The organism is Corallibacter vietnamensis, from assembly GCF_039537875.1.
In the GTDB taxonomy this organism is placed as follows: domain Bacteria; phylum Bacteroidota; class Bacteroidia; order Flavobacteriales; family Flavobacteriaceae; genus Corallibacter; species Corallibacter vietnamensis.
The window spans coordinates 198,182-659,554 of the sequence record NZ_BAABBI010000001.1 but is presented as its reverse complement, the minus strand read 5'-3'; the positions used below and the strand labels follow the sequence as shown (position 1 = coordinate 659,554).

Genomic DNA, 461,373 nt, shown 5'->3' with positions numbered 1-461,373 from the left:
CTTGGGACAATATAGGTGGTTTTGCTGATTCTTGGGAGTATGCAGTTGTATCAGCAGGATCTGGAGAACCAGTAGGATCAGGTACATTAACAAATACAAATACTGATAACCTTATAAACTCTGGTTTAGCTCCAGGAACAGCTTATGACTTATACATAAGATCTGTTTGCGATGGAGCTCCAGGTATATGGAGCGCTCCATCAACATTCACAACACAGTGTATGGTTTTTAATACGCCATATTCTACGGATTTTAATAATGCAACAAATGAAAATCCCGAACCTTGTTGGACAATTATAGACGCTAATAACGATGGAAACCAGTGGAGTTTTATTGGTGGATATCCAACAGTAAGAACAGATTTGTCAAGATATGAGAACCACGATTTGTATGTGTCTCCTCAAGTTAACTTTGAAGGTACACCAAAAAGATTGCGTTTTAAGCATAGAGCAACTCAAGGAGAATCAACCTATACAGTAAAACTATCAACAACAGGTGTTGGAGTAGATAATTTTACAACAATTGTCATTCCCGAAACAACAATCAATAACACAGCTTTTCAAGAAGTAATGGTAGATTTACCTGAAGTTACAGGAAATGTAAATATTGCTTGGATTGTAGAACCAAACAACACAGAAACAGCATTAAGAGTTTCTATTGATGATGTGGTTATAGAAGACAAACCTACATGTCCAGACCCAATAAACCCTTTTGTTTTAAATGTAACAGAAACATCTGCTTGGTTATTTTGGACAGTAGGCGAAGAAGAAACCCAATGGGAAGTAGCTATTCAAGATCTTGATTCGGGAGAACCAACAGGTAGCGGAACTTTAGTGTCTTCAAATTTTCCTTATATAGCTACAGATTTAGAGCCTGGTACACAGTATGAGTTTTATGTAAGAGCATATTGTGCTGCAGATGATCAAAGTCAGTGGGTTGGTCCAGTAGCTTTTACCACTTTATGTACGTCTTATGATACGCCTTTCTTTGAGAGCTTTAATGATGATGATGACGATACTCAAAAATTTTGTTGGGATACAAGTAATGGCGGATGGACTATTTCTGAAACCAAAGCTGAAATAGGAGGAGGAACAAACGCATATTTAATATCTCCAGCTATCAACATTGATGGTGTAAAAGAATTAAAATTTAAGTACAGAGCAGAAATCCTATTTATATTAGGAAATTTAATCCCTCCAAGACATGGTTTTGAGGTTTTAATGTCTACAACAAACAACAATCCTTCAAGTTTTACAACAGAAGTTGTTCCTTTTGAAGTAATTACAAATTCAGGATATATTGAAAAATCAGCAATTATTGAAGGTAATGGAACAATTTATATTGCTTTTAGAGTGCCACCAGAATTTTCAGGTCCATCTTCAAGGTTAAACATTGATGATGTAAGTATTGATGAAGCTCCACCTTGCCCAATTCCTTCTTCTTTAAATGTTGATACAGTTACAGCAACAGGAGCAGAAATATCCTGGACCGCAGGTTACCAAGAAGATATGTGGAACATTGTAGTGCAACCAGAAGGCACAGGAGCTCCAACAGGAACTGGAATTTCAGTTGATACAAACAGCTATTCAGCGATAGGTCTAGAAGCAGATTCAGCATACGAAGTTTACCTTCAATCAAATTGTGCTAATGGAACCAGCGAGTGGTTTGGTCCTGTAAACTTTACAACAATATGTACACCATACGTGGCTCCATTTGTTGAAACGTTTAATTCAGATTCTGCAACAAAAAATTGTTGGATAGTTATTGATGATAATTATGATTTAGATACTTGGGAGTTAAACAATACGGCATATCCTTATGAAGGAGATCAAACAGCAGCAATGTTTACAGGTCATAATGGTAGAAACGAAGATTGGCTAATCTCGCCAACCATTACCATTACAGAAAATCAACGTTTACGTTATTATTATCGTGTAAATGATAGCTTCTTTACAGAAGATTTAGAAGTGCTATTATCTACAAACGGAACGGGAATAGATCAATTTACAACAGTATTATATGATAACGATGACGACCCTGTTCTTATAAACAATGAAGAGTACAGAGTAAAAATTATAAATTTCCCTAGCGGAATTACGGGAGATATTAATATTGCTTTTCATGTACCGTTTTATGCAAGTACAAGTGCCTACAGAGGGCAAACTTTAATTATTGATAACGTAAATATTGAGGATATTCCAGAATGTCCAGAGATTGTTAACATAACAACAGGCAACCTAACAGATACAGAAGTACAATTAAGTTGGGAAGAAAACGGAACGGTTTCTCCATGGGAAATTTCTGTACAGCCTGCTGGCACAAATGCTCCTGTTGGAGATACAGACCCAACTTATTTGTATAACGCAACAACAAATCCGTTTACAATTACAGGCTTAACAGCATCAACAGCTTATGATATTTATGTGAGATCTGCTTGTGATAACGGTGATGGACCATGGACAGGACCTATTGAGGTAACAACCCTATGTAGTTTTGAAAACTTATGTCAATACACATTTGTATTAACAAGTAATACAGATGTTTCTGCAGAGCTACAATTGTCTCAAAACAACCAAGAGGTTAGTCAAGTTTTTCCTTTTGAAGGAGAAGATGCTCAAGAGTTTCCGGTACTTTTATGTAACGGTGTAGAGTTTTCTTTGTACTTTGATACAGTTGGTACCTATGCGCCACAATATGCAAACTACTCGTTTGAGATTAGAGATTCTAGTAATACTGTTGTCTATTCTAGTACAGAAAGCTTAATTCCTAGAACAACAGTTTATTCCGGATATTCTTCTTGTGGTAACATTACATGTCCTACACCAACAGATTTATCTGTAAACGAGATGTCTGTTTTTTCATGGTCGCCAGGAGATTCTGAAACAGAATGGGAGGTTGCTATTCAACCTGTAGATAATGGAACTATTCCTCAATCAGGAACAATTGTTTCAACAAACTCTTATACACCAACATTATCAGATTTTGTAGATCCATATGCTGTTACTTACGAATACTTTGTGAGAGCTGTTTGTGGTGCTGGAGATGAAAGTTATTGGGCTGGTCCATACGTGTTTGTTAGAAATGATGATATTTCTAATGCAATTACATTACCAATTAACGCAGGACAAACGTGTAATGAATCTAGCATAAATGCATCTTTTATAAACACAACAGCTTCATCAGAATCTATGAGCTGTAATGGTTTAAACGCGGGAGATGTTTGGTTTAATTTCACAGCAGAATCATCTGTACATATTTTTGAACTTAATGATTTCACAGGAAATTTCCGTGGAGAAGTAAATAGTGAACCTCCATATCCAGATATTACAATGACATTATATAAAGATAATGGAGCAGGAAACCTTGAAGAAATGACCTGTACATATGATAATGTTCTTGTCGCAATGTACGCATCAAAACTTATTGAAGGAGATAACTACAAATTACGCTTAACACTCAATGGAACAGAAGCTAATATGCATAAATTTAGTGTTTGTGTAAAAACACCAGAAGACGGTTGTGATTTTAATATGGCAATAAATGGTGGTTTTGAAATACCTGTTCTAGAAGGATTAAGTGGTGTAAATACGATTATTTCTATTAGAACCATTCCAGGGTGGAGACAAAATTTAGAAAACTCTAATTCTGTATTTATTTGGGAAACATTAAATGCGCCAGGATTCTCTCCATACGAAGGAGGTCAAATGGCCCAAGTAAGGACAGACGGAGAGCCAGTAAACCCTAATGATCCTAATATAAAAGGGCTTTACAGAGATTTTGATACTTCTGAAATAACATTATTAGAATATAGTTTTGCTCATACAGGAAGATTTGATGGAAATGTTATGGAGCTTTTGGCTGGGCCGCCAGAAGGACCATTTACTACGGTAACAACACATCTTGCTGATCAACAATGGCGTATTATCTCTGGAGATTATCAGGTACCAGAAGGGCAGGATGTTACAAGATTCTTTTTTAGAGCCAATGGCCCTGATAATATTGGAAATTTACTTGACGACGTAAGGTTTACAGCAAACAATGAAATTATTACAGAGTCTTTTGAGGTTGATTGTACAAACCCAACAGCTAGCGTAGAAGCAAACGGAACAGGAACGTGGTTGCCTAGTGATGCAAATCCAGGAGATGTTACAATTGCAGATGCTAATAGTAACAATACTACAATAACAGGTTTTGTTGTGCCAGGAACGTACACGTTTACTTGGCAAACAAGTCATTGTTCTTATGATATTGAGCTAGCATACAATGGTATTTCTGATGTACCTACTGTAGAAACGCCTATAGATTATTGCTTGAATGACACGGCTGAACCATTAACAGCAACACCAACAGGTACTTATAGTTTAGTTTGGTACACGCAAGCTACAGGAGGAACAGGAAGCACAACAGCGCCTACACCTAGCACGGCAACAGTAGGAAGTACATCTTACTATGTGGCTAATATGGATGAAAATGGATGCGAAAGCCCAAGAGTGGAAATTGAAGTAAATATTAATGATACAATTACACCAGAATTGTCTTTCAGTTATGAAACAGTTTGTATTGTAACTTCTGAAAACCCTATGCCAGAATTAACAGCAGGATTTGTTCAAGGAGGCGAGTTTAGTTCTACAACACTAACTGTTGATGCGACTACTGGTGAAATTGACATTACATCTGCAACAGCAGGAAGTCATGATATTCTTTACACCTATAATGGTGATGCGGAAACCTGTACACTTGCAGGGACCTATACGGCATCAATTGAATTTACGGCATCAACAACTCCTGTAACAACATTTGATTATGGTACAGAACCATTCTGTCTATTAGCAGGAGATACCACAATGCCAAATTTAGCAGCAGGATTTACTATGGGAGGCGAATTTAGCTCTACAACCTTAACTGTTGATGCAACAACAGGAGAAGTAGATTTAACATCAGGAGTTGAAGGAATGCATGATATTGTTTATACATATGTCGCAGATGAAGCAAATTGTATTGAGGAAAGTGTATTTACTGTGTCAATAGAAATTGTTGAAACTATAACACCCGTAACAGCGTTTACTTACAGTGAAGATCTTTATTGTACAGATAGCGAAAATGTAACGCCAAGTTTAGGAACTGATTTTACACCTGGAGGAACATTTACTGCAGAAACAGGATTGATTATCGATGCAACAACAGGTGAGATTAATCCATCAGCAAGTACTACAGGAAATTACACGATTACCTATAGTGTTTTAGAAGACTTAACAATATGCCAAGAAGCAAGTACAAGTACTTTTATGGTAACTGTTTTAGAGTCTACAAACCCAACAACAACGTTTGATTATGGTGTGGATTCTTTCTGCTTGTTAACTGGAGATACTGTACTACCAAATCTTGATGCTGGATTTACTGTAGGAGGAACATTTAGTTCTGCAACCCTAACTGTTGATGCAACAACAGGTGAAATTGACTTAGCATCTGGAGCGGCAGGAACACATGATATAACATATACTTATAGTGGCGATCCTGAAAACTGTATGGCAAGTGGCTCTTATACAACGTCTATTGTTATTGACGAATTAACAACAACAAACACCACCTTTACATATACAAATGATATGTATTGTGCTGATAGCGATAATATTTTTCCTGTGTTTGGAACAGATTTCACAACAGGAGGAACCTTTACAGCAGAGTCTGGATTAGTGATTGATGCTACTACTGGAGAAATAAACGTATCAGCAAGTACATTAGGAAACTATACGGTTACATATCATATTAATGACAACATAGCAAACTGTATACAAGGAAGTGTAAGCACATTTATGATTACTGTTTTAGATACTGTTGAAATTGCTGTAGAAGGAGCTTGCGAGGCTAGTGAGTATTGGTTAACAGCATCACCAGTTGGAAATTCTTTTGACCCTAATGAAGTAACTTATGTTTGGATGGATGCAAACGGTAATGAAGTAGGGCAAGATTCTGAAACATTTAATGTAACTGCATATGCAGCTCAAAACCCAGGAACAACAATACCTGCTCAATTTACGGTAACTGTAATTTTTGGAGGCTGTTCTTCAACAACATCATTCACAACAGAAACATTATCATGTAATGATATCCCTAGAGGAATATCTCCTGATGGAAATGGTAAAAATGACTCGTTTGATTTGAGTGGTTTTGGAGTTGTTGATTTACAAGTGTTTAATAGATATGGTAAAAAGGTATACAATTTTAAAGGAACTTACGTAAACCAATGGCACGGACAATCAAATAAAGGAGATGAACTACCGGATGGAACTTACTTCTACAACATTGCCAAAAAAGATGGAAGTACAGTAACAGGATGGGTTTACATTAATAGATCTCATTAATCATAAAAAAAGAAACAACAGCTTGTCTCGAGTTAAGAAACAAGCTGTTTATAAAACATAAAGCAATATATAATACAAATGAAAAAATTATATTTTACAATAGCCTTTGCACTTATGATTTTAGTGAGTGTTAATGCACAGCAAGACCCACAGTATACGCAGTATATGTATAACATGAATGTGGTTAACCCTGCTTACGCTGGTTCAAAAGACAATTTAGCCGTTGGCTTATTATATAGATCACAATGGGTAAGTGTTAATGATGCACCAAAAACAGCCACGTTATCAATTCATAGTCCTATAGGAAAAAAAGTTGGTCTAGGTCTATCTGTAATATCAGACCAAATAGGACCTGTAGAGGAAAACAATGTATATGCTGATTTCTCTTATACATTAAATTTAGGAGGAGAGCACCGTTTGGCATTAGGACTTAAAGCTGGAGCAACAATTCAAAGTATAGGCTTTTTTAGTGATATAGGAAACGGTTATGTAACAGATGCTAATGATGAAGCTTTTAGCGAAAACACAAACAATACAAACCTTAATATTGGTTCAGGTTTCTTTTATTATACGGATAAATATTATGTGTCTTTTTCTGTTCCAAACATGCTTAAAAACACATATTTAAATGTAACAAATAATGGCCAAGAGTATAAGTATGGTACAGATGTGCTACATTACTTTTTATCTGCCGGTTATGTGTTTAATTTGTCTGAAAACACCAAGTTTAAACCGTCTTTTTTAATGAAATCAGCATTTAATGCACCAACATCATTAGATGTTTCTGCCAATGTTTTGTTTTTTGATCGTTTTGAGCTTGGAGCAACATATCGTGTAGATGACTCTTTTGGTGGTATGGCAAATTTTGCAATTACACCAGGACTTCGAATAGGCTACGCATATGATTATGTCACATCTGAACTTAACACAAAAACATCAGGATCTCATGAGGTTATGTTGCTATTTGACTTAAACTTTCCGAAAAAAGTATCTATTTCACCAAGATTTTTCTAATACATAAAGCATAAAAAATGAAAAAAATATATAGTCTTTTAACTTTGTTTTTAGTGATAACAGCTGGTTATTCGCAAAGCAAACAATCAGAAAAAGCAGATAAATTATTTGAAACCTATCAATATGTAGATGCTATTGATGCATATTTACAATTGGTAGAGAGCAACAAGGCTGATGCTCATGTTTATAATAATTTAGCTGACAGCTATTACAACGTGTTTAATATGGTTGAAGCATCAAAATGGTATGCAAAAGCTGTTAACACAAAACAAGATGCTGAAACATATTACCGTTATGCTCAAACTTTAAAATCTCAAGGGAAATACGAAGAAGCAAATAAGCAAATGAGTGTATTTGCAAGTATGATGCCTAATGACCAGCGAGCAAAAGCTCATTTAGAAAACCCAAACTATATACCAAGCTTGGCTGATAAATCAAAGCTTTTTGATGTAGAAGAAACAGGAATTAATGACTCAGAACAGAGTGATTTTGGTAGTATATTATCTAACGACAATATTTTATATTTTGTAAGTTCAAGAAACGTTTCTAAAAAAGATGATAAATGGACAAACAAACCTTACCTAGATATTTATCAATCTGTTAGAGACGCAAAAGGAACACTATCAGATCCAGAGCCAGTAAAAGCATTAAATACACCATACCACGATGGTCCTATTACGTTAAGTGCAGATGGAAACACCATCATTTTTGCTCGAGATGGACATAGTTCTAAAAGCTACAAAAGAATAAAAAATAAGAATGTAAAATTAGCTCAATTAGGACTATATACAGCAACTAGGGAAAATGGTGAATGGGTTAACATACAGCCGCTACCTTTTAATAGTAAGGAATATTCTGTAAGTCACCCTAGCTTAAGTACAGACGGCAAGACACTTTACTTTGCTTCAAATATGCCAGGTGGTTTAGGAGATACTGATATCTGGAAAGTATCTATTAATAATGGTAAATACGGAAAGCCTGAAAACCTTGGTCCTCGTGTAAATACAGCGGGTAAAGAAGGATTTCCTTTTATAAGTGATAACACAACATTGTATTTTGCTTCAAGCGGTAAACAAGGATTCGGAGGGTTTGACATCTTTAAAATTAACCTAAATAAAGAAGAGGAGGAAGCTGTAAATATGGGAAAGCCTATTAATACTAAAAGTGATGATTTCTCTTTTAGTATTAATATGATAGAAAATGTAGGATATTTTTCTTCAAACAGATCAGGTGTTGATAACATATATATGGCTATACCAATATGTCAGTTAGAAGCAATAGTGATCGTTAAAGATGCTATTACAAAAGATGTTTTGGCTAATGTAGCTACAACACTTCTTGATAATCAAGAAAATAGTATTATAACCCAAAACACAACAACACTAGGAACAACATCATTTGATATAGAATGTCAAACAGAATACATGTTTCGTGCCTCAAAAGACGGCTATCAATCTATGAGCTATGCATTTGATGCTTCAGAAGGAGGAACAAAAAACATAGAGATATTATTAGAGCCAATAAACGATTTAATTACAGATACAGAAGTGAAACTTAATAATATTTACTTTGAATTCAATAAAAGTAATATTACTGAAAGAGGCGCTAATGAGTTGAATAAGTTAGTTGAAATTATGAATGCTTACCCAGAGATGAACATTTTAGTAAAGTCTCATACAGATACAAAAGGAAACAAATCATATAATCAGAAATTATCTGAAAGACGCGCGCAATCAACAATGCAATATTTAATATCAAAAGGAATAAATAAGGAAAGACTTTCAGCAAAAGGTATGGGTAGTTCTGAACCAAAAGTTGATTGTAAATCAAATTGTACAGATCAAGAGGACGCACAAAACAGGCGTTCAGAATTTTTAATCATTAAGTAACAGTTTAATTCGTTTTTGATTAAAAGAGACCAACTAAACTAGATTAATAGCTATAGTTTTCCATGGCCAATCTGCTTAAAAGTAGGTTGGCTGATGGGTTTAAAAAAGTTTACCATGAAGAAGATGAAGTTTATTTTAGGATGTTTTTTTACAATATTATGTTTTCAAGCTTATGCTCAAGAATCTAATGATTGCGTAGGATCTATTACAGTATGCGGTAATGGTACTTTTATGTCAAACACAACAGGTTCTGGGAATGAATTTGAAATCAATAGTTGTGGCGGTTTTGAACACAACTCTTTATGGTTGCAAATAAATATTGTGCAATCTGGAACGTTAGGTTTTGACTTAATCCCTAACGACCCAGATATTAATGTTGATTATGATTTTTGGGTTTATGGCCCTAATGTAGCATGTAATAATTTAGGAAACCCAATACGTTGTTCCACAACAAACCCTAATTTAGCAGGTTTAGCAAATAATCACACAGGTATTAACGGTAGCACAACATTAACGCAAACAGGTCCTGGAAATAACGGAAATGGTTATGTATATTGGCTTACAGTTACAGCAGGTGAATCTTACTACATAGCTGTTGATAGGCCTCATGGAGATGGAGGTTTTGAAATTCAATGGACAGGAACCGCTATGGATGGTGCTGGTGCTTTTCCTTCTCCACCAGATGCAACACCAATAGATGATGTTGTACAGTGTAGCGGAACACCCGATGTATCTATTTTTGATTTAAATGCCATAAAAAGTACGATAAACCCTGATTTAGTTAATAATAGTGTTGAGTTTTATGGGAGTTTAGCTGATGCAACAGATGAGGTAAACCCTCTTGGTGGTGGTTTTGGTATTTATGCTAACACACAAAACCCTGAACAGGTTTATGCTAGAGTTACTTCAGGATCAAATGATTGTTACTCTTTAATAGATTTTAATTTAGTTGTATCTCCAATTCCAGATGCTACTGTGGCAAGTTCTGATACTGTAATTTGTGAAGGTGATTCTGTAAATTTCACAATAACTGGAACTCCAAATGCCACAATAAACTACAATTTTAATAATGGAGCAACCCAACAAGTTCTTCTAGACGTTAATGGAGAAGCAGTTGTGTCTGAAGTGTTAACTGTTGATACCGATATAAATCTTACTGAAGCCGAAGTGATTAATGGTTCAGGCCAAGTGGTTTGTTCTCAAATATTAATAGATAGTGCTAGTGTAACAGTCAACCCATCAGTTACGCCAGTATTTACACAAGTAGCCGATATTTGTGAAGGCGATGCTTTGCCGCCATTACCAACTACATCAAACAATGGTGTTACCGGAACATGGAACCCAGCAATAGACAATACAACAACGACGACTTATACATTTACCCCAGATGCGGGTCAATGTGCTGTAACAGAAACTATGACCATCACAGTCAATCCATCGGTTACACCAATATTTACACAAGTAGCCGATATTTGTGAAGGCGATGCATTAGCATCATTACCACCCACATCAAACAATGGTGTTACCGGAACATGGAACCCAGCAATAGACAATACAACAACGACGACTTATACATTTACTCCAGATGCGGGTCAATGTGCTGTAACAGAAACGATGACCATCACAGTCAACCCATCGGTTACACCAACATTTACACAGGTAGCCGATATTTGTGAAGGCGACGCTTTACCACCATTACCAACCACATCAGACAATGGTGTTACCGGAACATGGAGCCCAGCAATAGACAATACAACAACGACGACTTATACATTTACTCCAGATGCGGGTCAATGTGCTTTAACAGAAACGATGACCATCACAGTCAACCCATCAGTTACACCAACATTTACACAGGTAGCCGATATTTGTGAAGGCGATGCTTTGCCGCCATTACCAACCACATCAGACAATGGTGTTACCGGAACATGGAGCCCGGCAATAGACAATACAATAACGACGACTTATACATTTACTCCAGATGCGGGTCAATGTGCTGTAACAGAAACGATGACCATCACAGTCAACCCATCAGTTACACCAACATTTACACAAGTAGCCGATATTTGTGAAGGCGATGCTTTGCCGCCATTACCAACCACATCAGACAATGGTGTTACCGGAACATGGAGCCCAGCAATAGACAATACAATGACGACAACCTATACGTTTACTCCAGATGCGGGTCAATGTGCTGTAGCAGAAACGATGACCATCATAGTCAATCCATCGGTTACACCAATATTTACACAAGTAGCCGATATTTGTGAAGGCGACGCTTTGCCGCCATTACCAACCACATCAGACAATGGTGTTACCGGAACATGGAGCCCAGCAATAGACAATACAACAACGACAACCTATACGTTTACTCCAGATGTGGGTCAATGTGCTGTAGCAGAAACGATGACCATCACAGTCAATCCATCAGTTACGCCAGTATTTACACAAGTAGCCGATATTTGTGAAGGCGATGCATTAGCATCATTACCAACCACATCAAATAATGGCGTTACTGGAACATGGAGTCCAGCAATGAATAATTCAACCACAACAACGTATACGTTTACGCCTGATGCTGGTCAATGTGGAGCAATGGTTACCATGAGTATTGCTGTGCACGAACTGCCAAGTATTAGTTTAGATGCATTATCTGTTTGTGGTTCTTCTAATACGGGGTATGATTTATTTGATTTAACTTCTGAAATACCTTCAATATTAGGAGCTGGTCAAAGTCAAGCTGACTTTACAGTTGATTTTTATGAGGATTCTGCAATGACATCACAAATAATAACAAATCCGTATCCTAATACAGCAGCTTATAATCAAACTATATTTGTATACATAACAAATATAAATTCTGGTTGTTCAGAGTTATTTCCTTTTGAGCTTAACGTTTTTGAAGCGGCTAATGCAACGCAACCTGATCCTGTAATGATATGTGATTCAGATGGCGTAAATGACGGTATTAGTACGTATGATTTATCTGTACTTGATACAGAAGTTTTAAATGGACTAAACCCTAATGATTTTAGTGTTAACTATTATTTTTCAGCACAAGATGCTATAGATAATAATGACGCTATATTAAACCTTGCTAATTTTCAGAATACAGTGCCTAATAATCAAACCATTCATATTAGAGTTTCTAACAATGCAATTCCAACAGAATGTTACGGACTAACTTCAGTAGAAATTTCTGTAAATCCAATATTGAATCCAGAGATTTATTCTTTAGACGGGAGCAATACTCTTTGTGTTGATTATGAAAGTCATGTTTTGCAAAACGAAGTAACATTAGTGAGTGATATACAAGGCGCTAATTATACATACACATGGTATTTAAACGGTGTTGAGATTACTGGCGCAAACCAAGGAACTTATGTTGTTAATACGGTTTCTCCGGGTCAATACACTGTTTTAGTTACAGAAGCATTACCTACAGCAAATTGTCCATCAAGTTTAAGTGAGCCTTTTGAAGTTATACAATCTGGACAAGCAGTATTAGTTAATGTTTCTCAAACAGGAACTTTTGATCCTAATCCATCAGTTACTGTAACTGTTGAAGGTTATGGAGCGTATTGGTTTCAAATGGATAATGGTCCAATTTTAGATAATAATGGTGTTTTTACAAATGTTAGCGGTGGTTTGCACACGGTTTATGTATATGATAGAAAAACAGAAAATCCTTCTTGTGGTTTCATAACTATTGAAGATATAAGAATTATAGATTATCCGAAAGTTGTAACGCCTAATTATGATGGAAATAATGATACATGGAATATATATGCGTTCAGAAACCAACCTAATGCCACAATAAATATTTATGACCGTTATGGTAAGGTGTTGGCGAACATAAAACCTTCTGGACCAGGATGGGATGGTACTTATAAGGGGGCTAATTTACCGTCTTCAGATTATTGGTTTGTATTGAGTTATGAAGAGGATGGGCAGCCAAAACAGTTCAGGTCTCATTTTTCGTTAAAACGTTAATTTTTATGTGTTTTTAAACTCTTTAAAGCAGCTTTAAGTATGTGTGATTTCAATCATAAACTCATATCTGCCTGCATATCTGAAAGATGCAAATGTTCTCATAACAATTATTTAAAGTAGAAATGTTTTATTTGTTTTAAAAAAACATATATTTGGGTTTTATAAAAGCAAACGAAAAATTGCACACACGTGCTTTTAATCGGTGTTTTTGGCATTTCAAAGACATTTTATGTCTTTTTTATTTTGCAAAATCATGTTTTTTTATACATTTACTAACAGATGATTATACAAAACAAAAAAATACTTACTTCAATCTTATTTGTTTTAATAAGTTTTGTTTGTGTAGCTCAAAGTGTACCAGAACCAGTTGATGCTAACAGACCACCACCACCACCTGGACTTCCTATAGATGCAGGAGTATTAATCTTGGCGGGAATAGGCTTGACTTACGGAGTTTCTAAAGCGTTAAAAAAGAATAAGCTTTAAAGGTTGAGAGAAAATAATTTTTTCACGTATTTTCCAACTACGTCAAACTCTAAATTTACTACTGTGCCAATTTTAAAGTCTTTAAAGTTTGTATGTTCATATGTGTAAGGAATAATAGCAACACTAAAGCTGTTTTCTTTAGAGTTTACAACAGTTAAACTTACTCCATTTACCGTTATTGATCCTTTTTCTATTGTTATGTTGTTAAGTGATTTATCGTATTCAAAGGTAAAAACCCAACTTCCAGAAGTTTCCTCAACACTTTTGCATATGGCAGTTTGGTCTACATGGCCTTGAACAATGTGTCCGTCTAATCTATCATGAAGTTTCATGCCTCTTTCAAGGTTTACAGAGTCATTAACTTTTAGAGTATTTAAGTTTGTTTTATTAAGAGTTTCTTCTATTGCTGTAACCATATAATTATCTCCGTCAATTTTTACAACAGTCAAACAAACACCATTATGAGAAACACTTTGATCTATTTTTAATTCAGAAGTGAAATTAGAAGACATTGTTATGTGAATATTATCAAGCTCTTTTTCAATGTGTTGAACAACTCCTATATCTTCTATGATTCCTGTAAACATAAGTACGAATTATTTAGTTAAATTTGCGTTTGTAAAATTACAAACAAAAGTTATCATAACTAAATGAAGAAGGAAGAAAATATCATAGTAGGAATATCAATTGGTGACTTAAACGGTATAGGTCCTGAAGTTGTTTTAAAAACATTTCAAGACGCTAGAATGCTAGAGTTTTGCACACCAGTAATTTTTGCTTCGGCAAAGACAGTGTCTTTTTATAAAAACCACCTTAATTTAGATGTTAATTTTAATGGAATCAATCAATTAAATCAAATTGTTTCTGGAAAAATTAATGTTTTCAATGCTTGGAATGAGAATGTAAAAATTGAGTTCGGAGTAGAAAGCCCAAAAATAGGTACGTTTGCCATTAAATCATTAGAAGCAGCAACAAAAGCGCTTAAAAATGACAACATAGACGTTTTGGTAACAGCGCCTATAAACAAGCATAACATTCAGTCTAAAGACTTTAATTTTCCTGGACATACAGATTATTTAGCAAAAGAGCTACAGGGAGATAGTTTGATGTTTATGGTTACAGAAACATTACGTGTAGGGCTGCTGACAGATCATGTACCTGTAAAAGATGTGTCAAAACATATATCTAAAAAGTTGATTGTAAACAAGATAAATACAGTTTATAATTCACTGCAAAAAGATTTTAAAATCGGGAAACCAAAAATCGCAGTTTTAGGAATAAACCCACACACAGGAGATAATGGTGTTATAGGGAAAGAAGATGATAATGTCATGAGACCAACACTAAAACAAATTAAAGATTCTGGAAAGTTGGTTTTTGGTCCTTATGCTGCTGATAGTTTTTTTGGATCAGACAATTATCAAAAATTTGACGCTATTATAGCATCATACCACGATCAGGGTTTAATTCCGTTTAAAACATTATCCTTTGGAAAAGGAGTGAATTTTACCGCTGGTCTCAATAAAATAAGAACCTCGCCAGATCATGGTACAGCCTATGAAATAGCAGGAAAAGGCATTGCAGATGAAAGCTCATTTAAAGAAGCCGTATTTATGGCTTTAAAACTGTTTAAGAATAGATTAGAATATGATGAGCTTCATAAAAATCCTCTAAAGGTGCCGCAAAAAAAGATATAAACAAAAAAATGTTTATAAGTTTAAAAAGCTAAAGAATATTTTATATATTTGCAGGCTCAAAATTAGATGGATAATGAAGTTACTAAAAGAGTTTACAATTCCATTTGTAGGACTAAAGCTAGGGAAACATCATTTTGAGTATCATATAGATAATTCGTTCTTTGAACATTTTGAGTATGAAGAATTTAATAACTCATCAGTTGATGTAAATGTTGAATTTGAAAAGAAGACAACATTACTTGAGTTAAGTTTTGAAATTTCTGGAACAGTAAATGTAAACTGTGACGTTACAAACGAAGCGTATAATCAAGAAGTTTCAAACACATTCAATTTGGTTGTTAAGTTTGGCGAAGCATACAATGATGAAGAAATAGATATATTAATTATTCCGCATGGAGAATATGAGATAAACATTCAACAATATATCTACGAACTTGTAGTGCTTTCTGTTCCAACAAAACGTGTACACCCAGGAGTAGAAGATGGTACATTAGATTCTGAAATACTAAAAAAACTAGAAGAATTAAGCCCTAAGGCAGATAAAAATAATACAGAAGGAGACGAAACAGATCCTCGCTGGAATACTTTAAAAAAACTATTAACGGATAAATAAAATAGAAAATGGCACATCCTAAAAGAAAAATCTCTAAAACAAGAAGAGATAAAAGAAGAACACACTACAAAGCAACGGTACCACAAATTGCTACGTGTCCTACTACAGGAGAAGCGCACTTATACCACAGAGCTCACTGGCATGAAGGTAAATTATATTACCGAGGACAAGTATTGATTGACAATTCAGAAGCCGAAGAAAATTTAGCATAAGTACTATGCATGCATATATTAAAACGCTCTCTCATGAGCGTTTTTTTTGTGATAAATTTTTATAGATGCCAAAAACGACTTAATTTGCATAAAATTAAGCCTAAAAAATCTGTTTTTAGCACATTTTGTGTTACAAACAGCTGTTTTTGGTAAAATTAAATAAAACATTATGAGTAAAATCTCAGCAGCAATTACAGCTGTAGGAGCCTATGTGCCAGACTATGTGTTAACCAACCAAATTCTAGAAACAATGGTTGACACCAATGACGAGTGGATTACCACACGTACAGGTATAAAAGAACGAAGAATTCTTAAAGAAGAAGGAAAAGGGACTTCTTTTTTAGCTATAGAAGCAGCAAAAGACCTTATAAATAAAAAAGGTATTAATCCTGAAGAAATAGACCTAGTAATTGTTGCAACAGCAACTCCAGATATGAAAGCTGCCGCAACAGCCGCTTACACAGCCTCACAAATAGGCGCTGTAAATGCATTCTCTTTTGATTTAGAAGCAGCATGCTCTAGCTTTCTTTACGGGATGTCTGTAGCTTCTAGTTATATTGAATCAGGTAGATACAAAAAGGTTTTACTTATAGGTGCTGATAAAATGTCTTCAATGATCAATTATGAAGACAGAGCAACGTGTATTATTTTTGGAGATGGAGCTGGTGCTGTGTTATTTGAACCAAATGAAGACGGATTAGGACTTCAAGATGAATATTTAAGAAGTGATGGAGCAGGAAGAGAGTTTTTGCAAGCAACCTACGGAGGTTCATCGTACAAAATAACACCAGAAGCTCTTGAAGAAGGTAAACACTACGTATTCCAAGACGGAAAAACAGTATTTAAAAATGCTGTATTTAATATGGCAGATGTGTCAGAAAAAATACTGAAACGTAACAACCTTACAAATGAAGACATTTCATGGTTAGTGCCGCATCAGGCAAACAAACGTATTATTGATGCAACAGCCAATAGAATAGAATTAGAACCAGAAAAAGTAATGATGAACATCCATAAGTATGGAAACACAACATCAGCAACTTTACCTCTGTTACTTAACGATTACGAATCTCAACTTAAAAAAGGAGATAAACTGATATTTGCTGCATTTGGTGGCGGATTTACATGGGGATCTATTTACCTAAAATGGGCCTACAATTCCTAAATTAACAAAAAAACAAATTTTTAATATCTAAATAACTATGGATTTAAAAGACATTCAAAATTTAATAAAGTTTGTAGCTAAATCAGGCGCAAGCGAAGTTAAATTAGAAACCGAAGATGTAAAAATCACAATTAGAACAGGTAGTGATGATAAAGAAACAACAACCTACGTTCAACAAATACCTGTAAATGCGCCTGTGGCTCAAGCAGCTCCTGCTGTTGCTCAACCAGTAGCGCCAGCACAAGCACCAGCAGCTGCAGCACCAGCTACTAGCGCAGACGATTCAAAATATATTACAATAAAATCTCCAATCATTGGTACATTATACCGTAAACCATCTCCAGATAAACCAGTATTTGTAGAAGTTGGTCAAACAATTAAAGAAGGTGATGTATTGTGTATCATTGAAGCGATGAAACTGTTTAATGAAATAGAATCTGAAGTTTCTGGTAAAATTGTAAAAGTTTTAGTTGACGATTCTTCACCTGTAGAATTTGATCAACCATTATTTTTGGTAGATCCATCATAACCAATTTAAAGATTCCAATTCTCACCTGATTAAGCAGGACTCAAAAATTCAGTATTTGAAATTTGTCTAAAACCATAAAGACAACGAGTTTGGAATTTGAAATTTTTAAAAACACAAGTTATGTTTAAAAAAATACTAATTGCCAATAGAGGTGAAATAGCACTACGTGTTATTAGAACCTGTAAAGAAATGGGCATAAAAACAGTAGCAGTATACTCAACAGTAGATGCAGAAAGTTTGCATGTTAAGTTTGCAGACGAAGCTGTTTGTATAGGTCCTGGGCCAAGTAGTGAGTCATATTTAAAAATGTCTAATGTTATTGCGGCTGCAGAAATTACTAATGCAGATGCAATACATCCGGGTTACGGGTTTTTATCAGAAAACGCAAAGTTTTCTAAAATCTGTGAAGAGCACGACATTAAATTTATTGGTGCCTCTGCCGATATGATAGACAAAATGGGAGATAAAGCCTCTGCGAAAGCAACAATGAAAGCTGCAGGAGTACCATGTGTACCTGGAAGTGATGGCATTATCAATGATTTTGAAGAGTGTGAAAAATTAGCAAAAGACATAGGTTACCCAGTAATGCTTAAAGCAACTGCTGGTGGTGGAGGAAAAGGTATGCGTGCCGTATGGAAACCAGAAGACTTAAAAAACGCTTGGGATTCTGCTAGACAAGAATCAAAAGCTGCTTTTGGTAATAACGATATGTATATGGAGAAACTTATTGAAGAGCCAAGACATATTGAAATTCAAGTGGTTGGTGACTCAAGAGGAAAAGCATGTCATTTATCAGAAAGAGATTGTTCTGTACAACGCCGTCATCAAAAATTAACAGAGGAAGTGCCATCGCCATTTATGACAGATGCACTTAGAAAAAAAATGGGTGAAGCTGCTGTAAAAGCTGCAGAATTCATAAAATATGAAGGTGCTGGAACTGTAGAGTTTTTAGTTGATAAACACAGAAACTTCTACTTCATGGAAATGAATACACGTATTCAAGTAGAACACCCAATTACGGAACAAGTAATAGACTTTGATTTGATACGTGAGCAAATATTGGTAGCAGCTGGTGTGCCTATTTCAGGAAAAAATTACACACCAAATTTACACTCAATAGAATGTAGAATTAATGCTGAAGACCCTTACAATGATTTTAGGCCTTCACCAGGAAAAATAACAACGCTACATGCTCCTGGCGGACACGGAGTTCGTTTAGATACGCACGTATATGCAGGATATATAATTCCACCTAATTACGACTCTATGATAGCAAAGTTAATTACTACAGCTCAAACTAGAGAAGAGGCTATAAGCAAAATGAAACGAGCACTTGATGAGTTTGTTATTGAAGGAATAAAAACTACCATACCTTTTCATAGACAGTTAATGGATAATCCAGATTATATTGCTGGAAACTATACAACAAAATTTATGGAAGATTTTGAAATACAACAACCTCAAGAAGCAGAATAAACAAAAAAGCTCTGAAAATTTCAGAGCTTTTTTTATATCGAAAAATCGTCTTTTATGTATGAGATAATTTGAGGAACTTCAGAAGTTTTAAAGTTTAGCTCTAATCGATAATGCTTGTCACCGGTTTTTTTTATTTTTAAGTTACCAGATAAAATGTTGTAGTAGCCCGTTTGTCCTCTACAAAAACATAATCTACCATAAGTAATATTTGCTTTTTTTAAATCGGCATCAGAATAATTAACTTCTAGATTACTAGGGTTAAGTTCTATGTATACTAATTCTTTGTAGCTGCTATCAGCTGTATTCTGAATTTCATTTCGTTTATACTCAAATTCTATTAAAATATTGTTGCTATCAGTTATTTGAGAATAGGTTGCGCCAAATTCATCTTCTTTAATTTTAATAGATTTATTTTTTAGAACAGTCAATTTGCATTGTCCGTCTTCAGGACATATAGAAACCGTTTTTTCGTCTTTATTACCCATTAACTTATTTTGCTTGTTGGCACAAGATAAAATAGAGGCAAAAAGAAAGGTTAAAAAAAGTGTTTTCATATTAGTAAAGTATCATAAATAGGACTTCTGTATGTTAAAACTTTGTCAGTTTTAAAATAACGGAGTATTTTTATAAAATTAATAAAAAATTAAAACATGAAAAATAATTACACGAAGTGTGGTTTGTTTTTATTAGCTGTAATATTTACTGCTAACTTTTATGGTCAAAACAAGTCTTTTTGGTCAAAAAAAGATAAAAGTAGTTTTGCTAATAAAGAGCTAACCATAAGAAAAACAGAGCCTAAAAAAGGAGATTTTTATCAGTTAGATATAACAGCTTTAAGAGGTAGGCTTGAAAGTGCACCAGCAAGGTTGGATAACTCAAGAATGACATCAAATACAATTGTAGATTTCCCAACAGCAAATGGTAATTTTGAATCTTTTAGAGTGGCTGAAGCATCAGTATTACACCCAGATCTTCAAGCTCAATTTCCAGAATTGAGATCTTATGTTGGGCAAAGTATAGAAAACCCTGAAACAATTATCAGGTTTAGTATTACAAACCAAGGCTTACATGGTATGTTTTTATCGTCTGAAAGAGGAACTGAATTTATAGATCCTTATTCCAAAGATGGCCGCGGATATGTTGTTTATGCAAAAAGAGACCTACCTAATTTAGAAGACGGTTTTGTTTGTGAGTATGTTGATGATGAACATTTAGATTTAGAATCTGATTTTGATGTTCATGCAGCAAGAAATGCAAATGATGGTAATCTACGTACATTTAGATTAGCTTTAGCATGTACTGTTGAATATGCCTCATTTCATTGGAATGAAGCAGGGGTTCCTGTTTTAGCACCTGAAGCTGATAAAAAAGCAGCTGTTTTAGCCGCTATGGTTGTTACTATGACTCGTGTAAATGGTATATATGAAAAAGAATTTTCTATAACTATGGAGTTAGTACCAAATAACCTTGATGTAATTTATATAAATTCTGATATTTATAGTAATGAGAGTGGTTCAGCAATGTTAGGTCAAAACACAACTGTTTTAAATAGTGTTATTGGTTCAGCAAATTATGATATAGGTCACGTATTTAGTACTGGTGGCGGTGGAATTGCTGCATTAAACTCTCCTTGTACATCTAATAAAGCAAGAGGTGTAACAGGATTGAATGCGCCTGTTGGTGATGCTTTTGATATTGATTATGTGTGTCATGAAATGGGACATCAATATGGTGCACCACATACATTTAATAGTATTTCAGGAAATTGTGGTGGAGGAAATAGAACAGCGTCAAATGCTTATGAGCCAGGAAGTGGGTCTACAATAATGGCTTATGCTGGTATTTGTACGCCAGATAATGTTCAGTCAAATAGTGATGCATATTTTCACCAAAAGAGTATTCAAATGATTTGGTCTAATGTTTCTATTGGTAATAGTACTTGTGGGGCGTTATCAGCAACTGGTAACTCAGCACCAACAGCCGAAGCTGGTGCGGATTATTATATTCCAATGTCTACACCATATAAATTAACAGCTTCTTCAACAGATCCAGATGGTACAGCAACTCATACTTATACTTGGGAACAATACGATTTAGGTACAGCAGGAGTACCTTCTGAGACTACTATATCAGGACCAGTTGTTCGCTCTTTTGCAGGAACAACAAACCCAACAAGATATATACCTAATATACCAGATTTATTAGAGTCTGGAGGATCAACAGCATGGGAAAAATTAGTGTCTGTTAATAGAGATCTTGACTTTCAAGTAACTGTACGTGATAATGATCCAAGAGGAGGACAAACAGCATCAGATGGTATGACAGCAACAGTTACTACAACAGCTGGCCCATTTGTTGTTACATCTCAAAATACGGATCAAATTGTATGGACACCAGGACAAATGGAAACAATAACTTGGGATGTTGCAGGAACTAATGCTGGCTTGATCGGAGAGTCTAATGTAAATATATTACTATCTACATCTCAAAACCCAGATGCTGAATTTACAACAGTATTAGCATCTAATGTACCTAATAATGGAACTTATACAATTACTGTCCCTAACGTAAGCGCACCGTATTGTAGAATAATGGTAGAGGCAGTTAATGGTATATTCTTTAATGTAAACGATAACTTTTTTGCAATAGGAAACTATTCTTATGTACCAGGGAATGTATGCCAAGACTACGTGTTTAATGCTGGAATTTTATTAGAGGAAAATGGAACAAGTTTTAGTGGCTATTTATTAGATATAACAGATAATGTAACAATAACAGATGTTAATGTAAGTGTTGATATTACTACAACTAATGTTGATGAAATTCGTACAGCATTAAGAGGACCTTTTGAGACCGATGGATTCCACAGATTAAGTTGGGGAGGCTGTGATAGTTCTGAAGACTTAATTGTAACCTACGACGATGAAGGAAATGCTATTGACTGTGGAAACACAAATGTTGGAGATAGTATTATACCTACTGATGCATTGAGCTTTGCTGATGGAGAGAGTTCTCTTGGAGAATGGGTATTTTATGTTGGAGATATTCTAGTAGATGGAAACCGAGCTACATGGAATAGTGTTACTTTAACAATTTGTGAAGAAGGAGGGTTTATTCCTCAATTATCTACTAACGAGTTTAGTTTAGAAGACTCTTTCTCTGTTTATCCAAACCCAAATAACGGTGATTTTAATATTAAATTAAATGCAGGTAATGAAAATGTTGACGTACAAGTTTATGATATCAGAGGTAGACTAGTGTTTAACAAAGGTTACAAAAACACAGGTGCATTTAATGAAAACATAAATTTAGGAGATGTACAAGCTGGTATGTATTTGCTACAAGTAAAATCAGGTTCTAAAACCGTTACTAAAAAGATTGTTGTACAATAATTTTTTCAGAGAAACAAACTTAAGAAAAGCTCCTATTAAGGAGCTTTTCTTTTTTAAATTTAAAACATGATAAATGTATCTTATTGGGAAATAAAATCGTGGCTTACTGATATTGACTATACGGTTATAGGTAGTGGTATTGTAGGTTTAAACTGTGCTATTAGTTTAAAAAAGCGTTTTCCAAAGTCTAAAATTGTGGTTTTAGAAAAAGGTGTTTTTCCTCATGGAGCTAGTACTAAAAACGCAGGTTTTGCTTGTTTTGGTAGCTTAAGTGAAATATTAGACGATTTAAAATCGCATTCTGAAGAAGAGGTTAAAACACTTGTTAGTAAACGAATACAAGGCTTAAAACTTTTAAGAGAGAATTTAGGAGACAAAACAATATCATATCATCAAAATGGTGGTTATGAATTGTTTTCAGATACTGACAATACTTTTTTTAATGAATGCATATCTCAAATAGAGAATATTAATAAGCTTTTGTATCCAATTTTTAAACGAGATACTTTTTATTTAAACGCCAATAAGTTTGGTTTTAAAAATATTCAAAATAAGTATGTATTCACACCTTTTGAAGGGCAATTAGATACGGGAGAAATGATGAATGCCTTAATTATTAAGGCACAAACTTTAGGTGTAAAAATCTTAAATAACATAACAGTAAAACGCTTTAGCGACGTAACTAATAGTGTTCAGATAGAGACTAATTATTTCGATTTTAAAACATCAAAGCTATTTATAGCAACAAATGGTTTTGCTTCACAGTTACTTAACGAGCCTGTAAAACCAGCCAGAGCTCAAGTTTTAATTACAAAACCTATAGATCACTTACACATAAAAGGAACTTTTCATTTAGACAAAGGGTATTATTATTTTAGAAACATTAATGATAGAGTTTTATTTGGCGGAGGGCGAAATTTAGATTTTAAAACTGAAGAAACAACTGAGTTTGGACAAACTGATCTTATTCAAAATCATTTAGAAATGTTACTTAAAAACACCATTTTACCAGATGTTTCATTTGAGATTGATCATAGATGGAGCGGTATTATGGGAGTTGGTTGTTCTAAAAGAACAATTGTTAAACAAGTCAGCGATAATGTTTTTTGTGGTGTTAGATTAGGAGGTATGGGTGTAGCTATTGGTAGTTTAATTGGTAATGAAATGACCGCATTGTTAGAATGACAGTAAAACAAACATTACATATTAAGAGTTTAGAAGTTGTAGAATCACAAATAGCAACAATACTTAATGTTATTAAAGGCATTCAAGAAGCATTGCTGTCTGAAACCAAAAGTAGTGCTGGAGACAAACACGAAACAGGCAGAGCCATGTTACAATTAGAACGTGAAAAAGCAGGAAATCAGTTAGCCAATACAGAAAATCTTAAGCACGTATTATACAAAATAGATGCTTCTAGTCATTCCAAAATAATAGGGCTAGGAAGTGTGGTTTTCACGTCACAAAACCATTATTTTATAGCAATCAGTATAGGAAAACTAACAACCGAAACTAATAATTTTTATGCAATATCACCAACAACGCCTATTGGAAAACTTTTAATGGGAAAAACAGAAGGAGATATAATAGTTTTTAACAATCAAAAAATAGAAATAGACCAAGTACTATAATGTATTTTTTATAATTTTAAGAGCAATTTCAGCTCCTTTTTTTATTGAAGATTTAGCCTCAAAAAAAATAATATCATTATTAATTTTAGCTTCAATAAGGTAGTAATACCCTTTAAAATAGCTTTGTGTAACAATAGCTATTATATCTGATTTTTCTTCAGTAATTATAAGCTCATTAGCATAAACAATGGTGTTGTTTATAATGTTGTATTCATTAAAAAAAGAAGCAATCAAAGCATTGTTGGGTTTATTATATAATGTTTGTGGCGTGTTGTAAGCAAGCACTTTAGTATCAGATAAAACCAGCATTGTATCTGCATAACCAAGTACATCTTCTTTGTCATGAGTTGCAACAATACATGAGATTTTTTTTTCTTTTAAATAGTTAAACAAGCGACGCCTTAACGATTGTTTTTTAAAGCTGTCAATATGACTAAAAGGCTCATCCATTAAAATAATTTCAGGCTCTTTAGCTAAAGCTCTAGCAAGTGCAACTCGTTGTTTTTGTCCACCGCTCAAATCTTTTACTTTAGTTTTTGAAAAAGCATTAAGTTCAACAACATCAAGTAACTCTTTAATACGTTTTCTTTTTTTATTAGGATAAAAATTAGAAAGAAACTTCCCAATATTTTCTTCAACCGATATAAAAGGCATTAACTCAAATTCTTGAGCAACATATTTCATAAAGTCGTAGCCAATTACCAAATTATATTTAGGTCCTAGAATTTCTTGATCTTTCCAGAGAATATCCCCTTTAAGCAAATCATATTCACCATGAATTAATTTTAGTAACGTGCTTTTTCCAGAACCACTTTCACCAATTATAGATAAGTGTTCTCCTTGTTTTATAGAGAAATTGATATTCTTTAAAACAGGGGTGTCTTTATAGGAAAAATAGATGTTTTTTACTTGAAGCATACTGCAAAAGTATACAAAAAAAACCGCTCACAGATGTGGCGGTTTTTAAGTTTTTATATTTAAGAATAGATTATTCTTTTATAAATTTTCTGTTTACTACTTTGCCTTGACTTTCTAGTCTTAAGATGTAAAAACCACTTTGAAGTTTAGAAACATTTATCGTGTTGTCTTGTAATCTTTGGTTAAGTACTTTTTTACCGTTTATATCAAAAACAGTAGCAATTCTGCTTGTTAAGTTTTCATTACTTTGAAGGTTAATTACGTCTTTTACAGGATTAGGATAAATAGTAAGGTTGCTTAATGTTTCGTCTTGAACCGTGAGAGTTTCACCTTCGTTTACTTTAATAGTTTGATTAATTGATGGGCTATATACATTATCAATAATTCCTGAAGGCCAATAAATGATAATATTGTCAATTTGTGTTTCTGTGCCTAAACCAAAATGAGCATTTAAAGTATTCATAAACTCAAAACCTTCTCCACTTCTAATGTCTCTAATTTGTACCCCTGAAGGTGTGTGAAGTTCAATTCTAGCACCAATTCCATTTCTATTACTCATACCAGTTGTAGCACCTCCTTCTACAGTAACTTTTATCCAGTTATTGTTGTTTCCATCATTTAGATAAACTGAAGATCCTCTATACGCATCAATAAAACCATCATTATTCAAATCTCCAAAAGCGCCACTACCAGAAAATACATCTAAATATGGTGTAAAGGTCATGTCTCCATTATTTCTTAACACATTGTTTCCTGAAATGATATCTAGGTAGCCATCATTATCTAAGTCATAAGTAACATGTTCTCTAGATGTTGTAGTTAAGGCGCTTACACCAGAGCTAGAAGTTATGTCTGTAAATGTGTAATTTGGAGCTCCGTTATTTGCTTTAAGTACATGAGGTCCCGAACTAGCGCCAACAAAAACATCTAAATCACCGTCATTATCAAAATCTCCCCAAGCAGCAGACCACGTTTGATCTCCATCAGCTAAACCAATATCACTAGCATTTTCAACATAATCTGTTCCTGTATTCCTGTGCATTTGATTAACATATCTTGGGTATGCGCCACCGCATTTAGCCATAAACATATCTAGGTTTCTATCATTATCATAATCAATCCATATAGACCCATAATTTCCACCAGAATAGTAAGCCCCTAATTGGTAAGGAGAGCTGTTTGATGTGCCTATTTCTGGAGATCTATAAAATGTTAAGTTGCCGTTACCGTCATTTAAATAATAAACACTTGGGTCTACATCATGGCAAACAAAAACATCTAAATGGCCATCATTATTTATGTCTACAAAATTTGTACGTTGTGTAAAAACACCACCATTATCATATACGGTTGTATAGGCTGAGCCATTATGGTTGGCTTTAATTATATTGCATCCAGAGCTGTTTCCAAATATTAAATCGTTATAGCCGTTAGCATCAATGTCTCCAACTGCTAAACTCCATGTAGGAGATCTACTAGCTTGAGGAGTATAGCTTTCGCTAACAAATGTTCCATTGATTTGTTGATAATAAATATTTAGATTATAAACACCACCTGATCCAGGGATAGCAATGATATCATCTAAAAAATCACCGTTCATGTCAACAATACCCATTGTTGAGCCTGTGGTTGCTAGTGTTTGTCCTGAAAAAGAAAAAGGAGGTGGCGGAAGAGGGTCATCTAATGTTATTTCAAAGTCAAAGCCACTAGAGCTCCACCTATTGTCAAATGCGATATAATACGTGGTATTGGCAGTAGCGTTAAAACTTGCTATAGAAAGGTAGACGTTGCCATTATCATCATCTCCGCCAACACAATTCAAGGAGTTACATGCGCCTTCATATATTTGAATTCTTGTATCGCCTCCAGAGTTTTGAGCTAAACTGGTTGATACAGTTACATTAGCGTCAATTGTTGGTGTAAAAGTATACCATTCTGCCCTAGATCCATTACCCGTTCCGGCGCAAATAATAGATGTGCCTTGAGTTCCGTTTATTTGAGTTACCGTGTGTGTGCCTGCGGTAACTGCAATGGCTGAATTACAGTCATCTTGTGCGTAAAAAAGCAGGCTGTAAAAGACGCTTGCGAATAATAACGTGATTTTTTTCATAATTTATAGTGAGGGTTAAAATAGTTTATTGACATGTTGTTGATATTGAATTTATCCATTCCTCAATCATAGCTATAGCTTCTTCCTGAACTAGCGTCCGACCTAGTAAAGGCATTTTTCTTTGGTCGTTGGTTGTGCTCACTCTAAAATAGAGCATAGACCTGTTGATGTTACCGGGAACTACGATATAGTTAAGGCCTCCAAATTGTTCTTCAGGCTCAACGCAAACACCTAGGTTTGTTTCGTCATTGTTTTCATGGAATGGAAACCTCATAGGCCTGTAATTACAGTGTGCGTAATCAGAGTGACAATGTGCACAATTAATATCAACATAAGATCGCATTCTTAAATCAATGGGTTGCGTTGTGTCTTCCCAGTTTACTGTAGAGTTTATTGTATAAGGAATGTTTTGCTCAAGGTATCCGTATTGTTGCCATTTTTCTAATTGATTTAATGTGCCTTCAGCGTAAGTGATACTTTTATTTAAATTTTGTGGTTTAGGGCCAATAGGCATAGGTTCAGCGTTTATTTTATGGCAAGTAAAGCATTCGCTTTCGGGTGGTATGTGATATGCGACGTTTTTGGTTTCACCATTTTGAGTCCATGTTACATTTGTTATTGCCCCGTCAAGATTAAAAGTTGCTTCTGTTTGGTCGTTATTCCATATATAATTTGCAAAAATCCAACCATCAGCTTTTTTAATCATAAGTCTAGTTTCTATGATTTTAGTTGTGTTTTGAGGCTGTACGTTATCGTAGTAAAAATTTTTAATTAAAACAGCACCATCAGGAAAGTTAAGCGAGCTATAATCGTTTATATATTGTGCACTTGTGTTTTTTGGCATCCATACAAAACGTTTCTTTTTTGCATAATCTGTAAATAAATGAGAGTTTAAGTCATAAGGTAAAACACCATATACAGGATTTAGGTCTTTTAAATCGCCTTCAAAAAAATTATAATCAGAAAGGTTTGCGTAAGGAACCTCATTTATATTAAAATTTACAGGAGACTCTTGTGTGTTATTTTCACCCTCTGGATTAGTAAAAGGTATGTAGTTGTCATCGGAAGAACACGAGCATATGCACATTCCGAAAACAATAATAAAAATAACAGTTAAGTAGTTTTTTGTCATAAACTTGTGTTAAAAGCACACCAATTTACGAAAAAAAACACAAGAACGTTATAATTTGTTGATTTATACGGTTATGGCTTTATAAAAGGCTGTTTTCAACCAAGTATTCGGCTATTTGTACGGTGTTTGTTGCTGCACCTTTCCTTAAATTATCAGCTACAATCCACATATTTAAGGTGTTAGGTTGTGACTCATCTCTACGAATTCTACCAACAAAAACATCATCTTTACCATTGGCATAAATAGGCATTGGATATGAGTTTTCATTGAGGTTATCTTGTACAGTTACACCAGGAGTGTTGCTTAAAATGTTGCGTATTTCAGTAAGGTCAAAATCCTTTTCAAAGGCAACATTTACAGATTCACTGTGTCCACCAGCTGTAGGTATTCTTACAGCTGTTGCTGTTACCGCTATTGTTTTGTCATCAAGAATTTTTTGAGTTTCACGAACTAATTTCATTTCTTCTTTGGTATAACCATTTTCTTCAAAAACATCGCAATGTGGTAAAGCATTTTGATGAATAGGGTATGGATAAGCCATTTCTCCTTTTATACCTGCTAATTCGTTTTCTAGTTGCTTTACTGCTTTGACTCCAGTGCCAGATATAGATTGATATGTTGAGACAACGATACGTTTTATTTTGTAGTGTTTATGAAGAGGTGCTAATGCCATAACCATTTGTATGGTAGAGCAATTAGGGTTTGCTATAATTTTATCATTTTTTGATAACTGACTTGCGTTTATTTCAGGAACAATAAGTTTTTTTGTTTGATCCATTCGCCAAGCAGATGAATTGTCAATAACAGTAGTGCCTATTTCAGCAAATTTAGGAGCCCATTCTAATGATGTGTTTCCTCCTGCTGAAAATAGAGCAATATCTGGCCTTAAAGAAACAGCGGTTGCTAGAGAAACAACGGTGTAGTCTTTACCGCTAAACGCAATGGTTTTACCAACAGATTTTTCTGATGCAACAGGAATTAATTCCGTAACAGGAAAATTACGTTCTTTTAATACATTTAACATGACTTCGCCTACCATTCCAGTGGCACCAACTACAGCTATTTTCATGGCTTCTTTTTTGATTTAATTATGTTTAACAAAGCTAACTATTAATTCTTTTTTATAAATTAAAAAAGCCTTTGTTTTTATGAATACAAAGGCTTTTTAACAAGAAATTATAGATTGTTATATTTTTAACAAACAGTTATTTTTTTAATAAATCTCTAATTTCAGTTAGTAAATCGTTGTCTGATGGTCCTGCTGGAGCAGCTGGAGCAGGCTCTTCTTTTTTCTTTAAACTGTTAATACCTTTAATAAGCATAAACATAACAAAGGCTACAATGACAAAGTCAAGCACATTGGTAATAAATTCACCATAAAGCACAGCTACTTCACCTACAGTTTCACCAGCTTCATTAATAGTGCCTTCTTTTGCTATCCATTTTAAATCTTTAAAATCGGTATTAAAAATTAAACCTACCAAAGGAGAAACGATGCCTCCTGTAAATGATTTTACTACATTGTTGAATGCAGCACCCATGACAAATGCTACAGCAATGTCGACCAAATTGCCCTTCATGGCAAATTCTTTAAATTCTTTAAGCATAATAAATTGTAATAGTTAGTGATTAAGTTTCTAAATTAATTAAAAAAAATAAAACAAGAAATGATCATGTTCTATTTTAGGAAAATTCGCTTTACACGTTGTGTTATTGATGTTATTATTTCGTAAGAAATAGTATTGGCAGTTTCTGAAAAACTTGCAGCTGTTGTTTTTTTATCAAAAAGAACAACTTCATCGCCTTCTTGACAGTTTATATCAGTAACATCAAGCATAATCATATCCATACATACATTACCAATAAAAGGCGCTTTTTTTCCATTTATAACCCCAAAACCTTTGCCTTTTCCATATTGTCGTCCTATACCATCAGCATGACCAATAGGAATTGTGGCGGTTTTTGTTGGTCTTTTTGCAATAAAGGCACGATTATATCCTACAGAATCTCCTGTATTTATTTTATGAATTTGAGATATAATGGTTTTTAGTGTAGCTATTGGTTTTAAGAAAGCATCTGCTTTTTCAGAGTTTCCATAGCCATAGAGACCAATTCCAGAGCGAACCATATCAAAATGTGCTTCAGGGTAGTTTAATATCCCTGATGTGTTGCACATGTGCATCATTGGGTGATAGCCAATTTGCTCTTTAAATTCTTGAGTAATGTTTTTAAAGGTTTGTATTTGGTTTAGTGTAAAAGCTTTCTCGTTTAAGTCTTCACTGGCAGCAATATGTGAAAACATAGAAGCTACTTTTACAGATTTGGTTTTTAATAAGCGATCACTAACTTGAGTAACCTCTTTTTCTGAAAACCCTAATCTGTTTAACCCTGTATTAAATTTGATATGAACCGGATAGTTTTGTTGCTTTTTTGCTTCAGCTACTTCAATAAAAGCGTTTAAAACATACTGGCTATAAAGGCTTGGTTCTAAACAGCGTTCTATAATTGTTTCAAAATTTACAGATTGCGGGTGCAAAACTAAAATAGGTTTTGTAATACCAGCGTCTCGAAGTTGTATGCCTTCGCTAACATAAGCTACAGCAAAGTAATCTACATTTAGAGATTCTAAATATGTTGCAATTTCAACAGAATCACTTCCGTAGGCAAAAGCTTTAACAACAGCCAGAAACTTGGTTTCTGGATGCACCTTGTTTTTAAGGTGTTGATAATTGTGTTTTAGAGCGTTTAGGTCTATCTCTAAAACAGTTTCTTGGGTTTTAGGCATTAGCTATCGTTGTCTTTAGAATCTATTTCTTCAGCATCATTTACATTCATGTTTCTAACCTTGTCACGTTGCATAGATTTGTAGTAGGCAGCACGACTTAAAGGCTCATACTCGTCTACTTCTCCTAGTAATACCAAGTTATCGTTTTTAGATTTTCTGTAACTATATTGGGCTAAATTTCCAGTTCTTGTACAAATTGCATGCACTTTGGTAACATATTCTGCGGTTGCCATTAAATAAGGCATAGGTCCAAAAGGATTTCCTTTAAAATCCATATCTAAACCAGCTACTATAACACGAATTCCTTTGTTAGCTAGATCATTACAAACACGTACAATTTCATCATCAAAAAATTGGGCTTCATCAATACCTATTACGTCACAGCCATCTGCTAGAATAGGGATGTTTGCAGCGGCAGGCACTGGCGTAGACCTGATTTCGTTGGCATCATGAGATATGACTTTTTCGTCGTCATAGCGTACATCAACCGCAGGTTTAAAAATCTCAACTTTCTGTCTTGCAAATTGGGCGCGTTTCAACCTGCGAATCAATTCTTCTGTTTTACCAGAAAACATTGAGCCACAAATAACTTCAATCCATCCAAATTGTTCTTTATGATTTACTGTATTTTCGAGAAACATTTTGTAATTTTAACACTAAAACAAAGCAATCCTTCGTTTTGTATAAAGGTGGCGTAAATTTATTAAAAAACAAAAACCTAATTTGTATTAAAAATTAAAAGTTATGAAGAAGAAATTAGAGTCTGAATTAATTAGCATTGCTCACAGGATTCTTAAGCTAAAAGGAAAAGAAGATGTTATCAGAATGCATGATGAAGTTGCTGCGCTTTATGAAAAGCTATCAGTTCTAAAGTTTGCTCATGAAAATTTTGAAGACGACTTACCAACTATAGGTAACGATTCTTCGTTTTTTGGGATGCTAGATGTAGCTTTTAATAATAAAGTGAGTGACAATATTGAGGTAAATGATAAGGTTTACATAAACCTTGATGAGCACGAGCACGAGCAAATTATGGAGCCGGCCATAGAAAAAATAAAAAACATGGTGGCCTATATGCCTCAAGACAATGACCCTATTGATGATATTTTTGAAAAAGCTATTCCAGATTCAAGAAAACATCATAAAAATGATTTTGATGAAATAACAGCCGATTTTAAAGAAACGCCTATTTTCGAACCTGTTTCTAATCTTAAAAAAGACGAAAAAAAATCACTTAATGATAAGCTAAAACGAGGCGGAATTACAATAGGATTAAATGATAAAATTGCATTTATAAAACACCTTTTTGAAGGAAAAAGCGAAGATTACGATCGTGTACTTTCTCAATTAAATACGGCAAACTCTTTTAGCGAGGCCAACCAACTTATACAAAGTATGGTAAAACCAGATTATAATAACTGGGAAGGAAAAGATGAGATTGAACAACGTTTTATGGAAATTATTGAAAGCAAATTTGATTAGATTTCTGCTTTCAAAAGACACACTATGAGTAAACTTTATATTGTTCCAACACCAATTGGAAACCTTCAAGACATGACCTTTAGAGCCATTGATGTTTTAAAGGAAGCCGATTTAATTCTTGCTGAAGACACACGCACATCAGGAAAACTATTAAAGCATTTTGAAATAACAACACCATCACAATCACACCATATGCATAATGAGCATAAAACGGTTGAAGGTTTGGTAAACAAGTTAAAAAATGGTGTTGTAATTGCATTGATTAGCGATGCCGGAACACCAGCTATATCAGATCCTGGGTTTTTATTAACCAGAGCTTGTGTAGAAAATGACATCGCTGTTGAGTGTTTACCAGGAGCAACAGCATTTGTGCCAGCTTTGGTAAATAGCGGATTGCCTAACGATAAGTTTGTGTTTGAAGGATTTTTGCCAGTAAAAAAAGGACGTCAAACACGTTTTAAAATATTAGCAGAAGAAACACGCACCATGATTTTTTATGAAAGCCCTCATAAATTGGTGAAAACACTCGGTCATTTTTGTGAGTATTTTGGAGAGGATAGACCCGTTTCGGTTTCTCGAGAACTTACAAAGTTATATGAAGAAACTGTTCGTGGCACAGCAAAAGACGTTTTAGATCACTACACAAACAAACCGCCAAAAGGAGAAATAGTCGTTGTAGTTGGTGGAAAAAAGTAACGTAAGTTAAGGTGTTAACCTGTGTTTGGCCTATTAGGAATCTATTTATGCATAAACTATTAAAAGAGATAAAAAACTGCACCATTTGCAAAGACCATTTACCATTAGGGCCAAGACCTGTTGTTTCAGCCGATATAAATTCTAAAATTGTAATTGTTGGTCAAGCTCCAGGGACCAAAGTCCATACATCTGGCATCCCTTGGGATGACGCCAGCGGCAAGCAATTACGCAGTTGGTTGCAAGTTTCTGAAGAACAATTCTACAATCCTAAAAATTTTGCCATTATCCCTATGGGATTTTGTTATCCAGGCAAAGGGAAAAGTGGTGATTTACCACCTCGACCAGAATGCGCACCACAATGGCATAATCTATTGCTTGAACAGATGTCAAATGTTAAGTTGATTTTACTTATCGGAATGTATGCACAAAACTATTATTTAAAAGACAAAGCCCATAAAACCCTCACAGAAACTGTTCATGATTTTCATACGTATTTGCCGCGTTATTTACCAATGCCACACCCAAGTCCCAGAAACAGATTTTGGCTTACCAAAAACCCGTGGTTTGAGGTTGAGGTATTACCTGTTTTAAGGCATCAAATAAAAAATATACTACACTAAAATAACGTATCTTTATAATTAAAATTTAATATATGCTTAAAAATATTCGTTTCTATTCTATTGTACTTGTAAGTATTTTATTTTCTAATAGTACAAATGCTCAAGTTGCAGATTCAGAAAACTATTTTGATTTGGTGACATCTGAAATCACGGGAGATTTAGCCTATGAAACAACAGCTTTTGTGGAGCAATATTGGCGCGTTGTAGGAAATACAGGCTTTAATGAAAGTGTGTATTTTATTGAAGACAAACTAAAAAAAGCAGGCTTTGTAAATGAAGATGTAGCAACGGATAAAAACCGATTTACTTACCGCATAGAAAAACGTCCGTTAAAACACCCAACATGGGAAGTGGTTGACGCATCAGTTACTATAAAAGGAGAAGAAAATCCCTTGCTGACACAAGAAACCAACAGAAATATGGTTGCGTTAAACTCCTACAGTACGCCAAAAGGAGGAATAGAAGCTGATGTTGTTTATATTGAGAACATCTATGATTTAAAAAACATGGATGTAAAAGGAAAAATTGTTTTTGCAGAAACAAGCTTGGCCTTTTTATATAGCATGGCTGTTTTGCAAGGAGGAGCAGTTGGTGTTTTAGCATATAATAATCCTGCGTATTTACAACCAGAAAAAAACACAACCTCTATTCAGTTTCGCTCAATTCCTTTTAAAGCAGAGCAACAATCTTGGGGAATAGCAATGTCTTATCAAGCTAAAGAGCGATTAAAAAAATCATTATCAAAAGGAAAAGTAAGACTGCAAGTTAATGTAGAAACGAAAATTTATCCGTCAGAAGAGCTAACCATTGTCGCAGATATTAAAGGTTCTGAAGTACCAAAAGAACGTTTGGTTTTCAGCGCACACATTCAAGAACCTGGAGCTAATGATAATGCAACAGGCGTTGGCGTAGCTTTAGAAATGGCAACAAAAACAGCGCGGTTAATAGAACAAGGAAAATTCAATATAAAAAGAACACTTACATTTCTTTGGGGTGATGAAATAGTATCTACAGGTCGCTATGTAAAAGAAGATAGCTCAAGAGCAAAAGCCATAAAATGGGGAATATCTTTAGATATGGTTGGCGAAAATACAGCAATTACTGGCGGGACATTTCTTATTGAAAAAATGCCTGATCCAAGTGCAATTTGGACAAGAGGAAATGATAAGCATACAGAGTGGGGCGGAAGAAAAATGAAGCTTAATGAAATGAAACCTCATTATTTAAATGATTTTTTAATTGGTGTTTTTCAAGAACAAGGACGCCGTGCAAATTGGGTTGTTAATACAAACCCTTTTGAAGGAGGAAGTGACCATGTGCCATTTTTAAGAAGTGACATACCAAGTGTGTTGTTTTGGCATTTTACAGACCAATTTTACCACACCGATAATGATAGGTTAGATAAAGTATCAAAAGAAACTTTAAGAAATGTAAGTACAGCCTCTTTGGTTTCGGCTTATACTCTTTTAAATGCTGATGAAACCACTGCAAAAGACATTATTAACAATATAGAAACTGCTGCTTTACAACGTTTTGCAGAAGAATTAAAACAAAGCAAATTAGCAATTGAAAAAGGTGAGTCAATAGATTCTCAAATAGAAATTATTAAGGCTTGGAAAGACTGGTATATAAAAGCAATTGCGACAACTACAGATATGGTTTCTAAAGACAAAAAGCTTTTAAAAACTATTAAAAAAACACAAGACACAATTAAGGCAACAGCTAATGGTGTAATTGAAGAATTGGAGAAATAAATATTCAATTGTTTTTAAGTAAAATGAATCAAAAAAAACCTCACTAAAAATAGTGAGGTTTTATCTTGTGTATAACAATGAAACAGTTTAGACTCTAACATCTAATTACCATGCTTTCCTTTCTCCCAACCATGTTTTCCTAAATATTGATTTCCGCTTTCTACAGCGCCATCTTCAATAGATGTTCCCATACTATCGTTCCAGCGGTTTAGGTAACCAAATAACGAAATTACACCTAGCATTTCCACAATTTCGCCTTCGTTCCAATGTTCATATAAGCGTTTTTTTATAGCTTCATCAACCGCATTAGGCACTTGGCTTGCTGCCAAGCTAAAATCTAATGCAGCACGTTCAGCTTCAGAAAAAGCTGGATGTGTTCGGTATTCCCAAATATTATCAAGTTGTTCTTGTTCGGCACCATAACGTTCGGCAGCACGAATAGCATGCGCTTGGCAATAACGACAACCAGTAGCATTGCTGCTTACCCAAGCAATCATACGTTTCAAAGCAGAAGTTACGCGACCTTCATTGGCCATAACAGCTTTATTCAAATTAATGAATGCTTTTGAAATCGCAGGGCGATGTTGCATAGTCAATACTGAATTTGGACAAAAGCCCAAGGTTTCATTAAAAAATTCGGCAAGTTCCTTGGTTTTTAAATCGTGGTCTGCGGATAATGGTGTTACAAGTGGCATAGTCTATTTTTTTATTGGTATTTTTGAAATAATAACTAACGTATTCTTTACAAGAAACAAAAAAATCTTCATAAAATGACAAATAAAGTAACAACTCACTGGAAAGGCAATATGCAGTTTGAATCTGATAACCCAAGCGGAAAAACATTATTTATAGATACTTCAGAAGAGCATGGCGGACATAATTCTGGTTTACGACCTAAAGCTTTAATGCTTTCTGCACTAGCTGGATGTTCTGGGCTAGATGTGGTATCTATTTTAGATAAAATGAAAGTGAAAATTTCAGATTTTAGAATGGATACGTATGGCGAGCTTACCGAAGAACACCCAAAGTATTATCATACAGTAACTGTAGAATACCACTTTTATGGTGATAACTTAGATGAGAAAAAAATAAAAAAAGCCGTTGATTTATCTGTTGAAAAATATTGCGGAGTTATGGAGATGTTTCGCAAGTTTGCCAATGTAAAAACAATCATTCATTATCATAACGATTAATAATGCGTTGGACCTTAAAACCCATACCTGAAGCAAAAAAAACAGAAGCTTTACAAGAAGCTTTGCAAGTAGATGAAGTGGTTGCAACATTATTGTTACAGCGTGGTATTGAAACCTATGAGGCTGCCAAAACATTTTTTCGTCCTAGTTTAGATGATTTACATGATCCATTCTTAATGAAAGATATGGATAAAGCAGTGACTAGAATTGAAACAGCTATAGCAAAAGGCGAAAACATTCTAGTTTATGGTGATTATGATGTAGATGGTACGACTTCAGTAGCTTTAATGAGCTCTTATTTAAAAACACAAACCAATAATGTAGCGACTTATATTCCGGATCGTTATGACGAAGGTTATGGCGTCTCGTTTCAAGGAATTGATTTTGCTGATGATAACGATTTTTCGCTTATTATTGCTTTGGATTGTGGTGTTAAAGCCATTGATAAAGTAGTTTACGCTAAAGAAAAAGGTATTGATTTTATTATATGTGATCATCATAGACCCGGAAAACAATTACCTAAAGCAGTTGCTGTTTTAGACCCAAAACGTGATGATTGTGAATATCCATATAAAGAACTTTGTGGCTGTGGTGTTGGTTTTAAACTTATTCAAGCATTAGCGTCTAGACAAGGAAAAACGGTTGAAGATTTAGTTACATATTTAGATTTGGTCGCTACAGCAATAGGTGCCGATATTGTTCCTATTACAGGAGAAAATCGCGTATTGGCATATTTTGGGCTACAAGTTATTAATGCCAGTCCAAGACCAGGTATAAAAGCGATTATTGCTGAAGTAAAAAAGGAGACACTTACCATAACCGATGTCGTGTTTATTGTAGCACCTAGAATAAATGCCGCAGGTAGAATGAAGCATGGCAACCACGCTGTGACTTTACTTACTGAAACAGATTTTAATACTGCGGTAAATTATGCCGTTGAAATAGATGCTTTTAATACTGATAGGCGCGAAACAGACAAACGCATTACTGAAGAAGCTCTTGAGCAAATAGAAACAAATAATGAGCAAGAAGGCTATACAACGGTGGTATATCATGAGTCTTGGCATAAAGGCGTTATAGGTATTGTTGCTTCAAGGCTTATTGAGACGTATTACAGGCCAACGTTGGTGTTTACCAAAAGTGGCGATAAGTTGGCCGCATCGGCACGTTCGGTTTCTGGGTTTGATGTATATAATGCACTAGAAGCTTGTAGTGAATATATTGAACAGTTTGGCGGACACAAATACGCAGCTGGTTTAACACTAAAAGAAGAAAACTACGAAGCTTTTAAACAAGCTTTTGAAAATGTGGTGTCTCAAACCATTGATAAAGCATTATTAACTCCAGAAATTAAAATTGATTTAAAAGTAGATTTACAACAGGTTAATGATAAATTATGGCGTATAATCAAACAATTTGCTCCGTTTGGTCCACAAAATATGACACCTGTTTTTATGACCGAAAACTTAAAAGATACAGGTTTTGGTAAATGTGTTGGAGAAGATAAAAGTCACTTAAGAATTACCGTTACACAACCACAAGCACAAAGTATTGTTTGTATAGGTTTTGGGCTTGGTGATAAAGAGCCGCTAATTTCTAACGGAAAAAAATTTAAAGCAGTATATTCTATAGATGAAAACCACTGGAATGGTATCACCTCACTTCAGTTAAAATTGCGAGATATTAAATAATCTTTTTTAAAAATAACCGTTTTGTGTTTATGAATAAACCAATTACGTTTTTTTTTCTATTTATAGGAAACCTATTGTTTTCACAAAACCTGGTGATTAATCCAAGTTTTGAAGATTTTGATAAATGTCCATGGCGTTTAGGAATGTTTAATAATAATGTTTTCCATTGGTCTTGTCCTAATCATGGGTCAACCGATTTTTTTAGAGCTTGCGGAACTAACCCAATAACGAAAGAGAATTATAACGGAGAGCAAGCTCCTTTTTCTGGAGATGCTTATGTTGGGATGTATCTTTATGCCATAGATGATTATAGAGAATATGTTCAGGGTGCTTTACAATCTTAATTAGTAAGAGGAGAAACTTACACCATTAGTTTTTATATAAGCCTTGCAGAGAAATCTTCATTGGCAATTCAAAATATAGAAATGCTATTTACAGAAGAGCGCGTTGGTGTTGCAGCACAAGGTGTTTCGGTTTTTAATAGTCCTAAAGGAAGTTATAAGAAGTTTAATAATCTTACCGAGAAATATATTAATCCTTCAGAGCTGCAAACTCAAAATAATGTTATTCATAATATAGAAACAACAACTTTTTATGACGACACATTAGCTTGGACTAAAGTATCCTTTACTTATAAGGCAGAAGGATTTGAAAAGTATTTTACCATCGGGAACTTCAATGCTAATCAAGAAACGAAAACAAAACAAGTTCGTAAAGATTTTGAGCATCCATTTGCGTATTATTATTTAGACGAAGTCTCTGTTGCTCCCAATAATAAAGTATATAAAACAGATGTTGTGTATGTTTTTAAAAATGTGCTTTTTGAGTTTGATAAAGCGATTTTGATAAAAGAGTCCACAGAAGAGCTTGATAAGTTATATGCTTATTTGTTAGAGAATGATGATGTATTTGTAGAAATTTATGGACATACTGATGCTATTGGATCAAAAAAGCATAACGAAGTACTATCAAAAAGTAGAGCAAAAGCAGTTTCAGATTACTTAATAAATAAAGGCGTAAAAGCATCAAGAATTTCTTGGTATGGATATGGGAGTTCAAGGCCTAAAACAACAAATAAAACAGATGCAGGTCGTGCAATAAATCGTCGTGTTGAGTTTAAGCTAATAAAAGCATGATTATTTATTTAGATTTATTCTAAATAATAGTATATTTGTTTATAAAAGCAAACAAATATGGAAAACGATATCTATAAAATTTACCACAATAGTTTTGGCATTTCGTTTCAGTGGATGCATTCAGAATCTAAAAAACGCCATAAAAAAATTCAAATAGTATTTAGAAATATGGGCTTTTATTTATCTAAAAATGAGATAAAAGAATTTTATAACTGCATTTATCACGCAAAACAGTCACAACCATGTTCTTGTTGTAAAGATTGTGATAGCAGAAACATACTTGTAAGAACACCTAGTGACAAGGTAGATATAGCCCTTAATACAGAAGAGTTAACACAAGTTGAAGACTTAATAAAAGGCACGTTATTTCAATTAGATTTAGATAATTACTTGCACAGTTTGTGTAAAAATTAAATTCATCATAAAAGCTTTTAATAGCAACGTATCATATTGTACTTTTGATGCTTCTATTTTTTATTATGGCTAAAAAAGACCCATATGCAGCACTCCGAATAAAGGAGTTTAATATATTTCTTCTAGTACGTTTTGCTTTAGTATTTGCTTGGTCTATGCAATTTATTGTTATAGAATGGCAGGTTTATAGTATTACTAAAAATCCATTATCGTTAGGAATTATTGGTCTTATGGAGGTTATTCCGGCTGTTTCTATGGCGTTGTTTGCAGGTCATGTTGTAGATCAGAAAGAAAAACGAAACTTATTAGTAAAATGTATTATTGGGTTTTCTGTTATAAGCTTTGGGTTGTTTCTATTAACTTGGCCCGAAATAATTGCAGGTTGGGAAACCAATACCATATTGTATAGTATCTACTTTTTGGTCTTTCTTGGCGGATTTGTACGAGCGTTTATTGGCCCAACAGTTTTCTCTCTAATTGCTTTAATTGTGCCAAAAAAATTATACCCAAATGCAGCTACTTGGAGTAGTACAACATGGCAAATGGCTTCAGTTTTAGGACCTGCTTTAGCAGGTTTTTCAATACACTGGATTGGCGTACATTGGTCAATGTGCCTTATTTTTGGTTTCACAGTAATGGCATTAATAGCGCTATTTAAAATACCTAAAAAGCCAATAATGAATCCTAAAATAGGTGAACCTATAGGAAAAAGTCTTAAAGAGGGATTGCGCTTTGTTTTTAGTACTAAAGCCATTTTAGGAGCACTTACTTTAGATATGATTGCCGTACTATTTGGTGGTGCAGTAGCTTTACTTCCTGTATTTGCTCAAGATATTTTAGAAGTAGGTTCTCAAGGGTTTGGAGTACTACGAGCAGCACCTGCCGTAGGAGCCTTTTTAACTATGCTGGTTACTGCATATATGCCATTAAGTAAAAATGCTGGAATGAAACTATTGAGTGCTGTTTTTGGTTTTGGTGTTTGTATTATTGTTTTTGGATTATCTGAAATATTTTGGATTTCACTAGTTGCACTATTTTTTAGTGGAGTAACTGATGGTGTTTCGGTTGTAATACGTCAAACAATTTTACAGTTAAAAACTCCAGATCATATGCGTGGTCGAGTATCATCAGTAAACTCTATGTTTGTAGGATCATCAAACGAGTTAGGCGCTTTTGAGAGTGGATTAACTGCTAAACTTATGGGAACAGTTACTGCGGTAGTTTTTGGAGGAACAATGACCTTAATAACAGTTGTTACAACAGGATTGGTATCTCCGTCATTTAGAAAACTTGACTTGACTAAAGATATTGAAGAAAACGAAAAAGACGTTTAATACGTTTTTAATTCAAAATTTTCTCCATCAAAAACACCATAGGTGTAATAATTTATCCAATCACCTAAATTAATATATTTTGAGGTTGTGTTGAGGTCTATTTCAAGCGGTAAATGTCTGTGACCAAAAACAAAGTAATCACGATGTTTGCTTTCAAGTTTGCGTTTGCAGTATTGCACTAACCATTCATTATCTTCTCCTAAAAATTTAGCATCATCATCGCCAGAAATCAGCTTGTTTTTTACTGATAAATGCTGTGCTAATTTTACACCTATATCAGGATGAAGCCATTTAAATAACCATTTAGAAAACGGATTGGTAAACACCTTTTTCATGCGTTTATAACCTTTGTCATTTGGGCCTAAACCATCACCGTGTCCAATAAAAAAGATTTTATTGTTAAATGTAAATTCTTTGGGTTTATGGTAAACAGGAATGTTGAGTTCTTCTTCAAAATAGCCATTCATCCATAAATCATGATTTCCTACAAAATAGTAAATAGGAATACCTGAATCAGAGATTTCTGCCAGTTTGCCAAGGGTTCTTGTAAATCCTTTAGGAACAACTGTTTTGTATTCAAACCAAAAATCGAACAAGTCACCCAAAAGAAAAATTGCAGCAGCATCTTTTTTTATCTCGTCTAGCCAGGCTACAAATTTTTTTTCACGAGGAAGCGATTCTTTACTCGTTGGCGCTCCTAGATGATTGTCTGATGCGAAGTATATTTTTTTTCCTTTAGGAATATTCATGGTTTTAAATAATGATTAAAGATAATCAAAGATTAATTATCTGTTGCATACCACTCGGCATAAGAACTTTCTGTTTCTTGTAGTTTTAAAGCGAATAAACTAATGTTTTCAGGAAGGCGTTTTTTTATTTTTTCAGCAAAGTCAATAACCATCATTTCGCTTGTTGGCTGGTAGTTTACTAAAAGCACATTATGTCCTCTGTCTTTAAGCTCTTTTGCAAGCTCAACATGAGGTGTGTTTTTATTAAAAACAGTGGCGTGATCAAACACATCAACAATATCTTCTTTTACAATCTTTTTTAGATCGCTAAAATCTATAACCATACCAAATTTAACATTTGAGGTATCAGAAATAGGTTCTCCAATAACCGTTACAGAAAGCTTGTAGCTGTGGCCGTGAACATTTTTGCATTTACCGTCGTAGCCATAAAGCGCATGACCTGTTTCAAACGAAAACTGTTTGGTGATTCTAATTTTACTCATGGTTTAAAAAAGTTTCGCTACAAAGGTATTGATTTTGTAAAAGCAATTGCTTTTTAGATTACATTTGCGCGCTTTTTTTTAATAATAGCGGTTAAGTAATTCTTATTTATAGTTTTATGAATCATCTTTTTGAAGAGATTAATTTTGTTGAAAATCCGCTGTATGAAAGCATTATAGCAGATATAGCAACCAAACAATATAGCATTGTTGAAGGATTTTTTACTGACGACGAAGTATCTGTTTTAAGAGGTTCTCTTCTAGAAAAGTATGAGGAAGACGCTTTTAAGAAAGCAGCTATAGGGAATAGAGTTAATGAAACCATTATAAAGTCTATTCGTGGTGATGTGATTTTATGGATGGATGAAACACGTGCTTCTTTATCAGAAATGATTTTTTTTGATAGAATAAATGATCTTGTAAACTATTTAAACAGAACGTGTTTTTTAGGGATTTTACAAAAAGAATTTCATTATGCTATTTACCCAAAAGGCACGTTTTACAAACGCCATATTGACACATTTCAAAACGACGATAGACGCAAACTTTCTATAGTTTGCTATTTAAATCATGAAGATTGGCAACCAGAAAACGGCGGCGAATTGGTTTTGTATTTAAATGAGAATGGTCAAGAAGAGGAGAAGGTTATTTATCCTTTTCCTGGTCGTGTGGTTATTTTTGAAAGCCAAATAATAGAACACGAAGTAAAACCTGTAGATACTAAAAGATTGAGTATTACAGGATGGTTAAAAACACGTTAATGATTAGCGTCTTTTGTTTCTGTTATATACATAAATAATAACCAATACAATGGCTAAAATAAGAAAGAGTCTATTGCCCATAATGTTTTTTTTTAATAGGGTATAAAATTACGTTTTTTGTGCTAGTGGCAAAAAAAGTTGCCTGAATTTTATAATTAAAGGAATGCCTCTAGCAATAATCCAAAAAGTCATAGCAATAAAGATTCCGTAGAGTTTATAATCCAAATGATCCAAAACAAGTAGTATTGGAACAAAAACAATTCCTGTTGCAAATAATAATAGATTCCTTAAAAACTTCATTTTACCCAAGCCTTTAAACATACCATCAAAAATAAAAGCTAAAGAGCAGAAAGGTTGCATGAGCAAAACAATCCAGAAAACATTATAAAAAGCCTCTAATACGTTTTTATCATCTGTAAATATTTCTCCAATTGGATAATAAAAAATAGCACCAAGTAAGCCAATTGCAAGACCTAAAACAACACCATATTTTATAAGCTTGTTACTTAAACTTATTAATAAGCCGTATTGTTTTGCGCCATAAAGTTTACCAGAAAGAATATTTCCGGCACTTGCATAGCCATCAATTAAAAAAGCACCAAGAAACCAAATGTTTATGGCAATGGTATATGCGGCAATATATTCTTTACCATAACCAGTAGCAAAAGAGCTTCCTAGGTATAGCGTTACATTAAGCGCTATGGTTCTTACAAATAGGTTTAAAACCATTATTAAGAATTTGCCAATTTCTTTGTTTATTGGGAGACTTACCTTTAGAGGAATAGGTGTTTTTTTCAGTAAGTAATATGCCGAAATTACAGCCATCAAAAATTGAGCAATTAAGCTAGCATAAGCTGCACCTTTGATGTGCATGGCAGGAATTAAGCCTTCTATTCCGTAAACCAAAATAACATCTAAAACAATGTTTGATACAGCACCAACAATAGCAATAATCATTGGGTAGTATGTGTTTTGTAAACCTCTAAAAGCACCAAATACAGCAATGGTAAATAGTGTAAATGGGAACCCAAACACACGAATTTTATAATAAGATACACAGTATTCTAAAATTAACCCTGAGGCATTATAAAGTTTAAAAACAGCATTAGCAAATGGATATGTGCCAATGATAATCAATATACTAATAGATGTAATTATTAAAATAGCTTGACTTGGCAACGATTTTACTTCATCAAGTTTATTAGCTCCTAAATATTGAGATATTATAGATGATATAGCGCTTCGTGTTTGTCCAAATACCCAAATAAGCATAGATAAAAATGTAGCAACAATGCCAACAGCCGCAAGAGACTCTGTAGCATTTATATCAATATTACCAACAATAGCGGTATCTGTTAGTGATAAGATAGGTTCTGAAACACCTGCAATGAGTGCAGGTATAGCTAATTTGTTAATATTTTTTAGTTGAATGCTCTTATTCACAGTTTTTAATAAAGAAGGTAAGATGTTATGCAATAATGCTTTTTGTGTAAATTTGTGCTTAAATTTTGTAAATTTAGTTTTTTAATTAATGAATATGAAGAATATTTTAGTTCCTGTAGGATCATCAACAAATGCCGTAAATCATTTACAATATGCTGTGGATTTTGCTAAAGCATTTGACGCCAAAGTTTATGTAGTTCAAGTCTACAATGTTTACACAAAAGCAGGTACAATGATTAAAATAGATCATATTTTAGAACGAGAAAGCTATGAGTTTTTAAAAAGACATGTAAGTCAAGTAGACACAAAAGGTGTTGATGTTATAATAAAAACGTTCAAAGGAAAACTGGTAGATACTATAGAGTTAATTTGTAAATCGTTAGACATAGATTTAATTCTTTTAGAGCCTAGAACAAACTCAATGAGAGATGAGGTTTACCTAGGCAAAACCTCGGGAAAAATAATTAAACAAACCAACATACCTGCATTAATAGTTCCTGAAGGCTACACGTTTAGGCCTATTATTTATATTTTAATGGCATTAAAATCAGCAGTTATAAAAAAGAATGATGCATTAGGACCTCTTAAAGTAATTAAGAATCAGTTCAAGTCTATTGTAAACTTACTATTAGTAAAAACACCTTTTCATAATGAAGGCGACTTTAACATAAGTGAAGATTTATCAGAAATAGTAACAAACACCACCTATAGTGAGAACGCAACAACGTTTCAAGGTGTTTTAGAACATTATAAAGATAATGATCCAGACATGCTATGCGTAGTAAGACGTAAACGAGGTTTTTTTACAAAACTATGGGAAAAAAACACCATCTTGAAAAAAGATTTTCATAGTTCAACGTTACCAGTTTTAGTATTAAGCGGATTAAAATAAGTGATTTGGGGATGTAGCTCAGCTGGCTAGAGTGCTTGACTGGCAGTCAAGAGGCCGTGGGTTCGAGTCCCATCTTCTCCACATTAAAGAGAAAACCTTTCGTTTTGTCGAAAGGTTTCTATTTTTTAAAACCTCCCTTTTATTAGGTTCGTATATGTTTTCCCTATTTTAAACTAACCATGAGATTAACATTAATAGCACTAATGTTCTGTTGTTCCCTTTATGCACAGAACAAAAAATTTGACCCAGAAAATAGCAAAGGCCAACTGTTTGAATACGCCACTTACACAAACGTAAAAGATAAAACTCTTGATATAAGTCAGGTTATAAACAACAAGAATTTAGTTTTTCATAAGCTAAACTCTGATAATCATAGTGTAGGTTTCACATCAAATAATTATTGGGTGACATTCATGTTGAAAAACACGACCAATAGCCCCAGAGTTTATTATCTAGAAACAGCAAGACCTATTACTGATCAGGCTGATTTGTATCAAATATCAGGCGAGAATATTACACATTATAAAAGTGGAGATCAAATTAGCTTTGATAAACGACAAGTAAATCATAGAGCAACTGTTTTTAAAATTGAACTTCCTGAGAATTCTACTCAAGAGTTTTACTTGCATTTTTTGAGTGATGGAGAAACGATAAATTTACCACTTAATTTATATAGCGAATCAGAGTTTTTTCAAGTAAACTATAACCAACAGTTATTTTTAGGGTTTTTTTATGGACTGCTTTTTTTAGCTGGTTTAATCTACTTGTTTTTTTACACAAGTTTAAAAGAAAAGTCTTTCCTTTATTATGGTTTTTATGTGTTTTCAATAGCTTTATTACAAGGAGCTTTAGATGGCTTAATATTTCAATATATCTTGCCACAAGGAGGCTACTTTAATAGTAGAGCTGTTATGATTTCAGCTCTATTTTCAAACTTCTTTTTACTAAAATACTGTGAGTATTTTTTAAAAGTAAAAAACATTATGCCTTTGTTTTATAAAGGATTTCAAGTGTCTTACAGTGTTATAGCTGTATTATTTGTCATGGTTTTTATAAATAAAACAACCTTAAAATTAACTTACCCTATAAGCAATATAAATGGACTTTTAAGCTTGATTTTAATATTGGCAACAGTGTTTTCTATGCGTTTTAAGCGTGTTGCTATAGACCGTTATTTCTCAATAGGTATATTCTTTTTAGTGATAGGTCTTTTAGGTTTTGTAATGAATAACTTAAGCTTATTGCCAAATAATTTTTACACACTAAATAGCGCAAAGTTTGGAGCTGGTTTTGAGGTGATTTTCTTATCGATTTCTATGACAAATCTGATTAAAAAATTACGATTAGAAAAAGAAAAATCTCAAGAGCTGGCACTTAAAAAATCTCAAGAAATAAGCCAATTAAAAACCTATTTTATGTCTAATATGAGTCATGAATTACGAACACCAATTAATGCAATTATGGGTGTGGTTCAAGAGCAGCTAGGCATCGAAAAGAATAAAGAAATAAGAAGCAACTTTGAAATAGTTAAAAACGCTTCTGTAAGCTTGTTAAGTACTATAAACGATATTTTAGATTTTGAAAAAATTGAAAAAAATGAGTTGCAACTAAAAAGAGCTGCGTTTAACCCATCATTAAAACTAAATCAAATAAGTTCTAATTGGGAACTTGAAGCAAAAAAGAAAGGACTTGATTATCAGTTTGAAATTGACTATCGTATTCCCGCAAAAGTATATGGTGACGCAGACCGTTTTTTACAAATTATAAACAATATTATTGGTAATGCGGTTAAGTTTACGCGGTCTGGCGCTGTAAAAGTTGTGTTGCACTGTAGCCCTTCTAAAGGTGGTTTTACAAGGTTTTCATTTCACGTATCTGATACAGGAATAGGTATTAATTCTGAACTTAAAGAAAGCGTTTATGATAGTTTTAGTCAAATGAGACAAGACCATAAAAGGCAATTTTCAGGTGTAGGTTTGGGGTTAACTATTGCAAAATATTTAGTAAAATTATTTAACGGAACTATTGCTATAGAAAGTGAAGAAGGCAAAGGAACTGATGTGTATGTTGATATACCATTAGAGCCTGTTGTAAAAAAAGCGACTAATTTTTCTAAAGAGACACATAAGGATATTAGCAAACCTCTTAAAATTTTGGTAGTTGAAGATAATGCCGTAAATCAAATGATTATGAAAAAACTTTTAGGCGCATATTCTAAATTCTCAATTGTTATTGTTGAAAACGGATTGAAAGCTATAGAAGCTCTAAAAGAAGGTGTTTATGATGTTGTTTTAATGGATTTGCAAATGCCAATAATGGATGGTTATGAGGCAACAAAAATTATAAGAAGTGGCGATTTAGTAGGAGCTACAAATATTCCTATTATAGCAGTAACGGCTGATGCTATGCAAGAAACGAGACAACGTGTTCTAGATTTTGGAATGAATGATTATATGACTAAACCTGTTAATAAAGAGCTTTTATATAAAAAGATTACCCAACATTATGATAATAGCTTGAGTGTGGTTTAAAGCCTATAGATTTGTGTTTTTAAGTCATTAAAATTTTTAACATCATTTAGGTCTTTGTTGTCTATTTCATATAAATCAGCAAATGTTTTAAATGTAGTTTTGTCATTTCTTGTTCTAATGCTTCCTTTTGGGTAGAAACGCCTTTTTTTGATAAATGCTTGTTTTGTTATCCAGCCACAAATAGTAACAATCTTTTTTCTTTTGTGATAACTACAAAAGATATATATGTCTGGTTTAAAATAATCTTGAAGTTTCAAGAAGTTGTTTGTGTAGTTAGGTTTTACATGCGTAGTTCTACCCATAGTTTTTACATCAATAGTTTTGTTGTTTACTATCAAATCTACACCGTTATCAAAACCCGAATTGCCAGTAATTTTTTCTAAACCAAATAAAGACATAACTACGCATTGCCCAATGATTCCTGTTAGTTGTTGTTCTTTTGTGCCGTTTGCAGTATATCTATGACCAAAGTTGTGAGTTTCCAATAATGACTCACAATGTGATATAAGCGAATTTTTAACAGCGACTGTAAACATTTGTCTTTCTAAAACAAAAATTATAGCCTTAAGATAGTAAAAATGAGTTAGATATCTTTCTCGGTAAAAGGAATTTCAAGATTGCATATTTCAAGAATCATTTTTTTTAGTTCTAATAAATAACAATCAAGCGTATCATTTGTAATACTGGTGTTCTTTTTTGCATAGGAACCTGCCCGATCCTTTTTTGCAAATTTTAAAAAGCCAGCGCTTAAGTTTTTAAAAGAAATAATACCAGCTTCAATAGGTGTTGTAAATGGTGTTTTTGCATGCATTAAATAAGCATAAGTAAGTACTTGAAAACTTTTACTGTAAGCATCATAGTCTGTTGTTAGCTCTTCCCAGTTTATTACTTCAACCTTATTTTGCTCAACTTTTCCTGACTTATAATCTATTATCCTGGTGATTCCATTACGCTTATCAATACGGTCAACTTTTCCTGTTATGTATACAGGAAAATTTAATTCAGGAATTTCTATTTGAGATCTATTTTCGGTTTCTATGGCAACAATTTCAATACTGTTTCCGTCTTTTAAATCTTGTATTTCTAAATCTAAAAAATTAGAGATGTAACGTTTTGCAATTTCAAAAACAATTAAGTTTTTTCCTGTGCTTATGTCACCTTCTTTATACAAATCCTTAAAATGATGTTTTACTGTTTCATCAATTTTAGGGTGCATGTTTAATACGGCGTTTTCCGTTAGTTGCTTTCCTTCGTATGGCTTATAAAAATCTTCTAGCGTATTGTGAATAACAGTACCAAGTGTGTTTGCAGCGACTGTTTCTTCTATATCATCATGTTCTTTAATTTTTAAAACTTTTTGGTAATAAAAATCAATAGGGTTTCTTATATAGCTAGTTAATGCTGAAGGAGAAAAGCCTTTTAATGCGTATTTTTTAATTTCATCAAGAACATCATTATCTTTTTTTATGCTTATTATATTTTTTGATAAAACAGGTGTTTGGGGTGCTACTATTTTTTGAGAAATAGTGTGAATTCCTTCAAGCTCTAGCTGTGTTATAAACCTACTTTTTTCTCCTGTGTTAAAAGCATCTACCTCCGTGTTGTAAATAACATAAATGTTTTTAGCACGTTGTAATAGTCTGTAAAAATGATATGTATAAACAGCATCTTTTTCTTTGTATGTAGGAAGCTTGTTTTCTAATTTTACATCAAAAGGAATAAAAGAATTGTTACTTTTTCCTGCAGGTAATATACCTTCGTTCACTGATGATATAATTATGGTTTCAAAGTCTAGTACACGAGATTCTAGCATTCCCATAATCTGTAATCCATCTAGTGGTTCTCCCTTAAAATCTAGTGTTTCAGATGCAAGAAGTTCTTTGTAAATACTAAATAACGTTGCAACATTCTCAATATGTGCATAGGTTGCATTTAGCCTTTCTAATTCAATAAAAAGGGTGTTAAACCTAAAAAGATATTCTAATTGTAGTAAGTTTTTTTCTTTGTCTTTATCTAGATGTTCTTTTATGGTTAAAATAAGAGATTTACAGTTGTTTATAGCAACGTTTGCAGATGATTCCCAGTTACCAAACAACACATTTATTAAAGCGTCATAATTTGGCGCTATTTGCTTTAACTGTTCAATAGAAAGATATATGATGTTATTTTCATTGATAGTTTTTATCATGCTTTCAGCTTGAGAATCAAATAAGGGCTTTATAAATGAATGCTGAATTATTTTTATTACATCTTTATAATAAAATCCTGTTGTTACTTTTTTATGTATTTGAAATATACTTTCAAACAGAGCAGCTAATGGGATTGATTTTAGTGGAAATCCCATTGTAATATTGACAGTTTGAATGGTGTCTGGAATAGAGTTTAATAATGGCATTAAGAGCTGTTCTTCTCCTAAAACTACGGCTGTTTTTTTTAACTCACTTTGATCTTTAGAAAGCTGTTTTAGTAATGACCCTATGTATTTTGCTTGACCTACTTGTTTAGGAACACCTATAACATTTATGTTCTTTTTTAAGCTGTAATTATTAGTAATCCAATTAAACGGATTGGTTTTATAATGTTTCCAGTTGCTTGTATGCTGCCTAATAAATAGTGAGGCATCATGGTTTTTGTCGTTAAAAAAAACCTGATCAATATCCCAATATATTTTGGCTAAATCATTTTGAAGTAACTCTTGTATTATTGTTTCTTCTGATTTGTTAAGAGCATTAAAACCAAGAAATACATGCATTTTATTTGTGCTGTTTTGTATATAGCTTTCAATATTGTCTACAGCTTCTCTATATATTAATCCTTGATAACCTATTTTCTTATCTACAAGGCTGGATGTAAATGCTTCGTAATATATTTTTAATCTATTCCAGAAATAAAGGTAGTTTTTTATAAAAGTTGTTTGGTTTTCTTTATTTGACCAGTGTTTTAAGTCTTGAATAGCACTTAAATAGTCAAAGAGATGATCTTGTGTTATGAGGTATCTATCTATTTCATTGAAGTCCTGTAAGAGAATTTGCGCCCATTTAGCAAACGAATCAAAAGTATCTGTTGCCTCTTTTTTAGTTAATTTTTTATAGGTTTCATAAAACTCAAAAAGAAGCTCTGTGTTAGAAACAGATTTAAGTTGAGATAGCTCACTTACAAATTCTTCAATGCTTATTATTTGTGGAGAAAACAGTGTCTTTCTTTCTACTTTAGAAAGTTCGTGTCTTAAAAATATACCAGCACGTTTGCTAGGTAATACAAATATAAGCTCCGATAAGTTATACTTATTGGTGTGTAAATCTTTTAGTACATCATTAATAAAACTAGTCATTGTATAAAAATAAAAAACGCTCCGAAATATCGGAGCGTTTTTTCTATGTTTATTTAAACAGAGTTTGGAAAACTTATTTTACTAAGTTGATTTCTACACGTCTGTTGTTAGCTCTACCAGCTCTAGTTTTGTTAGAGTCAATTGGTCTAGCTTCACCATATCCTTTAGAAGATAATCTGAACTCATCAACACCATTTGCAGTTAAGTATTCTTTAACTGAAAGAGCTCTAGCTTCAGAAAGTCTTTGGTTTGTAGATTCTCTACCAACACTATCAGTGTGACCTTCAACTGTAAATTTAGCAGTTGGATACTCATTTAAGATAGCAATAATATCAGCTAATGCTTTTTCTGACTCATCTTTGATAGAAGATTTACCTGTATCAAATAAGATAGTTTTAGCGTAAGCATTTAAAGTTTTTTGAACTTCTTCAGTTACTTCTGGGCATCCGTTGTTAGCAACAGTACCAGCAACATCTGGACATTGATCATCTTTGTCTAATACTCCGTCACCATCAGCATCTGGCCAAGGGCATCCTCCGTTTGCAGCAGGACCTGCTTCGTTAGGACATTTGTCATCTTTATCAGCAACACCATCGTTATCAGCATCTGGACAACCGTTTAATTCTTTTAATCCAGCTACAGTAGGACAAGCATCATCTTTATCAGCAATACCATCACCATCAGTATCAGGACATCCGTTGAATTCTGGTAAACCAGCTTCGTTTGGACAAGAATCTTTACCATCTTCTATACCATCACCGTCAGAATCAGGACATCCGTTAAATTCTGGTAAACCAGCAACTTCAGGACAAGCATCATCTTTGTCATAAACGCCATCACCGTCTGTATCTTTTCCACCAAACTTAACAGTAAGACCTGCTGTATGTTGGAAATGAGTGCTTAAATAATCTTCGAAAGCGTGTTTGTATGCAGATTGGAAAGAAAGCCCAATGTTTTCTGTAAACCAAAAGTTAATTCCAATAGTTCCATTAAGTGTACCAGCTCCTATTTCGTCTACCCAAGTGTAACCACCACCAACTCCTAAATAAGGATCGATGCAAGTTGAGTTAAGTAAACCAGCAAAGCTATACTTTACAGTACCATCAAGACCGTAGTAAGATACATCTTTATATGTAAAAGTGTCATCTCCAAACTTTTCGATTTTATTGATAGAAGCTGTAGCTCCGATAGAGAAACCACTATCTAAATAACGAGATACAGTAAGCGATGATAGAGAAGGTAAAATATTCCAGTGATCACTAACGTTAAAGTACTCATCGAAATAGTCACCTAATGGCGCGTTTTCTCCTGTTGGATAGAAGTCTACTGCATTTACGCCAAAACTAATCGCCCAAGGATTGTTTTCATCTTGTGCATAAGTGTTGCTAAATCCAATCATAAGCAACATAGCGAACAATAATCTGCTAAGATTTTTCATATTCAAAAATTTAATTTTTAAGTGTTAATTGTAAGCAAAAGTAAGTTGTTAAATGTTATTAACAAAGACAAATATAGAAAAATATTGAATATTTTCCTTAAAATAGGCGTGTTTCTGTCTAATTTAAATTATTTCTAAAATTTTACCTACCTTGATAAAAGCCGAAATTGCTTTATCTAAATGTTCTTTTTCATGAGCTGCCGAAAGCTGCACGCGGATTCTTGCTTTTTCTTTTGGTACTACAGGGAAGAAAAAGCCTATTACATAAATGCCTTCGTTTAGTAAAAGGTTTGCCATTGTTTGCGATAGTTTAGCATCATACAGCATAATTGGCACTATAGCTGAATCTCCGTCTATAATGTCAAATTTGGCTTTTTTCATTTCTGTTTTAAAGTAGTTTGTATTCCATTCTAACTTATCACGTAAGGCTGTGTCTTTGGCTAGCATGTCAAATACTTTTATTGAAGCGCCAACAATAGCTGGGGCTAAAGAGTTGGAAAACAAATAAGGTCTTGATTTTTGGCGTAGTAATTCAATAATTTCTTTTTTTCCTGTTGTGTAACCACCCATAGCGCCTCCTAATGCTTTCCCTAATGTGCCAGTAATGATATCTATACGATCTAAAACACCTTTTTCTTCAAGTGTGCCTCGGCCTGTTTCACCTATAAAACCTGCAGAATGACATTCATCTATCATAACCATTGCGTCATATTTGTCTGCTAAATCACATATTTTATCTAATGGTGCGATAAGGCCATCCATTGAGAAAACACCGTCTGTTACAATAATTTTGAAACGTGCACCGTTTTCGTTTGCTGCTATGAGCTGTTTTTCTAAATCAGCCATATCATTGTTTTGATATCGATATCTTGCAGCTTTGCATAATCTTACGCCATCTATAATAGAGGCATGGTTTAGTGAATCTGAAATGATTGCATCTTCTTTTCCAAGTAAAGGTTCAAAAACTCCTCCATTAGCATCGAATGCTGCTGCATATAAAATGGTGTCTTCAGTGCCATAGAAAGATGCTATTTTTTCTTCTAGTTCTTTGTGAATATCTTGAGTCCCGCAGATAAATCTTACAGAAGACATTCCAAAGCCATGAGTATCCATAGTATCTTTTGCTGCTTGAACAACTTCTGGGTGAGAAGAAAGCCCTAGGTAGTTGTTGGCACAAAAATTTAAAACAGTTTCTCCTGTGTTTAGAGTTATTTCAGCTCCTTGAGCGCTTGTTATAATTCGCTCTGTTTTAAAAAGACCAGCGTCTTTTATATCTTGAATTTCTTGTTGTAAGTGTTGTTTAATTTTTCCGTACATGGTTTTTTAGTTTGTTGCAAATTTAAAATTCTTTTACCGTTATATCTTCATTTATATAAACAAGAATTTTTTTAATTGTTTTTATTTTCATTTCGTTTAAAGCCGTTTCGTATTCTTCTAGTTGGTATTGATATTTATTGTTTTCAGCACCAGTTTTATAATCGATTATAATGGCTTCATTGTTTGGTGTAATAACCAGTCTGTCAGGTCTTATTATTTTACCAGAGCTGCATATAATGTCTCGCTCGTTATAAATAGTATTATTTGATGTAAAGTATGTTTTAAGGTTAGGATGTTGAACTATGTGTAGAATAGTGTCTTTTAATAAGGTTTGTTGAGGTTTGGTTATTATGGCGTTGTTTAAAAAATCGTTTAATGCAAAATCGATATCAACATCTGTTTTTATTTCAGCCATAATATTGTGTACAAGAAGTCCTTTTTCAATAGCATCCTTTTGTTTTGTATCCCATAAATATCCAGAGCTAGTAACAATTTTTATATTGTGGTCTTGTTTGTTTGTTGAAATAAACTCTTGTTGTTGCTGTGTTTGTGTTTTTGTATCCTCTTTTTTGGTGGTTTCTTTTTGTGGGTTTCCAAAGCTATAGTTTAGTTGGTTGTTAACCCAATTATTAGAGCTTTGTAAATAGTTAATTAATAAACCGGAGTAGGTTTTATTACTTATTTCTCCTTTGCTGTTAATGTCATGTTTGGCAATAATGTAGAGTTGCTCTGATGCTCTAGTCAAGGCAACATATAGTAAGTTTATATTGTCTAACTCAAGTTCTGATTGATGCTTGTTGTAAATAGCATATCCTTCATCACCGAAAAACTCAAAATCTTTATTGTAATTAAGAAGCGTATGAGAAAACCCGTTAAAAATATCTGGATTTATTGACATCCATTCTTTTGGTTCTTTTTCGTTATAAATGTTTAAATCGGCATAAGGAAAAATAACTACAGGAAATTCTAAACCTTTGGATTTGTGAATGGTCATTATTTGAACTGCATTTTGACCTTCGGGTGTTACAATACTCAAATTGTTTTCTTTCTTTTCAAAGTAACTTACAAATCCTGCTATATCAGCTGTTTGTTTTTGTGAATATTCCAAAACAAGGTCTAGGTAAAATTGTACATAAGCATTTGAGGTTTGTACTAATTTGAAAGTTCTTATTATGGTTTCTACTATTTCGTAAAGAGGTAGCAATGCAAAAGAGTCAATGTTTATGAATACTTGAAATGACTCAAGGCTTTTAAATAGTTTAGACGTTTCTAGATGCGCATGAGATTTTAAAAACGAATGCGTGTTGCTTATATTGAGTTTTTCTGATAGAAATATAAGAATAGCAACTTTGAGCTCGTTGTTGTCTGGTTGTAATATTAATTTTAAAATGTTATGAATGAAAACAACTTCAGGCGCATTTTTTAAGAGTAATGTTTCTGAAGACATAATAGGAATGTCATTACTGCTTAAATAATCAGCAATAGCAACACCTTCTTTCTTTTTTCTTACCAAAACTGTTATGTCTTTAAACTTATAACCATTGTCAAGGCATTGCTTTATTGTTTTTAATGTTTCTTCTGTATATAATGTGTCTCGATCGTCTTCTTTAGAAAAATCTAAAAAATTAAGATTTACATAACCTTGCTGTGAGGCTGTATCTTGCTGCGAAGCATTTGCATACAAATCAGCATACACAACACTGTTAAAAAACGTAGATGATAAATAATTAAAAAATAGATTGTTAAAGTTTATTATTTCTTTAAAACTTCTATAGTTGGCATTAAGGCTTAAAACTTGAGGGTTTTGTTGAAAAGGGTTTTTGGTGTTGTTGTATAAATCAATAAATTGCTCTGCTTTTCCACCACGCCATCTGTAAATTGCTTGTTTTGCATCTCCAACTAGCATAACGCCACCATTTGAACGAGATAGTGAATTGTCTAATAACGGCACTAGGTTTTTCCATTGTAAGAATGAAGTGTCTTGAAATTCATCAATAAAATAGTGGTTTATCTTTTCGCCAAGGCGCTCATAAATAAATGGTGTTGGTTGGTTTTTTATTTCATCACTTATTATTGCATTAAATTCTGAAATAAGCATTTTGTTTTGCTCGTCTTTTAATACAAGAAGCTCATTATTTATGGCATTTAGGACAGATAAAGGTGTTATGTTTTTGTAAAATGATAAAAGGAATTTATAATGAAATATCAGTCTTTTTGTGTCAACAAATGCTTGCGCAAGTTTGGGTTGAATAGTATCTATAGTTGATGCTATATCTGTGCTTACACGTTTGGGATATAATGTGTTGCCTTCTGTTAGGTCTGTTTGCCAACCAGAATCAAAAGACACATTTAATTTTTTGTTTGATATATTGTCAAAGTGTTTAGGTAAAGAGCTTCTGGTAAAATCGTTGTATTGCAAGCCGCATTCATCTATAAGTACAAGGGTATTTTTAGCGATTTCAACACAGGTGTTTTCTGTTTCTAAAAGTTCTTTTTTTACTAGTTTTTTTAAAGCTTTAAAATCTTCTAAAGTTTTGTTTTTAAGCGCTTCAATAAAAGGTAAGTCATTTTCATTTACCAGTAATTTGGCAATCTTATTAAAATCGAATGAAACGTCCCAGCTTTTATCATCATCAGCTTTTTCAATAGCAAAGTTTACTAGTACCTCCGTTAGTTTTTTATCTGTACCTGCTTTAGAAATTAAACGATCTACAGCTTCAACAAGCATGGTGTCTTGGTCTAGTTCAACTTCAAAATTTAAAGGTAGTTTTAAGTCATAAGCAAATGTTCTAATAAGCTTATGTGTAAACCCATCTATGGTAGAAATGTTAAATGCAGCGTAATTGTACATTATGGCATCTAGAGTTTTTTTAGATCGGTTGTAAAGTTCCTTTTCAGTTATGTTTAATTCCTCACAAATGGTTTTAAACATCGGGTTTTCATCATTAAAAATACTATCAGAAGAAAAGGCTTTAAGTGTTTCAATGATACGAACCTTCATTTCGCTAGCCGCTTTATTAGTAAAGGTTATTGCAAGTATGTGTCTGAATTGTTGAGAATTGTTTGACTTAATAAGTATTTTTAAATACTCTTTAACCAAAGTAAAGGTTTTACCACTTCCGGCAGATGCATTGTAAATTAAAAAAGACGACGAATCATTCATTTTATGAAAAAAGAAATTTGATACAAGATAAAAACTATCAATGATTTCATAACGATTTATTATTTTTTATTGCAGTCTATTATCCGTAAATTTGAAACAGAATAGAATATAAACAATTTAAAACAAAAATATTATGGCTTTCGAATTACCGAAATTAAAATATGCTTATGATGCTTTAGAGCCTCATATTGATGCAAGAACAATGGAGATTCACCACTCAAAGCATCATGCTGGATATACATCTAAATTAAATGCTGCAATTGAAGGAACAGATTTAGAAGGTAAAACAATAGAAAATATTCTTATTAACCTAGATATGGACAACAACGCTGTTAGAAATAACGGTGGTGGATTTTACAATCACTCATTATTTTGGGATGTAATGAATCCTGAGGGAAAAGGACGTTTATCAGGTGAACTTAAAGACGCTATAGAAGCAGCATACGGAAATGTTGATGCTTTTAAAGATGCTTTTAGTAAAGCAGCTGCAACACAGTTTGGTTCTGGTTGGGCTTGGTTGTGTGTGCACAAAGGTGGTAAGGTAGAAGTTTGCTCTACACCAAATCAAGATAATCCATTAATGCCAGGTGTAAGCTGTGGAGGAACTCCAATTTTAGGATTAGATGTTTGGGAGCATGCATATTATTTAAATTATCAAAACAGAAGACCAGATTACATTGAAGCATTTTTTAATGTGATTAACTGGAATGAAGTTGAAAGACGTTATGCTGAAGCTAAATAGTATATAAATGCATAAAAACTAAAAAGCGCATTGAATTACTTTCAATGCGCTTTTTTATTTAATAAAACTCAAAACCTTTTTTAAAAATGAAAAAAGGCGAACGAGTGTTCACCTTTTTTGCCCCAAATCTACCATAAACTTAACCTACTTATGTTATGGTGACACAAAGGTAATTATAACTTTATAAACAAGAAAATTATTAGACAAACGACTTATATTTTGGTCTAAAAGGTTTTGGTGAAGGTTTTTTAGTGTGGTTTTCAATATTTTAGATGTGTAAAATAAAAAAAGGCGAACAAGTGTTCACCTTTTTTTGCCCCAAATCTACCATGAACTTAACCTACTTATGTTATGGTGATTCTAAAGTAGATGTTATTTTATTATTTACAACTATAAATCAGATGAAATGCATTAATTTTAGATAAAACGCACATTTTTTACGATTAATAATCGCTTCTAATTAATTGATTAGTAGGCTCTTTCCTTATTCCCTTCGTAAAAATTAATAAAAGCTTTATTTACAACACGATTACCTCCTACTGTAGGATAATTACCTGTAAAATACCAATCTCCTAAATTTTTAGGGCACGCTTTATGTAAGTTGGCTACCGGTTGAAAAATAGTTTCTACTTCAGCGTTTACAGTGTCATCAGATATTAGTTCTGCAATTTTATTTGATATTTCTTCATCTGTAAATTGCGCATATAGGTCTTTTACAAAATTACGAACATCTTTATCTTTAAGGTTAATTTGAGCTTTACACTTATCATAAACCTCTTTTACCATATGGTACTTGTTGTTTTCTTCAAGAAGTTCTAGCATGGCTCTAAAAGCAATTAAGTCTTCTAGGCGAGCCATATCAATACCGTAACAGTCAGGATAGCGTATTTGTGGTGCAGATGAAACAACAACAATCTTTTTAGGATGTAGTCTATCCATCATTTTTATAATACTCTTTTTGAGCGTTGTACCTCTTACAATACTGTCGTCTATAATTACTAGGTTATCAGTTGGTTTTATAACACCATAAGTTACATCATATACGTGTGCAACTAAATCATCACGACTACTATCTTCTGTAATAAAGGTTCGTAATTTTACGTCTTTTATGGCTATTTTCTCAATACGCGGGTGTTCAGATAAGATTTCTGTTACGCGTTCAGCAGATAGTTTTCCATCTCCTGCAATAATAGCTTTTGTTTTCTTTTCGTTAAGATGTTGTTCAACAGTTTCTATCATACCAAAAAATGATGTTTCGGCTGTATTTGGTATGTAAGAGAACACGGTGTTTTGAGTATCGTTGTCTATTGCTTTAAGCACTTTTGGCATAAGTAGTTTACCAAGATCTTTACGTTCTTGATAAATTTCGGCATCACTACCACGAGAAAAATAAATACGCTCAAATGAACATGCTTTACGCTCTAAAGGTTCAATGATTTTGTCTATAGAAACTTCTCCAGATTTTTTTGTGATAATGGCGTGCCCTGGCTCTAATTCTTTTACATCGTCAAAATCTACGTTGAATACAGTTTGTATTACAGGACGTTCTGAAGCCACAACAACTATTTCATCATCTTTGTAATAGTATGCGGGTCTAATTCCGGCAGGATCACGTAATACAAATGAATCTCCGTGACCTAATAGGCCAGCCATTGCATAACCACCATCCCAGTTTTTTGAAGCTTTTTTAAGTATTTTGGCAACATTAAGTCGTTCTGCTATAAGTGGTGAGCATTCGTGCTTGCTGTAGCCTTCTTTTTTTAATTTCTTATAAACTTTAGATACAGCATCATCAAGAAAATGTCCTATTTTTTCCATGATGGTAATCGTATCTGCTTTTTCTTTTGGGTGCTGTCCTAGTTCTACTAGCCCGTCAAAAAGCTGGTTTACATTAGTCATATTGAAGTTTCCAGCAACAATAAGGTTTCTATGCATCCAGTTGTTTTGTCTTAAAAAAGGGTGTACGCTTTCAACGCTATTTTTACCAAAAGTTCCATAGCGCACATGACCAAGAAGTACTTCGCCTACATAAGGAATATGTTTTTTTTGAAGCGCTACATTATCGGCGTATTCAGGGTGTTCAGTAAGTTCTTTGTTTATACGCTCGTTTATTTGAGCAAAAATATCTTGTATAGGTTGTTGTGCTATAGATCGTACTCGGCTTATATAGCGTTCGCCTGGATTTGTGTCTAGTTTAATGCTTGCAAAACCAGCACCGTCTTGACCACGATTGTGCTGTTTTTCCATCATTAAATACATTTTGTTTACACCATAAAAGGCACTGCCATATTTTTCTTTGTAGTATTCTAAAGGTTTTAGAAGTCTAATTTGTGCAATACCACATTCATGTTTTAAAGCGTCACTCATTGTGTTGTGTTGTATAGTTTGTCTTTAAATTAATTTCTGAAATATATTCAGAATGAAAAACGCGCTCCAAATGAGCGCGCTTGTATTTATGATAATTCGATATCGAATTGTGTTAAATCGCTAAATTGCTGTAAGCGTTTATGAACGTCTTGTCTTGACAATGTTTGCATGCGTTCTGTTCCAAATTTTTCAACACAAAATGAAGCTAGTGTTGAGCCATAAATAACAGCGTTTTTCATGTTATCAAAAGAGATATCGTCTGTTTTTGTTAGGTAACCAATAAATCCTCCGGCAAATGTATCGCCAGCACCTGTTGGATCAAAAACTTCTTCTAGCGGTAATGCAGGAGCATAAAATACATTGTCATTATGAAATAATAATGCACCATGTTCTCCTTTTTTAATCACCACATATTTTGGTCCCATTTCATGAATTTTTCTAGCTGCAACAACCAGGCTGTATTCGCCTGTAAGTTGTCTGGCTTCTTCATCATTTATGGTAATAACGTCTACTTTACTTATTATTTTATGTAAGTCTTCTAAAGCGTTATCCATCCAAAAATTCATTGTATCTAAAACAACAAGTTTTGGTTTTTTAGTCATTTGTTCTAATACACCTATTTGTACAATAGGGTGTAAGTTTCCTAACATGACATAATCAGCATCTTTATAGTTTTCAGGAACAACAGGGTTAAAGTCAGCAAGAACATTAAGTTCTGTTGCAAGCGTATCACGTGTATTCATATCGTTATGATATTTTCCACTCCAGAAGAATGTTTTTCCTTCTTTTACAATTTCTATACCTGTGGTATCTATGTTTTTATTGGCTAATAAATCAAGATAATCTTGCGGAAAATCTCCACCTACTACAGATACGGCAGCTGCATCAACATTAAATTGAGATGCGGCTAGACCAATGAATGTGGCTGCGCCACCAAGTATTTTATCGGTTTTACCAAAAGGGGTTTCTATAGCATCAAAAGCTACAGTACCTACGATTACTAGTTTGCTCATAAAGCGTTTTGAAAATTTGTTGCAAATATACGGTTTTTAGTTACTAATTACCGAATTAATTTTTATGAGGCCATATTTGTAGTTAACTACTATTTTCGCCCAAAATCAGCAGGAATTTCTCCCCAGGCTTTGGTTTCCCATTTTACAATAGTTGTTGTGTAGTGGTTTTCTTTTAGCCATTTTACTGCTCTGTCTACTAAATCAAAAACAGCTTTATTTTTTGCGTTGCGTTCTAATTTAGAATTACACATTTTCTTTCGTACCCAACTCATTGCAGTTTTAGAATCGGTATATATAATGCGGTCACTATTATGTTGTTTTAAAAATGCCAATCCGTGAACAATAGCTAAAAACTCACCAATATTATTTGTGCCCTCCTCAAAAGGGCCTTGAATAAAGAGTTGTTTTTTTGTTTTGGTATCTACACCGCGATATTCCATTATACCAGGATTTCCTGAAGAGGCAGCATCAACAGAGATAGAGTTGTAATTAGGCAGACCTATTTTTTTTAGTTGTTCTTCGGGTAGTTCACTTTTAAATGTTTTGTTTTTTCCTACGTAGTCAAAATAATTACCTTTTAAAGCCTTTTTAGCGGCTTCAAACGTGGGAAACGATTTGTATTGAGCGCCTTGAAAATCTTTTATTTGGGCTTTACAATCATCCCATGACTCAAAAACGCCAGTTTTATGGCCTTTCCAAACGGTGTAGTATTTTTTCTTTTTTTTTGACATAGCTAAAAAAGCCTTGGTAATATTAGGATAGTGAATTAACCTTTTAGTAATTGCTCTACCACTTTTGGAAAATGTGCCATTTCTAATTCATGAATTTTTCTAGCAACATCATTAGCATTATCTAATGTGTCAATGTAGCATTTAGCCTGAAAAATAATAGCACCTTCATCATAGTTTTCGTTTACATAATGAATAGTAATACCTGTTTCTTTTTCTTTATTAGCAATTACAGCTTCATGAACGTGCATACCGTACATACCTTTGCCGCCATATTTTGGTAGTAAGGCAGGATGAATATTTATCACTTTATTTGGGAATACTTTCAGAATAGCTTCTGGAAATTTCCAAAGAAAACCTGCCAGAACAATTAAATCTGGTTGTGATGCTTTTAAAATGTTTAAAACATCATCTTGACTTGTAAAGGCTGTTCTGTTGAATGATAATGCGCTGACATTTAGTTTTTTACATCTTTCTAAAACTTTGGCATGGGGATTGTTTGTAAGCACTTGAATAACTGAACCAGTTTCTCTGTTTTGAAAAAACTTGATTAAATTTTCAGCATTAGTGCCACTTCCGGACGCAAAAATTACAATACGCTTCATTTACAGACAATATAGTTTTGATTATTTGAACAAAAAAAAGAATAATTATTAACAATTAGAAGGCAAAATTCAAATACTTCAAAGGATTTTTATTAAATTACAAACACATTTTTCAAGGAAAGGTGTGTTTTAAAATAAAGTTTTTTATTTTTGCGTCCTAATTAAAACTTAAAATTAAAAAATTATGTCAGACATTGCATCAAGAGTAAAAGCGATTATCGTAGACAAATTGGGTGTTGATGAAAACGAAGTTGTAACTGAAGCTAGCTTCACAAACGATTTAGGAGCAGATTCATTAGACACAGTAGAGTTAATCATGGAATTCGAAAAAGAATTTGATATTCAAATTCCAGATGATCAAGCTGAGAACATTGCAACAGTTGGTCAAGCGATTTCATATATAGAAGAAGCAAAATAATTCATACCTTTTATGGAATTAAGGCGAGTTGTAGTTACAGGTTTAGGTGCACTTACTCCTATAGGCAATACCAAAGAAACATATTGGGATGGTTTAATACATGGGAAAAGTGGTGCAGCACCAATAACATATTTTGACACTGAAAAGTTCAAGACTAAATTCGCTTGCGAATTAAAAAACTTTAACGCGACCGATTTTCTTGACAGAAAAGAAGCTCGAAAAATGGATAAGTTTACGCAATATGCTATGGTAGCTTCTGATGAAGCAATAGCAGATGCCAAACTAGATCTAGAGGTTGTTGATAAATTGAAAGTCGGAGTTATTTGGGGAGCAGGAATAGGCGGTTTAGAAACTTTTCAAGATGAAGTGTTAAACTTTGCATCTGGAGATGGAACACCAAGGTTTAATCCTTTCTTTATCCCAAAAATGATAGCAGATATTGCACCAGGAAACATATCTATCAAACATGGATTTATGGGACCTAATTATACTACAGTATCTGCATGTGCATCATCAGCAAACGCTATGATAGATGCTTTAAACTATATTCGTTTAGGGCATTGTGATGTTATAGTTACTGGTGGTAGTGAAGCAGCAGTTACCATTGCTGGAATGGGTGGTTTTAATGCCATGCATGCACTCTCAACAAGAAATGATAGTCCAGAAACAGCTTCTAGACCTTTTGATGCAACCAGAGATGGTTTTGTATTAGGAGAAGGAGCAGGAGCTATAATTCTTGAAGAATATGAGCATGCAAAAGCAAGAGGCGCAAAAATATATGCCGAAGTTATTGGAGGTGGATTATCTTCAGACGCGCATCATATGACAGCACCTCACCCTGAAGGAATAGGTGTAATGGCTGTAATGAGAAATTGTTTAGAAAATGCTGGTATAAAACCAGAAGAGGTTGATCATATCAATACTCACGGTACATCAACACCTCTTGGAGATGTTGCTGAACTTAAAGCAATTTCTGAAGTATTTGGAGATCATGCAAAAAACATCAATATAAACTCAACCAAGTCTATGACTGGCCATTTATTAGGAGCCGCAGGTGCTATTGAGTCTATTGCCTCTATTTTAGCTATAGAGCATGGTGTTGTTCCACCAACAATAAATCATGAAGTTGTTGATGAGAATATTGATGCTAAATTAAACTTAACATTAAACAAAGCACAAAAAAGAGACGTTAAAGTCGCTATGAGTAATACGTTTGGATTTGGAGGACACAATGCTTGCGTATTATTTAAAAAAATTGATTAAACAACGAATGAAACACATTCGAAACATATTAAATTCCCGTTCTAAAACAGACGGGAATTTTTTTGTGTCTATCCAAAAAATTTTAGGATTTAAACCAAAAAACTTAAACGTTTATAAAACCGCTTTTACGCATCGTTCAATGAATATTAAAGATGCTTCAGGGCATGCTATAAACTATGAACGGTTAGAGTTTTTAGGAGACGCTATGTTAGGCTCAGTAATAGCCTCTCACTTATTTATTGAAGTGCCTAGCGGTGACGAAGGCTATCTTACCAAAATGCGCTCTAAAGTTGTGAGTAGAGAACATTTAAATGAATTAGGAAAAGAACTTGGCTTAATAAAACATATAGAAAGTAAAATTCCTAAAGGGCAGTTTGGTGACAACATTCACGGAAATTTATTTGAAGCATTAGTTGGAGCAATCTTTTTAGATAGAGGCTACAAGTATTGCGAAAAATTTGTTTACAATCGTGTTATAATACCTTACGTTGATATTGAACAATTAGAAGGAAAAGTAATAAGCTATAAAAGTTTATTAATAGAATGGTGTCAAAAAGAAAAGAAAACCTTTGAATATGACGTTTATGATGACACAGGAAATGATGATATAAGACACTTTGCCGTAAAACTATCTATTGATAAAAAAGTTGTAACAAAAGCCCGAGCTACATCCAAGAAAAAAGCAGAAGAAAAAGCATCAAAACGAGCCTTTTTTGTTTTCCAAAAGCAGATTTCTAAAACACTATCAGATTAAAATAGCATCTTTATAATAAATCTCTGCCAACTATAACGTTTTCGGAACAATATTAAGGAAAAGATAACTTTATTAATTGTTATAAATACTATATTTACCACTATATTAGTTTGAGTAAATGGCTGTAAAAAAATTAATTCTTGATGATTTTATTGATGATGTAAATTATACATTAATAGCAGTTCATTGTTCTATAGAAGGTTATAGACTCGCTTATTTTTTAAACAAAAAATTAGGCTTAAACCTAAAACGAAAACACGAAGATATAGATCTTAATACACTTGCTAAATATCCCATTTTTGAATGGGAAGACATAAAACAACAAGTAACTTGGCATTTAGTGTCTAATGTTTGCAGAATAGAAGAAGTGATTCAGCCACAAGAAAACACATTATTTCATTCTCAAGCCACTCGCCAAAACACCTTTTACTTAATACCAGAATATAAAAGAGTAAATTACTTTTTAAAGATAAATGATGATGGACTTTTATCTAAAAACAGTAAAAATACTTTAAGCAATATTCAAGAAATACCACATGTAATAACGGCTTACAACGTAGATGTGGATACTATAAAATCGAAAAACAATTTAATATTTTATTAGATGTTAAACAGAAAAAAAACAAAAATAGTAGCAACATTAGGTCCTGCAACTAGCAAAAAAGAAGTTTTAAAAGCAATGCTTGATGAAGGCGTAAATGTATTTAGAATTAATTTTTCGCACGCTGATTACAGTGACGTTACAGAACGTATTAAGATGATACGCGAGCTTAACGATGAGTTTGGTTACAATGCAGCAATTTTAGGTGACTTACAAGGCCCTAAACTTCGCGTTGGCACGATGAAAGGCGAAGTGATAGTAAATGAAGGAGACGAGATTGTTTTTGCTACCGGAAAACGTTTTGAAGGAACAAAAGAACGTGTTTACATGACGTATGATAATTTTCCGCAAGATGCAAAACCAGGAGAGCGCATTTTATTAGATGACGGAAAACTAATTTTTGAAGTAGTTTCTACAGATAAAAAGAGTGAAGTAACGGCTCGTGTTATACAAGGTGGACCACTAAAGTCTAAAAAAGGTGTAAACCTTCCAAACACAAATATTTCGCAACCTGCTTTAACAGAGAAAGATATTGAAGACGCTATTTTTGCTATCAATCAACAAGTAGACTGGATTGCGTTATCATTTGTGCGTCATGCTGAAGACTTAATGCAGCTAGAAACATTAATAAATGAGCATAGCGACCATAAAATACCTATCATAGCAAAAATTGAAAAGCCAGAAGCTGTAGAAAACATTGATAAAATTGTAGCTTATTGTGATGGTTTAATGGTAGCGCGTGGCGATTTAGGTGTTGAAATCCCAGCTGAAGAAGTGCCGTTAATTCAAAAAAAATTAGTGCTTCGTGCCAAGCAAGCTAGAATTCCGGTAATTATTGCAACTCAAATGATGGAAACCATGATTTCTAGCCTAACACCAACTAGAGCTGAAGTAAATGATGTTGCTAACTCTGTAATGGATGGTGCTGATGCCGTTATGCTTTCGGGTGAAACATCTGTTGGTAGTTATCCTGTGCAAGTTATCAGACAAATGTCTAACATTATAAAAAGTGTTGAAGACTCTTCACTTATTAAAGTGCCACAAATGCCGCCTCATATTCGTACAAAAAGATATATAACTAAATCTATTTGTTATCATGCAGCCAATATGGCCAATGAGATAAGTGCTAGTGCTATTTCTACCTTAACAAATAGCGGTTACACAGCATTTCAAATTTCGGCATGGAGACCTAGCGCTCATATTTTAGTATTTACTTCAAATAAGCGCATCTTAACACAGTTAAGCTTGCTTTGGGGTGTGAATGCTTTCTTTTATGATAAGTTTGTAAGCACCGATGAAACTATAGAAGATGTAAACGCAATTGCTTGTAAAAAAGGATATTTAAAAGAGGGCGATATGCTTGTTAGTCTTGCAGCAATGCCAATTCAAGAAAAAGGTATGGTGAATACATTACGTGTTACAGAGATTACCGACTGTAATTTTTAAAGTTTTTCTTACATAAATAATAGAAGAGAGTTGTACTTTATATTTTAAATACAACTCTTTTTTTTGCTAAATTGTCTCCTGGAGGAATTTAAAACTCAAACCGTAACTGTACACTGACTTCTTTTTTGGGCTCCGTTTGTTTTGGCTTTTTTTCAGTGTTGAGGTTTGATAATGAAATACCTAAAAGCCTTACCGAGTTTTGTAGTTTTTCTTGGTATAATAGGTCTTTTGCGGTTTCTAGAATAATGCTTTTGTCACTTATAAAATAAGGTAAGGTTTTGCTTCTGGTTTGTAGCGTAAAGTCACTATACTTTATTTTTAGGGTTACCGTTTTTCCGGAAACACCACTTTTATTGAGACGGCGAGAAACTTCTTCGGCAATATGGTCTAATTTTTCTAGCATAAATACTTCAGATGATAGATTCTCACTAAAGGTACGTTCAGCAGCAAGTGATTTTCTAATACGGTTAGGCTTTACTTCACTGGTATGAATACCACGAACTACATAATAATAGTATCTGCCAGATTTACCAAAATGTGTGTCAAGGTATTCTAGAGATTTACTTTTCAAGTCTTTGCCAGTAAAAATACCTTTTTGATACATTTTTTCAGCGGTCACTTTGCCAACCCCATAAAATTTACGAATATCTAATGCTTCTAAAAAAGGTAGAACTTCTTCTGGTGTTACTGTTTTTTGTCCGTTAGGCTTATTGTAGTCGCTAGCCACTTTTGCAATAAACTTATTAATAGAAATCCCTGCTGAAGCCGTTAAACCTACCTCATCAAAAATACGCGCTCTAATTTCTTTGGCAATAAGTGAACCGCTAGGATTACCTTTTTTATTATTAGTTACATCTAGGTATGCTTCATCTAGAGAAAGTGGTTCAACCAAATCTGTATACTCAAAAAAAATTTTTCGGATTTTTTTTGAAATGTCATGATACCTATCAAAACGTGGTCTTACAAAAATAAGATCGGGACATAAACGCTTGGCTTTTACACCGCTCATAGCGCTTCTTACTCCAAATTTACGAGCTTCGTAGCTAGCCGCGCTTACCACACCTCGCTTGCCGCTGCCGCCAACAGCAAGAGGCTTTCCTTGTAATTCAGGGTTATCCATTTGCTCAACAGATGCATAAAAAGCATCCATATCTACATGAATAATTTTTCGAATTGGTAAATCGTTTGGCATGATGTAAATTTACTAATTCCTAGGAAGCAAGGATTATAAATTTTAAGTTAAAAGATGAAATAGATTTTCATTTTTTTGGAAAGCATATATGGAAGAAATAGAGCGAAAATTTTTAGTGAAATCATCAGCTTTTAAAGACGAAGCGTTTAAGAATACACGAATTATACAAGGGTTTTTAAATACACATCCTGCGCGTACAGTAAGAGTAAGACTTAAAGGAGATAAAGGATTTTTAACTGTAAAAGGTTTATCAAGCAATGATGGTTTATCGCGTTTTGAATGGGAAAAAGAAATAGCTGAAGATGAAGCAAAAAGTCTTTTAGAGCTTTGCGAAGAAGGTGTTATAGATAAGATGCGTTATGAAGTTTCTTATGGTGATCATATTTTTGAAGTTGATGAGTTTTTTGGAGAAAACAAGGGATTGGTTATTGCAGAAGTTGAGCTAAACCATGCTACAGAAGTTTTTAAAAAACCTTTATGGCTCGGTAATGAGGTTACAGGACACACAAAATACTACAATTCACAATTAAGTAAAAACCCTTTTAAACAATGGAATTTATGAAAAAAACAATACTCTTTACATTGATAGCTTTAGCGCTTGTATCTTGTAAAAAAGACACAAAAAAGCAAGAAGATCTTTCTAAATCGCCTGTAGAAGTTTCAGAAGAAATGACTCCAAGTAATGTTGAAAAAGAAGAACCGATTGAAAAAAAATCTGCTTCTATTTTAAAAAAAGAACTTACAAATAAAGGATACAAAATTTTTGATTACGTAGACGAGAAAACCCAAGACACCGTGCTAATGCAGCAATACTTTATGGTTTTTTTAAAAAAAGGACCAATTAGATCACAAAATGAAGAAGAAGCTGCAGCATTACAAAAAGCACATTTAGAACATTTAGGGCGTATGTATGATGAAGGTTACGCTGATATTTCTGGGCCATTTGGCGACGATGGAGATATAAGAGGCGTTACAATTTATAATGTACCAACACTAAAAATGGCTGATAGTTTAGCTAATTTAGACCCTATGGTAAAAGCAGAACGCTTGGTAATAGAGGTACATCCGTGGTGGGCTGCCAAAGGTTTTCCGTTAAGGTAATTACAAAATATAAGTAATTATGTAATACCATATAGCCAGTGTTAAAAAGGAAAGCGGTATTCCAATACTAACCATCATATTACTTAACCTAGGTTTTAGTCTATAAATACTACAAACTGAAGCAGCAGTAATCATAATTACCATCAAATGATGATTGGTATGTTATTAAAATTGATAATCAAGAGTTTATTGGGCATTTTGCACTAAAGCGATAAGTAAATTATTTGTGTAAAAACTCATAATCATTTACAACCTTGCATATTCTCACGCGGTACCAATCATACCATATTTCTTGCCCCTTTTGTTGAGCTAATATATGTTCAGTGTTTTGTTTCCATTGAGATATGGACTCAAGATCTCTCCAATAACTTACCGTAATACCAATTTTGTTTCTAGCAGATTCCATTCCTAAAAAACCATCTTGAACTTTTGCTAAAGACGCCATTTTGTTTGACATCTCTAGGTAACCGTTGGTGTTTTCTGTTTGTGTAGAAGAAAAAATTACAGCGTAGTAAGGTGTAAAATCTTTTTTCATAAAGCATGTTTACGTTTGTTCCAAGCAAGCACCTGAACACCTTTAGAATAGTGAGCTCTATGAGGTGAATTGTTTAAAATATGATTAAATTTTGGATAGCTTATATCTAATTTTTTTATAGCTAAAGTTTCCAAAGGCCATTCTGCATGATGCACATCATACGCAATTAAATGGTTTTTGTAATCTTGAAAAACAACATACCGCTCTGTCAACCAAAGATCAGTTTTGTCTTTTGAGATGGGTTGTATTGGCAAACGATATTCTGCGTAAAAAGAATCATTAGTGACAGCATTTTTAGATGAATAAGAAAAACTATTTCGACTCATTTTAGCATGCTGATAAGGGAATTTAGACAGTCTCTTTAAAATGCTACAAGACGATTTTTTACTGCCTTCCATATTTAAAAAATAAACACTTGGTTTGTTATTATGAATAATATAAGTTCGTAAGTTTATTTCGTGAAAGTCAGATATATGAGGTATTTTGGGAATTGCTCTAATTCCAATATGATTCATATCAAACGCAACTAAACTTACCCAGGCTTTTCCGTTTATTAGATCTATTTTGAGAGGTTTAGGCACAAAAGGTTGTAAGTCTTCAAGGGCAATTTCCCAATGTAAAAAAAGCGCACGATTCCATTCCTGATAAAATATCCAAGGGTTTTTTGGATAAGGAAATGACCTATGCCTAGTATGTTTTAAAATCTCTCTTGGTTTCAAAATTAATTTTTATAAATCCCGATATAGAGTTCGCCTTTATCATTCATAGATGCACGATACATGCCGGCAGTATTAAACTCCATAACCATATTGCCATGATTGTCAACAGCGATAATTCCACCATTACCACCTAGGTTTGGTATTTTTGTTTGAACGACTTCTTTAGCGGCCTCTTGTAAAGATAGTCCTTTATATTCCATCAATGCAGATATGTCATAAGCAGCCATAGCGCGAATAAAATATTCGCCCCAACCAGTGCTAGAGACAGCACATGTTTTGTTGTTTGCATATGTGCCGGCGCCAATTATAGGAGAGTCGCCAATACGTCCCCAGCGTTTATTGCTCATGCCTCCTGTTGATGTGCCCGCAGCAAGATTTCCGTTTTTATCCAAAGCAACACAGCCTACAGTTCCAAATTTAGAATCTTTTATTTTAGCATCATAAAATGCCATTTTATGATCGTTTTTTTCTATGGTTTCTTTTGCTTTTATGTGCTTTAAAGATTCAAATCTTTTGTCTGTAAAAAAGTAACTTGAGTCTACTTTTTCCAGACCTTGTTCAGAAGCAAAAGCATCAGCGCCTTCTCCAGAGAGCATTACATGTGGCGATTTTTCCATGACTAACCTGGCCAAATTAATAGGGTTTTTTACAGTTTTAGTTCCAGCAGAAGCTCCTGCATTTAGCGTTTTACCATCCATAATAGATGCGTCTAGTTCGTTTGTTTCAGCGTTGGTAAAAACAGCACCTTTACCGGCGTTAAATAAGGGTGAATCTTCTAGTATATTTATAGTTTTTTCTACAGCATCAAGACTTGTTCCGCCTTCTTTTAAAATATTATACCCTGTTTTTATAGCCTCTTCTAGCTTTTCTTTGTAAGCTTTTTCGTCTTCTGGTGTTAAGTTTTCTTTTAGAATAGTACCAGCACCACCGTGAATAACAATAGAAAAAGTAGAGGTTTGTACATTAGTGCTGTCAGGTTTTTTTAAGGTTTGTTTTTTAGATAAGGCTTTCAATTCAGATTCGTTCATACACCCAATACAAACAATAACCGAAAATAAAAGTAATAGGGTTTTCTTCATGATAAATGTGCTTTTATAAGGTGCATTAAAGTTAACATTTTTTAAAACTACAGATTAAGTTAAGCGACTTTTTATTAGTATATTCGCAAAAAGATTAGATAATAATAAAAAAATCAAAATTTATGCAAGCAGTTGCAAAAGATTTCGGAATTGAGAAAGCTTTACACGATTTAGGTGTTAAAGATATAAATGAAGGAACTTCAACAGGTTCTAATAGTTTTTCTAACGGAGACGTTATAGAAAGCTATTCTCCAGTTGACGGTAAATTGATAGGTAAAGTTAAAACAACTACCAAAGAAGACTATGAAAAAGTTATGGAGGCAGCAACATCTGCTTTTAAAACTTGGAAAACAATGCCAGCACCGCAACGTGGTGAAATTGTACGTCAATTTGGTGAAAAATTAAGAGAGCTTAAAGAACCTTTAGGAAAACTTGTTTCTTATGAAATGGGAAAAAGTTACCAAGAAGGTTTGGGTGAAGTTCAAGAAATGATTGATATCTGTGATTTCGCAGTAGGTTTATCTCGCCAATTACATGGGTTAACCATGCATTCAGAACGCCCAGGACATAGAATGTATGAGCAATATCATCCGCTTGGTGTTGTTGGAATTATTTCGGCATTTAATTTCCCAGTAGCAGTTTGGAGCTGGAATACAGCTTTAGCTTGGATTTGTGGAGATGTATGCGTTTGGAAACCAAGTGAAAAAACACCATTAACAGGTGTTGCTTGTCAAAATATAGCCGCTGAAGTTTTTAAAGCAAATGGATTACCTGAAGGAATTTCTTGTTTAATTAACGGAGATTATAAGGTTGGAGAGTTTATGACAAAAGATAAGCGTGTTCCATTAGTATCTGCAACAGGTTCTACAAGAATGGGTAAAATTGTTGCTCAAGAAGTAGCTGCTCGTTTAGGAAAAAGCTTATTAGAGTTAGGAGGAAACAATGCTATTATTGTAACGCCAGACGCTGATATAAAAATGACAGTAATTGGAGCTGTATTTGGAGCTGTAGGTACATGTGGTCAACGTTGTACAAGTACACGTCGTTTAATTATACATGAGTCTATTTACGATCAAGTGAAAAATGCCGTAGTAGATGCTTACAAGCAATTACGTATAGGAAACCCTCTAGATGAAAACAATCATGTTGGTCCGTTAATTGATACGGATGCAGTAAAAATGTATCAGCATGCTTTAGAAAAAGTTGTTGAAGAAGGCGGAAACGTTGTAGTAGAAGGTGGCGTGTTAGAAGGCGAAGGATATGAATCTGGTTGTTATGTAAAACCAGCCATTGCTGAAGCATCTAATGAGTTTGAAATTGTTCAGCATGAAACATTTGCTCCAGTATTATACTTATTAAAATATTCTGGTGATGTAGAAAATGCTATTGATATGCAAAATGGTGTTGCTCAAGGTTTATCATCAGCTATTATGACTAATAATTTAAGAGAAGCAGAGCGTTTCTTATCTCATGCAGGAAGTGATTGTGGTATTGCAAACGTTAATATCGGAACTTCAGGAGCTGAAATAGGCGGTGCTTTTGGTGGAGAAAAAGAAACTGGAGGCGGTCGTGAATCAGGATCTGACGCTTGGAAGGTTTATATGAGACGCCAAACAAATACAATAAATTACACTACAGAGTTACCATTAGCTCAAGGTATAAAGTTTGATTTATAGTATTTCAGTTTAAAATAAATTTAAAAAAGCCATTTTCTACAAAGAAAATGGCTTTTTTAGTTTTAAACCTAGAGAGATTATTTCATAAAATGAATTTCTGTTGTGTTGAATGAAATAACCAATTCTGTATTTGATAAGGAATTTGAACCGTTACATTTTATATAAAAAACAACCTTGATTTATAAAAAATGACTTTTTTAAAAAGCAAGGCTGTTTAAAATACTTGATTAATAGCACATCAAATATAATAAAATAATATTATATATTTTTTAATTGTCTGATTTTAAGAGTTTTTGTGCTTTGTGAATACGCTAGCTATATTTTACTTTTCGTAAAATACGAACAGATTCTTTGTAATGTTTGTAAGCATTTAAATCAAAATTTTTTAAATATGGTTTTGCTTCATACAGTTTATTTATAGCTTCATGAAACAAGTTTAAATAACAGATTAAGTACGTTGCTGGAAGGTTTTTTAAATCAGCTTTTTCGTTATTGTTTAGTGTTAATCCTTTTTTTAGTTTTTCTAAAATTTTGTTGTTGGTGTTGTATATATGATGTAGTACTTTTTTATCAAATTGCGGCGGTTGAAACAGTAGTTTTGTTTGTATTTGGTAATTTGCGTTGGGTTCAAATTGAATAATGGTTTCCTCTAAAGGATAATATTTATAAGAATTTTGAAGTCCTAAACTTACGTATTCAATAATTTTGAATGAGTTTTCATCATAAGAAATAGCAACTTCATCAAGGGTTGAGTAAAATAATCGAACCTGTTCATTGATAAGTTTGATATCAACCCTAGAAAAAAAGATTTCATCTTTAACCACTTTTTTTTGTCCAGACCAACAAACCACAAAATATTCTTTAAAAACTTTATATTGAGGTTGATAATCTTTTCGGTCTTTCATAAAATCAAAAACAGCATCTAATGTGTGTTCAATGTTGTTTTGAGAATGATTTTCTATGGCTTGTACAATTTTAGAGTTTACATCTTTAATTTCTATATCAAAAACTTTTGGTATGCTAATGCTGCCTTCTCTGAAAAAGACCGAACCACCATAATATTTCCAGATATTCTTTTTTAATGAAGTGATTTTATCAATTGGTCTAATAGTAACTAAACCAACAACCCTATAATCTGGTAAATGAGGGAAAGGAATGTTTTCATACTGTACTATAGGCGGATTAGTTAAGTAAGCGTTTATAAGATTTTGAATTTTACTATCATCAAAAAAATCAACGCCTACTATACTATTGTCTGCATCCTCAACACCAATAACGATATAAGAATTGTTTTTTGGGTTGCTATTAGATAATGCACAAACATGTTTTAAAAACTTGGCTTTTCCCTCTTTTTGACTAATATCAATTTTTCGCTTCTTATCATAAAAACTATTCTCATCATTATGAGCTAATAAGTTTTTAATAAGGAGGCGTTTATTAATCATAATAAATTTCCTGTGTCAACAAGAGGTTTTTTTTAGTTAAATGCGCATTAGTTCTTTTTTAAATCTAATCATAATTCTTTTTTTACGATAGTAGAGCTAGCTTGTGCTGTAGGAAACACTAGCAAATCAGCAATATTTACATGAGCAGGTCTAGATACTGTAAAGTAAATAATTTCGGCTATGTCTTCAGCTTGTAAGGCTTTGTAGCCTTTGTAAACACCATTGGCGGCTGTGCCACCTTTAAAGCGGACTTTAGAAAATTCTGTTTCTACCAATCCAGGGTTTATAGCGCTTACTTTTATACCAAATTCATTAAGGTCTATACGCATGCCTTCAGTTATAGCTAAAACAGCATGTTTGCTTGCGCAATATACATTGCCTTTTGGGTAAACTTCTTTGCCAGCAGATGAACCAATGTTAATAATATGACCAGATTGCCTCTCGGTCATTTGTGGTATAATGGCTTTACTTACATAAAGAAGTCCTTTTACATTAATATCCATCATAGCATCCCAATCGTCAGTATCTCCTGATTGTATTGGGTCTAATCCATGAGCATTACCTGCATTATTTATTAGAATATCTATGTTTTTAAAACTTTCGGGAAGCGACTCGATAGCTTTTTGAGTAGCGTTTTTATCACTTACATCAAAGTTTAATGTATACACAAGGGTTTGTTTTTGTAATGCAGACTTAACAATGTCTAATCGTTCTTGACGTCTTCCGCATAAAACAAGTTGAATACCGTGTTTTGCAAATTCATGAGCTGTTGCTCTTCCTATGCCGCTAGTAGCTCCGGTAATTAATGCTGTTTTTTTTAGGGTCATTTTTTGTGTAAAAAATTAATGTTACAATTTAATAGTTTTTTTGCATTTTATTGCTCAATATAAGTTATCCTTTTGTGATGTGTTATGGGACTTCATGGCCTTGGCAGGCGTCTAAAATTAAGAACCAATCTTCAGTATCTAAATGTATGTTGGTTGCGTTGTATGCATTTTTTAGGCGTTCTTTTGTTGTGGTGCCTATGACAGGAGTAATATTGGCAGGATGTTTTAGTATCCATGCTAAAAGTAACTGATCTTTAGTAGCGTTATACTTCTCTGTTAATCTCTCTAACTGTAAATGAATACGTGTAGTTTGCTCATTAGTGTCTTTAAAAACTGTTCCTAAAGGAGACCAACACATAGGCTTTATTTTTTTTGCCATTAAAGTATCTAAAACGCCGTCATGCATAGCAGTATGCTGTGTTAATGAAAATTCTATCTGGTTGACACTAATATTGGTAAATTGGCTTAATAGTTCTGTTTGACTTGTAGTAAAATTAGAAACGCCAAAGTTTTTAATTTTCCCTTGTTTTTTTAATATTGAAATTGCTTCAGCCACTTCTTCAGGCTGCATCAATGGGCTTGGTCTATGTAAAAGCAATAAATCTAAATAATCCGTTTTTAGGTTTTTTAAGCTATTTTCTGCTGACCAAATAATATAGTCTTTGCTATAATTGTAATGTTTGACCTGCAGTTTTGACCTAGAGTTTCCTGGAAGCTGAATGCCACATTTACTTATAAGTTGTATAGCGTCTCTTGTTATATTACTTTCAGTAAAAGCATTTCCAAAATCAGCTTCAGTAGTATAATCACCATAAATATCGGCATGGTCAAAGGTTGTGATGTTGTTTTCTAAACAATAATTTATGGTGTCTATCATCTCTGTTTTAGAGTGCTTTTTGCCCCATTGTCCCCATGTCATGGTTCCTGCAATTATTTTTGAATACATATTGCGGTGTTTTTTATCGGTTTGATTTTAGGCTTTATAAAAGTAAAAATACTCTTAAATCTCTTTTAAAACGCGATTTTTTAACCAATTATTAACAGCGGTACAGCAAAAATTTTAACAATTTGCAGTGCTCAAATAAGCATAGTATATTCGAGGTTTAAAAAAATTAAAGAATGATGGAAGAAACAAGTACAATTGATATTAAGGCAATTAACGAGAAGATTGAAAAGGAAAGTGCTTTTGTTGATTTACTTACCCTAGAGATGAACAAGGTAATTGTAGGCCAAAAGCATATGGTTGAACGATTATTAATAGGGTTGTTAGGACAAGGACATATTTTGCTAGAAGGTGTTCCTGGACTTGCAAAAACACTAGCTATTAATACCCTTTCACAAGCAGTTCACGGAAGTTTTAGTAGAATTCAGTTTACACCAGATTTATTACCTGCCGATGTTGTAGGTACATTAATTTACAATATTAAAGAGAATGACTTTACTATAAAGAAAGGACCTATTTTTGCAAATTTCGTTTTAGCAGATGAGATAAACCGTGCGCCTGCTAAAGTACAATCAGCATTACTGGAAGCCATGCAAGAGAAGCAAGTAACCATTGGTGATGAAACGTTTGTTTTAGATAAACCATTTTTGGTAATGGCTACTCAAAACCCAGTTGAGCAAGAAGGAACATACCCGCTTCCTGAAGCTCAAGTAGACCGTTTTATGCTTAAAACAGTTATTAAATATCCTAAACTGGAAGAAGAACAATTAATCATTCGTGCCAATTTAAAAGGCGCTTATGACAAAGTAAATCCAGTTGTTTCTGTAGAACAGATTATAAGTGCTCAAAAAGCTGTTCGTGAGGTTTACATGGACGAGAAAATAGAAAAATATATTCTAGATATCATTTTTGCAACGCGTTACCCTGAAAAATATAAGTTGGCAGATTTAAAGCCTCTGATATCTTTTGGTGCATCACCTCGTGGAAGTATCAATCTTGCTACAGCAGCAAAATGCTATGCATTTATAAAGCGTCGTGGTTACGTAATTCCTGAAGATGTACGCGCTGTAGTACATGATGTTTTACGCCACAGAATAGGAATTACCTATGAAGCCGAAGCTGAAAATGTTACTTCAGAAGACATTATCAACAAAATTGTAAACGAAATAGAAGTACCATAGAATTTAAGATTTTAGAATGACGAATCGCGGTTTTTTTAAAATCGTAAATCAAAAATCTGTAATCATAAATTGAAAAATGGATACGAAAGAGTTACTAAAAAAAGTACGAAAAATAGAGATTAAGACACGCCGTTTGTCTGATCATATTTTTGGAGGTGAATACCATTCTACCTTCAAAGGTCGTGGTATGACATTTTCTGAAGTGCGTCAATATCAATACGGTGATGATGTTCGTAATATAGACTGGAATGTAACTGCGCGTACCAACGAACCTCATATTAAGGTTTTTGAAGAAGAACGCGAACTTACCATGATGCTTATGGCAGATGTTTCTGGTTCAGAGTTTTTTGGTACAGAAACCCAATTTAAAAACGAAATAGTAACTGAAATAGCTGCAACTTTAGCATTTTCAGCAACTCAAAATAACGATAAAATAGGGCTCATATTATTTTCGGATGACATAGAGCTTTATATTCCGCCAAAAAAAGGACGATCTCACGTATTGCGAATTATTAGAGAGCTTATAGAATTTCAACCTAAAAGTAAACAAACCAATGTAGCAGAGGCTTTAAAATTTTTATCAAATGTGATGAAGAAAAAAGCCATTGTATTTGTGTTGAGTGATTTTATGTCTCAAGAATACAAACACACACTTAAAATTGCTTCTGGACGACATGATGTTACCGGAATTCGTGTATATGACAAACGCGAAGAAGAAATTCCTAATTTAGGTATGGTACAAATGCAAGACGAAGAAACAGGCGAATATATGTTAGTAAACACAGCGTCTAAAAAAGTAAGGGCTAACTATGCCAAATACTATCAAGAGCGTGTAGATTATTTTAAAGATAGCTTTACAAAATCAGGAGCAGGAAGCATAGACTGCCGCGTAGATGAAAGTTATGTAAAAAAGTTATTAGGATATTTTAAACGTCGCTGATAAAACGATTTTAGATTTATGAACAACAATTTTAGATATAAAAAATTTGCAATCAATAGTTTAAAACAATTAACGTTGTTTGCACTATTGGTTTTAATATCTAGCTTTTCATTTGCTCAAGTGTCATCATCTATAGATTCTACTAAAATTAGAATAGGAGAGCAAATTACGTATCAAGTTCAAGTAGAAGTAGACTCTACAGATCTTGTTGTTTTTCCTGAAGGGCAAACATTTTCTCCTCTAGAAATGATTGAATCTTATGATATTGACACAACAAAATACGACGCTAAATACAGCTTAATAAAAAAATATGGCCTTACACAATTTGATTCTGGGCATTACACAATACCAAGACAAAAAATTATTATTGGTGATAAAACCATATTTACAGATTCGCTAAAAGTTGAAGTAAATAATATTGTTGTAGACTCAACAAAACAAGGTTTGTATGATGTAAAACCATTCATCACAGTAGAAAAAAGTAAGACTAATTCGTGGAAAATCCCGCTTTATGTATTAATTGCTTTAAGTGTTGTAGGCTTTTTATTGTATTGGTTTTTATGGCGAAAAAAACCACTTACTGAAGAAGAAAAAATTGCACTACTACCACCATATGACAGAGCAAAACTAGCTTTAAAAAAATTAGATGAAAGTCATTATTTAGAGCATGAAGAATATAAAGAATACTATTCTGAACTTACTTTAGCCATCAGAAAATATCTTGATGAAAAAGTTTACGACCATGCTTTAGAAAGTACAACAGACGAATTGATTTCGCGACTACAATTACTTAAAGAAGGAAACCAAATAGATTTAAGCAAGGAAACAATCTCTAATTTAGAAAGTATTTTTAAACGTGCCGATTTAGTAAAGTTTGCAAAATCTGCTCCAGATAAAGAATTAGCAAAACTAGATAGAAAAACTGTAGACAACGAGATAGATCATGTAAAAGAGGTGTTGCCAGAACCTAGTGAAGAAGAAAAATTACTTAACGAACAATATAAATTAGAACAAGAACGTAAAAAGAAACGCCGTAAAGTTATTTTATCTGTAACAGTAATAATAGGTTTGCTAATAGCAACATTTGTTGGGTTTGGTTTAAAATACGGTTTTACTTATGTAAAAGATACTATTGTAGGTAATGATAGTAAGCAATTACTTGAGGGCGATTGGGTTCGAAGTGATTATGGTGTGCCACCAATAACAATATCAACACCTGAAGTTTTAAAGCGTTTAGAAGCCCCTAAAACAAGTACCCAAGGCCAAGTTACATCTTTTGGTTATCAAAATGCTTCAGATAACTTGAGTATTATGGTTAGTACAGCTACGTTACCACAACAACAGCAATTACAGCAGCCTCAACAAGGACAGCAAAACACTAACGAAAATCAAGTAAACTTGGTGGCTGTTTCAGAAGAAGCTATTAAAGCTATGGAAGCCAAAGGGTATCAAAATATTATTGTAAAACAGGAAAAATTTGTAACACCAAATGGCGCCGAAGGCTTAAAAACATATGGAACGGCAAACATTCCACTTGCTCAAAGTGATAATTTTATAGAGGGCGAATACATGATGTTTCATTTTACAGCACAAAATGTGATTCAGCAAATAATTATAAGCTGGGAAACAGATGATGTATATGCACAACAAATGGCAGAAAGAATGATGAACTCTCTAGAACTTAAAAAAGTAGAATAATGTTTGAAGGATTTGAATTTTTAAATAAAGAATTTTTCTGGTTGTTTTTATTACTACCATTAGCCTTGCTTTGGTATATTTTTAAGTTTAAAAAGCAAACGGCTGCTTTAAAAATATCTAGCATAAATGGGTTTAAAACAACAAACTCGTTTTTACCTAAACTAAAACACGCACTGTTTGTATTAAGGCTGTTGGCTTTAGGTCTTATTATAACAGCATTGGCAAGACCACGAACAGTTGATGTTTCTACAAAAACCAAAACAACACGAGGTATTGATATTGTTATGGCTATAGATGTTTCTGCAAGTATGCTTGCCAAAGATTTAAAGCCAAACCGATTAGAAGCTCTTAAAAATGTTGCAGCACAGTTTATAAAAGAACGACCTAATGATAGAATTGGTCTTGTAGAATATGCAGGAGAAAGCTATACAAAAACACCTATTACTAGTGATAAATCTATTGTATTACGATCTCTAAACGACATTAAATATAATAACATTATTACAGGAGGAACGGCAATAGGTATGGGACTTGCAACGTCCGTTAACCGCCTAAAGGATAGTAAGGCCAAAAGCAAAGTGATTATTTTGCTTACAGATGGTGTTAACAATACCGGATTTATAGACCCTAAAATAGCAAGTGAGTTAGCTGTTGAATATGGTATAAAAACCTATACCATAGGACTTGGAACAAACGGAATGGCTTTGTCACCTGTGTCAATGCTAGCTAATGGCGCATTTCAATACGGACGAGTTCAAGTAGAAATTGATGAAGCACTTCTTAAAGAAATTGCTGAAGCTACAGGAGGTAAATATTTTAGAGCAACAAACAATCAAAAGCTAGCAGAAATTTATGAAGAAATTAATAAGCTAGAAAAAACAGATATTGAAGAATTTAAATTCTACAACTACCAAGAAATGTTTCGTCCATTAGTGCTTTTAGCAGGACTTTTATTGTTGTTAGAATTGTTATTGCGTTTCACCATTTTTAGAAGTTTTATTTAAAATGTATCAATTAGAAGAAAAAATATGGTTTTGGATGTTGTTGGTTATACCAGCAATTATACTTTGCTTTTTGTTGCTTCAATTATGGAAACACAAAACACAAAAACGTTTTGCAGACAAAACCTTACTTAAAAAATTAAGTCCAGATCAATCACTGTTTAAATCTGTTTTAAAGGTCATTGTATTGTCATTGGCATTTGCATGTTTAGCAATAGCATTAGTAAATCCTAAAATAGGAACAAAGCTAGAAACCGTTAAGCGTGAAGGTGTAGATGTTGTCTTTGCTATAGATGTATCTAAAAGTATGCTAGCCGAAGACATTGCTCCAAACCGACTAGAGAAATCAAAACAACTTGTTACGCAAATCATTAATAATTTAGCTAGTGACCGCGTAGGAATTATAGCTTATGCAGGAAAAGCATTTCCACAATTACCAATTACTACTGATTATGCATCGGCTAAAATGTTCCTTCAAAACATGAATACAGATATGCTATCATCACAAGGAACTGCTATAAACGAAGCCATAGAACTAGCCAAAACCTATTACAATGATGATGAACAAACAAATCGTGTGTTAATTATTATTTCTGACGGCGAAGACCATAGTGAAGCAGCAGCAAGCGTAGCTGAAGAAGCTAGTGAAGAAGGCATCAGAATTTTTACAATAGGTGTTGGTGATGTAAAAGGAGGACCAATTCCAATAAAAAGAAACGGTGTTGTTTTAAACTATAAAAAAGACAATCAAGGAGAAACTGTTATTACCCGACTAAACGAAGAAACACTAAAAAACATCGCAGATGCTGCAAATGGTGCTTACATAAACGGAAGAAGCACAAACAGCGTTGTTGAAAGCATAAGAGATATTTTAAATAAAATGGATAAAAAGGAGTTTGAAGCCAAACAATTTGCAGATTTTAAAGATCAGTTTCAATGGTTTTTAGGACTTGCTCTTTTCTTCCTTTTTATAGATATTTTCTTGTTAGAAAGAAAAACAGCTTGGCTTAAAAAGTTGAATTTATTTAATGAAAACCTATAGTTTTACGCTAAAATCCAGCTTTTATAGACAAAAACAGTTGAATTTTATAAATTTTTTAACGAACAAAAAATCAGGGTTTTATAACTTGCTATTTGCAATAAAATGAACATGAAATACCTATTTACAATCATACTAACCTTTGTAACAATCGTTTCTTTTTCTCAAGAAAAAGAAGAACAAGAATTGCTGGCTATGCAAAAAGCCAACGATTATGTGTACCAAGGTAACGAAAAAGCAAATTCAGAAGATTATATTGCAGCTGAAATGGATTACAGAAAAGCCATTTCTAGTCAAGAAACCAATGTTGCAGGCGCATATAATTTAGGAACATCCTATTACAAAAAAGGAAATCTAGACGAAGCGCTTTATCGTTTAACACAAGCGGCAAAAAATGCTACAAACAAAGAAAATAAGCACAAAGCATATCATAATATTGGTAATATCTTAATGCAAAACAAAAAGTGTAAAGAAGCTGTAGAAGCTTATAAAAATGCATTGCGTAATAATCCTTCAGATGAAGAAACACGCTACAATTTAGGTTTAGCAAAAGAATGTGCTGAACAACAAGAAGATCAACAAGATCAAAATCAGGATCAAAACGAAGATCAAGAAAACAAAGACGAGAATAAAGATCAAGAAGATCAGAAAGACAAAGAAGGCGACAATAAAGAAGATAACAAAGACGAAGGTGATCAAGATAAAAAAGATGGAGAAGATCAAGAAGATGATAAAGGAGAGCCTAAAGATGACAAGCAAGACCAAGGTAAAGAAGGCGATAATGAAAAGAAAGAACAACAAAAACCACAGCAACAGCCAGGACAGTTATCACCGCAACAAATAAAAAACTTGCTTGAAGCCATGAACAATCAAGAAGAGAAAGTTCAAGAAAAAATAAATGCTGAAAAGCAAAAAGGAGTCAAAGTACAAACAGACAAAGATTGGTAAACAAACATGCTGAAAATCTTTAAATACATATCAATATCACTAATAGTACTTGCAACAAGTATAGCCTCTGCTCAAATTAAATTTGAAGCAAAAGTAAGTAAGAAACGTTTAGGCGTAAATGAGCGTTTACGTGTAGATTTTGAAATGAATAAGGATGGCGATAATTTTAATCCGCCAAGTTTTAACAACTTTATGGTTGTTGGAGGTCCTAATCAATCGGTTAGTAATTCTTGGATTAATGGAAAACGATCATTCTCTAAAACGTACAGTTACTTTTTAGCACCTAAAAGACAAGGTACATTTACCATACAGCAAGCTACTATTGAGATTGATGGTGAAACCTATAAAACAACGCCTGTTACCGTTACGGTAACCAAAGCTGTTGATAAACCTAAAGATGGTAATAATGCCGATTATATTGCTTCAGAGAATATTCATCTGGTTGCTGAAATATCAAATACAAATCCATACCTAAATGAAGCGATAACGGTTGTTTACAAATTATATGTATCACCAAATACTGGTGTAAGTAATTGGCGAGAAATAGATAACCCAAAGTATAGCGATTTTTGGAGTCAGAATATAGATATCAAAGGATTAAAAGTTCAGAATGGCACATACAAAGGCGAAGATTATCGCTATGTAGTTTTAAGAAAAACAGTCTTATATCCTCAAAAAACAGGAAAACTAGATATTGAGCCTTTAAGTCTTGATATTACAGTAGAAGTACCAACAAATCGTCGTGACATTTTTGGTTCTAGATTGGTAAATCAGGTACACAAAACAGTTTCAGCAGGGAATAGAACCATAAAGGTAAAACCATTACCAGAAACAGGAAAACCAGCAGGTTTTACAGGAGCTGTTGGTGAGTTTGATTTTAAAGTAATTACATCAAAAAGCGAGTTAAACGCTTCAGAATCTTTACAAGCTAAAGTTGAGGTTTCTGGTAAAGGAAACTTAAAACTTTTTGAGTTACCAAAGATAAATATGCCAAGTTCTCTAGAGGTTTATGAACCTGAACATTCAGAAAACGTGAGAACAAATCTAAACGGTATGCATGGTAGTATTTCTGATAGTTATACCGTTGTACCACAGTTTAAAGGAAAATATCCAATACCTAGTATTTCATTTTCTTATTTTGATTTAAAAACAGAAAGTTATAAAACCGTTTATTCTGACGAACAAGTGATTTCAGTTTTAGAAGGACCAACAAACACTTCTGAAAATCAAGATATAACTTCTACAAGCGGAAGCAAACAACGTGTTGTTGAGAGCAATAATCAGTTTGCTTTTGTTAAGACAGACCCTAACTTAATGCCTATTAAAAAACCACGTTTTTTTAGATCTTTAGGCTTTTGGTCTGCAATGTTTTTGCCTTTATTAGCGATACCTCTAGCTATTTTATACAGAAGAAAAAAGCAAGAGCGCGATGCAGATGTATTTGGTAATAAAATAAGAAAGGCTGATAAATTAGCTAAAAAATATTTAAGCGAAGCTAAAAAGGCATTAGGACAGAAAGAAGCTTTTTATGTGGCTCTAGAAAAAGCATTGCATAATTACTTGAAAGCAAAATTACATATTGAGACTAGTGATTTTTCAAAAGATAAAATTCAAAATCTATTATTAGAAAAGCAAGTAAGTCAAGCTACAATAGTTGAGTTTGTGAGTATTCTAAAAAACTGTGAATTGGCGCGTTATACACCTATTACACAAGTGGAAATGGAGCAAGACTATGAAAAGGCAGCAAAAACTATTTCAGCAATAGATAAACAAATACAGTAAACGTTTAAGAAGATATTATGAAAAAAATCATTTACATATTATTTGCTGTTATTACGTTTTCAGTAAACGCCCAAAAAAACAGTGTGTTATTTGAACAAGGAAATACGTTGTACAATAATGGGAACTATAAAGATGCCATCTCAAAATATGAGGAAATAATAAAAAACGGAGAGCATTCATCAGCGCTTTATTATAATTTAGGAAATGCGCATTATAAACTTAATAACATAGCGCCTAGTATTTATTATTTTGAAAAAGCGTTGCAGTTATCTCCTAATGATCAAGAAATAAAAAATAATATAGCCTTTGCAAGAAACATGACCATTGATGCTATAGATACTGTGCCAGAAGTTGGTTTTTCAAAAAGTATAAACAGTATTTCTGGTACTATGAATTTTGATGGTTGGGCAATAACATCAATAGTTTGTGTTGTACTTTTTGTTGTTCTATTTATAGGGTATTATTTTGTTTACAATACATCACGAAAAAGAATTCTATTTATTTCAGGAATGGGATTTTTAATTTTTGCAGGTATTGCTTTAGGCTTAGCATTTCATCAAGAAAACCTTGTAAACAATAACAATCCAGCCATTGTTTTTGCAAAAGAGAGTCAAGTAAAAAGTGAACCTAATTTACGAAGTGCAGAAGCCTTTAAACTTCATGAAGGAACAAAAGTTCAAATACTTGATACCGTAAATAATTGGAAGAAAATAAAACTTTCTGATGGCAAATCAGGATGGATACCAAGTCAAGACATTAAAGCGCTTTAGAAATTATTATTATTTAACACAAATAGTGAGCTTTCAAAGTCGTATATTTGTAGCTCAAATCTTTATTAGATATGCCTAAAAAAGCAGTGTCAATTTTTTTTATAACCTTATTCACGTTGTTCATCTCTGCGCCAACAGTGATTTCTTTGGTTGAAAAATCATTTGATACGGCTGCTTTTTTTAATGTTTGTGAAGAAGAAAGCAATAATTCTGAAACGGTTAAGATTTTTGAAGTAAAACTGTTAGAAAATCAACAGTATTACTTATCACTTTTAGATTTAGAAAAAGAAAAATCCTACACATCTTACTTAAAAAATTACACACCACATGTAATAGAGTGTGTATCTCCGCCTCCTGAAATAAGTTAATTTTTTAACAAACTTACACTTGTGTGGTAATTTTATCCTTAACAGATAAAGTTATTACATGTACTTTATTTTTAATTTTAATTAATTTATTTCATGTTTAAAAATTTGAAAAGCGACTTACCAGCGAGTTTAGTCGTGTTTTTTGTTGCCTTACCATTATGTTTAGGTATTGCTCTTGCCAGTGGAGCTCCCTTGTTTTCAGGATTAATAGCTGGTATTATTGGCGGAATTGTTGTAGGAGCTTTAAGTGGCTCTAAAGTTGGCGTTAGTGGCCCTGCAGCTGGTTTAGCTGCAATTGTATTAACCGCAATAGGCAGTTTAGGAGGTTATGAAAACTTCTTGGTTGCTGTAGTTTTAGGAGGAGCAATTCAATTGCTTTTTGGTGTATTAAAGGCAGGTGTTATAGGTTACTATTTTCCTTCATCTGTTATTAAAGGAATGCTTACCGGTATAGGAATTATTATTATTTTAAAACAGATACCTAATTTTTTTGGTTATGATGAAGAATCAGCTTGGGATTTAGAGTTTTTTGAAATAGATGGCGGAAATACCATATCAGAGTTGTTTTCTGTTTTAAATAATATCCATCCAAGTGCTGCCTTAATAGGAATTGTTAGTTTAGCTATTTTGATACTTTGGGATCGTGTGCTTTCTAAAAAAGGTAAAATATTTAAACTTGTTCAAGGACCATTGGTTGCTGTAGTTTTAGGGATAATATTTTATAATTTTACTAAAGATGGGTCTTTTGCTATAGCCGGAAAGCATTTAGTAAGTGTGCCAACACCAGAAAGTGCTTCAGATTTCTTTAATCAATTTAGTTTTCCAAACTTTGCAGCAATAACTAATGTGGATGTTTGGGTAACGGCTTTTACTATTGCATTAGTAGCAAGTTTAGAAACATTATTATGCGTTGAAGCCTCTGATAAATTAGATCCAGATAAAAACGTTACACCAACTAATAGAGAGTTACTAGCTCAAGGAACAGGAAACATGATTTCGGGACTAATAGGTGGTTTACCAATAACTCAAGTAATTGTTAGAAGTTCTGCAAATGTTCAATCAGGAGGAAAAAGTAAATTATCAACCATTATTCACGGGTTTTTACTGCTTATTTCAGTTATCTTGATTCCTAGATTGTTAAATATGATTCCGCTTTCGGTATTAGCAGCTATTTTATTAGTGGTTGGTTACAAATTAGCAAAACCATCACTTTTTAAAACTATGTATAAACTAGGTTGGAAACAATGGGCGCCTTTTATTGTAACAGTAGTAGGTATTGTGTTTACTGATTTATTATTTGGTATAGGATTAGGGCTTATGGTTGGTATTGTAGTAATACTTTTAAAGAGCTATCAAAACTCTCACTTTTTACATATTGAAGAGAAAAATAGTAATAAAAATAGAGTGAAAATGACCCTTGCTGAAGAAGTAACGTTTTTTAATAAAGGCGCAATACTTAAAGAGCTAGATAATTTACCTGAAAACACATATTTAGAAATTGATCTTATTAATACTAGATATCTTGATAATGATATTATAGAGATTCTAGAAGATTTTCTTTTCAAAGCCAGAGAAAGAAATATAGATATTAAACTTATTTCAAAACGGGGCATTGTAGAAAACCCATCAAGTTTTATTGAGTTTTTTAGAGAACGTCCAAAATCAAACAAAAGCTTAAGTTAGTTTTAAATACAATTTTAGCTTTTTAAGCTATATAGGTTGTATAACCTTGTAAGTAATGCTTATAAAGGTCTTTTTATATTGTCTTTAAAAATAACTTACTTAAGTTTGATGTAAAATAAAACTTAAACAATACACATTTAAACATTAAGATAGGCTACTTGTTTGTAGTAGTCTAATTATATAAAATATTAAAATAAAAATTATGAAAGCACATACTAAAGAATCACAAGCAACAATGACACCAGAGAAATCATTGCAATTCTTAAAAGAAGGAAATGTAAGATTTCAAAAAAACTTAAAAGCAAACAGAAACTTATTAGAGCAAGTAAATGATACAAGTGAAGGTCAGTTTCCATTTGCAACTATTTTAAGTTGTATAGACTCTAGAGTATCAGCAGAATTGGTTTTTGATCAAGGATTAGGAGATATTTTTAGTGTGCGTATTGCCGGAAATTTTGTAAACGAAGATATTTTAGGTAGTATGGAATTTGCTTGTAAACTAGCAGGAACAAAACTAATTGTAGTGTTAGGACATACAAGTTGCGGTGCTATAAAAGGAGCTTGTGACCACGCAGAAATGGGTAACCTTACAAAGCTAATAGAGAAAATAACTCCAGCTGTAAACGCTGTAAGTGAACCTCAAGATGAAAGCTTAAGAAATTCTAAAAATCTTGAGTTTGTAGATACAGTATCAAAAAAGAATGTTGAATTAACAATTGAAAGAATTCACCAAGAAAGTCCAATTTTATCTGAAATGGAAAAGAATGGAGAGATTATGATTGTTGGTGCTATGTACGACATAAATACTGGATCTGTTACATTTTATTAATAGAGTAACACGGTAATTTATGAAAAAGCAAATAAGTTTGGTGGTGCTCACACTTATGTTTGCACTACCTGGCTTTTTACATGCTCAAGGCAGTGACTTTGGTAATTGGCTTATTTATTTTGGAAACAAAAAAATAAATTCCAAATGGAACATTCATCACGAAGTACAATATAGAAATTATAATGCCATTGGAGATTTAGAACAGCTGTTGTTACGAACAGGATTAGGCTACACTTTTAATGAAGGAAAAGCTAATGTTTTGTTAGGGTACGGTTATATTTTGTCTGAAAACTATATAGCAAATACAGATAATAAAGAATCTGTAAATGAACACAGAATTTATCAGCAATTTATATCAAAGCAACAGTTAGGAGCCGTAAAACTAAATCACAGATACCGCTTTGAACAACGTTTTGTAGAAAGTGATTTTAAAATGAGATTTCGTTACTTTTTAGGTATAAATATACCTTTTAGTAAAACAAGTAAGTACTATCTATCAGGATACAATGAGATTTTTTTAAACACAGAAAGTGAGGTTTTTGATAGAAATAGAACCTACGGAGGTTTAGGGTATCAAGTGAGTAAAAACGTAAAGATAGAAGCTGGTTATATGAATCAGTTTTTTGAGAAAAGCAGCAGAGATCAGTTTAACATTATGACCTTTGTAACCTTTTAAAACTAAAAAACATAGAATATTAAAAGAGCCGCTCTAAAGCGGCTCTTTTATTTTGAACTAACTAAATATAAAAATTATTGTAATAATTCATATTGAAATTGTGGATAGCCTCTTTCACCTGCCTCGCTTTCGACAGCGGTGAATCGTAATTTATAGTAGTTCCCATCAGTATCTTTTATTACATAATAGGTGTCCTCTTTAACTGAAGTTTCACCACTCATATAATCAACACTTCTCCAACCACTTCCTATAACAGCGCGATTGTTGTATACAAAGCTAGCTTCCGTAACGTTATCATAAGTAAAATCAACATAACTTGGCGTAGAATCATCTTCAACAGTAATTTGATACAAACCAACACCTCCAAGTGTATTATGTAATGTGTAATCAGAATAGGTTAATCCAGCTGCTAAGTTTCCTTGAAGACCATAGTAAGAAAACACTCCTCCAAAATCTATGTCCCAATTTGATGACATTGGTTCATTATTTACAATTTGTCCATCTGTTAAGCTTATAGCTGTAAGATTATAGCTGTTGTCTTTCGCTATGGTGATTTCAGAAAAATCAGTGGTGTTACTTAACGCTGCATATTGTATTGTATAGCTGCTTCCGTTAGTTAAAACTCTAACCTTCATAACCCCTCTTGCGTCTCCAGTAGTATTTATAGTACCATTATTTGTGGTTGGGATTTCATTTCCTAAATTTATAATGTAAACATTGTTTTCACTGTCAGTAGTAGATATTTCTCCAAAAGCAGTACCTGTTAACTCACCTTCTTTACTGTCTGTAAAAGAAATACCTGCATCCAGATCGCCATATTGCAAATAACCGACAGGTAACCCTTGTATTAATTCAGCAACAGTATTTACTGTTACAGTTGTAGGAGTAAAATTTTGATCTAATGTGTTTAAAGTTAAAGTAGAAGTTAATGTTGTAGCCTCTGTTACTGTTGTAATGTCAGTAATACCATCTAATTCGGCAGCAGATACTAATAAGGCACTGTTAAGAAACACCCTGTTTTCAGAACCATTATATACTGCGATTTCCCAAGAATCACGTCTCACTGCCAATTGTTCTCCAGTACTTAAGTCTACATAAACACGATTAGGCTGATTAAAACCACCTACTTCAGGATCTATAATGCCACCAGAAGATGGAGGTGTTGATACAGTTGGAGTCCAGTTGTCATCGTCACTACTGCAACTTGTAAAAAGTGTCGTTGCTATCAATAATATTAGTGTTAGAAATTTGTTTGTCATAATGATTAGTATTAAAAATTTAAGTTATACGTGAGTTTTAAAAAATATGATCGGCCATAACCAATTAATCGTGTAGTGGCAGTAGAGGTAGAATGTGCTCCTGCAGAAGTCCCTGTGTTAATATTTACAACATCTAATAGATTTCTTGCGCCAAGTGTTGCACTTATTTTAGGGGTAAATTCTGTTCTTATAGAGGCATTCAACCATGTAAAAGCATCGGTTTCTCCAATAAACAATTCACCGTTTGTATTATTAAATACACCTTGTGTTTTACCAGTATATTTTAATTGACTAGAAATAGATGTGTTCCACTTTTCTATGTTATATGTTAGTGATGTTTGTAAATTTAAACTCCATAAATAGTCAGAGTCATTGTCAATAGATTTGTTGATAGCATTTGTAATGCCTAAATATGTGGCACCCAAACCGATATTCCAGTTTTTATAAATAAAACTATTGTCTAAGGTGAAACCTATACGTTTACTGTAATCTATATTATCTTGTGTAAAGAGAATTCTACCATCTTCATCTTCGGTAGTAATGCTGGCTATAGCATCTTCTAGGTTAATATAAAAGAACGTAAAGTTAGAATTTAAAAAGCCTTCTTTGGAAATTCTAAAATTGTCTTTTAAGTTTACAAAAACAGAAATACCATCTTCTGGTTGTAATTCTGGATTACCTCTTACATTATGGTTTGAGTCTACAAAGTAATAAAAGAGTTCTTCAAAGTTAGGGGCTCTATAGGCAGAGCCAACTACAGCTTTTAACTTTAATTTATCTGAAAAATCATAAGTTGATGACAGCGACCAAATTAAGTGATTATTAAATTGAGAGCTATGTGTAAATCGTGCACCCGGATTTATAGATAACTTTGATAATGGTTGAAATTCGGCAATACCAAATAATTCATAATTAGTTATAGTGTTTTCAACTACATCACTTGAATAACTACCTGTAGCAATAGCATCAAAACCTTTTTGATGTGTAAATTCATAACCTAGTTGCAGGTTAAAAAGGTTTGATTTAGGTATTATATTATTTACAAATGCTTTTGAGTACCAAACTTCAGATGATTGACTTTCAGCATCAGTTTCAACAGATTGAGTACGCTTTTCTAAAATATTGTAAACAAATTCTTTATAGTTTCGTTTTTGATTCTGATATGAAAACGAAAAATTATATTTTGTAACTCCAATCAATGGGCCAGAGATATTCAAATTATTTACCCATCTATTGGTTGAGTAATTTTCATCCACAGCTGTTGGATTAAGAACTCCGTTTTGATATCTACCATTTACTATTCTATTGAATATATCTAGTTCTTCATTGAAATATTGTAGTTTGTAAAATAAGTTGTGCTTACCTAGATCTAAATCAACATTTGCAGATACCGTAATTTGTTCTTTAGGATTCCATTCTGTACCACGTAAACTATCGTTTATAACTGTTCCATCTTGAATATTGACATAATTTTTCCCTTTATATCCGTTGTAGAAACCAGCAAAATCATTACGTGAAGCACCAATAGAATAGGATAACTTTTCATTAACTTGGTTCGTAGCTCTAAAATTTTGAATATGTCTTCCTCTATCAAATATCTCAAACTCGTTACCTACAGTTTCTTCTTGAAGTGAGAATTGAAGCTCCCAACCATTGTCTTTTAGGCCTCTTTTAGTAATAATATTAATAACACCAGCCACTGCGTTGTCACCATATAAAACACCCATGGAGCCTTCTACAATTTCTACTCGCTCAACATCATCTATATTTATTTGAGTGATATCTATGTTATTGCCAAGCCCATTATCACTAACAACAGGAATTCCATCTACTAATATTTTAACATATTGTCCATCTAAACCAAATAAGCTTATAGTTGATCGACCATCAGATGAGTCAGGGTTTATTGTAATATTTAAGCTGTTGAATAATACATCAGCTAAATTATTTCCAGCAACATTTGCAATGTCTTTATTATTAATTGTTCCAACAGTAAACAGTTTCTTACTAACAGACATTACATTACTTTCTCCTATTATTACTACTTCCTTAAGCTGCTCGGTTTTACTAGAATCTTTTTCTTTTACTTGACTAAAAGTAAGTGAGCAGAAAAAAAGTGTAAAATAAATGAGGATTTTATTTTTATTTAGACTCATTCTTGATTAAATTTGCTGCAAATATATAATCTTATTTTAAATCAGTCTAAATAAGAATGGTATTTTTTAATTTTTTTTAAACACAAATCAAAACCTTAAAAATGAAACAAATAGTTCTATCAGCATTTCTTGCACTTGCATTCTTATCAAACGTAACAGCTCAAAGTAAAAAGAAGCAAGATCAAAAAGCCATTAAAGATATGTGTGGTTGTTATGAAGTGACTTTTAACTTTGCTGAAACTTTCGAATACTCAGGAGATTCTACTTATATACCATCAAAAGTAAAACATGATAAAGGTTTAGAGTGGGTACAATTGGTAGAAGACAGCAAAGACAAAATCTCAATGCAACACTTACTAATTGTTGGTTCTAAAGAACACCCATATATCGTAAAGCACTGGAGACAGGATTGGGAATACCAAAACACAGATTTATACGAGTACAACCATGATAATAACTGGACTTATGTAAGTCTTCCAAAAGATAAAGTAAAAGGTCAGTGGTCACAAAAAGTATTTCAAGTAGATGATAGTCCTCGTTATGAAGGATCTGCTTCTTGGGTACATGTTGATGGTAAAAGCTACTGGGAGAGCACAACATCTGCACCACTACCAAGACGTGAATACACAAAGCGTAGCGACTATAACGTTACTGTAAGAAGCAACCGTCATGAAATCGTTGATAACGGTTGGATTCACGATCAAGATAATGATAAAGTTATTCGTGAAAATGGTAAAAAAGATATCGTATTAGCTCAAGAAAAAGGTTATAATACTTATGTAAAAGTTGAAGACAGTAAATGTAAAGCAGCTCAAGACTACTGGAAAGAAAATCAAGCAAAATGGGCTATTGTGCGTGCTAAATGGGATGAGGTTTTTGCTAGAAATAAAGACTTATCTCTAGAAGAAAAAGTAGATAACAAAGTGCTTTTTAAGTATTTGTTTGACGAGGAAAACTATAAAACAGCAGATGAAATAAATCCGCTAATTGAATCATTTGTAAAAAAGTAAAATGAAAAATTTTAAACTAAAAATCTTTGTATTAGCTATACTGATAGGCTTACAAGGATTTTCACAGGACAATATTTTTTTAAGTCGTGATTTTTGGAATACAAAACCAACACCAGAAATCATAGAGCAAAAAATAAAAGAAGGCAACAATCCTGCTGAGGCAAACAGGAATAATTTTGATGGTGTAGTGTATGCGATTTTACAAAACGCACCATTAGAAACCATTATTTATCTGCAATCTCAAAAAGGTAATGATGTCAATAAATTGACTCACGATGGTAGAACCTATATTTTTTGGGCAGCTTATAAAGGTAATGTTGAGTTAATGAAACACCTTTTAAATCAAGGTGCAAAAACCGATTTAACTGACGATAAAGGAAACACTATTTTAAACTTTGCAGCGTCATCAGGTCAAAAAAATACAGATGTTTATGAGCTTTGTATCGCTAATGGCGCAAACCTAAAAACAGACTTAAACCCTGATGGAGCTAACGCTTTATTATTGTCTGCTCCTTATAATACTGATTTTGAATTAATAGATTTTTTTGTATCAAAAGGATTAGATTTAAAAAGTACAGATGCTCATGGTAACAATGCCTTTAACTACGTAGCCAAAACAGGTAATACAAGGCTAATGAACAAGCTTATTAATAAAGGTGTTAAAGGAAATGATCAAGCATTTATGTTTGCTGCTTATGGAACACGCGGAAAGACCAATGGTTTAGAGGTTTACAAATTTTTAGAAGAAAACGGATTAAAGCCTAATTCAACAAACCACGAAGGTGTTTCGCCGTTGCATGTGCTTGCTTCAAGATCAAAAGATACTAAAGTCATTAATTACTTTTTAGAAAACGGATTAAATGTAAATGCTAAAGATCACAATGGTAATACACCATTTTTAAATGCCGCTTCTAGAAACGATTTAGCTGTAGTAAGCTTATTGTATACCTATAAACTTGAAAATATTAATCAAGCTAATAAAAAAGGAGAAACCCCTTTAATGCTTGCAATACAAAACAATAGTCCGCAGGTTGTCAATTTCTTGATAGATAACGGCGCTAATGTAAAATTAGCAGATACAAATGGATACAATCTAGCTTACTATGTTATTAGTGGTTATTCAAACAGAAATAAAGACGGTTTTACAAAAAAATTAGAGCTTATAAAAGCAGCTGGTTTAGACCTAAAAGCGCCTCAAAAAAATGGAAACACTTGGTATCATTTAGCTGTTGAAAAAAACAGTTTAGAGCTGTTGAAAATGGCTACTGAATTTGGTCAAGATATTAATGCTAAAAACAAAGAAGGTAATACCGCTTTGCTAATTGCAGCGATGAAAGCAAAAGATGATAACATTTTAAAATTCCTTTTAGAACAAGGTGCTGATAAAACTATCACTACCGATTTTGATGAAACAGCTTACGATTTAGCTTCAGAAAATGAGCTACTAAAAAAGAATAATATTTCAATTAAATTCTTAAAATAAATGATGTCATCCTGAACTTGATTCAGGATCTCAATAAAAAGATTAAAACATGAAATTAAAACACATAACCCTTTTAAGCATTTTAGTTTTAGGATTAGTATCCTTTACAACCTTAACAGAATCTACCAAGTATAAGTGTATGATTCAAATGACGAATTATACAGGAGAAGGCGCTTACATTGTGATTTCGTTAATCAACCCAGAAGGAGCTTATGAAAAAACCTTGTATGTAAAAGGTGATGACGATGAGTGGTACAATACAGTTGAAGAATGGTGGCAATTTTATGGCAAAAAACGTCATAACATTGATGCAATCACAGGCGCAACAGTTGCTGGTGGCGAACGCGCTATAGAAGTGATAGATATTGAAGACTCTAAAATAGATGCAGGTTACAGCATCCGTTTTGAAACCGCTGTTGAAGATGATGAATACTTTGTTGATGATGTACAATTTCCATTAACAATTGAAAACATCAAAGGAAAACACGAAGGTAAAGGCTTTATTCGCTATATCAGAATGATGCCGAATTAATGCGTTGAAATTGAAGGCGAAGATGAAGTCGAAGGTTACAAGACGTCTGAAAAGAAAAGGCGAACTGTCATCCTGAACGTGATTCAGGATCCAAATTGACACTGTGTTTTAAAATTAATCGATTTCGTATCAAGTGCGGAATGACAAGATTATAATAATTGTCACTTCGAATGTATCACATTGCGTATAGCCGGAATGTAAGCTCGAAGTCTCAAAATAAAAATTATGACCATATCCATTTGGAGATACAGTCACCTTGCGTTGGCTGTATCTTCTTTTGTTTTTATCGTTTTAGCTTCTGTAACCGGAATTCTTCTGGCATTTCAGCCTATTTCCGAACAATTAGAACCTTACCATGTTGCCGATTTAGACAACATCACACTTGCTGAAACACTTACTGTTTTTCAAGAGACTTATCCTGAAATTATTGACATAAAAGTTGATGGTAATGATTTTGTGGTTGCCTCGGTATTTACTGAAGAAGGAAACGATTTAAGTGGTTATTTTAATCCTGTTACTGCCCAATATCTTGGTGAAGAGCTAAAACCATCACCTTTTTTTCAATGGGTAACCAATTTCCATAGGTCGTTATTCTTAAAAAGCGTCGGCCGATTTTTTGTAGGTTTATGTTCATTCTTGTTGTGCTTAATTGCTGTTACAGGAACTGTCCTAATCATAAAGCGACAACGTGGTTTTAAGCGCTTTTTTTCAAAAATAATTAATGAAGATTTTAACCAGTATTGGCATGTCGTTTTAGGACGTTTGTCTTTAATTCCAATCATCATTATTACGGTTACAGGTGTGTATTTGTCGTTAGAAAAGTTTGATGCTTTACCAGAAGCTAAAATGTCACATCAAGTAGATTTTGATGCGCTTTATGAAACGCCAAAACAACCGTTATCAGATTTTGAAGTGTTTAAAAACACACCACTTTCTAAAGTAAAAGCTATTGAATTCCCTTTTTCTAGTGATGTAGAAGATTATTTTACAGTAAAATTAAAGAATAAAGAGTTACTTGTTAATCAGTTTACAGGTGATGTTTTAAGTGATATACAACTACCTAATGTCACGCTGTTTTCTAATTTAAGTGTGAATTTACACACCGGAAAAGGCAGCATTTTATGGTCTATTATTTTAGCCATTGCAACGGCAAATATTTTGTTTTTTATCTATTCTGGGTTTGCCATGACTTTAAAACGTCGTAAAAGCCGATTGAAAAATAAGTTTAAACCTCAAGATGCCGAAATTGTTATTCTTGTGGGTTCAGAAAACGGAAGCACGATAAATTATGCCAATGCGTTTTACAAACAACTTATTGCTACTGGAAAAAAAGCAGTAATTACCGAAATGAATGCCTACAAACAGTATCCAAAAGCAAAGCATTTGGTAATCATGACTGCGACTTATGGTCAAGGCGATGCACCAACAAACGCCAATATGTTTTTACAAAAACTACAATCGGAAACCAATGCAAACAGCTTGCAGTTTTCAGTAGTTGGATTTGGCTCGTTAGCTTATCCTGATTTTTGCCAATTTGCATTTGATGCTGATAAAGCCTTACAGCAATTATTTCAACAAGATGTTCCTGTGTTTACCATCAATGACAAGTCGGTTGAAGCGTTTAATCAATGGGTCAATCAGTGGTGCGACGCTACAGGAATTACTGTGAATATTCCGCAAGAGCAATTAGTGACCAAACCCAAGCAGCTTAAAAAAATTAAGGTAGTTAGCAAAACAGAAACCAATACTGATGACACGTTTTTTATCACCTTAAAACCTAAAAAACACCATCAATTTACTTCGGGCGATTTATTGGCTATCTATCCAAAAAACGATTATAGAGAGCGTTTGTATTCTATAGGAAAAGTAAACGGAAATGTTCATTTAAGTGTGAAGCTACATGATAAAGGGTTAGGTTCAGGGTTTTTACATAACGCTGAAATAGACTCAAAACTAAAAGCGCGTTTGGTAAAAAATTCTGCGTTTCATTTTCCTAAAAAAGCAAAACGCGTTATTATGATTGCAAACGGAACTGGAGTTGCGCCATTTCTTGGAATGCTTCAGCAGAACAAAAAAACAGAAACCCATTTATATTTTGGACTGCGAACAACGGAATCATTTAAGATGTATAAAAATCAAATAGACGCGCTTATTTCTGAAGAAAAGCTAAACACGTTTTCACTAGCTTTATCTAGAGAAGAAGATAAACAATATGTGCAAGATGCGTTGCATAATGACGCAAAATGTATTGCAGAAACGCTTTACAATAATGGTGTGATTATGATTTGTGGTTCGCTAGCAATGCACAAAGGCGTAATAAGTGTATTAGAAGATATTGTTACGACTTACAATAACAAACCGTTGAGCTATTATCAAAATAACCAACAAATAAAAAGCGACTGCTATTAAGTGTCGCTTTGTTCTTGAGTGTCTTCAGGAACAGTTTCTTCATCAACATCTTTTCCTTTGTTTAAAATACTTGGAAACAGCATAGGAGCTAAAGATTTTACAGGTTTGTATAGAATAGACGTTTCTAAATCTTCTTCATCTGCAAACGGAATGGTGTTGTTCATGTTGTCAAAAACAATAAGCAATATGCTTAATATTAACCCAATTTTAAGTGCACCAAATACAGCGCCTAAAAGTTTGTTTAAAATTCCTAAAGCAGCAAAATCTGCTAATTTAGTTAAGGCTTTTCCTGCTAAAGCAATTGCTAAAACAATAACTATAAACGTAATGGCAAAGGCAAGAATGTTTACATATTTTTCATCCCAATCTACGCTATCTTCAAAAAAAGAAGCAGCATAATCACTAAAATGAATGGCGCCATAAACACCAGCAACCAAAGCTACAAGTGAAGCAACTTCAACAAAAAGCCCTTTAAAAAGCCCTCTTACAAGTCCAAAGAGCAACAACGCTCCTAAAACAATATCAATAACAGCCATTATGTTAATTTTTTTCAAATATAACTTTTTAATAGTTAAAAATATTGTGCCTTAAATTTGTCAGTTCTGGCCAAGTCTAGAATGGCTAGATTATAAGTAAAACTTTTTTTAAGGTTTCTGTAACCTTGTAGGTTTAAATATCAAGGTTTTTTAACTTTGCAACTTAATTAAATTGAGATTCCTGCTTCCGCGGGAAAATATATATGTCTAGAGACGAACAGTTAAAACAACGATGGGAACTTTTGGTTAATAAGCTATCTGTGCAGTTTGCTGATGGCGACACGTTAGATTTAGATGCCATTATATACCTTATTGGCGTTCAGGAATTAGGACAAATACACCGTCGTTTTAAAAAAGACCACAAACTAGATTTGATGCATATTGCCATTTGTAGGTTGTTAGAACCTTATGGGTATTATGAATTTGATTTTTTTGATGACGATGGTTGGCCACACTATAAAGTAAAAGAACAATTGCCTCACCTTAAAGCAGGCGAGCAAAGTGTTTTAATGAAAGAAGCCATTGTCAATTATTTCTTAGAAGCAGAGTTTATTGAATAGATTTACTAAATTTGCACTCATTTTATTGATATCATGATAGACAAGATTAAAGCACTTATTGCTGAAGCAGAAGCATTCAAAGCAGAAACTAAAGATGAAGTTGAAGCATTTAGAATTAAATACCTTGGAAAAAAAGGGTTGCTTAATGATTATTTTAAAGAATTTAAAAATGTAGCTAACGACCAGAAAAAAGAATTTGGTCAAGTTATCAATGCTTTAAAAAAGACTGCAGAAGATAAAGTAAACGCTTTAAAAGAAGAGTTAGAGAGCAAAGAAGAAGATAAAGGTATTTATGGTGATTTGTCTCGTCCTGGAGAACCTATTGAAATAGGTGCACGTCATCCAATATCTATTGTGAAAAATCAGATTATTGATATCTTTTCGCGTATAGGATTTAATGTAAGCGAAGGTCCAGAAATTGAAGACGATTGGCACAACTTTACAGCGTTGAACTTGCCAGAATACCATCCAGCACGTGATATGCAGGATACGTTTTTTATTCAAACTGATCCTGATATCTTATTACGTACGCATACCAGTTCGGTACAAGTGCGTTATATGGAAAACAATAAACCACCAATTCGAACTATTTCACCAGGTCGTGTTTACAGAAACGAAGCTATTTCTGCGCGTTCGCACTGTTTTTTTCATCAAGTTGAAGGTTTGTATATAGATAAAGATGTAAGTTTTGCTGATCTTAAGCAAACGCTTCAATATTTCACTACGGAAATGTTTGGAAAAAGTAAAATACGTTTACGTCCGTCGTATTTCCCGTTTACAGAACCAAGTGCAGAAGTAGATGTATATTGGGGATTAGAAACCGAAGTAGATTATCGTATTACAAAAGGAACTGGTTGGTTAGAAATTATGGGTTGCGGTATGGTAGATCCTAATGTGTTAGAAAACTGTGGTATAGATTCTAAAGAATATTCAGGGTTTGCGTTTGGTATGGGAATAGACCGTATTGCTATGCTACTACATCAAATAGGAGACATCCGCTTGTTAAGCGAAAACGATGTACGCTTTTTAGAGCAGTTTAAGTCGGCATTGTAACACAAAATTATACGTTATCCTGAACTCATTTCAGGATATCAAAAAAAATAAATAGATATTAAACCCTGAACTTATCAGGGTTTTTTTATTCAGAAAAGTATCACACCTTGCTTTTTCATAAAACTAAAACTATCTTCATACATATTTTTACAACATGAAGGAAAACAAAGAACTTGACCTCGCTTGGAGTTTTGTTACCAAAACCAATCGTAATATATTTTTAACGGGTAAAGCAGGTACTGGTAAAACTACGTTTCTTCATAAATTAAAAAAAGAATGCCATAAGCGTATGGTGGTTGTGGCGCCAACAGGTGTAGCAGCCATTAATGCCAAAGGTGTTACTATTCATTCATTTTTTCAAATGCCTTTTGGTCCTATTTTGCCAAATGATAATTTGCAAAGTAGCTCTAAATTTAGCCGAAAATTTAGTAAAACAAAAATCAATATAATTAGGTCGTTAGACCTTTTGGTTATTGATGAAATAAGTATGGTTCGTGCCGATTTACTGGACGGCATCGATAAAGTTTTACGTCGTTTTAAAAACAAAATGTTACCATTTGGCGGCACACAATTACTCATGATTGGCGATTTGCAACAGCTATCGCCAGTAATTAAAGAAAACGAATGGCGACTATTACAACCCTATTACCAAAATGCCTTTTTCTTTAGTAGTTTGGCATATCAGCAAAGTAAAGCCATAACCATAGAGTTAAAACACATTTACAGACAAGAAAATCCCATTTTTATAAATATTTTAAATGAAATTAGAAATAATAAATTAACGCAACAATCGGCTAATGAATTAAATAAAAGATATCAGCCTAATTTTATAGCAAACGAGGAAGATGGTTACATTTCGTTAACAACCCACAACCGAAAAGCCATTGCCACAAACGAGCAAAAACTTTCCGATTTAAATGAAAAACCCAAAACCTACAAAGCATCTATTGATGGTAACTTTCCAGAGCATGCCTATCCAAACGATGCTGTTTTAGAGCTCAAAGTAGGTGCTCAAGTTATGTTTATAAAAAACGATAGCTCTCAAGAAAAGGAATATTTTAATGGCAAAATAGGTAAAGTTATTGCGTTAAACAAAGACGAAGTTGTAGTGCGATGTCCGCAGGATAATTTCGATATTACTACAAAATTTGAAACGTGGGAAAACATAAAATACACCTTAAATAACGAAACAAAAGAAATTACCGAAGATAGAATAGGCAGTTTCTCGCAAATACCGTTACGATTGGCGTGGTCTATTACCATACACAAAAGTCAAGGTTTAACCTTTGAAAAAGCCATAATTGATGCCGAATCTGCCTTTGCGCATGGGCAAACTTATGTGGCGTTAAGCCGTTGTAAATCTCTTGAAGGTTTGGTGTTAAAAAGTAAAATTTCTCCGCAACAAATTATAACCGATAGCCATGTGCTAACCTTTAATGAAGAAGCTGCAAATAACGAGCCAGATGAAGAGGTTTTGTTAGAATCGGAGCGCGATTTTCAACTCGATTTAATTGCCGAACTTTTTAATTTTTATGCCTTTTTATATCCTACAAATCGTGTTTTAGATATTTTTTACAAAAACCGAGGCAGTATTGAAGGTAACGTTGAAACGCCAGCAATTACAATAAAAGATACCGTTGCAAATTTGCTAAAAGTTGGTAATACTTTTAAAAGTCAATTGCAACATTTAGTTGAAAAAACCGAAATACCAGAAACCAGCGAACCACTACAAGAACGTTTTGCTAAAGCAATTGCTTATTTTAATGAACAAACTAAAACCAATATTGAAGCATCTTTAAAAGCTTTAAATTTTACAACCGATAATAAAGCAGTAGAAAAAGATTTAGAAAAACAACTTGACATTTTAGAAGAGCTTTTAACCGAAAAACTACTGTATTTTAAAGGCTTACCACACGCCTTTAGTGTAAGTTTTTATTTAAAATTACGAACCGATGCCGTGTTTATTGCCAAAAAGCAACCTAAAAAACAACGTAAACAAGTTATTGATGGTACTGTAAATGTTGATCTTTTTGAATTGTTACGCGTATTGAGAAATGAAATTGCTGAACGTGAAGATTTAGCACATTTTCAAATTTTCACCCAAAAATCGTTATATGCGATGTGCGAATTATTGCCAACAAATACAAAAGAATTACTGGCTATTCATGGCATGGGTAAAACTAGAGTAGATAAATACGGTAAAGAAATTTTAGAGGTTATTACCAAATTTGTTGAAGAAAACGATATTGAAGTTACCAACCAAGTTGAGTTAGAAGAAGTACCTAAAAAGCCAAAACGCCAAAAAGGTGATACTCAAAAAGAATCATTAAAACTCTTTAAAAAAGGAAAATCTATTGAAGAAATAGCTAATATACGCGAACTTAATGAAAACACTATTTTTGGACATTTGGCTAGTTTTATTCCTTCAGGTGAAGTAAAAATAACCGATTTAGTGTCTTTAGAACATTACACCGAGCTAAAAGAACTTATATCCACAAAAACATTCGAAAATCTTTCCGATTTAAAAGCACAACTCCACGATAAATATAGTTATGGTGAAATTAAACTCGTTCTAAATGAGTTGAATAGGGCATTTTAAGATTTGTTATATTTTATTTAACAACAATTTAACTTCGTTTGGTTCGGTTTGTTCCGAACTAAACTATATTTTTGCCATGTAATTATTTAAATAAGTAATAATGACGAAAGACATATGTAGCAAAAAAATGGCACTGGTTGAAAAACTTGGTGTGCATTTAGAAAGCAGAGAAAAACTTGCACCTGTTGCTGCGCGCATCATGGCGTATGTAATTTTAACTGGTAAGCGAGGTTCTACTTTTGAAGAGATGGTAGAAGTATTGTGTGCAAGTAAAAGCACCATTTCTACGCATTTAAACCACTTACAAGATTTAAAGAAATTAGAATACTTCACTAAAACTGGTGACAGGAAAAAGTATTTCATCATTAATAAAGATTCTGTTTTACATCATATTAATGAAATGATAAAAGAATGGGAAGAAGTGGCGGCACTTCATAAAGAAATGAAAGCTTACAAAGAAGCCATTAACGAACATATTACAGATGAAGAAGAAAAATTCGATTTAACCTTTCATAACGATTATTTGCGATTTGTAGAAGATGCTTCGGCTTCAATAGAAAACTTAAAAGAAAACCTAATTAAAAATAAATTCAACCTTTAAAATAATGACAACAAATAAATTAATTTCAATATTAACCATAGCTAGTGTGTTTCTAGTCATGGTTAGCTGTGGTAATAAAGACAATGCGCAAGCAGCTGCAGCACAACAACAGCAAGCCTTACCATTTCCGGTAACGCAAATTCAAACCCAAACGGTAGAAGGTTTTAACGAATATCCTGTAAATATAGAAGGTATTGTAAACAGTGATGTGCGTGCAAAAACTTCAGGATACATTCAAAAAGTATTGGTAGACGAAGGTGCTAGAGTACGTAAAGGTCAACCACTTTTTAGGTTAGAAACGCAATCGCTAAGTCAAGATGCCGAAGCGGCAAAAGCACAAGTTAACGTGGCTCAAGTTGAGGTTGATAAGTTAAAACCTTTAGTTGAAAAAAATATTATTAGTCCGGTACAATTAGAAACTGCTAAAGCCAATTTAGCACAAGCCAAAGCAGCTTACAGTAGTATTGCTGCCAATATTGGTTATGCAACGGTAAAAAGTCCGGTTGATGGTTACGTGGGTTCAATCAATTTTAGAGAAGGCGCTTTAGTAAGTGCTGCCGATGCAACACCATTAACTACGGTTAGTGACATTAGTAAAGTATATGCGTTTTTTACTTTAAACGAAGCACAATACATTGACCATTTAAAACGAATGAAAGGTCAAACAAAAGCTGAGCGTATTAAAAATTCGCCAGACGTTAGTTTAGTATTGGCAAATGGCGATATCTATTCTGAAAAAGGGCGTATTCAAACCAGTACTGGTCAAATTAGTGAAACAACGGGAACTATTAAAGTAAGAGCTGCTTTTGATAATCCAAACGAGCTTTTAACTAACGGAAATAGTGGTAAAATACGTATTCCTTCAACTTACGAAAATGCAGTAGTTGTACCACAATCGTCAACCTTTGAGCAACAAGGTAAAGTAATGATTTATACCTTGGGTGAAGACAATAAAGTAAGCAGTAAAATCATTGAAGTTGAAGCTAAAGTAGATAATCTTTACGTGGTAAAATCGGGTATAGATGCTAGTACAAAAATTGTTGCTTCTGGTGTTTCAAAATTACGCGATGGTATGCCAATTGCACCGCAAGAAATTCCGTTTAACGAAGCCACTAAAAAAGTAGCTACTTTATTTAAAAACTAAATTATTCCTTAAACATATTTATTAGTTATGTTAAAAACATTTATTGAAAGACCAGTGCTTTCAACAGTAATCTCTATTATCATAGTTATACTAGGTGTTATCAGTATAACATCCTTACCTATAGAGGAATATCCAGATATTGCGCCGCCAACTATTAAGGTTACGGCTAACTATACAGGTGCCAATGCAGAGACTGTTTTAGAGAGTGTAATTGTACCTATTGAAGAGCAAATTAATGGTGTAGAAGGTATGACGTACATTACGTCTACAGCATCAAATAATGGTACTGCGGAAATTACCGTGTATTTCGACCAAACTATGGATGCCGATATTGCTGCGGTAAACGTACAAAACCGTGTAGCACGTGCAAATCCGTTGTTACCATCAGAAGTTATCCAAACCGGTATTGTAACTCAAAAGCAAGAAACCAGTGCATTAATGTTTATTGCTATGTATTCTGATAGCGAAGATTATGATGCTACTTTTATTCAGAATTACTTAAAAATAAACGTAATTCCTGCTATGCAGCGTATTAAAGGTGTTGGTGATGTATCTGTATTTTCGCAACAAGATTACGCAATGCGTGTTTGGTTAAAACCTGAAAAATTAGCGGCTTATAACTTAATCCCATCAGATATTACAGCTGCTTTAAACGAGCAGAATTTAGAAGCTGCAGCTGGTTCTTTAGGTGAAAATAATGGTGAATCGTTTTCGTATATTTTAAAGTATAGCGGAAGATTTAAAGAAGAAGGACAATATGCAGACATCGTAATTAAAGCTTTAGGAAATGGCGAATATTTACGTTTGAAAGATGTCGCAGATATCGAGTTAGATGCGCAATCCTATTCATCTAACGCTACAAGTTTAGGACATCCAGCAGTATTTATGGGAATTTTCCAAACCAAAGGATCTAACGCTGCCGAAATTATTGAAAACATAAAAACCACTTTAGACGATGTAGAACAAGGTTTACCTGAAGGTTTAAACTTCTTTGTGCCTTACGATACAAGTTTATTCTTAAACGCATCTATAGACAAGGTAATTAGCACACTTTTAGAAGCCTTTTTACTGGTGTTTTTAGTGGTGTTTATCTTCTTACAAGATTTCCGTTCTACATTAATTCCTGCAATTGCAGTACCAGTTTCTATTATTGGTACCTTCTTTTTCTTAAATGTTTTTGGCTATTCCATAAACCTATTAACGCTTTTCGCATTAGTACTGGCAATTGGTATTGTGGTAGATGATGCTATTGTTGTGGTAGAAGCCGTACATGCCAAAATGGATGAAGGTGAGAAAAAACCAAAAAGCGCCACCTTAAAGGCTATGAGTGAAATTTCGGGTGCTATTATTTCTATTACGCTGGTAATGGCAGCGGTATTTATTCCGGTAACTTTTGTAACTGGTCCAACAGGTGTATTTTATGAGCAGTTTGGTGTTACTTTAATTATTGCCATCTTAATTTCAGCAGTAAATGCCTTAACCTTAAGTCCGGCGTTATGTGCATTGTTATTAAAAGAACATAAAGATGATGAAGAATTAAAAGGAAAAAATGCACTTCAAAAATTCTATACCCTATTTAACAGAGGATTTGATGCAACGGTGAATAAATATGGTAAGTCATTACAGTTTTTATATAAAAACAAATTTGTATCAGTAATGTTATTAATCATTGCTGGTGTAGGTATTTATTGGGCTGCAACAACAACGCCAACAGGATTTGTACCAAATGAAGATAGAGGAATTATTTTTGCTAACATAGAATTACCTGCAGGTGCATCATTAGACCGTACCGAAGCAGTCACTAAAGAATTATACGCAAAAATTAAAGACCTTGATGGTGTAACAGATGCTAGTTTTATTAAAGGACGAAGTTTAATTAGTGGTGCTGGCAGTAACTTTGGTATTGGTTTCGTGAAGTTAGATGATTGGTCTGAAAGAGAATCTGAAGCCTTATCTGCACAAGCCATCACCGGAAAATTATTTGGTATTGCGGCTACTATTCCAGAAGCAAAAATTATTTTCTTCTCGCCACCAAGTATTCGTGGTTTTGGTAACTCAGCTGGTTTTGAGGTGAATTTATTAGACAAATTCGGTGGTGAATTTACCGATTTAGATAAAGCCAATAAAGAATTTGCAGCAGCCTTAATGAGTCATCCAGAAATTCAATATGCACAATCAGCATTCAACACTAATTATCCGCAATACGAAATGGAAGTTAATGTGCCTTTAGCAAAAGAAAAAGGTGTGGCTATTAACAGCATTTTCGGGACGCTTCAAGGTTATATTGGTGGAATTTACGCATCAGATTTTAGCCGATTTGGTAAACAGTATCGTGTATACATTCAGTCCTTACCAGAAGACAGAGCAGATGAAAACGACCTAAACAGTATGTATGTTAGAACAAGTTCTGGTGAAATGACACCAATTACACAGTTTGTAACTTTAAAACGTGTGTATGGTCCGCAATCGGTAACGCGTTTCAACCTATTTAATTCAACAAATATAACAGGTGCAACCAATCCCGGATTTAGTACTGGTGATGCCATTAGAGTGATTGAAGAAGAAGTGGCAAAATTACCAAGTAATTACACCGTTGCATATTCTGGTTTAACACGAGAAGAGGTAAATGCAGGTAACCAAACCACGTTTATTTTCATCTTAAGTATTCTGTTTGTGTATTTCTTATTAAGTGCGCAGTACGAGAGTTATATTTTACCATTTTCGGTGTTATTATCGCTACCATTTGGTGTATTTGGTGCGTATATAAGTACGAAATTCTTCGGATTAGAAAACAATATTTACTTCCAAATAGCACTGATAATGCTGGTTGGTCTGTTGGCTAAAAACGCCATACTTATTGTTGAGTTTGCATTGCAACGACGTAAACAAGGCGAAAGTATTGTAAATGCTGCAATGGATGGTGCCAAAGCACGTTTACGACCAATTTTAATGACATCATTCGCCTTTATACTTGGGTTAATGCCTCTTGTATTAGCCAAAGGTGTTGGTGCCGAAGGAAACAATTCTATTGGTACAGGTGCAGCTGGTGGAATGTTAATAGGAACCATTTTAGGTGTATTTGTTATCCCAATTTTATTCATCTTTTTCCAATGGTTACAAGAAAAAGTATCGCGTAAACCAGAAGTAGAAACAATTGAAGCTTAAAAAAATGAAATCGACTATAAATAAAAATTTTAGTAAAGGCGCATTAGTTTTAATGCTAGCGTTAACACTGCAAAGTTGTTTTGTGGCGAAGGATTACACACGTCCTGAATTAGAAGAAACAGAACATTTGTACAGAACCGATAACTTACCACAAGACAGTATATCGTTAGCCGATGTATCGTGGAAAGATATGTTTAAAGACCAATATTTAGCGCAATATATTGAAGAAGGTCTTCAAAACAACCTAGATATTCGTGTGGCTATTCAGCAAATTGCTATCGCCAATGCGTATATGAAACAAGGTAAAGCGGGTTATTTACCAACGTTAACTGGTACAGCGCAGGCAACACATCAAGAACTGTCTGAAAACAGTCAGTTTGGTGGTTTTTTCTCGTCTGTAGATCAATATGAATTATCTGGCAGTTTATCTTGGGAAGCCGATATTTGGGGTAAAATAAGAAGTAATAAACGCGCAGGTGAAGCTAGTTATTTACAAACTGTGGCAGCGCATAAAGCCGTAAAAACCGAATTAATTTCAGCAATAGCATCAACCTATTATCAGTTATTAGCGTTAGATGAACAATTAGAAATTACTGAAAGAACCATTGCTACCAGAGACAGTAGTGTTTTTACTATTAAGGCGTTAAAAGATGCCGGAAATGTAACACAAGTTGCGGTAGACCAATACATAGCGCAGTTTAACAATGCCAAAGCCTTAAAAGTAGATTTACAAGCAGCTATTTTTAGAACCGAAAACACGTTGAATTTCTTATTAGGAAGACCTGCAGAACCTATAGAACGAAGCAAGTTAACCGAGCAACAGTTAGATGAAAACATTACACTTGGCGTGCCAGCAACCTTGTTGAGAAACAGACCAGATGTGATTGCTTCAGAGTATAATTTAATTAATGCGTTTGAGCTAACCAATGTGGCAAAAAGTAACTTTTATCCATCGTTAACCTTAACGGCAAGTGGCGGATTTCAAAGTTTAGAATTAGATAAATTATTTAATGCTAATTCATTATTTGCAACAGTTATTGGTGGTTTAACACAGCCAATTTTTAATCAGCGTAAAATAAAAACACAACACGAAGTAGCCAAAGCACAGCAAGAACAGGCGCTTTTAAACTTTAAGAAAACGTTACTAACAGCAGGTAACGAAGTGTCTAATGCACTTTATGTTTACAATGCTGAAACCGAAAAATTTGAATACCGTAAAAATGAAGTTGAAGCCTTAAGACAAGCCGAAGCAAACTCAGAAGAATTATTGCAAAATGGTTTAGCCAATTACCTAGACTTATTAACCGCAAGAGAAAGTGCGCTTAATGCTGAGTTAAATGTAATTGACAACAAATTACAACAATTACTAAGCGTCGTTACTTTATACGAAGCACTTGGTGGTGGTTGGAAATAAAAATTTAGTGTTAGTTTAGGTTAACTATGATAGGCAAAGAACAAATTATAACGTTCGCAGCCGAGAAATTTACCCAATTTGGCAGCAAAAGGTTCACCATGGATGAGCTTGCTGCCTTATTGGGTATTTCTAAAAAAACAATTTACAAATACTTCTCTAGTAAAGAAGACTTGGTAACAGCAAGTATTCATCATTTAATACATGAATACAAGTATGCATTAGAGCACTTGATAAAAGAAGAACAAGATCCTATTGTAAGTGTAATTTTAATGTATCAAAAAGCTTTTGAGCACCTAAAATACTTTAAGCCAGCTTTTATATTTGGTCTTCGTAAATACTATCCTTGTTCCAATAAAGTTTTTGATGATTTTCGTGACGATTTTGTGAAAAATAGAGTTTACAACCTGTTAAAAATAGCTCAAGAAAAAGAGCTTTTAGTTCATGGAATAAACCTAGAACTATTTTGTGATATTTATTTTAAAAGATTTGAAGAAATAGCACTCAAAAAAAATAATTTATTTGAAATATACTCAAATAAAGATCTCCTAAATCATTTTATAGTGTACAGTTTAAGAGGCATTACAAAACCAAATTATTCAAACTCTTATTTTGAATAGTTTGCTATTTTTGTAGCATGAAAAAAGATATTGAAATCCCAAAAGTAGAAGGTGTTTATGTAGCGGTAGTTCATGAGTATAATGATATTTATAAAACTCAAGACTGGAACGCTTATATTATAAATGATAAAGACGTTGATTTAGACGTTGTTTTAATAGTAACCAATGGCTACTCTGGTGATAAAATAACATCTACATTTAGAAAAAAACTAGATACGCTTCCTAAAAAGAGCTATGCCAAAATAGAGCTGATGCAAGAGGAATTGTTTGCGCTTAACAATCAGTTTAAAGTGACATTTTTTGAAGGAAATCAAATGTTTGATAAAACTTACTTGTTTAGAAAAAACACGATTAATGAAAAAGCATTACAGAACATTCCGCTAATGCAAGTGAAAGGTGTTTTGGTGAAGTAGGAACACATTAAACCCCAAACTGGATAATAACAATTGTCCATAGAATAAAAATAAACAAATTCACAAAAATTAAGTTTAGCCTTGCGTTTTTGCTAATCTCTTTCATAATAAAAATATATATAAGAGACGTTATTACTGTTAGCATGCAACCAATTAGAAAGACCAAATTAATGCCTTGCATTCCAGAATTTACTCTGATCTTTCTGTTTTTTGCAGTCACTTTTTTTACTAACTTAAAAATAGGCGATATGTGAAGAGTGATTTCGGTCTCTATAACTCTACCTTTTTGAGTTGAAAAGGAATAACCTTTTTGAGTTAGGTATTTATGACCTACCGTTTGTGAGCTTCTTGAAGCCCTTCCTACACCACTATTCGATATTGTAATATAATATACTTGGGATATATGATCAGTCTCTTTATAACTAGGCAACAAAAAACAATCAATAGAAAGTAAAGTACTTAATAAAAGCGGTATTGAAACAAAGACAATAAATTTTTTCTTAAAGTCTTTTTTAAAAAACACACTAATTTTATTTAATGCTTCAACCATTTATTCGAGCAAAAAAAACGCTAATCCAACTTCTCTGTTAATTTTTGAAAGACTTTTTTAGCATCTTTACCTTCGTAAAGCACGTTATAAACAGCATCTATAATAGGAAGTCGGGTTTTCTTTTTGTTCTTTTCGTTCAATAAATGGGCACTTTTAGTGGCGTAATAACCTTCGGCTACCATATTCATTTCCATTTGGGCAGATTTTACGGTGTAACCTTTACCAATCATATTCCCAAACATGCGATTTCTAGAAAAAACGGAGTATCCAGTAACTAATAAATCACCTAAATAAGCTGAATTATTAATGTTACGTTTCATTTTATGCATTTTTTTTATGAAGCGTTTCATTTCTCTTATGGCATTACTCATTAAGACACTCTGGAAATTATCTCCATAACCTAAACCATGAGCAATTCCGGCAGCAATGGCATAAATGTTTTTTAGCATCACTGCATATTCAGTACCAATAACATCATCACTGATTTTTGTTTTTATGTAGTCGCTTGACAGGTTTTTTGCAATGGCTTTGGCTTTACTAGCATCGGCACAAGAAATAGTTAAGTATGATAAGCGCTCTAAAGCAACTTCTTCGGCATGGCAAGGCCCAGCAATAACTGCGATATTTTCAAAAGGAATGTGATAAATATCATGAAAGTGCTCACCAACAAGTAATCCAGACTCTGGAATAATACCTTTTACTGCAGAAACAATGGTTTTTTTAGAAACATCGGCAGAAAGCTTTTCTAATTCAGAGTGCATAAAAGCAGATGGAATAACAAATATTAGCACGTCAGCATAATTTGCCATTTCATTAATATCATTACTTAACTTAAGCTGTTCGGTTTTAAACTCTACAGAGCTTAAATAGCTTGGGTTATGCTGTTCTTTTAGTAAGTGTTCTTTAGTGTAAGCACTACGCATATACCAACCAACTTCATCAAGGTTTTCGCATAGCATTTTTACAATAGCTGTTGCCCAACTTCCGGCTCCAAAAACGGCATATTTTATAGGTGTACTCATAAATTTTATTCATACAAATGAACTTCAAAAGTACATAAATTATCAATTCTTATTGTTATCTGAATATCAATCATTTAGTTTTTTGGCACGCAATTTGAATTGCCATAAGTAATAACTTTTTAAAATAATGGATTATGAAAACGATAAAATTACTTTCAGGGTTTGCTTTAATTGCTTTGTTATTTACTTCTTGCTACCATGAAGAGGTTATTTATGATGATTATAATTATAATCCAGGTTCTTCACAAACAGTTTCTTTAAACCAATTACTGAACTCATATGAGCTTTGGTATGTAGATATAAACCAAACAGCAGGTTATGGAGAAACACCTTTTTTACAAATAGCCTTTACGGTATCTTTTAGAAACGGAACACTTTATGCTAACAACAATTTAGTTGGCTTTGGTAGTCAAGGTAATGGTTATGGTATTGCTGTAGGAGATTATGATGCTTACAATATGATTCTAGATGTATATCACGATATAGATGGGTATCAAACGTTTGATGTTTATCAAGTAGATTATAACACCATTGAATTGTATAACCCACATAACGACACGTCTTATTTTTTAAATGGTTATCAACGCAGTACGTTTGATTATGATTTTGTGTTTTATGATAACATTCATTATTTCTTACAAGAATATGAAGCATGGGAAAAAACATATACAAGTCAAACAGGTGTATTAAATGAGTTTGATAATGAAAACTATTTACAGTTTTTAGCCGGAGGTAATGATTCAGAGTTTAGAAGCTCTCAAGATATGAATATTTCAAACCCAAACAACATATATTGGGATTACACAGGTGTTTATGGTGTAGGAAATATTTCTGGTAATATGTACTTAAAAACATTGACGCTAGATTACGATTATTTTGCAAACGAGCACTTTGAGTTAAGCGTTATAAATGATCAGCGTGTTGAGTTGTATCATCCGTCTTCAGGAACTACATATCAATTTACAGGTAGAGGTTATATTCAGTTCATGAAAAATGCGCAAGGAAAACAAACTGAAACGCTTAAAAAACGTAAACAAAAAACACCTAAAACAGAAAACTTAAGAGAAAATACAAGAGAGAAATAATTTTTGGTTGGTTAGTTAAGAACGTACTTTTTACATAATAAAACATGTGAAGTGCGTTCTTTTTTTACTATATTAATAACCTTTAAAAGCAAGATTAAAACATAGATTTTTAAACATATTAACAATAAACATTAACACTTAAAAACAAACATTATGGGACTATTTTCATTTATTAAAAATGCGGGAGCAAAAGTATTTGGTATTGGAAAAACAGATGCAGAAGAAGCCGCAGAAAAAGCAGCTGAAGCAGCTGCAGCCGAATTAAAAGCAGAAGCAGCCGCAGCAAGAAACCTAGAAGAAACAATTAGTGATTTAGGACTTGAGGTTGAAAACCTAAAAGTACATATAGATGATGATACAGCAACTATTTCTGGTGCGGCCTATGACCAAACTACCAAAGAAAAAGTTGTTTTGGTTGTAGGAAACACCAATGGAATTGCTACTGTTGATGATCAAATGACGGTTGAAAACCCAGAGCCAGAAGCGCAATTCCACACTGTAGTAAGTGGCGATACATTAGGAAAAATTGCAAAGAAATTCTATGGTAACGCGATGAAATATCCTGTGATTTTTGAAGCAAATAAACCAATGCTTAAGGACCCAGATTTAATTTACCCAGGACAAGTATTACGTATTCCTGCTTTAGATTAAGCAAAGTATATTTACTATAAAAAAGCCAACTATTTAAGTTGGCTTTTTTTATTTATTTATGGGTTTTATTAACTCACTATCTGTTAAAAAACGTTTTATAGGTTTGTATAAATCTTGATTTTTAGTAATAGTATCCTTTAGGTTTATGCTGAAATTATATTCCATAAAAGGTTCTGTTGGGATAAAGTCTGTAGTTAAACGGTTATTACTTTTAGAGCTCCATTCTGTAGATTTTAATAGAAAAATAGCATTACAATTTTTAGCTTTAATGGTATGGTTCGGAGTGAAAAAATCAACCGTAGATTTTAGAGATTTAGATTGTCGATGCCATGTTACTTTAATGTCGTCGTCTTCATAATGATTAATGGTTTTATCAGGGAAGAATATCGCTATGGAAATAATAGCTGTAATTGTTAAATTCCAAACCGTATGAAATAAGATAGATCTAAACAAATTGAAGTTTAAACAAACCCAAATAGAAAACATCGCAAAAGCAAACCTAAAGGTAAAACCCGCAAGACTTGTTATGGTTAAAAGGTCTTCGGTGTTTAAGTGAAAAAGAGAAAAAATTATTGCGTTTAAAAGAAATACAGTTATTTCTAACGCTTTATTTTTCTTGTAAAAACTAATGATAAGTATACATAAAAATATGAATGTAATAATTTTAGTAATTGTATTGTTTGCAATTATTAAAGAAAACCCGATTAAACCAACAATAGAAAGTAATTTAAAAACTCTGGATTTAGAAAAACCTCCTCTAAAACTAATTTCTTCAATAATAGGAGCACCTATAACGGCGAGCAATAAAAACCCCAAAAAAGGAATGTTAGTATATTTACTTAAAGAGCTATCACTGTCATAATTTGAAGAGTAAAAGAACAAGTAAATAGAAGTTAATATTCCTAAAGCTAAAGAGCATAAACCAGCAGTTATTAACCAATTGTTCTTACAGTTATTCTTGATTATTTTCATTCTTTTTTTCTTCATTTAAAAAAGACCCATCATAGCAATTACATCTCTGGTGTTGAAGTGTATGATAAAGCTGTAATCAATAAAAGATCTTAATATATAAAGCGAACATATTTGTAGAACTGTAATAAGGCTAAATACTACAGCAGCAATAAACCTGATTATTTTATGCTTTATGAAAGAAGCAATACAGAAAAAACTAATAATTAAAAAAAACAGGTTGAGTATTAAAAACTTACCTCCAAAGGTGTATGATATTTTTCTTAATACATTCAAGGGGCTTATTTATAAAAATTCATTTCGTCAATATACTTCCAAACAGGTTCAGATAAAAGCGGTCTGATGTTTTTATTTTCTTTAATAGCATTTCTTATAAAGGTAGAAGAAATTTCCATAATAGGTGCTTTTATATAATGCACATGATTATGATTGTTGAACTGTGTTTCTATGTTGCCTTCAGAAATTCTTGGGTAAACGTATAAGTGATATCTTTCTAAAATAACCTCATAGTTTTTCCACTTATGAAACCCTTTTAGGTTGTCTTCACCCATTATCAAAGAAAACGTGTGATTGGGATATTTTTCTTCTAGATGAATTAAAGTATTTGCCGTATAATTAGGCTGAGGTAGGTTAAACTCAATGTTGCTAGGCTGTAATTTATCGTAGGTTTCGGTTGCTAGGTAAACCATTTCATATCTATGGTGATTATCTAACAAAGAACGCTTCTTTTTAAAAGGGCTATGAGGCGTAACTACAAACCATACTTGGTCTAAATCACTATTTTCAGCCATGTGGTTTGCAATAGCCAAATGTCCTATATGTATAGGATTAAAAGTTCCGAAATATAAACCTACTTTCATTTTTATTGGCAATCGGTGTTTATAAAATTACCAACAAGTGTTTCTGCTTCAGCAAGTGCTTTATCTAGATTGTCATTTTCAATAATAACATCAAATAGCGGTGCTGTTGCAAGTTCAGCACTGGCTTTAGCAATACGCATATTTATTTTGTCAGCACTTTCAGTTTGACGCTTTTTTAATCTGATTTTAAGCTCGTCAATACTTGGAGGTTTTACAAAAATAGCCAGTGTTTCTTCTGGGAATTTTCGTTTTATGCGAAGGCCACCAGAAACATCAATATCAAAAATAACATGCTTTCCTGTTGCCCAAATGCGTTCAACTTCGGTTTTTAAAGTGCCATAAAAATTATCGCGATAAACTTCTTCCCACTCTAAAAACGCATCATTTTTTATTTTGTTTTTAAATTCTTTTGCTGATAAGAAATAGTAATCTTTACCATGAACTTCTTCGCCACGTTTTTCTCTAGATGTTGCAGAAATTGAAAACTCTAAATTTAAGTTGTCAATACCTAATAAGTGCCTTACAATAGTTGTTTTTCCTGATCCTGAAGGTGCCGAAAAAACAATAAGTTTTCCTTTAGTCATGCTTATAATACGTTTAAAAGTTGTTCTTTAATTTTCTCTAATTCATCTTTCATTTGCACAACTAGTTTTTGCATTGGCGCATAATTACTTTTTGAGCCAATGGTATTAATTTCACGACCAATTTCTTGACTTATAAAACCTAGTTTTTTTCCGTTAGAATCTTTAGAGTCTAATGAGGTTATAAAGTATTCTAAATGGTTTTTTAAGCGTACTTTTTCTTCGGTGATATCAAACTTTTCTATGTAGAATATTAATTCTTGCTCAAAACGATTTTCATCAACTTTTTCTTTTAGTTCTTCAACGCCTTTGCGTAAACGTTCACGAACACCATCTATACGTTCAGGGTCTATAGCGATAACTTGTTCTAACAAATTATCAATACGTTGAATACGTTCTTTGAAATCAGCCTCTAGTACTTTGCCTTCATCCAGTCTATAAGTTGAAATATGGTTTAGGGCAGTATTTACTTCGTTTAAAATTGCGTTCCATTCATCATCATCAATATCATCACGCTCTGTACTTAATGCATCAGGAAAACGCACAGCCATTTTTAAGAGTTCGGTTTCATCACCAGCAACAACATCTCGTAATTGATTCATGTATTGCTTTACAACGGTTTTGTTTACTTGTGTTGTGGTTTCTTCTCCTGTAATTTCAACATAAATAGAAAAATCTATTTTTCCGCGTTCTAACTTGTTGGCAATAAGTTTTCTTAAGCTTAATTCTTTCTCTCTATAAACAGAAGGCATTCTGGCATTTACATCAAGATTTTTGCTGTTAAGCGATTTTATCTCGATAGATATTTTTTTTGTTGGTAATTGTAACACAGATTTACCATAACCTGTCATTGAGTGTATCATAAATTAAATTGTATAAGTTATGCAAAGGTAACTAAAACCAAAGGTTTAGAAAACAGTTAATTTATATTATGCGCGCACAGCAAATATTTGTATTTTTGATACTTAAATTTGAAAAAAAAGATGTTTAAAAAACAATTTGAAATACGTTGGAGTGATGTAGATGCTAACAGGCATTTAGCAAATAGTGCTTATACCAACTTTATGAGTCATGCGCGTATGGCTTTTTTAATAGAAAAAGGGTTTACTATGAAAGAGTTGGCAGTATTTAATATTGGTCCAGTGGTTTTTTATGAGCACATGTTTTATTTTAAAGAAGCATTTTTAGGACAGCCAATTACCGTAACTTTAGAAGTTTCAGGTTTGAGTGAAGATGGCACTTTTTTTCAGTTTGATCATAATTTTTACAACCATAAAGGTCAACACTTGGCACATTGCGAAATGTTAGGGGCTTGGATAGACTTAAAAACGCGTAAACTAACGGCTTTACCAGAAGAATTGCACAAAGCAAGTGAGACTTTTCCTAGAGCTAAACACTTTAAAGTACTTACAAAAGAAGATACAAGAAGGCATAATAAAGTGCCTCAAGACTTAAGCTTGTAATTTTGGTTTTTTAGTAACCAAGTATACTCCTGAAAATATTAAAACTGAAGCAATGGCTTTTACTAAATCAAAGCTATCGCTTCCCATTAATAATGCAAAAATCACTGCAACAACGGGCTGTAAGTATAAAAAGGTGCTTACGGTTGAAGCTTTGAGATGTACTAATGATAACGGGTTTAATAAATAAGTTAAAAATGTTGCTCCAATAATTACAAAAGCTATTGAAAAGATAATGTAAGCATCAAAAGATTCCCAATTTATTTCAGTAAACTCGCCATAACCAAAAGGTATAACCAAGATTAATCCAAACAAAAATAACCACCTAATAAAAGTAAACGGATGATATTTTTCGGTTAGTTTTTTTACTAAAATAATATATATACTATACGATGTTGCATTTATAAAAACTAATAAATTGCCTAGTAAAATATTGTCTCCAACTTGAGACGACTTGCCGTATAACGATAGTACAATGGCCCCAAAAAAGCCAAGAATGATGCCTAAAATTTTTAAGATTGTAATGCGTTCTTTTAAAAAAACAGACGATAAAACTAACACAACAATAGGAGTCACAGTCATTATTACAGAAGCATGAATAGGTGTTGTATATTCTAAACCTTTAAAAAACGTAAGCATATTTAAAGCAATGCCAAATATTGAGGCCAAGAATAGTTTTAGATAATCCTCCTTATCAATACGCTCATTTTTTGTAAACAAGCTTAAAATCCAAAATAGCGCAACAGCTCCAGCGACACGAATTAAAATAAAACCAAAAGGTTTTATAAAACCACCATCAATCACATCATTTGCAAATGTGAAATTTAGCCCATAGAGTACTTGAACTAAAAAAGCTGCTATTAAAGCAAAAATACGTTTTCTATCCATGAATAGCTTCTTTAGCCAAGGCTGTTACTTTTTTTGAATTTCCTATAAAAATCGAATTGTTATAAATAAGTACAGGACGACTTAAAAATGTATAGTGTTCTAAAATGTAGTGCTTGTAATCTTTTTCAGTAAGCTCCTGATTTTTTAAATCCATTTCTTTATATAACTTGGCACGTTTGCTAAAAAGGGCTTCATAGCTTCCAGCAAGTTTTGCCATGTCATCAAGTTGCTTTACAGTAATAGGTTCAGATTTAATATCTTGAAGTACAACATCAGAAGGAAGATTAAGCTCCTTTATAATTCTTGTGCAAGTATTACAGGTTTTTAAATAATAAATCTTATTCATGGCTTAATAATAGTTTCGTTTCAGAAATAAATTTCACTGCAAAATAACAGTATTTATATGGTTTAAAGTATCTTTATTGAAAATTAAATTTATGGATTTCACATTTGATGTCTTTTCAAAAACAAGAGCTTTTTTTAAAAAAATTATTGAAGAACAGTCTTTAGAGGATTTAAACAAAATTCCTAAAGGATTTAATAACAATATTATCTGGAATATTGGCCATATTATTGTTACTGAACAAGTGCTTATTTATAAGTTGTCAGGTTTAAAACCTACTATAAGTGAATCATTGGTGAGTGCTTATATGAAAGGGACAAAACCAGAAAAAGATGTAACTCAAAAAGACGTTAATGAGATCGCTTCATTACTGTTTTCTACATTGCAACAAACAGAAATAGATTATAAAAAAGGAGCTTTTAAAAATTTTAAACCCTACACGGTTTCTACTACAGGAAATACATTAAATAACGTAGAGGAAGCTTTGCAGTTTGCGTTATTTCATGAAGGATTGCATTTTGGGTATGTGCTAGCGTTACTTCGTACTATTTAAAGTTTAAATAACCTTCAATTGTTTCATACGGAATTGTAAATTCGGTAAGTCCTGTTGAATAGGGAGCAATTTCATAGCTGTTATATAGTAATATTAAACCATCATCATTAAAACCAATATTTGCTGGAAGTGTGAAATTTTCAGGTTCAAAGTATAAATCGCGTTTTCCTTCAATCTCTTGGTTAAAATAGGTTTTAGCAAGTTCTTTAAATGCACTTAAATCATTTATTAAGGCATCATTTTCAATTAAATTACCTGTTTTGACATCAAAGTTAAGAAACGACACTACAACCATACCGTGAGCGCCACCTGTATTTGTATAGGAAGTCATTGCTATAGATACTACGTAGGGAGATTGATACATAACTTCACCATCTATTTGAGCTTCCCAAACTTGTGGTGTTTCAGGAAATTCAGCTTTAAAAGCCTCAAACGCATTATTAAAATTAGAAATGCTTTCTTCAATTGATGTTTCTGTTTTTGAGTCTGGATCTCCAATATGTAAAGCAGAAACAACGGTTTTAGTAATTTGTGAATTTATGTTGTTAGAAACTGTTTCATTTCCAGTGGCTTCAATAATATTTATTTCAACAATATCAGTATTGTTAGCAGTTACGTTAACGGCTTTAAATGCTAATGGAGTTTCTTCTTGACAAGAGAAAACGACACTAAATAAAACAACTAAAAACAAGATAAATTTATAACGCATAACTAGAAGACTTAATACGATGTTAAAGATACATATTGCTTTTGAATACAGCGAATTAAACCATAGATTTGTGCTAAATATGTTATAGAATGTTTTAGGTTTTTTTAATTCCTGTAATTCAATAGTTTAATAAATAAAAAACCTCAAAAAAATAATTTAATAGATGAAATTTAACACAAAAACAATACATGGAGGTCAAACTCATGATCCAGCTTATGGATCTGTTATGCCACCAATTTATCAAACATCAACATATGCACAAAGTACACCAGGTGGACATAAAGGTTTTGAGTACTCAAGAACGCACAACCCAACACGTCAAGCCTTGGAAAATGCTTTTGCTAGTATAGAAAATGGAAACTACGGATTGGCTTTTGGTTCTGGGCTAGCAGCCATTGATGCCGTGTTAAAACTATTAGAACCTGGTGATGAAGTAATTTCAACAAATGATTTGTATGGTGGTTCTTACAGACTGTTTACATCAATTTTTAAGAAATTTGGTATCAAGTTTCATTTTGTAGGTATGCAAAATGCAGATAATATAGAATCATATGTTACTGATAAAACAAAGCTTATTTGGGTAGAAACACCAACAAACCCAATGATGAATATTATTGACATTAAAGCGGTTTCAACTATTGCAAAAAAGCATGATTTATTATTAGCTGTTGATAATACATTTGCAACACCATATTTACAGCAACCAATAGATTTAGGAGCTGATATTGTTATGCATTCGGCAACTAAATATTTAGGAGGACACAGTGATGTTGTAATGGGCGCTTTAGTTGTAAAAGATAAAGAACTTGCTGATAAATTATATTTTATTCAAAATGCAAGTGGAGCTGTTTGTGGTCCTCAAGATAGTTTTTTAGTATTACGAGGCATAAAAACATTACATATTCGCATGCAGCGTCATAGTGAAAACGGTAAAGCTGTTGCAACATATTTAGCTTCTCACCCAAAGGTAGAGCATGTTTATTGGCCAGGATTTGAAAGTCATCCTAACCATGAGGTAGCAAAATCTCAAATGAAAGATTTTGGAGGAATGATTTCTTTTACAACAAAAGGGAATAATTATGAAGAAGCTATCAAAATTGTAGAAAAATTAAAAATATTTACACTAGCAGAGTCTTTAGGTGGTGTAGAATCTCTATGTGGCCATCCCGCAAGTATGACGCATGCGAGTATCCCAAAAGAAGAGCGAGAAAAAACAGGTGTTGTAGATTCTTTAATTAGGTTAAGTGTAGGAATTGAAGATATTGATGACTTGCTTGATGATTTAAAACAAGCCATAGGATAACTTAAATAATAAGTAAACAAAAAAGCCAGAACCCTAAAGTTCTGGCTTTTTTATTATGCTTTTCTAATATATTAATCTAAATAATAGATGTATCCAAAGTTTAACCAAACTAACCAATCGTTGTGTTTGTTTGAAGGTAACTGGTGATCAAAACCATCAATCCAATCACTACCATAATATTGCCATCTTAAATCTAGCATTAAATCAGATAGTGGTGTAAGCTTATAGCGAGCACCAATACTTGTTACTAAAGACCACGTGTTTCCAGAATCAGGGTTTATTGAGCCAGGATCCCAATATGAGTAAAAGTTATTGGCATTATTAATGTTAGAGTTTCCATAAGAAGTATAAGCTTTAGGGTTGTATGATGTGTAATGCACACCAAGACTAACAAAAGGAGCAATTCTATAACTAAATGCCTGAAAAGATCTAATACTAAAAGGAAAGTATTCTAATTGCATCCCGATGTCAAAATTATTGGCTTCTCCAGTATGTGCTCTTAATTTATCAGCATTAGTACTTGTTTTATCAGGGGCAACCCATTCTCCGTAGTGTTCTAGTTTTGTTTTGTTGTATGAAAGTTCGCTTCGTAATTTAAAGTGATCATTAAAATAAGTGTCTGTAGAGTAGCAATTACAATCAGCACGATAAGAAAAGTTGATGTAGTGAACAATACCAATTCCAAATCCAGAATTTCCAAAGTTGTTACGATCATTTGCTCTTTCACCAAAATCAGATCTAAATTGAACAGGGCCGACTATAGCACCAATTTCATGAGAAAAACCTAATTGTGAAAAACCTGAATAAACTCCAATAAGAAGGAATACGATTAGTTGTAAAGGCTTGTAGTTAAACATAGTGCTATTTTCAATGGTTTAGAGCATTATTAAACAAATATAAAAAAACACAATAACCTACCAAATATAAAATATTAAAAGCAAAGCAATTATATAAAAAGATAACATAGAATCAATATAGAATTTTAAAAAAAAATTTTGCAATTGCGAATTATAAAAAAAACCATTTTCTTTTTTAAAGATAATGTATATTTGCAGCATTAATGTTTAAGAAATTAAGATTTCTTCAAAATAATAAAAAATGAAACAAAAAATAGAAGCGTTTTTAGAGATTGTAAAAGAAAAAAATGGTCATGAACCAGAATTTTTACAAGCTGTTCATGAAGTAGCTGAAACAGTAATTCCATTTATAGAGAACAACCCAAAGTATCAAAATAAAATGTTACTTGAGAGAATGGTAGAGCCTGAGCGTACTATTATTTTTAGAGTGCCTTGGATTGATGATCAAGGAAACACCCAGGTAAATAGAGGTTTTAGAGTTGAATTCAATTCAGCAATAGGACCATATAAAGGTGGACTTCGTTTTCATCCATCTGTAAACTTAAGTATTCTTAAGTTTTTAGGTTTTGAGCAAGTATTCAAAAACTCACTAACAACATTGCCAATGGGTGGTGGAAAAGGAGGAAGTGACTTTGACCCAAAAGGGAAAAGCGATAATGAAGTAATGCGTTTTTGTCAATCATTTATGAACGAGTTATTCCGTCATATAGGTCCAAATACGGATGTCCCTGCAGGAGATATAGGTGTTGGAGGTCGTGAAGTAGGATACATGTTTGGTCAGTATAAGCGTTTAAGAAACGAATTTACTGGTGTATTAACAGGAAAAGGGATTTCTTTTGGAGGTTCTCTAATAAGACCTGAAGCAACAGGATATGGTTGTGTATATTTTGCAAAGAATATGTTAGCAACAAAAAATGATACATTAAACGGAAAAACTATTGTTATTTCTGGATCTGGAAATGTTGCTCAATATGCATGCGAAAAAGCAACTGAATTAGGTGGTAAAGTTGTAACAATGTCTGATTCTTCAGGTTATATTTATGACCAAGACGGAATTGATGCTGAAAAATTAGCACATATTCAAGATATAAAAAATGTAAAGCGTGGTAGAATAAGTGAGTATTTAGACAAATATCCATCAGCTACATTTCATAAAGGAGAAAGACCATGGTCTGTAAACTGTGATGTAGCAATGCCATGTGCAACACAAAACGAATTAAATGAACAAGAAGCAAAAGCTTTAGTTGATAATGGTGTTATAGCAGTAGCTGAAGGAGCTAATATGCCAACAACTCCAGAAGCGATTGAGGTATTTCACAAGGCTAGAATTTTATTCTCTCCAGGTAAAGCTTCAAATGCAGGAGGTGTAGCAACTTCAGGATTGGAGATGAGTCAAAATTCATTGCGTTACAACTGGACAAGAGAAGAAGTTGATGCTAAATTAAACCAAATTATGGATGACATCCATGATTCATGTGTTACTTATGGTACACAAGAAGATGGTTATGTAGATTATGTAAAAGGAGCTAACATTGCTGGTTTTGTTAAGGTAGCTGACGCTATGCTTGCACAAGGTGTTGTGTAGTTCTTTATTATAAAATAACTTTAAAAAAAGCTTTCTAAATAATTAGGAAGCTTTTTTCGTTTTAAAATTATATTATTTTACGTTTTAAGTCGTTAGTTATAAATATATTTGAATGCATAAAAAAAGTCATATGTTTAAAAAACTTATTCTTGTTTTCATTTTTTTTATTCCACTAGTTAATTTTTCTCAAGATTATTCTGCTCTATGGGATGAGCATTTTTCATATTTAAACATTAAAGATGTTACTCAAAACCAAAATAAACTTTATGCGGCTTCAGAAAATGCCATTTTTGTTTATGATACCGAAACTCAAGAAATAGAAACCTTAACGACCGTTAATGGTTTGTCGGGAGAAGCAATATCTCAAATACATTATAGCGAAGCTTACGAGTTATTGGTTGTTGGTTATGAAAATGGGTTGATGGATATCGTATTTGATAATGATGATGATGTGTTGACTGTTATTGATATTTTAGAAAAACCTACAATTCCTCCAGGAAGCAAGATAATTAATCATTTTAATGAATACCAAGAGTTTTTATATATAGCAACAGATTATGGTATTTCTGTTTATGATTTAAGCCGTTTAGAATTTGGAGACACTTATTTTATAGGTAATGGAGGATCTCAAATAAGAGTGACGCAAACCACTGTTTTTAATGGTTTTATTTACGCATCCTGTTTTGATGCTAATGGTGTTAAAAAAGCCTTAATAACTAGTAATGATTTAATTGATTATCAAGAATGGGAAACAATAAGGGGAGGCAATTATTTAGCAATAGAGGCCTTAATAGATAATCTTTTTGTAACTAGGTCAAATGGAGTTTTTTTTGAAGTAATTGATGGAGTTTTTAATTCATTAACAAGTTATGATGATCGTCCTGTTGATGTAAGAGCTGTAAATGATTATTTGATAGTAACTACTAGTAGTGAAGTGTTTATTTACGATATAAATTTCACCCTTATTTCTCAAATAACGGTAAGTGACCCTTTTATTACAGATTTTACATCAGCGACAGTAGTTGCAGAAAATGTATATATAGGTACGAAAGACTTTGGTGTTTTAAATGTGTCGTTAAATGCGCCAACTGAATTTCAAGAGTTACACCCTAATGGACCTTTAATGAATACTTCTTTTTCTATAGAAGCATCTCCTAATAACCTTTGGGTTGTTTATGGGGATTATAGTTTAACATACAACCCATCACCATTAAAGTCATATGGATTTAGTCATTTAAACGAAGAAAGTTGGGTAAATGTTCCTTTTGATAGTGTGCTTACCGCAAGAAACTTAAGTGAAGTTTCTATAAACCCTTTTAACACCAATCAAGTTTTTATTAGTTCTTTTCAGGATGGTTTATTGGAGGTCAATGATGATTTACCAACTATTTTATACAATCAAGAGAATAGTGGTTTAGAAAGTTTAGTTGTTCCTGCAGCCCCAAACTATGTCTCAATACGTACAAGTGCTTCAATTTTTGATACTAGTGGTGTTTTATGGACAATGACAGCGAGGGTAGAAAGGCCTTTAAAATCTTATGACCCTTCAACTGGAGAGTGGAATAGTTACAATTTTAGTAGTTTAATCGCTGATCCTTTAGAAGGTGAGTGGGGATATAGTGATATTGACATTGATAACAATAATACGAAATGGATAGGTGGTTATAATTACGGTTTGATAGCTTTCAATAATAATGGAGGGAATCAACAACTTGCAAGTATTAAAGATATAGAGAATAACATGCCTTCTAATTACGTGACTAGTGTAGCTGTAGACAGACAAAATCAAGTTTGGGTAGGAACAACAGGTGGATTAAGAGTGTTGTATAATACAGGAAGTATCTTTACTGATGATAATGCAAGTGTACAAGAAATCATTATTTTAGAAGATGGTGTTCCAAAGGAATTATTATTTAGAACATTTGTTACAGATATAGAGGTTGATGGCTCAAACAACAAATGGATATCAACAGTAGGATCTGGGGTTTTTTATTTTTCTGCAGATGCTCAATTAACATTATATCATTTTACTAAAGAAAACTCTCCATTACCATCAAATAATGTTGTTGATGTTGCTTTAGATAGCTCTAACGGTCGTGTTTATTTTGCAACAGATAATGGGCTTGTTTCTTTTCAGGCAGGCGGATCTGAAACTCAAGAAAGTATTGAAGAGGCTTATGTATATCCAAATCCGGTAAGGCCTACTTTCAATATCACACAAGAGAAAGTAAAAATAAAAGGAATATCAGATAACATCAATATCAAGATTACAGATATAGAAGGTAATTTGGTTGCTGAAGCGCAGTCTAAAGTCAATTTAAGATATAAAGGTTATAATTTAGAGATTGATGGTGGAACAGCGTTTTGGAACGGAAAAAACTTGTCAAACAATGTCGTGGCTTCTGGTGTTTATTTAATAATGCTTTATGATTTAGATTCCTTTGAGACCAAGGTTTTAAAAGTCATGGTTGTTCGCTAATGTTAGGCTCTACACAAGCAATAGTTTTATCAAAAATTAAATACCGAGACAACGATTTAATTGTAAAATGCTACACGCTAAATAGAGGTGTTGTTAGCTATTTGTTGCCAAGTGTTTTAAAAAGTAAAAAAGGAACTTCTAAAGTAGCTTATTTTCAAGCTTTATCTCAATTGTTAATTGAGGAAGACTACAGAAAAAATAAGTCATTGCATTATATCAAAGATGTAAAAATTAATAATGTCTATCAGTCTTTACATTCTCATGTTATTAAAAGTGCAGTAACCATGTTTGTAGCTGAAATATTGTCTTTAGCTTTAAAGGAAGAAGAAAATAATCAGGCACTATATAGTTTTCTAGAAACGGCTCTTTTATGGTTTGACACAGAAAAAGAATACGCTAATTTTCATTTGCTTTTTTTAGTAAAGCTCACAAAATATTTAGGCTTCTATCCAGAGCTACCAAAGCAGAATGGCAAACCTTTTTTTAATTTAGAAACAGGAACCTTTGAAAGTCTAGAAGTTGGAAACTACAGTATATCAGGCAAAAATGTTGATGTTTTAAAACATTTACTGGCAGCAACTTTTGATACTATTAGTACTATAAAATTAAAGTCAGAACAACGTCAGTCATTTTTGAATATGTTATTACTTTATTACGAGTTACATATCGGTGGCTTTAAAAAAACCAAGTCGTTAGACATATTTGGACAAGTATTTAACTAAAACAAAAAACCAATACAAACTCATGGAGTAATGTATTGGTTTTTTTAGGTTTTATAAATATATTTTACTTCTTCACCATTTTCTTTGTAATTACATAATCGTTATCTAACTGTACTTTAGCAATGTAATTAGCTTGGCTTAAATGCGACAAGTTGTAAGTTTCGTTATTTGTGTTTCCTGTGGCAGAAAAAACTTCTCTTCCAAGCATATCAATAAGTGTTACCTTTTTAATTTGATACGCGGCATTAACTTTAAATGTCGTGTCGCCATTATTATCAATAATAGTTAGTCCGTTATCATTTATAGTGTTTTCATCAATAGACAATAAGGTATCAGTAAATACAATCTCAAAACGATCATTAAATTCACCAATACTTGAGGTGAAATTATAAGCGCTTTCTGATAAATTATGTATGACATTCAATGTGTTATCTTTTAAATAAACTGTGTTTTCAGTTAAGAACTCTCCCTGTAATTGTTCAATACTTATAGTATAAATAGTTGCTTCATTAATATTTGTTACAAAACCTAATGGGATAACTTCATTTATATTTAAATCTTCAGGAGACTTACCTTGAATAGCTAGTTTATCTTGTAAAGTAATCGTATCATGCCCTATTATAGAATAAAGTGATGAGTAAGAATCTGTAGATAAATTTTTTGGTGCATCAAAATACATACCGTCATAATCACTTGTGGCACCAGGCACATAGCCAATTAAGGTTTGATTAAATACACCATTGTTTGATGTTAAGTTAAGCCACAATTTATCTGGATCATTTGTAGTTCTAAAAAATTGATTGTTGTTATTTATTGTACGCATGCTGTTTTGGAAAACAACATCAGCAGTTCTAACAGTTCCAGAAACTACCGAAGTTGTTGCTGCATCTGATAAAGAGATGAAAAACCCTTGTCCAGAAGGGATAAAACGCGTAGGCATCACACCATCACCACCAGCTGTTTGACCTGTACCGTTTATTACAGCATAATCGCTTTGAGCAAAATTTAAAACCTCATTACCATTATTAGAATCGCTATATCCGGTATTTTGTGACCAGAAAAAGATAGCGCCATCAATAATTCCTGAAGATTCTGATACGTTTTGATCAACAATAGTATTAGCTAATAGGAAAGCATCTGCATCTATTGCAGATGGGTATGGATTACCAATGAAATTCCAGTTGTTGTCATTCAATTCTGAATCATTTCTATAAACAGGAACACTAAAATCACCAGTGTTTAACGCGCCTTCAAATGTATATTCATAATTAGCCCCAGGTATTCCAAAACCTAATTCATTATGCATGGCTGCATAACCTACTCCAGGCAGCATTACATCTCCGTTATTTGCAATTTGCCAGTCGTTACCATCATCATCTATATCGTCTTGTCCAGTAACGGTTCCATTATTGTTGTTTGTTTCAGCTGTAGCATCTAAATAATTTTGCCCGTTATACCAATAACGCCTTGTAGGATGCGCTTCAAGCAAGCCGTTTCCTATGGTTTCACCTACAACTGGAGAGCTCCAATATGTGTATTCATACCAGTTGTTTAGTGGTGCTGTACGTTTATTAACCTGTGTTATGGCATTAGTATGTAATGTGTATGTTCCAGCTGCAGCGCCGTTACCTCTTTGTATAAAGCTACCTTTGTCTTCAATAAGAATACCGTCAGTATTTGTGCCGTCACCATACACATCAACATTGTTTATTACTTCAATGTATTCACCAGCAGTAATAGTTAATTTGTTTCCAGCATTTACAATTAATTGGCAAGCACTAAAGCTAGTTTCGTTATTGGTACCAATACTTGTGTTGTAATCACCATCAATAATAACAACTTTACTTGATGTAGGTAATGAAGACCAATTGGTACCATTCCAAATAGCTTGTGCTGTGTTAAGTTTTACAGCATTGCTTGCAGTATAACAAGTGCTTAAATTTTCTCTAACTTGGCAGTAAAACTGGTAGTTGTTTAAGTTTAGGGTATCTAAAATATTTAAAGTATCACTGTTTGCACCACTGTAAGTTGTACCATTAGTAATTATGGTCCATCCTGTATCTCCTGGAGCGCTATAATACCATTGGTATGCTAAAGGGTTTCCTCCGGAATAACCTTCTGTTGCAGTAACACTAATCGAGGCTGTGAAATTACAGTTGCTAGCAGGCAAAGTTGGTTCTACTGTTATAGTCGGAGGTGTACCTACTGAAAAAGTGTAATTTCCTATGTCAGAATAATTGGTTGTTGTTAAGGCATCCCATTCCGATGAGTCCCAGGTCATACTAGGAGCTGTGATTCCAGAGTTTTTTCTTCTATAAGTATAGTTACTACCATTAGGTGTTGAGCCATTGTATTCTGTTCCTGAACCACCTGTGAAAGGGCTTCCTGAAGTATCTCCCCATAAATCTATATCATTTGAACCATCATTTAATATTAAATGATCTTCATCATTAATACCTATGGTGTTTGGACTAAAATAATTATTTTGAGATACTGGATCTACTTCTGTTGCGCCAGTTCCAAATGAAATTACATACGTGCTATTATTGGCTAAAATTGTACCATTTGGAATGTTTATGTATGCAGAAGGACTTGACCCGCCATTTTGATGTATTTCTATAAAATAGCTAGAAATATCAATATTAGCTCCAGTACCATTAAATAGTTCTACATAAGAGTGTCCATTAACTGAAGAATCACTATCGGTAATTTCACTTATAAAAATATCTGAAGGAAGTGTTCCTGAACCTTCACAAGAAGTAATATCGTTGTCTAAAACGGTAAAAGGTAAGCTTCTTGAGCAACCGGTAACATCATCAAATGTAATGTCTGCACTTATCGCGTTATCTGGAATAGTAATTTCAAATGATGTAGCAGAAATGTTTGTTACTGTTGTTGTAGTTCCATCATAAAGCGCGGTAGTATCGTCTGGATTTGACCCACTACTAGCAGTGACTGTTACAACTGTTCCAGCAGGTCCTTCTGTAGGGTATATGTTATAAGTTGCTGTGTTACAGTTTCCAGTTCCTTGAATGTTAAATATAAAAGGATTCTCATCACCATCATTATTATTAATAATAACTGTAGCTGTTCTAGTTCCTGATGCTAAAGGTGAAAATGTAATTTCTAGAATTTCTATACCATTTGGAGCTATAGTATTTGCTGGTGCTGTTCCTGTAATAGTAAAATCCCCAGGATTAGATCCGCCTAAAGTAATACTAGAAAGTGTTAAGTTTAAAGTCCCTTCATTAACGATTCTAAAACTTTTGGTTTGGGAGTTACCAATTGTAGTTGCAGCAAATAATGTGTTATTAAATCCAGCAGGCGTATTTGAGGCATCTCCAGGAATATCAGGAAAGGTACCTAAATTTCCTTCCACATTAATATCAGGAGTAGGCGTAAATCCTTCACCAGTTAAATTAACGGTACAACTACCTTCATCACTGTCGTTATTGTTTATAGTTAACACACCTGTTTGTGTTCCAGTAGTTGACGGCGTAAACCTAACGGTTACCGTTTGCGAATTACCACTAGTAACGGTAAAAGGAGCAGCAGGAGATACAACCGTATAATCGCCTGTAATGTTTAATGAAGCAATATCCAAATCGGCACTTCCTACATTTTCTATATCAAATGTTAAATCGGTATTTGAGGCTACAGATTGTGTTCCAAAATCTATGGTATACCCACAGTTTTGATTGGTTGCTGTATTGTCTACAAGTTGTATTTCAGGAGTAGGTGTGGTACAAGTGTCGCCTGATAACGTAATATCATCAACATAATAATATTCGCCACTGTCTAATCCAGCAGTACGTAATCTTATCTTTATTTGTGTTTCTATATCAGGAATATTTACTATCCAAGGGTTTGTAGCAACAGTAGTTGGATTAAACCCATTGGTATTTCCCATATTAATATTAGCATTGCTGTAGCCATCTACAAGTTTTACAGAACCTGAACCATTCCAAGTCGTTCCGTTGTCGTAAGATATTTCTAAAAATAAATCTTCACCACTATCAGCTCCAACAGAGGCAAAAGCTACTGAAAGCGTTACATTAGATGCTCCAACTAAAGAAACATTATCGGTTGTTAAATTGTCGCTTGTTGCAAGTCTATAAGAGTTTGTTCCAAAATATTTATTAAAATCATTTTCAATAGAGCCATTTCCGGTATATCCTAAATCGTCACTTCCTTCAAATGAAAGGGTTTTAAACACGCCATTACTACCATCGTTATCAGTAACACTTAAGGTTGTTTCATTAGCATTACCAACTGCGGCACTATCTCCACCAGAAACGTTTTGTATTTCAAAGGTATAACTGGTACTGTCGTTACAGTTGGTATTATCGGTAATAGGCACTGTAACACATTGTTGGGCGCTGCTGTTGGCAGGGAATGTGATATTCTGTGTGGTATAGGATAAGTGAGGTGTTGTGCCCGAAGTTAATACCACTTGTGCGGTAGTTGGCGTGGCACTAGGGTTGGCAATATTAATACATAAATCTACAGAAGTGCCGTCTTCGTTTTGGGTATAGGTTGTAGATGCAAAATTTATCATTGTATCTGTAGAGCCAGCAAGAACACTAATGGTATAATCTTCAACAGAACCCCATTGAAAAGTACCACAAGGTGAAATTGAGCTAGCATCTGAGCCTTCTTCTTGAACAATTCGCATTCTGTAATCTCCTATTGCTTGTGTAACAGGGACATTAATAGTAATGTTTTCTATTTGATTTGATCCAGAATCTAAACCTATCAAATCAACTGTTGCTACTTCCTCATTTATATCGTCAAAATCACCATCGTTATTCCAGTCTATCCAAACTCCACCTGCTCCATCAAAATCTATGTAATCTTCGCTACAATCTCCAAACGCTATACTTAATGCGTAAGCACCTCCGGCATTTAAATCTGCAACCATTGCGGTATAGTCGTTAATTACACCACCGGTACCACCAGTACATACATCTGTTGTGTTATTCGTAATACTTAATGATTCACCAATTAAAGTTACATTTTCAATTTCAGAATCAGCATTACTTGTTGGGCCTGCGTTGCAGTATATAACATCAGTAACATCTCCACTAACATCAACAGTAGGTGTAGCTGATAAACCCGCTGTTAGGTTTGTCATGGTAATTGTACCAGAGTAGCTTGCTATAGGTAAACCACTTATTAGCCTCACATATATAGTATTTGTGTTATTAGCGTCTAAAGCTGGTATATTTACCGTGTTATTGTATGGTCCTGCAGCAGATGTAGCAATTTCGAAATTTGCAGGTGCAGTAATATCAATGCCTGCTGTAAGCAATGTACCTTCTATATTAAAACTTTGTGGTGTTGATGGGCCATTGCTAACTACATAATCTAAACCTGTAATTGTAGTTGGTGTAGCTGTGATGGTTGGACCAGACGGAGTATCTTGCTTGTACAAAACTAAATCTCTTTGAGACCCTCTATAACAAGCAAAACGAGGAGCTGATGAGTTATATTGTAAATCTCTATTTGTTATAGCAACATTTGAGAAAATGAAATTTCCACCACTATATGTAATATTCCACCGTTGGTTATTGGATGTTACAGTATTCACTATTTGAACATTATTGCTATCACCTGTATAAGAAATATATCTTGAAGAATCATTACTGTAAATAGTTTTCCCAGACCCATTAGTCTCTATTGTCCAAATAATTGTAGCATCCGGATTTGTTATGCTTCCACTAATTGGAGAAATAGCTGTTCTTGCTAAATAAGTTCCATTATGAGAATTACTCATTGCAAAACCCTCATTACTTTCAGCAATAATATAATTACCATCTGTTAATTCTGCCAAAGATGTAATTTGGTTGTAAGTCTGTCCAAACCCAGTAATAGTAAGGCATAAAAATGCTATTAACAAAATAATGTAGTTCTTTTTCATAGGGAAAATTTCTTTATTTTTACAAAAAAACGCTTACAAATATATATCAAATAACTTAATTTTCAGGGTATTGTATGTTTATGGGTTATTAACAAATTGTTATTAATTTTGTCATGATGCAAAAACACAAGACATATACAGTAGAAGAAGCCAAGCGAGCTCTAGAAAGTTTTTGTGCTTATCAGGAGCGTTGTCATAAAGAAGTTGTTAGTAAATTAATAGCTATGCATATGATTCCAGAGGCTCGTGATGTGGTTATTGGTCATCTTATAGAGCATAATTTTTTAAACGAAACACGATTTGCTAAAGCTTTTGTTCTGGGTAAGTTTAGGATAAAAAAATGGGGTCGCATTAGGTTAACACGAGAGCTTAAGTTTAGAGATATAAGCACATACAATATAAATTTAGCACTTAAAGAACTTTCTGACGACACTTATTTAGCTACTTTTCATGATTTAGCAGAAAAAAAAGCCGCATCTATTAGAGAGAGTCATCCTTTGAAGAAAAAGAAAAAACTTGCCGATTATTTATTATATCGCGGTTGGGAAAGCCATTTGGTGTATGATAAAATAAACACACTAGTATAAAAAGCAAGAAGCAACTTATGTTATGTAAGTTGCTTCTTTTTGTTTTGGCTGGTATTTTTTAGTTGGTAAGTATCTTTTTTGAGATAACAGTACCATTATTTAGGGTGATTTTTGCTACATACGTTCCAGATTGTAAATTAGGTAGCTTGTATGTTTCTGTAGTATTTTTAGCTTTTAAGTTATAAACCAAGCTACCGCTAACTGAATAAATTTGAACAGCCGATAAAGCGTGACTATTATTTGTTTTAAATGTTATTTCTTGGTCGTTTTGTTGAATTATACTTAAGCTGTTTTCTAATGCTGATACATGTGATGTACTTAATGTGTTGTTGTTGAAAACAATCTCAAAACGGTTGTTAAATTCACCTGTCGCTGATGTAAACGTGTAGTCGGCATTCTTTATATCATGGGTTATATTAAGTAAGTTGTCTCTTAAATATATTGCATTGTTATTAAAAAACTCACCTTGAAATTGTGCAATAGATAATGTGTAAAGTGTAGCTTCTTCTATGGCAGAATAAAAACCAATAGAGATGCTTTCATTTTGGTTTATGCTACTAGGAGATTTTCCTTGAATAGCATATTTACGATCGGTATCATTTTCTATAGTGGTATAAATTATAGCAGCAACATCAGATGATAAGTTTCTTGTAGTGTCATACGAAGGACCATCATCAGCGCTTGTTGCACCATTTACATACGCTATTAATGCTTGATTAAAAACACCGTTATCAGAAGTTAAATTCACCCAAAGCTTATTATCATTTTGATTTCTGAAAAACTGACTGTTGCTTGTGTTATCTGCAATACGCATGTTATTATTAAATACAACATTGCCACTGCTTATGCCTTGAACAAAGAAGCCTTGTCCAGAAGGTATGGTTCTATTAGGAATAACAGGTTTTCCTCCGGCAATTTCACCACTACCAGCATTTATGATAGCATAATCGTCTGTGTTAAAGTTTAATACCTGATTACCATTATTGTCTGATGCTGGAGGCGAAGCGTGAGACCATAAATAAATAGCACCACCGATAACAGAGGCATTTTCAGCTAGAAAGGCATCTGCGTCTATAGCAGATGGGTATGGATTTCCGATAAAATTCCAGTCATTATCACCATTGTCACCATTATAATGTATTGGTGTATTTATAATACCTGTATTAAAAGGGCCTTCAAATTGGCAATTATATGTATCACCAGGTGTAAAACCAGTAGATCTAGATGTTATTGCATAGCCAGCACCAGGAGTAAGCACATCAGAGTCGTGTAAAACAGCCCAATCATTTCCGTCATCGTCTATATCATCATGCCCAGCAACGTAAGAGTTTCCATTTTCTGATTCTTCTAAAACATCTAAAAAATTTGCTGCATTATACCAATAACGTCTGCTTTGTTGCGATGTAGGAAAAGCTTCAGCAGCTGTAATACCATTAACAGGAGAACTCCAATAGGTGTAATCATACCAATTAGTAAGTTGTGATGTTTCTTTAATTACTACAGATGTTCCGCCTTCGCCAACAGCAAATGTAGCCGAGTTGTCTATTTGTACAACAGCGCCTTTTGAAGTTACAGTTAAGTTACCGCTGATGTTAATGTTTTTTTGAACACTAATAAATGTATTGTCGCTTACAGTACATGTTTTTCCAGAGTTTACATTAAGCTCCCAAGCGTTAATGCTGCCATTTAATGCCGTATCATAATCTTCGGCAATGGTTATTGTTGTATTTGCGTCAGGTGATCCATTGGTCCAAACGCTACCGTTCCATTCAGTTGATTTTCTAACACATTCACCTGATAAGCTTATGCTTTCAAGCACAGATGGATATCCGCCGTGAGCAGGAGCAAGTATTGTCATTACATCGCTATAAAAACCTATAGATAATCCAGCAGCCAGCCTCACATAAATAGTCACACTGCCAGCACTAATAATTGTGGCGTCTATGGTTAATTCGTCTGTGAAACCAGATAGGGGATTTAGTGAAACTTCAAAATTTGATGAAGTTATTAAGGTGTATTCACGTGCTAGCGCATTCTCGTCAAGGAGCACAAATGTTTGGTTTAAAGAAGGACCGTTTTGATATACGTAGTTAAAGCCTGTTAAAGAAATAGGAAGTGCGTTTGTCATTTTTTTAGAAAAATGATCATTTTTTGTACTAAACCCAGATAAAATTAGGCATAGGCATATCAGGAAGGAATAGTTTAGTAGGTTTTTCATTAGGATGAGTTGTTTAGGTTAATTTGGGGTGACTAATAACTCTATTTTTGAAAGAAAATCAAAGAAACGTTGCTTTTTTTCGATGAAATACATGTTTTTTGTTAAAAATGTAAGAAAAGGAACATGTAAAACTTTAACCTTGTGTGTCAATCAAAGCTTTTTTGTTTTTCCAATCAATCCATTTTTGACCTCTTATTCGTCTCATAGCATTATCAAAATGTCTCATAATAATGATGTTATATAATGCTTGACTTAAATTGGTAATTTTTTTAGGAACAGACCTTAAGCTCATAGAGAACCCTGGAGTTAGGTATTTCATATAATGCCAATAACCTTCTGGCATGTATAGAATTTCTCCGTGGTTTAACTGTGTTTCGTATCCTTTAGCGTGTTTTAATGCAGGCCACTTGGTGTAATCAGGGTTTGAAAAATCTATATCTTCTCGTGTAATTAATGAGAAAGGAATTTTGTATAGATACTTATTCTGTTTTTGATCAAATAATATGATTTGCTTTTTACCTTCAAAATGAAAATGGAAAATATTGGCTAAATCAATATCGTAATGCATAAAGGTATGCGAGTTTTTTCCACCGAAAAACAGCATAGGTAATCCTTTCATGAGTTTTAGTCCAAAATCAGGATACTTAAAATCGTGCTGAAGTTTTGGTACTTCTTTTAATACATTCCAAAGAAAAATACGATACTTTGTTGGTTCAGATTTAAGCAAGTCAATATATTCAGACATTCTCATTTTGGCATGAGGTTCATTAAAACCGTCTTTATAATTTACAGGTCTGTCATCATAAAGTGGTACAATTTTATCTCCTGCAACATCTTTTATATAATCTAGTCGCCATTTAGAATATGCCGGCCAATCTTCAATAAAACGTTCTATTACCACAGGTTTTTGTGGTTTGTAATAGTGTTTAATGAAGTCCTCTTTTGTTATTGTTTTTACTCGAGGAATATCTTGAAGATGCAATATAAAAGCCTTGAAAAATTAACGCTTCAAAGTTAAGAAATTGTAAATAATATTGCGGTTATTTAAAGCTGTATTTTAGTCCAAATAGCACATTGCCTTTTATTGCTGGTACAAGGTTGGTTTCTGTATAATCTGCGTTAAAAATGTTATTTGCCATAATTGAAAAATTTAAAGCTTTGAACGTGTAGTTTATACTTGCATCATAAACGTTATAGCTTTCGCCCGCTGTTCTTTCGGCATATCTGTATGCAATAGTTTGAGATAAATTTTTAATAAACTGACTTTTAAACGATGCTGTAAATTGATGCTTTAAAGAGTTTATCGAGTAGCGAGAAAAATTGGTAGCGACATCTTTTAAGTCTTCTTCTAGAAATGTATACCCTAATTGAATGTTTTGATTAAAACGATCCGCTATAAAACTGTAGCTTGTGTTAGCCTCAAATCCTATGGTGTTTAACTTGGCTATATTTGTTGCTTGCCAAGGGTCTGTGGCTGTGTTTTTAACATAGTCAATGAGTTTTTTAGAATCTCTGTTAAAAAAAGCTCCTGTAAAGCGAAACTTATTAAGGTGTAACTTAATACCTAGTTCTTCTGATACTGCTTCTTCTGGTTCTAAACTATCGTTTCCTAATTCTGTTGGGCTTGAGTAATATAAATCTGTATATGTTGGTATGCGATATGTGTAACCAATGTTTCCATATACTTGTAATACATCATTTATTTTATATCCTAAATCTATACCTGGAAATGCATGAAATTTAAAATCTGTAAAATAACTTAAAGCAACACCTGGCGTAATAGATAATGATTCATTAAATAAAGAAAAACGATGTTCTAAAAATACATTAGTCATAAATCTATCATGTTGACCTAAATTATTACTAGATATAAAGGTTTGAGATAAATCTACACCAAAGCCTGTAATCCCTAATTTTGAACGATATGACGCGTTTACTTCTGCCCCAATCTTGTTGGTTTGATGTAGATTTCTATATGCAGGTGGATTATCACGAATAAACAAGTACATATCTTGATTTCTTCGCCAGTAAATACGTGGTTTTAATGTTAGTTTTTCCTTTTTTATTTCAGTTGATAACCCGATTAAACTTGTTTGTGTTTCTTCATATTGATCTTTAGCTGTTGGTGACGCATAAAATCCGTTAGCTCCAAAATTGCGTTCTTGATAGTTTGCTATAAATGATATAGGTAGTTTATTTTTATTAAACGTACTTTTTATAAAATAGCTTTGGTTATCATAATCTGTATTATAACGATAACCTTCTGATGTGTTTCGAGACACATGTATAATATGAGAAGCGTTTTCTTGATTACTTCCTACGGTAATGTCAGCATTTTTTTGACCATAAGAACCAGCTTCTATACCAATTGAAACGCTATCATCTATACTGTTTTTAGTAACAATATTTATGGCGCCTGTAAAAGCATTTTGTCCAAATACACGCGCAGCAGGCCCTTTTATTATTTCAATACGCTCTATAACTTCAAGAGGTAAAGCCATGTTTAGTGTATGATGCCCTGTTTGAGCATCTTCAAGTTTCATACCATCAATAAGTAAAAGGGTTTGATCAAAACTTCCGCCGCGAATGTATAAATCGGCTTGGCTACCATCAGTACCACGACGTCTTACATCAATACCGGCAACTTGTTGTAGTAAATCTGCAATATTATTGGTTGCACTCTTTTTTATATCATCACTTGTTATTATAGAAATTGTTCTAGAATTTTCTTTAAATGGTAATTCAATTCTAGTTGATGTTATTACTACCGAGTCTAAATCTTGCTGTTGTTGTAGCTTTTGCCCTTGTGTAGTAAATGTAAAAAGTGTAATTAATATAGATAATGTAATTAATCTCATAATAAAATAGATTCGTGTTTTTTAGCGCGGCAAAATTCGTAACTTTCCGGATTATCAAAATAGTCCAGTTTTAAAACAATGAATAGTCCGGTTGATGATATATTGAAATCGTTAGTTCAATTTGAAAAATCACCTAATACAGCTATATATATTCAAATAGCGCAACAAATTATAAATGCCATACAGCGAGGGTATTTACCTGAAGGTACTGCATTACCTGGTACTAGAAAATTTGGAGAGCTATTAACTATCAATAGAAACACAGCTGTAGCTGTATATGATGAGTTGGCTTCTCAAGGTTGGGTTGAAATAGTTCCTAATAAAGGAACCTATGTGCTCATGCCAGAACGAAAAACAGCAATTATAAAAGGAACTTCACAAAGTTTAGAAGCTTTAAAAACATATCCTAAAAACGCTGGTTTCCCATTTCAATCGTCTTTTAATTTAGCCTCTACAGAAGAGTTTACACAAAGTGATTATGTTATTAATGATGGGCAGCCTGATTTACGTTTGCATCCTACACATCAATTTTCACGTTGGTATAGTGCGTCTATGAAACGCACATCCTTAATATCTAAATGGAATTTACCACAAGATCAAGCTTATAGTATGTTTAATAAGCATTTGTGTAATTATCTAAATGCGACACGAGGGTTTCATATTCAGCCTCAAAATATCATGAGTACACGTAGTACGGAAATGAGTTTGTACATTGTTTCACAGCTTCTTATTAAAAAAAATGATATTGTTTTAGTTGCAGATTTAAGCCATTACAAATCAAATATGATTTTTCAGCAGGCTGGAGCTCATATTAAAATAGTTCCTGTTGATGCTAATGGTATTGATGTTGATTTTATTGAGAAGCACTTCACAAAAAATAGTATTCGTTGTGTATATGTTTGCGCGCATAGGCAATATCCAACTACCGTAACACTTTCAGCTGAAAGACGTTTAAAGCTTTTACAATTAGCAAAAGCTTACGAGTTTGCAATTATAGAAGACGATTTTGATTATGATTTTCAGTTTGATGGTTCAGCTATGTTGCCTATGGCAAGTGCTGACGGACAAGGTGTTGTTATTTATTTAGGGCGTTTAGGTCAGTCGTTCTTTCCAAGTTTTCAGGTAGGGTTTGTAGTGGCTCCAGAAAATATTGTAAATGAGACTAAAAATTACCTACAATTACTTGATAAAAAAGGCGATTTAATTCAAAAACAAATACTTTCTGAACTTATTTCAGAAGGTGAAATACACCGTTTAATAAAAAAGAATATTACCGTTTATAAACAAAGGCGCGATTATTTATGTGCTTGTCTGGATACGTATTTTAATGAATTAGCGGATTGGGATATTCCATCAGGCGGTTTGGCGGTTTGGGTGCGTTTTAAATCGCATATATCACTTATTAAATTAGCAGAACAAGCGAAAACACATAACCTGTTTTTGCCTAAAACAATACTTTATCAAAATCAGCATGTTTGTGCTATTAGATTAGGCTTTGGGCATATACATGAAGCTGCTATTGAAACAGTTGTAAAAAAATTGAAACAATCTTTTAATGATTTAAACATTTAATTATTTATTGTTTTTCAATAATTTAAAAGTATATTTATTATCGAAAAACAATAACGTATGAAATTAATTAGACAGCTTAAGATGTGCATTGATATTTATTATTATTTGATGCTATTAACTTTTATTGTTGGAGTAGTGATTGTCATCGCTTCATTTTTTACAACCAACACGTATGATATGGAAATTCTAGATGAATCTATTGATGTAGGAGTATTAAATGTATTTGAGAAGTTTTTTATTCTTGTTTCAATAATCACTGTTTTTGGAGTTTACTTTTCTACAATACGATTAATAAAGAAAACAGTAGACATGTTGTCTAAAGGCGCCTATTTTACAACTCATGTCATAAAAAATTTAAAAAAAATAGGAAAGCTATTTATAATTTGTGCTTTTGGGTTTTTAGCTGTAAAATTTGTAGTAAACATGATTTTGTTTAGTGAATTTTTAATAGGTATAAGTTCTACATTTATGGTGTTCCTAATCATTGGGCTATTTATGATGTTTTTAAGCGAAGCTTTTTCTAATGCGAAAAAAATAAAGGAAGAAAATGATTTAACCGTATAGCTATGCCCATAAAAGTAAATTTAGATATTATTTTGCAAAAGCACAATATGAAAAGCAATGAACTGGCTGAAAGTATTGGTATAACAACCGCTAACTTATCTATTTTAAAAACAGGAAAAGCACGTGCTATTAGGTTTTCTACTTTAGACGCTATTTGTAAAACTTTAGACTGTCAACCAGCTGATATTTTAGAATATGTTCCGGATTAATTTTGTGAATTATTTTTAAAATATGGCTTCTAGTAAATAGCAATTTCAACTATCTTTAGGGTCATGTTTGCACTCGTAGATTGTAATAATTTTTATGCCTCTTGTGAACGGGTTTTTAATCCCAATTTACAAGGAAAACCTGTTGCTATATTAAGCAATAATGATGGTTGTGTTATTGCACGAAGTGATGAGGCAAAGGCGCTCGGGCTGCCTATGGGTGCACCTATTTTTAAGTGGGAATCTTTTTGCAAAGCAAACCAAATTCAAATATTTTCATCCAATTATGCCTTGTATGGCGATATGAGTAATCGTGTTATGAAAATTCTTGAACAATTTACTCCCGATGTTGAAGTATACAGCATTGATGAAGCTTTTTTACAGTTTAAAGGATTTGAAAACTATGATATTAACGACTATGGAAACCAAATACGTCGTCGTATTTTAAAATGGACAGGTATTCCTACATGCGTAGGTATTGCGCCCACAAAAGCATTAAGTAAGGTTGCCAATAAAATAGCACGAAAATTTCCTGAACATACCAAAGGTGTTTATGTTATAGACTCTGAAGAAAAACGCATAAAAGCCCTAAAGTGGATAAAAATTGAAGATGTTTGGGGAATTGGTCGCAGGTTAGCAAAACGTTTAAAAATTAAAAACTGTCATACCGCTTTTGACTTTACACAACTTTCTGATGCATGGGTACGAAGTAATTTCTCTGTTACAGAATTAAAACTGAAACATGATTTAGAAGGGTCACCAAGTATACTGTTGGAAGCGGTAACAAATAAACGAGCCATTGCTACAACACGTAGTTTTGATTTTTCTTATAGCGATGTAAACTACATCAAAGAACGCGTTTCTACCTTTGCTGCCACTTGTGCTGAAAAATTGCGAAAGCAGGAATCTTGTTGCTATATGATAATGGTAACTTTGAGTAGTGATAGGCATAAAAAAGAATTGCCACAACATAGAGAGACACGCATGATAAACCTAGCGTATCCTACAGATTCCACATTAGTAATTAGTAATGAGGCGGTAAAAGCTGTGGCAAGTATGTATAAACAAGGTATCAAATACAAACGCGCAGGCGTTATTGTAATGGGATTAGTGCCAAATGATAATTTTCAATTACATTTGTTTGAACATGAAAACCCAAAACATAAACCCTTAATGTCTACTATAGACAAGCTAAACACAAAATATAAAGATTATAAAATAAAGCTTGGAAATCAAGATTTAGAACGCACTTGGAAAATGCGCCAAGAGCGATTATCACCAAAATACACGACCAATATTAATGATATTATCACCATTAGGTGATAGAAAAGCATTTAATTTACGGAAAAACCGTAACGGTTTTGGCGGTTTTTCGATGAATGGCTAAAATTTATGAAAAAACGAGAGGATATTAGTTTTTTTTTTTTTTTATAACTTTAAAAATGTTTAGAATATGTTGTTGAAAAAGCCGATTCAATATAATGTTTTATACGCCAAGATTAATCTTTTTACTAGCGCTAGTTTTTCTCCCTTAAAATTAATTAGCGTGACCTTACTAGATAGCAACGGCTTTGTTATTTAGTTTCGGCTTGTTTTTTATAATTTAAAAACAAAACAAACAAAATGAAAATTAGTAAATTAGTAATAACACTTATGGTGTTAAGCCTAGTTTGGTCTTGTTCAGACAATGACGAGATTACGGAACAACAGACAAGGGCTGTTGAAAAAACAGAAGCTATGAAGCAATTTGAAACATCCTTTATAGGGATTTCAAAAGAGCAAAAAAACCTTAAACAGTCAAAATTAAGCACAGCAACTTTAAATTCTGAAGTTGCAAAAAAAGCTTCAGGGTATCTTATGGAGCAAGGTGTAATGGTAGAACAAAAAACCAATCAAGCAGCGATTATTAAACAAGCTTTGGATTTACATTTAAAGCAGTTGCAAGAATTACAACCCATTAAAAAACAGCCATGAAAAAGATACTTATAGCAACCTTGTTTTTGGTAAATGTAGTGGCATTTGCGCAAGTAACCCATAGGCCACTTTATGTGTATAACTACACACAGTTTGAAGTAGAATTTCAAATAAACACGGTAGAAGAAAGTGGCGATTGGGGAGATTACCCAATACTTAAGTCTGATAACACCTATGTTATTAACCCTTACAGCAACTTTGAAAAGGTGAATTTAAGTGTAGATGGCGTAGCATTTGCAGCACCAAGTACACCAGCCATAAGTACATGGGATAGAAAAACATCTTCTACAGCATCATGGATTACAACACCACCAACTGTGGCTCAAGCTGTATTTGGACCAACACAAAAATGGCATTTTATAAAAAAGGAACTGCAGGATAATGGTCTGGGCTCTTATTTAAATGGTAATGTTGGTTTTCCAGGTAACAGCCAGTTTGCTTCGTTTGACGAGGAAACCTTGGGTGCACCCTATAACGTGACCATTAATGTGGAGTGGTTTGAGGTAACTGATAATTCAGACCCAGCCAATATTATTATAACGACTTATATTTTATTTACAGAATTTTAGTTAGATTGACTACCAAAGGCTAGGCTTATATAAGCCTAGCCTTATTTAACATACAGCGAAATGAGAAAAAATACACTAATAGTATTTATAGGCATTAACTTTTTTGCTTATGGACAAACCCTTGAATGGAATACCTATTTTGGTCCAGAAGGAGTAATATTGGTCGGCACACAATTGGATAGTCAAAACAATTTATATATCGCGACAAGTAATTCTGGCACAACCCTTAATTTTGGAGGTTATTATGACCATATGGTAACAGGTGAAACATTTCAACCTAATTATAGTGGTAGTGGGAACTCTGAAGGTGTGATATCTAAATTTTCACCCCAAGGGGAGTTGCTTTGGACAACTTTTTATGGAGATGCATCAGAAACACAAAACTATGGTACAGGGTTTAATGACATTGCTGTGGATAATATTGATAATATTTACGCCATAGGTTCTACAGGTTCTAAATATATGGGAACGCTTAACGAAGCTCCAGAAAGTTTTGATGAATACTATAGGTACCATGTATTGGTAAGTAAGTTTGATGATCAAGGCCAGCGTATTTGGGCAAAATATATTGGAGGCTTATTTCCTGATAGTGGTGTACGTATTCAATATTATGAGGGCTTTTTGTACTTGTCAGGGCATACATATAGTGCCAACGGTATCGCTACAGCAGGGAGTTACCAGCCCACCATCCCAATGCAAGACCCTCCTCATGTAGTAAGCTATTTAACTAAAATGGATTTAGATGGTAATATTATATGGAGCACTTATTATGGGCAACACGATGTTGGAGATGGTATTACCGGTTTGGCAATAGGTGATACAGGTATTTACGTAGTTGGCTTTATTATAGACAATGCCGGCAACCCGTTTTATGCGACACCCAATTGTTTCCAACCCCAAAATTATGCCGGCAAAGACCAATATTTAACCAAGTTTTCGTTTGATGGTGACCGGTTGTGGAGCACCTATATTGGTGGTCCTGGCAATGAATTAGTCTCGTTCGAGTCCATTGCCACCTACCAAGACGTGGTATATATTGCAGGCGTGACCACCACAGATATAAATATTGCTACGCCCAATGGTTACAACCCCACAAAAGAACCAAATAGGAACAATGCCTATATTATGAAATTTAATGATGATGGCGAGCAACTTTGGGGCTCTTATTATGGGCAATTAAATCCTGATATTAGCAGCTTATTTGCAGTTCAAAACTGTATTGTACAAACAGATAATAGTGGAGATGTTTATTTACAGGGCAATACCGTGTTAGACAATATGGCAACATCTGGTGCTTATCAAGAAACCATTATTAACAACCCAATTGGGGATAGAGGTAATGACGATGCGTTTATGCTTAAACTAACACCAGAAGGTGTGCCTATTTGGGGCACTTACTATGGAGGTAGTGCAACTGAAACAGGTATTAAAACTGTTTTAGGTGATGATTTTTTCTATTTAATAGGCAATACCAAAAGTACAGATTTACCAACAACACCTGAAAGCTTTCAACCAGATTATATTACATCTCCAGCGAGTGTGTCAAAAAGATATAATGGTTATATTGCTAAATTTTCAACAGCAAATTTAAGCGTCGAAGAATGGAACAGTGAAGAGTTTATAATATACCCAAACCCCGTAAAAAATAATCTCACAATTCGTTCAAAAGTGCTTTTAAAGCAAATTTGCTTATATGATGTTACAGGAAAATTACTTATAAAAAAACAAATACATGGTTTAGAAGAGATTCAATTATCAATGGTCAATTACGCAAATGGCTACTATTTATTAAATGTTCAAACAGAAACAGGAAAAATAGTCAATAAAAAAATCGTAAAGGAATAGTAATTAATATAAATAGTTAGATTGAAAACCAAAAAGAAATTAGTAACTTGGTTTTAAAATTGACTATGCTAGTAAAGCAAACACAAAACTTGACATTCTTCACACCAGATATATCAGAAGACACATCATCAGGAGCTCTTTTTGTTGATGTAGGCATTTCGGCTGGATTTCCATCACCTGCTGACGATTTTAAAGAAGAGCGTTTGTCGTTAGACGATATGTTGGTTAAAAATAGGCTAGCTACATTTTACGCTCGCGTAAGCGGACAAAGCATGATAGATGCTGGCCTAGATGATAATGATTTGTTAGTTATTGATAGAAGTTTAGAACCAGAGCATAATAGAATAGCTGTTTGTTTTCTTGATGGCGAATTTACCGTAAAGCGCTTGCGTGTAGAAAAAGATGGTGTGTGGTTACAACCAGAAAATGCAAATTATCAGCCTATAAAAGTCACTGAAGAAAATGAGTTTGTAATTTGGGGCATTGTAACCAATGTGATTAAAAAGGTGTAATTTTTTTTCAAAAGCGAGCTATACATCAAGATTAATACATATTTTGTAGATTATTATTGAAAATAAAGTTGTTCATGATTCAATTATCTACAATAGATTATATTCTTATCATTTCATTCTTTGCAATAACCCTTTTTGTGGGTGTTTTTGTTTCTAAAAAGTCAGGAAAAAGTGCTTCTGAATATTTCTTGTCAGGACGTAATATGCCTTGGTGGTTGTTGGGACTTTCTATGGTTGCAACCACTTTTTCAACAGATACACCCAATCTGGTAACAGATATAGTCAGAACCAATGGTGTTTCTGGAAACTGGGTTTGGTGGGCTTTTTTACTCACCGGATTGTTAACAGTATTTGTCTATGCTAAATTATGGCGAAAGTCTAATGTCACAACCGATATTGAATTTTACGAACTTCGCTATGGAGGTAAACCAGCAAAATTTTTAAGAAGTTTTAGAGCTGTTTATCTAGGAATCATTTTTAATATTCTTGCAATGGCGGGCGTTACTTTAGCGGCCATAAAAATAGGTGGTATTATGCTAGGTTTAGAGCCTTGGCAAACAGTAGTTGTCGCAGGTTTGGTAACAGTTGTTTTTAGTGCGCTTGGTGGCTTTAAAGGTGTTGTTTACACAGATTTTATACTGTTTTTTACAGCTATGGCAGGTGCTATTGGAGCTGCTTATTACCTTGTTGGGTTGCCTGAAATTGGAGGTTTAGAGAAGTTATTGGCGCATGAAAACGTTACTGATAAGTTATCATTATTGCCTGATTTTAGTAATACAGAAGCATTAATCACATTATTAATTATTCCTCTGGCAGTTCAATGGTGGAGTTCTTGGTATCCAGGAGCGGAGCCTGGTGGAGGCGGCTATATTGCTCAACGTATGTTGGCAGCAAAAGATGAAAACCATGCTATTGGTGCTACCTTCTTTTTTAATATTATGCATTATGCATTACGTCCTTGGCCATGGATTATTGTTGCTTTAGCATCTCTAGTTTTATTTCCTGATATTGCTAGTATTCATAAAGCTTTCCCTAATGTAGCAGAGAGTAAATTAGGACATGATTTGGCTTATTCTGCTATGCTAACAAAGTTGCCTGCAGGTTTATTAGGGCTTGTGTTAGCATCGTTAGCAGCAGCTTATATGTCTACCATTTCTACGCACTTAAATTGGGGATCATCTTATGTGGTGAATGATTTTTATAAACAACAAATACATAAAGACGCTTCAGAAAAAGAATTAGTTACTGTGGGACGTATTTCTACAGTCGTTTTAATGGTTTTAAGTGCTTTATTGGCTTTAGTTTTGCAAAATGCATTACAGCTTTTTGACATTATATTGATGTTTGGAGCAGGTACAGGCTTAATTTTTATTCTACGATGGTTTTGGTGGCGTATCAATGCTTGGAGTGAAATATCAGCAATGTTAGTATCAGGAGTTGTTTCTATGGTATTAACATTTACCTCATTAGGAGAGGTTTTATTTGGATTTGATGGCGTACTGCCTGCTTGGGCAAAATTCCCTTTTATTGTTTCAATAACAACTATTGCTTGGGTTGTAGTTACATATCTGACGCCAGCAGAAAACACTTTAGTATTACAAAGTTTTTATCAGAAAACGCAACCAGGTGGTCCAGGATGGGCTAAAATTATTACCGATGCAAACAAAGAAGGCGCTGATATAACTACACAATCTGAATCTTGGAGCGTTCCTTCAGGAATCATTGCGATGCTATTAGGTTGTGTGCTTATTTATAGTTGTTTATTCGCCGTAGGATATTGGATTTATGCAGACTATACTTTGGCTATAGGTCTTACTTTGCTTGCAATAATTGCTGCATTTTTATTAAAACGTGTTTGGAGTAAAGTAAAAGCAAATATTTTATAAATAAAAAACCCTTACAAAATGTAAGGGTTTTTTTAATGTTGTAAAGTATTTAAATTAGTCTGCTAAAATAATTACTTTATTATCTTTCATTTCAAGTGTTCCTGAATTGATTTTTACAGTTAGTATCTTATCATCATCATTATGAGGAACAACTTCTGCATGTAGTTCATCAAAAACCAAATGGCTTTGAGTATGCGTATGAATTTTTATTGACCCAGAACCTAATGCAGCAACAATAGGTGCGTGATTATTTAACATTTGAAACTCACCGTCTATACCTGGTACAGCTACAGAGTCTACTTCGCTACTAAATAATGTTGCTTCTGGTGATACAATTTCTAAATACATATTTTTAAATATTGAGTATTGAGCAATTAGTTGTTATTAAGCTAATAGCTCATTACTAGTTTTACGCTTCAGCTAACATTTTTTCTCCAGCCTCAATCGCTTCTTCGATAGTTCCTTTAAGGTTAAACGCTGCTTCTGGTAAGTGATCTAATTCACCTTCCATAATCATGTTAAATCCTTTAATTGTGTCTTTAATATCTACTAAAACACCTGGAATACCAGTAAATTGTTCTGCTACGTGGAAAGGTTGAGATAAGAAACGTTGTACACGACGCGCACGAGATACAGCAAGTTTATCTTCTTCAGATAATTCTTCCATACCAAGAATGGCGATAATGTCTTGTAATTCTTTATAACGTTGTAATAACTCTTTTACACGTTGTGCACAGTCATAGTGCTCATTTCCTAAAATATCAGCAGTTAAAATTCTTGATGTAGAATCTAATGGATCTACCGCAGGATAAATACCAAGCTCTGCAATTTTACGAGATAATACTGTTGTTGCATCTAAGTGAGCAAACGTTGTTGCAGGAGCAGGATCCGTTAAATCATCTGCAGGTACGTAAACCGCTTGTACAGATGTAATAGAACCTTTTTTAGTTGATGTAATACGTTCTTGCATCGCACCCATTTCAGTTGCTAATGTAGGTTGGTAACCTACGGCAGATGGCATACGACCTAAAAGTGCAGATACCTCTGAACCAGCTTGTGTAAAACGGAAGATGTTATCTACGAAGAAAAGTACGTCTTTTCCTTGTCCGTCACCAGCGCCATCACGGAAATATTCTGCTATAGTTAATCCTGAAAGTGCTACACGAGCACGAGCTCCAGGAGGCTCATTCATTTGTCCGAATACGAAAGTAGCTTTAGAATCTTTCATAGCAGTTTTATCTACTTTTGATAAATCCCATCCGCCATCTTCCATAGAGTGCATAAAGTCATCACCATATTTAATAATACCAGACTCTAACATCTCACGAAGTAAATCGTTTCCTTCACGAGTTCTTTCTCCAACACCAGCAAATACTGAAAGACCACCATGTCCTTTTGCAATGTTGTTAATTAACTCCTGAATTAATACGGTTTTACCTACACCAGCACCACCAAACAATCCAATTTTACCACCTTTTGCATAAGGCTCAATAAGATCGATTACTTTAATACCTGTAAAAAGTACTTCAGTAGATGTTGATAAATCTTCAAATTTTGGTGCTTGTCTGTGAATTGGTAAACCTGCGTCTCCAGCTTTAGGTAAATCTCCAATACCATCAATAGCATCACCAATTACATTAAATAGACGTCCGTAAACATCTTCACCAATTGGCATTTGAATAGGAGCACCAGTTGCAGTAACTTCTGTTCCTCTACTTAAACCATCAGAAGAGTCCATCGCTATAGTACGTACAGTATCTTCACCAATGTGAGATTGTACTTCTAGTACTAAAATTGAACCATCAGGTCTTTTAATTTCTAACGAATCATAAATTTTTGGAAGTTCAGCACCAGCTCCGAATTCAACATCGATAACTGGACCTACTATTTGTGCAACTTTACCTGTAACTTTTGACATTACTTATGTGTTTAATATTATGCTATTTAATTGAATGAAAACACCTATTGTTTTCGCGCTGCAAATATATGAGTTTTTAATTTAAAAACCGCATCAAATTTTTCAGCTCTTTATCTATAAAAAACGCTCTCATTTTGAGAGCGTTTATAATATGATATAAAAAAGTGTTTTATTGTAGCATTGGCGAGTATGTTACGCCATAGTTAGAAACGTTTAATAGGTTTCCAGATGCTTCAAAATTACTACCATAAGTAGCGTCTATGGCTTTCATAATTTCATTTGCCATAACTGCGTAGCCTCTGGCTGTTAAATGGACACCATCTAAACTTATTAATCCTCCTGTTACTAAACTTGTATTTAAAATGTAATCTCCAGTAAAAATACCAGATGTAGAGGCTTCTTCTAAAATGCCTTTAAAGTCAACTAGAGCTAAACCGTTGTCAGTTGCTGCAGACTCAATGGTTGCATTGTAAGCATCAGTAGCTGTTTTTATAGATGCTTGTTCGCTAGGAATCAGGACCCATTTATCTTCTAAAGGTAATGTAACACCTTCAATAGCAAATTGTCCAGCAACTTGAGCAGGAAGGCCTTGACCTGCTAAAAACTGCGCATAAGTTTGATTTACTTGCCCAATAATTGAGCTACTTGGTAATACGAATAAGTCATTTTCTGTTGCTTGTCTAGTTTGTCCATAAGTTTGTCCTAAAAGGTTAGCTACTAACTGAACAACAACAGGGTTACTACCATCTAAACCAAATTGTGCTAAAAACGCAGGAAATGTAGGACTGTTATTTAAAGCTGTTGCTATTTGAACAGAAATATCAGCTAATGTTTCATCTCTTATTACAACCGGGCTTGCTTCTGTTTCAGAGAAAACAATGGCGCGGCTTGGATCTATAGCTTGAAATATTGGGTTTAAGGCTCCGAAAACATTATTTAATGTAGGAATTTGAGGCCCAAAATCAGGGTTAGAAGGGTCTAAAGGATTATGTGGCACTGTTGTGAAATGCGCTAAACTTGTAATATAAGGAACGTTTCCTACAACGCCTTTAGCGTTGTTAGCTCCAATTAAAGCGCTTACAGCAGCATTAAATGATGTTGCAAAAACATTAGGGTCAGTAATGTCATTTGCTCCATATGTTGCAGGGTTAAAGTTTCCTGTTTGGTCTACACCTGTTCCTCCTGATAGAGCGTAACCTAAAACATCATTTCCTCCTATTTCTGATAATGAAAAGAATGTAGGGCTTTGAGCCACTGCATCTCCTAAAACAGTAGCACCAGCACTAGATGCCATTCTACCAAAATAGGGATTTAATGAACCATATCCAGCAACTCCTAAATGAAAACTTTTCATTCCTGGAATTCCATAGTTATTAAAAGGACCTGTTAATACATTTGTAGCTTGTGTTGTAGGAGTAGCTGGTAATATCGCAGGACCGCTACCATCAAAGTAGAACCTAGGGTTGGCAAGAACCGTAGTTCCTGCAACTAATCCACCAATGTTGTCATTCATTAGGGGTTGTGAAAATGTGCCACCACCAACTAATGCAAACTTTTGAGAAAGCATATTTGGGAATGAATTTTCTTGACCTGCAATGAATAAAGCTCCATCTGTATAGCCACCACTAAAAGAAGCTCCTACTGCTATATATTTAGAGAAATCTGCTTCACCATTAGATAATTCAGGTTTAGGGGCTTCAATACTTGTTGTTAAACTGTCATCGTCACTACTACAAGCTGATACAGCAAGTAGAGTAGCGAATAACCATATGTATTTTGATTTTGTTTTCATAATCATTGATTTATTCTTTTTCATGGCTTATAAATTATTAATTGTCCAAGATACATAGTACATAGAACCGATGTAACCAGTACCTATAGCTGTAAAGTATTCGTCACCAAGAATGTTTGTGGCACCAACTTTAAATGATGATTTAATTTTAGGTACACGATAATTAAGTTGAGCGTCTAAAGTATGGTAAGCAGGGATGTCTCCATCTCCAAAAGTAGCTTGCCAGTAGTAATCGTCACTCCATCTCCATGCTACGTTAAATCCGAAATTTTTAAACAAGTCTGTTTTTCCAAAAGAAGCTTTCACTTTGTGCTCTGGAGTGTTAAAGTTTGTTCTAAAATCAGGGAAAGCAGCTTGGTCAAAATCTTGTTTAGTGTACGTATAATTTACACCTAAATCAAAACCATTAAGTACTTTTGTAGATAATCCAATTGATCCACCATAAGAGTTAATATCAGCATCAGAGTTTGTATATGTTTGATATGTGATATAATCATCAGAGTCAATTGCATCAACAGAAAGAGCATTGTCACCAACTTGACCATAAAGCGGCGCAATAACGTTTTCACCAGAAATAAAGTCTTTGTATTTGTTGTAGTATAAACTTAAATCAATGATTGTGCTGTTAAGTTTACCTCTATAACCAACTTCAAAAGATGTTACTTGTTCTGGCTCAACAATATTTGAGTTTCCTACTCGTAATAGTTGTGAAGCTTCCGCTAAAGGTGTTCCTGTTTTTCTTGCGGCTTCAAATGCTAATACCGAAGATTGCGTATAAGAGTTGTTATAAGCTGCAGCACCACTTTGCGTATATCTGTTACCATCATTTGCATCGTATGTTCTTACATAACGATCTAAATTTGTAGGTGCAGATCCTACTAAAATAGCTCTACCAGCATCAAGACCTATAAATAAATCTTGTGTAGTTGGGTTTCTAAATCCTGTTTGGTATGAAGCTCTAATATTATGATTTTCATTAACAGTTAAACCAGCTGAAATTCTAGGAGAAAAGAATCCGTCAAAAAATTCTGATTTATCATAACGAAGAGACCCTGTAAGCTTTAATTTTAAGCTTTCATTTAATTCTAGTTGTTTTTGCAATTGTGTATACATACCAAATTCAGAATACTCGATTGCTTCGTTATAATCTGTATAAATTGTACCTGAAGAATTTAGGCTGTATCTTCTATAAGATCCACCAACTTGTACTTCAATAGCATCCCAAAGATGACTGAAATTATAGTTACCATCAGCATGATAATATTTTGAAGCATCTTTAAATTGAGATCCTTTTGAAAAATCTGGATCTTGAATTACTCTATTAAATGCGTTGTTGAATTGTTTTGATCCTGGAGCAAAACGACCATTATCTGCGATAGCACGAGCTGCTGCATGTTTTTGTTCGTCAGTTAAGCCTTGCGGGTTTCCACTTAACTCAATGCCTGCGTATGTTGCTATATAGTCACCAAACCAATCTTCATCACTTTTAAAAGCTCTGTTTATATTAATCCCAGTAAAAACCATATCATAAGAATCACCTGCTTTATCAGCAACCACATAACCTCTTAAAAAGAAATTATCATTTCTAACTTCGATTTTGTGTTGTTGTTGTGTGAAGTTATCAATGTAGTAACGGTTAGTTCCTTGATATATAGTTGAACCTGTCCCTACTTTTCCAACATATTGGATCTCAAAATCACTAGCCCATGGGCGATAGTATAATCCCCAATCAGCTTTAACACTTTCTGCATTATAATCAGTGAGGTCTGTTTCATTGTATCCTGTTCTACTTACTACAACATCTGGAATAACTCCTAATCCTCCTGAAGCATCATGAATGTTTGTAGAAACTTCATCACCGTATACGTTATAACCATCATAATCTGTTGAAGCTCTTGTAGCACCACCTTCAGGTTTTCCTTGCATGTTGTTAGCTACCCAGTCGGTACCTTTTAGCCATCCAAAGTTAACTTTAGCTGCAAATTTTTCGCTAAACTTATGAGCTACTCTTATACCTGCATCTCTATAAGTGTTATCTCCAGCAGCATCTTGAGAAGTTATACCTTGTTTGTAATACCCACTAATTCCAGTATGGTCAAAAGGACTTTTACTTCTCATAAATAAAATACCGTTAAAGGCATTTGCTCCATATAGTGCAGAAGCTGCACCTGGAAGTAATTCAACACTTTGAACATCTGTTTCATTCATACCTACTAAATTTCCAATTGGGAAATTTAAAGCTGGAGTAGAATTGTCCATACCATCTACTAGCTGCATAAACCTTGTGTTTGCAAATGTTGCAAAACCTCTTGTGTTTATAGCTTTGAAAGTTAAACTGTTTGTGTTTACATCTACACCTTTTAGGTTTTCTAAACCATCATAAAAATCTGCAGAAGCAGTGTTTTTGATTTCTTTTAAACCAAAACGCTCAACTGTTACAGGCGATTCAAATATACGTTCTGGAGTTCTTGAAGCAGAAATAACAACTTCATCTAAAGAAGTTCCTTCTTCAAGGATAAAGTTGATTACTTGGTTGTTTTCATTAACCTGTTCTGAAGTAGAAGTAAACCCAATACTACTAGCTTGAAGCGTAAAAGGCGGGTTTTGGTCTAAAGTTAATGTAAAGTTACCATCAAAATCTGTTGATGTACCGCTTGAGGTACCTACTACAATAACATTTGCACCAGGAATGGGCTGGCTATTATTATCTACAACCGATCCTGAAATTGTTGTTTGTGAGTAAGTTATACTGCATACAAACAACAATAAAATTGAAAGAATTGATCTCATCTTTTAGTTTTAGTTAATTATTTTAATAGCAATATAAATAATAAAATGAGAATTTTATGTTTTTTTTGCAAAAAAGTATGCGTGCATAACATAATTTAATAAAAATATACACTTAAATTTGCGATATTCTTAATTGGTAAAATATTCGTTTACTGTAGTTTAAAAAATAATTATTCTACCGTCACGGATTTTGCTAAATTTCTAGGTTGATCAACATTTTTATCAAGCATCACAGCAATGTGATAAGATAGTAGTTGTAATGGAATTGTGGTTAATAAAGGAGTTAATGACTCTAATGTTTCAGGAACCTCAATAACATGATCTGCAAGTTTTTTTACAGTCTCATCACCTTCAGTTACAATACCAATAATTTTACCTTCTCTAGATTTAATTTCTTCTATATTGCTAACAACTTTTTCATAATGCCCCATTTTTGTAGCAATAACAACGATAGGCATGTTTTCATCAATTAAGGCTATTGGTCCATGTTTCATTTCGGCAGCAGGATAACCCTCAGCGTGTATATATGAAATCTCCTTTAGTTTTAATGCGCCTTCTAGCGCAACCGGGAAATTGTAACCTCTTCCTAAATAAAGGCAGTTTTTAGCGTCTTTGTATATACTAGCAATAGTTTTAACATTCTTATCAGAAAGTAATGTTTTTTCAACTTTTTCTGGGATAAGTTCTAATTCTATTAAGTGACGTCTAAAATCAGAGCTAGAAATTGTTCCTTTTGCTCTAGCTAATCTTAACGCAATTAGCGTAAGTACGGTAATTTGCGTAGTAAATGCTTTGGTAGAAGCAACTCCTATTTCTGGGCCGGCATGTGTGTAGGCGCCAGCATGGGTTTCTCTAGCTATAGATGAACCTACAACATTGCAAACACCAAAAACAAATGCTCCTTTTGATTTAGCTAGTTTTATGGCTGCTAATGTATCAGCAGTTTCACCAGATTGCGATATTGCAATAACAATATCTTTTTCTGTTATTACAGGGTTTCTGTATCTGAATTCTGAAGCATATTCAACTTCAACAGGTATTCGTGCTAAATCTTCAAAGATGTATTCAGAAACCAAACCAGCATGCCAAGATGTTCCACAAGCTACAACTATTATTCTATCAGCATTAAGGAATTTTTTCATATTATCCTCTACGCCTACCATTTTTATGATGGCTTCGTTAGAAAGAAGTCTCCCTCTAAATGTATCTAAAATAGCACGTGGTTGTTCGTATATTTCTTTCAGCATAAAATGCTCATAGCCTCCTTTTTCAATCTGCTCTAAATTCATTTGAAGCTCTTGAACATAAGGATCTACTGACGAGTCATCTTTTATTTTTCTAATTTTTATCTCTTTATTTAGCCTTACAATTGCCATTTCTTCATCTTCAAGATATATGGCATTTTTTGTATATTCAATAAATGGAGAGGCATCACTTGCTATAAAAAACTCGTTGTCACCAACGCCAACTGCAAGCGGACTTCCTAAACGCGCTATGACTATTTCGTCTGGTTTATTCTTATCAAAAACGGCAATAGCATAAGCACCTACAACTTGATTTAATGCTATTTGAACTGCTTTACCTAATTTTGTTTTTTCTTTACGTTTTATGTCTTCTATAAGGTTGACTAAAACTTCTGTGTCGGTATCAGATTTAAAACTATAACCTCTTGAAATTAACTCTTTTCTCAAAGCGCTATAGTTTTCTATTATACCATTGTGTATAATAACTAAATCGCCAGTGTTTGAGTAGTGTGGATGCGCATTAATGTTATTAGGAACACCATGTGTAGCCCAACGTGTATGTCCAATACCGATAGATCCTTTGGTTGTTGATTCTTTTTCTATGCGTGATTCTAAATCGGCTACTTTACCTTTTGTTTTACAAACATTTAGGTCTGTACCATCATATAGGGCTATACCAGCACTATCATAACCACGATATTCTAAACGTTTTAATCCTTCTAAAATTATTGGATATGCCTCTCTATGGCCTATATAACCTACAATACCACACATAAATTATTCTATTTAATTATTTGGATCAGTGAAATATATTTCTAAATATGCTTTTTTGTCATCAGGAACACTAGCTGTGTTTCCGTGTAAAACGGTTCCTCTAGGAGATAAAACTGTTGTTGTTGGAACAATGTCATCTTCATTATTTAAAGTAGCAGAATTTGTTTCTCCATTTATGTTAGTAGTAACAAATAAACCTAATTTAAGGTTTAGAGAATCTCGTAATAAAATATTATTTAAATGTTCTGTAACTTGAATTTTATATTTAACACCGTTATTGTTACTATCTCTTTCTAATATTTTAGAGAAATTTATTTTTGAATAAAGCGGTAAAGCTGTATTTGTTGAAGTGTCATAGGTGTAGTCTATTATTGCTTCGTTATTTGTTAGGTCGTAAAGCGTAACCCTGTCTGGTTCTTTTTGATTCACGATATTTTGGTTTACATAAAAAACTAAATTAGCTTCATTTATTAACCAATCTTCTTTTTTACTTAAAAAGTATTCTTTAGAATCTACTAGGTTTCCATCCTCGTCAAGCATTTGGCCATTAAACAAGTCAATAACCGCCATTGATCCTTCTCCTCCTTTTAGATATAGGTTCTCATCTCCCGTTGTTGGATTTGCATTAGCGTCTGCTTGATCTATAATAGTGTTTGAAGGGTCGTTTTCAAAAATATTTAATTTATTTCCTGAAAAAATTAAGTTGTATTCGCTGTTGATTCTTGCGGTACCAGCATCATTTGGATTGGAGTAAGTGACAACTATTGAGGCTTTAGTAAGGTCTAGCATCACCATGTTTCCTGATTCACTAATAGCTTCAGCTTTTAGCAATAGACCCCTAAAATAGTCTTTGAAATTGTTAGCGTTACTAAATGCAGAAGTTCCTTCTTGAGAAAAAAACAAGTCATTCCAAAACGTTTCATTATCAGTACTGTTGAAAAGAGAAACTCTTAAACTAGGTGTTATTCTTTCAACCTCTTCATCTTCTCCGGTATCTTCGTTGTATTCTGTTACTACTATTTCTGTATTGTCAGGGAAGAATTGTCCGTTTACAAAGAATTCTTCTCCATTTTCGTTATCAATGTTTAACGCTTGCCCAGCATTAGAGTAGTATTTTTGAGATTCATCTAAATTATTAGGATTGTTGTCTCTCAAAAAATAAGTGTTTTCTCTAATTGATAGTTTTATTGGAGAGCTACCGTATAGTGAATCTATTTTGTACGTTGCTAACCCATTTTGATCAGTAGTGTTAAGGTTTGTAACAAAATAAGGGATTGTTAATTGCACATCTACTATTTCTGGATCTTCTCCAAAATCAGGGCTATAAGTTGTAGGTACTACTTGGCTAACAATTGATGCTGTAGTTTGACCATAAACAGGATCGTTATAAACACCAAGCAAATTACTTGATAAATTGTTAGTCTGTACTGGTCCAGTTTTTTTATTGTAAGCAACAATAGGGAATTGCATTGAGTTGGTGTTGAAGTTTTTATAACCTTCTAAATCACTCTCTACAGAAGAGAAATCTCTTTCGCAGGCAATACACGTTATAGCAATAAGTAGTAATAAGCTTATTGATTTTAAAATATGATTTTCTTTCTTTTTCATTGTTTTTTTAAAGTACGTAAATTTAATCTAATACTTCAGTATTGTAAAACTGTGTGTAAGCTTCACTGAATTCGTCTTTAGATCTATAATCTAAAACGGGTTTTTTAGAGTCTTTTAAATAATTTGTTAACTCGTCAGGAATTTCTTCAGACCCAATAATTAAAGCATCAGAATGATCTATAGCAACTTTCATTAGGTTGTTGTAAGTTGGGCTTTCAAGCGTTTTTACAGCAGTTTCATCTATGTTGTCAAACTGAATTTTTTTGTGCATGTCTTTATTTAACGTTCCATCAAAGCTTTGATTGTACACAGATGTAACTATTTTACTTTCATTAAATAAAGGCTCATCTTTATAAAATTGCTTTAGGTATAATGGCAATAAGGAAGCAAGCCAACCATGAACATGAATAATATCTGGAGACCAGTTTAGTTTCTTGACTGTTTCAATAACACCTTTAGCAAAAAAGATAGCGCGTTCATCATTATCAGGGAATAAGTTACCGTCTTCGTCTGTAAGTGTTGCTTTTCTTTTAAAATATTCGTCGTTGTCTATAAAGTAAACTTGAATACGTTCTTTAGGTATAGAAGCAACTTTAATAATTAGAGGCATATCTAGATCATTAATTACCAGATTTATACCGGAAAGTCTTATAACCTCATGTAATTGATGTCTCCTTTCATTTATATTGCCATACCTTGGCATAAATATTCGTATTTGACCTCCTAATTGATTCACCATTCTAGGTGCTTCAAATGACATAGAAGAAATTTCGGTTTCAGGTAAATAAGGCACTACTTCAGATGATACATACAATATCCTCTTATCTTTCATAAACTATCTTGTTTTTATGTGAATTCAGAATAAAAAACACGCAAAAGTACAAAATTTTATGCAGATTATCAGTAAAGTATTAAGTTTGCACCCGTTAATTTTTTATTAAAAGTGATTGTTCTAAATAAAAGGAAACAAATACAAGACCTAATAAGCTCATTAAAGGCTCAAGGTAAACGTATAGGCTTTGTACCAACTATGGGTGCATTGCACGAGGGACATATGTCTTTAGTAAAAGAAGGATTAGAAAATAATGACATACTTATTGTTAGTATTTTTGTAAATCCTACACAGTTTGACAATGCTGAAGATTTAGAAAAATATCCTAGAACATTAGAGCGAGATACAGCGCTTTTAAGCACAGTGTCTAAAGATGTTATTGTTTATGCGCCTTCTGTTGATGATATTTATCAAGGAAAAACAGAAGCAGAACATTTTAGTTTTGATGGTTTAGAATTTGAAATGGAAGGACAATTTCGCCAAGGTCATTTTGATGGTGTTGGTACCATAGTAAAGCGTTTGTTTGAAATAGTAACTCCAGATAGTGCTTATTTTGGAGAGAAAGATTTTCAGCAACTTGCCATTATAAAAAAAATGGTTCAAAAGCATAATTTACCAGTTGCCATAATTGGTTGTAAAATTCACCGAGAAACAAACGGATTAGCAATGAGTTCTCGTAATGAACGACTAAAACCAGCGTATAAAAAAGCAGCACCTTTTATTTATAAAATACTAAAAGAAGCCAAAGAAAAGTTTGGCACAAAAAGTGCTAATAAGGTAGTGGAATGGGTTGAAAATCAGTTTAAAGAAAATGAATTATTACAGTTGGAATATTTTGTAATAGCTGATTCTGAAACATTAAAACCAATAAAAAGAAAGTCAAACAAAAAAGCATATAGAGCCTTTATAGCAGTATATGCAGATGATATTAGATTAATTGATAATATCGCCCTAAATTAATTATCTTTGCCGTATGCAAGTACAAGTAGTAAAATCGAAAATTCACAGGGTAAAATGCACAGGTGCAGATTTAAATTACATTGGTAGTATTACTATTGATGAAGATTTGATGGATGCAGCAAATATTGTACAAGGAGAAAAAGTTCAAATTGTAAACAATAACAACGGTGCACGGTTAGAAACTTATGCAATCCCTGGACCAAGAAAAAGTGGTGAAATAACCTTAAACGGTGCGGCTGCAAGACTCGTGTCACCTGGAGATGTACTTATTTTAATCACCTATGGCTTTATGACTATGGATGAAGCAAAAGAATTTAAGCCTTCATTAGTGTTTCCTGATGAAGCCACTAATCTTTTAAAATAACGTGTGAATAGCAAGACAAAAAGTATACTAAAAATATCGCTCCCAATTTTATTGGGAGTTTTTTTAATATGGTATTCTTTGTCTAAAGTGCCCTTTAACGAATTATTAGAATACTTTAAAAACGCAAATTATTACTGGGTGTTTTTGGGTGTTTTCTTCGGCTTTTTAAGTCATTTGTCTCGAGCATATCGATGGCTCTATTTGTTAGAGCCTATGGGATACAAGCCTAAATTTCCTAATAGTATTATGGCTGTGTTTTCTGCTTATCTTATCAATTATACAGTGCCGAGAGCTGGAGAAGTTGCAAGAGCTTCGGTTTTGACAACTTACGAGCAAGTTCCTTTTGAAAAAGGTTTCGGAACCATAGTGGCAGAACGTGTTGCTGATATGATTCTGCTTTTGCTTATTATAGCCATAGCTTTATTTCTTCAATTTGACTATATCTATGCTTTTTTTATAGATAGGTTTAACCCATTTACTATAGCATTTGGTTTAGCTTTTTTAGCTATAATGTTTGGGCTTTTAATCTTGTTTATAAACAAAAGTCAATCTGCATTTGCAATAAAAATCAAAAATTTCATAAATGGTTTAAAAGAAGGTGTGTTTAGCATTTTTAAAATGAAGAAAAAATGGCAATTCATGGCGCATACAATCTTTATATGGATTATGTACGTGCTTATGTTTTATGTAACCACATTTGCCGTTGCTGAATTGCATGGTATTGCTTTTGGAGCTATATTGATAGGTTTTATATCCGCAAGTTTTAGTATTGCAGCTACAAATGGAGGCATAGGTTCTTATCCGGTTGCGATATTTGCTGCATTTGCAGTATTTGGTGTTGCGCAATCACCAAGTATTGCTTTTGGGTGGATTGCTTGGTCATCACAAACATTAATGCTTGTTATTTGTGGTGGATTTTCTCTTATATTTTTGCCACTTTACAATAAAAAAAGATTGTAGAAGCATTTATATTCTTCTTAAAAAAAACAATGCACTTTTTTTAATCTTTATTTCATAACTTGCCGTTATAATATTCAATATACGCTTAATGAAAAAAATTATCTACGCACTTCTTGTTCTGTTTTCAGTACAAGCGATACAGAGTCAGGTTATTTATGAGCCTTTAAAGTCTATCAAACTAGGAGAAACACGTGAGTTAAAAATCCAATTACCAAGAGGGTATGACGATAGCGACAAAAGTTATCCAATAATTGTAGTTTTTGATGGTGACTACCTGTTTGAACCAGTAGCAGGGAATGTTGATTATTATTCATACTGGGAAGATATGCCAGAAGCTATTGTTGTTGGAATAAACCAAATGGATAAACGATTTGATGATAGTTATTATTCAGAACAAAACTCATTACCAATAGAAACAGGAGCTGCTTTTTTTGAGTTTGTTGGCACAGAGTTAATTCCACATATTGAAAAAAACTACCGAACAGAAAATTTTAGAGTAGCAGTAGGACATGGAGAAACAGCAAATTATATTAATTATTATCTATTAAAAGGTGTTCCATTATTTCAAGCATACGTTTCTATAAGTCCAGATTTAGCTCCAGACATGAATAGTTATCTTACGGAGAAAATGTCTAAACTTGAAAGTAAAGTTTTTTACTATTTAGCAACGTCTAGTGATGATGTAAAAAGTATAAAAGCTGATACTGAAGCTTTAAATACAAGCATTTCGGCTATAGATAACAAAAACCTTCTTTTTAGTTTTGATAATTTTGAAGGACCTTCTCATTATGCATTGCCAGCTCACGCAATTCCTAATGCGTTAGAAGATATATTCTTTGTTTTCAGACCAATAAGTATAAAGGAATATCGCGAAACAATTGTAAAATTAGAATCATCGCCTGTTGATTACCTTACAGAAAAATACCAAATGATAAAAGATTTGTTTGGTATAGAAAAACCAATTCTTGTAAACGATTTTAAAGCCATAGAAGCTGCTATAAATAAATCTGAAAAGTATGAATACCTTGAGGAGTTAGGAAAAATTGCGAGAAAGCAATATCCTGAAACACTTTTAGGAAGTTACTATATTGCACGTTTTTATGAGGAAACAGGCGAGCCAAAAAAAGCAATGAAAACCTATCAATCAGCATATGTTTTAGAGGAAATAGCAGGGTTGACAAAAGATTTAATGCTTGAAAAAGCAGATGAAATTAAAGCAGATTTTGGATATTAATGGCTAAAGTAAAAACCACTTTTTTTTGTCAAAATTGCGGCACTCAATATTCTAAATGGCAAGGACAATGTACATCTTGTAAAGAATGGAATACCATTGCTGAAGAACTCATACAAAAACCTGAAAAAAGCGATTGGAAAACTCCAACATCAGCCGCAAAAAGAACATCAAAACCATTATTAATTAATGAAATAGATGCTTCTCAAGATGCGCGATTAAATACAAATGATGAAGAGTTTAATCGTGTTCTAGGTGGTGGTATTGTTCCTGGATCTCTTACGCTATTAGGAGGAGAACCTGGTATAGGAAAAAGTACACTTTTGCTTCAGATAGCTTTAAAACTACCCTACAAAACGCTGTACGTTTCTGGAGAAGAGAGCCAAAAGCAAATAAAAATGCGTGCGCAACGTATTAATCCTAATAGTAATAACTGCTATATTTTAACAGAAACAAAAACCCAAAATATTTTCAGACAGATTGAGGATTTGCAACCAGATATCGTTGTTGTAGATTCTATCCAAACATTGCATAGCGATTATATCGAGGCGTCTTCCGGTAGTATTTCTCAAATTAAAGAATGTACTACGGAACTTATAAAATTTGCCAAGGAAACAGCAACACCAGTAGTTTTGATTGGTCATATTACCAAAGACGGTAATATTGCAGGACCAAAAATCTTGGAGCACATGGTTGATACGGTTTTACAATTTGAAGGTGATCGTAATCATGTTTTTAGGATTTTAAGGGCAAATAAAAACCGCTTTGGTTCAACTAGTGAATTAGGTATTTATGAAATGCAGGGTTCTGGCTTAAGAGAAGTGTCAAACCCTAGTGAAATATTAATATCAAAAAAAGATGAAGAACTTTCAGGAAATGCCATTGCAGCAACACTAGAAGGTTTACGTCCTTTAATGATAGAGGTTCAGGCTTTGGTAAGCACGGCGGTTTATGGTACACCACAGCGAAGCGCCACAGGTTTTAATGCAAAACGCTTAAATATGCTTTTGGCGGTTTTAGAAAAACGTGCAGGTTTTCGTCTTGGAGCAAAAGATGTCTTTCTAAACATCACAGGTGGTATTACTGTTGATGATCCAGCAATAGATTTAGCGGTAGTAGCTGCTATTTTGTCGTCAAATGAGGATGAAGCTCTTCAAAAAGACTTTTGTTTTGCTGCAGAGGTTGGCTTGTCTGGTGAAATTAGGCCTGTTCAACGTGTTGAGCAACGTATTTTAGAAGCTGAAAAATTAGGGTTTGCAACCATATTTGTATCTAAATACAATAAAATATCACTTAAGAATACAGCTATAAAAATTCAATTGATTTCGAAAATTGAGGATTTGGTAGATTTTATTGTTTAAAATCACGCATTTCAACACGCCTATTTTACTAAAAATCATTAATTTCGCACGTCGAAACGAATTAATGATATAATGAGTAAGAAATTCCCTGAATATAAAGGTCTTGACTTACCAAAAGTTGCTGAAGAAATTGGCAATTATTGGCAAGAAAATAACGTATTTGAAAAAAGTGTAACCACACGTGAAAACGCTAAACCATTTGTGTTTTTTGAAGGGCCTCCTTCGGCAAACGGCTTACCTGGTGTACACCACGTTTTAGCACGTGCTATCAAAGATATTTTTCCGCGTTACAAAACCATGAAAGGTTTCCAAGTAAAGCGTAAAGCTGGTTGGGATACCCACGGATTACCTATTGAGTTAGGTGTGGAAAAAGAATTGGGAATTACAAAAGAAGACATTGGTAAAACCATTTCGGTTGAAGACTACAACGCTGCCTGCCGTAAAGCGGTTATGCGTTACACTGATGTTTGGAACGACCTGACTCAAAAAATGGGTTACTGGGTTGATATGGACGATCCATACATTACCTACGAACCTAAATACATGGAATCGGTTTGGTGGTTACTAAAACAGATATATAACAAAAGTTTGTTGTATAAAGGTTATACCATTCAACCATACTCTCCAAAAGCTGGTACAGGTTTAAGTTCGCATGAGTTGAACCAACCAGGAACCTATCAAGATGTAACAGATACAACGGTTGTTGCGCAGTTTAAAGCTAATGAAGCATCGCTTCCTGACTTTTTACAAAACGAAGGAACTATTCATTTCTTGGCTTGGACTACCACACCTTGGACGCTTCCTAGTAATACAGCCTTAACGGTTGGTCCAAAAATTGACTACGTATTGGTTGAAACCTATAACCAATATACGTTTGAGCCAATTAACGTTGTGTTAGCAAAACCGTTAGTTAATAAACAATTTGACGGAAAGTTTAAACGTGTAGAAACAAAACCAGAATTATTAGAATATACATCTGGAGATAAAAAAATACCATACTGCGTTGTAAAAGAATTTAAAGGAGCCGATTTAGTTGGTATTACGTATGAGCAATTATTGCCTTATGCGTTACCAAACGACAACCCTGAAAATGCCTTCAGAGTTATTGCTGGAGATTTCGTAACGACTGAAGACGGAACAGGAATTGTACATACAGCGCCAACTTTTGGTGCAGATGATGCTTTGGTTGCTAAACAATCAACTCCTGAAGTGCCTCCAATGTTGGTAAAAGATGCCAATGGAAACTTGGTGCCTTTAGTAGACTTACAAGGTAAATTCCGTCCAGAAATGGGTGAGTTTGCTGGTAAATATGTGAAAAACGAATATTACAATGATGGCGAAGCTCCCGAAAAATCAGTTGATGTAGAGTTAGCTATCAAATTAAAAACCGAAAATAAAGCCTTTAAGGTTGAAAAATACAAACACAGCTATCCTAACTGTTGGAGAACTGACAAGCCAATTCTATACTATCCGTTAGATTCTTGGTTTATTAAAGTAACCGATGTTAAAGACAGAATGTTTGAATTGAATGAAACCATCAATTGGAAACCAAAAGCAACAGGAACTGGTCGTTTTGGTAATTGGTTAGCTAATGCCAACGATTGGAACTTATCGCGTTCGCGTTATTGGGGAATTCCGTTGCCAATTTGGAGAACCGAAGATGGTAAAGAAGAAATCTGTATTGGTTCGGTTGAAGAACTAAAAGCTGAAATGGCTAAAGCTGTTGAGGCTGGCGTAATGAAAGCTGATATTTTTGCTGATTTTGAAGTAGGAAACAATTCCGAAGAAAACTATGCAAAGTTAGATTTACATAAAAACATTGTAGATGAAATTGTGCTTGTGTCACCATCAGGACAACCAATGAAGCGTGAAAGCGATTTAATTGATGTTTGGTTTGATTCAGGTTCTATGCCTTATGCACAATGGCATTATCCGTTTGAAAACAAAGAAAAAATAGACAACAATACTTCATTCCCTGCCGATTTTATCGCAGAAGGTGTTGACCAAACACGTGGTTGGTTCTATACGCTACATGCTATTGGAACGATGGTGTTTGATTCAGTAGCTTATAAAAACGTGGTATCTAACGGATTGGTGTTAGACAAAAACGGACAAAAAATGTCTAAACGTTTAGGTAATGCTACAGATCCTTTTGAAACCTTATCAACGTATGGTGCTGATGCTACACGTTGGTACATGATTTCAAATGCAAACCCTTGGGATAACCTAAAATTTGATGTAGATGGTATTGAGGAAGTAAAACGTAAATTCTTCGGAACACTTTACAATACCTACTCATTCTTTAGTTTATATACCAATTTAGATACATTCAATTATAGCGAAGCCGATATTCCGTTAGAAGAACGTCCAGAGTTAGACCGTTGGATTTTATCTGAACTACATACCCTTATCAAGAAGGTAGATGAGTTTTATGCAGCATACGAACCTACTAAAGCAGCAAGAGCTATATCAGACTTTACACAAGAATATTTAAGTAACTGGTATGTGCGTTTAAGTAGAAGACGTTTTTGGAAAGGCGATTACCAAACCGATAAAATTTCGGCTTATCAAACGCTTTATACTTGTATGGTAACGCTTGCTAAATTAGGCGCGCCAATTGCACCATTTTATATGGATAAACTTTACCAAGACTTAACACAAGTAACACAAAAAGAAAACGTTGAGAGTGTACATTTGGCGGAGTTTCCAAAATACGATGAAAGCTTTGTAGATAAAAGCTTAGAACGTAAAATGGAGAATGCGCAAACAATATCGTCGTTGGTATTGTCGTTAAGAGCAAAGGAGAAGATTAAAGTGCGTCAACCATTGCAAAAAATTATGATTCCTGTTGATAGTGAACAACAAAAGGAAGAAATTTTTGCAGTTGCCGATTTAATAAAACATGAGGTTAACATTAAAGAAATTGAATTGTTAAGCGACGCTTCAGACATTTTAGTAAAACAAATAAAGCCTAATTTTAAAGCGTTAGGACCACGTTTTGGTAAAGATATGAAGCTTATTGCTGGAGCTATTTCAAAGTTTACTTCAGAAGATATTAAAAAAATCGAGCAAAAGGGTGTTTTAGATGTTGAAGTTAACGGAAAAAACATTACTTTAGGACTTGACGATGTAGAAATATCATCTCAAGACATCGAAGGTTGGCTTGTAGCTAATGAAGGCGCATTAACAGTAGCGCTAGATGTTACTATTACTGATGATTTACGAAAAGAAGGGATTGCTCGTGAGCTCGTAAACCGTATTCAAAATTTACGTAAAGACTCTGGTTTTGAAGTTACAGATCGTATTGATGTGAAACTTCAAAAGGAAGATAGTATTGTTAAAGCGGTAAGTGATAATATGGATTATATTAAAACTGAAACTTTAGCTGAAGAACTTGAAATTATTGACCAAATAGACAATGGTATAGAAATTGCTTTTGATGATATAAATACCAAATTGTTTATTCAAAAACATTAAGATTATGGCAGTTGAAGCAAACGTAAGATATTCAGATAAAGATTTAGCAGAATTTAAAGCGCTAATTCAAGAAAAAATAGAAAAAGCACAGCACGATTTAGAATTGATAAAAAGTGCATATATGAATGACCTAAATAATGGTACCGATGATACATCGCCAACATTTAAAGCATTTGAAGAAGGTAGTGAAACAATGAGTAAAGAAGCAAACTCACAACTTGCTATTCGTCAAGAAAAATTTATTCGTGACCTAAAAAATGCACTTATTCGTATAGAAAATAAAACATATGGCGTTTGTAGAGTTACTGGAAAATTAATAAATAAAGAACGTTTAAGGCTAGTTCCTCATGCAACCTTAAGTATTGAGGCTAAAAATATGCAATAAACGTTATTACTTTTTTAAAAAACACATATCAAAAACGCTTCAAGAACCTTGAAGCGTTTTGTTTTTTTATGAAACAACAAGGGCTTTTAATTTTTTTTATTTTGGCTTTTTTTCATGTAAACGCACAAAAAGTTTCTAAAAAAGAGTTACAGGCAGGTACTATTTCTACAGTAAAAATTAATGCTAATAATAGCTTTAGAATATATGTAGAAACAGCTGCTGTAAGCACAATTTCAGTTAAAACCTTGATGGAAGGTGAAAATAGTGAGCAATTGGTGTTGTCTAACCAAACAAAAAATGATACGCTTTTTGTTTCAACAGCATATCAACCGTTGTTTAAGGCAAAAGATGATAAGTTGTCAGCGCATAAAGTAATCTCTATTGAATACCACATTATCCTGCCAAAAGGATTAAATCTAAATATAGCAAGTGATATAGGTTCAGTGTATTTAAAAGGTGAATATGAACATGTTTTTACAGAGCTTTTAAGCGGACATTTTTCAGCAACAGAGTTCACAGGTTCTGCTGTGGTTAATACCATACAAGGTGATATTACAGTAGTAAGTAATTATGCTACTGTAAATGCACACACAAAACATGGTAAAGTAAAGCTTGATAAATTAGAATTAGGAGCTAATACATTGTTGTTAAATTCTATTAATGGTGATATTCACATTACTAAAAAACAATAATTATATTACTTTTGTTTGAAATCAAACAGATTACATGTCCTTAAAAAAATCTATTCTTTTTATTGTTCTTATTTTACTTGTGGACCAAGTGAGTAAAATTTATATAAAAACACATTTTGTAATAGGAGAAGATACTACTGTGTTTAGTTGGTTTAGGATATATTTTGTTGAAAATGAAGGTATGGCTTGGGGAACCAAGATTAGTGATTTTGTTTCATTTATATCTGATAGAACAGCAAAAATGTCATTAACTATTTTTAGAATAGTTGCTGTTTTAGGTATTGGTTATTGGCTGTATGATGTAACCAAAAAGCAACAATCGCGAGTGCTGATAATAGCAGTATCTCTCATATTTGCCGGCGCTTTAGGGAATATTATAGATTCCGTTTTTTATGGTGTTTTATTTAATGATAGTCATGGGCAAGTTGCTTCTTTTTTACCATCTGAAGGAGGTTATGATAGCTTGTTTCATGGTAAAGTAGTGGATATGTTATATTTTCCTATTTGGAAAGGATATTTACCTGAATGGATGCCACTAGTTGGTGATAAGTATTTTACTTTTTTTGAACCTGTTTTTAATATTGCTGATGTTGCAATAAGCACAGGTTTTGGTTTGCTTATTGTGTTTAATAAAAAAGCATTTGATAGAAATTAAAAAGAAAAAATTTGTTCTGGAGTCACGCAATAATCTAGAGCAATATCAGTTTCCAAAACATCTTCAATTAAAGGCGCTACATCAAAAAAAGATAATCCAACTTTAATGACATCTGCTTTGCAGGATGCTAAAAACCTATCGTAAAATCCTTTTCCGTAGCCAACACGATGTCCTTGCTTGTCAAAAGCTAAAAGTGGTATAAAAACAACATCAATAACATTGTTTTGAATTGGAATTCCATCAATAGGTTCAGGGATATTTAAAGCATTTTTTTTAATAACAGTATTGTCTGTCAACAAAAAATTATGCATCAACCCTGTTTTGAAATCACTTTTAGAAATAACAATGTTTTTATCTTTTCCAGAGAGAATGTTCAAAATAAAATCAGTGTTTACTTCTTTTTGTTCTTCTATTGTTAAGTAAATATGATAAAAGGATTTGTCCCAAATAGGCAACTGTAATAGCTTGTTAGCAATAGCGATACTTAAATTATCAATGTCTTCAATGCTTAAGTTATTTCGTTTTAACTTATAAGCTTTACGAAGTGCTGCTTTTGTCATTTTAACTTGGTAGTTATATGGAATAAGGCGTCTCCTTGATATACAATAGGCGACTCATTTACATTAATGATATATCCTGAATTACTAGCTTTAACAAAGTGATTAAACTTGCCATAAGGATCTGTTATGTTACCTATAACATCGCCTTTTGTTACTTTAGAATTTATAGCAATAGAAGGTTTAAACATGCCTGAAAAACTAGCACGTTGCCAGCGACTATCCAGTATATAAACAGGCATCTTTTTGGGTTTAGATATTTTGAATCTGGTAGAAAGCATTCCTAAATGATTAAGCACGCGTTTAGCGCCGTTTACAGCGGTATTAGTTACTTGATCATCTATGTGAAATGATTTTCCGCCTTCAAATAAAAGAATAGGAATATCTAGTTTATGGCAGGTGTTTCTGAATGATTTTTTAATGTTTTTAGAGTAAAGAACAAACGGTGACCCAAAAACATCGGCTAGCTTGTCTAGTTTTGGGTTGTTTTTTGCAATACGAATTTGAGGAGCATTAAACCTTCCGGCGCCACCGGTATGAAAATCCATAATAAAATCAACATCAGGGATTACTTCATTTACAAGTTTATAGGCAACACGACTTGCTAAAGAACCGTTTTTAGTACCAGGAAAAACACGGTTTAAATCTCTGCCATCAGGGAATTCTCTGTTTAAGTTAATAAATCCAAAAACATTAATAATGGGAATACAAATAATGGTTCCTGCTTTAGGTTTGTTTATACCTTTAGCAATTATTTGTCTAATTATTTCTACGCCATTTACTTCGTCACCATGAATGCCAGCAGTAAATAAAACTACTGGTCCTGGTTTTTTAGAGCGTTCTATTATTACAGGAACATCTACGCTAGATGAGGTATGAAGATTTGCAACGCCAAAACTTAATTCACAATTTTCACCTGCTTTTATATCGTGTCCTAATACTGTGATTTTGTTTTTTTGTCTAAAAGTCATACTTATTTGTTTCGTTCTATATAGGTTATTATTGCTTTAGCAATATTTTTTCCGGTAGCACCTTCAATACCTTCTAATCCAGGTGTTGAGTTTACTTCTAATAGTAAAGGACCACGATCAGATTGTAACATGTCTACACCACAAACAGGAAGTTTTAAGGCTCTAGATGCTTGCATGGCTAATCTTAATTCGGCTTCGCTTAATTTTACAATTTCTGCGGTTCCGCCTCTGTGTAAGTTAGATCGAAATTCGCCATCTTTACCTTGGCGTTTCATAGCCCCAACAACATGTCCGTCAACAACAAGCGCTCTTAAATCAGCACCTTTTGCTTCTTTAATAAACTCTTGAACTATTACGCGAGCCTCAAGTCCATTAAAGGCTTCTAGTACAGATTCGGCTGCGTTTTTTGTTTCAGCAAGTACAACGCCTAATCCTTGTGTGCCTTCTAAAAGTTTTATAATAACAGGTACGCCACCAACGTGGTTTATAACTTCTTCTACATCTCTTGAATAGTTTGTAAATACAGTTTTTGGCATACCAATACCTGCTTTACTTAAGCGTTGTAAACTGCGAAGTTTATCTCGAGATCTTTGTATGGCATCAGAGGTGCAAATTGTAAATACATTCATCATTTCAAACTGTCTTACAACAGCACAGCCATAAAATGTTACAGAGGCGCCAATCCTAGGTATAATGGCGTCTACATAATCAAGATATCTATCTTTGTAATATATAGTTGGTTTTTCTTTTTCTATAATGATATCACATTTAAGAGGATCTATAACCTCTACTTTGTGTCCTCTTTTTTCGCCTTCTTCTATAAGACGTTGCGTTGAGTATAAATGTGTATTCCTTGATAGAATGACTATATTCATGGTTGTGTTGCGTTAAATGATAAATTTTGGAGATCTACATCTACTAGAAATTTTTTGCTTAAAAATTGTCTGCCAATAAGCACCGGAAATTTCATGTCGTCTCTAGTGCTTAAAGTTAAGTTAATCTTATATGTTTTACCAAAAAATATCACGTCAGATTTTATTTTAAAACGATTCTCTTTAAAACCATTGCTACTTTTTACATCGGTTCTTGAATAATCATCAAAAATAATTTCAATACTATTAAAGTTAGCATGCCCTTCACTATGAAAGGTGCAAAATAGCATGCTGTCTTTTTCAACAATTTGAGAACAATGTATTGCAGATGTGTATGCACCTGTATCTATTTTTACATCTATATTGTATAAATCTAGTGTAGGAAAGTCAATTTTATCAACTCTTCCAATAGTTTTTTTCTTCATATACTGTTTTAAAAAAAAGTGGCGCAATGTAGTGAATTAGCAATTCTAAAAAATTATTTTTTATTAAAATTTAAAAAGATTTAACCCTACAAAATTCAACCTAAAAAATTAAAATAATTACCTTTGGAAGAATGAGTAAAACGGCTTTAGATATTCAATTAAAAACCTTGCCAAACCTTCCAGGTGTCTATCAGTATTATGATGCTGACGGAAAGATTTTGTACGTAGGAAAAGCTAAAAATTTAAAAAAAAGAGTAAGTTCTTATTTTAATAAACAGCACGATTATGGCAAGACAAAAGTGCTTGTAAAAAAAATTGCAGATATAAAGCATATTGTTGTTGATACCGAAACAGATGCTTTGTTGCTTGAGAATAACCTTATAAAAAAATATCAGCCGCGTTACAATGTGATGCTTAAGGATGATAAATCCTATCCTTGGATTTGTGTAAAAAACGAACGTTTTCCTAGAGTATTTTCTACCAGGCGTGTGTTTAAAGATGGTTCTGAATATTTTGGGCCTTACACTAGCATGAAAACCGTATCTACATTATTAGATTTAATAAGAGGTTTGTTTCAGCTGCGCACATGTAATTATGATTTAGCTCAAGAAAAAATAGATGTAGGAAAATACAAAGTTTGTTTAGAATATCATTTAGGAAACTGCAAAGGTCCTTGTGAAGGCTACGAGACAGAGGTTTCTTATCATAACAACATTGCGTCTATAAAAGAAATTTTAAAAGGAAACTTTAAAGATTCCCTTTCTGGTTTTAAACACCAAATGAAAACCTATGCCGAAGATTTACAATTTGAAGAGGCTCAAAAAATAAAAGAAAAGATAGAGGTTTTAGAAAATTACCAGGCAAAATCTACTATAGTAAACCCTAAAATAAGTAATGTAGATGTGTTTACTATTGTGAGTGATGAGAGTTATGGATATATAAACTTTTTGCAAGTTTCATACGGTTCTATAATTAGGTCGCATACTATGGAGATTAAAAAAAAGCTTCAAGAAACAGATGCCGAATTACTTGAGCTTGCAATAACCGAATTAAGACAACGCTTTAATTCAAAATCAAGAGAGATTTATGTGCCTTTTAAAGTTGACCTTGGAAAAAGTGTAAAAGTTACTGTTCCTAAACTTGGTGATAAAAAGCATATTCTAGATTTATCTTTAAGAAATGCCAAGTATTATAGGTTGGAACAGCTTAAGCAAGTAAAAATTGTAGATCCAGATAGGCATGCCAATAGAATCATGGCGCAAATGAAAGCTGATTTAAGACTACATGAAGAGCCTAGGCATATAGAGTGTTTTGATAACTCTAACATTCAAGGAACAAATCCAGTAGCAGCTTGTGTGGTTTTTAAAAATGGGAAGCCAAGTAAAAAGGATTATCGTCATTTTAATATAAAAACCGTTGAAGGTCCAGATGATTTTGCTTCAATGGAAGAGGTTGTTTACAGGCGTTACAAACGTTTGCTAGATGAAGACAAACCATTACCACAACTTATTATTATAGATGGAGGAAAAGGGCAATTGTCATCAGCGTTAAAAAGTTTAGATGTTTTAAACTTAAGAGGAAAAATAGCCATTATCGGAATTGCTAAACGTTTAGAAGAATTATTTTACCCAGATGATCCAATTCCCTTATATTTAGATAAAAAAAGTGAAACTCTAAAAGTGATTCAACAATTACGTAATGAGGCGCATCGTTTTGGAATAGAACATCATAGAAACAGACGAAGCAAATCAGCATTAAACACAGAGTTAGAAACCATTCCAGGAGTTGGAGAAAAAACAATTGTAGAATTGCTTAAAACATTTAAGTCAGCAAAACGTGTTGCAAATGCAAAGCTTGATGAGTTAGAAGATGTTGTGGGTAACTCTAAAGCAAATAAAATATATAATTACTTTCATAAATAATGAAGCATATAATATTAGTCATAAGCATTTTGTTGTGTTTTTCAGTGCAATCACAAAGCAATGAAAAACAAGATGTAAAGGTTGGTTTGGTTTTAAGTGGTGGTGGTGCAAAAGGACTCGCTCATATAGGAACATTAAAAGTTATTGATAGTTTAGGAATTCGAGTAGATTATGTTGCTGGTACAAGTATGGGAGCTATTATAGGATCATTATATGCGGCTGGATATTCAGGAAAAGATATAGATTCAATTTTTAGAGATGTAGACTTTGATAAAATAATAAACGATGACTTGCCTAGGGCATCAAAAACTTTTTATGAGCGTGATAACTCCGAAAAATATGCCGTTACATTACCATTTGATGATTTTAAAATAAAATTACCATCGGCACTTTCTAGAGGGCAAAACACATTAAGTCTTTTATCTAAATTAACACTTCACGTTTGTGATATAGATGACTTTAGTAAACTGCCAATACCATTTTTCTGCATAGCAACAAATGTTGAAACAGGTAAGCCTGTTGTTTTAGATAAAGGAAGTTTGCCGCAAGCCATAACAGCAAGTGGTGCATTTCCGTCGCTTTTTCAACCAGTAATTATTGATGACCAAATTTTAATAGATGGTGGCGTTGTAAACAATTACCCTATTGATGAGCTTAAAGCAAAGGGCATGGATATAATAATAGGTGTAGATGTACAAGATGGTTTAGCTACACGCGACGAGCTTAAATCTGCTCCAGATATCCTTCTCCAAATTAATAATTACCGCACAATTAATGATATGATAGAAAAGTCTAAAAAAACAGATGTTTATATTAAACCTGATATTTCAGACTACACCGTTATATCCTTTGATGCAGGAAGGCAAATAATTGAAAACGGAGAAAAAGCCACCGTAAAAGAAATTGATGCTCTAAAAAAAATAGCCTCAATGCAGGTTGCCAAAAATCAAAAAGAACAGTCTATAAAAGCTATTGATAGTATTAAGATAAACGCAATTGTAGTTAGCGGAAATGAAAAATATACACGAGCTTATGTTTTAGGAAAATTAAAGTTTAAACAAGATGAAAAAATAAAATATACCACCTTGGTAGATGGAGTAAATAATCTTGCGGCAACCAATAACTTTCAAAGCGTAGTTCATCAATTAAAACCATCTATAAACAAAGAAGGTTATGACTTGTTTTTTAGAGTAAAAGAGTCTGACAAAAAAACATTTTTTAAGTTAGGTGTTCATTATGATGATTTGTATAAAAGTGCCGCATTAGTAAATTTTACACGAAAACAACTTTTATTTAAAAATGATGTTACTTCTATAGATTTTATTTTAGGAGATAATTTACGATACAACTTTGATTACTATATCGATAAAGGATTTTACTGGAGTATTGGTTTTCATTCTAGATATAATCAATTTAAAAAAAATATTCAATCATCAGCATTGCTGTCAGATCAAGAGCTTGCAACTTTAGGTGTAAACAAGTTAGAAGTAGAGCTAAACGATTTTACAAACCAGCTTTACTTGCAAACATTATTTAGAAAAGACTTTGCTTTAGTTTTAGGAGCAGAACATAAAAAACTAATCCTAGAGTCAGAAACTATATTAAGACAAGCAACAGCTGAAGAAACAGTCTTTGAAAACAGTGATTATTTAAGTTTATATGGAAAGCTTAAGTTAGACACATACAATAATAAATACTTTCCTGACGAAGGATTGTTTTTTGAAGGAGATTTTCATTTATATCTATATTCCTCTGATTATAACAACAACTTTTCAGAATTTTCAATAGGAAAAGCAACTCTTGGATATGCAAAAAGTATAACGCCAGCCTTAACAGTAAACTTAATAGCAGACGGAGGCTTTACAATAGGAGAGAATGATAACCAATATCTTAATTTTGTTTTAGGTGGATATGGAAATAAGTTTATAAACAATTTCTTGCCTTTTCTAGGGTATGATTTTGTTTCCCTGCAAGGCAATAGTTTTGTAAAAGCATTAATAAATGTAGACTATGAAATCTTTAAAAAAAATCATGTTAATATAGCGGCAAATTTCGCAAATATAGAAGACAATCTTTTTAGTACCGGAAATTGGTTTTCGTCACCAGATTATACAGGCTATGCTCTAGGTTATGGTATTGAAACCTTTTTAGGGCCAATTGAAGCAAAATATACTTGGTCGCCAGAAACAAAACGCGGACTATTCTTTTTTAATTTAGGTTTTTGGTTTTGATTTCGAAATCAATAAAATTTTCCGATATTTGTTGAATTATGAAACATTTTTGGATCGATTTATTATCACACCTTCAATTTCTTATCAAAAGAAATCCAGAATAAACAGCAATTTTCTAATTTCTGCTTAAGCAGAAACCTTATTAATTTGTACCTTTAATACTTTAGTAATTAAGTTTTTAAATAAAAGCAATAACACGTGTTTTTAGTTGAAAACTAAACAATAATTTTAAGCAATGCCATTTTATCATAAACTAGGAAACATCCCTCCAAAAAGGCATACACAGTTTAGAAAGCCTGACGGAAGCCTGTATAGTGAGCAATTATTTGGAACCATTGGTTTTGACGGTATGTCAACAAATAGCTATCATGAGCACAGACCAACACAAGTAAAAGAAATAAAAAAGCAATATAGTGTTGCGCCAAAAATTGCAAAGGCAAATAGTATACAATCATATCGTTTAAAAGGGTTTCAAGTACCACAAGAAAACGATTATTTAGAAAGCAGAAAAACAGTGCTTACTAATAGTGACTGTAGTATAATACTTGCTGCACCAAAGCAATCAACAAGAGACTATTTTTATAAAAATACAGATGCAGATGAGCTTATTTTTATCCATAAAGGAACTGGTAAGCTACGTACAATGCTGGGGAATTTAGATTTTAAATACGGTGATTATTTATTAGTACCACGAGGTATTATTTATAAAATAGATTTTGATACCGAAGATAATAGACTATTTATTGTAGAATCTAAAAGGCCAATTTATACGCCAAAACGTTACCGTAACTGGTTTGGTCAGTTGTTAGAGCATTCACCATTTTGTGAGCGTGATTTACGTAGGCCTGAAGAGCTTGAAACCCACAATGAAAAAGGCGATTTTTTAATCAAAGTAAAAAAACAAGACGATATTTTTGAAATGGTTTATGCAACACATCCTTTTGATGTGGTTGGTTATGATGGGTATAACTATCCGTATGCTTTTTCAATTCATGATTTTGAACCTATTACTGGGCGTATACATCAGCCGCCTCCAGTACATCAAACTTTTGAAACAGATGCGTTTGTTGTATGTAGTTTTGTGCCAAGATTATATGACTATCATCCAGAATCAATACCTGCGCCATATAATCATAGTAATATAGATAGTGATGAGGTTCTTTATTATGTAGATGGAGATTTTATGAGCCGAAATGATATAGATGCAGGACACATTAGTTTGCATCCAGCAGGAATACCACATGGTCCGCATCCAGGTGCTGTAGAGCGTAGTCTCGGAAAAGTAAAAACAGATGAGTTAGCTGTAATGGTTGATACTTTTAAGCCGCTTCAAATAACAGAAGATGCCTTAAAAATAGCAGACGAAGATTATTTTAAATCTTGGTTAGATAAATAAAAAAGTAATATAAATATACGTGAATCAAAATAAGTTACCAGCAGACTCATCAGCATTGATTTTAGGAATTATTGCTATTGTTTTAGTTTTTTTAGGATGTTGTTGTGGAGTCTTTTCTGTAGTGAGTGTGGCATTAAGCATTATAGGTTTGGTGTCTGCAAACAGAAGCTTAAAATTATTTATTGAAACACCTGATGGTTTTTCAGTTCAAAGCTACAATAACGTAAAAAATGCTAAAATTTTAAATATAGTTTCTTTAATAATAAGCAGCCTAATAACTGTTTTATACATTATTTATTTTGTAGTGTATGGTGCGCTTATATCAACAGCATTTATGGAAGCTTATAATAACAATAACACAACGTACCAATACGAGTATGAGTATTCTCAAGAAGCCTATGACTCGCTTTATAATGAAGATTACGACACTTATGAGTATCAAGAAGATGCTGTTATAACATCTGATTCAATATCAGATTCATTAAACGAACACAATAACATTGAAAATTAACAACTATGTCAAAAGAAATAAAATCAGTAAACTACGGATTAGAAAAAATATTTGAAGGAGCCGAAGATTTCCTTCCGCTATTAGGAACAGATTATGTTGAGTTTTATGTAGGAAATGCAAAACAAGCAGCGCATTTTTACAAAACAGCTTTTGGGTTTCAATCTTATGCATACAAAGGATTAGAAACAGGAAGTAGAGACACAGTTTCATATGTGTTAAAACAAGATAAAATTAGATTAGTTCTTACAACACCATTAAACTCTAAACATCCAATAAACGACCATATTGTAAAACATGGCGATGGCGTTAAAGTTGTAGCGCTTTGGGTAGAAGATGCTCGTAGTGCTTATGAGGAGACTACATCTCGTGGCGCAAAATCTTATATGGAACCAACTGTAGAAAAAGATGAATTTGGAGAAGTAGTAAGAGCAGGAATTTATACCTATGGAGAAACAGTGCATATGTTTGTAGAACGTAAAAATTACAACGGCGTCTTTATGCCTGGTTTTACTAAATGGGAATCAGATTATAATCCAGAATCAGTAGGGTTAAAATACATAGACCACATGGTAGGTAACGTTGGCTGGGGCGAAATGAATACATGGGTAAAATGGTATGAAGATGTTATGGGCTTTGTAAACTTTTTATCGTTTGATGATAAGCAAATCCATACAGAATATTCAGCTTTAATGAGTAAAGTAATGAGTAACGGTAACGGACGTATAAAGTTCCCTATAAACGAACCTGCAGAAGGTAAAAAACGTTCTCAAATTGAAGAATATTTAGATTTTTACGAAGGTTCAGGCGTACAGCACATTGCCGTTGCTACAGATGATATCATATCAACAGTTTCTGATTTACGTTCTAGAGGTGTTGAGTTTTTATCACATCCGCCACAAGCATATTATGATGCGGTTCCTGGTCGATTAGATGAATTTAGTCACGAACTTCGTGAAGATATAGAAAAGCTAAAAGGTTTAGGTATTATGATAGATGCTGATGAAGAAGGTTATTTATTACAAATATTTACAAAACCAGTTGAAGATAGACCAACATTGTTTTTTGAAATTATTCAACGTATGGGAGCTCGCGGTTTTGGAGCAGGAAATTTTAAAGCCTTGTTTGAATCTATTGAAAGAGAACAAGAAAAAAGAGGAACTCTTTAGAAATAAGTATAAATTAATATTAAAAAAACGCTTCCAAAGTATAAGGAAGCGTTTTTGTTTTATATTTTTGGAATAGTAATTGTAATCTTATATTTTAATTAATAACATAGTAATTATAAACGTTACATTTACAATAACTTAATTATGAAAAATCTATTATTTATTTGCGTCGTAATTCTAGGAATTAAAACCAGTTTTTCACAAAGTGAAAGTGCTTTTGGAGTAGGAGAATGGTTTAGATTTGAAATGAGTTACAGTGGTTTTTTAAAAGCAGGAGAAGCAACACTTACTGTCAATGAAGGTTTGTATAAAAACGAATCTGTTTATCATGTGGTAGGTAAAGGCTGGACAACAGGCGCAATTAAATGGTTTTTTAAAGTAGATGATCGTTATGAAAGCTATTTTAGTAAATCAACCATTTCTCCGTATAGATTTATTAGAAAAATAGATGAAGGCGGTCATACAAAAGATATCGAAATTCATTTTGATCAAAAAAAACAAAAAGCTCACGTAAATAATAAAAAACACAACAAAAAATCTGTAATAGATACAAAGCCTAACATTCAAGACATGGTATCTACGTTTTATTATTTAAGAAACAATTTAGATATCACAAACCTAAAACTAGGTGATGAAGTATCAGTAGATATGTTTTTTGATGAAGAAAATTATGGATTCAAAATAAAATTTTTAGGAACCGAAATTATAGACACCGAATTTGGAAAAATTAACGCTCTTAAATTTAGACCATATGTTATGGCGGGACGAGTGTTTAAAGAAGAAGAAAGTCTAACATTATGGGTTTCAAATGATAAAAACCGAATTCCCTTACGTATCAAAGCAGATTTAGCAGTAGGCTCCTTAAGAGCAGATTTAGATGCGTTCAAAGGGTTAAAGCATCCCTTCAAAATTATTGCACAAAATTAATGGACAAAGAAAAGAACTTAACAAGTCAACTTAAAGAAAAATTTGATAGCATTGGTCAAGACCTTGATACACATTTAGAAGGTCTCTTACATAGTAAACCCATAAACTATTGGGATTATATCCAAACAGATGCCTTACTTGATTTACAAACTCAACGTACTGTTTTGCCAGACGAAATGGTGTTTATCATGTATCATCAAATCAACGAATTGTTGTTTAAAATGATACTGTGGGAAATAGAGCAAGTAGCAAAAAGTGATGTCATTGAGGCTGCTTTCTTTTCAAATAAATTAATGCGTATAAGCCGTTATTTTGATATGCTAACATCATCTTTCAATATTATGAGAGAAGGCATGGAAGTAGAGCAATATAATAAGTTTAGAACCACTTTAACACCTGCTAGCGGATTTCAAAGTGCGCAATACAGAAAAATTGAGTTTGCTTCTACAGAGCTTATAAACCTTATAGATAATAGATTTAGAAAAACAATAGATAGAAACACCTCTTTTGAGCATGCTTTTGAGCATTTATACTGGCAAGCAGCAGGAAAAGACTACAAAACAGGCAAAAAAAGTTATTTATTAACAGTTTTTGAAGAACGATACAAAGAGGAATTTATTAGATTTGCGAAATTCTACAACACAAATAACCTCTGGACTAAGTTTAAACAACTTCCAGAAAGTGTTAAAGAGGACAAAGATTTAATAAATGCCATGCGACATTATGACCACACGGTTAATATAAAATGGGTTATGGCACATTACAATACCGCAAACCACTATTTAAATATAGGAGGTAAAACAGCAGAAGCAACAGGAGGAAGTGAATGGGTAAAATACATGCATCCAAAATATCAAAGACGAATATTTTTTCCAGACTTATGGAGCGAAAAAGAATTACAACATTGGGGAGAAGATGCCTAATAGTTTTTGCAACAGCATTACTTTTTGTTGGCTGTAAAGAAGAGGAAAAACAACAACGAGAAGAGGTTAAAGAAGTTGCTGTTTTAGAACCTAAAGATATTTATGAATTTGGTTTTAATCTTAATGATTATATAGTAAAACGAGATACCATAAGATCTGGAGATAGCTTTGGAGTTATTATGGAGCGTAACAGGTTAGGTTATCCTAAAATATTTCAAATCGCTGAAAAAGCTAGAGATAGTTTTGATATTCGTAAGCTTCAAATAGGAAAACCGTACACCTTGCTATGCTCTAAAGATACACTTCAGGAACCTAAGTGCTTTATTTATCAGCCTAATAAAGAAGAGTATGTTGTTGTAAATTTTCAAGATTCTATACACGCATACAAAAGTAGAAAACCAATTAAGTATGTAGAAAAAGAAGTGTCAGGAGTCATTACAAGCAATATATCAGAAGCTTTAGATGACAAAGGTATTAGCTTTATTTTAGCATATAAGATGTCAGATATCTATGCTTGGACTATAGATTTTTCAAGACTACAAAAAGGAGATAAATTCAAAGTAATATATACAGATAAGTATATTGATGATAGTATTTATGCTGGAATAGCAGATATAAAAGCAGCATATTTTGAACATAGAAATGAACCTTTTTATGCGTTTGAGTTTGAAACAGACAAAGAAAAAGGATTGATTGACTATTTTAATGAAGAAGCCAAAAATTTACGACGAGCATTTTTAAAAGCTCCTGTTGAGTATAAACGTATTTCTTCAAGATATAACTTACGTCGTCGTATAGCATTATATGGAAACCGTATTAGGCCACATAAAGGTACTGACTTTGCTGCAGATATTGGAACACCAATTAGAGCAACCGCAAATGGAACCGTTACCAAGTCTGCTTACACAAGAGGAAATGGTAATTATGTTAAAATAAAACACAACTCAACCTATTCTACACAGTATTTACACATGAAAAAACAAAATGTGAAAGCTGGTCAATATGTAAAACAAGGCGATGTGATAGGCTGGGTTGGAATGACAGGAAATACATCAGGACCACATGTGTGCTACCGTTTCTGGAAAAATGGAAAGCAAGTAGACCCTTTTAAACAAAAACTACCAGAAGCTGAACCTATTTCAGACAGTCTAAAAGCAAAATATTTAGATTATATTAAGCCTATAAAAGTGCAACTAGATAAAATAGATTCTGATGTAGACCCTCTTATTGAGTCAAATTCAGAAAATTTGATTACACAGGCATATTAATTCATTCATGGCATTACCTAAAATAAACCCAACAACAACCACAGCTTGGAAAAACCTCCAAGATCATTTCTCAACAGTAAAAGATACACATATAAAAACACTATTTGCTCAAGACAAAGAACGAGTAAATAAAATGACAATTACTTGGGAGGATTTTTATCTGGATTTTTCTAAAAATAGAATCACAGATAAAACAATGGGTTTATTGCAAGATTTAGCAAGGCAGGTAGAACTTAAAGAAGCTATTGATGCCTATTTTTCTGGAGCAGAAATAAACGAAACAGAAAAACGTGCCGTGCTTCACACAGCTTTAAGAGCCAAAGAAACAGAAACCGTTTTAGTAAATGGTAAAAATGTTATTCCAGAGGTTTATGCTGTTAAAAACAAAATAAAAACCTTTTCTGATGCAGTCATAAAAGGGGACAAAAAAGGTAGTACTGGAAAGGCGTTTACAGATATCGTTAATATTGGAATTGGAGGTTCAGATTTAGGACCAGCTATGGTGGTAGATTCACTTCAGTATTATAAAAACCACTTAAACACCCATTTTGTTAGTAATGTTGATGGTGATCATGTAAATGAGGTTCTAAAAAAAATAAATCCAGAAACCACACTTTTTGTTATTGTATCAAAAACGTTTACTACGCAAGAGACATTATCAAACGCAACTACAATAAAAAACTGGTTTTTAAAATCTTTAGACGAAGAAGCAGTAGCACAACATTTTGTAGCAGTTTCTACTAATATAGAAAAGGTTCAAGGTTTTGGAATTGATGCCAACAATATTTTTCCAATGTGGGATTGGGTTGGAGGACGTTTTTCTCTTTGGAGCGCAGTAGGATTGACAATAAGTTTATCACTTGGTTTTGATAATTTTGATAAGCTTTTACAAGGCGCTAATGCTATGGATATACATTTTAAAGAAGCGCCGTTTGATAAAAATATTCCGGTAGTTTTAGCATTAATAAGTGTTTGGTATAATAACTTTTTTAATGCAGAAACAGAAGCAATAATTCCTTACTCACAATATTTAAATCAGTTTGCAACCTACCTGCAACAAGGTATTATGGAGAGTAATGGAAAAGGTGTAGATAGAAACGGAAACCCTGTAAACTACCAAACAGGAACCATAATTTGGGGAGAACCAGGGACTAATTCACAACATGCTTTCTTTCAATTAATTCACCAAGGAACAAAACTTATCCCTGCTGATTTTATCGGGTTTGCCAAGTCGCTACATGGAGATAAAGACCATCAAGACAAATTAATTTCCAATTTTATAGCACAAACTGAAGCGCTAATGAATGGAAAAACGTCTGATGAGGTTTTATCAGAATTAAAAGACAAAAACTTGTCTGAAGAAGAAATTTCTAAAGTATTACCATACAAGGTTTTTGAAGGAAACAAACCAACTAACACCCTTTTTATTAGTCAGTTAACCCCTGAAAGTTTAGGAAAGCTTATCGCTATGTATGAGCATAAAATATTTGTGCAAGGTGTTATCTGGAATATTTTTAGTTATGATCAATTTGGTGTTGAGCTTGGAAAGCAATTAGCAGGAAATATCCTAAAAAATATACAAGGTGACACTTTTATGAATCATGATGACTCTACGTTAAACCTTTTAGGTTATTATAAGGAATTAACGTAATCTTTGTTGAAAAACTTGTTAATACCTTTTTCATATAGCAGATTGATGTGTGTGTTTTTGTTGTATTTTAAATAAAATTAAAAATTCTTAACAATTACGTAATGATTATGTATTGTTTAAGTGTAATTTTGCAAAAAATTTAAAACCAATCTTATTAATACAATGAAAAAAATTACAAGATTATTATTTTTAGCGGTAGCTTTTATGTTTACTGCATTTTCAATGGCTCAAAGTACTGTTTCAGGTACAATTATGGATGCCGAAATGAACGCGCCACTTCCTGGTGCTAACATCGTTGAGAAAGGCACTACAAATGGTGTCTCTTCTGATTTTGATGGGAATTTTACAATAACAACACAATCTACTTCTGGTGAAGTAGTAATTTCTTTTGTTGGGTATGGTAAAGTAACAATGTCTTTCAATGGAAACACAAACCTAGGTAAAGTAACATTATCTCCTGACAACACATTAGAAGAAGTTGTTATTATTGGTTCTGGAGTTATTGATTTAGCTGAAGACAGAAAAACACCTGTTGCAGTTTCTACTATTAGAGCTGCCGAGATTCAAGAAAAAGCAGGAAACTGGGATTTACCAGAAGTGTTGAAATCTACACCTTCTGTACAAAACATCAAAGCTGGTGGTTTTGGAGACGGTCAAATGTTTTTACGTGGTTTTGACCAGACTAACACAGCGTTTTTATTGAACGGTCAGCCTATAAACGGTATGGAAGACGGTAAGATGTATTGGTCTAACTGGTCTGGTGTTATGGATGTAGCTAATGCTATTCAAGTACAACGTGGTTTAGGAGCTTCTAAACTTGCAATATCATCAGTAGGTGGTACTGTAAACATTGTTACAAAAACAATTGATAACAAGCCAGGTGGATTTGTTCAACAAATGGTAGGTAATGATAACTATATCAAATCTACAGCTTATTTCTCAACTGGTGTTGGAGAAAAAGGATGGTCTTTTTCAGGATTATTAGGACACTGGCAAGGTGATGGTTATGTTGACTATACAAAGGGACAGGGACAAACGTATTTCTTTTCAGTAGGTTATCAACCAAATGAAAAACATTCGTTAAACTTTTTATTAACAGGAGCGCCACAATGGCATGTTGCTGCAGGAAGTGGTTCTATTGGTTCTTTTTTAGATAGTGAAAGAGGAAGAAGAAATAACAGCTGGTATTCAGAAGGTGTTAATAGCCCTAATAATGTTGCGCCAGGTATTTACCCAGGAGGGAGAAATATTTATCATAAGCCAGTAGCTAACTTAAGCTGGGATTGGACAATTAATGAAAAGTCTGAATTGTCTACGGTTCTTTATGGGTCTATGGGTAGAGGAGCATTTGCTTCATCTAAAATAAGTGATGGTTCTGGTTATGTTAGGGGATCATACAATAACCATAACTGGTATGGTTTAGTAACTAATTACAATAATAAATTGAATGATAATTTGGAATTTAACATTGGGGCAGATATAAGATCTTATAATGGTATTCACTTTAGAGGAATAAATGAGTTTGTAGGTTCACAAACATCTTTAGATAGAAGTAGTTCATATTCTGGATCTTATACAATTACTGAAACTTATGGAGGTATTGACCCTTGGGGAATGTTATTTAACCCTAATACAGAACATAACCAGAGATTAGATAGAGATTATGAAGAGGTTATTACTTATTATGGGGTTTTCGGTCAATTAGAATACTCTAAAGATAAATTTTCAGCATTCTTTCAAGGTGCACTTTCTAATCAAGACCACCAAAGAGAAGAGTTTTTCTTTACTCAAAACCCTGGTCAGTCAGAAAAGTCAGAAAAGGTGTCTAATATTGGATATAACTTAAAAGTTGGTGCTGCTTATGAGTTAAGTGATATGCATAAAGTGTTTGTAAATGCTGGGTATTATTCTCGTCAGCCTTTTCACGATGATTTATTTTTAAACACTAGAAACTCTAATGATTTAATAAATCCCGAAGTTGATAATCAGGAAATAACAGGTTTAGAAGCAGGGTATCAATTTAATGGCGGAAGAGCAATTTCTGCAAACTTAAATGTATATCATACAATTTGGGATAATAGAACATTGTTAAGTAATAATGGGGAAGATCAAGATACACCAGCTTTTGAAGGGTATCAAACACAAGGTGTTAAACAGGTTCATAGCGGTATTGAGTTAGAAGTTATGACTCGTCCTTTTGAAAACTTATCACTTAATGGATTCCTTTCTCTAGGAGATTGGAAACATGAGGGTACTGCTACAAAAAGAACTTTTGATAACAATGGTAATGAAATAGGTACAGCTACTGAAATTAATATCGATGGATTCAATGTTGGAGGTGCTGCTCAAGTAACTGCTGGTATTAATGGTAGTTTTGAGTTTTGTAAAAACACTAGTATAGATGGTGCTTGGAATTGGTATAACGATATGCATTCTACAGGAGATCCTGAACAAGCTAAAATTAGCTTGCCTTCTTATGATACAGTTGATGCTGGTTTCTCTTACAAAATGGAAGTAGGTAAGAAAGGTACAAGTTCAGTTCAGTTCAGATTAAACGTAAACAACGTATTTGACGAAGTGTATTTAGAATCTGTAAATGGAACTTTACAAGCATCTGCTAACCCAGAGGAAAATTATAAAGGTGTTAATAAGAAAAATACTGGTAGATTTGGTTACGGAAGAACTTGGAATACTAGTATTCGTTTCAATTTCTAACATCAGTTTTTTAGATAAATTAAAAAACCTCTTCATTTTTGAAGAGGTTTTTTTATGCATATTATTATTACCTTTGCTATATCAACAAAAATTAAACTTTAATTATGTATAATACTGTAAAAATACTTCACTCTTACTGGGCATATCTTGTGCTTTTAATATTAGTTTTAGCGACTTTAAATGCGTTAATAAAAACAATTGGAAATAAGGAATATGAAGCAAAAGATTTCAGAATATCGCTATTTACATTAATAGTGACCCATATTCACTTGTTGCTAGGTATTATATTATTTTTTGCTGCGGATTATTTTTCGCTTATAAGCGAAATGGGAATGGGAGACGTTATGAAAAATAGTACGTTACGCTCTAATATTGTTGAGCATCCTCTTACTATGATTGTTGCGGTAGCATTAATTACAATAGGCTATTCAAAACACAAAAAGAAGTTGACTTCCAAAAATAAACTTAAAACGATTGCTATATTTTATACCATTGCATTAATTCTTGTATTAGCAAAAATTCCATGGAATGTTTGGTTCAATTAGTAGTAATATAAACTATAAAAAAAGCGTCTAAATACATTTTAGACGCTTTTTTTATGAGTATTCTAATAGATTGTTAGTCTATTTGTTTTATAATGTAAACATAAACAGGGAAGTGATCACTAAAGCCATCAGTGAAACCGCCGTCTGCAAAACTACGTAAAGGATATCCTTTATAACGTCCTTCTTTGTTTACTAAATAATTTTTGTTGTATATACCAGCTTGGTAAAATCTAAATGAAGAATAGTCTTTTTCAATTAAAGGCTTTGTCATCATAATTTGATCAAATAAACTCCAAGCATCTCTATAAGCGTTAGAGCCAAGTCCTTTTCTAAAGAATTTTTCCATAGGGTTGTAAATGCCTTTCAAACCTACATCTTCTCTATCTTTTTTAGCTTTTAAAACCTTTTTCACACTAGCATTTGTTGGGTCGTCATTTAAATCTCCCATTGTAAAAATTTTAGCGTAAGGATCTATAGCTTGTAAAGAGTCTATAATGCTTTTGTTTAGTTTTGCAGCAGCAACACGTTTAGGTCTACTTCTTGCTTCTCCACCACGACGCGAAGGCCAATGGTTTACAATTACATGAATCATCTCACCATCAAGTTTTCCACTTACTAATAATTGATCTCTTGTGTAAACGCGTTCACGAGTATTATCGTCATAAATTTTAAGCTCATGAGAACTAGTGTGTAATGGCGTAAATAACTTTTTTTGATATAGAAAAGCAACATCAATACCACGAGCATCAGGAGAGTCATAATGTACAATGCCGTAATCTTTGTTTATAAGTAAAGGATCGTTTACAAGGTCTTCAAGCACGCTTCTGTTCTCTACTTCAGAGACACCTATAACAGCTGGAGAATTATGTGCCATTTCAGAACCAATGTCAGAAATAACACGAGCCATATTGCTAACCTTCTTTTTGTAAATATCACCAATTTCGGTTTTCATTTCCATTATTGGGCTAGCTTCATCAAACTTATTAGGATCGTTAATTGTGTCAAATAAGTTTTCTAAATTATAAAATGCAACGGTATGTATTTTAAATTTCTTTTTCTCTTGAGAATGAATATTAATACACAGGAGTAAGAAAAAAGTTGCAATCCAAGGTTTTAAAGTTTTCATTTATTTTAGAATGTTATGTTATTGTTATGTTAATACAATTCTAGGGCCAAAAGTAGATATTTATTATAAATAATGTAAATTTGCACGCCTTAAATAATGATTATTTAACGCAGAAACTATTATTAACTATAAATTTAAGTATGAAAAAACGCTTATTTATTTACCTATTCGGAGTTATCTCAACATTTACTATGTATGCACAGCAAACACTAGTAAAAGGTAGCGTAACAGAAGCTATCTCTTTTGAGCCAATTCCAGAAGTAACAGTTGCTATTGAAGGAACAGAACTATCAGTTGTAACTGGAGAAGAAGGAACTTTTGAGTTCTTAGAGACAGTGCCATTAGGAGAACAAATTTTAGTGATTTCTAAAAGTGGTTATATCTCAAAAAGATACCCTATTGTTGTAAACGCTGGTCAAACAGTAAATATTACTGATATGACTTTAGAAAAAGTGGTTACAGATGCTGATTTGTTCACTATTACTTTATCTGATGATGAACTTAATGACGATACAAGTGGAATGGATAACATTTCAGGTTTATTACAATCGTCACAAGACGTGTTTCAACGTTCAGCAGCCTTTGAGTTTAGCCCTTCTTTCTTTAGAGTGAGAGGTTTAGATTCTGAAAATGGTTCAGTACTTGTAAATGGTATTGAAATGAACAAAATGTATAATGGTCGTCCACAATGGAGTAATTGGGGTGGTTTAAATGATGTTGTTAGAAATCAAGAATTAACAACAGGTTTACAGCCTTCTAACTATAATTTTGGTGGTGTTTTAGGAACAACTAACATGATTGTAAGAGCTTCTAAATATAGAGAAGGTGGTCGTGTTACTTACTCTACATCAAACAGAAGTTACACAAACAGAATTATGGCTAGCTACGCTTCAGGGTTATTAAAAGGCGGATGGTCATATGCTCTTATGGCAGGTAGACGTTGGGGAGACGAAGGCTACCAAGAGGCTACCTTATATGATTCTAATTCATTTTTTGCATCTGTAGAGAAGCAATTAGGAGAAAAGCACAGCTTAAACTTCACATCTATTTATACTCCAAACCGTAGAGGAAAATCATCTCCAAACACTCAAGAGGTTTATGATTTAAGAGGTATAAAATACAACGAATATTGGGGATGGTACGATGGTGACAAGCGTAACTCTCGTATTAAAGAAATAGAAGAACCAATTTTAATGCTTAACCACTACTGGGATATAAGCAGTAAAACAAAATTAAACACCAATATAGGATATCAGTTTGGTAAAATAGGAAATAGCCGTTTAGATTACGGAGGAACACGTTTAGTAAACGATAACCCAATAGGAAATGGTTCTAACCCAAGTCCAGCTTACTATCAAAAGTTGCCAAGCTTTTGGTTAGGTCTTGATGAAGGTCCTGATTTTGCTGAAGCTTACAAAAGACAATACAGTTTTGTTAATGATGGTCAAATTGATTGGGCTTCATTATATAGAACAAATATGGAAAACATAGGAGCTTACTCAACGTATGCATTATATGAAGATAGAAACGATGATAAGCAACTGACAGTAAACTCTATATTAACTTCTGAAATTAACGAGAACATTATATTAAATGCATCTGTTAACTATAGAAAATTAAAATCTGAAAACTTTGCTGAAATATTAGATTTATTAGGTGGTAGCGGTTTCTTAAATGTAGATTCATTTGACGGATTCCAATTTGATTTACAAAACCCTAATCGTGTAGCTTTAGAGGGCGATAAATTTAAATATAACTACAACTTATTTGCTGATGTAGTTTCTGGATATGCTCAAGCTCAATTTAAATATAGCAAAGTAGACTTTTATCTTGCAGGTAGCTATACAAGCACGCAATACCAACGTGAAGGTTTATACCAAAATGAAGCCAACATAGGAAACTCGTTAGGAAAAGGAGAAAAATTAGACTTTAATGGTTTTGGAGGTAAAGCAGGATTTACATACAAGTTTTCTGGAAAACATTTAGTTGATGTAAATGCAGGGTACTTAACAAAAGCACCTTCATTAAGAAATACATATTCTAATGCCAGAGTAAACCATAATATAGTACCAAACATTACAGAAGAAAAAATATCTTCTGCAGATATTAGCTATATTTTCCGTTCACCAATTGTAAAAGCAAAAATCACAGGATTTTACATAAAATCTGAAGATGCTAATGAAATTTCATTCTATTATGCTGATGGAGTTCAAGGATTCTCAGAAGATTCAGAGTTCGTAAGTGAGATTTTACAAGGAATTGACAAAAAGCACTTTGGGGCTGAAATAGGTATTGAAGCACAAGTTTTACCAACACTTAAATTAAAAGGTGCTGCTTCAATAGGACAATACACATATGATAACAACCCTAACTTAATTTTAAGTGCTGATGATGTTACTGTAGATCAAGGAACAGCTTACTTAAAAGACTATAAAATTGCTGGAGGACCGCAACAAGCTTACTCTGTAGGTTTTGAATATCGTGATCCTGATTATTGGTGGTTTGGAGCAACTGTAAACTACTTTAACAATACTTATGTTGATGTAGCTCCATTAACAAGAACGAAAAACTTTTATTTAGACCCAGCTGATGGAACAAACAACGTAGTATTTAACGACTATGATCCTGCTTTAGCTAGAGAGTTGTTAAAACAAGAAGAATTTGATGATTATTACGTAGTAAACTTAATGGGAGGTAAATCTTGGAAAATAGGTGATTACTATGTAGGATTTTTTGCAAGCGTCGGAAACCTTTTTGATGAAATTTACAAAACAGGAGGTTTTGAGCAAGGACGTAATGCAAATTACAGACAATTACGTGATGACGCCAGCAATGGAACACGCGTATTTGGATCAAAATATTGGTATGGAAGAGGTGCTAATTATTTTGTAAACCTTAACTTTAGATTTTAAAAAAAGAAAAAGAAAAATATTAATTAAAACATTTAAATTATGAAAACGAGTAAAATTTTATCATTAGCCCTAGGTTTGGTTGCTATGTTTTGTATCACTGCTTGTGTACAAGATGATGATTACAGTGTACCAACTGTAATTTTACAAGAACCAAATATTACAGAGACTAATACAATTGCACAAGTAAAAGCAATGTATACAGGAAGTTTAGTAAACTTTTCAGAAGTAAGTAATGAAGGTAAGGTAATTATTTCAGGATATGTAGTTTCTAGTGATGAAGCAGGAAACTTCTATAAAACTTTAATAATCCAAGACGCTCCAGAAAACCCATCTGCAGCTATTCAAATTGATATTGATGCTACATCGCTTTTTGCACAATACAAACCAGGACAAAAAGTATATGTAATCTTATCTGATAGTGAGTTAGGTCTTAATTTAGGAATGGATGACGTAAACGGTGTTTTACATATTGGAGCCATAGAGAGCAATGCTGTAGAGCGTATCTCTGGTGCAGATTACGAAAATTATCTTGTTAGATCTACTGTAGTAGAAACTATCGTTCCTAAAGTAATTACTCCTGCTGAATTTGATGATAGCTACATTAATATGCTAGTTCAAATTGATGATATGCAATTAAGATCGGCAGAATTAGGACAAGCTTACGGAAATTTAGATGATACCTATACGGTAAACAGATATATTAAAAACTGTGTTGACGATTCAGAAACTATATTAAGAAACAGTGGCTTTGCAGATTTTAAAAGCCAAATGTTCCCTCAAGGAAGAGGATCATTAGTTGCTGTGTTTAGTAAGTATAATTCAGATTACCAGTTGTTTATTAGAGATACTGCTGATGTTATGTTTGATTCAGAAAGATGTGACCCTGTTTTTGAAGAACTTTTTAATGACTCTACTGATAATACTACATTAGATACAAACGGATGGATAAACTTTGCTGAAGCAGGTACTGAATTATGGTCAGAGCAAGTATATAGTGGTAATGGATATGCTGAATTTTCAGCTTACGGAACAACAGAATCTAGCAACATAGGATGGTTAATTTCTCCAGGTATCGATTTAGATGCTCAAGATGGTGAAATTTTATCTTTCCAAACCGAGCACGCTTACCCTGATGCTGGTCATGATGCTATTGAAGTATTAATTTCTACTGATTTTTCAGGAAACGAAGCTGATATTACTTCTGCAACTTGGACATCTTTAGAGTTTACTTCTAGTTTAGAAGCTGATTTTGATACTTGGTTTAACTTTACTAATTCAGGAAACATTGATATCTCTTCTTATACAGGAACTGCTTATATAGCGTTTAGATATACAGGAAGTGATACTGCAGATTTAAATACAACAATTCACGTTGATAACGTAAGAGTATTTGTTCCTTAATTGGATAAATAATTAAATAAAAAAAAGCCCGCTAAACTTTAGCGGGCTTTTTTTGTTTAATTTGTTTTTAAAACCATATATACAGGAAAATGATCACTATAGCCTCCTTTATATTTTTTTCCTACATAGGTCCTGAAAGGAGTGTCTTTATAGCGTCCGTGAAATTGTCTTAAAAAATCAGCATTAAAAATATGTGTGCTTTTTAGTGACAGCTTATCAGCTTTAGTTTCAAAAAAATTAGTGCTTATCATAATTTGATCAAACAGGCTCCAACTAAAGTTATGGCTTGTAGTTCCTAAAGTGTCTGAAAGAAGCGTATCCATAGGATTATATAAATTGTTATCGCTAACTAATTTTTTAATACTATTACTATAAGGATCATCATTAAAGTCGCCCGTAACAATAATTTTAGCGTGCGAATCTTCATTTTTAATAGTGTTAATAATATCTGTGACACTATTTGCAGCGGTTATTCGCTTTATTTCGGTAGTAGTCTCACCACCATGCCTAGAAGGCCAGTGATTAACCAGTATATGAATACGTTCATTGTTTATAAAGCCTGTAACTAGCAAAATGTCTCTTGTGTAATCAATACTACCATCTTCATCATAAATATGTACAGGAAAAGTTTCGGAGTTTTCAATAGTAAACACATCTTTATTAAAAACTAAAGCAACATCAATACCGCGTTCATCAGGAGAATCATAATGAATATAATCGTATGGAAAATCTTTTAAATGTGTACTGTTTAGTAAGTCGTCTAAAACAAAACTATTTTCAACTTCGGCAAGACCAATTATTGTAGGTAGATTATTAGTGTTTTCTAAACCTATTCTAGAAATAGAATAACCGAGCTTTCGTATTTTATTTTGATATCGTTTATGTGTCCATCGTTTTGCAGATGTTGGTAAAAAATCATTGTCATTAGTCATCTCATCATCATAAATATCAAATAGATTTTCAAGATTATAAAAAGCAACAGTATATAATTGTTTTGGTAAGTTATCAGGCATTATAATGTGTAAATATTTGTTTTTAAAGATAAAGATACATATTAATACAGCATTCATTTTTCAAAAATTCATTTTATACTTGTAACTTTGTGCCATATAAATTTTTATGATAGAAAAGAAAGATATTGCTTTAGAGAAAGCAGTTTTAATAGGTGTTGTTACAAGAGAGCAAGATGAAGAAAAGTCTAAAGAGTATTTAGATGAGCTCGAATTTTTAACCTATACGGCTGGAGGAGACGTTATAAAGCGTTTTACTCAAAAAATGGATATGCCTAATCCCAAAACGTTTATTGGGACAGGGAAAATGCAGGATGTACAAAAATTTATTGAAGAGCATGAAGTTGGCACTGCAATTTTTGATGACGAATTATCACCAGCACAAGAGCGTAATATTAGTAAAATACTAAACTGTAAAGTATTAGATAGAACAAACCTTATTCTCGATATTTTTGCACAGCGAGCACAAACAAGCTATGCCCGAACACAAGTAGAGTTAGCGCAATGCGAATACTTGTTACCAAGACTTAAAGGTATGTGGACTCACCTTGAGCGTCAAAAAGGTGGTATTGGTATGCGTGGTCCTGGTGAAACCGAGATAGAAACAGATAGACGTATAGTACGTGATAAAATAGCATTGCTTAAAGACAAAATAAAGACTATAGATAAGCAAATGGCTGTTCAGCGTGGTAACCGTGGTAAAATGGTTCGTGTGGCACTTGTAGGTTATACAAATGTTGGGAAATCTACCTTAATGAATACCATAAGTAAAAGTGAGGTTTTTGCAGAAAATAAATTGTTTGCAACACTTGATACTACCGTTCGTAAAGTAGTTATTCAAAACCTTCCTTTTTTGTTAACAGATACTGTAGGTTTTATTAGAAAACTACCAACACAATTAGTTGAAAGTTTTAAAAGTACTTTAGATGAGGTTCGTGAAGCAGATTTGCTGTTGCATGTGGTTGATATATCGCATCCTAATTTTGAAGAACACATTGAGTCTGTAAATAAAATTTTAGGTGAAATAGATAGCGCTGATAAGCCTACAATAATGGTTTTTAATAAAATTGATGCTTACGAAGCTGAACCTTATGATGAAACCGATTTAGTAACAGAACGAACAAAAGCCAATTACACATTACAAGAGTGGAAAAAAACTTGGATGAACAAGATAGGAAACAACGCTTTATTTATTTCTGCCCTAAACAAACAAAATTTAGAAGATTTTAAAAAGCGTGTTTATGATGAAGTTAGAGAAATTCATATAACGCGTTTTCCTTACAACCATTTTCTGTATCCAGACTATAATTATGAGAATTTAGGGGAAGAAGAGTAAATCATAAACCTAATAAATAAATGTTTCAAGCGTTTGTAATTACATTATGATAAAACTCAAAACATTGTTAAGGAAAACGTGGGTTAAATGGTCTTTTAGGTTATTTATAGCTGGTTTAGTCTTTCTTCTGTCACTTTACATATGCACCTATTTAGGAGTATTTGGAAAACTTCCAACGAAAGATGTTTTAAGTTCACTCAAACAAGCTGAAGCTACCCAAATTTTAGATGTAAATGAAAAGCTTATAGGTAAATATTATATCTATGATAGGCAACCGCTTACTTATGAGGCGTTTCCACAACATCTTATTGATGCTTTAGTAGCTACTGAAGATGCTAGATTTTATGAGCATCATGGTGTTGATAATATTAGCTTATTACGTGTTTTTTTTAAAAATATTTTACTTGGAGATTCATCAGCTGGTGGTGGCAGCACAATAACATTGCAGCTTGCAAAAAACCTTTATGGAAGACAGCATTATTGGGCATTTAGTATGCTTATTAACAAATTTAAAGAGTCTATAACAGCAAGGCGTATAGAAGATGTTTACTCAAAAAAGGAAATATTAACATTATATCTCAATACGGTTCCTTTTCCAGATAATACCTACGGAATAGAAAGTGCTTCACAAAAGTTTTTCAATAAAACGGCTTCTCAATTAACTATAGCTGAATCAGCAACGCTTGTTGGTACATTAAAAGCAAACAATTATTATAATCCTAGAAAATATTTAGAACGCAGTACAAGTAGAAGAAATGTGGTATTGAACCAAATGGTTAAGTACAACTATCTTGACAAGGAGCAGGCATCACAACTGCAAACCGATTCACTACTTTTAAAATATCAATCTTTCAATCATGATGTTGGATTAGCACCTTATTTTAGAGCGCAAGTAAAGCAAGAATTAAAAGAGATTTTAAATGAGCTTAAAAAACCAAATGGCGATGCTTATGATTTGTATAAAGACGGTTTGGTTGTACATACAACCCTAGATGCAACAATGCAAACCTATGCTGAAGAAGCTATGAAAGAGCACTTAATCAAGCTTCAAGAAGCTTATGAAGCATCTTATGGCAAGAATGCTCCTTGGAGTAAAGATAGTCCTATTGTTGATAAAGCAATAAAAGAATTACCAGCATATAAACGATATAAAAACGATGGACTTTCGCATGAGCAAATTTTAGATTCATTGTCTGTTTCTCGAAACATGGATGTGTTTACCTGGAAAGAAATTGCTACAAAACCTATGTCTGTAATAGATAGTTTGCAGCATTACTTAAAACTTCTTAACACAGGTATGCTATCATTAGATCCTAAAACAGGCGCTATTAAAGCATATATAGGTGGTATTGATTATCGTTATTATAAATATGATCATGTTTCTCAAAGCGAGCGTCAAGTGGGTTCAACCTTTAAGCCTTTTGTTTATACAGCAGCTATTGAAAACGGTATGAAACCCTGTACATATTTCTCTCTTGAAGCCATTACGTATACCAATTTTAACAATTGGAAACCAACTAATGCCGGCGCAGAAGAAGAAAACCCAGATATAAACTACAATCTAGAAGCAGCATTAAGTAACTCTGTAAATACTATTGCTGTAAAAGTTTTAAATGATGTTGGTATTAGCAATGTGATTGCACAAGCTAATAAAATGGGAATTACCAAAGAATTACCAGAACAGCCATCGCTAGCATTAGGAGTTGCAGAAATCAATTTAAAACAGCTAACAGCGGCTTACACAAGCTTTGTAAATAATAGTAAGCCTGTTAAACCTTATGCCATAACAAAAATTGAAGATAAAGCAGGTAATGTTATAGCGAGTTTTGAGCCTGAAGTGTTTGAAGAAAAAGCATACAGCGATTACACAAGGCAGGTTATGTTACAAATGATGAAATCTACAGTAAACACTGGTACGGCAAAAAGATTGCGTTCTAGTTATAACCTTAATAATGATATTGCAGGAAAAACAGGAACAACACAAGATAATAAAGACGGTTGGTTTGTTGGTATAACACCCAATTTGGTAACTGTTACTTGGGTAGGGAATGATAATTATAACATAGGGTTCAAAACAACCGGTTTAGGACAAGGAGCTAATTCGGCGTTACCAATGTTTGCAAAATTTTATCAAAAGCTAAATAAAGATAAAACCTATAATCAAATTACTAAAGCTCATTTTGAGAAACCTAGTCAAGATGTTTTAAGTGATTTAGATTGTAAACCAGAGAAAGAAGATGGTTGGCTAAAAAAGCTTTTTAAAAGTAAAAAGACTGAAAAAGAATTTAAAGGAAAATAAAAAAGCATCCGATGAGGATGCTTTTTTTATAATATTTCTATACCTCTTTTTTAGAAAGAGTAGCTAATACCTGCAGTTGTATAAACTTGTAATTCATTATCAACTGTATCAAAAGTAGCATTTGTGTTTCCTAATGTTGTTTTAGCATAGTTTAAAGCTTCTTGCTTGTTGTTTCTTAAACCAAGTTCAAAACCAACACCAATACCTTTAAAAATAGAATAGCTAAAAGAGTTTATCCACGTCCAGTTTGATAAGTCTGAATCTTCATAACTTTGAAAAGCAGATAGGTTAGACATAATCTTTAAACCACCAATAGACTTTGTATAGTTAGCAACAATTTTTGCACCTAATGAAGATTCAAATGTCGTATCATCATCAGCAAAAACAAAGTTGTAGTTAGCAGGATGAACAACAACAACTAAATTTGTTATAGGTGTCCAAGTAATACCAAGACCAGCATCTAAATATCCAGGATCGTTAAAGTTATTTAATAGCGTTGTTCTATATTCAGCTAATGTAGAAACTGCTATTTTTTCAGTTAATTTATAACCAAAAAGCGATGTAATATTGAAAACATCAGTAGCTTCTCTAAAGTCTTTGTTATCAGTAGGATCATCTTTATCGTCAAACTTTACCCAACCTAAATTAATATTAGCGTTATTGTTCCAAAAGTATTTTTCTTTCATCAAGTTAGCATAAGGGCTAAAAGAAATTGAAACATTACCAGCAGAGTTGTTAGGAGCTCCTTGTGCATACCAGTTGTTAAATTCAGAAAAGCTAGCACCAACAATTCCTACAGCGCCAATACGCCATCCTGGAATAGCATCTATTTTAGATTGAATAGCATCAACACGACTTTGAATGGCAGCGATAGAATCTTTCTTGGCTGCTTGTTCAGATTTTAATTCTTCTAATGTTTGCGAGAACCCAGCCGTTAAGGTTGCCATAAACAATACGAATGAAAGTAAATTTTTTTTCATTTTTAATGTTTTAATTAATTGATTAATTTTTTAAAAGCCTGCAAATATAGGTCTTACTATAAATGTAGCAAATTTTTTTAAAAGCTATTTTTTCTTGTACAAAGGTACTGTAGAACAAGCTTCACCATACATAATAGATTTTGCTATAGGTTGTAACTTTGAAATAAGCAAGGTGTAAGCAGATTCAGGGATAGGTTTGTTGGCACATCCTTTTATAATAAGAGGTTTTTCAGAATAGTCTGAAACATCTAATTGCGATATGATATCTTGGTAAATTGCTGTTTCTAAAGTCACCAAATCACCAACTACAATTTTTTTGGCATAAGCCGAAACATGCGATGTAATAAGTAAATACGCCCAAGATGGAATTATCGCATCTACCGAACAGGTTAATGCTAAATAAGCATCTTGGTATTGTGACCAATCGTGCTCCTTAACAAAAGCTCTAAAATCAGATTCTTTTAAAATAAGCTCTTGAAACAACCAGTCTTTTATATCAAATAACACGCGTTGCCCTTTTGGATAATAGTCTTCCAAATCTATAGTAATAAGTTTACTATTTGCGACTCTGTTTATAATGTCTTCTGCCATACTACAAAGATAAATTGTTTTACTCTAAAATCGAGTGTTTAATATGTTGAAAGCTATTGATAACCTTCGGCCTGAAGTGTAAATAATTCAGCGTATAACGATTTGTTTGCCATCAACGCTTCGTGAGTTCCTATTTCAAGAACACGACCTTCTTCTAGAACCAAAATTCTATCGGCTTGTCTAACTGTACTAAATCTATGCGAAATAATAATGCTTGTTTTTCCTTCGGTTAGTCCAATAAACCTTGTGAACACATCACTTTCAGCTTTGGCATCTAGTGCTGATGTAGGTTCGTCTAGAATCATTACTTCGGCATTTTTCATATACGCTCTTGCTAAAGCTACTTTTTGCCATTGTCCACCAGAAAGTTCCATACCGTTTACAAAACGTTTTCCTAATTGTTGGTTGTAACCGTGTTTTAGCTCTGAAATCACATCATTTGCTAAACTTAATTCAGCAGCATTTTCAATTTTTTCTTGATTGTCAAGTTCGTCAATATCACCAATAGCAATGTTTTCTTTTACAGTAAATTCATACTTAAAGAAATCTTGAAAAATCACTCCAAAAAACTCTTGGTATTCGTCTTTATTAAAGCGATTTATATTAATACCATCTAATAAAATTTCTCCAGAAGTTGGTTCGTAAAAACGTAATAACAGTTTGGTTAATGTGGTTTTTCCTGCACCATTTTGACCGACAAACGCTAGTTTTTCGCCAGCTTGTAATGTAAACGAAATGCCTTTTAATATTTCAACTTCAGAACCTGGATATGAAAAGTGCACGTCTTTAAACTCAAATCCTTGTTTAATTTGTTTTGGTAATGGAACATCTTCTTTGGTTTTTGAAGCTACAGAAATATCAACGAAATCAAAATAATCTTTAAGATATAAAGCACTTTCAGAAATACGTGTGAATTTTGAAAAGAAGTCTTGAAGGTTTTTCATAAGCCTATTGAAAGACCCTGAAAGAAACGTAAGTTCACCTAGTGTAATAGCGCCAGAAAGCACACGATAAATGATAAACACATAAGCACCATAATAACTTAATGAACCCAAAACGTTAAACACAAAACCTAAAGCCGAACGTTTTATAGCAAGGGTTTTGTTGAGTTCATAGTATTCTTCTGAAAGGTTTTTAAACCGATTTACAACAAAATCTGTAAGTCCAAAAAGCTTTATTTCTTTTGCTGTTTTATCATTGGCACCAATAAATCGTAAGTAATCCAACTCTCTACGTTCTGCTGTCCAGCTTCTAGCCAATGAATATTGTTGTTGACTAAAGCGAACTTCGTTAATAAATGACGGAATTATACTCAATACCAACAAGATGATTAAATACGGTTCAAAATAAACTAAACCAGCCACAAGTGTTGCAATAGAAATGGCGCTTTGTGCTTGTCCTAACACGTTAGACATAAGGCCAACACGACCTGTGGTTTGCGTTCTGGCACGTTCTAGCTTATCGTAAAAATCGGCATCTTCTAACAGGCTAATGTTAATTTGATTGGTCTTTTTTATAATAGTAACTGAGGTTGCAATATTATATTCATCGCCAAGTAAGCCATCGGTTAGTGAAATAGCACGACTTACCAAATCTGATAAAATAACTAGCGTAAATTCTACAGCAACATACGTCCAAAGTTGGGTGTAATCTGTAACTTCTAATGAGGTTTGCAAGATAATTTCATCTATAATAAGCTTACCAACCCATAGAATAATAACAGGAAGCAATGCGCCAATTAATCTGCAAAAGGCCGCAAGTATAAAAAGTTTTTTGTTTACGTTCCAGATTTCTCTAAAAAACCTAGGAATGTAAACAAGGGCATTAAAAGACGACTTAAGATTAGTTTTTTTATCGTCTTTTAATGAAGTAGGTTTACGTCTTGGCATTTATAAAAACCCTTATTAAAGCATACCAAGTTCTAACTTGGCTTCTTCGCTCATTAAATCTTGACTCCAAGGCGGATCAAAAGTAATTTCTACTTCAGCAGATTTTACTTCGTCTAAAGATTTTACTTTTTCTTCAACCTCTAAAGGCAATGTTTCAGCAACAGGACAATTAGGCGTTGTTAAAGTCATTAAGATTTTTACATCATAATCTTCGTTAACAAAAACGTCATAAATTAAACCTAATTCGTAGATGTCTACAGGAATTTCAGGATCAAAAATAGTTTTTAAAACCTTTACTATTTTTTCGCCCAAAGCGTTTGTATCTATTGTGGTTTCCATATTAATTTAATTGAGTTTGGTATGCAACTGCATACATTTTTAATTGTTTTATCATATTTACTAAACCATTAGCTCTAGTAGGTGATAAATGTTCTTTTAGTCCAATTTCATCAATAAAATCTGTATTAGCTTCTATGATGTCTTTTGGATGTTGGTTTGAGAATACACGAATTAAAATAGCGATAATACCTTTGGTAATAATAGCATCACTATCTGCGGTAAAAACAACTTTGTCTGTATCTAAATTGGCATGTACCCAAACTTTACTTTGGCAACCTTTTATAATAAAATCGTCGGTTTTGTATTGAGCATCAATCAGCGGAAGTGTTTTACCTAAATCTATCATGTATTGGTAACGCTCTTCCCAATCATCAAACATTGAAAATTCGTCTATAATCTCGTTTTGTATCTCTTGTATTGTCACAGTCTTTCTTTTATGCAAAAATACGAATAGTTCTATTTCTATTCAACCTTTTCTGATAATGATAACAATTGAGCCACAAGAGGTTCTATAGTTGTATTTGGTTTTCCAGCATCAAACGTAGGTGTTTGGTGAGTTTCACCATTTAGTGTTACTTTTAGTGAGGCTCCAGCTGCACCATCATATTGGTGCGCTTTTGAAGGTGCTTCTAAATCCTTTAAGTTTTTATAATCTAAAGATTCAAGCTCTTTTTCTATTGAAGAAATTTCTTTGTCAGACAACGGTCTTGATACAGGTGTTTCATTCCTGCTATTTTGAACAGTTAGGGTGTTTTTATTTATAATGATAGATTTATAATAACCTCTAGATATGGCAACATATTCTATAGTAAGATTTGAGTCTTGTGCTATTGAATTACTTGTTTTCTCAAGTGATGCTTCTATAAGCAATGTGTCTTTGGTTAATAGCTTTAGCGTATCTCCTTGTAATGAAAACGTATTTGTTTCTTGCAGTTTTTTAAGCATATCCTGCTCAATGTCCATGAATCTTTTGCAAAACCTTTTTGTAGTTACTAAAGGACCAAATGTTAGTATATTGTTGCTAATAGTATAAGAACCTGAAAATTGGTTGCAACCAGAAAAGCCAGATACTCTATGGTTTTCTTCATCAAAACGAATAGTTAAATCAGCATCAATCTGGTTGTTTTTTCCTAATGTATGTATTTTGTAGGTTCCAGAAAGCGATTCATTTGACGAGGTTCTTTCTTCATTAGACTTTAATGATGACTCGGTTTTTGCAGAGCCACAGGCATTTAGTAAAGCTAGATTTAATAAAATTATAATAAGTTTCATCTGTCGTTTTTTAAATTCAGAATGAATACCTGAATTTATACTAACAGGTATTTCATGATTAATTTTTATAATACTAACTTAATAATACAAAAAAGAAGCCAAAGTTGTTAAGACAACATCATTTGTGCTTTTTTGACACCTGCTACTAAAGCGTCAATCTCTTCTTTAGTGTTATAAAATGCAAATGAAGCCCTAACGGTTCCTGGAATTTTAAAGAAATCCATGATAGGTTGTGCACAATGATGACCTGTACGAACAGCGATGCCTAATTTGTCAAGAATGGTTCCTACATCATAAGGGTGAATTCCTTCTAAATTAAAAGAAACAACTGATGTTTTATGTTTAGAAGTTCCGTAAATTTTAAGTCCATCGATAGCTAGTAACTTTTCAGTAGCATACTCAAGTAACTCATGCTCGTAGTTTGCAATGGCATCAAAACCTATTGCATTCATATAATCAATTGCAGCTCCAAAAGCAATGCCTCCACAAATATTAGGTGTTCCTGCTTCGAATTTGTGAGGTAAATCGGCATAAGTTGTTCTTTCAAAAGTAACTTCAGCAATCATTTCGCCACCACCTTGATATGGAGGTAAAAGGTTTAACCATTTTTCTTTTCCGTAAAGTATACCAACGCCTGTTGGACCACACATTTTATGTGCTGAAGCGACATAAAAATCAACGTCTAAAGCCTGAACATCTGGTTTAATATGTGGGCACGCTTGAGCACCATCAACCAAAACCGCAGCATCAAATTGATGCGCTTTTTCAATGATAGCCTCAATTGGGTTAATGGTTCCTAGAGCATTTGAAATATGATTAACAAATACCAATTTGGTGTTTTGAGATAATAGCTTGTCAAATTCTGACATAACCAACTCACCATCTTGGTTCATTGGAATGACTTTTAGTGTTGCTCCTGTGCGTTCACACAACATTTGCCAAGGCACAATATTACTGTGGTGTTCCAGGGCAGAGACAATAATTTCGTCATCTTTTTTTAATAACGAAGAAAATCCATTAGCTATTAAATTAATACCATGTGTGGTACCAGAGGTGAAAATGATTTCATGAGTCTTTTTTGCATTAAAATGCGCTTGTATTTTCAGTCTAGCTTCTTCGTATTTGTCAGTTGCTTCCTGACTTAACGTATGAACACCTCTATGTATATTAGCATTATAACCACTGTAGTAATCAACGATACAATCAATTACCTGTTGTGGTGTTTGCGAAGTAGCTGCGTTATCAAAATACACTAACGGTTTTCCATTTACTTGTCTGTTAAGTATAGGGAAGTCTTTTCGTATATTTTCTATATTAAGACTCATAAATTGCGTTAAGTTTTACAGTTCAAATCCGATGTTAACACCTAATTTTTTAGCAATAAGTTTTGTGATACGCTGTTTTATTTCAGGTATTTTTACAGAGCTTAATACATTATTACTAAAAGCATACATTAAAAGCGCACGCGCTTCTTTTTCTGGAATACCTCTAGAACGCATATAAAACATAGCACTTTCATCTATTTGTCCAATGGTACAGCCATGAGAGCATTTTACGTCATCAGCAAAAATCTCTAGTTGTGGTTTTGTGTTTATTGTAGCTTTATCGCTTACTAATATGTTATTGTTAGCTTGAAACGCATTGGTTTTTTGAGCTTCTTTTTCAACAATTACTTTTCCATTAAAAACACCTGTTGCATTATCTCCAAAAATACCTTTGTAATCTTGATGACTTTCGCAATTAGGTTCAATATGATGTACTAGCGTGTTATGATCTACATGTTGTTTATCTCCAATAATGGTAACACCTTTTAGCGTTGAGTCTATGCGCTCTCCGTTTTGGTAGAAATTTAAGTTGTTACGTGTAAGTTTTCCGCCAAAAGAAAATGTGTGTACAGACGCAATACTCTCTTGTTTTTGCTTGATAAACGTATTATCTATTAAAGACGCAGATTGTTTATCGTTTTGAATTTTGTAGTAATCTACAATGGCACGCTTTGCAGTAAAAATTTCAGTAACAGAATTTGTTAAAACAGGGTTTTCTGTTAAGCTTTGATGACGTTCAATGATTTGTACATGAGAATTTTCGTCAACAACAACTAAGTTACGTGGTTGTAACATTAAAGCGGCTTCATTGCCTGTTGAAAAATGTACAATTTGAATTGGTTTTTCAACAACTTTGTTTTTTGGAATATGAATGTAAGCACCTTCGCAAGAAAACGCTGTATTTAAAGATGATAAACTATCACTAGTAGCTGCTTTATTAAAGTAGTTTTCTATAACTAACCTATATTTAGGTTTTGATAAAGCGGCAGACATTAAGCACACATCAATTCCATCATGGGTAGTTTGAGATAAATGCGACGAGTATTTACCGTCTATAAAAATAATTTTATAACAATCTATATCATGAATTAAGTATTGCTTTATGTCTTTATACTCGATAGAGTTTTCCTTTTTTGGGAATAAGCTATAGTCATGCTTTAATACACTATTTAAAGATGTGTATTTCCAGGCTTCTTCTTTTTTGCTAGGGAAACCTTTTTGTTCAAATGTTTTTATAGCTTGGTTTCTTATATCATGCAATGGCGAGTTATCATCTAAATGATCTTCGAATGCGATGTATGAAGAAACTAATTTATCTTTTAAATTCATTTTTTAAATCTTCAGTTTGCAGCTTTAGTAGGGTTTACTAATAACTGATTACTGGCGTTATGCGCCAACTTCTTCTTTAATCCAGTCGTAACCTTTTTCTTCAAGTTCGTGAGCTAATTCTTTAGGCCCAGATTTTACAATTTTTCCTTTGTAAAGTACATGAACGTAGTCAGGAACTATATAGTCAAGCAAACGTTGGTAATGCGTAATTACAATTACAGCATTGTTTTTGCTTTTTAGCTTGTTTACACCGTTTGCAACAATACGAAGTGCATCAATGTCTAGACCAGAATCGGTTTCGTCAAGAATAGCAAGTTTAGGCTCAAGCATGGCCATTTGAAATATTTCATTACGCTTTTTCTCTCCTCCAGAAAACCCTTCATTTAAAGAGCGTGATAAGAATTTGCGGTCAATCTCAAGGAGTTCAGATTTTTCACGAATCATCTTAAGCATTTCATTGGCAGGCATATCTTCTAGGCCTTTAGATTTGCGAGTTTCGTTTATAGCTGTTTTTATAAAATTTGTTACAGAAACTCCAGGTATTTCAACAGGATATTGAAATGATAAGAAAATACCTTTGTGAGCACGCTCTTCAGCTGCTAGCTCATCAAGGTTTTCACCATCAAGGATAATTTCTCCTTTTTCAACCTCATATTCTTCTTTACCTGCTATAACAGAAGCTAGTGTACTTTTCCCGGAACCGTTTGGTCCCATTATGGCATGAACTTCTCCTGCTTTTACTTCTAGGTTTATACCTTTAAGAATATCTTTTTCTTCTACACTAGCGTGTAAATCTTTTATTTGTAACATACTATTTTGATCCTAATTTTACTACGTCGTTTTTATTTGGGTCTGGTTTTTCTACGCTTAAAATTTCTTTTATTATAACGCGGTGTGGCCAACCTTCTTCATTTTCTGGTTTGTTTATAATTTCAGCTCTTATTTCTACAGGAACCATGTCTGTATCTTCTTGCTTATATTGTTTTACTTGGTTGTTTAACTCATGCATTTTTTCATTGATAACAACACCGTAAACTTCTCTGTGTGTTTGTAAAACAGCTGCGTCTGCATAATAGACAAACTCTCCTTTAAGAAGGGTTAAGCCATCGTTTTGTTTTGCGGTTTTTCCGTTAGCTTCTATTTCAATTTTTGTTTCTGAATTTTCAACTTCAGATTTTGAATCGTTTTTACAACTAAATAATGCTGCAACAAATACAAGTAATACAAGTGTTTTTTTCATAATTGGTTTTTATTAATGTAAAAATGGTATTTTATTCAACTTATATTTTTAATCAAAACAAGTTTACTTTCTAACCTACAGAACCTTCTAAACTTATTTCTAAAAGCTTTTGAGCTTCAACAGCAAACTCCATAGGGAGTTTGTTTAGCACGTCTTTACTAAACCCATTTACAATTAACGCAATGGCTTTTTCAGTATCAATACCACGTTGGTTACAGTAAAAAATTTGGTCTTCACCAATTTTACTAGTCGTAGCTTCGTGTTCTATTTGTGCTGTTTTATTTTTTGCTTCTATATAAGGAAATGTGTGCGCTCCGCATTCATTACCCATTAATAAACTATCGCACTGCGAAAAGTTACGAGCGTTTTCAGCCCTTGAGTTTATTTGAACCAAACCACGGTAACTATTTTGAGATTTTCCTGCCGAAATACCTTTTGAAATAATGGTCGATTTCGTGTTTTTACCTAAATGAATCATTTTGGTGCCGGTATCAGCTTGTTGAAAATTATTAGTTACTGCAATGGAGTAAAATTCACCTACTGAATTATCGCCTTTTAATACACAACTTGGGTATTTCCAAGTTACTGCTGAACCTGTTTCAACTTGTGTCCAAGAAATTTTAGCGTTTTTCTCGCATAAACCACGTTTGGTTACAAAGTTGTATACACCACCTTTACCTTCAGCATTTCCTGGGAACCAGTTTTGTACTGTAGAATATTTTATTTCGGCATCATCAAGAGCGATTAACTCTACAACAGCGGCGTGTAATTGGTTTTCATCACGACTTGGTGCTGTACAGCCTTCTAGGTAACTTACATAACTACCTTCGTCAGCAACAACAAGGGTTCTTTCAAATTGTCCTGTTCCTGCTTGGTTAATACGGAAGTATGTTGATAATTCCATTGGGCATTTTACACCTTTAGGGATGTAACAAAAACTACCATCACTAAATACGGCAGAGTTTAATGCGGCGTAAAAGTTGTCTTTTTGTGGCACAACAGTACCAATGTGTTTTCTTACAAGTTCAGGGTGTTCTTTTATAGCTTCAGATATAGAACAGAAAATAATGCCTTTTTCAGCTAATGTCTTTTTGAATGTTGTAGCAACAGATACAGAGTCGACAACGACATCCATAGCAACACCTGCAAGCTTTTTTTGCTCGTCTAGAGATATACCAAGTTTATTAAACGTGTCTAATAATTCAGGGTCAACCTCGTCTAAACTGTCATATTTTGGTTTGCTGTTTGGAGCAGAATAGTAAGATATAGCTTGAAAATCTGGCTTTTCGTAATTTACGTTTGCCCAGTCAGGTTCTATCATTTCTTGCCAAATTCTAAAAGATTCCAAACGCCATTCAGTCATCCATTCAGGTTCTTCTTTCTTTTTAGAAATGGCACGAACGATATCTTCATTTAATCCAACAGGAAATGTTTCTGATTGTATATCGGTATAAAAACCGTACTCGTATTCTTTAGTTTTTAATTCTTCTCTTAAATCGTCTTCAGTATACTTACTCATTCTTCGATTTTATAATTTTTAAAAGTCTTCCTTTTTAGGGAATTTAGGATGGTTATAACGAAAATGATTCGCCACAACCACAAGTTCTATTCGCATTGGGGTTATTAAACACAAAGCCAGTTCCGTTTAAACCTCCTGAATATTCTAATGTTGTACCTATTAGATACAAAAAACTCTTTTTGTCTACAATGATTTTTACACCATTGTCTTCAAAAACTTTATCGTCGTCTTGTTGTTCTTTATCAAACTTTAAATCGTAAGATAACCCAGAGCAACCACCGCTTTTAACGCCTACACGAATAAAATCTGTTGTATAATTAAAACCATCTTCGGTCATTAATTCAACAACTTTCTTTTTAGCTGTTTCAGATACTTTTATCATAATTAAATAGATTATCTCTAAATAGACTGCAAATATACAATATAAGTCATGGATTACCATATAACCTAACATTATATTAATAAATACTATGATAGCATTTTATTATGGTATGCTGAATGCCGGATTATTTGTAAAATGGCATAAGTTTTTACTTCATAATCTTTAAATTTGCATTATGATTGAAGATAAAAACCAGCAGCGTACACAATTAAGTGATTTAGGAGAATTTGGTTTGATAGACCATTTAACTAAAAATTTTAAAATAAAACAAAGCTCTACAGTAAAAGGTATTGGAGATGACGCAGCAGTTTTAGATTTTAAGAAGAATAAAATTGTTGTTTCAACTGATTTATTAGTAGAAGGTGTGCATTTTGATTTGAGTTATATGCCTTTGAAGCATTTAGGATATAAGTCTGTTATAGTAAATCTTTCTGATGTTTATGCAATGAATGCTACTGCTACTCAAGTAACTGTTTCTATTGCAGTATCTAACAGATTTCCTTTAGAAGCACTTGAAGAACTCTATGCTGGAATTGAAACAGCAGCAAAAATTTATAATGTTGATGTTGTAGGAGGCGATACTACATCGTCAACATCAGGGTTGTTAATCTCTGTAACCGCTATAGGTGAGGTTAATAATGACACAGAAGTTTACCGAAACGGTGCAAAACCTAATGATTTACTTGTTGTAACTGGAGATTTAGGAGGTGCATATATGGGATTGCAAGTTCTTGAACGTGAAAAAGAAGTTTTTAAAGTAAACCCTAATAATCAGCCAGATTTAGAGCCTTATACATATATCGTAGAGCGTCAGTTAAAGCCTGAAGCTAGACAAGATATTATTAAACTATTAAAAGATTTAGATGTTAAGCCTACATCTATGATAGATGTTAGTGATGGACTGTCTTCAGAGATTTTACACCTGTGTACTCAAAGTGGTACAGGTTGTGATTTATATGAAAATAAAATTCCATTAGACCCTCAAGTGATTTCTACTTGTGAGGAGTTTAATATTGATAGTACTACAATAGCTTTAAATGGCGGTGAAGACTATGAGTTATTGTTTACAATTTCTCAAAAAGATTTTCCTAAAATTAAAGCAAACCCTAATTTTAGTGTTATAGGATATATGAGAGAAGAAAGCGCAGGAATTCATTTGGTTACTAGGGCAGAAACCAAAATTCCACTAAAAGCGCAAGGATGGAAAAACTTTAGCTAAGCAGTGATTTTTAAATCTGAATTAGAAAAAGATTCATGTCTTAATCGCATGGTTCTTTTTGTATGAATTCTTTCTAAAATGCGGTTTATCTCCCTAAATTTTGGTGTTAATTCTGTTAAATAGCCATTACTATTTGTTGTGGCTTCGTGTTTACAGTGTTTGCAAGTATACTCCTTTACGTGGTATGTAACATTTCTACTTACTTGATATTCATGCCCAAAAACATTGCAGTATAGTCTTGGGATAAACAAACGTTTTTGATTGGTTGGTTTCATAGGTTTATCACTTTTGGTGTAATAAACATAAAATTTATTTTAAATAAATCGACAAAAACCTATATATTTTCGATGAAATGCATTATTTCTTGTAGGAAATTGTTTTCATTTTCAATATGACTCATGTGCCCATCGGGAAATTCTACAATGTTTACATTTGAATTTTTCACATGGTTTTTAGTGTTTTCAAAGTTTAAAACAGGGTCTTTTTTTCCTAGAATGAGTAATTTTTTTATAGGTGCACTTTTGAAAAAATCTGTTTTATCAGGCCTTATTTTCATACCTTCAAGAGCAGCTATAATCCCTTGTAGTGGTGTTTTTAAGGCTTCATTTTTAACAAACTCTATAGCGAGGTTTAAGTTTTCTCGGTTTTTAGTTGCAAATAAATTTGCAACAGCCATACTTACAAACGTTCTATGATTTTGTTTTACGGCTTTTATGGCGCGATCGCGATTTAGTTTTCTTTCTTCGCTATCTGCTTCAGCAGTTGAGTTCATTAAACATAAACCAGCTACTTTTTCTAAATGATTTTCAGCGTAAGCTAACGCAACATAACCACCCATAGAATGCCCAATGATAATAGACTTTGATATGTTTAAATGATTTAAAACAGCTTCAACAATTTCTGCCATATCTTGCATGGTGTGGATGTATCCTAAACTTTCGGTTTTTCCATGGCCTAACAAATCTATTGCTATAACACGATATTGTTTAGATAGTGTAGGTGCTATGTTTTTCCACATGCTTGTGTTTTCAAGAAAACCATGTAAAAGAACAATAGCTTTTCCGCTTCCTGAATCTGTAAAATGTATATGTATGTTTTTATATTGCATGATGTTGTTAGCTTTTTAGGCGTTTAATTACAGAAAATGCTTTGTCTACTAATTCATCTTCTACCAAAACAGTAAATTCATTTGTTGTAGAAACCACTTCGTATAATGAAATACCTTCCCAAGCTAGCCGTTTAAAAATTTGATAGTACAATCCGGTGATTTTTGAGTTTCCTTTGGGAAGACTTATGCTTATTGCTGAAAGCTGTTCTTTAACTCCTAGTTGTTTTTCATTTTTAAAATGTTCTAAAACATATGCTTTTTGAGAGCTGGATATTATTATAGTGCTTTCTAAAATTCCTCGTGTAAACGCATAAAAAATATTATTGTTTGTGTTTAAATGCTCTAAAATTTTAGAATGGCTATTTATAAGTGTGTTTGAATTTTGAAATGTAAAGTCGCTTAAGTTTGAGCGAACTGTTATATCTCCTAGGTTTTTGATGACTCTTTTCAGTCTTGGAGAATTGCCTAAATCTGTTGGTGGATTGTACCGCCTTAAAGCCATCATAATAGCACCAGTTTTTACTGGTTTTTTTAGCATTTCACTTATAGGAGTTACTAATTCTTCAGCTAATGCAGAATAATTTATGATGTTTCTAGATAATGCTTCTTCTAAAAAAGGTTGAGAAACCAGTAATTCCTCAACGCATGCTGATATTGTTTTCATAAACCACTTGTTAACTATATAACAATTTGTGCAAAAATAGTTTAATTTTTTTGTTTTCATTCATAAAAAAGCTTTTGAGAATACATTTGTCTTCAAAAAATATAAACTATGCGCGTTTTAAAGTTTGGAGGAACATCTGTTGGTTCTATTGAAAACATGATTCATGTTAAGAACATTGTAAATGATGGTAAGAAAAAAATTATAGTACTTTCTGCTATGTCAGGAACAACAAACGCTTTAGTGGAAATTTCTTTAGCATGTAAGGAAGGAAAGCGTTCGTTGGCTAAAGAATATGTAAACAATCTTTATTTAAAATATATAGATGTTATTTTAAATTTGCTACAAGATTATCCTTTAAATAAAGAAACAGAATGTTATGTGCAATCTGTGTTTAATTATTTAAATGAACTTATTGAGTTACCTCATTCAGAGCTTATACATGGCTCTATAGTGTCTCAAGGAGAAATGCTGTCTACATTTATATTTAGTAGATTTTTACAGCAAGAAGAAATAAATGTAAAGTTGATATCTGCGTTAGATTTTATGCGAATAGATAAAATGAACGAGCCTGATAGTTTTTATATAAATCAAAATCTTACAAGAATCATTAATGAGTTTCCTGATTATGATATGTATGTAACTCAAGGTTTTGTTTGTTTAGATGCAAAAGGAGATGTTGCTAACTTGCAACGAGGTGGAAGTGATTATACAGCAACCATTATTGGCTCTGTGATTAATGCTGAAGAAGTGCAAATTTGGACAGATATTGATGGTTTTCATAATAATGATCCAAGATTTGTTGAAAGTACTCACGCTATTTCAAACCTTTCTTTTGATGAAGCTGCAGAGTTGGCATACTTTGGTGCAAAAATTTTACATCCGCAAACAGTAATGCCTGTTAGAGATTTAGATATTCCTGTTAGGTTGAAAAATACTATGTTGCCAGAAGCATTTGGAACTTTGATTACTAATGAAATTCATGGAGAAGGAATAAAAGCTATTGCAGCAAAAGATGGAATCACTGCCATAAAAATCAAATCTGGCCGTATGTTACAAGCGCATGGTTTCTTGAAAAAAGTATTTGAAATTTTTGAAAAGTACGAAACCTCTATAGATATGATTACAACATCTGAAATAGCTGTGTCTTTAACTATAGATGATGCTAAACACTTGGTGGATATTACGCAAGAATTAGAAAAGTTCTCAACTGTTGAAATAGATGATTATAGAACAATTGTGTGTTTGGTTGGTAATAATATTGTATTTCATCCTGATACACCAAAATTATTCCAAATATTACAGGATGTTAATGTAAGAATGATTGCTTACGGAGGTAGTAATAATAACATATCGTTATTAATAAACACAAGTGATAAACAAGAAACATTGCGTAAACTAAATAGGTACGTTTTTGAAACAGAAACAGTGATGAGTTAAACAAAAAAGAACGGCAATTTAGCCGTTCTTTTTTTTGGTTTTTTATGAATTCATCAACTCCTCAATCTCATCGGCTTCAATAGGAATGTTTGCCATCAAGTTAAGAGGTTCTCCTTGTTCTTGAATTACAACGTCATCTTCTAATCGGATGCCAAATCCTTCGTCAGGGATATAAATACCAGGTTCAACAGTAAACACCATATTAGCGGTCATAGGTTCGGTTAAGATACCATAATCATGAGTGTCTAATCCTATATGGTGGCTTGTACCGTGCATGAAGTATTTTTTATACGCAGGCCAGTCTGGGTTTTCGTTTTGAACATCGGCTTTGTCTAGTAATCCTAAACCAAGTAATTCTGATGTCATTATTTTTCCAACTTCCACATGGTAATCTGCCCATATAGTACCAGGAACAAGCATTTTTGTAGCTTCTTTTTTCACGTGGTTTACAGCATTGTAAACGGCTTTTTGTCTGTCAGAAAAACGACCATTTACAGGAATGGTTCTACTTAAATCGCTAGAGTAGTTGGCGTATTCGGCTGCCGTATCAAATAAAATTAAATCACCATCTTTACATTGTTGGTTGTTTTCAATGTAGTGCAATACATTGGCATTGTTTCCAGCAGCAATAATAGGCGTGTATGCAAATCCTTTAGATCTGTTTCTTAAAAATTCGTGCATCATTTCTGCTTCAATTTCAAACTCCCAAACACCAGGTTTTACAAAGTTTAATACACGTCTAAATGCTTTTTCTGTGATATCACAAGCTTGTTGCATGATATCAATCTCTATTTGATCTTTAACAGAGCGTAAACGTTGAAGAATAGGGTTACTCTTTTTAACGCTATGAGCTGGAAATTTTTCTTTTAGCCATTTGTTAAAACGATCTTCTCTGGTTTGAGTTGTAACATTGGCACGGTAATGTTCGTTGGTATTAATGTAAACAGTGTCACATTGCGACATAACCTCTTTAAATATTTTTTCAAAATCTTGAAGCCAATACACGGTTTTAACGCCAGAGGTTTCAAAGGCTTTTTCTTTAGTTAGTTTTTCACCTTCCCAAACAGCAATGTGATCATTTGTTTCTGTTAAGAATAGAATCTCACGGTGTTTTGGGTTAGGGCAATCAGGAAATAGCAATAAAATACTTTCTTCTTGATCTACGCCGCTTAAATAAAAAATGTTACGATCTTGTTGAAAAGGTATGGTGCTATCTGCGCCTATTGGGTAAATATCGTTGCTATTAAAAACGGCTAAACTATTTGAGCTCATTTGAGCCATAAAATTTTTGCGATTTTTAATGAATAATTGGTTGTTTATTGGGTGATATTTCATTGTGAAAATTTATTTTCTTCAAAAATACTTAATAGAATAGTGTATAAAAAATGATAATAGTGAAACTTATCATAAATATTAATGAAGAATTACTGATGTTTCTCTTCTTTTTGTTTAAAATCATTCTAAATACACAATTAAAACGTTTGAGTTTTGTCTAAAATTTGAATGTAGCGTATCTTTGTTGGGATTAAAAAACTAAACTTCAACAATGAGCGGAATTCTAAATTCTTCGATTGGAAGAAAATTTGCCATGGCACTTTCGGCACTCTTCCTTATGATTTTCTTATTACAGCATTTTGCAATTAATATTCTTTCAGTTTTTAGTGCAGACGCATTTAACGAAGCTTCTCATTTTATGGGAACATTTTGGGCTGTACAGTATTTATTGCAACCTGTATTAATTTTTGGTGTCATCTTTCACTTTGTGATGGGTTTTGTACTAGAAATTAAAAACAACAAAGCAAGACAAATAAGCTACGCTAAAAACAATGGAGCTGCAAATTCATCATGGATGAGCCGTAACATGATTTGGAGTGGTTTAGCAATTTTAGCTTTTATAGTGCTTCACTTTATTGATTTCTGGATTCCAGAGATTAATACAAAATATATTGTTGGTGATATGTCTGGCATGCACAATGGTGAGTTCAGATACTTTCACGAATTAGTAGAAAAATTCCATAGTCCACTTCGTGTTGGAGCTTATGTAGTAGCATTTGTGTTTTTAGCATTGCACCTACTGCATGGTTTTAATTCGGCATTTCAATCGGTTGGTGCTAACAACAAGTACACTAAAGGATTGAAAACATTTAGTAAAATTTATGCCATAGGTATTCCAGCAGGATTCATCTTTATAGCATTATTTCATCATTTAACAGGACAATAAAATATCTAATATGGCTTTAGATTCTAAAATACCTCAAGGTCCAATTGCAGACAAATGGACAAATTATAAAAATCATATCAATCTTGTTAACCCAGCAAACAAGCGTCTTATTGATGTTATTGTTGTTGGTACAGGATTAGCAGGTGGTTCTGCTGCTGCAACTTTAGCAGAGCTAGGTTACAATGTAAAAGCATTTTGCTTTCAAGATTCACCAAGACGTGCGCACTCTATTGCGGCTCAAGGTGGTATTAATGCAGCAAAAAACTACCAAGGAGATGGTGATTCTACCTACCGATTATTTTACGATACTGTAAAAGGTGGTGATTACCGTTCTCGTGAAGCAAACGTATACCGTTTGGCTGAGGTTTCAGCAAATATTATTGACCAATGTGTGGCGCAAGGTGTGCCTTTTGCACGTGAGTATGGTGGACTTTTAGACAACCGTTCTTTTGGTGGTGTATTAGTATCGCGTACATTTTATGCAGCAGGTCAAACAGGTCAGCAGTTATTATTAGGTGCATACTCTGCTATGAACCGCCAAATTGGTCGTGGAAAAATAAAAATGTACAACCGTCACGAAATGCTAGATGTTGTTATCGTTGATGGTAAAGCGCGTGGAATTATAACGCGTAATTTAATTACAGGAGAAATAGAAAGACATTCAGCGCACGCTGTTGTTTTAGGAACAGGTGGTTATGGTAACGTATTCTTCTTATCAACTAATGCGATGGGAAGTAATGTTACTGCAGCTTGGAAAGCTCACAAACGTGGTGCTTACTTCGCGAACCCTTGTTATACACAAATTCACCCAACATGTATTCCGGTTTCTGGAGATCATCAGTCTAAACTAACGTTAATGTCTGAATCTTTAAGAAACGATGGTCGTATTTGGGTTCCAAAACACATGAAAGATGTAGAAGCTATTAGAGCTGGTCAATTAAAACCAACACAAATAGCTGAAGAAGATAGAGATTATTACCTAGAGCGTCGTTATCCAGCGTTTGGTAACCTTGTACCTCGTGATGTTGCTTCTCGTGCAGCTAAAGAGCGTTGCGATGCTGGTTACGGAGTAAATGCAACTGGTGAAGCTGTTTATTTAGATTTTGCTTCGGCAATTCAACGTTACGGAAAAGAACAAGCGCACATTAAAGGTTTAGATGAAAACGATGCAGCTCTGGTTAAAAAATTAGGTCAAGAAGTTGTAAGAGTTAAGTATGGTAACTTATTCCAGATGTACGAAAAAATCGTAGATCAAAACCCATACGAAACACCAATGATGATTTATCCTGCGGTACACTATACTATGGGAGGAATTTGGGTAGATTATAACTTAATGACAACCGTACCTGGATTATATGCTATTGGTGAAGCTAACTTCTCTGATCATGGTGCTAACCGTCTTGGTGCTTCGGCATTAATGCAAGGTTTAGCTGATGGTTACTTTGTATTACCATACACTATCGGAGATTATTTAGCTGATGATATTAGAACAGGACCTATTTCTACAGATACTAAAGAGTTTGAAGAAGCAGAGAAAAATGTAAAAGATAGAATAGCAAGTTTAATCAACAACAACGGATCACATTCTGTAGATTACTTCCATAAGAAATTAGGAAAAATCATGTGGAATAAAGTTGGAATGTCTCGTAACGAAAAAGGATTAAAAGAAGCTATTGAAGAAATCTCAACACTTCGTAAAGAGTTCTGGGCAGATGTTAAAGTTCCAGGAACAGCTGATGAATACAACGAAGAACTTGCAAAAGCTGGTCGTGTAGCAGACTTTTTAGAATTAGGAGAATTATTTGCTAAAGATGCTTTACATAGGACAGAATCTTGTGGAGGTCACTTTAGAGAAGAATCTGTTGAAGAAGACGGTCCTCAAAAAGGTGAAGCAAAACGTGATGACGAAAACTTTACGTATGTAGCAGCTTGGGAATACAAAGGAGAACCTAAAGATGCAGTGCTTCATAAAGAAGACTTGGAATTTAAAGATATTGAATTAAAACAACGTTCGTATAAATAAGAAAGACTATGAATTTAACCTTAAAAATTTGGCGTCAGAAGAACGCAAGCGATAAAGGAAAAATGGTAGATTATCCAGTAAGTGATATTTCACCAGATATGTCTTTCCTTGAAATGTTAGATGTTTTAAACGAACAACTTATTGAGCAAGGTGAGCAACCTGTAGCTTTCGATCATGACTGTCGTGAAGGTATTTGTGGTATGTGTTCTCTATATATCAACGGAGAAGCACATGGTCCTGATCGTGGTGTAACAACATGTCAGTTACACATGCGAATGTTTAAAGATGGTGATACTATTACTATAGAGCCATTTAGAGCAACAGCTTTCCCTGTAATTAAAGATTTAGTTGTAGATAGAAGTGCTTTTGATCGTGTACAGCATGCTGGTGGATTTATTTCTGTAAATACCTCTGGTAATACGATAGATGCTAACGCCATTCCTGTAAATAAGCACGATGCAGATGATGCCTTTGCTGCTGCAACATGTATTGGTTGTGGTGCTTGTGTAGCGAGTTGTAAAAACTCGTCAGCAATGCTATTTGTTGGTGCTAAAGTATCGCAGTTTGCATTATTACCACAAGGTCAAGTTGAAGCAACTGATCGTGTACTAAACATGGTGAAGCAAATGGACGAAGAAGGCTTTGGTAACTGTACAAATACAGGAGCTTGTGAAGTGGAGTGTCCAAAAGGTATTTCTCTTGAAAACATTGCGCGTATGAACCGCGAATACTTAAAAGCGGCTTTTAAAGGATAGAAGTATTTGTAAGTAAAATGCTTACGTTAATTATTATAAAAAAGAAATCTCAAGTCTACGCTTGAGATTTTTTGTGTAAATTCAAAAAGAAATGAACTATAAGTTTTTCCCATTGTTACTTTTGCTATTGCTTATATTTATTGGCTGCAAAGGACAAGCTGTAGTTGAGAAAGAATCTAAAGTTATTAAGCAATCTTGGTTTGATAGTGATTCTTTGCTTAAACATGTTGAAGTATTGTCGTCAGATGAGTTTGAGGGACGAAAAACAGGAACGCCTGGATCTGAAAAAACACGAAATTACATACGCAAGGCCTATAAAAATTTAGGTGTTTTACCACTTACAGATTCGTATTCTCAAAGTTTTAAGTTTTCAAATTATAAAGCAGAAAATATCATAGGTTACATAAAAGGTACTCAAAAACCAGAATCTTATATTGTTATTTCAGCGCATCATGATCATTTAGGTATTCATGATAATAAAATATTTAATGGAGCTGATGATGATGCTTCAGGGGTAAGTGCACTATTTGCCTTTGCAGAATATTTTAAAAAATATCCGCCAAAGCATTCTGTTATTTTAGTTGCTTTTGATGCTGAAGAGTTAGGGTTGAGAGGCTCAAAATATTTTGTAAATAATACCATTGTTCCATTTGATAGTATAAAGTTAAATATCAATTTAGATATGATTTCTAGAAATGATAACAATGAACTATACGTAGTTGGTGCCCGATTTAATGATGATTTAAACCATGCTATTTCGAGTTTTAAAACCAAGAAAGGTTTGGTGTTAACACAAGGTCATGATGGAAATGACGGACTTCAAAACTGGTCGTTTTCAGGAGATCATGGATCATTTTATAGAAAAGGTATTCCTTTTTTATATTTTGGAGTTGAAGATCATGAAGATTATCATATGGCTACAGATGATTATGAAAATATTCATCCTAATTTTTATCAAAATGCAGTGTATACAATCATTTCAGTGTTTAAAACTCTAGATGATATCAACTTATAGAATATGCAGAAACCTGAAGCATTTTATACATCTCAATTAGAGCATCATCAGGCAGAAGTAAAGGTTTTTCAAAAAAAACTATTAACCTTGAGCTCTTTGAGATTACTTGTGTTTTTGGTAACAGCTTTTGCTATTTACTTAACTTATAATCATTGGCAAATTGCTGTAATTATTGGTTTAGCAGGAATAACAAGTTTTATTTACTTACTTTCAAAATATACAGATGTTAAATATAAACGCGACATAAGCAAGGCTTTGGTTAGGCTAAATCAAGAAGAACTTGCTATTGCCTCAGGAGATTTTCATAGCAGGCCAACAGGAAATGAGTTTCAAGATCCAAAGCACTTTTACAGTTTAGATATAGACTTATTTGGTAAAGGTTCTTTTTTTCAATTTATTAATAGAACACGCATTTTTGAAGGTACTCATAAGTTAGCCAATGCTTTAAAAGCTAACAATATTTCAGAAATACCACAACGCCAGCAAGCCATTAAAGAGTTGGCAAATAAACCAGAGTGGCGCCAAATGTTTTCTGCTGTAGCATCGTTAATTCATGTTGAAGTTTCTACAAAAACTGTGACTAATTGGTTGCAAACTTATAAGGTTTTCTTGCCTAATGTTATGCGCTGGTTTCCTATTGTGTTTAGGGTAATTACACTCATATTATTGGGGTTGACAATTTTTAAAATTATCGGATTTTCTTTTATTGGTTATTGGTTGTTAATAGGGCTAGGCATTACGGGAATCTATTTAAAAAAAATAAACCAATTAGCCTCAAAAACAGATAAGGTTAAAGATACTTTTAGGCAGTATGCATCATTATTAAATAGCATAGAGAGCGAGAGTTTTACAACAGATTTATTACTGGAAAAGCAAAAGGAAATTCAATCCTATAAAGAAAAAGCTTCACATATTTTTAGCAAATTTTCAAAGCATTTAGATGCATTAGATAATAGGAACAATCTTATATCGGCTATTTTTGGAAATGGGTTATTTCTTACTGATATAAAAAACAGCTACAACGTAGAACAATGGATAGTTACTTATAAACAAACCGTAGCAAAATGGTTTGAAGTAGTAACATTTTTTGATGCCTATAACTCATTAGGGAATTTTGCGTTTAATCATCCAGAATATGTTTTTCCTGATATTGTAGATAAACAGATAACAATACAATCTACTGCGCTTGGGCATCCGCTATTAGATGCAACAAAACGTGTTGATAGTGATTTAGAAATCAATCATCAGGAGTTTTTTATAATCACAGGAGCAAATATGGCTGGAAAAAGTACGTTTTTAAGAACGGTATCTCTACATATTGTTATGGCAAATGTTGGTTTGCCGGTTTGTGCTACAAAAAGCAGTTACCAGCCTATAAAGCTTATTACTAGCATGCGAACTAGTGATTCACTAACAGATGATAGTAGTTATTTCTTTTCAGAGCTAACACGTCTTAAATTTATTGTTGATGCTATTCAGGATGAATCTTACTTTATTATTCTTGATGAAATATTAAAAGGAACAAACTCTACTGATAAAGCAATAGGTTCAAAAAAGTTTGTAGAAAAGTTAGTAGCATCTCACGCTACAGGAATAATAGCAACACATGATTTAAGCCTTTGTGATATTGAGGCAGAGTTAGAGTCCGTACAGAACTATTATTTTGATGCGCAAATTGTAAACGACGAACTCTTTTTTGACTATAAACTTAAGAAAGGTATTTGTCAGAATATGAATGCGAGTTTCTTATTAAAGAAGATGGAGATTGTTTAATAAAAACCTAGTTTTTCTTTAATTAATGTAACACTAATATTTTTAGGTATTACAATATTGTCATTATCTAGCATAATATCAAAAATATAGATGTTATCTCCAGTTTTAGCCGTTTGTAAATAGTATCTAGCTTTACTAATTCTAAAATCACCACTAACATCTACAGCGGGTTTTCCTTGAAACTTTATTTTGTATGAAAGCGACTTAAAAACAGAGTCATTTGAAATTTTAAAACACTTTAAAGGAAGTCGGTGTTCTAAAAACTCCTTTTTAGTGAGTGTTACTTCGCAAGAAGCTCCTTTTTCTTGAGCCAAACTACTTAAGCTTACAAATAGAAAAAAAGTTGAAAGAATAAATTTCATATCATAGTTTAAAACGTTAACAATCAAGATTTATTTTTTTCAGCAACAGTTTTAATTTTTTCAATCATTTCAACAGCATTCTTGTCATCTGGTTTCAGACTTAAGACTTTATAATAGCTTTTCAAGGCATCAGTATATTTTTCAGCTTTAAAATAAGCTTCTCCAAGGCTGTCATAAACATTATATCCGTTTGGAAATATTTTTGTGTTTAAATCAAAAACATACAACGCTTTTTCAATTTGATTAGATCTTAAAAAGATATATCCAAGTGTGTTTAGTTCTTTGCTACCATTAACAAACTCTGCAAGTCTTGATGACCAGAATTGTTCGTTTGATTTTAAGTCTTCTAAAGGTGTTTCGTTTACCATATAGAACATGTAATTTGCGGCATTGTAATTAGGTATGTAGCGCTCATTGTTTACAATTTTTAGGATATCGCGCTCTAGCGTTTCTTTAGGGTACTCAACAATACGGTTTATTTCTTTATTGTCTTTTATGAAAATAAATGTGGGTACACGATGTATGTTGTAGCCTTTTTCTTCATGATTTGGGCTTTGTTTGTAGGCTTCTTCAGTGTCATCAACAGCAATAACTTCTAGTTGATTTTCTGGGAACTTAATAGATTCTAAAATTTTATAAAATTTAGGTAGTTCACGTTTGCTATCACCGCACCAACTTCCAAAAAATACTTTTATTTGATATTGGTTTAAGGAGTCTTTTAGCTGTTTTGTAATAGCAGTGTTTATTAAGTAGTCGTCATGATATTTATTAAACCACTCTGCAAAAGGGGCTTTTTTTAAACCAGTTTCATCTACTTTTCCTAGTAATTTTAAATCACCATCTTTATCAGTAACCGTATGATTTAGTGTTTGCGAAAAAATAAATTGTGTAGAAATGGTTAGGGCAAATACAAATAGAAGATGTCTCATATGATGATTTTTTTTTAAATATAATTCTTTTTATAGAATAAGTTAAACTTATATTTACTCTGTATATTGTTTAATAATAAGATAGATGAAGTTAAATATTTCAGTGTTATTGCTTATTTCAATTTTGTTTGGATGTAATACAGCAAAAACATCAACACAAACAAAAGAGCATTTAAAAATCTATGTTTGCTTAAGTCCAGAAACAGCTAAAACAAGAATGACAAACTATGAACTAAATATTCCTGATACTTGGTGTAGTTATTTAGGGATGCATTATATGTTGACCCATTCACCTAAAGCGTTACTCGATTTGCGTAATAATGAACATACAAATAGTCTATATGTAATCTCATATGATGCACCTTCTCATCAAAGTGAGAATATAGAAGAAGCTTTAAAAAAACAACTTATTTCAGGTGTACCAAGTTTATATGAACCTGTCTATACTTCAGATATACATAATGTTTATGGTAAATACTATATAATAAAATCAAAAAGTGTTTACGATGGGAGTATTATAGTTAATTTGGATATACTTTTTAATTATAACAAACAGGATTATATAATAAACTATAATGTTCTAGAAAAAGACTATGAAACCTATGTGAATGACGTTTTAAAAATAGTGGCTTCTTTTAGAGTAAAAGAAAAACCATAAAAAAAGCCTCTTAATCTAAGAGGCTTTTTTTTATAAGTTTTAGTAATGACATTACTTTTTTGGATGAACCAATTTCATTTCATCAATTAAGTGTTTTGCACCAGCATATTTATCAACTATAAATAATACATAACGTAAATCAACCATAATGTTACGGCAAATTTCAGGGTCGTAATTCATGTCACTCATAGTGCCTTCCCAAACACGATCAAAATTCAGTCCAACAAGATTTCCATGAGCGTCAATAGCAGGGCTACCAGAGTTTCCTCCTGTAGTGTGGTTGGTTCCTAAAAAGCAAACAGGTACTTTACCATTGCTATCAGCATATTGTCCGTAATCTTTAGCATCATATAAATCGCGAAGTTTTTGTGGTACATCAAATTCATAATCACCAGGCACATACTTTTCTATAACACCATCAAGATAGCTTACAGGTTGGTAGTATACAGCATCTCTAGGAGAGTAGCCTCTTACTTGTCCGTAAGTAACACGAAGTGTGCTGTTTGCATCAGGGAAATAGCGCGCATTTGGTAATGCTTTCATAAGCGCTGTCATATATTCGGTTTGAAGCGCCGTAATAGGTTCGTTTTTTTCTTGATATTCAGAATTAATCGTATTAAAAAACTCCTCAATCATTGGTTTTGCATACGCATAAGCAGCATCGTTGTTTAAGTTTTTTATGATGTCATCAGCAGACCCATCAAACAGTTTTAAAGCGCTATCAAGATTTGTAAAAGCTGTTTTATCATAGATTGTAGGATCTATATTGTTTTTTTTGTAAAGCGGCATAACAGCTTCAAAAACGCCTTTATCTACATTTACATCATAATCTTTATGTACACCTTTTAAAAGATTTGTAATGTACGTTTTGTTCTTTTCTAGATTGTCAGGGTTTTGTTTTAATCCTTGTTCTACTTGGTAGGCTCTAAAAGTCATTTGCATTAACTCGTTTGTTACCAAGAACACCTCAATAAAGTTTCTACGTTTTATATTAACACTTGCAAAATCTTTATACAGTTTATCAAATTCTGGAAGTATATGACCATATTTAGATTCAAGACCTTTTTCCTTTAAAGCTTTGGTAAAAGAAGCTTCAAAAGCACGACGTTCAGCAACAGCATCACTTTTCTTAATACCAAGATTTTCTCCAATCCATTTTTTCCAAGCATTGGCAATACGTGCTTGTTTTGAAGCGTATTTTATACGAACATCATCACTAGCTTTCATACCTGCATCAATAACTTTTAAAGCAGCTTCACGAATAGCAATATTGCTTGGGTTGTATTCTGTTGTTATATGCTCTATAGCTACGGCTGGTAAATATTCGTCAGTACGACCTGGAAAACCAAAAACCATAGTGAAATCTCCTTCATCAACACCATCTAAAGAAATTGGTAAAAAGTGTTTTGGTTTGTAAGGCACGTTATCTTTGCTGTATTTTGCCGGACGGTTATTTTTATCAGCATAAATTCTAAACATTGAAAAATCTCCTGTATGTCTAGGAAAAACCCAGTTGTCTGTATCACTACCAAATTTACCAATACTACTTGGTGGCGCACCTACTAAACGAATGTCTTCATAGCGTTCTGTTACAAATAAAAAGTACTGGTTTCCTTTGTAAAAAGACTTAACTTTTGTGTCTTGCCACGTTTCTTTTTTAACTTCAGTTTGTAACGTGTTACTGTTTTTGTCTATTTGAGATTGTTTTTCTTTTTCTGTCATAGTTTCAGTGATACCAGCAAGAACTTGGCTAGTAACGTCTTCTATACGAACAATAAATTCTACAAATAAACCTTCGTTTGGAAGTTCTTCATCAAGATTCATTGCCCAGAAACCATCTTTTAAATAATCATTTTCTAAAGAAGAATGTGATTGTATTTGGCTAAAACCACAGTGGTGATTTGTTAATAATAGTCCCTTGTCAGAAATAATTTCTCCAGTACAACCACCATTAAAATGCACTATAGCATCTTTAAGGCTAGATTTGTTAACATCATAAATATCTTTGGCAGATAGTTTGCTGCCTAAACTTTGCATTTCATCTTCATTCATGCCTTCTAAAAGAGAAGGAATCCACATGCCGCCTTGTTGTGCAGAGACTTGAACGGTAATAAAAAGTATAAGAATTCTTAATAGTTTCATTGTGTAATTTTTTGATTGCTGTAAAGATAAAAAACCACTAAAAAAAAGATGTTAAAATGATAGAAATAATGTCATTATTACTGATTATATTTAGCATTATGCAACACAAATCAAAACTTCCTCACGTAGGTACAACTATTTTCTCCATAATGAGCGCGCTGGCTAAAGAGCATCAGGCTATTAACTTGTCTCAAGGATTCCCAAACTTTGAAAGTGATAAAAAACTTATAGACTTTGTTACAAAGGCTATGCAATCAGGTTATAACCAATATGCACCTATGCCAGGAAATTCAGAGTTGTTAAGAGCGATCGCAAACAAATTTGAACTACTTTACAACACGAGTTATCATCCCGAAGATGAAATTACCGTTACAGCAGGAGCTACCCAAGCTATTTATACCATTATATCAGCATTTGTTAAAGCTGATGATGAAGTAATAATTTTTACGCCTGCTTACGATTGCTATGAACCAGCTATTACCATACATAACGGAAAAACAATTCCTATACAATTACACGCACCAAGTTATTGTATAGATTGGGACATTGTTAAAAGTAAGATTTCTGCAAAAACAAAAATGATAATCATTAATACACCACACAACCCAAGTGGTACGGTTTTAACAAAAACCGATTTGCTAAAATTACAAGAACTAACGGCAAATACAGATATTATTGTATTGAGTGATGAAGTGTATGAACATATTATTTTTGATAATGAATCTCATCAAAGTATCTGTTTGTTTCCAGAATTAAAAAAACGAAGCTTTATAACAGCTTCTTTTGGGAAAACATTTCACAATACCGGTTGGAAAATGGGGTATTGTTGTGCACCAAAAGACTTAATGATTGAGTTTAGAAAAGTACATCAGTTTAATGTGTTTTCAGTAAATCACCCAATGCAAAAAGGTTTGGCTGATTACCTTCAAGAACCGAGTCGTTATTTGGAATTATCAGGATTTTACCAAGAAAAGCGCGATTTGTTTTTAGAGCTTATAAAAGATTCTCGTTTTGATTTTATTCCAGCAAAAGGAACATATTTTCAGGTTTTAGATTTTTCTAAAATAACAAAAGAAAATGATGTGAAATTTGCAAAACGCCTAACTAAAGAGCATAAAATTGCGGCTATTCCTTTGTCGGTTTTTAACGAAAACAAAAAAGACGATAGCATGTTGCGTTTTTGTTTTGCTAAAACTGATGAGACGTTAAAGCAAGCTGCAGAAATATTAAATAAAATATAGATAAACATCATGCAAGATCAACTTAAAGTAGCATTTATACAGACAGAATTATTTTGGGAAAATCCTTTAGAGAATAGAGCTTATTTTGAAAATAAAATAGCACAACTTCCTAATAAGGTTGATGTTGTTTTGCTTCCAGAAATGTTTACAACAGGCTTTACTATGAATGCCAAATCTGTCGCAGAGACGATGAACGGTGATACTGTTTCATGGATGAAAACTATAGCAAAAACTCATAATATTGCTCTTGCCGGAAGTTTAGTTATAGAAGAGGATGCATGTTATTATAACAGGTTGTTATTTGTTAAGCCTGATGAAACATTAGAAGTTTATGATAAACGACACACGTTTACACTAGCAGGTGAAGATAAAGTTTATACATCTGGAACTAAAAAGCAAATTGTAACTTATAAAGGTTGGAAACTATGCCTCATGGTTTGCTATGATTTGCGTTTTCCTGTTTGGGCTAGAAACACTGATGACTATGATGTTTTAATTTATGTTGCCAATTGGCCAAAGCCTCGTATTGCAGCTTGGGATGCATTACTTAAGGCGCGAGCTATTGAAAATATGTGCTATGTTATTGGAGTAAATAGGGTTGGTTATGATGAAAAACAAAATGAGTATTGCGGGCATTCTGCTGTTTATGATGTTTTAGGAACAAGTATAACAGCATTACGACCAAACAAAGCTTATACGGAGACTGTAATTCTAGAGCGAAATCATATAAATTTTTATAGAAACAAATTGAAGTTTTTACAAGACAGAGATATGTTTACTCTAGAGTAAAATCTACTACTTGATCCCAAAAAGCTCTTATTTCAACAATCTCTTTAGCATAGCTAATACGTTCAGGTTGTCTTTTTTCAAGGTAGTTACCGGTGTCAAATTTTTTGTTTTTATTCGAGTCGTAAATAACCCTTAAAAAGTAGTCTCCAGACTCCATATTTCTAAAATCTAAAGGCTCGGATTTTTCGCTAAATTTCTCATATTTAACCTCACCTTTTTCATCAACAAACTGAACAATTACTGGGTATACGGCATTTTGTAACGTTACACGAGCGTTACCATAATCTGAATAAGATTTCGTGTTTAGGTTAAAGTATAGAGAGTCATTGGTGTCGTTAAAAAAATCAGTAAAAGCTTCTGGTAAAATTTGAATAGCGTATTTGTTTTCTTCAGATTTTTCAAAATGTATTGCATATGAGTTTTCTAAAGAATCTAAAGTTGCTGAAAATGCTACATTTAATGAGTCTTTATCTAGAATTTTTATTTTTTCTTCGTCTATTTTAGATAGTGGTGTAGATGCATATATCTTAAACGTCTCATAAAACTTAATTGTGCCTGTTGGTTCAGCCTTTAAAGCTAAAGTGTCTCGCTTTTGTTCGCTGATTCTTATGGTGAAGTCTTCAGAATATCCTTTTTTGTTACTTACATTAAAAATTAATGAATCTGTGTTTTCTAATCTAGGTTTATACCAGTAGTTTAGTGTGTCTGTTTTTTGGTCTTTTGTGATTCTGTATTCGTAGTCATCAGGAACTTCTGAAAGTATATTAATGCTCATGTCATTATAGTTTCCTTGAAACCCAAAACCTATTTTTTCTCCAGAAAGTAATCTTGGCCTTATAATTTTAGGAGTAAGTTCTTCATTAAATAACTTTAATGTAAAGAAAGCCGTTGAGTCTGTAGGAACATCAATGAATGTATCACTAAAGGCTATTTTGTCACTTTGCGGTTGAAATTTATTATCTTGATTTTTATCATTTATAGCAACCATCATGTACTTTCCTGGTTTCATATTTTCAACAGAAAAAACAGTTGTACTATCTAATGTATTTGTTATATAACGTGGTAGTTTGTTGTAAACGACAGAGTCATTAAAGGTTGAATCTACTTCATAAAGCATAACAGAAACAAAGTTGTCAGGCTTGCGAAGTTCAGCATCTATTATGGTTCCTTTTACTGTAAGAGAATCTAAAGTGCTTCCTGTAGAGAAAACATATCTAAAATATGGGTATGGATTTTCTTCATTATTATCAACAATACTGTTTCCAAAATTAAAGGCGTATGTTGTGTTGGGAGATAATGTGTCTAGTATTTTTATAGTAATACGTTTGCTAGCACCGCCTAATGGTGTAATCACTGGTTTTGGGTCCATTGGTGGCGAAATTATAAGTTGGCGCTGAACATCTTTGATTTTTATATACTCATCAAAGTAAATTTTAATCTCATTGTTATTAAAATTTGTAGAATAATTTTTAGGTTCAGATTTTGTTATTTCAGGCGGAGTTGTGTCTCTTGGTCCGCCGCTAGGGTTACCGCGATTTGCACAATTAATTATTAACATGCTAATAAGGCAAAAGCCGAATAAATTTAATAGCGTTTTTTTCATTATACCCGTTTGAAATTTTTACAAAGAAACAACATATTTGTTAGTAACGAAATACTCATTGAGCAATTGCCATTGTAGCAATACTTATTTTAACATTATTTGCATTGCTTAATACATTGATGCAAGCTTCTAATGTGGCTCCTGTGGTAATAATATCATCAACTAGTAAAATATGTTTGCCTTCTATTTCAGGATTGTTTTTTGCTACAAATATTTCATGAGTGTTTAGTAGCCTGCTAAATCTGTTTTTGTGTACTTGAGAAGCTGTGTTAGTTACTTTTATTAGTACAGAGCTAGTGTATTCAGCATCTAAAGCTTTTGCTATTTGTTGTGCAAATTTAGCAACTTGATTGTATCCTCTTTTTTTTAATTTCTTTTTGTGCAATGGTACAGGAATTACTATGTCAATGTTTTTATAGCTTTCAATAGTTTTTAATTCACTACCAAGCCAATCTCCAAGAAAAACACCAATTTCTTCATGGTTTTTGTATTTTAAATTGTGTATCAGTTTTTGGGTGATTCCTTTTTTTGTAAACCTTAATAAAGCTGTAGCTTGTTCAATAACCGCTCTGCCATAAAAGGTTTTTGAAACTGTTAAATCATTATTGAAATGAAAATTTGTAACAGGTAAATCATGCCTACATGTTGTGCAAATATAACTTTCATGATCATGTAAAAGCCCATTACAAGCATAGCAAACTTTTGGAAAAAATAAATTGATTATGGCAGATAACATGATGATAATTTACAACTAAATATATTAAAAATTTTTATTGATGATGTTGATATATAGCTGTTTATAGTTATTGCTTAATATGTTTAACAATTTTTTTTTCTGTTTGTCGATTAAAATCTGATAACAACAAGATAAGTCATAGCTTCGCAGGGTAAAATTAATTATGATGATAGTTAACCCTCAATTTTTTAACTACAGATTAATTATTGGTACTTTGGTAATAGCATTTGTTGTATTAGGGTCATATAGCTTTTCAAGTTATAACACACTTAAAAATCATGAAGCATTTTTAGAACAAGAACATCGTTTTGTTCAAAAAGAACTATCAGAGATGATAGCTTTATATGATAAAGTCACTGTTAAAAATGAAATGCTATCAGAAGAGTTGCAACAATCAAAATCTAAAATTCAAGCTGTTTTAGATTCTTTAATAGCGGCTAAAACCAGTGTTCCTTTAATATCTAAAATTAGCCGTAAATTAAGTACTCTAAAACAAGAGAATGCTTTGCTATTAAGTAAAATTCAAGAAGCAAATCATCAAAACAAAGTTTTAAGCGATCAAGTACGTGCTGTTTCTGAAAAATTAGCGCTTCAACAAGCCTATATTTCTTCATTAGAATCTAAAAACGAAAAGCTTTCTAAAAACTTACTTGAAGCTCAAAGTCTAGCGGTGTTACAAATACAAGCTAAAGCATTACATACCGTAAGCTCTAAAAGCGTATCAGAAACTGAAAAAGCTAGCAAAGCAGACCATATTGAAGTATGCTTTACCCTATTAAAAAATAAGTTAACACCACAAGGTGGAAAAGATATTTATATACAAATAATAGACCCAAATAATAATGTTGTGGCAAATAGAGGTGTTGTCAATTTTGGAGAAAAGTCACTAATTTATACAGGTAAGACTGAAATAAACTACACAAACACCGATTTAGAAACTTGCACAAAAATGAATGTAGTTATTGATAATAACCTGATAAAAGGAGATTATTTAGTAAATGTATTTCATGACCAAAATAAATTAGGGTCTACAAAAATAGCACTCAATTAACTAACCCACTTTATTTTTTGAAAAACCGTTCCTTTAGTTGGAGCGGTTTTTTATTTTTGCATTATGGCAAACAATGATGATCAATTTAAAAAAGTAATATCTCATGCAAAGGAATACGGATATGTATTTCAAAGTAGTGAGATTTATGACGGATTAAGCGCTGTGTATGATTATGCACAAAATGGCGCAGAGTTAAAGAAAAACATTCGTGACTACTGGTGGAAAGCCATGGTACAAATGCATGATAATATTGTAGGTATAGACGCCGCAATATTTATGCATCCTACTACTTGGAAAGCTTCTGGACACGTCGATGCATTTAACGATCCGTTGATAGATAATAAAGACTCTAAAAAACGTTATCGTGCAGATGTTCTTGTAGAAGATTATTGTGCAAAAATTGAAGCTAAAATAGATAAAGAAGTCAAAAAAGCTGAAAAACGTTTTGGAGACGCTTTTAATAAAGACGAGTTTGTATCAACAAACGGAAGAGTATTAGGTTATCAAGAAAAAATTGATACCATTCTTAAGCGTTTAGGGCAATCTTTAGAAAAAGAAGATTTAGCTGATGTAAAAGCACTTATAGAAGAACTAGAAATAGCCGATCCTTTAACAGGCTCTAAAAACTGGACAGACGTTAAGCAGTTTAACTTAATGTTTGGAACCAAACTAGGAGCAAGTGCAGATAGCGCCATGGATTTATACCTACGTCCTGAAACAGCACAAGGTATTTTTGTGAATTTCTTAAACGTTCAAAAAACAGGGCGTATGAAAATTCCTTTTGGTATTGCTCAAACAGGAAAAGCTTTTAGAAACGAAATTGTAGCAAGACAATTTATTTTCCGTCAGCGTGAGTTTGAACAAATGGAAATGCAATATTTTATCAAACCAGGAACACAAAAAGAGTGGTTTGATTACTGGAAAGAAACACGTCTTAAATGGCATAAATCACTTGGTTTAGGTGAAGAAAATTACCGTTTTCACGACCATGAAAAACTAGCGCATTATGCTGATGCCGCAACAGATATTGAATTTAAATTCCCATTCGGATTTAAAGAGTTAGAAGGTATTCACTCACGTACAGATTTCGATTTAAAGCAACATGAAGAGTTTTCTGGTAAAAAACTTCAATACTTTGATCATGAAGATAATACGAGTTATACACCATATGTTTTAGAAACCTCTATTGGTTTAGATCGTATGTTTTTAGCTGTGTTCTCAAATAGTTTACAAGACGAAACTTTAGAAGATGGAAGTACAAGAACTGTACTAAAATTACCAGCAGTATTAGCGCCTACAAAAGCAGCCATTTTACCTTTAGTAAGAAAAGACGAAGCGTTAACAAAAATGGCAAAAGATATTGTAGATGATTTAAAATGGGACTTTAATGTGACTTACGACGAAAAAGATGCCGTTGGTAGACGTTACCGTCGTCAAGATGCAGCAGGTACACCATTTTGTATTACTGTAGATGGAGAAAGCCTAGAAGACAATACAGTGACCATACGCCATAGAGATACGATGGAGCAAAAACGTGTTAAAGTTGAAGAATTACGTGACATCATAAAAAAAGAAGTTGACGTAAAAGAATGGTTAATGAAAATGAAATAATTCTTATAACTATATAGTATAGGAATGATTATAAACAAAATCCCAAGTAAAACTTACTTGGGATTTTTTTGTTTCACTCATTGAAGGAGCTATTTCACTCAATTGTGTTTATTTGATTTAGTGATTTTTATATTTTTATTCTATATATTATATTGATTATGAGGTGTTTGTTTGTTTTTGTTTTTGTTTTTTGATTGTTTTCCTTGGCTGTTTATTCTCAACAAAATTTGGATACCATTTACGGTAATCCAAAATCAGTTAGGGAGAAAGTGGAGTTTTTAAATGAAAATAAACAGAACTATGTTTTTATGAGAGGTGATGGCGATTATGGGCATGCAACAGTTTTTGCGCCTAAAGGTATAAAGAGTAGGTTTTATTTGTATTGGTATAATTATCATTGGGTTTTTTATGTAAACTATTACAAAGAATTTTTAGAAAATGGACTTCCTAAAAATGAAACGTGGTATAACAAAGACGGGAGTTTTGAAAGGGGATATAAATATACTTATGATGAAAATAATAATCTTATAGAGGAAAAAGAATTTTATTATAACAATGAATTTTGGCTTACCAAGTTTCATTATAATAACTTTAATAAGCCAATTGCGATGAGTTATTATTTTAGTGGTGAACCAAATGATTTTGTTCATTGGTACTTCATTCGTAATAAAAATAATAAGATAATTGAAACGAGAATAATTGATGAAGAAGGAGATAGACCCTCTATCGTTTATGATTTGAATCATCAAGGCTATGTTGTTAAGAAAAGCCGAAAATATATTCCCAATTTGAGAGATTTAGAAAATAAGAAATTAAATTTTTTAGACTCATTAAATACTTTGCATGAATATGGTTATGACAAACGAGGAAATAAAATATTAGAACTGAATTATTTTGAGGAAGAAGGTAGCGTTTATTCCAAAAAGACTTATAAATATAACGAGCTAAATAAATTAATAACCTATAAAGTGTTCTTTAGGCCGAGTGATTCAACTAAATTTAGAATTACAAATTATAGGTATAATGAAAATGGGTTAAAAGTGTTTCAAGAGAAAAGATCATCAGTAGATAAATCCTTTTACAGTTCTCAAGAAACGTTTTATAATAAAAGCGGATTTATTGTTAAGAGTATATTATTAGAGAATAACAACACAACAACTATAGCCTTTAAATACAAATTCGACAAAAAGGGAAATTGGATAAAAATCACTAAAATAGTCAATGACGAGCCCTTGTATGTTTGGTCTCGTAAAATAAAATATTATTAAAATTTTTTAAACGGTTTTCACAAAATCTCTTTAGCTAAAAAAGCCGCATCTTTTTTTATACCGCCTAATGTTGCTGAGCCTCTTGTATGTAACCAAGGTAGCCCAATAAAGTAAAGTCCTTTTGTTGTACTAATTCCTCTGTGGTGTTTTGGGTAGTTATCATCTGTAAGTTCAATGTTTTTTATCCATTTAAAGTTAGGTTTGTAACCAGTAGCCCAAACAATATTTTTTACATTTTCTAGGTTTTTAGAGGTTGTTTTTATTGTGTCTTCTACAGCATCAATAGTGTAACCAACAGTTTCTACATTGTTACGTTTTAAAATGGCTTTAACATCTGTACCTATAATAGGTTGCTTAGACTGGCTAATGCGTTTGCCAATCCATGACTTTTTGCTAAAACTCAAAAAACCTGTTTTTGTAAACCACCACCACAACGTTTTTCCTAATATTTCTTGAGGTAATGTTCTAATGTCTGTGTTTCCTGAAAAGTAAGTGGTGTCTGTTGTGTTTTTAGAAATCTCATCTAAAATTTGAAATCCGCTATCGCCACCACCAACAACAAGTGTAGTGCCTTTTTGAAGTTGATCAGGGCTTTTGTAATAATTACTATGAACTTGGTAGATATCGTTTGAGAGCTTGTTGTGAAATTTTGGCGTGTAAGGAATGTGAAATGGGCCTGTTGCTATAATAACATGTTTGCTAGTTATTTCTTGTTGATTGGTTGTTATAACAAAACAATTATCTTGTTTTTCAATGCCTTTGGCAAGTGTGTTTAGTTGAACAGGCAGCTCAAAAGTTTTTACATACTTTTTAAAATAAGAAGCGACTTCATACTTATCAGGATAATGCCCTTTTGGTGCTGGAAAAGGTAAACCTGTTAGATGGTTAAACTCTGTTGGTGTAAATAACTTTAGAGAATCCCAACGGTTAAGCCAAGAAGCGCCAATTTCGTTTTCTTTGTCAATTATTAAGAAATCTTTCTGGCTTTTTTTTAAAAAATAGGCCATAGAGAGCCCTGCTTGTGCAGCGCCTATAATTACAAAGTCTTTCATGAATACAGTTTGATGTTATCTGCGGAGTATACATTTTTTAATGCTTTTACACAAATTGTAAAGGCACGTATTTTTAAAAATATGCTTTAAGCTGAATGTTTCCTGTATGTATGACTTTGCTTGTCTCGGTTTTTCTGCCAAAGTAGCTCAAGTTTAAATCAAGATACTTGGTTAGTTTTTTTTGAATTAGTAATGTCCACGTAAAGTTTTTACCAGGTTGTAACCCTTCAAGAATTTGATACGCTACCGGTGAATTTGCATTTCCAGTAAAATCATTTGAAAAATAGTTTAACTCTCCACTAATCGCTGCTTTTTGATTTTTAGAAAACGAAAATGACAAGCCATAATTTTGTTGTTTCAATTGTTCTTCATTTCCAATGGTGTTATCTTTTGTGGTGTATTGATAAAAAACATCAAACTGTGCATTATCACTAAACAAATAAGATAACTTTGGGTTAAAGCGCAATTCGTCTAGTTTGTAATTTTTACTTGAGAAGTTTTCACTTTCGCTTTCGTTTATATCAAAACTAGATGATAAGTTTATTAACCAGTTTTTTGCAAACTTATGGTTGAAATTCAGCTTGTGGCTTGTAAGTGAGTTTTCAATAAAACCAACTGTTAAAATGTTGCGAGAGCCATTTTTTAAAAATGTATATGATGATGTGTAACGTTGTTTTCCTCGGTTAAAAAAGAAAACATTTCTAAAATTAGACTGTAGTCCTAATTCGTTGTCTTTTTCGCCATAAAACGGATTAAGATTAAAAGCGCTTCCTTGACGTTTTTCTTTTCTATCTACCAAATAAGATGTTTGATTGTAAAAATGAGATAGCGTTTTTAAGAATCCATTCTCTGAACCAGACCATTGTATAGGGTTTAGTGTTAGTGCTAAACTCAATCTGTTTTGATGTGTTTTTATAAACACTTGGTTTGGTAATAACACACGAATGAATTTGCCTTCATCTTGAAATTGAGCAACTTCAAATTCTTCTATTTCTTGAATACCATTGTTATTATAGTCTATCCAAACATAAGCACCTTGTCCTGGTTCTACTTCTACATAGGTAAAATCTTGTTGAGGTAGTGTTCCTGAATTGGTTTCGTATGCTGTGTTGAATAATATAAACTGATCAATGAATCGCTGGCTAAATTGTAACCTTGAGTTGAATGATTGTTCTTTTTCAATATTAGGGTCAGTATCTTTTAAGGTTCTGTAATTAGCGTAAATAGATAGGTTGGTTTTAGTGTTTTGAATAAGTCGTGTGTCAATATAATACGTGTTTGAGGTATTCACTTTTTGTAAAGTACCATTTCTTATACTGTCATTTACTCGATACTTATAGCCAATTTCGGCAAAAACTTTTGTGCTGTCTCCAATACCTGTAAAGACTTCATAAGATTTATATTTCTGACTTAAGGCAGTAAAGGCTTTAGTTTCTATGTTTTTTTGCTGATTATCTTCTAGTCCTACTTTGGTACCAACCCAAGCTTTTTTTAAGCTATAGGTAATTCTGTTATAGCTTCTTAAAAATGTTGATGTATTGATGTTTGACGTAGCATTGAGAAAGCTAGAATTTGTAGTGATTTGCCATTTGTTTAAAATTAAATTTGCGTTTGCTACATGTCTATTTCCTGTGAAATTTTCAGAGTAATTTAAATGTTCAAATTGATAATTAGCATACCCTTTTTGAGCATGAAAAACACGTAATCCAGTTTTAGAGAAAAACTGATTCCCGTAATTAGTTACAGCTTGTATACCTGTAGATTGGTCTAAATTCCAATCTCTGTTAAATTCGGCATTATATAAACGCTCAATAGATCTAAAGTTTTCTTGAACATAATCACCGTCAATATATGCGTTTAAATTCCAAAGGCTATCTTTTTTTATTATAGCTTGCTCTATTTTAAGTTTTCCAGCAAAGCCATCGTTATCGCTATCATCTATATCTGAAAATAAGTTTAAGTCATTTTTACTACCAGCAACTTCAAAAGCAATATGTGTTTTTTCTGAAGGCGTGTAACTTCCGTTTACTACGGCAACTTGTAATTTTGTTGGAGCAACAAGTCTTATAATAGGTTCAAAATTCCCTTGCGGAACACCAGCTATAGGAGCTACATATTCATATATGGTTGTTATGGCATTGATGTTACTTACTACATAATTACCTTGATTGTCTCCTACAAGGGAGAAATTAACGCTAAATAATTCGTCTTCAGGATTGTTAGAAAACACAAATGCTTCTACGCCATTAATGATTTCTTTTTTATATAAAATCCTATTTTCGTTGTAAACTTCTGGAGTTATTGAAGGTGCAATCATTTGAGAAGTGTCATCGCCTGCGTTTGCTAATATTTCTATTTGTTCGTTAGATAGGTTTTGTTGCAGCGGATTATTTTTAGCATCATTCTCACTATAAATAGAGGCGCCAATTTTTAATTTTTCGCTTGAGTAATTTCCGCCACCAAAAACAACTAAACGCGAGTAGTTTCGTTCGCTATATTGATAATCAACTGTAATACGCATTTCTGAAGTAATAGGAAATGTGGCGTTAAAAATAATTTCTCCAGCGTTATAATCTATAATATAATCTTCGTTTTCACCACGTTTTAAAGCAATACCATTTACGTAAACGGTTTCACTACCAGAGACAATTAACACGTAGAGTTCACCATTAGGACCTTTTAACTTGTATGGTCCTTGATTTCCTTCTTGAGCAATAAATTGGCTTGTTGTAAATTGCCCTCTTACTAGCGCACCTGCTGCAAAAAGGTTGGTAGTAGATTCAGGATGATTTAGTTTTGCGTTTACAGACAAGCCTTGTACACGTTTGCTAAAATTAGCAAAGTAGGAGTTAGTGTTTTCTAGGTCTACATCACCGGCTCGTATTTTCCAATTGTCACTAAATAATTCTACAAATACTTGGTCAAACTCATCAAGCCGTTGAGAATAACCACTTTCCTGTAAAGGTATATTGGCATCTTGTATAGAGGCTCTCAAGGAAACTTTATCGCTTAACTTTCCAGTAATTTGTAAGTCAAGTTCACTGTTTAATACAGAGTTTTGATTGTTTCCAACAATAATACCACGCGAAATGCTACCAGAGGTTGTTAAACCATCAAAAGGCGTAAAGGTGTTTTTTTCGCTAGGTTGAGAAAGTTTGTATAGTTTTTGAAGTTTCCCGCTACTATTTACAATAACATCATCATTAAGTTGTTGGTATGTACGTGTTAGGTATTCAGGATATTTTAAATAGCTTATTGTAACCGAATCTGTTTTTATAGGTTTTTTTAAAGTTAAAACTGATTTTGCATAATCAACCGTGTAATAGGAATCGTCTAAATAGGTGCTATCGTTAACTTTTAATGAAAAGAAACTTGGGTTTATACTTACGCTATCTATAGCAATAGAGTCTCTTACAGCAACAGTTTTTGTTTTGTAGTTAGAGTTCAAGTCTTGAGCCAATGCACAAAAGCTGAAAAAGGTTAAAAATAATGTAGTTAATAGCTTCATTTAGGTAGTTAACTGTGTAAACCTAAAAATATTTTGTTAATAGTTTTTGTTAAAAGGGCTTTAAATTAATAGTGTAAATGTAAAGCATTATTTATTTTAGCTCAAATTCTTAAAATATCGATGAAGATTATATCCTATAACGTTAATGGAATTCGTGCAGCAATAAATAAAGGATTTATTGATTGGCTAAAAAGTGCCAATCCAGATGTTATTTGTTTGCAGGAAATAAAAGCTTTAAAAGAGCAATTAGATTTAAATGTATTTGAAGAAGCTGGTTATAAATTTAATTATTGGTTCTCGGCTCAAAAAAAAGGTTACAGTGGTGTTGCTATTTTGTGCAAAACAGAACCAAATCATATAGAATATGGTACAGGAATAGAGTCTATGGATTTTGAAGGTAGAAATATTAGAGTAGATTTTGATAATGTTTCTATTATGAGTTTGTACTTGCCATCAGGAACCAATATAGCAAGACTAGAACATAAATTAGAATACATGGATATGTTTCAAGATTATATTAATGATCTAAAAAAAACAATTCCAAACCTTATAGTTTGTGGAGATTATAATATTTGTCATGAAGCAATAGACATTCATGATCCGGTAAGAAATAAAAATGTTTCAGGTTTCTTGCCTGTAGAGAGAGAATGGATTGGTAATTTTATTGAGAGCGGATTTATAGATTCCTTTAGGTACTTTAATAAAGAACCTCATAATTATAGTTGGTGGAGTTATCGAGCCAATGCGCGAGCAAATAATAAAGGTTGGCGATTAGATTATGCTATGGTGTCAGAACCTTTACAAGAAAAATTAAAACGAGCTGTTATCTTATCAGATGCCGTTCATAGTGATCATTGTCCAATATTAGTTGAAATTGAAAATTAAAACCCTTATCTAAAAAAAGTAAAATGAAAAAAAACGTAATTCTAGCAACACTATTAGTAACCATGTTTTCATGTGTTTCGCCAAAAGTTTATAAAGACCTAGAAAGTAAATATAATGCCTTAAAGAAAGAAAACGCTCAATTATCAGGAGATAAAGAAAATGTTTCAGAGTCTTTAAATAAAGCTCAAAATGATTTAGCAGCATTACAATCTAGATATGATGAAACAGCCGCTCAAAGAGATAAGTTACAAGCAGATTATGATGCTACAAAAGCTAATTTAGATAATTTAAGAGCATCATATGATGCATTAGAAAAAAACAGTTCAGCATCTATCGCTGCTAATGCAAAAAAGAATAGAGAACTATTAGCGCAACTAGAAGCAAAAGAAACAGCACTTGCGGCAGAAAACACAAGATTAGAAGCATTAAAAAAAGAGCTTGAACAACGCTCAAATCGTGTAGCGGAATTAGAAAGTGTTATTGCCGCAAAAGATGCAGCTATGACTCAATTAAAAGATGCAATTTCTAGCGCGTTAACAGATTTTGAAGGTAAAGGATTAACTGTAGAGCAACGAAACGGAAAAGTTTATGTTTCTATGGAAAACAAATTACTATTTCAATCAGGTAGTTGGGCTGTGGGTGCTAATGGTAAACAAGCTGTAAAACAACTAGGAAGTGTTTTAGCTGAAAACCCAGATATTGCTATATTAATAGAAGGACATACAGATAATGTTCCATACAAAGGAAACTCTCAAATCAGTAGTAATTGGGATTTGTCAACAAAGCGTGCAACGGCAATAGTTCAAATTTTAAGAGAAAACCCAGCTATTAATCCTGAAAATTTAACAGCAGCAGGTAGAGGAGAATATGCGCCAATAGCATCAAATGACACAGCAGAAGGTAAATCAAAAAACAGACGTATAGAAGTTATTCTAACGCCGAAACTTGACGAGATTTCTAAACTTCTTAACGATATTTAAAAAAAGGTTATTTTAACTAAATGTAAAAGCTTTTTAAATTCACGAATTTGAAAAGCTTTTTTTTGCTTACAATCAAGCTCTGTTTATCATAATTACTGCATAAATTTAAAATATTACCAATTTTGAAAAATGAACATTAACTCAATTCATCGAAGAAAACAGTATTTTATCTATTAAGTTTATGTTAACACATGTAACAAGTAGTTTTTTTTTAATTTTAGAGGATTAAGTAATTAGTAGTACTTTAAGATATGCTGATTCTTATCAACCCTTAAAAAAAAGGCGTTTCGGCTGTTTTTTTAAGGTTTAAAACATTTTTTTAAGAAAAATTATAACTAACTTATTGATTAACAAATGAAAAAAATTACACTTTCTATTTTATTTGGGTTTCTATCCTTTTTTGGATTTTCTCAAGTAGGGCTGGTTGAGAATTTTGATGCAGGCCTTGCTTTACCAACAGGATGGACCTCTGATTCTGGAGATTATTTTGGAGCGGTAGTTCAAGTCTGTGACGGTATTTCTCAAAGGGCGAATTTTGATGGCTCAAACGTAACAGGACACCTAACATCACCAAACATTGTGGGTGGATCTAATGGTACTGATTTAACAATAGCTTTTGATTACAAAGTTGTTGATTGGTCAGCAGGTACAGATGCAACAGGACCAGGTTGGGGTGAAATATTAGTACAGTACTCTACTGATGATGGTGGTGCATGGACTACTGCAGGTACTATCAATGATGTTAATCATGCTACATCTCCCGATTGTGCAAATATAAGTTTTGTTGTCCCTGCAGCCGATTTGCCTACAGGTTCTGATTTCAAATTAAGAATAAACAATAACTATTTTTCAGGAAATTATTATGTTTATATAGATAATGTCTCTGCTACACAACTAGTTGAAGACCCTCCATCTTGTGTGAGTCTTATTACTCCTGTAAATGTAAATGGTGTTAGTATAAATACCGATTTAGAATGGACAGCAGCAACAGGGATTCCTACTGGGTATAACCTTACCGTAGGAACAACTTCTGGAGGAAATGAATTAGTAGATAATGAAAACGTTGGGCTTTCTACCGCATATACATTACCTACTTTAGAATATAGTACAACGTATTATGTAAATATAGCTCCATTCAATAGTAATGGTCCAGCAATAGGCTGTGATGAAATTGTTTTTACTACTGGCGCAGATCCTAATGCACCAGTTGATTGTGATTCTGGTATTCCAGTTAATACAGTATATTGTTACACAAATAATGATACAATGACTTGGAACTTTCAGAGTTCTAATAACGCACCATTAGTTGTCTTTTTTAATGAAGGTGAAATAGAAGAAAACTGGGATTCTGTTATAATTTATGACGGTTCTGATAACACAGGAACAGTATTGTTTGATGGTGATAACGGTGGTAATATGGCTGGCTTGTCTGTGATTGCAGAAAGCGGTTTTATGTATATAGAAATAGATAGTGACGGTTCAACTAGTTGTGAATCAAATAACTTTACACCTTTAAATTTTGACGTGTCTTGTGTTGATGAAACAGCAATCCCTAATTGTAATGCTGTTTTAACAAGCCCTGCAAACGGAGAGGAAGATGTAGATGAAAACTCTGATATTTCTTGGAGTGCTGCATCAGTGCTTGTTAATGGATATACATTATTTGTAGGAACAACGCCAGGAGGAACAGAAATTCTTAATGGTGTAGATGTAGGAGATGTTTTAACCTATGATTTAGGAACATTAGATTATGAAACAACTTATTACGTGACTATTGTGCCTTATAATGATAATGGTGATGCACAAAATTGTAATGAGCAAACTTTTACAACCAGAGATGATCCAAATCAAGTTGTAGATTGCTCTACTGGAGAAGTCATTAATACCGTGTATTGTTATGATAATAACGATCCAATGGTATTTAACTACGCTAGTAGTGATGGTTCTCCATTAGCATTAGTATTTAATGCAGGACAAATTGAAGCAGGATGGGACGAAATAATAGTAACTGACTCAGATGGTTCTGTACTTTATCAAGGAGATAACGACGGAGATTTAGCAGGTTTAGTATTTGTGTCTTCAGGAAGTACAATTGCAATAGCAATTGATTCAGACGGAACAGGAAGTTGTCAAACAAGTACTAATTATACGCCTTGGGATATTAGTGTGTCTTGTGTTGATACAACTGCATTACCTAACTGTGACAGTTCATTAACGTATCCATTAGATGGAGAGTCAGATATTGATGAAGATGTAGTGCTTACTTGGTCACCAGCAACAATATTTGTTACAGGATATAACCTTACTGTAGGAACAACGCCAGGTGGAAATGAAATTCTTGACAATGAAGATGTAGGAGACGTTTTAACTTATGATTTAGGAACTTTAGACTATGAAACAACTTACTATGTAACTATTGTACCTTATAACGATAATGGTCCTGCCGTAGATTGTACTGAAGAATCTTTTACAATAAGATTAGACCCAAATCAAGTTTTAGATTGTGATGCTAATGAGATTATAAATACTGTTCATTGTTATGAAAACGGAAACAATCAATACCAAGAAATTTATAGCTTCGTTAGTTCAAATGGTAACCCGTTAAATATTTTCTTTAATTCAGGAACCATAGAAACATGCTGTGATACTATAAGAATTGAAGAAGGAGATGGAACCGTAATATATGAAGGTACTGGAAACGGTGGAGATCTTTCTGGACTTTCATTAAATTCAGATAGCGACACTATTGTTGTTTTTGTTGAAGCAGACGGATCTGTAAGTTGCTCGAGTGGAAGTAGAGAACCATGGGATTTTGATGTCTCATGTATTGACCTTACTGCTGTGCCAAATTGTAACGCTTCATTAACGTATCCATTAGATGGAGAGTTAGATGTTGATGAAGATGTAGTGCTTACTTGGTCACCTGCAACAATATTTGTTACAGGATATACTCTTACTATAGGAACTACTCCTGGAGGGAATGAAATTATTGACAATCAAGATTTAGGAGATGTTTTAACTTATGATTTAGGAACTTTAGATTATGAAACAACTTACTATGTAACAATTGTGCCTTACAACGATAACGGTCCTGCCGTAGGTTGTACTGAAGAATCTTTCACAGTAAGAGCAGATCCTAATCAAATTGTAGACTGTGAGAATGGCCAAGTTATAAATACCGTACATTGTTATGAAAACGGAAACAATCAATATGTTGAAATATATAGCTTCCAAAGCTCTTCAGGTTTCCCATTAAATATTTTATTCAATTCAGGGACCATAGAAACATGTTGTGATACTATTAGAATTGAAGAAGGAGACGGAACCCTAATATATGAAGGTACTGGAAATGCAGGAGATTTAGCAGGATTAAGCTTTACTTCAAATACAGATAGAATAGTTGTATTAGCCGAAGCAGATGGTTCTGTAAGTTGCGCTAGTGGAAGTAGAGAACCATGGGACTTCGATGTATGGTGTCAAACGTGTTTACCTCAAACAGTTAGTTTTGATGTAGTAAATGGAGATTGTGCAACAGACCCAAATAACCCTGTTTTTGAAGTAGCAGTTGATATTACTGATATGGGTGATGCAACTTCTTTAACAATAACAGACACGGCAAACCCAAGTGAAAGCCAGGAAGTTTTTGAAACGGGTATTATAATATTAGGACCATATCCAGCAAGTACAAACGTAGTGGTTACTGTGGCTAATACCAATGACGAAAACTGTGTGGTAGAAAGTAATCCATTAACGTTTTTATGTCCACCACCACCAAACCCTTGTTCTATTGCTTATGCAGGAGAAGATCAAACGGTAGACTGTGAAAACCCTGACGCTACACTTACTGCAAACTTCCACCTTTATGGACAGGACACAGAAAATTATGAAATAAACGCTATAGACACTTGTCCTACACCACCAGTTGATGGGGCAACACCAACTAGTGTTGATACAGATGATGTTTGGTCTGAAGTTATTGACCTTGGTTTCGAATTCTGTTTCTATGGAGGAACTTATGATCAAGTAATAATTGGATCTAATGGTGTAATCAGTTTTGAAATTGAAAACGCAGGAACAGGAAACGGTTGGGATTTACAACCTTTCGGTGAAGGTCCATCTACCTTACCAAATGCAACTAATGATGTTATTACAGAAGGAAATATTTTTGGTGTGGGTCATGATATAAACCCAAACACTTGTGGAAGTATTGACTACGTTGTATTAGGTTCAGCACCTTATAGACAATTTGTAGTTAACTACAATGCTGTATGTCATTTTGGATCTCAATGTAGCTCTAACGAGTCTACAAGTCAAATCATCCTTCATGAATCATCAAATAATATTGATATTCATGTTATTAGTAAACCAACTTGTACAGCTTGGAACGACGGCCTTGCCGTAATAGGTTTACAAAGTGTAGATGATACACAAGCGGTAACTCCTGTAGGAAGAAATACTGGAGTTTGGACTGTTGATGAGCCTGAATCATGGAGATTCTCTCCTTCAGGAGTACCTAACTATACTTTAGAATGGGTAGACGAAGATGGAACCGTAGTTGGTGATACTGATACCATTGTTGTTTCTCCTACTGAAACAGAGACTTACACATTCCAAGTAACTTATGATTTATGTACAGGCGGTCAATCAACAGTATCAGATGATGTTCTTGTTGAATATCTTGGAGGTAGTGATTTTGATGCTTCATTTACAGTAACGCCTACATGTGATGGAGGTACAGTAACTATTGATGGCGATGCAGGAGGTACATTTGCTTTCAACCCAGCAGCTACCGATGATGCTGTTATCAACCCTACTACTGGAGAAGTAACTGGAGCAACACCAGGAGCAACATATACAATTGAGTATACCACTGCTGGAGAGTGTCCAGCAATATCAACTCAAGAATTAGTAGTATTACCAGAAGAGAATGCGTCATTTACAATAGTAGCTACATGTGATGGAGGTACAGCAACTATTGATGGAGACACAGGTGGTACATTTGCTTTCAACCCAGCAGTTACTGATGATGCTGTTATCAACCCTACTACTGGAGAAGTAACTGGAGCAACACCTGGAGCAACATACACAATTGAGTATACTACTGTTGGAGCATGTCCTGCAACATCAACTCAAGAATTAGTTGTGTTACCTGAAGAAGATGCAACATTCATATTAACATCTGAATGTGATGAGACAACAGTTGTAATTACCGCAACTATAACAGGTGATACAGGAGGTGTATTCTCGTTTGGTGAAACACCTAATGACGATGCAGTAATTAACCCTGAAACAGGAGAAATTACAGAAGCAACTGGAGGCGCAACTTATACAGTAATGTATACAACATCTGGCGACTGCCCAATGACATATGAGCAAACAATTCAAGCTGATAACTGTTTGATGAAATTAATCCCGGAAGTTATTACACCTAATAAGGATGGCTTTAATGATACCTTCGATTTAACTGGTTATGATGTAACAAGTTTAGAGATATTTAACAGAAACGGAGTTAAAGTATACAGTAAAACTAATGGTTATACAAAGGAGTTTGAAGGCATCGCTGATAATGGTGATGAGCTTCCTGTAGGAACATACTTCTATGTTATGAAGTATGGAAATAACGAAGTAAGAACATCTTGGCTATATATTAACAAGTAAACTAACACAACTAAATTTTAATAATGAAAAGACTATATATAATTCTCGTACTTTTCTTGTTTGTATCGCAAATGCAAGCACAACAAGATCCGCAGTATACGCAGTACATGTATAATATGAACGTGGTTAACCCAGCATATGCAGGATCATTTGATGGTATTGCTATAGGAGCACTTTACAGAAGTCAGTGGGTTGGTTTAGATGGTGCACCTAATACAGGTACACTATCTTTACATGCGCCTGTTGGTGAACGTGTAGGGTTGGGTATATCATTTATCAATGATGAAATTGGTCCTGTAAGAGAAAACAATGCTTATGCTGATTTCTCATATACACTACCTCTAGGTGGAGATCATAAACTTGCTTTAGGTATTAAAGCCGGAGCAACATTTCATAAAATAGGTTTAACAACACTTGCAGCAATAGATCCTAATGATCCATTTCTGCAAGAAAATGTAGATGCCGTAACACCAAATGTTGGTGCCGGTGCTTACTTATACAAGCCTAATAAATACTATGTTTCTGTATCTATGCCTAATATGCTCAATTCGGTACATTTAGATGCAACAAATGGTACTAAAGTAGGTTCAGAAACTCAACACTTATTTGCAGCAGCCGGTTACGTATTTAATCTGTCAGATAACTTTAAATTAAAGCCTCATGGGTTATTTAAAATGGCTTTTGATGCTCCTGTAAGTTTTGATGTTAATGCTAACTTATTTATGTATGACATTGTTGAAGTAGGTGTAGGATATCGTTTAGAAGATTCGTTTAGTGGGATGATTAATTTTATGATTTCTCCAAATTTAAGAATTGGATATGCTTATGATAATGTGCAATCTGATTTGGATATAGCAACAACATCATCACACGAGATATTTATTAATTTCGATTTCAGTTTCGTAAAGAAAGTATCACGTTCACCTCGTTATTTCTAATCACTTAAGCTAAACATAATGAAAAACTTTAAAATATTTATTGCACTATTATTATTTAGCAGTTTAAGTGCAACTGCTCAAAACAAATCAACGCAGTCTGCGGATAAGCATTTTGCTAAATTCGAGTTTATTGAAGCTATAGAAGATTATAATAAGCTAGTAGAAAAAGGAAAAGGCGATACCTATGTATATACTCAATTAGGTGAAGCAAACTATAATATATTCAACACAGAAGAAGCTGAACGCTGGTACGCAAAAGCATTAGAGACTTCTCAAAATGCAGAGATTGTATACAAGTATTCTCAAATGCTAAAAGCAAATGGAAAATACGAAGCTTCAAATGTGCAAATGAATAAATTTGCTGATATGCGTCCTGGTGATGATAGAGCTATTGCTTTCAAAGCAAATCCAGAATACCTACCTAAAATTTTAGAAAAAGGTAAAAAATTCAATATTCAAAATTTAGACATAAACACTGAATTATCAGAATTTGGAGGCGCTATAAATGATGGTAAATTTTATTTTACTTCTGCAAGAAATAATGCTAGACGTAATTATGGATGGAATGATCAGCCTTTTTTAGATATTTATGTATCAAACATTCTATCTGATGGCTCTTACCAAGAGGCAGAGCAAATAGAAGGAGCTATCAATACTAAATATCATGAAGGAACTGTTTCTTTCTCTCCTGATGGAGATACCATGTATTTTTCACGTGAAAGCTTTTTTGAGAATGAATTTGAAAAAGATAGTGTTTCTAATACCAAATACAGTGTATTACACTTATTTAAGGCAACAAAAGATGGTGATAAATGGAGTAATATAAAACCACTACACATCAATAGCCCTAATTATAACGTAAGTAACCCATCGGTAAGTGTAGACGGAAAAACACTATTCTTCCAGTCTAATATGCCTGGAGGTTTTGGTATGTTTGATATCTATAAAGCCGATATTAAATCTGATGGAACCATTGGAGAACCTGTAAATTTAGGTCAAAAAGTAAATACTGAAGGAAACGAAAAATTCCCTTATTCAAGTGATAACGGAACACTTTATTTTTCTTCTGATGGCCATTTAGGTTTAGGAGCTCTAGATGTATTTTATACAAAAATAATTGATGGTAAATTAGCACCAATTCGTAACGTAGGAATACCAGTAAATAGTAATGCAGATGATTTTGCTTTTTACATGAATGAAGAATCTGGAGAAGGTTATGTATCATCAAACAGAGATGGAGGAAAAGGTAGTGATGATATTTATTTACTTAAAAAATTACAACCTATTTGTGATGTGTTAATCACGGCAACTATTGTAGATGCAAACACAGGAGAAGTTCTAAAAGGCGCTATGGCATCTATTTTAGATAACGACGGAAACAAATTAGCTTCTAAATTATCTAATGAAGAAGGTATAGCTGAATTTATTGTAGAGTGTGAAACTGATACAGAAATTGAAGCAACACTTGATGGTTACGAAAGTAATAAAGTAACTGTAAAAGGAACTAGAGACGAAGAAACAGCGGTACAAATTCCTTTAACTCCAATAGAAGAGATCATTGTTGAAGATAGAGTTGAATTACAACCTATTTATTTTGATTTTGACAAATCTAACATCACAGCTAAAGCTGCATTTGAGTTAGATAAACTTGTTCAAATCATGAAAAAATACCCAGAAATGGTAATAAAAGCAACATCTCATACAGATAGTAGAGGTTCTAATTCATATAACGAAAGATTATCTGATAGACGAGCTAAAACTACGGTACAATATGTGATTTCTAAAGGCGTTGATGCAAGTAGAATTACAGGTATGGGAATGGGAGAAAATGAACCAAAAGTAAAATGTGGATCTAACTGTACTGAAGAAGAACATCAATTAAACAGACGTTCTGAATTTATTATTGTTAGTGGAGGTCCAGCCTCGCAACAGTAGTAGATAACTACAGTAATTACAAATAAAAAAGCCCGACATTAATATTAATGTCGGGCTTTTTATTATTTAATTTGATTACCATCTTTATCAAAAAAGTGGTATTCTAGATACGTGTAAGCATCTCTTGGTAAAACTTTAACCCATTTTTTATGTTCAAAAAACCATTTTGAACGAATAGATGGAAAACCTTTAGTTATAAAGGCTGCTATAAAAGGATGTGTGTTTAAAGTCATCTTTTTATAGTCTTTTTTAATTAGTTGTTCAAGATCTTGAGTAATCTTTTGTACAATGCCAATAGGAGCTTCTACTTCTTGCCCATTAATTATTGCGTCAGGATTTTCCTCACGAGTTTTAATGTTCATTTCAGGACGAACTCGTTGTCTGGTTATTTGTACTAAACCAAATTTACTTGGAGGTAAAATTTTGTGTTTCGCTCTATCATCTTTCATTTCTTCACGTAAATGATTGTAAAGCGTTTTTCTGTTTTCGGCTTTAGTCATATCAATAAAATCAACTACAATGATACCTCCCATATCACGCAGTCTTAATTGTCTAGCAATTTCAGTAGCAGCAATAAGATTTACTTCAAGTGCTGTATCTTCTTGAGATTTTGCTTTGTTAGACCTATTTCCGCTGTTTACATCTACAACATGTAAGGCTTCAGTATGTTCTATTACTAGATAGGCGCCTTTTGCCATAGAGACTGTTTTTCCAAAAGAGGTTTTAATTTGCCTCTCTATTCCAAACTTTTCAAAAACAGGGATGTTTGATTGATGTAACTTGACGATTGATTCTTTTTTTGGTGCAATTTTTTGCACGTAATCTTTAATTTGAATGTAAAGCTCTTCATCATCAACATGAATACTTGTAAAGGTGTCGTTAAAAATATCGCGTAATAACGATGAGGCTTTGTTTAATTCGCCTAACACTTTACTAGGATGATGTGCTTTATGTAGCTTTTTACACATTGCGGTCCAACGACCTAACAAATTTTGTAAATCTTTATCTAGCTCAGCTACTTTTTTGCCTTCGGCTACAGTACGAACAATGACACCAAAACCTTGAGGAGTTATACTCTTTACAAGGCGTTTTAAGCGTTCTTTTTCATCTTTAGATTCTATCTTTTGAGAGATAGAAATTCTATCAGAAAAGGGCACTAAAACAATATATCTACCAGCTATAGATAGCTCTGAACTTATTCTTGGTCCTTTGGTTGATATAGGTTCTTTTACAATTTGTACTAATAGCGATTGATTTGATTTTAAGACGTCATTTATTTTTCCGCCTTTATCAATATCTTTTTCAAATGGAAAGTTTTTTAAAGAAAAATCTTTTAGTTTACCTGTGCTTACACGTTTGGTGAATTTTAAAAGAGAAGGCAGTTTTGGCCCTAAATCATGATAATGTAAAAAGGCATCTTTTTCGTAGCCAACATTTACAAAAGCAGCATTTAAGCCAGGAACAGCTTTTCGTATTTTGGCTATAAACACATCGCCAACAGAAAAGTTGTTACTGCTTTCATCTTTTTGTAATTCAATTAGTTTTCCATCTTTTAATAAGGCAAAATCAACATTGTCGGAACTAGATCGAATAATCAATTCTTTATCCATTTTGTTAATTTTTATCCATACAATTATGTATAGATGGATTAATACTAATTCTTCACAGGATTTTTCAATCCATAGAGTTACTACTATAAACGCAAGGTTTTACGTTTGTAGAAAACTCATTATCAAAGAACGTTTTACTTTTAAAACCAAAAAAGTAGTTAATCAACTACTTTTTCGACTTATTTTTTCTTTTTGTGACGATTAGCACGTCTTCTTTTTTTACGCTTATGCGTTGCAACCTTGTGTCTTTTACGTTTTTTACCACTTGGCATAAGTTTGTCGGTTTTTTAAGTTAATACTAGTTAAATATACTATTTAACGTCTACATTGGTTTTTACACCTTCAACGAAAATTTTTGCAGGTTTAAATGCAGGGATGTTGTGTGCAGGTATTTTGATAGTTGTATTTTTAGAAATATTTCTACCTGTTTTTTCTGCTCTTGTTTTAATAATAAAACTACCAAATCCTCTTAGGTAAACATTGTCTCCGCTTTCTAAAGAAGTTTTTACTTCTTCCATAAATGTTTCTACAGTTGCTTGAACGTCACCTTTTTCAATTCCTAATTTTTCAGAAATTTTTGCTACTAAATCAGCCTTCGTCATTTTAAATATTATTATTGTGTTACTATTAATTTATTAAAGGGATGCAAATATAGGAATTTAAAATTCAATATTTCAAACCTAATTCACTAAAATTTAATATTATAAACCTTTACTTTTGCAAATTGTATATTTTTTAAATGAACATTACTAAAATTTTAATAAACTGGTATTCAATTAATAAGCGAGTTTTGCCGTGGAGAAAAACGAAAAATCCATATCATATTTGGTTGTCAGAAATAATTTTACAGCAAACCCAAATTAAGCAAGGACTTCCATATTATGAAGCTTTTATATCAAAATATCCCAACGTTTTATCGTTAGCTAATGCACCAGAAAGTGAAGTTTTAAAACTTTGGCAAGGTTTAGGATACTACTCGCGTGCTAGAAATTTACATGCATCTGCAAAATATATAGTTAATGACTTAAACCAAGAATTTCCTGATACTTATAAAACTTTACTAAAATTAAAAGGCGTTGGAGATTACACGGCTAGTGCTATTGCTTCAATTTGCTTTAACGAGCCTGCCGCAGTTGTTGATGGTAATGTGTATAGAGTTTTATCAAGATTTTATGGTATTGATACACCTATAAATAGTTCTAAAGGAATAAAATTTTTTAAAGCTTTAGCTCAGGATATTATAGATGAAAACAACCCTGGCGATTATAATCAAGCTATCATGGAGTTTGGTGCTGTGCAGTGTAAACCAGCAAATCCTGATTGTAATTTATGTCCTTTAACTCAGGATTGTGTAGCATATAGAAATAATAATGTACAGGAATTACCTGTTAAGATTAAAGCCAAAAAACCACAGAAGAAGTTTTTTAATTTTTTAGTTTTTATTTCTGATTCTGAAACTACAGTATTAGAGAAACGAAAAGGAAAGGGAATTTGGGAAAACTTATATCAATTTCCGCTTCTAGAAAGTGATAAGAGCTTGACTGAAAAATCTATAAAAGAAATACTTAAAGATTACAAGTTAACAAAAAACAGCTCTTATAAGCTTACGCTTTTTAATCAGGATGAGATAATTCATAAACTATCTCATCAACACTTGTATGCTAAATTTTGGATACTTAATGTTTCAGAATTACCACAGGCTGTAACACCAGTACCAATATCAAAAATAAACGATTACGCTGTTCCTGTTTTAATAGGTAACTTTATTGAAGCATTCAATTTTTAAAGTATTAGGTAACACTGCTCATATTTTTTTATTAATTTTAAAAAAAAGAACAAGTTAAAACTGTAATTTTGCTTTAATAAAACTATAAATTATGTCAGGAACATTGAATAAAGTTATGCTAATTGGGCATTTAGGAGATGAAGTGAAAATGCACTATTTTGAAGGTGGCGGCTGTGTTGGTCGTTTTCCATTAGCCACTAACGAAACTTATACAAATAAGCAAACAAACGAGCGTGTTACTAATACCGAATGGCATAATATTGTAGTAAGAAATAAAGGTGCTGAAATATGTGAAAAGTACTTAAGTAAAGGAGATAGAATATATGTTGAAGGCCGTATTAAAACCAGAAAATGGCAAGATGATAGCGGTAATGATCGTTATTCAACCGAAATACAATGTACAGACTTTACATTTTTAACAACAAAAAATGAAAGCTTAAATCAAGCATCTTCACAGCAACCACAAGCTAATAGCCAAACAAAACCTAAAGATCACAATATTGAAGATGGTGATGATGATTTACCATTCTAATTGTTTAACTAAAATATACGTAATTGGATCCTGAACCCCCGAGTTTTTATTTTGCTTTATTAACGATTGATTTCTCAATTGTTTTTGGTTATGTATTATTGTTAATACTTCTGTTATGCTCTGCTTTAATTTCTGGAGCCGAAGTTGCAATGTTCTCATTAACGCGAACAGATATAGATGATAATATAGATGAAAACACAAACGCCCTAAACATAATAACAAAGCTTTTAGAGCGTCCTAAAAAACTACTAGCAACTATTTTAGTAGCCAATAACTTTATTAATATAGGTATCGTTATTTTATTTGCTTACTTAAGTGACTTTTTATTTAAAAGTATAGACTCTGAAATACTACAATTTTTTCTTGAAGTTGTAGTTATAACATTCCTTATATTACTTTTTGGAGAAATTTTACCAAAAATTTACGCTAGTAGAAATAGACTGAAATTTGCTGTTTTTATGGCCTATCCATTGCGGGTTTTAGATATTGTTTTTTCACCATTAAGTTTACCTATGAGAAGCGTTACTATAGCAATACATAGTAAATTGGGTAAACAAAAATCAAACATAAGCGTAGATCAGTTATCTCAAGCTTTAGAGCTTACAAGCGAAGAAGACACAACCATGGAAGAACAAAAAATTCTTCAAGGAATTGTCTCTTTTGGAAATACAGATACCAAGCAAGTAATGAGACCACGTATAGATATTTTTGCATTAAACATAAATCAAAAATACTCTGAAATTATTCCTGAAATAATAACCAATGGCTATTCTAGAATTCCAGTTTTTGAAGATAATGTAGATACTATAAAAGGAATTCTTTATGTAAAAGATTTATTACCTTTTATAGATAGGAAACAGTTTGACTGGACAACCTTATTGCGAGAACCATTTTTTGTGCCAGAAAACAAAAAACTAGATGATTTAATGGCTGAATTTCAAGAAAAGAAAGTACATTTGGCTGTGGTTGTAGATGAATATGGAGGGACTTCAGGGCTTATTTCATTAGAAGATATTATTGAAGAAATAGTAGGCGATATTAGTGATGAGTTTGATGACGAAGATTTAATTTATTCTAAGTTAGATGATAAAAACTATGTGTTTGAAGGGAAAACACCTTTAAAAGATTTTTATAAAATAGTAAAGCTTGAGAGTGATACACTTTTTGAAGATAATAAAGGTGAAGCTGAAACCATAGCAGGATTTGTTTTAGAAACATCAAAAAGTTTCCCTAAACCAGGAAGTAAAATAAATTTTGAAAATTACGTTTTTACTATAGAAGCTTTAGATAAAAAGCGAATAAAACGTGTAAAAATAACGCTCCCATAATTTATGAAATACCTTAATATTTTTGTTTTTATATTACTTTTTTGTCTATGCCTTTCTTGTGGAAATAATCCTGTTCCTAAACCAAATGCCTACTTAAGGTTAGATTACCCTGAAGCAGAGTATCAAGAAACAAATTTGAATTTACCTTTTACTTTTGAAAAAAATAAATTGGCTGAAAATGTAGTGCTAAAACCAGTAAGAGGATCTGAAGATTATGGTGTCAATTTAGAGTATCCCTCATTAAAAGGGGTTATATATTTAACTTATAAACCTGTTGATGATGATGTTGAGCATTTAAAAATACTTTTAAGAGATGCTCAAAGCTTTACACAAGAGCATACGCTTAAAGCTGATGAAATTATAGAACAGGTTTACGAAAATAAAAAACACAAGGTTTACGGTATGTTTTATGAGGTAGGCGGTAATGCGGCTTCTCAATCCCAATTTTATGTGACAGATAGTGTTAATCACTTTTTAACAGGGTCGTTGTATTTTTATGCAAAGCCAAATTACGATTCTATTCTTCCGGCTGCATATTATTTACAAAAAGATATTCAGCATATCATGGAAACCGTACAATGGAAACAATAAAAAAAGCCTCTCAAATTTGAGAGGCTTTTTTGTTAGTTTTTTTCAGAAAACTCATCAACAGTTTTCATGTCTTTCACAGAGTAGGCATCGCCTGTCTTTTTTACTACCTCTTCAAGCGATGTAGTAGTTACTTTAGCATTATCATACTCTACCATAGCTAATTTTTTGTCAAAGTCTACTTTAGCAAACTTTACACCTTCCATTTTAGCCATTTTCTTTTCAATGGTTTTAGCACAACCCATTGCACAAGTCATACCATCTATAGTAAATTCAGCTTTAGCATAAGTGGCATTAGGATCTAATTCTGCTTTTTCAGTAGTAGTTTCTACTTCAACAGTTTTTACTTCTGGTGTTGCGTTGTTTTTACAGCTTACAATTGTAACTGTAAAGCAAGCAATTACAATAATATTTTTGAATAGTTTCATTTATAGTACAAATTAAATTTGTTACAAATTTAATGATAAATAGTGTTTATTACGTTAATAAGTGAGAATTTTGTGATTTAAAAAAATAGCATATGAAGCATATTCAAGTAAAGTGGTTATATCTCTTTACGCTTTCTTTAATTTGGGGAACTTCTTTTATTTTAATTAAGAAGTCTTTATTAGGGTTAACGCCATATCAGTTAGGAGCTTTAAGAACAGTAATAACAGGTTTTTTCTTATTGATAGCAGGTTTTAAAAGTTTGAGAACAATAGCGACACATCAATGGAAATGGATCGCTTTATCTGGTTTATTGGGGTCTTTTCTTCCTGCATTTTTCTTTGCTATTGCCGAAACCGAAATAGATAGTGCTATTGTTTCTATTTTAAATTCGCTAGTGCCACTTAATACTATTTTGTTTGGTTTTGCTGTTTTTAAGATAGCTTCATCTAGACGTCAAATATTAGGTGTTATTATTGGCTTTATAGGAACAGCAATTTTAATATTAAAAGGCGCAGAGCTTAATCCAAATCAAAATTATTTATACGCAGGTTTTGTTATTGCATCTACTGTGATGTATGCATTAAATGTGAATATTATAAAACGATATTTACAAGACGTAAAGCCATTAGGAATTGCAGCAGGGAACTACTCTGTTATTATTTTACCAGCTGTTGTGGTTTTGTTTTTTACGGATTTTTTCTCTGATACAACGTGGAGTCATCCTGATTTTAAATTGTCGTTAGTTTATGTTACTATTTTGGCTTTTTTTGGTACAGCTTTAGCTAAAGTGTTTTTTAATAAACTAGTACAAATATCTACACCTGTTTTTGCTTCTTCTGTAACATATGTCATGCCCATTGTGGCTTTGACTTGGGGTTTTATAGATGGTGAAGGCTTTAGTTTGCTACAAGGGTTTGCGGCAGTTATCATATTAATTGGGGTTTATTTATCTCAAAAAAAGAAAAAAGCCTGAAGCATTGCTTCAGGCTTTTTTTAAGTTGTTAGGCTCTTAATTAGTCAAAATCAGAATCACTAACACCTTCGTTTACTTTAACTTCTTTTACAATGAAATCAAATTTACGAGGTCCCATAGTTTGTGAAATTTTGAAAGGAAACTTAACGCCTGCTACTTCTTTATAGTCAGTGAAAAATGTTTCACTTTGTCCCATTTCAGAGGTTTTAACTTCTTTTATTTTTAAACCAGACTCAACACTGTAATAAATACTAGTTTCATCGTCTACTTTAACTTTGTAAGCTTTTTCTCCATCAAGATTTTCTATTTTTTCTAAAGTTACACCACCATTTAAGTAATTAACTTCAGGGAAAGGAGAAGATTCTACAATTGCTTCTTTTACTTCTTCTTCGCTCATGTCTGTTTTTTGACCTTGAGCTACAGTATATCCTGTTTTACCATCTACAACACGTTTCATTATAGATTGTCCCATTGCTGAAATTTCTTGAGCAGATTGATTTTTAGATGTTTTTTTCATTTCTAAATTCATCATCATGCCAGGTTGTAATTCAGCTTCAGCTAAAATTAAAACAGAATTTACATTGTCTAATTTAGCTTTTCCGCCAATAGCTTCGATGTATGCGTTTAATACTTTGTTAACATCAACATCAGCAGGCATTTCTATTTCATAGTTTGGCTTTTCTGTTGGGTTTGCATAACTATCAAAATATTTGATAGGAATTCCTGTTTTTTCAAGGTTTTCAAGAACTTCGCTACCTTTTCCTACTACAACAACACGTGCGTTTTCAGGTTTAAAATACTTATTTGCTACACGGTTTACATCGGCAGCTGTTACAGCATTAATTTTTTGAAGGTATGTTGTGTAAAAGTCTTTTGGTAAATCGTTAATTTTTATGCTTAAAGCATAACGAGCAATAGTTTGTGGGTTTTCAAGAGCAAGTACAAAATCACCAACATATTTAGCTTTAGCATTAGCTAATGCTTCAGCAGATACAGGTTCTGTTTTTATTCTGTTTATCTCTTTTAGTGTCTGAACAACAGCGCTGTCTGTTACCATATTTCTTACAGAAGCACCAGCTCTAAATCGAGAAACATACTTATCAGCGCTTAATCCAGAACGGGCTCCATAGGTGTAACCATGTTCTTCTCTAAGATTCATGTTTAAGTAGCTGTTGAATCCGCCACCTAAAATTTTATTAGCAATTAAAACTGAATGATAATCAGGGTCATTCATTTTTAAATCTACATTATTAGTTACAGAGATGTTAGACTGTACAGCATTTGGCATATCTATAAAATCTATTTCGGTTTTAGCTACATTATTTTTAGCTGCTGGTACAGGAGCTGTTACGTCTAATGATTTTTTCCATTTACCGAAATATTTTTTTACTTGCTTTTCAATAGTTCTAAAATCTACATCACCAACAACAACTAAATATGCATTTGTTGGATTGAAGTTTTCTTGATAAAAAGCATTTACATTGTTAAGTGTAATATTGTTTAGGGTTTCTTCACTAATGTATTCTCCGTATGGGTGATGTGTTCCGTATGCTAAAGCACTTCCTACTCGTCCAGCTACAGCGTCAACACTCTTTTCATTAGATTTGATTCCTTCTAGAGCTTTTTCTTTTTCTTTTTGAAATTCTTCTTCGGTAAGTAAAGGGTTGATTGCTGCATCAGCCATTAATTCTAAAATTCTTTCAGAATATTTAGACAGAGCGCTAGCAAAACCACCACGGTAGCTAAAACTCATGCTGGCTCCAAGGAAATCTATTTCTTCATTAAACTCATCTTTAGAAATTGATGTTGTCCCGTTTCCTAGCATACTTCCTAATAATCCAGAAACACCAGCGATTTTTCCTTCTTTAACAGGATTATTGTCAATAGTTAAAGTGTAAGAAACACGAGGTAATTTGTGGTTTTCTACAACAAGAACTTTTAGTCCGTTTTTTAGTTCAAATTCACCAGGAGTTTCCAAAGTTATTTTTGGTGCAGGTCCTGGTTCAGGTTGTTTAGAACGATCTATTTGTGCAGATACACCAACAGATAGTAAAAACAATGCGATTACTGTATATATGTTTTTTTTCATTGTATTATTTTTAATGTTTTATTGGTCGTCTTTTTTAGGTAAATATTCTAAAACTAAACGTTGATTAGGATTCAAGTACTTTTTAGCTACTGCCTGAATGTCTTCTCTTGTAATTGATCTATAAATATCAATTTCGTTATTTATAAGCTCTGTGTTACCAAAAAGCATGTAGTAACGAGCAAGAGAGTTTGCAATACCAGATATACTTGAGTTAGAGTTTACAAATTGGTTTTCAAAAATGTTTTGAAGTTTTTGGTAATCTCTTTCAGAAATTAATTCATTTTGAACTTTTACAATTTCCTCGTCAATTTCTTTTACTAAATCATCAAGTTTTACATCTCCTAAAGGAAGACCAAATAATATATATGTTCCGTAATCTTCTTGGCTATTGTTAAATGCGCCTACTTGAAGTGCCATTTTCTTCTCGTCTACAAGTTTTTTGTATAATACAGACGATTTTCCGCTACTTAAGTATGTTGATAACATATCTAGAACATAAGCATCTCTATCTTTCATAGATGGCGTTCTGTATGCAGCAACTACAGCTGGAATTTGAATATTTGGGTCGTAAGCTTTAGCTCTAATAGTTTCAGTAATAGGGTCTTCTTTAGGGAAGTTTCTTGTAATCTCTTCTCCTCTAGGAATTGGACCAAAGTAATCTTGAATCATTTTCTTTACAGAAGGCACATCAATATCACCAGCAACTACTAAAACAGCATTGTTTGGCACATAGAATTTTTTGTTAAATGCTTGAAACTCTTCAAGAGTTGCAGCATCTAAATGTTCCATCTCACCAATAGTTGTCCATCGGTAAGGGTGTTTTTTAAACATATTCTTCTTTACGTTTTCAAAGAATCTACCATATGGTTGGTTGTCTACACGTAAACGTTTTTCTTCTTTTACAACTTCGTTTTGAGTGTCTACACCTATTTGATTAATAATAGGGTGCATTAAACGTTCAGACTCCATCCATAAACCAAGTTCTACACTGTTAGATGGAAATACTTCGTAGTAATATGTTCTGTCATCTGTAGTATTAGCGTTATTGCTACCACCGTTTGATGTTACTATGGTAAACCACTCACCACGTTCAATGTTTTCTGTTCCTTCAAATAAAAGATGTTCAAAAAAATGAGCAAAACCTGTGCGTTCTGGGTTTTCATCTTTAGCACCAACATGATACATAACAGAGGTTGTAACTACAGGAGCAGAGTTGTCTTGATGTAAAATAACGTGCATGCCGTTATCTAAATCGTACTCTTCATACTTGACTTCTTGTGCAGTTGCTAAAGCGCCAACTAACAACAAAGAAGCAAATGAGAATATACTTTTTTTCATTTTAGGTTGTTTTTTGAATTTATAAAGTTTCTTATATGTCTAAAACTTTAGGGAAAAGTTACAGATGCTCAAAAATAAAGAAAACAGATATAAGTTTATTCATAAGATTATTAAATTTTTAAGCTTTAATTATTATAAACCATAAATTTTTCCGAAATTTAAAGATAAGTAACCGCTCAAAATTATATGTAATTATGAAATCTACTATTTCTGTCGCGGTAAAGTATGGGGTTTTTACCGCAGTAATGTTAATTGCTTATTTTTTAATTTTAAAACTATGTGATTTACACAACAACCCTTGGTTTAGATTGTTTAATGGATTAATTGTAGCTTATGGTGTATATGTCGCAATTAAATATTATAAGGTAACTTCAGGAACCACATTTAACTATACCAATGGTTTTAAAGCAGGCCTATTGACAGGTTTTTTTGCCACATTTTTGTTCACGCTGTTTATGGCTATTTATTTATTTCATTTAGATGTTGACTTTAAGAATAACTTGTTGAAAGACTGGTTTCAAGATTACAATCAAGGAGGTGGAATACTCATCTTTATTATTCTTATAGAAGGGTTGTCTTCTTCTGCAATTTTAGCATTAGCATTTATGCAATTGTTTAAAAACAGTAAAAATCTTAACCCAAAATAAATAAAACGTTTGTAGTTTAATTAATTAGCAGTATATTTGCACTCATTTTTTGAACAAATTAATTAATATAAACGTTACGCTATGTACGCAATTGTAGAGATAGCAGGGCAACAATTCAAAGTTGAAAAAGACCAAAAAGTCTTTGTAAATCGTTTATCTGTAGAAGAAGGAGAAGCAGTATCTTTTGATAATGTACTTCTTTTAGGAGACGGAGACAAAGTAACTGTAGGCGCCCCAGCTATAAATGGAGCTCAAGTAGGAGCAAAAGTTTTAAAGCACCTTAAAGGTGATAAAGTTATCGTTTTCAAGAAAAAGAGACGTAAAGGTTACCGTGTTAAAAATGGACACAGACAATCTTTAACTGAAATTGTAATTGAAAACATCGTAGCATCAGGAGCAAAGCCAGCTGCAAAAGCTGAAAAGAAAGCTGCTCCAGCTAAAAAAGAAGCGCCAAAAGCTGCTTCTAAAAAGTCAGCTGCAAAAGCAGATGATTTAAAGAAAATTGAAGGTGCAGGACCAAAAGCTGCTGAAGCATTAGTAAATGCAGGATATGAAACATTTGCTAAAGTTGCAAAGGCAAAACCTGAAGAGTTAAGCGCTGTATTATCAGAAGCAAGCTCAAGATTAGCTCATATTGTAACAGATACTTGGCCAAAACAAGCTGCATTAGCTGCTGATGGTAAGTGGGATGAGTTAAAAGAATTACAAGACAGATTAGACGGCGGAATCGAAAAATAATCCGTTATTATTAATAATATAAAACCTTAAGACAATGGCTCATAAAAAAGGAGTAGGTAGTTCTAAAAACGGTAGAGAATCAGAATCGAAACGATTAGGTGTTAAGATTTTTGGTGGTCAAGCTGCTGTAGCAGGAAATATCATCGTAAGACAAAGAGGTACTGCACATAATCCAGGTGAAAATGTGTATGCTGGAAAAGATCATACGTTACACGCTAAAGTTGACGGTATCGTAAAATTTACAAAGAAAAAAGATAATAAATCTTATGTTTCTGTAGAGCCTTTTGAGGCTTAAGAAACAGGTTTCTTTACTAAATTAAAAAACCCTTTCTGGAAACAGAAAGGGTTTTTTGTAAGTAAACTTTGCTAGAATATATTGTATAAAAAAAGTCCAAACTGTATGTTTGGACTTTTTTATTATATCTAAAAGCAAAAAGTGTTTAGTATCTGTAGTATTCAGGTTTAAAAGGACCTTCTACCTTAACACCAATATACTCTGCTTGGTCTTGCTTAAGTTCTGTTAGCTCAACGCCAATTTTTTCAAGGTGTAATTTCGCTACTTTTTCATCAAGATGCTTTGGTAACATATACACTTTGTTTTCGTAAGCGTCTTTGTTGTTCCAAAGTTCTATTTGAGCCAATGTTTGGTTTGTAAACGAGTTGCTCATTACAAAACTTGGATGTCCTGTTGCACAACCTAAATTTACTAGACGACCTTGAGCTAAAATGATAACATCTTTACCGTTTACGTTGTATTTGTCAACTTGTGGCTTAATTTCATCTTTAGTGTTACCGTAGTTTTTGTTTAACCAAGCCATGTCAATTTCATTATCAAAATGTCCAATGTTACAAACTATGGTTTTGTCTTTCATAGCTTCAAAATGCTCACCACGAACAATATCTTTATTTCCTGTAGTTGTAATCACAACATCTGCATTACCAACAACAGTTTCCAGCTTCTTCACTTCAAAACCGTCCATAGCAGCTTGTAGTGCACAAATAGGATCAATTTCAGTAACAGTTACAATACTTCCTGCACCTTTAAAAGAAGCAGCAGTACCTTTACCAACATCACCATAACCACAAACAACCACACGTTTTCCAGCTAGCATAACGTCAGTTGCACGACGAATAGCATCTACAGCACTCTCACGACAACCGTATTTGTTGTCAAATTTAGATTTAGTAACGCTATCGTTTACGTTAATAGCAGGCATTGGTAGTGTGCCTTTTTCCATACGCTCGTATAAACGGTGAACACCTGTTGTAGTTTCTTCACTCAATCCGTTAATTCCAGGAACTAACTCTGGGTATCTATCTAATACCATATTTGTTAAATCACCACCATCATCAAGAATCATGTTAAGTGGCTTTCTGTCTTCACCAAAGAAAAGTGTTTGTTCAATACACCAATCAAATTCTTCTTCGGTCATATTTTTCCATGCATAAACTGCAGTGCCAGTTTCAGCAATAGCAGCAGCAGCTTGATCCTGTGTAGAAAATATGTTGCAAGAACTCCAAGTTACTTCAGCACCAAGAGCTTGTAATGTTTCAATCAAAACAGCAGTTTGAATAGTCATGTGTAAACACCCTGCAATACGAGCACCTTTTAAAGGTTGTTCATCTTTATATTCTTCACGAAGGCTCATTAAACCTGGCATTTCTGCTTCGGCTAATTCAATCTCTTTTCGTCCCCAAGCCGCAAGCGACATATCTTTTACCTTATTAGGTACGTAAGCAACAGTTTTTGTACTCATAGTTATCTTTCTTATTATTTTTTATAGTGTAACAACTTTGGCAATAGCACTTAAAATAGTTAAATTCGCTTACCAAAATTGTATGATGTGCCAAAGGCTGTGCAAAGATAATCAATAACTTTCAGAATACTAAATGCCACTATATAAAACTCTTAATCCCAATTCACAAACTACTGTTAAAATCTGGAAGATAACAGAGTCTTTTGATGAGTTAAAAAAAGATATTTATTTACGTCCAGAATGTGAAGCTCGTGTTTCAAGAATGAAAAGTGAGTTACACAAACGAGGTTTTTTAAGTGTGAGACATTTGCTAGCAGAGTTTGGGTACACAGATGCGGATTTGTTTTATGATGATAATGGTAAACCACACTTAAAAGATGGAAAGCACATTTCTATTACGCATTCGTTTACATTTTCAGGCGTTGTTGTTAGCGATACTAACGTAGGTATTGATATCGAAAAACAACGAGAAAAAATAGGTGTCATAGCGCATAAGTTTATGGAATATGAGTTTGAATACCTAGATAAAAAAGATGCATATTATATAAATAAGCTTACAGTTATTTGGTGTATTAAAGAGTCCTTGTATAAACTTTTTGCCACACCTGGTTTAAGTTTTTTACAACATACACTTGTGATTCCGTTTATGATGAAAGATGAAGAAACAATAGCTTGGATAGATTACAATAATAAAAAACACCGATACCAAACCACCTTTTTTGAGTTTGAAGGTTTTACATGTGCTTTTGCTTTACCAGCATAAATGATAACAATTTATAATAACATACAACAGGCAATTGCAAATCAAGAAAAATTATTAGCTGTTTTAATAGATCCTGATAAGTTTCATGTGCAAAATACAAAACCCTTTATTGATAAAGTGAATGCTTCCATAGCGACCCATGTTTTTGTTGGAGGTAGCGAAGTAGAAGCAGAGCTTACAACTATTTTAGTAAAAGAAATAAAGAAGCACACACAACTACCTGTGGTTTTATTTCCTGGCGATGTCACACAAATTACTGAAAGCGCTGATGCGTTATTGTTTTTATCATTAATTTCTGGAAGAAACCCAGAGTATTTAATCGGGAAACATGTTAAGGCAGTTTCAAAACTAAAAGACACGCAACTCGAGATTATTCCAACAGGATATTTGCTTATAGAAAACGGAAAAGAAACAGCTGTACAACGCGTAACAGAAACACAACCTTTACAAAAAAACAACAGCAGTCATATAGTAAACACAGCAAAAGCTGGAGAGTTTTTAGGTATGAAACTTATTTACCTTGAAGCAGGCAGCGGAGCTATCGAGCCTGTCTCAAAGCATATTATTTCTGAAGTAAAAGAAGTATTGAATATTCCACTTATTGTTGGTGGCGGAATTAGAACTACAACAGCATTACAAAATGCTTACCAAGCAGGAGCTGATGTTGTGGTTATAGGAACTGCTTTTGAAGAAGACGAATCATTTTTTGACAGTTTAAAAAAATAAATATGAAAATATCAGTAGAATTAACATTGACACCATTACATGATGATTACGAGCCATCAATCATCCATTTTATTAAAAAACTTCGAGCATCAAACCTTAAGGTGTTAGAAAATCCATTAAGCACGCAGGTTTATGGTGATTACGATGAGGTTATGCAGGTGCTTACAACCGAAATAAAAGAAGCTTTTGAACTTGTAGAAAGAGGCTTGCTGTATATGAAAATTGTAAAATCTGACAGACGCGATTATGAGCCACATTTTTGATTGGTTGTTCTCGCAGTATCAAGGTATAGATACACACTTAATAGTTCTTGAGTTTATAGGTGTCTTCTTTGGCTTTTTAAGTGTTTGGTATTCCAAGCAAGAAAACATTTTGGTGTACCCAACAGGGATTATTAGCACAGCAATTTTTGTTTATATTCTTTGGGTTTATGGTCTTTTAGGCGATATGTTTATAAATGCCTATTACTTTTCTATGAGTATTTATGGCTGGTATTTCTGGACTAGAAAAGATGATAATAACCAAGAAGTACCAGTAACAAAAACTACAAAAAAAGAACACTTGTGGAGCGCAGTTATTTTTGTTACTACAATTCTTTTTGTGGTTCTAATTTATAAAGTAAATGATAAGTTTGATTCATGGACAGCTTATGTAGATACTGTTACAACTGCCATATTTTTTGTTGGTATGTGGTTAATGGCAAAAAAGAAATTAGAAAACTGGACATACTGGATTATAGGAGACTTAATTTCTGTACCCTTATACTTTTATAAAGGGCTTGTTTTCACTTCATTTCAATATTTTTTGTTTACTATTATAGCTATTTATGGATATTTAGCATGGAAGAAAAGCTTAAACAACAACCATCAAACTGCATAAAGGTCGTTTTATTTGGCCCAGAAAGTACAGGCAAAACAATTCTGGCAAAAGCTTTGTCAGCACATTATAATACTTTGTGGGTTCCAGAATATTCAAGATTATATGCCGAAGAAAAAGCAAAAAATAAAGAGGTTTTAACCAAAAAGGATGTATTACCTATAGCTGAAGGACAAATGTTATTAGAAAACAAAATGTCTAAAAAAGCAAAAGATTTACTTATCTGTGATACTAATTTGCTTGAGACAAAAGTCTATAGTGAAATGTATTATGATAACTACTGCCCAAAAGATTTACACAAATTTGCTTTAGAAAATTACTATAATCTTTATTTTTTAACTAATATTGATATACCATGGCAAGCCGATGGTATTAGAGATAAGCCTAATGACAGAAATAATATGTTTCAAGCTTTTAAATCTGCCTTGATAACATTTAATAAACCGTTTGTTTTATTAAATGGCAATTTACAAGAGCGCTTAAGTATAGCAACAAAACATATTGATGAATTATTAAAAAATAGTGTATGAGTTTTTCTAAAAAAGATATTAAACAAATAGAACAAAAAGGCCTTACTATTGCTCAAGTAAATAAGCAAATAGAAATGTTTAAGTCCGGTTTGCCTTTTACCAATTTAGTATCTGCAGCAACAGTTGGAAATGGTATTTTAAAACTCACAAACCAAGAGGAAACTTATTACACAGAAATATTTAATAACGAAAAAGATCAAAAATGCCTCTTAAAGTTTGTTCCGGCTTCTGGAGCAGCAACTAGAATGTTTAAGTTTCTTTTTACCTTTTTAGAGGCGTATAATCCAGAAAAAGAAAGCATCAACGCTTATTTAAATAGTAAAGATAATAAGGACTTGTATATCTTTTTTGTAGGGCTAGAAAAATTTCCGTTTTATCGAGAAATAAAAGATCAGCTAAATGTATTGTACCCAGATTATGAAACGTTAAGCATAAGCAAGCAGTCGCAACTATTTGTTAAGGCTATGTTAGATGAAAACGTTATGAATTACGGAAATTTTCCTAAAGGATTATTGCCTTTTCACGAGTATAAAAACAATGTTATTTCAACAGCTTTTGAAGAACATTTATTTGAAACAGCTTTATATTCATCAAGCAGTTCTAGCGCAAAATTACACTTTACCATTTCTGAACAGCACAAAGACAAATTTAACAGCGAATTTGCCAGAATAGAAGAAAAAGTAGAGAAAAAAACAAATTCTCAATTCGATATCTCCTTTTCTTACCAAAAAGAATCTACAGACACTATCGCTGTAACACCAAAAGATAAACCATTTAGAAACGAAGATGGTAGTTTGTTATTCAGGCCTTCAGGGCATGGTGCGCTCATAGAAAATTTAAACGAGCTAGATGCCGATATTATATTTATAAAAAACATTGATAATGTAGTTGTATGTAAATACAAAGAAGAAGTAGCAAAACACAAAAAAATACTAGCAGGTATTCTAATAGAAATCCAAACTCAAGCATTTAAGTATCTTGAGCAAATAGATAATGAAACTTTAAACTGTGATGACGTTATTAGCATAGCTAAATTTTTAGTGAATAAAATGAATGTGAAAATATCTCATGAATTTGAAAAGTATGCTGAAAAATATCAAATAGAATACTTAAGAGAAAAGCTTAACAGACCGATTCGTGTTTGCGGAATGGTAAAAAATGAAGGAGAACCAGGTGGCGGACCATTTTGGGTAAAAGATGAAAGTGCAAACGTTTCACTACAAATAGTTGAAACAGCACAAATAAATAAAAAGAATACACATCAAAAAACCATCTTAAAAAACGCGACTCATTTTAATCCAGTAGATTTAGTTTGTGGTATAAAAGACTACAAAGGCAATAAGTTCAACCTTACCAAATATGTAGATCATAAAGCCGCTTTCATAACCAAAAAAACACGATTAGGAAAAGATCTTAAAGCACTAGAATTACCAGGACTTTGGAATGGTAGTATGGCCAATTGGAATACCGTTTTTGTTGAAGTACCTCTTATTACATTTAATCCTGTAAAAACCGTAAACGATTTATTAAAAGCGCCACATCAAATAAAATAGTGTGATAAACGATGAAGCTCTCATAGCAGAACTAGTCTTTAAAGCTGTAAGGAGCTCTGGAGCTGGCGGTCAGCATGTAAATAAAACAGCCTCTAAAGTTGCGTTGTATTTTGATGTAGAAGCTTCGCGGGTACTCACTGAAGAACAAAAGGCTTTGCTTATTAAAAACTTAAAATCAAGGCTCACTTTAAATTATGTGTTAATATTACAATGTGGTGAAAGTAGAAGTCAGCATAAAAATAAGGACACTGTTACAGGACGATTTTTAGAAGTCATAAATCAAGGTCTTGTAGTTCCTAAAAAACGGAAAAAAACTAAAACTCCAAAAGTAGAAAAGTTAAAACGTTTATCAAACAAGCGCCAACAATCTGAAAAAAAAGCAAGTAGAAAACCACCTAAAATAGATTAAAAAATATTTTGGATTCGTAATTCTAAAATCAGAAATCTCTACTATCTTTGCAGCGTTCTCAAAAAGGGGTGCCTATTATCGGCTGAGATCATACCCAATGAACCTAGAACAGGTAATGCTGTTTAGGGACTTTGAATACAAAAAGCTGTATCCGGAATAGCTTATGTATTCTATTTATAATCAATTATTAACAAAGAATAATGACCTCTTTTATTCGGCAAAAACTATTTTATCGAATGAAAAACCTATTCGCATTTTTAGCATTATTTGTGCTATCTGTCAGTGCTTTTTCACAAGAAAAACAACAAGATTCAACAACTGTTGAAGAACTAAAAGAAGTGCTTTTGTCAGCAACAAGAGCAAAAGACAAAACACCTGTAGCTTTTACTAACATTAGCAAAGAGCAACTTGAATCAACCAATTTAGGTCAGGATTTACCTATTTTATTAGACCAACTTCCATCAGTGGTAACAACTAGTGATGCAGGAGCAGGCGTTGGTTACACAGGTATTCGTGTGCGTGGTACAGATGCAACACGTGTAAATGTAACCATAAACGGAATTCCTTATAATGATTCTGAAAGCCAAGGTACATTTTGGGTTAATATGCCAGATTTTGTGTCTTCGGTTGAAGATATTCAATTACAACGAGGCGTTGGTACAAGTACTAATGGTTCAGGAGCTTTTGGAGCAAGTTTAAATTTAAAGACATTAGAACCATCAAAAGAAGGCTATGCAACTACAACTCATGTTGTGGGTTCATACGGAACTAGAAAACATAACGTTAGTCTTGGTTCTGGTTTGAAAAATAATTTCTATGTTGAAGGTCGCTTGTCAAAAATTATGAGCGATGGTTATATAGACAGAGCTTCATCAGACCTGTCATCATATTATACAGAAGCAGGTTATTTAGGAGAGAAAACATCTATAAAAGCCATTGTTTTTGGAGGAAAAGAGAAAACATATCAATCATGGTATGGAACCCCTGAAGCCGTTGTAAATGGCGATTTAGCAGGAATTCAGGCTTTTATTGATAGAAATTATTCTTCTGATGCTGAAGCAGCAAACATGTTGTATTCTGGTCGTACTTACAATTATTACACATATGATAATGAGGTAGATGATTATGAGCAAACTCATTATCAATTGCATTTTTCACATCAGTTTAGCGATTATTTTTCAGCAAATATTTCTGGAAACTATACACGAGGAAAAGGCTTTTTTGAGCAATATAAAGATGGAGAAGAAGTAGGTGATTATTTTCCTAACAGTCCAGATGCTAGTGAAGAAGGAGATGCAATAAGAAGACGCTGGTTAGACAATCATTTTTATGCATTTGTTTACTCTTTAAACTATCATAAAGATAACTTGAACTTATATTTAGGTGGTGGCTACAATAAATATGACGGAGATCATTTTGGAGAATTAATTTGGGATTCTTTCCCTGTATCAGTACCAATTAGGACAAACTACTACAATAGTTTAGGGAAAAAGCGTGATTACAACACATATTTTAAAGCTGAATACACTATAAGTAATAACTGGTTTGCATTTGCTGATTTACAATATAGACGTGTAGATTACTCATCATACGGGAATAGTTCAGATTTAATTCCTATAGCTGTAGATGAGCAATATAACTTCTTTAATCCAAAGTTGGGACTAACGTATTCTTTTAATAATTTCCATAGTGTTTATGGGTCTTTTGCAGTGGCAAATAGAGAGCCAAATAGAGATGATTTAACCAAAAACCCGACACTACCTAATCCTGAAAGATTGCATGATTTTGAGTTTGGTTACAAGCTTAAAAAACCAAAATACTATGCTACAGCAAACCTGTATTACATGAATTATAAAGATCAATTAGTGTTAACTGGAGATCTAGATAACGTAGGTGATGCTATTAGAATGAATGTTGATAAAAGTTATAGAGCAGGTATAGAATTACAGGCTGGTTATAAGTTTTCTAATAAATTACGTATTGATGCAAATGCTACATTTAGTAAGAATAAAATAGATGCTTTTGATTATGTGGTTTATGATACCCAATATGACCCTAATACATATGATGAGGTTTCTTACGCGCCAGTTACTACCTCATATAAAGATACAGATATTTCATTTTCACCAAATGTTGTTGCAGGAGGAACAGTAACATTTTCTCCAGTAAAAAATCTTAACCTAGCATTAATATCAAAATATGTAGGTAAGCAATATTTAGACAACACATCTAGTGATAGTAAAAGTATGGATGCTTATTTTGTAAATAACTTTAATGCATCTTTTAAGTTGAATCCGTCTTGGATGAAAGAAATTGCGTTTAATCTATTGGTAAACAATATTTTTAATGAAAAGTATGTGTCTAATGGTTATACATATAGCTATTACTATAGACCAGAAAATTCTAATGATGCACCTATCACAGAGAATTTTTATTATCCACAAGCAACTACAAACTTCTTATTGGGAGTAACATTGAAGTTTTAAACTAATTTTCTGTCAGAGCAGAAATTTTAAACAAAAAACCCAAACATCACTGTTTGGGTTTTTTATACTTTAGAGACAATGAAAAATCTTTCAACATTACGGTATTTGTTTTCAGGAATTGTATTTTCTCTATTACCTTTTTATAGTTTTATCTCATGGCTAAATGTTTTCAATCAAAAACATATAGAAAATCAAAAAGAACGATTGGTCGCTTTTAAAGATTCTTTTATGTTGTTTAATGTCAACTTGACTGTATTAAGTTTTGTAAACCTATTATTTTGTGTGGCTGCTATTGTTTGTTTTTCTATATAATGTGTGGAGTTTGTTGTAATCTCTAGTTGTTATAAACTCTGATAATATCACCGTTAACTTCAACAAAATAGCGCCTTAATGTATAAGGACCAACAGTACCCTCTTGGCCAATACCATTAAAAATTTCATAACTATTTTCATCATTATCACAAGAACAATGTGCAATAATTCCTTCCATGGTAAGCTTTGAGCAAGTTTGTAAATAGTGATTAGGGTCACTTAACTCAAAAGCACTATATTGATTACTGCCAGCATAAAAAAGAACAACACCGTTAATGCCATATTGAGGTAGAACAACATAATTACCCGCAAACTTTAAATCATTGTATTGTGGTAAATTGGTGTTTATAGTGTTTTGAGAATCAAATTGGTAATTTGGAAGATATTGGTTGTTTATTAAAAGAGAATTGTCATCATTTTTATTACAAGAAGCTGTAAAAAAAACAGCTAAAAGCATAAAACAAATAAGTTTTATAACACTAGATATAGGTTGTTTTGAGTGGTTTTTCATTGAGCAAAATTTTGAGTGCAATTTACAATAAAAAGCAAACAGAGTTAAATATTTTGTATATTTGCATAGTAATCTCGTGAGAACGAGATTTTTTGCGTTTAGTACACGTTCTTTTTGAGAATGAATAAACTAAACGTTATTTTATAATATAAACGATGAAGTTATGAGTAAAGTATCTTATTACACAGCAGAAGGTTTAAAAAAATTAAGAGACGAATTAAGACAGCTAAAAGATATTGAGCGTCCACGCGCTTCACAAGCTATTGCTGAAGCTAGAGATAAAGGAGATTTAAGTGAAAATGCAGAATATGATGCCGCTAAAGAAGCTCAAGGTATGCTAGAAATGAAAATTTCTAAATTAGAAGAGGTTTTAGCAGGTGCTCGTGTTATTGATGAATCACAACTAGATACGTCTAAAATTTTAGTGCTTTCTAAAGTTAAAATTAAAAACCAAACCAATGGTATGGAGATGACATACACTTTGGTAGCTGATGGTGAAGCCGATTTAGCGTCAGGAAAAATATCTGTAAACTCTCCTATTGGTAAAGGTTTATTAGGTAAATCTGTAGGTGAAGTTGCTGAAGTACAAGTGCCAAATGGTGTTATGAAATTTGATATCCTTGAGATATCTAGATAAGCAATTTTAAAAAATATCGAATATATAATTTAGAATTCCTGTTCAAATAAAAAAACCGAACAGGAATTTTCTTTTTATATTTACCTAATTACAAGTTTTTAAAGTAATAAAAAAAGTATGGCATCTATATTTTCAAAAATAATTTCTGGAGAATTACCTTGTTATAAGGTTGCTGAAACCGAAGACTTTTTAGCGTTTCTAGATATCAATCCTAACGCAAAAGGACACACACTTTGTATCCCAAAAAAAGAAGTCGATAAAATTTTTGATCTAGATGAAGCAAGCTATCATGGACTTATGGCTTTTTCACGCCAAGTAGCTTTAGCTTTAAAAAAAACCGTGGATTGCAAACGCATAGGAATGTCTGTAATAGGATTAGAAGTACCACATGTGCATGTGCATTTAATTCCGCTTACCACTATGGAAGATGCTAGGTTTACTACAAAAACATCTTTAACGTCTGAAGAATTTGAAAATTTAGCGAAAGCTGTTCAGCAAAATTTATAGAAAATTTAAAACAGCCAATGTTATTATTGCAACAACTACTATTACAGAAACAATAATAAGTAGCCAAGCTGTTTTTTTGAGTTTTAAAGAAGCCTTTTTTGGTTTAAAAGCTTTTTTTTGATACGCAAATACACGCTCTATATCATCTGTCCAGTTTACAGGATAAATAATAGTGTTACACGTTTTGCATTCTATTTCTTGTGTTGTCTCTTTGGTAATAGATTTGTATAAATTGGTTTCAACAAATTTTTGTTTAAAAGTAATTTGAAGTCCGTTAGTGTTATAACACTCTGGGCAGTTATTGTTTAAAGCAGCTTCTTTTATTGTAATAAATTGTTCCTTCATAACTTAAACCGATTTTAAAGCGATTTGCATAGTGGTTCCTTTTCCTATTTCAGAATGAAGTACTTTAATTTTTCCTCCATGAAACTCCTCAATAATGCGTTTAGCCAAAGAAAGGCCTAATCCCCAACCACGTTTTTTTGTTGTAAAACCAGGCTCAAAGATAGTGTTAAATTGTTTTTTAGGAAGCCCTTTTCCTGTATCAGTTATTGCTATTTTTACTATGTGCTCAATTTGAGAGATTTCAATAGTAAGTTTTCCTTTACCTTTCATGGCATCAATAGCATTTTTTACAAGGTTCTCAATGGTCCAACTATAAAGTTGCTTATTTAGGTTTACATAAATCTCTTCAGGTGGTGTTATAATTTCAAAATCTATCAACTTTGAAGATCTTGCTTTTAAGTAGTCATAAGAGTCTATAGTTTCTCTTACTATATCTGTTTTTTCAAGTGTAGGTAGCGAACCTATTTTGCTAAAACGTTCTGTTATGGTTTGTAAACGACTTATGTCTTTTTCTATTTCTATAATATACTCCGGATTCGTGTTTTCAGATTTTAAAATTTCGGTCCAACCAATAAGTGATGATAATGGTGTGCCAATTTGATGAGCGGTCTCTTTAGCCATTCCAGACCAAAGTTTGTTTTGAGTAGCAATTTTAGAACTTCGGTAAAAAAAGTAAACAACAGCACCAAACAAAATAATGATGAGTAATAATGCTAGCGGATAATACTTTATTTTATTTAACACATCAGAGTTACCGTAGTAAAGTGTGCCATAAATAATGGTTTCATTGGTGGCTTTATCATCATAAGAAATGAGTATTGGTTCATTTTCTTGAGAGAATTGATGAATAAGCTTTTCTATATATAAGCTATCTTTTATTTTTTCTTCGTTAATATTTTTGTAATCCCCTAAAATACCGTCTTTATACACAAGCATTGGGTTTGTAATATTGCTGCTAAAAACTTTATCAACAACAGGGTTTACATTTTCGCTTAAAGGATTTTTAAGAATCTCTTTCATAGATGCTGCCCAAACATCCATTTTAGTTTGTTCTTCAACTTTAAATTTTTGAAAAAACACATACGTATTCCAAAGAATTAAGGAAATAATAGCAAAAGAAGCAATAACAATAATCCACCTAATAAGGTTTCTATATTTTGAAAAAACCATAAATTTTGTTTCAAGTTCTAATATAATGCAAATCTGTTAATAATATTGCTTGACAAGTAATCAAATCATTTTTAGTTCAATATCATAATAGTTACCTTTGTGGAAATTAAATAACATTAATGACATCATTCGAACCTAAAGACTTATCAACAGGAAAGTTACATGGCTATTTGTTAAGCGCTGTTGCGCCAAGACCTATAGCTTTTGCTAGTACTATTGATGAAAATGGCACCCCAAATCTGTCTCCTTTTAGTTTTTTTAATGTATTTAGCGCAAATCCGCCAGTGATGATTTTTTCGCCAGCAAGACGCGTAAGGGATAATACCACAAAACATACATTAGAAAACGTAGAATATTTAAAAGAGGTGGTTATAAATGTGGTGAATTATGATTTGGTTCATCAAGCTTCATTAAGTAGTACTGAATACCCAGAAGGTGTTAATGAGTTTGATAAAGCAGGTCTTACTATGCTTGAATCTGATATTGTTAAGCCTTTTCGTGTTGCAGAATCACCAATTCAGTTTGAGTGTAAAGTAACTGATATTATTAAATTAGGAACTGAAGGAGGTGCTGGAAATTTAGTAATTTGTGAAGTAGTAAAACTTCATATAGAAGATGATGTTCTTGATGAAAATGGCGTTATTAATCAAGAGAAGCTAGATTTAGTTTCTAGAGCAGGCGGAAGTTTCTATAGTCGTGCTAAAAGTGGTTTTTTTGAAATACCAAAACCGCTATCTACATTAGGAATAGGTGTAGATAGTTTCCCAGAAGAGGTTAAAAACAGCATGATTTTAACAGGAAATGAACTAGGCATGTTAGGAAATGTAGAGGCGTTACCATCTCAACTTGAAGTTGATGCCTTTTTAGAAACAGTAAGTGAGCGTTACCCTAATATTACCACAGCGTCTCATAGAGAAAAGCATAAATTAGCTCAAAACTATTTAAGTTTTGGTGATATTTTAAGTGCTTGGAAAATTTTATTATCATAAAACATAAACGCTTATTTTAATAGGCGTGCATAAATTCAAATTAAATTAAAACATGGAAGTACAAGGAAGAATTAAATTAATTGGAGAAACCCAAAGTTTTGGAAGTAATGGGTTTAGAAAGAGAGAATTGGTGGTGACAACAGAAGAGCAGTATCCGCAGCACCTTATGATTGAATTTGTTCAAGATAAAACAGACTTGTTAAACACGTATCAAGTAGGTCAGCAAGTAAAAGTAAATATTAATTTACGTGGAAGAGAATGGACAAACCCACAAGGTGAAGTAAAGTATTTTAATTCTATTCAAGGTTGGCGTATAGAGGCAGTACAAGCAGATGCTTCAAATCCAGAAATGCCTCCTGTTCCACCAGCACAAGCTTTTGAGCCTGCAAATAATTTAAACGAAGAGGATCATGATGATCTTCCGTTTTAAAAAAATATAATAATTCAATTATTTTAAGGTCTATTAAATATTTTAATAGACCTTTTTTATACAATGCATTATTTGTCAAAACATATTGCTTTTCCAGACGTAAATCTAGCAACACCAGAAGGTATATTAGCTGTTGGCGGAGATTTATCTGTAGAAAGATTATTGCTTGCTTACAAGAGCGGTATTTTTCCGTGGTTTAACGAAGGAGAACCTATTATATGGTGGTCTCCAGATCCAAGATTTGTATTGTTTCCTGAAAAACTCAAAGTTTCAAAAAGTATGAAACAGGTCTTGAGAAATACAGAATTTGAAGTAACGGTAAATCAGGATTTCAAACAAGTGATAGCAGCGTGTGCAAAGACAAAACGTGTAGGACAAGATGACACTTGGATTACACAAACCATGATTGAAGCCTATACAGCGTTATATAATTTAGGTTATGCTAAATCTGTTGAGGTTTGGTTGCATAACGAGTTGGTTGGTGGTTTGTATGGTGTTGACGTAGGCAATGGCGTGTTTTGTGGCGAAAGTATGTTTGCCAAAGTTAGTAATGCTAGTAAAGTTGGTTTTATAACTTTTATACAGCATACTAATTACAAGCTTATAGATTGTCAAGTTTATACCAATCATTTAGAAAGTTTAGGAGCAGAAGAAATTAATAGGACAGAATTTCTGAAATTTTTATAACTATACATCATTATACCTAAAACAACTTACCTCATGGTCGTTTACCATACCTGTGGCTTGCATATGCGCATAAATAACGGTTGAACCTACAAATTTAAACCCGCGTTTTTTTAAGTCTTTACTTAAAGCATCACTTATTTCAGTTGTGGCAGGAGCACTTTTGTAATCTTTAATAGCGTTTTTTATGGGTTTGCCATCAACAAAACTCCAAATGTATTTTGAAAAGCTTCCAAATTCTTGCTGTACTTTCATAAACGCTTGAGCATTTGTAATTGTAGCGTTTACCTTTAGCTTGTTGCGAATAATACCAGCATCTTGTAGTAAACTATCTATTTTAGGTTGCTTGTAGTTAGCAATGGTTTTATAATCAAAATTGTCAAAGGCTTTTTTAAAGTTTTCGCGTTTACGCAAAACGGTTATCCAACTTAATCCGGCTTGAAAGGTTTCTAAAATTAAAAATTCAAAAATAGTAGCATCATCATAAACAGGAACGCCCCATTCTTGATCATGATAAGCTTCGTAAAGTGGATCGCCAAGACACCAACCACATCGCTGCTTTTCCATATATTAATAGTTGTAAGTTTTTGTTTTAAAGATAGACATACTTAATGATATAAATCATGTTTCAAAATAGAAAATCATCTTATTTTTGAATAAAATTTTAATACAAAATGCAAGATATAATAAAGGATAGCTTAAAAAAGCATATATCATATTCAGAGTATACTGAATTGATGACACAACTCGTAGCAGATGAATCAACAACAGGCGCAGATAAAACGGAAGCTCTAATTAATTATACAAAACTTAATGAGCGACGTATGAAGCGTTGGGATAAAACAATAAAACTATCAGAAGACGCTAAAACTAAAATAGCACAATATAAAAAACCAACTACTTGGCTAGTGCTTACAGAGAGTTGGTGTGGTGATGCGGCACATGTGATACCAGCAATAAATAAGGTTGCAAATGAAAATGAGAATATTAATTTAAAGCTGGTATTTAGAGATGAAAATGACGCTTTGATGAATCAGTTTTTAACAAATGGAGGAAAGTCGATACCTAAACTTGTTATGATTGATGATGAAACAGGCAATGTTGTAAATACATTTGGACCAAGACCTAGTGAGGCAACAAAACTTGTTTCGGATTATAAAGAAACACATGGCGTTTTAACGCCAGAATTTAAAGAAGATTTGCAGCGTTGGTACAACAAAGATAAAGGTCAAAATGCAATAGCAGATTTGTTGCAGCTATTAGATGTTTAGTTTTTTTCTTTAAAGTAAAATGTAATAGAACCTAGTTGCGTTTTTTTAGAAGTATCAATACTAAAACGTGCTTGGTTAGCATATTTTAAAGCTTGATCTTTTAAGCATTCGTTTGCTGAAGCATAGGCTGCATTAATGTAAGAATCAGTGACTAAACCTGAAGCGTTAACTTTAATGTTTACAATGATTTTCCCGCCGTTTTCACAAAGGTAAATAGGTGTTGGCAAGTACTTATGCGTTCGGTTTACTAGCGAGTAATGCATGGAGCTATTTTTGTTTACAGATTGCTTGCCAAGCACAGCAGATCGCCTTTTGTTTAAAACGTCATTAACACTGTTATATGAAGCAAGTACATCATCGTCAATTTCAGAGCTTGAGTTTGTTGAACCTTCATCTGTGTCATTATCATTAATTTTGCTTTCAGATGATTTAAATTTGTAATCTTTTGGAGGAGCAATAGGTTGATAAGCTTTTGCGTAGCGCTTGTACTTTTGCGTTTCGTTAAACGCTTTGTTAGTTTCAGAAAGCTTTTCGCTTGGGTTGTCTAAAGATTTTTTATCAGCAGTCTCTTTTGTTTTTTCAGGTTCTAACTCATAGTAGGTTTCTGCCAACTGTGCGTTTTGTTTTTTTAGGCCAAAATTAAACACAGTAAGAACAACAGTTCCTGAAATAAGAACGGTTAATAAAATGGCTTTATGCTTATTTGATAACTGCAATTTTTTGGGTTATATGTTTTTTAATGCCCAGTTTACAGTATAATATACGGAAAAACAGCTTAATTGGTTGTTAAGCTTTCTATAAAGCCATCTATAGAAGTCGCATTTTTAACTAAAAAATCACCAATTCTAGTACGACGTAAAACAGATAAATGCGCGCCAGAATTTAAGGCAGCGCCAAAGTCATTTGCTAGGGAGCGAATATAAGTGCCTTTGCTGCAAACAACTCTAAAATTAAGATGGTTGCCATCTATTTTTGTGATTTCAAACGCTGAAATTGTAACAGTTCTAGATTTAATATCGACAGATTCTCCTGCACGTGCAAATTCATAAAGTCGTTTGCCGTCTTTTTTAATAGCTGAAAAAACCGGTGGAAATTGTTCAATAGCTCCTATAAACTGTTTGGTTGTTTCATGTATCAGTGTCTCGGTGATATGATCAGTAGGGAAGGTTTTATCTATTTCGGTTTCTAAATCAAAAGAAGGTGTTGTGCTACCTATTACAAAAGTGCCTGTGTATTCTTTTTCTTGACCTTGAAAGGTATTTATTTGCTTGGTCATTTTTCCTGTGCAAATAACAAGTAGTCCTGTGGCCAACGGATCTAAAGTGCCAGCATGTCCTACTTTTATCTTTTTTATTTTAAAGGCTTGTCTTATTTCCCAGCGTAGCTTGTTAACGGCTTGAAATGATGTCCAGTTTAAAGGTTTGTCAATTAATAAAATTTGACCATTAAGAAAATCTTCAGCAGTTTTTTGCATAAAATTAGTTCATTAAAGAGAATACAATGGCAATAATACCTACAATGCCACAATAAATTGAGAAATACGATAATTTACTTTTTCTTACTAAAGAAATCATCCAAGTACAGGCAATCATGCCAGAGATAAAAGCTGCTATAAAACCAATTATAATAGGTGTAAAGTTACCGCTGTTGTAAGTTAAATCACCACCTAAAATGTCTTTAGCTATTTTACCAAAAATTAATGGTACAACCATTAAAAAAGAAAACCTAGCTGCTTTAGATTTGTCATTACCAAGTAAAACAGAAGTTGAAATTGTAGCACCAGATCTTGAAATACCAGGCAACATAGCTATGGCTTGAGAGATACCTATAATAAAAGCGTTACCAAAACTTACTTTTTTGTTGGTGTCTTTTGCTTTGTCAGCCAAGAAAAGTAATGCGGCAGTGATAATAAGCATACAGCCAACAAGTAATATGTTTCCGTCAAATAATTGTTCTAACTGTTCTTCAAAAAGTAAACCTACCAAAACAGCAGGAATCATAGAAATGGCAATTTTTAACGCAAATTGTAAATCTTCATTCCATGTAAAGGTTAAAATACCTTTTAGAATGCTCCAGATATCTTTTCTAAAAATAACAATTGTACTTAATGCTGTAGCAAAATGAAGTACAACGGTAAACATTAAGCTTTCTTCAGGTATAGAGTTGTCCCCAAGAATAGCTTTACCTAATTCTAAATGACCACTTGATGATACAGGTAAAAACTCTGTAAGCCCTTGAATAATTCCCAGAATGATAGCGTCTATTATATTCATAGAGCAAATGTATCAAAATAGATGTACCAATTTAAAATAAATTACATCATTTTATTACACCTTAAAAGTAGATTCTCTTATAATTAAGTTGGTCTTTATTTCAATAGTTTTACTTGTTAATGTATCGTTTGTGTTCTCTATTTCTTCTATAAGATATTTTACCGCGGTTGTTCCTATGCGGCTTCCAGGTTGATCTACAGTGGTAAGTTGAGGGTCTATAATTGTTGAGTGTATAGAGTTGCTAAACCCTATAACTGCTATGTCTTCAGGGATTTTTATATTAAACTTTTTGAGTGTTTTTATCACGCCAATAGCCGCGCCATCAGTAATTGCAAAAATGGCATCAGGCCGTTCTTTCATACTTAATAAAATGCTTGCCATTTGTTTGCCTTCTTTCATGCTGATATCATTACAGCTTAAAATAATTTTATCGTCTACAGGAATGTTGTGTTCTTTTAAAGCTCTTAAGTAGCCAGCATATCTCTTTTCAGAATTATATGAAAATTCAGATTCTTTTATAATCGCGATACGTTTTTTGCCAATATTAATTAAGTGTTCTATGGCGTTAAAAGATGCTTCTTCTTCATTTATAACAATTTGTGAGCAAGGTATTTTGCTAGATACCTTATCAAACAAAACACAAGGTATTCTATCTACGGTTTGTAAAATAGCATCTACATTTTTTGTCATTTTAGAAAGCGACATTAAAATACCATCTACGCCAAATTGTATCATGGTATGCATCATTTCTGTTTGTCTATTTACATCATTATTAGATTCTGAAACAATAACCCGATAACCTTTCAGTTCTGCTTCTTCTAGAATTCCTTTTATGATGGTTGAAGTAAAATAATGAGTTATTGTAGGTACAATAACACCAATAATGTTTGTTTTATGTTGTCTAAATCCTTTTGCAAAAATATTAGGCGTATAGTTTAGGTGATCTGCTAATTTTCTTACATTAATTTTTGTACTCTCACTTATGTCTGGATGATCATTAATGGCTCTTGATACCGTTGAAATTGATAAATTTAACTGACTAGCAATTTCTTTTAATGTTGTTACTTTTTTCTTTGACATGTGCTTGATTTCTAAAATATTTAAAAAAACACCGCAAACGTTTTCGCAAACGTTTGCTTAACTTTTTGATAAAATTAATGACTCAAAATTACATTATTGTTAATAAATTTATTCCAATAATAACAAAATATTAATATTTATGAAAAAACTACTACTCACTATTATGTCTGTGTTTTGCTTTTATATGAGTTTTTCGCAAACAGAAATTAAGGGAACAATTATTGACGAAGCTGGAGTGCCAGTTACCGGAGCCAATGTACTTATTAAAGGAAGTGCTTCTGGCACAACGACAGATTTTGATGGTAATTTTAGCTTTACTACAAATCTAGAAGGAGAACAAGTACTACAAGTTTCTTTTATTGGTTATGAAGCCTATGAACAGTCGGTTAACTTACAGGGAACACTAGTAGAGATTAATGCAGTTTTAGCTGAAGGTGGTAATACGCTTGACGAAGTTTTATTAACAGCGACATCAACTACAAGATCGCAAAAAGAAACACCTTTGTCTATTACATCAATAAACTCTAAACAATTAGCAAAATTAAATACAAGTAGCCAAGCTGATGTATTAAGAAGCGTGCCTGGTATCACTGTAGAAGGTGGTGGTGGTGAAGTAGCATCAAATATTTTTGTTAGAGGATTGCCGTCTGGTGGTCAATATCAATTTAACCCATTACAAATTGATGGAATGCCTGTGTTGAGTACATTCGGGTTAAACTCTTCTGCTCATGATGTGTATTTTAGAAATGATTTAGGAATGAAGAGTATGGAGTTTGTGCGTGGTGGTTCTTCAATTTTATATGGTGTAGGATCTGTTGCAGGTATTATAAACTATACAAGTGTTACAGGATCTCCAGTAACAAAAAGTACTATTAGAACAGAAGTGGCTTCAAACTCTAGATACAAAGCAGATTTTGTAACTAGCGGACCTTTAGATGGAGAAGATTCTAACACGTTTTACGCTTTATCAGGATTTTATAGATATGACGAAGGACCAATTAAAACAGGTTTAGCAACTGAAGGTTTTCAATTACGTGGTAATATTAAACACTTAACAAAAAAAGGATCAATAACATTTTCTGGACAATACATAGATGATAACGTTCAGTTTTACTTGCCTTTCCCTCTAGAAGGAGGCTCAAGAGAACGTCCTAAAGGAAATGATGGTCAAACAATTTATACACTGCAAACTGCTGATGCTGCAAACTTATCTTACATGACGCCTGATGGTATGTATAATTCACCTATTGAAGATGGTGTTTTAACTAAAGGTGGATATTTCTTAACTAATTTCAAACACGATTTTAGTGAGACTTTTAAAATGGATGCCAAGCTTCGTTACTCAAGATATCAACATCAATTTAATTTGTTTTTAGACGGTAGTGGTGTTTCTGGAGCCAAAGTTGTAGAAAATCAACAAGAATATTTAGCAGCAAGAAATTTAACTACTGGTAACTTTACATACCTTAACGGGCAACCATTAGCTGCTAATGCTCTACTTTATGAAAATAGAATATTAGATAGAGATAGACCATTAGAAGAACTTATGGCCGATATCAAATTCACTAAAAAAGTTGGCGTGCACAATGTAACTTTTGGGTCCTTTTTATCAAGATCAAGTGCTGGTGATTTTAATGTAATTACAAGCTATTTAAGTGAATATAACAATACGCCAAGATTAGTAAACGTCTCTGGTTATACCGTAAACGGAATAACAAATAGAGGTGTTAGCTATACAAATAGAAATATTTCTAGCAATAAAGTAGCTGTGTTTTTAACAGATGAAATTAAACTAGATCGTTGGAACTTTGATATAGGTGTTCGTTACGAAAGAGCATCTGGTGATATTGAAGTTGAAGGTACTGATACGTATTCTGTTGATAATACAGGGATTGCTAATTTAGATAATGTTGTTTGGGGGAATGGAAGCTACACTAGAGGTCACGTTTCTGCTGATGATTTTGCCGTAGCACTTGCCGGGTTATATAAGGTAAATGAAAACTTAAGTGTTTATGGTAACTTCTCTAGAGGATATTTCTTCCCTGAATTAAGAGGGACAAAATTTGATGCTAACGGAAATCCGTCATCTTATGATACTGAAAAAATATTACAAGGTGAATTAGGACTAAAATATGGAACACCTAAATTTTCAGGAACACTGGCACTTTATGCTGTTGGATTAAAAGACAGACGCTCTATTACTTTTGTAAATACAGCAAATGGAGGAACTACTGAAGATGTAGATACTCAAGATACAAGTACTATGGGTGCTGAAGCTACTTGGAACTGGAGATTTGTTAAAAACTTCAATTTTGGGGGTTCTGTGACATATCAAGATCACGAAATCACAAAATCTGAAAGTGACCCAACAATAGAGGGTAATGAGTTGAGAAGACAACCTAAATTCTTATCAACATTCAATTTAGGATACGATAACAATAAATTTGATGGCATCTTAACTTACAACTATACGGGTGATAAGTATTCTAACGATACAAACACAATAAAGCTTGATGGTTACGGATTGGTAAATTTTAATTTAGGATACACATTCCCAATAGGAGAAGATTCTGAAACATTGAGATTAGGAGCTCAAGTATTTAACCTATTAAACTCTGAAGGGATTACAGAAGGTTCTCCAAGATTAGGAAACAACCAAACCGAAGAAGAATATTTTGTAGGTCGTCCTGTTTTACCTACGCGTGTGTTTTTTAGCGCAACATTCAATTTTTAATTTTTTGATTTAGTTTATTGACATGCAATGGCACTGCTATAAAGTTATGCCATTGCATTCAAAATTATAACTTACTTATTTATGATAGATAATTTATTAGATTCAGCAAAACAAGTTTTAAACGGTAATTTTCAGCCTAAAGGGTTTTCTATTCCTTGTGACGGTTTATATCCTTTTCAATGGAATTGGGATTCAGGTTTTATAGCTATAGGTTTTAGTCATTATGACTTTGAAAAAGCAAAAAGCGAAGTAAAAACCCTTTTAGATGCGCAATGGAGCAATGGTTTTATTCCTCATATTGTGTTTCATAACGAAAGTGATTCATATTTTCCAGGAGCTGAATTTCATAAATCTGAATTAAGCCCTTATGCGCCAAAAGACCATAAAACAACTGGTTTAACACAACCGCCAGTTCTAGGTTTTGTTTTGGAAGAAATGTATCACATACATAAAAACAAAGATGAGGTTTTAGCATTTGTTAAAAACCATATTGATCAGGTATTTAATTGCCACAAACATTTATATGAACACAGAGATCCAAAAAATGAAGGATTGGTTTATATATACCATAATTGGGAGTCTGGTACAGACAACTCTCCTATGTGGGATGAAGTATGGGAAACTATGACAGATATTCCTACTTATGAGTTTGAAAGAAGAGACACCTCTCATGTAGATGCATCTCAAAGACCATCAAACCAGGAATATAACTATTATTTGCATCTTATAGAAATAGCAAAAGCTCACAACTATGACGATGCTAAAATAACAGAGCTTTCTCCATTTTTAATTCAAGATCCGCTTTTTAATGCAATGCTTATCAAGTCTAATCAGGCGTTGATAAACTTGTATGAAATAATTGGAGGTGAAACAGAAAAAATAAATACATTAAAAGCATGGAATACGTTAAGTAAAAAATCATTTAATGATAAGCTCTATGACAAAGAGTTAAAAGCTTATATTCATTATGATTTACGTAATGACAGACCTTTAAGACATGTGTCTTCATCTTCTTTTAGCCCTTTGTTTGCTAGTGTGCCAGATGCTGACAGAGCCAAAGAGATTATAGATAACTTAATGACTGTGTTTGGTAAAGAAGAGTTTTATTTATGTGCGTCTTTTGATCCTAACAGCGATAAATTCAACCCTAAAAAATATTGGAGAGGGCCTGTTTGGATTAACTTAAACTGGATTGTTTTTCATGGGCTTAAATCTTACGGTTATAATGAATTAGCAACTCGAGTTAAAAATGAAACCATTGAGTTAATTACTAAAAATGGATTTTATGAGTATTTTGACGCTAGAAAAGAAATTCATGAAAGTGGAAGCGGTGGTTATGGCGGTAATAATTTTTCTTGGAGTGCCGCTTTATTAATTGATTTATTAAAAAAAGAGAACTAAATATATGAATTGGTTAGACTATAGTATTGTATTAGGCTATATAGTGTTTTTCCTTGCAATGGGATTTTTCTTTAAAGAAAACAAAAACTCTAGCGATTACTTTTTAGGAGGAAAAAAGCTAGGATGGTTTCCTTTAAGCCTTTCAACTATGGCTACCCAATTATCAGCTATTAGTTTTATATCTGCACCAGCCTTTGTCGGACTTAAATTAGGAGGTGGATTAAAATGGCTTACGTTTGAGTTTGCTGTTCCATTGGCAATGATTTTTATCATGATTGTGGTTATACCACCACTATTCAGATCTGGTGTAGTTAGTGTTTATGAATTTGTAGAAAAGCGTTTCAGTGTTTCAACGCGATTAATTTTAAGTGTTGTTTTTCAAATAAGTCGCGCGTTAGGAACTGGCGTAATGGTGTACACAATTGCAATAATTTTACAAGCAGTTTTAAATATTGATTATGTGTACACCATTTTAATCATAAGTGTAATTACTATAATCTACTCATGGCAAGGTGGTATGAAAGCTGTAGTTTGGGGAGATGCTATTCAAATGATTATCTTGTTTTTAGGGCTTGTTATTTGCCTTTTTTACGGATGGGATTTACTACAAGATCACGGTGGCTTGACAAATGGATTTAATTCTGAAAGACTTCAGGTTATAGACTTAAATATGGGTATAGGCGAAGGTAATGAGTACGGTTTATTACCTATGATTGTTGGAGGCTTCTTTTTGTATGCGTCTTATTATGGGTGCGATCAAACACAAGCGCAACGTTTACTCTCTTCAAAAAATGAAGGAACTATCAGAAAACTTTTACTAGCCAATGGTCTATTAAGGTTTCCTGTGGTTTTAACATATTGTATTATGGGGCTTATTATAGGTGGTTTGGTTACCATAGCTCCAGATTTCTTACAAGAAATAGCTCGTTCAACACAAACATTTTTTCCTGAAAGCTATGCAAACAATGGTGTTAAAGCAGATTTAATGATTCCTGTGTTTATTATAAAATATTTGCCTCACGGTTTAATAGGCGTTTTAATGGTAGGAATTTTATCAGCTGCAATGTCATCTTTAAGTTCTACTGTAAACTCACTGTCTGCGGTAACTGTTGAAGACTTTTTTAACAGAGGTAACGTAAAGTTAAGCGAATCAAAGTATATGATGATTTCTAAAGCGTCCGTTGTCTTTTGGGGTGTTGTTTGTATTGCTTGTTCGTTTTTATTTGGTGGTAGCAAAAGCGCGGTAATAGAAATAATAAATGCTGTTGGGTCGGTATTTTATGGACCAGTTTTAGTAACGTTTTTATTAGCGTTTTTTTCCAAGAAAATAAATCATATTGGTATGAATGCAGGTATTACATTAGCAGTGCTTATCAATCTTATTTTCTCTAAAACAATGCAAGAAATCTTTCATATAGATTTAGGATTTCATGTATTCTGGATCTGGCTTAATTTTACAGGCGTAATTATTGCTTTGATTGTTGCCTATGTAGTTAGCGCGTTAACTAAAAATATACCGGCTAAAAAAGTTAATACAGATTTCAAAATTAAAAAGTCAGACTTTTTCATAAAAGAGGTTTATATCTTACTGGCGTTCTTTGTACTTATTTTAGTTGTTAGTTACTTTTTACCTGTACTTTTAGGTTAAATATCAAACCATGAAAATTATTCTAGCACCAGATAAGTTCAAAAATTCATTAACAGGTTTACAGTTTTGTGAGGTTGTTCAAAAAAGACTTGAACAAAGCATTAAAAATGTTGAGGTTATAAAATTACCTCTCGCTGATGGCGGCGATGGTACCATTGATGTCATAAACTTTTATTTGGAAGGAGAACCGGTAAAGGTCAATGTTAGTAATCCTTTCTTCAAAACGATACAGGCTACTTATTTGTATACCGAACAGCAAAAAATCGCTTTTATTGAAATGGCTGAAGCCTCTGGCGTAAAACTTTTAGAAAAAGAAGATTTTGATTGTTTACACAGTACAACTTTAGGTACTGGGCAATTAATATTAGATGCAATAAAAAAAGGTGCTAAAGAAATTATACTGGGTATTGGTGGTAGCGCTACTAACGACTGTGGTATTGGTATGGCAACAGCGCTTGGTTATCGGTTTTTAGATAAAGATAATAACGTAGTAAAGCCTATAGGAAAAAATTTAGCTCTGATTAATAAGATTGATGACACAAACGTACTGCCTGAACTAAAGCATGTAGCTTTCAAAATAGCTTGTGATGTATCCAATCCGTTGCACGGAGAAAATGGTGCTGCATATGTGTATGCACCGCAAAAGGGAGCTTCGCCCAAAGATGTTCTTGTATTAGACAAAGGTTTAAAACATTTTTCTAAACATATAGATAATCATTTTAATATAGATAGTCAATCAATTTCTGGGGCCGGAGCAGCAGGCGGAATGGGTGTTGGTTCTGTGGTGTTTTTAGGAGGTAATTTACAATCAGGAATACAACTTGTTTTAGAACTTGCAAAGTTTAATACAAAAGTAAAAAATGCCGATTGGATTATAACCGGCGAAGGTAAACTAGATCAGCAAACCTTATCAGGAAAAACCATTCAAGGTGTTTTAAACATCGCTCAAAAGCATCAAATTAAAACAGCGGCCTTTTGTGGTAGTGTAGATTTGTCAGAACCAGCGTTAAAAACACTTGGTGTGTCTTATGCTGATGCGGTTATAAATTATGCTAAAAACATTGATGATGCTATGAAAAATAGCAGTAAATATTTAGACGAGATAACACTAAAGTTTTCTGAAGTAATTAATGATTAAATTAGCTTTTTGATGGCTTATCAGGGTCTAATAAAATAGCATACACCTGAAACCCAAAACCTAGTAAAACTAATGTAGGAGCTAATCGTATGCGTCTCCAACTAAAAATCTCTGGATTAAAAACATTAGGGTCATCACTGCCGCCACCAGACATCAAAATAAAACCTAAAGCAATACAAGCTAAACCTATAAGCATAAACTTATAGTTTTTCTTTCCGAAGATAAAGGTGTCTTTTGAGTCTTCTTTTCTTTTCTGTTCTCCCATAATCTTATTTTTAGTCTTCAGTGATGTTATTGTTCTTAAACTCTGTAAATATTATAGTATCGCCTATGGCTAATTGCGAAATATGGCTTGATACTCCTGTCCAAAGTTTAGGTAAGTGCAAAGTAACAGTTTTATTTAAAACTTTTGCGTTAAGAGAATCTAAATTTAATCCGCGTTCTAATCCACGATTTATATAGTAGCGTTGTCCGCTAGTAGTCTCAAAAGTAATGTCGTATGATGTAGCTTCTTCTATTTTAGTTATTGTTCTTGTTTCTGTAACGCAAGATGACTTTTCTGTATTGTTTATTACAAGCGAACCTAAAAGCTTAAAGCCTAAAAAGCCAATTATAACCAGAGTACTTATTATAATAAGACCTTTTTTCATACTAGTAATACAGTTGGTCGGTTTTCAAATTCAAGAAACGTTGGGTAGCAATAAATGTGCTTATCCAAGTAATAACAATACCTAGCAAAAAGATACCGGCAAACAATAAGCCTATTAGTACAGGGTTTTGTAATAAATTAAGTTCTGGAAAAGTTTTATTTATATAATATAAAACTACAGCCATACCACCTAGAGCTACAATAGCGCCTATAATTCCTAGTCTTACACTTTTCCATACAAAAGGACGTCTTATAAACTGTTTAGTAGCACCAACCATTTGCATGGTTTTTATAGTAAATCGTTTTGAGTAAACAGATAGCCTTATCGAGCTGTTTATTAGTAGCACAGCAATCACGGTAAACAAACCGCTTAAAACCAATATCCAAAAACTAATTTTCTTTACATTGTTATTCATAAGAGTTACCAAGTCGTTATCATAGCGTACTTCATCAACAAAGCTTTTACTATTAGCTTCTTCTGCTATTTTCTCTAACTGTTCTGCGGTAACAAAATCAGCTTTTACATGCACATCAATAGAGTTTAGTAATGGGTTAAACCCTAAAAAGTCCATAAAATCTTCACCGTTTTCGGCTTTCATAGATTCTGCGGCTTGCTCTTTTGAGACATATTCGGTAGATTTTACATAATCTGCCATAGCAAGACTTTTTTCTAGCTGCTTGGTCTCAACCTCTTTTGCTGAATCTTTTAGGTAAATTGTCACAACAACTTGCTCTTTAAAATGATCGGATACCTTTTTAGCATTTAATACCAAAAGGCCTAAAACGCCTAGTAAAAACAATACTAAAGCGATACTTAATACGACAGAAAAATACGAAGATATCAATCGGCGTTTTTGATACTTTTCAAACGATGAACTCATAAAACGAATTAGTTAATGTTGTAAAAATATAAAAGATATTTATTCCCTTAAGGTTTATAACGTTGAAACTTTCAACATTGTTATAATAACCGTAAATTTGCGCTTTCAAAAAAACGCAGAAACTCATTCGGATGACATACAATTTCAACGAAATCGAAGCCAAGTGGCAAAAATATTGGGCAGAAAACCAAACGTTTAAAGCAGAGAATACGAGCGACAAACCTAAATATTATGTGTTAGACATGTTTCCGTATCCATCAGGTGCTGGACTTCATGTTGGGCATCCATTAGGATATATTGCTTCAGATATTTATGCACGTTACAAGCGTCATAAAGGATTTAATGTACTACATCCGCAAGGCTATGATAGTTTTGGGTTGCCGGCAGAACAATATGCTATTCAAACAGGGCAGCATCCAGCAATTACTACAGAAACCAACATTGCTACCTACAGAAAGCAATTAGATAAAATTGGCTTTTCTTTTGATTGGAGCAGAGAAGTACGCACAAGTAATCCAGAGTATTACAAATGGACACAATGGATTTTTATTCAGCTTTTTGAGTCTTGGTACAACAACAATACCAACAAGGCTGAACATATAGATACCTTGATTGCTAAATTTTCTTCTGAAGGAAACACCAACATCAATGCCGTGTGTGATGACAATGTCATAAGCTTCACTGCTGATGAATGGAACAACTTTTCTTCTGAAAAGCAACAAGAAATATTATTACAATACAGATTAACATACCTAGCAGAAACCGAAGTTAACTGGTGCCCAGCTTTAGGTACGGTTTTAGCAAATGATGAAATCGTCAATGGCGTGTCAGAGCGTGGCGGACATCCTGTAATTAGAAAAAAAATGACCCAATGGAGTATGCGTATTTCTGCCTATGCAGAACGATTACTTCAAGGGTTAGATACTATAGATTGGACAGACTCTCTAAAAGAAAGCCAGCGTAACTGGATAGGAAAGTCGGTTGGAGCAAGTGTGACTTTCAATGTTAAAAACCACGATGAAACTATCGAGGTTTTCACAACAAGACCTGATACCATTTTTGGTGTAAGTTTTATGACATTGGCGCCAGAGCATGAGCTAGTAACCAAAATAACAACACCAGAGCAAAAGGCTGATATAGATGCCTACATTCAGGCAACAGCAAAGCGTAGCGAGCGTGACCGTATGGCTGATGTAAAAACCATTTCAGGTGTATTTACTGGAGCTTATGCCGAACATCCGTTTACAAAAGAGCCTATTCCTATCTGGATTGGCGATTACGTATTGGCTGGCTATGGTACTGGCGCTGTAATGGCAGTGCCTTGTGGTGACCAGCGTGATTATGATTTTGCAAAACATTTCAATATTGATATCCCTAATATTTTTGAAGGTGTAGATATTAGCCAAGAAGCCTTTGCTGATAAAGATAATACCATCATTACCAATAGCGATTTCCTTAACGGAATGAACTATAAAAAAGCAACCAAGCGCGCCATTTTTGAGCTTGAACAAATTGGGCAAGGCGAAGGAAAAACCAACTATCGCTTACGTGATGCTGTATTTAGTCGTCAGCGTTATTGGGGCGAGCCATTCCCAGTATATTACGTAAATGGTATGCCACAAATGATTGAGCAAAAACACTTGCCTATTACCTTACCAGACGTAGAAAAATATTTGCCAACAGAAAGCGGTGAACCGCCATTAGGCCGCGCTGATGTTTGGGCTTGGGATACACAGTCAAACCAAGTGGTAAGCAATGATAAAATTGATGATAAAACTGTATTCCCACTAGAGCTTAACACCATGCCAGGTTGGGCAGGAAGCTCTTGGTACTTTTTCCGTTATATGGAAGAACAAGCCAATCGCGGTAACACATTTGCTAGCGAAGAGGCACTTCAATATTGGGAAAACGTAGATTTATACATTGGTGGTAGCGAGCACGCCACAGGACACTTATTGTATGCGCGTTTTTGGACCAAGTTTTTAAAAGATAGAAACTTTGTAGGTGTTGATGAGCCGTTCAAAAAACTCATTAACCAAGGAATGATACTTGGTACAAGTGCTATAGTTTATAGAGTAGCTGGGACCAATAAGTATGTTTCAAGTGGATTAAAAAATGATTATGAAGTTGAAGAACTGCGTGTTGATGTTAATATGGTTAATGCATCAGATGAAATTGATATAGAAAAGTTAAAACAATGGCAGCCTCAATTTGCTGATGCTGAATTTGAATTAGAAGACGGAAAATACATTGTAGGGAGAGAGGTTGAAAAAATGTCTAAACGATGGTTTAATGTCGTAAACCCTGATAACATTTGCGAGCAATATGGCGCAGACAGTTTACGTCTTTACGAAATGTTTCTTGGGCCATTAGAGCAAGCAAAACCTTGGAATACTGCTGGTATTACAGGAGTTCATGGGTTCCTTAAAAAACTTTGGAAGTTATATCATCAAGGAGAAGATGTTAATTTAAAAAATGATCCTAATTTTTATCTTCATGACCCCAAAAAAGATGGTGTTTACTCTGCGTTTAAAGCAGTCAAAAGAGGAATTGGGTTGCCAGATGTTGAACCAACAAAAGACAACCTAAAAACCTTGCATAAAACCATAAAAAAGGTTGAGGAAGATATAGAGAACTTCTCGTTCAATACATCGGTATCTACCTTCATGATTGCCGTAAACGAGCTTACTACACAAAAATGTACAAGCAAAGCTGTGTTAGAGCCGTTATTAGTATTGCTATCGCCTTATGCACCACATATTACCGAGGAGCTATGGAGCCAATTAGGAAATACACAAAGTATAGCCACGGCACCATTCCCTAAATTTGAAGAGAAACACTTGGTAGAAAGTAGTAAAAACTACCCAATTTCTTTTAATGGTAAAATGCGTTTCACGTTAGAGTTGCCTCTAGATATGTCAAAAGACGATATCGAAAAAACAGTAATGGCTCACGAGAAAACACAAGAACAACTACAAGGGCGCACACCTAAAAAAGTCATTGTAGTGCCAGGTAAAATTGTAAACATTGTAGGATAAACACCGTATATCCTTACTGTAATACTTAAAGCACTCATGCTGTCATAAATCATTTTTGACAGTTTGAGTGTTTTTTTTATGCCTTAAAAAATAAACACATCAAGTTCATTATCTTTAACTCTTAAAACCAACAATATGAAATACCTTGTTACGCTATTAGTTTTATGTTTGTCTTTTTCAGCCCTTTCACAAAATGATTCGCTACAATTCCCTCAAGATTTTTACGGAGTTTACAAAGGCGACCTGCATATCACTAACCAAAACATAAAGCAGACCATACAAATGGAGTTTCATTTAAACCCAACAGATACTTCGGGTAAATACCAATATATGCTGGTTTATATTATGAATGGCGACCGCCAAGAACGTCATTACAACCTTATAGAGCAAGACAAAGAAAAAGGGCACTATATTGTAGATGAAAACAACGGCATTTTATTAGATGCGCAGCTTATAGATCACACGCTATACGCCATGTTCGAAGTTCAAGGCAACATACTTACTACCACAGAGCGTTTTTACAAAAACAGCATGGATTTCGAAATTACATTTGCAAGTAAAACAAAGCAAAGAGAATCTGAATCTAATGATGAGCAGGCAACTCAAGTTCTCTCATACCCAATCTTGGTAGTACAAAAAGCACACCTAATAAAACAGTAAACTGACAAAATTTCTTAACGTAAATTTGGCTTATTTTTTGCAATATATCTTTAAATTTACATAACTAAAGAAGAAACAATGATAGGATATTATATATTAATAGGAGCCATAGCTCTAGTAAGTTGGTTAGTAAGTAATCAATTAAAACAAAAATTTGCTAAATACTCTAAAGTAAGATTACGTAATGGCATGACAGGACGTGAGATTGCTGAAAAGATGTTGGCAGACAATGGCATTTATGATGTCGAAGTTATTTCGGTTTCAGGTCAATTAACAGACCATTACAACCCTAAAAACAAAACTGTAAACTTAAGTGAGCCAGTTTATAATCAAGCAAACGCTGCCGCTGCCGCAGTTGCCGCACACGAGTGTGGTCATGCCGTACAGCATGCACAAGCTTATAGCGCTCTAGGCATGCGTTCAGCATTAGTACCTATTGTAAGTGCTACATCTGGTATGTCACAATGGTTAGTAATAGGTGGTTTAGTATTAGGAGCAGCTGCTGGAGTAGGATTAGGATATTGGGTAGCTGTTGCAGGATTACTATTTATGGGCTTTGCAACCTTATTTAGCTTCATTACACTACCTGTAGAATACGATGCCAGTAATAGAGCACTAGCATGGTTAAAAGCAAAAAACATGGTAACCCCTGAAGAGTATAAAGGCTCTGAAGATGCACTAAAATGGGCTGCCAGAACCTATCTTGTAGCAGCAATAGGAGCCTTGGCGTCGTTGCTATATTGGGCATTACAAGTGTTTGGAGGAAGAGACTAAAAATTTAAACCAAAATATAAAACCCTTTCAATACTGTTGAAAGGGTTTTTTTATGGAGTAAAGCAAGATTTTAATACAATGTCCTTTAGATGTATACCAAGTATATGCCGACTTTGTACCGACTTAACTTTGGGTTATATTCATATAAATCATTAGGTGACATTCGTAACAAATCACGAATACCTATATCTTAATCTGTCTATCTATTTGTTGTTGTAATGAAATAAATGTTTCGGTTCTAGAAACACCACTTATAGATTGTATGTCCTTATTTAATACCTGCATTAAATGCTCGTTATCACGACACAGTATCTTAATAAAAACACTCCAATTTCCCGTAGTATAATGGCACTCCAAAACTTCTGGTATTTTTTGTAATTGTTTTACAGCTTCAGGATTGCTCATAGCTTTATCTAGGTAAATACCTATAAAAGCCATAGTGGTATAGCCTAAAGTCTTTGGGTTGATAACAAATTTAGAACCTGCTAGCAACCCAGACTTTTCTAACTTTCTTAACCGTTGATGAATAGCAGCGCCAGAGATGCCAACCTGTCTTGCTATTTCTAGAATAGGGGTTCTAGCGTCTTCCATTAAAGCACGTAGTATCTTTTTATCAATACCGTCAATTTGTATGTTTTGGCTTATAAGTTTCATACGTTAGGCTAATAAATGAGTAGCTTTTACATTAAGCATGTAATTAAAGATATAATATGTATAAGCAACTTAATGATTATACATGCAGTTGGTTATAGCCTAAATAAGGAACATCATGTTCCTTAAAGGTAATGTCATACTTTTCTAGCTCTTCCAATATAGGACCATAAACTTCTTTTGTAATAGGTATTTGTACACCAGGAGTTGTTATGGTTTTATTTAGCACAGCTAATGTAGCTATAGCAACAGGTAAACCTACTGTTTTAGACATGGCAGTATAGGTGTCATCTTCACCAATAGTTACCATAGTTGAGTCTATTTGATGTTTTTTTCCGTCTAATTCATAACCAAACTTATGGTACATAACAATCATATCCTTGTCGTCTTCTGCAAGTGCCCAACTATCCATTAATATTTTTTGAAGTATTTGAGCTGGTGTTGCTTGTTTAAGCTCAACCATTTTTTTAGAGCTAAATAAATCTAACTCTATTAATTTGTCCCAAATAATATCATCTTGATCTATTTTTAGTTGGTATCTAAACTTGAGTTCAACAGAATCAGTAGGACTGTAAGGTAAAAAGCTATTTACAAAATCACGGTAGCTCATATTTTCGCTATCTTCAATAGTATAGCTGTCATCTGTCATACCTAGTTGCACAAACATATTCCAAGCACGGCTAAAACCAACACGGCGCATAGTGCCTCGATATAGTGTTTTAATGTTTTCAAGCCCGTAAACACTTTGGTATTTTAACGAGTCTCTATTGGCATAAGCTTCAAAACGTCCATAACCTTCTACATCAAGAAACTCGGTACGTCTAAATAGTCTGTTGTAAGGAATATATTTATAGGTGCCTTCTTGTAAGAATTTTGCTGCACCACCTTGTCCAGCTACAACCACATTTCTCGGGTTCCAAGTAAACTTATAATTCCATAAGTTGTTATCGCTTTCAGGCGCTACAAGCCCACCTGTAAATGATTCAAATAGTAGCATTTTACCGCCTTTCGCACGAATCTTGTCAATAACTTTCATGGCACTCATATGGTCAATACCTGGATCAACGCCTATTTCGTTCATAAATACAAGCCCTTTATCTTTTGCTGCTTTATCTAAAGCGTGCATTTCATCGCTAACATAAGAAGCCGTCACCATATTTTTATTAAATGTAATACAGTCTTTAGCAACTTCTATATGAAATCTCGCAGGAAGCATACTAACTACAATATCAGCGTTTTGTATAGCGCTTTCGCGCGATTGTTTGTCAAAAACATCAAGCATGATAGCTTGAGCATTCTGATGATTGTTTGTTAACTTTTTAGCATGACTAAAATTAATGTCGCCAACAATTATTAATAGGTTTTCTTTTTCAGAGTGATCTAGTAAATATTTTATAAGGTATGATGCAGATTTTCCTGAACCAATAACTAATATTTTTCGCATAATGGGATTTGTTGAGTAAATTTGTAAGCACGAATTTACTAAATAGAAAGTGTATTAAAAAACGCAATACATTATTTGATATGAATAAAAAAATACTAATAACAGGAGCTGTTTTAGGAATTTTAAGCATCATTTTAGGCGCTTTTGCAGCGCATGGCCTAGAGAAACTTATTTCTGTTGATGCTCAAAAAACCTTTGAAACAGGTGTGAAATACCAAATGTATCATGCATTGTTATTACTGTTTGTAGGAGGTACAACGCTAATGACGCCAAAAGCAAAAAAAAGTATGCTGTATTTAGTAATCTTAGGAGTTGCGTTTTTTTCAGGCTCAATCTATGGGTTAGCAACCAATAACTTATTTAGTTTTGATTTTAAAACAATAGCGTTTATAACGCCTGTAGGAGGTTCATTATTAATAGCTTCTTGGTGTGTTTTGTTAATAAGCTTTTTAAAACTGCCTGCTGATAAATAACGTTTTTAGTGTGTACTTTAAAATAATATTATAATTTTGCACTATAAACAACATAAAGAAATTATGGTCGATCATACCCAAGCAGCGAAATCGATTTCGTTAGAACAATACGGAATTAAGAATGCTAAAGTAAACTATCAACTATCTTCAGAAAAACTTCATCAAATTGCTATTGAAAAAAAACAAGGAGTTGAAGCATCTTCTGGAGCACTAGCAGTTAATACAGGAGAATTTACTGGACGCTCTCCAAAAGACAGATTTATAGTAAAAGACGATGTTACTAAAGATCGCGTTTGGTGGGGAGATATTAATATTCCGTTTGATTCGGATGCCTTTGAAAAACTATACAGTAAAGTAACTGATTACTTATCAGAAAAAGAAGTTTTTGTAAGAGACAGCTATGCATGTGCAGATGAAAATTATAAATTGAATATACGTGTTATCAATGAGTATCCTTGGAGTAACATGTTTGCGCATAATATGTTTTTGCGCCCATCTGAAGATGAGTTAAAAAACTTTACACCAGAGTGGACAATTGTAAATGCTCCAGGTTTTATGGCAGATCCTGAAGTAGATGGAACACGTCAACACAATTTTGCTATATTAGATTTTACTAGAAAAATAGCGCTTATTGGAGGTACTGGTTACACAGGTGAAATTAAAAAAGGAATCTTTTCTGCACTTAACTTTATTTTGCCAGTATTTAAAAATACATTGCCAATGCACTGTAGTGCCAATGTAGGTGAGTCTGGAGATACAGCTATCTTTTTTGGATTATCAGGAACAGGAAAAACAACGTTGTCTGCAGACCCTAACCGTAAATTAATTGGAGATGATGAGCATGGCTGGACAAACGAAAACACCGTTTTTAACTTTGAAGGCGGATGTTATGCTAAAGTAATTAACTTATCTAAAGAGAACGAACCTGACATTTATAATGCGATAAAGCCAGGAGCTATATTAGAAAACGTAATTCTTAATGATAATGGAGATGTGAATTTTGAAGACACATCTATTACTCAAAATACGCGTGTTAGTTATCCAATTTATCATATCAATAATATTCAGCAACCATCAATAGGAAAAAATCCTAAAAACGTATTCTTTTTAACAGCTGATGCTTTTGGTGTATTGCCTCCTATTTCAAAGCTTACACCAAGCCAAGCTGCTTATCACTTTATTTCTGGATATACTGCAAAAGTTGCTGGTACTGAAGCTGGAGTAAAAGAACCACAGCCTTCTTTTTCAGCTTGTTTTGGAGCACCATTTATGCCATTACATCCTACTAAATATGCAGAGATGTTAAGCAAAAAAATGAAAGAAGCAGGTGTGAATGTTTGGTTGGTTAATACAGGTTGGACAGGTGGTCCTTATGGTGTTGGTACCCGAATGAAATTGAAGTATACACGTGCTATGATAAATGCTGTACTTAACGGTGATTTAGGTTTGTATTCATATGATGATTATCATATTCATTCTGTATTTGGTGTGGCACAACCTAGATCTTGTCCTGGTGTACCAACAGAAGTTTTAAGCCCAAGATCAACTTGGAAAGATGACGAGGCTTATTACACTGCAGCATTTAAACTTTCAAATGCTTTTAGAGAAAACTTTAAGAAATTTGAAAGTTACGCTAATGAAGAAATAAGAAGAGGCGGTCCGCAACGATACGCCTTTTAAATAAAAAGTAAACTAATTTTCTTACAAAAGCGGCTCATTAGAGTCGCTTTTTTGTTTTTATAAAAAGGACATAAATAGCTGAAATACAATAAAATTAGGTGTAATGCATTTGCTTTTTTTGTATGCATAACTATTATGAGGTAACTTTATATGCTTATAACTTTAATCACGCTTATTATGAAAAAAACTACTTATTTTATTGCAATATTTATTGCGTTTCAAACACTTATGTTTGCTCAAGTAACATCTATACCAGATGCTAATTTTGAACAGGAATTAGTAAATTTAGGTATAGATTCTGATGCTACTGTAAATGGTCAAATCTTAACCGCAGATGCTGCTGCTAGAACATCTTTTATAGATTTATCTGGATTAGGAATTGCAGATATGACAGGTATTGAGGCTTTTGTTAATTTAACGGCGTTGAAGTCTTCAGGAAACACATTTACAACAATTGATTTAACTTCAAATTTAGCTCTTAACGATTTAAATTTAAGTGATTCAGATATCTCTACATTAGATCTATCTGGAAATGTAAACTTAACAAAACTAAACGTTTCATACTCTTTAAACTTAACAACTTTAGATTTAACAAGTAATGTATTATTAGCAGATTTAAATACTGAAGAGTGTAATAATATAACAAGTATAAACATTACAGGTTTAACAACCTTGGTTGATGTTAACGTAAAGGATAACGACTTGAGTAGTTTTGATGTTTCTGCAAATTTAGGATTAGAAACTATTAATGTTAGACAAAATCAACTTACAAGTTTAGACCTTTCTAGCAATGGTGCTTTAACTGAAATAAATGTTAGAGATAATGGAATGACAAGTTTAGATTTACGTAATGGTAATAATGTAAATGTAACGTCATTTATAGGAACCTTTAATAGTAATTTAGAATGTGTTTTTGTTGATGATCCAAATGCAGCTTATTTAACTAATGTAGCTGTTTGGGAGAAAGACGGTAATAGTAATTTTGTTGCAAACGAATCTGAATGTAATACATTAAGTATGCTACAGTCTGAAAACACCATGTTTTCATTATATCCAAACCCAGCAAAAAATACTCTTAATGTAAATGTAACTTTAGCAACGGCTACTATTGAAATTTACAACATTACTGGACGTAAAGTGTTGTCAAAACCTTTAACATTTGGAGAAAATAGCTTAAATATTTCATCACTACAATCTGGTGTTTATATTACAAGAGTTTCGTCTAGTACAAGTACAGAAACAAAAAAGCTTATAGTTAAGTAATATTACAATTCAAACTAAACTAATTCAATAAAAAAAGCACAACATTTAAGTTGTGCTTTTTTTTATATTTTGAAGGAAAATAAGTTATTTCTTCTTATTAGTATCTTTTATATACTTTTCAAGAGCCATTGTCATAGATGGTGTTTCAGGTGTTGGAGCTGCAATGTCAACTCTTAATCCGCGTTCTTCAACAGCTTTGATTGTTGTGTTACCAAAAACAGCAATACGTGTGTCATTTTGTTTAAAATCTGGGAAATTGTGAAATAATGATTCAATTCCAGAAGGGCTAAAAAACACTAAAATGTCATAATAAACATTTGCCAAATCTGATAAGTCACTAATTACAGTTTTGTAAAAAATAGCTTCTTTCCATTCTACATTTAAAGCGTTTAAAGTTTCAGGAACTTCAGGCTTTAATTTGTCTGTAGTTGGTAATAAAAACTTCTCGCCTTTGTATTTTTTGATTAGTGGAGATAAATCAGAAAAAGTACGCTTACCAACATATATTTTACGTTTTCTATAAACAACATATTTTTGAAGGTAATAAGCAACAGCTTCAGACTGACAGAAATATTTCATGGTGTCAGGAACTTTAAAACGCATTTCTTCAGCTACTCTAAAAAAGTGATCAACAGCATTTCTACTAGTTAAGATAATGGCTGTATAATTTTTTAAATCAACTTTTTGTAATCTAATTTCTTTAGCATCTACACCTTCAACATGAATAAATGGTCTGAAATCAATTTTTACTTTTTGCTTTTCCTGAAGATCAAAATAAGGCGAATTTTCTATTTTAGGTTCTGGTTGAGATACTAAAATTGTTTTCACTTTCATATGGTTTTGTCTTTTAGAGTCTTAATTATTCTATAAGAAACTTATATAAAATAATATAAGGTGTGATTTCAAGTGCGCAAAGATACAAAATAAAATAAAACAAGTTCTTTTTTATTATGTTTTGGTGCATTTTAAATGAGGTTATTAGCCCAATACATAAAACCAATAGCAATAAAAAAAATGCAATGTATATAGCAATGTTGTGAGACTCTAATGTGTATAGCATTAGCGCGTTTATAGGTGTTAAAACAAGTCCTAAAAAGTTTATGTAGCTTATTTTTTGAAAAAGAAAATTATCAACAAAATTATCAATTTCAAATAGGCTGCCTATTAGTCGTTCTAGTAATATTTTTATAAGAAAAAATGAAGCAGTGCCAACTAAAACTTTGATAACAAGCGTGTTGTTGTAGTCGCTGATTGCATAAAAGCTTTTTACACAAAGGAAAAGAAAAATTGATAAAGAAATAACAAGGTTTGTAAACAATAGAGCATCAAAACCATCAATAAACTTTTGATCTTTAGAATATATTTTAAGATATTTTGAGTTCCAAACAACTTGCGTAAAGTCATGAAATCGTTTGCCGTTTGTAGCCTTGGCAATACCAATACAAACAAGCCCAATAATAATGAGCACGGTAAATAATTCGTTTGAAAACATTTCGCGAAGCATGCTGTAAAATTATTATAAATAATATTACAGCTTGTCTTTTTTTAAGGAATATTTAAAAAAAAGTCAATTTTAAATGATGTACATTTGCTGAAATTAAAATGTTTCACATCTGTTGCATTTGTAGCCATTAAGAAGTAATTTTAAAAGTTAGATGAAGGACGCCATTGTCATAATTCCTACCTATAACGAAATAGAGAATATAGAGGCAATAATTCATGCTGTATTTTCATGTAGCGATATGTTTCATATTCTTGTGGTAGATGATAATTCGCCAGATGGTACTGCAAAAAAAGTTATAGAACTTCAAGACGTTTACAAAGACAAGTTATTTTTGTTACAAAGGCAGGAAAAAACAGGTTTGGGAACCGCGTATATTGCTGGTTTTAAATGGAGCTTGAAAGAGAATTATGAGTATGTTTTTGAAATGGATGCTGATTTTTCACATAACCCAAACGACTTAATAAAACTCTATAATGCTTGTCATAATAATCAAGCAGACGTGGCAATAGGCTCTAGATATGTAAAAGGTGTCAATGTAGTAAATTGGCCAATGAGCAGGATACTTTTATCATATTTTGCGTCAAAATATGTACGTTTTGTAACTGGTATGAAAATACATGACACAACAGCAGGTTTTGTATGTTATAAACGCGATGTTTTAGAAACAATAGATTTAAATAATATCAAATTTGTTGGTTACGCTTTTCAGATTGAAATGAAATTTAAAGCGTATTTAAAAAAGTTTAATATTGTTGAGGTTCCTGTAATTTTTACAGATAGAGCAAAAGGAAAATCAAAAATGAGTGGTGGCATCATTTCAGAAGCAATATTTGGAGTGATAAACATGAAAATAAAAAGTTTATTTAAAAGATGATTATGGCAGAGAAAACAGTTCTTATAAAAAATGCTAAAATTGTTAATGAAGGCAAAGTTACAGAAGGAGATATTCTTATAGAGGGCAATTATATAAAAGAAATAGCAAGCTCTATAAGTGCAAAATCAGCCGATGTAAAAGTAATAGATGCAGAAGGTAACTACGTGCTACCTGGTGTTATTGATGATCAAGTGCATTTTAGAGAGCCAGGTTTAACACATAAAGCAAATATAGAAACCGAGTCTAAAGCTGCCATCGCAGGAGGAATTACTTCGTTTATAGAAATGCCCAATACAAGCCCTCAAACAACAACCATTGATGCGCTAAATGATAAATTTGACATCGCTTCACAGTCATCATATGCGAATTATTCTTTTATGTTTGGAGGAACCAATGATAACCTTGAAGAAATAAAAAAGGTAAACACAAAAGAAGTTGCTGGCTTAAAGTTGTTTTTAGGATCTTCAACAGGAAACATGCTTGTAGATGACCCAGAAGTTATTGAAAATATTTTTTCAAGTACCGATATGGTTATATCAGTACATTGTGAAGATGAAGCCACTATAAAGAATAATTTAGAAATTTATAAGGCTGAATATGGCGATGACATTCCAGTAAAATTTCACCCAAATATTCGTAGTGAGCAAGCATGTTATTTATCATCATCACGCGCTATAGAATTAGCAAAGAAAACAGGAGCAAGGCTACATGTTTTTCATTTATCAACAGGAAAGGAAACAAATTTGTTTTCAAATAAAGTGCCTTTAAAAGATAAGAAAATCACAGCCGAGGTTTGTGTTCATCATTTATGGTTTTCTAATGAAGACTATGATACTAAAGGAACTTTAATTAAATGGAATCCAGCAGTAAAGACCACTAAAGATCGTGATGATTTATGGAAAGCGTTACTAGATGACAGAATAGATGTTATAGCAACAGACCATGCACCACATACACTAGAAGAAAAACAAAATGTTTATACAAAAGCGCCTTCTGGAGGACCATTGGTTCAGCATGCATTAGTAGCTATGCTAGAAGCATATCATAATGACAAAATATCTTTGCCTAAACTGGTTGAAAAAATGTGTCATAACCCAGCTATTTTATTTCAGGTAGAAAAAAGAGGTTATGTAAAAGAAGGATATTTTGCTGATTTGGTTATTGTAGATTTAAACAATCCATGGACGGTAAAAAAAGAGAACATTTTATACAAATGTAAATGGTCTCCTTTTGAGGGTTCAACTTTTAAGTCTAGAGTTACACACACAATTTTAAATGGTCAGTTGGTTTATGAGCATTTTAAGTTTAATGGTGTAAAAGCAGCCAAAAGACTAACGTTTAATAGGTAAACTATGAAAAATGTAATACGACTTTTTGTAATACTTGTACTAATAAGTGCATGTAAAGGAATAGATAAGCCCGATAAACCTGATAACCTTCTTTCTAAACAAGAAATGGTAAATGTGTTGATAGACTTGTCTTTAATATCTTCAGCAAAAGGCGTTAATAAAAAAACATTAGAAAATAGTCTAGTATCACCAAAAGCATTTATTTACAAAAAACATCATATAGATAGCTTGCAATTTGCTTTAAGCAATCAGTATTACGCTTACAACTCTGAAGTTTATTCAGAAATATTAAATCAGGTGAGTGATAGCTTGAATATTCTAAAAGAAATTTATCAAAAATTAGAAAATGAAGAGTTAATGAAAAAGGTTGAAGAGGATTCTATAAAAGGAAAAAAACTAGGAGACTCATTAAAGCTAGCTAAACACAAAAATAAAAAGAAGAAGCCAGCTAAAATACTGTAATTTTATTTGTGAAACTGTTTGGCAACTTTTAAAATTTCATCTTCAATAGCAGAAAAATTATAGTTTAAAGCATCTGCTATTTTTGCATTAGTGTAAATACTTTTTGATGTAAGTGTATGCGCTAATTGCTTGCTCAAGCTTCGGCGTTTTCTTGTTATTTTACTATATAACCAATCTAATCGCCAACCTATTTGTAACAAAAAGTCACTTGCCTTTTTTGTAGGAGGTTGTACGTTAAGATGTTTTGCTACCAGTGATAAAAAAGTTTTATAGGATAGGTTTTCTGATACCAAAATAAAGCGTTCATTAATAATGTCACTTTTCATAAGTTTTGTCATTATAGAAACAACATCAGAAACACCAACATAACCCACATGTCCTTTTGTATAATAAGAAAGGCCTTTATATACTTTTTTAAAAATAAAACCGCTACCATGATTCCAAATGCCACCACCTATAATTACACCTGGGTTTACAATCACAGCATTTAAGCCTTCTTGAGTGCCTCGCCAAACCTCAATTTCTGCACCGTATTTGGTTATTCCATAAACACTGTTGTCAGCTTCAGGATTCCAATAAGTGTTTTCATCTATTGTTTTTCCTAAACTAGCTTTCCCAAGAGTTGCTACAGAACTTACATAGCATAATTTTTCTACATTACTCGCAATGCATAAGTTTACTATGTTTGCTGTTCCATCAATATTTGTTTTACGTAATAAATGATATTTATTAGGTTCAAAACTTACAAAAGCCGCACAATGGTATACATGACTAATGTCAATAAAAGCTTCAGATAGAGCAGGAATATCAAGTAAATCAGCCTGAATCCAAGTGATTTTATTGAATAAAATCTCGCTGTTTTCAGAATAATAAGAAAATACCTTTTTTACAATTTCTAGTTTCTTTTTATTTCTATAAATAGCTTTTACCTGCTCATTATTATTAACAAGTTGATATAATAAATGCGATCCAACTAAACCTGTGCCTCCTGTAACTAAAATCATAAAACTAAAGTAAAGAATTATTCATAAACGTTTAGGTTTTATACATTGATTTTTATCTTTGTTACCATTAAATATGATTTAGAAATTATGGCAAACAATTTAGTAGAAGAATTACGATGGCGAGGAATGGTGCATGATATCATGCCTGGAACAGAAGACCAATTGAGTAAAGAAATGACAACCGCTTATATTGGTTTTGATCCAACATCAGATGCATTACATATTGGTAGTTTAGTGCCTATAATACTGTTAGTACATTTAGAAAAAGCAGGACATAAACCTATTGCATTAGTTGGTGGAGCAACTGGAATGATAGGAGATCCTTCAGGAAAAAGTGACGAACGTAATTTGCTAGACGAAGCTACCTTAAATCGTAATGTAGCTGGAATTAAAAATGTGTTGTCAAGATTTTTAGATTTTGATTCTACTGCAAAAAATGCTCCAGTATTAGTAAACAACTACGACTGGATGAAAAATTTCAGTTTTATAGATTTTGCTCGTGATGTAGGTAAGCGTATTACCGTAAATTATATGATGGCTAAAGACTCTGTAAAAAAGCGTTTTTCAGGAGAAGAAGGTAGCATAGGAATGTCATTTACAGAATTTACTTACCAGTTAATTCAAGGGTATGATTTTTACCATTTGTACAAAGAATATAATTGCTTATTACAAATGGGAGGAAGTGATCAATGGGGAAATATAACAACGGGTACAGAGCTTGTAAGACGTATGAATGTTGGTGAAGAAGCAAAAGCCTATGCTATGACTTGCCCATTAATTACTAAAGCTGACGGATCTAAATTCGGAAAATCTGAAGGTGGAAATATTTGGTTAAATGCTGATAAAACTTCGGTGTATAAGTTTTACCAGTTTTGGTTAAATACTAGTGATGAAGATGCTGAAAAGTATATTAAAATATTTACGTTTTTAGATAAAGAAACTATTGATGAGCTAATAAAAACGCATAAAGAAAACCCTGGTTTTAGAGCATTGCAAAAAAAGCTAGCAGAAGAAGTAACAACATTTGTACATAGCAAAGAAGACTTTGAAACAGCTGAAAAAGCATCAAATATTTTATTTAGTAAATCTTTTAAAACAGACATTAAAACACTAGATGAGAATACGTTTTTAGATGTTTTTGAAGGCGTACCTCAAGCAACTGTAAAAAGAGAAGACATTGAGTCTGGAATTGATATGATTGCAGCGCTTTCGGCAAAAACAAACTTTTTAAACTCTAACGGAGAAGCACGTCGTGCTTTAAAAGAAAATTCTGTATCAGTCAATAAAGAAAAAGTAAAAGAAGACTACCTGTTAACAGTAGATGATTTAATAAACGACAAGTATATTATAGTTAATAAAGGAAAGAAAAACACTTACATTATTGTAGTTTCATAAAAAAACGCCTGATAAATTTTATCAGGCGTTTACAATTAACCAACCAACTAAAAAATCTTTCTTTTTCTTAGCTGTTACATTAGTCGTAATAATATTTGTTTCCTTACAGAACCATTAAATTACATCCTCTAATATCAGAATTATCAAATCTTCCTATAATTTCAAAGGAGTTATCATCATGTACGCGACCTAAATCTTGAGTCGCTATAAAAGAACAAGAGTTTATATTGGCAAGATCTATTACGTTTATTCCGCCTGTTTTATTAGTGTCTTGTATGGTTAAGGCATCTTCGGTATCGCGTGTAAGTATTTTCATCCAGTTAGGGCATTTAAAAATACCATGACCATGTGAGTAAGCCTGACTTAATAATTCGGTCATACCATATTCACTATGAATAGCATCAACGCCAAAACCTTTTTTTAATTCAGTATGAAGTTCTTGTCTAATCATTTCTTTTCTTCTGCCTTTCATACCGCCAGTTTCCATAACAATAGTGTTTTTTAGGTTAAAAGAATAACTTGCTATTAAGTCTAATAAGGCAAACGAAACACCTATTAATAATACCTTTTTACCACTATTATCAAGTGTGATTAGTGTTTCTTTTAGTTCTGATAAATTGTCAAGATAAAATCCGCTTTCAGGCGCTTTTGAAGATTTTATTAAGTCATCTACCATATAAATTAAAGAAGAACCTTCTCTTTCTAAATAAGATGGTAATAATGCCAAAACGGTGTATTCAGAAATGTCACCATAAAAAACCTCAAAAGCTTTTTTAAAACTATTCTCATATACGTCAAGATTAGTCACATGGTGTTTGCTAGTAACACTTCCTGTTGTGCCAGAGCTAGTAAAGGTTTTTTCTATGGCTTTTTGAGATGAAATAATAGCGTGTGTTTTAAAAAACTGAATAGGTAAAAAAGGTATTTCTTTTATGTCTTTTATATCACTTGGGTGTATGTATAATAAATCACAAAATGATCTGTATGTTGCATTGTTTTCAAATTGATGTTTAAAAACAGAAAGCGCCATAGTTTCAAACTCTTTTTGAGTTTTTATATTAAAAATATCACAGGTGTTTATCATAAGTACAAAAGTATATAAAAATAAAAAGCGCTACCAGTGGTAACGCTTTTTAAAATTGTATCTAAAAGAAGATTATTTAACTACTAGTTTTTTTGTAGCTGTTTGTCCGTTTTGATTAATGTTTACTATGTATATACCAGCATGTAATGTTGATACATTAAGTGTGTTGTTTGTAATCGTATTTGTTAATACTTGTTTGCCTAACATATCAAATACTGTTACATTAATTTTTTCGTTTGAAGGACTAGTGATGTTTACAAATCCTGTGTTTGTTGGATTAGGAAATACAGAAAACACATTTGTAGTTACATTAACAGTTGATAAAGATTCGCAGCTAGATGTCGGTCTAGTTCCTAATACAGGGCAGTTGCTGTAAGTAACTAACTCTACATTAGATAAATTCCAGTCAGAATAACCATCAGCGCCATCATCTAAATATTGAATACTAATAAATACATCTGTTCCAGATAAGCTTGATAAATCAACTTCTACAAGTCCTTCATCGCTTTCTGTGATTGTTTGTAAAAGTGACCACGTTGTATCATCAGGGCAACCAGAATAGTTTGCCGTGTAGTTTACTGCTAGTGGCGTATCTCCATAATTTTCTTGTGCATCAAACTTTAATGTAAGGTCTGTTACACCGCTCATGTCAAGTGGACCAAAAAGTAACCAAGAGTTTACAGGTTCAGCGCATCCACCACCACAGTATCCGTTCATGTTATAAACGCCACTGCTTAATGTCCAAATATCGCCGTTAGTGTTTTCTGTGTTAGTGAATATTTCAAATTTTTCAGTTCCGTTGCTTAAGTCAAAACATGTTGTTTGTGTAGGTTCGCAGCTTGGAGAAGTAAAGCTCTGTGAAAGAGTACAGTTTTCATTGGTTAAAGTTAAAGTAACGTCAGTCCCTTCGTTGATACCTGTAACAGTAATTGTACCATCAGTAGAAATTGTGCTTACACTAGCTGTTCCTGTAGAAGCTGTAACCGTGAAAGCATCTGTTTCACTTCCATTTAAAAAATCAAAAGTAGCAGTGTATGTATCTACTCCAATATTAATAGCATCACATGTAGCTGTGTTGGTTGTAAGTGAAGCAGTACAAGAAGAAGAGTTTGCTGTAACAGAAATGTTATCTAAATAAATACCTTCATCAGTAGATGTAAACCCTTCAAAAGAAAGAACAATATCTAATGTAGAGTTTCCATTTAAAGTTATAACAGCAGATGAAAATGTAGCAAATGTATTTTCTGTCACAGTACATCCACTTGTTCCTGTTACTAATGCAGGTAAAACACCTGTTCCGCAATCTCCAATACCATCAAAATCAGTGTCTAAAGAAGCTGCTTCATTGTACGTTCCTCCGGCATTTCTTACCCAAAGTAGATTTTGGCTAGATCCGCCATCTAAAGAATAAGTAATAGAAAAGGTGTCATCGTCATCCCAATCTTTAAAGTGGTGGGCTATCATATCAATGTTGAATGTGAAATCAGAATAACCAGTAACATCAATTTGATCTAGTGTAATAGTAGCGGGTGCAGCATTTGTGTCTTCAACGGCCCATATATATGATGAATTACCTCCTAAATTAGGATTTACTCTGTTAAATACATCTATATCAGAAGAGCCTTCAGTAGTTGAAGCTGTATAGCCATCATTTAATGTTTCAAAATCTTGACTGTAAATTTCTGTCTGACAGAAAGAGTATGTAGAAATTAAAAAAAATAGTAATAGTGCGTAAATGTTTTTCATAATTAAAATTTGTGATTTATTTGAGGCAAAAGTAGTGGCATAAACAAAAAAAGCCAACTTAATAGTTGGCTTTTAATGATTTAATAATGTTAAACTTGTAATTACTTGATAATAAGTTTTTTACTGGTTGTGTTGTTGTTTTGAGATAATCTTAAAATGTAAACACCAGAATTTAAAGATGAAACATTTAATGTGTTATTTGTTAATGTGTTATTTAGCACTTGTTTTCCTAGAATATCATATACAGCAACTTTTATTGCTTCGTTAGAATTACTTGAGATATTTACAATTCCATTTGTTACAGGGTTAGGGTAAATATTAAAATTGTTAGCTTCAAAAAGGCTTGTTGATAATAGATTAGGAGTAACGTCAGCCCATGAAGTTCCAATGCGTAATTCATCAAAATCTATTGACGGTGTTTCTCCTGTTGAATCTTGTCTCAAAACAAATTTATCAATTAATGATGAAGGTGAAGAATCAGTATCAGTAAGTAATGCTGTTGGAGCAGTGCCACCAAGATCATTACTATCAGGATTAACCCAAGCGCTTATTCCTCCAGTAGAAATATTGTAACTCATTACAATAAATACATTTTCATTGATATTGAATTTTTGTGTAGAGAAGCTTGAAGCAGATCCGCTATTTGTAATGGCAATATCATAAGTTGTGCCTACAGGATCTGTATCAGGATGAACCCATAACCTTGCATCAAAATTACCAAGAACAGCAAAGTAACCACCATCTGTTAAATCTGTAATATTTGATAAGTCACGGACATTTATTATAAAAGAAGCAAATACTTCACCAGAAGTTGCAGGTTCAAATACAAGTTCAGAATCAATAAAACCACCTTCTAAGTGAATAGAGTTTCCTGTTGGGTTTTCTAAATTAGGGTAGTTTAAATTTCCAGAAATAACATCAATAGGATTATCAGAACCACTAAAGTTAGACCAATTTGGTTGGTCGCCTAAATCAGCTCCAACAGTATAATTAAAACCTTCGTAATGAGGTAGTGTAATTGCTGGCTCGCAAACAGGAGCAGTAATCGTTGAGTCTAGATTACATAATGTTCCGTTAATTACAGTAATTACAACATTAACACCTTCTGTTACGCCTGTTACAGTTATAGTACCTGACGCATCTGTTGATGGGTCTCCGTTTGTTAAGTCTACTGTTCCAGAGCTAGCAGTTACAGTATAAGAACTTGTTCCTCCACCAGAAAAATCTACTGTAGCTGTATAAGTGTCTGTGTTTACAGTAAAGTCATCACAAATTGCAGTAGTTGTTGTTAGACTTAATTCGCATACAGCAGCATTGTTTTCTAATCTATAAGTAGGAGCTTTAGTTTCGTAAGCTGTACCTGCTGCGTTTAGTTGTAATGATTCAGTGTCATTAGCACTATTTAAGCTCTCGTCATATTGTACTGTTTCTCCTAATCCTGATAGTAATTCAGTGTCGTCAGCATCAGAAGTGCCATAAACAATAGCATCAACTAATCCTACACTAGTTACTCCAGTACCATTAGGGAAATCAGAGTCATTAGCAGTATATACTGCAACAGCATCAGCTCCGTTTTGTAAAGAATTACTAGCACCTAAATCAACATCAGGAGAAAGACCTGTGTTTCCTAAAATAAAAAAACCATTTGAATCTAATGACATCCCATCTAAATCAAATGCGGCATAACTAGTGTCATTACTACCGTTAAATAGTACAACAACTAACCCGTCTAAAGAAGCGTTAGGTGTTCCTTTTAATTCGATAAACTCCGCCATGTCAGTGCCTGGTGTGTCAGCATCAATTTCATTAATAACAACTTGTCCAAAAGAGATAGTCGATATTAATACTGTAAATAATAAAAAGTAAAGTTTCTTCATAATATCTTATATAAAAATTTGAATAACAAATATACAGAGATTTTAGAACTTATGCCAATGCGTGAAGTGTTTAAGTCGCTTTTTTACAATAAGATAATGTTAATGTTACTTTATAATAAGTTTTCTGGTAGCGGCTATATTCTTTTCAGTAACTTTAATAATATACACACCTGCTTTTAATTGAGCGATATTTAATTCTTTAGAAGTAAGAGTTTTTTTTAAAATACGTTTTCCTAAAACATTATAAATCTCTACTTCCTTGTTGAAATTTCCTTTTGTTATAATATATACTTTGCCATTACTTACAGGGTTTGGGTATATAGATAAGCCTTCAATGTTTTCAACAGGAGTATTGTTTTCATACAAAGATTGGCTAAAAACACTTTCAGCAATCAACATGCTAAATATAAAACATAGATAAAGTGTAATTTTATGTGCCATATAATAAAGATATATATTAAAGATACTAATATGTATTCAAAATTTATACCAAAAAAAAGTTAAACCTAATAGAAGGTAAAGGTAATTTTATGTCAGTGTAAGTTATACGTTACGTTATTGTTATTAATCTTATATTTGTAATAAGACATCTTTATTAATTTTATCTTTACTCACTAAAATAACATATAAATGCAACATCTACTTGTTATAAGCGCTTTTGTTTTTTTTTAGATGTTACATGTGATTATTGAAATAAAATACAAAGACACATGAAAAAAAAGGATATAAAAATACTTTTAGTAGATGACGAGCCAGATATTTTAGAAATAGTAGGTTATAACCTATCTGCAGAAGGTTATCAAGTATCAACGGCTGAAAACGGTGTTGAAGCTGTAAAGAAAGCAAAAAAAGAAAAACCACAACTCATCATTCTTGATGTAATGATGCCTGAAATGGACGGTATTGAAGCTTGTGAGCAAATACGTAAAATTCCAGATTTAAAAGACACCATTATTACTTTTTTAACAGCGCGTGGAGAAGACTACTCTCAAGTAGCAGGTTTTGATGCTGGTGCAGATGATTATATCACAAAGCCTATTAAACCTAAAGTTTTGGTTAGTAAAGTAAAAGCATTATTAAGACGTCTTAAAGATGAAGAGGCAGCTGAATCTAAAGTGAAAATAGGGCACTTAGTAATAGATAGAGACGAATATAAAATCACCCTTAAAGACAAAGAAATTGTATTGCCTAGAAAAGAGTTTGAATTATTATCTTTGCTAGCATCTAAGCCAGGAAAAGTTTTTAAAAGAGAAGAGATTCTAGACAAAGTTTGGGGTAACGAAGTAGTTGTAGGAGGAAGAACTATAGATGTACACATTAGAAAACTACGAGAAAAAATTGGAGATAAATCTTTTAAAACTGTAAAAGGTGTAGGCTATAAGTTTGTAGACTAATGCAAAAATTAAAAAAAACATATAAGTTTGCGATAAGGACTTCGCTTTTTATCACAATCATACAAACACTCCTTTTGAGTGTTTTTTTATACATAGAAGATTCATTGAATTATCTTCTTCTACTAGCATTTGCAGCTATATCATACATAGTATGCTTTTTAATAATACAATATCGTGTAGAGCGTTTTATATACAGACGAGTAAAAAAAATATATGACGATCTTACATTGCTTGAGTCTACCTCACTTACAAAACAGCCTATTACTACAGATATGGCTAGGCTTACAAGAGAAATTGATAGGTATGCAAAAGATAAAAAGCTAGAAATTGAAACGCTTAAGGTGCGAGAGGAATACCGTAAAGAGTTTATTGGAAATGTTTCTCATGAACTTAAAACACCATTGTTTACCGTACAAGGGTATTTGTTAACCTTAATTGATGGAGCTATTGAGGATAAAAAAATAAGAACCAAATACCTTAATAGGGCAAATAAAGGTGTAGAACGCCTCATTTACATTGTAAAAGATTTAGATATGATTACCAAGTTAGAAGTTGGTGATTTAAGTTTAAACATAGAATCTTTTGATATTGTTGAGTTGGTTACTGGTGTTTTTGAATTACTAGAAATGAAAGCGGCCAAGAAAAAGATTACACTAACTTTTGATATGGATTATCCTAACCCTATTATAGTTCATGCAGATAAAGAACGCATACAACAAGTGCTTACCAATCTGATAGTGAACTCAATCAAATACGGTAGAGAAAAAGGAACTACAGAAGTAAGTATAGAAAACTTAATAAAAAACAAAGTTATAGTTAGAGTAACAGACAATGGAGAAGGTATTGCTCAAGAACATTTATCTAGAATTTTTGAACGGTTTTTCAGAGTTGATAAAAGTGGCTCAAGAAAAGAAGGCGGTTCTGGTTTAGGCTTATCTATCGTCAAGCATATTATAGAAGCACACGATGAGCGCATTTATATAGAAAGTGAATTAGGTGTAGGAAGTGAGTTCTCATTCAGTCTTGAAAAGCTTGAATAATTTTTTATAATTTATCTCATAATCAAAGTCAGATAACCCTTTGTAATTATCTATCTCTTTTAATTTGTCAATACTAAATTCAGATTGTTTGCAACTAGGAACCAAGCCTGTTTTAGTTAATCTTTCAGCTAAATATTCTTGTTCAAATTGTCCCGGAGTAGGTATAAAAAAAGCTTTTTTGCCTAATTGTGCTAAGTCCATTACCGTTGTATATCCTGATCGTGATATTATAAAAGCACTTGAGTTAATAGCTTCTTCAAGCATTTGACTCGTCATATAATTGTATATAGTAATGTGATCTTGTGTTTTTGATAAAGGCTCACCTTCAATAACACCTCTTACAAATAAAACAGAGCCTTTATAAGTTTTAAAAGATTTAAGTAGTTTTTCTTCTAGCAATGTTCGTTGCGGTTCAGGACCAGATAACAATACCATAGCACTGTAAGTCATTTTACTGTTTTGTGTTTTTTGTAGCCTACTTAATGGTCCTATATGTTTAACCTTGAGTTTAGGAATATCAATATGTCCCAGTTTTCCGCTTAAATTAGGTTCTCCTATATTATCAGGAACCCAGCATTCATCAAACTTTTTTATGATTTTTTGATGCATTTTAGAGCTAAACCATGTTGTGTTACCACTTAAAACCTGTAATTGATGAGTTATAAAAACAGAAGGGATGTGCTTGCTAGAAACACCAAAACGGTTGTCTGAAATAATACCAGAGATGCTATAATCTTCAATGATTTTTTTTACAGCCTTTTTTTCAGCCTTTAATGTGGTTAGCATTTTAGGTGAATTTTTAAGTAGCTTTAATTTAAAGTAAGCACCTTTTTTAGAATACGTAATGTTGTAAGATGGTAGCTCTAGATGTTGTAAATCAGGAAATTCCTTTTTTAATAAATTCAGCGCAGCACCATCACTAGCAATTATAGGCTCAAAGTTGTTTGTAATCAAGGCGTGTATTATAGGAATACAACGCGTTGCGTGCCCTAAACCCCAGTTTAAAGGAGCTACTAAAATTCGCCTTTTCATTAATTATAAGTGTTTCAATAAGATTTAAAAACAAAGATAAGCATATATAAACTCTCATATATTTCCGTAATTTTACCGAATCTTATATTAAACATTAAATCAATCCGTGGGAAGTAAGAATAAATTAAGAAGATTTAGAGAAAACGAAACCTTTGCAAACGTATTTCAACCGTCAAGACCAGATCTTGTAGATGGCGAATACAAGATGAAAGGACAATGGAATAAAACATTTTTTAAAAACGATAACCCATTAATTTTAGAGCTTGGCTGTGGTAAAGGAGAATATACAGTTGGGCTTGCAAAAAGATATCCTAATAAAAACTTTATAGGAATTGATATAAAAGGGGCGCGTTTTTGGAGAGGCGCTAAAACAGCGATAGAAGAAAACTTACCAAATGCAGCATTTTTAAGAACTCAAATAGAGTTAGTAGAATACGCTTTTGCAAAAAATGAGATTGATGAAATATGGATTACATTTCCAGATCCGCAAATAAAATACAAACGAACCAAGCATAGAATGACAAATACTGCGTTTTTAAAGCGTTACAAAACCATATTGAAACCAGATGGTGTTGTAAATTTAAAAACAGATAGTGAGTTTATGCACGGATACACTTTAGGGTTGTTACATGGCGAAGGTCACGAAGTATTATATGCAAATCATGATGTATATAGACAAGAAGGAAGCCCTGAAGAAGTAACAGGTATTCAAACATTTTATGAAAACCAATATTTAGAAAAAAACAAACCAATTACGTATATTAGATTTAAAATCAAGGACTTTTGAATTTAACAATCGTATTTTTTTTAGGATTTATATGCGCTTTTTTTGCAGTGCTTCCACCAGGGTTGTTAAATATAACTGCTGCAAAAATTAGCTTAAAAGAAGGCCATGTTAGAGGTATTGTTTTTTCAATAGGAGCCTGCATTATTGTATTCTGTCAAACACTTATAGCAACAGTTTTTGCTAGGTATTTACACAAGCATCCTGACGTTATTGATATATTACAGCGTGTTGCATTTGTCATTTTTGTGCTAGTAACCATATACTTTTTGTTTATAGCTAAAAGTAACGACAAACCAGATGAAGATATTGATGCTAAAAGTAAAACAAGCCGTTTTTTTCAAGGCATGTTTTTATCTAGCATTAATGTGTTTCCTATTCCATTTCAAGCTTATATGGCTATTACATTGGCGTCCTTTGGTTGGCTTAATTTTGATAAAACAAGTGTCGCAGCTTATATAACAGGAGCAGCAATGGGTTCTTTTGCAATATTCTATATCTATATTTTCTTTTTTGAAAAGATTAAAGGAAAAAAAATGACCTCTCAAAAAAACATGAATTATCTGATAGGCAGTATAACAGGAATCGTGGCGCTTATTACATTAATCAATATCATTAAAGAAATGTAATGAAACCAGAGACTCTTAATTTTTTTGAAAAGGTTTATCAAGTAGCTAAACAAATTCCTTACGGACGTGTAACCAGTTATGGTGCAATAGCAAAATATTTAGGAGCCGCAAAAAGTGCTAGAATGGTAGGTTATGCCATGAACGGATCTGTAGGTAAAGATGTGCCTGCTCATCGTGTTGTAAACAGAAAAGGTTTGCTTACAGGAAAACATCATTTTGAAGGAACAAACCTTATGCAGCAGTTACTAGAAAGCGAAGGTGTTAAAGTAAAAGATAACCAAATTCAGGATTTTAATACCGTGTTTTGGGAGCCTTCAAAAGAGCTTTAATTCAAGCCATAGAGCTAAACAATACTACTATAAAAAAACTTACTTCAAGAGGCTTCACTCTTCAAGCTTTATTAGTTATATTTGCATTTTAGAATAAATCTAAATTATTGAAAGTGAAGTTAGTTAAACAAGATATACTTAAAGCCCTTGAAACCATTTCTGCGCCTGGTGAAGGACAAAATATGGTAGAGAGTGGCGCAGTAACAAATGTGGTTACTTTTGGCGACGAAGTTATAGTTGATGTTACTATAAATAACCCAAGTCTACAAGCTAAAAAGAAAACCGAAGTAGAAATTATGAAAGTCATACACGATAAAGTGTATGAAAAAGCAAAAATAAAAGTCAATATAAAAGTTGAAGCTCCAGCAAAACCTAAAAACGAAATTAAAGGAAACCCTATACCGGGTATCCAAAATATAGTTGCGGTTGCATCCGGTAAAGGCGGTGTTGGTAAATCTACAGTAACAGCAAATTTAGCAGCAACATTAGCCAAAATGGGATTTAAAGTTGGTGTTTTAGATGCTGATATTTATGGGCCTTCAATTCCTATAATGTATGATGTTGAAAACGAACGTCCATTATCTGTAAATGTAGGTGGAAAATCTAAAATGAAGCCTATAGAAAGTTATGGTGTTAAAATTTTATCAATAGGATTTTTTACCAAACCAGACCAAGCAGTTATTTGGCGTGGACCAATGGCTTCAAAAGCTTTAAACCAAATGATTTTTGATGCTGATTGGGGTGAATTAGACTTTTTATTATTAGACTTACCTCCGGGAACAGGAGACATTCATTTAAGCATTATGCAGGCATTACCAATTACAGGAGCTGTTGTAGTGAGTACGCCGCAAAATGTCGCACTTGCCGATGCTAAAAAAGGTGTTGCTATGTTTCAACAACAAAGTATCAATGTGCCAGTTTTAGGTATTATAGAAAATATGGCATATTTTACACCAGAAGAATTGCCAGATAATAAATATTATATCTTTGGTAAAGAAGGTGCAAAAAACCTTTCAGAAGATTTAGAAGTTCCGTTTTTAGGAGAAATTCCTCTAGTACAAAGCATTCGAGAAGCAGGAGATATTGGTCGTCCAGTAGCTTTACAAACAGCAACACCACTAGAGAGATCTTTTGAGAGAATTACTCAAAATGTAGTTCAGGAAGTTGTGAGACGTAATGATGCTTTACCACCAACTGAAGCAATTAAAATAACAACAATGGCTGGTTGTTCAGCAGTTAAAAAATAATCGTATGACTAGTGAGCAAATAAGAATAAATGTAGAAAAAGCACTTGAAGAAATTCGTCCCTTTTTACAAAGTGATGGCGGTAACATTTCATTATTATCTATAGAAGATGATAAACTAGTAAAAGTGCAGTTAGAAGGTGCTTGTACAAACTGTAGTGTTAATCAAATGACTCTAAAATCTGGAGTTGAGATGACTATCAAAAAATATGTACCGCAAATAGAGCAAGTTATTAATGTTGTTGCCTAAAAAGTGATATAAATCATATTTACTATAAACACTCAATGTTATTTTTGTTTCCTGAAAAAATCTATTCATGATTAAAACCGATATACTTATTATAGGTGCTGGTCCTACAGGATTATTTACTGTATTTGAAGCTGGCTTATTAAAACTAAAATGTCACCTTATAGATGCCTTGCCACAACCAGGAGGGCAATGTTCAGAACTTTATCCTAAAAAACCTATTTATGATATTCCTGCTTACCCAGAAATATTAGCAGGTGATTTAACTGAAAAATTGCTTGAGCAATGCAAACAGTTTGAACCAGGTTTTACTTTAGGAGAGCGTGCTGATACTATAGAGAAACAAGAAGATGGTAGCTTTATAGTAACCACTAACAAAGGAACTAAACACCATGCACCTGTTGTAGCAATAGCTAGTGGTCTAGGTAGTTTTGAACCGCGTAAACCTGTAATTCATAACATTGCTGATTTTGAAGATAAAGGTGTTGAGTATATGATTAAAGAACCAGAACTATACAGAGATAAAAAAGTAGTTATCGCTGGTGGTGGCGATTCTGCTTTAGACTGGAGTATATTTTTAAGTGACGTTGCCTCTGAGGTAACTTTAATTCATAGACGTAATGAGTTTAGAGGACATTTAGATTCTGTAGAAAAGGTTCAAGAATTAAAAAATCAAGGAAAAATTAACTTAATTACGCCGGCCGAAGTTATCGGTATTGTTGGTGATAAAAAAGTTAATGCAGTAGTTGTAAAACAAGCACAACATATTGAAAAAGAATTTGAAATAGAATGTGATCACTTTGTACCTCTTTTTGGTTTATCACCAAAATTAGGTCCTATAGCTAATTGGGGTTTAGAAATTGAAAAAAATGCCATTAAAGTTAACAATGCATTAGACTATCAAACCAACATACCTGGTATTTTTGCTATAGGAGATGGTAATACCTATCCAGGAAAATTAAAGCTAATACTTTGTGGATTTCATGAAGCAACATTAATGTGTCAAGCAGCCTATCAAATTATAAATCCAGGAAAACGCTACGTTCTTAAATATACAACCGTAGCTGGTGTAGATGGTTTTGATGGTACGCGTAAAGAAGCACCAAAAGCCGTTGTAAAAGCTATAGATTAATGGAAGGTCAAGATATTAAAATAACCATTATAGACCGCGATGGTGTTTCTCATGAAATAGATGCACCTACAGATATGGCAATGAATCTTATGGAGGTTGTTCGTAGTTACGAATTAGCTCCAGAAGGAACTATAGGTGTTTGTGGCGGTATGGCTATGTGCGCTTCATGTCAATGCTATGTGCTTTCAAATCATGAGTTGCCTGAAATGCAAGATGATGAAGAAGCTATGTTAAGTGAAGCTTTTGATGTGAAAGATAATAGTCGTTTAGGTTGCCAAATTCAAATTGCTCCAGAAATGAACGGACTTAAAATAGAACTAGCTCCAGAAAGCTAATGTTTTTTTATTCCGTTTTATAATCAATTAACTTTTTAGGACCTTCTAGCAGAACACGTACAATTTGAAGTGTGCCATCTTCTTTTGTGGCAACTTGCCATTTTATCAAGGATATTTCACCGTTTTCAATTTCAAGTCCTGTGATGCTTCTTGGATGTACACAACTACCATCATTAAAAAATGCAATATCACCAGGTTCAGGAAATCTTGGTCTATGCGTATGACCGGTAATAGTGATTAAATTGTTGTTCTCAATAATCCATTTTTTAGTACGTTTTTCAACCTTAATAAGTTCTTTGTAGTTTTTTGCTGGACTTGTAGGGTCTGCAATGCCCATTACATTTAGTGGTTTCCAAAGAACTCTAACTAAAAAGCGGCTCCACTTCCAGAATGTATAATTCCACCAATCTGCTTGGTGTCCGTGAGTTAAAAACAATTGTTGTTCGGTTTCACAATGTTTTAATACAATGCCTTCATGGTATTGAATATTAGGAAATAAAGATTCTTCTTTTCCTGTTTTTGCATCAAAGTATGTAAAAAGGTTTCTTTTTACGTAATTAGGGTTTCTGTAAACCATATCATGATTGCCCCAAATCATATGTAGTCTGTCTTGTTGATAAAACAACTTCATAAGATTGTATACATTTTTATGTGCTTCAAGAATAGGTGTAAAAGAAAGGTTTTCCCAAAGTTCGTCGCCATCACCAAGCTCGCAATAGCTGAAGCCTTCAGCATAGTAATGCTTTAAAGCGTGAAAGTAAATGTTTCTATTGTTAGCAAAATCATCGGCAAAACTATTGTCGCCTCGATGACAGTCACTAAAAAAAATAAACTTACTAGCATTGTCAAAGTCTATAACTTTGGCTTCTTTATATGCTTTGTCAAGTCGTTTTTTAGATGAAAACATAAAGTAAATGTAAATAAAAAAAGCGAACCTAAATTAGATTCGCTTTTGTAAGTTTTTTATTTGTCAAGGTATATTATTTAAAGGCATTTAAACCAGTAATATCTAACCCTGTAATTAATAAGTGAATGTCATGAGTTCCTTCATAAGTAATTACACTTTCTAAATTCATAGAATGACGCATAATGCTGTATTCTCCGGTAATTCCCATGCCACCTAGCATTTGTCTAGCTTCTCTAGCAATATTAATAGCCATATCGACATTGTTACGTTTTGCCATAGAAATTTGAGCAGATGTAGCTTTACCTTCGTTACGTAATACACCTAAACGCCATGTTAAAAGTTGCGCTTTGGTGATTTCGGTAATCATTTCTGCTAATTTCTTTTGCTGTAATTGAAATTGTCCTATTGGTTTACCAAATTGCGTACGCTCTTTGCTGTATCTTAAAGCTGTGTCATAACAATCCATAGCGGCACCAATAGCTCCCCAAGCAATACCATAACGCGCAGAGTCTAAACATCCAAGTGGAGCGCCTAGTCCTGATTTGTTAGGTAATAAATTCTCTTTAGGTACTTTCACGTTGTCAAAGATAAGTTCACCTGTTGCAGAAGCACGTAATGACCATTTGTTATGTGTTTCAGGAGTAGAAAAACCTTCCATGCCACGCTCTACAATAAGACCGTGAATTCGTCCTTCTTCATTTTTAGCCCAAACAACAGCTACTTGAGCAAATGGGGCATTACTTATCCACATTTTAGCACCATTTAAAAGATAGTGGTCGCCCATATCTTTAAAATTAGTAACCATGCCACCAGGGTTTGATCCGTGGTCAGGCTCGGTTAATCCAAAACAGCCCATCCATTCACCAGAAGCTAACTTTGGTAAATATTTTTGTCGTTGTTCTTCGTTACCATATTTCCAAATAGGATACATAACTAACGATGATTGTACAGAAGCAGTGCTTCGTACACCAGAATCTCCACGCTCAATTTCTTGCATGATTAATCCGTAAGAAATTTGATCTAATCCTGCACCACCATATTCTTCTGGAATATAAGGTCCGAAAGCACCAATTTCAGCTAAACCATTAATGATTTGTTCTGGAAATTCGGCTTTTTGAGCATAGTCTTCAATAATTGGTGATACATCGCGTTTTACCCATTCTCGGGCAGCATCACGTACTAGTTTATGTTCGTCTGAAAGTAATTCGTCTAGATTGTAATAGTCTGGAGCTTCAAATAAATCTGGCTTCATCAGTTTTTTAGTTTTAATTGCTCCTCAAAAATAACGAAAACGTTTTCAGTGTACAATTTTAAACTACATTTTTAAGTAGAAATCTTTGGTAAGGTTTTTATAATCTTCGGTATAATTATGTCGAGACGTTTCTATAATTAGCTCTGAAGTGTTTATGGTGCTTTTTTTGAAAGAAAAATCTATGAGACTGCGTTTAATTTCTGAATCTGGAGTCCCTTTTACATGCAGTATCTTGTTTGGGTATAAAGCAACTTTTGAAGCGAGCTCTATAAAATGTTTTTCTTCTTGATGTGGGATGACTACCGAAAAAACACCGTTTTCTGAAAGTAATTTTGAGGCGCTGTTTAACAAATGGGTAAAAGGCATGGCGTCTTGAAACCTTGCTAAATCTCTTTGTTGGTTATCTGTTTTATAGTTTTCTGAATAAAAAGGAGGGTTTGAGATTATCAAATCATAAGTGTCTTCAATTTCTTCAGTAAATTCATCAAGTGATGCATGATAACAAAACAATCTGTCTCCCCAAGGTGATTGTTCAAAGTTGTCAACGCATTGTTCGTAAGCTTCATCGTCAATCTCAATAGCATCTATTATTTCTGCTTGACTACGTTGCGCTAGCATTAAAGAAAGAATGCCGGTTCCTGCACCAATGTCTAGTATAGAAAAAGGTTGGTGTTCTAGACTTGACCAAGCACCAAGTAATACGCCATCTGTACCAATTTTCATAGCGCAACGGTCTTGATGGACTGTGAATTGTTTAAAATGAAAAGGCTTGTTCATTGTGTGTTAATTTTCATCTAGATATAAATCTATCAAACCTTCGGGAGTTTCAACAACAATAGTTTTATTGGCACGATCTACATTATTTATAAACTCATCATTCATAGGTATTAGTATTTCTACACCATCACGATCTATTTCAAAAAGTGCTTGCGCAGTAGAATCATTTATAGCTTTAATAGTACCAACAACACCATAATTTATATCTGTAACGGTAAACCCTATAATTTCATGAAAGTAAAATTTATTGCCTTCAAGTTTTGGTAAAAACTCTAAAGGTAGATATATATCGCTTTTTATAAGCGCATCTGCATCTGCTTCAGTATCTACATCTTCAAATTTTACACGAAGTAAATCAGACTTATGTAATTGAGAGGATTCTAAAAAGAAAGGAACTAAATTGTTTCGTAAGTCAATAAATAAAGCATCAAGGTTTTCGTATAAGTCAGGCTCGTCAGTATCTAACTTAATTAGGAGTTCACCTTTGAAACTATATTTTTTTACAATTTTACCTAAATAGAAGCAGTCTTTTTTTTGCATAATTTTTTAGTGAAAGTAAACATGGTTATGAGTTGTTTTTTAATCTAACTCATAAAAAAACCCAGACAAAAATGTCTGGGTTCAAAAGTATAAAAAATATTTTTTTACTCTTCTTCGTTTGAAGCTTCAACTTCAGTTTCAGGAGCATCTTCAGTAGCTGTTTCTTCTACAACTGGTGCGTTTGCAGCAATTCTAGCTTCGTTTACAGCTTTTTCAGCTTCAAGAGCTTTAGCTTTAGCATCTGCTTCAGCTTTAGATAATCCGTCTTTTTTAGCATCAATCTTACCAGTTTTTTCTTCTAACCAAGCGTTGAATTTAGCTTCAGCTTGCTCTTCAGTTAAAGCTCCTTTTCTTACACCACCAGCAAGGTGATTTTTAAGTAAAGCGCCTTTGTAAGATAAAATAGCTCTGGCAGTATCAGTTGGTTGTGCACCATTCTGTAGCCATGTTACAGCTCCGTCTACATCTAATTCAATAGTAGCAGGATTTGTGTTAGGGTTGTAAGTACCTAATTTTTCTAGGTATTTACCATCTCTTTTTGATCGTGCATCAGCTGCAACAATCCAGTAGTAAGGTTTTCCTTTTTTACCGTGTCTTTGTAATCTAATTTTTACTGGCATAAATAATTAATTAGTGAGGTTCTCGACCTCTGTTATTAATGAGGGTGCAAAGATACTATATTTTTTTAATTTCCAATTAATTATATAAAATGAATATGTTTATTTTTTTTATTCTATTTTTGAGTCCTTTAAATCACTAAAAATAATTCAAAATTATACTATGAAAAAACTATGTGTTTTTATTGTTGCTTTGCTTACTATAGTTGGTTGTGGTGACGAAATAGAGTTTAATACGCCTGCTTTACAAGGAAAGAAAGATGGAAATTTATGGAAAGCTGTTTACTATGAAGCAAACCTAAATGATGATGGTGATATTGAAATTTCAGGAGGTGATAATTACGAAACTGTAAAACTGGTAATCCCTTCGCCAGCCATAGGGAACTACGAGTTAGGAGAAAGTCAACCAAGCGAAGCTATTTTTGTTGATATTCAAGATATAGAATACTCTACTAAAAATGTTCCAGATGGCGATAATCATGTTTATCCGGCTGATGGGTTAATCATTGTAACTAGATATAATGTTTTGTCAAACACTATTTCTGGAGAGTTCAGGTTTAACGCATATTCTGCTTCAGGAAGACATACGGTAAACATGAGTGAAGGCGTATTTTTTGATATTCCTTTGCCATTCTCTGCAGCCGAAGTTTTTGCTTGTGATGATGCAGTTGCTGCTGTTGAGGTTGCTAGAACAAACTATGAAGCTGTAGGAACTTATCATAATGATTACCCTGAATTATGTACAGCTTATGTAAATGCGTTAATACAACAACAAAATGCGTGTGTTGATTCTACAGGAATGATCCAAGATCTTATTGATAGTCTGTATTGTGGTGATGATGATAATGATGGAATTTTATCAATAAATGAAGACATTGATGGAGACGGAGACCCAACAAATGACGATACAGATGCTGATGGAACTCCAGATTATTTAGATACTGACGATGATGGAGATAGTATTTTAACGCAATACGAAGATTTAGATATAGACGGAGACTTTTTAAATGATGATACCGATGCAGACGGTATTCCAAATTATTTAGATAATGATGATGATAATGATACTATATTAACTATAAGTGAAAACCCAGATCCAAATGGTGATGGTAATCCAGATGATGCAGAAGATTCTAACGCAAACGGAACTCCAGATTATTTAGATTCACTATAGAAAAATCTTAAAAACATTAACAAACGCAGCTCAAAAGGCTGCGTTTTTTGTTAAGGATTCTTAAAGTTTTTGAGATTATAAGCTTAAAACTTGACATGACTTCATATTTCTTGTATACTAAAAATAGCAGATGTGAAACAATACGCATCTATAAAGAATTTATTGAAATTTAAATGTCAAAGAAAATGAAGTATTCAGAAGAAATTTCAAACAAATTAAACAACTTATTAGTGAAAAATTATGACGCTGAAAAGGGTTATACTAACGCTATGAAAAATGTAGAAAATCCAAACCTTAAAATGTTTTTCAAACGAAGAGCAACAGAACGTAGTCAGTTTGCAAAAGAACTACGAACAGAGATTTTGCAGTACGGCGAATTACCAGAAGAATCAGGTAGTTTAAAAGGTGCAGCTCATAGAGGTTGGATGAATTTAAAATCGACATTCACAACAAATGACGAAGAAGCTATTCTAGAGGAAGCAATTCGTGGAGAAAAAACAAGTCTAGATGAATATAAAGATGTTTTGAAAGACAGAACGCTTCCGCCAAGTATTGATGCGGTTTTAGTTAAGCATAAAAACGCCATACAATCGGCAATTAATACAGAAAAAGTTCAAGAAGAGCTCGTGTCCTAAATTATTAAACTAAAAAAAATTAAACGCAACCTAATAGGTTGCGTTTTTTGTTTACAACTGTTTATAACTTTCGGTCAAAAAACTAATAATTATTCTTAATTTTAACCTTCTTATTTTTCAAGATAAAACCATTTTATGTACTTAATTTTTGATACCGAAACAACCGGATTACCAAAGCGTTGGGATGCGCCTATTAGCGATACCGATAACTGGCCAAGAGCTATTCAAATTGCTTGGCAGTTGCATGATGCGCTTGGTAATTGTATTGAGCATCAAGATTATTTAATAAAGCCTGAAGGATTTAATATCCCTTATGATGCCGAGAAAATTCACGGTATTTCTACCGAATTAGCAGAGGAACAAGGTGTGTCTTTATCTGAAGTTCTTGAGAAGTTTAATGAAGCATTAAACAAAACCACGTTTATAGTTGGTCAAAATGTTGGCTTTGATGTCAATATTATGGGGGCCGAATTTTACAGAGGCGATGTTGCTAATAAATTGCAAGAACTACCAGTGCTAGATACTTGTACCGAGCATACAGCGCAACTTTGCCAAATTCCCGGTGGTCGTGGTGGTAAATTTAAGTTACCAACCTTAACCGAGTTGCACGAATTTCTATTCAATAAACCTTTTGCTGAAGCGCATAATGCAACAGCCGATGTTGAAGCAACAACACGTTGCTTTTTTGAATTAATTCGTCGTGAAGAATACACTGTTGAGCAATTAGACGTTCAGCCAGATTATTTTCAGAAATTCTCTGAAGCTAATCCGCAGGAAATTCAACTTATCGGATTAAAGCACATCAACTTAAAACGCGAAAGTGCTAAAATTCGTGAGCGTCTTCAAAAACAGCAAACCAGTACCATTTCAACCGAGGAAATAAAACAAAATATTTCCGATTTAGCAGAAGTTGATTTTGTACACCTTCATAACCACTCGCAATTCTCAATATTGCAGTCTACAATGAGTATTCCTGATTTAGTTTCGGCTGCTGCAACGCACAATATGCCTGCGGTTGCGCTAACAGATCATGGAAATATGATGGGTGCCTTTCATTTTATAAATGCGGTAAACAATCAAAATAAAAATATTGAGGCTGCTATAAAAGCTGCCGAAGAAAAAGGAGAAACAACAGATAAAAAACTTATTAAACCCATTGTAGGTTGTGAGTTTTTTGTTTGTGAAGATCATACTGATAAGTCCAGAAAAGACAATGGTTATCAGATTGTGCTTTTGGCAAAAAATAAAAATGGGTATCATAATTTAGCAAAACTGTCTTCGCATGCCTTTGTAGATGGGTTTTATTATGTGCCTCGTATTGACAAAAAACTTATTGAACAATACAAAGAAGACATCATTGTTTTAACTGGAAACTTGTATGGGGAAGTTCCAAGCAAGGTGTTGAATATTGGTGAAAACCAAGCTGAAGAAGCCCTGATTTGGTGGAAAGAACTGTTTGGAGACGATTTGTATGTTGAGATTATGCGTCATAATCAAGAAGACGAAAATCGTGTAAATGATACATTGGTGAAGTTAGCAAGAAAGCATGATGTTAAGCTGGTTGCAACGAACAATACCTATTATCAAAATCAAGAAGATGCCAATGCGCATGATATTTTATTATGCGTAAAAGATGGTGAAAAACAAGCCACACCAATAGGTCGTGGACGTGGTTATCGCTATGGATTACCAAACCAAGAATATTACTTTAAGTCTTCTGATGAAATGAAGGCACTTTTTAAGGATTTACCTGATGCGATTTCAAATACGCAAGATATTCTTGATAAAATTGAAGCTTTTCAGTTAGCTCGTGATGTACTGTTACCAGCGTTTGATATTCCTGATGAATTTAAGCATGAAGAAGATTTAGTTGATGGTGGAAAACGAGGAGAAAATGCCTATTTACGACATCTGGTTTACGAAGGCGCTAAAAAGCGTTATGGAGACCCACTATCTGAAGAAGTTACAGAGCGTCTAGACTTTGAGTTAAGCGTTATTGAAAACACAGGTTATCCTGGATATTTCTTGATTGTAGAAGATTTCATTCGCGAAGCTAGAAATATGGATGTATCGGTAGGTCCAGGACGTGGTTCAGCTGCAGGATCGGTAGCTGCTTACTGTTTGTGGATTACCAATATAGACCCAATGAAGTACGACTTACTTTTTGAGCGTTTCTTAAATCCTGATCGTATTAGTATGCCTGATATTGATATTGATTTTGATGACGAAGGCCGAAGTCGTGTTATGGACTATGTAATTAAAAAATATGGTGCTAATCAAGTGGCGCAAATTATTACGTACGGAACCATGGCTGCCAAATCTTCTATTCGTGATACAGCTCGTGTGTTAGATTTACCACTATTTGATGCTGATAGAATTGCCAAATTAATCCCGAATATGTCTAAACTAAATAAGATATTTGGTTTAGATGAAAAAGCATTAGCAGGTAAGTTTAGATCGGAAGAATTAGAGAAAGTTAATCAGCTTTTAAATATTTCTGAAGGCTCCGATTTAGAGGCAGAAACCGTAAACACTGCGCGTGCACTTGAAGGTTCTGTAAGAAACACAGGGATTCATGCTTGTGGTGTGATTATTACACCAGATGATATTACCAAATTCGTTCCGGTGTCTGTAGCAAAAGATTCCGATTTGTATGTCACCCAGTTTGATAACTCGGTTGTAGAATCGGCAGGGCTTCTTAAAATGGATTTCTTGGGATTAAAAACCTTAACCCTAATTAAGGATACAGTTAAGATTGTAAAAGCAAAGCATGGTATTGAGCTAGATCCTGAAAGTTTTCCGTTAGATGATGAAGAAACCTATGCATTATTCCAACGTGGTGAAACGGTTGGCGTGTTCCAATACGAATCTCCTGGGATGCAAAAACACCTTCGCGATTTAAAGCCAACGGTGTTTGAAGATTTAATTGCGATGAACGCCTTGTATCGTCCAGGCCCAATGGAATATATCCCAAGTTTCGTTCGTAGAAAGCATGGTGACGAAGAGATTGAATATGATTTACCTGCCATGGAAGAATACCTTAAGGAAACCTATGGTATTACCGTTTATCAAGAGCAGGTAATGTTGTTATCGCAAAAACTTGCAGATTTTACCAAGGGTGAAGCCGATATGCTTCGTAAAGCCATGGGTAAAAAGCAAATTGCGGTACTAGATAAAATGAAACCGAAATTTATTGAGCAAGCTAGCGCAAATGGTCATGATCCTAAAGTACTTGAAAAAGTTTGGAAAGATTGGGAAGCCTTTGCAAGTTATGCTTTTAATAAATCGCACTCAACATGTTATGCGTGGATAGCTTATCAAACAGCCTATTTAAAAGCGCATTATCCTGCTGAATATATGGCTGCGGTACTTTCAAATAACATGAATGATATTAAATCGGTTACCTTTTTTATGGAGGAATGTAAGCGAATGAAATTGAATGTACTTGGACCAGATATTAACGAAAGTTATTACAAGTTTTCGGTAAACCAAGACAATGCGGTGCGTTTTGGTATGGGAGCCATAAAAGGGGTTGGTCATGGAGCTGTAATGACTATTGTTGAAAACCGAAAAAAAGATGGTCATTATAAATCTATTTTTGATTTTGCTAAACGTATAGATTTACGTGCTGCCAATAAAAAAGCTTTTGAAAACCTAGCGCTTGCTGGTGGTTTTGATTGTTTTAAATCGACGCATCGTGCGCAATATTTTCATGATGAGGGAGATGGTATTACCTTTTTAGAAAAAGCCATAAAATATGGTGCAAAGCATCAAGAAAATGAAAACTCTGCACAAGTAAGTTTGTTTGGAGAAGCAAGTGATGTGCAAATAGCTGAACCACAAGTGCCACCTTGTGAAGAATGGGGAACCATGGAAAAATTGGCAAGAGAGAAAGAAGTCGTTGGTATCTATATTTCAGGGCATCCTTTGGACGACTTTAAAGTTGAAATGAAAACGTTTTGTAATGCCAACTTATCATTACTAAACGATTTAGAAACCTATGTAAATAGAGAGTTGACATTTGGAGGCGTAGTAACCGATGTGCAACATCGTGTAAGTAAACAGGGTAAAGGTTGGGCGTTATTTACTGTTGAGGATTATGATGCCAGTTATGAGTTTCGAATTTTTGGTGAAGAATATTTGAAATTTAGGCATTTCTTTGTTGTGAATTCGTTTGTGTACATTAAACTTTTTGTAAGAGAAGGTTGGGTGAATAAAAACACTGGGATAAAAGGAGATCCAAGAATACAGTTTAATAGTTTTCAATTGTTACATGATGTTATGGATACTTATGCCAGAAAGCTGTCTATTCAACTTCATATTAATGACCTGAAAGAAAAGCGAATAGCTATTTTAAAAGAATTGATTCAAGAACATGCTGGAGAAAAACAGTTGGATTTTGTTGTCTATGATAATGAAGAAAAGATAAAGCTAAATATGCATAGCCGAAAACAAAAAGTAAAGATTTCTCAAGAGTTGCTTAATCATTTAGAACAACACGATTTGTATTACAAGTTGAATTGATAGTTATATTTACGTAAAAAGGATTGAACGGTATGTTTGAGTTCATTAAAGAGAGCGAATAGTGAAATATTTATAATCATGAATTCCGAATAGAATAAAAACACAAGAGTAAAGCTTGGTTTATACGCTCAATATAAGAGGTTAATAACCTGAAACAATGCGTATATAAACAAAACAAATTGTCATGCTGTAAGTTTTGGCAAATTTTTTGACTAATATTGCATATAAAATTGAAGTAAAACACATTTAAATAAAAGATTATGGCATTAGAAATAACAGATGCAACGTTTGAAGAAACTGTATTAAAAAGTGATAAACCAGTAATGGTTGATTTTTGGGCTGCTTGGTGTGGACCATGTAGAATGGTTGGACCAATTATTGATGAAATTAGTAACGAATATGAAGGTAAAGCTGTTGTAGGTAAGGTAGATGTTGATGCTAACCAAGAGTTTGCTGCAAAATATGGAGTGCGTAATATACCAACTGTTTTAGTATTTCAAAACGGAGAAGTAGTAGGACGTCAAGTAGGTGTAGCTCAAAAAAGCGCATATACTGAAGCGATTGATTCGCTTTTATAAAATACTTTCTAAAAGAAAAGATAAAAGGTTTGCTTTAACGGCAAACCTTTTTTAGTTTAGAGCTTGATGAATTTACAACAAGAACTTAATAAAACAGGAGCTTTTAAAAATCTGGAGCTACTAGCAAAACAAGTCGTCGAGGGTTTTATTGCGGGCATGCATAAAAGTCCGTTTCATGGCTTTTCGGCAGAGTTTGCCGAGCATAAAATCTATAACCAAGGAGAAAGTACCAAGCATATAGACTGGAAACTGTATGCGAAATCAGATAAGCTTTTTAGAAAACGCTTTGATGAAGAGACTAACCTTCGTTGTCACTTAATTGTTGACAATAGCAGCTCAATGCACTATCCTGAAATGTCTAATTTTTCAGTAAATAGTTTAAATAAAATTGCGTTTTCAGCTTTGGCATCAGCATCATTAATGCATATGCTAAAGAGACAAAGAGATGCTGTGGGTTTAAGTATTTATAGTGATGCTTATGATTACTACGCACCTGAAAAGGGAAGTGAGCGTCATCATCAAATGTTGTTACATCAATTAAGCAACACGGTAATTTCAAGGCCTGTAAACAGACTTACAGAAACCTATACGTATTTACATCAAATAGCAGAGAAAATTCATAGAAGGTCTCTTATTTTCTTTTTTACTGACATGTTTCAAACAACATCTAAAGAAAAAGAACTGTTTGAAGCTTTACGTCATTTAAAACACAATAAACATGAAGTTGTGCTTTTTCATGTTTTTGATAGCGAGAAAGAGCAGAATTTTGAATTTGACAATACACCAAAACGTTTTATTGATGTAGAAACAGGAGATTATATTAATGTTTATGCTGATACAATAAAAGACCAATATAAAGAGGCTGTAACAGCATATTTTGAAGCTTTACGTTTAAAATGCGGACAATATCAAATAAAATATGTAGAAGCAGATTTAAGAAAAGGATTTGATAATGTGTTGACAACGTATATGATAGAGCGAAAAAAGTTTGTTTAGGTAAAAAAAATAAAAAAAAAGTTCAAAAAATATTTGAGATATTGAAAAAGGCTCTTATATTTGCATCCGCAATAGAGCAACGGTCTGGTAGTTCAGTTGGTTAGAATGTCGCCCTGTCACGGCGAAGGTCGCGGGTTCGAGTCCCGTCCAGACCGCAAATATTGCTTAAGCTCCACAAAGTTGGAGCTTTTTTTGGCAATAAAATTTAGTTGTGTTGTTTGGCAGATGTTAAAGTCTGTCAATGGTTTAAGTAGTTAAACCAATGGAAAGCTTTCCTTTTCTCTTTATTGAGAATAGGGATGCTTTTTTGTTTTAAAGCCCTTTTTTTTAAACACTTTTTTCAGTATGCTGAATAAGCAATAGTTTTATTTGTAAGAAAAAACCTCAAAAAAAACATTTCACCGAAGAAATTTGCTTTTAATCTATTTTTATAGTATATTTAATATAGCAAATAATATTTTTACGCTCCTTAAAAAATAAATCCCTAATTAATCAATTTGTTTTTTAAGACTATTAATTAATCCACAATGCAAGGCACGAGTTTGTCTTGATTCCCTCATAGTTTTTTATTGTTATGTAATGTGCGTATGTGCATGTTATATAAAGCTGTTAATCCATTCCTCCCTCAATCATGGTTTTGAATTTTTCATAACCACAAGTCACGAATATTTTATTTTTTAAATAATTAATAACTATTGTATAACTAAACTTTTTTAATAGCATGAAAACTCTAAAAATTACTTTATTAGCAATCGTATTTGGTGTAACTTTAACTGGACTTAAGTCTAATAACGATGATTTCTCTGAAAAAGATAAAGCATCTAAAACTACAAAAGTAGATTATAACTTCGCAGTTAAAAGACACGTGAAAAAAGGCCAGACAGTTCCTACTCAAGGATAATAATTAATACCTTAAATAAATTTTTAAACCCTTTTTTATAAAGGGTTTACGTGTTGTATATATTTTCGGTTTATTTTATATTGAGCAAAAGACGCACTTTTCATAAAATATTATAAATTTGGTTGGTATACAATAATTCTACATTGATAAAAAACATATTATTCATACTGTCATTTTCATTAGCAACTGCGCTTTATTCTCAAAATCAGATTTATGACAGCATTTATCATTATAGAGCATTAGCAAAAGACACCAATTTAGATTTAGATGAGCGTATTTTGTTTGCCAAAAAAGCAATTGCTTTTTCAAATAGAAGTAAAAAAGATTCCACACTTTTAACAAGCAAGCGATTATTATCTACACTATACTTGTACAAGCGTGATGTTAACGAGCTGTATGATTTAAACCATGAAAATTTAAAACTAGCAAACTCGTTAAACGATTCATTAGCAGTTGCAAACGTGAGCAATGTTTTGGGTTGGGTTCATTCGGTTAGAAAAGAGATTGATAGTTCCTACTATTACTACTATAAAGCGTCAAAGTTTTTTAAAGGTGTAAATCAAGTGCAGAATGAGGCTGTGGCATTATTTAACATGGCAGATATTCAGTTTAATGAACGTGATTATATAGGTTGCGAAAAAAACGCTATAGAATCTATTAAGCTTTTTAAAACGCTAGATCAAAATGAAAACACACTAGATTACCTTTGGGCATTAAATAATCTTATAGCTATTGCCTCTGATGAGTTAGAGCTTTATGATAAAGCAATTGAATACCACAATAAGGCTTTATCTTATAGTAACAGAATATCAGATAATTACTTATACACATTATACTCTAATAGTAATATTGCATTAATTTATAAAGAGCTAAAACAGTATGATAAAGTTTTAGATATCTATGATAAGCTTTTTGAAAAAAAAGAATTACTAAAGCAAGAACCTAATAACTATGCCTTGATTTTAGGAGACTATGCCTACTCAAAACATTTATCAGGGAAGTATAATAACAAAGAAATAAAGCAAATGCTTACTGAAGCCAATAAAGTAAGTGATAGTGTGCAAGACCCATTTAGCATTATGTCTGTGTCACTAAATGCGGCTAATTTTTATACCAATATAAATAAAAAAGACTCTGCGTTAATATATGCAAATCAGGCCTATAAAACAGCTGTTGAAACAAAAACCAATGATGTTATATTACGGTCTTTAATGTTAAAATCAAAAATAGAAGACCCAAGCAAGGCAAAAGATTATTTATATGACTATGTTAAGTTAAGAGACAGCTTACAAACAAAAGAGCGAGCCATTAGAAATAAATTTGCAAGAATTGAATTTGAAACAGATCAAATAGAACAAGAAAACTTACAAATCTCAAGAGAGCGAATGTGGCTTATGATTATATCATCAATACTTGTTATTACGATAATTCTTGTTTATATCATTATATCTCAACGAGCAAAAAATAAAGAACTTAAGTTTATTCAAGAACAGCAAGAAACAAATGAAGAGATATACAACCTTATGCTGTCTCAACACGATAAAATAGAAGAAGCTAGAGCGGCTGAAAAAAGACGAATCTCTGAAGAACTTCACGATGGAATTTTAGGTAGGCTTTTTGGTACACGATTAAGCCTGGATAGTTTAAATTTTAACACACAACCAGAAGCTATTCAATCAAGAAGTACCTATATCAATGAGCTTAAAAATATAGAACATGATATCCGTAAAGTGTCCCATGATTTAAACACCGATTTCATATCAGGATCAGGATATTTAGATATTATAAAAACCATGGTTGAAACACAAACAAAAGCCTATGGTTTAAAGTATGCAATAAGCAATAAAGATGATATTCAATGGGATGATGTTTCAAATAAAACAAAAATTCACATATATAGAATCATTCAAGAAGCACTTCAAAACATCTATAAACACGCCAATGCTTCAGATGTGAAAATTAGTTTTAAACTTAAAAATAATGTAATTTGCTTAACCATAAAGGATAACGGTTCAGGTTTTGATGTAGATAAAGCCAAAAAAGGTATTGGTTTAAAGAACATGAATTCAAGGGTTAAGGAAATTCAAGGAAAGTTGATTGTTAAATCAGAAAAAGATTTAGGATCTAAAATAATTATTAAAGCCCCAATCTAAAAAAACAGAATAAACAATGTCAGAGAACATTCGAATATTAATGACTGATGATCACCCTCTAATTACAGAAGGATACCAAAACATATTATTAGCAACAAAAAAAGAACATCAAAACTTAATAATTGATGTAGCAAGCAATTGCGACGAATCCTTAAAATATATGAACCAGGCTGAAGCCTTAAAAAGGCCTTATAATGTATTTTTTATGGATATCAGCTTACCAGCTTCTTCAGATGGTAAGTTTAACTCTGGAGAAGACCTTGCTGTATATGCAAGAAAACTGTTTCCAGAAGCTAAAATAGTGATATTAACTATGTTTAATGAACCTTACCGTATACATCATATCATTAAAAATATCGCTCCAGAAGGCTTTTTAATAAAAAGTGATTTAACATCAAGCGAGTTGGCAAGTGCATTTCAAGCTGTATTGAGTAATCCGCCATTTTATAGTGGTAGCGTTAATAGTTTTATAAGAAAAGCAATTTCAGACGATATAGTTCTTGATGAGATAAACAGAAAAATACTTTATCTACTATCGCAAGGTATAAAAACAAAAAATTTAAAAGAACATATAGATTTATCAATGAGTGCTATAGAAAAGAGAAAAAAACACTTAAAAACGCTTTTTAATGTAGAAGATGGCAATGATGAAAATCTTTTAACCGAAGCGCGAAATAATGGGTTTATATAATCAAGCTGAAAAAAATGTTAAAATTACAGTTTTTATAATTTTTATTATCTCTTGAATGTGTTGCTATCACTCAATTTTACGGTTTTTCCGTAACAAGTCTACGGAAAAACCGTAAATAAAAATGAAGCATATACTTTATATTTGACCATCAACGATAATTAATTAATCCCTCAAAAGAAATTTGTTGATAATAGCATTTACACTAACCTCGTGGTTTTCAGTTTTATTTGAAAACCATGAGGTTTCTTCTTTTTATAGCGTAAATATGGCGCTTTTGTGTTCCCAAGCAGTCATTATAAAAAAGCCAAAGTAAACTAAAGCGACAATAAACTTTAAAAACGTACCGGTTAAAAAACCTAAAAAAGATCCAAAAGCAGCTTTTACAGCAGTTTTAGAGTCGGCTTTATTGATAAGTTCTCCAACAAAGGCGCCAATAAATGGCCAAATAATAATCCCGAAAACACCAAAAATAGGGAAGAATATAGCAATAATTAACCCTATGGTGGTTCCCCAAACGCCTTTTTTACTACCGCCAAATTTCTTGGTTCCCATAGCAGGTATCACATAATCTAGAGCAAAAACAATTAAAGCGATAGCTAGTGTAATACCCAAAAACCACCAGTTGTTATCAACGGCATTTGTAAGGTATAATAAAAGTAGTCCAATCCAGCTCATAGGAGGTCCTGGCAATACAGGAAGAAAGCTTCCTAATATGCCAATAATCATAAAAAGAAAGCCAATACACGTTAGTAAGATATCCATTGTTTTTTTATTTGTATGTCGAAGATACATAAAGAAAGTTACATTTTTTAACTAAAAAATTAGTTCAAACTAAATATTTAGTTATATTTGTATTCAACTAATTTTTTAGTTTTTAAAGAATAATACATTTTGAAGCAACATAAAATGAAGCAACTTACAAAAGCAGAAGAAGAGATAATGCAAATACTTTGGCAACTAGAAAATGCTAATGTTAAACAAATAATACAAGAGTTACCAGAGCCAAAACCTGCATACAACACGGTGTCTACAATAGTGAGAATATTAGAGAGTAAAGGATTTGTTGATTATGAAAAACAAGGAAAAGGTCACAGGTATTTTCCGTTAGTAAAAAAAACAGACTATAGTAATCAAAGTATAAATTCTTTAGTAGACAACTACTTTCAAGGCTCATTTAAGAGTATGGTTTCGTTTTTTATGAAGAAAAACGACATTGGTTTAAACGAGTTAGAATCAGTACTTAAAGAAATAAATAAAACCGAGAAATCATGATACATTACATAATACAAACCATTGCTTTTCAGCTGGTTTTTTTAATAATTTATGATGTATTCTTGAAAAAGGAAACATTTTTTAACTGGAACAGAATCTATTTATTAAGTACAGCTTTACTGTCTCTTATTTTGCCGTTTGTAAAGGTTGATAGTTTTAAAAATGTTGTATCACAAAACTATATTGTGTCTTTTCCAAAACTGGCCTTTGAGACTCAAACACCCATTGTTCTAGATGAAGTGGTTTTACAAGGAGTCAATACATCTTATGATATGTTATGGTATATATCTGCAATTTTGATTTTAGGCTGTGCGTTGGCATTACTATATTTTTTGTATCGCATAATATCTATAGTAACCCTTATTTATAAAAATCCAAAAACAAAGCAAAAACATATTCGTATTGTTCAAATGTTGAATAGTTCTGCGGCATTTTCTTTTTTTAATTATGTGTTTTTAGGAGAAAAAATAGATGCTCAAAACAGAGAATCAATATTAAAGCATGAGTTGGTTCATATTAACCAAAAGCACACATTAGATTTACTTTTTTTTGAGCTGCTTCGTATTGTGTTTTGGTTTAACCCTTTTGTTTATATGTATCAAAATAGAACGTCTGACTTGCACGAATTTATTGCAGACTCTAAAGCGGTAAAACACAATAAAAAACAATATTATGAAAACTTGTTATCGCAGGTTTTCGATACCAAAGCGGTATCATTCATCAATCCATTTTTTAAACAATCATTAATCAAAAAACGAATTATTATGTTACAAAAATCAAAATCAAAACAGTACCAATTATTAAAGTACGCCTTGCTAATCCCAATGGTTTTAGGAATGTTAGTCTATTCTTCATGTTCCGATGAAAGCAATCACGTTAAAAAGCAAGACGAATTAAATTTAAGCCAATATTCATACTCATTAAAAAAAGGAGAAGAGTTAGTTGGTGCTAAAAAAGAGATTCATAACAATTATGAGGCATTCTTGAAAAATAATCCAGAATATGTGGCTTGGGCACAAATAAGTTCTGATGAAAGTGAAATAACATATAGTGTTCATTCTAAATTAGAAGAGATTCCAGAAGGATTAACTAGAACAGAAGTATCTTCTTCAAATGGTTCTTATTTGATGTATACTAATTTACATAATTCAAATAACGGCAGACCTGAATCAGGAGAATTATTAAACAAAATTGATGCTGTAAAAGAACAAATTGAAGTACAAGGAAACATATCAGATAAAGAGGAAAAAGGTATTGAGTTATTATTTGATATGCTAACTCTAGATGCTGAAAGCGTAAACCAAAAATTAATTGAGGATGTTCAAAACTTTAATAATGCAAAAAACAAAAGTGAGCTACATCAGCGTATTTCAGATTTGTTTTTAGCTGTTCAAGAGCAAGGTGATATGTCTGTTGAAGAAGAATTATCATTAAAAACGCTATTAACTTTAGTTTCTAAAGCAGGTTTAAATAGTAGCTTTTATGAAGAAGTAAAAGACCGAATCGAGATTCCATTTGCCATTATTGATAAAGTTCCTGAATTTCCAAATAGCAAGACTTTCGCTTCTCAAGAAGAAAGCAAAGTCTTTTTCAATAATAAACTTAACATGTTTGTCGGTCAAAACTTTAATACAGAGTTGGCGAATACCTTAAAATTATCTGGCGTTCAGAAAATTTCGGTTTTCTTTAAAATAGGCCATGATGGACAAATAAAAGATATAAAAGCAAGAGCGTCACACCCAGAATTAGAAGCCGAAGCCATTCGCGTAGTTAGTATGTTACCAACTATGGTTCCTGGAGAGCAAAACGGCAAACAAGTAACTGTGCCTTATTACCTGCCAATAAAATTTGAAGTGAAGTAATTGTTGATTATGCATAAGAACACATAAAAACCTGAAGCATATGCTTCAGGTTTTTATGTTTACAAACTGCTTAAATGCAGATTAAAATATAAAAAAATTGTACATTTCGCTTTCAGATGAATTTATGAAGCGCATTAGTTTTATTTTAGGATTTTTATTGTTGTTTTCATGCAATTATTTTACTGCAAAAAAAACATCTTCTGAAGCTATATTAAATGAAGAATTAAAAGCATTTAATTGGAATGAGGTTGATGATTACCCATCTTTTGCTTTGTGTGATACAGCAGCATCAAAAGAGCTTAGAAAGCAATGCTTTCAAAATACTTTAACTAATGTTATTACTGATAATTTGCAAAAAGAAACCATTATAGTAAAGCAAGATGTTAATGATACCATTACTATAAAATTTCAAATTTCAGAAACAGGAATATTATCACTTATAGATGTGACTGTAGATTCTATAACGCTTCAAGAAATCCCTGATATAAAGAGTATGCTTACATCAAGTTTAGATTCGTTACCAAAAATTTATCCAGCATTAAAACGCGGACAACAAGTAAAAACAGAATTTAGATTGCCAGTAGTGATACAAGTAAATTAAAACCTGATGGCTAATTTTTTCATTAATCTTAAAATCTCAACATAAAGCCAAATAATAGTAACCAAAAGTCCCCAAGTGGCAAACCATTCTTTCGTTTTTGGAGCTTTGTTTTTATGACGTTCTATATAATCAAAATCTAATAGTAATGCTAGCGAAGCAAAAATAGCAGCAACAATATTGAATACAATTGCTAGCCAAGATGTTCCCCAAAGAAAAGATTTGATGCCAAAAAAACTTAATATCCACGAAATAATATAAACAACAAAAATACTAGCGCAAGCAGTAATAATAACACTGCGTAGCTTTTTTGTCACAACAATAATACGTGTTTGATAAAGTGACAGCATCACAAAAAATGTAATAACAGTAACTCCAATAGCTTGGTAAGGCATATTAGGAAATTTTGCATGAGCATAACTTGTGATGCCTCCCAAAAAAACACCTTTAGCTATAGCGTACAAAGGAACTAAAAACCAAGCCCAGTGTTGTCTGACTGAAATAACAACGCTTATAATTATAGCAGATAGCATGCCGCCAGTTACAAACCATTTTATGTTGGTGCCTTGACTATAAAGTTTCCAAATGCCAACCGTAATTGTTGTAATAATGAGTAAAGAAATAAGTGTTTTTATAAGAATGCCTTTCACGGTCATTTTTTGAGAACTCTTGCTAGAATTATCCCAAAAGTAATCGTTAAACGCTGGATTTGATGTTTTATCTAAACGCACTATAAATTAAGTTTGTAGCCTATTGCAAAGTCAATAGGAAAATCAGAATGATTATCTATAAATACAGCATAAATATCATGATATGCTAAAGTAATGAAACTATGATCAGATATTTTAATGTCGCCTCCTAAACCAAGAATGAAAGGTGCTTGAATACCAGAAAAAGAATCTTTGTAAGCAAATGGTGTGTTAGGATATTTTGTTTCTTCAGATGCTGTGTAGGTTGCTATTTTTAGATTTGTATATAGATTAAAACGCTCTCGGTTTATAAATCTGAATCTATAACCAATAGCTAGTTGAGTAGCTGTATATTTAAAATCATCGCTTTCTAAAGCGTGTTCTAGATTAAAAAATAAAGCGTGGCGAGCTAATTTTTTTTGTTCAAGAATTTCAAATTCTAAACCAAAAAATGGCACAGATTTGTTGTCAGGATTAACAACAAAAGGTTGATTTGTTAATCCACCAAAAATACCTAATCTTGCTTGTACTTTCGCTTTTTCTTCGTAATTAAAATTTAAATCTGTGGTAGCGTTATAAACATTAAAAAAATCTCGTAAACTTGCTAGAGTAAGTTTAACTTTTTCAACCGAAACGCCATACCCTTCGGTTAATGATTTTAATACGGTCTTGTATTCTTCTTGATATTTTTTGTTTTCGCCTTTTGTGTTTTTTAACTCTTGAATGTTGCCATTTTGCGTTTTTACAAAATAACGATATTCGTTATCAATAACATTCCACAGTAAATCTAGATTACCATCAACTTCAGTTTTTAGTTTTAAAGTTTCGTTGTTTATGGTATATGACTCTTGAGAAAATGCAAGAGTATTTATGATAATAAAGAAGAATAAAAGTAACTGTTTTTTCATGGCAAGAATCATTTTAAGATACTTGTAAAACTAAAAAAATAAAATGAATTACATGTGTTTGTAAGATTATTTGTTAAATGATCTGTCTTTCCATTTGTAGCCTCTAAACGTAGATAAAACAGCAATATAGATACAGAAAAACGGATAAAACACAGCGCTAAATAAATATGAAGAAAGAAGATGTTCTTGATTTAAAAAACGTGCCGTTTTAAAAAGTAATAAAAAGTCAATACCACTTTTTATTATAATAATATAACCGATAAATTGAGGCTTCAAAACTCCTGTAATTCCCAAAACCATAGATGCTAGTAATAGCATATTCATAAGTAACACAGCAACGCCAATAAATGTGGCATACATACTCGAGTAGCTCGTGGTTTTTGATGCCCAACGAATACGTTGAGATATTAGGTTTTTTAGATTTTTTTCAGGCGTTGTTTTCACAACAACCCTATCAGATTTAAGGTAAGAAACAGTTTTTGGATTTTTCTTTATAGCTTTTTGTAATAAAAAAATATCATCTCCACTTGCAATATTGTTATTGTTCTCAAATCCATTTACACCATTAAAAAGTGTTTTTGTGTAGCCTAAATTGGCACCATTACATAAAAAAGGTTTTTTAATGCCAAATGCTCCTATGGTTGTGCCAATTAAGCTAAAAAAATCTAACGTTTGAAATCTGTCTAAAATACGTGATGAACTATTATAACTTACAGGAGCAACTATCATCTGTTTCTGCGGGTTGTTTTGTATAAAACTATCATAAGTGTCAAGCCAATATTGAGGTAGTTCGCAATCAGCATCAGTAGTAATAATCCACTCGGTCTTTACATGGTTAATAGCCGTAGTAATAGCATCTTTTTTAGGCGAGTTTGAACTCCGCTTATTTTTTAAAATGGTAATAGGTAACTTATGAGTTTTACCGTATTCTTGAATAATACTCACAGAAGCGTCACTAGAATCATCATCAATAAAAATAAACGCTGTTAAATGACTCGGGTAGTTAAGTTGAGATATAGATGCTAGCAATTTAGGTAAATCTGTAGCTTCATTTCTAAAAGGAACGATAACCGAAAATTTTGTTTTAGCAGGTATATCTTCAAGGTTAACAGCAGGTACTTTATCAAAACCGTATATAAATCTGCCTATAACAAGTAGGTATAGTATCGTAATGCTAATAAAAATAACGCTTACTATCATAACTGATCTTTAGATTGATTAAAAACCATAACGTAATAACTACCTATAACACTTGGTATAACAAAATTTAAAATCCACATAAGCGTAATAATACTTAAAATAGTAAATGCATTTATACCAACAATTGAAAATAAGTATAAAGCAACACTTCCTTTTATAACAACATCAAAAATAAAAATAGAAGGAATTATAGAAGATAATAAGTACATAGATGTAATAACGGTCATGGCGTTGAAATAAGAAACATCAATGCCAAATATTTGTAGAAGTATAAAAAATTGATAAGAAAAAATAAGATAGCGAATTACAGATAGTGAAAAGTTTGTAGCATAAAAACGTGATGAAATTTTCTTGAAAAAATCTATTATACGCTTCACGCTAACACCTTTTATAGAAACATTTTTTTTAGAAAGTCCAAAAGCAGTTGCAAACGCTATTATAAGTAAAATACCAGCAAACCTTACAACCTTATAATAGTTAATATCCATCGGGTATTTTAAAACAAAAAAGTACAAACCTATGCAGCCTAATATAATAGTAATAAGCATTTGCATACTGTTTCCTAATACATTTAGAGCGACTATTTTTTTTCTGTGTTCCGGTTTGTAAAACAATGCTTTTGCGCCGTATTCACCTATTCTGTTAGGAGTGAAAATAGATGCTGTTAGTGAGCCTAAAGTTTGTTTTGTAGCCGTTTTAAAAGAAATTTTCTTGAAGAAAGAAACAAGATGTTTCCATTTTAATATTTCAAAAAACCAATTAAAAAAGCTTAAACTAATCAAAAAATAGATGTTTTTTAATGAAAACACGTTGTTTTCCTTCAAAAAACGCCAAAAAACAATAAAGTCTAATTGTTCGTTTGATGTAAGCTTTTGATAAATAAAATAAAAAGCACCAACAACAATACTTAATTTAATAAGTACAAAAAAGAATTGTTTAGTTTTGTAAGGTAGTGCTCCAAACATCTAATGCGTAGATTATTTAAGAGCACAAATTAAAACAATAAAGTTATATGAACTCATCATTTATAAATTATAAACTTGTCATTGCTTGTTTAGCATGTTTTATTTTTGGTTTTTCTGGGTTTTCTCAACGTGAAACTAGCAAGTGGAAAGCACAATTAGCTCTTGGTATAAACAGTCCGTCGCAATCAGGTTTTGTAACCAATTTTGAAGGAAAAAGCATCAATTTGCCTATTGTAAATTTAGGCTTACAGCACATGCTAAAACCACAATTTGGAGTAAAATTAGATTATGGTTTTAATAGAATTACTAACGATGGTAGCTCTCCATATTTTAAATTGAATTACTCAAGAGTAAATGCCCAAGCTGTTTATGATGCGTCAAGATTGCTTATGTTTTTACCAGAAAACATGGGTGTTGTTGGTCATGCAGGTCCAGGGTTTTCATTTGTGAAACCATTAGCAACCTACGGAAGCAATAAGACGTCTTTTTTTAATGCAATGGCTGGCGTAGAAGTACATTATGGTATTACGCAATTACTTTCAGTGTATTTTGATGCGTCTTATATTTATGGATTCTCAAAAGATTTTGACCCTGTAATTGATGGTTATGGTTCTTTTAATGGAAATTTATTGACAGCAACTATAGGAATATCTATATCTTTGAGTGGTTGCTATTATTGTGATTAATGAGTAAAGAAAAAATAATTTTAGGTATTGATCCCGGAACTACAATTATGGGTTTTGGACTGATAAAAGTAGTGGGAAAAACTATGTCTTTTTTACAACTCAATGAGTTAGATTTAAAAAAGCATAGCGATCATTATTTAAAACTAAAACTCATTTTTGAGCGCACCATAGAACTTATAGATACACATCATCCAGATGAAATAGCTATTGAAGCGCCATTTTTTGGAAAAAACGTACAAAGTATGCTTAAGCTTGGACGCGCGCAAGGTGTTGCAATGGCAGCAGGTTTGTCTCGAGAAGTGCCTGTGACTGAATATTCTCCAAAAAAAATAAAAATGGCTATAACAGGTAGTGGAAATGCCAGTAAAGAGCAAGTAGCAAAAATGTTACAAAGCTTATTAGGTTTAAAAACGTTACCTAAAAACCTAGATGCTACAGATGGATTAGCTGCTGCTGTTTGTCACTTTTATAACCAAGGCAGAATAGAAGTAGGTAAGAGTTATTCTGGATGGGCAAGTTTTGTAAAACAAAATGAAGACAGAGTTAAAAAATCGTAAAGGCTTATTTTTGTTTTCTATAAGGCATAAATTAATTTTAAAAAAAACTATTCACTTTTAGTTGTCAGGAATTTATATTCATATCCCGTTTTGTAAACAAGCGTGTCATTATTGCGATTTTCATTTTTCTACATCTTTAAAAAAGAAAGAAACGTTAATTCAAGCATTAATAACCGAGTTAGAATTACGTAAAAAAGCGTTTGATAACGTTATAGTTTCTACCATTTATTTTGGTGGCGGAACACCTAGTTTATTATCTGATGAAGAAATACAAGCTATTATAAAAGCTGTTTACAAAAATTTTGAAGTAGCTGAAAATCCAGAAATTACATTAGAAGCAAACCCTGATGATTTAACAGATGCTAAAATTAAAGAACTCGCAGCATCACCAATAAACAGGTTGTCTATCGGGATTCAATCTTTTTTTGAAGACGATTTAAAAGCGATGAATCGCGCTCATAATGCATCAGAAGCTCAAGCTTGTTTAGAAAAAGCAACCCGCTATTTTGATAACATTACAATCGATTTGATTTACGGCATACCAAATATGAGCCTAGAAAAGTGGCAGCAGAATCTTGATATTGCATTTCAATTTGGCATCAATCATATTTCTAGTTATGCATTAACAGTAGAACCAAAAACAGCGTTAGATAGTTTTATAAAAAAAGGAACCTATCCGCCAGTAAATGAAGCTTTAGCACAATCACATTTTAATCATTTGGTTGCAGAAACTAAAAAACAAGGCTTTGTTCATTATGAGATTTCTAATTTTGGTAAACCGCATTTCTTTTCAAAACACAATACAAGTTATTGGCAAGGAAAACCGTATTTAGGTATTGGGCCTTCAGCTCATTCTTTTTTAGGAAAAACAAGAAGTTGGAACGTTGCAAATAACACAAAATACATACAAGCAATATCTCAAGGAGAATTACCAGAAACTTCAGAAGTATTATCAGTAACAGATCAATATAACGAATATGTAATGACTGGTTTGCGAACCATTTGGGGTGTTTCTCTTGATAAAATTGAAAATGATTTTGGAACAGTCTATAAAAATTTTATTTTAAAAGAGGCAGAAATATTTTTGTCTAAAACGTTACTGGTTGTAGAAAAAGAAAACCACCAATCGGTGCTGAAAACAACATCAAAAGGGAAGTTTTTAGTAGATGGAATCGCTTCAGAGCTATTCATGATTTAGTATCTTTGATACACGTTTTATCATGTCTTGTTAAGGCAAATAGTAACGTATTTCTATTAATATAATTTTAAAAAAACAATTAGTGAAAGCAACTATAGAGACCAATTCAAAAAAATATAAAATAGATTTAAAAAAACCACTAGATATATCTATCCCCTTACAAGCTTCAGAAAGCAATGTAAATGCTTGGTATCAAGATGCACCAAAAATTGAGCCTGTAAAAGATGAAGATTGGGTTGGTAGCGTGGCACAAGGTTCTAGTGTAAATTTTAATAACATTTTTTTTAATCCGCATGCACATGGTACTCACACCGAATGTGTAGGTCACATTACAAAAAAAGTACACTCTATAAATCAAAATTTAAAACAATTTTTCTTTTTAGCTGAAGTTATAACGGTCGCGCCAGAAAAATTGAATGACGATTTTGTAATTTCTAAAAAGCAAGTACAATTTGCATTAGGTAACAAAAAACGAGAAGCTCTTGTAATTCGTACTATCCCAAATATGACTGATAAAACATCAAAACAATATTCTAATACAAACCCAACATATTTACTAGAAGAAGCTGCAATTTATTTAAGAGAAAAAGGTGTAAAACACTTACTAATAGATTTACCAAGCGTAGACAAAGAAAAAGACGAAGGGAAACTTCTAGCGCATCATGCCTTTTGGAATACTGCAGGAAGACCGCGATTAGATGCTACCATTACCGAGTTTATTTTTGTGCCAAATAGCGTTTTAGATGGTACGTACTTTTTAAATATTCAAATAGCACCTTTTGAGAATGATGCCTCACCTAGTAAGCCTGTTTTATATCAAATTTTAGAATAATGATTTAATATGAATATTGAACAATTATACACATATTGTCAATCTAAAAAAGGTGTAACCGAGCATTTTCCTTTTGATGAAGATGTTTTGGTATTTAAAGTAGGTGGTAAAATGTTTTTATTAACTTCTTTAAAGAGTTGGGAGCAAGAAGAGCAAGCCATTAATTTAAAGTGTGATCCTGACTATGCTTTAGAGTTACGAGCTATGTATGAAAGTGTTGAGCCAGGTTACCATATGAGTAAAAAACATTGGAACACGGTTAAATTGTATAAAGGAGAGATAGAAGCACAGCTTATAAAAACGTTGATAGACCACTCATATGATTTAATTGTAAAGTCATTACCAAAAAAAATACGAGAAACGTTATTATAAAAAAAGAGACTGTTTGCAAAAACAGTCTCTTTTTCTAACACTAAAACAACTTACTGTTTCTACTTCCAACCACCACCAAGATGACGATACATAGAAACTCTAGCAAGTAATTGATCTTTTTTAATTTCTACAAGTTCCATTTTAGACTCTAAAGCGTCTCTTTGAGTCAATAAAACTTCCATATAGTCCGCTCTTGCAGATTTAAAAAGTTTATTAGTAATATCAATAGATCTAGTAAGTGCATCAACTTGCTGCGCTTTTAGATTATAGCTGTTTTTTAGATTGCTTATGTTTGATAACTCATTAGCAACGTCAACATATGCCTGTAAAATAGTTTTTTCATATTCCAAAACAACTTGTAACTGCCTATCGTTTGCAGTATTGTATTCTGCTTTTATAGCATTACGATTTATCAATGGCGCAACCATGTCACTAACTACAGAATACATTAAAGATTCTGGAGTTGAAGTAAGATATTTTGTATTGAATGCTTCAAAACCTATACCAGCTCTGATAGTAAAAGCAGGGTAAAAATTAGCTCTAGCTACTTTTGTGTTTAATTTGGCAGCTGCTAGCTCATATTCAGCTTGCCTTATATCAGGTCTGTTTAGTAAAAGTTGAGAGGGAATACCAGTAAAAATAGTATCAATTTTTTGCTCAATAAAGCCATTAGAATCGCGCGCTATTTTTTGTGGTGTTCTACCTATTAAAAAGTTGATTTTATTTTCAGTTTCAACAATTTCTTGCTTTACTGAAAAAAGTTCGCTTTTATTTTTAAAAACTTCAGCTTCTAAACGCTGTACACCAAGTTCTGTGGCTCTGGCAGCTTGTTTTTGTAGCTTAATAGTTTTTAATCCAGAATTTTGAAGCTCTAAATTTTGCTCTATAATAATCAGTTTGTTATCTAATGCTTGAAGCTCGTAATAAGAGTCTGCAATTTCAGAAATAAGATTGGTTATCATAAAGTTTTTGCCTTCTACGGTAGATAAATACTCCATAACTGCTGCTTTTTTAGAGTTACGAAGTTTTTTCCAAACATCTATTTCCCATGAAGCTGATAGACCAATATTATAATTAGGTAAAGGTTCAGGGAATTCTTCTCCAGGCTTTATGTCAGTATTAGCATCGTTTGCGCCTTGACTGGTATAGCGTCCTACTTTTTCTACTTCGCCAGCAGCTTGAAGACCAACAAATGGTAAGTATTCTCCTTTTCTTACTTTTATTTCGTTTTTAGCAATTGCTACTTGTTGAAGCGCTATGTTTAACTCTTGGTTGTTTGCTAAAGCAATATTTATTAGCGAATCTAAATGCGCATCATTAAAAAATGATTTCCAATCTATATTGGCAGAGTTTAAAGTGTCTGTAGAAACTGCGTTTTGATAACTTTCAGGAAGTGATGTGTTTTCTTCACGAATGTTCTTCACTGGTACACAGCTATAAAACAGCAGTGTTGCTATAGCAGTGATGATACCAATTTTATATATATTAGACTTAATGTGCTTATTCATTTTCTTTGCGTTTCATTAATTTTTTCAATTGTTTGTTTATGGTTTTAAGTTTGTGTCTTATACCATTTTCTCCTTCACTATATCTAATAAATTCTTCAGATACAGGTTCGTGCTCTTGATCTTTAATTAAACTGCGACCATCTGCCATTTTTCCAAACATATAGTATAAGCCAGGAATTATGATAACACCAAATAGAGTTCCTATAAGCATACCACCTAATGCAGAACCTCCTATTGTTCTATTTCCAATAGCACCAGCTCCAGAGGCTAAAACAAGAGGGATTAAACCGGCTATAAAAGCAAAGGATGTCATAAGAATTGGTCTAAAACGCATTTTGGCTCCTTCAATGGCTGCTTCTAGAATTGTTGAGCCTTGCCTGTTTTTTTGCACAGCAAACTCTACAATTAGCACAGCATTTTTACCAAGTAAGCCTACAAGCATTATAACGCCAATTTGTGCGTAAACATCATTTGATAAGCCCATGAGTTTTAAAAGTAAAAATGAGCCAAAAACACCAACAGGAAGAGATAACAATACGGCAAATGGTAGTAAAAAGCTTTCGTATTGTGCCGCTAAAACTAGGTAAACAAAAATAAGTACGATACCAAAAATAACAATGGCATCATTGCCTCGGTTGGCTTCATCATAAGATAATCCTTCCCAAGCTATATCATAACCTCTAGGAAGCTTTTCTTTGGCAACTTCTCTAATTGCATTAATAGCATCAGCACTTGTGTACCCAGCAGCAGGAAGTCCGCGAATTGCAGCAGAATTATAGAGGTTGTAGCGTGTAATTTCATTTGGACCTAAACGTTTTTCCATTTTCATAAAAGCTGAATATGGAACCATTTCTCCTTCTTCGTTTTTTACATATAATTTTTCTAAATCTGAAGGTAAGCTTCTGTATTCAGGAGCTGCCTGTGTGTAAACTTTGAAGAATCTTCCAAATTTAATAAAGCCTTGCTCGTAAGTACTACCAATAAGAATGTTGAGGTTTTCCATAGCTTTACCTATTGAAACGCCTTTTTGCATAGCAGCTTTATTGTTGATTATTAATTCATATTGCGGATAGTTAGCAGCAAAGAATGTAAATAAGCCGCTTAACTCTTTGCGTTTTCCTAGTTCATCTAGAAAGGCATTGTTTATTCTTTCAAATTCATGGTAGTCAGTGCCGTTAGTTTTATCTAGAAGACGTAAGGCAAATCCTCCTGAAGATCCAAAACCTGGTACAGCTGGTGGTTCAAAAAATTCAATTACAGCACCTAAATCTTTTGATTCTTCTTCTAGTTCTTCCATGATTTCATGAACAGAATGCTCTCTTTTAGACCAAGGTTTTAAGTTGATTAAGCATGTGCCTGCGTTAGAACCTCTACCTTCTGTCATGATTTCGTAACCCGCAAGAGATGAGACAGATTCTACTCCTTCCATTTCTTCACAAAGTTTTTGAAGCTTATGTGCTACTTCATTTGTGCGTTCTAGAGTTGCTCCAGGAGGCGTTTGTATAATAGCATATATCATACCTTGGTCTTCACTAGGTATAAAGCCAGCAGGAAGTACTTTATTGGTAATAACAATACCAACGCAAAAGGCAATTAATATTCCGAAAGTAACAACTCTTCTGCTAACAATGTGTTTTAGGAAACCAGTGTAGCGACCAGTTAGTTTTTCAAAACCATTATTAAACCAATCTATAAATCTATTTATAGGTGTTTTTTTTCTTGCTTTACCATGGTTGTTTTTTAGTAACATAGCACAAAGCACAGGTGTTAATGTAAGAGCAACAATAGCTGAAATTATAATTGATCCAGCCATAGTAATAGAGAATTGTCTATAAAAAACTCCAACAGGACCTGACATAAACGAAATAGGAATAAATACAGAAACCATAACTAATGTAATAGCTATAATGGCTCCACCAATTTCTCCAAGAACTTCTGTTGAGGCTTTGTAGGGAGACAGGTTTTCTTCTTCCATTTTAACATGTACTGCTTCTACAACAACAATAGCATTATCTACCACAATACCAATAGCTAAAACAAGAGCAAATAATGTGATTAGGTTTATAGATAATCCAAATATTTGCATAATAAAGAAAGCTCCAATAAGCGAAACAGGAACTGCAATAATCGGGATAAGCGTTGATCGCCAATCTCCTAAAAATAAAAATACAACAATAGCTACTAAAATAAATGCGTCTCGAAGTGTATGAATTACTTGCTCTATTGATGCGTCTAGAAAGTTTGATACATCATAACTTATTTTGTAATCTACGCCTGGAGGAAGGTCTTGTTTTAGTTCGTTTAGTTTTGCTTTTACATCTTTTATTACATCGCTACCATTACTTCCAAACGTTTGTTTAAGTACTATGGATGCTGATGGATTTCCATCTAGATTAGAATAGATGTCAAAAAACTCACTTCCTAATTCAACATCTGCAACATCTCCAAGAGAGATTGTTTCTCCTTCAGCATTAGCACGAATTATAATGTCTTTATATTCATCAGGTTCACTGTATCTGTCTCTGTATGTAAGTACATACTCTAGTGCTTGAGATTTTTTTCCAGAACTACGGCCAATTCTTCCAGGTCTAGCTAGAATACTTTGATCTTCCATCGCTTCTAAAACTTCTTCGGCAGAAATATTATAAGCACGCATTCTGTCTGGTTTTAACCAAACTCTAATAGCAAACTTACGGCTTCCTAATATTTTTGCACTTGCAATTCCGTTGATACGTTGAATTTCAGGAACTATTCTTGTGTATGCGTAGTTGTATAAAAACTTCTCATCGTTGTTTTTGTTTTTACTAAACAAGTTTACATACATAAGCATACTAGGTTGTACAGGAGTAATAACAACACCTTCTCGCTGAACAAGTTCAGGAAGTAAGGGCATAACTTGATCTACGCGGGTTTTTACTCTAACAACAGCATCGTTAGGATCTGTGCCTGGTTCAAAAATAACACGCAGTGTACCTTCTCCAGCACTTGTTGCATCTGAAGCAATGTAGCGCATACCTTGTACGCCATTTATGGCTGTTTCTAAAGGAATTAATGTTGATTTTACTAATACATCTGCACTAGAACCTGGATATGCGATAAAAATATTTACTGTAGTAGGTGCAATTTGAGGAAACTGCGAAATAGGTAATTGTTTTATTGCTAATAACCCTGTAAAAACAATAATTACCGATATGACAATAGCCAAAACCGGTCTTTTAATAAATTTCTTAAACATGAGTTTATGATTTTTTTAAAGGTTACTCGGCATACATATCTAGATGTGATAGTACTTCATCCGGACGTTCTAATTCGTATTTTATTTTTTGACTGTCTTTAACCAGTCTTATGCCATCTAAAAGAATTTTGTCATTTTCATTAAGGCCATTTTCAACCACAAATAAATGCGGAAGCTCTGCACCAACGGTTATTTCTTTTTGTCTAACAATGTTATTGTTATCAATTACAAATACATAGCGTTTGTCTAATATTTCAAACGTGGATTTTTGAGGAACAAGAAGCGCATGTTTTAACGGGATAGTCATAAGTACGCTTCCGGTTTCACCATGTCTTAAAATGCTGTCAGGATTAGGGAATGTTGCTCTGAAGGCAATGTTTCCTGTTTCGTTATTAAATTCGCCTTCAATGGTTTCTACAATACCTTTTTGATTAAATACCTTGTTGTTTGCCAGAAGTAGAGAGACTTCTTCTTTTTCATTTTTTTTGGTATTCATCATGTAATCTAAATATTCAGCTTCAGGAACATTAAAATAGACCCACATTTTACTGTTGTCTGATAAGGTTGTTAGCAATTCACCTTCGTCTAGCATGCTGCCTTCTCTTACATGTAAATGATCTACAATACCCATAAAAGGAGCTTTTATGCTTGTAAAACTTAAATGTGTGCTAGCTTGAGAAACTTCAGCTTTTGCTTTGTCGTAATTGGCTTTAGATAGTGCTAACTCATTTTGAGAAACAACATCATTGTCAGCAAGTAGTTTGGTGTTTTGATATTCTATAGATGCAGCATCGCTTTCTGCTTTTGCTTTTTGTAATTCGGCTTGGTAAATATTGGGCATAATTTGAAATAATGCTTGCCCTTTTTTTACTGTTTGTCCTTCGTCTATAGAAATGTTTTGTAAATACCCTTTTTCCATTGCTCGAAGTTCTATGTGCCTAATAGCATGTATTTGGGATACATATTCTTTAGTTATGGATGTGTCTTTATAAACCGGGTTTGTAACCACAAAGGTTCTTTCTTCATGTTTTTCTTGCTTATGTGTATTGCAGCTTGTGCTAAATACCATAGCAAATAGCCCTAAACAAATAGGAATTTTTTTCATAGTAAAATGAATTTTATTTAGATAGTAATAAGTGATTGCTGCTAGTTAGGTAATAGCAGCGTTGTTTTAATTGTTTGTTGAGAAGAGAAACAAGTTTGTGTTAAAGCTTGCTTGCAGGAAAAGGTTTATATCCTAAAAACTTCGAATTGGATATATTTCTTACAGAGATTACGATTAATAATCCTATTGTAATAGGTTGTTTGATTTTTTCTTTTATTAAGAAATTCAGAAAAAATTAATACACATAAAAAGAAGCTGTAACTGCTTGTGTAGCTTAAGGTCTCTTTGTTTGCTGTGTCTTTGTAGTTTTTAACTTCTTCATTTTCTATTTCTTCAGCTATTATTTTTTCAAATTCTATACTGCCTTTTGAAGAGTGCGAAGAAATATGTTTTTGTTGTAAACTACTATTTTCTTGAAAATGGCTTATGTTTTTTAAGGATGTGTTTGCTTGTAGTTGAGCACCAATCCCTAAAAAAGTAACTATAAGAAGTAGGTATTTTATGTAAGCCTTTTTCATATAGCGCACAAAACTATTTTTGCAATTGGTATCTCACAAATTTTTAATGTTAAAATTGTTTTAACTTTTTTAATTTAATTTTAAATCTATCTAGGTTAGGTGTTGTTTAAAGCTTTAATTAACTCTATTATTGCAAAATAATATTCTATAACATGAGCGTTTTACATACATTACAAGAAAGAAGCAATACCAGCTGTGAACTTTGTGGTTCAAAAACAGGTTTAAAACAATACAATATTCCGCCAGCATTAAATGAAACTGTAGATACAAGTATTCTTGCATGCGAAACCTGTTTTAATCAAATTGAAGGTAATGAAGATATGGATGCTAACCACTGGCGTTGTTTAAACGATAGCATGTGGAGCGAACACAAAGCAGTACAAGTAATGGCTTGGAGAATGTTACAAAGACTTCGTAAAGAAGGTTGGCCACAAGACTTACTAGATATGATGTATCTAGATGACGAAACAATGGCATTTGCAAAAGAAACAGGCGAGCATAAAGACGACAGCGAAAAGATTATTCATAGAGACTCTAATGGTGTAATATTAGAACATGGTGATTCTGTAGTGCTTATTAAAGATCTTAAAGTAAAAGGCTCAAGTATGGTAGCTAAACAAGGAACAGCCGTTCGTAACATTCGTTTAGATCATGAAAACGCTACTTATATTGAAGGAAAAGTTGACGGACAACAAATTGTTATTGTTACCGAGTATGTCAAAAAATTATAGTTTTTTAAGATTTTTCTTTCATTAATTTTTACCGTTTATCCTAAAAACAAGTAAGGTTACTTCATTAAACTAATACTCTGGTTTTTTATCGAACAGTTTGTTTTATAAAGAATTAAGGCATTATATTTACATACCTTATAAATTGATTAATAGCATGATGTATTAAGAGATTAAACAAATGTTATTATGAACCTTACAATTACCAACAATCAAGATTTTTTTAAAGTAAAAGGAATCTTAAATAGGCATTCTGTTGCGTTTTTTCAACAAGAATTAGAAAGAGCTTTTGAAAAGCAAGCAAAAATTACCATCAATATAGAGGGAATAGAAAGTATTGATAGGTTTGGTGTTATGGCTTTTGCAAAACTTCACAACAGCGCATTGCAAAACAATAAAAGTTTTTCAATTATAGGTTTAGGCTGTAAAGATCTTTATGAGCATTTTAAATCGGTTGAAGCAGCTTAATTAGGTTGACATGTCGGCAATTATTTTCCAATGACCATCTATTTTTTTGAAAACAATTAAAAATGTTCCTTCAGCATTACCAACAGAGCGTTTTAAATGATATTGTCCCATAACGTAGTAAGAGTTTTCTTCTATAGGAGATATAGATTTTATAGTAAATTTTAATTCTCCTGTATGGTCTTTAGTAGGGTATCCCTTTTTATAATTATCTAGTGTTTTTTGCCAGCCTTTTTTAACATTATTACCGCTATAAAATTTCAAAGAATCATTTTTCCAGTAGCCTTGCATAAAGGTTTCTAAATCATGATTGTTCCAGGCTTTTATTTGCGAGTTTAAAACATTTCTAATAGCCGCTTCATCTTTCTGAAACTTACTTTGTGAAAAAGTAGCTGTTGATATTATAAACAAAACTATAAGGTGAAATTTTTTCATTATGTTGGCTTTTTTACTTCTTAAATGTACTAACAAAATAATTAAAGTCCCTTTTTTTGATGTTGAAAAAATGCATCTGCTTGTAATTGCATTAATTCTCTAGCTTTTTTGCGTTTGTAGTTGTAAAGTTCATCCTCTTCAGCAATGTCAGTATAAATTCTATTGTTTAGATTCATATCTGTTTCTAGCAGCATTTTTCGCTCATTAACTTTTTGATTTACCCAGGTTTTTGTAGTGGTTTCAGCATCTTCTAACATGTAATCATATTCACCTTGTGAAGCTAATAGCTTGGCAAAAATAGGCGAGGTTTCAATAGCTAAAAATAGAAGGAAAATAAAAAATGATGGCAGCCAAGGCAAGCTGTTCAAGGCATTAATACGAGACATTAAACCATCAAAATTATTAATAATAGGTTGTGTAGCTGCTATTTGAGATTCATAATTGTTTTTTAATAGTGCAATTTGCGATTCTGCCTCTTGTATTTTTGATGTATTAGTTTCTTTAAGTTGGTTAAGGTCAGCTAGGGCTGCATCGTGTTTTTCGCGTTTTTCTTTATAAACTGGTCCTTTTCCTAATAGTTTTGATCCGGCAGTTCCTTCGGCTTCAGAAATATAAGTGTTATATAATGCGTTAACTTCAGCTTCTTTATTAATGATTTGATTTTGAAAAGCTATAATATCATTTTCTAAAGCTGAAATTTCAGGGGTGAATTGTTCGCCAATTTGATTTTTATTGGCTAGGGTTAATTCATTTTTTTGCTCAAGTAATACTTGATTAATTTCTTTTTCAAAAATCTTGAGTTCTAATGGTTTTGATATAACTACGGCAATAATAACAGCGAGCAAAATTCTAGGTAATGCTTGTATAAGTTCATCAATTATATGTCCACGTTTTTTTATGGTTGAGACAATAAATCTGTCAAGATTGAAAATAAGTAAGCCCCAAATTAATCCAAAAAATATTGACGTGTAAAGGTTATCAAAAACCGTATAAAGCGCGTAGCTTGCAGCTATAAATGCCATAACAGCTGTAAAGAAAACTGTTGCGCCAACACCAGCATATTTATTTTGTTCTCCATTTGAGCAGCTATTTAATATGTTAGTGTCTGCTCCTGAACACAGAATGAAAAATTGTTTTAACATGATTGATTGTTTTTTGATTGATAGACTATTAGAACGTAAAAAGCTGTGAATTGTTACAAAAAAAGCCTCGAATTCTCGAGGCTTTTTTTAGACATATGTTTTATAAGCTATTTAACTGACCAAAACTTAACAGTTCCTTTATTGTTTTTAATGTTGGTAGAGATATTGATATTTGGTTCTTTTTTAACGATTTTTAAAATCTCGTCATAAGACACTTTTTTCTTATTGTAATAATAAGTGATATCATCATTTTTTAAACTTTGTACAAATTCAAAAGCAGATTTTGTTGATGATGGTGACGGTATGTTCTGCTTTTCAACGACCTCTATTACTTCCGGTGCTTTAGGAGGTTTAGGTGCAGATGTTTTAGGTGCTGGAGGTGCAGGCGGTAAAGGCTCTCGTTCACTTACTTTACCATTTTCAACTTTGTACTTTTTATAATATTCCTCACTTATTTTTTGATATTTTTCTTTTTGTTCTTTTGTAGCATTTTCAGGAACAGGTGGCGGCGGTGGCGGCGGAGTTTTAGTGTCTTTTTTTTCTGCTTTAACTTTTATTTTTCTTCCGTTTTTATTAGTGTATTTGTAAGTATGTGCTTTACCTGCTTTGTCTTTTTCACTAACAGCTTCAGGTGCTGGAGGCGCTGGAGGTGAAGGGATATTTGGAAATGGCTCGGCCGATTTTCGTTGTTCTTCTGTCATTAAATTATATAAATATTTTAAGCGTTCCAAATCCTTTATCTTAATAATTGGATTGTCCTTATTTTGCAAATTGATATGCTTTGCTAATTTATTGTATTCAGCAATTTGTTCTTTGGAAGCGCCTTTTTGTTGTTTGTTTTTATAGTCTACTTCTAAAGAATTTACATTTTCAAGTTCTTTTTTCACAGAATCAACAACGTTGATTTCGTTTTTATTTTTTTCTTGTGGTAATAATATTTGAGGTGTTTCTTTTATCACTTCCTCTCGTCCGCTAAAACTATAAATAAGTGTAGCTAATAAAGGTAGAAGCACTAAACTTCTAACCCAAATAATGTGTTTTGATGTGTGTGTTTTCATAACTGTAAATCGTTTTTTGATTGATGAATAATTTATGGCATTTGCCAATTGAGGTTCTGTAGCATTTGATGAGAATGCCAATAACGTATTTTGATAATTTTTAAGCTCAAAGCCATGGTTTAAAACAGCTTGGTCGGCTAAAAACTCATGATTAAGTTTGATATCTTTTTTAATGAAATAGATTAGCGGATTAAACCAAAAAAGGATCTGTAATATTTCAATAAACAAGATGTCTAAAGCATGCTTTTGTTTTGCATGGATTTCTTCGTGAAGTAGTACTTCTTTAGGTATTTCATGTGCTTCATATTTAGATTTGTTTAAAAATATATAGTTTAAAAAAGTGTGCGGATGTACCAAATCGTTTAACAATACATGAATAACCGAATGGTTTTTAAATTTTGGATTGTGTTTAATACGTTTGAGAATATTGCTTAAGTTCATACCGAAGCGTATAGTAAAAACTAAAACACCAATAAGGTAAATACTCCACAAAATTATAGACCAAAATTCAGCAAGTCCTTCAAGCATATGTTCAGGAACATAAGGTGGTGTTGCTATTTCAGAATTGTAAGCGGGAATTTCTATTGAAGCTATTTCAACATAGGTTATAAATGTAATCAGAGGAATAATAGCTGATATCATTAAAATAACCAATAAGTAGCCACGTTTGAATTTGTGAAAGCTCTCTTTTTCTAAAAAGAATTTATAGAACAGCATAAAAACTGCCAAACAAGCACTAAATTTTAAGAGATAGCTTATCATAACTATTTGTTTTTTATTTCGTTATCTATCAGTTTTTTCAACGCTTCAAGTTCGGTTTTGGATAAATTGGTTTCTTTGGTGAAAAACGATGCAAATTGCGAAGCACTATCATTAAAAAACTGTTTTATAAGTCCGTTTACATGTTTAGAGAAATACTCTTTCTTTTTAACTAACGGATAGTATTCGCGAGATTTTCCATAGAGCTTATAAGCAATAAATCCTTTGTCGTTCATACGTTTTAATAGGGTTGCAACTGTAGTGGTTGCAGGTTTAGGCTCTGGATAAGCATCTAGTAAATCTTTCATGAAAGCTTTTTCAAGTTTCCATAAATGATTCATTAGTTCTTCTTCCGAATTTGATAATTGCATATTTCTACAATGTTAGAGTTTGTTCTACAAATGTAGAATAAATATTTATATTCTACAAATGTAGAGCAAAAAAACATTATCTATTGTAAGGCATTTCGTTTATCCAATTAAAGCCGCGGCTATTTAAAAGAAAGGATTCGTGGTCAATTTTATTAAAAATAATATTCAGAGAGTCATTGTCTAATACACCGTTAAGTTCTAAATAATGACTGTTTGGATGTTTGAAGTTAAAGTTATAATAAAGTGTATCTGCATTGCGTTTGTACATGCTAATTTTTTTCGATGTAGAATCTACAATAAATTCATAATACAAAACATCATCGGTCATCAGCTTTACAGAAGCTCGATCTTTATAATCTATAATTAAATATCGCCAACGATTAGAATCTGTTGTAAGTGGTGGTAGCGTGTCATTGTTTTTTATAAAATAGGATGATTCCCAAATTCCGTAAAGATGAGGTTTGGCTCTTTGATCTCCCCATTTTTTTTGACTTGAAAATCCTCTAGGAACAATTAAAGCAAGTACTAAAAGTAAAAAAGAAACTTTAAGCCAGGTGGTTAGCACATTATAAAAAGGCTCTTTGGTAGGCCGATAGTGGGTATAGCTTTTTGTTGGTTTATTTAAAAAGAATACATTAAGTATACGTTTTATATCTGTGCTAAAAATAAATATAGCCATTAAAACAAGGTGAACCGAAAAAATCTTTACAGGGATATCAAACATAAAGTTCATCACAGCAACATGAGTCATAACTCCAGCAACCATTAGAGCTCCAAGACTTTGTGTGCGCCTAGGTATTAATAGCAATCCAGCTACAACCTCAAGTGTGCCTGTGAAAATATTAAATCCATTAGAATACCCCATATAAGTCCAGGCTAATCCCATTGGAGAAAATTCGCCTAAAGGTTGAAGCATTCTTGTGAGTGAAGGATACGGAAATTGTGACTTAAATACTTTAATAAATCCATAAACAAGCATAAAGTAAATAATGTAAATGCGAATTAAAACTGTAAACCAGTATAATAAAGCGTTATAAGATGCTCGTTTTCTATCAATGATACTCCAGATAAGTGTTAGAATTATAGAAAGTAAAAAATTAGTAAATAAAGAAACATATGAGAAAGTATTGTCTCCGCTTCCATAACCACTTACATCATATTTATAATCAATATTTAAAAACACATCACCAACCCAACGAATGGGAGTTTGAAATAATGAACTAGTAAACGATAGTAGTATGTAAAGAGTAAAATAACAAAAAGCAAATCGGAATACAATTTTAGCCATTGTACTCCAATTTGCTTTGGGTTCTAATGATAATATCATTTATAAAAATGAGTTTTTAGGTTGGTTTACCTAAAAACGTTTCGGGTTATCATTTAATTGTGTAGTTCTGTAAAATATTTGTAGAACAGCGGTATGGTTTCAATGCCCTTTAAATAGTTCCAAACACCAAAATGTTCATTTGGTGAATGAATAGCATCGCTATCTAGACCAAAGCCCATTAAAATTGTTTTACTTTTTAATTCTTGTTCAAATAATGATACAATTGGAATACTGCCACCGCTTCGTTGAGGAATTGGTGTTTTTCCAAAAGTGTCAGCATACGCTTTGCTAGCGGCTTGATAACCAACGCTGTCAATTGGAGTTACATAGCCTTGTCCTCCATGATGCGGATTTACTTTTACGGTAACACCATCAGGAGCAATACTTTCAAAATGTGTTTTAAAAAGCTGCGTAATCTCTTTCCAGTCTTGATTAGGTACCAATCGCATAGAAATTTTTGCATAAGCTTTACTTGCAATGACAGTTTTTGCACCTTCTCCGATATAGCCGCCCCAAATACCATTAACATCAAGTGTAGGACGAATGGAGTTGCGTTCATTTGTAGAGTAACCTGCTTCACCGTAAACCGCATTAATGTCTAATGCCTTTTTATAGTTTTCTAAACTGAAAGGTGCTTTTGCCATTTCAGCGCGTTCTTCTGTTGATAATTCTTCAACCTTATCATAAAACCCAGGAATTGTAATATGGTTGTTCTCATCATGAAGAGATGCAATCATTTTAGTTAATACATTTATAGGATTTGCTACAGCGCCTCCGTATAAACCTGAATGTAAATCACGATTTGGGCCTGTTACTTCAACTTCAACATAACTTAAGCCTCTTAAACCGGTAGTAATAGAAGGAACATCTTTTGCTATCATGCCTGTGTCTGAAATTAAAATGACATCATTTTTTAGTTTCTCACGATTTTCCTTTACAAAATCAGCAAGGCTTTCACTACCAACTTCTTCTTCACCTTCTATCATGAATTTTACATTACAAGGCAACTGATTTGTAGAAGTCATAAACTCCATTGCTTTTACATGCATATACATTTGACCTTTGTCATCACATGCGCCACGAGCAAAAATAGCACCTTCAGGATGCAATTCAGTTTCTTTTATAACAGGTTCAAAAGGTGGAGAGTTCCATAAGTTTAACGGATCAGGTGGTTGCACATCATAATGACCATAAACTAGAACTGTTGGTAAGTTTTTATCAATGATTTTTTCTCCAAAAACAATAGGATAGCCTTTTGTTTGACAAATTTCTACAGAATCACAACCAGCTTTTTCTAATTGGTTTTTAACAGCTTCAGCTGTTTTTAAAACGTCATTCTTGTAAGCAGAATCAGCGCTAATTGACGGTATTTTAAGGAGTTCTATAAGCTCGTTTAAAAAGCGATCCTTATGTTCTTGCACATAAGATTGTATGTTTTTCATAAGTTATTTTTTGCGTTTGAATCAAAAATACGAAAAGAAGAAAGATTTTTATAAAAATAAGCGTTTGTATATTAAAACAAATTTTTATATTTGCACACCTTATTGCGGGCGTGGTGGAATTGGTAGACACGCTAGACTTAGGATCTAGTGCCGCGAGGTGTGAGAGTTCGAGTCTCTCCGCCCGCACAATAAGAAAAAAACCTCTCATTTTGAGAGGTTTTTTTATGCTTTATTTTTAGTGTAAAGTTTATATGTCAAACAAAAAAAGGTTTAACAGTGTGGTTAAACCTTCTTTATACTCAAGAAAAAATTAAGTATCGTTAAATTTATTAGATTTTCACAAGTTTAGTGGTTTTAATTGCTCCTGAGTTGTTTTGAGTTTTTATGATATATATGTTTTTATCAAGGTTACCTCCATTGTTATTAAAAAAAGCAGTATTGTTCGTAGCTCTTTGGGGATATTGAATTGTTACTTGCCCGTAATGTGCTAATGAAGCAAAACAACAAACTATGATAAAAAGCTTTTTCATGATTGTTGGTTTAGTTAATAATCAGTTTTCTAGTAGTTGCATTATTATTCTCACTTAATTTTACGATGTATAATCCTTGAGTCAGGTTTGATACATTGAATTCATGATTTTTTTCAAAACGACCAGTTTCACTAAAAACTAATTTACCGGTAGTATCAAATATTGAAACTCTATCTAAAGCTCTATTTGCTTTAAAAGTATTTGATGTTGGGTTTGGATAAATTGTTAGTGTTGAGATATTAGTGAAATTTTCTGTAGATAGAGTAGAAGATGCATTACCGTAAATTCTAAACGATCCAGCAGGAATGTTTATGGCAGTACTTGTGTTAGAAACATTAATTGATGTGTTTCCTGTTTCATCCATTAAGTCATACCATGTTCCGGTGTAAGGAAAATCTGGTGTAATATTTTGTGCCGATACATCAAAATTTGCTAAAATAACAACGTTTTTTAATTCAGTTGATGGTAAAGCATCATTCCAGATATAAATACGAGGTGTTAAATTACCAGAGTTTATAGTGTAGTTTCCTTCAAAAACAGCTTCATTAATTTTTAAATCATTAAGTCTAGCCCAATCGTTGTAAATCTGACTTCTGTCAGCATCTTGAGTCCAATTGTTTACCCACTGAGGTTGAGGTTTTGTGTCTAATTTACAATCTCCATCTGTACCGCTTGAATCATTTACGCTTCCATCATTACAGGTGAAAATAGAGTTTTCCATTCCTAACTCACCAAAATGCCAAATCATTTTAGGCCCAGGAATAGTTAGTGTCACGGCACCTAAAGCAGACATGCGTTGTAAGGCTGTTTCTAGGTTAGTAACATCATAGCTTCCAGAGCTATTACCGTATAGTAAGTTTTTATACATTAAACGTTCTTCATCATGGCTTTCGGCATAACCAACAAGTCTTGGTGCATTAAATCCTCTTGAGTTGTGCCCCATTCTGTTTATGTTTGCTGGATAACCCATAGTAAGTTCGTTATAATCGTGGTTCATAATTCCCCACATCATAATACCTTTACTTACAGCATCATTAATTCTGTAGTTTGCCCACTCTTGCTCTTCAGCATCAGTACCTAAATGTTCAAAAATCACATAGTGTGTTTCGTCTAAACTCCAACTATAATCAGCATAAGATTTTAAAATATCAACACGGTCTTGTTGGTATGAATTTGTACAGCCTTCATCACTTCCAGAACAGTTTTGAGTAAATCCTTTTGTTAAATCCCAACGGAATCCATCAATATTAAACTCTTCTATCCAGTGTTGAACAACTCGCTGAACGTAATATTGAGTCATAGGTTGTTGATGATTGAAATCATTACCAACATTATAGCTGTGTCTTGCTGTTTGGTTAAAATATGGGTTTTCACTACTTGGTCCGCCCCAACCATCACCATCAGGATCATCCATCCACATGCGTACCATTGGATTACGACCAAAAGCATGATTTAATGCAATGTCAAGAATTACAGCAATTCCATTTTGGTGACATACATCAATAAGTTCTTTAAATTTATCTTTTGTTCCATAAAACTTGTCTAAAGCCATATGAAAAGAGGTGTTGTATCCCCAGCTTTCATTACCTTCAAACTCCATTACGGGCATTAGTTGTATGGCATTAACATTAAGGTCTTTGAAGTAATCTATTCTATCTATTAAATCTTGAAAGTTTCTATCTTCATCAAAATCTCTAATTAAAGCTTCGTAGATAATTAAATCTTCTTTTTTAGGTTTTTCAAAGTTTGTTACTTGCCAGTTATATTCTGATTGACCAGTTTCTAAAACTGTAACCTCTCTTTTTTGTCCTAAAGGATAGCTTGGTAAGTTTGGATATGAAGATGAAGGAATCCAAGGATCGTCATCAGGAGATAAAACTAATGTAGAAAAAGGATCAGCTGTTTTAACTTCATTTGGAGAGCCATTTACAGGGTTGTTATCATATAACCAGTATTGATATGTATAAGCTTCACCAGGTGTTAAGTTTGTTAGTTCAAGCCAAAATTTTGAACTTGAAGGGTCTTTTTTCATTAGATAAGAGTCATAAGGATCCCAGTTGTTAAAACTACCAGCGACATATACAAAGTCTTTATTTGGTGCATTGACTACTAGGGTCGCTTTTGAAGGATCTGTTTCATTATAATTAATCCCATCAACAAGACCAGCAGGTAATGTTTCAAGTGTTAATGAGGCTATAGCAACTTCAAAAGTAGCTTCACCAGATTCTGAAGTACCAAAAGGTGTTCCAACAACCCTGATAGTACCTGATTCAGTAATATTGTTTATGGTTGTTCCAAAGTTAGGAAACCCTGTTCCTGTAGCTACGGAGTTATTGTTTAGAAAAACCTCAAAGTTTCCAACCTCTGTACTTCCACCAGATTGCATGTAAGCATTGATAGATATGTTTCCACCAGATTCAATAATAACTGTTTCAGATGTAGGGTTACTAATTATTACTGTAACAACGCCTACATAGTATAGTTCATCTTGAGATTGCTGTGAGCCATCATTACTTTTTATTAACATTCCAATTTGACCAATTCCAGTGTCGTTAAAAAAGGTTGTAGGTGTTAATGTTAATGTGTACGTACCGTCTCCGTTGTTTGTGAACTTTTGTGATTCATTTGAATCTGACCATGAACCATTGTTTGGAGCATCACCAACTTGGTTGCCATTAGTGTCAAAATACCAAGCCCATAGATAAATGTCTTCACCATTTGTACTCCCCCAAATACTTGCGTCTAAATTTGATATTGTTATTGTTATTTCTTCATTTTCTTCAAATGTTGAAGGAGATATATCAAAACTAACATCCGTTTGAGTTTGCGCAGAAAGTGTTAATGCGCAAAAAAAGAATAGAATAGTATGTAGTGTTTGTTTCATAGTACTTTTTTTAAAAGAAAAAGGCTATGGTTATTATTACCATAGCCTTTGTTTATATTAAACCAATTATTGTATAGATATGGTTTTGTTTACAGTATCCATAGTCAAAGTATAGGATCCAGGTGTTCCAACAAATTGGAAATTACTATCACCATCTAAAGCATTAACAAAATTGCTGTCTATTGTATAGCCTTCACCTTCGTAATAAGGGAAGTTTCTTCCTGAACCCCAATCACCTTCAGTTGTAAAAAACCTAAAGGCATCATTAGCAAATGTTACATCAGCTGAATATACTCCAGCACCTGTGCAAGCTAATTCTATAGGAGAGTCCCAACCCCAACCAGCATCAGGTACACCAGCTCCAACTAGCCATAGTTGATCAAACTCACAGTTCACTTGAGCTGCATCTAAAACTATTGTTTTATTAACTGTGTCTACGGATAAGAAGTATTCGCCAGTAGTTCCAGTAAAGGCAAAGTTACTATCGCCATCTAAAGCGTTTGTGAAATTTGAATCTATTGTGTAACCTTCACCTTCAAAGTAGAGGAAGTTTTGACCAGATCCCCAGTCGCCTTCAGTAGTGAAAAATCTAAAGTTATTATCTGCGCCACCATTGTTTTGAAGCGTTACATTTCCAGAATATACTCCAGTTCCTGTACATGGTAGTTGCACAGCAGTTTCCCAACCCCAACCAGCATCAGGTACACCAGCTCCAACTAACCAAAGTTGGTCAAACTCGCAGTTAGGTCCAATAATAGGAGGTCCTAATGTTATTGTTTTGTTTTCTGTATCTATTTCTAATAGATATTCTCCCGCTGTACCAATAAATTGAAAGTTGCTATCACCGTCTAATGCGTTTATTAAATTAGAATCAATTGTGTAGCCTCTAACTTCATAATAAGGGAAGTTATAGCTTATTGGTCCCCAGTCTTGTTGAGCAAAAAACCTGAAATTACCACCGTTATCAGGAGATAACGTTACGTTTCCAGAGTAAACAGCTCCTTGTAGAATAAACTCTTGAGGTGTGTCCCATGCCCATCCAGCATTTGGCATTCCTGCTCCAACTCCATAAATAACAGGAGGTAAAGCGGTTTCATAAGGAGTAACGGTTATTGTTATAAAATCTGATATACGCTCTAAATTTCCATTAGCTGTCTCAATAACTGAACGTACTCTTAAGTCTAATTGAGAAGCTGCGTCGGCGTTAAGCCCTAAACTTAAAACAGCTTCGTTTAGACTACCGTGAGTTGATTCTAAAACTCTATCTTGGGTATTGCCAAGTGATTCAATAGTAACAAAGTTAGAACCAGCTACAGCTATCTCAATATAATAATCAATTTCAGCTGAAGTGTCAACAGAAAAGTCAGGATCATCCCACTCAACAGTTAAAGCACTTTCATTTTCTGTTATATCAGATAAAACAACTTCAAAAGTGCTGTCAGGATTTATTATTACAGGATTTTCTTCTGGGTATGTACTAATTATTAATTCTATATAATCTGTAAGCTGCTCGCCTGAATTTACCCTGATGTATAATGGTGTTTCTTCAAAAGCAGATACTTCATAATTTAATAGTATGTTGTTTAACTCTACAACAGATAATGAAAAAGTGTTGCTTGTTGATGTTCCAATGGCAATTGGCTCTGTAAAATCTTCAGCTGTTGATACCTCAATAGTATAACTGTCAGAATTGGTGAAGTTGTCACTCCAAACTAATGTTAGGGCTGTATTTTGTTCATTTTCATTGTTTAAGAAAAGTGATGCGCCGTTGTTAGGAGAAACTATAGTAAATGAACTTTGAGGTATAACTAAGCCAAAATTATTGTCATCATTACAGCTAATCAAAATAATAGATAGCGTAAAAAAGAGAGTTTTTAATAAGTTTTTCATATCTAATTAGTTTAATGTCAATGAGTAAGTGTACTTTCTTGGGTTTGATAAATCTAAAATGATATGGTAATTACCAGCTTCTCCATCAAAAGTAAGATCGCCACCACTTTGTAAGAAACCGTCTGAATCAACAGTTCCTAAATCAAATTGTCCCCATTCGTTATTTCCTCTAAATTTAAAAGGTCCGGGAACTAGGTCTAAATCTAATTCAAGTGTCTTGTTTTGGCTATTATATATTAAATCAGTGTCGTTATCCCACCCAGAAGGTGTTGCATCTCCAATAATTGCCCAGCTTACGGGAGTTGTTTCATATGTTAATGCATCTGTATCTGCAACTACAAAATAATAACCGGCTGTGCTTGCGTTACAGTTTGTTTCATCATCTACTAGTAATGCCCCGGTGAAAGTTCCATCGTCACCCCAGTCTGTATTTCCCCATTCAAAAATACCTGTTTGATTTGGAGCTATAAATTTAAATTCACCGTCTAGCCAAACATAACCTTCATAGTCTGTTTCACCAAAAGCAGATGATGCTAATAGCGGTGCAGATGGAGGATCCCAACCTTGGTGATTGCCAGGTACAGCAATTTTTGGTAAATCAGTTGTAAAAGGGGTAACTAAAATAGTTACTATGTTTGAATATTGTGGTAATTGACTAGGGTTGCCGACGGTAGATTTTATTCTTATGTCAACACTACCTTCAGTGAAAGGTGGTAACCCTAATGAGCTTACTACATTATTAAAATCGGCGATATTCATTGTAAAATGAGTTTCGTTTACAGTAGCAAGTGTGGTTGCTTCGTTAAAATCGGATCCGCTATTTGCAATTTCTATAGAATAATCAATACTTGTTGGCGTTCCATAGTTAGAGTGATCCCAGCTAAAGGTAATTGCAGTATTATTTTGATCTTCTAAAGGATTTAAGATAAATTCTTGACCATTTGTAGGTGTATTTATAACACTGGCACTATTTTCGGATAGTGAAAATTTTTGATCATCATCAGAACAAGAGCCTAAAATAAAAGCTATAGTAAAGAGATATGTTATTTTTAATATATTTTTCATTTTCTTCATTTATTAGATTAATAACCTGGGTTTTGTTGAAGATTAGGGTTAGCGCTTAATGCTTGTTCAGGGATAGGGAATAAGTTATAGTGATCAGGAATTGAAGCACCATTTTGTACATTTCCTTTCCATGGCCATAAGTAGCTACTTCCTGTAAACCTTCCAAATCGTATTAAATCTGTCCTTCTATGTCCTTCAAGGTTTAACTCTCTAGCTCTTTCATCAATAATAAAATCTAATGTTAAATCACTCATGCTTATGGCAGGAGCAGATGATCTCGTTCTTACAGCGTTTACTAATGATAAAGCTTTAGTCATGTCAGCTTCAGCAGCACCACGTACAGCACATTCGGCATACATAAGATTTACGTCTGCTAATCTATAAAGAGGAAAATCTGTGCTAGAGAAAGAAGTTGTAACGTTATCTGGGTTGTTAAATGATGTGTTTCTAAATTTTATTGATGGGTAGCCGTCTGTCCATTCTTTATAGTCAGTCATGGTGTAATTATGCCCATTTGTCCAAAATAAAGAAGCGCGTTCATCTAAAGACGTTGTTAAATCGCCAAACAAGCCATACCATGCTTCAGTAGCGCGATGACCTTGCCAACCTTCGGCAGCTCCAAAATCAGATAAAGTCATTGTGTCAGAACTTAAGTTTCCGTTTATAATATAAGTTGTATTCCCATAGCTTTGACTGTTTACAGCATCTGCGATTAATGGGAATATTATTTCTGGAGAATTATTATTGTCTGATGAGAAATTCTCTAAAAAATTATTTGTTAAACTATAACCTCCTTCATCAAGAATTTGGTTTAGGTAAGTTAAAGCTTGATCATATTTATCTTCACCTATATAAACTTCGGCATTCATGTATAGTTTAGCCAAAAGCATTGCTGCAACATATTTGTTTGCACGTCCATATCCATTGTTTTCCGACATTATTGGCTGAATTTCTAATAATTCAGATTCAACAAAGTAGAATAATTCTTCACGTGAAGCTTCTGGAAGAGGGTCTGATTGGCCTAAATTTTCTTCGGTTGCTAAAACGCCTTTTCCAAAAGTGTCAATGAGATAAAAGTACGCTAATGAACGTAAAAATCGAGCTTCAGATAACGCTTCATTTGCATCTGGGATGTTTGTAGATGAATTTAAAATAGAAATTAAATTATTACATTGTGGAATGGTGTAATAAGCTCGGTTATATAAATATCTAAAAAATTTATTATTTGCATCCCAATTTGAAGTTGTTGTTAATTGATCTAAACCATCATCTCCCCACCTATTTTTCATGCCATCGGCGGTAAAATCCTGCAGGTTTATAATGCCTCTTAAAAAAGGAGACTCTCCTGCGTCATCACTAATGTCTGAACTTCCTGGGCCATTAGGACCCGAAAGTGCAAAGGAAGCATAGAGTCTTGAAACAATGCCTTCTATAGCATTAGGGTCTTCAGCTAGAATTTCTTCTAGGGTTAATTCTACCTTTGGTTCTGTATCTAAATCATCAGTACATGATACTATTGTTAGTATCATAAGTCCTGTTAATATTAAAAATATTTTTTTCATAATTGTTTTTTTAAAAATCAAAATTAATACCTAGAGTGAATGTTGTTGGTCGTGGATAAAAATCACGTTCAATACCTCCAGGGTTTTCAGGATCTAAACCAGAATAGTCTGTTATAATAAACGGGTTTGAAACAGCACCGTACATTCTTACATTTCCATTTTTAATCATCTTGTCAAATGTATAACCCAAAACGATGTTATTACATCTCAAAAATGTTGCGTCTTCAAGGAAATAATCTGAAAATTGAATATTTCCATTGACATTTTCAAAAGCAGGATTGGCAGCACCGTCATAAAAGTTTAAAGCATTGGTTATACTGTTGTTGTTTGCTGGTACAACGGCATCTGTGAAGCCATAATTTAGCTTGTTGTAATTGTAAAGATTTCCGCCTATTTGACCTATAAAGCCTGAAGATAAATCCCAGTTTTTATAATTTATGTTTAAGCCAAAACCATAAGTCCAGTTAGGGGTGATTTGTGTATAATATCTGTCACTATCATTGATTATATTATCACCGTTTAAGTCAACAAAAGCTCCAGGAATAGGGTTGCCGCTAGTATCATAAACTTGTTTAAATACATAAGCACTTTGTGCTTGTTGTCCGGCTACATCACTCAATAAAAAGGCTCCTGTGTTTCTTAAACTACCACCTCTGTTTATGTTTGCTTGACCACCTATATCAGTTACCTCATTATAAACATATCCTACGTTTCCATTTAAAGAAATATTCCAGTTTTCTGTTTGGTAAGCATTCATGTTTAAGTTGACTTCGAATCCTTTTCCTTCTATTTCTCCTATGTTTTTAACAAAGGTGTCAGAAAAGCCTTGTCCAGGTGGCACAGTTACACGTGCTAATAAATCTTCTGTAAATTTTTGGTAAATATCAAAGGAACCCGAGATGAAGTTGTTTTTGAAAAAGGCGAAATCAACACCAAGATTATAGGTTGTTGTTGTTTCCCATGTTAAATCAGGGTTAAAAGGTAATGCAGAGTATAATCCCGCCCCAGGTAGGTATTGGCTGCTATTTCCTCCGGCAACAAATAATGGAGTGTTAGGATAATAACCAACAACACCAGAAATGTCTTGTTGTCCTGTTCTACCCCAGCCAAGGCGTAATTTCAAGTCATTTATAAAATCAACGTTTTGCATAAATTTTTCACTTTTTACTTTCCAAGCGAATGCTGCAGCAGGGAAGAAGCCCCAAGCATTGCTATCCCAAGGATCGTCTGTAACAAATAAAGAAGAAGCATCTGCTCTTAATGAAAAAGTAAACAAGTAACGATCTAGTAGATCTATATTAGCTCTACCAAAAAATGATTGTAAGTTCATTTCGTTATAATAGCGATTGGTAGGGTTTTCTTCATTAAAATTTATTTCGCGTAAACCAGTCGTTTCGTTATATCGATACTGTTCAGAATTACCATCATTCTTGAAGTTCTGGTAAGAATATCCTAGTTGTGCATCAAGTTTTGAAATAAAAGCGTTGTCAAAAGATTTTGTGTATTGCGCATAAGCGTCTAAAGTAGTGTTTGTTAGTGTTTGGTTTTCGCGATAATTAACGCCAGGATTGAAAACAAAATTACTATTGATATCTGTATTGTTGCTGTTAAAACGATATGTTGCAGCAGCATTGTTGTAGAATCTTTCTGTTTTATCAGATTTGGAAGCGTCTAATCCTAAATTAACAACAGCTCGTAAACCTGGTAAAAAACCAAAAGAGTAATCTAATTCTAAATTACCTAAAAAGCGTGTTGTGCGTTCTGGCCTGTCTCTTTGTTCAAGTAGCGCAAGTGGATTGTATTGTCCGTCTAAAATCAAGTTGTTGCCATCAACATTTGTGTTGAAATAATAGCCTCCAAAACGGTTGTCGACAGCGTTATTGTAAACGGGTTTTGTAGGGTCAAACACTAGTGAGCCACCTAACGCACCACCAACATCAGCAGCATTTTTATCGGCATAAGTTGCTTTGGCATTAGCGGTAACTTTTAATGCATCATCAAAGAATGTAGGTGATAAATTAATAGATGCTGTTACACGTTCATAATCATCTGTTTTAACAACACCTTCAGCGTTTGTATATCCAATAGAAGCTCTAAAAGGAAGTTTATCAAATAAATAAGCGCGAGCGCTAAAGTTTGTATTTGATGTAAAAGCTGTTCTTAAAACTGCATCTCGCCAATCAGTGTTATAAACAGCTCGTTGCCCTGATGGTGTATCGATAATTTGAGATATAGGTTCGTTGGTTTGTACAGATCCAAGAGGTACTCCTAGTTTTTCAATTAAATCAGGGTGGTACTCTTGAATGAAGCGAACATACTCTGCACTTTCAAACATATCTAAACCGTCTTTAGCACTGTTTATAGAAACGTCTGTTGAAAAATTAAATTGAGCTTCACCAGAGGTTCCCTTTTTAGTTGTTATAATAATGACACCATTTGAAGCACGAGATCCATAAATTGCAGTTGCTGAAGCATCTTTTAAAATTGAAAAGCTTGCTACATCATTTGGGTTTACTAAAGACAAAGGATTGCTTACTCCCGCCGGATTTATATTTGATAAAGGTACGCCATCAATTACTATAAGTGGATCATTTCTACCGCTTAATGAAGACCCGCCACGAATTCTAATATTTAGAGAGGAATCAGGCTGACCACCAGAGTTAGTGATTCTTAATCCGCCAACTTTACCATTAAGCAATTGATCGGTTGAAACAATATTTCCTTTGTTAAAATCTTTTGTAGTTACTAGTGAAACAGATCCTGTAGCATCTTCTTTTTTTACACTGCCATACCCAATAATGACAACTTCGTCTAGCTGCGAAGCATCTTCAACAAGCGTCACATTAAGAGATGATTGTCCTTGATAACTAACTTCTTTTGTTAGGTAACCAACATAAGAAAAGACAATAATATCTCCTTCATTAGCTTCAAGTTGGTAATTCCCATCAAAATCTGTAGCAGTTCCTTGAGACGTCCCTTTTATAATTACGTTAACTCCTGGTAAAGGTAATGATGATTCTTCTGTTACTGTTCCAGAAACTTGATTTTGCGCAATCAAAAATGAGGGCAAAAAGAAGAGTAAAAACAGTAAACTATTTAACATTGTTTTCATACAATACTTTTGAATTAGTTTGTTAATTTTTTTGTTATATTCTCACTTCTCGATGTTAAATCTATGTAAAAAATGCATATCTTTTTTGTGAGTGGCTACTTCTGGGGCATCGAAAACGTTTTCGTGTTAAAAACTTTCTTGAAATTGTAGGAAAACAATAAAAAAACACCTATAATTAACAGATTTATATTTAAAATGCAGATATATTGTTAAATATCTAAAACAGCATTTCGTATATAGTAATGAAAAGTTAGGCTTTTAGTGTGTGTTTTTGTTGTTATATTTAGAACTTTTAAGGAATAAAATGAAAAGAAAAATAACTTTAAAACAAATAGCAAGAGAGTTAGATGTCTCTATATCAACCGTATCCAAAGCATTAAGAAATAGTAAAGAGATTAGTGAGGATACAAGGCAAAAAGTTCAAGCCTTTGCAAAACTCTATAATTACCGCCCTAACAATATAGCGTTGAGCCTAAAAAACCGCAAAACAAAAACGATAGGTATTATTATACCCGAAATTGTGCACCATTTTTTCTCAAAAGTTATCCGTGGTATTGAGCTAGTTGCCAACAAAAGAGGATACAATGTAATCGTCGGGCTTTCTAACGAATCGTTTGATAAAGAGGTGATAAACATGGAAATGTTAGCCAATGGAAGTATAGATGGTTTTATATTATCTATATCTAAAGAAACATTGTTGCAACAAGATTATCATCATTTTTATGAGACCATTAATCAAGGAATGCCTATTGTAATGTTTGACAGGGTTGTTAATGAAGTAAATTGTGATAAAGTTATTGTTGATGATTTAAAAGGATCAAAAAAAGCTGTTGAACAGCTTATAGCAAATGGTTGCAAAAACATTGCTATTATTACAACTAAAGATTATGTAAGCGTAGGAAGGTTGAGGACTCAAGGCTATTTAGAGGCTTTAGAGGAAAACAAAATGGAACCTCAATCAGAACTGATTTTAAAAATTGTTGAAGAGCTAGATTCAGAAGATCATTTAGAAGACCTTGAAGCTGAAATAGAACAGTTGCTTGTAAACAATAAGAAAATTGACGGTGTTTTTGCTGTAAATGAGCTTTATGCACTTACAGCTATGAAAGTAGCAAGAAGACTCAAGAAAAAAATCCCAGAACAATTACAAGTGATTGGTTTTACAGATGGTGTTTTGTCCAAGCATGCAACACCAAGTCTAACAACCGTTAGCCAGCATGCTGAAGAAATGGGTAAAAAAGCTGCTGAACTATTAATAAATAAACTGGAGAATGAAGATGAAGAAGAATACTTTGAAACGCATATAATTGAAACGGAGATTATTAAAAGAGAATCTACCAAATAGAAATTTAACATTGCGTATTTAAAAACTTTTATATCTTTACCGCCAGAAATCAAAACTTATATTTTCACTTCTCACCATAAGTTTTGATGAGTATATGCTTATCAAAATAGTATTAATCTAAATTATACTATTAATGAAAAAGCGTTCCTTAAGTTTTTGGGAAATCTGGAATATGAGTTTCGGTTTCCTAGGAATTCAATTTGGTTTTGCGTTACAAGGAGGCTTCATGTCTCGAATATTTCAAACACTTGGTGCTGATAAAGATGCTATTCCATTGTTATGGATTGCAGCTCCTTTAACAGGATTACTAGTGCAACCCATTATTGGTTATTTAAGCGATAAAACTTGGCATCCACGCTGGGGAAGACGTCGTCCATATTTTTTAATCGGAGCTATTTTAAGCTCACTTGCGCTGTTTTTAGTACCACATTCTTCAGTTTTGTGGATGGCTGCAGGTTTTTTATGGATTCTTGATGCTTCTATCAATGTTTCAATGGAGCCTTTCAGGGCTTTAGTAGCAGATAAGCTACCCAATTCACAACGTTCATATGGTTTTGTTGTTCAAACACTCATTATTGGTATTGGTACTTGGATAGCAAGTAATTTGCCTTGGATGGTATCGCAACTAGGTGTTAGTGATGCAGCGCCAAAAGGCGTTGTGCCAATGTCGGTAAAAGTAGCCTTTGGTATTGGTGCTGTTGTGTTTTTAATAAGCATACTATATACCGTATTTACCACATCCGAATATCCTCCTGAAGATATGGAGGAATTTGAGCGTGAACGAAAAAAGAAAAACCGCTTTATTCCTGATATTTTAGAAAACATAGGCAAAATGCCGCTAACAATGAAAAAACTAGGACTTATACAGTTCTTTAGTTGGTTTGCGTTTTTTACTATGTGGAGTATGGCAAATCCTGCGCTTACAGAGCATGTGTTTCAAACACCAGCGCCAATAGAAGCAGCATTTGATTTAACCATCGCCTCACAAGCCGAAGCTTTTGATACGGCAAATACAGCATTTCAGAAATCATCAAACCTGGTAGGTTCTGCAATGGGTGTTTATGGATTGTCATCTATGGCATTTGCATTACTACTAGCACTGTATACATCTAAAAAACGCATAAACAGAAAATTTGTTCACATGGGTTCTCTTATACTAGGAGGCGTTGGGTTTATGGCTATGTATTATGCAACACCAGAAACCTTAAAGTACTGTTTTATTTTAATAGGAATTGCATGGGGAAGTATTCTTTCAATGCCGTATGCGATGTTATCAAGTTCCGTAGATCCTAAAAAGATGGGAGTTATTATGGGTATCTTCAATATGTTTATTGTAATACCTCAAATTATTGCAGCGCTTGGTGGTATTAATTATGTGTCTAGTCTTTTAGGTGAAGACGCTATTAATGCTATGACTGTAGCTGGTATTAGTTTAATTCTAGCAGCACTTTGCAACCTGTTTATTGTGAATAAAGACGCAATTTCATATCAACCAGAAAACGAAATAAATTAAAAATGAATACAAAAGGATTCATATTTGACCTTGATGGTGTTATTGTAGATACTGCAAAATACCATTTTTTAGCATGGAAAAAATTAGCCAATAGTATTGATGTTGATTTTACTGAAACACAAAACGAACAACTAAAAGGTGTAAGTCGTGTAAAATCTTTAGAAAAAATCTTGTCTTGGGGAAATAAAACAATTTCAGAAGATGAGTTTATGGCATTAATGGCAAAAAAGAATGATGATTATTTAAGCTACATAGATAAAATGGGAGAAAGCGAAATTCTTCCAGATGTGCCAAAAATTTTAAATCATCTTAATGAAAATAATCAAGGCGTTGCTTTAGGTTCGGCAAGTAAAAACGCTAGAAAAATACTTCAAAAAGTAAACCTTATTTCAAACTTTCAAGCCATTGTTGATGGTAACGATGTAAGTAAGGCAAAACCAGATCCAGAAGTATTCCTTATAGGAGCAAAAGCACTTCACCAAAAACCTGAAAACTGTATTGTGTTTGAAGATTCTGTAGCAGGTGTTCAAGCAGCAAATAATGCCAATATGATTTCAATTGGTATAGGTGATAAAACAGTGTTATCTGAAGCAGATTATGTGTTTAAAGATTTCACTGAAATAAGTATAGAATTTATAGAAGAATTAATAAAGAAATAAGTTGTCGTTGTAGCGATAACAAGACAATATATTAAAATTATGAACCAAGATTATATTAAACCAGATAATTGGTCAATCATAGAAGAAGGGTTTCATGCAGAGCGCGTAGAATCATCAGAAAGTTTGTTTAGTATTGGCAACGGAGCCATGGGACAACGCGCTAATTTTGAAGAACAATATTCAGGAAAAACCTTTCAAGGAAGCTACATAGCAGGTGTGTATTACCCTGATAAAACGCGTGTTGGTTGGTGGAAAAACGGCTACCCAGAATATTTTGCAAAAGTACTTAATGCACCAAACTGGATTGGTATTAATGTAGCAATAAATGGCGAACAGTTAGACCTAAACAAGTGCAAAACGGTTCAAGATTTTAGACGAGAACTTAATATGAAAGAAGGTTGGTTGTCCAGAACTTTTAAGACAACACTTCAAAATGGTATAGAAGTAGAAGTTAACGCAAAACGTTTTTTAAGTCTTAACCAAGACGAAATGGGAGTAATCAATTATCAAGTAACACCATTAAATAGTGATGCTGAAATTGTATTTCAACCATATATAGATTCAGGAATTACAAACGAAGATACTAACTGGGACGATAAGTTTTGGGACACTACTCAAGTAAGTCACGATAATAACCAAGCGTTTATTCAGGCTAAAACCATGAAAACCGATTTTTATACATGCACGTTCATGGAATCAAAGGTTTTTATCAATGGTAAGTCGGTATTAATCGAGCCAAACGTTAGTGCAGATGCAACATTAGTATCTTACAGCTACAAACAAAATGTCAAGCAAGGCGAAACTTATGCCATTCATAAATTTGGAGGTTATACTGTAGATAGAAACCATGACAAAAACGCATTGGTAACTGCGGCAAAATCAGTGTTGGCAACAGCTACACAACTTGGTTTTGATACTTTGCTAGAGCAACAAAAACAAGCTTGGGCAAACATTTGGGATATGGCAGATATTACCATTAGTGGTGATGTAAAAGCGCAACAAGGTATTCGTTTTAATATATTTCATTTAAATCAGACGTATTTAGGAAAAGATTCTAGATTAAATATTGGTCCAAAAGGATTTACAGGCGAAAAATATGGTGGAAGCACCTATTGGGATACTGAAGCATATTGCATTCCGTTTTACATGGCTACAAAAGATCAAAAAGTAGCAAGAAGCTTATTGGAGTACAGATATAATCATCTGCAAAAAGCTATTGAGAATGCTGAAAAATTAGGCTTTACTAATGGCGCAGCATTGTACCCAATGGTAACTATGAATGGAGAAGAATGTCATAACGAATGGGAAATTACTTTTGAAGAAATTCATCGTAATGGTGCTATTGCTTTTGCTATTTATAACTACCACAGGTTTACAAACGATTACAGTTATATACCAGAAAAAGGCTTGGAAGTACTTATTGGTATTGCACGTTTTTGGCACCAACGCGCTACGTTTTCAACAAACAAAAACAAGTATGTTATTTTAGGTGTTACAGGACCAAATGAGTACGAAAATAACGTAAACAATAACTGGTATACTAACTATATAGCTAAATGGTGTATAGATTATGCTATTGAAAACATTAGTAAAGTTGAAGCAGAATACGATACAGACTTTACTAGGATAATGAACAAAGTTAAGCTGTCTAAAGCTGAAATAGCACAATGGAAATCGGTTGCAGATGCGATGTATTTCCCATATTCTGAAGAGCATAATGTGTACTTACAGCAAGACGGATTTTTAGATAAAGAATTAATAAAAGTTGATGCGCTAGATGCTAGTCAACGACCTATAAACCAATATTGGTCTTGGGATCGCATTTTGCGTTCGCCTTATATAAAACAAGCCGATACATTACAAGGTTTCTATTTCTTCGAAGATCATTTTTCTACTGAAGAGTTAGAGCGTCATTTCGATTTTTACGAGCCATATACTGTTCACGAAAGTTCATTGTCACCTTGTGTTCATAGTATTCAAGCGGCAAAAATAGACCGTATGGAACAAGCTTATACGTTTTATTTAAGAACATCGCGATTAGATTTAGATGATTATAATAAAGAAGTTCACGAAGGCTTACATATTACATCTATGGCTGGAACTTGGATGAGTATTGTTGAAGGTTTTGGCGGAATGCGTGTAAAAGATAATACCTTGTCTTTTTCACCTAAAATCCCAAAAGAATGGGATGGTTATTCGTTTAAAATCAACTTTAGAAATCAAATCATAAAAGTGAATGTTAACCAAGGTAAAACCAACTTCGAACTTGAAGGTGGCGAAAGTTTAGACATCTTGGTAAACGATAAAAAAGTAACGATTGAAGCTAATAGCTTGGTTACAGTGTAAAGTTGTATTATTCTGTTTGTCATTCCGCACTTGATGCGGAATCCACAAAAAACAAAGATTATGAATAAATGTGTTTTAATGCTGCTCTTTAGTGCAATTTTGTTGGGCTGTAAAAAACCTGAAAAAGAATCAGTTGATGAAACGTCAGTTTCAGAATTTATCAATAAAAACGATATTGATCGTGTGGAACCACCTAATTGGTGGACTGGTTTTAAAAATGATAGCTTACAACTATTGGTACATCACCAAAATATTGGGAGTTACCAACCAAGTATTGAATATCCAGGAGTAACTATTGCACATGTAAGTAAAGCAGAAAAAAGCAGTAACTACCTGTTTATAGATGTCATCATTTCAAACAGTACCAAAGCAGGAACTTTCAATATCATATTTAAAAATGATAACAACGAAGAACTCGTAACCACTTACGAGCTTAAAGCTAGAGAAAAATCAGCTGAAGATTTTATAGGGTTTAATAGTTCAGATGCTATTTATCTAATCACACCAGATCGTTTTGCAAACGCTAATCCAAACAATGATACGTTTGATAATTTAAACGAAAAGCACATAGATAGAACCAATGATTATGCACGTCATGGTGGCGATCTTCAAGGAATTACAGAGCATGTAAACTATATTAAAGATTTAGGTTTTACTGCTGTTTGGCCTTGTCCTGTGCTAACTAACGACATGCATCATGCATCGTATCATGGTTATGCTATTACTGATTATTATCAAGTAGATCCAAGATTTGGTACAACCGAAGACTACAGAAAATTAGCAGACGAATTACGAAAAAATAATATGAAGCTAATTATGGACCAAGTCGCAAACCATTGCGGTTTGGAACATTGGTGGATGAAAGACTTACCATTTAGTGATTGGGTAAATTACCAAGCGCATTACGAAGCAAATAAAGCCAATTGGAACAATGAGATTGTAAAACGTTCATCACATAGAAGAACGGTAAACCAAGATAGCTACGCTTCAAAAATTGATAAACAAGAAATGAGCGATGGTTGGTTTGTGCAAGCAATGCCAGATCTTAATCAACGTAATCCATTTATGGCAAAGTATCTTATTCAAAATAGTTTTTGGTGGATAGAAACACTAGGTCTTGGTGGTATTCGTCAAGATACTTATCCATATCCTGACAAAGATTTTATGAGCGATTGGGCTGGAGCTATAATGGCAGAATATCCAAATTTTAATATTGTAGGTGAAGAATGGTCAAGCAATCCGTTGTTAATTGGATATTGGCAAGACGGTCATCAAAATGCAGATGGGTATGACTCTAACTTACGCTCAACTATGGATTTTGCTATGCAAGAAAAAATAGTTTCTGGATTAAAAAATAAAGAAACTTGGGGAACTGGTCTTAAAGAAATATACGAAGCATTGGCTAACGACTTTCATTATACAAGACCTGAAGACATTTTAGTGTTTCCAGACAACCACGATATGAGTCGTATTTTTACGCAATTACAAGGTGATATTACCAACACAAAAATGGCGTTGAGCTATTTGGCAGTATTACCGCGTACGTTTCAAATGTATTATGGTACAGAAATCTTAATGAATGATTTTGATAAACCAGGTGATCACGGATTAATTCGTACCGATTTTCCTGGTGGTTGGGAAGGTGATGTCGTAAATGCGTTTACAGGCGAAAATCTGGAAGAAACTAAAAAAGATATGCAGAGTTATGTATCTAAACTGATGAATTTTAGAAAAAACTCTAAAGCCATTCATAGCGGAAAAACCATGCACTTTGCACCAGAAGACAATACCTATGTTTTAGCAAGGTTTAATGATGACGAAACAGTTGTTCATATTCTGAATAAAAATGAAGACGCTTTTAATTTAAATACAAGCCGATTTGAAGAATTAGGTTTGACAGGAAAAACGTTAAAAAATGTATTTACAGGAGAAACTGTAATTTGGAAAGATAGCATTGTTTTAAAAGAAAAAGGATCTATAGTATTAACAACAAAACTTAAATGAAACAACTAACCTACATCTTATGTCTTCTTTTATTCCAAACAACGTTTGCTCAAGTTACTATTGTTGTAGAGCAAGTGCCAAAGGAAACGCCAGAAAATGCTTCAATATTTATTTCAGGTGATTTTGAAGGTTGGTCTGGAGGACAAAAAGCTTATCAATTAGAGTTACAAGATGGTCGTTATACCATCACATTACCTCAAAGCGAAGGCACTATTAATTTCAAGTTTACGCAAGGTACTTGGAGTTCTGTTGAGTGTGATAAAAAAGGTTTTGCTATTGAAAATCGTAGCTACACATTTGGTAGTAAACCTGATACTTTAAAACTAAAGATAGCAGGTTGGGACAATTTATTTGATGTTGAAAATGCTTCAACAGTCACAAAGCAGGTTACAGTTCTATCAGATACGTTCAACATGCCGCAACTCAACCGTAAACGACGTGTTTGGTTGTATTTGCCAGCAGATTATAAGACCTCAAATCAATCGTATCCTGTTGTGTATATGCACGACGGACAAAATTTATTTGATAAAAAAACATCCTCATATTCAAATGAATGGAGTGTTGATGAAACACTAGATAAACTATTCCGAAATAAAAATTTAAAGCTTATAGTTGTTGGTATTGATAATGGCGCAGATAAGCGTCTGGATGAATATTCACCTTTCAAAAATGAAAAATATGGCGGAGGCGAAGGCGATGCCTATTTAGAGTTTATCGTCAATACACTAAAACCTTACATTGATGCTAATTACAACACCTTAAAAGATAAAAAGCACACAGCCATTTTTGGGAGTTCAATGGGAGGTTTAATTTCGCATTATGCAGCCTTAAAATATCCTAACGTATTCGGGAAAGTAGGTGTGTATTCACCAGCATTTTGGTTTGCGCCAGAAATTGAAAATTACACAAAATCGCATGCAAATTTAAAAGACACAAAAATGTATTTCCTTGCAGGAGGAAAAGAAGGTGAAAAAGCAGGTTTTGATGAGATAAGTCAGACCGTTAAAGACATGAATCAAATGATTTCTGTTTTAAAAAACAATGGTTTTTCTGCTGAAAACATAAGGTCAAAAGTTGTTCCTGACGGAAAACACAACGAAACATTATGGCGAGAAAATTTTGAAGATGCTATTACGTGGTTGTTTCAAGATGCTATAAAAACGCGCGAGTTTGTTAATGCTTCTTTTAGCAATAATGAGCTAAACGTGAAAGTTTCTGATGGTTCATATAACATTCAATTCTTTACATCTAAAATTGCAGAAACCACCTTTCTGCCAAAAGGTGAAACTGCAAGTGCAAAACCATCTCACGCAGTGGTTTTAAATAAAGTATTTTCTAATATTCAATTTTCTGAAACCAATTCAGAAGTGACGTTAAAATCTAAAGATTTATCGGTTCTTATAACCAAATCACCTTTCAATATTTCGTATTGGAAAGACGGAAAAGAAGTCATTTCAGAAAAAAATGGCTACCAAAAAAATGATGCTTTTGAGACCATTCAATTTAGTCTAACACCTGATGAAGTGTTGTATGGAGCTGGAGCTAGAGCTTTAGGAATGAATCGTCGTGGTCATCGTTTGCAGCTTTATAATAAAGCGCATTATGGCTATGAAACTACAAGTGAGTTAATGAATTTTACCTTGCCTATTGTGATGTCGTCAAAACAGTATATGGTACATTTTGACAATGCTCCAATAGGATATTTAGATTTAGATAGCAAAGGCGATAATACGCTGACTTACGAAACCATTTCTGGTCGTAAAACGTATCAGGTTATTGTTGGAGATTCTTGGTATGATGTCATAGATAATTATACCAATTTAACAGGAAAACAACCTATGTTGCCACGTTGGGCTTTAGGAAATTTTTCAAGCAAATTTGGTTATCATTCTCAAAAAGAAACATTAAAAACCATTGATGCTTTTAGAGAAGAACATATTCCTGTTGACGCAGTGATTCTAGATTTATATTGGTTTGGAAAAGAAGTTAAAGGAACCATGGGTAATTTAGCGTTTCATAGAGATTCATTTCCAAATCCAAAACAAATGATTAAGGAATTACAGAATAAAAATGTAGAAACCATACTCATTACAGAACCATTTATATTAACAACATCTAACCGTTGGAACGAAGCAGTTACTAACAATGTTTTAGCAAAAGATAGCTTGGGCAATCCAGCAACTTATGATTTTTTCTTCGGAAACACAGGCTTGGTAGATGTATATAGTAAGTCTGGTTACAATTGGTTTAAAGGTATAAATAAAGACCTATTGAATCTTGGTATAACTGGAATTTGGGGCGATTTAGGAGAACCTGAAGTACATCCTTCCAGTGTAATTCATGCAACAGGAACAGCTGATGAAGTTCATAATACCTTTGGTCACGATTGGGCAAAACTGGTTCAAGATGCTTTTCATGAAGCTTTACCGAATCAGCGACCATTTATTTTAATGCGTGCTGGTTATTCAGGTTCGCAACGCTATGGTTTAGTGCCTTGGTCTGGAGACGTCAACAGAACTTGGGGCGGATTACAAAGTCAGCCAGAAATTGCATTGCAAATGGGAATGCAAGGTTTAGCCTATATGCATAGTGATCTTGGTGGTTTTGCAGGAGCAAATCTTGATGACGAATTGTATGTGCGTTGGTTGCAATATGGCGTTTTTCAACCAATTTATAGACCTCATGCGCAAGAGGATGTGCCAAGTGAACCGGTTTTTAGAAGTGAGAAAGCCAAAACCTTGGCTAAACAAGCTATAGAATTACGTTACAGGTTGTTGCCTTATAATTACAACCTCATGTTTGAAAACAACCAAACAGGAGCACCATTAATGCGACCATTGTTTTTTGAAGAGTGTAAAGATATTTTATATAGTGATGATACTGCCTATTTATGGGGAAGTGATATTTTGGTTTCACCAGTGACTTATGCTGGAGCAAAAAATCAAGTGATTTATCTGCCAAAAACATCTAATTGGTTTGATTTTTATTCCGATGAATTATACAAAGGAGGTCATCCAATTAATTACGAAATAAAAGAGAATAGCATACCAACATTTGTGAGAGGCGGAAGTTTTATTCCTATGGCAAAACCAATGCAATCAACAAAAACCTACAATGGTTCGGTGTTAGAACTTCATTATTATTTTGATAAAGAAGTAGGAAGTAGTGATTATCAAATGTATAATGACAATGGTTCAACTGTTAACGCTTTTGAAAATGGAAACTACGAAATTCTCGAATTCAAATCTGAAAGCAGTCAGCGCTATTTAGAATTTGAGTTTAATGCAGAAATAGGTAAGCATTTTTTAAATGAAACAAAAGAAATCGAGCTTGTTATTCATAACATTTCTAAAACACCAAAACAAATAAAAATAGGAAGTCAAAAAGTTGAAGGTGATTACAATATCAATAATTTAACCTTAAGACTTGATATGACTTGGAATACTTCAACCAAAAAAGAAATTAAAATAAAGCTTAACAAATAATATGCGTTCAAGATATATAGTTACTCTAATTTTAGTCGCTTCAATAGTGTTTAGTTGTAAAAACGAGCCAAAACAAACTATAAAAACTGGAGAAACTAAATCAGTGATGAAAAAGAAAGAAGTCGTTTATCAAGTATTTACAAGACTATTCGGAAATACCAATACCAACAACAAACCTTGGGGAACTTTAGAAGAAAATGGCGTTGGTAAATTCAACGATTTTACGGACAAAGCACTTGCTGAAATCAAAGATCTCGGAGTGACACATATTTGGTACACAGGTGTGCCACATCATGATGTGATAACGGATTATACTGAATTTGGCATTTCTAACGACGACCCAGATATTGTAAAAGGTCGTGCAGGTTCGCCTTATGCGGTTAAGGATTATTATAATGTCAATCCAGATTTAGCCGAAAATGTTGAGAATAGATTACAAGAGTTTGAAGCTTTAATCGAGCGTTCACACAACGCAGGTTTAAAAGTGTTAATAGATATTGTGCCAAACCATGTGGCTCGTAATTATCAGAGTTTAACGAATCCTGAAGGTGTAACAGATTTTGGTGCAGAAGATGATAAAACTGTGACTTACGCAGTCAATAACAACTTTTATTACAATCCAGGAGAACCATTTAAAGTACCAAATTGGGAAAACGGTTACCAGCCTTTAGGTGGCGAAAACCATCCAAAAGCCGATGGTAAGTTTAAAGAAATTCCTGCAAAATGGACAGGTAACGGTTCAAGAGCGTCGCAGCCAAATATGAACGATTGGTACGAAACCGTAAAAGTTAACTACGGAATAAATCCAGAAGGTCAAAAAGATTTTGATGAATTACCTGAAGGTTTCGATAACGAAGATTACAAAGCACATTATAACTTCTGGAAAGACAAAACCGTACCAAGTTCTTGGGTAAAGTTTAAAGACATTGCCTTGTATTGGACAGCCAAAGGAGTAGATGGTTTCCGTTTTGATATGGCAGAAATGGTGCCTGTGGAATTTTGGAGTTATATGAATTCGCACATCAAAATGCAGAATCCAGATGCGTTTTTATTGGCTGAAGTTTACCAACCGCATTTGTACAGAGATTACATCAAAAAAGGAAAAATGGATTACCTGTACGACAAAGTACAATTGTATGATACACTAAAACACGTGATGCAAGGTCACGGAAGCACGTACAATATTCCACCAATTCAAGAGGATTTAAAAGATATTGAGCACCATATGCTTCACTTTTTAGAAAATCACGATGAGCAACGTATTGCAAGTCCAGATTTTGCAGGTAATGCTGAAAAAGGAAAACCAGCAATGGTAGTGTCTGCAACCATTAGCACATCGCCAACAATGGTGTATTTCGGTCAGGAATTTGGCGAAAAAGCTGAAGAAGATTTAGGTTTTGGCGACCCAACCCGAACCTCTATTTTCGATTATGGAAGTGTGCCAAGCGTTGTACGTTGGGTAAACAACAAACAGTTTGATGGTGGTCAATCTACCGAAGATGAAAAATCATTGAGAGACTTTTACAAACGTTTGTTAAACTTCACAATTAAGAGTGAGGCTTTAATGGGAGACTATCAAGATTTACAGCATTACAATCAACAACATACGGAATGGTACAACGATAAAGTGTTGAGTTTTGCGCGTTGGAGTGATGATGAAAAACTCATTGTTATTTCAAACTTTAATGCAGAAAATACTTATGGTTTTGAATTGCAATTACCAGAAGATTTGGTCTCAAAATTAGGTTTGAAAGATGGAGATTATCAAGTAGAAGATCAGTTATACAAGAATTATACGTCAACTTTAAAAGTTGAAAACAGTAGAGCAAAAGTGAGGATAGATATAAAACCTCTGGAATCTTTCATTCTAAAAATCAACGAATAATTTGAATTCATGTTACGCAGAAAATAAATACCAATGAAAAAACTAACTTTAGCAATACTTACGATCACTTTAGCTATGTCATGTAAGCAAGAAACAAAACAAGACGAATTAAAACCAAAACCAGAAACGCCATTTGTTTGGGAAGGTGCCAATCTTTATTTTCTGCTAACTGACAGATTCAATAACGGAGACACCTCTAACGATGTTAACTTTGATAGGACTAAAGAAACCGGAAAATTGCGTGGTTTTGAAGGAGGAGACATCAAAGGGATTACACAAAAAATCAAAGACGGTTATTTTACGGATTTGGGCATCAATGCCATTTGGATGACACCAATTGTAGAGCAAATCCATGGAGGAACTGACGAAGGCACAGGTTTTACATATGCATTTCACGGTTATTGGGCAAAAGACTGGACCAAAATTGACCCAAATTTTGGGACTGAAGAAGATTTAAAAGAATTGGTAAAGGAAGCACACGCCAAAGGCATTCGTGTAGTGTTAGACGCTGTGATTAATCACACAGGTCCTGTAACAGAAAAAGACCCAGTTTGGCCAGACGAATGGGTAAGAACAGATAAACAATGTACTTACGATACTTACGATAATACTATAAGCTGTACACTTGTTGCTAATCTGCCAGATATAAAAACAGAAAGCAATGAAAATGTGGAACTACCACCACAATTGGTAGAAAAATGGAAAGTTGAAGGTCGTTACGACCAAGAAGTAAAAGAGCTCGATGCCTTTTTTGAAAGAACAGGACATCCAAGAGCACCACGTTTCTATATAATGAAATGGTTAACCGATTACATCACTGATTTTGGTATAGATGGTTATCGTGTAGATACCGTAAAACACACAGAAGAATATGTATGGCAAGAATTTAAGAAAGCATGTGACTATGCATTTGAAACGTATAAGAAGAATAATCCAGATAAGGTGTTAGACGATAACAACTTCTATTTAGTTGGCGAGGTTTATAATTACGGCATTTCAGGTGGTCAGTACTATGATTATGGAGATAGAAAAGTGAACTATTTTAATCCACCAAGCTTTCAAAGTTTAATCAACTTTGAATTCAAATGGAATTCAAAAGAGTTGAGTTATGAAGACGCTTTTAAAAAATATAATGATAGTTTAAATGGGCCATTAAAAGGTTTTGGAACGTTGAATTATTTAAGTTCTCACGACGATGGTAGTCCGTTTGATGCTAAAAGAGAAAAACCATACGAAACCGCAAATAGATTATTGTTGTCGCCAGGAACATCACAAGTTTATTATGGTGACGAATCTGCAAGGTCGTTAGTTATAGAAGGCACACAAGGCGACGCTACTTTACGTTCGTTTATGAATTGGGAAGCTGTAAATTCAGATGCAAAAACCAAGGAGGTTTTAGCGCATTGGCAAAAGTTAGGACAGTTTAGAGCAAATCATCCTGCTGTAGGTGCTGGTATGCATCAAATGATAACTCAACAACCTTATTTATTTTACAGAAGCTATCAACAAGGTGACTTTAAAGATTTGGTAGTTGTTGGTTTAGACTTACCAAAAGGCGAAAAAGTTATCGATGTTTCTAAAGTTTTTGAAGAAGGCGAATTGCTTCAAGATGCATATTCTGGTGTTAAAGCCACTGTAGAAAACGGAAAAATTACCATAAATTCGAATGCTAATATCGTTTTAATAGAAAGACAGTAAATCAATTTTAATGAAATTCAATCTTATCCCATTAATCCTTACAGTCCTTTTCTTTTCTTGTTATCAAAAAGAAAAACATATTACTGAATTGACTTCGCCAAATAGTGAAGTGAAAGTAAATTTCAACCTTAATGTTCAGGGACAACCGTTTTACACAGTAATGTTCAATAACAAAACCATAGTGGATAGCTCTTACTTAGGGTTTGAGTTTACAAATGCTAAAGCTTTAAAGGATAATTTCAATATTTTGAAAACAACAGCAAGTACATTCAATGAGACTTGGGAAATGCCTTGGGGAGAACAGGTAGATGTAGTAAACCATTACAATGAATTAAGAATTGAATTACAAGAAACATCAGAATTAAAACGAAAACTAAACCTTGTTTTCAAAGTGTATGACGATGGTATTGGATTCAGATACGAATTCCCAGAACAAAAAGGTTGGACAGAAGCACTGATTAAAGATGAACATACAGAGTTCAATTTAACAGAAGACTACAAAACCTTTTGGATTCCTGGTGATTGGGATATTTATGAGCATTTGTATAATACTACAAAATTATCAGAGGTTGATGCTCTACAATTTGCGAACCATAAGAATTTAGCACAAACCTATATTCCGGAAAATGCTGTTAATACACCAGTTACTATGGTTGGTGCAGATGGAACACACTTAAGTTTTCACGAAGCAGCTTTGATAGATTATTCAGGAATGACTTTAAAAGTAGATACTAAAAATCTTGATTTAAAAAGTAATTTAGTAGGTTCAGAAAATACTGATTATAAGGTAAAACGAATGTTACCTTTTGAAACACCTTGGAGAACCATTCAAATCTCAGATAACGCACCAGAACTTATAGAATCAAAGTTAATCGTGAATCTAAATGAGCCAAATAAACTTGGAGATGTATCTTGGTTTACACCAATGAAGTACACAGGAGTTTGGTGGGAAATGCACTTGGGGAAATCCTCTTGGGATTACGGAATGACTCAAAATATGAGTACTTGGACAGATACAGGAGGTGCACACGGAAAACACGGAGCAAATACTGAAAATGTAAAACGTTTTATAGACTTTTCAGCAAAAAATAACATTGGTGGTGTTTTAGTTGAAGGTTGGAATACAGGTTGGGAACATTGGATTGGTTTTGAAGACCGTGAAGGTGTGTTCGATTTTGTAACACCATATCCAGACTATGATATTGATGAGGTTACACGATATGCTAAAGAAAAAGGTGTAGAAATTATAATGCACCATGAAACTTCTGCAGCTACTGAAACCTACACTAAACAACAAGATACAGCCTATGCATTAATGCAGAAATACGGCATGCATTCGGTAAAATCTGGTTATGTTGGTAAGATACTTCCAAAAGGTGAGTACCATCACGGACAGTATATGGTAAATCATTATAACAATGCAGCTATAAAAGCTGCAAAATACCAAGTGGCAGTAAATGCACACGAACCTATTAAAGCAACAGGATTAAGAAGAACCTATCCTAACATCATTTCTCGCGAAGGTTTAAGAGGTCAAGAATTTAATGCTTGGTCAAGTGATGGTGGTAATCCGCCAGAGCACTTACCAATAGTAGCTTTTACAAGAATGTTAGCAGGACCAATAGATTATACACCAGGAATTTTCAATATTAAATTTGATGAATATAAGCCTGACAATCAGGTAAACACCACTATTGCTCAACAATTAGCATTGTATGTGGTAATTTATAGCCCAATACAAATGGCTGCTGATTTGGTAGAGCATTACGAGGCGAACCCAGAGCCTCTTCAATTTATAAAAGATGTTGGAGTAGATTGGCAACAAACCAAAGTATTGAATGGAGAAGTTGGAGACTTTGTAACAATTGCAAGAAAAGAACGTCTTACAGAAAATTGGTTTGTTGGAGGTATTACTGATGAGAATGCTAGAACAATTGATGTAGATTTTAGCTTTTTAGATGCAGATGTAACGTACCAAGCTACAATTTACAAAGACGGTAAAACAGCACATTGGGATAACAACCCAACAGATTTAGAGGTTGAAACGCTTACAATGACAAAGGCGTCTAAGTTATCATGTAATTTAGCAGCCGGAGGTGGTTTCGCCATTAGTTTAATAAAAAAATAATAGCGTAAGTAAATAAGGAGTTATACGACTTAAGTTATTATTTGTAGCTTTGCAATATGAAAGGTTTGAATGGTAATTTAGAGTCTCCTTTTACGCTTAAGATTAGTTTTAATAAGCTGTTAGAGCAATATGAGGAATTAGCAAATAGTGAAGATACATTTCTATCTGCTAAGTCAAAACGTGTTTTAAAAACAGCCGAGGCTTATCCGGAACTGCGTCAAGGGTTTACGAATCTTGAAGTTTTAAAAGAAAGAGAAAACGAAATAAAACTTTTACTTCAAGATTCGTTTAGTCCTGTATTGACAAAAAATGAGATTAAAACAGCCTCTATGCCGTTTCATGATATTATTTTTAATGAATCTGAACGATTTAAAAAAATAATAAGTGATGCAGGAGATGATTTTAAACTTACCATAAATAACTTACCAGAAGATTATTTATACATAGCCGCTTGTACTATTATTCTCAACATTAAGTATGGTTATGATTTAAATTTTAAAAGACCTTTTTTCTACGAGATACCGGGAGCAGATGGTATAATGAGGTATTATAAAATACTTTATAATGCTGATTTTACTGAAATAGAAGCAACAAGTAAAGCTCCTAAAATAACACAAAATGATGTAGATGAATTATTAGATAATTTTGATAACATTGAAATGTGGAAACAAAAATTTCCGCCAAACACTTATGTGTTTAGTGGCTTTGTTATTTCTAATATTTTTAATGTAACTGATGATCACGCTATATCAACAATAAAATCAAATTTAATTGCTGAAGGAAAACGAAAAGACGAAAATTTTATTGAGAATTTTCAGTCTATTTTTAAGTCGTTTTTAAACATACCTGATATTAAGGTTGGTTTTTTAGTTTACAATAAAGATGATCAAACTTTTGATAGGGTTTATGGAGAAGGTATGTGTAGTTTCTTACTTCACGATATAGATTCTAATAGCTGTGTTGATGTATTTTGCGAATGGTCATACAATAAGCTGTTAAAAGAAAATAAACCAGTATCAATATCTAATGTAGATAATGCGTTTAAGCAATCATCAAGTGCATGCACACCTCAAATTAATGCATTGCACGAGCAAGGTATAAAGAGTGCTATTTTTGCTCCTATTGCTAATGATGAAGGCTTAATGGGAATTTTAGAGTTAGTGTCTAATGTGCCTAAAGCATTAAATAGTATTAATGCCAATAAGTTGGTAGATGTTATGCCATACATTGTGGCAGCGGTAGAACGTTCTAAAAACGAACAAGAAAACCTTATTGAAGCTATTATTCAACAAGAGTGTACATCAATACATCCTAGTGTGCATTGGCGATTTAAACAAGCAGCGCAGTTATTTATAAAAGAAAATATTTTTCAGAATAAAAACACAGCTTTTAGTAAAATTTCATTTAAAGATGTTTACCCATTATTCGGACAAATAGACGTAAAAGGTTCTTCTGAAGCTAGAAATTTAGCAACACAAAAAGATTTATCTCTACAATTATCTTACGCCGAAAAAATAATTGATAAAGCTTTAAAAGAAAAGAAAATGCCTGTTTATGAGCAAATCATGTTTCAGGTTGAAACTTTTAAAGAGCAATTAAAGTCAGGTATAAAAGTTGATAGCGAACACCAAATAACAACTTTTTTAAAGCATGAAGTTGGTCCGTTATTTGACCTGCTTCTTAAATCAGAATCTAGCTTAAAAGATGAAATAAAAGATTATTTAAGCAAGCTGGATGATGATCTTGATGTGATATATCATTACCGTAGTAGTTATGATAATACCATAAAGCTTATAAACAAGAATATGTCAACACTATTAGATACTAGGCAAATAGATGCTCAAAATATGTACCCACATTTTTTTGAGCGTTTCAAGACCGATGGTGTAGAGCATAATATGTATATAGGAGAGTCTATTACTAGAGAAGATAATTTTAATATGATATATCTCTATAACTTGAGATTGTGGCAAATTCAAGTTATGTGTGAGATGGAAAACGCTTACTATAGTAATCAGCAGTTATATCCAATTTCGCTTGATGTAGCCTCTATGATACTTGTTTTTAATCAACCACTTTCTATAAGATTTAGAATGGATGAAAAACAATTTGATGTAGATGGAACTTACAATGCAAGATATGAAGTTGTGAAAAAACGTGTAGATAAAGCTTTTGTAAAAGGAACTGATGAGCGCGTTACTGAAAAAGGTAAATTAAGTATTGTTTATTCTCAAAGCGAAGATGAAGATGAATACTTAAGATACATAGAGTTTTTCCAAGCTAAAAAACTACTAGGTGACGATGTGCAAATAGTAGAATTGGAAGATCTTCAGGGAGTAACTGGATTAAAAGCCTTAAAAGTTAGTATTTTATATCAGCATGAAAAGGCTGATGAAAATGAATTTTACACCTATGATGATTTAATGCAAGCTATTAAAAATTAGATACAATATAAGCATCTTTAATAGGTGTTTTTACATCATTTTTTTCAATTTTAATTGAAATAACATCCTCAAGCTTTTTATTACTTTGTAGCTTAAAAGACACAGCAAAAGATAATACAGATATTATCATGCCAATCATAAAAATATTATAAGTAAGGCGTAAAATTCTGTATTTTCTATCAAGCACTTTTCCTAAAAAATATAAATCTTTTGTTAGTGAACTGTAAACATAGTCTTTGTCTTTCAAAAGTTCGTTAATTGCCCATTGATATTCGTTAAGTTCCATTTTATGGAAATTACCAAAAAACGTAAGGTTAACATCTTTGTTTTCTACATCTTCTTTAGTAAACTCTCCACGTGTTATATTGGGTTTTGTAGCAATAATTGATAACACCATAGATATAACGCTAGAAACCGTAAAAATAGCGGTAGGAATAATAAGGTATTGATTAGAAGGGTTGTCTAGTTTAGACATTAAGTTAGACAGTACCAACGAAATAATAATGGCGTTTACCGATAGCAAAATGTTAGCTTTTGTATCAGCAATATCACTTAATTTAATGTGGTTTCTTAAAGCAACTCTATAAAAGGTTTGAATGCCTCTTTCAGGACTTTCATTTTTATATTGAGCTTTGTATTTTGCTTTTTGTTTTTCGCGCTTTTCACGCTTTTTTTGTTTGTTTTTTTCTTTTATTAAGCTTGCTAAATTACTCTCTTTTTGGGGTTGCCAGTTCTTTAAAGCATAATCGGTATAAAAAGTATGTTTCTCGGTAAGTACCTTAATGTTTCCTTCAAGCCATTCACTAGGAGAATATGTTGCTATACCTTGAATTTCAAATTCTTTTCTTAAAAACTCGCTAGTTTCTTTAAAATAATCTTTTCCAAAGTGAGACGCATCAGCATCTCTAATTATTTTTTCTAATTCAGTTTTAGGAGAATCTTTAAATTTTGTTGCCATAATACAAGCGTTTACAGCATCAATGATAGATTTATCTACGCCATGATCATTTAAAAACTTTGTAGCAATTTTTACACTTTCTTCTTCATGACCGTCTCTTGTTTTTGTGTAACCAGTATCATGAAGAATAGCGGCAAGTTGTAGAATTTCAGCATCTTGTTTGCTTATTTCAGAATGAGAGATTATTTCTCTTAAGCTTCTTAAAACACGTTCTGTATGTGTGAAATTATGGTATAAAAATGTGTGATCAAGTTCTTCTTTAAATAAATCAAAGACATATGCTTCTGCCTTTTCTATAATATTTGTCATAAATTTGATATCTAGGCTAAATTAGACGTACAAATTACTAAAAAATAACTAAAATAAAGCGTTTTTAGTGATATGATATGATTGTAAGTAAATTAGAGAAATAACGACCAATTCAATCAATAGATTAAAGCGAAGAACTGTATTTTTTTACAGTTTTTTTATTAATTTCTAATAACTTAAATTAAAGAAAGGACATAGTATGTTAACTTGGAAAAATGTTATCAATTTTTCAGTAAATGGAAATCCCATACCAGACAAAAGAGTAGAAAAATCTCCTGAAGAATGGCGAGCTATTCTTACTGATGAGCAGTTTAGAATAACCCGAAAAAAAGGAACTGAAATGGCTGGTACAGGTGCATTTTGCTCTAGCCACGAAGCAGGAAAGTATAATTGTGTTTGTTGTGATACGCCATTGTTTGATTCTACCATTAAATTTAGTTCTGGGACTGGTTGGCCAAGCTTTACACAGCCTATAAAAGAGAATGCTGTGAAGTATGAAAAAGACACAACATTTGGTATGGTACGTGTAGAGATTATGTGCAACACTTGCGATGCACATTTAGGACATGTGTTTCCTGATGGTCCAGAGCCGAGTGGCTTACGATATTGTGTGAATTCGGAATCTCTAACATTGCAGAAAGGTACAGTTTAATGAATAATCATTTACAAACAGCAGTAGTTGGAGGCGGTTGTTTTTGGTGTACCGAAGCCGTTTTTCAAGAGGTAAAAGGAGTTATATCTGTAATGTCTGGATATTCAGGAGGAACAGTTCCTGGAAAGCCAACTTACAGAGAAATTTGTTCAGGCCTTACTGGGCATGCAGAGGTTGTAAAAATTACTTTTGATAGTCGTATTATTTCATACAAAGATATATTAGTGATTTTTATGACAACACATGATCCAACAACGTTAAACCGACAAGGCGCCGATGTAGGAACGCAATACAGGTCGGTTATATTTTATGAAAATAGTTTTCAAAAAGATATTGCAGAACAAGTTGTTAGAGATCTTCAAGCGTATTACGATGAAGCTATTGTTACAGAAATAAGTCCATTAAAACCATTTTTTGAAGCAGAAAAAGAACATCAAGATTTTTATAAAAACAATCCTGATTTCGGGTATTGTACATTTGTCATAAATCCAAAGTTGGCAAAACTAAAAAAACTGCATTCTGAAAAATTAAAATAAAAGAAAGGATATCTTCTTGAAACAAATAAAACTATATGGCAGTAGTCAATGCCATAAAACACAATACTATAAAACATTTTTTGAAACGCGTAATTTAAATTACGCGTTTCTTGATGTAAAAAAGAATACTGAATTTGCTTCAGAATTACGTAACTTATACCAAAATGAAGGGTTACATTTTCCAACAATTTTAGTAGAAGGGAAAAGGTTAAGAAATCCTAATGATAAAGAATTGATTAAATGGTTGAATAAATGAAATTAAACATAAAGAATACATTTACAGAAAACCTTCCAGCAGATACTATTACAGAAAATTCAAGGCGTCAGGTTTTTGATGCGTGCTTTTCTTATGTAAATCCTAAATCAACAGCAAAGCCAGAGATACTTCATGTTTCTCCAGAAATGCTCAATGAAATAGGGCTTGATCATGAGGATAGCAAGCGTGAAGACTTTTTAAACGTATTTACGGGCAATAAAATATTAAAAAACACCAAGCCTTACGCTATGTGTTATGGTGGTCATCAGTTTGGGCATTGGACAGGTCAATTGGGCGATGGTCGTGCTATAAATTTAACAGAGGTAGAACATAATAATAACCGCTGGGTTTTACAGTTAAAAGGAGCGGGAGAAACTCCGTATTCACGATCGGCCGATGGGCTTGCGGTTTTGCGTTCTTCAATTAGAGAGTATTTATGTAGCGAAGCCATGCATCATTTAGGTGTGCCAACTACACGTGCTTTGTCGTTAGCGCTTACTGGAGATCAAGTTTTGAGAGATGTTATGTATGATGGCAATCCAGCCTACGAAAAAGGAGCTGTGGTTTGTCGTGTGTCACCATCATTTTTACGCTTTGGTAATTATGAAATCTTTGCATCTAGGCAAGATGTTGAAACGTTAAAAACATTAGTCGATTTTACGATTCATCAACATTTTTCTTTTTTAGGAAAGCCTTCAAAAGAAACGTACATAAAGTTTTTTAAAGAGGTTGCAAAGCGTACTTTAAATATGATTATTCATTGGCAGCGCGTAGGTTTTGTACATGGTGTAATGAATACTGATAATATGTCAATTCTAGGTTTAACAATAGATTATGGGCCATATGGTTGGTTAGAAGGATTTGATTTTGGTTGGACACCAAACACCACAGATAGAGAGCATAAACGTTATCGGTTTGGAAACCAACCCAACATGGGGCTTTGGAATTTGTATCAACTAGCTAATGCTTTATATCCATTAATAGAAGAGGCAGCGCCTTTAGAAACCATTTTAAATCAGTATAAAACAGACTTTGATAAAGAATCTTTAAAAATGATGCGTTCAAAGTTAGGTCTTCAAAAAGAAGAAGCACTCGATAAGTTGTTAATTCAAGATTTAGAAGATGTTTTACATGTATCTGAAACTGATATGACAATCTTTTTTAGGTGCTTAAGTGAATTTGATGAACATGAATCAGATAAATGGTTCCATATTGTAAAAGAAGCTTTTTATACCCTTGAAGAAATTACTGGTGATATAAAAAAGCAATGGCAAGAATGGTTTAGTCGCTATGCGAATAGGCTACAAGTTGAATCAATATCAAATCAAGAAAGAAAACACTTCATGAATGGTGTTAATCCTAAATATGTTTTGCGTAATTATATGGCGCAGTTGGCAATAGATGCAGCAAATAAAAACGATTTCACAATGATTGATGAGTTGTTTCAGCTACTAAAAAAACCTTATGACGAGCAGCCAAAATATCAAAAATGGTTTGCAAAACGTCCGGATTGGGCAAGACATAAAATAGGATGCTCTATGTTATCTTGCAGCTCCTAAAATAACACTAATATCAATAAAAAATAGTAACTTTAAGTTTTAAAACAACCCTATGTTTAGATCTTTAAAAACGATTTTCAGCTTACTAATCATTCTTATTTTAAATGCATGCGCAACTTACAAAACCCAATACAAACAGGGTGAAGATCAATGGCGTAATGAATTACATGGTGGGAAAGAAATTGAACATTCTTTTTACCTTATCGGAGATGCAGGAAATTCTCCTATCGGAACAAAAACAAAGGCTTTACAAGTATTTGAGGAAGCTTTAAATAATGCTCAAAAAAATAGTACAGCTTTTTTTCTAGGGGACAATATTTATCCTAAAGGGTTGCCAAAAGAAGGAGCAAAAGGTTATGAATTTGCAAAACATCAACTAGATGTGCAGCTAGATGCAGTAAAAAACTTTAAAGGAAGAACCATCTTTTTGCCAGGTAATCATGATTGGTATTCTGATGGCTTAAAAGGATTAGAGCGTCAAGAAGATTATATAGATGATGTTTTGGGTAAAAACTCTTTTTTACCTGAAAATGGTTGTGCTATTGAAAACAAAACAGTTACAGATAATATTGAGCTCATTTTTGTGGATGCAAAATGGTATATAACCAATTGGGATAATCATCCAACTATAAATGATAAATGCGATATCAGAACGCGTGAAACATTTTTGGCTGAATTTGAAAGCAGAATAAAAAAAGCACGAGGAAAAACTACTATTGTAGCCATGCATCACCCAATGTATACGAATGGTCCGCATGGTGGTCAGTACTCCTTTATGGAACATATGAAACCAATTCCTGTTTTGGGAACTTTAAAAAATCTATTGCGAAAAACCACAGGTGTTAGTCCTGAAGATATTCAAAATAAACGCTATAATGAATTAAGAAAACGAATTATTACAATTGCTCAAGAGAATAATCATGTGATTTTTGTTTCCGGGCACGATCATAATTTACAGTATTTAGTAGAGGATAATTTAACGCAAATTATTAGTGGTTCAGGATCCAAGTCAACACCAACAAGAAATGTGGGTAGTGGCTTGTTTTCATCAAGTGAGTCAGGATTTGCTAGGTTAGATGTTTATAAAGATGGTTCTTCTTCGGTTTCATTTATAGCAGCCAAAACAGAAGATACTTTATACAAAAAAGAGGTGTATGCTAAAAGAGATAACCCTAACAATACCTACAAACAAGATGTGTCTACAGAAACTATGGCATCTATTTATACCAAGCCAGAGGCAGATAAAGGTAAGTTTTATAGGTTTTTATGGGGAGATAGATATTCAAAAGAATATGCAACTCCTATTAAGGTGAAAACCGTTATGCTTGATACACTTTTTGGCGGATTAAAGCCCATAAGAAAAGGAGGCGGAACACAATCTAATTCATTACGACTGGCAGATTCTACAGGAAGAGAATATGTTATGAGAGGCTTAAGAAAAAATGCATTAAACTATATTCAAGCCTTTGCTTTTAAGGATCAATATATTGAAGGACAATTTACAAATACAGCTGCTCAAGATTTAATTCGTTACGTGTTTACAGGGTCTTATCCTTATGCGCCTTTTGTAACAGCAACATTGTCTGATGCTGTTGGCGTTTTACATACTAACCCAACATTGTATTATGTGCCACATCAAGAAACAATAGGAGTTTATAATGATACATTTGGCGATGAACTTTATATGATAGAAGAACATGCAGGTGATGATCATGGATATCAAAAAAGTTTTGCCTATTCTGATGAGCTTATTGGAACAGACGATTTACTTAATGAAATTAGATCTGATGAAGATGTAGTAATAAATGAACCGGCTTATGTTCGTGCGCGTCTATTTGATATGCTTATAGGAGATTGGGACAGACATCAAGATCAATGGCGTTGGGCAACAACAAAAAAAGATGGGAAAACAATTTATCAGCCAGTTCCTAGAGACCGTGATCAGGTTTTTTCAAAAATGGCTGATGGTTTTATGCTTGGTTTAGGATCTAGATTAGTTCCGGCAGGAAGAATGTTACAGTCTTATGATGATAATTTAAGAAGCCCAAAATGGTTCAATTTATCACCTTATCCACTTGATATGGCATTAATAAGTCAATCAACTAAAGATGTTTGGGACGAACAAGTAAAAGCCATAACAACAAACTTAACAGATGATGTTATTGAAGAAGCTTTTGCTTTTATACCTCAAGAACTACATGATGAAACTCTAGAAGACATCAAATCTAAACTTAAGGCAAGACGAAATAATCTTCAGAATATATCAGATAGGTACTATAAAATTATAAACAAAATAGCTGTTGTAAAAGGAACAGACAAAGATGATTGGTTTGATATAGAGCGTTTACCTAATGGTCAAACAAAAATTACAGCCTATAGAATTAAAGACGACAAAAAAGCTGATGTTTTTCATGAGCGAACTTATGCCAAAGAGGAAACAAAAGATATTTGGTTATATGCACTAGATGATGACGATGTACTGCATGTTTATGGTCAAGGTGATAAACTTATTCCAGTAAAACTTATTGGTGGTCAAAACAATGATATATATAATATTGAAAACGGTAAACGTGTTAAGGTTTATGATTATAAATCAAAAAAGAACACGTTTAAAACCAATAAAGGAAAAGTAAGATTGACGGATGATTATGATATCAACGCTTATGCCTATAAAAAACTTAAATATAACAATAACCAGGTGTATCCTATTTTAGGGTTTAATCCAGATGACGGTTTCAAATTTGGTTTTACAGATACCTATACCGTAAATGGTTTTAACAGAAACCCTTTTAGTTCACAACATAAATTATCAGCAGCTTTTTATGCTGCTACTAGCGGATATAACTTAACATATCAAGGTGAGTTTGCTAATGTGTTAGGTAGTTTTAATCTAGGCTTAAACGCGGTGTTTACAAGTCCTAATTATAGTATCAACTTTTTTGGATATGGTAACGAAACAATAAACCCAAATGCTGAAAACGATGAGGTTTTTGATAGAGATTATAATCGCGTAAAGTTAAGTACTATAAGAATCGCACCTTCACTAATTTATAAAGGAAATTTAGACGGTCAATTTAAACTTACATTAAGCTATGAAGCTATTGAAGTAGAACAAACTTATAATAGATTTATCAATACATATTACCTTTCAAACGTAATTGAAAACAATAATAATTTCTTTGGAGCAGAGGTTTCTTATCATTTTGAAAATAAAAACAACACGGCTTTTCCTTCATTAGGAATGCATGCTAATTTTCAAGTAGGGTATAAGACCAATCTAGATAACTCTAATAGCTTTGGATACATCATTCCAGATCTAGGTTTTGATTTTAAATTAGAGCCTCAAGGGAAATTGGTTTTAGCTACAAAATTAAAGTCACAGATTACTTTAGGAGATGGCTATGAGTTTTATCAAGCGGCATCAATTGGAGCAAATGATGGTTTAAGAGGATACAGAAATCAGCGTTTTACAGGAAAGGATTCTTACTATCAATTAACAGATGTTAGATATATGTTCAGTAAAATGAAAACCGGTATTGTGCCAATAAATTTAGGTGTTTATGGTGGTTTTGATTACGGCCGTGTTTGGCTTAAAAATGATCCGTCAGATAAATGGCACAACGCTTATGGTGGCGGATTTTTACTAATTGCAGCCGAATTATTCACAGGTGATTTTTCACTATTTCATAGTGATGATGGTTTCAGATTTGCTTTTGGATTAGGGTTGAAGTTTTAAACTATAAATATTTCCGCCATCGCTGCCTTGTCTTTCATCGGTAATAAGAATGGTATTATTTGTTTTAAAACAAATGCCTTCTTTTTGTGAGTTATGTCCAAACGGAACAATTTCAATATGACCTTTAAAGAAATTATCAGCGGTGAAATCTGAAATTTTCCAAAGTTTATCGTGGTTTAATAAAATGACTGTTTTTCCGTCGTTGCTAATATCAGCCGATGTTATTTTGTTGTGCTTACCTTCTAGATTAAACTCTGTAACTAACTCGGCTTTTTGTTTGCCAATTTTATTAGCCACTTTTACAACTTTAAACGAACCCGATTCTTTGGTAAATAAGTAAAAATAATTGTTGAGTAAAAAGAAAGATTCATAATCTTCATCTTTCAATTTTTTAGGCATTTCAATGGTTATAATTTCAGCAGTGGTTTTATCTACTATATTGGCTGGATTTTTTACTTTGTATATAGTAAATGTTTTACGTTTTCCTTTATTATTACCAAAATCACCTATATAAATATTTCCATCGCTATCTGATGTAAGATCTTCCCAGTCAATGTTTTCAGCGTTACTTATATCTATGTCTTTTATAATGTTTCCGTTTAGGTTAAGTCCGTATAAATTATTTTTATTGCCGGCGTCTTCAATAACCCAAATCAAATTAGAGCTTGAAATATATTCAGCAGCAGAAACTTCTTTTAAGCTATTTGCTATATCGCCTATGACATTAAGTTTGCCAGTGTTGCATGATAAAAGAATAAAAAATAAACCTGTGAATTTTAATAAATTAGATGTCATAAAAAGCTATATTTAATAAGTTGAAGTATACTGTTTTTATAAATAAAAAGAAAATATTCAATCTTAAACTATCCCTAAAATGTGTGTAAACCCGTTAGTATTTTATAGTTTTGAAAACACTTACAGTAAATAAGTAAATTATGACTTCAGTTGATGATTTATTACATCTTTTAAATTTAGAAAGTATAACCGAAAATCAATTTCAAGGGTATAATAAAACCGTAGGAAGCCCAAATGTGTTTGGTGGTCAGGTTTTGGCGCAGGCCATTAATGCAGCTTCACAAACCATAACTAATAATAGAGTTTTGCACTCTATGCATGCGTATTTTTTAGAAGCAGGAAATTTAGAACTTCCTATAATTTATAATGTGGCTTTGGTGAGAGATGGCGGAAGTTTTTCGGTACGTCGTGTCACAGCAGACCAAAACGGAAAAACCATTTTTATTCTTTCGGCATCGTTTCATAAAAAAGAAGATGGTTATAATCATCAAATTGATATAAATACCAAGGTAAAGCAACCAGAAGAACTAATGAGTTGGACTGATATGCTAGGGCAATTTGGCGATGCGATTCCTAAAAAAACTAAAGGATTTATTGAAATTGAACGCCCAATTGAGTTTAAACCTGTTGAGGTTGTAAATCCGTTTAATAAAGAAGATTTACCACCTTTTACAAACGTGTGGTTTAAATTAAAAGGTGACACAAGTAATTTGAATTTAGCATCAAAGCAGCAAATTCTAACCTATGTTTCAGACTATAATATTCTGGCTGCTGCAATGAATCGTCACGCTAGTAAAGCACATTGGGGAAATACGCAAACCGCTAGTTTAGATCACTCTATGTGGTATTTTAGAGATTTTGATTTTGACGATTGGTTGCTGTATTCTATTGAATCGCCTAATACCTCAAATGCACGCGGATTTGCCAAAGGAAACATTTTTACACGCGACGGAAAACTTGTAGCTTCAGTGGCTCAAGAAGGATTAATGCGTCCATTAAATAGCTAATGAAACATTACGACGTTATAATAATTGGAGGTGGTGCAGCAGGTTTTTTTGCGGCTATTAATTGTGCGGAGCAAAACCCAAAGCTCAATATCTGCATTCTTGAAAAAAATAAAGAAGGCCTACAAAAGGTGAAAATTTCTGGAGGTGGTCGCTGTAATGTAACGCATGCAGAGTTCATGCCGCAGGAATTGGTAAATAATTATCCAAGAGGCGAAAAGGAGTTGTTAGGACCTTTTCATCAGTTTATGACAGGTGATACCATTGAGTGGTTTGATAAACGTGGTGTGGCATTAAAGATAGAAGAAGATGGTCGTATGTTTCCAGTAACCGATTCGTCGCAAACCATTATAGACTGTTTTTTAAACGAAGCCCAAAAACTTCAAATAGACGTTTTGTACAGCCAAAATGTTCAGGATATTGAAATTTTAGAAGCGCAAGAGGTATTTCAAATTAAAACAAAAGACACCAATTTTCAATGCGAAAAGCTACTTGTAGCCACAGGAAGTAGCGTGAAATTCTGGAAACTAATATCTCAATTAGGTCATACGATTGTGCAGCCTGTTCCGTCACTATTTACATTTAATATTAATGATAAACGCATCAAAAACATTCCAGGAGTTGTTGCTCAAGATGTAGAAGTTAACATATTAAAAACCGATTTATCATCGCAAGGACCTTTGCTTATTACACATTGGGGAATGAGTGCGCCTGCTATTTTAAAATTATCGGCTTTTGGCGCAGTGGAATTAGCAAAAATGGATTACAAATTTCAAATTGAAATTAATTTTATAAAGCAAGGTTTTGAGAGTTGTTTAGATCATCTCAAAGCTATCAAACACGATTTTGGTAAAAAACTAGTTTATAAATTACCACAGTTTGAATTGCCTAAACGCTTATGGCAACAATTGGTTTTAGCGTCTGGTATGACTCAAGATACACGTTGGGCAGATGTAAATAAGCAAGAATTAGACAGTCTTACAGAGCAGTTAACACAAGCTGTTTTTGATGTCAATGGAAAAAGCACGTTTAAAGACGAATTTGTTACTGCAGGTGGTATCGATTTAAAAGAAGTTAATTTTAAAACATTTGAAAGTAAGCGCGTTCCTAATTTATATTTTGCTGGCGAAGTACTCAATATAGATGCCATTACAGGCGGCTTTAACTTCCAAAATGCTTGGACAGGAGCTTTTATTGCCGCAAACACGATAGCCAAAAAAAGTCCCCTCTAAAAAGAGGGGATTTGGGGTGTGTTCATATAAATTAGTTTCGAATGAAAATTTATTACAATCCAAAACTTAAAGAATTAGCAAGGCAACTTCGGAATAACGCAACAAAGTCAGAAATTAAACTTTGGACTTATTTACGCAGAAGCCAGATGTATGGATATGATTTTCACAGACAAAAGCCTATTGATGAATACATCGTTGATTTCTTTTGAAATAAATTACAACTAGCTATAGAGTGTGATGGATATTCCCACGAAATATTAGAGGTTTATGAAAAGGATGTGAAAAAGACAAAACGATTGAATGATTTAGGAATTTATGTTTTGCGTTTTTCTGATTTTCAAATCATGAATGATATTGATAATGTTATTAGAGCAATTGAAGATTATATTCTTAAATTTGAAGAAAATAATACACCTCCCTTAATCCCTCCTTTCTAGGAGGGAAATAAATTATGAAATATATAGCACTACTTCGTGGTATTAATGTATCGGGACACAAGAAAATCCCGATGGCAGAATTACGTGCACTATTAACAGATTCTGGTTTAGAAAATGTGCAAACTTATATTCAGACAGGTAACGTCATTTTTGATGCGGCTGCATCTGCTGAAATACTTAAAAATCAAATAGAAGTTGCTATAAAAAATCATTTTGGCTTTGATGTGCCTGTTTTGGTAATAACGCCTAAAGTACTGCGACAAATTTTTAATGATTGTCCTTTTTCTGAAGAAAAAAAGCAAAACAGTTACTTCTCATTATTATATGATGCGCCAAAACAAGAATTGATTGATGCTGTTGCAGAAATAAAATACCCAAACGATGAAGTTTCAATAGCCAAAAACTGTATTTATTTTTACTGTTTCACAGGTTATGGGAAAACCAAATACAACAATAATTTCTTCGAAAAGAAATTAAATGTCACAGCAACTGCTAGAAACTATAAAACAATGCTAAAGTTGTTATCTTTGTCGGAATAATTAGAGATAATGACCGAACAAGATTTTATTCCAAAGCCCTATACAAACACTTTAAAACAAGGAAAAGTCACTTGGGAATCGCCTAGTAACATTGCCTTGGTGAAATATTGGGGAAAACGCGATCCGCAAATTCCAGAGAATCCATCTATAAGTTTTACGTTAAGTCAATGCAAAACCATAACAACACTATCATACAAGCAAAAGGAGGCAATTAGCGATTTTTCGTTTGATGTGTTTTTAGATGGTGAAAAAAAAGATGCTTTTAAACCAAAAATTGAAACATTCTTTAAGCGTGTTGAGCAATATGTGCCGTTTTTAAAGGATTTTCATTTTACTATTGAAACAAAAAACACGTTTCCGCATAGTTCAGGAATTGCATCATCTGCTTCAGGAATGAGTGCTTTGGCATTGTGTTTAATGAGTGTTGAAAAACTGATTAATGTAGAAATGTCTAATACGTTTTTTAATCAAAAAGCATCGTTTTTGGCGCGTTTAGGTTCTGGTTCGGCATGCAGAAGTGTAGAAGGCGATTTAATTGTTTGGGGACACACAAAACACGTAGCTGAAAGCAGTGATTTGTTTGGAGTGAAATATCCTTATGCGGTTCACGACCATTTTAAAAACTATCAAGATACCATCTTGTTGATTGATAAAGGCGAAAAACAAGTAAGTAGTACCGTTGGTCATAATTTAATGCATAATCATCCGTATGCAGCAAGTCGTTTTCAGCAAGCTCATGATAATCTTGAAAAGCTAAAACCAATTCTAGAAACTGGTGATTTAAAGAGATTTATCAACCTCATGGAAAGCGAAGCGTTAACCTTGCACGCGATGATGATGACTAGCAATCCGTATTACATTTTAATGAAACCAAACACCCTAGAAGTAATTAATCGTATTTGGAAATTTAGAGAAAATACAGGTTTGCATATTGGTTTTACGTTAGATGCAGGTGCTAATGTTCATATATTATATCCAGAATCTGAAAAAGTAGAAATTCTTAACTTTATTGAAAACGAATTAGTTGCATATTGTAAAAATGGCGAATATATTTGCGACCAAATTGGTTTTGGGGCTCAAGAAATTAATAATTGAAAATGGATAATTGATAATGAAAAAAGACAATGTTATCAAGCACAAAAGTTTTCAGTTTGCAATTAAAGTTGTTGAGCTCTATAAGTTTTTATCAAGCTCTGAAAAAGAGTTTGTTATGTCAAAGCAACTTCTAAAATCAGGCACATCAATAGGTGCTAATGTAAGAGAGTCAGAACACGCCGAAAGTAAAGCAGATTTTATTCATAAACTTTCAATAGCTTTAAAAGAGGCAAATGAGACGTCGTATTGGTTAGAATTGTTAAAAGCTACTGGTTATTTGGAAAATTCTGATTATCTTGGTCTTAAGAATGATGTTAATGAGATTTTAAGATTATTAATTAGCATAATTAAAAGCGCTAAAAGATAATAATTGTTAATTTTGCATTATCAATTGTCAATTGAACTATGAAAGGACCACTTTTTTACTCAAAAATCCTACTTTTTGGAGAATATGGAATCATTAAAGATTCCAAAGGATTATCTATTCCGTATAATTTTTATAATGGTGCTTTAAAAGTAGCATCAGAGCTTACTAATGAAGCAAAAGCATCCAATGATGCTTTAAAACGATTTGCTGATTATTTAGAGCAAGTTGATGCAGAATTAGTGACTTTTGATATTGAAGCGTTAAAGCAAGATATTGACAGCGGAATGTATTTTGACTCGTCTATACCGCAAGGTTATGGTGTAGGAAGTAGTGGTGCACTTGTTGCAGCGATTTACGATAAATATGCTCATGATAAAATAACCGTTTTAGAGAATTTAACACGTGAAAAGTTATTGCAGCTTAAAGCTATTTTCTCTGAAATGGAATCCTTTTTCCATGGAAAATCTTCTGGATTAGATCCGTTAAACAGTTATTTGAGTTTGCCAATTCTTATCAATTCAAAAGATAATATTGAAGCGACTGGTATTCCGGCTCAACAAACCGAAGGTAAAGGTGCTGTCTTTTTATTAGATAGTGGTGTTGTAGGAGAAACAGCTCCTATGGTAAGTATTTTTATGGAAAACATGAAACAAGAAGGTTTCCGTAATATGCTTAAAGACCAATTTATAAAACATACCGATGCTTGTGTTGAAGACTTCTTAAAAGGTGATATTAAATCATTGTTTAATAATACCAAGCAATTGTCTAAAGTGGTTTTAAATCATTTTAAACCAATGATTCCAAAGCAATTTCATGAACTATGGAAGAAAGGTTTAGAAACCAATGATTACTACTTAAAGCTTTGTGGTTCTGGTGGTGGAGGCTATATTTTAGGTTTCACTGAAGATATTAATAAAGCCAAAAAAGCGTTAGAAGGTTATAAACTAGAAGTAGTTTATAATTTTTAGGTCTTTTTTGTAGCTCCATGCATCTATTGGAGTAACTTCAAAATAATCCTTTATTCTCATGCTAACCAGAAAACAAAAACATATACTACTTAAGTTTTTCAGTATGTTTTCTGTGATTAGAGGCTATAACATTTTGGTTGTAGTAATTGCGCAGTATTTAGCATCTATTTACATTTTAGCACATGATAAACCGGTAAAGGAAGTCGTTCTAGACCTTAATTTATTAATGTTAGTTCTTGCTTCGGCAGCTGCTATTGCTGGAGGTTATATTATTAATAATTTCTACGATTCTGAAAAGGATTTAATCAATAGGCCACAAAAATCTATGCTAGATAGGTTAGTCAGTCAAAACACAAAATTGTCATTTTATTTTGTGTTGAATTTTGTGGCGGTTATTATGGCTAGTTACGTGTCATTTAGGGCGGTAGTGTTCTTTTCGGTATACATTTTTGGTATTTGGTTCTATTCTCATAAGTTGAAAAAAATGCCGTTTGTTGGTAATTTAACATCGGCAGTACTTACAATAACTCCCTTTTTTGTTGTTTTTATTTATTACAAAAACTTTGAGCATGTCATTTTTGTACACGCTATGTTTCTATTCTTAATAATATCTATGCGTGAGCTTACTAAAGATTTAGAAAATATAAAAGGCGATCTAGCACAAGATTATCAAACGATTCCTATTCGTTATGGCGAAAAGGCATCAAAATATATGCTAACAATTTTAGGTATTTTAACAATCATACCAGCTTTTTTACTTATTTACAAGTTTCAAGTAGGCGATATGAGTTACTTTTTTTATTTGTGTGTTTTATTATTGATAGGTTTTTTAATTTTATTATGGAAATCTAAAAATAAGGCACATTATCTTATCTTACATAATATTCTTAAAGTGATTATTTTAGCAGGTGTTTTCAGTATTCCTTTGATAGATATATCATTGGTTTTGAATAAAATCACTTTTATGCAATAAGCAATAAATTATCATTTATCTTTGCAGCAAAATTTAATATTAATTAAAACAATCTCTGTTTTACAGGAAATAGATATGAGTAGACAGCAAGGAACCGGTGGAAAAGGAAAATCTTCAGGACGAGGGTTTAAAAATGGAAAAGATAAAGTTTCCGGAAGAGGAAGAGACAATGCCAAAAGCAAGAGTTTTGCTAGAGGTAATGCTCCTATGAAAAAATCAGCACAGCCTAAAAAAGCATCAGATTCTGATGCAATTAGACTTAATAAATATATCGCTAATTCAGGTGTGTGCTCTCGTCGTGAAGCCGATGAGCATATTGCAATTGGTTTGGTTACTGTAAATGGTAAGGTGATAACCGAGATGGGTTATAAAGTAAAAATGGATGACGATGTGCGTTATGATGGTGCTCGCATTAGTCCAGAGAAAAAAGCTTATGTGTTACTTAACAAACCTAAAGGCTTTGCAACAACTACAAGCGAAGGAAAAGGACGCACTGTAATGGATTTGGTAGCAAATGCAACCGCTTCTAGAATAAAACCTATTGGGCGTTTAGGAAGAAACTCTACAGGGTTATTGCTATTTACAAATGATGATAGTGTTGTTAAAAAGTTTACTAATTCTAAAAACGGCGTTTCACGTTTATTTCAAGTAGAGCTTGATAAAAACCTTAAGTTTGAAGACTTAAAAGCCATACAAGAAGGTTTAAAAATAGAAAACAACCTAGTAACAGTTGAAGAAATTAGTTATATAGAAGGTCAGAGTAAAAATCAAATAGGTTTAAAAATAAAGAATACCGGAAACACCATTATCCGTACTATTTTTGAGCACTTAAAATATGATATTATAAAGATTGATTGTGTAGCAATTGCACACCTTACTAAAAAAGATATCCCTCGAGGTCACTGGAAACATTTAACCATACAAGAGATAAATACTTTAAAAATGTTATAATACTTTAAGAGAAGTTATAATAAATAGCAACAATATTAAGGCAACACAAAGGTTTCGTAATGATAAACTTTTGTGTTGTTTTTTTATCAGAAAAATCTTAAAAAAGGAATTTCAAGAAGATTAAAGATGTGAATAGCGTTTTTTTAACAAGTATAGCTTATATAGCTAAAACCTGTTTTTTTCTATTAAAGTAGGCGAAGAGTTGTTGTAAATCCTTTTGAATTAAATTAATAAGTATCTGTTTAGCGTGTGAATAGGTTTTGATTTAAGAGTGAAAATCATGCTTTAGAGTAATTAAAAGCATTGAAAATCAGTCGATAAAAAAATATTTCAAAAAAACTTTTTTTTTCAAAAAAATGTATTTCATTTGCAGTGCATTTAGCTGAACAAATTGAAATCTGTTTTTACGTTCGGGTTTTTGAACATCAGGAAGTCATATTCAAAAACTGCTTATCGATTAAGTAACCGAATTTTAGAGCTAACTTCCGCTTTCTACATCGTTATGAGCCAACATTTGTTTGGTTTCATGCCTACAACACATCCACAATTACAAGTTTGATGTAAGTGTAAAACGCACTATAAAAATGTATAACAACATTTTTAATAGTTGCTTTTTATTTACTTAACACATTGTTTATTTATATCACTTACATTTAACTATTTATAAAAATGAATACAAAATACATTGATTTAATCAATCAATCATTTTATTTCCCTCAAGAGGAGTTTAAACTTGAAGGAAACCATTTACAATTCCATGATATCGATTTAAAACAATTAATCGAAACTTATGGCGCACCTTTAAAATTTACGTATTTACCACAAATTTCTAACAATATAAATCGCGCAAAAAAATGGTTTGCAAACGCCATTGAAAAGCATGATTACAAAGGGAAATACAATTACTGTTATTGTACAAAAAGTTCTCACTTTAAACATGTTTTAAACGAGGCTTTAAAAAATGATATCCATATAGAAACATCATCAGCTTTTGACATTGATATTGTAGAGGCTTTAAAAGCAGAAGGAAAAATAACAGACAAAACCTTTGTAATAAGCAATGGTTTTAAAAGAGCGCAATATGTGACCAACATAGCAAGATTAATAAATAATGGTCATGAAAATGCAATCCCAGTTATTGATAATTATGAAGAAATAGATTTACTATCTGAAGAGATTAACGGCTCGTACAACATAGGTATTCGTATTGCTTCAGAAGAAGAACCAAAGTTTGAGTTCTATACATCTAGATTAGGAATAGGCTATAAAAACATTGTGCCATTTTATAACAAGCAAATTAAAGACAACAAAAAAGTGTCTTTAAAAATGTTGCACTTTTTTATCAATACAGGTATTAGAGACAATGCATATTACTGGAACGAACTTACAAAGTGCTTAAAAGTATACGTAAGCTTAAAAAAGATTTGTCCAAGTTTAGATAGTTTAAATATTGGAGGTGGCTTTCCTATAAAAAATTCATTAGGTTTTGAGTTTGATTACGAATATATGGTAGATGAAATCATCAATCAAATAAATATTATTTGTGAAGAAGAAGGTGTTGATGTGCCAAATATATTTACCGAGTTTGGAAGCTTTACAGTAGGAGAAAGCGGTGGCGCTATTTATGAAGTCTTATACCAAAAACAACAAAACGACCGTGAAAAATGGAATATGATTAACTCATCATTTATCACAACACTACCAGATACTTGGGCTATAAACAAGCGTTTTGTTATGTTGCCTATAAACCGTTGGAACGATAGTTACGAGCGTGTTTTATTAGGAGGCTTAACTTGTGATAGTGACGATTATTACAATAGCGAACAACATATGAACGCTATATATTTACCAAAATACAATAAAGATAAACCCTTGTATATTGGCTTCTTTAACACAGGAGCTTATCAAGAAACCATTGGTGGATTTGGAGGTTTGCAACACTGCTTGATTCCGTCGCCAAAACATATTTTAATTGATAAAGACAACGATGGAAACATCACAACAAAATTATTTAGTGAACAACAAAAAAGTGAAGACTTACTTAAAATTTTAGGTTACCATGAGCAATAAAACGTATGCTGGAATTTCAGAAGAATATTCCAAATTAGACAGTTCAAAAATTGTTTTAATTCCTGTGCCTTATGATGGTACAAGTACTTGGCAAAAAGGAGCAGATAAAGGTCCAGATGCTTTTCTTGATGCATCAGAAAATATGGAGCTTTATGACATTGAAACCGATACAGAGGTTTACAAGCAAGGTGTGTTTTTAGCAGATGCAATTACTGAAAGTGCATCACCTGAAGCTGTAGTTGATGCGGTACATGAAATGACTAAAAAGTATATTAAACGCAATAAGTTTGTAACCCTTTTTGGTGGAGAACATTCTATTTCAATAGGAAGTATTCGTGCATTCAACGAGTGTTTTGATAACCTAACAGTATTACAAATAGATGCGCATGCTGATTTGCGTAAAGAATATGAAGGTTCAAAATGTAATCATGCTTGTGCGGTTTATGAAGCAAGTCAAACAACCAACTTAATTCAAGTAGGAATTCGTTCTATGGATATCATGGAAAAAACGGTGATGGACGAAGAGAAAACTTACTTTGCTCACGAAATGGCTGTTGATGATAACTGGATGGATTCTGCAATAGATCAAATGACAGATAATGTGTTTATCACCTTTGATTTAGATGCATTAGATCCATCAATTATGCCTAGTACAGGAACACCAGAACCAGGAGGTTTATTCTGGTATGAAACATTAGAGTTCTTAAAGCAGGTTTTTGCTGAAAGAAACGTAGTAGGTTTTGATATAGTAGAATTATGCCCTAATAAAATTGATAAATCATCAGACTTTTTAGCAGCTAAATTATATTATAAAATGCTTACTTATAAGTTTCTAGATGATGCTGTAGATGATGATTATGACAATAATTTTAATGAGAGTAATTCAAGTATAAATAAATTTTCTAAATTTCATGATGACGATGACAACTAAAGGACACATATCACAATTCATAGAAAAATATTACCTGCATTTTAATGCAGCTGCATTAGTTGATGCAGCCAAAGCATACGAAGACCAATTAAACTCTGGAGCTAAAATGCTCGTGTCTCTAGCAGGAGCAATGAGTACTGCAGAGCTTGGGAAAATTTTTGCTGAAATGATACGTCAAGATAAAGTGCAAATAATTTCTTGTACAGGTGCAAACCTAGAAGAAGATATTATGAATTTAGTTGCGCACTCGCATTACGAGCGTGTTCCAAACTATCGTGATTTAACACCACAGCAAGAATGGGATTTGCTAGAGCGAGGCTTAAATCGTGTTACAGACACATGTATTCCAGAAGAAGAAGCTTTTAGAAGATTACAAGAGCATATTTTTAAAATTTGGAAAGATGCTGAAGAAGCTGGAGAACGTTATTTTCCACATGAGTTTATGTACAAAATGTTATTGAGTGGAGTTCTAGAAGAGTACTACGAGATAGACTTAAAAGACTCTTGGATGTATGCAGCAGCAGAAAAAAACTTACCAATAGTTGTTCCTGGTTGGGAAGACAGTACTATGGGTAACATTTTTGCAAGTTATGTACTAAAAGGAGAGCTAAAAGCAAGTACCATGAAATCAGGAATTGAGTACATGACATTTTTAGCCGATTGGTATACAGATAATTCAGAAAACGGTATTGGTTTCTTCCAAATTGGTGGAGGTATAGCTGGCGATTTTCCAATTTGTGTGGTGCCAATGCTTTATCAAGATATGGAGCGAACTGATACGCCGTTTTGGAGCTATTTCTGTCAGATAAGTGATTCAACAACAAGTTATGGGTCATATTCAGGCGCTGTTCCTAATGAGAAAATCACTTGGGGGAAATTAGATATTAACACACCAAAATTTATTATAGAAAGTGATGCTACTATTGTTGCACCGCTTATATTTGCTTACCTACTAGACATGTAAATTATGAGTAATAAAAGAGATAATCTTAAACGCGTAATTGTTGACTTTAAAAAGTTAACGCCAGAAATTTTAGCCCTATTGGTTGAGAAATATCCTGATGGTTATGATGAAGATCATATCATATCATTTAGAAACGCCAATAATGAAATTGTTGAAGCTGTAGAAGTAACAACCCATGACACTAAATACTTGGTAAAAGTAAGTACCAAGCTAGCTGTTACTATGGAGAATTATGAAGAAGAAGATTATGACGATTATGATAGTGATGACCCAGAAGCAGTTCAAGATCCAGAGTTATTATCAGATGATGATGCTTCTGAAGACGAAGATTAAAAATTAAAAGCTTCAAAAAATATAAGCGATAAGTTGTCTAAATTTTAGGCAACTTATTTTTATTACCATAGTGTTACAATAACAAAAAAAGTTTAAATTCATGTAAACGAGTTAGTTATGAAAGCACAATTCCATTTAGCGTTGCCTTGTTTGAGTATAAGCCGTACAAAAACATTCTATACAGAAAGTCTAGGAGCAACAATAGGTAGATCGGCTCAAAACTGGATAGATATTAATTTGTTTGAAAACCAAATTACTTTTACTAAAAGTGGACCATTTCACTTTGATTATAAAAGCTATTCTTTTAACGGTGATATACTGCCGTCTTTTCATTTTGGTGTTATTTTAAATAATGACCAATGGACACAAGTGTTACAAACTTTAAAAAGTAAACACATAAAAAGTTTAACAGAAGTTCAGTTTTTACAAGATAAAACAGGAGCTCACGCCTCTTTTTTTGTAAAAGATCCAAATGATTACACAGTAGAGTTTAAGTGTTTTAATAATAATCAAGACGTATTTAAGTATTAATGTATAACGTTGTTGCGTATCAAGTTGCAAACGCTATTCAAGTAAAAGACTGTAAACAGCAGTTAGAATGGCGTTTGTTGTTTTCTGATAGCGATGAGCTATTTTATAAGTATTCTCAAGACAAATTTATCTATATTTTTCAGTATGGAATGATGAGCTTTTTTAATATGTCTGATGTAGAAATATCAGATGTTTTAAAGTTCTTAAAGCCATTTTGTAAAGAATATATATCAGACAAAATATCTGAAGAAGTTACAATTGCTATTCAACCTGAAGTTATAAAAATTGAGTTTGAACAAATTATTTTACCAAGTGTAGACGAAGAAATGATTCGATTAGTGATGCTTAATGCATCACAATCTGTAGCATTAAATCGCTATTCTGAAATAACTGAAGAACTTCTAGTAGAAACAAATCAGCATACCTTATATCTTGAAAACAAAGGGAAGCTGGATATTTCAGGTAATAAACTAAAACGATTTATTGGTAAAACACTTAATATAAAGAATAAAATCTCTGAAAACCTTTACATTTTTGATGCACCAGAAATAACATGGGAAGACGAACAACTTAACAAGCTTAATGCGGACTTAAAACAAACGTTTGATCTAAAAGATCGTTACCATCTTATTCATGATCGTATAGATATTATTAAAGAAAATTTAGAGCTTTTTAAAGATATTATGGATCATAATGAAAGTAGCCGCTTAGAGTGGATTATCATTATTCTAATTCTTGTTGAGGTGGTTGATATGTTTATTGCTAAATTTTTATTTTAAAGCAATTCTTTAAGAGCGTCGTAATATTCTTTTGTGATATGTAATCCATTATGGCCGCCATCTATTACAGGGTGTAAGGTGATGTTTTCTGGACTTATGGCTTTAAGTTTTTTAGCATTAGTATCTGGATGTATTAAAAAGTCTCTTGTACCGTAAAAAATATGAATAGGACAGGCTATTTTTTCAATATACACATACGTCGTAATATCATACTTAACTAAAAAACGCGGAATAGGTGGAGCAATTTCTTCTGATATTAATGTTTTCCATGAGTAATATGGCGCATTTAATATAAGCATTTTAGGGTGGTTTTTGGCGGCTGTATAAGCTGCCAAGCCACTACCTAATGAGTATCCTAAAACAATGATTTTGTCTTCGTTATATCGCTGTTTTATAAAGTTGTAAACTTTTTGAGAGTCATTAAAGAGTTGTTCTGTATTTTTGTAGCTACCATCACTTTTTCCATAACCGCGATAGTCGAAAAAGAGGATGTCATAACCATTATTCATATACAAAGGAGCCCGTTTTCCCCAATCATGAATAGCACCTGCATTACCATGAAAGTAAATAATAATGCCTTTTCTAGGTTGTTGAGTTTTGAATAATAAAGCATTCAAAAAAATGTTTTCTTCAACAGGAATGTTTATTTCTTCAAAATCTTCTTGAAAAGTATATTGATAGTTTTTTTCCAAATGTTTAGGATTGAAAAAGAAGCGTTCTTGCTTAAAATAAACAAACACTAATGATAATAAGTATATAATCACTAATGATGCAATAATACGTAATAAGCGCCTGAAAAGTTTAGGTAAGTTTATCTTCAAAAGTGTATCTTTTTTTTGTCAACTCATACAAAAATACACTAAAAACTATAATATATTCAAGTGCGATAGCCCATATATTTTCTTGATAATCAGCTTGTATGTAAGCTGTGTAGCTTAAAATTACCATAAAACTCCAAACTAGAGCAAATCTAAATCGCGTAAAAATACTTAAAAAAAGTAGCGTTGCTATATACCAAGGGTGTACGGTAGTTGTCGTAAAATAATAAAATGTCAACGATAAAAGCATAGCTGTAATAAGTTGCTTTGTTGTTTTGTTTTTTCTAGCCAAAGCCATTATTAAAACAAAAAGAAACACGACAATAGCTGTATACTTCCCAATAATAGCAATTTCATTATATCCTCTAAAAAAATAACCTATTTCTCTTGCTATATAATACAAACTAGCATTAAATTCAAAATTTTGAAACCACAAACCAACAGTTTCAGCATAGTTATTTATAAAAGTTGAATTATAAAAAGGAGCGAAAAGGGAAAGCGTTACTGTAGTCACAATACCGTAAAAGACAATGCTTTTTTTTAATCCTAATTTTTGATATAAGAGAGGTAAAAATATTAAGGGAATTAATTTTATTGATACAGAACAAGCAAATGTTATAGCGGCCCAATGCCATTTACCTAACTGAATTAGATATAAACATACAACTAAGAAAAAAATCATCACACTTTCAAAGTGTAAATTGCCGGTCATCTCTATAATAATAAACGGATTTAAAATATACCAAAAGATGTTATGAGCAGGTAATTTTAGTTTTTCAAGAAGTCTTTTTCCAAAGTAAAGAGTGCCAAAATCTGCTGCAATTATAAGAAATCGCAATACAATAACAGAACCCAAAATGTTTTTTCCAGCAAAGAGTCCTGCAATTACAAAACATATTTGGTTTAGTGGTGGGTAGTTTGTGAAATGACTAGCGCTTAAAAGCCCCATGCCATTATATAATTCTTGGGCCTGTGCTATGGGAAATGTGTTCTTTGCTATAAAGGATTCAGGTGTAAAAAGATATGGGTTAATACCTTCAATAATCATACGTCCATCCCATATAAAACGGTAAAAGTCTTGTGATAAATTGGGAATGGCTAAAATAAATACGGCACGAAAAAGAAATGCAAGCCACGTAAGTAGTTTGAAGTCGTGTTTTGCAAACTGTAATATTTTATAAAACAAGAAAAACAATCCAGCATAAAGCATTAATAATTTTATGGTGTCTGTTCGTTCTAAATCGTAAGCAAACGCTATATAAAAAGCCAAGCTTACTACTGCTAACAATAAAGGTGTTTTATTCAATTTAAAATAATGCGCTTTTGTCATACATTAAGTATATAGAATTGGCAGCGATCAAAAAAGATTTAGCTACGAACACGAATTGATTTTAAAAACACATAGCCAAAACCTAAAAACAGCATCAAATGAAACCCAAAGAAGCCAAAATCACCTTCTTTAGTAATAGTAAAAGCACTGTATAAACCAAAACCAAAATAGAGCATTAATAAGCCTTCAAAAATGGTGCTTATTGAGAGTTTTTTGTTGAGATACTTATTACTTTTCCAAGAGTCTTTAATAGTGCTAATATTAAATTTTGGTGTTCTTATAAAATCGCTACGTTTACCTAAATGACCTTCAATAACGGCAATGGTATTATGAAGAGAAAAACCCATAATAATCGTAAAAAATACGAAAAACAACCCAATGTAGTTGATAAAGTTTTTAAAACCTTTACCATAAATTGTTTTGTACATATACCAATAATAAATAAAAAATATAACTGAACTTAAAATAAAAATTCCGAGGCCTAATGCATACATTTTAAAAGGCTCAAGTTGTTTTATGTACAGCATGGGAATACTTAATATGGCAAGTACAAAAATACTTAAAAACATACTGCTATTAAGTAAGTGAAATAAGCAGTGTACTTTTGTAGATGGCGATAGGTTTTTGGCTAATAAAACTTTAAAAAATGATTTTCTAAAATTTTCAGCAGCACCTTTATTCCATCTAAATTGCTGTGATCGGGCTGCGCTAACAGCAACAGGTAATTCGGCTGGTGTTTCTACATGCTCAAGATATTTAAACTCCCAGTGTTTAAGTTGAGCGCGATAGCTTAAGTCTAAATCTTCAGTTAGTGTGTCTGCAGTCCAGTTACCTGCATCTATAATACAGTTTTTACGCCATATGCCAGCGGTGCCATTAAAATTAATAAAATGCCCTTGTGTGTTTCTGCCTACTTGTTCAATAGTAAAATGTGCATCTAGAGCAAAGGCTTGCACTTTAGTTAGTAAGGAGTAGTTTCTATTAATATGTCCCCAACGTGTCTGAACGACACCTATTTTTTCATTTTTGAAATAGGGTACGGTTTGTAGCAACCAGTCTGATTTGGGTAAAAAATCTGCGTCAAAAATAGCGATGAATTCTCCTTTAGCTGTTTTTAATCCTTCTTTTAATGCGCCAGCTTTAAACCCTGTGCGTATATTACGCTGTATGTGTTGAATGTCTAGCCCTGTTTCTCGTAATCTTTGTATATGAGCAGCAGTTGTTATTACTGACTCATCTGTAGAATCATCTAATACCTGAATGTCAAGTTTATCTTTAGGGTATTTAATTTTAGCAATATTATCTAATAAACGCTCCATGACATACAATTCGTTATAAACCGGTAGCTGAATTGTTACGCGAGGGATTTCATCCGTTTTGTTTAAGTCAAGTGGTACATTAGTATGAGAGTTTTTCTTGACTTTTATGTAATTGACTAATAAGTTGAGTTGTACTAAAGCATACAGGAAAATGAGTAATAATGCTAAAGCGTAAATGGTAATGATAATGGTTTCAATAATCACGATTTAAAACTGTATTTAAAAATCCAACATAGTATTTTATAACCGGCCATGATACTCCCGGTAATGGTTCCAGATACTTTTGAAACACCAATGCGTTTTCTGTAATGTACTGGAATTTCTTTATAAGATATTTTTTGTCGTAATGCCTTAAGTTGCATCTCAACCGTCCAACCATATGTTTTGTCTTGCATGTTTAAATGTAATAAGGTGTCATAAGAAATAGCACGAAAAGGTCCTAAATCTGTGAATGTAGATTTGAAAAACCAGTGCATTAATGTTGTTGCAAGCCAATTGCCAAAAATTTGTTGTGGTGTCATAGACTGTGGTTCTCGTAATGCTTTAACACGGGCGCCAATAACTAAATTTGCCTGTTTCTCAAGTATAGGTTGAATAAGCTTTGTTAGTTCTTCTGGATAATCGCTGTAATCACCATCAAGAAAAACAATAATATCGGGCTTTTGAGTTTGTTTTGCCACATAATCCATACCTTTTAAACAGGCGTAGCCATAACCTTTTCTAGGCTCCTTTAAAACTGTTGCTCCAGCTTTTTTTGCATGAGCTTCGGTAGCATCAGTAGAATTATTACTTACAACAATAATTTCACTTACTACATTTGGAATGTCTTGAACTACACTTGCAATAGAGTCTGCTTCATTAAAAGCAGGTATAATAACAATTATTTTGGGCATGGACGAATTTTTTAAAAAAAACAAAAATACAATGTTTTTAAGTGTTATTTCTGGTTAACTAAATCCATTAAATCCACATCATTTCCTAATAAGATCTCATTAGGATTAATACGCCCGTTCATGCTGTCGTTTTCTAATTTTAAAACGCCTCTTGGGCAAACAGCAGAGCATATACCGCAGCCTACACAACTTGATCGAACAATGTTCTCTCCTTTTTGAGCGTAAGCTCTAACATCTATACCCATTTCACAATAGGTTGAACAATTACCACATGATATACATTGACCGCCATTGGTAGTAATTCTGAATTTTGAAAACAGACGTTGTTGAAATCCTAAAATAGCGGCCATTGGACAACCAAATCTGCACCACACACGATTTCCAAGAATCGGGTAAAAACCAGTTCCTATAACTCCAGAAAATATAGAGCCTATAAAAAATCCATAAGAAGCTCTCAAGCTTTCAGCTTCAAATAAAAATAGGTGAGTACTATTTGAAAAATAGTGTATACTTATAAGTGCCAGAATAAGCACAAAATAACCTATGGCACCATAACGTGCATCTTTACCTAACTCTTGCCTTTTGAATATCATGGTTAACACAAACACCAATGTTAAAAACATGGCAACTAAGGCTAGAAATACATCTTTGGTTAGCCAATATTTGTTTGGATCATAACCTAAATAGGTGTGAATAACAGCTGTAGTCATAAGCACTACAAAAACTAAAACTGTGTGTACTAGCCATCGTTCTATTTTCCATGCCGATAGTTTTTTACTGCTTAATTGCCTAAATGGATCTCCAGCAGTTTCAGCTAGACCGCCGCAACCACAAACCCACGAACAGTACCAGCGTTTTCCATACTTGTATGTTAGAATTGGCGTAATTATAAAAATAGATGCGATACCAAAGATTAGTAAGGCTAGGCCAATATTTCCAGCGCTTATCATAGAGTCTACACGGTATTGTTCAAAGTTGTAATAGTTTAATGGCCAAACATTTTTCAAATCATAATAAGGTAAGCTAAAAGAGTCAGAATTTAAGCGTGCCATAAACTCTGGTATTAAAAAAGCAAATGCAAGTTGAAAAAACATAACAGAGCTTGTACGTAATTGTTGGTAACGGTTATGTCTGTATTTTAGTAAGAATTTAAACCCAAAAGCAATAATTGCTATGGTGTATAAAGTTCCGTAAACAAACCATTGGCTTGCAGGATTACCACTTAAAAGCTTGCTTAAAGGGTCAAATAAAGCAATTAATCCGGTGTTGCTGTCACCATCTTTGGCTAGACCAAGTAGTTCTGGATAAAAGTAAAGAACAATGTAAAATAAGGTTAATACTACACCGGTTAACCAACCCATTAATCCTCTTGAGGAAATAGATTTAAACCAAACACCATCATTTTTAATTCCTTTGATTTTATTGAGGTAAGCGTCTATTGAAAAACCGCCAATGCCAATAATTATTAATGATATCGCAAGGGCAAGTATGTATCCAGAGGTAATGTCTAAATTATATAATACCAACACAAGTATAAAAAGTCCTGTTACACCTAAACCAATAAATAGCTTTTGTGTTGATGAAGTATGGTATGCATCTGGTTTAGCTATAGACATACTCTTGTGTATTGTATTACTCATGATGTTAGTGTTTGTAAATTATTGTAGAATGCTTGCGCTATATCTTTTTCAAAACGGTTAAAAAATTCTGGATCAAAATTGGCTTCAGAAAGGTGGTTGATAACATAATCTACAGGTTGTTTTTCTGTAAGCCATTTATTAAATGTTTCATGTTTCATTCTGATACCAAAGGTATTGATGCCTTTAAATTCTTGCGTGATATGATTATACTCAATAGTTATCCCTTTTGTATAGTCACTGTGTTTCCAATGGAAGTGGCTGTGGGTTTCTTGTGGCTTTGCAAATACCCAACCATATGTTTGATACTCTATATCAAAAAATTTAGCTGAATTAAACCAGTGTCCAGGTTTGTATGCCATGCGGTTATCACAAATAGTTTGTGCTACAACTTCACCCATCATCCTGCCTGTGTACCAAACAGCCTCAATTGGTTTGCGATTGCCTATAGCTTCGCGTTGTTCTGCACAGTCTCCAATAGCATAAACGTCAGCGATGTTGGTCTCTAAATATTTGTTGACTAATACACCGCGATTTATTTCAATATTAGAAGTTTTTAAAAAATCAATATTTGGAGAAACGCCAGCTGTTAGCCCAACAAAATCACAAGGAATCTCTTCGTTAGTTTCCTCAACAATGACAGATGTCACTAAACCGTCTTTATCTGCTTTTATTTCTTTTAAGTTTGAAGATACTCGTAAATCTATATGATGCTCCTTAATATGATTTGTAACTAATAGGCTGTCATGTTCGGGCAATACAGAATTCCAAAAGCTAGAATCACGAACTAAAAAAGTTACAGGAATGTTTCTGCTATTAAGCATCTCTGCTAGTTCAACACCTATTAATCCGCCGCCTACAATAACAGCACGTTTACATTGTTTATTGTTTGGAGCATAAATTTCTAGGTTTTCTAAATCCTGTTTGCTGTATAAACCTTGTACACCTTTAGAGTCTTGGCCAGGCCAACCAAATTTATTGGGTTTGCTACCACTGGCAATAATTAATTTGTCATAGTTTATGACTCCTGTGTTTGTGAGTTGAAGTGTTTTTGTTTTTACATCAACATGTGTAACATAATCATTTACAAGTTCAATACGGTTTTTCTTCCAAAACCAATTCTCATAAGGTTGTGTGTGTTCAAAACGCATATGACCCATATAGACATACATCAGAGCTGTTCTTGAAAAAAAAAAGTCACTTTCAGCTGAAATAATAGTAATTTTTTTATCTGATAATTTCCTAATGTGTCTTGCGGCTGTAACACCAGAAATACCATTTCCAATAATAACTATATGTTCCATATTTTTGTTTCTTTGAAGAGTTTGTCGAAGGTTTTGTTAATTTCCTGACAAAATAATTTAGCATTGTTTAAATTTAAATATTAATTGACACTTATGAGGTTTCTTTTTCATCTTTGTTTGATATTTATTTTTAGTTCTTGTAGTATGACAACGTTTCATACTGCAAAAGTTAATGGTGTTAGTTTTGTGTCTTCAAGAGATTCTATTTCTGAAAAGCATGTACAACCAATTTTAAGCACACAGGCAAATTATACAGCTATTATGCCTTTTGGATTTATTAGTGATCTTGAACATCCAGAATTGCATTATGATAGCGACAGGCAGTGGTTTGGTGAGACAAGACAAGGAGTAAGGCAATATATAAGTGCTTTGAAAAAAAGTGGGTTTAATATTATGTTGAAACCTCAAATATGGGTGTTTCATGGGAGTTATACAGGACACATAGAAATGAAAAACGAACCCGCTTGGCAAGAGTTTGAAAAAACTTATAAAGCCTTTATATTGGATTTTGCAATGCTAGCCGAAGAGATGCAGGTTTCAATATTTTGTATAGGAACAGAGCTTGAAAAGTTTGTTCAGCATAGACCTGATTATTGGTTTGAATTAATAAGTGCTGTTAAATCTGTATATACAGGAAAACTTACTTATGCTGCTAATTGGGATGAATATACACGTACACCATTCTGGAGCCAATTAGATTATATAGGAATAGACGCATATTTCCCTGTTAGCAATATGCAAACGCCAACTGTTGAAGATTGCTTAATAGGCTGGAAAGCCTATCATAAGGCTATTGAAAAGCATTCTGAAACTTATAATAAGCCAGTTCTTTTTACAGAATTTGGATATCGAAGTGTAGATTTTTCAGCAAAAGAACCTTGGAAATCTGATAGAAGCATGACAGCAACGAATATGCAAGCTCAAGTAAATGCAACTGAAGCTTTGTTTGAAACCTTTTGGCAGGAAGACTGGTTTGTTGGTGGTTTTCTATGGAAATGGTTTCACGATTATGAAAACAGTGGTGGTGCCAACAATAATCAATTTACGCCGCAAAACAAACCCGTTGAGGCTGTTATAAAATCCTATTACAAAACTTTTAAGTGATGTGTTTTTGATAGTATTTGTATAAATTTTCTGGAGATGCTCCTAGCCATTTTTTTATATAAATCATCCAAAAATGATATTGTAGTTTCCAGATACCATGTTTTTTATAACGTCTTGTTGAGGTTTTAATATTGTGGTTTATTACAATAAATTGGTTGCGTTTGTAGAGTTCATTAATTAAAATATAGTCTTCATAAATAGTAAATGTTTCATCATAACCGCCTATTTCTTTAAACAAAGTTTTAGTAATAAACTGGCTTTGATCACCACCTCGACAAGCTTTCCAGTTAAATTGGGTAAACCACCCAGCCAATCGTAACCACCAATGATTGCTATCAAATTTGAGCTTAAAACAGCCTGCTAAATGCCCTTTTTCTACTGTATTAATGATTAATTTGTCAAAGTTTTTAGGTGGATAAGAATCGGCGTGTAAAAAATAAAGAATTTCACCTTTAGCTATAAGGCTACCAGCATTCATTTGTTTAGCTCTTCCTTTTAATGAATTTATAAGATGGAAATTTATACAATCATTAGTTGAATTTTGAACAAAATGATTGACAATGTTCAGGGTATTGTCAGTGCTGCCACCATCAACAATAATAATTTCAGCAATGTTTGCGTGTAAAGAGTTTTCTGTTAGATACTGTAGTAAGGAAACAATGGTGCTTGCTTCATTTAAAACAGGAATAATAATAGAGATTTTATTCATTTAAACTCCAGTTGTAATCTAAATAATCTATGTTAGCATTTGATAATACTCTTACATCAGAATAGGTGTTTATAAAGTCAATAAGACTACCGTTCTTTTTAAAATCTTTAGCAAACCATTTGAATATTTTTGAAATTTCAATGTTGCTTTCGGATATTTTGTTTCTGCTGGTATCAGATAAAAAATCTTTAGTGGCTTGAGTAAGTTGCTTGTTTAGTTTTTCAGGAGTATAAGCTTCGTTAAGAAGTTTAGGGCAAGAAGCCGATGCACAGACAATCGCGAAGTGTATACGAGGTTCGTTAAGTGTTCTTAATATCTCATGCTCAATGTAATTTAATGATATTTTTTTATTTGCTAGAGGTATAAACTTTTTATCCCAAGGTTTTTTTAGGTCTTTGATGCTTTTTATGGGATAGTTGTCAATAATTAGTTCAATAGTGAAAGCATTGTAAGCATTAATCCAATAAGCTAGTACTTGCTCTTTTGACCATGAGTTTTTTGGTGAAATTTTTGAATACTGCTCTAAATAAGTATCTAAAGATGCTTTGTTGGTCTTTATAGCTTTGTAATTTACTTGACCGTTAGGGCTTACATGCTTTTGTAGTATGCTGGTTAAAACACTGTAATCTATTTGTTGCGCAGTGGCATTCAGACTTATGAAAATAATAAGTAAAGAGATTAAGTGTTTCATTTATTTTTTTTTGACAACGGATACAACTCTTGATTAATAAAATCTTTAGGGAAATGTTCATCACCTTCAAACCCTAGTTCAATATTTCTGCCGCTGTGAGGGACATGATTGGTTTTAAAAATATAATCCCAAAGACTTAAGGTTAGTCCAAAATTTACACCATGCCTTACATGCTTTGGTAGTTCTTTGGCGTGATGCCAAATATGCATTTTGGGATTGTTAAGGATGTATTTTAAAGGGCCGTAATCCCAGCCTAAATTGGCGTGGTTTAAGTGTCCTATGGCGATTGCAAAAAAGTGAACAATAGCAACATCTTGGGCGTCAAATCCGCCAATGATTGCTATTGGGATGTATAGTAAAGATTTGTAAACAACGGGTTCCATCCAATGATATCGTAAATGTGCTGCAAATCCCATCTCTTTAACGGAGTGGTGAACTTTATGAAAATTCCAAAGGAAAGGTATAGCATGTAATAATCTATGTGTATTCCATTGTATAAAATCACTTACTAAAAAGAAAATGAATAAACCAGCCCATTTAGGTAGGTTGTCTACGTCAAATAATTGTAAATCAGATAATGATATCCCAAAAACACTTAATAGGTCATTAAATATTTCAGCAGCAGTGTTTGATAACGCAATGAGGATGATTAAGTTTAATAAGAAAAAATTAAAAAACATGTAAAACGTATCTAGCCAAAAATCTTTTCTAAAAATAGATTGTTCTTTTCGCCAAGGGAATGCGATTTCTAAAATCCATACGGCAAATGAAATAAATATTAATCCGTAGAAATAATTATCCCAATGATTTATGTGAATGAGTTCCTGCTTAAGGTAATTCCAATAATCAGCGTAAGAGTTTTTTATGACGTCAAGGTACTTTTCCATAAATTAGGTCGTTTAGCAGCAGCCTCCACCATCGTAATGATAGGTAGATTTACTTATGAAAATATCATTTCTATTTAGAGAGGCTAAAGCGCTAGCTGTTTTGTCACACACCGCTAACGGTTGATTTTTTAAAAGGATATGTCCAGCATTGTCATCAAAATAATCATTAGCGCCATAATAAATAGCGGTTTTTCCTGTAAATACGCAAGGTCCATCTTTAGGCATCGGATCTTTAATTGCAGCTACTTCTATAGATTCAATATAAATCAATTCGTTTGTTGGGTAATGTTTAGGATCTAAAATTCTATAGGGTTTTCTTGCTCTTATTTCTATAGTACCAAAACCTGTATCGGTTAGAGTTTTTATGTATTCTGAAATGGGTAAACTACCACTTAAACATAAGGCTCTTAATTGTTCGTTGTTTCTCAAGTCATCGTTCATAGGTTGCTCGCAAATAGGGTCGCTCATTACTAGTTTTCCATGAGGTTTTAAAACGCGGTACATTTCTGCAATTGCTTTTTTTAGGTCATCTGCTTTAAAGATATTGAATAAACAATTTTGAGCAGCTACATCAATGCTGTTGTCTTTTACGGGAAGATTCATTGCATCTCCTTTTTTTAAGTCGATAAATTCTGATTTAAACCACTTGTTTTGTGTTTCAGCAATTTTAAAATTCTTACGAGAAGCTTCTAACATTTCATCAACAATGTCAATGCCTATTACTCCATTTTTAGTTCTGTTGAAATAAGCAAACTGCAACAGTTCCATGCCGCCACCAACACCCACATATAGCATTTTAGGGTTATTAGTTAAATCTCGAGCATGAACTGTAGATCCACATCCATAATTCATTTCCTGCATGATTTTTGGGATTTTTAAACCGGGTAGTTCCCAAATAGGGTTTGTTGTGCAACAAAGGCCTACGTCTGGAGTGAGTGCGGCTTCTTTGTATACATTGCGAGTGGTTTCTAGATAGCTCATTATAAGTTTTTTATTAATTCTCTAAATAATTTAGCAAGTTGAGGTTCGGCTTTGTTTGCCATTGCAATAATTTCTTCAACGCTTACAGGTTTTAAATTATCAGGATCGCATTCATCTGTTAAAACTGAAACGGCTGCTACTTTTAAGTTTAAATGATTAGCAACTATAATTTCTGGAACAGTACTCATGCCTACGGCGTCAGCACCAATTGTTTTTAGCATTCGGTATTCTGCTCTGGTTTCTAATTGAGGGCCAACAACACTTGCATAAACTCCTTTGTGAAGTTTAATGTTATTAGTATTGGCTATGGTTTCAAATTTTGAATTTAATTCAGTATCATAAGGCTGGCTCATATCAACAAAGCGTTCTCCTAAATGTTCAACACCTTTAAATGCTAATGGAGAGCTTCCTTGAAGGTTAATGTGGTCTTCAATAAGCATAAGTTCTCCTTTTTTAAAATTAGAATTGATAGCTCCAGAAGCGTTAGAAACCAAAAGCGTTTTGATGCCTAATTCTTTCATGATACGAACAGGATATGTAATGTCCTGTAAAGTGTAACCTTCATATAAATGAAATCGCCCTTGCATGACTACAACGGTTTTACCTTCTAATTTACCATAAATTAATTTTCCTTTATGAAACTCTACAGTTGCTGTAGGGAAGCTTGGGATATGGTTATAACTTATTTCTTTAGTAATAGTTACATCATCAATAAGTTGTCCTAATCCAGTGCCAAGAATAATGCCTATTTCGGGTTTGTTGAACCCTTTGCTCTGTAAATATTCAGTAGTTTCTTTAATATGTTTTATCATAATTTCTAGGTATTGCGTTTATTAGTTTGTTGTGTGCTTTTAAATCTTCAAAAGTATCAATGTCATTTAATTTTTTTAAGATATAAACTGTGTTCTGTTTTAAATCATTTAAAGTGTCTTTGTAAATAGATGCAGTACTCCATTGTTTGTTTTTGAATATGGTAGGGTGTGGCGATTTCATGCCTAAAAGATAGTAGCCGCCATCTGTAGCTGGACCAATAACATGGTCGTGATTGTTTAATGTTTCAAAAGCAACATTAATAACCTCTGAAGTTAAATCATATAAGTCACTACCAATAATTATTATTTTTTCGTATCCTGATTGAAACAGTTCTAAAAATGCGTTTTCCATACGTTCTCCTAGATTGTGCCCTTGTTGTAGTCGTTTTTTAAAAATATTTTCATCCCAGAAATCGTTATGTAATATTTTATTGGAGTAAAAAACAAATTTATCAGTCTTTATTGGTGTAGTGATTTTTGCTGTGTGTTTTAATAAAAGGGTATAAACATGAAGCGCAGCTTCATTGCCAATAGTTTTGGCAAGTCTTGTTTTGCATTTACCAAGTTCAGGGTTTTTTGTAAATATAATAAGCGCACTTTTTGAAGTAGGAAAATGAAAATTGTAAGCTAGTTCATCATTGTTTTTTGTGTCTTTAGAACTTAATAACCCCATTATTTATTTTGGTATTTGATTAATTAGTATATTTTATTGCCTGTTTTAAGCCATTTACTCCATTGTTTTGAAAATGTATGAACATTTTCAGTTTCTTGATTTTTTATGTCGTAAACAGGTAATTCATTATTTTTCCATTCAAAAATACCACCATAAAGGTTGTAAACATTTGTATACCCCATTTTTTTAAGCTTTAAAGCGATATGTTCAGATCGTATACCAATTGAGCAATACACAACAATTAATTGCTCTTTTTGGATGTTTTTTTCTTGTAAAATATTTTTTTTAAAGTTACTGTAGCCGATGTGAATGGCTTTTTTTAAGTGACTTACTTTATACTCTTTAAATTCCCGAGCGTCTAAAATAATAGCTTCTGTTTTAGGCATAGCAAGTTCTTTTGCAGTGATATAAGAGATTTTTTTTGTATTGTAACGCTGCAATAATTCTGATAATGACTCTTGAGCATTTGCTATTTGAGCAGAAAGTATTAGGAATGCTATGTAAAAACATAAATGCCTCATAAGTTACTTAAATTATATTTCCTTGACAACTACTGCCAGCTCCAGCTGTACAACCGTAGCAATGTTGAGAAATAACAATATCTCTACCTTCTAGTGCTTTTTCGTTAAATTCTGAAATATGTTTCACCTTACTATTAACAGGTAATGTAAGCATTTGATTAAAATCACAATCGTATAGATAGCCGTCCCAACTTACAGAAAGGGTGTTTGTACACATGACATTAGCAACGGCTGAAGGGTTGTAGGCATCTACTAATTGATACATGTAGTCTTCGTAATTTTCTGAAGCAATTAAAAAGTCTAAAAAACGACTTATAGGTAAGTTTGTTATGGCAAATAAGTTGTGGAACTGAATGTTAAAATCTTCCATTAGAGCTTTTTTAAAGTCTTTCTCCATGGATGCTTGATCACCTGGTAAAAACGCACCTGAAGGATTATAAACCAAGTCTAAACGTAAATCGCTATCTGGTAAACCGTAACCAACGCTATTAAGCTCTTGTAATGCTTTTATAGATTTGTCAAAAACACCATTGCCTCTTTGTTTATCCGTTTTTCCACGTGTCCAATGGGGCATAGAGCTTACCACATGCACATTATATTTTTTAAAAAAATCTGGTAAATCATAATACTTCTTATTAGCTCTAATAATGGTAAGGTTAGAGCGTACAATAAAATCTTTTATACCTACTTTAGAGGCTTCTTCTACAAACCATCTAAAGTTTGGATTCATTTCTGGAGCTCCACCAGTTAAATCTAAAGTATGTGCGCCAGTGTTTTTAATAACGTCTAAGCATTGTTGCATGGTTTTTCGCGTCATTATTTCCTTTCGGTCTGGACCTGCGTCTACATGACAATGGTCACAAACTTGGTTGCACATATATCCAACATTTATTTGTAGTATTTCTAGTTTTTTGGCTTTTAATGGAAACTGACTAGTTTCGGCAATTTTTTTTGCAAAAGTTGGTAATTCACCATTTTGAAAAATACCATTCGATAAAATTTCGAGTTGTTTTTTGCTGTTGGCTAAACTGCTTTCGCGTTTTTTTAAGGATTTTAACATGTGCTATGTTTGTGTATAATAGTTACGATAAATCGTTGTAGCTGGTTTTGTTTTAACCATCTAATTTATTAACCTTATTCATCATTTGTACACCATGCACAAGTGTTGCACCGCTTTTTATGGCAGCGCCAACATGTATAGCCTCCATCATTTCTTCTTTGGTAACACCGCGTTGTAGGCCGTCTTTGGTGTAGGCGTCAATGCAATAAGGACATTGTTCTGTATGTGCAACAGCTAAAGCAATGAGTGATTTCTCGCGGGCGGTTAAAGCGCCTTCCTCAAATACTTTACCGTAATACTCAAAAAATTTGTTACCAAGTTCTTCACTCCATTCGGTGATTTTACTAAATTTTCTTAAGTCTGTAGGGTCGTAATAAGTTTTTTGCATAATGCCTTTTGTTGTGGTTTTAAATGTTCTTGAAATATGTCAATATACAGATTTATGTCGGTTAGTTTTATTAAATATTACATAAAATATAAAGAAAGAAGTTATAATTGTGTTTTTGTTGTAAGGTTTTAAAAAAGGGGGTGACCAAAACGTAAAACAAGAAATTATGACAAACAAAATTTTAATTTTATTCGCATTTATTGCAGTTACAGCAGTCAACACTATAAATGCTCAAGTGCCTAGCAATGCTGAAGATGTTAGTCCGTTATTAATAGGAGAGCGTGTTCCTGAAGCAACTCTTATTGACCCTGATGGAAATAAATTAACGCTAAAATCAGTAATAAAAGAAAAGCCAACAGTATTAGTTTTTTATCGAGGCGGATGGTGTCCTTATTGTAATGCGCAATTATCTGGGTTGTCAGAATCTGAATCTAAAATTTTAGAATTAGGTTATCAAATTATTGCAATAAGTCCTGATAATTACAAAAACTTAAAACCGACAATGCAAGAGGATAATGTAGCATATAGTCTGTATTCTGATCCAGAGGCAAAACTTATTCAAGATATAGGTATTGGTTTTGAAACGCCAAGTATGGCAAAAATGTATATCAAGAAAAAAACAAAAATGGATGCAACAGATATTTTGCCAGTGCCTACAGTGATGGTTCTTAATACTTCAGGAGAAATTTTGTTTGAGTATATAAATCCTAACTACAAAGTTAGATTAAGCGAGTCTTTATTACTTTCAGCTTTAAAAGCATTGAAAGACGATATGTAATATCTAATAATGGAAATTTTATTTAAAAAAAGTCGAACAAGGTTGTTCGGCTTTTTTTGTTATTTTCATCAGTAAAATTGCAGTTTATGGTTAAGCATGTGTTTACTATCGTTGTACCAGTATATAATGAAAAAGATAATTTGTTACGATTAGAAAAAGCGCTTTTAGAGTTTGTAAAAACAACCAGTTTTGCATCAAAAGTGCTTTTTGTAGATGATGGCTCTACAGATGGAAGTCAATCTCTTTTGACTGAAATTTGTGATAGAAATTCAGAATTTTCTTTTATTGCGTTTAGTGAAAACTTTGGTTTGAGTGCGGCTCTAAAAGCAGGTTTTGATTATGTAGATACAGAATTGCTAGGGTATATAGATGCTGATTTACAAACTACACCCAAAGATTTTAACTTATTACTACCTTATGTAGAAGACTTTGATTTAGTAACCGGAGTTAGAGTTAATCGTAAAGACACATACGTAAAAGCACTGTCTTCTAAAATAGCTAATGCGTTTAGAAAGTTATTTACTCATGATGATATGGATGATACTGGTTGTCCGTTAAAAATCATTAGAACATCTTGTGCGAAAAAAATCCCAATGTTTAGCGGTTTACATAGGTTTTTACCAGCGCTTATTTTATTGCAAAACGGCCGTGTGAAACAGGTGCCTATATTACATTTTTCAAGAATAGCAGGTAAGTCCAAATTTGGTTTAAGTAATAGAATATTAGGACCTTTTATTGATTGTTTTGTTTTTCTGTGGATGAAAAAGCGCTATATAAATTATAAATTAGTAAAGTAATAAAACCAAAAAACCCGAACAAATTGTTCGGGTTTTTAGTGGTGGTGCCTCCAGTACTATTTTTAACTTTGTCGTTTCTTTTCATTTTTACCTAAAACCTCTTTAAAAGCCTATAAAATAAGAATTGTTTGTATCTTTTATTTAAAATTTAATCAAGTAAATTGTTTATAAATAAGGGTTTAATTGCACCCTATTTTGAACCCTTTTTTGTATCTTGTAGTATAAACAAATGCTTATGAGTACTATAATTGAGAGGTCTAAAGGAACTGTCAGATTTGCATTCAAGGACTCGAATACAAACTTACAGAAAAATAAGAAGAAACAAAGCTTAATCTATCTTCACTTTACCTATGGTAAAAACAAATTCAAATATTCAAGCGGTTACAAAAGCTGCTTTGATGATTGGGATTTTAATAAGCAACGTATAAAAAACAAGGTAGGAATCACCAACAAGGATGAAGTTAACGGCCATTTGAGCGATTTAGAGAAGTTTATTAATAAAAAGTACAATGAACTGTCAGGTGAGTACGACGTAGTGCCTAAACATCTTTTAAAGTACGCATTGGATGTGAAAACAAATAAGGTAACTCCACATAAGGTTAAGGATAAAAAAGGGATGTCCTTTTTTGAGGTAATTAACGAGTTTATAGAAACCAAGGAGGGCGAAATATCCAAAATAACAATAAGGTCCTATAAGCAAACTAAAAAGCGTTTAGAAGAATATCAAAGGCACTACAATGAAACACTGATGTTTGAATTTATTGATATGTCATTTTATAATAAGTTTAATAGGTTCATGGAAGCCAATAACTACTCATTGAATACTATAGGTAAACACCTCAAAACAATAAAAACATTTTTAAACTATGCGCTCATTGAGGGTTATACAACCAATCAACGATTTAAGAGCGATGATTTTAAGGTTAAAAAGGAAATTACAACCGAGATTTATTTAACCGATGATGAAATCAAGAAAATGTATGAGCATGATTTGTCAAAATATCCAGAACTTGAACATGCCAGGGATGTGTTTTTAATGGGATGCTACACAGGGCAAAGAATTAGTGATTACAATGGTTTGAAAAGTGAAGATATAGTCGTTATAGGTGGTTATAAATGTTTCAAAATACGTCAAAAGAAAAACCGTAAGCATAGTAGAATAGTACATTGCCCTATTACAAAAGAAATGCAAGATATTATGGATAGTCGTTATAGCGGCCATCCACCAACCAAAATCTTGGAGCAAGATTTAAACGAGAATATCAAGCAAGTTGGGCAAATGTTGGAATGGGACGATCTTATTAAGTGCGAATATACGAAAGGTGGCATATATCAAACCGAAATGATTCCAAAATATGACCTCATCAAATCCCATACAGCAAGAAGAAGTTTTTGCACCAATAAGTACAAAGCAGGTATGAGTGTGTTTGATATTATGCTGTTTAGTGGTCATACTACCGAGAAGGAATTTTATAAATACATCCGCATTAAAAATCAAGAAAGAGCATCACACATTATTAAAAGTGGTTTTTTTAATGTGTAGTCTATTACTTCAATTTAACTATATTTATCCATATTTAATTTAAGACGACTAACCGCCATTGAATGCCATTGCTCAATTTTTAGAAGCTTTATCTAAAAACTACTATTTAGATTTTCTTTTGGAAGAACCTATACAGGTTTTGCATGTGGAGCCTTTCTATTATACACCTATTGTTTACAAGGAAAGAGACTATCTCGAAATGGATTTGATTGATATAAGAAAACAGAACAGAGCCATAATTGATAAGTTTAAAGGGCTGTACTCTAATGCACTTACAGAAGTTAATTTAAATATTGTGACGAGTAACGAAAAGCAAGTCAAAATATTTATTGAGACGTTGATTGAATCTATAAAGGTACATTTAAACACAATAGTTAATGACTTTGATGTTACCGATTCTAAATCAAGATATTATTCTGAACCTTGTTACTACGACAACAAATTGAAGGAGGCGCTTCAAAAAGCAACTAATGATATTTTTAAATTCCAGCATGAAAGACAAAGTGATTCTACGCTTGAATTAAATAGTTTCAATTTGTTTTATGAAAGATTAAGAATTAGCATCATCAGTTTTTTGCCAATGGCATTATTTACAATAGCCAATGCATTTATAATAGAACTAAACAAGATTAAAGAAAAAACCTTGACGGCATTAAATGATGATGTGGATTCAAAAAAACCAGTTAAAAAGGATCAATTGTCAAATAATCAAATCGTTGTTTTGTTAGATAGATTGGGATTTTTTGCAAGTGTTGATATTGAAAGTTTATCCAATAGTAAACAAGCTGAAATCTTAAATCTTCTTACAGGATTAAACAAACAAAACTTAAGACAGAACATTGGCAATCTAAATAAAAAATCATCAATGTTAAAACCCCAACAGGTCGCTGACATTGAAAAAGTACAGCAAATTTTAGATAGTTTAAAATAAGGTTGTAGTAAGTTGTGTAGTTACTACAGTAATTAAAAACAGCCAATCTACCTATACTTTAGCATCGTTGAATCATAAAATCTTACAACGATGGAATCAAGTAAAATCACCCAGGTATTTGGCATCACGCCTTCCGAATTAAAAGAAGACATTTTAAAAGACGTTAGGGCAGAACTAAAAGAAATTGTCCAAAACTTCCAACCCGTAAAACCGCCAGAGTACATCACAAGGCAAGAAGCCGCTAAAATTCTTAAAGTGTCTTTGGTGACTCTTACCGATTGGAATAAAAAAGGAGTGCTTAAACCATATCGCCTTGGCAACCTCATAAGATATAAACGCTCTGAATTAGACGAGGCATTAATAGCTATAAGTAAGAGGTGAGATTGATTGACACTATTAAAATAGCGTGTCCATTAGAGGGTAAACCTCAAGAATTAATTAACCGTACCGAATCGCCTTTTATTTGGAACACGTTTAAATGGACGCCTATGTTTAATGGTCATCAAGAGTTGTCTTTCTACAAAGCAAAATTTAAAAACCTCGATTTAAAACTCTATCAAGACAAATTAATAGTAGTCAACTCATTGCACAAATTGTATTTAGGCAATAACTATATGCCGTTTACTTATGGTCAAGTTATTAAAGCTCTGTTGCTGCTTAATCATCATTTGCCGTTAGATGTTTATCAAGGCGAGGTCAAACGTTTAAGTTTTGGTGTGGTCATAAAAGAACATCCGGAAAGCATTTATAATCAGTGGTTGTTTCATTTAGGTAAACCTTGGTTGCCAATGCAAAGCGGTAATAAAATGTATGGAGCTAAATTCTATTTAACCGATTATCAAATAAAAGGCTATAACAAAACAACTCAAGTGCAAAAACAAAGCGCATTAGTCATCCCCGAAAACCTATTTAGATTTGAAATTGATAACGCAAAAACCAAAGTGCTCAACAATGCTACTAACAATGTGGGTATCTACAAAGTTAGGGACATTTTAGAATACAGTAAATATCAAAAACTCGGCGATGTATTATTAAGAAAGTTTAGCCAAATAGAAAAACAACCACAGTTGCAACTATCAAGCCTTAACATAAAAGAAAAACGATTGGTAGCATCTATGCAGAATTACCAAATCAAGGAAAGTATCAAAAAGCAGCATTTTGATAGTTATAAAAACGATAAGAAAAAGTACAATCAAATTCAAAAGATACATGCTGATAATTATTATCAAGAACATGTATTTCAAAAATTGAAAACAGCAGTAAAGTACAGTATAAACAATTAACCGTTTTCAAACTTGTAATATAACCTAAAACAGGGGTAAAAATGAAACAATACGATAACAGCGATATAGAAGAAATAGAGACACGATTAGAGCAAACCATAAAACGGTTAGAAAAACTTCAAAAGCAAGTGCGTGTAGAACCGTTTATTGACAATTCCGATTTCATAAGAATTTTCAAAATCAGTAATGGTACAGCAAAAAATTGGCGAAGTAAAGGCGTAATTCCTTATGTTCAAATCGAGAATAAAATATACTATAAAGTTAGTGATATTAGGAGCTTGCTTAATAAAAATTACAGTACTATTTAGAATAAATCACCTATAAAATCAGGTTAAAATATCGGCCTCAAAATCACTATTAACTATTTAATTATAAAATTCTATTTTTGGAGAAAACAACAACAGATACGCAAAGCATGAGCGAAGACCATAAAAAACAACTCGAACAACAACTTTGGAATATCGCCAACACCCTTAGAGGTAAAATGAATGCCGATGAGTTTCGAGATTACATATTAGGCTTTATATTCTACAAATACCTATCTGAAAAAATGGAAATCCACGCCAATAAAATCCTTAAAGAGGGTGGTGATACCATACAGTTTCAAGATATAGACGAAAATACAGAGAATGGAAACGCCTACATTGAAGCCATTAGGGAAGATGCCTTACAATCGTTAGGGTACTTTTTAAAACCATCCGAATTATTTAGCGTTGTTGCCAAACGTGGTAGCCATAAATTAGAAGAAGACGAAGCCTTTAATGTAGCTGCCGAAAGCACTATTGGTTATAGTACCAAACAAAACTTTATTCTTGAAGACCTTCAAAAAATCCTCACCAACATTCAAAACAGTACTATGGGTACAGATAGCGAGGAAGATTTCGATAACCTTTTTGAAGACATGGACCTAAACTCAACCAAGTTGGGTAAAACTCCAGAAGCAAGAAACAAAGTAATTGCCAAAGTCCTGTCGCATTTAGACGCCATAGATTTTCAATTGCAGGAAACCGAGTTGGATGTATTGGGGGATGCCTACGAATACCTCATAGGTAAATTTGCAAGTGGCGCAGGTAAAAAAGCAGGAGAGTTTTACACACCACAAGAAGTTAGTATGGTATTGGCTAAAATTGTAACCACTGGTAAAACCAAGCTTAAGTCGGTGTATGATCCAACGTGTGGCAGTGGGTCATTGCTGCTCCGTGTTGCTAAAGAGGTAAAAGATGTAAGCAACTTTTATGGTCAGGAACTCAACCGTACTACTTACAATTTGGCACGTATGAACATGATTCTTCACGGAGTACATTACCGTAAATTCGATATTAAGCAAGAAGATACATTAGAGCATCCACAGCATTTAGAGTTAAGGGCAGAAGCCATTGTAGCAAATCCGCCATTTTCTGCCAAGTGGAGCGCCAACCAACTATTTACTACCGATGACAGATTTAGCCAATACGGTAAGTTAGCACCAAAAAGTAAAGCCGATTTTGCCTTTGTGCAGCACATGGTACATCATTTGTCCGAAAACGGTATCATGGCATTGGTATTGCCTCACGGTGCATTATTTAGAGGGGCGGCAGAGCAGCACATACGCAAGTATTTAATAGAAGAACGCGATTATTTGGATGCGGTAATAGGCTTACCGGCCAATGTGTTTTACGGCACAAGCATTCCTGCTTGTATTATGGTCTATAAAAAATGTAAGGAGCATCCAAATACCGTGCTGTTTATAGATGCAAGCCAGCACTTTGAAAAAGTAAAAACCCAAAACAAACTGCGGTTAGAGGATATAGACAAAATAGTAAGCACTTACAGAGAGCGTAACGTAGAAGATAAATACAGTTATGTAGCAACCTTGGACGAGATTCGAGAAAACGATTACAACCTAAACATACCACGCTATGTAGATACTTTTGAAGAAGAAGAGCCAATAGATTTAAAAACCGTAGCAAAGCAGTTGGTTGAGGTTGAAGAAAACATGCAGGATATAGATAGCCAAATAGCAGACTATTGCAACCAGTTAAACATTCCAACACCCTTTTAAAATAAGCACAACACCACCACAACACCCACAAAATACCCACAAAACACCACATGACCGCCATAAAAACACCACAACCCAAAGTGCCTAAACTACGCTTCCCAGAGTTTAAAGATGAATGGAAGTATTCAAAAATTGAAGATTTGTTTCAATTTAAAAATGGTCTTAACAAGGAAAAAGAATTTTTTGGTAAAGGAACGCCAATAATAAATTTCATGGATGTTTATAGGTTAAGTTCTATAAAAAAACAAAATATTGTTGGATTGGTAGAGCTTGAAAAGGCAGAAAAGGATAGGTACTCCGCAAAGATTGGAGATGTTTTTTTTACAAGAACTTCAGAAACTATAGATGATATTGGCATGACGGCAACTTTAGTTGAAGAAATAAAAGATTGTGTTTTTAGTGGTTTTGTGTTAAGGGCAAGACCCTATGATAAAAGTTTTGTTCCAGAGTTTACAAGTTATCTGTTTTCAATTGCCTCCATTAGAAAGGAAATAGTTACGAAAAGCTCTATGACAACAAGAGCTTTGACAAGTGGAACTTTACTTAATAAAGTTAACTTTTTCTATCCTCAAAAATTAAATGAACAACAAAAAATAGCCAATTTCCTATCGGTTATAGATGCCAAAATACAAGCCTTACAACAAAAGGAAACCTTGTTGAAAGACTATAAAAAAGGCGTGGTACAGCAAATTTTCTCAAGAACAATTAGGTTCAAGGACACTAACGGAGCATCATTTCCAGATTGGGAGAAAACTAAATTAGGGAAGTTGTTAAAACAAAAGTCAATAAGAAAAGGTGATAGCGATATAAACTTAATTTTAAGCGTTAGTAACACCAAAGGTTTCATACCGCAATCAGTGCAGTTTGATAACCATCGGGTAGCAAGTAAAGATGTATCTAATTACAAAGTGGTTGAAAAATATGATTATGCATACAATCCCTCAAGAATAAATGTAGGCTCTATAGCTGTATTAAGAGATTATGAGCAAGGTATAGTAAGTCCAATGTACATCATCTTTGAATTAAAAAAAGGATTGAATATTGAATTTTTTGATAATTTAATTACTACACATCTATTTAAACACCTAATAAAGGTAGGTTGTTCAGGGAGTGTAAGAGATAGTCTAAACTTTAATGATTTAGCAGATTTTAAAGTAGAAATACCATGTTTGGAAGAACAAAAGCTAATTGCCCAATTTTTAACTAATTTAGATGCAAAAATAGTACAGATAAACACCCAAAAAACTAATACAGAGCAGTTTAAAAAAGCATTGTTGCAACAAATGTTTGTGTAAAAAACTGTTAAAAAATGATAATTTATGGTAAATTATAGTAAAATATGGTACAAAGTTTGTACATTTGCAAGTAACAGTACCCAAGTTGCTTCCCATAAGAACAGCTCTCGGGTCTTTTTTTTTGCCATAAATTTAAACAACTATACAGCTCTCTTAAAGCCTTTTTAAATAGGTTTTTTGGGAGTTTTTGTTTTAAAAATAATAAAATGGCTAAACCACCAAAAACAGTACAACAACAAATACAACTACTGCAAGCGCGCAACATGACCTTTAGAAATGTGGCAGATGCGCCTCACTTTTTATCCAACATTAGCTATTACCGCTTAAAAGGCTATTGGTGGGAAATGCAGGACGATAGGGTAAATCATCATTTTGCCAATGGTAGTGTATTTGAAGACGTGATAGACCTTTATAATTTCGACAGGCATTTTAGGCTTATAGTGTTCAACGCCATAGAGCGTATAGAAATATCCTTACGTACAAAGTTAATTTATCACATGTCGTTAAGCTATGGACCATTTTGGTATTTAGATCCATCATTGTTCGATAAGCAGAAGCAATTTGGGTTTTTTATCTCCAAAATATTTAGGGATATGTCAAGTAGTAGCGAGGAGTTTATGGTCAAGCATTTTCAAAACCACCCTACTGAAAACCCTGAAAGCTGGAAGGGTTTAGAGGTATTAACCTTGGGGACACTATCTAAACTGTACCAAAACATTAAACACCAATTGCCAGAAAAAAGTACCATAGCAAGAGAGTTCGGTTTGTATAATCAAAAATATCTATCCAGTTGGTTGTTAACCATCACTGTGGTTAGAAACATAATTGCGCACCATTCAAGATTATGGAACAGGGTAATTATCAATAAATACGATTGGCCAACAAGTACACCAAACCCTATTTTGTCTTATGTACCCAATAATCATCAAAGAAGAAAAATTTTCCCACTGCTTTCTGCTATTCTATATATTAGCAATGAGATAAGTCCAGGGCATCATATAAAGCAGGAACTTTTAGATTTATTCAACCAATTCCCCAATATACCTTTAAGTAAAATGGGATTCCCAGCAAATTGGCAAACCGAACCTATTTGGCTTTAAACTATGAGTACACAACCAGAACAAATATTAGAAAATCAATTAGTAGCACAATTGCAAAGCATAGGCTATACCAAAGTGCTAATTAAAAATGAAAATGAACTGATTGATAATCTAAAATCACAATTAGAAAAACACAATAAAATTACATTCTCAAACACCGAGTTTGAAAGGGTGTTAAACATTTTAAGTAAAGGTTCGGTTTTTGAAAAAGCCAAAACACTTCGTGAAAAACAGCACATTGTGCGTGATAATGGTGATAACCTATATTTTGAATTTCTCAATACAGAACATTGGTGTCAAAATCAATACCAAGTAACACATCAAGTTACCGTAGAGGGTAGATATAAAAACAGGTACGATGTAACCTTATTGGTAAACGGGTTGCCGTTGGTGCAAATAGAATTAAAACGTAGAGGCTTGGAAATGAAAGAAGCCTTTAACCAAATAAACCGCTACCAAAGACACTCGTTTGGAGCTAAATCAGCATTATTTCAATACGTTCAGATTTTTGTAATAAGCAATGGTGTAAACACCAAATACTATGCAAACAATAGGCATCAATCTTTTAAGCAAACATTCTATTGGTCCAATAAAGAAAATAAAAGGCTAACCAATATTCTCAATGGGTTTACAAGTGAGTTTTTAGAGCCTTGTCATATCTCAAAAATGATATGCAAATACATTGTGTTAAATGAGACCCATAAAGTATTAATGGTATTGCGGCCTTATCAGTTTTATGCTGTTGAAGCTATAATAGACAAGGTAAAAAACAGTGTGCATAATGGCTATATATGGCATACTACAGGTTCAGGAAAAACACTAACTTCCTTTAAGGCAAGTCAGATTATTACACAAATGCCCCAGGTAAAAAAAGTAGTGTTTGTGGTAGACCGTAAAGATTTAGATTACCAAACCACAAAAGAGTTCAATAGTTTTAGCAAAGGGAGTATTGATGGTACAGACAATACAAAAGCCTTGGTAAAGCAATTTTCTGATGATACCAGATTAATAGTAACTACAATTCAAAAGTTAAATACAGCTATCAGTAAAAAGCAGTATTTAAACAAAATGGAAAAACTCCAAAACGAAAAAATCGTTTTTATTTTCGATGAGTGCCATCGTAGCCAATTTGGAGAAACCCATAACCGTATAAAATCATTCTTTCAAAACAGTCAAATGTTTGGCTTTACAGGAACCCCAATATTTAAGGACAACGCCGTAAAGAATGAAATGGGTAAGCGCACCACAAAAGAGCTTTTTGGCGACTGCCTGCATAAGTATGTTATTACCGATGCTATTAAGGATGAAAATGTGTTAAAATTTTCTATTGAATATTACAATGTGTTTAAGTCTAAAGATGAGGTCGAGGATATTGATGTAGAAGATATTGATACCAAAGAAGTGTACCAATCCCCAGAATACATACAAATAGTTAGTAATTATATCATTTCAAACCATAACAGAAAAACCCATAGTAAAGCCTTTACAGGCATGTTTTGTGTGAGCAGTGTAGAAACCTTAATAAAATATTACGATGCATTGCATAAAATGAAAGAAGATGGTTTACACGATTTAAAAGTAGCAACCATTTTTAGTTATACAGCAAATGAAGAGGATGCCGATGCCAACGGTTTTATACCTGAAGAAGTGTCGGTAGTTGAGGAATCTCCAGCTTTATATGGGCTACATAAACATTCAAGAGAAAAATTAGATGATTACATAGGGCATTACAACAGTATGTTTGGTACTAACTTTTCTACCAAGGACAGCCAATCGTTTTATAATTATTACAATGATATCTCAAAGAAAGTAAAAGAACGTAAAATTGATGTGTTGTTGGTCGTAAATATGTTTCTAACAGGATTTGATAGTAAAACACTCAATACGCTCTATGTAGATAAAAACTTAAAATATCATGGCTTAATACAGGCATACTCACGTACCAATCGTATTTTAAATGAACAAAAATCACAAGGGAACATTGTAGTATTTCGTAACCTCAAAAAAGCAACCGATGAGGCCATTACGCTATTTAGCAATAAAGAGGCTATAGAAGAAATCATCATGAAACCTTATGAAGATTACGTATCTAAATTTAATGAAGCATTTATAGAACTTATTAAGTTAGTGCCAACCGTAAATAGTGTAAACGATTTGGTAAGCGAAGAAGACGAATTGGAGTTTATCAAGGCTTTCAGGAATCTAATGCGTATTAAGAACACCATTTCCACCTTTGCAGATTTCGATTGGCAAGACCTTTCTATGCCAGAGCAGTTGTTTGAAGACTATAAGAGCAAATATTTAGACCTACACGATAAAGTAAAAAGCGACAATCAAAAAGAAAAGGTATCTATTTTAGATGATATAGATTTTGAGTTGGAGTTAATTCATCGTGATGAGGTTAATGTATCTTATATCCTAAAGCTTTTAGCAACCTTAAAAGAGTCTAAAGAAGGAGACCAAGAGAAGAAGCGTAAAGAGATTATGGACATCATGGCTGGAGAAGCACATTTACGTAGCAAGCGTGAGTTAATTGAAAAGTTCATTGCCGAAAATTTACCGCAAATTCAAGATACAGAAGATATTCCAGATGCTTTTGAAAAGTTTTGGACACAAGAGCAACAAAAGGCCTTTGAAATTATGGTAAAAGAAGATGGCTTATCTCCAGACCGCACACAAAAACTAATAGAAGATTACTTATTTGCCGAAAGAGAGCCATTAAGAGAAGAAGTGTTAGACCTCATTGAGGGAGACAAACCCTCGGTTTTGCATCGTAAAAAAGTAGGTGATTCCATCATCTCAAAAGTTATGACATTTGTAGAAACTTTTATTAATGGGATGGATAATTAAACAATAAACATTTAAGATTATAAGATGAATATTATACTTTTGAGAAAGTATTCTGTATCATAAAATTAACTTAAAAGTGAAAAATATTTGTAAATTAACTTATAAGTGAATAACTTTGCACACATAAAACCATTGTTTAAGTATAATAAAGTAGCATATTACTCTGTTGTATTAAACGATAATAAAGAGACCTTGTACGAAGAGTTTGTTAAAAGGCACGAGCTAAATAATAAGAACAAACTTTACCATATTTTAAAATGGTTACAAGTAATTGGAAAAAAGTATGGAGCACAAAACCGTTTTTTCAGAAATGAAGCTTATACCGCAGATACTTCAGCATTACCACCTGTGGGCAAAGACAAAAAACCGTATTACATCGAAAATGGCAAAAAGAAAAACAACACATTAAGATTGTATTGTTTACGAGCCAATGAGCACGTAGTCTTTTTGTTTAGTGGAGATATAAAAACGGCTAACAAAGCTCAAGACTGCCCAAATGTGAAACCACATTTCTTATTGGCTAATCAACTTACAAAAGCAATTGATGAAGCATTCAAAAATCAAGACATAGTTTGGAATGATGATTGTACTTTAATTGATTTTGATAAAAACTTTAAACTCTATTATTAACTATGGAATTTCCGAAAAACAACATATTAGACAATTGGTTAGAAGCTAATCAAAATACTGAAATAGACAGATTCATTGAAAGAAACTTGGCTATAACAGAAAAGGTATGCGTTGTTTTAAAAGAACGTGGTATCAAGAAAAAGCAATTTGCAGAAATGTTAGGTAAATCGCCTTCTGAAGTATCAAAGTGGTTGTCTGGTTTACATAATCTTACCTTAAAGAGTATTACAAAAATGGAAGAGGTTTTAGATATTAATCTAATTAATATTGAACCTATAAAAGAAATTGAATACGTTTATTTAGGTTCTATTCCAGGAGGTGGTATGGAAGATGCTATCAATGATTATGAAGAAACAAACTATAGTGAAGCAAGTTAATGAATAAAGAGGTTAAAATAGACCCAGAAAAAATACACCTATTTCACATAAATATTGTGGAAAGCTCTATTAAAGATGTTGCTCAAAAAGGAGACAACAACTTTAAGATAAATATTGCTCAAACCACAATGCATAATTTGAAAGATGAAAGGGTGAAAATAGGGTTGTTTATAGATTTAATTCACGAAGAAGTAACATCAGATGCTAAAGCTCATTTTGTTTTTGATTTTCATTTTAAAATTGAAGAATTAACCAATTACTACGAGTTAAAAGAAGATAATTCACCAATCTTTACAGGAGTACTCATCGCAACGCTTTTAGGTATTAGCTTTTCAACAGCAAGAGGTATTATTTTTGAAAGACTTTCAAATACCAATATGCAAGGTATGATTTTACCTGTGGTATCACCTCAAAAAATGTTAGCTCTTCAAAAGAAAGTCGATTCTAAAGAAGATTAACAATTTATATCTCGTTGGTTAGTTATGTCACGTTTAAATCCTCATTTAGATTTTATTAAGGATAACAATTTGTTTTTTCTTGATTTAGAACTTGAAAAGTTTCGTAACTATAACAAGTTTATAGAAGAACACTTTAATAAAACAATCGACAATCATCAAGAAGAATATAAAGCGGTGATGGATAAAATCGAAAATGAACCAAACCTATATTCAGACCTTCAACTAAATCATATTCAGGATTCATTAGTGGATAGAATGATTGAAATTGATAGGGATTTTGTGCAAAGTTTTAGAGCATCAATGATAACGCAGTTGTATTCATTTTTAGAGAGAACACTAATTGGTGCTTGTGAATCATATGAATTAAATCACAATAAAGAATTTGGTGTAGATGATTTGCGTGGTAATGGTGATTTTGAAAAGGCAAAACTCTTTTTAACTAAATCCGCAAAGGTTGATATTAAATTATTAGAACCTAATTGGTCTTTTCTAAATAACTTACGTGTGTTGCGGAATTGTATCGTTCATAATAACAGTACGGTTTTCGATAACGAGAAGAGAAAGTATAATTGTTTATCGTCATTTTCTAAAGATAGATTTGAGTTATGGGAAAGAGATCGTGAAATATCCTTTTTCACAATCCTTTTAACTCAAGAAAAGTTTGTAGATGAAATAATAGAAAATATTTTTTCCTTATTTGAAAAGTTGGAAAAATTTGAAGTTTATATTTAATTATCATAATTAGGATTTAGTATTTCCCCACAAAACAAAACCCAGTTTTTTCGTGCCTCAAAACCCTCTGTCTTTTGTTTTGTTCCGCTCGCCAACGCGCTTGTAGTTTTTGGTTGCCACCCCTCACACAGCACGTTACTTATTTTATTTAAATTTTAATATTTTAAAGAAAAGGTACAATAAAAAAGTAAAGAGCTGTTGCCAACGCTCACACCAAAAACCACCCCAAGCTATGTTTACATAATGCGCTGTTATAATAGCAGCCGCTAAACCACCCGCATCACCAAAGCTGTAGTTATAACGCCATTATGTAAAATAGCCTACATGCCTACTGCTGATTATCGTCTGTAATTTGCGATTCGCGAATTGCAAATTAAGATAGCTATTCCGCTTTTCCCCGCCACCCAAGTTAGCGGTTATAAAAAAATAGGTTTATGGACGTAGTGATAAGACATAGCATATTGCTTTTTCTCGTACCTCAAAAATCAAAAAGCTATTGTCTAAAAGTCCGGTATAAGTAGCGTGTTTAAATGCTGTTTTACCAAACAACTTATTAAAACGCTACCAATACCAATGCTGCATCCAATGCTCGATATAGAACTAAAACCTATTTTTTTAAGTGTTAATGCCCCTAAAAGCGTTTTTTGTTTTTGATTAAATAATTAGCTGCTTGTTCCTCGATGTCTTTTTGTGTCCATATTTCATTTTCTAATACCCATTCATTGATTTTTTCTTTGTCAAAGTATAAACGTTTGCCACGTTTAGAGTGTGGGATGTTATGGGTGCTGGTTAACTTGTAAATATGGGATTTTGATAAACCCAAATATTCTGAAACCTGTTTGATAGTCATTATTTTAGATGTTATTTTGATCTCATCTTTGCCAATGCTCTCAAAGGTGTTTCCTAACATAGTTTCAATACGTTCTAATTTTTCATAAATAATTTCAAAAGGATTTTCCATAATGATTTTGTTTTAAGAATTAATAAAAAAAGCTTGCAAAGATATGTGGCTCCCTTTATCCACCGCACAAGCCTATCAAGGTCAAGCCCTATGGGTTTTGAAAAAAATCTCCACCAAATATTATTAAAGAAAGAGGGTAGTATTTTTTTCAAAAACCTTGACAGTCCTATCCTCGCCACAAAGGACTATTGCTTTCTTTTTTTATTGTTTTTCTTTTTTTTTAAAAAATTAATAGGAGTATGGTGATATGTGCAAAAGAGTACAAAAGAAGTCAAACAAGGTTCTGCCATACTTGAAAGTATATATATCTGATGGTTTTTGCGTATAATTGATAAGCTCAAATCTATACCATGTCCGTACCAACTTCGAATGAATATTAATTTAAATTTATAATTGTTATGGGTGTTATTTCACAAGGAATCCTGGGCGGAGTATCAGGTAAAGTAGGAAACGTAGTCGGTGCATCATGGAAAGGTATTGACTATTTAAGAATTAAACCTTCAAATGTGGCTAATCCACGTACTGAAGGACAGGTTAACCAAAGAAACAAATTTACGGTTACTTTAGAGTATTTGCAGCCAAATTTAGGCTTTATTCAAAAGGGATATAAGGCGTATGCGGTACAAAAAACAGAGTTTAATGCTGCTATGTCTTATGTGTTGAATAATGCGATTACAGGAGCTGCTCCCAACTTCACAGTAGACTATTCATTAGCTCTTTTAAGCAGAGGTTCGCTATCTGGAGCTTTAAACCCTTCAACAGATCTGACAACAGCAGGACAAGTGACCTTCACTTGGGATGACAACTCTGCGGAAGGAAATGCAAACGCTACTGATAAGGCGATGGTGTTAGTTTACAATCCATCAAAAAAAGAATCTATGTATATAGTTGATGGAGCAGATAGAACAACAGGGTCCCAAGTAGTCACTATACCAAATACCTATGCAGGAGACACAGTAGAGCTTTTCATGGCGTTTATAACTGCGGATAGTGGTCAAGTATCGAATAGTGTGTATTTAGGCTCTGGTACGGCGTCATAAGATTTGTTTTAAAATACACATTATAAAACCGTTACATTAACTTGTAGCGGTTTTTTATTTGAACCCTATTTTGCACCCTAAAAACAAAAAACCCCATAAACATTGAGTTTATGAGGTTTTTCTGGTGGTGCCTCCAGGAATCGAACCAGGGACACAAGGATTTTCAGTCCTTTGCTCTACCAACTGAGCTAAGGCACCAGTCGCTTAATTGCGGATGCAAATATATATTCATTTTTATTATCCGCCAAAGAAAATTTATAAAAAATCGTTTTGTAAATTTATCGCTCAAATTAAAATTATGAATTTAATCATAGATGTAGGGAATACTTTTGTGAAACTAGCTGTTTTTCAGGATGATGAAATGGTAAGTAAAATATCGTGCGAGATTAAAGATTTTGAAAAAAAATTTAATTCAATCTTAAAATCGCATAAAAAAATTAATAAATCTATTATTTCATCGGTTGGATTTCTTAATTCAAAGCAATTTGATTTAGTTAAAAATGCTTTGCCAACATTAATTTTAGATTCAAAAACCAAATTGCCTTTTGATAATTTGTACAAAACACCTAAAACATTAGGTGTAGATCGCATAGCTTTAGTGTGTGCCTCTGTAAAAGAATATCCTAATAATGATGTGCTTATTATAGATGCAGGTACTTGTATAACCTACGATTTTATTACTCAAAAAAATGAATATTTAGGTGGAGCCATTTCTCCTGGTATTAGGTTGCGATATAAAACGTTGAATAATTTAACGGCCAACTTACCGTTATTAGAAACAGAACAACCCGAAAACATAATTGGAGATTCAACAAATAATGCAATTCATTCTGGAGTTGTTAATGGTGTTTTAGCTGAAATTGATGGTGTTATCAGTCAATACAAGTTAAAATTTCCACATTTAACAATTATTTTAACAGGAGGAGACGCCAATTTTTTGTCTAAACAATTAAAAAGTAGCATATTTGCCAACTCTAATTTCCTTTTATTAGGATTGAATTATATTTTACAATTTAACTTAAACGAATGATAAAAAAACTTGTATTAGTTTTTATTGCTGTATTTGCAATTCAAAGTTACGCTCAAGAAGGTTCTGCTTCACCATATTCTTTCTACGGAATAGGTAGTTTAAAATTTAAAGGAACTGTTGAGAATCAAAGTATGGGAGGAATAGGAGTTTATATGGATAGTATTCACGTAAACTTAAAAAACCCAGCATCATACGGAGGTGATAATTTAGCTCTATATAATAACGAAGGAAGGCCTGTAAAGTTCTCTGTTGGAGGCTCTCACTCAAGAACAACATTAAAAAGTAACACGAGTTCTGATAAAGTATCGTCATCAACATTTGATTACATAGCGTTATCTATACCTATGGGTAAATTAGGTATTGGTGTTGGACTTATTCCTTACACTTCTGTAGGATACAAGTTAGAAACACTAAATGCAGCTGGAGCTTTAAGTGATAGATTTAGAGGTGAAGGCGGCGTTAATAGAACATATTTATCTGCAGGATATAAAATAAACGATAATTTTAGTGTAGGTGTTGATGCAAGGTATAACTTTGGTAAAATAAAAAATAGCACTATAGAGTTTTTATATAATAATGACGGAGCTCTTACACAATATCAATCTCGAGAAAATAACATATCAGATTTAAGTGGTTTATCATTTAATTTAGGTTTATCTTACAAAAAAATGATTACTGATAAGTTAGAGTTAATGTCATCGTTAACATACTCGCCAAAGAGTAATCTTAACTCTAGAAACGAAAGATATTTCAATACAATTGTTATTGATGCATCAGGAAGAGAATTAATTGTGAATACATTAAACGCAAATTTAGAAGCTCGCGGATTGAAAGAAACAGAGTTGACACTTCCGTCTACTTGGTCTTTAGGAGCAGGCGTTGGACAGCCTAGAAAATGGTTTGTAGGTGCCGAATACACAGCGCAAAAAACAAGTGACTTTTCAAACGCATTATATGCATCAACAAATACGAAATTTGAAGATGCTACAACCTTTTCTTTAGGAGGTTTTTTTATACCTAATTACAATTCCTTTAGTTACTTAAGTCGTGTGGTTTACAGAGCTGGAGTACGTTTTGAAAAGACAGGTTTAAATATAAACAATCAGTCTATAAAAGAGTTTGGCATATCTTTTGGAGTAGGAATACCAGTTGGAAGTTTGAGAGCTTTTTCAAATGCTAATTTTGGTGTAGAAATTGGTAACAGAGGAACAACAAATAGTAACTTAATACAAGAGAATTTTGTTAACTTCAACTTAAGTTTGTCGTTGAACGATAGATGGTTTCAAAAACAAAAATATGATTAAACGCGAAAAATTTAATATTATGAAAACGAGAATTACATTAGTAGCTTTAATGCTATTTTTAGGCTTTAATTTATCACATGCTCAAAATGAGCAAGATATAAATTCATTGTCTTTAATGACTGAAGCGGCTAAAGCAGATAAATGTGACGAAGGTTATAAGCACTTTATGGAGCTTAGGCAAAGAAACCCAAAATTTCATTTAGGTATATATAAATATGGTGAGGATATTTTAGAATGTAAGATTGATAAATCTTCTGGAGCTGAAAAAACAGCTTTTATAAATGATTTAGTAAAACTTTGGGAAGAAAGAGCTATTCATTTTGCAAGTAAAACTCCCAAAGGCGAATATGCTGCAAAAGCTTGCCAGTTACAGTATGATAACAGAGAGTTGTTAAATAAATCTACTGAAGAGTTATACGCTTGTTTTGATGCAGCTTATAAATTAGATTCAGAGACATTTACAAATCCTAAATCATTATATACGTACTTTTCTTTAATGGTAGATTTATATGATTCAGGTAAAAAACCAGCAGAAGATTTATTTAATAAATATGATGATGTTGTAGAAAAAGTAGAATCTGAAGTAGGTAACTATTCTGAAAAATTAAACAAGCTTATTGAAAAAGAAGATGCAGGAACAGCATTGACTAAAAAAGATAATAGCTACAAAAAATACTATGAAAGTTATTTAAAAGCTTACGATCAAATTTTAGGAGGTATCGATCAAAAATTAGGTGAGCGTGCAAATTGCGAGACTTTAATTCCTCTTTACCAAAAAGGATTTGAGCAAAACAAAGGAAACGCAGAATGGTTACAACGTGCAGCTGGTAAAATGTCTTCTAAAGAATGTACAGACGATCCGTTATTCTTTAAGTTGGTAAATGCTTACCATGAGTTAAGTCCATCGGCTAATTCAGCTTACTATTTAGGTATCTTAAAGGATAAAGAAGGTAAATCTTCTGAAGCAATTAAGTTTTACGAGCAAGCAATTAGTTTAGAAACTGATAACATCAAAAAAGCTAGACTTAATGAAAAAATTGGTGATAAACTAAAAGGAAGAGGAAGTTATGGTAGTGCAAGAAATTTCTATTCTCAAGCATTAAAATTAAACCCATCAAACGGAAGGCCTCACTTAAGAATAGCAGCAATGTATAATGCTAGTGCAAATAACTGTGGAGATTCTAACTTTAACAAGCGTGCTGTTTTCTGGTTAGCTGCTAGCGAAGCTGAAAAAGCAGGACGTGTAGATCCTACTTTAAAGAAAATTGCAGCTCAAACGGCTGCTAGCTATAGAGCAAAAGCTCCAACTAAAACAGAGATTTTCCAAGCTGGTAAGCAAGGTCAAACTATTAGCATTGGATGCTGGATAAGCAGAAGCGTTTCTGTACCAAAAATATAATGAGAAAAACGTTTTTACATAATATATCAAACATAGTCACAGTTATTACTGTGGCTATGTTTTTTTCATGTAACAACAATTACAATGAAGTAAAAAAAATAGGCATTTCTGAAAATGAGCCTATTGGAGAAGCTGAACAAATAGATTTAAAATATACCGATTCAGGACGTGTAACAGCCAATCTTATTAGTCCTAAAATGATAGATTTCACAAATAGGTCTTTCGCATTTAGAGAGTTTCCTAATGGTGTGCACTTAAACCTATTTGATAAGCAAAACAAAAAAAGTACAATCATAGCCGATTATGCTATAGTATATGAGAAAACAGGTCTCATAGATTTACAAGGAAACGTAGTGCTTGCTTCTCATGAAAAAGATACGCTTTTTGCAGAGCAACTATATTTTGATGAAGCAAACGAGTGGCTTTTTACTAACAAACCAGTTACTTTCAAATCTAAAGGCGATTTAGCTAAAGGAAACGTTTTTGATACCGATAAAGATTTTTCTCAAGTAAGCCTTATTGAGATGAATAACTCTGTAATGACAGTAAAAGAATAATAAATCTAGATTTTTATTCTTGCTAAATTCTTTCAAAATAAAATAAAAAAGAATCTCCTCTTTTTTTTATTTATCTTTACCTAATTAATTTTTTAGATTTTTTTAATGAAACTATTTAAGTTTTTCCAATACGCCTATTTAATTTTTGGTGTTGTATTTATTTATGATGCAGTAAGCAAGTATATGCAAACCGAAACAATTGCTTACACATCTATTCTTCTTGCAGCTACAGCTATATTTATGTTTTTCTTCAGAAGAAAATTCAATAAAAGATTTGATAATAAAGATTAGCAAAGATAAATGAGTTTAGAGCTGCTTATCATAATTTTATCCTTATTGCTATCAGCCTTTTTCTCGGGTATGGAAATTGCCTATGTCTCATCAAACAAAATACACATTGAGATAGAGAAAAAACAGAGCGGTATTTTAGCAAAAGTTTTATCAAAACTAACGGCAAGACCATCAAAATTTATTGCAACCATGCTTATTGGTAACAACATAGCATTAGTAATTTATGGCTTGTTTATGGGTGAACTTTTGGTAGCTTGGTTTTTATCAATGTTGCCTTCAGATTATGACATGGTAAATTACCTTTTGGTAGACTTAAGCCTGCTTTCTCAAACTATTATATCAACATTAGTAATACTTATTACAGCCGAGTTTTTACCTAAAGTGTTTTTTCAAATTTATGCAAACACTTTGCTTAAGCTTTTAGCTATTCCAGCATATATGTTTTATATGCTGTTTACCTTTATTTCAGATTTTGTAATCTGGATTTCAGACTTTGTATTAAAAAAGTTTTTTAAAACCGAAGGAGATCAAATTCAATTAGCATTTACCAAAGTAGAATTAGGTAACTACATAAGTGAGCAAATGGAGTCTGTTGAAGAGCATGATGATATTGATAGTGAAATACAAATATTTCAAAATGCGCTAGAGTTTTCTGAAGTAAAAGCACGTGAAGTAATGGTGCCAAGAACAGAAATTATAGCTGTTGAGATTAAAGAAACTACAAAAGCACTTAATGCTTTGTTTACAGAAACAGGTTGTTCAAAAATATTGGTTTATAAAGAAAATATAGATGATATTTTAGGTTATGTGCACTCATTTGAGTTGTTTAAAAAACCTAAAACAATAAAATCTGTAGTCATGCCGGTTGAGTTTGTTCCTGAAACAATGCTTATAAAAGATGTTTTAAATATTTTAACCAAAAAGCGTAAAAGTATAGCAGTTGTTCTTGATGAGTATGGTGGTACTTCAGGAATAATGACCGTTGAAGATATCATGGAGGAACTCTTTGGTGAAATTGAAGATGAGCATGATACAGTAGTACTTCATGAAGAAAAAATAGATGATGAAACCTATTTGCTGTCAGCAAGACTAGAAGTAGACTACCTAAATGAAACCTATAAATTAAACCTACCTGAAAATGAAAATTATGAAACTTTAGGAGGCTTAATAGTCGATCAAACCGAAGGTATTCCTGAACAAAATGAAGTTATTGTAGCTGACGGATATCAATACACTATTATTGAAGTGTCTAACACAAAAATAGACTTAGTAAAACTAAAAATCCTACAAGAAGATTAATTTCCTAATAATTAAACTAATTAATGCGACTATCTACTTTTATTATTAAATAGAAAATGGTATTTTCGCGCACTATATTGTAAAAAATTTAAATGACAGATGGCAGTTTTAAATAAAATTAGACAACGCTCACTTTTCTTAATCCTAATCATTGCATTAGCTTTATTTTCATTCGTATTAGCCGATTTATTTAGAAATGGAAGTGCGCTTACATCAAAATCTCAAAACATTGTAGCAACAATCAATGGTAAAGATATTACCAGAGAAGACTTTATGCAAAAAGTTGAAATTGCTCAACAACAAACACCTTCAGCAACTAGCAACCAAATCATGAATCGTGTTTGGGACCAAGAAGTTAGACAAGCTGTAATGCAAACACAATTTGACCATCTTGAAATATCTATTGAGAAAGATCAGGTAAAAGAGCTGCTTAAAGGGGCGCTTTCAAACAACCCTAACTTTTTAAATGAAGATGGTATTTTTGATGAAGCAAAATTATCAGAATACATTGCTAACTTAAAAGCGACTTCTGCTCAAGCGTACCAACAATGGAAAGACTATGAAAATAGTTTGGCATTAAACGCGATGCAACAAGATTATTTTAATATGGTAAAGTCAGGAATGACAGGAACATTGGCAGAAGGAGAATTAGAGCATAAACTAGAAGGAGACAAAGTAGATATAAAGTTTGTACAAATACCTTACGCATCTATTCCTGATAGTACCGTAACTGTATCAAAATCTGAAATAAACAATTACATAAACGCTCACAAAAAACAATACGAAGTTCAAGCTTCAAGAAGTATTCGTTATGTAGAGTTTAAAGAAGTAGCATCTGTTGAAGATGAAAATGCAATCAAAAATGAATTAGCAGAGCTGTTAAAAGATCGTGTTGTTTACAATGAGGTTGCAAAAACAAATGACACTATCATTGGTTTTCAAAAAGTAACAAACTACAAAGAATATGTAAATGCTAATTCTGATCAAAAATTTGATGACCGCTTTGTTTTCAAATCAAGCTTACCATCTGTAGCTGCTGATAGCATTTTTAACTTAAATGTAGGTGAAGTTTATGGTCCTTATAAAGACAATAACCAGTTTAAAATAACAAAAATGGTAGCTGTGACACAGTTACCAGATTCTGTTAAAGCTAGACATATTCTAATACCTTTTGTAGGAGCTTCTAGCGCACCAGAAGATGCACAAGTTAAAACTGATGCTAAAAAAACAGCTGATAGCTTATTAGCAATACTTAAAAACGATACATCAAAATTTGGTGAGTTTGTAACAGAATTTTCATCAGACCAAGGAAGTGTAAACAATGGTGGTAGTTATGATTATTTTCCATATAACAGAATGGTTCCAGCATTTAGAGACTTCACGTTTGAAAACAACACAGGCGATTTAGGTGTTGTTGAAACGCCTTACGGATTTCATATCATAGAAATTGAAGGTCAGAAAAACAAGCAACGCGCTGTAAAGGTAGCTACTATAGCAAGAACAATAGAGCCTTCAGACGCAACAATAGATAACGTGTTTAGAGACGCATCAAGTTTTGAAATAGCTGTTGAAAAATCTGAATTTCCAACAGTAGCTGAAGAAAAAGGATATGTAATTCGTCCAGTTAGTAAAATGAAAGTATTAGACGAAAATATACCTGGTTTAGGAAATCAAAGAAGTATTGTTCGCTGGGCTTTTGAAGAAGGTACAGATATAGGTGATGTAAAACGTTTTACGACACCAACAGGTTATGCAATTGTACAATTAACTGAAATAAATGTGGCAGGTATGATGAATACTGAAGATGCTTCAGTAACGGCATTACCAATTATCAGAAAACAGAAAAAAGCTGAAATAGTAAAGAATAGAGTTACTGCTACAACATTAGATGCTTTGGCTTCAGCTGAAGGACAAACAGTAAGATCTTCATTAGCAATTAACATGAAAAACCCAACAATATCTGGAGCTGGAAAAGAAGGCGTTGTTGTAGGTGCTGCTTTTGGTCTTGAAGAAGGAGAAACTTCAGGTCTTATTGAAGGAGAAAAAGGTGTATATATGGTTCAAGTAACCAAAAAGACTCCAGCAACTGCACTTGATAATTATCAAGGTTTTGCAAATCAAGTGTCAAATACTAAAGCTGCTACAGTAAATAGTAAGTTATATAACGCACTTAAAGATGCTGCAGAAATAGAAGATAATAGAGCTGCTACAGTTCAATAAAGTTAACTTAACTAACCAAAGAAATTAGCCTCGCATTTTGTGAGGCTTTTTTTATGAATTACATTAGCATGTCTTGATACGGAATAATAGTATTAAAACCTTTTGAACTAAAATAAGAAGCAGGATTCTTTTTTGAAGTAACTAAAATAAAATCGCCGCCCCAAGCACCAAGACTTTTTATTTGTCCGTTAAAATCAGAAAACAACTTTTCCTTAATAGGAACTTGTTGGGTTACCTTTGAAATAATAGTTTCGTGTTGTGAAATAAGAGATTCAAAATCACTTAATGTGTTGCTGTTTATAATCTCTGAAGTAAGTTTGCTAATCGCTAAAACAGCGTTTGGAATGTTTACAGCGTTAGCTTTGTAATGAGCAATACCTTCACGGCTATTTTGTTTTTTGTTGAGGTAAACAAAATACAAACAGTCTTTATATGCAGGGTTAAAATTGATTTGTTTAACGTGTCTTTTTGTGTCTTGGTTCTTTAATAATTTATAGGTTATTGCAGTGCTGTTTTGAGCACAGGCAATATCATAGCCGCTTCCTCCAAAAGTTAGTTCTAAAAGCTCATAAGCATCAACTTTAGCCCAATTGGCAATATTGTTTATTAATGTAGATGATGTTCCTAATCCCCAGTTTCTTGGGAATGTTAATTTGTTTTTTACATCAAATCCGGTAGTTAAAAAATCAGGATTAAGGTTTTTTGTAGCTTTTAGTATTTGTATTAATTTTTGAGTTATAGGGTTGTCAAGGTCACCTTTATTAATAGTTTTTAGGGTGTTTATATCAATACTTGTGTCATACCAGATATTGCTATTTTCATCAAAATTTTCCCAGTTTAGTCTAGATTCGTTATTGCTCTTTGCAGAAAGTGATTGTCCAAACTTGGTAGGTATTGATAATGCTAAAGCACCATCAAGAACAACATATTCTCCTGTAATCAATAATTTACCGTGACTAAAAGTATTCATTAAGCTCTTATTTTTTCTATGGCTTCAACCACAGCGCTATGTGTTACGGTGTGAGTTTTAAAATGATTAACCAGAAGTTCTTTCTCTTTATTAGTGGCTTCAAATTGATTTAGAATATTCATTAAATGCATTTTCATGTGACCTTCTTGAATGCCAGTGGTTGTTAACGAACGTAAAGCAGCAAAATTTTGAGCTAAACCAGCAACGGCAACTATTTGCATAAGTTCTTTAGCTGTAGGTTTATGTAATAATTCTAATGCTAATTTTACTAAAGGGTGTAAACTGGTTAAACCACCAACGGTTCCTAGTGCTAGAGGAATTTCAATCCAAAATTTAAAAACACCATCATTTATAGAAGCATGCGTTAAGCTAGAGTATTTACCTTTTTTTGAGGCGTATGCATGAACACCAGCTTCAACAGCCCTAAAATCATTTCCTGTAGCCAAAACAACAGCATCAATACCATTCATAATTCCTTTATTATGCGTTACAGCTCTATAAGGTTCTGCTTCGGCAATATTAACAGCCTGAACAAATTTTCTAGCAAATTCATCGGCGTCCATATTATCATTTTCTGTCAAATCAGTAACAGGGCAACTTACTTCAGCACGAACGAGACATTCAGGAACATAGTTAGAGAGTATGCTCATAACAACGTCTATTTGTTTTTCAGATTCAGAAAAATCTTTAAACACAAGGGCTTCTTCTTTAAATGTTTTAGCAAACTGCTCTAAACATGAATTTATAAAATTGGCACCCATAGCGTCAAGGGTTTCAAAAGTGGCATGAAGCTGATAATATCCTTCAATATTGTGAGATTTGTCACGTAGCTCAATATCTATAATGCCGCCACCACGTTTTTCCATGTTTTTAGTGATAGGCTTCGCGTCTTCAATAAGTTTAGGTTTTATTGTAGAAAAGAAGTTTTTAAGTGACTCAAAACTACCTTGAAACATAAAATGTACTTGTCCTATTTTGGTAGTTGATAAAACTTCAGCCTTAAAACCACCGCGATCCATCCAGAATTTTGCAGCCTTGCTAGCTGCAGCAACAACAGAGCTTTCCTCAATAGCCATTGGTATTGTGTATAGTTTGTTATTGATTAAAAAATTAGGAGCAACACCTAGTGGTAAATAATAATTGGTAATGGTGTTCTCTATAAACTCGTCATGAAGCTGTTGAAGTTTATCGTCAGAATTCCAATATTGTTTAAGTATATGTTTCGCGTTTTTATTATTAGAAAAATAGGTATCTACAATCCAATCAATTTTTTTGGATTTAGACAGTTTTGAAAAACCAGAAATAGATTTACTCATACAATATAATTTTAAAAAGCAAAGATACTATTCTTGATTGCAATGTCCTACAAATGCTTATTTAACTGTTAATAAATACGGTTTTTTGCATAATTTTTAGTAAACTTGACATCATTTTGTATAAAAGATATTATTTAATGAAAATAATCAAACACATCTTCATCTTTTGCTTTTTAGCAACTACTTTAACATCAGCTCAAAATAAAGAAATTACATTAGAAGAGATATGGCAAGGAGCCTTTAGAATGGAACGTATGGATGCGCTGCATTCTATGAAAAATGGCCAGCAATATTCTGTTTTAAACTTTGACCGAGCTTCAGGCTCAACAACAGTTGACGTATATGATTACAAAACTTTGAAAAAAGTAAAAACATTAGTTAGTTCAAAAGATATTGAAGCTATAAAATATTTCACGAACTATACATTTAGTGATGATGAAACTCAAATATTACTAGCTACAGATGTTGAGTCTATTTTTAGACGCTCAACACTAGGTAAATACTACATTTATAACACAAAAAACAATCAAGTTATACTGGTTGCAGAAGAGAAAATTCAAGAACCAACCTTTTCTCCTGATGGCACAAAAGTAGCTTACGGTTATGATAATAATTTGTTTGTAAAAGATTTAGAGTCAGGAAAGACTACGCAAATTACATCAGATGGAGAGAAGAATAAAATAATCAATGGTATTACAGACTGGGTTTACGAAGAAGAATTTGGTTTTGTTCGTGCTTTTGAATGGAATGCAGCAAGCAATAAAATAGCCTTTATACGCTTTGATGAAACAAATGTACCAGAGTTTTCTATGGATGTTTATGGTCAGGCTTTATACCAGACGCAACATGTTTTTAAATACCCAAAGGCCGGAGAAGCTAATGCGGTTGTTTCGTTACATATATACAATGTGAAATCTGATAAATCTGCCGAAGTAAAAGTAGATAAAGCTTATAGTGATTTTTACATTCCTAGAATAAAATGGACAAATGATGCAGATGTGTTAAGTGCTCATTACATGAATCGTCATCAAAATGCATTAGATTTATGGATGATAAATGCTAATACCAATACAGCAAAATTAGCTTTAGCCGAAACCGATAAAGCCTATATTGATGTTACTGATAATTTAACTTTCTTAAAGGATAATAGCTTTATTTGGACAAGCGAAAAAGATGGTTACAATCACATATATCATTATGATAAAGATGGCGCGTTAATTAATCAGGTTACCAAGGGTAATTGGGAAGTAACTAGCTACTATGGTTATGATGATAAATCACACAGAATCTTTTATCAATCTACAGAAAATGGTTCTATTAATAGAGATGTTTATTCTATAAAATTAAACGGACGTGACAAAAAGCGTTTAACAAAAAGTGAGGGAACCAATAGAGCATCTTTTAGTGCTGATTTCTCTTATTTTATAAACACATTTTCAAGTGCTTCAACACCACCAGAATATACTTTAAACAGTGCTAAATCAGGAAGCTTAATAAAGAGTATAAAAGACAACGATAAGCTGTCAGAGAAATTATTAGACTATAAAACATCAAAAAAAGAGTTTAGTACCATTCATGTAAACGGAAACGATTTAAATATGTGGATGATTAAACCAGCTGATTTTGACGAATCAAAGCAGTACCCATTGTTTATGTATCAATATTCTGGACCAGGCTCTCAAAGTGTTGCAAATAGTTGGAATAGTGCAAACGATTATTGGTATCAATATTTAGCACAAAAAGGCTATGTTGTAGTCTGTGTAGATGGTCGCGGAACAGGATTTAAAGGGGCAGACTTTAAAAAAGTAACACAAAAAGAATTAGGAAAATACGAAGTAGAAGACCAAATACAAGCCGCAAAAAAATTAGGAGAGCTTCCTTACATTGATGCTTCTAGAATTGGAATTTGGGGTTGGAGTTACGGTGGCTTTATGAGTAGCAATGCTTTGTTTAAAGGTAATGATGTTTTTAAAATGGCTATCGCTGTAGCGCCAGTAACAAGCTGGAGATTTTATGACTCTATTTACACAGAACGATACATGACAACACCTCAAGAAAATCCGAGTGGTTATGATGAAAATTCACCAATTAATCATGTCGATAAGTTGAAAGGTGATTTTCTGTTAATTCATGGTACAGGCGATGATAATGTGCACGTACAAAACACTATGCGAATGGTTGAGGCTTTAATTCAAGCAGATAAGCAATTCGAATGGATGATTTACCCTGATAAAAATCACGGTATTTACGGAGGAAACACAAGATTGCATTTGTATAAAAAAATGTCAAATTTTATAGATAAAACTTTAGGGGATAAAATAGAAAAACCTAAAACGAAAGAATCTGTGAAATCAGAAATAAAAGGATAATACTAACTAATAGACTACTAACTAATAATTATAAATATGGAATTTAAATTTGGAGGTTCAGAAATTAATCAAAGGACTGTTTTAGGCCATCCGTCAGGATTATTTGTATTGTTTTTTACTGAAATGTGGGAGCGATTTTCCTACTATGGTATGCGCGCATTATTGGTGCTTTTTTTAGTAACAACAGTGATTGATGGTGGCTGGGAATGGGAGCGAGCTGATGCTTTGGTGCTTTATGGATGGTATACAGGATTGGTTTACTTAACTCCAATAATTGGTGGTTTTATAGCTGATAAACTTTTAGGCTATAGAAAAGCAGTTGTTTTAGGTGCATTTATTATGACTTTAGGGCATGCTTCTATGGCACTAGAAGGCATTACGTCAGTGTTTTTCTACCTAGGGTTATTATGCTTAATATTAGGAAACGGTTTGTTTAAGCCTAATATCTCGTCTATGGTAGGGCAACTATATAAAACACAAGGGAAAGAAAAAGATGCTGGATATACTATTTTTTACATGGGAATTAACGCAGGAGCTTTTTTAGGAATTTTACTTTGTGGATATATAGGAGAAAAAGTAGGATGGCACTATGGATTTGGTTTGGCTGGTATCTTTATGTTTATAGGTATGTTGCAATTTTATTTTGCGCAAAAAATATTTGGAAATATAGGGCTGCAACCTAAAAAAACAAACGATCTTGATGATGTTGTAGAAGACTCTATAGAAGATTTAGAAGAAAATATAGAAGCTGTTAAAGATGAAGCTCAATCATCTCGCGTAGTAAAAGATAGAATGACTGTTATTGGTATTTTTGCTGTGTTTACCGTGTTTTTCTGGTGGGCTTTTGAACAAGCAGGTGGTTCTATGACTATTTTTGCTGCTGATTACACAGATAGAGCTTTAGAGGGAAGTGCTGCAATGACATTTAAAATTGTTAACTCTATTATTACTTTAGTGCCTATGTTTGTTATTAGCTGGGTATTGTTCCTGCTTTTTAAGCAAACATTTGGTTCGTATGCAAAGTCTAATATTTGGTTGGGATTAAGTTTTGTTATTATTTGGGGAATCGTTTTATGGATGTTAAAAAGAGAATTTGATGCTGACACAAGCGAAGTTCCTGCATCATGGTTCTCTGTATTAAATTCGTTGTTTATTATTCTATTCGCACCCGTGTTTTCTAAAATATGGGAAAGTAAATTTAATCCGTCAGGACCAGTAAAGTTTGCTATAGGCTTACTTTTAGTTGGTTTAGGTTTCGGTGTTTTAGCATATGGAGCAATGAATATTCCAGAAGGAGCAAAAACAGCATCAGTTAGTTTAATGTTTCTAGTGTTTGCATATTTGTTGCATACGTTAGGAGAGCTTTGTGTATCACCAGTAGGGTTGAGCTATGTTAGTAAATTGGCGCCAATCAAGTTAGTTAGTATGATGTTTGGGATTTGGTTTGTTTCAAATTTCGTAGCTAACCTATTAGGAGGTTTAACAGGAAGTTTTATTGATCCAATTTCAGAAGAGTATGGTCTATCTGTTTTCTTCCTGATTTTTACTGTTATACCTATAGCTGCAGCTTTAATTATGTTAGTATTAACACCTATGATTAAACGCAAAATGCATGGTATTAAATAGAAATGTTTTGAATCTAATTCTATTTTTAACTAACTAAATTTATATGAATACGGATATTGAAAATTTATTTAAAGATAAGGTAATTGGGCATCCTGCAGGATTGTTTGTGTTATTCTTTACTGAAATGTGGGAGCGATTTTCATTCTACGGGATGAGAATTCTTTTGGTACTATTTTTAACGGCGCCGATGTTGAGTGAAAATCCTGGTTGGGATTGGCCAAGAGAGCATGCATTAGCATTAATAGGTACTTATGCATCACTTTTATATTTAACACCAATTTTAGGCGGTTGGATAGCTGATAAAATTACAGGTTATAGAATAGCAGTCGTTATAGGGTGTGTAATTATGACACTTGGGCATGTTGCAATGGCTTTTGAAACAACTGCTTCATTTTATTTTGGTTTGGCATTATTGGTAATAGGTACAGGTTTTTTTAAGCCAAATATTACATCTATTATTTCTACTATGTATAAAGGGAAAGAGTCTAAAAAAGATGGCGCTTATACAATATTTTACATGGGAGTTAATGCGGGTGCATTTTTTGGTATGATGCTATGTGGCTATTTAGCAGAAAACTTTGGGTGGTCTTATGGTTTTGGACTTGCAGGTGTTTTCATGCTATTAGGTATGTTACAGTTTTGGTTAGCAGGTAGCCTTTTTGGAAGTATAGGAGCTAAACCAACAAAAGTTCACGAAGTAGAATTACCACAAAATATTAATGAAGAAGCTCCTAAGGCACATGATGCAGAGTCTGAAGAAAAATTAAACCCTTTTACTATGTTTGATAAAGTGTTAATGACTTTATCTGCAATTGGAGGTTTATTATATTTATTCAATGATCCAATGGAAAAAATTGGAGACCTTAATATGTTGCCTTTTGAAATAGGCGGATTAAGTGGTTCTAATGTGGTTGTGTTAGCGGCTTTAGTTTTGTTTTTAGTGCTATTAGTTACCAGAATTGCTAGGTATATACCTGTGGTTAGAGATCGTATTATTGCGGTGTCTATTTTTGGTGTTTTTACAGTCTTTTTCTTCGCCTTTTTTGAGCAATCGTTGGGATCTATGACACTATTTGCACGCGACTATACAGATAGGACTCTAGTTGGTAGTTCGGCTATGGTGTTTAAAGTAATAGACGCATTATTAACGACAGTTCCTTTAATAATTATATCATGGGTATTAATACTTTTAGCTAAAAAAACATTCTCACGAATTGGTTTGTCAAACATTATTTTGGCAGTAGCTTTTATTGGTTTATGGGCTTTAGTTTTATACCGATTGAATGATAAATTTTCACAAGATGGAAATGAGGTTGAAGCAACTTGGTTCGGAATATTAAATTCATTTTTTATCATTACACTTGCGCCATTATTCTCAAGATGGTGGGAAAGTAAATACAATCCTAGTGCAGCAATGAAATACGGTATAGGATTAATATTATTAGGTTTAGGATTTGCATTCTTATCTTATGGAGCAGGCGATATTCCTTCAGGAGCAAAAACGGCATCTGTGAGTATGATATTTTTAATAATGGCCTATTTATTTCATACTATGGGAGAGCTTTGTATTTCGCCTGTAGGACTATCTTATTTAAGTAAACTAGTACCGGCTCGAATGATTGGTTTTATGTTTGGAGTATGGTATTTAGCCATTGCAGTAGGACAAAAAGCAGCCGGAACTATGGGAGGTATGATTGATAAAATTTCTGAAACATATTCGTTGAGTACCTTTTTCTTAATATTTACACTAGTGCCAATAGGCGCAGGATTAGTTGCTATAGTATTAAATCCGCTGCTTAAACGCTTAATGCATGGTGTACGTTAATCAATGTATATTTTTTAAAATTAACTTAAACACTCCATTTTTTGGAGTGTTTTTTGTAAGTTAGGCATAGGTTTTGCAACCAATAGTGGAGCTAATAATTTTTAATTGTTTATAAATTCAAACCGCATGAAAAACATACTTTATATTATAACATTAATTTTTTTAATTCCTGTTAGCAGCATTGCTCAAGAGATAAATTGGGTGACTTTAGAAGAGGCTGTTAAGCTTCAAAAGAAACATCCTAAAAAGATTATGATGGATGCTTATACAAATTGGTGTGGACCTTGTAAAATGCTAGACAAAAACACGTTTAAAAATAAAGATGTAGTGGCTTATGTAAATAAGCATTACTACGCAGTAAAGTTTAATGCTGAAGGAAATGAAACAATAAACTTTAAAGATAGAACATTCAAAAATCCAAGTTACGATCCTGCAAAAGAAAACAGGCGTAATTCTCCGCATGAGATGTCAAGATATTTTGGAATTAGATCGTACCCAACAATTTTATTCTTGGATGAAAAAGGCGACCTTCTGGCTCCAATTATAGGATACAGAACTCCACAACAGTTAGAGTTATACCTGAAATTGTTTAAAAATGATGACCACGTAAATTTCAAGACACAAAATGATTTTTCTGCTTATGCCGATGATTTTAAGCCTGAATTCTCAAATTAGATATTTAGTCTAACTTAAAAATATAAGCTCCCTTTTCATAAGTAGAATGAAATGGGAGTTTTTCTTTTCTACACGTTTCCTTCCATCTAGTTACATACGATTTATAATTGCTTCCATCAGCAATGATTGTTTTGGGTTTTAATGAATCTATGACGCGTTTTAAGTGTATTTTAGGGGAGTTTCTTAATAGGATATAATCTGTCGTAAAAGATTTTATTTGGTAAGTGTTAAGGCTGTCTATGATTAATAAGGTTTTATTGTTTATTGAATAAACATTCTTTAAAGAGTCAGCCTTTACAGTTGTTATAAAATTACTTACAGCATATTTTGTTAGCATTGTTTCTTTTGTAATAGGCTGTTTTAAGTTGGAATAAATGTTTAACTGTTTTCCTTTTTGAAAACCAAGTACGCTCTGTTTGCTTTTTTGGAAGATGATATATTCATCGCTTGTTTCATGCTGAAATTTGTTGAATATAAGGGTAGATTGAAATAGGATGATTGCAACAAGGCATATTACTAAACGCTTAAAGGTCTTTATCGTCAAATACCTAACAAAAGCTATGATGAGTAAATAACAAACAAAGAGTAAAATTCCATTTATTGAGATGTCTTTAAATAAAAACGACTCTTGTTGTGCTACCCATTTAAAGAATAGGTTCATAGCGTCTATAATGTCACCATAAAAATTTGTGATAATGTTTTTGGGTATGTTTAATGTAGCCATTATTATAACAATAAATCCATACCCTAAAATAAAGCCCAAAAAGGGAATGATTACCATATTTGTCAATAAGAATAAACCAGGAAATTGATGAAAATAATATAAACTTATAGGTAAAACACCTATTTGAGCAGCTATAGAAACCGTAGCATAATTAAACACCTTATTTGGTAACCAAAATCTTGTTTTTATAGGGTTGTAGAGCAAGGGTTGTATGGTAACAATACCAATAACAGCAAGGTAGCTCATTTGAAAACCTACTTCAAATAAAAACATAGGTTTAAACAATAGCAAAACAAACACCGATATAGCAAGAGTGTTGAAAATATTATGCGGTCTATTTAAGTTAATGGCAATAGCAACTGCGGTAAACATAGTCACGGCTCGAACCACTGATGGTGACAGCCCTGCAATGATTGCAAACAACCAAAGAATAGTAACAATTAAAAAAGCTTTAATTAGTTTGCCATGCTTACCTCTGTTCAAAAAAGAAAAAAGAAACTCAAGCATAAACAGGATAATACCAATGTGAAGTCCTGAAATTGCTAAAATATGAATAGCGCCAGCATTAGCATAATCCTGATAAAGCGCTTTGTCAATGTTTTGTCTTTGACCCAGTAATAGCGCATTATTTACGGCTAATTCATTTTTAGAAAAATCAAATGTTTCTAATTTTTTATTAACAAACTGTCTTACTCTATTTGCATATCCTAAAATAGAGAATGTATTATGACTTATAATAAGAGTGTGATTATTGTCACTATATATTTGAGCGTAAACATATTGCTTTTTTAAATAGGCTTTATAATTAAATTGATCCGGATTTTTAGGAGGTTTTAGTTTCTGTAAATTGGCATTAATAATGAGTTTGTCATCTACATTTAGTGTGTTTTTACTGCTGTCAAAAGCGATGTTTAAAAGTATTTTGCCAACTGCTTTAGTTGTATCTATTCT

General features: G+C 33.1%; 397 protein-coding genes, 4 tRNA genes and 1 pseudogene (2 of these 402 only partly in view). 245 read left to right on the top strand and 157 right to left on the bottom strand.

Annotated elements, in window-relative coordinates; all coding sequences use genetic code 11:
* From ABD690_RS02990 to ABD690_RS02970, 5 genes are all read left to right on the top strand, one after another.
* On the top strand, positions 1–6,362 hold the 3' portion of the coding sequence (locus ABD690_RS02990) for a choice-of-anchor J domain-containing protein (RefSeq protein ID WP_344726897.1). Its footprint begins 1,447 nt before the window's first position; 6,362 of the gene's 7,809 nt are visible here — the last part of the coding sequence; its start codon lies off the left edge, out of view; its stop codon occupies positions 6,360–6,362.
* A gap of 78 nt (positions 6,363–6,440) precedes the next feature.
* Positions 6,441–7,376: a PorP/SprF family type IX secretion system membrane protein gene (locus ABD690_RS02985; RefSeq protein ID WP_344726895.1), complete on the top strand. Its 936-nt coding sequence runs from the start codon at positions 6,441–6,443 to the stop codon at positions 7,374–7,376.
* 17 nt (positions 7,377–7,393) lie between these two features.
* Entirely contained in the window at positions 7,394–9,265 is a 1,872-nt protein-coding gene (locus tag ABD690_RS02980; protein ID WP_344726893.1) for an OmpA family protein, read from the top strand.
* Positions 9,266–9,379: 114 nt separating this feature from the next.
* Positions 9,380–13,258 carry a T9SS type B sorting domain-containing protein gene (locus tag ABD690_RS02975; RefSeq protein WP_344726891.1) on the top strand — a complete coding sequence of 1,293 codons (3,879 nt, stop codon included), beginning with the start codon at positions 9,380–9,382 and terminating at the stop codon, positions 13,256–13,258.
* Positions 13,259–13,537: 279 nt separating this feature from the next.
* On the top strand, positions 13,538–13,744 hold the full coding sequence (locus ABD690_RS02970; RefSeq protein WP_344726889.1) for a hypothetical protein: 207 nt from the start codon (positions 13,538–13,540) through the stop codon (positions 13,742–13,744).
* Here ABD690_RS02970 and ABD690_RS02965 read toward each other — a convergent pair.
* Positions 13,741–14,331, bottom strand: a complete 591-nt coding sequence (locus ABD690_RS02965) for a riboflavin synthase (RefSeq protein WP_344726887.1) — start codon at positions 14,329–14,331, stop codon at positions 13,741–13,743. The two genes, ABD690_RS02970 and ABD690_RS02965, sit on opposite strands and share 4 nt — an antisense overlap.
* Positions 14,332–14,394: 63 nt before the next feature.
* Here ABD690_RS02965 and pdxA point away from each other — a divergent pair, with 63 nt between their 5' ends.
* From pdxA to accC, 6 genes are all read left to right on the top strand, one after another.
* Entirely contained in the window at positions 14,395–15,441 is a 1,047-nt protein-coding gene (gene pdxA / locus ABD690_RS02960; protein WP_344726885.1) for a 4-hydroxythreonine-4-phosphate dehydrogenase PdxA, read from the top strand.
* Between the two features lie 73 nt (positions 15,442–15,514).
* Positions 15,515–16,054, top strand: coding sequence for a YceD family protein (locus ABD690_RS02955; RefSeq protein WP_344726883.1), 540 nt, complete (start codon positions 15,515–15,517; stop codon positions 16,052–16,054).
* 8 nt (positions 16,055–16,062) lie between these two features.
* On the top strand, positions 16,063–16,266 hold the full coding sequence (rpmF, locus tag ABD690_RS02950) for a 50S ribosomal protein L32 (protein WP_053970851.1): 204 nt from the start codon (positions 16,063–16,065) through the stop codon (positions 16,264–16,266).
* Positions 16,267–16,435: 169 nt separating this feature from the next.
* Positions 16,436–17,431, top strand: a complete 996-nt coding sequence (locus ABD690_RS02945) for a beta-ketoacyl-ACP synthase III (RefSeq protein WP_344726876.1) — start codon at positions 16,436–16,438, stop codon at positions 17,429–17,431.
* 37 nt (positions 17,432–17,468) lie between these two features.
* A complete protein-coding gene (accB, locus tag ABD690_RS02940; RefSeq protein WP_344726874.1) occupies positions 17,469–17,960 on the top strand; it encodes an acetyl-CoA carboxylase biotin carboxyl carrier protein in 492 nt (163 codons plus the stop codon).
* Between the two features lie 120 nt (positions 17,961–18,080).
* Positions 18,081–19,436, top strand: a complete 1,356-nt coding sequence (gene accC / locus ABD690_RS02935; protein ID WP_344726872.1) for an acetyl-CoA carboxylase biotin carboxylase subunit — start codon at positions 18,081–18,083, stop codon at positions 19,434–19,436.
* A gap of 32 nt (positions 19,437–19,468) precedes the next feature.
* Here accC and ABD690_RS02930 read toward each other — a convergent pair whose 3' ends face one another.
* Positions 19,469–19,990 (bottom strand): hypothetical protein, encoded by a 522-nt coding sequence (locus tag ABD690_RS02930; RefSeq protein WP_344726870.1) that lies wholly within the window; start codon positions 19,988–19,990, stop codon positions 19,469–19,471.
* Positions 19,991–20,086: 96 nt separating this feature from the next.
* Here ABD690_RS02930 and ABD690_RS02925 point away from each other — a divergent pair, with 96 nt between their 5' ends.
* The 3 genes from ABD690_RS02925 to ABD690_RS02915 all read left to right on the top strand — a co-directional run bounded on the left by ABD690_RS02925 (position 20,087) and on the right by ABD690_RS02915 (position 24,459).
* Entirely contained in the window at positions 20,087–22,828 is a 2,742-nt protein-coding gene (locus tag ABD690_RS02925; RefSeq protein WP_344726868.1) for a zinc-dependent metalloprotease, read from the top strand.
* Positions 22,829–22,897: 69 nt separating this feature from the next.
* On the top strand, positions 22,898–24,013 hold the full coding sequence (locus ABD690_RS02920; protein ID WP_344729281.1) for an NAD(P)/FAD-dependent oxidoreductase: 1,116 nt from the start codon (positions 22,898–22,900) through the stop codon (positions 24,011–24,013).
* Complete coding sequence (locus ABD690_RS02915) at positions 24,010–24,459, top strand: 3-oxoacyl-ACP synthase (RefSeq protein WP_344726866.1); 450 nt, start codon at positions 24,010–24,012, stop codon at positions 24,457–24,459. Before ABD690_RS02920 ends, ABD690_RS02915 begins: the two co-directional genes overlap by 4 nt.
* On the opposite strand, the gene ABD690_RS02910 is transcribed toward ABD690_RS02915, so the two are convergent.
* The 7 genes from ABD690_RS02910 to ABD690_RS02880 form a co-directional block, all read right to left on the bottom strand.
* Complete coding sequence (locus tag ABD690_RS02910; protein ID WP_344726864.1) at positions 24,454–25,377, bottom strand: ABC transporter ATP-binding protein; 924 nt, start codon at positions 25,375–25,377, stop codon at positions 24,454–24,456. The genes ABD690_RS02915 and ABD690_RS02910 overlap by 6 nt on opposite strands.
* Before the next feature lie 70 nt (positions 25,378–25,447).
* On the bottom strand, positions 25,448–27,487 hold the full coding sequence (locus ABD690_RS02905; RefSeq protein ID WP_344726862.1) for a T9SS type A sorting domain-containing protein: 2,040 nt from the start codon (positions 27,485–27,487) through the stop codon (positions 25,448–25,450).
* Positions 27,488–27,512: 25 nt separating this feature from the next.
* Positions 27,513–28,619 carry a hypothetical protein gene (locus tag ABD690_RS02900; protein ID WP_344726860.1) on the bottom strand — a complete coding sequence of 369 codons (1,107 nt, stop codon included), beginning with the start codon at positions 28,617–28,619 and terminating at the stop codon, positions 27,513–27,515.
* A 79-nt stretch (positions 28,620–28,698) separates the two neighbouring features.
* On the bottom strand, positions 28,699–29,688 hold the full coding sequence (locus ABD690_RS02895; RefSeq protein ID WP_344726858.1) for an aspartate-semialdehyde dehydrogenase: 990 nt from the start codon (positions 29,686–29,688) through the stop codon (positions 28,699–28,701).
* Positions 29,689–29,824: 136 nt separating this feature from the next.
* Positions 29,825–30,226, bottom strand: coding sequence for a large-conductance mechanosensitive channel protein MscL (mscL, locus tag ABD690_RS02890; RefSeq protein ID WP_344726856.1), 402 nt, complete (start codon positions 30,224–30,226; stop codon positions 29,825–29,827).
* Between the two features lie 71 nt (positions 30,227–30,297).
* Positions 30,298–31,404, bottom strand: a complete 1,107-nt coding sequence (alr, locus tag ABD690_RS02885; protein WP_344726854.1) for an alanine racemase — start codon at positions 31,402–31,404, stop codon at positions 30,298–30,300.
* Positions 31,404–32,045 (bottom strand): thymidine kinase, encoded by a 642-nt coding sequence (locus ABD690_RS02880; protein WP_344726852.1) that lies wholly within the window; start codon positions 32,043–32,045, stop codon positions 31,404–31,406. The genes alr and ABD690_RS02880 overlap by 1 nt, the downstream gene beginning before the upstream one ends.
* A 103-nt stretch (positions 32,046–32,148) precedes the next feature.
* On the opposite strand from ABD690_RS02880, the gene ABD690_RS02875 reads away from it, so the two are divergent.
* Genes ABD690_RS02875 through ABD690_RS02860 form a run of 4 tightly spaced genes read left to right on the top strand, consistent with a single transcriptional unit; the run spans position 32,149 to position 35,956 of the window.
* Complete coding sequence (locus tag ABD690_RS02875) at positions 32,149–32,886, top strand: hypothetical protein (protein ID WP_344726850.1); 738 nt, start codon at positions 32,149–32,151, stop codon at positions 32,884–32,886.
* 24 nt (positions 32,887–32,910) lie between these two features.
* The gene (rsmI, locus tag ABD690_RS02870) at positions 32,911–33,582 is read left to right on the top strand and encodes a 16S rRNA (cytidine(1402)-2'-O)-methyltransferase (RefSeq protein ID WP_344726848.1); all 672 of its coding nucleotides are present in this window, start codon (positions 32,911–32,913) and stop codon (positions 33,580–33,582) included.
* A 47-nt stretch (positions 33,583–33,629) separates the two neighbouring features.
* Entirely contained in the window at positions 33,630–34,202 is a 573-nt protein-coding gene (locus tag ABD690_RS02865) for a uracil-DNA glycosylase family protein (RefSeq protein ID WP_344726846.1), read from the top strand.
* 32 nt (positions 34,203–34,234) lie between these two features.
* Entirely contained in the window at positions 34,235–35,956 is a 1,722-nt protein-coding gene (locus ABD690_RS02860) for a M28 family peptidase (protein WP_344726844.1), read from the top strand.
* A 101-nt stretch (positions 35,957–36,057) separates the two neighbouring features.
* Here the strand turns inward: ABD690_RS02860 and ABD690_RS02855 are convergent, their stop codons facing one another.
* A complete protein-coding gene (locus ABD690_RS02855) occupies positions 36,058–36,651 on the bottom strand; it encodes a carboxymuconolactone decarboxylase family protein (RefSeq protein ID WP_344726842.1) in 594 nt (197 codons plus the stop codon).
* 75 nt (positions 36,652–36,726) lie between these two features.
* On the opposite strand from ABD690_RS02855, the gene ABD690_RS02850 reads away from it, so the two are divergent.
* The 6 genes from ABD690_RS02850 to ABD690_RS02825 all read left to right on the top strand — a co-directional run bounded on the left by ABD690_RS02850 (position 36,727) and on the right by ABD690_RS02825 (position 41,724).
* Entirely contained in the window at positions 36,727–37,149 is a 423-nt protein-coding gene (locus tag ABD690_RS02850; protein ID WP_344726840.1) for an OsmC family protein, read from the top strand.
* Positions 37,150–37,151: 2 nt separating this feature from the next.
* Positions 37,152–38,840, top strand: a complete 1,689-nt coding sequence (recJ, locus tag ABD690_RS02845; protein WP_344726838.1) for a single-stranded-DNA-specific exonuclease RecJ — start codon at positions 37,152–37,154, stop codon at positions 38,838–38,840.
* Between the two features lie 29 nt (positions 38,841–38,869).
* Positions 38,870–39,184, top strand: a complete 315-nt coding sequence (locus ABD690_RS02840) for a hypothetical protein (RefSeq protein WP_344726836.1) — start codon at positions 38,870–38,872, stop codon at positions 39,182–39,184.
* 60 nt (positions 39,185–39,244) lie between these two features.
* Entirely contained in the window at positions 39,245–39,976 is a 732-nt protein-coding gene (locus ABD690_RS02835; protein ID WP_344726834.1) for an OmpA family protein, read from the top strand.
* Between the two features lie 57 nt (positions 39,977–40,033).
* On the top strand, positions 40,034–40,390 hold the full coding sequence (locus tag ABD690_RS02830) for a DUF6686 family protein (protein WP_344726832.1): 357 nt from the start codon (positions 40,034–40,036) through the stop codon (positions 40,388–40,390).
* A 65-nt stretch (positions 40,391–40,455) separates the two neighbouring features.
* Positions 40,456–41,724, top strand: a complete 1,269-nt coding sequence (locus ABD690_RS02825) for an MFS transporter (RefSeq protein ID WP_344726830.1) — start codon at positions 40,456–40,458, stop codon at positions 41,722–41,724.
* Here ABD690_RS02825 and ABD690_RS02820 read toward each other — a convergent pair.
* On the bottom strand, positions 41,721–42,473 hold the full coding sequence (locus ABD690_RS02820) for a UDP-2,3-diacylglucosamine diphosphatase (RefSeq protein WP_344726828.1): 753 nt from the start codon (positions 42,471–42,473) through the stop codon (positions 41,721–41,723). The genes ABD690_RS02825 and ABD690_RS02820 overlap by 4 nt on opposite strands.
* A 32-nt stretch (positions 42,474–42,505) precedes the next feature.
* Positions 42,506–42,955: a 6-pyruvoyl trahydropterin synthase family protein gene (locus tag ABD690_RS02815; protein WP_344726826.1), complete on the bottom strand. Its 450-nt coding sequence runs from the start codon at positions 42,953–42,955 to the stop codon at positions 42,506–42,508.
* Between the two features lie 116 nt (positions 42,956–43,071).
* Here ABD690_RS02815 and ABD690_RS02810 point away from each other — a divergent pair, with 116 nt between their 5' ends.
* The gene (locus ABD690_RS02810; protein WP_344726824.1) at positions 43,072–43,713 is read left to right on the top strand and encodes a 2OG-Fe(II) oxygenase; all 642 of its coding nucleotides are present in this window, start codon (positions 43,072–43,074) and stop codon (positions 43,711–43,713) included.
* 108 nt (positions 43,714–43,821) lie between these two features.
* Here ABD690_RS02810 and ABD690_RS02805 read toward each other — a convergent pair whose 3' ends face one another.
* Positions 43,822–45,156: an MATE family efflux transporter gene (locus ABD690_RS02805; RefSeq protein WP_344726822.1), complete on the bottom strand. Its 1,335-nt coding sequence runs from the start codon at positions 45,154–45,156 to the stop codon at positions 43,822–43,824.
* A gap of 94 nt (positions 45,157–45,250) precedes the next feature.
* On the opposite strand from ABD690_RS02805, the gene ABD690_RS02800 reads away from it, so the two are divergent.
* The 3 genes from ABD690_RS02800 (at position 45,251) to ABD690_RS02790 (ending at position 48,579) form a co-directional block, all read left to right on the top strand.
* Complete coding sequence (locus ABD690_RS02800) at positions 45,251–46,048, top strand: universal stress protein (RefSeq protein WP_344726820.1); 798 nt, start codon at positions 45,251–45,253, stop codon at positions 46,046–46,048.
* A 7-nt stretch (positions 46,049–46,055) separates the two neighbouring features.
* Positions 46,056–46,129 (top strand) — tRNA-Ala (locus ABD690_RS02795).
* A gap of 98 nt (positions 46,130–46,227) precedes the next feature.
* Complete coding sequence (locus ABD690_RS02790; protein ID WP_344726818.1) at positions 46,228–48,579, top strand: hybrid sensor histidine kinase/response regulator; 2,352 nt, start codon at positions 46,228–46,230, stop codon at positions 48,577–48,579.
* Here the strand turns inward: ABD690_RS02790 and ABD690_RS02785 are convergent.
* From ABD690_RS02785 to ABD690_RS02765, 5 genes are all read right to left on the bottom strand, one after another.
* Positions 48,576–49,115 (bottom strand): hypothetical protein, encoded by a 540-nt coding sequence (locus ABD690_RS02785; RefSeq protein ID WP_344726817.1) that lies wholly within the window; start codon positions 49,113–49,115, stop codon positions 48,576–48,578. The genes ABD690_RS02790 and ABD690_RS02785 overlap by 4 nt on opposite strands.
* Positions 49,116–49,162: 47 nt before the next feature.
* Positions 49,163–51,910, bottom strand: coding sequence for a PD-(D/E)XK nuclease family protein (locus tag ABD690_RS02780; RefSeq protein WP_344726815.1), 2,748 nt, complete (start codon positions 51,908–51,910; stop codon positions 49,163–49,165).
* A gap of 73 nt (positions 51,911–51,983) precedes the next feature.
* Entirely contained in the window at positions 51,984–53,348 is a 1,365-nt protein-coding gene (locus tag ABD690_RS02775) for an OmpA family protein (RefSeq protein ID WP_344726813.1), read from the bottom strand.
* A 123-nt stretch (positions 53,349–53,471) separates the two neighbouring features.
* Entirely contained in the window at positions 53,472–54,665 is a 1,194-nt protein-coding gene (gene kbl / locus ABD690_RS02770) for a glycine C-acetyltransferase (protein ID WP_344726811.1), read from the bottom strand.
* A 22-nt stretch (positions 54,666–54,687) separates the two neighbouring features.
* Positions 54,688–57,828 (bottom strand): UvrD-helicase domain-containing protein, encoded by a 3,141-nt coding sequence (locus ABD690_RS02765; protein ID WP_344726809.1) that lies wholly within the window; start codon positions 57,826–57,828, stop codon positions 54,688–54,690.
* A gap of 133 nt (positions 57,829–57,961) precedes the next feature.
* Here ABD690_RS02765 and ABD690_RS02760 point away from each other — a divergent pair, with 133 nt between their 5' ends.
* Positions 57,962–58,570, top strand: coding sequence for a superoxide dismutase (locus ABD690_RS02760; protein WP_344726807.1), 609 nt, complete (start codon positions 57,962–57,964; stop codon positions 58,568–58,570).
* Between the two features lie 468 nt (positions 58,571–59,038).
* On the opposite strand, the gene ABD690_RS02755 is transcribed toward ABD690_RS02760, so the two are convergent.
* From ABD690_RS02755 to purN, 4 genes are all read right to left on the bottom strand, one after another.
* Positions 59,039–60,937 carry an amidophosphoribosyltransferase gene (locus ABD690_RS02755; protein ID WP_344726805.1) on the bottom strand — a complete coding sequence of 633 codons (1,899 nt, stop codon included), beginning with the start codon at positions 60,935–60,937 and terminating at the stop codon, positions 59,039–59,041.
* A gap of 86 nt (positions 60,938–61,023) precedes the next feature.
* Positions 61,024–61,950, bottom strand: a complete 927-nt coding sequence (locus tag ABD690_RS02750; RefSeq protein WP_344726803.1) for a PfkB family carbohydrate kinase — start codon at positions 61,948–61,950, stop codon at positions 61,024–61,026.
* 89 nt (positions 61,951–62,039) lie between these two features.
* Positions 62,040–62,681, bottom strand: coding sequence for a ribonuclease H1 domain-containing protein (locus tag ABD690_RS02745; protein ID WP_344726801.1), 642 nt, complete (start codon positions 62,679–62,681; stop codon positions 62,040–62,042).
* Positions 62,682–62,716: 35 nt separating this feature from the next.
* Positions 62,717–63,283, bottom strand: coding sequence for a phosphoribosylglycinamide formyltransferase (gene purN / locus ABD690_RS02740; protein ID WP_344726799.1), 567 nt, complete (start codon positions 63,281–63,283; stop codon positions 62,717–62,719).
* Positions 63,284–63,467: 184 nt separating this feature from the next.
* Between purN and ABD690_RS02735 the strand changes: the two genes are divergently transcribed.
* The 5 genes from ABD690_RS02735 to pyk all read left to right on the top strand — a co-directional run bounded on the left by ABD690_RS02735 (position 63,468) and on the right by pyk (position 67,765).
* Positions 63,468–63,701 (top strand): acyl carrier protein, encoded by a 234-nt coding sequence (locus ABD690_RS02735; protein ID WP_008269813.1) that lies wholly within the window; start codon positions 63,468–63,470, stop codon positions 63,699–63,701.
* 12 nt (positions 63,702–63,713) lie between these two features.
* The gene (fabF, locus tag ABD690_RS02730) at positions 63,714–64,964 is read left to right on the top strand and encodes a beta-ketoacyl-ACP synthase II (protein WP_344726796.1); all 1,251 of its coding nucleotides are present in this window, start codon (positions 63,714–63,716) and stop codon (positions 64,962–64,964) included.
* Positions 64,965–64,971: 7 nt separating this feature from the next.
* The gene (rnc, locus tag ABD690_RS02725; RefSeq protein WP_344726794.1) at positions 64,972–65,718 is read left to right on the top strand and encodes a ribonuclease III; all 747 of its coding nucleotides are present in this window, start codon (positions 64,972–64,974) and stop codon (positions 65,716–65,718) included.
* A gap of 118 nt (positions 65,719–65,836) precedes the next feature.
* Positions 65,837–66,322 carry an IPExxxVDY family protein gene (locus ABD690_RS02720; RefSeq protein ID WP_344726792.1) on the top strand — a complete coding sequence of 162 codons (486 nt, stop codon included), beginning with the start codon at positions 65,837–65,839 and terminating at the stop codon, positions 66,320–66,322.
* Positions 66,323–67,765: a pyruvate kinase gene (gene pyk, locus ABD690_RS02715; RefSeq protein WP_344726790.1), complete on the top strand. Its 1,443-nt coding sequence runs from the start codon at positions 66,323–66,325 to the stop codon at positions 67,763–67,765.
* Positions 67,766–67,853: 88 nt separating this feature from the next.
* Here the strand turns inward: pyk and dinB are convergent, their stop codons facing one another.
* Positions 67,854–68,957, bottom strand: coding sequence for a DNA polymerase IV (gene dinB / locus ABD690_RS02710; RefSeq protein WP_344726788.1), 1,104 nt, complete (start codon positions 68,955–68,957; stop codon positions 67,854–67,856).
* A gap of 88 nt (positions 68,958–69,045) precedes the next feature.
* Between dinB and ABD690_RS02705 the strand changes: the two genes are divergently transcribed.
* Positions 69,046–69,519, top strand: a complete 474-nt coding sequence (locus ABD690_RS02705) for a CYTH domain-containing protein (RefSeq protein WP_344726786.1) — start codon at positions 69,046–69,048, stop codon at positions 69,517–69,519.
* Positions 69,516–70,058: a YciI family protein gene (locus ABD690_RS02700; RefSeq protein ID WP_344726783.1), complete on the top strand. Its 543-nt coding sequence runs from the start codon at positions 69,516–69,518 to the stop codon at positions 70,056–70,058. The genes ABD690_RS02705 and ABD690_RS02700 overlap by 4 nt, the downstream gene beginning before the upstream one ends.
* A 220-nt stretch (positions 70,059–70,278) precedes the next feature.
* Here the strand turns inward: ABD690_RS02700 and ABD690_RS02695 are convergent, their stop codons facing one another.
* Genes ABD690_RS02695 through ABD690_RS02685 form a run of 3 tightly spaced genes read right to left on the bottom strand, consistent with a single transcriptional unit; the run spans position 70,279 to position 72,391 of the window.
* The gene (locus tag ABD690_RS02695) at positions 70,279–70,593 is read right to left on the bottom strand and encodes an antibiotic biosynthesis monooxygenase family protein (RefSeq protein ID WP_344726781.1); all 315 of its coding nucleotides are present in this window, start codon (positions 70,591–70,593) and stop codon (positions 70,279–70,281) included.
* Positions 70,590–71,312 carry a YqjF family protein gene (locus tag ABD690_RS02690; RefSeq protein WP_344726779.1) on the bottom strand — a complete coding sequence of 241 codons (723 nt, stop codon included), beginning with the start codon at positions 71,310–71,312 and terminating at the stop codon, positions 70,590–70,592. Before ABD690_RS02690 ends, ABD690_RS02695 begins: the two co-directional genes overlap by 4 nt.
* A 2-nt stretch (positions 71,313–71,314) precedes the next feature.
* On the bottom strand, positions 71,315–72,391 hold the full coding sequence (locus ABD690_RS02685; RefSeq protein ID WP_344726777.1) for an isoaspartyl peptidase/L-asparaginase family protein: 1,077 nt from the start codon (positions 72,389–72,391) through the stop codon (positions 71,315–71,317).
* 122 nt (positions 72,392–72,513) lie between these two features.
* Between ABD690_RS02685 and amaB the strand changes: the two genes are divergently transcribed.
* Complete coding sequence (gene amaB / locus ABD690_RS02680; RefSeq protein WP_344726775.1) at positions 72,514–74,067, top strand: L-piperidine-6-carboxylate dehydrogenase; 1,554 nt, start codon at positions 72,514–72,516, stop codon at positions 74,065–74,067.
* A 311-nt stretch (positions 74,068–74,378) separates the two neighbouring features.
* Here amaB and ABD690_RS02675 read toward each other — a convergent pair whose 3' ends face one another.
* From ABD690_RS02675 to ABD690_RS02665, 3 genes are all read right to left on the bottom strand, one after another.
* Complete coding sequence (locus tag ABD690_RS02675) at positions 74,379–75,512, bottom strand: ATP-binding protein (RefSeq protein WP_344726773.1); 1,134 nt, start codon at positions 75,510–75,512, stop codon at positions 74,379–74,381.
* A 68-nt stretch (positions 75,513–75,580) separates the two neighbouring features.
* Positions 75,581–76,339 (bottom strand): SDR family NAD(P)-dependent oxidoreductase, encoded by a 759-nt coding sequence (locus tag ABD690_RS02670; RefSeq protein WP_344726771.1) that lies wholly within the window; start codon positions 76,337–76,339, stop codon positions 75,581–75,583.
* Positions 76,340–76,421: 82 nt separating this feature from the next.
* Positions 76,422–77,285, bottom strand: coding sequence for an aldo/keto reductase (locus tag ABD690_RS02665; RefSeq protein ID WP_344726769.1), 864 nt, complete (start codon positions 77,283–77,285; stop codon positions 76,422–76,424).
* 176 nt (positions 77,286–77,461) lie between these two features.
* On the opposite strand from ABD690_RS02665, the gene ABD690_RS02660 reads away from it, so the two are divergent.
* From ABD690_RS02660 to ABD690_RS02605, 12 genes are all read left to right on the top strand, one after another.
* Complete coding sequence (locus ABD690_RS02660) at positions 77,462–78,463, top strand: AAA family ATPase (RefSeq protein WP_344729279.1); 1,002 nt, start codon at positions 77,462–77,464, stop codon at positions 78,461–78,463.
* A gap of 76 nt (positions 78,464–78,539) precedes the next feature.
* Positions 78,540–79,403, top strand: coding sequence for a DUF58 domain-containing protein (locus tag ABD690_RS02655; protein WP_344726767.1), 864 nt, complete (start codon positions 78,540–78,542; stop codon positions 79,401–79,403).
* An 18-nt stretch (positions 79,404–79,421) separates the two neighbouring features.
* Positions 79,422–81,101 carry a hypothetical protein gene (locus ABD690_RS02650; protein WP_344726765.1) on the top strand — a complete coding sequence of 560 codons (1,680 nt, stop codon included), beginning with the start codon at positions 79,422–79,424 and terminating at the stop codon, positions 81,099–81,101.
* On the top strand, positions 81,101–82,105 hold the full coding sequence (locus ABD690_RS02645) for a vWA domain-containing protein (protein ID WP_344726763.1): 1,005 nt from the start codon (positions 81,101–81,103) through the stop codon (positions 82,103–82,105). Before ABD690_RS02650 ends, ABD690_RS02645 begins: the two co-directional genes overlap by 1 nt.
* Position 82,106: 1 nt before the next feature.
* Positions 82,107–83,144, top strand: coding sequence for a vWA domain-containing protein (locus ABD690_RS02640; protein WP_344726761.1), 1,038 nt, complete (start codon positions 82,107–82,109; stop codon positions 83,142–83,144).
* 108 nt (positions 83,145–83,252) lie between these two features.
* On the top strand, positions 83,253–84,089 hold the full coding sequence (locus ABD690_RS02635; RefSeq protein ID WP_344726760.1) for a tetratricopeptide repeat protein: 837 nt from the start codon (positions 83,253–83,255) through the stop codon (positions 84,087–84,089).
* 9 nt (positions 84,090–84,098) lie between these two features.
* The gene (locus ABD690_RS02630) at positions 84,099–85,871 is read left to right on the top strand and encodes a BatD family protein (RefSeq protein ID WP_344729277.1); all 1,773 of its coding nucleotides are present in this window, start codon (positions 84,099–84,101) and stop codon (positions 85,869–85,871) included.
* Between the two features lie 17 nt (positions 85,872–85,888).
* A complete protein-coding gene (locus ABD690_RS02625; RefSeq protein ID WP_344726759.1) occupies positions 85,889–86,641 on the top strand; it encodes a tetratricopeptide repeat protein in 753 nt (250 codons plus the stop codon).
* Positions 86,642–86,712: 71 nt separating this feature from the next.
* The gene (locus tag ABD690_RS02620; RefSeq protein ID WP_344726757.1) at positions 86,713–87,009 is read left to right on the top strand and encodes a hypothetical protein; all 297 of its coding nucleotides are present in this window, start codon (positions 86,713–86,715) and stop codon (positions 87,007–87,009) included.
* A gap of 93 nt (positions 87,010–87,102) precedes the next feature.
* Entirely contained in the window at positions 87,103–88,692 is a 1,590-nt protein-coding gene (locus tag ABD690_RS02615; RefSeq protein ID WP_344726755.1) for a SulP family inorganic anion transporter, read from the top strand.
* A gap of 202 nt (positions 88,693–88,894) precedes the next feature.
* Positions 88,895–89,521, top strand: coding sequence for a carbonic anhydrase family protein (locus tag ABD690_RS02610; protein WP_344726753.1), 627 nt, complete (start codon positions 88,895–88,897; stop codon positions 89,519–89,521).
* 19 nt (positions 89,522–89,540) lie between these two features.
* On the top strand, positions 89,541–90,197 hold the full coding sequence (locus tag ABD690_RS02605; RefSeq protein WP_344726751.1) for a DUF2490 domain-containing protein: 657 nt from the start codon (positions 89,541–89,543) through the stop codon (positions 90,195–90,197).
* Positions 90,198–90,271: 74 nt separating this feature from the next.
* Here the strand turns inward: ABD690_RS02605 and ABD690_RS02600 are convergent, their stop codons facing one another.
* Both ABD690_RS02600 and ABD690_RS02595 read right to left on the bottom strand, forming a co-directional pair.
* The gene (locus ABD690_RS02600; protein WP_344726749.1) at positions 90,272–91,456 is read right to left on the bottom strand and encodes an HmuY family protein; all 1,185 of its coding nucleotides are present in this window, start codon (positions 91,454–91,456) and stop codon (positions 90,272–90,274) included.
* 11 nt (positions 91,457–91,467) lie between these two features.
* A complete protein-coding gene (locus ABD690_RS02595; RefSeq protein WP_344726747.1) occupies positions 91,468–93,612 on the bottom strand; it encodes a TonB-dependent receptor plug domain-containing protein in 2,145 nt (714 codons plus the stop codon).
* Between the two features lie 101 nt (positions 93,613–93,713).
* On the opposite strand from ABD690_RS02595, the gene ABD690_RS02590 reads away from it, so the two are divergent.
* The 4 genes from ABD690_RS02590 (at position 93,714) to ABD690_RS02575 (ending at position 99,046) form a co-directional block, all read left to right on the top strand.
* On the top strand, positions 93,714–94,622 hold the full coding sequence (locus tag ABD690_RS02590; protein WP_344726745.1) for a DUF6607 family protein: 909 nt from the start codon (positions 93,714–93,716) through the stop codon (positions 94,620–94,622).
* A 1-nt stretch (position 94,623) separates the two neighbouring features.
* Positions 94,624–96,105, top strand: coding sequence for an ankyrin repeat domain-containing protein (locus ABD690_RS02585; protein WP_344726743.1), 1,482 nt, complete (start codon positions 94,624–94,626; stop codon positions 96,103–96,105).
* Between the two features lie 49 nt (positions 96,106–96,154).
* Positions 96,155–96,637: a DUF2271 domain-containing protein gene (locus tag ABD690_RS02580; protein WP_344726741.1), complete on the top strand. Its 483-nt coding sequence runs from the start codon at positions 96,155–96,157 to the stop codon at positions 96,635–96,637.
* Positions 96,638–96,862: 225 nt separating this feature from the next.
* A complete protein-coding gene (locus ABD690_RS02575; RefSeq protein ID WP_344726739.1) occupies positions 96,863–99,046 on the top strand; it encodes a PepSY domain-containing protein in 2,184 nt (727 codons plus the stop codon).
* Here ABD690_RS02575 and ABD690_RS02570 read toward each other — a convergent pair.
* On the bottom strand, positions 99,043–99,582 hold the full coding sequence (locus ABD690_RS02570; RefSeq protein ID WP_344729275.1) for a CvpA family protein: 540 nt from the start codon (positions 99,580–99,582) through the stop codon (positions 99,043–99,045). The two genes, ABD690_RS02575 and ABD690_RS02570, sit on opposite strands and share 4 nt — an antisense overlap.
* Positions 99,583–99,785: 203 nt before the next feature.
* Here ABD690_RS02570 and ABD690_RS02565 point away from each other — a divergent pair, with 203 nt between their 5' ends.
* From ABD690_RS02565 to ABD690_RS02525, 9 genes are all read left to right on the top strand, one after another.
* Positions 99,786–100,142, top strand: a complete 357-nt coding sequence (locus ABD690_RS02565; RefSeq protein ID WP_344726737.1) for a hypothetical protein — start codon at positions 99,786–99,788, stop codon at positions 100,140–100,142.
* Positions 100,143–100,175: 33 nt separating this feature from the next.
* The gene (pheS, locus tag ABD690_RS02560) at positions 100,176–101,195 is read left to right on the top strand and encodes a phenylalanine--tRNA ligase subunit alpha (protein WP_344726735.1); all 1,020 of its coding nucleotides are present in this window, start codon (positions 100,176–100,178) and stop codon (positions 101,193–101,195) included.
* Between the two features lie 154 nt (positions 101,196–101,349).
* Complete coding sequence (locus tag ABD690_RS02555; protein WP_344726733.1) at positions 101,350–103,794, top strand: helix-turn-helix domain-containing protein; 2,445 nt, start codon at positions 101,350–101,352, stop codon at positions 103,792–103,794.
* A gap of 100 nt (positions 103,795–103,894) precedes the next feature.
* Entirely contained in the window at positions 103,895–104,395 is a 501-nt protein-coding gene (locus ABD690_RS02550) for a GbsR/MarR family transcriptional regulator (RefSeq protein ID WP_344726731.1), read from the top strand.
* Between the two features lie 4 nt (positions 104,396–104,399).
* A complete protein-coding gene (locus ABD690_RS02545) occupies positions 104,400–105,539 on the top strand; it encodes an efflux RND transporter periplasmic adaptor subunit (RefSeq protein ID WP_344726729.1) in 1,140 nt (379 codons plus the stop codon).
* A gap of 27 nt (positions 105,540–105,566) precedes the next feature.
* Positions 105,567–108,704, top strand: coding sequence for an efflux RND transporter permease subunit (locus ABD690_RS02540; protein WP_344726727.1), 3,138 nt, complete (start codon positions 105,567–105,569; stop codon positions 108,702–108,704).
* A gap of 4 nt (positions 108,705–108,708) precedes the next feature.
* A complete protein-coding gene (locus tag ABD690_RS02535) occupies positions 108,709–110,118 on the top strand; it encodes an efflux transporter outer membrane subunit (protein WP_344726725.1) in 1,410 nt (469 codons plus the stop codon).
* A gap of 26 nt (positions 110,119–110,144) precedes the next feature.
* Complete coding sequence (locus tag ABD690_RS02530) at positions 110,145–110,735, top strand: TetR/AcrR family transcriptional regulator (protein ID WP_344726723.1); 591 nt, start codon at positions 110,145–110,147, stop codon at positions 110,733–110,735.
* 17 nt (positions 110,736–110,752) lie between these two features.
* Positions 110,753–111,148: a hypothetical protein gene (locus ABD690_RS02525; RefSeq protein ID WP_344726721.1), complete on the top strand. Its 396-nt coding sequence runs from the start codon at positions 110,753–110,755 to the stop codon at positions 111,146–111,148.
* 7 nt (positions 111,149–111,155) lie between these two features.
* Here ABD690_RS02525 and ABD690_RS02520 read toward each other — a convergent pair whose 3' ends face one another.
* Both ABD690_RS02520 and ABD690_RS02515 read right to left on the bottom strand, forming a co-directional pair.
* Positions 111,156–111,698: a hypothetical protein gene (locus tag ABD690_RS02520; protein ID WP_344726719.1), complete on the bottom strand. Its 543-nt coding sequence runs from the start codon at positions 111,696–111,698 to the stop codon at positions 111,156–111,158.
* Positions 111,699–111,718: 20 nt separating this feature from the next.
* Positions 111,719–112,720 carry an NAD(P)H-dependent glycerol-3-phosphate dehydrogenase gene (locus ABD690_RS02515; protein WP_344726717.1) on the bottom strand — a complete coding sequence of 334 codons (1,002 nt, stop codon included), beginning with the start codon at positions 112,718–112,720 and terminating at the stop codon, positions 111,719–111,721.
* 134 nt (positions 112,721–112,854) lie between these two features.
* Here ABD690_RS02515 and ABD690_RS02510 point away from each other — a divergent pair, with 134 nt between their 5' ends.
* Together ABD690_RS02510 and lysM are read left to right on the top strand one after the other, a co-directional pair.
* Positions 112,855–113,805, top strand: coding sequence for a nicotinic acid mononucleotide adenyltransferase (locus ABD690_RS02510; protein ID WP_344726715.1), 951 nt, complete (start codon positions 112,855–112,857; stop codon positions 113,803–113,805).
* A gap of 153 nt (positions 113,806–113,958) precedes the next feature.
* Positions 113,959–114,456, top strand: coding sequence for a peptidoglycan-binding protein LysM (lysM, locus tag ABD690_RS02505; protein WP_344726713.1), 498 nt, complete (start codon positions 113,959–113,961; stop codon positions 114,454–114,456).
* A 48-nt stretch (positions 114,457–114,504) separates the two neighbouring features.
* Here lysM and ABD690_RS02500 read toward each other — a convergent pair whose 3' ends face one another.
* From ABD690_RS02500 to ABD690_RS02485, 4 genes are all read right to left on the bottom strand, one after another.
* Positions 114,505–115,428, bottom strand: a complete 924-nt coding sequence (locus ABD690_RS02500; protein ID WP_344726711.1) for a CPBP family glutamic-type intramembrane protease — start codon at positions 115,426–115,428, stop codon at positions 114,505–114,507.
* A gap of 278 nt (positions 115,429–115,706) precedes the next feature.
* Positions 115,707–116,285: a nicotinate (nicotinamide) nucleotide adenylyltransferase gene (gene nadD / locus ABD690_RS02495; protein ID WP_344726709.1), complete on the bottom strand. Its 579-nt coding sequence runs from the start codon at positions 116,283–116,285 to the stop codon at positions 115,707–115,709.
* Positions 116,286–116,287: 2 nt separating this feature from the next.
* Positions 116,288–116,869, bottom strand: a complete 582-nt coding sequence (gene gmk / locus ABD690_RS02490) for a guanylate kinase (RefSeq protein ID WP_344726707.1) — start codon at positions 116,867–116,869, stop codon at positions 116,288–116,290.
* Between the two features lie 2 nt (positions 116,870–116,871).
* Positions 116,872–117,729, bottom strand: a complete 858-nt coding sequence (locus ABD690_RS02485; RefSeq protein WP_344726705.1) for a YicC/YloC family endoribonuclease — start codon at positions 117,727–117,729, stop codon at positions 116,872–116,874.
* Between the two features lie 120 nt (positions 117,730–117,849).
* On the opposite strand from ABD690_RS02485, the gene ABD690_RS02480 reads away from it, so the two are divergent.
* Positions 117,850–118,329: an acyl-CoA thioesterase gene (locus ABD690_RS02480; protein ID WP_344726703.1), complete on the top strand. Its 480-nt coding sequence runs from the start codon at positions 117,850–117,852 to the stop codon at positions 118,327–118,329.
* Here the strand turns inward: ABD690_RS02480 and ABD690_RS02475 are convergent.
* Together ABD690_RS02475 and ABD690_RS02470 are read right to left on the bottom strand one after the other, a co-directional pair.
* Complete coding sequence (locus ABD690_RS02475) at positions 118,318–119,214, bottom strand: DMT family transporter (protein WP_344726701.1); 897 nt, start codon at positions 119,212–119,214, stop codon at positions 118,318–118,320. The genes ABD690_RS02480 and ABD690_RS02475 overlap by 12 nt on opposite strands.
* Positions 119,207–119,560, bottom strand: a complete 354-nt coding sequence (locus ABD690_RS02470; protein ID WP_344726699.1) for an arsenate reductase family protein — start codon at positions 119,558–119,560, stop codon at positions 119,207–119,209. Before ABD690_RS02470 ends, ABD690_RS02475 begins: the two co-directional genes overlap by 8 nt.
* A gap of 91 nt (positions 119,561–119,651) precedes the next feature.
* Here ABD690_RS02470 and ABD690_RS02465 point away from each other — a divergent pair, with 91 nt between their 5' ends.
* Complete coding sequence (locus tag ABD690_RS02465) at positions 119,652–120,110, top strand: DinB family protein (protein WP_344726697.1); 459 nt, start codon at positions 119,652–119,654, stop codon at positions 120,108–120,110.
* Here the strand turns inward: ABD690_RS02465 and ABD690_RS02460 are convergent.
* A complete protein-coding gene (locus tag ABD690_RS02460; protein WP_344726695.1) occupies positions 120,103–120,819 on the bottom strand; it encodes a DUF3298 and DUF4163 domain-containing protein in 717 nt (238 codons plus the stop codon). The genes ABD690_RS02465 and ABD690_RS02460 overlap by 8 nt on opposite strands.
* A gap of 163 nt (positions 120,820–120,982) precedes the next feature.
* On the opposite strand from ABD690_RS02460, the gene ABD690_RS02455 reads away from it, so the two are divergent.
* Entirely contained in the window at positions 120,983–122,122 is a 1,140-nt protein-coding gene (locus tag ABD690_RS02455; protein ID WP_344726693.1) for a cystathionine gamma-synthase, read from the top strand.
* Between the two features lie 71 nt (positions 122,123–122,193).
* Here the strand turns inward: ABD690_RS02455 and ABD690_RS02450 are convergent, their stop codons facing one another.
* On the bottom strand, positions 122,194–122,979 hold the full coding sequence (locus tag ABD690_RS02450) for a THC0290_0291 family protein (RefSeq protein ID WP_344726691.1): 786 nt from the start codon (positions 122,977–122,979) through the stop codon (positions 122,194–122,196).
* A 241-nt stretch (positions 122,980–123,220) separates the two neighbouring features.
* On the opposite strand from ABD690_RS02450, the gene gdhA reads away from it, so the two are divergent.
* From gdhA to recO, 3 genes are all read left to right on the top strand, one after another.
* Complete coding sequence (gene gdhA, locus ABD690_RS02445) at positions 123,221–124,564, top strand: NADP-specific glutamate dehydrogenase (protein WP_344726689.1); 1,344 nt, start codon at positions 123,221–123,223, stop codon at positions 124,562–124,564.
* Between the two features lie 130 nt (positions 124,565–124,694).
* Positions 124,695–127,043: a type IX secretion system anionic LPS delivery protein PorZ gene (porZ, locus tag ABD690_RS02440; RefSeq protein ID WP_344726687.1), complete on the top strand. Its 2,349-nt coding sequence runs from the start codon at positions 124,695–124,697 to the stop codon at positions 127,041–127,043.
* Positions 127,043–127,765 (top strand): DNA repair protein RecO, encoded by a 723-nt coding sequence (gene recO / locus ABD690_RS02435; protein ID WP_344726685.1) that lies wholly within the window; start codon positions 127,043–127,045, stop codon positions 127,763–127,765. The genes porZ and recO overlap by 1 nt, the downstream gene beginning before the upstream one ends.
* Before the next feature lie 64 nt (positions 127,766–127,829).
* Here recO and ABD690_RS02430 read toward each other — a convergent pair whose 3' ends face one another.
* Entirely contained in the window at positions 127,830–133,685 is a 5,856-nt protein-coding gene (locus tag ABD690_RS02430; RefSeq protein ID WP_344726683.1) for a choice-of-anchor D domain-containing protein, read from the bottom strand.
* 116 nt (positions 133,686–133,801) lie between these two features.
* Between ABD690_RS02430 and ABD690_RS02425 the strand changes: the two genes are divergently transcribed.
* On the top strand, positions 133,802–134,272 hold the full coding sequence (locus ABD690_RS02425; RefSeq protein WP_344726681.1) for a regulatory protein RecX: 471 nt from the start codon (positions 133,802–133,804) through the stop codon (positions 134,270–134,272).
* 58 nt (positions 134,273–134,330) lie between these two features.
* Here ABD690_RS02425 and ABD690_RS02420 read toward each other — a convergent pair whose 3' ends face one another.
* From ABD690_RS02420 to ABD690_RS02410, 3 genes are all read right to left on the bottom strand, one after another.
* On the bottom strand, positions 134,331–136,400 hold the full coding sequence (locus ABD690_RS02420; RefSeq protein WP_344726679.1) for a T9SS type A sorting domain-containing protein: 2,070 nt from the start codon (positions 136,398–136,400) through the stop codon (positions 134,331–134,333).
* Between the two features lie 223 nt (positions 136,401–136,623).
* Positions 136,624–137,472, bottom strand: coding sequence for a cupin-like domain-containing protein (locus tag ABD690_RS02415; RefSeq protein ID WP_344726677.1), 849 nt, complete (start codon positions 137,470–137,472; stop codon positions 136,624–136,626).
* Between the two features lie 58 nt (positions 137,473–137,530).
* Positions 137,531–139,348, bottom strand: a complete 1,818-nt coding sequence (locus ABD690_RS02410) for a TonB-dependent receptor (RefSeq protein WP_344726675.1) — start codon at positions 139,346–139,348, stop codon at positions 137,531–137,533.
* 78 nt (positions 139,349–139,426) lie between these two features.
* Between ABD690_RS02410 and ABD690_RS02405 the strand changes: the two genes are divergently transcribed.
* The 9 genes from ABD690_RS02405 (at position 139,427) to ABD690_RS02365 (ending at position 148,476) form a co-directional block, all read left to right on the top strand.
* Positions 139,427–140,920 carry an aminotransferase-like domain-containing protein gene (locus ABD690_RS02405; protein WP_344726673.1) on the top strand — a complete coding sequence of 498 codons (1,494 nt, stop codon included), beginning with the start codon at positions 139,427–139,429 and terminating at the stop codon, positions 140,918–140,920.
* A 57-nt stretch (positions 140,921–140,977) separates the two neighbouring features.
* The gene (locus ABD690_RS02400; RefSeq protein WP_344726671.1) at positions 140,978–141,484 is read left to right on the top strand and encodes a DUF2975 domain-containing protein; all 507 of its coding nucleotides are present in this window, start codon (positions 140,978–140,980) and stop codon (positions 141,482–141,484) included.
* Positions 141,485–141,486: 2 nt separating this feature from the next.
* Positions 141,487–141,693, top strand: coding sequence for a helix-turn-helix domain-containing protein (locus ABD690_RS02395; RefSeq protein WP_344726669.1), 207 nt, complete (start codon positions 141,487–141,489; stop codon positions 141,691–141,693).
* 63 nt (positions 141,694–141,756) lie between these two features.
* Positions 141,757–143,013, top strand: coding sequence for a Y-family DNA polymerase (locus ABD690_RS02390; RefSeq protein ID WP_344726667.1), 1,257 nt, complete (start codon positions 141,757–141,759; stop codon positions 143,011–143,013).
* 300 nt (positions 143,014–143,313) lie between these two features.
* Entirely contained in the window at positions 143,314–143,664 is a 351-nt protein-coding gene (locus tag ABD690_RS02385; RefSeq protein ID WP_344726665.1) for a hypothetical protein, read from the top strand.
* Complete coding sequence (locus tag ABD690_RS02380) at positions 143,661–144,233, top strand: hypothetical protein (RefSeq protein ID WP_344726663.1); 573 nt, start codon at positions 143,661–143,663, stop codon at positions 144,231–144,233. The genes ABD690_RS02385 and ABD690_RS02380 overlap by 4 nt, the downstream gene beginning before the upstream one ends.
* 60 nt (positions 144,234–144,293) lie before the next feature.
* Entirely contained in the window at positions 144,294–146,078 is a 1,785-nt protein-coding gene (locus ABD690_RS02375) for a T9SS type A sorting domain-containing protein (RefSeq protein WP_344726661.1), read from the top strand.
* 65 nt (positions 146,079–146,143) lie between these two features.
* Positions 146,144–146,590 (top strand): LexA family protein, encoded by a 447-nt coding sequence (locus ABD690_RS02370; RefSeq protein WP_344726659.1) that lies wholly within the window; start codon positions 146,144–146,146, stop codon positions 146,588–146,590.
* A gap of 74 nt (positions 146,591–146,664) precedes the next feature.
* Positions 146,665–148,476, top strand: coding sequence for a sodium:solute symporter family protein (locus ABD690_RS02365; protein WP_344726657.1), 1,812 nt, complete (start codon positions 146,665–146,667; stop codon positions 148,474–148,476).
* 54 nt (positions 148,477–148,530) lie between these two features.
* On the opposite strand, the gene ABD690_RS02360 is transcribed toward ABD690_RS02365, so the two are convergent.
* The 7 genes from ABD690_RS02360 to ABD690_RS02330 form a co-directional block, all read right to left on the bottom strand.
* Positions 148,531–148,824, bottom strand: a complete 294-nt coding sequence (locus ABD690_RS02360) for a F0F1 ATP synthase subunit delta/epsilon (protein WP_344726655.1) — start codon at positions 148,822–148,824, stop codon at positions 148,531–148,533.
* Between the two features lie 61 nt (positions 148,825–148,885).
* Complete coding sequence (atpD, locus tag ABD690_RS02355) at positions 148,886–150,394, bottom strand: F0F1 ATP synthase subunit beta (RefSeq protein ID WP_344726653.1); 1,509 nt, start codon at positions 150,392–150,394, stop codon at positions 148,886–148,888.
* 169 nt (positions 150,395–150,563) lie between these two features.
* Entirely contained in the window at positions 150,564–152,210 is a 1,647-nt protein-coding gene (locus ABD690_RS02350) for an SGNH/GDSL hydrolase family protein (RefSeq protein WP_344726651.1), read from the bottom strand.
* Between the two features lie 3 nt (positions 152,211–152,213).
* Positions 152,214–154,976, bottom strand: coding sequence for a TonB-dependent receptor (locus tag ABD690_RS02345; RefSeq protein ID WP_344726649.1), 2,763 nt, complete (start codon positions 154,974–154,976; stop codon positions 152,214–152,216).
* Between the two features lie 170 nt (positions 154,977–155,146).
* Entirely contained in the window at positions 155,147–156,994 is a 1,848-nt protein-coding gene (gene glmS, locus ABD690_RS02340; protein WP_344726647.1) for a glutamine--fructose-6-phosphate transaminase (isomerizing), read from the bottom strand.
* A gap of 12 nt (positions 156,995–157,006) precedes the next feature.
* Positions 157,007–158,602 carry a BamH family beta-barrel-assembly machinery protein gene (bamH, locus tag ABD690_RS02335; protein ID WP_344726645.1) on the bottom strand — a complete coding sequence of 532 codons (1,596 nt, stop codon included), beginning with the start codon at positions 158,600–158,602 and terminating at the stop codon, positions 157,007–157,009.
* Between the two features lie 22 nt (positions 158,603–158,624).
* A complete protein-coding gene (locus ABD690_RS02330) occupies positions 158,625–159,434 on the bottom strand; it encodes a glycogen/starch synthase (protein ID WP_344726643.1) in 810 nt (269 codons plus the stop codon).
* A gap of 111 nt (positions 159,435–159,545) precedes the next feature.
* Here ABD690_RS02330 and panC point away from each other — a divergent pair, with 111 nt between their 5' ends.
* From panC to ABD690_RS02285, 9 genes are all read left to right on the top strand, one after another.
* Positions 159,546–160,394, top strand: a complete 849-nt coding sequence (gene panC, locus ABD690_RS02325; RefSeq protein WP_344726641.1) for a pantoate--beta-alanine ligase — start codon at positions 159,546–159,548, stop codon at positions 160,392–160,394.
* Positions 160,395–160,407: 13 nt separating this feature from the next.
* Positions 160,408–160,758 (top strand): aspartate 1-decarboxylase, encoded by a 351-nt coding sequence (gene panD, locus ABD690_RS02320; RefSeq protein WP_344726639.1) that lies wholly within the window; start codon positions 160,408–160,410, stop codon positions 160,756–160,758.
* 78 nt (positions 160,759–160,836) lie between these two features.
* Positions 160,837–161,718: a lysylphosphatidylglycerol synthase transmembrane domain-containing protein gene (locus ABD690_RS02315; protein ID WP_425554897.1), complete on the top strand. Its 882-nt coding sequence runs from the start codon at positions 160,837–160,839 to the stop codon at positions 161,716–161,718.
* Positions 161,719–161,806: 88 nt separating this feature from the next.
* A complete protein-coding gene (locus ABD690_RS02310; RefSeq protein ID WP_344726635.1) occupies positions 161,807–162,952 on the top strand; it encodes an alpha/beta hydrolase in 1,146 nt (381 codons plus the stop codon).
* Positions 162,952–164,310 carry a DNA repair protein RadA gene (radA, locus tag ABD690_RS02305; protein WP_344726633.1) on the top strand — a complete coding sequence of 453 codons (1,359 nt, stop codon included), beginning with the start codon at positions 162,952–162,954 and terminating at the stop codon, positions 164,308–164,310. Before ABD690_RS02310 ends, radA begins: the two co-directional genes overlap by 1 nt.
* A gap of 72 nt (positions 164,311–164,382) precedes the next feature.
* Entirely contained in the window at positions 164,383–167,787 is a 3,405-nt protein-coding gene (gene ileS, locus ABD690_RS02300; RefSeq protein ID WP_344726631.1) for an isoleucine--tRNA ligase, read from the top strand.
* 4 nt (positions 167,788–167,791) lie between these two features.
* On the top strand, positions 167,792–168,172 hold the full coding sequence (locus ABD690_RS02295) for a TraR/DksA family transcriptional regulator (protein ID WP_344726629.1): 381 nt from the start codon (positions 167,792–167,794) through the stop codon (positions 168,170–168,172).
* Positions 168,173–168,240: 68 nt separating this feature from the next.
* Positions 168,241–168,864 (top strand): DUF4097 family beta strand repeat-containing protein, encoded by a 624-nt coding sequence (locus ABD690_RS02290; protein WP_344726627.1) that lies wholly within the window; start codon positions 168,241–168,243, stop codon positions 168,862–168,864.
* A 34-nt stretch (positions 168,865–168,898) separates the two neighbouring features.
* A complete protein-coding gene (locus ABD690_RS02285; RefSeq protein ID WP_344726625.1) occupies positions 168,899–169,519 on the top strand; it encodes a lipoprotein signal peptidase in 621 nt (206 codons plus the stop codon).
* On the opposite strand, the gene ABD690_RS02280 is transcribed toward ABD690_RS02285, so the two are convergent.
* Genes ABD690_RS02280 through ABD690_RS02265 form a run of 4 tightly spaced genes read right to left on the bottom strand, consistent with a single transcriptional unit; the run spans position 169,516 to position 172,344 of the window.
* Entirely contained in the window at positions 169,516–170,079 is a 564-nt protein-coding gene (locus ABD690_RS02280) for a 5-formyltetrahydrofolate cyclo-ligase (protein ID WP_344726623.1), read from the bottom strand. The two genes, ABD690_RS02285 and ABD690_RS02280, sit on opposite strands and share 4 nt — an antisense overlap.
* The gene (locus tag ABD690_RS02275) at positions 170,076–171,047 is read right to left on the bottom strand and encodes a succinylglutamate desuccinylase/aspartoacylase family protein (protein ID WP_344726621.1); all 972 of its coding nucleotides are present in this window, start codon (positions 171,045–171,047) and stop codon (positions 170,076–170,078) included. Before ABD690_RS02275 ends, ABD690_RS02280 begins: the two co-directional genes overlap by 4 nt.
* A 2-nt stretch (positions 171,048–171,049) precedes the next feature.
* Entirely contained in the window at positions 171,050–171,922 is an 873-nt protein-coding gene (rimK, locus tag ABD690_RS02270; RefSeq protein WP_344726619.1) for a 30S ribosomal protein S6--L-glutamate ligase, read from the bottom strand.
* Complete coding sequence (locus ABD690_RS02265) at positions 171,919–172,344, bottom strand: ATP-dependent zinc protease family protein (protein ID WP_344726617.1); 426 nt, start codon at positions 172,342–172,344, stop codon at positions 171,919–171,921. Before ABD690_RS02265 ends, rimK begins: the two co-directional genes overlap by 4 nt.
* Positions 172,345–172,475: 131 nt before the next feature.
* On the opposite strand from ABD690_RS02265, the gene uvrC reads away from it, so the two are divergent.
* From uvrC to ABD690_RS02210, 11 genes are all read left to right on the top strand, one after another.
* A complete protein-coding gene (gene uvrC, locus ABD690_RS02260) occupies positions 172,476–174,266 on the top strand; it encodes an excinuclease ABC subunit UvrC (protein ID WP_344726615.1) in 1,791 nt (596 codons plus the stop codon).
* Positions 174,266–176,497, top strand: a complete 2,232-nt coding sequence (locus tag ABD690_RS02255; RefSeq protein ID WP_344726613.1) for a patatin-like phospholipase family protein — start codon at positions 174,266–174,268, stop codon at positions 176,495–176,497. The genes uvrC and ABD690_RS02255 overlap by 1 nt, the downstream gene beginning before the upstream one ends.
* A 235-nt stretch (positions 176,498–176,732) precedes the next feature.
* A complete protein-coding gene (locus ABD690_RS02250; RefSeq protein ID WP_344726611.1) occupies positions 176,733–177,893 on the top strand; it encodes a homogentisate 1,2-dioxygenase in 1,161 nt (386 codons plus the stop codon).
* Positions 177,894–177,912: 19 nt separating this feature from the next.
* The gene (locus ABD690_RS02245; protein WP_344726610.1) at positions 177,913–178,404 is read left to right on the top strand and encodes a CCC motif membrane protein; all 492 of its coding nucleotides are present in this window, start codon (positions 177,913–177,915) and stop codon (positions 178,402–178,404) included.
* 5 nt (positions 178,405–178,409) lie between these two features.
* Complete coding sequence (hppD, locus tag ABD690_RS02240) at positions 178,410–179,570, top strand: 4-hydroxyphenylpyruvate dioxygenase (RefSeq protein ID WP_344726608.1); 1,161 nt, start codon at positions 178,410–178,412, stop codon at positions 179,568–179,570.
* Between the two features lie 144 nt (positions 179,571–179,714).
* The gene (locus ABD690_RS02235) at positions 179,715–180,497 is read left to right on the top strand and encodes a DUF3108 domain-containing protein (RefSeq protein ID WP_344726606.1); all 783 of its coding nucleotides are present in this window, start codon (positions 179,715–179,717) and stop codon (positions 180,495–180,497) included.
* Positions 180,497–181,420 carry a tryptophan 2,3-dioxygenase family protein gene (locus ABD690_RS02230; protein WP_344726604.1) on the top strand — a complete coding sequence of 308 codons (924 nt, stop codon included), beginning with the start codon at positions 180,497–180,499 and terminating at the stop codon, positions 181,418–181,420. Before ABD690_RS02235 ends, ABD690_RS02230 begins: the two co-directional genes overlap by 1 nt.
* A complete protein-coding gene (locus ABD690_RS02225; RefSeq protein ID WP_344726602.1) occupies positions 181,378–182,688 on the top strand; it encodes a peptidoglycan DD-metalloendopeptidase family protein in 1,311 nt (436 codons plus the stop codon). Before ABD690_RS02230 ends, ABD690_RS02225 begins: the two co-directional genes overlap by 43 nt.
* A 7-nt stretch (positions 182,689–182,695) precedes the next feature.
* Positions 182,696–184,339, top strand: a complete 1,644-nt coding sequence (gene pgi / locus ABD690_RS02220; protein WP_344726600.1) for a glucose-6-phosphate isomerase — start codon at positions 182,696–182,698, stop codon at positions 184,337–184,339.
* Between the two features lie 162 nt (positions 184,340–184,501).
* Entirely contained in the window at positions 184,502–187,054 is a 2,553-nt protein-coding gene (locus ABD690_RS02215; protein ID WP_344726598.1) for a TonB-dependent receptor, read from the top strand.
* Positions 187,055–187,158: 104 nt separating this feature from the next.
* Positions 187,159–187,599, top strand: coding sequence for a hypothetical protein (locus tag ABD690_RS02210; RefSeq protein WP_344726596.1), 441 nt, complete (start codon positions 187,159–187,161; stop codon positions 187,597–187,599).
* 73 nt (positions 187,600–187,672) lie between these two features.
* On the opposite strand, the gene ABD690_RS02205 is transcribed toward ABD690_RS02210, so the two are convergent.
* Positions 187,673–188,725: an endonuclease/exonuclease/phosphatase family protein gene (locus tag ABD690_RS02205; protein ID WP_344726594.1), complete on the bottom strand. Its 1,053-nt coding sequence runs from the start codon at positions 188,723–188,725 to the stop codon at positions 187,673–187,675.
* A 140-nt stretch (positions 188,726–188,865) separates the two neighbouring features.
* Between ABD690_RS02205 and ABD690_RS02200 the strand changes: the two genes are divergently transcribed.
* Positions 188,866–191,637 carry a carboxypeptidase regulatory-like domain-containing protein gene (locus ABD690_RS02200; protein ID WP_344726592.1) on the top strand — a complete coding sequence of 924 codons (2,772 nt, stop codon included), beginning with the start codon at positions 188,866–188,868 and terminating at the stop codon, positions 191,635–191,637.
* Between the two features lie 39 nt (positions 191,638–191,676).
* Positions 191,677–193,038 (top strand): DUF5689 domain-containing protein, encoded by a 1,362-nt coding sequence (locus ABD690_RS02195; RefSeq protein WP_344726590.1) that lies wholly within the window; start codon positions 191,677–191,679, stop codon positions 193,036–193,038.
* A gap of 56 nt (positions 193,039–193,094) precedes the next feature.
* On the opposite strand, the gene ABD690_RS02190 is transcribed toward ABD690_RS02195, so the two are convergent.
* On the bottom strand, positions 193,095–194,051 hold the full coding sequence (locus tag ABD690_RS02190; RefSeq protein ID WP_344726588.1) for an endonuclease/exonuclease/phosphatase family protein: 957 nt from the start codon (positions 194,049–194,051) through the stop codon (positions 193,095–193,097).
* Between the two features lie 106 nt (positions 194,052–194,157).
* Between ABD690_RS02190 and hflX the strand changes: the two genes are divergently transcribed.
* Complete coding sequence (gene hflX, locus ABD690_RS02185; protein ID WP_344726586.1) at positions 194,158–195,384, top strand: GTPase HflX; 1,227 nt, start codon at positions 194,158–194,160, stop codon at positions 195,382–195,384.
* Positions 195,385–195,430: 46 nt separating this feature from the next.
* A complete protein-coding gene (locus ABD690_RS02180; RefSeq protein ID WP_344726584.1) occupies positions 195,431–197,683 on the top strand; it encodes a penicillin-binding protein 1A in 2,253 nt (750 codons plus the stop codon).
* 50 nt (positions 197,684–197,733) lie between these two features.
* Here the strand turns inward: ABD690_RS02180 and ABD690_RS02175 are convergent, their stop codons facing one another.
* From ABD690_RS02175 to ABD690_RS02120, 12 genes are all read right to left on the bottom strand, one after another.
* Complete coding sequence (locus ABD690_RS02175) at positions 197,734–198,663, bottom strand: DUF3078 domain-containing protein (RefSeq protein WP_344726582.1); 930 nt, start codon at positions 198,661–198,663, stop codon at positions 197,734–197,736.
* Between the two features lie 84 nt (positions 198,664–198,747).
* The gene (locus ABD690_RS02170; protein WP_344726580.1) at positions 198,748–199,254 is read right to left on the bottom strand and encodes a DUF2480 family protein; all 507 of its coding nucleotides are present in this window, start codon (positions 199,252–199,254) and stop codon (positions 198,748–198,750) included.
* Between the two features lie 53 nt (positions 199,255–199,307).
* Positions 199,308–201,143 (bottom strand): ABC transporter ATP-binding protein, encoded by a 1,836-nt coding sequence (locus tag ABD690_RS02165; protein WP_344726578.1) that lies wholly within the window; start codon positions 201,141–201,143, stop codon positions 199,308–199,310.
* A gap of 15 nt (positions 201,144–201,158) precedes the next feature.
* The gene (locus ABD690_RS02160) at positions 201,159–201,482 is read right to left on the bottom strand and encodes a DUF59 domain-containing protein (RefSeq protein ID WP_262733572.1); all 324 of its coding nucleotides are present in this window, start codon (positions 201,480–201,482) and stop codon (positions 201,159–201,161) included.
* 1 nt (position 201,483) lies between these two features.
* Positions 201,484–201,906 (bottom strand): SufE family protein, encoded by a 423-nt coding sequence (locus ABD690_RS02155; RefSeq protein WP_344726575.1) that lies wholly within the window; start codon positions 201,904–201,906, stop codon positions 201,484–201,486.
* Between the two features lie 38 nt (positions 201,907–201,944).
* Entirely contained in the window at positions 201,945–202,754 is an 810-nt protein-coding gene (locus ABD690_RS02150) for an META domain-containing protein (RefSeq protein ID WP_344726573.1), read from the bottom strand.
* A gap of 107 nt (positions 202,755–202,861) precedes the next feature.
* Complete coding sequence (locus tag ABD690_RS02145; protein ID WP_344726571.1) at positions 202,862–204,079, bottom strand: aminotransferase class V-fold PLP-dependent enzyme; 1,218 nt, start codon at positions 204,077–204,079, stop codon at positions 202,862–202,864.
* A gap of 15 nt (positions 204,080–204,094) precedes the next feature.
* Positions 204,095–205,408: a Fe-S cluster assembly protein SufD gene (gene sufD / locus ABD690_RS02140; RefSeq protein WP_344726569.1), complete on the bottom strand. Its 1,314-nt coding sequence runs from the start codon at positions 205,406–205,408 to the stop codon at positions 204,095–204,097.
* Between the two features lie 57 nt (positions 205,409–205,465).
* Positions 205,466–206,218 carry a Fe-S cluster assembly ATPase SufC gene (sufC, locus tag ABD690_RS02135; RefSeq protein ID WP_344726567.1) on the bottom strand — a complete coding sequence of 251 codons (753 nt, stop codon included), beginning with the start codon at positions 206,216–206,218 and terminating at the stop codon, positions 205,466–205,468.
* Between the two features lies 1 nt (position 206,219).
* Positions 206,220–206,648 (bottom strand): hypothetical protein, encoded by a 429-nt coding sequence (locus tag ABD690_RS02130; RefSeq protein WP_344726565.1) that lies wholly within the window; start codon positions 206,646–206,648, stop codon positions 206,220–206,222.
* A gap of 70 nt (positions 206,649–206,718) precedes the next feature.
* Entirely contained in the window at positions 206,719–208,167 is a 1,449-nt protein-coding gene (sufB, locus tag ABD690_RS02125) for a Fe-S cluster assembly protein SufB (RefSeq protein WP_344726563.1), read from the bottom strand.
* Between the two features lie 52 nt (positions 208,168–208,219).
* Complete coding sequence (locus ABD690_RS02120) at positions 208,220–208,549, bottom strand: HesB/IscA family protein (protein WP_344726561.1); 330 nt, start codon at positions 208,547–208,549, stop codon at positions 208,220–208,222.
* A gap of 175 nt (positions 208,550–208,724) precedes the next feature.
* On the opposite strand from ABD690_RS02120, the gene thiL reads away from it, so the two are divergent.
* The gene (gene thiL / locus ABD690_RS02115) at positions 208,725–209,768 is read left to right on the top strand and encodes a thiamine-phosphate kinase (RefSeq protein WP_344726559.1); all 1,044 of its coding nucleotides are present in this window, start codon (positions 208,725–208,727) and stop codon (positions 209,766–209,768) included.
* Here thiL and ABD690_RS02110 read toward each other — a convergent pair.
* Genes ABD690_RS02110 through ABD690_RS02100 form a run of 3 tightly spaced genes read right to left on the bottom strand, consistent with a single transcriptional unit; the run spans position 209,765 to position 211,540 of the window.
* Positions 209,765–210,043 carry a hypothetical protein gene (locus ABD690_RS02110; protein ID WP_344726557.1) on the bottom strand — a complete coding sequence of 93 codons (279 nt, stop codon included), beginning with the start codon at positions 210,041–210,043 and terminating at the stop codon, positions 209,765–209,767. The genes thiL and ABD690_RS02110 overlap by 4 nt on opposite strands.
* Positions 210,044–210,102: 59 nt before the next feature.
* Positions 210,103–210,876 (bottom strand): alpha/beta fold hydrolase, encoded by a 774-nt coding sequence (locus ABD690_RS02105; protein ID WP_344726555.1) that lies wholly within the window; start codon positions 210,874–210,876, stop codon positions 210,103–210,105.
* A gap of 7 nt (positions 210,877–210,883) precedes the next feature.
* Positions 210,884–211,540 (bottom strand): hypothetical protein, encoded by a 657-nt coding sequence (locus tag ABD690_RS02100; protein WP_344726553.1) that lies wholly within the window; start codon positions 211,538–211,540, stop codon positions 210,884–210,886.
* A gap of 108 nt (positions 211,541–211,648) precedes the next feature.
* Here ABD690_RS02100 and ABD690_RS02095 point away from each other — a divergent pair, with 108 nt between their 5' ends.
* A complete protein-coding gene (locus tag ABD690_RS02095) occupies positions 211,649–212,977 on the top strand; it encodes an aspartate kinase (RefSeq protein WP_344726551.1) in 1,329 nt (442 codons plus the stop codon).
* A gap of 42 nt (positions 212,978–213,019) precedes the next feature.
* On the opposite strand, the gene ABD690_RS02090 is transcribed toward ABD690_RS02095, so the two are convergent.
* Positions 213,020–214,312 (bottom strand): aminopeptidase P family protein, encoded by a 1,293-nt coding sequence (locus ABD690_RS02090; RefSeq protein ID WP_344726549.1) that lies wholly within the window; start codon positions 214,310–214,312, stop codon positions 213,020–213,022.
* Positions 214,313–214,523: 211 nt separating this feature from the next.
* Here ABD690_RS02090 and ABD690_RS02085 point away from each other — a divergent pair, with 211 nt between their 5' ends.
* From ABD690_RS02085 to ABD690_RS02065, 5 genes are all read left to right on the top strand, one after another.
* Positions 214,524–215,198 (top strand): succinate dehydrogenase cytochrome b subunit, encoded by a 675-nt coding sequence (locus ABD690_RS02085; RefSeq protein ID WP_344726547.1) that lies wholly within the window; start codon positions 214,524–214,526, stop codon positions 215,196–215,198.
* 10 nt (positions 215,199–215,208) lie between these two features.
* Positions 215,209–217,221: a fumarate reductase/succinate dehydrogenase flavoprotein subunit gene (locus tag ABD690_RS02080; RefSeq protein ID WP_134198258.1), complete on the top strand. Its 2,013-nt coding sequence runs from the start codon at positions 215,209–215,211 to the stop codon at positions 217,219–217,221.
* 8 nt (positions 217,222–217,229) lie between these two features.
* A complete protein-coding gene (locus ABD690_RS02075) occupies positions 217,230–217,976 on the top strand; it encodes a succinate dehydrogenase/fumarate reductase iron-sulfur subunit (RefSeq protein WP_129759902.1) in 747 nt (248 codons plus the stop codon).
* Positions 217,977–218,067: 91 nt separating this feature from the next.
* A complete protein-coding gene (locus tag ABD690_RS02070; RefSeq protein WP_344726544.1) occupies positions 218,068–218,991 on the top strand; it encodes a M28 family peptidase in 924 nt (307 codons plus the stop codon).
* Positions 218,992–218,994: 3 nt separating this feature from the next.
* Complete coding sequence (locus ABD690_RS02065) at positions 218,995–220,764, top strand: MutS-related protein (protein ID WP_344726542.1); 1,770 nt, start codon at positions 218,995–218,997, stop codon at positions 220,762–220,764.
* Here the strand turns inward: ABD690_RS02065 and ABD690_RS02060 are convergent.
* Positions 220,761–221,126, bottom strand: a complete 366-nt coding sequence (locus ABD690_RS02060) for a hypothetical protein (RefSeq protein ID WP_344726540.1) — start codon at positions 221,124–221,126, stop codon at positions 220,761–220,763. The two genes, ABD690_RS02065 and ABD690_RS02060, sit on opposite strands and share 4 nt — an antisense overlap.
* Before the next feature lie 23 nt (positions 221,127–221,149).
* Entirely contained in the window at positions 221,150–222,055 is a 906-nt protein-coding gene (locus ABD690_RS02055) for a thioredoxin family protein (protein ID WP_344726538.1), read from the bottom strand.
* A gap of 85 nt (positions 222,056–222,140) precedes the next feature.
* Between ABD690_RS02055 and ABD690_RS02050 the strand changes: the two genes are divergently transcribed.
* Positions 222,141–222,713, top strand: a complete 573-nt coding sequence (locus ABD690_RS02050; protein ID WP_344726536.1) for a hypothetical protein — start codon at positions 222,141–222,143, stop codon at positions 222,711–222,713.
* Positions 222,714–222,764: 51 nt separating this feature from the next.
* Here the strand turns inward: ABD690_RS02050 and ABD690_RS02045 are convergent, their stop codons facing one another.
* Positions 222,765–224,855: a S46 family peptidase gene (locus ABD690_RS02045; protein ID WP_344726534.1), complete on the bottom strand. Its 2,091-nt coding sequence runs from the start codon at positions 224,853–224,855 to the stop codon at positions 222,765–222,767.
* 98 nt (positions 224,856–224,953) lie between these two features.
* Between ABD690_RS02045 and ABD690_RS02040 the strand changes: the two genes are divergently transcribed.
* Both ABD690_RS02040 and ABD690_RS02035 read left to right on the top strand, forming a co-directional pair.
* Complete coding sequence (locus ABD690_RS02040) at positions 224,954–226,096, top strand: methionine aminotransferase (protein ID WP_344729273.1); 1,143 nt, start codon at positions 224,954–224,956, stop codon at positions 226,094–226,096.
* A gap of 9 nt (positions 226,097–226,105) precedes the next feature.
* The gene (locus ABD690_RS02035; protein WP_344726532.1) at positions 226,106–226,885 is read left to right on the top strand and encodes an amidohydrolase; all 780 of its coding nucleotides are present in this window, start codon (positions 226,106–226,108) and stop codon (positions 226,883–226,885) included.
* Here the strand turns inward: ABD690_RS02035 and ABD690_RS02030 are convergent.
* Positions 226,872–228,488, bottom strand: coding sequence for an Ig-like domain-containing domain (locus ABD690_RS02030; protein ID WP_344726530.1), 1,617 nt, complete (start codon positions 228,486–228,488; stop codon positions 226,872–226,874). The genes ABD690_RS02035 and ABD690_RS02030 overlap by 14 nt on opposite strands.
* 55 nt (positions 228,489–228,543) lie before the next feature.
* Positions 228,544–229,224 carry a ComF family protein gene (locus ABD690_RS02025; RefSeq protein ID WP_344726528.1) on the bottom strand — a complete coding sequence of 227 codons (681 nt, stop codon included), beginning with the start codon at positions 229,222–229,224 and terminating at the stop codon, positions 228,544–228,546.
* A gap of 163 nt (positions 229,225–229,387) precedes the next feature.
* Here ABD690_RS02025 and ABD690_RS02020 point away from each other — a divergent pair, with 163 nt between their 5' ends.
* The 3 genes from ABD690_RS02020 to ABD690_RS02010 all read left to right on the top strand — a co-directional run bounded on the left by ABD690_RS02020 (position 229,388) and on the right by ABD690_RS02010 (position 233,154).
* Positions 229,388–230,275 (top strand): hypothetical protein, encoded by an 888-nt coding sequence (locus ABD690_RS02020; RefSeq protein WP_344726526.1) that lies wholly within the window; start codon positions 229,388–229,390, stop codon positions 230,273–230,275.
* 63 nt (positions 230,276–230,338) lie between these two features.
* Positions 230,339–231,886, top strand: a complete 1,548-nt coding sequence (locus ABD690_RS02015; RefSeq protein WP_344726524.1) for a glycine--tRNA ligase — start codon at positions 230,339–230,341, stop codon at positions 231,884–231,886.
* A 227-nt stretch (positions 231,887–232,113) separates the two neighbouring features.
* Entirely contained in the window at positions 232,114–233,154 is a 1,041-nt protein-coding gene (locus ABD690_RS02010) for a hypothetical protein (RefSeq protein WP_344726522.1), read from the top strand.
* A 17-nt stretch (positions 233,155–233,171) separates the two neighbouring features.
* Here the strand turns inward: ABD690_RS02010 and ABD690_RS02005 are convergent, their stop codons facing one another.
* The gene (locus ABD690_RS02005; RefSeq protein ID WP_344726520.1) at positions 233,172–234,206 is read right to left on the bottom strand and encodes a flavin-containing monooxygenase; all 1,035 of its coding nucleotides are present in this window, start codon (positions 234,204–234,206) and stop codon (positions 233,172–233,174) included.
* A 73-nt stretch (positions 234,207–234,279) separates the two neighbouring features.
* Positions 234,280–237,714 (bottom strand): hypothetical protein, encoded by a 3,435-nt coding sequence (locus ABD690_RS02000; protein WP_344726518.1) that lies wholly within the window; start codon positions 237,712–237,714, stop codon positions 234,280–234,282.
* A gap of 120 nt (positions 237,715–237,834) precedes the next feature.
* Between ABD690_RS02000 and ABD690_RS01995 the strand changes: the two genes are divergently transcribed.
* The 5 genes from ABD690_RS01995 to ABD690_RS01975 all read left to right on the top strand — a co-directional run bounded on the left by ABD690_RS01995 (position 237,835) and on the right by ABD690_RS01975 (position 248,110).
* Positions 237,835–238,599 carry an exodeoxyribonuclease III gene (locus ABD690_RS01995; protein ID WP_344726516.1) on the top strand — a complete coding sequence of 255 codons (765 nt, stop codon included), beginning with the start codon at positions 237,835–237,837 and terminating at the stop codon, positions 238,597–238,599.
* A 23-nt stretch (positions 238,600–238,622) separates the two neighbouring features.
* Positions 238,623–239,579, top strand: a complete 957-nt coding sequence (locus tag ABD690_RS01990) for an OmpA family protein (protein ID WP_344726514.1) — start codon at positions 238,623–238,625, stop codon at positions 239,577–239,579.
* Positions 239,580–239,933: 354 nt separating this feature from the next.
* Positions 239,934–245,237 (top strand): T9SS type B sorting domain-containing protein, encoded by a 5,304-nt coding sequence (locus ABD690_RS01985; protein ID WP_344726512.1) that lies wholly within the window; start codon positions 239,934–239,936, stop codon positions 245,235–245,237.
* Between the two features lie 23 nt (positions 245,238–245,260).
* Complete coding sequence (locus ABD690_RS01980) at positions 245,261–246,175, top strand: PorP/SprF family type IX secretion system membrane protein (RefSeq protein WP_344726510.1); 915 nt, start codon at positions 245,261–245,263, stop codon at positions 246,173–246,175.
* An 18-nt stretch (positions 246,176–246,193) separates the two neighbouring features.
* Positions 246,194–248,110 carry an OmpA family protein gene (locus tag ABD690_RS01975; protein WP_344726508.1) on the top strand — a complete coding sequence of 639 codons (1,917 nt, stop codon included), beginning with the start codon at positions 246,194–246,196 and terminating at the stop codon, positions 248,108–248,110.
* Between the two features lie 62 nt (positions 248,111–248,172).
* Here the strand turns inward: ABD690_RS01975 and ABD690_RS01970 are convergent, their stop codons facing one another.
* Together ABD690_RS01970 and ABD690_RS01965 are read right to left on the bottom strand one after the other, a co-directional pair.
* Positions 248,173–249,720, bottom strand: coding sequence for an Rne/Rng family ribonuclease (locus tag ABD690_RS01970; protein ID WP_344726506.1), 1,548 nt, complete (start codon positions 249,718–249,720; stop codon positions 248,173–248,175).
* Between the two features lie 311 nt (positions 249,721–250,031).
* Positions 250,032–250,322: an HU family DNA-binding protein gene (locus tag ABD690_RS01965; RefSeq protein WP_344726504.1), complete on the bottom strand. Its 291-nt coding sequence runs from the start codon at positions 250,320–250,322 to the stop codon at positions 250,032–250,034.
* Positions 250,323–250,459: 137 nt separating this feature from the next.
* On the opposite strand from ABD690_RS01965, the gene mutY reads away from it, so the two are divergent.
* From mutY to gldD, 4 genes are all read left to right on the top strand, one after another.
* The gene (mutY, locus tag ABD690_RS01960) at positions 250,460–251,506 is read left to right on the top strand and encodes an A/G-specific adenine glycosylase (RefSeq protein ID WP_344726502.1); all 1,047 of its coding nucleotides are present in this window, start codon (positions 250,460–250,462) and stop codon (positions 251,504–251,506) included.
* 91 nt (positions 251,507–251,597) lie between these two features.
* On the top strand, positions 251,598–252,038 hold the full coding sequence (locus ABD690_RS01955) for a single-stranded DNA-binding protein (RefSeq protein WP_344726500.1): 441 nt from the start codon (positions 251,598–251,600) through the stop codon (positions 252,036–252,038).
* A 23-nt stretch (positions 252,039–252,061) separates the two neighbouring features.
* The gene (locus ABD690_RS01950) at positions 252,062–253,366 is read left to right on the top strand and encodes a gliding motility-associated protein GldE (protein ID WP_344726498.1); all 1,305 of its coding nucleotides are present in this window, start codon (positions 252,062–252,064) and stop codon (positions 253,364–253,366) included.
* Between the two features lie 3 nt (positions 253,367–253,369).
* On the top strand, positions 253,370–253,957 hold the full coding sequence (gene gldD / locus ABD690_RS01945) for a gliding motility lipoprotein GldD (RefSeq protein WP_344726496.1): 588 nt from the start codon (positions 253,370–253,372) through the stop codon (positions 253,955–253,957).
* Between the two features lie 32 nt (positions 253,958–253,989).
* Here gldD and ABD690_RS01940 read toward each other — a convergent pair whose 3' ends face one another.
* On the bottom strand, positions 253,990–254,382 hold the full coding sequence (locus ABD690_RS01940; protein ID WP_344726494.1) for a heavy-metal-associated domain-containing protein: 393 nt from the start codon (positions 254,380–254,382) through the stop codon (positions 253,990–253,992).
* 92 nt (positions 254,383–254,474) lie between these two features.
* On the opposite strand from ABD690_RS01940, the gene ABD690_RS01935 reads away from it, so the two are divergent.
* The gene (locus ABD690_RS01935; protein ID WP_344726492.1) at positions 254,475–255,356 is read left to right on the top strand and encodes a DMT family transporter; all 882 of its coding nucleotides are present in this window, start codon (positions 254,475–254,477) and stop codon (positions 255,354–255,356) included.
* A 40-nt stretch (positions 255,357–255,396) separates the two neighbouring features.
* Here ABD690_RS01935 and ABD690_RS01930 read toward each other — a convergent pair whose 3' ends face one another.
* On the bottom strand, positions 255,397–257,445 hold the full coding sequence (locus ABD690_RS01930) for a M16 family metallopeptidase (RefSeq protein ID WP_344726491.1): 2,049 nt from the start codon (positions 257,443–257,445) through the stop codon (positions 255,397–255,399).
* Between the two features lie 18 nt (positions 257,446–257,463).
* Positions 257,464–258,783, bottom strand: a complete 1,320-nt coding sequence (locus tag ABD690_RS01925) for a M16 family metallopeptidase (RefSeq protein WP_344726489.1) — start codon at positions 258,781–258,783, stop codon at positions 257,464–257,466.
* Positions 258,784–258,977: 194 nt separating this feature from the next.
* Here ABD690_RS01925 and ABD690_RS01920 point away from each other — a divergent pair, with 194 nt between their 5' ends.
* The 3 genes from ABD690_RS01920 (at position 258,978) to rpmA (ending at position 260,463) form a co-directional block, all read left to right on the top strand.
* On the top strand, positions 258,978–259,430 hold the full coding sequence (locus ABD690_RS01920) for a DUF4199 family protein (protein WP_344726487.1): 453 nt from the start codon (positions 258,978–258,980) through the stop codon (positions 259,428–259,430).
* An 81-nt stretch (positions 259,431–259,511) separates the two neighbouring features.
* The gene (gene rplU, locus ABD690_RS01915; RefSeq protein ID WP_344726485.1) at positions 259,512–260,168 is read left to right on the top strand and encodes a 50S ribosomal protein L21; all 657 of its coding nucleotides are present in this window, start codon (positions 259,512–259,514) and stop codon (positions 260,166–260,168) included.
* Positions 260,169–260,202: 34 nt separating this feature from the next.
* Positions 260,203–260,463 (top strand): 50S ribosomal protein L27, encoded by a 261-nt coding sequence (gene rpmA / locus ABD690_RS01910; protein WP_344726483.1) that lies wholly within the window; start codon positions 260,203–260,205, stop codon positions 260,461–260,463.
* A 145-nt stretch (positions 260,464–260,608) separates the two neighbouring features.
* Here the strand turns inward: rpmA and ahcY are convergent, their stop codons facing one another.
* The gene (gene ahcY / locus ABD690_RS01905) at positions 260,609–261,925 is read right to left on the bottom strand and encodes an adenosylhomocysteinase (protein ID WP_344726481.1); all 1,317 of its coding nucleotides are present in this window, start codon (positions 261,923–261,925) and stop codon (positions 260,609–260,611) included.
* A gap of 133 nt (positions 261,926–262,058) precedes the next feature.
* Here ahcY and ABD690_RS01900 point away from each other — a divergent pair, with 133 nt between their 5' ends.
* From ABD690_RS01900 to ABD690_RS01865, 8 genes are all read left to right on the top strand, one after another.
* Positions 262,059–262,688, top strand: a complete 630-nt coding sequence (locus ABD690_RS01900; RefSeq protein WP_344726479.1) for a 4'-phosphopantetheinyl transferase family protein — start codon at positions 262,059–262,061, stop codon at positions 262,686–262,688.
* A complete protein-coding gene (locus ABD690_RS01895) occupies positions 262,689–263,414 on the top strand; it encodes a phosphoglycerol geranylgeranyltransferase (protein ID WP_344726477.1) in 726 nt (241 codons plus the stop codon). It begins immediately after the preceding gene.
* A 2-nt stretch (positions 263,415–263,416) separates the two neighbouring features.
* Positions 263,417–263,677, top strand: coding sequence for a thiamine-binding protein (locus ABD690_RS01890; RefSeq protein WP_344726475.1), 261 nt, complete (start codon positions 263,417–263,419; stop codon positions 263,675–263,677).
* Positions 263,661–264,293 (top strand): nicotinamide riboside transporter PnuC, encoded by a 633-nt coding sequence (gene pnuC, locus ABD690_RS01885; RefSeq protein ID WP_344726473.1) that lies wholly within the window; start codon positions 263,661–263,663, stop codon positions 264,291–264,293. Before ABD690_RS01890 ends, pnuC begins: the two co-directional genes overlap by 17 nt.
* A complete protein-coding gene (locus ABD690_RS01880) occupies positions 264,254–264,820 on the top strand; it encodes an AAA family ATPase (RefSeq protein ID WP_344726471.1) in 567 nt (188 codons plus the stop codon). Before pnuC ends, ABD690_RS01880 begins: the two co-directional genes overlap by 40 nt.
* Entirely contained in the window at positions 264,817–266,373 is a 1,557-nt protein-coding gene (locus ABD690_RS01875; protein ID WP_344726469.1) for a DUF4301 family protein, read from the top strand. The genes ABD690_RS01880 and ABD690_RS01875 overlap by 4 nt, the downstream gene beginning before the upstream one ends.
* Before the next feature lies 1 nt (position 266,374).
* Positions 266,375–266,782, top strand: coding sequence for an alternative ribosome rescue aminoacyl-tRNA hydrolase ArfB (gene arfB / locus ABD690_RS01870; protein ID WP_344726467.1), 408 nt, complete (start codon positions 266,375–266,377; stop codon positions 266,780–266,782).
* Between the two features lie 236 nt (positions 266,783–267,018).
* Positions 267,019–269,268 (top strand): TonB-dependent receptor, encoded by a 2,250-nt coding sequence (locus ABD690_RS01865; protein WP_344726465.1) that lies wholly within the window; start codon positions 267,019–267,021, stop codon positions 269,266–269,268.
* 334 nt (positions 269,269–269,602) lie between these two features.
* Here the strand turns inward: ABD690_RS01865 and ABD690_RS01860 are convergent, their stop codons facing one another.
* A complete protein-coding gene (locus tag ABD690_RS01860; protein ID WP_344726463.1) occupies positions 269,603–270,091 on the bottom strand; it encodes a hypothetical protein in 489 nt (162 codons plus the stop codon).
* Positions 270,092–270,254: 163 nt separating this feature from the next.
* On the opposite strand from ABD690_RS01860, the gene greA reads away from it, so the two are divergent.
* Together greA and ABD690_RS01850 are read left to right on the top strand one after the other, a co-directional pair.
* The gene (greA, locus tag ABD690_RS01855) at positions 270,255–270,728 is read left to right on the top strand and encodes a transcription elongation factor GreA (RefSeq protein ID WP_344726461.1); all 474 of its coding nucleotides are present in this window, start codon (positions 270,255–270,257) and stop codon (positions 270,726–270,728) included.
* 117 nt (positions 270,729–270,845) lie between these two features.
* Positions 270,846–271,235: an HIT family protein gene (locus ABD690_RS01850; RefSeq protein WP_344726459.1), complete on the top strand. Its 390-nt coding sequence runs from the start codon at positions 270,846–270,848 to the stop codon at positions 271,233–271,235.
* Here the strand turns inward: ABD690_RS01850 and ABD690_RS01845 are convergent.
* Both ABD690_RS01845 and ABD690_RS01840 read right to left on the bottom strand, forming a co-directional pair.
* Positions 271,230–271,580 (bottom strand): hypothetical protein, encoded by a 351-nt coding sequence (locus ABD690_RS01845; RefSeq protein WP_344726457.1) that lies wholly within the window; start codon positions 271,578–271,580, stop codon positions 271,230–271,232. The genes ABD690_RS01850 and ABD690_RS01845 overlap by 6 nt on opposite strands.
* A gap of 3 nt (positions 271,581–271,583) precedes the next feature.
* Positions 271,584–272,750 carry a sensor histidine kinase gene (locus ABD690_RS01840; RefSeq protein ID WP_344726455.1) on the bottom strand — a complete coding sequence of 389 codons (1,167 nt, stop codon included), beginning with the start codon at positions 272,748–272,750 and terminating at the stop codon, positions 271,584–271,586.
* 119 nt (positions 272,751–272,869) lie between these two features.
* Here ABD690_RS01840 and ABD690_RS01835 point away from each other — a divergent pair, with 119 nt between their 5' ends.
* The 3 genes from ABD690_RS01835 to aat all read left to right on the top strand — a co-directional run bounded on the left by ABD690_RS01835 (position 272,870) and on the right by aat (position 274,856).
* Positions 272,870–273,739 (top strand): flavin reductase family protein, encoded by an 870-nt coding sequence (locus ABD690_RS01835; protein WP_344726453.1) that lies wholly within the window; start codon positions 272,870–272,872, stop codon positions 273,737–273,739.
* Positions 273,740–273,791: 52 nt separating this feature from the next.
* A complete protein-coding gene (locus ABD690_RS01830) occupies positions 273,792–274,169 on the top strand; it encodes a DUF3127 domain-containing protein (RefSeq protein WP_344726450.1) in 378 nt (125 codons plus the stop codon).
* A 63-nt stretch (positions 274,170–274,232) separates the two neighbouring features.
* Positions 274,233–274,856, top strand: coding sequence for a leucyl/phenylalanyl-tRNA--protein transferase (gene aat / locus ABD690_RS01825; protein WP_344726448.1), 624 nt, complete (start codon positions 274,233–274,235; stop codon positions 274,854–274,856).
* Here the strand turns inward: aat and ABD690_RS01820 are convergent, their stop codons facing one another.
* Positions 274,857–275,420 (bottom strand): DNA-3-methyladenine glycosylase I, encoded by a 564-nt coding sequence (locus tag ABD690_RS01820; RefSeq protein ID WP_344726446.1) that lies wholly within the window; start codon positions 275,418–275,420, stop codon positions 274,857–274,859.
* Between the two features lie 107 nt (positions 275,421–275,527).
* Between ABD690_RS01820 and ABD690_RS01815 the strand changes: the two genes are divergently transcribed.
* Entirely contained in the window at positions 275,528–276,124 is a 597-nt protein-coding gene (locus ABD690_RS01815) for a thioredoxin family protein (protein ID WP_344726444.1), read from the top strand.
* Here ABD690_RS01815 and ABD690_RS01810 read toward each other — a convergent pair.
* Genes ABD690_RS01810 through ABD690_RS01795 form a run of 4 tightly spaced genes read right to left on the bottom strand, consistent with a single transcriptional unit; the run spans position 276,121 to position 279,477 of the window.
* Positions 276,121–276,840: a hypothetical protein gene (locus ABD690_RS01810; protein ID WP_344726442.1), complete on the bottom strand. Its 720-nt coding sequence runs from the start codon at positions 276,838–276,840 to the stop codon at positions 276,121–276,123. The genes ABD690_RS01815 and ABD690_RS01810 overlap by 4 nt on opposite strands.
* A 59-nt stretch (positions 276,841–276,899) precedes the next feature.
* On the bottom strand, positions 276,900–277,598 hold the full coding sequence (gene truB, locus ABD690_RS01805) for a tRNA pseudouridine(55) synthase TruB (RefSeq protein WP_344726440.1): 699 nt from the start codon (positions 277,596–277,598) through the stop codon (positions 276,900–276,902).
* Positions 277,599–277,602: 4 nt separating this feature from the next.
* The gene (locus ABD690_RS01800; RefSeq protein WP_344726438.1) at positions 277,603–278,397 is read right to left on the bottom strand and encodes an undecaprenyl-diphosphate phosphatase; all 795 of its coding nucleotides are present in this window, start codon (positions 278,395–278,397) and stop codon (positions 277,603–277,605) included.
* Positions 278,398–278,451: 54 nt separating this feature from the next.
* A complete protein-coding gene (locus ABD690_RS01795) occupies positions 278,452–279,477 on the bottom strand; it encodes a LacI family DNA-binding transcriptional regulator (protein ID WP_344726436.1) in 1,026 nt (341 codons plus the stop codon).
* Between the two features lie 139 nt (positions 279,478–279,616).
* Between ABD690_RS01795 and ABD690_RS01790 the strand changes: the two genes are divergently transcribed.
* The 4 genes from ABD690_RS01790 (at position 279,617) to ABD690_RS01775 (ending at position 286,398) form a co-directional block, all read left to right on the top strand.
* Positions 279,617–282,211: a TonB-dependent receptor gene (locus ABD690_RS01790; RefSeq protein ID WP_344726434.1), complete on the top strand. Its 2,595-nt coding sequence runs from the start codon at positions 279,617–279,619 to the stop codon at positions 282,209–282,211.
* An 81-nt stretch (positions 282,212–282,292) separates the two neighbouring features.
* Entirely contained in the window at positions 282,293–283,612 is a 1,320-nt protein-coding gene (locus ABD690_RS01785) for an MGH1-like glycoside hydrolase domain-containing protein (RefSeq protein WP_344726432.1), read from the top strand.
* A gap of 4 nt (positions 283,613–283,616) precedes the next feature.
* Complete coding sequence (locus ABD690_RS01780; protein WP_344726430.1) at positions 283,617–285,260, top strand: sodium:solute symporter family transporter; 1,644 nt, start codon at positions 283,617–283,619, stop codon at positions 285,258–285,260.
* Positions 285,261–285,270: 10 nt separating this feature from the next.
* Positions 285,271–286,398 carry a glycerate kinase gene (locus tag ABD690_RS01775; RefSeq protein WP_344726428.1) on the top strand — a complete coding sequence of 376 codons (1,128 nt, stop codon included), beginning with the start codon at positions 285,271–285,273 and terminating at the stop codon, positions 286,396–286,398.
* Position 286,399: 1 nt separating this feature from the next.
* Here ABD690_RS01775 and ABD690_RS01770 read toward each other — a convergent pair whose 3' ends face one another.
* Genes ABD690_RS01770 through ABD690_RS01760 form a run of 3 tightly spaced genes read right to left on the bottom strand, consistent with a single transcriptional unit; the run spans position 286,400 to position 287,928 of the window.
* Complete coding sequence (locus ABD690_RS01770) at positions 286,400–286,663, bottom strand: DUF3098 domain-containing protein (protein WP_344726426.1); 264 nt, start codon at positions 286,661–286,663, stop codon at positions 286,400–286,402.
* A gap of 10 nt (positions 286,664–286,673) precedes the next feature.
* Positions 286,674–287,048 carry a hypothetical protein gene (locus ABD690_RS01765; RefSeq protein WP_344726424.1) on the bottom strand — a complete coding sequence of 125 codons (375 nt, stop codon included), beginning with the start codon at positions 287,046–287,048 and terminating at the stop codon, positions 286,674–286,676.
* Between the two features lies 1 nt (position 287,049).
* On the bottom strand, positions 287,050–287,928 hold the full coding sequence (locus ABD690_RS01760; RefSeq protein WP_344726422.1) for a cell division protein FtsX: 879 nt from the start codon (positions 287,926–287,928) through the stop codon (positions 287,050–287,052).
* Between the two features lie 131 nt (positions 287,929–288,059).
* Between ABD690_RS01760 and leuS the strand changes: the two genes are divergently transcribed.
* The 3 genes from leuS to ABD690_RS01745 all read left to right on the top strand — a co-directional run bounded on the left by leuS (position 288,060) and on the right by ABD690_RS01745 (position 292,400).
* Complete coding sequence (gene leuS, locus ABD690_RS01755) at positions 288,060–290,966, top strand: leucine--tRNA ligase (protein ID WP_344726420.1); 2,907 nt, start codon at positions 288,060–288,062, stop codon at positions 290,964–290,966.
* Between the two features lie 135 nt (positions 290,967–291,101).
* Positions 291,102–291,626, top strand: coding sequence for a hypothetical protein (locus ABD690_RS01750; RefSeq protein ID WP_344726418.1), 525 nt, complete (start codon positions 291,102–291,104; stop codon positions 291,624–291,626).
* 78 nt (positions 291,627–291,704) lie between these two features.
* Positions 291,705–292,400, top strand: coding sequence for a zinc metallopeptidase (locus tag ABD690_RS01745; RefSeq protein WP_344726416.1), 696 nt, complete (start codon positions 291,705–291,707; stop codon positions 292,398–292,400).
* A 183-nt stretch (positions 292,401–292,583) separates the two neighbouring features.
* Here ABD690_RS01745 and ABD690_RS01740 read toward each other — a convergent pair whose 3' ends face one another.
* Together ABD690_RS01740 and ABD690_RS01735 are read right to left on the bottom strand one after the other, a co-directional pair.
* Positions 292,584–293,054, bottom strand: a complete 471-nt coding sequence (locus tag ABD690_RS01740; protein ID WP_344726414.1) for an Lrp/AsnC ligand binding domain-containing protein — start codon at positions 293,052–293,054, stop codon at positions 292,584–292,586.
* A 76-nt stretch (positions 293,055–293,130) separates the two neighbouring features.
* The gene (locus tag ABD690_RS01735; RefSeq protein ID WP_344726412.1) at positions 293,131–294,495 is read right to left on the bottom strand and encodes a saccharopine dehydrogenase family protein; all 1,365 of its coding nucleotides are present in this window, start codon (positions 294,493–294,495) and stop codon (positions 293,131–293,133) included.
* An 80-nt stretch (positions 294,496–294,575) separates the two neighbouring features.
* Here ABD690_RS01735 and ABD690_RS01730 point away from each other — a divergent pair, with 80 nt between their 5' ends.
* The 3 genes from ABD690_RS01730 (at position 294,576) to ABD690_RS01720 (ending at position 297,911) form a co-directional block, all read left to right on the top strand.
* The gene (locus tag ABD690_RS01730) at positions 294,576–294,968 is read left to right on the top strand and encodes a DUF423 domain-containing protein (protein ID WP_344726410.1); all 393 of its coding nucleotides are present in this window, start codon (positions 294,576–294,578) and stop codon (positions 294,966–294,968) included.
* A gap of 63 nt (positions 294,969–295,031) precedes the next feature.
* Positions 295,032–296,648, top strand: coding sequence for a phosphoenolpyruvate carboxykinase (ATP) (pckA, locus tag ABD690_RS01725; RefSeq protein ID WP_344726408.1), 1,617 nt, complete (start codon positions 295,032–295,034; stop codon positions 296,646–296,648).
* A 177-nt stretch (positions 296,649–296,825) separates the two neighbouring features.
* Positions 296,826–297,911, top strand: a complete 1,086-nt coding sequence (locus ABD690_RS01720) for a T9SS type A sorting domain-containing protein (protein WP_344726406.1) — start codon at positions 296,826–296,828, stop codon at positions 297,909–297,911.
* A gap of 84 nt (positions 297,912–297,995) precedes the next feature.
* Here the strand turns inward: ABD690_RS01720 and ABD690_RS01715 are convergent, their stop codons facing one another.
* Positions 297,996–298,745, bottom strand: coding sequence for a uroporphyrinogen-III synthase (locus tag ABD690_RS01715; protein WP_344726404.1), 750 nt, complete (start codon positions 298,743–298,745; stop codon positions 297,996–297,998).
* 25 nt (positions 298,746–298,770) lie between these two features.
* A complete protein-coding gene (locus ABD690_RS01710) occupies positions 298,771–299,415 on the bottom strand; it encodes a DUF4271 domain-containing protein (RefSeq protein ID WP_344726402.1) in 645 nt (214 codons plus the stop codon).
* A 151-nt stretch (positions 299,416–299,566) separates the two neighbouring features.
* Here ABD690_RS01710 and ABD690_RS01705 point away from each other — a divergent pair, with 151 nt between their 5' ends.
* The 3 genes from ABD690_RS01705 to ABD690_RS01695 are packed head-to-tail and all read left to right on the top strand — an operon-like array spanning position 299,567 to position 302,100.
* Positions 299,567–300,289, top strand: coding sequence for a polyprenol monophosphomannose synthase (locus ABD690_RS01705; protein WP_344726400.1), 723 nt, complete (start codon positions 299,567–299,569; stop codon positions 300,287–300,289).
* A 2-nt stretch (positions 300,290–300,291) separates the two neighbouring features.
* Entirely contained in the window at positions 300,292–301,638 is a 1,347-nt protein-coding gene (locus ABD690_RS01700) for a dihydroorotase (protein WP_344726398.1), read from the top strand.
* Positions 301,639–301,641: 3 nt separating this feature from the next.
* Complete coding sequence (locus ABD690_RS01695; RefSeq protein ID WP_344726397.1) at positions 301,642–302,100, top strand: DUF4296 domain-containing protein; 459 nt, start codon at positions 301,642–301,644, stop codon at positions 302,098–302,100.
* 2 nt (positions 302,101–302,102) lie between these two features.
* Here the strand turns inward: ABD690_RS01695 and ABD690_RS01690 are convergent, their stop codons facing one another.
* Positions 302,103–303,104: an NAD-dependent epimerase/dehydratase family protein gene (locus ABD690_RS01690; RefSeq protein ID WP_344726396.1), complete on the bottom strand. Its 1,002-nt coding sequence runs from the start codon at positions 303,102–303,104 to the stop codon at positions 302,103–302,105.
* An 87-nt stretch (positions 303,105–303,191) separates the two neighbouring features.
* Here ABD690_RS01690 and tyrS point away from each other — a divergent pair, with 87 nt between their 5' ends.
* Positions 303,192–304,499, top strand: a complete 1,308-nt coding sequence (gene tyrS, locus ABD690_RS01685) for a tyrosine--tRNA ligase (RefSeq protein ID WP_344726394.1) — start codon at positions 303,192–303,194, stop codon at positions 304,497–304,499.
* Positions 304,500–304,602: 103 nt separating this feature from the next.
* Here the strand turns inward: tyrS and ABD690_RS01680 are convergent, their stop codons facing one another.
* The 4 genes from ABD690_RS01680 to ABD690_RS01665 form a co-directional block, all read right to left on the bottom strand.
* Positions 304,603–305,583, bottom strand: coding sequence for a LuxE/PaaK family acyltransferase (locus tag ABD690_RS01680; RefSeq protein ID WP_344726392.1), 981 nt, complete (start codon positions 305,581–305,583; stop codon positions 304,603–304,605).
* A gap of 72 nt (positions 305,584–305,655) precedes the next feature.
* A complete protein-coding gene (locus tag ABD690_RS01675; protein ID WP_344726390.1) occupies positions 305,656–307,329 on the bottom strand; it encodes a T9SS type A sorting domain-containing protein in 1,674 nt (557 codons plus the stop codon).
* A gap of 101 nt (positions 307,330–307,430) precedes the next feature.
* Positions 307,431–309,206 (bottom strand): T9SS type A sorting domain-containing protein, encoded by a 1,776-nt coding sequence (locus tag ABD690_RS01670; RefSeq protein ID WP_344726388.1) that lies wholly within the window; start codon positions 309,204–309,206, stop codon positions 307,431–307,433.
* 105 nt (positions 309,207–309,311) lie between these two features.
* Positions 309,312–309,647 (bottom strand): T9SS type A sorting domain-containing protein, encoded by a 336-nt coding sequence (locus tag ABD690_RS01665; RefSeq protein WP_344726386.1) that lies wholly within the window; start codon positions 309,645–309,647, stop codon positions 309,312–309,314.
* Between the two features lie 269 nt (positions 309,648–309,916).
* Between ABD690_RS01665 and ABD690_RS01660 the strand changes: the two genes are divergently transcribed.
* Both ABD690_RS01660 and ABD690_RS01655 read left to right on the top strand, forming a co-directional pair.
* On the top strand, positions 309,917–310,600 hold the full coding sequence (locus ABD690_RS01660; protein ID WP_344726384.1) for a response regulator transcription factor: 684 nt from the start codon (positions 309,917–309,919) through the stop codon (positions 310,598–310,600).
* A complete protein-coding gene (locus ABD690_RS01655) occupies positions 310,600–311,640 on the top strand; it encodes a sensor histidine kinase (RefSeq protein ID WP_344726382.1) in 1,041 nt (346 codons plus the stop codon). The genes ABD690_RS01660 and ABD690_RS01655 overlap by 1 nt, the downstream gene beginning before the upstream one ends.
* On the opposite strand, the gene ABD690_RS01650 is transcribed toward ABD690_RS01655, so the two are convergent.
* Positions 311,614–312,672: a glycosyltransferase gene (locus ABD690_RS01650; RefSeq protein WP_344726379.1), complete on the bottom strand. Its 1,059-nt coding sequence runs from the start codon at positions 312,670–312,672 to the stop codon at positions 311,614–311,616. The two genes, ABD690_RS01655 and ABD690_RS01650, sit on opposite strands and share 27 nt — an antisense overlap.
* 106 nt (positions 312,673–312,778) lie before the next feature.
* Here ABD690_RS01650 and trmB point away from each other — a divergent pair, with 106 nt between their 5' ends.
* The 7 genes from trmB to ABD690_RS01615 all read left to right on the top strand — a co-directional run bounded on the left by trmB (position 312,779) and on the right by ABD690_RS01615 (position 317,372).
* Positions 312,779–313,459 carry a tRNA (guanosine(46)-N7)-methyltransferase TrmB gene (gene trmB / locus ABD690_RS01645; protein WP_344726377.1) on the top strand — a complete coding sequence of 227 codons (681 nt, stop codon included), beginning with the start codon at positions 312,779–312,781 and terminating at the stop codon, positions 313,457–313,459.
* Positions 313,456–314,085, top strand: coding sequence for a LysE family transporter (locus ABD690_RS01640; protein WP_344726375.1), 630 nt, complete (start codon positions 313,456–313,458; stop codon positions 314,083–314,085). Before trmB ends, ABD690_RS01640 begins: the two co-directional genes overlap by 4 nt.
* Positions 314,085–314,414: an MGMT family protein gene (locus tag ABD690_RS01635; protein WP_344726373.1), complete on the top strand. Its 330-nt coding sequence runs from the start codon at positions 314,085–314,087 to the stop codon at positions 314,412–314,414. Before ABD690_RS01640 ends, ABD690_RS01635 begins: the two co-directional genes overlap by 1 nt.
* A 113-nt stretch (positions 314,415–314,527) precedes the next feature.
* Complete coding sequence (locus tag ABD690_RS01630; RefSeq protein WP_344726371.1) at positions 314,528–315,661, top strand: Mrp/NBP35 family ATP-binding protein; 1,134 nt, start codon at positions 314,528–314,530, stop codon at positions 315,659–315,661.
* A 4-nt stretch (positions 315,662–315,665) separates the two neighbouring features.
* Positions 315,666–315,908: a NifU family protein gene (locus tag ABD690_RS01625; protein ID WP_344726369.1), complete on the top strand. Its 243-nt coding sequence runs from the start codon at positions 315,666–315,668 to the stop codon at positions 315,906–315,908.
* A 67-nt stretch (positions 315,909–315,975) separates the two neighbouring features.
* Positions 315,976–317,037, top strand: a complete 1,062-nt coding sequence (locus tag ABD690_RS01620) for an NAD(P)/FAD-dependent oxidoreductase (RefSeq protein ID WP_344726367.1) — start codon at positions 315,976–315,978, stop codon at positions 317,035–317,037.
* Positions 317,037–317,372: a 2Fe-2S iron-sulfur cluster-binding family protein gene (locus ABD690_RS01615; protein WP_344726365.1), complete on the top strand. Its 336-nt coding sequence runs from the start codon at positions 317,037–317,039 to the stop codon at positions 317,370–317,372. Before ABD690_RS01620 ends, ABD690_RS01615 begins: the two co-directional genes overlap by 1 nt.
* Before the next feature lie 7 nt (positions 317,373–317,379).
* On the opposite strand, the gene ABD690_RS01610 is transcribed toward ABD690_RS01615, so the two are convergent.
* The 5 genes from ABD690_RS01610 to ABD690_RS01590 all read right to left on the bottom strand — a co-directional run bounded on the left by ABD690_RS01610 (position 317,380) and on the right by ABD690_RS01590 (position 321,468).
* On the bottom strand, positions 317,380–318,279 hold the full coding sequence (locus tag ABD690_RS01610) for a metallophosphoesterase (protein ID WP_344726363.1): 900 nt from the start codon (positions 318,277–318,279) through the stop codon (positions 317,380–317,382).
* Positions 318,280–318,352: 73 nt separating this feature from the next.
* The gene (locus ABD690_RS01605; protein WP_344726361.1) at positions 318,353–319,531 is read right to left on the bottom strand and encodes an acyl-CoA dehydrogenase family protein; all 1,179 of its coding nucleotides are present in this window, start codon (positions 319,529–319,531) and stop codon (positions 318,353–318,355) included.
* A 63-nt stretch (positions 319,532–319,594) separates the two neighbouring features.
* Positions 319,595–320,308, bottom strand: a complete 714-nt coding sequence (locus tag ABD690_RS01600) for a tRNA1(Val) (adenine(37)-N6)-methyltransferase (protein WP_344726359.1) — start codon at positions 320,306–320,308, stop codon at positions 319,595–319,597.
* 6 nt (positions 320,309–320,314) lie between these two features.
* Entirely contained in the window at positions 320,315–320,848 is a 534-nt protein-coding gene (gene rimM / locus ABD690_RS01595; protein WP_344726357.1) for a ribosome maturation factor RimM, read from the bottom strand.
* Positions 320,849–320,952: 104 nt separating this feature from the next.
* Positions 320,953–321,468, bottom strand: coding sequence for a 30S ribosomal protein S16 (locus ABD690_RS01590; RefSeq protein WP_344726355.1), 516 nt, complete (start codon positions 321,466–321,468; stop codon positions 320,953–320,955).
* A 160-nt stretch (positions 321,469–321,628) separates the two neighbouring features.
* On the opposite strand from ABD690_RS01590, the gene ABD690_RS01585 reads away from it, so the two are divergent.
* The 9 genes from ABD690_RS01585 to ABD690_RS01545 all read left to right on the top strand — a co-directional run bounded on the left by ABD690_RS01585 (position 321,629) and on the right by ABD690_RS01545 (position 333,117).
* Positions 321,629–322,639, top strand: a complete 1,011-nt coding sequence (locus ABD690_RS01585) for a DUF6252 domain-containing protein (RefSeq protein WP_344726353.1) — start codon at positions 321,629–321,631, stop codon at positions 322,637–322,639.
* Between the two features lie 185 nt (positions 322,640–322,824).
* Entirely contained in the window at positions 322,825–323,274 is a 450-nt protein-coding gene (locus ABD690_RS01580; protein WP_344726350.1) for a ferritin-like domain-containing protein, read from the top strand.
* 135 nt (positions 323,275–323,409) lie between these two features.
* On the top strand, positions 323,410–327,798 hold the full coding sequence (gene dnaE / locus ABD690_RS01575) for a DNA polymerase III subunit alpha (RefSeq protein WP_344726348.1): 4,389 nt from the start codon (positions 323,410–323,412) through the stop codon (positions 327,796–327,798).
* A 260-nt stretch (positions 327,799–328,058) separates the two neighbouring features.
* The gene (trxA, locus tag ABD690_RS01570; protein WP_103050957.1) at positions 328,059–328,376 is read left to right on the top strand and encodes a thioredoxin; all 318 of its coding nucleotides are present in this window, start codon (positions 328,059–328,061) and stop codon (positions 328,374–328,376) included.
* A 66-nt stretch (positions 328,377–328,442) separates the two neighbouring features.
* Positions 328,443–329,372 carry a DUF58 domain-containing protein gene (locus ABD690_RS01565; protein ID WP_344726346.1) on the top strand — a complete coding sequence of 310 codons (930 nt, stop codon included), beginning with the start codon at positions 328,443–328,445 and terminating at the stop codon, positions 329,370–329,372.
* Between the two features lie 81 nt (positions 329,373–329,453).
* Positions 329,454–329,527, top strand: a tRNA-Asp gene (locus ABD690_RS01560).
* 566 nt (positions 329,528–330,093) lie between these two features.
* Positions 330,094–330,273 carry a hypothetical protein gene (locus tag ABD690_RS01555; RefSeq protein ID WP_344726344.1) on the top strand — a complete coding sequence of 60 codons (180 nt, stop codon included), beginning with the start codon at positions 330,094–330,096 and terminating at the stop codon, positions 330,271–330,273.
* 143 nt (positions 330,274–330,416) lie between these two features.
* Entirely contained in the window at positions 330,417–332,426 is a 2,010-nt protein-coding gene (locus ABD690_RS01550; RefSeq protein WP_344726342.1) for a tetratricopeptide repeat-containing sensor histidine kinase, read from the top strand.
* A 16-nt stretch (positions 332,427–332,442) separates the two neighbouring features.
* On the top strand, positions 332,443–333,117 hold the full coding sequence (locus ABD690_RS01545; protein WP_344726340.1) for a response regulator: 675 nt from the start codon (positions 332,443–332,445) through the stop codon (positions 333,115–333,117).
* A 252-nt stretch (positions 333,118–333,369) separates the two neighbouring features.
* On the opposite strand, the gene ABD690_RS01540 is transcribed toward ABD690_RS01545, so the two are convergent.
* A complete protein-coding gene (locus ABD690_RS01540) occupies positions 333,370–333,879 on the bottom strand; it encodes a DUF456 domain-containing protein (protein ID WP_344726338.1) in 510 nt (169 codons plus the stop codon).
* 144 nt (positions 333,880–334,023) lie between these two features.
* Here ABD690_RS01540 and ABD690_RS01535 point away from each other — a divergent pair, with 144 nt between their 5' ends.
* From ABD690_RS01535 to ABD690_RS01525, 3 genes are all read left to right on the top strand, one after another.
* The gene (locus ABD690_RS01535; RefSeq protein ID WP_344726336.1) at positions 334,024–334,389 is read left to right on the top strand and encodes a BlaI/MecI/CopY family transcriptional regulator; all 366 of its coding nucleotides are present in this window, start codon (positions 334,024–334,026) and stop codon (positions 334,387–334,389) included.
* Complete coding sequence (locus ABD690_RS01530) at positions 334,386–336,251, top strand: M56 family metallopeptidase (protein ID WP_344726334.1); 1,866 nt, start codon at positions 334,386–334,388, stop codon at positions 336,249–336,251. Before ABD690_RS01535 ends, ABD690_RS01530 begins: the two co-directional genes overlap by 4 nt.
* A 124-nt stretch (positions 336,252–336,375) precedes the next feature.
* Positions 336,376–336,852, top strand: a complete 477-nt coding sequence (locus ABD690_RS01525) for a hypothetical protein (protein ID WP_344726332.1) — start codon at positions 336,376–336,378, stop codon at positions 336,850–336,852.
* Here ABD690_RS01525 and ABD690_RS01520 read toward each other — a convergent pair.
* The 4 genes from ABD690_RS01520 to ABD690_RS01505 form a co-directional block, all read right to left on the bottom strand.
* On the bottom strand, positions 336,849–337,580 hold the full coding sequence (locus tag ABD690_RS01520) for a Bax inhibitor-1/YccA family protein (RefSeq protein WP_344726330.1): 732 nt from the start codon (positions 337,578–337,580) through the stop codon (positions 336,849–336,851). The two genes, ABD690_RS01525 and ABD690_RS01520, sit on opposite strands and share 4 nt — an antisense overlap.
* Positions 337,580–338,446, bottom strand: a complete 867-nt coding sequence (locus tag ABD690_RS01515) for a hypothetical protein (RefSeq protein WP_344726328.1) — start codon at positions 338,444–338,446, stop codon at positions 337,580–337,582. Before ABD690_RS01515 ends, ABD690_RS01520 begins: the two co-directional genes overlap by 1 nt.
* Before the next feature lie 66 nt (positions 338,447–338,512).
* Positions 338,513–339,646: a glycosyltransferase gene (locus ABD690_RS01510; protein ID WP_344726326.1), complete on the bottom strand. Its 1,134-nt coding sequence runs from the start codon at positions 339,644–339,646 to the stop codon at positions 338,513–338,515.
* The gene (locus tag ABD690_RS01505; RefSeq protein ID WP_344726324.1) at positions 339,643–340,611 is read right to left on the bottom strand and encodes a lysylphosphatidylglycerol synthase domain-containing protein; all 969 of its coding nucleotides are present in this window, start codon (positions 340,609–340,611) and stop codon (positions 339,643–339,645) included. Before ABD690_RS01505 ends, ABD690_RS01510 begins: the two co-directional genes overlap by 4 nt.
* 47 nt (positions 340,612–340,658) lie before the next feature.
* Here ABD690_RS01505 and ABD690_RS01500 point away from each other — a divergent pair, with 47 nt between their 5' ends.
* From ABD690_RS01500 to ABD690_RS01480, 5 genes are all read left to right on the top strand, one after another.
* Positions 340,659–341,297 (top strand): outer membrane beta-barrel protein, encoded by a 639-nt coding sequence (locus tag ABD690_RS01500; RefSeq protein WP_344726322.1) that lies wholly within the window; start codon positions 340,659–340,661, stop codon positions 341,295–341,297.
* Positions 341,297–341,854, top strand: a complete 558-nt coding sequence (gene ruvC / locus ABD690_RS01495; RefSeq protein ID WP_344726320.1) for a crossover junction endodeoxyribonuclease RuvC — start codon at positions 341,297–341,299, stop codon at positions 341,852–341,854. Before ABD690_RS01500 ends, ruvC begins: the two co-directional genes overlap by 1 nt.
* Positions 341,855–341,915: 61 nt before the next feature.
* Positions 341,916–343,052 carry a radical SAM family heme chaperone HemW gene (gene hemW, locus ABD690_RS01490; RefSeq protein ID WP_344726318.1) on the top strand — a complete coding sequence of 379 codons (1,137 nt, stop codon included), beginning with the start codon at positions 341,916–341,918 and terminating at the stop codon, positions 343,050–343,052.
* A gap of 82 nt (positions 343,053–343,134) precedes the next feature.
* Positions 343,135–343,884: a cyclase family protein gene (locus ABD690_RS01485; RefSeq protein WP_344726316.1), complete on the top strand. Its 750-nt coding sequence runs from the start codon at positions 343,135–343,137 to the stop codon at positions 343,882–343,884.
* Positions 343,885–343,893: 9 nt separating this feature from the next.
* A complete protein-coding gene (locus ABD690_RS01480) occupies positions 343,894–344,256 on the top strand; it encodes an MmcQ/YjbR family DNA-binding protein (RefSeq protein WP_344726314.1) in 363 nt (120 codons plus the stop codon).
* A 59-nt stretch (positions 344,257–344,315) separates the two neighbouring features.
* On the opposite strand, the gene ABD690_RS01475 is transcribed toward ABD690_RS01480, so the two are convergent.
* The 4 genes from ABD690_RS01475 to ABD690_RS01460 all read right to left on the bottom strand — a co-directional run bounded on the left by ABD690_RS01475 (position 344,316) and on the right by ABD690_RS01460 (position 350,622).
* Entirely contained in the window at positions 344,316–345,764 is a 1,449-nt protein-coding gene (locus ABD690_RS01475) for a TolC family protein (RefSeq protein WP_344726312.1), read from the bottom strand.
* Positions 345,757–348,999 (bottom strand): efflux RND transporter permease subunit, encoded by a 3,243-nt coding sequence (locus ABD690_RS01470; RefSeq protein ID WP_344726310.1) that lies wholly within the window; start codon positions 348,997–348,999, stop codon positions 345,757–345,759. The genes ABD690_RS01475 and ABD690_RS01470 overlap by 8 nt, the downstream gene beginning before the upstream one ends.
* A gap of 22 nt (positions 349,000–349,021) precedes the next feature.
* Positions 349,022–350,104, bottom strand: a complete 1,083-nt coding sequence (locus ABD690_RS01465) for an efflux RND transporter periplasmic adaptor subunit (protein WP_344726308.1) — start codon at positions 350,102–350,104, stop codon at positions 349,022–349,024.
* A gap of 125 nt (positions 350,105–350,229) precedes the next feature.
* Complete coding sequence (locus ABD690_RS01460; protein ID WP_344726307.1) at positions 350,230–350,622, bottom strand: hypothetical protein; 393 nt, start codon at positions 350,620–350,622, stop codon at positions 350,230–350,232.
* Positions 350,623–350,774: 152 nt separating this feature from the next.
* Here ABD690_RS01460 and ABD690_RS01455 point away from each other — a divergent pair, with 152 nt between their 5' ends.
* Complete coding sequence (locus tag ABD690_RS01455) at positions 350,775–351,353, top strand: PhnA domain-containing protein (protein WP_134198541.1); 579 nt, start codon at positions 350,775–350,777, stop codon at positions 351,351–351,353.
* Between the two features lie 186 nt (positions 351,354–351,539).
* Positions 351,540–351,818, top strand: a complete 279-nt coding sequence (locus tag ABD690_RS01450; protein WP_344726303.1) for an STAS domain-containing protein — start codon at positions 351,540–351,542, stop codon at positions 351,816–351,818.
* Here the strand turns inward: ABD690_RS01450 and ABD690_RS01445 are convergent, their stop codons facing one another.
* From ABD690_RS01445 to ABD690_RS01420, 6 genes are all read right to left on the bottom strand, one after another.
* Positions 351,819–352,250: a YybH family protein gene (locus tag ABD690_RS01445; protein ID WP_344726301.1), complete on the bottom strand. Its 432-nt coding sequence runs from the start codon at positions 352,248–352,250 to the stop codon at positions 351,819–351,821.
* A 41-nt stretch (positions 352,251–352,291) separates the two neighbouring features.
* On the bottom strand, positions 352,292–353,392 hold the full coding sequence (locus ABD690_RS01440; RefSeq protein ID WP_344726299.1) for a DUF4407 domain-containing protein: 1,101 nt from the start codon (positions 353,390–353,392) through the stop codon (positions 352,292–352,294).
* A gap of 107 nt (positions 353,393–353,499) precedes the next feature.
* Complete coding sequence (locus ABD690_RS01435; protein ID WP_344726297.1) at positions 353,500–355,212, bottom strand: M56 family metallopeptidase; 1,713 nt, start codon at positions 355,210–355,212, stop codon at positions 353,500–353,502.
* A 2-nt stretch (positions 355,213–355,214) separates the two neighbouring features.
* On the bottom strand, positions 355,215–355,580 hold the full coding sequence (locus ABD690_RS01430; protein WP_344726295.1) for a BlaI/MecI/CopY family transcriptional regulator: 366 nt from the start codon (positions 355,578–355,580) through the stop codon (positions 355,215–355,217).
* 76 nt (positions 355,581–355,656) lie between these two features.
* Positions 355,657–356,907, bottom strand: a complete 1,251-nt coding sequence (locus tag ABD690_RS01425; protein ID WP_344726293.1) for a DoxX family protein — start codon at positions 356,905–356,907, stop codon at positions 355,657–355,659.
* Between the two features lie 53 nt (positions 356,908–356,960).
* Entirely contained in the window at positions 356,961–358,349 is a 1,389-nt protein-coding gene (locus ABD690_RS01420; protein WP_344726291.1) for a dipeptidase, read from the bottom strand.
* A 104-nt stretch (positions 358,350–358,453) separates the two neighbouring features.
* Between ABD690_RS01420 and ABD690_RS01415 the strand changes: the two genes are divergently transcribed.
* Positions 358,454–358,535: transfer RNA gene (locus tag ABD690_RS01415), tRNA-Leu, on the top strand.
* A gap of 143 nt (positions 358,536–358,678) precedes the next feature.
* Here ABD690_RS01415 and ABD690_RS01410 read toward each other — a convergent pair.
* From ABD690_RS01410 to ABD690_RS01385, 6 genes are all read right to left on the bottom strand, one after another.
* Complete coding sequence (locus ABD690_RS01410) at positions 358,679–358,879, bottom strand: hypothetical protein (RefSeq protein ID WP_344726289.1); 201 nt, start codon at positions 358,877–358,879, stop codon at positions 358,679–358,681.
* Positions 358,880–358,889: 10 nt separating this feature from the next.
* Positions 358,890–361,763, bottom strand: a complete 2,874-nt coding sequence (locus ABD690_RS01405) for an alpha-amylase family glycosyl hydrolase (protein ID WP_344726287.1) — start codon at positions 361,761–361,763, stop codon at positions 358,890–358,892.
* 66 nt (positions 361,764–361,829) lie between these two features.
* On the bottom strand, positions 361,830–363,653 hold the full coding sequence (locus ABD690_RS01400; protein ID WP_344726285.1) for a SusE domain-containing protein: 1,824 nt from the start codon (positions 363,651–363,653) through the stop codon (positions 361,830–361,832).
* A 6-nt stretch (positions 363,654–363,659) separates the two neighbouring features.
* Positions 363,660–364,718, bottom strand: coding sequence for a SusE domain-containing protein (locus ABD690_RS01395; protein WP_344726283.1), 1,059 nt, complete (start codon positions 364,716–364,718; stop codon positions 363,660–363,662).
* Between the two features lie 17 nt (positions 364,719–364,735).
* Positions 364,736–366,280: a RagB/SusD family nutrient uptake outer membrane protein gene (locus ABD690_RS01390; protein WP_344726281.1), complete on the bottom strand. Its 1,545-nt coding sequence runs from the start codon at positions 366,278–366,280 to the stop codon at positions 364,736–364,738.
* Between the two features lie 10 nt (positions 366,281–366,290).
* Positions 366,291–369,392 (bottom strand): SusC/RagA family TonB-linked outer membrane protein, encoded by a 3,102-nt coding sequence (locus ABD690_RS01385; RefSeq protein ID WP_344726279.1) that lies wholly within the window; start codon positions 369,390–369,392, stop codon positions 366,291–366,293.
* 304 nt (positions 369,393–369,696) lie between these two features.
* Here ABD690_RS01385 and ABD690_RS01380 point away from each other — a divergent pair, with 304 nt between their 5' ends.
* From ABD690_RS01380 to ABD690_RS01335, 10 genes are all read left to right on the top strand, one after another.
* Complete coding sequence (locus tag ABD690_RS01380; protein WP_344726277.1) at positions 369,697–370,737, top strand: LacI family DNA-binding transcriptional regulator; 1,041 nt, start codon at positions 369,697–369,699, stop codon at positions 370,735–370,737.
* A 133-nt stretch (positions 370,738–370,870) separates the two neighbouring features.
* Positions 370,871–372,250 carry an MFS transporter gene (locus tag ABD690_RS01375; RefSeq protein WP_344726275.1) on the top strand — a complete coding sequence of 460 codons (1,380 nt, stop codon included), beginning with the start codon at positions 370,871–370,873 and terminating at the stop codon, positions 372,248–372,250.
* A 2-nt stretch (positions 372,251–372,252) separates the two neighbouring features.
* Positions 372,253–372,909 (top strand): beta-phosphoglucomutase, encoded by a 657-nt coding sequence (pgmB, locus tag ABD690_RS01370; RefSeq protein WP_344726273.1) that lies wholly within the window; start codon positions 372,253–372,255, stop codon positions 372,907–372,909.
* A gap of 39 nt (positions 372,910–372,948) precedes the next feature.
* Positions 372,949–375,255: a glycoside hydrolase family 65 protein gene (locus tag ABD690_RS01365; protein WP_344726271.1), complete on the top strand. Its 2,307-nt coding sequence runs from the start codon at positions 372,949–372,951 to the stop codon at positions 375,253–375,255.
* A 60-nt stretch (positions 375,256–375,315) separates the two neighbouring features.
* Positions 375,316–377,259: a glycoside hydrolase family 13 protein gene (locus tag ABD690_RS01360; RefSeq protein WP_344726269.1), complete on the top strand. Its 1,944-nt coding sequence runs from the start codon at positions 375,316–375,318 to the stop codon at positions 377,257–377,259.
* Complete coding sequence (locus ABD690_RS01355; protein ID WP_344726267.1) at positions 377,256–380,744, top strand: TIM-barrel domain-containing protein; 3,489 nt, start codon at positions 377,256–377,258, stop codon at positions 380,742–380,744. Before ABD690_RS01360 ends, ABD690_RS01355 begins: the two co-directional genes overlap by 4 nt.
* A 1-nt stretch (position 380,745) precedes the next feature.
* A complete protein-coding gene (locus ABD690_RS01350) occupies positions 380,746–382,629 on the top strand; it encodes an alpha-amylase family glycosyl hydrolase (RefSeq protein ID WP_425554887.1) in 1,884 nt (627 codons plus the stop codon).
* A 33-nt stretch (positions 382,630–382,662) separates the two neighbouring features.
* Complete coding sequence (locus ABD690_RS01345) at positions 382,663–384,327, top strand: alpha-amylase family glycosyl hydrolase (RefSeq protein WP_344726265.1); 1,665 nt, start codon at positions 382,663–382,665, stop codon at positions 384,325–384,327.
* Between the two features lie 10 nt (positions 384,328–384,337).
* Positions 384,338–386,455, top strand: coding sequence for a glycoside hydrolase family 97 protein (locus tag ABD690_RS01340; protein ID WP_344726263.1), 2,118 nt, complete (start codon positions 384,338–384,340; stop codon positions 386,453–386,455).
* A gap of 56 nt (positions 386,456–386,511) precedes the next feature.
* Entirely contained in the window at positions 386,512–388,899 is a 2,388-nt protein-coding gene (locus tag ABD690_RS01335; protein ID WP_344726261.1) for a GAF domain-containing protein, read from the top strand.
* Here the strand turns inward: ABD690_RS01335 and ABD690_RS01330 are convergent.
* Positions 388,889–390,166: a Pycsar system effector family protein gene (locus tag ABD690_RS01330; protein WP_344726259.1), complete on the bottom strand. Its 1,278-nt coding sequence runs from the start codon at positions 390,164–390,166 to the stop codon at positions 388,889–388,891. The two genes, ABD690_RS01335 and ABD690_RS01330, sit on opposite strands and share 11 nt — an antisense overlap.
* A 199-nt stretch (positions 390,167–390,365) precedes the next feature.
* On the opposite strand from ABD690_RS01330, the gene msrB reads away from it, so the two are divergent.
* From msrB to ABD690_RS01305, 5 genes are read left to right on the top strand one after another with little or no spacing between them, the layout of a single operon-like run.
* A complete protein-coding gene (msrB, locus tag ABD690_RS01325; RefSeq protein WP_344726257.1) occupies positions 390,366–390,818 on the top strand; it encodes a peptide-methionine (R)-S-oxide reductase MsrB in 453 nt (150 codons plus the stop codon).
* Positions 390,818–391,354 (top strand): peptide-methionine (S)-S-oxide reductase MsrA, encoded by a 537-nt coding sequence (gene msrA, locus ABD690_RS01320; protein ID WP_344726255.1) that lies wholly within the window; start codon positions 390,818–390,820, stop codon positions 391,352–391,354. Before msrB ends, msrA begins: the two co-directional genes overlap by 1 nt.
* 16 nt (positions 391,355–391,370) lie before the next feature.
* Positions 391,371–391,610, top strand: coding sequence for a glutaredoxin domain-containing protein (locus ABD690_RS01315; protein ID WP_344726253.1), 240 nt, complete (start codon positions 391,371–391,373; stop codon positions 391,608–391,610).
* On the top strand, positions 391,607–393,169 hold the full coding sequence (locus tag ABD690_RS01310) for a protein adenylyltransferase SelO (protein WP_344726251.1): 1,563 nt from the start codon (positions 391,607–391,609) through the stop codon (positions 393,167–393,169). Before ABD690_RS01315 ends, ABD690_RS01310 begins: the two co-directional genes overlap by 4 nt.
* Before the next feature lie 52 nt (positions 393,170–393,221).
* Positions 393,222–396,905, top strand: coding sequence for a metallophosphoesterase (locus tag ABD690_RS01305; RefSeq protein ID WP_344726249.1), 3,684 nt, complete (start codon positions 393,222–393,224; stop codon positions 396,903–396,905).
* On the opposite strand, the gene ABD690_RS01300 is transcribed toward ABD690_RS01305, so the two are convergent.
* The gene (locus tag ABD690_RS01300; protein ID WP_344726247.1) at positions 396,888–397,700 is read right to left on the bottom strand and encodes a hypothetical protein; all 813 of its coding nucleotides are present in this window, start codon (positions 397,698–397,700) and stop codon (positions 396,888–396,890) included. The two genes, ABD690_RS01305 and ABD690_RS01300, sit on opposite strands and share 18 nt — an antisense overlap.
* A 140-nt stretch (positions 397,701–397,840) precedes the next feature.
* Here ABD690_RS01300 and ABD690_RS01295 point away from each other — a divergent pair, with 140 nt between their 5' ends.
* The 15 genes and pseudogenes from ABD690_RS01295 (at position 397,841) to ABD690_RS01225 (ending at position 410,874) form a co-directional block, all read left to right on the top strand.
* Complete coding sequence (locus ABD690_RS01295) at positions 397,841–398,707, top strand: acyl-CoA thioesterase (RefSeq protein WP_344726245.1); 867 nt, start codon at positions 397,841–397,843, stop codon at positions 398,705–398,707.
* A complete protein-coding gene (locus tag ABD690_RS01290) occupies positions 398,707–399,936 on the top strand; it encodes a BaiN/RdsA family NAD(P)/FAD-dependent oxidoreductase (RefSeq protein WP_344726243.1) in 1,230 nt (409 codons plus the stop codon). The genes ABD690_RS01295 and ABD690_RS01290 overlap by 1 nt, the downstream gene beginning before the upstream one ends.
* A gap of 41 nt (positions 399,937–399,977) precedes the next feature.
* A pseudogene (locus ABD690_RS01285) lies at positions 399,978–400,373 on the top strand (endonuclease domain-containing protein).
* A gap of 14 nt (positions 400,374–400,387) precedes the next feature.
* Entirely contained in the window at positions 400,388–400,912 is a 525-nt protein-coding gene (locus tag ABD690_RS01280; RefSeq protein WP_344726241.1) for a DUF1697 domain-containing protein, read from the top strand.
* A gap of 9 nt (positions 400,913–400,921) precedes the next feature.
* A complete protein-coding gene (locus tag ABD690_RS01275) occupies positions 400,922–402,007 on the top strand; it encodes a diphosphomevalonate decarboxylase (protein WP_344726239.1) in 1,086 nt (361 codons plus the stop codon).
* Positions 402,008–402,023: 16 nt separating this feature from the next.
* Positions 402,024–402,374, top strand: a complete 351-nt coding sequence (locus tag ABD690_RS01270) for a four helix bundle protein (RefSeq protein ID WP_344726237.1) — start codon at positions 402,024–402,026, stop codon at positions 402,372–402,374.
* 38 nt (positions 402,375–402,412) lie between these two features.
* Positions 402,413–403,342, top strand: coding sequence for a mevalonate kinase family protein (locus tag ABD690_RS01265; RefSeq protein WP_344726235.1), 930 nt, complete (start codon positions 402,413–402,415; stop codon positions 403,340–403,342).
* A 58-nt stretch (positions 403,343–403,400) separates the two neighbouring features.
* On the top strand, positions 403,401–404,315 hold the full coding sequence (locus ABD690_RS01260; RefSeq protein ID WP_344726233.1) for a geranylgeranylglycerol-phosphate geranylgeranyltransferase: 915 nt from the start codon (positions 403,401–403,403) through the stop codon (positions 404,313–404,315).
* A 75-nt stretch (positions 404,316–404,390) separates the two neighbouring features.
* The gene (locus tag ABD690_RS01255; protein ID WP_344726231.1) at positions 404,391–405,266 is read left to right on the top strand and encodes a pseudouridine synthase; all 876 of its coding nucleotides are present in this window, start codon (positions 404,391–404,393) and stop codon (positions 405,264–405,266) included.
* A gap of 669 nt (positions 405,267–405,935) precedes the next feature.
* A complete protein-coding gene (locus tag ABD690_RS01250) occupies positions 405,936–407,336 on the top strand; it encodes an arginine decarboxylase (protein ID WP_344726229.1) in 1,401 nt (466 codons plus the stop codon).
* Complete coding sequence (gene speB / locus ABD690_RS01245; protein WP_344726227.1) at positions 407,326–408,267, top strand: agmatinase; 942 nt, start codon at positions 407,326–407,328, stop codon at positions 408,265–408,267. Before ABD690_RS01250 ends, speB begins: the two co-directional genes overlap by 11 nt.
* Positions 408,257–409,231 (top strand): deoxyhypusine synthase family protein, encoded by a 975-nt coding sequence (locus ABD690_RS01240; protein ID WP_344729269.1) that lies wholly within the window; start codon positions 408,257–408,259, stop codon positions 409,229–409,231. Before speB ends, ABD690_RS01240 begins: the two co-directional genes overlap by 11 nt.
* Before the next feature lie 3 nt (positions 409,232–409,234).
* Complete coding sequence (locus ABD690_RS01235) at positions 409,235–409,564, top strand: hypothetical protein (protein ID WP_344726225.1); 330 nt, start codon at positions 409,235–409,237, stop codon at positions 409,562–409,564.
* A 117-nt stretch (positions 409,565–409,681) separates the two neighbouring features.
* Complete coding sequence (locus ABD690_RS01230) at positions 409,682–410,095, top strand: VOC family protein (protein ID WP_344726223.1); 414 nt, start codon at positions 409,682–409,684, stop codon at positions 410,093–410,095.
* A complete protein-coding gene (locus tag ABD690_RS01225) occupies positions 410,095–410,874 on the top strand; it encodes an RMD1 family protein (protein WP_344726222.1) in 780 nt (259 codons plus the stop codon). Before ABD690_RS01230 ends, ABD690_RS01225 begins: the two co-directional genes overlap by 1 nt.
* On the opposite strand, the gene ABD690_RS01220 is transcribed toward ABD690_RS01225, so the two are convergent.
* Genes ABD690_RS01220 through ABD690_RS01195 form a run of 6 tightly spaced genes read right to left on the bottom strand, consistent with a single transcriptional unit; the run spans position 410,871 to position 418,175 of the window.
* The gene (locus ABD690_RS01220; RefSeq protein ID WP_344726220.1) at positions 410,871–411,695 is read right to left on the bottom strand and encodes an alpha/beta hydrolase; all 825 of its coding nucleotides are present in this window, start codon (positions 411,693–411,695) and stop codon (positions 410,871–410,873) included. The genes ABD690_RS01225 and ABD690_RS01220 overlap by 4 nt on opposite strands.
* Positions 411,676–413,022: an MptA/MptB family glycosyltransferase gene (locus tag ABD690_RS01215; protein WP_344726218.1), complete on the bottom strand. Its 1,347-nt coding sequence runs from the start codon at positions 413,020–413,022 to the stop codon at positions 411,676–411,678. Before ABD690_RS01215 ends, ABD690_RS01220 begins: the two co-directional genes overlap by 20 nt.
* Positions 413,023–413,060: 38 nt before the next feature.
* Entirely contained in the window at positions 413,061–414,545 is a 1,485-nt protein-coding gene (locus ABD690_RS01210; RefSeq protein ID WP_344726216.1) for a cellulose synthase family protein, read from the bottom strand.
* Positions 414,542–415,234, bottom strand: coding sequence for a glycosyltransferase family 2 protein (locus ABD690_RS01205; protein WP_344726214.1), 693 nt, complete (start codon positions 415,232–415,234; stop codon positions 414,542–414,544). The genes ABD690_RS01210 and ABD690_RS01205 overlap by 4 nt, the downstream gene beginning before the upstream one ends.
* Positions 415,235–415,278: 44 nt before the next feature.
* The gene (locus ABD690_RS01200; protein WP_344726212.1) at positions 415,279–416,874 is read right to left on the bottom strand and encodes a 4Fe-4S binding protein; all 1,596 of its coding nucleotides are present in this window, start codon (positions 416,872–416,874) and stop codon (positions 415,279–415,281) included.
* Complete coding sequence (locus ABD690_RS01195; protein ID WP_344726210.1) at positions 416,871–418,175, bottom strand: NAD(P)/FAD-dependent oxidoreductase; 1,305 nt, start codon at positions 418,173–418,175, stop codon at positions 416,871–416,873. Before ABD690_RS01195 ends, ABD690_RS01200 begins: the two co-directional genes overlap by 4 nt.
* Positions 418,176–418,319: 144 nt before the next feature.
* Between ABD690_RS01195 and ABD690_RS01190 the strand changes: the two genes are divergently transcribed.
* Complete coding sequence (locus tag ABD690_RS01190; RefSeq protein WP_344726208.1) at positions 418,320–419,279, top strand: glycoside hydrolase family 113; 960 nt, start codon at positions 418,320–418,322, stop codon at positions 419,277–419,279.
* Here ABD690_RS01190 and ABD690_RS01185 read toward each other — a convergent pair.
* Genes ABD690_RS01185 through ABD690_RS01145 form a run of 9 tightly spaced genes read right to left on the bottom strand, consistent with a single transcriptional unit; the run spans position 419,272 to position 426,001 of the window.
* Positions 419,272–419,988 (bottom strand): TIGR04283 family arsenosugar biosynthesis glycosyltransferase, encoded by a 717-nt coding sequence (locus tag ABD690_RS01185; RefSeq protein WP_344726206.1) that lies wholly within the window; start codon positions 419,986–419,988, stop codon positions 419,272–419,274. The genes ABD690_RS01190 and ABD690_RS01185 overlap by 8 nt on opposite strands.
* Positions 419,981–420,679 (bottom strand): DUF547 domain-containing protein, encoded by a 699-nt coding sequence (locus ABD690_RS01180; RefSeq protein ID WP_344726204.1) that lies wholly within the window; start codon positions 420,677–420,679, stop codon positions 419,981–419,983. The genes ABD690_RS01185 and ABD690_RS01180 overlap by 8 nt, the downstream gene beginning before the upstream one ends.
* On the bottom strand, positions 420,676–421,566 hold the full coding sequence (locus tag ABD690_RS01175) for a sterol desaturase family protein (protein WP_344726202.1): 891 nt from the start codon (positions 421,564–421,566) through the stop codon (positions 420,676–420,678). Before ABD690_RS01175 ends, ABD690_RS01180 begins: the two co-directional genes overlap by 4 nt.
* Positions 421,567–421,578: 12 nt before the next feature.
* On the bottom strand, positions 421,579–422,547 hold the full coding sequence (gene arsM / locus ABD690_RS01170) for an arsenosugar biosynthesis arsenite methyltransferase ArsM (protein ID WP_344726200.1): 969 nt from the start codon (positions 422,545–422,547) through the stop codon (positions 421,579–421,581).
* Entirely contained in the window at positions 422,547–423,359 is an 813-nt protein-coding gene (locus ABD690_RS01165) for a purine-nucleoside phosphorylase (RefSeq protein WP_344726198.1), read from the bottom strand. The genes arsM and ABD690_RS01165 overlap by 1 nt, the downstream gene beginning before the upstream one ends.
* Positions 423,343–424,032 (bottom strand): TIGR04282 family arsenosugar biosynthesis glycosyltransferase, encoded by a 690-nt coding sequence (locus ABD690_RS01160; RefSeq protein WP_344726196.1) that lies wholly within the window; start codon positions 424,030–424,032, stop codon positions 423,343–423,345. Before ABD690_RS01160 ends, ABD690_RS01165 begins: the two co-directional genes overlap by 17 nt.
* Before the next feature lie 23 nt (positions 424,033–424,055).
* A complete protein-coding gene (locus ABD690_RS01155) occupies positions 424,056–424,553 on the bottom strand; it encodes a rhodanese-like domain-containing protein (protein ID WP_344726194.1) in 498 nt (165 codons plus the stop codon).
* A 7-nt stretch (positions 424,554–424,560) separates the two neighbouring features.
* On the bottom strand, positions 424,561–425,613 hold the full coding sequence (gene arsS / locus ABD690_RS01150) for an arsenosugar biosynthesis radical SAM (seleno)protein ArsS (RefSeq protein WP_344726192.1): 1,053 nt from the start codon (positions 425,611–425,613) through the stop codon (positions 424,561–424,563).
* A 52-nt stretch (positions 425,614–425,665) separates the two neighbouring features.
* Positions 425,666–426,001, bottom strand: coding sequence for an arsenosugar biosynthesis-associated peroxidase-like protein (locus tag ABD690_RS01145; protein ID WP_344726189.1), 336 nt, complete (start codon positions 425,999–426,001; stop codon positions 425,666–425,668).
* Positions 426,002–426,167: 166 nt separating this feature from the next.
* Between ABD690_RS01145 and ABD690_RS01140 the strand changes: the two genes are divergently transcribed.
* From ABD690_RS01140 to ABD690_RS01070, 15 genes are all read left to right on the top strand, one after another.
* Positions 426,168–426,779 (top strand): peroxiredoxin-like family protein, encoded by a 612-nt coding sequence (locus tag ABD690_RS01140; RefSeq protein ID WP_344726187.1) that lies wholly within the window; start codon positions 426,168–426,170, stop codon positions 426,777–426,779.
* Positions 426,780–426,865: 86 nt separating this feature from the next.
* Positions 426,866–427,576: a glycosyltransferase gene (locus tag ABD690_RS01135; RefSeq protein ID WP_344726185.1), complete on the top strand. Its 711-nt coding sequence runs from the start codon at positions 426,866–426,868 to the stop codon at positions 427,574–427,576.
* Between the two features lie 235 nt (positions 427,577–427,811).
* The gene (locus ABD690_RS01130) at positions 427,812–429,119 is read left to right on the top strand and encodes a tyrosine-type recombinase/integrase (RefSeq protein ID WP_344726183.1); all 1,308 of its coding nucleotides are present in this window, start codon (positions 427,812–427,814) and stop codon (positions 429,117–429,119) included.
* A 58-nt stretch (positions 429,120–429,177) separates the two neighbouring features.
* Positions 429,178–430,050, top strand: coding sequence for a hypothetical protein (locus ABD690_RS01125; protein WP_344726181.1), 873 nt, complete (start codon positions 429,178–429,180; stop codon positions 430,048–430,050).
* Between the two features lie 90 nt (positions 430,051–430,140).
* On the top strand, positions 430,141–430,431 hold the full coding sequence (locus tag ABD690_RS01120) for a helix-turn-helix domain-containing protein (RefSeq protein ID WP_344726180.1): 291 nt from the start codon (positions 430,141–430,143) through the stop codon (positions 430,429–430,431).
* Between the two features lie 2 nt (positions 430,432–430,433).
* Positions 430,434–431,333, top strand: coding sequence for a hypothetical protein (locus ABD690_RS01115; protein ID WP_344726178.1), 900 nt, complete (start codon positions 430,434–430,436; stop codon positions 431,331–431,333).
* A 41-nt stretch (positions 431,334–431,374) separates the two neighbouring features.
* On the top strand, positions 431,375–431,641 hold the full coding sequence (locus ABD690_RS01110; protein WP_344726176.1) for a helix-turn-helix domain-containing protein: 267 nt from the start codon (positions 431,375–431,377) through the stop codon (positions 431,639–431,641).
* Positions 431,642–431,748: 107 nt separating this feature from the next.
* Positions 431,749–433,374, top strand: a complete 1,626-nt coding sequence (locus ABD690_RS01105; protein WP_344729267.1) for a type I restriction-modification system subunit M — start codon at positions 431,749–431,751, stop codon at positions 433,372–433,374.
* A 50-nt stretch (positions 433,375–433,424) separates the two neighbouring features.
* Positions 433,425–434,669 carry a restriction endonuclease subunit S gene (locus tag ABD690_RS01100; RefSeq protein ID WP_344726174.1) on the top strand — a complete coding sequence of 415 codons (1,245 nt, stop codon included), beginning with the start codon at positions 433,425–433,427 and terminating at the stop codon, positions 434,667–434,669.
* 206 nt (positions 434,670–434,875) lie between these two features.
* On the top strand, positions 434,876–435,769 hold the full coding sequence (locus tag ABD690_RS01095) for an Abi family protein (RefSeq protein ID WP_344726172.1): 894 nt from the start codon (positions 434,876–434,878) through the stop codon (positions 435,767–435,769).
* Between the two features lie 3 nt (positions 435,770–435,772).
* Entirely contained in the window at positions 435,773–438,619 is a 2,847-nt protein-coding gene (locus ABD690_RS01090; protein WP_344726170.1) for a type I restriction endonuclease subunit R, read from the top strand.
* 105 nt (positions 438,620–438,724) lie between these two features.
* Entirely contained in the window at positions 438,725–439,249 is a 525-nt protein-coding gene (locus ABD690_RS01085; protein ID WP_344726168.1) for a hypothetical protein, read from the top strand.
* Positions 439,250–439,251: 2 nt separating this feature from the next.
* Entirely contained in the window at positions 439,252–439,626 is a 375-nt protein-coding gene (locus ABD690_RS01080; RefSeq protein ID WP_344726166.1) for a helix-turn-helix domain-containing protein, read from the top strand.
* Positions 439,626–440,084 carry a hypothetical protein gene (locus ABD690_RS01075; protein ID WP_344726164.1) on the top strand — a complete coding sequence of 153 codons (459 nt, stop codon included), beginning with the start codon at positions 439,626–439,628 and terminating at the stop codon, positions 440,082–440,084. The genes ABD690_RS01080 and ABD690_RS01075 overlap by 1 nt, the downstream gene beginning before the upstream one ends.
* Before the next feature lie 24 nt (positions 440,085–440,108).
* The gene (locus ABD690_RS01070) at positions 440,109–440,816 is read left to right on the top strand and encodes a hypothetical protein (RefSeq protein ID WP_344726162.1); all 708 of its coding nucleotides are present in this window, start codon (positions 440,109–440,111) and stop codon (positions 440,814–440,816) included.
* Positions 440,817–441,447: 631 nt separating this feature from the next.
* Here the strand turns inward: ABD690_RS01070 and ABD690_RS01065 are convergent.
* Complete coding sequence (locus ABD690_RS01065) at positions 441,448–441,777, bottom strand: helix-turn-helix domain-containing protein (RefSeq protein WP_344726160.1); 330 nt, start codon at positions 441,775–441,777, stop codon at positions 441,448–441,450.
* Positions 441,778–442,175: 398 nt separating this feature from the next.
* On the opposite strand from ABD690_RS01065, the gene ABD690_RS01060 reads away from it, so the two are divergent.
* The gene (locus tag ABD690_RS01060) at positions 442,176–442,817 is read left to right on the top strand and encodes a DUF6266 family protein (RefSeq protein ID WP_344726158.1); all 642 of its coding nucleotides are present in this window, start codon (positions 442,176–442,178) and stop codon (positions 442,815–442,817) included.
* A gap of 122 nt (positions 442,818–442,939) precedes the next feature.
* On the opposite strand, the gene ABD690_RS01055 is transcribed toward ABD690_RS01060, so the two are convergent.
* Positions 442,940–443,015: transfer RNA gene (locus ABD690_RS01055), tRNA-Phe, on the bottom strand.
* A gap of 100 nt (positions 443,016–443,115) precedes the next feature.
* Between ABD690_RS01055 and ABD690_RS01050 the strand changes: the two genes are divergently transcribed.
* The 7 genes from ABD690_RS01050 to ABD690_RS01020 all read left to right on the top strand — a co-directional run bounded on the left by ABD690_RS01050 (position 443,116) and on the right by ABD690_RS01020 (position 450,917).
* The gene (locus ABD690_RS01050) at positions 443,116–443,847 is read left to right on the top strand and encodes a type III pantothenate kinase (protein ID WP_344726156.1); all 732 of its coding nucleotides are present in this window, start codon (positions 443,116–443,118) and stop codon (positions 443,845–443,847) included.
* Positions 443,844–445,151, top strand: coding sequence for a BamG family beta-barrel-assembly machinery protein (bamG, locus tag ABD690_RS01045; protein WP_344726154.1), 1,308 nt, complete (start codon positions 443,844–443,846; stop codon positions 445,149–445,151). Before ABD690_RS01050 ends, bamG begins: the two co-directional genes overlap by 4 nt.
* 19 nt (positions 445,152–445,170) lie before the next feature.
* Positions 445,171–446,550: a tetratricopeptide repeat protein gene (locus ABD690_RS01040; RefSeq protein ID WP_344726152.1), complete on the top strand. Its 1,380-nt coding sequence runs from the start codon at positions 445,171–445,173 to the stop codon at positions 446,548–446,550.
* On the top strand, positions 446,550–447,107 hold the full coding sequence (gene lptC / locus ABD690_RS01035; RefSeq protein WP_344726150.1) for an LPS export ABC transporter periplasmic protein LptC: 558 nt from the start codon (positions 446,550–446,552) through the stop codon (positions 447,105–447,107). The genes ABD690_RS01040 and lptC overlap by 1 nt, the downstream gene beginning before the upstream one ends.
* Before the next feature lie 105 nt (positions 447,108–447,212).
* Positions 447,213–447,398 (top strand): hypothetical protein, encoded by a 186-nt coding sequence (locus tag ABD690_RS01030; protein WP_344726148.1) that lies wholly within the window; start codon positions 447,213–447,215, stop codon positions 447,396–447,398.
* Between the two features lie 9 nt (positions 447,399–447,407).
* Positions 447,408–448,697 carry a hemolysin family protein gene (locus ABD690_RS01025; RefSeq protein ID WP_344726146.1) on the top strand — a complete coding sequence of 430 codons (1,290 nt, stop codon included), beginning with the start codon at positions 447,408–447,410 and terminating at the stop codon, positions 448,695–448,697.
* 99 nt (positions 448,698–448,796) lie between these two features.
* Positions 448,797–450,917: a peptidylprolyl isomerase gene (locus ABD690_RS01020; RefSeq protein ID WP_344726143.1), complete on the top strand. Its 2,121-nt coding sequence runs from the start codon at positions 448,797–448,799 to the stop codon at positions 450,915–450,917.
* 58 nt (positions 450,918–450,975) lie between these two features.
* On the opposite strand, the gene ABD690_RS01015 is transcribed toward ABD690_RS01020, so the two are convergent.
* Both ABD690_RS01015 and ABD690_RS01010 read right to left on the bottom strand, forming a co-directional pair.
* On the bottom strand, positions 450,976–451,887 hold the full coding sequence (locus ABD690_RS01015) for a GYDIA family GHMP kinase (protein WP_344726141.1): 912 nt from the start codon (positions 451,885–451,887) through the stop codon (positions 450,976–450,978).
* Positions 451,887–453,203 (bottom strand): hydroxymethylglutaryl-CoA reductase, degradative, encoded by a 1,317-nt coding sequence (locus tag ABD690_RS01010; RefSeq protein WP_344726139.1) that lies wholly within the window; start codon positions 453,201–453,203, stop codon positions 451,887–451,889. Before ABD690_RS01010 ends, ABD690_RS01015 begins: the two co-directional genes overlap by 1 nt.
* A gap of 137 nt (positions 453,204–453,340) precedes the next feature.
* On the opposite strand from ABD690_RS01010, the gene ABD690_RS01005 reads away from it, so the two are divergent.
* The 4 genes from ABD690_RS01005 to ABD690_RS00990 all read left to right on the top strand — a co-directional run bounded on the left by ABD690_RS01005 (position 453,341) and on the right by ABD690_RS00990 (position 459,698).
* The gene (locus ABD690_RS01005) at positions 453,341–455,572 is read left to right on the top strand and encodes a S9 family peptidase (RefSeq protein WP_344726138.1); all 2,232 of its coding nucleotides are present in this window, start codon (positions 453,341–453,343) and stop codon (positions 455,570–455,572) included.
* A gap of 36 nt (positions 455,573–455,608) precedes the next feature.
* Positions 455,609–457,198 (top strand): peptide MFS transporter, encoded by a 1,590-nt coding sequence (locus ABD690_RS01000; RefSeq protein ID WP_344726136.1) that lies wholly within the window; start codon positions 455,609–455,611, stop codon positions 457,196–457,198.
* A 43-nt stretch (positions 457,199–457,241) separates the two neighbouring features.
* Positions 457,242–459,023 carry a peptide MFS transporter gene (locus tag ABD690_RS00995; protein WP_344726134.1) on the top strand — a complete coding sequence of 594 codons (1,782 nt, stop codon included), beginning with the start codon at positions 457,242–457,244 and terminating at the stop codon, positions 459,021–459,023.
* Between the two features lie 126 nt (positions 459,024–459,149).
* Positions 459,150–459,698 carry a thioredoxin family protein gene (locus ABD690_RS00990; RefSeq protein ID WP_344726132.1) on the top strand — a complete coding sequence of 183 codons (549 nt, stop codon included), beginning with the start codon at positions 459,150–459,152 and terminating at the stop codon, positions 459,696–459,698.
* Positions 459,699–459,702: 4 nt separating this feature from the next.
* On the opposite strand, the gene ABD690_RS00985 is transcribed toward ABD690_RS00990, so the two are convergent.
* Positions 459,703–461,373 carry the 3' portion of a ComEC/Rec2 family competence protein gene (locus tag ABD690_RS00985; RefSeq protein WP_344726130.1) on the bottom strand. 372 nt of this gene lie beyond the right edge of the window, so 1,671 of the gene's 2,043 nt are visible here — the last part of the coding sequence; the start codon falls outside the window, past its right edge; it ends in the stop codon at positions 459,703–459,705.

Excerpts from the sequence above, each read along its gene's own strand:
- ABD690_RS02985 (WP_344726895.1), top strand. The coding sequence starts at position 6,441 with ATGAAAAAATTATATTTTACAATAGCCTTTGCACTTATGATTTTAGTG.
- ABD690_RS02980 (WP_344726893.1), top strand. The coding sequence starts at position 7,394 with ATGAAAAAAATATATAGTCTTTTAACTTTGTTTTTAGTGATAACAGCT.
- ABD690_RS02975 (WP_344726891.1), top strand. The coding sequence starts at position 9,380 with ATGAAGAAGATGAAGTTTATTTTAGGATGTTTTTTTACAATATTATGT.
- ABD690_RS02970 (WP_344726889.1), top strand. The coding sequence starts at position 13,538 with ATGATTATACAAAACAAAAAAATACTTACTTCAATCTTATTTGTTTTA.
- ABD690_RS02965 (WP_344726887.1), bottom strand. The coding sequence starts at position 14,331 with ATGTTTACAGGAATCATAGAAGATATAGGAGTTGTTCAACACATTGAA.
- pdxA (WP_344726885.1), top strand. The coding sequence starts at position 14,395 with ATGAAGAAGGAAGAAAATATCATAGTAGGAATATCAATTGGTGACTTA.
- ABD690_RS02955 (WP_344726883.1), top strand. The coding sequence starts at position 15,515 with ATGAAGTTACTAAAAGAGTTTACAATTCCATTTGTAGGACTAAAGCTA.
- rpmF (WP_053970851.1), top strand. The coding sequence starts at position 16,063 with ATGGCACATCCTAAAAGAAAAATCTCTAAAACAAGAAGAGATAAAAGA.
- ABD690_RS02945 (WP_344726876.1), top strand. The coding sequence starts at position 16,436 with ATGAGTAAAATCTCAGCAGCAATTACAGCTGTAGGAGCCTATGTGCCA.
- accB (WP_344726874.1), top strand. The coding sequence starts at position 17,469 with ATGGATTTAAAAGACATTCAAAATTTAATAAAGTTTGTAGCTAAATCA.
- accC (WP_344726872.1), top strand. The coding sequence starts at position 18,081 with ATGTTTAAAAAAATACTAATTGCCAATAGAGGTGAAATAGCACTACGT.
- ABD690_RS02930 (WP_344726870.1), bottom strand. The coding sequence starts at position 19,990 with ATGAAAACACTTTTTTTAACCTTTCTTTTTGCCTCTATTTTATCTTGT.
- ABD690_RS02925 (WP_344726868.1), top strand. The coding sequence starts at position 20,087 with ATGAAAAATAATTACACGAAGTGTGGTTTGTTTTTATTAGCTGTAATA.
- ABD690_RS02915 (WP_344726866.1), top strand. The coding sequence starts at position 24,010 with ATGACAGTAAAACAAACATTACATATTAAGAGTTTAGAAGTTGTAGAA.
- ABD690_RS02910 (WP_344726864.1), bottom strand. The coding sequence starts at position 25,377 with ATGCTTCAAGTAAAAAACATCTATTTTTCCTATAAAGACACCCCTGTT.
- ABD690_RS02905 (WP_344726862.1), bottom strand. The coding sequence starts at position 27,487 with ATGAAAAAAATCACGTTATTATTCGCAAGCGTCTTTTACAGCCTGCTT.
- ABD690_RS02900 (WP_344726860.1), bottom strand. The coding sequence starts at position 28,619 with ATGACAAAAAACTACTTAACTGTTATTTTTATTATTGTTTTCGGAATG.
- ABD690_RS02895 (WP_344726858.1), bottom strand. The coding sequence starts at position 29,688 with ATGAAAATAGCTGTAGTTGGTGCCACTGGAATGGTAGGCGAAGTCATG.
- mscL (WP_344726856.1), bottom strand. The coding sequence starts at position 30,226 with ATGCTTAAAGAATTTAAAGAATTTGCCATGAAGGGCAATTTGGTCGAC.
- alr (WP_344726854.1), bottom strand. The coding sequence starts at position 31,404 with ATGCCTAAAACCCAAGAAACTGTTTTAGAGATAGACCTAAACGCTCTA.
- ABD690_RS02880 (WP_344726852.1), bottom strand. The coding sequence starts at position 32,045 with ATGTTTCTCGAAAATACAGTAAATCATAAAGAACAATTTGGATGGATT.
- ABD690_RS02875 (WP_344726850.1), top strand. The coding sequence starts at position 32,149 with ATGAAGAAGAAATTAGAGTCTGAATTAATTAGCATTGCTCACAGGATT.
- rsmI (WP_344726848.1), top strand. The coding sequence starts at position 32,911 with ATGAGTAAACTTTATATTGTTCCAACACCAATTGGAAACCTTCAAGAC.
- ABD690_RS02865 (WP_344726846.1), top strand. The coding sequence starts at position 33,630 with ATGCATAAACTATTAAAAGAGATAAAAAACTGCACCATTTGCAAAGAC.
- ABD690_RS02860 (WP_344726844.1), top strand. The coding sequence starts at position 34,235 with ATGCTTAAAAATATTCGTTTCTATTCTATTGTACTTGTAAGTATTTTA.
- ABD690_RS02855 (WP_344726842.1), bottom strand. The coding sequence starts at position 36,651 with ATGCCACTTGTAACACCATTATCCGCAGACCACGATTTAAAAACCAAG.
- ABD690_RS02850 (WP_344726840.1), top strand. The coding sequence starts at position 36,727 with ATGACAAATAAAGTAACAACTCACTGGAAAGGCAATATGCAGTTTGAA.
- recJ (WP_344726838.1), top strand. The coding sequence starts at position 37,152 with ATGCGTTGGACCTTAAAACCCATACCTGAAGCAAAAAAAACAGAAGCT.
- ABD690_RS02840 (WP_344726836.1), top strand. The coding sequence starts at position 38,870 with ATGAATAAACCAATTACGTTTTTTTTTCTATTTATAGGAAACCTATTG.
- ABD690_RS02830 (WP_344726832.1), top strand. The coding sequence starts at position 40,034 with ATGGAAAACGATATCTATAAAATTTACCACAATAGTTTTGGCATTTCG.
- ABD690_RS02825 (WP_344726830.1), top strand. The coding sequence starts at position 40,456 with ATGGCTAAAAAAGACCCATATGCAGCACTCCGAATAAAGGAGTTTAAT.
- ABD690_RS02820 (WP_344726828.1), bottom strand. The coding sequence starts at position 42,473 with ATGAATATTCCTAAAGGAAAAAAAATATACTTCGCATCAGACAATCAT.
- ABD690_RS02815 (WP_344726826.1), bottom strand. The coding sequence starts at position 42,955 with ATGAGTAAAATTAGAATCACCAAACAGTTTTCGTTTGAAACAGGTCAT.
- ABD690_RS02810 (WP_344726824.1), top strand. The coding sequence starts at position 43,072 with ATGAATCATCTTTTTGAAGAGATTAATTTTGTTGAAAATCCGCTGTAT.
- ABD690_RS02800 (WP_344726820.1), top strand. The coding sequence starts at position 45,251 with ATGAAGAATATTTTAGTTCCTGTAGGATCATCAACAAATGCCGTAAAT.
- ABD690_RS02790 (WP_344726818.1), top strand. The coding sequence starts at position 46,228 with ATGAGATTAACATTAATAGCACTAATGTTCTGTTGTTCCCTTTATGCA.
- ABD690_RS02785 (WP_344726817.1), bottom strand. The coding sequence starts at position 49,115 with ATGTTTACAGTCGCTGTTAAAAATTCGCTTATATCACATTGTGAGTCA.
- ABD690_RS02780 (WP_344726815.1), bottom strand. The coding sequence starts at position 51,910 with ATGACTAGTTTTATTAATGATGTACTAAAAGATTTACACACCAATAAG.
- ABD690_RS02775 (WP_344726813.1), bottom strand. The coding sequence starts at position 53,348 with ATGAAAAATCTTAGCAGATTATTGTTCGCTATGTTGCTTATGATTGGA.
- kbl (WP_344726811.1), bottom strand. The coding sequence starts at position 54,665 with ATGTACGGAAAAATTAAACAACACTTACAACAAGAAATTCAAGATATA.
- ABD690_RS02765 (WP_344726809.1), bottom strand. The coding sequence starts at position 57,828 with ATGAATGATTCGTCGTCTTTTTTAATTTACAATGCATCTGCCGGAAGT.
- ABD690_RS02760 (WP_344726807.1), top strand. The coding sequence starts at position 57,962 with ATGGCTTTCGAATTACCGAAATTAAAATATGCTTATGATGCTTTAGAG.
- ABD690_RS02755 (WP_344726805.1), bottom strand. The coding sequence starts at position 60,937 with ATGAGTGACGCTTTAAAACATGAATGTGGTATTGCACAAATTAGACTT.
- ABD690_RS02750 (WP_344726803.1), bottom strand. The coding sequence starts at position 61,950 with ATGAGCAAACTAGTAATCGTAGGTACTGTAGCTTTTGATGCTATAGAA.
- ABD690_RS02745 (WP_344726801.1), bottom strand. The coding sequence starts at position 62,681 with ATGTCAAAAAAAAAGAAAAAATACTACACCGTTTGGAAAGGCCATAAA.
- purN (WP_344726799.1), bottom strand. The coding sequence starts at position 63,283 with ATGAAGCGTATTGTAATTTTTGCGTCCGGAAGTGGCACTAATGCTGAA.
- ABD690_RS02735 (WP_008269813.1), top strand. The coding sequence starts at position 63,468 with ATGTCAGACATTGCATCAAGAGTAAAAGCGATTATCGTAGACAAATTG.
- fabF (WP_344726796.1), top strand. The coding sequence starts at position 63,714 with ATGGAATTAAGGCGAGTTGTAGTTACAGGTTTAGGTGCACTTACTCCT.
- rnc (WP_344726794.1), top strand. The coding sequence starts at position 64,972 with ATGAAACACATTCGAAACATATTAAATTCCCGTTCTAAAACAGACGGG.
- ABD690_RS02720 (WP_344726792.1), top strand. The coding sequence starts at position 65,837 with ATGGCTGTAAAAAAATTAATTCTTGATGATTTTATTGATGATGTAAAT.
- pyk (WP_344726790.1), top strand. The coding sequence starts at position 66,323 with ATGTTAAACAGAAAAAAAACAAAAATAGTAGCAACATTAGGTCCTGCA.
- dinB (WP_344726788.1), bottom strand. The coding sequence starts at position 68,957 with ATGCCAAACGATTTACCAATTCGAAAAATTATTCATGTAGATATGGAT.
- ABD690_RS02705 (WP_344726786.1), top strand. The coding sequence starts at position 69,046 with ATGGAAGAAATAGAGCGAAAATTTTTAGTGAAATCATCAGCTTTTAAA.
- ABD690_RS02700 (WP_344726783.1), top strand. The coding sequence starts at position 69,516 with ATGAAAAAAACAATACTCTTTACATTGATAGCTTTAGCGCTTGTATCT.
- ABD690_RS02695 (WP_344726781.1), bottom strand. The coding sequence starts at position 70,593 with ATGAAAAAAGATTTTACACCTTACTACGCTGTAATTTTTTCTTCTACA.
- ABD690_RS02685 (WP_344726777.1), bottom strand. The coding sequence starts at position 72,391 with ATGAAGAAAACCCTATTACTTTTATTTTCGGTTATTGTTTGTATTGGG.
- amaB (WP_344726775.1), top strand. The coding sequence starts at position 72,514 with ATGCAAGCAGTTGCAAAAGATTTCGGAATTGAGAAAGCTTTACACGAT.
- ABD690_RS02675 (WP_344726773.1), bottom strand. The coding sequence starts at position 75,512 with ATGATTAATAAACGCCTCCTTATTAAAAACTTATTAGCTCATAATGAT.
- ABD690_RS02670 (WP_344726771.1), bottom strand. The coding sequence starts at position 76,339 with ATGACCCTAAAAAAAACAGCATTAATTACCGGAGCTACTAGCGGCATA.
- ABD690_RS02665 (WP_344726769.1), bottom strand. The coding sequence starts at position 77,285 with ATGTATTCAAAAATAATTGCAGGAACCATGACATGGGGACAATGGGGC.
- ABD690_RS02660 (WP_344729279.1), top strand. The coding sequence starts at position 77,462 with ATGGAAGAAACAAGTACAATTGATATTAAGGCAATTAACGAGAAGATT.
- ABD690_RS02655 (WP_344726767.1), top strand. The coding sequence starts at position 78,540 with ATGGATACGAAAGAGTTACTAAAAAAAGTACGAAAAATAGAGATTAAG.
- ABD690_RS02650 (WP_344726765.1), top strand. The coding sequence starts at position 79,422 with ATGAACAACAATTTTAGATATAAAAAATTTGCAATCAATAGTTTAAAA.
- ABD690_RS02645 (WP_344726763.1), top strand. The coding sequence starts at position 81,101 with ATGTTTGAAGGATTTGAATTTTTAAATAAAGAATTTTTCTGGTTGTTT.
- ABD690_RS02640 (WP_344726761.1), top strand. The coding sequence starts at position 82,107 with ATGTATCAATTAGAAGAAAAAATATGGTTTTGGATGTTGTTGGTTATA.
- ABD690_RS02635 (WP_344726760.1), top strand. The coding sequence starts at position 83,253 with ATGAAATACCTATTTACAATCATACTAACCTTTGTAACAATCGTTTCT.
- ABD690_RS02625 (WP_344726759.1), top strand. The coding sequence starts at position 85,889 with ATGAAAAAAATCATTTACATATTATTTGCTGTTATTACGTTTTCAGTA.
- ABD690_RS02620 (WP_344726757.1), top strand. The coding sequence starts at position 86,713 with ATGCCTAAAAAAGCAGTGTCAATTTTTTTTATAACCTTATTCACGTTG.
- ABD690_RS02615 (WP_344726755.1), top strand. The coding sequence starts at position 87,103 with ATGTTTAAAAATTTGAAAAGCGACTTACCAGCGAGTTTAGTCGTGTTT.
- ABD690_RS02610 (WP_344726753.1), top strand. The coding sequence starts at position 88,895 with ATGAAAGCACATACTAAAGAATCACAAGCAACAATGACACCAGAGAAA.
- ABD690_RS02605 (WP_344726751.1), top strand. The coding sequence starts at position 89,541 with ATGAAAAAGCAAATAAGTTTGGTGGTGCTCACACTTATGTTTGCACTA.
- ABD690_RS02600 (WP_344726749.1), bottom strand. The coding sequence starts at position 91,456 with ATGACAAACAAATTTCTAACACTAATATTATTGATAGCAACGACACTT.
- ABD690_RS02595 (WP_344726747.1), bottom strand. The coding sequence starts at position 93,612 with ATGAGTCTAAATAAAAATAAAATCCTCATTTATTTTACACTTTTTTTC.
- ABD690_RS02590 (WP_344726745.1), top strand. The coding sequence starts at position 93,714 with ATGAAACAAATAGTTCTATCAGCATTTCTTGCACTTGCATTCTTATCA.
- ABD690_RS02585 (WP_344726743.1), top strand. The coding sequence starts at position 94,624 with ATGAAAAATTTTAAACTAAAAATCTTTGTATTAGCTATACTGATAGGC.
- ABD690_RS02580 (WP_344726741.1), top strand. The coding sequence starts at position 96,155 with ATGAAATTAAAACACATAACCCTTTTAAGCATTTTAGTTTTAGGATTA.
- ABD690_RS02575 (WP_344726739.1), top strand. The coding sequence starts at position 96,863 with ATGACCATATCCATTTGGAGATACAGTCACCTTGCGTTGGCTGTATCT.
- ABD690_RS02570 (WP_344729275.1), bottom strand. The coding sequence starts at position 99,582 with ATGGCTGTTATTGATATTGTTTTAGGAGCGTTGTTGCTCTTTGGACTT.
- ABD690_RS02565 (WP_344726737.1), top strand. The coding sequence starts at position 99,786 with ATGTCTAGAGACGAACAGTTAAAACAACGATGGGAACTTTTGGTTAAT.
- pheS (WP_344726735.1), top strand. The coding sequence starts at position 100,176 with ATGATAGACAAGATTAAAGCACTTATTGCTGAAGCAGAAGCATTCAAA.
- ABD690_RS02555 (WP_344726733.1), top strand. The coding sequence starts at position 101,350 with ATGAAGGAAAACAAAGAACTTGACCTCGCTTGGAGTTTTGTTACCAAA.
- ABD690_RS02550 (WP_344726731.1), top strand. The coding sequence starts at position 103,895 with ATGACGAAAGACATATGTAGCAAAAAAATGGCACTGGTTGAAAAACTT.
- ABD690_RS02545 (WP_344726729.1), top strand. The coding sequence starts at position 104,400 with ATGACAACAAATAAATTAATTTCAATATTAACCATAGCTAGTGTGTTT.
- ABD690_RS02540 (WP_344726727.1), top strand. The coding sequence starts at position 105,567 with ATGTTAAAAACATTTATTGAAAGACCAGTGCTTTCAACAGTAATCTCT.
- ABD690_RS02535 (WP_344726725.1), top strand. The coding sequence starts at position 108,709 with ATGAAATCGACTATAAATAAAAATTTTAGTAAAGGCGCATTAGTTTTA.
- ABD690_RS02530 (WP_344726723.1), top strand. The coding sequence starts at position 110,145 with ATGATAGGCAAAGAACAAATTATAACGTTCGCAGCCGAGAAATTTACC.
- ABD690_RS02525 (WP_344726721.1), top strand. The coding sequence starts at position 110,753 with ATGAAAAAAGATATTGAAATCCCAAAAGTAGAAGGTGTTTATGTAGCG.
- ABD690_RS02520 (WP_344726719.1), bottom strand. The coding sequence starts at position 111,698 with ATGGTTGAAGCATTAAATAAAATTAGTGTGTTTTTTAAAAAAGACTTT.
- ABD690_RS02515 (WP_344726717.1), bottom strand. The coding sequence starts at position 112,720 with ATGAGTACACCTATAAAATATGCCGTTTTTGGAGCCGGAAGTTGGGCA.
- ABD690_RS02510 (WP_344726715.1), top strand. The coding sequence starts at position 112,855 with ATGAAAACGATAAAATTACTTTCAGGGTTTGCTTTAATTGCTTTGTTA.
- lysM (WP_344726713.1), top strand. The coding sequence starts at position 113,959 with ATGGGACTATTTTCATTTATTAAAAATGCGGGAGCAAAAGTATTTGGT.
- ABD690_RS02500 (WP_344726711.1), bottom strand. The coding sequence starts at position 115,428 with ATGAAAATAATCAAGAATAACTGTAAGAACAATTGGTTAATAACTGCT.
- nadD (WP_344726709.1), bottom strand. The coding sequence starts at position 116,285 with ATGAAAGTAGGTTTATATTTCGGAACTTTTAATCCTATACATATAGGA.
- gmk (WP_344726707.1), bottom strand. The coding sequence starts at position 116,869 with ATGACTAAAGGAAAACTTATTGTTTTTTCGGCACCTTCAGGATCAGGA.
- ABD690_RS02485 (WP_344726705.1), bottom strand. The coding sequence starts at position 117,729 with ATGATACACTCAATGACAGGTTATGGTAAATCTGTGTTACAATTACCA.
- ABD690_RS02480 (WP_344726703.1), top strand. The coding sequence starts at position 117,850 with ATGTTTAAAAAACAATTTGAAATACGTTGGAGTGATGTAGATGCTAAC.
- ABD690_RS02475 (WP_344726701.1), bottom strand. The coding sequence starts at position 119,214 with ATGGATAGAAAACGTATTTTTGCTTTAATAGCAGCTTTTTTAGTTCAA.
- ABD690_RS02470 (WP_344726699.1), bottom strand. The coding sequence starts at position 119,560 with ATGAATAAGATTTATTATTTAAAAACCTGTAATACTTGCACAAGAATT.
- ABD690_RS02465 (WP_344726697.1), top strand. The coding sequence starts at position 119,652 with ATGGATTTCACATTTGATGTCTTTTCAAAAACAAGAGCTTTTTTTAAA.
- ABD690_RS02460 (WP_344726695.1), bottom strand. The coding sequence starts at position 120,819 with ATGCGTTATAAATTTATCTTGTTTTTAGTTGTTTTATTTAGTGTCGTT.
- ABD690_RS02455 (WP_344726693.1), top strand. The coding sequence starts at position 120,983 with ATGAAATTTAACACAAAAACAATACATGGAGGTCAAACTCATGATCCA.
- ABD690_RS02450 (WP_344726691.1), bottom strand. The coding sequence starts at position 122,979 with ATGTTTAACTACAAGCCTTTACAACTAATCGTATTCCTTCTTATTGGA.
- gdhA (WP_344726689.1), top strand. The coding sequence starts at position 123,221 with ATGAAACAAAAAATAGAAGCGTTTTTAGAGATTGTAAAAGAAAAAAAT.
- porZ (WP_344726687.1), top strand. The coding sequence starts at position 124,695 with ATGTTTAAAAAACTTATTCTTGTTTTCATTTTTTTTATTCCACTAGTT.
- recO (WP_344726685.1), top strand. The coding sequence starts at position 127,043 with ATGTTAGGCTCTACACAAGCAATAGTTTTATCAAAAATTAAATACCGA.
- ABD690_RS02430 (WP_344726683.1), bottom strand. The coding sequence starts at position 133,685 with ATGAAAAAGAACTACATTATTTTGTTAATAGCATTTTTATGCCTTACT.
- ABD690_RS02425 (WP_344726681.1), top strand. The coding sequence starts at position 133,802 with ATGCAAAAACACAAGACATATACAGTAGAAGAAGCCAAGCGAGCTCTA.
- ABD690_RS02420 (WP_344726679.1), bottom strand. The coding sequence starts at position 136,400 with ATGACAAACGCACTTCCTATTTCTTTAACAGGCTTTAACTACGTATAT.
- ABD690_RS02410 (WP_344726675.1), bottom strand. The coding sequence starts at position 139,348 with ATGAGATTAATTACATTATCTATATTAATTACACTTTTTACATTTACT.
- ABD690_RS02405 (WP_344726673.1), top strand. The coding sequence starts at position 139,427 with ATGAATAGTCCGGTTGATGATATATTGAAATCGTTAGTTCAATTTGAA.
- ABD690_RS02400 (WP_344726671.1), top strand. The coding sequence starts at position 140,978 with ATGAAATTAATTAGACAGCTTAAGATGTGCATTGATATTTATTATTAT.
- ABD690_RS02395 (WP_344726669.1), top strand. The coding sequence starts at position 141,487 with ATGCCCATAAAAGTAAATTTAGATATTATTTTGCAAAAGCACAATATG.
- ABD690_RS02390 (WP_344726667.1), top strand. The coding sequence starts at position 141,757 with ATGTTTGCACTCGTAGATTGTAATAATTTTTATGCCTCTTGTGAACGG.
- ABD690_RS02385 (WP_344726665.1), top strand. The coding sequence starts at position 143,314 with ATGAAAATTAGTAAATTAGTAATAACACTTATGGTGTTAAGCCTAGTT.
- ABD690_RS02380 (WP_344726663.1), top strand. The coding sequence starts at position 143,661 with ATGAAAAAGATACTTATAGCAACCTTGTTTTTGGTAAATGTAGTGGCA.
- ABD690_RS02375 (WP_344726661.1), top strand. The coding sequence starts at position 144,294 with ATGAGAAAAAATACACTAATAGTATTTATAGGCATTAACTTTTTTGCT.
- ABD690_RS02370 (WP_344726659.1), top strand. The coding sequence starts at position 146,144 with ATGCTAGTAAAGCAAACACAAAACTTGACATTCTTCACACCAGATATA.
- ABD690_RS02365 (WP_344726657.1), top strand. The coding sequence starts at position 146,665 with ATGATTCAATTATCTACAATAGATTATATTCTTATCATTTCATTCTTT.
- ABD690_RS02360 (WP_344726655.1), bottom strand. The coding sequence starts at position 148,824 with ATGTATTTAGAAATTGTATCACCAGAAGCAACATTATTTAGTAGCGAA.
- atpD (WP_344726653.1), bottom strand. The coding sequence starts at position 150,394 with ATGTCAAAAGTTACAGGTAAAGTTGCACAAATAGTAGGTCCAGTTATC.
- ABD690_RS02350 (WP_344726651.1), bottom strand. The coding sequence starts at position 152,210 with ATGAAAAAGAATAAATCAATGATTATGAAAACAAAATCAAAATACATA.
- ABD690_RS02345 (WP_344726649.1), bottom strand. The coding sequence starts at position 154,976 with ATGAGATCAATTCTTTCAATTTTATTGTTGTTTGTATGCAGTATAACT.
- glmS (WP_344726647.1), bottom strand. The coding sequence starts at position 156,994 with ATGTGTGGTATTGTAGGTTATATAGGCCATAGAGAGGCATATCCAATA.
- bamH (WP_344726645.1), bottom strand. The coding sequence starts at position 158,602 with ATGAAAAAGAAAGAAAATCATATTTTAAAATCAATAAGCTTATTACTA.
- ABD690_RS02330 (WP_344726643.1), bottom strand. The coding sequence starts at position 159,434 with ATGAAAGATAAGAGGATATTGTATGTATCATCTGAAGTAGTGCCTTAT.
- panD (WP_344726639.1), top strand. The coding sequence starts at position 160,408 with ATGCAAGTACAAGTAGTAAAATCGAAAATTCACAGGGTAAAATGCACA.
- ABD690_RS02310 (WP_344726635.1), top strand. The coding sequence starts at position 161,807 with ATGAAAAAAATTATCTACGCACTTCTTGTTCTGTTTTCAGTACAAGCG.
- radA (WP_344726633.1), top strand. The coding sequence starts at position 162,952 with ATGGCTAAAGTAAAAACCACTTTTTTTTGTCAAAATTGCGGCACTCAA.
- ileS (WP_344726631.1), top strand. The coding sequence starts at position 164,383 with ATGAGTAAGAAATTCCCTGAATATAAAGGTCTTGACTTACCAAAAGTT.
- ABD690_RS02295 (WP_344726629.1), top strand. The coding sequence starts at position 167,792 with ATGGCAGTTGAAGCAAACGTAAGATATTCAGATAAAGATTTAGCAGAA.
- ABD690_RS02290 (WP_344726627.1), top strand. The coding sequence starts at position 168,241 with ATGAAACAACAAGGGCTTTTAATTTTTTTTATTTTGGCTTTTTTTCAT.
- ABD690_RS02285 (WP_344726625.1), top strand. The coding sequence starts at position 168,899 with ATGTCCTTAAAAAAATCTATTCTTTTTATTGTTCTTATTTTACTTGTG.
- ABD690_RS02280 (WP_344726623.1), bottom strand. The coding sequence starts at position 170,079 with ATGACAAAAGCAGCACTTCGTAAAGCTTATAAGTTAAAACGAAATAAC.
- ABD690_RS02275 (WP_344726621.1), bottom strand. The coding sequence starts at position 171,047 with ATGACTTTTAGACAAAAAAACAAAATCACAGTATTAGGACACGATATA.
- rimK (WP_344726619.1), bottom strand. The coding sequence starts at position 171,922 with ATGAATATAGTCATTCTATCAAGGAATACACATTTATACTCAACGCAA.
- ABD690_RS02265 (WP_344726617.1), bottom strand. The coding sequence starts at position 172,344 with ATGAAGAAAAAAACTATTGGAAGAGTTGATAAAATTGACTTTCCTACA.
- uvrC (WP_344726615.1), top strand. The coding sequence starts at position 172,476 with ATGAGTAAAACGGCTTTAGATATTCAATTAAAAACCTTGCCAAACCTT.
- ABD690_RS02255 (WP_344726613.1), top strand. The coding sequence starts at position 174,266 with ATGAAGCATATAATATTAGTCATAAGCATTTTGTTGTGTTTTTCAGTG.
- ABD690_RS02250 (WP_344726611.1), top strand. The coding sequence starts at position 176,733 with ATGCCATTTTATCATAAACTAGGAAACATCCCTCCAAAAAGGCATACA.
- hppD (WP_344726608.1), top strand. The coding sequence starts at position 178,410 with ATGTCAAAAGAAATAAAATCAGTAAACTACGGATTAGAAAAAATATTT.
- ABD690_RS02235 (WP_344726606.1), top strand. The coding sequence starts at position 179,715 with ATGAAAAATCTATTATTTATTTGCGTCGTAATTCTAGGAATTAAAACC.
- ABD690_RS02230 (WP_344726604.1), top strand. The coding sequence starts at position 180,497 with ATGGACAAAGAAAAGAACTTAACAAGTCAACTTAAAGAAAAATTTGAT.
- ABD690_RS02225 (WP_344726602.1), top strand. The coding sequence starts at position 181,378 with ATGGAGCGAAAAAGAATTACAACATTGGGGAGAAGATGCCTAATAGTT.
- pgi (WP_344726600.1), top strand. The coding sequence starts at position 182,696 with ATGGCATTACCTAAAATAAACCCAACAACAACCACAGCTTGGAAAAAC.
- ABD690_RS02215 (WP_344726598.1), top strand. The coding sequence starts at position 184,502 with ATGAAAAAAATTACAAGATTATTATTTTTAGCGGTAGCTTTTATGTTT.
- ABD690_RS02210 (WP_344726596.1), top strand. The coding sequence starts at position 187,159 with ATGTATAATACTGTAAAAATACTTCACTCTTACTGGGCATATCTTGTG.
- ABD690_RS02205 (WP_344726594.1), bottom strand. The coding sequence starts at position 188,725 with ATGAAAACTTTAAAACCTTGGATTGCAACTTTTTTCTTACTCCTGTGT.
- ABD690_RS02200 (WP_344726592.1), top strand. The coding sequence starts at position 188,866 with ATGAAAAAACGCTTATTTATTTACCTATTCGGAGTTATCTCAACATTT.
- ABD690_RS02195 (WP_344726590.1), top strand. The coding sequence starts at position 191,677 with ATGAAAACGAGTAAAATTTTATCATTAGCCCTAGGTTTGGTTGCTATG.
- ABD690_RS02190 (WP_344726588.1), bottom strand. The coding sequence starts at position 194,051 with ATGCCTGATAACTTACCAAAACAATTATATACTGTTGCTTTTTATAAT.
- hflX (WP_344726586.1), top strand. The coding sequence starts at position 194,158 with ATGATAGAAAAGAAAGATATTGCTTTAGAGAAAGCAGTTTTAATAGGT.
- ABD690_RS02180 (WP_344726584.1), top strand. The coding sequence starts at position 195,431 with ATGATAAAACTCAAAACATTGTTAAGGAAAACGTGGGTTAAATGGTCT.
- ABD690_RS02175 (WP_344726582.1), bottom strand. The coding sequence starts at position 198,663 with ATGAAAAAAAATTTACTTTCATTCGTATTGTTTATGGCAACCTTAACG.
- ABD690_RS02170 (WP_344726580.1), bottom strand. The coding sequence starts at position 199,254 with ATGGCAGAAGACATTATAAACAGAGTCGCAAATAGTAAACTTATTACT.
- ABD690_RS02165 (WP_344726578.1), bottom strand. The coding sequence starts at position 201,143 with ATGCCAAGACGTAAACCTACTTCATTAAAAGACGATAAAAAAACTAAT.
- ABD690_RS02160 (WP_262733572.1), bottom strand. The coding sequence starts at position 201,482 with ATGGAAACCACAATAGATACAAACGCTTTGGGCGAAAAAATAGTAAAG.
- ABD690_RS02150 (WP_344726573.1), bottom strand. The coding sequence starts at position 202,754 with ATGAAACTTATTATAATTTTATTAAATCTAGCTTTACTAAATGCCTGT.
- ABD690_RS02145 (WP_344726571.1), bottom strand. The coding sequence starts at position 204,079 with ATGAGTCTTAATATAGAAAATATACGAAAAGACTTCCCTATACTTAAC.
- sufD (WP_344726569.1), bottom strand. The coding sequence starts at position 205,408 with ATGAATTTAAAAGATAAATTAGTTTCTTCATACATCGCATTCGAAGAT.
- sufC (WP_344726567.1), bottom strand. The coding sequence starts at position 206,218 with ATGTTACAAATAAAAGATTTACACGCTAGTGTAGAAGAAAAAGATATT.
- ABD690_RS02130 (WP_344726565.1), bottom strand. The coding sequence starts at position 206,648 with ATGAAAAAAACACTTGTATTACTTGTATTTGTTGCAGCATTATTTAGT.
- sufB (WP_344726563.1), bottom strand. The coding sequence starts at position 208,167 with ATGAGTAAGTATACTGAAGACGATTTAAGAGAAGAATTAAAAACTAAA.
- ABD690_RS02120 (WP_344726561.1), bottom strand. The coding sequence starts at position 208,549 with ATGATAAAAGTATCTGAAACAGCTAAAAAGAAAGTTGTTGAATTAATG.
- thiL (WP_344726559.1), top strand. The coding sequence starts at position 208,725 with ATGATTGAAGATAAAAACCAGCAGCGTACACAATTAAGTGATTTAGGA.
- ABD690_RS02110 (WP_344726557.1), bottom strand. The coding sequence starts at position 210,043 with ATGAAACCAACCAATCAAAAACGTTTGTTTATCCCAAGACTATACTGC.
- ABD690_RS02105 (WP_344726555.1), bottom strand. The coding sequence starts at position 210,876 with ATGCAATATAAAAACATACATATACATTTTACAGATTCAGGAAGCGGA.
- ABD690_RS02100 (WP_344726553.1), bottom strand. The coding sequence starts at position 211,540 with ATGAAAACAATATCAGCATGCGTTGAGGAATTACTGGTTTCTCAACCT.
- ABD690_RS02095 (WP_344726551.1), top strand. The coding sequence starts at position 211,649 with ATGCGCGTTTTAAAGTTTGGAGGAACATCTGTTGGTTCTATTGAAAAC.
- ABD690_RS02090 (WP_344726549.1), bottom strand. The coding sequence starts at position 214,312 with ATGAAATATCACCCAATAAACAACCAATTATTCATTAAAAATCGCAAA.
- ABD690_RS02085 (WP_344726547.1), top strand. The coding sequence starts at position 214,524 with ATGAGCGGAATTCTAAATTCTTCGATTGGAAGAAAATTTGCCATGGCA.
- ABD690_RS02080 (WP_134198258.1), top strand. The coding sequence starts at position 215,209 with ATGGCTTTAGATTCTAAAATACCTCAAGGTCCAATTGCAGACAAATGG.
- ABD690_RS02075 (WP_129759902.1), top strand. The coding sequence starts at position 217,230 with ATGAATTTAACCTTAAAAATTTGGCGTCAGAAGAACGCAAGCGATAAA.
- ABD690_RS02070 (WP_344726544.1), top strand. The coding sequence starts at position 218,068 with ATGAACTATAAGTTTTTCCCATTGTTACTTTTGCTATTGCTTATATTT.
- ABD690_RS02065 (WP_344726542.1), top strand. The coding sequence starts at position 218,995 with ATGCAGAAACCTGAAGCATTTTATACATCTCAATTAGAGCATCATCAG.
- ABD690_RS02060 (WP_344726540.1), bottom strand. The coding sequence starts at position 221,126 with ATGAAATTTATTCTTTCAACTTTTTTTCTATTTGTAAGCTTAAGTAGT.
- ABD690_RS02055 (WP_344726538.1), bottom strand. The coding sequence starts at position 222,055 with ATGAGACATCTTCTATTTGTATTTGCCCTAACCATTTCTACACAATTT.
- ABD690_RS02050 (WP_344726536.1), top strand. The coding sequence starts at position 222,141 with ATGAAGTTAAATATTTCAGTGTTATTGCTTATTTCAATTTTGTTTGGA.
- ABD690_RS02045 (WP_344726534.1), bottom strand. The coding sequence starts at position 224,855 with ATGAAACTATTAAGAATTCTTATACTTTTTATTACCGTTCAAGTCTCT.
- ABD690_RS02040 (WP_344729273.1), top strand. The coding sequence starts at position 224,954 with ATGCAACACAAATCAAAACTTCCTCACGTAGGTACAACTATTTTCTCC.
- ABD690_RS02035 (WP_344726532.1), top strand. The coding sequence starts at position 226,106 with ATGCAAGATCAACTTAAAGTAGCATTTATACAGACAGAATTATTTTGG.
- ABD690_RS02030 (WP_344726530.1), bottom strand. The coding sequence starts at position 228,488 with ATGAAAAAAACGCTATTAAATTTATTCGGCTTTTGCCTTATTAGCATG.
- ABD690_RS02025 (WP_344726528.1), bottom strand. The coding sequence starts at position 229,224 with ATGTTATCTGCCATAATCAATTTATTTTTTCCAAAAGTTTGCTATGCT.
- ABD690_RS02020 (WP_344726526.1), top strand. The coding sequence starts at position 229,388 with ATGATGATAGTTAACCCTCAATTTTTTAACTACAGATTAATTATTGGT.
- ABD690_RS02015 (WP_344726524.1), top strand. The coding sequence starts at position 230,339 with ATGGCAAACAATGATGATCAATTTAAAAAAGTAATATCTCATGCAAAG.
- ABD690_RS02005 (WP_344726520.1), bottom strand. The coding sequence starts at position 234,206 with ATGAAAGACTTTGTAATTATAGGCGCTGCACAAGCAGGGCTCTCTATG.
- ABD690_RS02000 (WP_344726518.1), bottom strand. The coding sequence starts at position 237,714 with ATGAAGCTATTAACTACATTATTTTTAACCTTTTTCAGCTTTTGTGCA.
- ABD690_RS01995 (WP_344726516.1), top strand. The coding sequence starts at position 237,835 with ATGAAGATTATATCCTATAACGTTAATGGAATTCGTGCAGCAATAAAT.
- ABD690_RS01990 (WP_344726514.1), top strand. The coding sequence starts at position 238,623 with ATGAAAAAAAACGTAATTCTAGCAACACTATTAGTAACCATGTTTTCA.
- ABD690_RS01985 (WP_344726512.1), top strand. The coding sequence starts at position 239,934 with ATGAAAAAAATTACACTTTCTATTTTATTTGGGTTTCTATCCTTTTTT.
- ABD690_RS01980 (WP_344726510.1), top strand. The coding sequence starts at position 245,261 with ATGAAAAGACTATATATAATTCTCGTACTTTTCTTGTTTGTATCGCAA.
- ABD690_RS01975 (WP_344726508.1), top strand. The coding sequence starts at position 246,194 with ATGAAAAACTTTAAAATATTTATTGCACTATTATTATTTAGCAGTTTA.
- ABD690_RS01970 (WP_344726506.1), bottom strand. The coding sequence starts at position 249,720 with ATGGATAAAGAATTGATTATTCGATCTAGTTCCGACAATGTTGATTTT.
- ABD690_RS01965 (WP_344726504.1), bottom strand. The coding sequence starts at position 250,322 with ATGACGAAGGCTGATTTAGTAGCAAAAATTTCTGAAAAATTAGGAATT.
- mutY (WP_344726502.1), top strand. The coding sequence starts at position 250,460 with ATGAACATTACTAAAATTTTAATAAACTGGTATTCAATTAATAAGCGA.
- ABD690_RS01955 (WP_344726500.1), top strand. The coding sequence starts at position 251,598 with ATGTCAGGAACATTGAATAAAGTTATGCTAATTGGGCATTTAGGAGAT.
- gldD (WP_344726496.1), top strand. The coding sequence starts at position 253,370 with ATGAAATACCTTAATATTTTTGTTTTTATATTACTTTTTTGTCTATGC.
- ABD690_RS01940 (WP_344726494.1), bottom strand. The coding sequence starts at position 254,382 with ATGAAACTATTCAAAAATATTATTGTAATTGCTTGCTTTACAGTTACA.
- ABD690_RS01935 (WP_344726492.1), top strand. The coding sequence starts at position 254,475 with ATGAAGCATATTCAAGTAAAGTGGTTATATCTCTTTACGCTTTCTTTA.
- ABD690_RS01930 (WP_344726491.1), bottom strand. The coding sequence starts at position 257,445 with ATGAAAAAAAACATATATACAGTAATCGCATTGTTTTTACTATCTGTT.
- ABD690_RS01925 (WP_344726489.1), bottom strand. The coding sequence starts at position 258,783 with ATGAAAAAAAGTATATTCTCATTTGCTTCTTTGTTGTTAGTTGGCGCT.
- ABD690_RS01920 (WP_344726487.1), top strand. The coding sequence starts at position 258,978 with ATGAAATCTACTATTTCTGTCGCGGTAAAGTATGGGGTTTTTACCGCA.
- rplU (WP_344726485.1), top strand. The coding sequence starts at position 259,512 with ATGTACGCAATTGTAGAGATAGCAGGGCAACAATTCAAAGTTGAAAAA.
- rpmA (WP_344726483.1), top strand. The coding sequence starts at position 260,203 with ATGGCTCATAAAAAAGGAGTAGGTAGTTCTAAAAACGGTAGAGAATCA.
- ahcY (WP_344726481.1), bottom strand. The coding sequence starts at position 261,925 with ATGAGTACAAAAACTGTTGCTTACGTACCTAATAAGGTAAAAGATATG.
- ABD690_RS01900 (WP_344726479.1), top strand. The coding sequence starts at position 262,059 with ATGCCACTATATAAAACTCTTAATCCCAATTCACAAACTACTGTTAAA.
- ABD690_RS01895 (WP_344726477.1), top strand. The coding sequence starts at position 262,689 with ATGATAACAATTTATAATAACATACAACAGGCAATTGCAAATCAAGAA.
- ABD690_RS01890 (WP_344726475.1), top strand. The coding sequence starts at position 263,417 with ATGAAAATATCAGTAGAATTAACATTGACACCATTACATGATGATTAC.
- pnuC (WP_344726473.1), top strand. The coding sequence starts at position 263,661 with ATGAGCCACATTTTTGATTGGTTGTTCTCGCAGTATCAAGGTATAGAT.
- ABD690_RS01880 (WP_344726471.1), top strand. The coding sequence starts at position 264,254 with ATGGAAGAAAAGCTTAAACAACAACCATCAAACTGCATAAAGGTCGTT.
- ABD690_RS01875 (WP_344726469.1), top strand. The coding sequence starts at position 264,817 with ATGAGTTTTTCTAAAAAAGATATTAAACAAATAGAACAAAAAGGCCTT.
- ABD690_RS01865 (WP_344726465.1), top strand. The coding sequence starts at position 267,019 with ATGAAAAACCTATTCGCATTTTTAGCATTATTTGTGCTATCTGTCAGT.
- ABD690_RS01860 (WP_344726463.1), bottom strand. The coding sequence starts at position 270,091 with ATGAAAAACCACTCAAAACAACCTATATCTAGTGTTATAAAACTTATT.
- greA (WP_344726461.1), top strand. The coding sequence starts at position 270,255 with ATGAGTAAAGTATCTTATTACACAGCAGAAGGTTTAAAAAAATTAAGA.
- ABD690_RS01850 (WP_344726459.1), top strand. The coding sequence starts at position 270,846 with ATGGCATCTATATTTTCAAAAATAATTTCTGGAGAATTACCTTGTTAT.
- ABD690_RS01845 (WP_344726457.1), bottom strand. The coding sequence starts at position 271,580 with ATGAAGGAACAATTTATTACAATAAAAGAAGCTGCTTTAAACAATAAC.
- ABD690_RS01840 (WP_344726455.1), bottom strand. The coding sequence starts at position 272,750 with ATGGTTTTTTCAAAATATAGAAACCTTATTAGGTGGATTATTGTTATT.
- ABD690_RS01835 (WP_344726453.1), top strand. The coding sequence starts at position 272,870 with ATGACATCATTCGAACCTAAAGACTTATCAACAGGAAAGTTACATGGC.
- ABD690_RS01830 (WP_344726450.1), top strand. The coding sequence starts at position 273,792 with ATGGAAGTACAAGGAAGAATTAAATTAATTGGAGAAACCCAAAGTTTT.
- aat (WP_344726448.1), top strand. The coding sequence starts at position 274,233 with ATGCATTATTTGTCAAAACATATTGCTTTTCCAGACGTAAATCTAGCA.
- ABD690_RS01820 (WP_344726446.1), bottom strand. The coding sequence starts at position 275,420 with ATGGAAAAGCAGCGATGTGGTTGGTGTCTTGGCGATCCACTTTACGAA.
- ABD690_RS01815 (WP_344726444.1), top strand. The coding sequence starts at position 275,528 with ATGCAAGATATAATAAAGGATAGCTTAAAAAAGCATATATCATATTCA.
- truB (WP_344726440.1), bottom strand. The coding sequence starts at position 277,598 with ATGCAAAAAACTGCTGAAGATTTTCTTAATGGTCAAATTTTATTAATT.
- ABD690_RS01800 (WP_344726438.1), bottom strand. The coding sequence starts at position 278,397 with ATGAATATAATAGACGCTATCATTCTGGGAATTATTCAAGGGCTTACA.
- ABD690_RS01795 (WP_344726436.1), bottom strand. The coding sequence starts at position 279,477 with ATGTCAAAGAAAAAAGTAACAACATTAAAAGAAATTGCTAGTCAGTTA.
- ABD690_RS01790 (WP_344726434.1), top strand. The coding sequence starts at position 279,617 with ATGAAAAAACTACTACTCACTATTATGTCTGTGTTTTGCTTTTATATG.
- ABD690_RS01785 (WP_344726432.1), top strand. The coding sequence starts at position 282,293 with ATGATAGATAATTTATTAGATTCAGCAAAACAAGTTTTAAACGGTAAT.
- ABD690_RS01780 (WP_344726430.1), top strand. The coding sequence starts at position 283,617 with ATGAATTGGTTAGACTATAGTATTGTATTAGGCTATATAGTGTTTTTC.
- ABD690_RS01775 (WP_344726428.1), top strand. The coding sequence starts at position 285,271 with ATGAAAATTATTCTAGCACCAGATAAGTTCAAAAATTCATTAACAGGT.
- ABD690_RS01770 (WP_344726426.1), bottom strand. The coding sequence starts at position 286,663 with ATGGGAGAACAGAAAAGAAAAGAAGACTCAAAAGACACCTTTATCTTC.
- ABD690_RS01765 (WP_344726424.1), bottom strand. The coding sequence starts at position 287,048 with ATGAAAAAAGGTCTTATTATAATAAGTACTCTGGTTATAATTGGCTTT.
- ABD690_RS01760 (WP_344726422.1), bottom strand. The coding sequence starts at position 287,928 with ATGAGTTCATCGTTTGAAAAGTATCAAAAACGCCGATTGATATCTTCG.
- leuS (WP_344726420.1), top strand. The coding sequence starts at position 288,060 with ATGACATACAATTTCAACGAAATCGAAGCCAAGTGGCAAAAATATTGG.
- ABD690_RS01750 (WP_344726418.1), top strand. The coding sequence starts at position 291,102 with ATGAAATACCTTGTTACGCTATTAGTTTTATGTTTGTCTTTTTCAGCC.
- ABD690_RS01745 (WP_344726416.1), top strand. The coding sequence starts at position 291,705 with ATGATAGGATATTATATATTAATAGGAGCCATAGCTCTAGTAAGTTGG.
- ABD690_RS01740 (WP_344726414.1), bottom strand. The coding sequence starts at position 293,054 with ATGAAACTTATAAGCCAAAACATACAAATTGACGGTATTGATAAAAAG.
- ABD690_RS01735 (WP_344726412.1), bottom strand. The coding sequence starts at position 294,495 with ATGCGAAAAATATTAGTTATTGGTTCAGGAAAATCTGCATCATACCTT.
- ABD690_RS01730 (WP_344726410.1), top strand. The coding sequence starts at position 294,576 with ATGAATAAAAAAATACTAATAACAGGAGCTGTTTTAGGAATTTTAAGC.
- pckA (WP_344726408.1), top strand. The coding sequence starts at position 295,032 with ATGGTCGATCATACCCAAGCAGCGAAATCGATTTCGTTAGAACAATAC.
- ABD690_RS01720 (WP_344726406.1), top strand. The coding sequence starts at position 296,826 with ATGAAAAAAACTACTTATTTTATTGCAATATTTATTGCGTTTCAAACA.
- ABD690_RS01715 (WP_344726404.1), bottom strand. The coding sequence starts at position 298,745 with ATGAAAGTGAAAACAATTTTAGTATCTCAACCAGAACCTAAAATAGAA.
- ABD690_RS01710 (WP_344726402.1), bottom strand. The coding sequence starts at position 299,415 with ATGCTTCGCGAAATGTTTTCAAACGAATTATTTACCGTGCTCATTATT.
- ABD690_RS01705 (WP_344726400.1), top strand. The coding sequence starts at position 299,567 with ATGAAGGACGCCATTGTCATAATTCCTACCTATAACGAAATAGAGAAT.
- ABD690_RS01700 (WP_344726398.1), top strand. The coding sequence starts at position 300,292 with ATGGCAGAGAAAACAGTTCTTATAAAAAATGCTAAAATTGTTAATGAA.
- ABD690_RS01695 (WP_344726397.1), top strand. The coding sequence starts at position 301,642 with ATGAAAAATGTAATACGACTTTTTGTAATACTTGTACTAATAAGTGCA.
- ABD690_RS01690 (WP_344726396.1), bottom strand. The coding sequence starts at position 303,104 with ATGATTTTAGTTACAGGAGGCACAGGTTTAGTTGGATCGCATTTATTA.
- tyrS (WP_344726394.1), top strand. The coding sequence starts at position 303,192 with ATGGCAAACAATTTAGTAGAAGAATTACGATGGCGAGGAATGGTGCAT.
- ABD690_RS01680 (WP_344726392.1), bottom strand. The coding sequence starts at position 305,583 with ATGATAAACACCTGTGATATTTTTAATATAAAAACTCAAAAAGAGTTT.
- ABD690_RS01675 (WP_344726390.1), bottom strand. The coding sequence starts at position 307,329 with ATGAAAAACATTTACGCACTATTACTATTTTTTTTAATTTCTACATAC.
- ABD690_RS01670 (WP_344726388.1), bottom strand. The coding sequence starts at position 309,206 with ATGAAGAAACTTTACTTTTTATTATTTACAGTATTAATATCGACTATC.
- ABD690_RS01665 (WP_344726386.1), bottom strand. The coding sequence starts at position 309,647 with ATGGCACATAAAATTACACTTTATCTATGTTTTATATTTAGCATGTTG.
- ABD690_RS01660 (WP_344726384.1), top strand. The coding sequence starts at position 309,917 with ATGAAAAAAAAGGATATAAAAATACTTTTAGTAGATGACGAGCCAGAT.
- ABD690_RS01655 (WP_344726382.1), top strand. The coding sequence starts at position 310,600 with ATGCAAAAATTAAAAAAAACATATAAGTTTGCGATAAGGACTTCGCTT.
- ABD690_RS01650 (WP_344726379.1), bottom strand. The coding sequence starts at position 312,672 with ATGAAAAGGCGAATTTTAGTAGCTCCTTTAAACTGGGGTTTAGGGCAC.
- ABD690_RS01635 (WP_344726373.1), top strand. The coding sequence starts at position 314,085 with ATGAAACCAGAGACTCTTAATTTTTTTGAAAAGGTTTATCAAGTAGCT.
- ABD690_RS01625 (WP_344726369.1), top strand. The coding sequence starts at position 315,666 with ATGACTAGTGAGCAAATAAGAATAAATGTAGAAAAAGCACTTGAAGAA.
- ABD690_RS01620 (WP_344726367.1), top strand. The coding sequence starts at position 315,976 with ATGATTAAAACCGATATACTTATTATAGGTGCTGGTCCTACAGGATTA.
- ABD690_RS01615 (WP_344726365.1), top strand. The coding sequence starts at position 317,037 with ATGGAAGGTCAAGATATTAAAATAACCATTATAGACCGCGATGGTGTT.
- ABD690_RS01610 (WP_344726363.1), bottom strand. The coding sequence starts at position 318,279 with ATGTTTTCATCTAAAAAACGACTTGACAAAGCATATAAAGAAGCCAAA.
- ABD690_RS01605 (WP_344726361.1), bottom strand. The coding sequence starts at position 319,531 with ATGAAGCCAGATTTATTTGAAGCTCCAGACTATTACAATCTAGACGAA.
- ABD690_RS01600 (WP_344726359.1), bottom strand. The coding sequence starts at position 320,308 with ATGAACAAGCCTTTTCATTTTAAACAATTCACAGTCCATCAAGACCGT.
- rimM (WP_344726357.1), bottom strand. The coding sequence starts at position 320,848 with ATGCAAAAAAAAGACTGCTTCTATTTAGGTAAAATTGTAAAAAAATAT.
- ABD690_RS01590 (WP_344726355.1), bottom strand. The coding sequence starts at position 321,468 with ATGCCAGTAAAAATTAGATTACAAAGACACGGTAAAAAAGGAAAACCT.
- ABD690_RS01585 (WP_344726353.1), top strand. The coding sequence starts at position 321,629 with ATGAAAAAACTATGTGTTTTTATTGTTGCTTTGCTTACTATAGTTGGT.
- ABD690_RS01580 (WP_344726350.1), top strand. The coding sequence starts at position 322,825 with ATGAAGTATTCAGAAGAAATTTCAAACAAATTAAACAACTTATTAGTG.
- dnaE (WP_344726348.1), top strand. The coding sequence starts at position 323,410 with ATGTACTTAATTTTTGATACCGAAACAACCGGATTACCAAAGCGTTGG.
- trxA (WP_103050957.1), top strand. The coding sequence starts at position 328,059 with ATGGCATTAGAAATAACAGATGCAACGTTTGAAGAAACTGTATTAAAA.
- ABD690_RS01565 (WP_344726346.1), top strand. The coding sequence starts at position 328,443 with ATGAATTTACAACAAGAACTTAATAAAACAGGAGCTTTTAAAAATCTG.
- ABD690_RS01555 (WP_344726344.1), top strand. The coding sequence starts at position 330,094 with ATGAAAACTCTAAAAATTACTTTATTAGCAATCGTATTTGGTGTAACT.
- ABD690_RS01545 (WP_344726340.1), top strand. The coding sequence starts at position 332,443 with ATGTCAGAGAACATTCGAATATTAATGACTGATGATCACCCTCTAATT.
- ABD690_RS01540 (WP_344726338.1), bottom strand. The coding sequence starts at position 333,879 with ATGGATATCTTACTAACGTGTATTGGCTTTCTTTTTATGATTATTGGC.
- ABD690_RS01535 (WP_344726336.1), top strand. The coding sequence starts at position 334,024 with ATGAAGCAACTTACAAAAGCAGAAGAAGAGATAATGCAAATACTTTGG.
- ABD690_RS01530 (WP_344726334.1), top strand. The coding sequence starts at position 334,386 with ATGATACATTACATAATACAAACCATTGCTTTTCAGCTGGTTTTTTTA.
- ABD690_RS01525 (WP_344726332.1), top strand. The coding sequence starts at position 336,376 with ATGAAGCGCATTAGTTTTATTTTAGGATTTTTATTGTTGTTTTCATGC.
- ABD690_RS01515 (WP_344726328.1), bottom strand. The coding sequence starts at position 338,446 with ATGAAAAAACAGTTACTTTTATTCTTCTTTATTATCATAAATACTCTT.
- ABD690_RS01510 (WP_344726326.1), bottom strand. The coding sequence starts at position 339,646 with ATGATAGTAAGCGTTATTTTTATTAGCATTACGATACTATACCTACTT.
- ABD690_RS01505 (WP_344726324.1), bottom strand. The coding sequence starts at position 340,611 with ATGTTTGGAGCACTACCTTACAAAACTAAACAATTCTTTTTTGTACTT.
- ABD690_RS01500 (WP_344726322.1), top strand. The coding sequence starts at position 340,659 with ATGAACTCATCATTTATAAATTATAAACTTGTCATTGCTTGTTTAGCA.
- ruvC (WP_344726320.1), top strand. The coding sequence starts at position 341,297 with ATGAGTAAAGAAAAAATAATTTTAGGTATTGATCCCGGAACTACAATT.
- ABD690_RS01480 (WP_344726314.1), top strand. The coding sequence starts at position 343,894 with ATGAATATTGAACAATTATACACATATTGTCAATCTAAAAAAGGTGTA.
- ABD690_RS01475 (WP_344726312.1), bottom strand. The coding sequence starts at position 345,764 with ATGAATAAGCACATTAAGTCTAATATATATAAAATTGGTATCATCACT.
- ABD690_RS01470 (WP_344726310.1), bottom strand. The coding sequence starts at position 348,999 with ATGTTTAAGAAATTTATTAAAAGACCGGTTTTGGCTATTGTCATATCG.
- ABD690_RS01465 (WP_344726308.1), bottom strand. The coding sequence starts at position 350,104 with ATGAAAAAAATTCCTATTTGTTTAGGGCTATTTGCTATGGTATTTAGC.
- ABD690_RS01460 (WP_344726307.1), bottom strand. The coding sequence starts at position 350,622 with ATGAAAAAGGCTTACATAAAATACCTACTTCTTATAGTTACTTTTTTA.
- ABD690_RS01455 (WP_134198541.1), top strand. The coding sequence starts at position 350,775 with ATGAGCGTTTTACATACATTACAAGAAAGAAGCAATACCAGCTGTGAA.
- ABD690_RS01450 (WP_344726303.1), top strand. The coding sequence starts at position 351,540 with ATGAACCTTACAATTACCAACAATCAAGATTTTTTTAAAGTAAAAGGA.
- ABD690_RS01445 (WP_344726301.1), bottom strand. The coding sequence starts at position 352,250 with ATGAAAAAATTTCACCTTATAGTTTTGTTTATAATATCAACAGCTACT.
- ABD690_RS01440 (WP_344726299.1), bottom strand. The coding sequence starts at position 353,392 with ATGTTAAAACAATTTTTCATTCTGTGTTCAGGAGCAGACACTAACATA.
- ABD690_RS01435 (WP_344726297.1), bottom strand. The coding sequence starts at position 355,212 with ATGATAAGCTATCTCTTAAAATTTAGTGCTTGTTTGGCAGTTTTTATG.
- ABD690_RS01430 (WP_344726295.1), bottom strand. The coding sequence starts at position 355,580 with ATGCAATTATCAAATTCGGAAGAAGAACTAATGAATCATTTATGGAAA.
- ABD690_RS01425 (WP_344726293.1), bottom strand. The coding sequence starts at position 356,907 with ATGATATTATCATTAGAACCCAAAGCAAATTGGAGTACAATGGCTAAA.
- ABD690_RS01420 (WP_344726291.1), bottom strand. The coding sequence starts at position 358,349 with ATGAAAAACATACAATCTTATGTGCAAGAACATAAGGATCGCTTTTTA.
- ABD690_RS01410 (WP_344726289.1), bottom strand. The coding sequence starts at position 358,879 with ATGAAAAAGCTTTTTATCATAGTTTGTTGTTTTGCTTCATTAGCACAT.
- ABD690_RS01405 (WP_344726287.1), bottom strand. The coding sequence starts at position 361,763 with ATGAAACAAACACTACATACTATTCTATTCTTTTTTTGCGCATTAACA.
- ABD690_RS01400 (WP_344726285.1), bottom strand. The coding sequence starts at position 363,653 with ATGAAAAACTTATTAAAAACTCTCTTTTTTACGCTATCTATTATTTTG.
- ABD690_RS01395 (WP_344726283.1), bottom strand. The coding sequence starts at position 364,718 with ATGAAAAATATATTAAAAATAACATATCTCTTTACTATAGCTTTTATT.
- ABD690_RS01390 (WP_344726281.1), bottom strand. The coding sequence starts at position 366,280 with ATGAAAAAAATATTTTTAATATTAACAGGACTTATGATACTAACAATA.
- ABD690_RS01385 (WP_344726279.1), bottom strand. The coding sequence starts at position 369,392 with ATGAAAACAATGTTAAATAGTTTACTGTTTTTACTCTTCTTTTTGCCC.
- ABD690_RS01380 (WP_344726277.1), top strand. The coding sequence starts at position 369,697 with ATGAAAAGAAAAATAACTTTAAAACAAATAGCAAGAGAGTTAGATGTC.
- ABD690_RS01375 (WP_344726275.1), top strand. The coding sequence starts at position 370,871 with ATGAAAAAGCGTTCCTTAAGTTTTTGGGAAATCTGGAATATGAGTTTC.
- pgmB (WP_344726273.1), top strand. The coding sequence starts at position 372,253 with ATGAATACAAAAGGATTCATATTTGACCTTGATGGTGTTATTGTAGAT.
- ABD690_RS01365 (WP_344726271.1), top strand. The coding sequence starts at position 372,949 with ATGAACCAAGATTATATTAAACCAGATAATTGGTCAATCATAGAAGAA.
- ABD690_RS01360 (WP_344726269.1), top strand. The coding sequence starts at position 375,316 with ATGAATAAATGTGTTTTAATGCTGCTCTTTAGTGCAATTTTGTTGGGC.
- ABD690_RS01355 (WP_344726267.1), top strand. The coding sequence starts at position 377,256 with ATGAAACAACTAACCTACATCTTATGTCTTCTTTTATTCCAAACAACG.
- ABD690_RS01350 (WP_425554887.1), top strand. The coding sequence starts at position 380,746 with ATGCGTTCAAGATATATAGTTACTCTAATTTTAGTCGCTTCAATAGTG.
- ABD690_RS01345 (WP_344726265.1), top strand. The coding sequence starts at position 382,663 with ATGAAAAAACTAACTTTAGCAATACTTACGATCACTTTAGCTATGTCA.
- ABD690_RS01340 (WP_344726263.1), top strand. The coding sequence starts at position 384,338 with ATGAAATTCAATCTTATCCCATTAATCCTTACAGTCCTTTTCTTTTCT.
- ABD690_RS01335 (WP_344726261.1), top strand. The coding sequence starts at position 386,512 with ATGAAAGGTTTGAATGGTAATTTAGAGTCTCCTTTTACGCTTAAGATT.
- ABD690_RS01330 (WP_344726259.1), bottom strand. The coding sequence starts at position 390,166 with ATGACAAATATTATAGAAAAGGCAGAAGCATATGTCTTTGATTTATTT.
- msrB (WP_344726257.1), top strand. The coding sequence starts at position 390,366 with ATGTTAACTTGGAAAAATGTTATCAATTTTTCAGTAAATGGAAATCCC.
- msrA (WP_344726255.1), top strand. The coding sequence starts at position 390,818 with ATGAATAATCATTTACAAACAGCAGTAGTTGGAGGCGGTTGTTTTTGG.
- ABD690_RS01310 (WP_344726251.1), top strand. The coding sequence starts at position 391,607 with ATGAAATTAAACATAAAGAATACATTTACAGAAAACCTTCCAGCAGAT.
- ABD690_RS01305 (WP_344726249.1), top strand. The coding sequence starts at position 393,222 with ATGTTTAGATCTTTAAAAACGATTTTCAGCTTACTAATCATTCTTATT.
- ABD690_RS01300 (WP_344726247.1), bottom strand. The coding sequence starts at position 397,700 with ATGACATCTAATTTATTAAAATTCACAGGTTTATTTTTTATTCTTTTA.
- ABD690_RS01295 (WP_344726245.1), top strand. The coding sequence starts at position 397,841 with ATGACTTCAGTTGATGATTTATTACATCTTTTAAATTTAGAAAGTATA.
- ABD690_RS01290 (WP_344726243.1), top strand. The coding sequence starts at position 398,707 with ATGAAACATTACGACGTTATAATAATTGGAGGTGGTGCAGCAGGTTTT.
- ABD690_RS01280 (WP_344726241.1), top strand. The coding sequence starts at position 400,388 with ATGAAATATATAGCACTACTTCGTGGTATTAATGTATCGGGACACAAG.
- ABD690_RS01275 (WP_344726239.1), top strand. The coding sequence starts at position 400,922 with ATGACCGAACAAGATTTTATTCCAAAGCCCTATACAAACACTTTAAAA.
- ABD690_RS01270 (WP_344726237.1), top strand. The coding sequence starts at position 402,024 with ATGAAAAAAGACAATGTTATCAAGCACAAAAGTTTTCAGTTTGCAATT.
- ABD690_RS01265 (WP_344726235.1), top strand. The coding sequence starts at position 402,413 with ATGAAAGGACCACTTTTTTACTCAAAAATCCTACTTTTTGGAGAATAT.
- ABD690_RS01260 (WP_344726233.1), top strand. The coding sequence starts at position 403,401 with ATGCTAACCAGAAAACAAAAACATATACTACTTAAGTTTTTCAGTATG.
- ABD690_RS01255 (WP_344726231.1), top strand. The coding sequence starts at position 404,391 with ATGAGTAGACAGCAAGGAACCGGTGGAAAAGGAAAATCTTCAGGACGA.
- ABD690_RS01250 (WP_344726229.1), top strand. The coding sequence starts at position 405,936 with ATGAATACAAAATACATTGATTTAATCAATCAATCATTTTATTTCCCT.
- speB (WP_344726227.1), top strand. The coding sequence starts at position 407,326 with ATGAGCAATAAAACGTATGCTGGAATTTCAGAAGAATATTCCAAATTA.
- ABD690_RS01240 (WP_344729269.1), top strand. The coding sequence starts at position 408,257 with ATGACAACTAAAGGACACATATCACAATTCATAGAAAAATATTACCTG.
- ABD690_RS01235 (WP_344726225.1), top strand. The coding sequence starts at position 409,235 with ATGAGTAATAAAAGAGATAATCTTAAACGCGTAATTGTTGACTTTAAA.
- ABD690_RS01230 (WP_344726223.1), top strand. The coding sequence starts at position 409,682 with ATGAAAGCACAATTCCATTTAGCGTTGCCTTGTTTGAGTATAAGCCGT.
- ABD690_RS01225 (WP_344726222.1), top strand. The coding sequence starts at position 410,095 with ATGTATAACGTTGTTGCGTATCAAGTTGCAAACGCTATTCAAGTAAAA.
- ABD690_RS01215 (WP_344726218.1), bottom strand. The coding sequence starts at position 413,022 with ATGACAAAAGCGCATTATTTTAAATTGAATAAAACACCTTTATTGTTA.
- ABD690_RS01205 (WP_344726214.1), bottom strand. The coding sequence starts at position 415,234 with ATGCCCAAAATAATTGTTATTATACCTGCTTTTAATGAAGCAGACTCT.
- ABD690_RS01200 (WP_344726212.1), bottom strand. The coding sequence starts at position 416,874 with ATGAGTAATACAATACACAAGAGTATGTCTATAGCTAAACCAGATGCA.
- ABD690_RS01195 (WP_344726210.1), bottom strand. The coding sequence starts at position 418,175 with ATGGAACATATAGTTATTATTGGAAATGGTATTTCTGGTGTTACAGCC.
- ABD690_RS01190 (WP_344726208.1), top strand. The coding sequence starts at position 418,320 with ATGACAACGTTTCATACTGCAAAAGTTAATGGTGTTAGTTTTGTGTCT.
- ABD690_RS01185 (WP_344726206.1), bottom strand. The coding sequence starts at position 419,988 with ATGAATAAAATCTCTATTATTATTCCTGTTTTAAATGAAGCAAGCACC.
- ABD690_RS01180 (WP_344726204.1), bottom strand. The coding sequence starts at position 420,679 with ATGAAACACTTAATCTCTTTACTTATTATTTTCATAAGTCTGAATGCC.
- ABD690_RS01175 (WP_344726202.1), bottom strand. The coding sequence starts at position 421,566 with ATGGAAAAGTACCTTGACGTCATAAAAAACTCTTACGCTGATTATTGG.
- arsM (WP_344726200.1), bottom strand. The coding sequence starts at position 422,547 with ATGAGCTATCTAGAAACCACTCGCAATGTATACAAAGAAGCCGCACTC.
- ABD690_RS01165 (WP_344726198.1), bottom strand. The coding sequence starts at position 423,359 with ATGATAAAACATATTAAAGAAACTACTGAATATTTACAGAGCAAAGGG.
- ABD690_RS01160 (WP_344726196.1), bottom strand. The coding sequence starts at position 424,032 with ATGGGGTTATTAAGTTCTAAAGACACAAAAAACAATGATGAACTAGCT.
- ABD690_RS01155 (WP_344726194.1), bottom strand. The coding sequence starts at position 424,553 with ATGAGGCATTTATGTTTTTACATAGCATTCCTAATACTTTCTGCTCAA.
- arsS (WP_344726192.1), bottom strand. The coding sequence starts at position 425,613 with ATGTTAAAATCCTTAAAAAAACGCGAAAGCAGTTTAGCCAACAGCAAA.
- ABD690_RS01145 (WP_344726189.1), bottom strand. The coding sequence starts at position 426,001 with ATGCAAAAAACTTATTACGACCCTACAGACTTAAGAAAATTTAGTAAA.
- ABD690_RS01140 (WP_344726187.1), top strand. The coding sequence starts at position 426,168 with ATGACAAACAAAATTTTAATTTTATTCGCATTTATTGCAGTTACAGCA.
- ABD690_RS01135 (WP_344726185.1), top strand. The coding sequence starts at position 426,866 with ATGGTTAAGCATGTGTTTACTATCGTTGTACCAGTATATAATGAAAAA.
- ABD690_RS01130 (WP_344726183.1), top strand. The coding sequence starts at position 427,812 with ATGAGTACTATAATTGAGAGGTCTAAAGGAACTGTCAGATTTGCATTC.
- ABD690_RS01120 (WP_344726180.1), top strand. The coding sequence starts at position 430,141 with ATGGAATCAAGTAAAATCACCCAGGTATTTGGCATCACGCCTTCCGAA.
- ABD690_RS01110 (WP_344726176.1), top strand. The coding sequence starts at position 431,375 with ATGAAACAATACGATAACAGCGATATAGAAGAAATAGAGACACGATTA.
- ABD690_RS01105 (WP_344729267.1), top strand. The coding sequence starts at position 431,749 with ATGAGCGAAGACCATAAAAAACAACTCGAACAACAACTTTGGAATATC.
- ABD690_RS01100 (WP_344726174.1), top strand. The coding sequence starts at position 433,425 with ATGACCGCCATAAAAACACCACAACCCAAAGTGCCTAAACTACGCTTC.
- ABD690_RS01095 (WP_344726172.1), top strand. The coding sequence starts at position 434,876 with ATGGCTAAACCACCAAAAACAGTACAACAACAAATACAACTACTGCAA.
- ABD690_RS01090 (WP_344726170.1), top strand. The coding sequence starts at position 435,773 with ATGAGTACACAACCAGAACAAATATTAGAAAATCAATTAGTAGCACAA.
- ABD690_RS01080 (WP_344726166.1), top strand. The coding sequence starts at position 439,252 with ATGGAATTTCCGAAAAACAACATATTAGACAATTGGTTAGAAGCTAAT.
- ABD690_RS01075 (WP_344726164.1), top strand. The coding sequence starts at position 439,626 with ATGAATAAAGAGGTTAAAATAGACCCAGAAAAAATACACCTATTTCAC.
- ABD690_RS01070 (WP_344726162.1), top strand. The coding sequence starts at position 440,109 with ATGTCACGTTTAAATCCTCATTTAGATTTTATTAAGGATAACAATTTG.
- ABD690_RS01065 (WP_344726160.1), bottom strand. The coding sequence starts at position 441,777 with ATGGAAAATCCTTTTGAAATTATTTATGAAAAATTAGAACGTATTGAA.
- ABD690_RS01060 (WP_344726158.1), top strand. The coding sequence starts at position 442,176 with ATGGGTGTTATTTCACAAGGAATCCTGGGCGGAGTATCAGGTAAAGTA.
- ABD690_RS01050 (WP_344726156.1), top strand. The coding sequence starts at position 443,116 with ATGAATTTAATCATAGATGTAGGGAATACTTTTGTGAAACTAGCTGTT.
- bamG (WP_344726154.1), top strand. The coding sequence starts at position 443,844 with ATGATAAAAAAACTTGTATTAGTTTTTATTGCTGTATTTGCAATTCAA.
- ABD690_RS01040 (WP_344726152.1), top strand. The coding sequence starts at position 445,171 with ATGAAAACGAGAATTACATTAGTAGCTTTAATGCTATTTTTAGGCTTT.
- lptC (WP_344726150.1), top strand. The coding sequence starts at position 446,550 with ATGAGAAAAACGTTTTTACATAATATATCAAACATAGTCACAGTTATT.
- ABD690_RS01030 (WP_344726148.1), top strand. The coding sequence starts at position 447,213 with ATGAAACTATTTAAGTTTTTCCAATACGCCTATTTAATTTTTGGTGTT.
- ABD690_RS01025 (WP_344726146.1), top strand. The coding sequence starts at position 447,408 with ATGAGTTTAGAGCTGCTTATCATAATTTTATCCTTATTGCTATCAGCC.
- ABD690_RS01020 (WP_344726143.1), top strand. The coding sequence starts at position 448,797 with ATGGCAGTTTTAAATAAAATTAGACAACGCTCACTTTTCTTAATCCTA.
- ABD690_RS01015 (WP_344726141.1), bottom strand. The coding sequence starts at position 451,887 with ATGAATACTTTTAGTCACGGTAAATTATTGATTACAGGAGAATATGTT.
- ABD690_RS01010 (WP_344726139.1), bottom strand. The coding sequence starts at position 453,203 with ATGAGTAAATCTATTTCTGGTTTTTCAAAACTGTCTAAATCCAAAAAA.
- ABD690_RS01005 (WP_344726138.1), top strand. The coding sequence starts at position 453,341 with ATGAAAATAATCAAACACATCTTCATCTTTTGCTTTTTAGCAACTACT.
- ABD690_RS01000 (WP_344726136.1), top strand. The coding sequence starts at position 455,609 with ATGGAATTTAAATTTGGAGGTTCAGAAATTAATCAAAGGACTGTTTTA.
- ABD690_RS00995 (WP_344726134.1), top strand. The coding sequence starts at position 457,242 with ATGAATACGGATATTGAAAATTTATTTAAAGATAAGGTAATTGGGCAT.
- ABD690_RS00990 (WP_344726132.1), top strand. The coding sequence starts at position 459,150 with ATGAAAAACATACTTTATATTATAACATTAATTTTTTTAATTCCTGTT.